Source organism: Bradyrhizobium sp. USDA 4486 (assembly GCF_054057995.1).
The window spans coordinates 2,920,100-3,373,279 of the sequence record NZ_JBSRZV010000001.1 but is presented as its reverse complement, the minus strand read 5'-3'; the positions used below and the strand labels follow the sequence as shown (position 1 = coordinate 3,373,279).

The window sequence follows — 453,180 nt, the reverse complement described above, 5'->3', positions numbered from 1 at the left end:
ATGGCGTCGAATTCGAGGCCGAGGCCCGCGGTCGGGTGGCCGGAATTCATTCGCGCGGTCATCAGCAGACCCGCGATGCCGGCCATGGCGCCGCCGATCGCGTAGACCGCGATCAGCAGCTTGTTGGGCGAAAGGCCGGCATAGCGCAGCGCCTCGCGATTGCCGCCGAGCGCAAAGATGTAGGTGCCGAAGCGGGTGTGATAGAGCAGGCCGTGGAACGCCGCGTAGGTCACCAGCGCCATCACGATCGGCACGGGAACGCCGAGCAGCGTCGCCGAATAGATGTCGCGCACGCTGTGGGGAATCCCGACCACGCTCTGGCCGTCGCTGACGATCAGCGACAGGCCTTGCGCCATGCCGAGCGTGCCGAGCGTCGCGACGAAGGGCGGGATACCGAGGATCGCGACCAGCCAGCCATTGGCGACGCCGAACGCCGCGCCGACAAGGAGGCCGGCGCCGAGGCCGAGCAGCATTGACTTGGTCGCGAGCGACACGATCGCGACGCAGAGCGAGGTCAGCGTCAGCACCGCGCCCATCGACAGGTCCAGCCCCTCGGTCATGATGATCAAGGTCATCGGCAGCGCGAGCATGGTCAGGATGGTCGACTGCACCAGCACGTTGGAGAGGTTGGCGGCCGACAGGAAGCCGGGCGCAATGGCGCTGAACAGCGCGATCAGCAGCACCAGCACGATGGCGACGCCGGGGATGCGCTGCAGTGGATTGGGTTGTGATACGACCGCGGCTTCACGCATGATGCATCCCCAGTCGCACGATGTTCTCCTCGGTCAATTCATTGCGGGTCAGATGCCCTGCGATCCGTCCCTCGCGCATCACATAGGCGCGGTCGCAGACATGGCAGATCTCGACCTGTTCGGACGAAATCATGAGCGCGGCCGCGCCCTCCGCGACGAGCCGGTCGATCAGCGCAAAAATCTCGGACTTGGCGCCGATGTCGATGCCGCGCGTCGGCTCGTCGAAGATGAAGAGCTTCGAGCCGGCCGCCAGCCATTTGCCGATCACGACCTTCTGCTGGTTGCCGCCCGAAAGCAGGCCCACGGTCTGCCGCGCGCTCGGCGTCGCGATCCGCAACTGCCGGATCAGGCCGTCCGAGGTGCGCTGCGCGCTGCGCTGGTCGAACAGGCCGCTCGGGAACAGCTTTTTCAGCGCCGACACGACCAAATTATCGCCAACCGAGCGGAGCAGCGCGAGACCTTCGCTCTTGCGGCTCTCCGGGATCAGCGCAATGCCGCGGCGGGCGGCGAGATCAGGCTCGCCGGAGATGCTCTTGCCCTCGAAGATGATCTCGCCCGATGTCACGGGATCGGCGCCGAAGATGGCGCGCGCCACCTCGCTGCGGCCGGAGCCGACCAGGCCGCACAGGCCGACGATCTCGCCGCGGCGGACCTCGATGTTGATGTCGGAGATGCCCGTCGCGGCCGAGAGGCCCTGGACCTCGAGCAGTACTTCGCCGGGCTTATCGGCAAAATTGCGCGGATAGGTCATGTCGACGTTGCGGCCGACCATCATGCGCACCAGTTGGTCCGGTGTGACATCGGCGGGCTTGACGCCGTCGATGCGGCGGCCGTCACGCAGCACCGTGATGCGGTCGCCGAGCGCGAACACCTCGGCCATGCGGTGCGAGATGTAGACGATCGACACGCCATCGGCCTTGAGCCGCGCGATCAGCGCGAACAGCAGCTCGCTCTCGCGATCGGACAGCGCCGCGGTCGGCTCGTCCATCACGAGGATGCGTGCGTTCTGGCTGATTGCTTTCGCGATCTCGACCATCTGCTGCTGCGCCACGCCGAGCTTGTCGACCGTGGTGGAGGGATCGATGTCGAAGCCGATCGTGTCAAGCACGCGCTTGGCCTCGGCCAGGATCCTGCGGCGGTCGATGGTGCCGGGGATGCGGCCTTTCGGCTCGCGGCCGAGGAAGATGTTCTGGGCGATGTCGAGATAGGGAACCAGCGAGAATTCCTGGAAGATCACGGCAATGCCGAGCTTCTGCGCATCCGCGGTCGAGGAGATCGCGACCTTCTCGCCCTCGTAATAGAACTCGCCGGCATCGGCACGATAGGCGCCGCACAGCACTTTCATCAGGCTCGATTTTCCGGCGCCGTTCTCGCCGAGCAGCATGTGGACTTCGCCGGGGTAGACGGCAAAGGACACGTCATCCAGCGCCTTGACGCCCGGAAACGCCTTGCTGATGCCGCGCAGCTCCAGCAGCGGCGTGGGCGAGGTGACCTCGATCGGGAGCGCGTCGCTCATGCCATCTCACTCATGTCTTGGCTCCGCCTGCAAAGATCTTTCCGGGGTTCATCAAGCCGTTCGGATCGAGCGCGGTCTTGATCGATCGCATCACGTCGACGGCGTCACCGAGCTCGTCGGTGAGGTAGTCGATCTTGCCGAGCCCGATGCCGTGCTCGCCGGTGCAGGTGCCGTCCATGGCGATGGCGCGGGCGACCATGCGGGCCTGCAACGCCTTGGCGCCCTCGGTCTCCTCCTGTTTCAAGGGGTCGATCAGGATCAGCATATGAAAATTGCCATCGCCGACATGGCCGACGATCGGCGCGGTGAAGCCGTGCTCGTCCGCATCGCGCCGCGTCTGGGTCAGGCATTCCGCCAGCCGCGAGATCGGTACGCAGACGTCGGTAATCACCGCGCGTGCGCCGGGCCGCAGGCCGAGGCCGGCATAGAGCGTGTTGTCGCGGGCGTGCCAGAGCCGGCTGCGGTCTTCTGGGGCCTTGGCCCAGGCAAAGCCGTGGCCGCCATGATCGGCGGCGATCGCCTGCGCCGCCTCGGCCTGCTCGGCGACGGAGTTTTCGGAGCCGTGGAATTCGAAGAACAGGGTCGGGGCCTCACGATAGCCGAGCTTGGCGTAGGCGTTGATGCCGCGCATCATCACGTCGTCGAGCAGCTCGATGCGCGCCACGGGGATCGCGGACTGGATCACGGAGATCGCGGTGTCGACGGCATCGTGCAGGGTATCGAAACTGCAGACCGCAGCCGAGATCGCCTGCGGCACGGGATGCACCTTCAGCGTGATCTCGGTGATGACGCCGAGCGTGCCTTCCGCGCCGACGAACATGCGCGTCAAATCATAGCCCGCCGCCGACTTCCGCGCGCGTTTCGCGGTGCGGATCACGCGGCCGTCGGCCAGCACCACCTCCAGCGCCATGACATTGTCCTTCATGGTGCCGTAGCGAACCGCCATGGTGCCGGAGGCGCGCGTCGACGTCATGCCGCCGATCGAGGCGTCGGCGCCGGGATCGATCGGAAAGAACAGTCCGGTGTTGCGCAGCTCCGCATTGAGCTGCTTGCGGGTGATGCCGGGCTGCACGACGACATCCATGTCGCTGTCATGCACGCTGAGCACCTTGTTCATGCGCGCGAAATCGAAGCAGACGCCGCCGGCGACCGCGGCCGCATTGCCTTCGAGCGAGGTTCCGGCGCCGAACGGGACGATCGGCATGCCCGCGCCCGCACAGAGCTTGACGATCTCGGCGACCTCCTGTGTCGTCTCGGGGAACACGACGATGTCGGGCGGCAGATTGCGATAATGCGATTCGCTCTGCCCATGCTGGTCGAGCACGCCGCGTGCTACGCTCGCGCGCGGGCCGATCATGCCGGTGAGGCGGTCGGCCAATATGCTCGTGCTGACACGAGGTCCCATCCCAAAACTCCCGTCTGCTCCCTGTTGCCGGACTCTTGTCGGTCCGCGGCGTCGTCGATCGGCTTAGGCGGCTCTTGCGCTGCTCGCAACCTGCTTCAGGCCGAAATCATAGTTGAGGTGAAAATACTCGCTGTCCACCATGCGACCATCCGGCGCACGGCCGGCGGGATGCCTCGTGAATTCGCGGATCAGGCTGTCCTTGACGCCGAACACCACGTCGCTGTCGAGATACTGGTCGCCGGCAACGAACACGTGGGTCACCAGCTGCTCGAAGCCGGGCGCTGAGATCATGAAATGCACATGTGCAGGGCGCCAGGGATGGCGGCCCTGCGCCTCCAGCATCTCGCCGACCGGACCGTCATGCGGGATCGGATAGGCGGCCGGCTTGATCGACCAGAAATGGAAGCGGCCGTTGGCATCGGTGTGGAAGCGCGCGCGCATCGCGAGATCGCCGATCTCGTCGAGCTGCTGCACGTCGTAATAGCCGTGGTCGTCAGAGTGCCACACGTCGACGACGGCGCCCGCCAGCGGCTTGCCGTCGACGGTCGAGACCGAGCCGGTGACCAGCATCGGATCGCCTTCCATCGGGCCGGAGATATCGGCGCCGCTGTCCTTTTCAGGCGCGGCCTGGACGAAGAACGGGCCGAGGACCGTGGTTTCGGTCGCGCCTTCCGGCACCGGATGGTTGATGGCGTCGACCAGCATGGAGACACCGAGCGTGTCCGAGAGCAGGATGAACTCCTGGCGCTTGTCATCGCACATGTGGCCGGTGCGGGTCAGGAAATCGATGCCGTACTCCCATTCCTTCTGGGTCGGCCGCACCTCGCGGACGAAGGCGTGAAGGTGGCGCACCAAGGCTTCGCTGACCTCTTTGATGCGCGGATCGGTGGCGCCCGCGATCCGCTCCAGCACCGCGTCCGTGATCGTGTTCTCGTTGAAGTTACGCATATGTATCTCCACGATCAGAGTTTCGGTTCGCCGAGGCCGGACAGCCGCTCGAGATGCTTGACGGTCGCGATGAAGTCGGCCTCGCCATCGCCCTGCGCCACCAGCGACCCATAGGTCTCCCGCACTTGCGCGGCGAGTTGCAGCGGCACGCCGACCAAATGGCCGGCACCCAGGATGAGATCGAGGTCCTTGGCCATCTGCTTGCAGGAGAAGGTGGACTCGAAGTCTCGCGTCCGCAGCGGCGCGGTCTTGTACTTCACCATGGGCGAAGCCACCGCGCTGTCGTCGAGCACCTTCAGGATGTCCTGCCAGGCGATGCCGCCCTTGCGGGCCAGCGCCAGGCTCTCCGCCATCATCGCGGCCGACACCGCGATCATCAGGTTGACCGAGAGCTTTGCGTAGCGCGCTTCTTCGGCGGGGCCGAGATAGGTCTGGGCACGGGTGAAGGCGGCGAACAGCGGCTTTGCGGTCTCGAACGCGTCCTTCGGCCCCGAGACGAAGCAGGTCAGCGCGCCGGTGTGGACGATGCTGGCATTGCCGGAGACCGGCGAGCGCAGATAGGCGATGCCGCGTGCCTGCGCCGCGGCAGCAACCTCGCTGGAAGCCTCGACGCTGACGGTGCTGGTTTCGATCAACACGGCCCCAAGCGCCATCGCCGCGATCAGGCCGGCGGGACCGAGCAGCGCGCCGCGCAGGGCGGCGTCATCGGGCAGGGAGGTGATCACCGCTGCTTTGCCGCTCACGGCCTCGGCGGGCGAGGCGGCGATAGAAATGCCTTGCGTACGCGCCTCGCTGATCCGCACCGCGCTCTGGTCGAACGCGGTGACGGCGTAACCGGCCTTGGCGACGAGCACCGACATCGGGAGGCCCATCTTGCCGATCCCGATGAAAGCAACATTCTTCGTAGCGTCTGTCATTGTCGTTGTCCGTTGGCGCCTTCAGGCGGCGCGTCCTTGTCGTTCGATGTCCCGTACCAGCCGCCGGCCGGATTGCACCAGCAGCTCCTTCTTCGTCCGCAGCCCTTCGACGAGTAGCTTGCCGTTCCGCTTCTTCCAGGTACCGCCGATCATGACGGCCTCGATATTGGCAAGGCTCGTCTGCATCACCACCGTCGCGACGGGATCGTGCACCGGATGGAGATTGAGATCGGAGGCGTTGATGAGGACGAGGTCGGCGAGCTTGCCCGGCGAGAGTGAACCGATCTGGCGCTCGCGGCCGAGCATGCGGGCGCCTTCGGTGGTGACCCAGCGCAGCGCCTCGCGGACGGGAATCGTGGTCGTCGCCGGAATGGTACCGTTCGCTTTGCGCGATTCCGCGTTGTCGAGCGCTCGCTGCATCGACAATGCAACGCGGGCGACCGAGAGGAGGTCGCCGGCCAGCACCGATTCGAGATCGATGCCGATGGTCGGGCGCACGCCGCGCTTGAGCAGCCGTCCGGTGATCGGAAAGCCGTGGCCCTGGATCATCTCGTTCTCCGGCGTGACGGAGAACGAGACGCCGAGGTCGACGAGGTGATCGAGCAGGTCGTCGGGCAGATCGTTGCCATGAACGATGTTGATGCCGGCGCCGACGAGGCCGGCCTCGATCAGCTTCTCCCAGCCGCCGGGCGTCTTGGCCGGTCCGCCGCCCTGATGCATCGATGCGATCAGATTGAGCTCCCGCGCCAGGCGGAAATCGTGCATGGCGACGTCCAGTGTCGAATAATGGGGTCCGAGGATCGCAAGTCCCAGCGTGACCAGGCCGTCGCGATCGGCGAGGGGCCCCGCCAGCAGCCGCTCGACCTCGCGGCGCGGATGCGGCACTTCCGAGAAATGCGGCTCGCCTGGTTTCGGCTCCGGCTTCGGAGAGCCATGGAAGAAGGCGGCGCGGATGCCGCTCTCGATCAGGCCGCGCACGGCCGCGTCGGTGTGATCGGGCGTCGGATTGTTGTGACACCAATCGACCAGCGTGGTGACGCCATGGTTGATCTGGTTCAGCGCGCCGACGAGCGTCGCGATGTGGATGTCCTCGGGCCGGAACACGGTGGCAAGGCCCGCATGCATGCGGCGGAAATATTCCAGCAGCGTCCAGTTGGCGGCGAAGCCGCGCAAGCCGGTCTGCCAGGTGTGCATGTGCGCGTTGATCAAGCCGGGAATGACGATGCGGCCCGTGCCATCGACGATCTCCGTGTCGGCCGCAACGTCGATCGACGGCCGTACGTCGACGATGCGGCTGCCCTCGACCAGCACGTCGCCGGTCGGAAGATCGCCGATCGCGTCATCCATGCTGATGACGGTGGCCGATCTGATCAGCGTGCGTCGCATCATCTCACGCCGCCGCTTTGATGGTAACGGGCGGCTGGCCGGCCCAGGCGCGCGCGATCAGGTCGCGGATGGCATTGCGCTCCAGCGGGCGTGGGTTCCAGTAGGCATTGGTGACGGCGAGATCCGCCGCCTTGTCGATGCCGCTCTCGGGCATGCCGACGTCGCGCAGCGCCAGCTTCGCGCCCAGCCGCTTGGCGAGATCGTAGAGACCCTGCGACGCATCGGCAGCACCAATCGCGCGCGAGATGCGCGCCATCGCCTCGGGTACGGCCGGCGCATTGTAGGCCAGCGCATGCGGCAGCACGATCGTATGGGTCTCCGCATGCGGCAGGTCAAACGTGCCGCCCAGCGTATGGCAGAGCTTGTGATGCAGCGCCATGCCGACGGTGCCGAGGCAGACGCCGCATAGCCAGGCGCCGTAAAGGGCTTCGGTGCGGGCTTCGCGATCATCGCTCTTGACGCTGATCGCGGGAAGGGCGCGCGCCAGCGCACGGATGCCTTCCTCCGCCATCAGCGATGTCACGGGATTGGTGTCGCGGGCATAGAGGGCCTCGACAGCATGCGCGATCGCATTGATGCCTGAGGTCGCCGCGAGACCAACCGGCAGCGTCAAGGTCAGATCGACATCGTAGATCACGGTCTCCGGCAGCACGGCCGCATCGCGCACCGTGGTCTTGAGGCCGTTCTCCGTCTGGCCGACGATCGGCGTCATCTCCGAGCCGGCATAGGTGGTGGGAATGCAGAGCTGATTGACGCCGGTGCGCAAGGCCAGCGCCTTGCCGAGGCCTGTAGTCGAGCCGCCGCCGAGCGAGACGACGCAATCGGCCTCGCATGCCTTCATCGCCGCGAGCGCGCGCTCGGTGACATCGACCGGCGTATGCATCGTGGCGCCCGGAAAAATGCCGGCATAGAGCGGGCCGAGCGCGGCACCGAGGCTCTTACCTTGTGCCTCCTGCTGCGGCGTCGTCAACACCAGCGCGCGCTTGCCGCCGAGCCGCTCCACCTCGGCTTTGGCCGATGCCAGGGTTCCGCTGCCGAACACGACGCGGCAGGGCAGGTTTTCAAAGGTGAACGTACCGATCATGCGCCGGTCTCTTTGATGGGATAATCGACCTGGAAGCGTCCGATCCGCAAGTCGCCCAGCGCCTCGCGGACGCGCAGGTGCTCCGGATGATTGGCATAGGCGCTGAGCGCCGCCTGGTTGGTGAACTCCGAGAACAGCACCACATCGCAGGCATAGTCGACCGCACTGACGTCCATGCCGACCTCGATGTGGGTGAGGCCGTCGATCCGGCCCTTGAGGCCCTCGAACAGGGTCTTGACCTTCAGCCGGGCGGCGGAGCGCTCCTCGGGGGTCTCCCCGCGCAGCCGCCACATCACGATGTGCCTGATCGGGCCCGACATTTCCTGATTTCCTCGCCTGCCATTGTGCTTTGTTGGGGGCATTTTGCCTTGCGGAAAACGGAAATAAAGGCCAATCTTCGTAAGTCTCTTTTCCTCTTTGCGCAAAAATGGACCGGCTGCTCCAACTCGAAGTCTTCTCCAAAACCGCCGAGCTCGGCAGTCTTTCCAAGGCCGCCGAAATGCTGCGGATGTCGAACGCGGCCGCCAGCCGGCATCTCAGCGCGCTGGAGGAGCGGCTTGCGGTCCGGCTGATCGAACGCAACACGCGCCGGCAATGGCTCACCGAGGCAGGGCAGGAGCTGTTGCAGCGCTGCAGCACGCTGCTGAACGAGCTCGCCGAAGCCGAGGACGCCGTCTCCGACCGCGCGCTGTCGCCGAAGGGCATGCTGCGCGTAACGTCTTCGCTGTCCTTCGCGATGATCTATCTCGCGCCGATGCTGCCGGCCTTCCGCGCGCTCTATCCTGATCTCAGCGTGCAGATCATCAGCGCCAACCGCTATCTGGATTTCATCGAAGCCGGCATCGATGTGGCGATCCGCACGCGCGAGCACGAGCCGGATTCCAACATCGTCGTCCGCCGCATCGGCCAGATGCACCGCGTGCTCGCGGCGGCTCCCTCCTATCTGGAGAAGCACGGCCGGCCCGAGCATCCCGCCGATCTCGCCCGTCACAACATGCTGATCTACAATCTCGCCAACGATCCCTATTCGCTGCGGTTGAGCAAGGGCAGCACGACGCAGACGGTTCGGATCGCGCCGACGCTCGACAGCAATGACGGCCAGATCATCTGTGGCGCGGCGCGCGCAGGGCTCGGCATCCTGATTCAGCCGCTCTACATTGTGCAGAGCGACATCGCGGCCGGCCGGCTGGTGCCCGTCCTGAGGGACTGGGAGCTGCCGCTGCTCACGATGAACATCGCCTATCAGAACCGCGTCAGGCTGCCGGCCAAGATCAGGGTCTTTTCCGACTTCCTCGTCAGCCACATTCGGGAGCATTCGGAGCCCGGAATCTGGATCGACGCGACCAAGTGAGCGGAGAGCATCCATGTATCTCGGCATCGATCTCGGGACCTCCGCGGTCAAGACCGTTCTCGTCGACGATGCCCAGCGCGTGATCGCAAGCGAGAGCCGCCCGCTTGCGACGGCCTCGCCGCTATCAGGCTGTTATGAGCAGGAGCCCGCGCAGTGGATTGAAGCGACCTTTGCCACGCTGGACGCTCTGAAGGCGAGCCATGCCGCTGCGTTGGCGGCCGTCGAAGGCATCGGACTATCCGGCCAGATGCATGGCGCCACGCTGCTCGATGCGAGCGGGAAGCCGCTCCGGCCCTGCATCCTCTGGAACGACGGACGTGCTGCCGCGGAGTGTCGCATTCTGGAACGACGCTGGCCCGCCTTGCGTGCGACGACGGGCAACAAGGCGATGCCCGGTTTCACCGCGCCGAAGCTGCTGTGGATCGCGGCGCACGAGCCTGAAATATTCGCGGCGACCAAGCTCGTTCTGCTGCCAAAGGCCTATTTGCGCCTGGTGCTATCAGGCGAGGCCGTCGAGGACGTGTCGGATGCATCGGGATCGCTCTGGCTCGACGCCGCGCGCCGAGACTGGTCGGAGGCCGCGCTGGCGGCGACCGGCCTGTCGCGCGGTCACATGCCGCGCCTGGTCGAGGGATGTGCGCCCGCATCGACGCTGCGCGGCGAGCTCGCGCTGCGTTGGGGCATGCGCAGGCGGCCGGTGATCGCGGGCGGCGCCGGCGACAATCCGGCGGGCGCCGTCGGCATCGGCGCGATCCGGCCGGGAACCGCGTTCGTGTCGTTGGGAACTTCCGGTGCCTTGCTGGCGCCGACCAGCGCCATCGCCGCCAACCCGGATCGCGCGGTGCATACGTTCTGTCACGCCGTTCCCGGCATGTGGATTCAGGCCGGTGCAATTCTCTCGGCCGCCTCCTGCCTCGCCTGGATCGCGCGCCTTCTCGGCGCCAGCGAGGCCGAGCTGCTGGCGCCGCTTGGATCGCACCCGCGGGCACCGTCACCGGTGAGCTTCCTGCCTTATCTTGCCGGCGAGCGGACGCCGCATGACGATCCCCTCGTCCGCGGCATGCTCGATGGCTTGAGCCATGGCACCGATCGCGGGACGATCGTGCAGGCGGTGCTCGAAGGCGTTGCCTTCGCGCTCGCCGATTGCCGCGACGTGCTCGCTGATGCCGGCATCGCGATCGCGGAGGCCGACGCCATCGGCGGTGGTTCGCGGTCCCCGTTCTGGCTCTCGGTGCTGGCGAGCGTGCTGAATGTTCCGGTCCATCGTTTTGCCGGAGGTGAAACCGGCGCGGCGTTCGGTGCGGCGAGATTGGGGCGGCTTGCTGTCACCGGTGAGGCGGTCGCCGCCGTATGCACGCGGCCGCAGCGCATCGAGACCTTTGAACCCGACGCCGGGCTGGTCGATGCTTATGCCGACCGGCTTCCCGCCTGGCGCGAACTGTATCGGCCGCGCCACTAGTGCCGCTTCGATGTTGCCTTCCCGTGTGTTCGGTATTGCCCTGCGCCGCAGCCTTTTGTTTAATGCGTGAACCGCGCTGAGAAACCGATTGAGACGCGGGTAGGAAACGCATTGTGCGTCGGGAGGCACGATGGACGATCCGATCCTCGAGATGCGCGGGGTCTCGAAATCCTTCTTCGGCATCAAGGCGCTGCGTGCCGTCGATCTCACCGTCTATGCCGGCGAAATCCATGCTTTGATGGGAGAGAACGGCGCCGGAAAGTCGACGCTGATGAAGATCCTGTCCGGCGCCTACCGGCCTGATGCCGGCGGCGAGATCCGCATCGAGGGACATCCGGTCCGGATCGAAGGTCCGCTCGGCGGTCGTGCGGCGGGCATCTCCATCATCTATCAGGAACTGTCACTGGCTCCCAATCTCAGCGTTGCCGAAAATATCTATCTGGGACGGGAGCTATCGCATGCAGGCTTGCTGGCCCGCGGCGAGATGCGTGAGGGCGTCGGGCCGATCCTGAAGCGGCTGGGTGCAGACTTCCTGCCATCGACACTGGTGGCGCACCTGTCGATGGGCCAACGGCAACTGGTCGAGATCGCCCGCGCGCTGCACGCGAGATCAAAGATCCTGATCATGGACGAGCCAACCACCTCATTGTCGGCGGCCGAAAGCGAGCGGCTGTTCGCGCTGATCCGCCAGCTTCGCTCCGAGGGGCTCGCCATTATCTACATCTCGCATCGCATGGACGAGGTCTACGCGCTCGGCGACCGTGTCACCGTGCTGCGCGACGGCCGGCTGGTCGGCTCGCTCGACAAGCAGGGCATCCGCGCCGATACCATCGTCCGCATGATGGTCGGGCGCGATGTCTCCTCGTTCTACAAGAAGGAGCACGATGCCGAAGCGGGACGCGGACATCCGGTGCTCGCGGCGGTCGATATGGCTGACGGACGCCGCGTCAAGGGCTGCTCGCTCACCGTGCATGCAGGCGAGGTGGTGGGGCTCGCCGGCCTGATCGGTGCCGGCCGCACCGAGCTTGCGCATCTCATCATCGGCGCGGCGCCCAGGACTGCCGGCCGTCTCGAGCTTGAGGGACGCCCGGTCGACATCCGCACGCCGGGCGAGGCGCTCGAGGCGGGCATCGCTTACCTGACGGAAGACAGGAAGGCGCTCGGCCTGTTTCTCGACATGTCGTGCCTGGACAACATCAATCTCGCCGTGCTCGGGCGCGATGCGAAGCTCGGCTGGGTCCTGGATCGCGACAAGGCGCGCGAGCGGGCCGAACGAGCCTTCGCAGGGCTCAGCATCCGCGCCGCCAATGTCGGCGTCGCCGCAGGGGGCCTGTCCGGCGGCAACCAGCAGAAGGTGCTGCTGTCGCGGCTTCTCGCCATTGCGCCGAAGGTGTTGATCCTCGACGAGCCGACGCGCGGCGTCGACGTCGGCGCCAAGTCGGAGATCTATTCGATCATCGACAATCTGGCCAAGGCCGGCACCGCGATCCTCGTCATCTCGTCCGATCTGCCCGAGATCATCGGCATCTGCGACCGCGTCGTCGTGATGCGTGCCGGCCACATCGCCGGCGAGGTCACGCGTGGCCCGCATTCACCGCTGGCGCAGGAAGACATCATGGCGCTTGCCACGGGGATGGAGCATCTCGATGCCTGACAACGGTGCTTCGAAGGCCAGTGCCGTCCCGACGACGACCAACGGTGCCGCTGCGGAGACGAGGCGTCAGCGGGTGAGAATGCTGATCAGCGCGCTCGGCATGCTGCCGGTGCTGCTGGTTCTCTGCATCGGCTTCCACATGCTGTCCGAGGGGCGCTTCTTCACCGGACAAAATCTCGGCATCGTGCTGCAGCAGGCCGCGGTGAATACCGTGCTCGCCGCTGGCATGACCTTCGTCATCCTCACCGGGGGCATCGACCTCTCGGTCGGCTCGATCCTGGCGGCCTCGGCGATGGCCGGGTTGACGCTCTCCAAGCTGCCGGAGCTCGGCATGCTGTGGCTGCCGGCCGCGCTCGTCACCGGCCTTGGCTTCGGCCTCGTCAACGGTGCGCTGATTGCGCTCCTGCGGCTCCCGCCCTTCATCGTCACGCTCGGCTCGCTCACCGCCGTGCGCGGCCTGGCGCGGCTGCTCGGCGCCGACACCACCGTGTTCAATCCCTCGATTCCCTATGCGTTCATCGGCAACGGCTCGCTGACGCTGGTCCCCGGCGTTGCGTCGATCCCGTGGCTGTCGGTGATCGCCTTACTCGTCATCCTCGTCTCCTGGCTGGTGCTGCGCCGGACCGTGCTCGGCGTGCACATCTATGCGGTGGGCGGCAATGAAAGCGCGGCACGGCTTGCCGGCATCAAGGTCTGGGCCGTGCTGATCTTCGTCTACGGCGTCTCGGGACTGTTCGCGGGGCTCGGCGGCGCCATGCAGGCGGCGCGCCTCTATGCGGCCAACGGTCTGCAGCTCGGCCAGTCCTATGAGCTCGACGCGATCACCGCCGTGATCCTGGGCGGCACCTCGTTCGTCGGCGGCATCGGCTCGATCTGGGGCACGCTGGTCGGGGCGTTGATCATCGCCGTGCTGTCGAACGGGCTGATCCTGATCGGCGTCTCCGACATCTGGCAATATGTGATCAAGGGCCTCGTCATCATCGGCGCCGTGGCGCTCGACCGCTACCGCCTGCAAGGGTCGGCCAGAACGTGATGCGACGTTCCGTTGCGGCAACTGGTCTGCCGTGCCGGGGATGAAGACAGACCAGGGAGGAAACCAATGTTGAAGACCATCATGCTCGCCGGCGCTGCCATGGCGCTTGCCCTAGGCACCGCGCCGTCCTGCGCCAAGGAGCTCAAATCGATCGGCGTCTCGCTGGGATCGATGGGCAACCCGTTCTTCGTCGCGCTGTCGAAGGGCGCCGAGTTCGAGGCGAAGAAGACCAACCCCAATGTGAAGATCACGACGGTCGGCTTCGAATACGATCTCGGCAAGCAGGTCACCCAGATCGACAATTTCATTGCCGCCGGCGTCGATCTGATCCTGCTGAACCCGGGTGATCCCAAGGCGATCGGGCCGGCGATCAAGAAGGCGCAGGCGGCTGGCATCGTTGTCGTCGCGGTCGACACCGCGGCCGAAGGCGCCGATGCCACCGTGACGACCAACAACGTGCAGGCCGGCGAGATCTCCTGCCAGTACATCGTCGACAAGTTGGGGGGCAAGGGCGACGTCATCATCGAGAACGGGCCGCAGGTCTCCGCCGTGATCGACCGCGTCGTCGGCTGCAAGAACGTCTTCTCCAAGAATCCCGGCATCAAGGTGCTGTCCAGCGACCAGGACGGCAAGGGCTCGCGCGAAGGCGGGCTCAACGTGGCGCAGGGCTATCTGACGCGCTTCCCGAAGATCGATGCCATCTTCGCCATCAACGATCCGCAGGCGATCGGCACCGATCTTGCGGCGCGACAGCAGAACCGCACGGGCATCATCATCACTGCAGTCGATGGCGCGCCCGATATCGAGGCGGCGCTGAAAGATCCGCAGTCGCCGCAGATCCAGGCCTCGGCTTCGCAGGATCCGTTCTTCATGGCGCGGCGGGCCGTGCAGGTCGGCGTCGGCATCCTCAATGGCCAGAAGCCGGCCTCCACCGTCGAGCTCCTGCCGTCCAAGCTCGTGACCAGGGACAACGTCGCCGAGTACAAGGGCTGGACCTCGGATCGCTCGCAGTAGGACGTCCGCCGCTGCCGAGACTGCTCGAAACGAGCCATGGCGGACGGCGTTTGATCAACGCCGCCGCCGTGTCATAGGCGCCAAAACGCGCGCCGATCGGCCGTACGAGCGCGCGGGGCAGCTCTTGTGTTAGCCTCGCACGATCTCGATCGGCTGGCGGCGGCTCAGCAGGCCGTTAACGCGCTGGCTCGCGCGGGTAAAACGGCCGATGGAAATTTGCTGGCGAAGGCACGGCTCTTGGGTTGAACGCGCGATCCGTCGATCACCTCGAGCCGGCCGCAGCGGTTCAGCGTGTGCAGCTTCCTGCCGGGCCAGGCCGGGCCGGGCTTGAGAGAGTGGCGGACCACCTGCCTGTATGTCGTCGGCGACAGCTCGACGATCTCCGCAAGGGCGAGCGCTGCGCCGTATGCGTCAGTGCAGTCCTGCACCGGCCGCCACAATTTGCCATCGATGGTGACGAAATTCCCCGCAGGTCGCGTGCTTGCGCGATCGATCAGCACCGGGTTGCTGGCATGCGGCAGCCACGGGCCGAGCAGGTGTTCGGCGTAATAGATTGCCAGCGAATCCGAGTAGCCGCCGGCTCCGTCGCGCCAGGCGCCGAACAGATAGTTCAACCCGTTGTGCCGCGTGATCGTCGCGTCGGCGAACTCGAGGCCCGACAGCAGCGTCGCGTGCCGCTCCCATTTGTCCGGAAACCGGACGCATTTGTAGAGCGCAACATCGCCGTGGAGCGAGCTTTCCGGGATCATCCACAACTCGCCATCATCCTCGATCAGGAATGGATAGGAAAGGTGCCAAGGCTCCTCCAGCACCGGCACGACCTCGCCGATGGGCCCGCTGTCGCTGAACTCGATCGCCGAGATGATGCCTTTGCCGACGCGGTGATCGAGATCCTCGAAGAAGACGAAGGTCCGTCCGCGCCAGGTGATCGGGAAGGGATCGGCGTAGAAATGGTTTCCGGGATCGCCGAGCACGTTCCAGCGCGGCCCGGAAAGATCTCCGGTTTGCCAGATGCCCGCGCCGTCATTGAAGCGCCATCCGACATGCCAATGCGGCGCATAGCAGCACAGGCGATAAATCTTCTTGGCGACCGATAAGGCGAGGCCGCGCAGTACATAGGGTGCCGGCTGCCGGCCATTGCCACCAGCGGCGGGACGCGCCAGCTGCGGCACGATGCGCGGCCGTCCCGACAGGATGGCCGCCACCATGGTCAGCGTTCGCGCCATGACCGTTTCAAGCCCGCCGCTCAGGCCGGCCGCGGTCTCCGCGGACGGATGGCCGCGATCGAGCACGGCGCCGTCGACCTCATTGACGATCTCGACGACAGGCAGATCGCCGGCGAGGATGGCGGTGAGCGCAGCGTTCTCGCCGGCGGTGCCATTGAACAGGGGGCGGAGATAGAGCCGGGCCGTGCAATTCGGATCCCGTGCCGCGCCGGTGAAGTCGACGATCACGTCGGTCGTGCCGCTTGGCGCTTGCGTGCGTTCCGGAATGATCTTCAGCTTGCCGGCGCCGCTGGGCTTGCCCTTGTGCAACACCAGGCGCTCGAGCTCGAACAGCGCATCGAGACCAGCGGGCCGCGGCTGTGCCGTCGCGGTCCATGCGATCCGGACCGGAACGTCGCGGCCGTCGATCGACAGCGTCTGACGGCCCATCCACTGCCGCGCATGGTCACGTTCACAGCGAAACTCGATGATCATGTCGAGCTCATCTCTTCCAACGCCCTGGTCAGATGACCCGGCCGAGAATTCGAACGTATTCCTCCACCATCGCATCGACCGAATAGCGCGACTTTAGGCCCTTCGCATTCTGTCGCAGCTCGCTGCTCAATGCCTGGTCATTCAGGAGTCTCGAGACGGCGGCCGACAGCTGCGCATGATCGGTGGCATCGACGAACAGGGCTGTCGGCTTGCCCTCGAAGGACAGCACCTCGCGCAGCACGGGAAGGTCGGTGACGACGGAAGGAACGCCGGCGTTTGCGGCCTCGACTGCGGCAAGGCCGAAGGTCTCGGCCTGCGTCGGAAAGACGAACACATCGAGACAGGCGAGAAACTCCGCCATCCGGCGCGGTGGGATTTCGCCGAGCAGATGCAATCTGTCCGTTACTTTCAGCTCACCCGCGAGCTGCCTCAGCCGCGCCTCGTCGGCCCCCTGGCCGGCGAGGGCAAGGTGCCACGACGGTTGATCGGGCAGGAGGCGGATCGCCGCATCGAGCCGCTTGTGCGGGTGCAGCCGCGCGGCGCAGCCGAGCAATGTGCGATCCAGCGGCAGGTCGAATGTCTGCCGCGCAGCCTGCTTCGACAAGGTGAGCGCCTTGTCGTCGAAGCCGTGTGGGACATGCACCATGCGCGACGTGTAGGCCGCGGGGTAGCGTGAATATTCGCGCTCCATGTCTTTCGAGTTGAGCGTGATGCAATCGAAGAAGCCGAGGCTGCCCATGGCGATGTCGGCGGTGCGCACCGGCCAGCTCATCGAGAGCGCGGATGACACCTGGTTGGCAACGACTGGCGCGCGGCTGACGAGGCGCGTCACGCCCGCGCCGATGACGTTGCCGAAATGCTGGAAGGTCAGGACGGCATCGGGCCGGATGGTCCTGATATGGCGGCCGAGCGTCCACAGCATGCGCAGCAGCGCCAGCGCATTGCCGGGACGGCGCGAGGCGCAGTAGAGCGTATCGGGCGGCTCGTCGAACGAATCGGACTTGCGGAAGAAGAACAGATTGGTGACGCGGTAGCCGCGAGCGGTCAGCCCGGCGCCGAGGAGCCTCGAGATCTCCTGCGCCCCCGCGTTCTCGGCCTGCGTCTGCACGAGAAGCACGCGCGGCTTTGCTCCGCCACCGTCCGGTCTTGCCAGCGCCGCCGCGGTCGACGGCAGCCTCGGTGCCTCGCCCAGTTCTGTGCCTAGCTGGTAATGGAGCACGGATCCCGCCCGCTAGTGAAATCTTCACCTTCTTAACTCCGTACCTATCACGCGGGCATCGGCCAGACACCGACTAGCAACAAACGGAGTTAATGCGCCCCGCTGCCGGAAACACATCATTCACAAGGGAATTCCGCTTGCTCTCGGGCGCATGGCGCGAGCGCGTTAACCATTTGGTCATGGTCGTGCGGGGGCGGGTAACCGCGGATTAACCATAGATAACTACGTTGGGGGCAGGCCACTGAACCAGTGTTTGCCAGTTGAATCCGAGTAATTTCCATGACGTTCGGTCGCCGCGTAGACCCGACCAGTTCCGGATCGACCGCCGCGTCGTGGCAGCCCCGCAATTCGTCGAACGGTGAGGGAAGCGGGGTCGCCGCGCGCGGTGTCCTCACGACCGCCGGCGCGCTGTCCTTCATCCGGGACAACGGTCGCCGCATCCTGACGCTCGCGCTCGCGATGTTCGCGCTCGGCGTCGTCGTTCTGCTCGTGATCCCGGTGCGATATGCCGCGACCGCGCTCGTCGTCGTCGATCCCCGCGAGCAGCGCGTGACCACCGAACAGGACGTCCTGCCGGGCATCGGGCAGGACAGCGCCGCGCTGCAAAGCCTGGTCGAAGTCGCCAAATCCGACGGCTTTCTCAAGCCGCTGCTCGAGCAGCTCAGGATTCGCGACGATGACGACATTTCCGGGGGACACACCGACCCCGCGCGCCTGCTCGAGCGCTTCCGCAACCGGCTCGATATATCACGTCGCGGGCTGACTTACGTCATCGCCTTCCGCTTCACTTCGAACCGGCCGGACCGCGCAGCCTATTATGCCAATGCCATCGCCGAGGCGTTCGTCGCGAACCAGAAAAGCATCCGCACCGAGGCGACCGACGAGGCCGCCGACTGGCTGAGCAGCCGGCTCAAGACGTTGAGCGACAGATTGAAGGCGTCGGAGGACGCGGTTGCCGCCTTCAAGCTCGAGCACAGGATCGTCAACGCCGGCAAGGATTCCACGACGCAGCAATTGCGCGTGAGCGAGCTGTCGCAGCAGGTCGCCGCTGCGCGTGCGCGGACCGAAGAGGCCAAGGCCCGCTTTGAGCAGGCGCAGCGCGACCTCAAGGGCAATGTCGAGAGCCCCGTCAAGCAGGATCTGCTGAGCGCGCTGCGTGCCCAGCGCTCGGCGCTCAACGATCAGATCGCGCAGAAGCGGGCCGTGCTCGGTGATCGCCATCCCGACCTCGTGATGTCGTACAGCCAGCTGAACGATCTCAACAGGCAGATCGAGGTGGAGCGGGCCAAGGGCATCGACACCGCAAAGTCGGAATATGAAGCGCAGCGCGATCAGCAGAAGGCCCTGGAAAGCCAGATGAAGGCGGCGGAATCGCAGCTGCTGGTCGACGGTCAGGCGCTGGTGAAGCTCCAGGAGCTGCAGCGCGATGCCGAGGCCAACAGGAACATCTACGAGCAGTTCCTCTCGCGCTCCAAGACCACGAACGAGCAGCGCCTGTTGCAGAGCTCGCAGACCAAGATCGCCTCATCCGCCGTTCCGCCGCTGCGCTCGACGCTTCCGCCGCTACCCTTGCTGCTCGCAGCGCTCGCGATCGGCTCGCTGCTGACATCGACGGCGGTCGTTGTCGCAACGGGACGCGGATCGGAGAAACCCGTTCCGGACGTTCGCGAGCGCGACGCCGAAGTCGCTGAGCGCCAGCCCGGAGCTTGGTCGCGACCGCCGGTGTGGGCCCGCGTTCCCGAGCTGATGCCGGGCGAGGGGCCCAGAAACATCTGGCAAGGTCCGCTGTCCGCAACCGCCGAGCTCGATCTCGGTCCCTATCTCCGGCCGCTGCTCGAGCGGCTGGAGAAGTCATCGGGACCGCGGGGCAAGGTCGCGCTCGTGCTGTCGGTCGGCAAGCGCGCCGGCGGTAACACCGTCGCGCGGTCGCTGAACCGGTGGGCGGTGAACCGCGGCAAGCTGAGCGTCCTGATCCGGGTCGAGCCGGACCTCGGCGGTGCCCGTCCTGCCAACGCCAAAGCGCCGGCGGACGGCATGACCACCACGGCGGATGTCCGCAGCGTCGATGAGCTTCTCGGCGCCGGCAAGCGGCGCGACGCGACGCCCGCGGACGATATTCGCTCCGAGTTCGATCTGATCGTCGTTCACGCGACGTCGCTGGCGTTGCAGCCGGAAGCGGCGGCGCTGGCGGCGCACGCCGACCTCGTCATTCTGGTCGCGCGCGAAGACGCCGTCGATTCAGCGGCGATGCGCCGGGCAACGGCCGCGCTCTCCCCGGTTCGGCGGCGTGCCCACCGGGATCGTCGTGAATCACGTGCCCGCCGATCCGTCGGCGCAGCGACGGGGCGAAGTGCTGGGGCTGGCCGGCTGAACCCGCGCCTATTCGGCGGAGTCTATTCCGCGGACTGCGTAAGTACCGCGCTTCGATGCAGGGAAGCGCAGCAATCCGAGAATTGAAGGATCGACCCCGGTCCGCCGGCGGCACAGGATGTTGAGGGCGATGGTCGCAAGCGCCAGCGACACGGTCGCCGAGATCGCTGCGCCAAGCACGCCGAACCAGGGAATGAGCACGAGGAATCCGACCAGCCGCAGCGCCACGTTCGCGGCGACGACGGGCACATACTCACGCTCATAACCGGTCAGCTGCAAGATCGCCGCCGATGGACCGCCCGCCGCCTGGAACGCCGTTCCGATCGCAAGCACGATCAGGACCCAGTGCTGTGCGGCGAAATGAGGCCCGAACAGGTTGAGGAGATAAGGGCCGCCAAACCAGATCAGTAGAAGTCCGCTGATCACGCAAAGCGCGGTCACTTCCGACATAAGTTGCAAGGTTCGCTCGAACTCCTGGTGGTTCTTGCTGAAATACAGCGAGGGAAGCCGGCGCGCGCCGAAGCTATACAGGGCGGCCGAGAGCATGGCGAAGATGTTGGCGAGCCGCGAGGCGGCAAAGTAGATGCCGGCGGTCGCCGGATCCAGCATCCAGTAGACCAGGATCACGTCGAAATACTGGTTGGCGGCTTCGAGGATGGACGCGACCCAGAAATGAAGCGCGCTCGATCTCCAGCGCGACGTCTCGGAACGCGCCGCGGTGCCGCGGAAGTCCGGCAGCGAGCGCCTGATCGCGACGATCTGCGCGCCGAGGCCGATCGACATCGCGACCGTCATCACGGCGATCAATTCGGCGGGATCGAGCTGGCGATGCCCGGTGAGGACGGCGATCAGAAACAGCACGACGCTGGCCCTCCAGAAGAACTCCCTGTTTCCTTCGCCCATGAGGATGCTGACCAGCGAGCGTGCGATCTGGCTGCCGAGCATCAGCCCCGCATTCGCGGCGGTGTAGGCTGCCACCGCGAGGATCAGCAGCCACTCGTCGCCGCGCAGGCTCGCCACGACCGCGATTGTGCCGATCGCGAACAGCATCGCGGCGGAGGAGATCTTCAGGCTCGATAGCAGCACGCCCTTGGTGAGGTCGGGCTGATTTGCCACCCGATATTCGTTGAGGAATCGCACCAGCAGCGATTCCTGGCCGACCAGTCCCACCACCGACGCCATCTGGGCCACCGACAGCCAGGTCGCGAAGATGCCGAACCCGTCCGGCGACATCGTTCGCGCCGCCAGCGAGAACAATGCAAACGCCAGCGCGCCGCTACCAACCTTGAGCAGGATGGTCCCGGCAACACCACGCGTCACGTCGCGCCGCATGAACTGGACGATGGATTCGATCATGGAAGTTGAGGGGCAACTCTCCCCTGAAGAGACGTGGTCCGATACCGGAGATAGCCTAGCATGCCGAAAAACCGCGAGTGTTAATGAGAGACCTTCAGGATATTGCCGGCCGCGACGATGTCGCGACGCGGCCGGCTGCGTCACCGTGAAACACGGCCGTCCCGACTGTCCCGTTAAGCAAAGCCCTGACCCGGCCGAAACGGCGGGATAGCGCCGCATCGACGGCTATGACGACGAGATCGGCCGTTTGGACGCGCAAACGATTGCCAAAACGGGCCGCCGTTCAGGCCGAATCCGGGATTTGCCTGATATCCCGAGCAAACCGCGTGCCGCGATGTCATGGAGCTGACTCAGTCCGCCGGTTCATTAACCTCGATCGGCAGAAATGATCGCGTTTGGTCGCGCGATGCGACATCAGGCGAGAGAATTGCACGAGAGAATTGCAGACGGAACCACCGTTAACCGTGGGAGCCTGAACCATGACGGCGGATCAAAGCGTCACCGAGCCGGTCGCGGCAACCGGGGCTGCGGCGATGGTCGACGTCGCGATCGTGGGCGGCGGCCTCGCGGGATCCCTCGCTGCGGCGGTGCTCGCGCGGGCGGGGCATCGCGTCGCCCTCATCGACAAGCGCGCGCTCTACCCGGACGAATTCCGTGTCGAGAAGATCGGCGGCCACCAGCTGGAGATGTTCCGGAAGCTGGGCTTCCTCCGTGGGCTCGAGAGCGTCGCGTGTCCATACGACCGCGTGCTCAATATCAGGGAGGGCAAGCTGGTCGATGTCAGCGTCGGCCAGGCTTACGGGCTTCCTTATGCAGATCTCGTTGCGATGGCGCGCGGCCAGATCCCCGATCCGTCCAGCCTGATCATCGACGAGGTCACTGCACTCAGCTGCAGCGATGACGTCCAGCAGCTCGAGCTCGCCTCCGGACGGCGCCTGAATGCCCGTCTCGTCGTTCTGGCGACCGGCATGGCGGGTGCTCTCGGCTACAAGCTCGGCATCAAACGGCGCCTGCTCGCCGCGGGCCACTCGGTCTCGTTCGGCTTCACGATTGCCCGGCGGGATGCCATGCCGTTCGATTTCAACGCCCTGACCTGTTACGGCGAGCGCACCGCTGACGGCGTCGATTATCTCAGCCTGTTTCCGGTGCGCGCCGGCATGCGGGCCAATCTCTTCATGTTCCGCGACCCGGCCGATCCTGTCATGCGCGATCTGCGCCGCGACACCGAAGCGACGCTCTTGCGCTTGCTGCCGGGATTGCGGCCCTATCTCGGCGACTTCCACGTGACGGACCGCGTCCGGAATTGGGTGATGGATCTGTCCGTCGTCGAAGGGCACCTCCAGGACGGCGTCGTGCTCGTCGGCGATGCGTTCCAGACCAACTGTCCTGCAGCCGGCACCGGCGTTGCCCGCCTGCTGGTCGACGTCGAGCGTCTTTGCACCGAATATGCGCCGCGCTGGCTCATGACCGCAGGCATGGGCAAGGAGAAGATATCGGAGTTCTATTCCGATCGCGACAAGATCGCGGCGGACCAGCAATCGCTGAAGATGGCGCACTTCCGCCAGGCGCTGACGTCCCGCAACGATATCGGCTGGGACGTGCGGCGGCGGCTGCACTTCCTGCGGCGCAGTCTCACCCATCGGGTGGATCAGATGCGGCCGGGCTGGCTCGCGCAGGTCCGAAGCGCGCTGCGCGTCTGAGTGCTGCGGCCCTCGGCGTCTCGCCTCGTTCAGCGCGTGGGCGTCGGGGTCCGCGTCGGCAAGAGCCTCAACTCCGACATTCGCTTGGCGGCCAGTTTGAGCCAGGGGGCCTGCTTCAGCGCGAACAGCGATATGGCGCCCGCGGTGCTGCCGGCCTGCGTGACCTCCCACATCGGCGAGGGCTGCCCGCCGAACATTTTCTTGTAGGGCTCGTCGCCGATGGTGAAGTCGAGCATCTGATCGCCGCGCTCGATGCAATCCCTTGCCACCTGCTCGAACATCAGCGCGCCCAGGGACTGGCTCTTGTATCCGGCGATGTCGAACGCGCTCATGATGACCAGGAAATTGCCCTGGTGGTGCAGTCCGAGCACGGCCGCGATCACCTCGCCGTCCATCTTCATGACATAGAGCCGCACAAAGGAGCCGAGACCGCGAAGCGCCACGCCGGAGTAGAAGGCGTAATATTCGGGGCGCTGCAGCAGGTCCCCGTCGCCCTGTGATTGAAAGCGCGGGCCGCGAAATTTCCGCATCACGTCCAGTGCCTCGATCACGGAGGCGCTGTCGTTGCAGCATGCGAAGCTCAGGGCGCCCTTCTTCTGGAGCTGGCGATATTTCTTTGCGAGCTCCTTTTGATAGGAGCGATGCAGCGCGCTGGCTCGCCATCGTTCGAACGGCGCGACAAGAACGGTCGCGTAGGCATTGGTCTTCATCAACACGCGACGAGGCGCAGCCAGAAGATTTTCGATCGGAAGCCGTCCGTCGGGAATCTTCGTCATCCGAAGCAGATCGAACGGGCGGATGAGATACCTGATCTCGGCGCATGCGCTCTCGTCCGCGAGCAGCTGGGAAAATGCCTCGGGCCTGCAAACCGGTGCCAGATAGTCGGAGACGCGGAGGTCGGCGAACTCGACTGTGCGTATCGGTCCACGCCGGACCCGCAGCATGGGCAGCACCATGGCAAGTGCGCCAGTTGCGCGATGGCGGACCACGACGATCAGAGGGATTGCCCCTGCATGAGATGCAAGCTCGGTGTAGAGGCTATGCAGCCAGACCGGATGCTGGAACGCGGTGGCGGCCGAGCCGTCGAACAGCTCGGCGTATTCCGGCGACAGGAAGTCGAACGCCGGCTCGACGGCGATGTCGAAATTGGTGCTGGGCCTGTTCATGCGCAACCGGGAAAACCAGGTGAATCGAGACGTCGATCGAGCCGGACCCGCGCTTTATAGCAAGGTCGTTACGGGCGAGACACCTGAGGCGTGTAATTTGCATTAATGCGCCGGGCAGGATTCATATCGTTACCAAGCTCTTAAGTCGCCGGCCGGAGCGGGGGGCGGAGATCGCGGGCGCTAGCAGATTGTTAACCGCGCTTTAGGAAAGTCGTCTCATGGCCAGCCTGCACACCGAGGTGGATTCCGAGGCACTCGAGAGCGCGTTCTGGAAGACGCGCAGCGCCAGCGTCGAGACGCTTGCCAGGACCGCCATCCTCGTTTCGATCACCGTCAACGTGGTCGCATCGATGGGCAATTTCAACGCCGCGCTGCTGCCGGAACAGCTGAGCAATCTGCAACAGGCGATTGCGATCCTGATGTGGGCCGTCCTCATCTACGCAAGTGCATTCGTGCGCCCGCGTCTGCGATTGCAGCTCAATCCGGATTTGATCGCCTTGCTCGCATTCTATTCGTTCGCCACCATCTCCGTGCTCTGGTCAAACCTGAGTGCCGCGGCGTTCATGAAGAGTGCGGCGCTGGCGATGACGACATTCGGCGCGTTCTGCCTGATCACGCGTATCGACATCGACGAGATTGTGGGGGCCACAGTCCTCGGGCTCTTCCTATCGGTCGCCGCATCGGCCTTCTTCGCGATTGCGGTGCCCGATATCGGGATCGACCACACCTGGATGCACGAGGGCCAGTGGCAGGGCATCTATGAATCCAAGCAGACGCTCGGCTTCGTCGGCGCCTACCTGATGTTCTTCTCCTGCTATCGGAAGATGACCGGGCAGGGCTGGATCTCGTTCCTCCTCGTGTTCCTGCTGGCGTCAACCTCCGTGCTCGCGTCGGAATCGCGCGGCGCCGGTGCCGTTGCTCTCGCCGCCTGCGCGCTGCTCCTGACCTCGATGTGGTCGGTTCGCTGCATAAGGATCTATGCGGTCGTGCCGGTCGTCATGTGCATGACGGCCGCTCTCCTGATCCTTTATTTTTATGTGACGGGTCATGATGCCATCCATATCGGCGATGCGAGCATCGATTTCACTGAGCGGACCTTCATCTGGCAGTACGCCATCAGCCACCTCGACAATGCACCGCTGCTCGGCTTCGGCATCAACGGCTTCTGGACCGTCCCGTCGGTCTACGATTACTTCGAGCAGAACCACGGCTGGGTTCTGGACAATTATCACAGCGGCTACATCGCAATCCTGATCGAAACGGGATTTCTGGGATATGCGCTCTTTGCCGCGAGCGTCTTGCTGTTCTCGAACAAGATCCTCCATCTGATTTCCACGCAATCGATCAACCGGTCGCACTGCGCCCTGATCATCGGTTTCGTCGTGCTCAGCTTTCAGTCCAATTTCACCGAAACGATGTTCCTTCGTTCCACAATGTTCACCTCGGTGCTCCTCCTGGCGTTCTTCTTCGCCACGTGCCGGCCGGTGCCGCAGACGAGTCTTTAGGTTCTCACCAGGGGAAGCAAGATGACCGCCATCCGGGCTCGCTGGCCGAGAATCTCGTCTCTTGCCGCAACGGCATTTTGCCTTGTCTCGCTGCTCTGCCCCACTTGTGCGGTCGGGCCGACCGCTGCGGGCGACATGCCGCGACTGGGCGGTGGCATCAACATTCTCGGCTATGATGGAATCTGGGAAGGCGGCCAGAACGCGCCATTCCGCCTAGACAATTTGACGGCGATCAAGAAAGCCGGCTTCTCGCACGTCAGAATCAACTTCTTCGGTTTCAAGTTCATGGGCCCCGGGAACGTGCTGGACGAGATGGTCCTGCGGCGGCTCGATGCCGTCATCGAAGAGGTTTTCGCGAGGGGCCTCATCCCCGTCCTCGACGAGCATGATACTGATGTTTGCCAGAGCGACGTCTCCGGATGTGCCGAGAAGCTCAGGGCGTTCTGGCGGCAGATCGCCGAACGCTATGCCGGAAGATATCCCGGACTCGTGTTCGAGGTCCTGAACGAGCCCGGTGGGCAGATGACGTCGGGGAGCTGGAATACGCTCCTCAACGAATGCCTCGGCATCATCCGCCGCACCAATCCCGAGCGACAGGTGATTGCCGCCGTTCTCAACGTGGACGAGATTCCTGTCGACGAACTGGCGCTGCCGGTCGACGACAGGAACCTCATCGTCACGTTCCACTACTACGCGCCGATACGATTCACCCATCAGGGCGCGCCGTGGTCCCGAACGTTTTCGCGGATCGGGCCGCTCGATTGGGGCGGCCCGGACGACGAAGCCAAAGCTGCCGCCGATTTCAACAAGATGAAGCTCTGGGCGGAGAAGGAGAGGCGTCCGGTCTATCTCGGCGAGTTCGGCGTGTACGAGCGGGCACCGTCCGACAGCCGCGTGAGATACCTGTCGTTCATGGCGCGAAGCGCCGAGAAGCTCGGCTGGGCCTGGGCCTATTGGCAGTTCGACCACGACTTCGCGGCGTTCGACACTGCTCGTCAGGCCTGGAAGCCGGACATCCTGCGCGCCTTGTCGCCATCGCCGTCGCGTTGAGGGAGCGGGGCCGCGGCGGGCGGCGCCCGAATGAGCGCGGCAAACATCCACCTTGATCTGGATCAAGCTTGCCACGGCCGGCAGGGCGCTACTCCTTGCACGCGTGCGCCCGCCCCGAGAGACAGGCTTCGATCTTGAAGAAACCGCGCCAGCTTCTGTTTCCGGACGTGATCCAGCTTGTGATTCGGCTCGGATTGCTGGCCTTGCTGGTTCTGTGGACCTTCATCATCATCAAGCCATTCGTGCCGATCCTGACCTGGAGCGCGGTATTGGCGGTGGCGTTCTATCCGGCGTTCAGCTGGCTCGCCAGATGTCTCGGCGGCAGGCCGCGGACGGCGGCTGCCATTCTCACGCTTGTGGCGCTCGGCATCGTGATCGGCCCGGCTGCCTGGCTCGGTCTCGGTGCCGTCGAAGCGATCAAGGACATCGCGGGCCAGATCGGCAGCGGTGAGCTCAGGCTTCACGCCGCGCCCGAGCAGGTCAAGGACTGGCCGCTGGTCGGTCCGCAGCTCCACGAGTTCTGGAATCTGGCCTATACCAATATCCGCGCGGTGCTGGGTGAGGTGGCGCCATATCTGAAGCCGCTTGCGGGAATGATGCTGTCGTTTGCGGGCGATACCGGCGTTGGCATGCTCCAGTTCCTGCTCTCGGTCTTCGTCGCCGGCTTGCTGCTTCCGTTCGGGCCGCAACTCGTCGCCGCGATCAGGGGCTTCTTGGTCCGCGTCGTGCCGGAGCAGAGCGAGCATTTTCTGGAGCTCGCAGGCGCGACCATACGCGCGGTCGCTCAGGGCGTGATCGGCGTGGCGATCGTGCAGGCGTTCCTCGCCGGGATCGGCTTCAAGCTGGCAGGCCTCTCGATCGCGGGCCTGCTTGCGGTGATCGTCCTCCTGCTGTCGATCGTGCAGATCGGCGCCTTCCTCGTGCTCTTGCCCGTCGTCATCTGGATCTGGATGGACAAGGACGTGACCACGGCCTTGCTTCTGACGCTCTATCTTGCCGTCGTCGGCCTGCTCGACAACATCCTGAAGCCGTTGGTGATGGGACGGGGGCTGACCACGCCGACGCTCGTCATCCTGATCGGCGTGATCGGGGGAACGCTGAGCCACGGGATCCTCGGCCTCTTCATCGGCCCGATCATCCTGTCGGTCGCCTGGGAGCTCGCGGCGGCCTGGATCCGCGTCGATCGTGCCGCGCCGGTCGAGATCGACAGGGTTACGGTTGAGGCGGCGAAGACGGCTTCGCAGCCGGGCCGCGAATTGAGGACTGGTCGATCGCCATGATGCTGCAGTTCCTCGTCGGCACCCTGGTCAGCGTGATCAATATCGGACTTCATGCGCTGGTCACGGTGGTCGCCGTCGCGATCGCCCGCAGCGCGGGCCTGCGCCATAGCAAACGACCGAGATTGCACCTGATGGGCGTGATGATCGCGACCGCCGTGGTGCTGAAGCTCGCGCACACGCTGGAGATCCTGGTGTGGGCTGTGACCTACGGCATCGTCCGGGCCGCCACCGCCGGCAGCGATCTGCTCTATTTCGCTTTCGTCAACTACACCACGCTCGGCTATGGCGACATCACGCCGGTGCAGGAATGGCGGCTGATCGGACCGTTGACGGCCATGAACGGCGTGCTGCTGTTCGGCTGGTCCGTCGCGATCCTGTTCGAGGTTCTGCGCAAGACGCTCGAGCATCTCGGTCTGACCGAAGCGTCCGGCACGGTGATATCGCGGGACTGATGCGGCAAGGCGCCGCATCCGCGAAGTTCGCGCAGGGGCTGCCCGGCGGTTCAGGACTGCAGATCGAGGCGCGCGAGCAGGTGCCGGTTCCGCAGCACGATCTGGCGCTGGGTGTTGCCGATGAAGCCGAGAACGCCGATCTCGTGCAGCCGCGACAAGGCGCGCGACACGGTCTCCAGCGTCAGGCCGAGATAGTCGGCGATATCGCGCCGCGACATCGGCAGCGCCATGACGTCGGATGCGGTCAGGCGCTTGTCCATTTCCAGCAGGAACGCGGCCACCCGCTCCAGCGACGTCTTGCGGCCGAGCAGCAGCATGTGATCCTCCGCGTGCTGGAGGTTGTTCGTGGTCATGCTGAGCAGGTTCCTTGCGACCATGGCGTCGCTCTCGGCCACCATTTCGAGGCTTTGCCGCCGGACCAGCCGGACCGTGGTGTCGACGATCGCTTCGGTGGTGAAGCGGTGCTCGCCGCCGTTTTCCAGCCCGAAGATATCGCCGACGAGATGGAACGCGCCGATCTGCCTGCGGCCGTCCGACAACAGCTTGTAACTTCGCACCGCGCCGGACTTGACCTGGTAGACGTAGTCGGCGGGCTCTTTCTCGCCGTAGATTTCGGTGCCTTTTCTGTAGGAAAATTCGCTTAAATTGACCAGCGCATTTGAGTCGCTCGTCAGGCCGAGGTCGCGGAGGGAATTGGGGCGCGGTGCGGAGTCCGTGGTGATGCGAACAAACATAGGCCAACTCCTCAGCTCACCGCCGAATTGGTCTGTGAGGCTAACTATTCTTGCCGCTGGAATGCGCCGCGCTATCCCACTCCCGCTGAAGTTGATTTTCGGCCAGTGTGGTATTTCAATCCATTGTCCCTAGGTCCATTGTACCAAGGGACAACATGATTGTCCGGTGCGCAGAATGAGAAAGCATTGCGTCCTTCGAATTTGACTCATCACGAAGCGGACATTTCAATCCTCAAATGGATGAAGACGGATTTGTAGAGTGAGAAGACCATCGGTAGTCTTCATGCAAGGGGTGGAAGGTGCCAGGCCTCGTTCACGTGGTCGACGACGATGAATCCTTTCGGACGGCGATCGAGCGTCGGCTGAAGCTGGCGGGGTATGAGGTCGCGACCTATGCGTCGGCGAAGGAGTTGCTGGATGCCGGGCCGGACGACGAGCAGGCGAGCTGCATCCTGCTCGACGTGCGGATACCGGGACTGAGCGGCCCCGACTTGCAGACCCAATTGGTCGCATCGGGCTCGACACTGCCGATCATCTTCCTGACCGGGTTCGCCGACACGCCGACGACGGTGCGGGCGATCAAGGCGGGCGCGGAAGACTTCCTGACCAAGCCGATCTCCTCGGAGCAGTTGATCGACGCGATCGAGCGCGCGCTGGCGCGCCAGAGTGTCGCGCGTGCGCATCGCGGCAGGCTGGAGGCATTTCGTGTCCACCTGGCGACGCTGACGCAGCGCGAGCGGCAGGTGTTCGATCTCATCGTGCGCGGCCGGATCAACAAGCAGATCGCGCACGAGCTCGGGACCACCGAGCGCACGGTGAAGGCGCATCGCCATCAGGTGATGGAGAAGATGCAGGTCCATTCGCTTGCGGAGCTCGTTTCGACCGCGGAGCGGCTTGGAATGCTCGATACGAATGGCGACTAACGATTTGTCGCCACGCACTGCACAGTTCTCCCGGTGAGACTTCCCGAAGGGACAATTGCAAAGACGTCGGCGCAGTGTTGCGATGCCGGCGCGGTAGCCGCGGCTTTTTGCCCGATCCCCCGGGAAAGGGCCGGATCATATCGCGTTCAGCCGCAGGGCCACCACCGTCGATGCCACCTGAGAGGTCGCCGTGCCGACGCGCCAGTCCGTGTTCATCGTCGATGACGATCCGTCCGTCCGGACGAGCATGTCCAGGCTGCTCCGCGCGCACGGTTTCGTCGCCACGCTGTTCGAGTCCGCGGGCGCCTTGCTCGATGACAGCGGATTGGAACGGGCGATCTGCATCGTGCTCGATATCAACCTTGACGGGAAATCGGGCATCGATTTGCGGCGGCGGCTCACGGAAAGAGGCGTGACCGCACCCGTCATCTACATCACCGGCAATGATAGTCCGGCGAACCGCACCGCGGCGATCGCATCGGGCTGCGTCGCCTATCTGACCAAGCCGTTTTCGGCCGAATCCCTCATCGAGTCGGTGACGCGCGCGGCTGCGGCTTAAGGCTGCTCACTCGTCGACATACTGCTCCAGCGTCTTCGCCGGCGCGCCGCTGCGGACGGACGCAAACTGCGTCAGCGGCACCGAGGTCGTGAGGGCGAGGAGGTTCGAATCGACGAGCTCGAGCGTCAGCACCTTGCCTGATGCCATGTCCTTGACGGTCTTGGCCGCCGCCACGTCGGCGGCGATACAGAGATTGGTGGCACACCAGGTATAGGGCACGCGGAACGGCGTGCCCTGGTCGATCGTCAATTTTGGCGCCTGTTGCAGGTACATGCCGACCGGCACGAACAATTGCAGCCGGGCGGTGGGCGCATCCTGGCGTTCGATCAAATCGATGCGCACCGCGGTCTGGCCAGTCGGGAATTTGCCCGTGATCGAGGTCCGGCACAGCAGCGGCGCGCCGCCGGCCTTGAAGCAGAGCTTTTGCCAATCGCCATAGCTGATGTCCCTGGCTTCGCGCTGGCCGCGCGTTGCGACCTCGGCCGGCTTGTCGGCCTGCGCGGTCTTCGGTGCGGCGATGCTCGGGGCCGTGGGGGTCGCGATGACCGCCGCCAAGAGGCCGGAGAGACAAGCAAGAGGGCGAAGCATAGTCGCGTCTCCGAACTTGGCGTTCACTTCTGCGCATCGAGGAAGTTCGTCACCAGCGGCGACCAGAGCGGGATCGCATCCGGTGAGCCGATGAAGAAATGGCCTTCATTGCCGAACGGCGGCATCAGATGATATTCGGCGCGGCCGCCGGCGGCGGTGAAGGCGGCATGCATGCGCTTCGACAGCTCGGGCCCGAAGAACGTATCGTTCTCGATGTAGATCCACAGCATCGGCACGCGCGAGGTGCGGCCGAAATCCGCGGTCGCTTCCACGAGCTTGTCCGGCGCGCAATTGTTGTTGGGCTTGCCGCCGACCCGGCCGCCGCGGCCGGCGGCGAAGGTGATGATCGCCTTCACCTGCGGCGGGTTCACGCTCGACAGCGCGATCGAGGCCCAGCCGCCGGCGGACTGGCCGACCACGATCACGTCCTTCGGGATGATCCGCTTCTCGGCCGCAAGATAGTCGATGATCCAGAGGTCGACGTGCGCGACCGCAAGCCCCGCATCATGGAAGTTGGGATTGGTGCATTTGCCGACCTTGGAGAAGAACGGGCCGAACAGCGCGCGATCGGGGATGTCGATCGCCTGCGCGCCATAACCGCTGCCGACCGGCGCCACCACGAGATAGCCGCGCTTTGCGAACCATTTGGCGGCGTCGCGGAACTCCACCAGCGGGAAGAAGCTGCGGTCGGTCGGGTTGAGCGACACGCCGTGGTTCATGATCACCAGCGGGAACGGGCCGTCGCCGATCGGGCGCACCAGATAGGCGAACATCGGTAGCGGCAGCGGCAGTGCCCAGATCTCTTCCTGGATGCGGATCTCGTCCTCGGCGCGCGCGGGCAATGCGGCGACGAGAAGGACGAGGAGGGTGAACGCGAAAGCGTGGAGCAATGCAGGCAAGCGGTGCATCGCGAGTTCCTTCAACCTGCGCCTCCCATGCGGTGGTGATGATCCACCTGACGGTATCCATGGTCTCGCATTCCGCCGGCACTTTGCCGCGATTTGATTGGCGGCGTGGCGGCATTGCTTGATCCAGATCAAGCCTTGGCGGCGACGAGGCAAGGCCTATGCGATGATCGAGTATCTGCGACAGCCCCCATTGCCGACATGAGTACTCTGGACCTCGCTGCCGTTTGCAGCACGGTGATGATCACCGGCAACATGCGTGGGTTCATTGAGAACCTGTTTGCGGCCGCCGGGGCTTTCGCCACCAAGGTCTTTCCCGGCCTCGCGCTCGGCATTCCCGTGGTCGCGCTGCTGATTGTCCTCTTGCGCTGCGAAGCGATGCCACGTGTGGAGGAGGAGCGATGAACGCACCCTCCGATCCGACCTGGACGCGGTTCTTTCCACCGGCCGAATGGCTGGCAACCTATCGGCGCGAATGGCTGCCTTCCGACGCCATCGCCGGCATCACGCTCGCCGCCTACGCCATTCCGGTTTCGCTCGCTTATGCGGCGCTGGCCGGGCTGCCGCCGCAGGTCGGCGTCTATGGCTACATGCTCGGCGGTATCGGCTATGCCCTGCTCGGGGCGTCACGCCAGCTCGCGATCGGTCCGACCTCGGCGATCTCTCTGATGATCGCCGCGACCGTCGGCGCGCTCGCCGGAGGCGATGCGGTGCGCTATGCGCAGATCGCAAGCCTTGCGGCCTTTGCCGTGGCGGTGCTGTGCTTCATCGCCTGGCTGTTCAAGCTCAGCGTGCTGGTCCGCCTCGTCAGCGACAGCATCCTGGTCGGCTTCAAGGCGGGGGCCGGGCTCACCATCATCATGAGCCAGCTGCCGAGTCTGCTCGGCGTTGCCGGAGGCGGCCACAATTTCTTCGATCGCGCCGTCAAGCTGGCCGGGCAGCTCGGCGGCATCAACCCGCTCGTGCTCGGCATCGGCGCCGTCGCGCTCCTGCTGCTGCTCCTCGGTGAGCGGCGTTTGCCAGGCAAGCCGGTCGGCATCACCATCGTTGCGCTCGCGATCATTGTGGCAACGGTGCTCGGCTTCCCCGCCCTCGGTGTGCCCGTCACCGGGAAGATACCGGAAGGGCTGCCGGCGCTCGGCATCCCGACATTCGGCCTGCTGGAGTTCGACGATCTCTTTCCGCTCGCGGCGGGCTGCGTGTTGCTGGCCTATATCGAAGGCGTGTCGGCGGCCCGCAGCTTCGCGGCCAAGCACGGCTATCCGCTCGATGTCCGCCAGGAGTTTTTGGGATTGGGCGCGGCGAACCTCGCGGCGGCTTTTGGTCACGGCTATCCCGTCGCCGGCGGCCTGTCGCAATCGGCGGTCAACGACAATGCCGGCGCGCGTACGCCGCTGGCGCTGGTGATCTGCGCGGTGGCGCTCGGGCTCTGCCTGCTGTTCTTCACGGGATTGTTGACCAATCTGCCCAAGGCGGTGCTTGCGGCCATCGTCTTCGCTGCCGTCTACAGGCTGGTCGATATCCGTGCGCTGCTGCGCATGTGGCATGTCAGCCGGATCGATTTCTACGCGGCGGCGATTGCCCTGGTTTCCGTGCTCCTGCTCGGCATCCTCCAGGGCGTCCTGCTGGCCTCGATCGCCTCGATCTTCCTGCTGCTGGCGCGGGCCTCGCATCCGAACGTCGCGTTCCTCGGCCGCTTGCCCGGCAGCGGGCGTTATTCGGACAGCGCGCGGCATGAGGGCGTCGAACCGCTGGTCGGCATCATCGCCTTCCGGCCCGAGGCGTCGCTGCTCTACATCAATGCAGAGACGATCCTGGACACGGTTATGGCCGCGCTCCGGAGCTCGCCGGGCATCCACCTCGTCGCCTGCGACCTTTCGGCCTCGCCTTACATCGATCTGGCGGGCGCGCGGATGCTGCACGAGCTGCATGATGAACTTGTGTCACGCAACGTGACCTTCTGCATCGTGGGCGCGCATGCGCAGCTCCGTGATCTCCTGCGCGCCGAAGGGCTCGCGGAGAAGACCGACAGCGGCCAATGGCTGCGCTCACTCGACAGCTTGCTCGGCGATGATCAGGCGAGCGCTGCGCAACGCATGGCCTGATGCCGTGCTATTGCGATGCGAACGGCCTGGCATCGCCCGCCAGAATGCAGGCAAGCGTTGACTTGGATCAATGGGGCGAGCGGCGCCGCACTCACGATCCCGCGTCACCTTCGCCCACAGCAATCGGAAGAGACACATGTCCATAGAGCCCAAGGCCGGCGGGCAGACCATTGGCCTACGGACAGAACCCGTTCCTGACCGCGAGCAGTGCCACCACCGGTGGTCCCGACAACCTGCTGGAGCGATTACTTCGCGATGATCCTGGCTCAATAGGAGAAAGAAAACGTCATGAGAAATTTGACCTTCGGCGCCATCCTGGTTGCCTCGCTGGTGGGTGTTGCCGGTTTCAGTCCGCCGGCGCGTGCGGAGACCGGACAAGTCGCCGTCGTCTTCACCAAGGGCGGCTTTATCGTCGGCGTCGGCGGTGGGGAGGGCGTTCTGGTTCTGAGGGGGAGGAGATACCCCTTCACCGTCTCAGGCATGAGCGTCGGCTTTACGGTCGGGGCGTCGACCACGAAATTCGTCGGCCGCGCGCTCAACCTGCGGGGGCCGGCGTCGATTGAAGGCTCTTATGCGGTGGGCGGCGCCGGCGGCGCCGTCGCAGCGGGCGCCGGTGCCGTGCAGTTGCAGAACGCCAATGGCGTGATCCTGCAGCTCAGCGGTCCCCGGGTCGGCGCGGAGGTGTCGGCGGCGGTCGGCGGCGTCACGATCAAGCTGAAATAGCTCCTGGAGGAGGGGCCAAGGCAAACGGGCTGCGTCACCGCAGCCCGTTTCGCATCTCAAGCCGTACGTTTCAGTATCGCTCCTCGACGAACTTCAGCCCGCGCAGGCTCGCCTGGTCGTTGTAGCGTCCCTTGTTCGACCGCGGCGGCAGCTTGACCTTCTCGCGCTTGACCTTCTTGTAAGGGATCGTGCTCAGGATATGCGAGATGGCGTTGAGCCGCGCTCGCCGCTTGTCGTCGGAGCGGATCAGCCGCCAGGGCGCATGTTTGGTGTCGGTCGCCTCGAACATCATGTCGCGCGCGCGCGAATAATCGTACCAGCGGCCAAACGACTCGGTGTCCATCGGGCTCAGCTTCCACTGCCGCAACGGGTCCTCGATACGTGCCGTGAAGCGGCGTTCCTGCTCCTCCATCCCGACCTCCAGCCAAAGCTTGATCAGGATGATGCCGGCGTCCACGCCAAATTTTTCGACCAGCGGACACAGTTCCAGGAAGCGCTTGTGCTCGGTCGGCGAGCAGAAGCCCATCACATATTCAACGCCGGCGCGGTTGTACCAGCTGCGGTCGAAGATCACGATCTCGCCGCCGGCCGGGAATTGCTCGATGTAACGCTGCATGAACAGCTGCGATTTCTGCCGATCGGAGGGCGCGGGAAGGGCGCAGACACGGAACACGCGCGGGCTGACCTTTTCCGTCAGTGCCTTGATGGTGCCGCCCTTGCCGGCGGCATCGCGCCCCTCGAAGACGATGATCACCTTCAGTTTCTCGGCCTTGACCCATTCCTGGAGGTGACACAGCTCGACCTGGAGCTTTTCCAGCTCCTTCTCATAGTCCTTCCGCTTCATTCGCCCGGCAGAATCATCCTTGGCCATGCCCGTCCTTTTCCTCCTGCGCTCGCTAGTTGTCGCCCCATGAAATGGTCACGCCGATGTCGCCGGGCACGCCGCCCGGAAAATCGATGATCTGATAGGCGATGCGATAGCCGCGCGGCTTCAGATAGTCGGTCCAGAGCTGGAAGATCTCCTTGGGGATGCCGGTCAGCGTATTCTCCCAGCCCTTTTCCATCTGGTTGATGGCGCGCCCCTTGTCCGTGCAGAGCGTATTGGGAAAGCGGTAGACCAGGACCTCGGAGAGACCGTTTCGCACCGCACGCTGGATGATGGTCGAGGCGAGCTTGATCTTCTCCTCCTCGGTCTTGCCCGAAGGCTTGCTCAGCCGCTCGATCAGGGCACGCTTTTCGGCCTCGGCGGCCGCGGCGAGGCGGACATACTCTTCCGCCTTCTCGGCCTCCTTGAGAGCGGCTTCTTTTCGGATCTGCGTGGCGCTTGGAATGAGATCGTCGAGGCCGGGCATGGGGCGGCTCCCTTTCAGTGTGCAATCGGCGTTTTGCGGACGCTAGGTCCGGCGGCCGGCATTCCCTTGATTCAAATCAAGCAAATTGCGATGCTGCCTGAACACAGTGCTTGCCAAGTGCACGTGCGCTGACCGGGAGAGACGTTTGAGCGACCAGCTTCATCCGATGGCCCCGCACCATCTGCCGTTCTATCTCGCGCCCGGAAGCGGCACGGACACGCTGACGGTGGTGATGGGGATATTTCTGATCGGCGTCATCTTCTGGGTCGGCACGCTCTATTGGAAGCTGCACAGCCTGCCGGAGCGAATGGCGCACAAATCACAGAAGCTGCAGTTCGAATTCGTGGCGGTGCTCGGTCTGATCTCGCTGTTCACGCACATGCACATCTTCTGGGTTGCAGGCCTGTTGCTTGCGCTGATCGATATCCCCGACTTCGGAACGCCGCTGCGCAGCATCGCCGATTCCGTCGAGAAGACCGCCGACGCGGCGCCGGGCCAGGACGAAGAGGCCGATAGAAGCCGGTCCTGCGCCGGCTCCGGCGGACAAGCTGGACGTCGTTCGGAAGGAGCACAGCCATGCTTGAGCTCATGATCTGCTCCCTGGTGACGATCCTGCCCGATTACCTCTATCGCCGTTACGCCCAGGGCAAGCGTTTCGGCAAGGAGATCACCTTCTTCTCGGTCTGGTACGAGCTGCGCTGGGGCATCACGGGATGCCTGATGCTGACGGTGTCGCTGATCACGATGATCTTCTACTTCCATCCCTCGACATCGAGCGCGACGCTTTATTTCCGCACCGTGCCGATCCTCCCCGAGGGCTCCGGGCGGGTCGCCGACGTCAAGGTCGGCTTCACCCAGGCCGTGAGGAAAGGCGACGTGCTGTTCACGCTCGACAGCTCCAAGCAGCAGGCGGCGCTGGAAACGGCGAAGCGAAAGGTCGCAGAAGTCGATGCCGCCATGCAGACTGCGCAGGCCGATGTGGTCAAGGCCGAGGCGCAGCTCGGGGAAGCCAGGGCCAATTATCAGCAGGCCAAGGACGAGCTCGAGGTCAAGAGTGAGCTCCAGCGCCGCAATCCCGGCATCGTTCCGCAGCGTGACATCGACAAGCTCCAGGTGCTGGTCGATCAGCGCCAGTCCGGCATCGATGCCGCGACAGCCGCACGGCAGGCCGCGAGCCTGCAAGTGTCGACATCGCTCCCCGCGCAGAAGGCGAGCGCCGAGGCCGCGCTCGACCAGGCCCAGGTCGATCTCGACAAGACGATCGTCCGGGCCGGCGTCGACGGTCGCGTCGAGCAATTCTTGATTCGCCCCGGCGACGTCGTCAACCAGCTGATGCGTCCGGCCGGTGTCCTGATCCCCGAGGAGGCGGGCCGCAAGATTCTTCAGGCCGGCTTCGGCCAGATCGAGGCGCAGGTGATGAAGGCCGGCATGGTGGCGGAGGCAACCTGCATCTCGAAGCCGTGGGTGATCATCCCGATGGTGATCACGACGGTGCAGGACTATATCGCGGCCGGGCAGTTCCGCGCCGGCGAGCAGTTGCTCGAGGCCCAGAACGCAGTGAAGCCTGGCACGATCCTCGTATTCCTGGAGCCGCTCTACAAGGGCGGGCTCGAGGGCGTCACGCCCGGCTCGAGCTGCATCGTCAATGCCTACACCAGCAATCACGAAGAAATCTCCGCAAAGGACACTCCTGGTGGCCGGAAGTTCGCGCTCCACGTCGTCGACGCCGTCGGCCTCGTCCATGCGCTGCTGCTGCGCATCCAGGCCTTGCTGCTGCCGATCCAGACGCTGGTGCTGAGCGGGCATTGAGCGGCGGCGATGATGCCTTCCGACCTGTCGAGGCGGTGGAATTCCCGCTAGACTTGCCCGGCAAGCAGCCGTTCGGAAGCTGCGGGGATTGGAGCATGAGCTGGCGCATGTCCACTGACCAGGTCAGGCCGCGGCACGCAGCGGTTGCGCTGGTCTGCCTCGCGCTCCTTGTCGCCGCGTGCCTGTCGCCCGGACGCGCCGATGCCGCCGAGCGCAGCCTGGGCGGCGAGCTCAAGCGCGTGCTGCTGCTGCATTCCTTCGGCCGCGAATTCCGGCCGTGGAGCGAGTTCTCGCGCAGCATCAAGTCCGAGCTCGAGCAGCAATCGCCCTGGCCGCTCGACATCCAGGAGCACGCGCTGCTCACGGCGCGCTTCAACAATCCCGGTCCCGAGGCGCCCTTCGTCGAGTATCTGCACTCGCTCTATCAGGGCGCCATGCCTGACATCGTGCTCAGCATCGGCGCGCCCGCCGCTCGCTTCGCGCAGCGATATCGCGCGCGGCTGTTCCCCGATACACCGTTGATTTTCTCCGCGGTCGAGTACCGGCTGATCGATCGTGCCGATCTCACCGACAACGATATCGTCATCGCGATCCGCAACGACTTCGTGGCCGCGTTCGACAATATCCTGCAGCTGCTGCCGGACACCAGGACGGTCGCAATGGTGATCGGCGCCTCGCCGCTCGAGCAGTTCTGGGTCAAGGAGGTGAAGCAGGAGCTGAAGCCTCTGGGCGAGCGGGTCGAACTCGTCTGGTATACGGACCTGTCGTTCGAGGAGATCCTGAAACGCGCCTCCAAGCTGCCGCCGCACACCGTGCTGTTCTGGGGCCTGATGTCGGTCGATGCGGCCGGGATCGTCCACGAGAGCGACATCGCCCTGCGCAGCCTGCACGCGGTCGCGAATGCGCCGATCTTCTCCTACCAGGAGCCGTTCTTCGGCGGCAGCACCGTCGGCGGACCCATGCATCTGGTCGCGGAAACCAGCTCCCGGACCGTGAGCGCGGCGCTACGGGTTCTCGGCGGTGAGAAACCCGCAAACGTCAAATACGAGCCGGTCGGCTTTGCGCCGCCGCGCTACGATTGGCGGGAACTGCGGCGCTGGGGCATCAGCGAGAGTCGCCTGCCTCCCGGCAGCCAAGTCCTGTTTCGCGAGCCCAACATCTGGGAGCGCTATCGCTGGCAGATGTTGCTGATCACCGCCGTCTTCCTGGTCCAGGCGGGTCTCATCAGCGGTCTTCTGCACGAGCGGCGCGGCCGCCGGCTCGCCGAAGTGGAATCGCGTCAGCGCCTTGCCGAACTTGCGCACGCCAATCGCTATTCGGCGGTCGGTGAGCTGACGACGTCGATTGCCCACGAGTTGAACCAGCCGCTCGGCTCGATCCTGACCAATGCCGAGACGGCGGAGCTCCTGCTCAAGAGCGCATCGCCCGATGTGGATGAGATCCGGCAGATCCTCGCCGACATCAGGCGCGACGATCAGCGCGCGAGCGAGGTGATCCGCAGGCTGCGCAGGGTGTTGAAGAAGATGCCGTTTGAGGTCGGCGACATCGAGCTCAACGACACCGTGCGCGAGGCGATCGGCCTGGTCGCGGCCGTCGCCGATGGACGCCGGATCGTGCTGACCTATACGCCTGCTCTGGCCCATCTGCACGTCAAGGGCGACCCGGTCCAGCTGCAACAGGTCGTTCTCAACCTGATCATCAACGCGATGGATGCGGTATCCGATGCCGGCATGGAGAAGCGCGAGGTCAGCGTGACGACGATGCGCGCCGGCAATCATGCCGAGATCAGGGTTGCCGACACCGGTCCGGGGATCGCATCCGCCGATCTCGGCAGCGTCTTCAACCCGTTCTTCACGACCAAGCCGGAAGGCATGGGCATGGGGCTTGCGATCGTCAAGACCATCGTCGAGGCCCATCACGGCACGATCAGCGTCGAAAACCAGCCTTGGGGTGGCGCGCTGTTCACGATCCGCCTGCCGCTGCTCGGCTGAGAGCCATGAAGGCGGCCCATGGCCTCGGGCCGACCGTCCCGAACCGGCTGCTGCTGGATGCCGAGCTGATCGATTGACGCGCCGCCGCAACGGCGCACGCGCGCCGTTTCGTTGATCTCGATCAATAAACGTCTATCGCTCGGCCCGATCGTCGCGGTCGGAAGTCTTGGGAGGATTGCAATGGTTGGTTGCGGCAGGATCCTGATGGCGATTGCGCTCGTGGTGACGATGCCCGCCGCTGCGATGGCGCAGGCCAGCACGCCGGCGGCGCCGGCGACACCCACCACGCAGGTACAGCCTGCAACGCCGCCCGCTCCTTCGGCCGAGCTGTTGAAGCCCGAGCAGTTGGAGGCTTTGGTCGCGCCGATCGCGCTCTATCCCGACGAGCTGCTCGCCAACGTGCTGGCCGCCTCGACCTATCCGCTCGAAGTGGTGGAGGCCAACCGCTGGCTGAAGGCGCGCAAGAGCCTGAAGGGCGATGCGCTCAAGACCGAGGTGGAGAAGCAGGCCTGGGACGACAGCATCAAGGCGCTCGCCAGCACCGCCGATGTTCTGGCCATGATGAGCGACCAGCTCGACTGGACCAAGAAGCTCGGCGACGCCTTCCTCGCGCAGCAGCCCGACGTGATGGACGCGATCCAGCGTTTGCGCAACAAGGCCTATGACAACAAGAAGCTGGTCACCACCAAGCAGCAGAAGGTCAGCGTCCAGTCGCAGGAGGGCAAGCAGGTCGTCGTGATCCAGCAGGCCAATCCCGCGGAGATGTACGTGCCCTATTACGATCCGGCGACGGTCTACGGCAGCTGGCCCTATGCGGAATATCCGCCGTATTATTGGGGCTATCCGTCCTATATCGGCGCAGGCGTGGTCGCGGCAGGCATCGCTTTCGGCACTGCCTGGGCGATCGGGCGCTGGGGCAATTACTGGGGCGGCGGCTGCAACTGGGGCAACCGCAACGTCTATGTCAATCATCGCACCACCAGCATCAACACCGGCTGGCAGCACAATCCGGCGCATCGCGGCGGCGTGCGCTACAACAATACCAACGTGCAGCAGCGCTTCGGCAACACCAACATCAAGGCCGGCGCGTCCGACCGGATGGATTTCCGCGGCCGTGACGGCAACCAGGTGCTGCGTCCGAACCAGGGTGCAGGAGATCGTGCTGGAGACCGCGCCGGCGACCGTGCTGGTGATCGCGTTGGCGATCGTGGCGGTGCCGGTGATCGCGCCGGCAATCGCGGTGATCGTCCGGGCGGCGGCGATCGTGCCGGTGATCGGGCCAAGGGCGGCAACAAAGGCGGCGGTGCCAAGGCCGCGAACCGCGCCGGCGGCGGGGCTGCGGCCAATCGTGGCGGTGGCGGCAATCGCGGCGGCGCCATGAACGTCTCCTCCGGTCGGTCAGCGTCCGCGGCATCCGCACGAGGTCGCGCCAGCATGGCGAGCATGCCGCGCGGTGGCGGCGGACCGAGCTTCGCCGGCCGCGGCGGCGGTGGCGGCATGGCGATGCGCGGCGTTGGCGGAGGCGGCTTCCGCGGTGGAGGTGGAGGAGGTGGTTTCCGCGGCGGTGGCGGCGGCCGGCGTTCCGACATCGCGCTGAAGCACGACATCGTTCTGCTCGGCCATCTCTCGAATGGCCTCGGCTACTATCGCTTCAACTATATCGGTAGCGACCAGGCCTATGTTGGCGTGATGGCGCAGGAGGTCGCGCAGGTGATGCCCGGTGCCGTCACCCGCGGCCGCGACGGCTATCTGCGGGTTTATTACGAGAAGCTCGGACTGACATTCCGGACCTACCGCGACTGGCTCGCCGGCGGCGCGAAGATTCCGGCGGAGGTGACGCCATGACCGGTCTGAAATCGTTCCGTCGCGCGGTGCTGCCCGGCCTCGTCGCGCTCGCATTGTTCGGATCGGCATCTCTCGCGCAGGAATCCTACAAGACACCGGAAGACGCCGCGGCTGCGCTTGCCGCCGCAGTCAAGAGCGGACCGAAAGACATTTTGAAAGTGCTCGGCAGGGATGCCGAGGGCATCGTCTTCTCCGGTGACGATGTCGCCGACAACGACATCCGGGCGCGCTTCAGCTCGATGTATGAGGCCAAGCACGGCATCAAGGCGGAAGGCAACAAGACCGCGACGCTGCTGCTCGGGCCGGACGACTTCCCGTTCCCGATTCCGCTGGTCAACACTAAGGCCGGCTGGGAGTTCGATACCGCCGAGGGACGGATCGAGGTGCTCCGCCGCCGTATCGGCCGTAACGAGCTCGACGCGATCCAGACCATGCTCGCCTATGTCGATGCGCAGAACGAATATGCCGACAATGACCGCGGCGAGGGCGCCGGCGTCTACGCACAGCGCATCGTCTCCTCGCCCGGCAAGAAGGACGGCCTGTTCTGGCGCGACGACAGCGACCCGAGTCCGCTCGGCGCGCTGGCGGCGGAGGCGTCGAAGGAAGGCTATCGCGCCGGCGATGTCGGCCCCGCGCCGTATCACGGCTACTACTTCCACATCCTCAAGGGGCAGGGCCCGGATGCCCGCGGCGGCGCGCTCAACTATGTCGTCAAGGGCAAGATGATCGGCGGCTTCGGCCTGATCGCCTGGCCTGCGGAATACGGCAATTCCGGCGTCATGACCTTCCTCGTCAATCACGACGGCGTCGTCTACCAGAAGGATCTCGGCCCGCGCACGGCGTTGATCGCCGAGCGCATCACGCAGTTCAATCCCGACCAGACCTGGAGGAAGGTCGATGCTGCAAAACCCTGAACGCTGCGCGCGGATGTTCCTCCGGATCGCGCTCCTGCTGCTGGCGCTCGGCGTTGCGGTGCCGACGCCGTCCTTGGCGCAGGCGGCGGGTCACGTCAGGGCCAAGATCGTGAAGGCCGGCCTCCTGGTCGGCGGCGGCGCCGGCGGCGGCGTGCTGACCTATCGCGGCAAGACCTATCCGTTCAGGATCAGCGGTCTGAGCTTCGGCATCACGGCCGGCGCGACGGTCGGCCGTTTCGACGGCTGGGCCTCGGGGATCCGCGATGTCGGTGACTTCGCCGGCACCTACAGCTCCGTCGGCGGCGGCTTTGCGCTGGTCGGCGGGGTCAACGGCGTTCACCTCCGCAACGAGAAGGGCGTGACCATCGTGCTGCAAGGCCCGAAGGCGGGACTCGAGCTCGCCGCCAATATCAGTCAGATCACGATCGCCTTGCGATGAGGCTCGGGCGGGCCTGGAACATGATGACATCAGCTTCGGCGGGCCGTCCGTGGCTCACCTCTCCCCGCGGGAGAGGTGAACCGAGTCCTGAGCGCGCATCGATTCAGCCAAATTCATCCCGCTCTAAGAGCGAGAACCAGGCGCACCGTCCTCGGATCGTCGCTGCGCGCCGGCCTGAAATCGGACTTCGCGAACACCCGGCGCATCGAGGCATTGCCGGACAGAACCTCGGCCGTCAGCTCGCGCATCCCCTGTTCCCGCGCGATGTCGATGAGATGCTTCAGCAGCAGGGAACCGATCCCGCGTCCTTGCCAGGCATCCACCACGACGAAGGCCATCTCGGCCTCGCCGGGCTTTGTAACCACGTATCGGCCGCCGCCGACGATCGCGGGACGATCCTGTTCCTCAACCCAGGCGGCCAGCGCGACGTGAGTGCTGAAATCGACGTTTATGAAGAAGCTTCGTTCCTTCTCCGAGAAGTGCCGCTTCATGGCGAAGAACCGGCTCTGCAGCGAGCTCGGCCCGGTGCGCTCGACCGCGGCCAGCATATCCGCTTCGTCGCTCGGCCGAAGCGCGCGAATCTCGATCGGAGTGCCGTCCTTCAGCGCGGCTTGCGCGCTGTAATCAGCGATTTGTGACATGCCGATGTCGCCCCGGCAGCTATTGGCGCGTCAAGCAAGTCGCGCCTCATAAGCCCGTTGCAGGACAAGAGCCTTCCAAGCGTGCAGGTCATCTTGACCTAGATCAACGTTCGTCCTGGCTCGCCGCCGTCAATTGTCGAACGCCACGGAGAGGTCGAAACATGTCCATCGATAAGGTGCAAATTCCGGGCGGTCCGATGTCGGGCCTCGTCGCCTCGGCAGTCGAATACATGATCGATGCGGGACAGCGCAGTGTCCTCTTCCTGGACATCATGCGCCGGCGCGGCGACCAGTACAGGGAACATGTCGCGCAGACCGCGCCGCACGTTCTGCAATATTCCGCCGAATTGATCATGGACGGCCGCAAGCTCGATGACCCCGTCAACTATGCGCTGGTGCGCATCATTCCGCCCGACAATGTCGAGATCGACATGAACCGGCGGCCGTTCGTCGTGATCGATCCGCGCGCGGGCCACGGCCCCGGCATCGGCGGCTTCAAGGCCGACAGCGAGATCGGCGTCGCCATGAAGGCAGGCCATCCCTGCTATTTCATCGGGTTCCTGCCGGATCCGATGCCCGGACAGACCATCGAGCGCATCGCGCGTGCCGAAGCCATCTTCATCGAAGAGGTCATCGAGCGCCATCCCAACGCCGACGGCAAGCCTTGCGTGATCGGCAATTGCCAGGCCGGATGGGCCCTCATGATCCTGGCCTCGCTGCGCCCCGAGCTGTTCGGGCCGCTGATCATCGCCGGCGCACCGCTTGCCTATTGGGCTGGCGTGCACGGCAAAAATCCGATGCGCTATTCCGGCGGCCTCCTCGGCGGGAGCTGGCTCACCGCGCTCACCAGCGATCTTGGCGCCGGCAAATTCGACGGCGCCTGGCTGGTGCAGAATTTCGAGAACCAGAACCCGTCGAACACGTTGTGGACCAAGCAGTACAACGTCTATTCCAAGGTCGATACCGAGGCGGACCGCTATCTCGAATTCGAGCGCTGGTGGGGCGGTCACGTCAACCTCAACGCCGAGGAGATCCAGTTCATCGTCGACGAGCTGTTCGTCGGCAACAATCTCGCCACGGGCAACATCGAGATGTCCGACGGCCAGAAGGTCGACCTCCGCAGCATCAGGTCGCCGATCGTGGTGTTCTGCTCCAAGGGCGACAACATCACGCCGCCGCAGCAGGCGCTGCACTGGATTCTCGACTGCTACGCCGATGTCGACGAGATCAGGGCCTATGGCCAGACCATCGTCTACACCGTGCACGAGAGCATCGGTCATCTCGGCATCTTCGTCTCCGGCGGCGTCGCCAAAAAGGAGCATGCGGAATTCTCCGGCAATATCGACCTGATCGACGTGCTGCCGCCCGGACTTTATGAGGCCACTTTTGAAGCGAAGGGCAAGGAGACCGCGAGTCCGGAACTGGTCGTCGGCCTGTGGGTGATGCGCTGCGAGGCTCGGACGCTCGGCGACATCCGCGCGATGGGCGGCAATTCGCCCGAGGACGAGCGGCGCTTTGCCACCGCCAAGCGCGTCTCGGAGATCAATCTCAAGGCCTATCAGAAATTCCTCCAGCCCTGGATCAAGGGCATGGTGACGCCCACGATGGCAGAGTGGGCCCACAACATGCATCCGTTGCGGCTGCAATACGAGCTGTTCAGCAGCCGAAATCCCTACATGGCGGTGGTGAAATCATTGGCCGAGAAGGCCGAGGAGGAGCGCAAGCCGGTCGCGGAGGACAATCCGTTCCTGGCGTTCCAGGAGCAGATCTCGAAGCAGATCGTTCACGCCCTGGATAGCTGGCGCGACTCGCAGGAGGCGCTGAGCGAAGCGATCTTCCTCAGCGTCTATGGTTCGCCGGCGCTGCAGGCGGCGGTCGGGATCGATCCCACCTCCGCGCCATCCCAGCGGTGTGAGATGACAGCCGAGCACCGCGCCATGCTCGAGAGGCGCATCGCTGAATTGAAGGCGCGGATCGGCAAGGGCGGCCTTCGCGAAGCGGCGCTGCGCGCCTTGCTCTATGTCGGCTCGGCGCGCGGGATGGTCGATGAACGCAGCATCGAGGCGCTGCGCCAGGTCCGCCGTGATCAAGCCGGCGCGCGCATGACGTTGTCCGAGTTCAAGATGCTGGTGCGGGAGCAGTTCTTCATGCTGCTGCTCGATCGCGAGGCGGCACTGGCCGCCATCCCGAAAATGTTGCCGGACGACGTCAATCTTCGCCGCGGCGCTTTCGAGGCGATCAAGCAGGTGCTGTCCGCGAGCGAGGACGTCACCGGCGAACGGGCCAAACGACTGCGGCAAGTTGCCGGCCTGTTTGGCCTCGACGTCAGCGAGCCTTCCGAGACGGCGTCGAATGTTGCCTCTTTCGATCCAAGGGCGAAGGCGTCGTAACACGAATTGCAGGGACCCGGAGCAACATCATGTCACCAGATGCGACGGCCACGCAGTCTCCCAGCAAGTACGATCGTCTGATCGCCGCTGCCAGGGCGATCCCGCCGGCGCCGACCGTCGTCGTGCATCCCTGCGACGAAACCTCGTTGCGGGGCGCCGTCGACAGCGCCGCGGCCGGCATCATCCGGCCCCTGCTGGTCGGGCCGGAGCGGAAGATCAGGGATACGGCCGCGAAATTCGGGTTGGACATTTCCGGCTATGATGTGGTCGATGCCGCGCACAGCGACGATGCCGCGGCCAAGGGCGTCGAACTGATCCATGCCGCGCGGGGCGAGCTTCTGATGAAGGGCAGCCTGCACACCGACGAGCTGATGCGGGCGGTGACGGCGAAGGTCGGGGGGCTCAGGACCGACCGGCGCATCAGCCATGTCTTCGTCATGGACGTGCCGGCCTATGCCGAAACCATCTTCGTCACCGACGCCGCGATCAACATCTTCCCCGATCTCGACGCCAAGCGCGACATCATCCAGAACGCGATCGATCTGTACAACCAGGCGAATTTCGGCAAATTGCCGCGCGTCGCCATCCTGTCCGCGGTCGAGACGGTGACGTCGAAAATCCCGTCCACGATCGAGGCGGCTGCGCTCTGCAAGATGGCGGACCGCGGGCAGATCACCGGCGGCCTGCTCGATGGCCCGCTGGCCTTCGACAACGCCATCGACGTCGAATCCGCGCGCATCAAGGGCATCAAGTCCGAGGTTGCCGGCCGCGCGCAGATCCTGGTCGTGCCAGATCTCGAAGCGGGCAACATGCTCGCCAAGAATCTCGCTTATTTCGCCAAGGCCGACGGCGCCGGCATCGTGCTCGGCGCACGTGTGCCTGTCGTCCTGACCTCGCGCGCCGACACTCCGCGGGCACGGATGGCGTCCTGCGCGGTCGCTGCGCTCTATGCTCATGCAAGGCGCCAGAAGGCGCCGACAGTTCCGGCGTGACCGCCATGGACAGCATCCTCGTCGTCAACGCCGGCTCGTCGAGCGTCAAGTTCCAGGTCTTCGCGGCCGAGGGTGAAGGCACGCTGCGCCGGCTGATCAAGGGCCAGGTGGACGGCATCGGCAGCCGCCCGCGTCTGCGGGCGAGTGACGCAGGCGGCGATCCCATGGCCGACCGTGCCTATCCGATCGAGGCCGTTGCGGACGTTCCGGCGGCGATGGAGATCGCGGGCGAATGGTTGCGGAACGAGGTTCGCATCCAACCTCTGGCGGTCGGACACCGCGTCGTCCATGGCGGGCCGGACTATGAGCGGCCGGTCCTGGTCGATCATGGCGTGGTGGCGCGCCTTGAACGCTTCGTGGCGCTGGCGCCACTGCATCAGCCGCACAATCTGGCGCCGATCCGTTCGATCCTCGCCAATTTCCCCGCTGTGCTGCAGGTCGCCTGCTTCGACACGGCGTTTCACCGCACGCATGGGCTGCTCGCCGATCATTACGCCATCCCGCACCAGCTCCACACCGAGGGTGTTCGGCGCTACGGCTTTCACGGGCTGTCCTACGAGTACATCTCGCGGACCCTGCCGCAGATCGCGCCCGACATCGCAAAGCGCCGGGTGATCGTCGCCCATCTCGGCAGCGGCGCATCCATGTGCGCGATGAAGGGCGGATCGAGCGTCGAGAGTACCATGGGATTCACCGCGCTTGACGGGTTGCCAATGGGCACGCGTCCCGGCCAGCTCGATCCCGGCGTCGTGCTGTATTTGATCTCCGAGAAGGGGATGACGGTATCGAAGGTGCAGGATTTCCTCTATCGCGACTGCGGACTGAAAGGTCTCTCCGGTCTCAGCAATGACATGCGCGAGCTGGAGGCCAGTCCCGATCCGCAGGCGAAGCTCGCGGTAGACTATTTCGTCTATCGCATCGGCCTCAACGCCGGCATGCTCGCCGCCGCGCTCCAGGGCCTTGACGCCTTCGTCTTCACCGCCGGCATCGGCGAGAACTCGAGCGGCATCCGCGCCCGCGTGGCGGAGCAGCTCGGCTGGCTCGGCGTCGCGCTCGATGCGGCCGAGAACGCGCGCCATGCGCGGCTGATCTCGACGGCGACCAGCCGCATCCCCGTTTACGTGGTGCCGACCGATGAGGAGCTGATGATTGCGCAGCACACGCTGGCGCTTCTGATGAACGGCCACTCGCATAATCCCAGACATGAGAGGGTGTCATGATCCCAGTATTTCCGGATAGCAAGGTCGCCCTGAAGGGAAAGAAGGGCCTCGTCGTCGGCATCGCTAATGACCAGTCGATCGCATGGGGCTGCGCCAGGGCGTTCCGGGCACTCGGCGCCGATCTCGCCGTCACCTATCTGAACGACCGCGCCAAGAAGCATGTCGAGCCGCTGGCGCAGGCGCTGGATGCGCCGATCTTCATGCCGCTCGACGTCATGGTCGAAGGCCAGACCGAAGCGGTGTTCGAGCGCATCAAGTCAGAGTGGGGCCAGCTCGATTTCCTGCTTCATTCCATCGCCTTCTCGCCCAAGGAGGCCTTGCACGGCCGCGTCGTCGATGTCGGCCGCGATGGTTTCCTGAAGACCATGGACGTCTCCTGCTGGTCGTTCCTGCGCATGGCGCATCTCGCCGAGCCGCTGATGAAGAACGGCGGCACGATGTTCACAATGACCTATTACGGCAGCCAGATGGTGGTCGAGAACTACAACATCATGGGTGTTGCCAAGGCGGCGCTCGAAGCCTCGGTTCGCTATGCTGCTGCTGAACTCGGTCCGAAGGGCATCCGCGTACACGCGATCTCGCCGGGACCGCTTGCGACCCGCGCGGCTTCAGGCATTCCGGAGTTCGACGAGCTGATGGACAAGGCACAATCCAAGGCGCCCTCGCGCAGCCTCGTCAGCATCGACGATGTCGGCAACGCCACCGCCTTCCTTGCGCTCGACGGCGCCAAGCTGATCACCGGCGCTGTGCTCTATATCGACGGTGGCTATCACATCATCGATTGATCGTGCATCCGGGCGTGGTCACGCCGGGTTGGACCGTCTGGGCGCTCGGGCTGATGATGGCACTTTGCCACTGTTTTGCCCGACGGGTCAAGGAAATTTCGACAAAACAGAAGATAAAGCAGAAAATGGCTGTGCCATCAACCCCATGCTACTGTGCATGGGGTTGTTTTCGAATTTTGTTTCAGCGGTAGTGCAGGGCGATCAGCTCGGCGATACAGGCAGGCTTCTTGCCGCCCTCGATCTCGATCACGAGGTGATAATTGACGCGCAATCCGTCGGGCGGCACGTCCTCGGCTTCGGCGACCGTGACGCGGCCGCGCAGTTTCGAGCCCGCCGGCACCGGCGCGAGATACCTGATCCGGTCCGCGCCATAGTTCAGCGTGTTGCGCAGGCCCTTCAGTCCGATCACCGTTCGGATGAACAGCGGCGCCAGGGCGAGCGAGAGCAGGCCGTGGGCGATGGTCTTGCCGCCGGGCATCTCCTTGCTCGCACGCTCCTGGTCGACATGGATCCATTGCTCGTCGCAGGTCGCCTCGGCGAACTGGTTGATGCGCTCTTGCGTGATCTCGATCCAGTCGCTGGCACCGATCTCGGTGCCGACGGCGGATTTGATCTCGTCGAAGTCGCTGAAGATCCGCATGGTCAGCCTGCTCAGAGCTTCATTTCCGGAACATTGTCGGGAATGGCCAATTCCGCCTCCGTCAGCGCCAGGACCTCGCCGACGCTGACGCCGGGCGCGGTTTCCAGCAGCGTCGCCTTGCCCTCGGGGAAGCCGATCACGGCCATGTCGGTCACGACCAGGTTGACGGGCCGGGCCGAGGTCAGCGGCAGCGAGCATTTCGCGACGATCTTCGACTTGCGCTTGGCGGCGTGCTGCATGGCGACGATGACGCGCTTGGCGCCGCTGACGAGGTCCATGGCGCCGCCCATGCCCGGCACCATCTTGCCGGGGATCATCCAGTTGGCGAGAAGGCCGTGCGCGTCGACCTGGAGGCCGCCGAGCACGGTGACATCGACGTGGCCGCCGCGGATCAGTCCGAACGACATCGCGCTGTCGAAGGTGGCAGCGCCCGGCAGCGCACTGATCGGCCGCCCGCCGGCGTCTGTGAGCAGGGGATGCGCCATCCCTTGCTCGGGGATCGGGCCGGTGCCGATCAGGCCGTTCTCCGACTGGAAAAACACCTTGAGCTCGGAGGGCACGTAATTGGCCACCAGCGTCGGAATGCCGATGCCGAGATTGACGAGGTTGCCGCTCTTCAGCTCCTTGGCGACGCGCCGGGCGATGATGATCTGCGGATCCATGGCTCACCCGTTGGTAATGAGATAGTCGACGAGCGGCGCCGGTGTCATGACATGATCGGGCGCGATGACGCCGACCGGCACGATGTTCTCGGTCGTGACGATGACGGTGTCGGCGGCCATCGCCATGATCGGGTTGAAGTTGCGCGACGTCAGCGCATAGGCGAGGTTGCCGAGATAGTCGGCGAGGAAGGCGTGCACCAGCGCGAACTGCGCCCGCAGCGCGGTCTCGAGCAGGAAGGGTTTGCCGTCGACCTCGATCTGGCGCTTGCCTTCCGCGACCAGCGTGCCGACGCCGGTCGGCGTGAGCACGCCGCCGAGGCCGCATCCGCCCGCGCGGATGCGCTCGACCAAGGTGCCCTGCGGAACGAGATCGACCGCGACCTGGTTCGCCAGCATCTGCTGCTGGGCTTTCGGATTGAGACCGATATGCGTCGCGGTCAAGCGGGAGACCAGCGCCGCGTCGAACAGCTTGCCGACGCCCTTGCCGGGCATCGCAGCGTCGTTGCAGATCAGTGTCAACCCGGTCTTCTTCTGCCGCACGAGCTCGTCGAGCAGCCGCTCCGGCGTTCCCACGCCCATGAAGCCGCCAACCATGACGCTGGCGCCTGCCGGGATCATCGCAACGGCTTCTTCGACGGAGACGGCCTTCATGATTGAAACTCCCGGTCGGCCGGCGATGAGCAGAAGGGCGGCAGCAGGTGGATGTTGGCGCGGGCCGGTTGGTCTCCTTTGATCTGCATCAAGGCTTCAGTTCATTCCGTTCCGACTGCGTCCACGCCGATGCTTGCGAGCGTCTCGCGCCAGAGCCTGCGAACGCCGGCGTGGCGCTGCTCGAGCGCCGCGCTGACGGCATCCCGATGCGCCGCGAGGACTTCACTCTTGAGGAATAGGATCTGCGCCTGCAACAGACGGCTGCTCTCGAACTCGATCCGGCGCAATGCCATGACGAACGGGTCCTGCGCATTGGCCTCGACGGGGAGCAGCGCAGCCGGCCGGATGCCAGCATGCACCGCATGCGCAAGTGTTGCGAGGTGGACCGCCTGGGCGAGGCGAGGCTCTGCGATCCCCTCGATCGGCGCAGGCAACCAGGCGGTCTCCCAGGATGCGGCCATGTATCCCAGGGCAAGATCCGGCACCCAAGACGTGGCGCGCATCAGCAGCGAGACGATCTCGCTCTCGCGATAGAACTGCGCGTTCAACTCGGTCTGCCAGGCGGCGTCGAGCTTCATCGGCAGAGTGAAGGCGAATTGCCGGGCGAGGGCGCCGTGCGCCGAGATCAGGAATGCCGCGACCCGCGTCTGCTGCCGCCGTGGAATGCGGCTGTCGAAATCGAGTGGACCGAGGAAGCCGCTCATGGCAGCGCTCGCTTGACCGGGATGGCGCGCAGATGATCGTAGCCGGGGGGAAACGGCGTGAGCTCGCCACCGGCCTCGTCCGGCGCAATCCAGACCGCTTGATTGCCTTGCCAGCGCCCGGCCAGCACGTCGTCGGCAAAGCGGGCGAGCAGATCGGCCGTCAGCGCGCCCTTCTCCAGCGTGAAGGCGTGATAGGCCTTTGGTACGATGACCAGTGAGCTATTGGGAATCTCGACGCGCAAGGTCTCGTGCAGGCTGCGCGGTGTCAGGAAATCGAACTCGCCGTTGAGGATCATGGTCGGAGCCGTGATCGCGGACAGGCGCGGCGTGAGCGGCTGGAAGTCGAGGAAAGATTCCATCAGGTTCTGGAGCGCGTAGACGTCGTTGACCAGCCAGCCCTGACGCTTGACGCCGTCGAGCTTGTCCAGCAGCGGCTTCAGCCATTGGTCCGACAGGTTCATTGGCAGCAAGAGGTCCTGGAGGTAGCTCGTGCCGCCGAGGATCAGTCCGGTGCGCAGGGCATTGCCGAGCAGCAGAAGCTGCGGCGTGAGCTCGGCGAAGCAGCTCATCGGCACGAGCCCGGACAGCCGCTCGCCGTGCGCGATGGCGTAGCGCAGCGCGATCAGGCCGCCGAAACCGATACCGCTCAGGAAGACCGGGCCGTCGCCGAGCTCGTCGATCAGGAGGCGCAGCGCGGTGACCTGATCGTCCTGGCTGATGAAGAGCGTCGGCTTGTCGGAGGCGCCCTGGCCGAGCAGGTCGAAGGTCGCGACGCGAAAGCCGCGCGCCAGCAGCGCCTCGCGATAGGCCGACCAGAGCTCGGCATATTGCGTCAACCCGTTCACGAGCACATAGGCCGGGGCATCCGCCGGCCCGTCCAGCTCATAGCGGATCCGGTATGAGCCATGACGGAGGAAGGGCATTGCGCTGGCCGGCGGCGGTTTCGAATGCGCGATCCTCAAGCGTCGGCAGTCAAATTCCATTGAGTTAGATCAAAGCTGGCCCGGCCGTCCTGCCTAGCGTCTCGCCAAAATGCGCGTGGGAGGATTGCGTCATGATCGCGAGAGACATCGTCAAGCGCTGCTTGATCAGCCTGGTCGTGCTGCTGGTCGGCACGGCGCTCGCAGTCGCACAACCCTTCACGCGGCGTTCGTCGCAGGTGCAGCATGACGGTTTGAAGAAAACTTACGAGATCGCCAACTTCCGCCTTGGCGGCAAGTATGATCTGTCGGATCCCTCGAAATGGGAGAACGGCGGCGAGGGCGGCGTCACGTTGGAGTCGCTCGGCGCCAGCAAGCTGCGCACCGCCTACATCGCTATCGGCAACGCCCGGCGTAACGCGGCCGGCGAGATCACCAATGCCGTCGTGATCAACTCCTACTATTCCGGCGATTCCACCGACATGTACGAGCAATGGGTGAAGGGCGCCGCACTATCGGGCGGCGTGCCGATCATCGGTCCGGGCCGGCCGATCGACACCGACCGCTATTACGTCATCATGGTCGATCCGCTCGGCACCTGGGGCGCCAGCAAGCCGTCGGACGGACTCGGCGTCAAGTTTCCGCAGTACAGCTACTACGACATGGTGCAGGCGAATTACCGCCTGCTGCGTGACGAGCTGAAGGTCGCGCGCATCGCGCTGGTGACCGGCGTCTCCATGGGCGGCACGCAGACTTATGTCTGGGGCGTGATGCATCCGGAATACATCAACGCCCTGATGCCGATCGGCGGCACCACGCAATCGGATGGTGACGACCCCGTCGGCAACTGGACGTTTCAGATGATGACGGCGGCGATCCAGTCCGATCCCGTCTGGCAGTCCACCAACGGCGACTACTACAAGCTGCCCAAGGAGAAGCATCCGGTCCCGGGCGTTGCGTTCGGCTGGTCGATCCTCGGCATGACCGGTTACGACTTTGCCTTCCGCACGACCCAGAGCTGGGCGGCCGTGCAGCCGGAGATCTTCTATTGGGACCCACCGAACGAGAAGGCGGGATTGAACGTCACCAACCGCGCCAAGCTCTATGATGCCGTCGACCTCGTCTGGCGCAACCGGGTCGGCGAGACGCACAATATCAACCCGTATCTCGGCCGCATCCAGGCCCGCACGCTGGTGATGCACATCACCAACGACCTCTGGCTCAACTTCAAGCTGGCGCAGAAGGCTGTCGATCGCGTGCCCGGGGCCGACCTGATCGCGCAGGAGAGCCCGGTCGCGCATTACGGCGTGTTCCCCATCATCAACCAGCGCAAGAACGATCCGAAGTTCGTCGCCTTCATGGACGACGTGGCCGCGCTCGATCGCGCGCAGAAATTCGTCGACAAGAATTACCGCGTGCCTGGCGTCGCCGAGAACATCGATCCCAAGAAGTCGTTCTGGAAGGCGTATGTGACCTATCCCTATCCGGTCAAATTCGCCAGCGCCAAGGACAAGAGCGGCAACTCCTGGGAAATCGGCTACATGGACGAGTATGCCGGCGCCGACAAGGATCCGAAGGTGCTCGTCATCATCCACGGTAAGGGCGCGTTCGGCGGCCACTACGGCAACATCATGCAATACGCGCTGCACAGCGGCCTGCGCGTGATCGTGCCCGACCTGCCGCATTACGGCATGTCGGGGCCCGGCAATCTCGACAAGAGCCTGGCCCGCACGATGCAGGACATGCGCGAGGTGATCTACGACCTCGTCGTCAACCAGCTCGGCGTCAAGAAAGCCTACTATCTCGGCCATTCGCTCGGCGGCCAGTTCGTCGTGGGCTATGCCCTGACCTGGCCGGATGCGGTGCAGGGCCTCGCCCTCGAAGCGCCATCGGGCCTCGAGGAATATCCGCGCGAGATCACCATTGCGAAAGACAAGAAGGCGCCGCTGTTCGATCCGACCCTCGGCCGCGACTTCGACAAGTGGAAGCAGGTCTGGGACCAGACCGGCATCCTCGCCGCGGAAAAAGCGCGCGACGAGCTGAACATCCGCGACTTCTTCTATTTCAAGAAGCGTGACCCCGGCACCGGCGCGGTGTCGGCGGCGAAGAGCGGCTACTTCTTCAGCGACAGCGAATATGCCCGCCTTCACACCGAGCAGCGCGTCGGGCTCACCAAGGGCAACCCGAAGGAGCTCGAGCAGTGGTGCAACGTCTTCATCTTCGACATCTACACCATCGGCGCGGAGCTGCAGCAGGATGATCCCAAGAATCTCTATGAGCGGGTTATCCAGATCAAGGCGCCGATCTTCCTCGCGTTCGGCGACAAGGAGCCGTTTATCCCGACCCCCGCATTCAACGGGCTGACCGACCTTGGCCGCGATGTCATCACGCCGTTCATGACGCGAATGACGAAGGCGGGCAATCGGCCGATGCTCAAGATCTATCCGGAGACGGGGCACTTCATCCACACCGACAACCCCGTGGAATATTCCGCCGATGTCGTCGACTTCGTGATCAACGGAACTGTCGACACCTCATCGCCGCTCGGCACCGACCGCATGATCAAGGGCGCGGTGGCATCGGCCTTGCCGCTGGCGCCCACGCCGCCCGGCGCGGCGCCGACGGCCGGTCTCAACAAGTAGGACCTGCCCATGCCGAGAGTGCAGGCGGGAGATGTGCAACTCGGCTGGCGGGAGTGGGGGCAAGGCGACGTCACGGTCGTCTTCATCCACGGCAATCTCGCCAGCAAGGACTGGATCGAGCTCGCTGCGCCCTTGTTTCCGACCGGCCTGCGCGTCATCGCAATCGACTGGCGCGGTTGCGGTGACAGCGATCGCCCCAAGCCCGCGCCGGACTACGCCAACTACTCCATGCAACAGCACGCCGAGGACATGCTGGCGGCGCTCGATGCGCTCGATATCGGCTACTGCCACCTTGCGACCCATTCGACCGGCGGCATCATCGCCGCGCGCATGCTGTTGATGCAGCCGCAGCGCTTTGGCCGCGTCTTCGCGCTCGATCCGGTGACGCCGCTCGGCGTGGCCTTCAATGCCGAGCAGATTGGGTCGTTCAGGGCGATGATGGCGAGCAAGGAGCGGACACGGTCTGTGATGGCGACCGCCGCCTCGTCGCTGTTCGAGCCGGAGAGCATGGCGCCGAACATGGTCCCGCGATTTCGCGAGGGGCTCGGCGAGATCCAGGTGCTGTTCGACCGGATCATCGAGCAGACCTTCGGCGTGTCGGAGGGGATCTGGATCGGAACGCCGGTCAACTTGACGCGCGAGAAGGGGAGCCGCGAGCTGGAGCGGCGCATGCCGGAGATCCGGCATCCGCATCTCGTATTGTGGGGCGAGTGGGACGGCTGGATTGCACCGGCCGATCTCCGCACCATGGCCGAGGCGATGCCAGATTGCCGTCTGGTGGTGATCCCCGGCATCGGCCATTCGATGAACCTCGAACGGCCGGCGCTCTATGCCGGTTATTTCGGCGCCTGGTTCGGAGGCCTCCGTGCCGGCTCGTCGTAGCCCACTGAAAGCGGGCCTGGATTCGCGCTCGCCGTGTTGCCCTGGTCGTCGTGATCGGCACGAACTTCCCGATGTCGCTGGTCGTATTCCCCCGACTCGATTTTTCGTTCCTGTCGGCCGAGCAGCGGGGCGGAACGACCATCGGCGCCGTGTCCGGTGTCTGGTCGACGATTTCATGCGCCTGGTGACGGAGCATCACCTCGCTCCAGAATTGATGCATCGTGTCACGACAATGAGCGCCGGCACCCTGGACGCGCTTCGCCACAAGGGCACCGTGCTTCTGCTGTTGCCGATCAGCGGTCTCACCCACCGGGAAAGCTATCTCGACATGGTGATGACCGTGATCGTCAGTTGCATGATCGCGCTGGTCGCCGTGCTGATACCGGGGGCGATGTTCGGGTCGTTCTGAGGGCTGAGATCGCCAGCTAATGTCGTTCCGGCAGCGCATAGGCGCGGACGTAATCGCCGAGCTTGGTGCCGAACGAGCCGTGGCCGCCGTCGACCGTGACGACGTATTGCTTGCCGCCGGCCTCATAGGTCATCGGCGTCGACTGGCCGCCGGCGGGAAGGCGGTCCTGCCAGAGCTGCTTGCCATCGCGGACGTCGAAAGCGCGGATGTAGTCATCCATCGTTCCCGTGATGAAGACGACGCCACCCGCGGTCACGATCGGGCCGCCCAGCATGGGGACACCGAGCTTGAATGGCAGCGGCAGCGGCGCCTGATCGCGGATCGTGCCGATGCGATGTTGCCAGATCACCTTGTGCGTTCTCAGGTCGATGGCCGCGATATTGCCCCAGGGCGGCGCGAGGCAGGGGATGCCGAGCGGCGAAAGGAAGATGCCGAGATCGACGCCATAGGGGGCACCGTACATCGGCTGCACGCCGAGTTCGGTGCCCGGCGGATGCGCCGCGTTCGGCGCGGCCGGGTTGTCCTTTCCACGCGGAACGAGGCGGGAGACGAACGGGATCGATTGCGGGTTCGCGATCGCGATCTGACGTTCGGGATCGACGGCAATGCCGCCCCATTCGAACATGCCGAAGTCGCCCGGGAAGACCAGGGTGCCCTGTTCTGACGGCGGCGTGAACGGGCCCTCATAGCGCAGGCGCTTGAACTTGATGCGGCAGGCCAGCTGGTCGAACGTCGTGCTCCCCCACATCTGCGCGTCGGTCAGCATGCCGGGCGGGCGGAAGCTCAATTGCGAGAAGGGCTGCGTCGGCGACAGCCGGTCGCCCGGTGCGGGTCCTTGCGGCACTGGCTTCTCCGGTGCGGGCACCAACTGATGCCCGTCGCGGCGGTCGAGCACGAAGATGTCGCCGGTCTTGGCCGGAATGTAGATCGCCGGCGTCACGCTGCCATTCGAACGCTGATCGACCAGGCTCGGCTGCGATGGCATGTCCATGTCCCAGAGATCGTGGTGCACGTTCTGGAACGACCAGCGCAGCTTCCCCGTCATGATATCGAGCGCGATTAGAGCCGAATCGTAACGCTCGTTTTCGGGCGAACGTCCGCCGCCCCAGATGTCCGGCGAGCTCGAGCCGAGCGGCACGTAAACGAGCCCGAGGCTCTCGTCGACCGCGGAAATGCTCCAGGAGTTGGGAGAGCCCGCGGTGAATTGATGCGACGCCGAGGGCATCTCGTTGGGGTCGGTATTGCCGGCGTCGAACGCCCAGATCAGCCGCCCGGAATAGACGTCGAAGCCGCGGATCACGCCCGATGGCACGCGATCGGAATAATTGTCGATGACGGCGCCACCGACGATCAGGACCTTGTCGGTGACGACGGGCGGTGAGGTTCCCTCGTAGAAGCCGAGGGTCTGGATCTCGCTTCCTTCCTTGAGGTCGATCTGCCCGTGATTGCCGAAACTCTCGCAAGGCTTTCCGCTCTGTGCGTCCAGCGCAAACATGCGTCCGTCATTGGTCGGAATGAAAATGCGCTGGGCACAATCGGCCGGCGCAGGCGCACCGTCGGCCGTCACGGCGCCCGGTTTTGTTGCGTGATAAGACACGCCGCGGCAGGTCATGTGCTGGAAGGTCTTATTGTGCTGGACCTGCGGGTCGAACTTCCAATGCAGTTTTCCGGTCGCAGCCTCCAGGGCAAATACGATCTGATGCGGAGAGCAGGTGTAGAGAAGATCGCCGACCTTGAGCGGCGTCGCCTGGTTGGTGATCTCGTCGGGATCATCCGGCCCTTTGTGGTCACCGGTGCGAAATTCCCAGGCCAGGGTCAGATCCTTTACATTGTGCCTGGTGATCTCGCTCAGCGAGGAATATCGCGTCCCGAAGCCGCTGCCGCCATAGGCGGTCCAGTTCTCGGCTGCGCTGGCCGGTGAGGAAGAGGCAATGGCGCCGGTCGTGTCGTTCCCGGGGATCGTGCCGGCAAGATCGCGGCGGTCGCTCGTCAGCGAAATACCGAGTACGACGGCTGCAACGACAAGGACGAGACCGAGCGCCCATCGCGCCGCTCGCAAGCGGGGACCGAGGCGGGAGGCAACGAAGGGAAGCAACAGCCATAGGCCGAACGGCGCAAGCACGTCGCCGCGCGGGGCCAGCGACCAGAAATCGAATCCGGCTTCCCAGATCGCCCACGCCATGGTGGCGGCAAGCAGCGCGGCATAGACCCAGAGAGCCTCGGCACGACGGCGCGCGAGCAGCCAGCCGGTGAGCAGAAGCATGGCCCCCGCGAGGAGATAGTAGACGGAACCGCCAAGGGCTGCGAGCCAGGCACCGCCAGCGAGGAGCGCCAGTCCCATGATGAAGACGACCGCGATGGTCACGGCCAGCAATGGGATCTCACGGAAAGAGATCGGTGAACGATGTGTCGGAGTCATGATGCCTGCTTCAGCGTAGCGACAAGCGCGGGATTCCGCGCGCGAGCGCGCGCAGCGCTTCCGGCATAGTCAGCTCCCGACATGCGATGTTCCGTTGCGGCAATGTCTCTGCGGCCGAGAGGTTCCTGCAAGGCTAGGAACTCTTGCGCAAGCCTTCCGTTAGCGGGAGCAGATTCCCGGAGCGTTCGATGACTGAATACCCAAAGCCTCCTTTCCCTTCGCAGCAGCAACCGATGCCTGGTTCAACGCGTGCGATGGATCCCCGGCCGGATCACGGCGAGGAGAGTTACAAGGGCGCCGGGCGCCTCGCCGGAAAGAGGGCGATCATCACAGGCGGCGACAGCGGGATCGGCCGCGCGGTCGCGATCGCCTATGCCCGTGAAGGCGCGGACATCGCCATCGCCTATCTGAACGAGGACGAGGATGCGGCCGAGGTCAAGGCGCTGGTGGAGCGGGAGGGCCGCAAGATCGTCCTGATCCCGGGCGATATCCGCAGTCCCGATCACTGCCGGTCCATCGTGCGTCGTACGGTCGAGGACCTTGGCGGGATAGACATCCTCGTCAACAATGCCGCGCATCAGGCCACGTTCAAGGACCTCGAGGAGATCAGCGACGAAGAGTGGCAGCGGACGTTCGAGACCAACATTCATGCCATGTTCTATCTGACCAAGGCCGCCGTACCCCACATGCGCCCGGGAGCTGCGATCATCAACACGGCCTCGGTGAATTCCGACATGCCTAACCCGAGCCTGCTCGCCTATGCCACGACGAAAGGGGCCATTCAGAACTTTACGGGCGGCCTCGCCCAGATGCTGGCCGGGAAGGGCATTCGGGTCAACGCAGTCGCGCCGGGCCCGATCTGGACGCCGCTGATCCCCTCGACCATGCCGGAAGAGACAGTGAAGAATTTCGGCAAGCAGGTGCCGATGCAGCGCGCCGGCCAGCCGGCCGAGCTCGCAACGGCCTATGTCATGTTAGCCGATCCGCTCTCGAGCTACACCTCAGGCGCGACCCTGGCCGTCACCGGCGGAAAGCCGTTCATCTGAACAGGAGATAAGGCGGCGCAATTGGTGCGAAGCGGGCCGGGTCGCGTCTCGGTCATCCCGCAAGAAATCCGCCGTCAACCGCGACCACCGTACCCGTCGCATACTGCGACGCTGGCATGCAGAGGAATGCGACCGCGCCGGCGATGTCCTCGGGTTGTCCCCAGCGCTTGAAGGCGGTGCGGTCGGCGATGCGCTGATAATGTGCGCGATCGGTGCGGCCGGCGGCGTTGATTGCGGTTTCGATGTAGCCAGGTGCCACCGCGTTGACGCGGATACCTTCCTCCGCCCATTTGAGGGCGAGTGCCTTGGTCAGCATCACGACGCCACCTTTGCTGGCGCAATAGGCGGGGATTCGCGGCAGCGCCAGCATCGCATTCATCGAGGCGATGTTGACGATCGAACCCTTGCTCTCCGCGAGCAGCGCATGGAACGCCATGCAGGTCCGGAACGTACCGGTGAGATTGACATCGAGCACCTTCATGAATGTCTCGATCTCGAATTCCTTGTCGCGTGCAAGAATGCCGGCGCAATTGACCAGCGCGTCGACGCGCTTGTGCTGTCCGGCGAATGACGCGATGGCCGCATCGTCGGTGACATCGAGAGTCGCAAGCGTGAGGCCAGCGCGTGGCTTGAGCAGGATGCGGGCAAGATCGGCATCGTTGGCACCGGTTGCTGTGACCGTCGCGCCGAGGTCGCAAAACTGGTTGCTGATCGCCGCGCCGATGTCGCCGGCTCCGCCGATCACGACGGCATGAAAGCCGGGTGCGAGGGAGAAATTCGAAGTCATTGGGGTTGTCTCACTTCAGGGATTTCGGAGGCGGGGCGGTCGATTCACGGACCACCAGCGAGAAGTCGATCTCGCGATGCATGATGGTCTGCTCGCCGGCGAGGCTCCGGACCAGATATTCGCCGGCGCGCTGCCAGGTTTCCCCCGTCGGGACGTGAATCGTGGTCAGGCTCGGCCGCAAATGGCGGCTCCAGTCAAGGTCGTCGAAACCGACCACCGACAGATCGCGGGGCACGGAAAAGCCGTCGCGCTCCGCCTCCAGCAGCACGCCATAGGCGATGACGTCGTTGCCGCACACCAGGGCCGTCGGGCGATCCTTGAGATTGAGGAGATAGCGGGCCGCCTCGCGGGCGTCGTCGAGCGTATAGGGCACCTCGACGTGCCATTGCGGGGGAAGCTCGATGCCATTCTCGGCGAGCGCGCGGCGAAAGCCGGCGACGCGGGCGCTGGCGCGGTCATTGTTGCGCTGAAGCGCCGAGACGATCCCGATGCGGCGATGACCGAGTTCGATGACATGTGCGGCGGCGCGATGGGCGGCCGCTTCGTTGTCGGTGCCGACGCAAGGGTAAGGACGGTCAGGCTGGTAGATGCCGACATTGATGAAGGGCACCGCGTTGTCCGCGAGCAGCTTGCGCAATCCGTCGTGATGGCAATCGCCGCGTAGCACGAGGCCGTCAACGCCGCGGCTGATCAGATTGCGCGCCTGCTGCAATTCGACGTCGAGATCGTAGCCGCTGGTGGTGAGGAATAGCATGTATCCGACCGAGGAGAGATACTGCTGAAGCGAGGCAATACCGCGCGCGAACATCGTGTTGTCGATCGTCGGCACGATCGCGCCAAGGGTACGTGAACGGCGCGACGAGAGGATGCGAGCCGGCGCATGCGGGATGTAGCCGAGCGCATCGATGGCCTGCTCGATGCGCGCGCGCAGGGGCGGGCTCACCGCATCGGGATTATTGAGCGCGCGCGAGACCGATGCCGTCGAGACGCCGGCGCGGGCCGCCACGGCGCGGATGCCCTGCTTCACAGACTTGGCGCTGGTTAGTCCCATGTATGTAACGTTACATCTCGGCTCGGATCGCCGGTTGATAGCGGATAATGTCGCATATTCGTCGCAGATTGCAGAGCTTGTCCATTGCTTGACACGGCGTTGGCGGAGCGTAAATTGTAACCGTTTTCATGCCATAGTCAAAATGGTCCGCCAGCTTAAGGCGGCTCGCCGGGAGGAGAGTTCGATGAAGGCCAGGATGCTTGCGACGCATGTCGCGTTGCCCGTTCTCGCGATTGCCGCCAGCGCGCAGGCGCACGCCGCCGATTTCGACTGGATGAAGTTCAAGGGCAAGACCGTCACCTTTCTCGCCAATAACAATCCGGTCGCGCAGGCGCTGCTGACCTACAAGGCCGATTTCGAGAAGCTGACCGGCATGACGCTCAAGGTCGACGGCTATCAGGAACAGCAGATGCGCCAGCGTCTGGTCACTGTCATGAATGCGAACAGCGACGAGGTCGACGTGTTCATGACGCTACCCTCACGCGAGGGCGAGCAGTTCGCCGCCGCCGGCTGGTACGCCGATCTCACCGCGATGGCCAGGAATGAGGTTGCCAAGGATTACGACCCTGCCGGGCTGAGCCAGGCGCTGCTCAAGGCGGCTACGTTCAATGGCAAGCTCACCAGCATGCCCATGAATCTCGAAGGGCCGATCTTCTATTACCGCACGGACATCTTCAAGAAGTGTGGCCTCGATGCGCCGAAAACGATCAAGGACGTCGAGGCTGCCGCCGAGAAGATCAAGACCTGCGACAGCGCGGTGACGCCCTTCGTCTCGCGCGGCCTCAAGCCGGCGGTCGCCTACACCTTCAGCAATATGCTGCACAATATCGGCGGCACGTACATCGCTGGCGGCAAGTCGAACCTCTGCTCGGCCAAAGGCAAGGAAGCCCTCGACACCTATAGCCGGCTGCTGCGCGATTTCGGTCCGCCCGGCGTCGTCAACTACAGCTTCCAGCAGATCTCCGCGCTCTATCGCAGCGGTCGCGCCGCGATGGCGTTCGAATCGTCCAACGAGCTGCGTACCGTGATGGAAGGCGGCGCGCGCCTGAAGGACACCGGTCTGCTGCCGTTCCCGGCGGGCGAGGCTGGGCAGGTGCCGACCACGATCGGCTGGGGCATGGCAGTGTCCTCGCACAGCAAGCAGCCGGATGCGGCCTGGTACTTCGTGCAGTGGGCGACTAGCCCCGAGGTGCAGAAGAAGATGGCGCTCCAGGGCATTGCGCCGCCGCGTCCGTCCGTCGCCAACGATCCTGAATATCGCAAGTGGATCGAGGAGGAGCCGGTGCGGAAGGAATGGCAGGCCGCGCTCGACGTGCTGGCCACCAAGGGCTCGTCCGAAGTCGGCTATCCCATCGTCGCCAATCCGCAATCGCGCGAGTTCATCGGGCAGGCCGTGCAGGATCTGATCCTGAAGCAGAAGCCGATCGACCAGGCCTGCGCGGATGCCGACAAGGCGCTCGATGCACTGATCGCACTGAACTAACGGCTTCTCGCCGGCAGGCCAGCGGCCTGCCGGCACCCAATTCGATCGAGGACACCAACGCATGTCGGACACGGCTGCGGCACTCAGGCAGGACCGGCAGAAGCTGGAGATGGCGGCGCTCTCGGCGCCGGCCGTGATCTTCACGCTCGCGATGATTGCGTTTCCGGTCGTCTATACGATCTGGCTCGGCTTCCAGAATTTCTCCTCGACCGGCAAGCAGTCGTTCGCGGGGCTCGCCAATTACTCGAAGCTGATCTCAGACTACGAGTTCTGGCACGGGCTGTGGGTCACCATCGCGCTTTACTTGCTGTCGCTGGTGCTCCAACTCGTCTTCGGCGTCTGGCTGGCGCTGGTGCTGTTCCACGCCAAGCGCCTGCCGGGCATCGTGCGCTCGCTGTTCATCTCGCCCTTCATGATGCCGCCGGTCGTGGCTGGCATGATGTGGCTGGTGATTCTCGATCCGTCGCTGGGCGCCGCCAATTATATCCTTCAGCTGTTTGGCTTGCCGCCGTCGGACTGGCTGGCCTCGCCGATATGGGTGATTCCGACCGTGGCACTGATCGATAGCTGGCAGTGGACGCCTTACGTCGCCCTGATCGTGCTGGGTGGATTGCAGTCGCTGCCGCCGAGTGTCTACGAGGCCGCGCAGATCGACGGCGCATCCCCGTTCAAGACGTTCCAGCGCATCACGCTGCCGCTGCTGCTGCCGACCATCGTCACCGCGGCGATTCTGCGCAGCGTCGATCTGCTGCGCTTCTTCGACATCATTTACATCACCACCCAGGGCGGCCCCGGCAACGCCTCGAATACACTCAATATCTACGGCTTCCGCGTCGGATTCGAATTCTTCAACATCGGCTATGCCAGCGCCCTGATGCTGACGCTGACGGCGATCGTGTTCGGCGCCGTGCTAGCCTTCAACCGCCTGCGCGGCGCGGTGGCGTGGTGACCCCATGACCGGTGCAGCCACCACCGATCGCTGGATCCGCTGGCTCAACACGATCCAGCTCGTGCTCGCCGGCGTGCTCATCATGGCGCCGACGGTCTGGATGGTGCTGTCCTCGTTCAAGCCTTCCTTCGAGGTCACCGCATATCCGCCGACGCTGATCTTCAGGCCGACGCTGGAGAACTACGTCGAGTTGACCAAGACCACGCCGTTCCTGAGCTATGCGCTCAACAGCCTCATCGTCACAGTCGGCTCGACCGCGCTGGGACTATTGTTCGGAATTCCGGCCGCTTTCGCCGTCTCGTGGACGCGCATCTCGTGGCCGGCAATCCTGACGCTCGCCGCGCGCATGGCGCCGGGCACGCTGTTCCTGCTGCCGTGGTACGTCATGTTCCGGCAAGTCGGCATGATCGGCTCCTACACCGCGCTGATCCTCAGCCATGCCGTGATCACGCTGCCGATCGTGATCTGGGTGTTGCTGCCGTCGTTCGACGGCATTCCACGCAGTGTGTTCGAGGCGGCGCAGGTCGACGGATGCAGCGTCACGCGCCTCCTCTGGCGCATCGCGCTGCCGCTGGTGGCATCCGGCGTCGCCGTCTCGGCGATCCTCGCCTTCGTGTTCTCGTGGAACTACTTCCTGTTTGCGCTGGTGCTCTCGAACGGCGACACCAAGACGCTGATCGCGGCGGCCTTCAACTTCATCGGCGAAGGCTCGACGCAATGGGGCGCCCTCATGGCCGCGGCGACGCTGATCGCGTTGCCACCACTGGTGTTGGCGGCCCTGGTTCAGCGCTGGCTGGTGTCCGGACTGACGCTCGGCGCGGTGAAAGGCTAGGTATCTGATGAACGTATCACCCCGTCCGAATGCGATCATGCAGGCTGCGGTCTTCCACGGCAACGACCGCATCACCATCGAGCGCGTCGCGATGCCCGAAGTCGGAACCGGCGAGGTGCTGGTGCGCGTCTCGCGCACCGCGCTGTGCGGCTCGGACTTCAAGCTCTGGCACAAGGGCGCCGAGTTCACCGCAGGTCACGAGATTTTCGGCGTGGTCGAGCAGCCTGGTCACCGGCTGCATGGCCGCCGCTGTGCCGTTTATATCCCGCTTCATTGCGGTCATTGCGCCGCGTGCGAGCGCGGCGACACCCAGATGTGCCTGGAAGTCTCCAGCCTGATCGGCTGGAACAGGCCGGGCGGCTATGCCGAATACGTGCCGGTGCCGGAGAACTGCCTGCTGCCGGTACCCGATGATATCGAGGATAGTCTCGCGCCGCTGCTGCTCGACACCATCGGCACGTCAGGCCACGCCGTGCGCTTCGTCAGTCGCGTGGTGCCAGCGCGTGAGGCAGGTCCGGTCCTCGTCATGGGGGCGGGGCCGGTGGGCCTCGGCGTGGTGCTGGCGCTCCGCGCGCTCGGCTATAGCGACATCTACGTCGCCGATCCCAACGCGGCGCGGCTGAAGATCGCGCAGTCCTTCGGCGCGACGGCGCACCCGGTCGGCGCGACCTCCAAGCGCTTTGCCCTCATCATGGAATGCTCGGGGGCCCATGCGGCGCGCAACCTCGGCATCGATCTGGTCTTGCCGCGCGGCGCGCTGGTGCTGGTGGGCGAGAACGCTGCGCCCTGGACCATCGAGGAGGGCAAGGTCTTCCGCCGCAAGGACTTCTACATGATCCGGACCTTCTATTTTCCGGTCTCGGAGTTCGAGCCGAATGTCGAGCTGCTGCGCAAGTACAAGGACGAATATCGCGTCCTGGTCGACGGCGAGTTCGGCCTTAAGGCCTTGCCCGAAAATTTCGCCCGCTTCGCCAAGGGCGAACTGATCAAGCCCGTGCTGGCGCTGGACTGAGCGATCATGGCCTCGATCTCGATCCGCAATCTCGTCAAGCGCTACGGCAATTTCACCGTCATTCCCGATCTCAATCTGGAGATCGCGGATCATGAGTTCGTCGTCTTTGTCGGCCCGTCCGGCTGCGGCAAGTCGACCTTGCTGCGCATCATCGCGGGTCTTGAACCGATCTCGTCCGGCGACCTCTATATCGGCGACAAGCGCGTCAACGGCGTCCAGGCCGCGCAGCGCGATATCGCCATGGTGTTCCAGGACTACGCGCTCTATCCGCACATGAAGGTCTACGACAACATGTCGTTTGCGCTGGAGCTGCGCGGTACGCCGAAGGCGGAGATCGATGCCCGCGTGAAGCGCGCTGCCGCGCTGCTCCACATCGAGCCTTATCTCGATCGTAAGCCGAGAGAGCTCTCCGGCGGTCAGCGCCAGCGCGTCGCCATGGGCCGCGCCATCGTGCGTAACCCCAAGGCGTTCCTGTTCGACGAGCCGCTGTCCAATCTCGACGCCAAGCTGCGCGGGCAGGTGCGCACCGAGATCAAGGCGCTGTCGCAGGAGCTGAAGACCACCATGGTCTTCGTCACCCACGACCAGATCGAGGCCATGACCATGGCCGACCGGATCGTGGTGCTCCAGAGCGGCACGATCCAGCAATATGACACGCCCGAGATGGTCTACGAGCGGCCGGCCAACCAGTTCGTCGCCGGTTTCATCGGCTCGCCCGCGATGAACTTCTTCCCGGTGGCGTGGCGCCAGGAGCGCGCAATCCTTTCGCAAGGTGGAATGGTGGTGCCGCTGGACGGCGAGACCGCAAGCCGCCTGAGCAAGGCCGGCAACGCCGTGTTGGGCATTCGCCCTGAACATTTTGCCGTTGCTACCGATGGCATTGCGATCAACGTCAAGCTGGTCGAGCCGCTCGGCTCGGACACGCTGATTCATTTCGATCTCGCCGGCGGCCCCGCGATCGCGCGGGTCGATCCGTCGCTGCGGCCGAAGGTCGGCGATCGCATCAGTCTGCGTCCGCGGCCGGGCAAGACGCATCTGTTCGATGCGGCCAATGGACAGGTCCTGCGGTGAACGCATCGGCCAACATGGATGATCTCTCCGCGCTGGCGGACGTCGCGTCCAGGGCGAGACCCGTGCACGTGATCTGCCTCGGGCTGTCTGCGCTCGACCAGGTCTGGCGCGTCGATCGGCCGTTCGCGGGCGGAAGCGAGAAAATCAAGGCCGTCGCCTACGGCACGCTCGGCGGCGGTATGGCGGCCAATGCGAGTGTGGCAGTGGCAAAGCTCGGCGCCTCTGTCGCGTTCTGGGGGCGGGCAGGGAACGATGCCGCCGGCAAAGAAATGAAGTCGGCCTTCATCGCTGAAGGCGTCGACGTCGAGAATTTCCGGCTGTTTCCTGATGGACGCTCGTCGGTTTCCGGGATCATCGTCGACAGCGCAGGCGAGCGACAGATCGTCAATTTCCGTGGCCTCTATCCGGAGGCCGCGGACTGGCTTCCGCTCGAAACCGTGGCGCGCGCATCGTCCGTGCTGGCCGATCCGCGCTGGGCCGAGGGCGCCGCCACGTTGTTCGGGGAGGCGCGGGCGCGTGGCATCCCGACGGTGCTTGACGGCGATATGGCCGATGCAGAGGTGTTCGAGCGGCTGTTGCCGTTGACCGATCATGCGATCTTCTCCGAGCCTGCGCTCGCCTCCTTTGCTGGCTCCGCCGAAGATGAATCTCTCGCAGCTTTGGCGCGCTTCGGCTGTACCGTTATCGCCGTGACACGTGGCGAGGATGGCGTGAGCTGGTACGAGAACGGCCAGCTGCAACGGCAGGCGGCCTTCGCCGTCGACGTCGTCGACACAACAGGCGCGGGTGACGTCTTCCATGGCGCCTATGCACTGGCGGTCGGCGCCGGCCTCGATGTGGGCGCCGCCATGGCGTTCTCGGCAGCCACGGCTGCCCTCAAATGCCGCCACGCCGGCGGCCGCAACGGAATCCCCGATATCAACGAGTGTCTTGTATTCATGAGGACGAAGGCATGAGAACGATTGGAAAGAACCGCGGCCTGGCACGACTTGCTGACGCGGATGGCCACTTTCGCATGGTCGCGCTAGATCAGCGGCCGCCACTGTTCGATGCCATCGCGAAAGCCAAAGGCATCACACGGGAACAAGTCGAATATTCCGACGTCACGGCGGCCAAGCGCCTCCTCGTCGAGAACCTCGCGCCGTATTGCAGCTCGATGTTGTTCGACCCGAATTTTGCGGTGCCCGCCGCGATCGACCTGTTACCGCCGCGATGCGGCTTGATCATGACTCTGGAAGAGCATCGCGTCGAGGAGACCGCTGGCGGCCGGAAGTCGCGCGCGATCACCAATTGGAGCGTGGAGAAGATCCGCGCCATGGGGCGGTGACGCCGTCAAGGTGCTGGCCTGGTACCGGCCGGACGCCGATGCCGCGGTGAACGAGCACCAGAAGCGCTTCGTGCGGGAGATCGGGCAGGACTGCGCCCGCCATGACATTCCCTATGTCCTCGAACTGCTGGTCTATCCGTTCCTTGGCAGTGCCAACCACACCGCCGACTACGTGGAATCGCCGGGCAAGCTGCCGGGTCTCGTCATCGACAGCGTTCGCGAGTTTGCCAAGCCGGAATATGGTGTCGATCTGCTTAAGCTGGAGAGCCCGCTTGCGGCTGACGGTCTGCCGGCCCGCGACGGCAGCGCCGAGGCGAAGTCCGCGCAGAAGAAGTTCGATGCGATCGGCGATATCTGCCGCGAACGGAGCATTCCCTGGGTACTGCTGTCGGGCGGTGCGGCGCCTGAAAAGTTCGAGCGTGTGCTCGACTACTCCTATGCCGCAGGCGCAAGCGGCTTCCTGGCGGGCCGGACCATCTGGCTCGATGCCGTCCTGAAGTATTTCCCGGATCGCGCGGCAGTCTCCGCAAGCCTGCGCAGGGATGGCCTCGGCGTGCTGGAGCGGCTCAACCGGCTGACCACGGCCAAGGGCACGGCATGGAAGGCGCGTTTTCCGGTATTCACCGACATCAAGCAGGAAGGTGACTTCGCGCGCGCCTACTAAGATGGTACCGGTTCCGCATGGTCTCGCAGGATCTGCAACATGACCGATAGCTTCACCATCCGTTCGATCGAGGCGTTCTGCTACCGCTACCCACTGGCTACGCCGGTGGTGACCTCGTTCGGCAGCATGCTTGACCGTCCCGCCGTCTTTGTCCGCGTTGTCGACGAGGACGGCGTCGAAGGTCGGGGGGAGGCGTGGTCCAACTTTCCTGCTCCAGGCGCGGAGCATCGCGCCCGGCTTATCAACGAGGCGCTTGCGCCGAGCCTCGTCGGGCGCAAATTCGAGGCTCCCGCTCAGGCTTTCGAAGCCCTGACCAAGGGCACCGAGGTGCTGGCGCTCCAATGCGGCGAGCCTGGACCGTTCGCGCAGGCGATTTCGGGCATCGATCTCGCGCTATGGGATCTTTTCGCGCGACGCCAGAATTTGCCGCTGTGGCGGCTGCTCGGCGGACAGTCGCGCACGGTCAAGGTCTACGCGAGCGGCATCAATCCCGGCGGCGCCGCGCAGACGGCCGAAGCTGCGCTTAAACGCGGCCATCGTGCGCTGAAGCTGAAAGTCGGCTTCGGTACCGAGACCGACCTCGCCAATCTCGCGGCGCTGCGCGACCTCATCGGCACGGGTATGCTTGCCGCGGATGCCAATCAGGGGTGGTCCGTTGCGCAGGCGTTGGCAATACTGCCGCGCTTGGCCACATTCGATCTGCGCTGGCTGGAGGAGCCCATCCGCGCCGACCGGCCGCGCGAGGAGTGGCGCAGGCTGCGGGTCGTTGCGAAGATGCCGATTGCCGCAGGCGAGAATATCTCCAGCGTGGAGGGATTCAAGCTCGTTCTGGCCGAAGACGTGCTCGGCGTGGTTCAGCCCGACGTCGCGAAATGGGGCGGGCTCAGCGCCTGCGCCGGCCTCGCGCGTGACGTCCTGAAATCGGGCAAGACGTTCTGCCCACATTATCTCGGTGGCGGCATCGGGCTGCTTGCCTCGGCGCATCTCTTGGCGGGCGTTGGAGGCGACGGCTGGCTCGAGGTCGACATCAACGACAATCCGTTGCGCGATCTGTTCTGCGGTCCCGTCGCCGATGTGACGGACGGTACGATCATCCTGGGCGAAGAGCCGGGGCTTGGCTTTACACCGGATCTTGCTTCGATTGCACGTCACCGCAGTTTGTGAAAGCCTCCGCACCAGTAGCCATGGCCGCACACGATGCGTCTTTCCGGCAAGGACATGCTCAATCGACAACCCAAAGCGCGATCACGATTCATCCCAATATCATCGCGTCGTCCGCTGCCGCTCCCCTAGTCTAGCGCTTCGGGCCATCAGCGCCGCCTGTTCCTCTCGAATCCAGCATACGTTGGATGCGTTCTGCGTGCTCTTTCGTCAGATTCTCGGCCAGATCGGCTCCAATCACCGCCGGGCCTTTCCTTTCTCGATCGTATACCATCCAACCCTTGCCACCCATTCGAACAAAAAATCTGCTCTGCAATGGCGTTCGGTCATTCACCAAAATGGCTCCAAAATCCTGGGCTATTTCTACTAGTCAAGCTCCGAGCATAGCATCTGCCTATGCAAGCTGAATCGGGACATTTTGGCAATTCCTCGTAGAGGTGTATCAAACACAAAATTGAGTAACTGTTTCGGCATTTGGACCCGAGCCCGCGCTCCTCTGCAGATAGAGACGCAGCCCATGATGAGGCGAGCACAAGGAAAGGTGTGATTGGGCGATCCGGAGAGGGCTCGGCAGACCGAAGTGGCTGATCGGGATTTTTCAGCTAGCGCAATTTCCGTCAATGCGTTGGCAAGGACAACGAAAGAGATCTATTCGGAATATTTCGATGGCGGCGACGCAGTCCAGCCGTGTGCCCGCTGGCGACAAACCTATCGGCGCCGCCAGCGGCTTTTTGCCAATCTCTCCGCGAACAGATGTGAATGCACCAAGTAACAGAAGTATTGGTCAGGATCAGTCGGAGCGAATTGGCGACAGAAACATGCTTTTGTTCATGCCCAGCGGAAGCATACAGTTGTTCCACTGAGTTGCCGGCGAGGGGCTCTATTCACATCACCGCGTTGCGTGGATTCACGACTGTGTACCCTCTCAATGAACGCGCGTGTATTCGCGTTGTGTGTCCACCTGAGTTGGCGTCGTATGCCATCCAAACGTCGCCGGCGACATGCTGCTCCAGGACGAAAACGTGTCCGCGCCTTGCCGCAACCATTCCTGGTGCCGGCGACGTGCGCGGGAACCGCAGCCAATTTGCCGCGAGGTTCAGTTCCGGCACGATGCGGCCAAATACGCGCAGGGCGGCGCCACAACCGCAGAACGCAGAGGGGCAACCGGCGGGGCGGCCGCCAACAATTCGACTGCTGGTGGGAGTATTGAGCGCGGCAAGTTGATCTAACCGATGTGTCCGCGGCGAGTGCCGCAACACCGTTCGCTGATTCAAGTTTTGCGAGTAGGATGAGAAGTCACAGGGCATGGTGATGTTGCATTCGGACGCGCGATCTACTCGATATGGTCGCGCGTCCGAAGTGAGGGAGGTGATCGCAACGAAGCAGCACGCAAAAATTACTTGCTTGAACATCACAGGCTCCAAATTGAAGGACCCCGCCCCCGAGCAAGGAACAACCATCAACAGATTGGCTGAAATCCGCCGAAAAAGCGGCCTCACTCTGCATGAGAGGCCAACTATACTTCTGGAGTAACTCCAAGCGTGCCGCTCGTCGCAGAGCGCCGCAGCCGCAGATGCGCCCCCGCTTCACGTGTCAATCATTGTCACGTAGTTCACATGAAGGGTGATTGGGCCCTTCGATCCGTCCAAGATCACGCGGAGGCTCTTGGGGTAGTACCCGGCCCCAATCACAGTCCCGATCCTTCCAGCGAGGCGAGGACCGGCGGCCTGCTTTACCTGAATTCGTGAGCCCGCTGGAAACTTGAGCTCGATTTCGGCCAACATAGAATCCTCGGCAGCGAGTGCCCAATTCTGCCCGAACGTCGCAACAGCGTTGCGCCAGATGGACGGGCGCGTGCGATTTCACAAAAAACGGCTCTTCGATTGACGGCGCTGAACGAGCAACACAGCCCGACGCCTAAGACAAAATTCCTTTCTTCCGCAACTTCGCGGCTCGCTCGGCAACGAAATCGATTTCGGTGCCTCAATACCGATGCCTAAGCGAATCCGGCTTGCAATAAATCAATCGCCGAACGGGACCACTGAACAATGGAAAGGCGCCGATGAGAACCTCCCTCATCGGGAGTAATCCGCGAGCATAGATTGTCCCGTTTGCTGTCCGCCGTGGCATTGAAACAATTGTGTCAGCGTTGTGCCGGATTTTCAGAGCTCTCCGTAGTGCCGATCGTTGGCAGAGCGTTGAATCCCCTTTTGAAACAGGCCGCCTCCCAATTTGGCAAACCATTGCTGTCGTGTTGCTGTGCAAACTTTAGGCACAACAATCCCTTGGTTACGCCCAAAGGAACGGGAATTCCCGCCTCAAACGTAAACATACGTTAGCCGCCGTGGGACGCACGATCGGTTGTCGGCGGTCAGGCCCAAAAGGGTCACTGGGGGTTTCAACACACATAGGGGAATATCATTGACTACCTTACACTACGCAGCTGGCGGGGGTCTGGACTCGAACGGTAACTACACACCAGCCGAAGCGGGATTCAATCTCGCGGACATCCAGTACGTCGACCAGGCGAACGCATTGCCCAACGGCGTGCAGGGTCTGGTCTGGCTCGATCAGTATCAAGGTGTGACTCAGGACTTCATCGACAAGGTCACACCTTTCCTCAACAATCCAAAAGTGTTCGGCTTCTACCTCGTGGATGAGCCGGATCCCACCGGGCAGTGGGGCCCGCAAGCCAACGCGGCGGACCTGAAGGCGGAATCCGACTGGATCCACCAGCACGATCCCGGCGCCAAGACGTTCACGGTCCTGAACAACATGGGATCATCGGACGACCCGAGCTACATGAACAGCTACAACCAGGCGAATACCCACATCGACTACTTCGGTCTCGATTGGTATCCGGTCTGGTCGGATCGTCCGAACGTCGATCTCAGCACCATCGACAAGTACGTCGCTGCTGCGGAACAGGCAGGTATCCCGCTCGACTCGATTGTCCCGGTGTACCAGGCGTTCGGCGGGGGCGGCTGGACCACCGAAACCGGCAGCCAGGTCGTCATGCCCAGCGCCGAACAAGCGCAGGCGATGATCAATCACTGGGCGGACCTCGTTCCCAACCCGGCGTTTGACTACGCCTATGCATGGGGCTCGCAGAATGGCGATACGGCGCTGGAGAACTCGCCGGAATTGCAGCAGGTCTTCCACGCGCACAATACGAGCGCGGGTGCGTCGACCCCGGTCCCGCCAGTCGTTAGCGCGCCCCCGGCTGAAACGCCGACCGACACGCCGGCGCCCGATCAAAGCGGAAGTTCGGCCTCCGACGGCAGCACGCCTCCAACTTCCGACGCGAGCGGAAGCACTGGGACGGACGGCAGCACGACGACGCCTGTTGCCGATGCCGGCGGAAGCACCGGCGGCTCGACGGGAAGCTCCGCGCCGACGACCAGCCCGACGACACCGGTTTCCGGTTCGGACGGAGCCACCGACCCTTCGGCCGGTGGTACGACGGACACTGGCTACTGGCATGGCGGCCATGGTCACTGGTCGGCCGACGCGTCCGGGTCCACCAGCGGCGATACCGGCGGCTGGCACAACAACCACGGCGGGAGCTTCGATTTCTCGCAGTGGATCAATGGTGCCACGGCGTCCTCGTTCGGAGGTCACGGGGGATGGCGAGGCCTGAACACGCTGTCATCTGCGGTGTCGGATACAATCACTGATCAGACCGATACCTCGGACACGGGGTCCTTCGTCGGGCATCTGGCTGACTTCGTGGCTCACCACCACGACCATCACGCGTGGCACTCGTGAGCTCCTAGCGTAGTTTTGCAACAAGAGCATACGCGCGGTCCGCCCGCGCGTATGCTCAATGTGGGGATGCCTCGCGACCGCAGTGGTCGGGAGTAGGGGTGCCATTCCGCGCACGGCGGAATGTTGAAATGCGGGCGTCCTGACGCTCGATTGCATGCAATTTTCAACCAGCTTACCGCCGCCCGGCCAAGGGCGGCCCGGATATGCACATGCACGCTTCGGCAAAACAATCAGCGCTCGCGAGCGCTCTCCGTCAGATACGTCCCGGCCTGATCGCGGCCGGCGGACTATCCATCTTCATCAATCTGCTGGTATTCGTCTCGCCGCTCTACACCATGCAGATCTACGATCGGGTGCTAACGAGCCGCAACGGGATGACGTTGTTGCTGCTGTCGGTGATCGCGCTCGCGCTCTTCGTCAGCTACGCGGCGCTCGAGCATTTTCGCAGCCGCGTTCTTGTGCAAACCGGGCTTCACTTCGATCAGCTCATCTCGGGGGAGACATTCGAGACCGCGCTCGGACAGGCGCTGAGCACAAGCAGCTCGCACCATGTCCAGCTGCTGCGCGACGTCGATACCTTGCGAGAGGTGCTGTCGGGCGGCGTGATCACGTCGCTGATGGACGTGCCGTGGACGCCGATTTTCCTCGCGATCTGTTTTCTGCTCCATCCCCTGATCGGCTTGGTCGCCCTGGTCGGCGCAGTGATCATTCTGACGCTGGCCTTCCTCAACGAGCGTCTTACGAAGAAGCCGCTGAATGCGGCTGCGTCGAAGAATCTCCATGCACTTGACCGTTTGACCTCTTCGCTCCGCAACGCAGAAGCGATCCGCGCGCTTGGAATGGGACCTGCGATCCGCTCATCCTGGGCGCAAACTCATGAACAGGCGCTGTCGGAAAGCGCGACGGCCGGAGAGCGCGGTGGGACGTTGCTCGCAATCTCCAAATTCCTGCGCATGGCGATTCAGGTCATCATCATGGGAGTGGGCGCCTATCTTGCGATCCAGCAGGAAATCTCGGGAGGTGTGCTGTTTGCCGCTTCGCTGATCATGGGACGCGCTCTTGCGCCCGTGGAGGCTGCCGTCTCGCAATGGAAGGCGCTCGTTGCCGCGCGGACCTCCTATGCCCGACTCAATCGCGCGCTTGAGGCGCGCGCCACGGAGCGGCGGCCGACGAGACTGCCGGCGTTGGTGGGCCAGGTCTCGCTTGAGGCCGCGACGGTTCTCGTTCCCGGTTCGCAATTGCCGGCTATCGCCGACGTCTCGTTCCGCCTGGAGCCGGGCGAGGTCGTCGCCGTCGTCGGCCAGTCCGGCTCCGGAAAATCGTCGCTAGCACGGGCTCTAGTCGGAGCCTGGCCGCTGGCGCACGGCTGCGTGCGTATCGACGGTAATGATATTACGCATTTCGACCCCAATTTCCTCGGACGGAACCTGGGCTACCTGCCGCAGGACGTGGAGCTGTTCGCCGGCACCGTGCGCGACAATATTGCTCGTTTCCGCGACGACGCGTCCGACGAGGCGGTCGTGGAGGCGGCGCAGTTGGCATCGGCGCATGCAATGATCCAGCGTCTTCCGAAGGGCTATGACACGGTGATCGGGGATAACGGCGCAGGTCTCTCCGGCGGCCAACGGCAGCGCATCGGGCTCGCACGCGCACTGTTCGGCAAGCCTGTGCTGGTCGTGCTCGACGAGCCGAACGCGAATCTCGACGGCGACGGCGATCGCGCGCTGGCCGATGCGATCCAGAGACTGCGGCAGAGTAAGGTGACGATCGTGATCATCAATCACCGACCGAACCTGCTCGCCGCCGTAGACAAGATCGTGTTCATGCACGACGGGCGGCTCGGACGAATCGGGACGCGCGAGGAAATGCTGCCTGCGCTGCTTGGCAAGACAGTTGCACCGATGCGACGCGAGGTGCGCGGGCCTGCCGAACACCATCGTGCTGACCGCCATCATCATGCTGAGGGCCACCACCGCGCTGAAGGTATTCACGGGTCCGCACAGTTTTCAAATCAGCTGCGCCCGGCGCACGCGACGAGGCAATAATGGACAAGATGTTGCAACGGGGAGCGGACGCTCTCGACAACGAACTGGCGGAACTTCTGAGGCAGTTCAACAAAACCGGCGAAGCGGCGCGAGCGCCGCTGGCTCCCGGCAAGCTGGCACCGCAAGCTTCGGATCAACTCCTTGCCAAGGCGAAAGCGATGACAAGCTCGCTGCTTCACCTTGCAAAGACAAAACTGCCCGCCCTGTGGTCCCAATGGTCCTCACTGGGCGACAATGAGGGGCCGCCGGGCGATTGGAAGACGCCCGCGCGGCGGGGCTTCCTGATCGTCTTCCTCACCTTTGGCGTGTTCGGCGGCTGGACAGCCCTCGCATCGATCGATGGTGCCGTGGTGGCGACCGGCTCCGTTGTCGTCGAGAGCGACCGCAAGGTCGTGCAGCATCTCGAGGGTGGAATCGTCCGGGATCTGATGGTGACAGGCGATGCGCATGTCGCGGAAGGTCAGGTCCTGTTGCGGCTCGACCCGACCCAGGAGCGGGCCAAGGAGGAGATCGCCCGCTCGGCGGTGTACTCGGCGGTCGCTGAGGAGGCACGTCTGCAGGCGGAAGCCGAAGGAAAGGATAGCATCACGTTTCCGGCCGAGCTGCTCCAGAAGAGCTCAGATCCGAGCGCGCTGCGCGCAATGGGGGACCAGAAGCGGCGCTTCGATGAACGTCGCGCGGCGCGAAAGATCGAGATCTCGATTCTCGAGGAGCGAATCGCGCAGGCGCAGCGGCAGATCCAGGGAAACACCGCGCAAAACAAGGGCGCCCACGCGCAATTCGACAGTGTGAGCCAGGAATACACCAAGCTCAAGCCGCTCGCTGACCAGGGCATCGTGCCGTTCGCGCGCGTCGCCACGTTGGAGCGCTCCAGAGCGGACCTCGAGGGCAAGATCGGCGCCTATGAGGCGGACATCGCTCGCTATGGCCGCATCATTGACGAGTCGCGGCTGCAGATCGATCAAGTCGGGCAGAAGGTGCTGGAGGAAGCAACCGGCAAGCTCGCCGACACCCGTGCCCAGCTTGCTGATGCGCGCGAGAAGCTGCGCGTCGCCGTCGATGTGCTGGCCCGGATGGAGGTGCGCGCACCGCGATCTGGGCGGATCGTGAACCTCAAGGTTCACACGATCGGTGCCGTGATCAAGGCGGGCGAGGTGTTGATGGAGATCGTGCCGGATAACGACGTGCTCGTGGTGGCTGCAAAGGTGTCGGCGCTCGACATCAACCACGTCCAGCTCGGCCTGCCGACCGAGGTGCGGCTACCCTCATTCAAGGCGCGCACGACGCCGATCGCTCTCGGGGAGGTGCTTTCGATCGCGGCCGATGCCACTCGCGACGATGCGACGCATCAACCCTATTACGAGGTGAAAGTGTCGGTCCAGGTCACTCAGTTCCCCGAGGCAGTCCGTGAGAAGCTCAAGCCTGGCATGATGGCTGACGTTCTGATCGCAACCGGCGAACGCACAATTCTTGCGTATCTGACCCAACCGATCACGGACGCGATCCGGCGCGGCATGAGGGAAAGCTGACGACACGTCGGCTTTCCCTCGCCGGCGCGCGGGTCGCTGGATACAGTGATGCCGGCCCATCGTTCGGGTACGACGCGGGCGAAACCGGCATCAATTTGCGTGCGCCATTACGACGCGACCGGTGCCGGTCTCGTCCCTAACCACGCGGACATTCCCGTAAGCCTCGTTGCGTTCGAGCAGGGTTGCCACTTGGCGATCCTGCCCGCGGCCGACTTCGAACAGCAGCAGTCCTCCCGGCCGCAAGTATCGAGGTGCGTCTTTGGCAACGCGCATATGGATGCTCAGTCCGTACGGCCCGGCAGCGAATGCCTCACGCGGCTCGTCTATGAGCAGGGAAGCGCGATCGCTCTTGAGGCGCGATTCCGAGATGTAGGGTGGATTGCAGACGATCGCGTCGATTGCTCGTTCCAGCTGCAGAGCCGACAGGGCCCCGAACAGATCGCCTTGAAGCACGGCCATGCGTGAATCGAGGCCGTGATGGGCAGCATTGCGTCGCGCGAGCTCGACACACCCGTCGGTCAGATCGCTAGCCCAGACGCGAGCACCGGGCATGTTGAGCGCAATCGCGCATGCCAGATTACCGGCGCCGCAGCACATGTCGACGACCAGCGGCGCGGAGAGGTGTCTTTGGCGTAGAGCGTCAATCGCGGTTCTGGCAAGCAACTCCGTCTCCGGCCGAGGCACGAGAGCGCCGGGAGTGACCAGCAGCTCGATTCCCATGAACAGCGTGGATCCACGCCCGTAAGCTTCGCCGACATTGATTGTTTCAGCCATTGCCTTCAGACCCCCGTTCCTGCCCATCGTTCAGCCCGGCTCAGCTCGCCGGCCGGCCGCAGACTTCTGCAAATCGCCGGCGAACTGCCTCCAGACCCACCAGCTCAAACTCGTTCTCGGAGACGGGAGCCGCTCCAGTGTACACTTTGACCAGAAGTCGACCAGCCGCCGGCATGGCGCCTATGAGACGGGCGGCATCGCCCGGAAAGACCAGGCTTCGTCCGCCATCGGCGACCTTCCAGCGTTGGTCTACAGCCGCCTGATCATTGATCTGGAATACGACTCGGATCTCGGACGAGGGGGTTTGGGTCCAGGGACTCGCTGCGGAGAGCAACAGCGCGGTTCGATTGGCGTGACAATGGATAGCGAGCGAGGAGGGCGCATCCTTCGAGCCGGACCGTGCGGTCGTTCGCGCGCCGATCTGTGGCTTGTAGTCGACCGGCGATGTCGTTTCGCTCACAATCCAGTTCGGAGTTTGAGGAGCGAGCTGGACCAATCGCTCGGGTGCGACCGCCCCGATCCGCTGGTCGACGCATGTCATGTGCTCCATGCCCTGAAATTGCGCGCATGCCTTCAAGCGATCCGTCGCGTCGTCGGCCCACGCGCAGTCGAGATGCGCCATACCCACGAGCACGCAGGCTACGAGGGTATCGAGGCGCGTCATCGCGACAAGCCGACGGTCGCGCTGGATGAATGATCGAGCCATTCCTGCGCTGGGCCAAATCGGGCCAAGCTCGGGACACCCGCGCGGAGATTCACGTCCTTCCATTTCGGATCGAAGCCGGCGGATTGCAGCCGGTCGAGTCTTCCGAAAAGGTGATCCACGAAGCGCGCCATCCGCCGGTAGCGATCGCTCTGTGGTTGCCAATTGTACGCGGCAAGAATTGTAGGAACGGCAATGGTTGGAATCCGCGTGCCGTTCGGAACCAGGTTGGGATAATCCTTTGCATCAAGGAATGACGGAAGATAGTAATCCTCAAATCGGGGATCATATTCGATCGGCAGGAACTTGAAGCCATCGTCCCAACGACCTTTCAAGAATGCATCGACTGGCTTGGACGTGATGAAGACGACCGCTGCAATTTCTCCATTCTTCATCTGTTGCAATGCGACCTGATGGGGAATGAACAGTTTTTCGACATTCAATCCCAGCCGGCTGAAGATCAGCGGACCAGAGTAGGCGGCCGCCGTACCCTGGGTATTGAAGTTGACTTTCTTTCCCTTGAGGTCATCGAGCGACTTGATCTCGGGACGCACGAAGACGTGCAGCTCGGCCGGGAAGAGGTTGAGCACATAGACGATTCGCCGTTCGATCCCCGGAACCTGTGCCTTGTACTCGTCAAGCGCGTCGGTGTTGATGATTGCCGCATCGACGCCCCTGAGGTAGAGCAGCGAATTGACGTTCTCGGTCGCGCCTGTCGTCACGATCGGAATGACGTGCAGCTTGTCCTCTTCATTGACGACCCGGGCGATCTCTGCGGCGAGCCGAAGCGGCGCGCCCTCAATGAGCCCTCCGGCGAGCCCGACCGTCCACGCGTTGATGCGCTCCTTTGCGATCGTGTCGGCGGTTCGTGCCGCGCTTGATGCCGGCGGCGGCTCGCGGGGCGGGCGAGATTGGGCACTGGCGGTCAGCTGCAGGCCGAGCATCGCCAGCACTACCGTGAATGCGAGCTTGTTCAAGAACATGAATCGCTCCCCCTTTTTGGGCTGCCTTCCCAAGGCTCACTCGCCAGCTATCTGAGTCCCTTGATCCGTCCGTCCGCATCGCGAATGCCGCCAGCCCGAGCTCGTTCATACAGCTCGCGCGCTTTCGCCGAATCGCCGGTGACGCCGCGGACGTCCCAGGATTGCAGCATGTGAGGATCGTAAGTTTGGGCCAGCATGAAGGCAGCCTGTGCGCTGCCATGCGTTAATACATATTCGAGGAGCCCACGGGCGCCGTTGATGTCCGCTTGGCGGAGCAATGCGCTGGCACGGGCGAGCAGTCTCTCCTCGTTGGCCAGTGGCCGCGGTGCCGCGCTGACAGCGGCCGTTTGCTCCGTCTGGTCAGACGGCGCAGAGCCCATTGTGAGCTGCGCATTCGGCGGCGTTGCGGCAGAAGCTGGAGGCTTGGGCGCGGGTAGAGCGGGCGTCTGGACGACACTTTGGATGGGCGCGCGGCCCTGGTCGCCACGCGAGAGGGCGAGCACATCGGCGAAAGCGTTCCACGCTGCAAGTTGATCCCGGGCGGATGCAAACGTCGCGGACGGTGCCTTGCCGCCTCCTGCTTGCTCCTTTTCGCGCTTGGCTTGGGTCTTTGCGGCAGCCTCGGCGGCGCGCGCCGCATCCGACGCTTCAGCACGCGCCGCATCGCGCTCATTCCTCAGCGATGTCGTCTCTCGCGCGAGCGCGTCCGCACGGTTTCGTTGCTGCTCGAGATCGCGCTCCAGCACCCGCTGGTGTTCGCCATCGGCGGCGAGGTGGGCCGTCAGTTCTGATGCCGCAGTTTGTGCTGCACGGAGTTCGGCCTGAGACGAGTCCAGCTGGCGGGCCGCGCTATCTGCCCTGTCTCGCTGCTTCTCAAGCTCGCGTCTCAGCGCCTGCTTTTCAGCGGAATCTGCAGCATTGATCTTGACGGTCTCGGAGGCCGTAGTCCGGAGAGCGCTGAGTTCATTGATGAGAGCCTCAGTCTTATCCTGCTCCTGCTTCAGTTCTCGCTCCAGAGCTTGCCTCCGTTCAGTCTCCCTCGCAATGGAATTCGTGGCCTCGGATATTGTGTTGCGAGCGCCGTCCAGCTCTGAGCGAAGCGAAGCAAGCTGGAGTGCAAAACGCTTCGCTCCGTTCCGTCGGTCGAGTGGACATTCCTGCTTGACTTCCATTTCGGACGCTTGCATCGCCTTCGAAGCCGCGACTCGTGCGACATCGAGTTCTGCTCTCAGGAACGAGAGCTCACGCGATAGAGTGCTCGTCTTTTCCCGTTCCTGCTCGAGTGCCTGCGTTTGCTGGATTCCGATCTCGATGGCGCGGGCGGTGTGCGTCTGGATTTGCCGCGCCGCGTCCAGCTCCGCTCGGACCGAAGCCAATTCGCGGGCAAGCTGTTCCCTGCGCTGGCGTTCCTGATCCAGCAGTAGTTGCTGATTGATCCGCTCTGCTTCTGACGCACGCTGAACTGCGCCACGGTCGGCCGGTAGAGACATCGTGTCCGGCGGAACGGCACCGGCCTCAGCAGGTGCGCGTTGCTGCTCCTTCGTCGTTGCTCCTTGCGCGGCTGCCGCGGGCCTTGGAGCGGGTTGCGGCGGGGCAGGTTGCGTCTTGTCCACGCGTTGAGCGAAGATCTGCGTTCGTTCGACCTCTTTGATTGGCTTTCGTTCGCCCGTGCCCGTCGATTGATTGAATGCCGCTGCTGCGACGAACTGGGCGCTGCCCTCTTGTTCGTTCCAGGACGCAGCAGCTGCCGTACCAACCAGAAGCGGCACAAGGCAGATGACCGGGATCACCATGAAAGCACCCACGCTTGCGTGCCTATGCAAGCGGTAAGCGAGGTCGAACAATCCGCGTCCGCGGAATGGAAGCTGCTCGCGCCGGGGCCAACGCACAGCAATCATCGCGGTCGCTCTTCTTTTCAACAACTCGGATCTCTGCGCCCCCATCACTACAGCCCAAATGAAAATGCTTGGTAGGGATCATGGCTTGGTAGTCATGACACCGCGTTCACCGACGTACTGTCGAGATCGCAGTCGTAGTAGCCAGAACGGATTAGAAGGAGCGGCAATGGGTATTAAGTAGATGAGAACGGACCGTTGCTCGAAGCGTCTTGACCCCGCCGACCGCTTAAATAGCTTGCGATGTGCACGGCTCATCACACGCGCTGGGAGCAAAATATGAGCAGATCATTTGCCATTCTTGCCGGCGTCGCGGCCTTCGGACTGATCCTCGCAAGCGGCATGGAAACTCACGGTTCTGCGCAATCGCCGTTCTCCAGCAAGAATCCCAGCCTTTCGGTCAGGAATGCAAATGCCAAGATATCGAATGCGACGCCACGGACCGAGCGTCCGCATCGGCTTGTCATCCATGTCGACGTCAACGATCCCGCGGTGATGAACCTAGCCCTCAACAACGTCAGCAACGTGGCTCAGCACTACAGCGACCTCAATCAGAAAGTCGAAATAGAAGTGGTCGCGTACGGACCGGGACTGCACATGCTGCGCGACGACACGTCCCCCGTCAAAGGGCGTGTTGCAGCGATGAGCGAGACCACTCCCGGACTGACGTTCTCGGCATGCGGAAATACGCGCGAGAACATGACGAAGACCGAAGGCAAAGACATTCCTCTGATTTCGCAAGCCAAGGTCACCAAGTCCGGGGTGGTCCGCCTGATCGAGCTTCAAGAGCAAGGCTGGAGCTACTTGCGACCCTGACGGAACGATCGGTCTGTACGGTGCTGTCCTGACAGGACGGTTGGTTTGAAAGCACCTCGCATCAAGAGTTGGAAGCCGCAATCGCGCGCTCGATGACAGGCCGGTTGACCGAGAGATGTGGCTCGATCACCAGATCAAGATGTCCGCCGGCGATCGGAATCACATCCAGCTCTTCGAACAGGGCGTCCCATCCAAGGCGCGGCGTTACTCCTGGCCGATGACAGGCGAAGACCGTTCCCTTGATGGGCAGACGGGGTTTGGTGTCGGAAACCCAGCGCCCGAATGCCCGCATCCGCAGGAGTTCCTCGAGTTCGAGCTTGAGCATGAAACGTGTGCTTGCCAGGCGAGACCACGTGATGGCGTCGACGAGGCTGCAGAATCGAACCTCTTGGCCCATTCGGGTGGCCAACTTCGCCACTGAGCGGCAAAGCATGCGGTAGATGGTCATCCGGTGGGATCGGATCCGCTGCATCGTGCGCGAAAAGGCTTCGCGGTGATTTGCCCTGCGCGGACCCACATTGGTGTCGAGTATGCCCAGAAACTTGACTGCACGGCCCTGTTCGATCAGTCGCGCGGCAACTTCGAAGGCGACGCCGCCGCCCAGGGAATAACCGATCATTCGAACGTCGCCACGCGGTTGGGCCGCATTGATCTGTTCGACGGCCAGCGCAGCCATCTCCTGGACGGAATCGCCGCCTGCGAGGCTCCAGCTCAGGTCTGGATAACGAATCGGGATGACGCGTGCCACCTTGCTCAGCTGAGCGCCGAACGCGGCCATGCTCGGGCCGTATCCCATGGAGCCAGGCAGTATGACAAGAGCCGGCACAGTCGGATGGTCAAGAGGCTGCCGCGCTGGTTGGTCGACCGTGGCGACGGCCTGGACCATGTCGTCAGCCGTCATCTCCACCGTGAATGCTTCCATGCTGAGTTCACGGCCGATCAGCTCTTCGAGATCCATGACACAGCGCAGGAGCTTCAGGGAATCTCCGCCGGCCTCGTCCCAACGTCCGACGGCTTCCTGTGCGCCCAGGATACTGCTCCACACCTGTTGCACGACCCTGTGCGCCTCGGCCATTTTCTGCGCGGTCGGCACAGGCATGGGCGGGGTCTTTTTGGTCTCCGCATCGAGCAGCTTCAGCCGGGCGTGATCGATCTTTCCTCCGGGAAGGCGGGGAATCTCTGGTACCTCGTGCAGCCTGGTGGGATGCAGGGCCGCGGGAAGAACCTGTCGGATCGCATCGCGAATGTCGGTCTGGAAGTGCGGCCTGGGTGGTTTGGCCGGCGATACGAAAAGGATCAGCTCGTTCGCGTCTGACACGATGGCGACGGCGTCCTTCACATAGGTGAGCTTGCGCAGCGCACTCTCGAGCTCGGCGGGCTCAACACGCTGACCATTGATCTTGAGCTGGCGTCCCTTCCGTCCGACGATGCGCACCAGTCCTTGGGGATCCACGACCACCAGGTCGCCGGTCCGGTAGATGCGAGCCTTTGGGTCATCCGGGGCGGGCAATGCCGGCGAAAGCAGTCCGCCTTCCCAGTATCCGAGCATGACGTACCTGCTCTTTATGACCAGTTCTCCGACCTCGCCGCACTGGACCGATTTTCCACGTTCGTCGACCACGGCATAGGATATGCCGGGAAGAAGGTAACCAACTGGGACGCTGACGCCATCCTCTCGCCATTCCTTGGGAAGAAACCACTGCGTGCCGGTGGTCTCGGTCGACAAATAGCTGACCTGAATGAAGCAACTGGGCTTCACCGCCTTTCGGACGAGCCCAATGTCGGTCCACAACACCTTCTCGCCGCCAATGCGAACGATGCGAAGCGAATCGAAGTCGCCTTGCCGGCTGGCGGTGATCAGCGCACGAGCCAAGGCTGGTACGACGTAGGTGATCGTGACCTGTTGAGCGGCGATCTGACGAAGAACGCCGCGCAACCCGAGCGCCTCGACGTCGACGATGTGAAGTCTTGCTCCCGTCAATAGTGCGGACAGCATTTCTCGGCAGCCGGCGATCGTGGTGGGGCCGCTCAGAGGCATGAAGACGTCATCGGCACTGATGTGACATGCATCCACGTATTGCTGAACGCGCTGGAGCAGATTGCGTTGGCTATTCACGACACCTTTCGGCGTTCCAGTGCTACCGGAGGTATAGAGCACTACTGAAGGAGCATCGACCGAAACGCGCGCGTCCGTCGTGATTGCTGCTGAAGCTTCGCAGGCACTTGCGACGTCAAGCCAGAACAGGCCGCATTGCTCGATCCAGTCGGCAGAAGCGCCGGCGCCCTGTCCGATCAATACAGAAATCCGTGCAGTCGTGGCGATGCCCGTCAGCCGCTGAACCGGATCGCGCGGATTGAGCGGGATGAGGGTCCGTCCGACCGCCATGCAGGCCAGCATGGCAATTGGCTGCCAGGCCGAGCTGCGCAATAGCCATCCGACGGCCTCTCCCTCAGGGGTCAAAGCCTCGATCGCCCGGGCCAAGGTCAAGACGCGGGACAGTAGTTGTGAGTACGTGAAGGAATGATTGCCGTCGCTGATCGCGACCTTGTTTGCAAACTTCAGGCTCACCGCGACGAGGTGATCGATGGCAGAGACGCCGGCAAAGTCGGCTCCCAAGGGCGCGAACGATCGATCCACCGGGCCATGCAGGTCGAGCGGTACCTCCGTGGGGCTGAGCCAGCGCAATGTTGCAAAAGATTGCTGTGGGAACGAGGACGGGGACGTCTCGAGGGTGTCGCATGACCCACCAGACGGACATGTCGTGCTAGTTGTCTCAAGCTGCATCACAGGACCCGTTCCATTTCCTGCTTCAACGTATGTTAGTCCAGCCCGGGCTCGCATACTTCGAATGAAGGATGCTGATTTTCGACTGCCGGAGCCCGACGGCACCTGTCCAAGAAGTCCGTACGCACGCCGGGCGGCCTGCCAGGCCGATAGGCTTGTTGCCGTCCAGCGGGCCGGGTGGTCAGCACACGGCCAGCCGTCTCATTTCCGTTGCCTCCAACCGGGTTCGGCGTCACCTGGAGTACGGATGAACGCCGCTATATTCATCCACCGTGCTGCTACTGTTTTGAGGCTGCGAAAGGACAGCCCGAAGCTCGACGCCCATGGCCGCTCTACATCCGGTGACGCAAACTCAGTCGTCCGTCCGCGTGTCAGGACGCACCAGAGCTTGACGCTGGACTCAATGTCCGATGTTCGTGCGAACCGACTCAATGTGCTCTGCACGACGTCTCGGCTCGTGCTTCCGGCCCGGACGGCGAGCAAGACATGATCCGCCCAATAAGCGAGCAGCCGCACTTCAGGCGCCTCGTCCAAAGACGGAGCGTTGATGACGATCAGATCATAGGTCTTTCGGAAGTGCTCGAACAATGTCGCGAGCTTGGGTCCTGCCAGCGGCCCAAGGTGGTTACCCTCGGACAATCGTGACGACACGTAATCGATGCCGAGCTCAGGAATGTGCTGAACGGCCTCGGCTGCCGCTCCTTCATGCGCCCGCAGCTTCAACAGATCCGGAGTATCGCCGGTGGCACGCCGGGGCACTTGAGCGAAATCCATGAACAGCACGCGCTGACCTAGTTGCGCGGAGCAAAAACCGAAACTCCACGCGATGGCGCTCTTGCCTTCACCATGCAAGCTGGATGTCACAAGGACTACGTGCCGGCGCGGTGGCGCGACCGGATCCGCGGCCATGAGAGACACCACGGTGGAACGGACTGCCTTGTTGTATGAGATCGCCGATTCGTCCACGAACCGCCGTGGCGGGGTGCTCAACTCCGGCGGAATCGATGGTACCAACCCGAGGCACGGGATACCCAATGCCTCTGCGGCTTCGGCCTCCGTGTGCAGGCTTCGATCGAGGCGCTTCAAGACCACCGCTGTAAAGCAGGCCAGAAGAGCGAAAACGATCGTGATCGGAGGAACGAGGAGGAAAGGATTCAACGAACTGGGCAAGTCCGGCGGAGACGCTTCCGCGATGACGGTCACGTCCGGTTCGGCAACGACGCCCCTCGTGGTTAGATCCTGCCGCTTCCGTAGCAATGTTTCATACTGCTGCGCCAGGGTGGTGATCTTCCACTCCAACGCCGCACTCTGCGCTGACGAGGTCTGGCTTGAGCGATCCCATTCTGCGTTTGCCATCGACAGTTCATGCTGAACGGCCGCAGACTGTGCGGCGATGGCGTTCAGGGCCTGCTGCTCTACCGTTTGCTTTTGTCTGACGAGCTCGTCAGCGTAGGACCGGGCGACGAGGTTCGCGATGTCGGCGGCTCGTTGCGGATTGGCATCGTTGGCGATGACGCTAATAACTCTGGATCGGCGCTCCTGACTTACTTTCAAACGCCCTTTCAATGCCGCCACCGCCGCGCCGTCGCTCGGTTGGTCTTTCCGGAACGAGAGGAGCTCTCTTATCTTTGACCATGCGGTGCGGAGTAACGAATCCGTTCCTTTTCCCTGCGCCGGCTGATCGAGCATCTTCAGCGCCGGCAGCAGGCGCCGCAGATAGGCATCGGACGACATAACGGTCACGTGGGTGTCGATGGTCGGGTCGTCCGACCCGCCAGTCGGCGCGGCGGCAGGTGCGCCGGCAGTATCTGCTGGTCCGGCGCCCCGGGCGCTCACGACGAGCTGTGCCGTCGCGACATAGGAGGGGGACATCAACAGACTCCAGACCACTGCGAGCAGCGCCCCTGCGCCGATCATCCTCATAATGAAGCGCTTGTACTGCCTGACGCTGTCGAAGACATGCTTGAATGCGGCGATGGTGTCATCGGAACGGGGCTCGTCGGCCCTCGATCGGTCCTGCGGCAGAACTGTGACCGGCAGAATTCGTTTACCTGCGAACGCTTCCATCGCGTGCTCCTTTACTGCGCTGGTTCCATCGCGCCCGCCAGGCGCGACGTCCCGCAGGCAACCGGCGTGTCGAGCCAGGATTGCAGCATGAGGACAGCCCACAGCGCTCGCGAAAAATCTCGGCGGCCGCTAAGATGTTGAAGCCAACAGTCCTGCACGCGCGCTGCGTCCAGGAGATCCTGGTTGCGAAGGCGCGACTCGGACATGAGGTCCGATGCCCACGAACGAAGCGGTCCCTTCAGCCAGGCGCCGACGGGTACGTCAAAGCCCTGTTTCGGTCGCTCGAACAGATGCCGGGGCAGATGGCGGCCTAGTACTTGGCGCAGGAGCCATTTCCCCTGGCCATGACGCACCTTCGCGGAGTTCGGCAGCGACCAGCTGAACTCGACAACGCGATGGTCGAGCAGTGGGCAGCGCGCCTCCAGGCTCGTCGCCATACTGGCACGATCGAGCTTCACGAGAATATCGCTCGGAAGATATCCAAGCATGTCCCGAACGATGAACTCGGACAAAAGATCGTCGAGCGGCGGAATCAAATCCGAATCTCTACCCGGTTGAGCCTGTGTCAACTGCAACTCGGTGAGCTGTGTCGACCTCCGGTACATGCCAGCGATGTCGTCGCTGCCAATGAGGTTTGCCAGGCGATTGATCCGGTCACTGTGCGTCATCCGCTGTAACCAGCCTGGAAGATGAAGCGCCTCGACGACGCTTTCGCGCATACCGCGTCCGAGCAGCGCCACGCCTGATGCGGCCATCGTCCTTATTGGCTTGCTGGAGTTCAGTAGAGGAGCAAGGCGGGCGCACAGAACGTGCCTGGAATAACCGGCGAAGCACTCGTCGCCTCCGTCGCCCGAAAGTGCGACCGTGACTTCCCGCCGTGCGAGCCGTGACAGAAGCAGCGTCGGAATCTGCGATTCATCGGCGAACGGCTCGTCCCAGACGGTTGGAAGCTCGGGAATGACCGCTCTGGCTTCCGCGGGAGTGACGCGTAGCTCGGTGTGGCTGGTGCCCAGATGTCGCGCCACGGCCGCAGCATTGGCCGTCTCATCGAAGGCGCGCTCACCGAAGCCGATCGTGTACGTCCGCACCGGCCGACTCGATTGGGCTTGCATTAGAGCCACGACGGTGGAGCTGTCTATTCCGCCCGACAGGAACAACCCGACCGGCACGTCCGCAACCATGCGGTCGGCGACTGCGGCTTCGAGCAGATGGCTAGCCTGCGAGACGAGGTGTTGGTCCTCCGCCGGCGCCGGCGTCCGACGACCCGCGCGAGCGACATCGGCCAAGGACCACCAGGAGCGCGCGTTCTCCCGCAGCGCTGCCACGTCGCGACAGCCCGATAGATCCGCTGCGCGGATGGACAGGATGGTGCCGGGAGGGAGTTTGAAGACGCCCCGCCAAATACACTGGTCTTCCGGCAACCATCCGCGTGTGAGAAACTCGGCGACGGCCCCCGAGTCGATCTCCCGATGAAAGTCGGGAAATGCAGCAATGGCCTTGAGCTCCGACGCGAACACAAGCGCATGCGGAGTCCGCGCGACATAGAGTGGCTTCTTTCCCATCCGATCGCGCGCCAGATGGAGCATGCGGGTGCGGCGGTCCCACAAGGCGAGCGCAAACATGCCATTGCTGCGCTGAAGCGCCTTCTCGAGGCCCCATCTCTCGATCAGGCCGAGCAAGACCTCCGTATCGCTATGGCCGACGAACTGTTTGCCTTCGCGCTCAAGCTCTCCGCGCAATGCCTTGTGGTTGTAGATCTCGCCATTGAATGTAATGATGAAGCGGCCGCTGCCCGAAAGCATCGGCTGCCGGCCGGCATCGGAAAGATCGATGATGGCCAGCCTCCGGTGTCCGAACGCAACTCCGGCATCCCGATCGCTCCAGAATCCGTCGGCATCGGGACCGCGGTGACGCAGACAAGCCGTCATCGCTCCGATGGCGGTCAGGTCCGCGGATCGAGCAGCCTGTTGCGTCTGAAGTATCCCGGTTATCCCACACATGGCTTAACCTTCAGTGCGTGCATGCGCCCATGATCGCCGATCGAAGCCCAGGACGAGGCCAAGAGTGACGGCAAACCACACCGTCGGATGGCGCAGGATGAAATGGCTGATGCTGAAGACGGCGAGCGCAAAGATGAGGACGGACAAGGCGTCGAGGCGCGCGCGGAGCAGGAGGACAAGCGTGCCCGCGAGCAAGCCGAAAATGGCGAACACGCCTGGCAGCCCGGCTTGAGTGAAGACGTCCAGGATTGTGCTGTGAGCTTCCACCGGGAGTGCGACACCCTTGTCGGTAATGCCGGTTGGTTTCTCCAGGTGCGGTCCGGGCCCAAGGCCGAGTGATCCGGACTCCAGTCCGGCATGCACAGCGTCCTGCCAAAGGCTCAGCCGCAGACTGGCCGTCGCCTTCGTTCCTTCACCGCCACGATCCTTCATCATGCCGGCCGCGAATCCCTCGACGTCATTCGCAGTCGCCACTCCGTAGGGCAGCAGCGACAGTGAAAGGGGAACCATGGCCACCATTGCGAGCGTTGCAGCCGCAAAACGCAGGCTGAAGCGATGTTCGGGTGACGTGAGCCAGCTTCGCAGGCGCAGCGCAAGCAAGAGGGGGATCGAGAGCGACATCGAGATGAGAAATGTATCGCTCTTCGTCAGCCGGCCCACGACGAACGTCGCGATGCAGCTCACTACTGCGACAAGGCGGCCAAATCCTTTGGCTGTCAGGGCCAAGTGGAGCGACAGCGGCGTGAAAACCGCACAATAGATCGCAAGCTGGTTCGGATTTTCGGACCATCCGCGGAATCGATCCCAGTACCATGGATTGACTGAAGAGATGCTGATGTAGTTCCAGCCCAATGCAAATTGCGCGGCCATCGCGATGATCCAGAACCCGATCAGAAACCATAGCGATTGGCGTAGAGCACCTTCGGGTTTCATCGTCGCCGCAACCAGACAGGTGACGGCCGCCACCAGGAGATATGCGAAGATGTCGTGCAGGACGAGCTCGGGATCGACGATTTCCGGACGCAGCAACGCAAGGAATGCCCCGAAGCTCTGAATACAGACAAAGCAGGCCCAGAATGCGAGAAGCCAGAGCAGAGCTGTAGCGTTGCAGACTTTCGGAATGCTCAGGAGATGCAGGCATGCGAAACCGAGCCAGAGGACAAGGCAGATCTCACCGATCCCCAGGGGTACGCCAGGCAGGCGCAGCTGCGATGCTGTCCCAAGCACGAGGCCAAGCGCAAGAAGGGCACTGCCAATCATTGTATTCCACTGCTGCTGTAGGCCGCCACCCCTTCGTCATATGAGTGGCTGAGAGAAAGAAGGTGGCTGTAGAGCTCCGCGTAGCGATCGGCCACGACGTTCAGATCAAACTCCCGCCGCACCACGTTGATCGAGCGTTGACCCATGATCTTGGCGCGAGATGAATCCTGGAGCAGATCGAGGATTGCTGCCGCGAGCGCGGGTGGGTCGCGCGGCGGGACAAGGTGGCCGTTCCAATCCTCGACGACGACATCGTCGCAGCCAGGCATGCGGGAGGCGACGATCGGTACGCCGGCCAGCCCAGCTTCCAGTAGAACGCGAGGAATGCCTTCGCGATATTCGGTTGGAAAGGCAAAGAGGTCGGCGAGGCCCAGAAGCGCGGGAATATCGGATCGGGCACCGGTCGCAATCACATATGGTGCATGCCGTTCAATCAGGTCTTGGTCTATCGCGAACGGGCCCTCACTTTCGCGCGGACCGACCAGCAGGAAGCGAGCTTTTGGCCGGACCTGATGAACGATTTTCGCCGCTTCGAGAAGCGTCGCGATGCCCTTCTGTACGGTAAGTCGACTTACGGTAAGGACGATCTCGGCATCGTGAAGCCCGAGTGCGGCCCGCAGCACTGCAGGCGAAGTCATCCGCGCTCGTGCCGTCTCGAAGGCGGCGCTATCGATTCCCGAACTGCCGATGACCGTTGACAGGCTTTTTCCAAGCAAATGGTATCGCTGGAAGAAGCTCTTGTCGGCCTTGTTCTGGAATACCGTTGCGGCGGTCCAGCAAGCGGCCAGGCGTTGCATGGCAAGATAGAACGGGCGAAAGGCCAGAGCTCTCGGTTGGGTCGAGGAAAAGACCCATCCCATTCCGTTGATCGTGCGCACAACGGGCACGGAGCCACGAAGCGCCAAGGGCGCGAACAGGTTTGGCTTGGTGTCAAACGTCTGGATCACGTCGGGACAAGCGCGCCTTACAACCTGCGCCAGTTGCCCCATCGAAGCGCTGTCGGAAAGACCCACGCCAAATCTGTCGAACTGATATTGATGATAGGAGATGCCATGCTCTGCGAATGCACCTGCTGCACCGGTTCCCGCCGCGCTCACCCGCAGGCCGCGTTTCTGAAGAGCCAGCAGGAAAGGGATTCTCAGGGCGTGATCCTCGCCTCCCACGCAGAGCAAGTGCGGCGCCATATTGGTTCCCTTCGGCTTCACAAGCTCGACAATGTTTTAGTTTGCACGAACAACATCTGCGTCCCGGAAAGGAGGCCGAGAATAGCTTAGGAGGCGTTTGAGGGTTGTCTTCATTCGTTCGAATGAGTGACAGGGATAGCGCTGCGCTCGTGCTCGAGCAGAACGTTCAGAGGGGGAGTGACGCGGGCGCAATAGCTAGCGACCGCGGCACAACATTCGAGGCGATGAGTGCCCGTGCGTGTTCCTGCCTAAGGCAAAACGGCGAGACGCCCCAACAGCGCGATGAGGTCGGCCTGCCGGCGTGTCTGCGTTTTCGCAAACAGAGAGGCAAGCTGCGAGCGCACTGTCGTTCGACTTAGTCGTCGCGTACGAGCAATATCGATCAGGTTGTTGCCTCTCGCCAATTCGATCGCGAGCTGAGTTTCCGCGGCAGTGAATCCGAACAGCCGCTGCAGAGTTCGTGGCGAGGGCTCCGGATGCGCGTCGAGATCCAGCAGGATCAGCGCAATGGTCTCGTCGGACCATGCGTTCGCGACCTGGTTGATCAGGGCGGTGAACCCTTCCTTGGTCGATGTCGCCAGCCAGGATGTCGAGCCTGCTGGAAATTGTGCCCCTGCGCGGTTGACCAGCTCCTTGACAGCGCCATAGAGCGTGTCCTGGGTCGCATTGACACGGGATTCACGCTCCAATATCGCGCGGCCGGCTGGACTGAGTTCGACGACTCGTCCGCGCCTGAGCAAGACCTGTCCGCAACCGATCCGCGCGAGCACCCCGCGCAGGCCGTCTTGTCTTTGGTTGTTGGCTCCAGAATGAACGGACGCAATGGGATTCGTAGAATTGAATATCGCTTCCGATGAATGACTTTGCAACGCAATGGTCCTTGGCAATGCTTGGCTCAAGTTGAACATTTTTATCCCCCCAGCCATGGAGTGAATGTGGCGCAGAGATTCCAAACTCTGCGGAGCGTGTAAACGCTGAATGGGGAGTACCCCACTGCGGCCTGAGAGGCCGACAGCCACCGACGGGCAGGGCATCCACCCTAACCCTGATCAAGTAAGGGGTAACGAGGCAGACATACGCTTCCCGCGTGCAGCCGGGGCGTAATCGCTAGCTACTCCCGAAGGAGGGCGTGGAGCTGACCTATTGAGGTACCCCTTTCGCGGTCAGTTGGAGAGTCTCGCGGCTGGGCGTAATGTGACTTCGATCACGTCACCGGGCTCTACGTCAAAATCCACCGACGCGGGAATCCTGGTCCATTTCTGAGCTTGCCGCCGCACGACGACCACGTCGGGATTGAGTTCACCTGAATTGACCGGGATGGCGCCCGAGCCGCCGATCGGTTGCAGTTTTTGACTGAGGGCCTGCATTCTTACGCGCAGGTCCGCCAATCGAACATTCGAATCTTTCTGCTCCCTGAGCAGGTTGATCGTGCGCTGACTGGTCACGCGTTCGGTCTGGCGCAGGAAGTCCTCGCGTTGGCGCTGGAGCCGCATGAGTTCGACGCTCGTCTGCAGACGCCGGGTCGAGGACAGCAACAACGCGCGCCGGCTTTCGCTGACGCGAGGGCTGGCCAGCAGTCCCGAGCCGAATGCCTTCATGACCCGTTCGAGCTCTTCTTCGTCTGCCTGCACTCCCTTCTCTTCACCTTCCTGCTGCTTCTTGAGGGTCGCGAATTGCGCGTCGGTTTGTTTTACGGCGTCATCGAGGAAGCGTCGTTCCGTGCGGTAGTCGCTTTGGGAGGTCTTCAGAGAATCGCTTTCGGCTTGAACGACCGAACTGATCACGCTCGCAGGCAGCGAAATGTCGTTGGGAGGCGCCGCATCGAATGTATCGCGGCCGTCAAGCTCCGCAACAGTTCGGACGATGTGAAAGTATTCCTTGGTGTATTCGGTGGCGAGAGACTGGTAGTCTCGCACGAGATCCGCGGGGTCGGCGGCGCCGGGTTGCACGCCGCGCGATCGCAGCAGGCTGAAGCCCCCGGCGACTGCCACTGCCTGGCGCACGGTCATCGAAGCCCGATAGGCCTGCTGTCCAGGCGTGAGGACATCGCCGGAAACGTAGACCGGCCGGTATTCCGCTACGGTTACCATGACGTCGCCCGGCTTGACCACGAATGCCTGGTCGCGTCCGTCGGTCAGTCGCTGACGCAGTATTCTTGCTTGCAGCAGCGTCTCGATGCGGCTCTGCATCTGGGCGGGCGTCAAGCCCGCAACTTCAACCGATCCGCCTCCCGGAAGGGGGATGGTTCCGTCCATCTGGATTTGTGTGCGGCTGCGTTGGTCCGCGAGGCCGCCGATCGAAATCTCGATAGTATCGCCGGGTTCGAGCTTATAGGGCGCGGCAACGGACTGCCCGCTTGTCGCGATGAGCAGAATTGCCGCGCACGGACCTAGCAGGAGGCCGGCAGAGCACTTGCTCCGCTTTTTGCACTTCATGGATGAACTCCCAATGCAACCAGCCTTTATTGCTTCGCAACCTGGAGACAGACCCGCGGTCCTTCTCAGACTGCCCTCTTCAGGTCTGCGAGGGCGGTTGGAAGAAAAATCTTGTAGTTTCCGAAGAAGTGTCGCTGCTCTTCGACGTTGTCGAACAGGCCCTGGCTCAAGGCCGCGAGAATTTCGCTGATGCCTTGCTGCACACTGATTTCAGGACTGAAGTTCAACACCCGCCGGATTTTGTCGAAATTCACCCGGTAGTTCCGGGGGTCTGCGCCGCGTTCCTGATAGGTCACTTTCGCTCGCGGGATGTGCCTCATGATCTCTTCGACCACCATCAGCTTGGTAAAGTTGTTCTCCTCGCAGCCGACGTTGAAGACCTCGAAAGCAACTTTGCCGGCGGGCGCGCGCAGGACTTGTTCGATCGCGCGGGCGAAATCACGAACGTGGCAGTATGGGCGCCAGGTCTTTGGGTCGAACACCAGGAGTTCGTTTCCCAAATGGAGTTCGCGTACAAATTCGTTCACCGTGAGATCAAATCGCATTCGCGAGGAAAGACCGAAAGCGGTCGCAAAGCGCAGGACCGTTGGATGAAAGCCGGCCTTTCCCTTGAGGCCCAGAATCTTCTGCTCCATCTCGACCTTGTGCTTGGCGTAGAGGGAAAGCGGCGCGAGCGGGTAATTCTCGTCGACCGCGGTGTCCTCCTCGACAAGGCCATAATTCGAGCAGGTGGACACAAAGACGAGTCGGTCGACAGGGTGATGTTGAACGGCGTCGACGAAGGACCCGACCCCGTTTCGATTGATGGAGTGACTCTCGTCAGGATACTTGCTCGTGATGGGATCGCCGACGAGCCCTGCGAGCAGAACCACATCGTCGACGTTCTTCAAGGCCTGAGCGGCGATGCGCGAATCGCGAATATCCCCGTGTAGGAATTCGTATTGCGGATCGCTCAAATAAGGCCAGACACAGCTCTCGTTCCTGTAGATGAGCTGATCGAGGCAGCGAACGTGCCAACCGCTCCTAAGCAGATGACCGGTGATCACTGAGCCCACGTAACCCGCCCCACCCACGAGCAGCGCAGTTCGCCTTTCATTCGTCATTTGAACACCCATCGGCTTTTGAAACGAGCGTGGCACCGAGAAATCGAGATGTTGGCTCTATGCCACGAGGGTCTGGCCGGTCTCTTCGTACGCAGCGGAGAAGCGGCTCTCCCGTAATGACCCAGGCCGCTTGAAAGACCCACCAGAGATCGGAGATGACGGTTCGATTGGAATAGTATGCCAAGTCGATCTTCGCCTTGGCCGGAAACAAGACCTTCCGATAGAAATCCGCAACGTCGCCATCCTGAGGGAACAGCGTGTTTTCGTGTCGGAACAGAATTTGGCACGGTCCGATAAGGCCTGGCCTGTGCTCGAGGATTCTTTCAAACCCGTTTCTGAAACAATCCGCAAAGACCAGCGTTTCCGGCCTTGGACCGACAATTGACATGTCGCCGCGTAGGATATTCCAGAGCTGCGGTAACTCGTCCAGCTTGAATGCAGCCAGCACTCTGCCGATCGTTGTCATGCGACCGTCGTTCACCACCGTCAGTGGACTTCCGCGGTCATCGCAATCGGCTCGAAACTTCCGGAACTTGTACATGCGGAACGGCGATCCGTTCAGCCCGAGACGCATCTGGGAATACAGGATCGGTCGCCCGCCTTCGGTCCAGATTGCGAGCGCAGTCAGCAAGAAGACCGGCAGCAACAGCACCATCGCCGTTCCGGCACAGAGGACGTCGACAAGGCGCTGCAAGCGCAGTGCCGGAGCCGCCGTCCCCGTATTCGCCAGTTCGCTCATGCCTGTACGACCTCCGCGGGACAGCTGGCACGAAGTCCATCCGCGAGGCTGTCGGCCACCAGATCGACGTCGGCTGGGGTCATTGCAGGATGGAGCGGCAAAGTGAGCTCACGCCCGCAAAAATCCTCGGTGTTGGGCAGGCTGATGCCGGGGCACAGATCCTGATAAAACGTCAGTCGGTGCACCGGCGGATAGTGAATGGTCGTCTGAACGCCGCGTTTGTTCAACTGCTCGATCAGCGGCTGTCGAGCGCTTGCCGCCGGAAGCACGACCGGCAGCAAATGGTGAGACGACACCCACGATGGCTTGAATGGTACGAGGACCGATGGACAGCGCTCGGCAAGACGCCGCCGATAGTGCAACGACAGGCGGCGCCTGGTGTCGTTCCAGCCCGGCAACTTCCGCAGTTGCACCAGACCGACTGCGGCACGCAATTCGTCCATGCGGTAGTTGAACCCAAGAAGTGTCACATCGTATTCGGGGCTGCGGCTGACGAGACGTTGGCGCGTGTTGCTGGTCATCCCGTGCGACCTGGCACGTTTGATCATGTCGTTCAGGATCCGGTGACGTGTTATGATTGCGCCGCCTTCGGCGGTCGTCATGTTCTTGTTGCCGTAGAACGAGAATGCGGCTGCATCGCCAAACGTGCCGACGCCCTTCGCGCCGGGCGCATGTGCGGCGTCCTCGATCAAGAGCAGGCCCTTGTCGCGAACGAAGGCTTGCCACTCCTCACGGTCGGCGAGGTAGCCGGCAAAGTGCATCAGGATCACGGCTTTCGTTCGCGACGTGCATTTTCGCTGCGCATCGGCCACGGACATCAGGGGGACTGCCCCGGACTCGATGTCGACGAACACAGGCCGTGCTCCGACGTAGAGCACGGCATTGGCAGTGGCAACGAACGTGAGAGACGGAACGAGCACCTCGTCGCCCGGCCCGATCCCAAGTGCATGCAAGATCAGGTGAAGCGCGGCCGTGCACGAGCCGACGGCAATTGCTTCATCCGCACCATGCATGGATGCAAACGCTTGCTCGAATTCGCGCACCCGATCACCCATGGTGATCCAGCCGCTATCGATTGCCGCCGCAAGAGCTTCCTTTTCGTCACGTCCAAGGGTCGGTTCTGATACCAACAGCATGTGTTCCTCTTCCCGTTATTTCCTCGTGCGGGCGACGCCCGCATCACGCAGCCGCGGTTGCGAATGCCGCGGACTGCTCGTCCCACGCAATGTCCTGGGCTTTCAGGAAGTCGTCGACCCGGCCGATGTCGAGCCAAAGGCCAGTGTGCTTGAAGACGTTGACGCGGGCCTCGTCCTCGAGCATCTGGAACATCAAGTCATCGAATCCGAACGGGACGCCCGAGGGTATGCGTTCGAGAACGTCGGGATTCATGCAGTAGATCCCCATGCTGACGAGGTTCGTCAGCTCTGGCTTCTCACGAAACCCGGTCACATGCCCGTCCGTTTCATCAATCACGCCGAAGTCCATCTTCGTGCTTCGAACGGAGGTGGCGATGGTGATGTTGGCGTCGGACCTTCGGTGATTGTGGATGAGCTGGTTCAGGTTCAGGTCAGTCAGTACGTCGCCGTTGAGGACCAGGAACGGCTCGTCGAGCTGTTCTCGGAGCAACGACAATGGACCGATCGTGCCGAGCGGTTCGAGCTCCTGCGTGTAGGTGATCCGCATATTCCACTGGTTGCCGTCGCCACAGACGCTGCGGATCAGATGGCCCAGATAGCCGGTCGTGACGTAAACGTCGGCGATCCCGTTTCGCCTCAGCCATTTGAGAACGAGTTCGAGGACCGGACGCGCGCCGATCGGCATGAGAGGTTTTGGTAGAATGGACGTATGCGGGCGAAGTCGGGTTCCTTTGCCGCCGCACTGAACTACCGCTTTCATCTTCACCTCCCTGTACTCGATACTGTCCAGAATGACTGAGGCATCGTCGCCAGGAAAAGCTAGAAGCAAACCCGTGCCTGCGTCTTCGTGCGTTTGAATGAGAACCTCGCGCTCGTGCTACAAGACGCGGGAAGGTTGTTGGTGCCGCGGCGCGGCCTAGGCGTACCTCTTTTCGACAAAAACGTTTTGTCCTCGCCACGGGCGGACTGCGAGGGATCGTCTCCGAACAACAAAATGGTGCTACGCTCGACGCCTCGGTGGAGGCCGCGTGTCGAGCTGGTATCGAGCCACCGGGTCGCTCGCCTCTTGGATTCGCGGGCTGGTCACGTATCGACGGTGGATTTGATCTTGCCGTCGATGTAGTGGGCCATGCCCTGTATCGTATCGAGGTTCTCAGGCAGGATTTCGCTATCGTCAACGGCGATGCCGAAGGTCGTCTCGATGAACCCGACCACCTCGAGCACGCCCGTCGAGTCGATGATACCCTGGTCCAGCAGGGAAGCATCGTCCTTCAATGCGGCGACGTCGCTGATGTAGAAATTGGCGGTCAGGAAGGCGCGAATTTGCTTCTTTAGGGGTTCCAGTGGCAAGGCAAGTGTCATTACTTCATGCTCCATCTGAAGATCGTGGTTCAGTCGTTTTGCAGACTATCCCGTGATGAGTTCTCTCTTGTTGATCTTGCCTGCGTTCGTCCGCGCCAATTCCGGAACGATAGCGATGTATTTGGGGACCATGAAGCTCTCGAGGCGCTTCTGGCACTCTTGCTTGATCTGCTTCTCGCTCATAGGTAGCCCCCGGTCGACGACCACAAACGCCTTGACGGCGTGGCCGAGCAGTTCGTCGGGAACGCCCACGACCGCTGCCTCCCGTATTCCGGGAATGTCCAGCAGCGCGCTCTCCACCTCCTTGGGCGCGACCTTCTCACCTCGCGATTTGATGATCTCGTCGCTGCGGCTGATGAAGTAAAGATATCCCTCCGCGTCCATTTCGCAGTAATCGCCGGTGTACAGCACCTGCTCGCCGGGGAGCGGTCCAGGTTTGAGCCGCCTCGCGGTCGCCTCGGGCTTCCGCCAGTAGCCTTTCATGACCGTCGCGCCGCGAATGACGAGCTGCCCGGCGACGCCCGGTCCCACTCGCTGGCCGTGCTCGTCGACGATCCACATTTCCGTGTTTGGGATCGCAATTCCGACGCTCGACGGTTTTCGGTCGAGATCTTCGGGCGGAAGATAGGTGCAGCGCTTGCATTCGGTAAGGCCGTACATGGAGTAGATGCGTGCGCCGGAAAACATGTTTCTCAACTGGCGAAGGTGCTGGACCGGTAATGCTGCGCCGGTACTGGTCACGTAACGGATGCTGGAAAGATCGCAGCTCTTCAGCAGGTCGAGCCGGAGCAGAGTCGAGAACATGGTCGGCACGCCGGGAAAACCCGTAACTTTCTCCTCCGCGATACGCCGGAGTACCTCGGCAGGGAAGGCGAACGAACGCTCCAGAACGAGGCGCGCTCCGGAACGCACGGCCATGATCATCTGGTACAGGCCGTAGTCAAAGGCGAGCGGTAGAGCGTTGAGGATGATATCGTCCTCGCGCACATCCAGATATGATGACACGGAGGTACACGCCGTCATCATGTTCCGGTGCGTCAGCATCACACCTTTTGGCTCACCGGTCGATCCCGAGGTGTACACAATAGCGGCCAGATCGATGTCGATGCAGCGGCGCGCCGGAGCTGTGTCGTGCTTGTTGGCTGTGGCGACGCTCCACCGAATGGCATGCGGCAGTGCGTTCAAATCGCTGTCGTCGATCGTGCCGGTCACGATGACGCGGCGCAGGGAGGGACAGCGTCTTGCAGGTTGGTGGAACGTCTCGTAAAGACGCGCTTGCGCAATGAGTGCAGTCGGCTGGCAGTCGTCCAGGAGATAGCAAAGTTTGTCGAGTTTCGTGAGAGGATTGATGAGGCAGACGATTGCATTGGCCTTGAGCACGGCCCAGAAGCTGACCACCGCCTCGACGGTGTTGTCGGCGAAGATGATCACGCGATCGCCGCGCTCTACGCCGGCGCCGACCAGATGGTGTGCGAGCGAATTCGACCAGGCCTCGAGCTGCTCGTAGGTCACCCGCTGAGCGTCGCATACAAGGGCGACCTTGGCGCCGTTGCGGCAGGCCGAGTGGATCAGGTAATCGTGCAGGAGCGGCACAGGATCGTTCATCATGCGTAGGCTCCCGATGCGTGTTGGTGGTCGACGTCAATACGAAGCGCGATATGATCCGTGCGCTCTGGGCGAGCTGTGACGAACTGCTGGAACAGGAGCTGAGTGGACAGCACCCCGACGAGCGCCATGTTGTCGAAGTTGGATAGGTCGGCGTCTCCTGCGTCTGCGTGCGTTCGGCACTTGGTGTGTAGCCGCTCGACCGCAACCGGATCGAAGATGTTGGCCGCGTGGATGCTCCTGCGCGAGAGCGCTTCGTCAACATAGGACGGCGCACCCTTGTCGACGAAGCAGAGCGCATTGGGAGCGCGGTACGGCTGCTTCTTGCGCGTTACGATCTCTGATGGCATCTGCGACTGCGAGACACGTTTCAGGACATGTTTCTCGTCGAGAATGCGAAGCTTACATGCGTCGGGAAGAGCGTTCGCAAGCTCGACGACGTCGTTGTCAAGGAATGGAAATCGTCCCTCGACCGAGTGTGCCATGAGCATCCTGTCTCCCTGAGAAGAGAGCAGGTAGCCAGCCAGAAGGGTCTTGGTCTCGAGATATTGATCTTGCGCGAGCGAGGTCCAGCGGACGAAATCCGGTGGCAGACCGTCAAGCAATTCGGTCACCGGATCCGTTCGCGAAGAAACATCGCGCATGTCGTCGGAGAAAAGGCGCTTGATCGCACTTGTGCCGCGCCAACGCGGCTGGTGAGCGAAGCCAGGTGCATCGATCGCGGAGATGCCGTGCCCGAAGAACTTGAGCGCGACGGGCTGCATATGGACCGGCGAGCGCGAGATATACGGATAGAGCCGCTTCAAGAGCGCTGGGCGTCGCGTTGACGACGGCTGGCGGCCCCAGAAGCGGCGGATCTTGCCCTCGCGAAACAGATCGTAGCCGGCGAACATTTCGTCCGCCCCTTCACCGGTCAGCACGACCTTGATGCCGCGCTCGTGTACAAGCTTTGAAAGCAGGAACAGCGGTACTGGAGCGGTCCTCAGGATGGGACGCTCGGTGTGGTAGATCACTTTTGGAAAGGCCTCTGCAATGTCCTGGCGCGAGACCATGAGCTCGTGGTGCTTGCTCGCGATCGCGCGGGCCATCAGGCGCTGGTAGGGCGTCTCGTCATATTCTGCGTCGGTGAAGCGCAGGGAGAACGTCTGAAACTGGCCTTCTGCGAAGCGGCTCCCGAGTGCGGCTACAAGCGAGCTGTCGAGCCCGCCGGAGAGATAGCTTCCCACGGGAACGTCGGCCCGCACCATTCGGAATGCCGTGGCCGTTTCCAGAGCATTGCGCACAGCATCGATCACGTCGTCGTTGACGCCTGAGCTGAAATGTTCGTCGGTACGCGTGGGATAGCGCGGGGTCCAGAATGCGTGATCCTGGACCTTGCCGCGCGCGTAACTGCGCACGTGTCCCGGTTCAATCTCACTGATCCCCTGAAACACGGTTTGGGGCGGCACGGTACTCCAGAAGGTGAAGGTTTGGTCGATACCTACCGGGTCCAGCGCCCGAGGGATGGCTGGATTTGCCGCAAAGATGGCCTTGATCTCACTGGCGAAGTATAGCTGGCCTTGATGCTCGCAGATGTAGAGCGGGCAAATTCCGGTCCGGTCGCGTGACAAGACGAGGCGGCGAGCGGATGGGTCCCAGATGGCAACGGCCCATTGCCCGTTCATCCGCTCGAACGCCGCTTCGCCCCAAGCGCAATAGGCCTTCAGGAGCACTTCCGTGTCGCTGCGGGTATGAAAGTGATGGCCAAGCGAGATCAGCTGGGCGCGCAACTCGACATAGTTGAAGATCTCGCCATTGAATACGATCCAAGCGGACCCGCTGGCATCGCTGAGTGGTTGTTGCCCGCCCTTGATATCGATGATCGACAGCCGCGCATGCGCCAGACCCGCGCATTGATCCCGGTACAGGCCCCGCTCGTCGGGACCGCGATGGGGAAGCGTCCCCAGCATGCGCAAGAGCGCTTTCCTCGAAGGACCAGGAGCGTTCGCGTTCAGCGCCACGATTCCCGCGATGCCGCACATGCCGTTTAGTCCTCGATAACTGCATCCATAAGCAGCGGCCGGGCGTGTAGATAGCGCGTTGCCCGGCGCTTCGAAGCGATGTCCTTGAAGACTTTCTGCACTTGCGTTGCGGCGATGCCGACGACATCGGCCACTTCGTCGGCAGAAATGCCGTGGTTGACCGCGTACATGCAAACGTCGGTTAATCTGTACGGCGCCGCAAAGTAGAATTCCTCCTGGCTCTGCGGCATCGAGAAGGTGTCGGATGTTGGCGGGCGCTGCCTGATCTCCTCGTCGATGCCGAGGTATTCGGCCAATTGGTAGACTTGGCTCTTGTAGAGATGCGCAATCGGCATCACGTCGGCATCGCCGTCGCCCTGCTTCACGAAGAAGCCCTGATCATGCTCGAGCCGGTTTGGCGTGCCTATGACCGCGTATTTCAGGCGGTCGGCATGATAGTACTCGGTCATCTTGCGGACGCGTTGCTTGTAGTTGGTCGCGGCGACGATCTGGAGGTAGACCTCGGGCGGAAGACGCACGGTGGAAGTGTTGCCGTTCGGGTCCTGCACGGTCAGACGCGTGAGGTTGATACCATCACGCTCGAGAACGGATCCCAATACCAGCTTGCATTTCCAGTTGGTGCCGTATTCGGGTACGATGGCTTGGATCGCCTCTCGCTGTCGTGCGTAGGCACCCAATGCCTCGAGGGCTGGAGCGATGTCTTCGACGACGGTGGCCAAGCGCAACTGCGTGGCAACGACCCGACCCAGCCTCAGTGAATCGTCGGACGAATCGCGTTCGGGCATGAGCAGCCCCAGGACCTTCGTATTTCCGAATGCGCGGGCGCAGAGCGCGGCCACCACGGAGCTGTCGATGCCGCCGGAAAGCCCGACGATGGCTCCGCGCCGGCCAAGCACGCCAAGAACCCGGTCGCGCAAGAACGCGACGATGCGCGCGACTTCCAATGGTGCGTCAACGACCAGGGCGTCGCTACTGAACGCTGGTTCGGTTCGGCTGTGACTTGCTTGCAGGGACATGAGAACAATCCGCCTCTATGTCAGGCAGCTCGGTTGGTGAGTAGGCTTGCGACAACGCCTTCTGAACGAGGTGCAAGTTCATTGTAAGGTACGGAGGCATCACGAGATCGGTATGGGTCCCTGCGGTTGGGACGACGTCGACGTGCGTAAACGCCCGGTCCCATCCCAGCGCTTGCGGCATTTTCTTCCGCTCGCATCGGAACAGGACGGCGGATATCGGCAGCGTCGATTTCGGCTCCGCCAACCAGCGGAAGTAGGCCTTCGCGCGCAAGACCTCCTGCAGCTCCTGCTTGAGCCTGAAGGAGGTAAGGCTGAACTGCCCTTTCGCGCGGCGATCGGTTATCCGGGCGAGGTCGGCTTCACGGCCGATCGCGACGGCTGCCTTGGCAAAGGCGCGACAGACCATGCGCGACGCGGTGACCCGGTTGCTGCGGATACGGTGGACCGTGCGCCTCAACGTCTCCCATGCGGAGCTGCGCTCGCCCATGAGGCTGGTGTCGAGAATTCCAAAGAACGTCACGGACCGGCCAGAGGCAACTAGTCGCGTTGCGACCTCGAAGGCGACCGCTCCCCCCAGCGAGTGGCCGAGAAGTCTAACGGGCCCTCGAGGCTGGACGCGATTGATCTGTTCCAGCGCGGCAGCGGCCATATCGCAAACGCTGTCCTGCCCCTGCAATATCTTTGCGAGTTCTGGGTATCGGATTGGAACGACATGGGCCATCTCGCGGATCGAAGCGGCGAGGGATGCGAGACTAGCACCATAACCAAGCGAGCCGGGCAGCAAGAAAAGCACTGGTTGTGCCGCTGCTGCCGCCTGGAAAGGCGGAAATTCCGGATCCTGGTCCGTATCAATCAATGGCCGTAACGTCATTGGGATGCAACCGACCGAGTATCAAGGGCACAGTATGAAGAGGGGCAAAATCTTCTCATCATTCATTCGCATGAAGCACTTGGTCGCGCCGGGCGATTTGATTGCTTGCGCCGGGCATCTTTCGTCCATGTCGTGCCTCCACAAGCGGACGCGAAGGCCGGGCAGCACTGCCTCGGCCCTCTGGTTCATACAGGTCCATTGACGGGCGCACCCGATGGCCGGGCTCCGCCTGGGCGACTCAGGAGGATCAGCGCCACGGCAATTCCCAGGGCGTAACCGGTAGCTCCTCCTGCAGCCATCGCGAAGATCACCTGCAACGGATCGTGGCCGAGGCGAGCGCCGATCAGGAGCGGCGCAAATACAAACATGGCCCGTACCACGTCGACCGCCAGGCGCAGTTCTTGGCGACGAAAAAGGGTAGGGACTTCCTGAATGGGCGTCGATAGGGCCTGTGCGGCGCACATGAGCGCGAGGGCGGCCATTATTTGGCCTGTGGGCATCCAGGACGGCCCGAGCAGCGGAACGACAAGATGGGGTGAAACGAACCCCAGGCCGAGTACCGGCAGAGCGATGAGGACGGCGGAAACGGCCAGCAGACCGAATGCGGTGCTGAGCAGATGCTGACGATCGAAACCTTTGCTGGCCTCGGCGACGAATACATTGCTGAGCGGCAAGGCAATCAGAGTGACTGGACCAGTCACAAGACGGGCGGCGACGCCAAAATGTCCGGCGAATGCGGTACCGAACAGCGATCCTATGAAGATCGCGGGGAGATTGATGATGGCAAATCCCACGAAGGCGGAGGGCAGCTCGAACAGAGGAAACTTGTACTCTCGCCACGCCGTCGCCGCGACCGATTGCCACGAGGCTTGCTTGATTTGGCGGATGTCTCCCCATTTCAGGAGCCGGATGCAGAGAAATGCGATCAGCACGACCTGGCTCAGGATGTGAGCTCGGACCATTGCATCGTCGCCGATGCCGGCGAGGCCAAAGCCCACCTGGAGCAGCGCCATCGTCGCCGGCAGGATCAGGCGGCCCATGCCGAAGTCGCGTATGTGATTGAAGCGCAAGCACCAGCAGTTCATTGCGTCGGCAACGCCGACCGCCGCCATCCCGATCGGCACGAGGCAGGCAAGATGTTGCAGTGAAGGCGGCAAGATGGGCGCGAGAAGGTATCCGGCGGTAAGTACGACCAAGCTGGTACCGCAGACCGCGAGGAGCACGAGCTTGAGCGCGACCAGAGCCCCGGCCCTGTCCTCGACGACGTACAGGGAGGTGCTGAAGCGAAGCCCGGCTGTTGCACCGAGGATGTTCACGATCGACAGATAGATCGTGAAGATTCCAAAATCCTCCGGCGAGTACAGCCGCGTGAGGATGGGAATGGCCGCGACGAGCGTAAGCTGGCCGGTGAGCGCGAGGGCAGATACGCCGGCCGCCATACGAACAAGGGCTCCTGTCCGCGTCGGAGCCGGAGCCGTTTTGGCGGCCATGAGACGCTTCCTCGGTTCAGAATCCATTTCTAAAACGCAAGATGATAACTGCAGCGATCTAATCTGGATGGATGGTAGAGCCGAGCGCGGCGGGCGCCATCATTCGTTCGCATGACGGTCACGAGCGGTCGCGAGAAAGCTTGCACACCAGCTTGTGCTTTGCCGAACAATCGATGGTCGATCCTGATTGGCGTCTGGTCAAGAAAGGCCGGAGCGAGCGCACGCGACGAGGCGAATGAGCTGGCAGAGTCTCACGCAAGCCGCGCGGACGGCAGACGGCCCTCCGAAGGCCGCGGGGATGACTGTGCCAGCCGAAGGCCGGTTCGCGCGAGCAGATCCGGCAGGGCAGGTGGTCTGACGGCGATCAGGTTATCATCGTCCGGACCCGGGATCTCGGGAAATGCCCGCTCGAGTCGTCCCGCCCTGAGATGAAAGAGCTCAAATCCGTGATCAATGAGGCGGTCATACAGCTCCGCTCGTGAGGTGCCGGCTCTTCGAAGGTTGAGCTCAGAGTCCTCAATGTAGAGACAACGACAATTGGAGACGGTCTTCGCGGCACCCTTGAGAAGATCAACTTCGAACCCTTCGACGTCGACCTTCAGAAGATCCACTGGTCGGTCTCCAACAATCGAGTCCAGAGGGCGAACTGGAACCCGGAGCGTTGCGCCGCTGGTTGGGGGTGTCACGGATGCGAAGTTCATGTCATCGCTCCGAAAGTCCGTGAAGACGAGCTCGCCGTTCCTGCTGCCGATTGCCGTGTTGTGGACCTCGACCGTGAATCCGTTCAGGCGCACGTTGCCCTGCAGGTACTTGCAGATGCGCGGATGCGCTTCGATTGCGATCACTCGTCCGGATCCCGTGACTCGCATGGCGGCGGCGAGGCTCAACTGTCCTACGTTCGCACCGACATCGACGAAGGTTTCTCCCGGTTGCAGGTAGGTTCCCACAAAGTCGGCGTCATCGGCCCGAAAATCGCGCCTCCGCCAGAGCCCGGCAGACATGGAGCTCGGATAGAACCGCATTCTATATCCGGCGGGAAAGCTGAACGTGATGAACCGGCACAACCCGCTCACCCACAGTGCGCGCGATAGCAGGAAGCGGAACTTATCAGGCTCCTCCCGGATTCGCGCGAGCAGTTGGTGCAATCTGTGCAAAGGACTGTACACCCATGTCTTGTGATTAGCTCGTCGCAGAGCGTAGGCTGATTGAAGCGGCGAGCCATCCTTCGTTTGCACGATAGAAATCATGCACGATGAGAATCGATCGGTTCCACTGCTTCCAAACGTCGCGCCTCGGGATGATCAGCGTCATGCGAACGCAGGATGACCGGGCCTACCGAGCTGCCTAGCGTAGGCGCGTCGCGCCACCCGGCACGTTCGGACCGCTTCGCAAGGTCAAAGGGGCATCGCTCCTGGCTCGTCCGGGCCGGACACCTTGATCAAGTGAGCCTGAAGGAAAAGGCGATGAATCCGTTGCGAATCGGCGGGACCGACAGCATTCGAGGTGCGGACGTTCGTCCGTTCATTTCAGTCGCGATTCCGACCTTTCGCCGGCCGGATTTGATTCGCCGCGCGATCGAGAGCGTACTGCAGCAGGCGTACTCCGATTGGGAAATGGTGGTCAGTGACGACGAAGGGCCGGAGGGCTCGACTTGGAGTATTGTATCCGAGTACGCGCGGAACGATCCGCGTATTCGGATTGTCGAGAACCACGGAGAGCCGGGCCAGGTCGAGAATACCAACAATGCGATGGTCGCCTGCCGTGGCAACTGGATCAAATTGTTGCACGACGATGACTGGCTCACGCCAGGTTCACTTGAGACCTTCGCGCAGATGGCAGGTATGTACCCTACCGCGGCCTTCATGACCTCCACGTCTCATCTCATCCAGGACACCGGAATAAGGTATCGGCGAGGAGGGCGTGTCACGGTGTATTCGAGCCAGCAGTGCCTGACTGACCTCTATTTGGTCGGCAAGACCCGGGCGCTGGGGATCGTTCCGTCGACCTTGCTGATCAATAGCGAGGTCATCCGGGCCGGCTGTCGGATGCGAAATTACAAGTCGATCAGGTGGGGGGTCGACCAGCTGTTCTTCGTCGATCTCGCCTGCTTCGGCGACATGGTGGCGATCGACGATGGCTTGATCTTCTATGACATGTCATCTCACGATAGCATTACGGCCTCCAAGTCGTTCTCCCAGATTGATCAGGAGACACTTGATCTGAAGCATCTGACCTGGAGCCTTATCCAGGACAAGCAAGGACTCCCAGGTCCCGAAACGGTCGCACGTGCATTGCGGGTTGCAAGATTGCGTGGACGATTTCGCTATCAGTCCTGGTGGGCAACGACCAAGGACGCGCTCCAGATCTTGCGGCCCTCGGTTATCAATGCGGCCAACAAAGCTCTCCGGGCCCGAACGCATACGCCGGCGGACAGCCCGTTGGTTCGTGTGGGGCACGCCTGAGAGGAGCCGCCGAGGCCATCATCGAGACAGGGCACTGGTCTGATCGGGTTGATCGAGACGTGTTACAAAGTCGAATACAGGGCCACCCGGGACCCCCCAATTGCTCGACCAGATGATTTGCGATCCATCCGGCGAGGGCGAGGCGTGGGTCTCGCTCCAGTAGTCGTACGGGACGTTGCGCGTGTGTGCAATACGCCGAAATTCGCCGCTGCCGTCAATTCGCAGAGCGATGACTTCCCGAGCAAACGGGGCAAAGGATGGAAGCTGGGCAATCTCGGATGGATCGCCGCCATAGCTCAAGATCACCCAGCCGGGCCGGTCGATCGCGCGCGTGGACGCATGTGAGGCTTCGCCGCGCGGAGCGAGGGCGGTAACCTTACCGTCATCCAGCCGGCGCTTGATCACCTGATATATATCGGGATCCGATTTGCTGATTCCGACGTAGACCTCGCGTCCGTCCGCATCAACGGCCATGTCGCCGTGGCTCGGCCGATGATGTTCGGTCCAACTCTGGACCAGGTCTCCGGCGACGGTGAAGATGAATGCCTCATCCTTTCCGTCGACCCATCGGCTGCATCTGATATAGTTGCCCAGGGTCGATATCTCGCAGACGCCGTCTCGACCGGGCAGTTTTCCCACTTCGATGTCCGGAAACTTCTGTCGGGTCGCGAGATCAAAGGCGAACGCTACCACCATACCGTCTGCACGCGTGCCTCGCACGGCGATGCGCCTTCCATCCCGGGAGGGATTGCCCTTGCCTGGTCCGAACTGAAGGCCGCGATAGCCCTCGGCCGTCAACATGATTTCCTCGGCATTGGTTCGCGGCTGCCAGAGCGAGATCTTGCGCCCAATCACGCATATCATGCGCTCGGGGTCCCGCGGGTGCCATTCGCACTCGTCCTCTCGCTGCCGACGAAACAAGGGAACGAATGTCTTCCCGTCAAGAAAGCAGAGTCCGTTGCAGCCGTTGGCGATCAAAACCAGGGTCTGGTCGGCGTTCCACGCCTGCGCACTCGAATAGCGGTGGGTGCAATAGGCTCGTTGACAGGCCAAACCTGCGCCCAGAGGGCCCGGAGTTGTTATCCGGATGATCGTGGCGCCGGTGTCAGGGTCGGTGACCGGAACGAGATAGTCGGGCAGGTTCAGGCTGCTGGCCACAGCAAGCTTTGCTCGTGTCAGCGTCTGTGCGGCGGCGAAGCTTGCCAACGCGAGCACGATCAACGCGCCGCCGGCCACTCCAATGCGTGCGCAGAGAGAGGGAGACATCGTATCATGCTCCACGATAACCAGGGGGCTCGGGCGCTTCGAGTTGGCAGACGCCGACGTTCGAGTGCCTTCAGATCATGACGATCTTGCAGCGACCACGGATGTCGGTGACGATTTGACCCATTACGCGTAGCCGCGCATCATCTAAACGCAGGACATGCTCGCGGAGCGCTGCTGATCTTCGCGCAATCTCGAAGTCATTTCGCTGCGCAGTCATCTGGCGCGCGTCTCAAGCGCTCGATGCGCTGGAACTGCCGGCCCGGTTTAGTGGATGTCGGAGATGTCGACCTCCTGATGGCCGCCCCCGTTTGGGACCTGGCTGGGGGCTCCGGCCCGATCAATTGACAGCGCCAGGGCGTGCCCATTGGAAGGCCGGACCAGTGGTCCATTGTTCATTCCCCAAATCGCGGCCTGAGTTCTATTCTGGACCCGTATCTTGCGCAGGATCGCCTTGACGTGAACCTTCACCGTCGCTTCGGCAATATCGATCTTTCGCGCAATGCATTTGTTTGAATTGCCCTCAACCAAGAAGGAGAGGATTGCCTGCTCGCGCGGTGACAAATGGGGGGCAATCGGTGCTTCCGAAGGAACGAGGACGCTCGATCGCTCTTCGCTCGCCGGCAGCTGAGCCTTGCGGTTAGGCTCGAGATCAAGCACGAACGACAGAAACGCGGGCGGAAATACCGTTTCGCCCATTGTCACGAGTTCGATCGACTTGGTGAAGGTGTCGCATGAATTGACGTCAGCAAAGTAGCCGCTGGCGCCCGCCTTATAGGCCGAAATCAACTCTTCCGGCCGGTAGTGGTCCGAAACGATCGCCACGCGAGCGTCTGGATAATGCTCCCTTACAAATCCGATGTGCTTCAGGGCGAGATCGAACTCGTCGGTGTCGTGGACAATCACAAACAGAAGCTGGTGTGCTTGGAGTGTGCTTGGCAATTCGTCGGTACTCAAGACCGACATTAGGATGTGGAAATCTGCGGCATGCAGGATTCGGGAAATACCCTCTCGCAGTAGAATGTGTCGTCCAATCAAAACGACTTTGCAGGATTGTCGCCTCCTCATATCACCCTCCACGTCAACGCAACGATACAACTTGAACGAACAAGGATTGGGAAAAGACAGAGTTGAAAAAGCTTCGACTGCGTGTAAGCCTCCCGATTTCGTTTCGATAACATTTGCTGAAGGTTAGATTTGAATCTTCGTTTTTGCCTATATACCTTTGGTTATAGGGCTGGCGGCGTCGATGTGGTCGGATGACGTGGCCCTTGCCGCTGCCGGAGATGGCGTGGGACCCCGCGTTCAACCTCGAATGTGCGTTTACGATGCAGTGCAACACACCGTCATTTTAGCTTCGCAAACGGATAGACGACCTGCGTCCATTTTGAGTATTAACCACCGGAGTCCTACGGGACTCGATGCAGCAAACTTGCTGTATACTGCAGCTTCTGACTCGTGCGATATCTGCTTTATGGTTTACGCGCTTAGCTCTAACGACTGACACTTCGGAATATTGATGAGGTTTTTGCTGTTCAAGCACTATTGGAGCGTCAGGGGCGGGGGCCCGTAGCTTCAATCACAAAGAGGGGGCGGCTGGCCAGGGAGCGCCCGATGCGTCGTGCGACTGTGGTGATTGCAGACCGACATCCGGTGGTCTTGCACGGTCTTGCAAATCTACTCGGCTCAGAACCCGATTTCGAGGTCATTGCGTCCTGCGGCGACGCCGGGAATTGCATTGGGGCAGTTCTGGACCTTGCTCCCGACATTGCGATCATCGATGCGGCAATGCCGGAGTTGATCGCGCTGCTGAACGAGTCGCTCGACCGTTCGGAAAACCGATCGACCCGTCTGGTGTTCTTCGCAGCCAGCGAGGATTGCGATCTCGTCTCGCCGGGGCTGCCTACGGGGCACAGTGTCCTTCCAAAGGAGATGGCGGGCCAGGCGCTCGTGCAGTGCTTGCGTGAGATTGTCCATGGCGCGACTGTCGTTTCGGGAGCGCCTACAGATCAGGTCCCCCTTCAGGAGCAGGGCGCAAATCCGGAAAATGCACTCGCTGTGCTCACTGAACGGGAACGGCAAATCATCCGCCTTGTCTCTCGCGGTCTCTCCAACAAGGAGATTGGGCGCCGGCTCAACATTGCTGATGGCACCATCAAGGTGCACCTGCACAAGATTTTCCAAAAGCTCGAGGTCGGCAATCGCACGGCGCTGGCTGCGCTCGCCATCTCGCAGGACGACGGCACCAACTCGATGCAGGACCGGCAGCGTAGATAGGATCGATCCCGCTGACCGGAGAGCGCGCTACTGTATCACCCCGCGATGATTGTAGCGCGTCAGGTGGGAGCGTTCTCCAAGCGTAGCCGAAGAATCCTCTCCCGCGCCTGCAACGAAAGAGGGCCGCTCACTCTGCCACAGAGAACTGAAGGACGAATAGCGACCGGCCGCCGAGAGCGGGGCTGTCGCTGACCTCCACCTGCCAGAAGACATGAGGCAAGAGCCGTTCCGTCAAGTCGTGCTTGAGGATCTCGCCGCTCAGTTCGATCGCTGCGGTACGCGCGGCGACAATGTCAGGGAGATCCAGCCCGACGTCGTCGAGAACTGAATTCCCATCGTGGATATGGAAGAAATATCGCGGCATTGATGTCTCCGGATCACCCGAACCATTCCGATGACTGCAGCGAGCCCCACGCGTCACTATTGGGTCATCGTACCACAATGAACAGATGGCAAGTCGTTATTGTAGGAGAATGCATCATCATTGATGGGTACCCCGCCGTTGACCCGATTGATCACGAATCCAAGGTGAATGGTCGCTTGTTTGTCGTTACGATCGTAGTGCGTCGACGGAGCCCACTTCGGCGCAGCGTTGCGGCCCCGGCTCCTGCGAATCCTAGCCCCCCGCCGGGGCCGCGATCTTTTGGCGAGCTATGGCTGATCGTTCCGTCGCCGACCATCACGCAAATCGTGCGACCTCAAACCGTGCGGTCTGATGCTCTTTCGGTCAGGCGACATATAGGGCAGTGATGGTGGCGATCGACGCATGTAGATCGGGATCCGTTATATTCCATAATGCTCGCGGTACCAGCGGACGAAGTGACGAACGCCCGTTTCGATCGCCGTGCATGGAAAAAAGCCGGCGTCCTGCATCAGGTCGCTCACGTCGGCAAAAGTCTCCGGAACATCTCCCGGCTGCATCGCCAGCATCTCCTTGCGGGCCGTTCGTCCGAGCTCCGTTTCGAGCAGGCGGACCACGTGCATCAAGGGTTCCGGGCGGTGATTGCCGACATTGTAGAGTTTGGCCGGTGCAGTCGTCGCACCGGCGCTGTCTTCTGGGGCGCGGTCGATCAGCCGCGAGACAACGCGAGTGACGTCATCGATATAGGTGAAGTCGCGCTGCATCCTGCCGTGGTTGAAGAGCTTGATTGGCGTGCCTTTCATGATCGCATCAGCGAACAGGAATATTGCCATGTCGGGCCGGCCCCACGGACCGTAGATCGTAAAGAACCGCAAGCCGGTCACGGGAAGGCGATAGAGATGGCTGTAAGAGTGAGCCATCAACTCATTTGCCTTCTTTGTCGCGGCATAGAGACTAATGGGGGAATCGGTTCTATGCACAGTCGAGAACGGCAACTCCGTATTGGCGCCATAGACGGACGACGATGATGCGTAGATCAAATGTTCGCAGCCGTGGCGCCTGCATCCCTCGAGGACGTTCAAGAAGCCCACCATGTTGGCGTCGACATAGGCGTGCGGCTGATCGATTGAATGCCGAACACCGGCCTGAGCGGCAAGATGTATGACTTTCGGAAAGCGATGTCTTGCAAACAGGTCCGCCATAGTCGATCGATCCCCAAGGTCGATCTGCATGAAGGAAAACCTTGGATCGCGGCGCAAAATGTCGAGACGAGCGCGCTTCAGGGAGGGATCGTAATAGGGATTAATATTGTCCAATCCGACGACCCGGCGCCCCTCTTCGAGCAGCCGGCGGGCAACATGAAAGCCTATGAATCCCGCCGCTCCCGTTACCAGAACATCATCTGCATCTGATTCTGAGCGTGCTGACATTTTCTAGTCTCGATTTCGACGGCCGAGCGGCCATGATTTGGCACTGCAAGTGAGCTCTGTGGTCGCCGCCTCTCCATCGCTCAAATGAGCGCTACCGATCACTGCGACCGATCCGAGTTGCCGATGGCCCACTCGAACGGTCGATTGCCGCACGTCCTCACCGCTTCATCCGGTGCCGAGGAGCCAAAAAGGGGGTAGAGCGTCCTACCAAACCCGTCATCATCCATTTGCATGACGATGAAGTCCTGCAAACCTGCAGAGTTGCTCGATGTGGCAGCCGGCCGGGGGCGTGTGCGCGAGTGGACCTGGCATCGGTAAGATGAGCGCGAGCGTCGTGGTTAACGAAGATGTCAATGAAGACAGTCGATGTCGAAGCACTTGGGGCCAGGGTTTCAAGTATTGGCTTTGGCTGTGCGTCGCTCGGGGGCCGCGTCGGTACACGCGTGGGGGTTGAAGCGCTGGAGCGCGCCTACGACGCGGGAATAACCTGGTACGACGTCGCGCCGTCCTACGGGGACGGGATGGCAGAATCGATTTGCGGCCAGTTCGCATCCAACAAGCGCGGCAGCATCCATATCTGCACGAAGGTTGGTATGCGCCCGGGCGCGACTTCCGCCACCGTGCGCTTCCTGAAGCCGATAGCGCGCGCCTCCCTTGCGCTATTTCCCGGAATTCAGCCGCGCCTCTCGGCGATCAAGCCGAAGCCGTTCAAAGTACCGCTGTCAGCCGAGTTGATCAGGACGAGCATGGAGGACAGCCTGAGGCGTCTTCGGACGGATTATGTAGACGTGCTTGCTCTCCACCGTCCTACTCGGGAAGAGGCCGTCCGTGAAGACATCGTCCGAGCGGTTGAGCGCGTGGTCCAGGATGGTAAGGCCCGCGCAATCGCGATTGCAGGCAACAATGAAATTGGAGTGGAGGGCATCGATGAATCATCGCCGTATCGGCTGTTGCAGATCGCAAACAACCCGCTCGAGCCGAACCTGCAGAGGTCACAGAACTCTGGGCGGAGAATGACCTTTGTGACGTATGGATCATTTGCGAGCGTTGCTCCGCTGGTCGCGAAGGTAATTGCAGCGCAGCACGTGTTGAATGACCTTCATGACGCGGGATATCGAGGCGACCCTACCGCAGTTGTCACGGCATTCGTGGTGGACTATGCGCTTGCGACAAATTCGGCCGGAGTCACACTGTTCTCAATGCTCCGGAAGGACCACCTTACGTTCAATCTGCTGCGTCTGGCGCAGTCCCCGAAGCTTCATGTGTTGAACCGTATCGCCACCGAGCTCTCGAGTGGACCGAGGCAAGCCGATCGACTCGTCGGTGCCTCGAATTGAAGGAATGGGAGTGGTCTCCGGAACGTGAGCATGAGGTCTACTCCGTCATGATCATACAATCGACGGCTGCGTCTGCTAAAATTGGCACCTACGATGCTTCGAACGGTTTTACAACGATTGTCGAGAAGCTCGTGGGGGCTCGCGGCGTGAGGCGGTAACCTTGGTCTGCGGTACGTGGATCTGGTAATCGCTTGGAGACAGATGATGTGCGGAATTGTTGGCGTTGTCGGACAGGGCCCGGCGTCTGCTGTTCTATTGGATGCGCTGAAACGGCTTGAATATCGTGGATATGACTCCGCGGGTATTGCGACACTGGAAAACGGCTCGTTGACCCGGCGTCGTGCAGTCGGAAAGCTCGCGAATCTCAACAGTCTGCTCGCCTCGCAGCCGCTCTCGGGCCGAATTGGAATCGGTCACACGCGTTGGGCAACGCATGGCCGTCCAGATGAGAACAATGCGCATCCTCACATGGTCGATGGGGTTGCGATTGTGCACAATGGAATCATCGAGAATCATCGAGAGCTGCGCGAGCACCTCCAGGCAACCGGCGCCTACCTCACGACCGAGACTGATTCCGAGGTGGTTGCGCATCTCGTCAGTCGCGAACGAAAGAACGGGTGCGAGCCGGCCGCGGCGGTACGCAGGGTGCTCCCGCGCCTGAAAGGAACGTTCGCGCTCGTGTTCCTGTTCGAGGGGCACGAGAACCTCCTGATAGGGGCCCGAAAGGGCTCCCCCCTTGCGGTCGGTTACGGACGGGGCGAAATGTACCTCGGCTCGGATGCGATCGCCCTCGCACCTCTGACGGATATCGTGGCCTATCTCGAGGACGGCGATGTTGCCATCGTTACGCGAGAACAAATCGAGTTCTTGGACGTAAATGGCGCGCCTCTACGTCGTGAATCGACCAAGATCGCCAGCTCGGCTGTCGTTGTTCGAAAGGGCGGTCATCGCCACTTCATGGCCAAGGAGATCCACGAGCAACCGAAGGTAGTCGCGCATACACTCGCGCAGTATATCCAGCGCAACGGTTCAATCAGGCTGCCGGCAGGCTTGGACGCAGAGTTCAGGAAGATCGATCGCGTCTCGATTGTTGCGTGCGGGACCGCGTTCTACGCCGGTTTGATTGCTAAGTACTGGTTTGAGCGCTACGCCCAGCTCCCGGTCGAGATCGATGTTGCATCGGAGTTCCGCTATCGGGATGTTCCCCTTGGCGCGGGCAATCTGGCGATCTTTGTGTCGCAGTCAGGCGAGACGGCGGATACACTCGCTTCGTTGGAGTTCGCCAAGAACCGTGGTCAGCGTGTTGTCTCCGTCGTCAACGTGCAAAGCTCCACCATGGCCCGTGCGAGCCATGTGGTGCTGCCGACGCTGGCGGGTCCCGAGATCGGCGTCGCCTCCACAAAGGCTTTCACCTGCCAGCTGGCGACGTTGATCTGCATTGCAATAGCGGCCGGGCGCAGTCGCGGCGTGCTTTCAGCCGAAGACGAGAGCTCACTGGTTCGAGGCCTTGCCAAGGCCCCAAGCTATATGGCCTGTGCGCTCGAACTTGAGCCGAAAGTCCGCGAGATCGCGAGCAAAGTCTGTACGGCGAGCGACGCCCTGTTCATTGGCCGTGGCACCAATTATCCGCTGGCCCTGGAAGGGGCCCTCAAGCTCAAAGAGGTAACCTACATACACGCTGAGGGATATGCGGCGGGCGAGCTCAAACATGGACCAATCGCGCTAATAGATCAGGACCTGCCTGTTATCGTCATAGCACCGAGTGACGCGACGTTTGAGAAGACCATCTCGAACATGCAGGAGGTCATCGCCCGTGGAGGTCGCGTCGTCCTGTTGACCGATCAGAGAGGCGCTTCACTCGGCGCATCCGGTGCGTGCGCGACGTTGAGCTTGCCCGGAATGCCCGAGGTCGTGGCGCCGCTCGCTTTTGCGATACCGTTACAGCTCCTGGCCTATCACAGCGCCGCAGCTCTGGGGACCGACGTAGACCAGCCGCGCAATCTCGCAAAGTCCGTGACTGTCGAATAAGCCGTCAGGCGCGCAGTCTCTGCGTACATGTCAGGACCATATCCGATGACGCTGGTGTGACAGGCGGGCGCTCCGGACTGGGTGCCTCTTTAGAGCAATCCCTGTCCTCGGCCGTTCTGGGTAAGATCCTCCGGCCTTCGGACTGAAGCTCAGCGCCGAAGTCCGCAGAGCAGGCGGCCTCGCCATCTTGTAAGAGCGTTGGCGGGGCCGCTGCTGCTCAGAGACGCAGCTGGGACCGGCAGCGGTTCGCGTTGGCGCAGCAGAACGATCTGCTGAACTGCAGAAAGAGTTCTTGTGTGTGCGATCCATTCGGATCGATCAATCCGGCATTGCGCGGGAGCGTTGGTGATCCGCCAGGGGAGTAGCCCTTTCGCGTGTTGGAACACAGAGCGGCTTGGAGATAGGCTCAGATCAAGCCTGTCCAGTCCACGGGCTTACTCAGCGCGTGTGTCCGCTTTCGCGAGGAATCATGTCTGTTTCGACAAGAATGGTCGGCGCCGACATTCGACGGGGCGATATGGTCAAAATCGTCAACGGCGAGCTGTTTCCGGCGCTCCTGTACGAGCCATACGACGGAAGCGCCGGCGAAGACATTCCCGAGGGCTCTCGTGCCTATTGTCGCAACGATGACAGAATCTGGCGAGCGATGCCGCCGGGCTTTCGCCCCTCCTAGAGCCCATCTAGGCGCGCTACTGGACGTTAACTGACGCGCTTCGACGCTTGCTGTGACGGCGAGGAAAGCGAACGCGTCGGCCGATATGGGCTGTGAGGGTTTACATCCAGCTCGACGGTTTCGACGCAGCCCTGGGGCTGGGTATGCCTGGAGCCGGTTCGCCAAGGCCCATCGCGAAGTTGAGCCGCGCTGACCTTTGCAAGCCATAGACAGCGCCACTCGCCTTGCGGCGGGAGGCCCGATTTGCTTTGACCGCCGAACTGATAGGTGAGCGCCTTCTCCTGCCGTTGCGAATGGCCGAGGATGATGGGACAGAGCTCACGGGGATAGCCGTCATAGACGCAGAAGAGCGGCTTACGCTTGCGCATGGCTTGCTCGAACAACCGGTAATTGGAACTCGGCATCGGTCTCTCCTTTACACAATCCCGCTTTAGAAGCTCGCGGCCATGGCCGCGAGGCGCCGATGGGCCCTCTCACGGGCAGCATCGATCGGCTGCTGCGGTCCGGTGGTTGGACCGATCAGCAAGAAGCGGACATCGCGGATTCCAACAAAGCGCAGGATTTCCCGCAGGTAGGGCGTTGCCATGTCGATGCGGCCGCGGTTCATACCCGTGGCAAAATCGCTGCCGCTGGCAATAATCACCAGCGTCGGCCGGTCCTGCAGCAGCGGGAGATATCCCTGGGACGGATCGAACCGAAAGGTGAGTCCGGGCTGGACGATGATGTCGAACCACTGCTTCAGCTTGTAGGGAAGGCCGAAGTTCCACATCGGGGTCGAGATCAGCACGCGATCGGCGAGGGAAAAGCGCAGCGCCATGCGCTCGGCTTCGGCGAAGCTGTCGCGTTGGGCGTCGGTCAAGCCCTGAGCTTTCATGCGCGCGTACTTGGCCTCGACGATCGGACCGGAGAATTCCGGCATGCGCTCGCGCCAGATGTCCACGACATCAATGTCCCAATCCGGCCGGGCCTGGCGGAAGCCGTCGAGAAAAACGCGCGCGCCGGCCGTCGAGACGGATTCGGCGCGGGGCGAGCAGGACAGGTGCAGGAGCTTTGCCACAGCTCATCCCAGCGCTCTGATGACGGTGTCGGCCCTGGTCACGACCGCGACGTTCTGCATGGCAAAATTGATCGAGGCATTGTGCCAGTCGGCATTCATGGTCGAGCAGCAATCCTCGGGCACGATCATGAAATAGCCCTTGTCCGCGCCGGTCCGCGCCGTGTGCTCGACCGACATGTTGGTCCAAGCGCCGGTGTTGATGATCATGTCGCGGCCGGTGGCCTTCAGGATGGTCTCCAGCCGCGTGCCTTCCCAGGCGCTCATCCGCATCTTCTCGACCACGAAATCGCCGGGCCGCGGCTCAAGGCCTGAGACGGGCGCGGCGCCCCAGCTTCCGCGCACCATCGCCTTGCTGTCGACCAACCCCTCGAACAAGGGTGCGTTCAGCGTGACGCCGGGCGCGCCGGGCTCGACCACGAACCAGACATGGATGATGGCGACGCCGCGGGAGCGCGCGGCCTCGGCGAGGCGGCGTACATTTTCCACCACATGCTGTTGTTTTGCGTGCCCCGGCGCGCCCGATTCGGCGAAAGCGCCGCCGTCCATGATAACGTCGTTCTGGAGGTCCTGGATGATCATGGCGCAGCGCTGCGGATCGAGTCGCATCTCGCCCTCTGTGAGCACAGGCGAAGCCGGTGACGAGCTCGGGCCCGCGCCGCCGCCGACGCGACGGCCGCTCATATAGGGCTCGTGACGCGGGCCGACCCGGGTCGGGATCGCATATACCGAATGGGTCGAGGTGAGGTAGAGCGTGCGGAAATCCAGCCCGCCCCAGGCGAGGTTTGCGACCAGCTCCGGCACGCGGACCTTGCCCATCAGCTCGCCGCGCGGCGAATAGACCCAGACCCCGCCGGGGGCGGTGACCCAGACATTGCCGTGCTGGTCGCACTTCATGCCGTCGGGCAGGCCCGGCTCGAGCTCGGACTTGATGCCGCTCGCGAACACCCGTGCGTTCGACAGCGTGCCGTCGGCATTGACGTCGAACACGCGGATCAAGGCCTGCACGGTGTCGTTGACATAGAGCAGCTTCTCGTCGGGCGAGAAGCACAGCCCGTTCGGCTGGTCGAACAGGTTGCGTTCCACCATGAGCTTCGGCTCGCCGCCCGGCACGACGCGATAGACGCCCTGGAAGCCGAGCTGCCGCGGCCGCTCGACGCCATAGACCGGCATGCGGCCGTACCAGGGATCGGAAAAATAGATCGCGCCCGAGGAGTGCACGCAGACGTCGTTCGGGCTGTTGAGCTCCTGGCCGCCGAAATGCGAAGCCAGCACCTCGCGCCGCCCGTCAGGACGTTCGCGGACCAGCGACGAGGTCGTGTGCTCGCAGACGATCAAATTGAGCTCGGCGTCATAGGTCATGCCGTTGCACTTGTTCGAAGGGCGCTTGACCTCGATGACGCCGCGCCGCGGATCCCAGCGCCGGCGCACGTCGGCGGGCATGTCCGAGAACAGCAGGTAATGATCGACCGGATGCCAGATCGGCCCTTCCGTGAAGTCGAAGCCGGTGCCGATCTGTGCGACCGGCGCATAGGGATCGATCAGGTTCTCGAACTCGCTTCGCAGGGTGACATGCGTCATCGGTCGATCCTCGGGCGCATGATCCGGAAAAGTGTGGAGCGGTTTTCCGAAAAGATCATGCGCAAAAAAGCTCACGCAGGGAACCAGTTGCGCTGGGGGAGGGACTGTACAATTGGACCAGGAACCTGGTCGTGCAGGCGCCCCACGACATTGCCGCCTTCGATCTTGGCTGGCCGGTCGTGGACCGGCAGCAAGTAGCGCGAATTGCTCAGCAGCTTCTTGATCGCCGCCTTCTCCGCGCGCTTGCTGGTGCCGTGGTTGCCCGTGGTGCGCGGCTCCCAGTCGTGGATTTCGTGGAAGGGCGTCACGATCTGGTCGTTGAAGTCGTAAATCACGTCACCGCAGATAGTCGCAATGCCGTCGGCGGTGTGGACGATGATGTTCATCGATCCCTCGGTGTGGGCATTGGCGGCATCGCAATAGACGCCGGGCATCAACTCGATCGGACCGGTGATCTCCAAGTCGAGGAAGCGCAGCGCGCTCTTGGTGTGCAGGCGGTCGATCAGGTGCTTGATGTCGGGCGCGGGATATTGCGGATGCATGAGGCCAGAGACGGAATATTCGAGCTCCTTGCGATTGACGACCACGGTCGTGTTCATCGGGAACAGATCGTCCTTGCCGGCATGGTCGATGTGCAGATGGGTGTGGCAGACGAAGCGGACGTCGCCCATGCGCACGCCGTGGCGTGCGAGCTGGTTCTCGATCATGTGCTCATGGTACTGGAGACCCCGCATGCCGAGCGTTTCCATGATCTGGTTGGAGCGATAACCGGTGTCGACCACGACCGGGTAGGGGCCGCCGAGGATCAGGAAGCCGAGCGTGAGGACGCGGCGGGTGCGGCCGCAGTCGCGGCCGAGCACAAGGAAGCTCGATTCCAACTCGATATCGCCATAGTCCAGGATCTTGATCTCCAGCGCCATACGTTGCCCTCCTGTCTCGTTTATCGTGCGTCAAAGCCGGTAGACGCGCGCAGCCGTCGTCCGGAAGATCGCGTCCTGCTGCTCGGCGCTGAATGGCGCGGCGGCCGTGCGAAAGGCGCCGACGAGCTCGCGATAGCTGGTCCACAATTTCTCGATCGGGAAATTTGATCCAAACAAGCAGCGCTCGGCGCCGAAGATCGCGACAGTATCGGTGAGCACGGCCTCAATATGCGCGGGATCGTTGCGATGGATGAAGGTGCCAAGCCCGGACAGCTTCGAGACCACGTTCGGGCATGTGGCGAGTCGGGCCATTCCGGCGCGCCAGGCCGCGCGTCCCGCCGGCGAGAGATCCTCCAGCATGCCGGCATGCTGCAGTATGAACGTCACGTTGCGACAGGACTCCGCGAGCTGCGCGGCATCTGGCATCTGCGGCGTGAAGACCTGCAAGTCGAAGCTCCAGCCGTAGTCCGCGAGATGCGCGACGTTGCGGCGGATCGCGGGATTGGCGCAGAGATCCGGACGAGCCGCGAAGCGGTACAGCGGGTTCTCATGCCAGTGCAACTGCATGCGCACGCCGCGCAGCAGCGGATAGCGTTTGAGACGATCAAGCTGCGGGCGCACGTCGTCGACCGCGAAATTGGCATAGGCGACGATGGCATGCGGCCAGCCGTGCTCTTGGGCGGTCCGCTGCACCCAGGCAGCTTCCTTCTCGAAATGCTCGGGCGCCCAATTGGTCTGCACATAGACCGAGCGCGTGACGCCGGAGCCCTTGAGATCGTCGAGATATTCCTCGATCGGGTAATCGCGCCGGATCGGCTCGTACGGTCCGAAAATGCGCGGCTGCATGGGGCCGCTCAGCCAGGGCAGGTCGGCCTGCCGCCAGATGTGATGATGCCCGTCGACAATGTCGTTCACGCAGCACTCCTTCGCCCTAATGCCAGTACATGGGCGACGATCGAGGCGCTCGACCCGCCATCCACGAGATCGTCGACAAAGCGTTCGATCGCGACGAGCGCTTCGGTCTGCGGGCGAAAGCCTGGTCCTGTTGCGAGCGGGGTCAGCCAGCTCAGGCGCCAGGCCCGGCGTGATAGTTTCGCCACGGCGTCACGAAGCGCATCGGGTTTGCCGCGCTCGAGCCCGTCCGAGACGATGACCGCGGCCGCGCCGCGGGCATAGCTGCCGAATCGCGGCACCGCCAGGAATGCTTGCAGCGCATCGCCGATGCGGGTGCCGCCCTCCCAGTCACTGACGAGATGCGCCGCGGCGTTCAGCGCCTGTTCGCGGCGCTTCAGCCACAGCGCGCGGGTGACACGGGTCAGGCGAGTGCCGAAGGTGAAGACCTCGACATTCGGCGCTGCCTGCACCAGTGCATGGGCGAGCTTCATGTTCTCCTCGGTGCGGCTCTTCATCGAGCCGGAGACGTCGATCAGCAGCAGGATCTTGCGGGGACGCTGGCGCCGCTTCAGGTGGCCGAGCCGCAAAATCTCACCATCGCTGCGGACGCTATCGCGCAGGGTGCGGCGGAGATCGGCGAAGGGGCCGCGGCGGGCCCGCATGCGGCGGTGGCCGCGCCGCTGCGGCAGGCGCCGCGGCGCCTCGCGTGCAAGGCGGCGGAGCGGATCGGAGGTGGAGAGCTGGGCAAAGCGGCGCTCGACCAGCGCCTCGGTGCGGGTCGCGGTCAGGCCTGATTCATTGGCCTCATCTGAGAGCAGGGGCTCCTCGTCGCCGCGGCCTTCCTCCTGGAGACGAACGGTCTCGTCGTCCTCGCCCTTGTCGCCGCGCTCAATGGCCTTGCTGCCGCGAAAATGCAGGTCGAACAGCCGGTCGAAGGTGGCGCGGCGCTCGGGCCGCGGGGCGAGGGTGGCGAGCGCCGCCTGCCTGATATCCCGGAGGCCGCGCGGACCCAGCAGTTCGATCGCGGCCAGGAATGCGGTGGTCTGTTCCGGCGCAACAGCAAAGCCGTTGGCGCGCAGCAGCGCGACGAAGGAAATGAAGATGCGGGCAGCGCGCGGGAGCTGCAGCTCGGTGCTCATGCGGTCGCCTCCGCGAGCATGGCATCGAGCCTGGGCGCGATGAAGTGCAGGTCCTCCTCGTCCTTTAGCGCCACGCCGATCGAGCGCTTGAAGGCGTCGGGCCAGCGCGCGCCGCCTTTGTTAAGCAGCGTCGCGGCCTCGGCCCAATCGACAGCCTCGGCAATTCCGGGCGCCTTGCTCAGCGGTTCTCGCCGCAGTCTCTCGACAGCGGCGACGACGGCTCGGGCTGTGGTTTCGGCAACGCTGGACGCGCGCATCATGATGATCCGTGCCTCCCGCTCGGCCGTGGGATAGTCGATCCAGTGATAGACGCAGCGGCGCCGCAGGGCTTCGTGCAAATCGCGCGTCCGGTTCGAGGTGAGCACGACGACCGGCCGCTCTGCCGCGCGGACCGTGCCGCGTTCGGGAATGGAGATCTGAAAGTCGGAAAGGAATTCCAGCAGGAATGCCTCGAACTCCTGGTCGGCACGGTCGATCTCGTCGATCAGCAGCACCGTGGCATCAGGGGCGCGCAGCGCCGCGAGCATGGGCCGCTCGATCAGGAAGGTCGCGCCGTAGATGTCGATGCTATCATCGCCGGCCTGGCGGATCGCGAGCATCTGGCGCGGGTAGTTCCACTCGTAGAGCGCGGCCGATGCGTCGATGCCCTCGTAGCATTGCAGACGGATCAATTGCCGGCCGAGCACGGCGGCGATGGCCTTCGCCGCTTCGGTCTTGCCGACGCCGGGCGCGCCTTCCAGGAGCAACGGCTTGCCGAGGGCAAGGCCGAGATAGGCTGCGGTCGCGAGCCCTTCATCGGCGAGGTAATAGGCCGCCCGCAGCGCCTTCTCCAGCGCCTCGGGGCTGTCGATGCCGACGATGTTGCTGCGGACGGCCACGGACCCAGCCTCAACGCCGCGCCTGCGGCCGTGCGCCGCCCTGGGCTTTGATCGCCCGCAGCACCTTTTCCGGTGTGATCGGCAGATCGTCGATCCGCACGCCGACGGCGTTGAAGATCGCGTTCGCCACCGCCGGCAGCACCGGGTTGGCGCACATCTCCCCCGGACCCTTAGCGCCGAACGGACCATCAGGGGCGGGACGCTCCAGCACGGCAATATCATGCGGGCAGATATCACCGGGACCGGGCATCAGATATTCGACGAAGTCGCGGGGCCCGTGAACGGGGTCGGGATAATAGGGCTCGGGCGTCTCGTACAGCGCGTGACTGACACCCATCCAGGCGCCACCAACCAGCTGCTGCTCCACCAGGCGCGGGTTCAGGGCGCGGCCGAGCTCATAGGCCGAGTCCATGCGGACCATCGCAACCTCGCCGGTCTCGTCGTCGACCTCGACTTCGGCGACGAGGCAGGCGTGGGCGTAGCAGGTCGCCGGCGACATCTCGCCGGTTTCGGGATCGACGTCGGACAGTGGCACGAGAAAGATGCCGCGACCGGAGATCGTCTTGCCCTGCTTGAACTGCGCCGCGATCGCGACGTCCTTGGTCGAGATCGATCGGTGCGGCGCACCCTTGACTTGGATGTTGCCGCGGCCGTCAGTTTCGAGATCGGCGGCATTGACCTCAAGCTCCTCGGCGGCCGCCTCCATCATCACGCCGCGCGCCTCGCGGGCGGCAGCCATCACCGCGTTGCCGACACGGTGGGTGCCGCGCGAGGCGAACGAGCCCCATGCAGTGCGGGCCGGTGTCGGAATCGGCCGTGTCGACATAGACGTCCTCGACCGGTACGCCCAGCGTCTCCGCGCAGATCTGCCGCGTCACCGATTTCATGCCCTGGCCGAGATCGATCGACGACAGTGCCACCGTGAACTTGCCGCTCGGGTTGGAATGCACGAGCGCCTGGCTCGGATCGCCGCCGAGATTCATGCCGATGGGATAGTTGATCGACGCCATGCCGCGTCCGCGATGCCGGGTCATCTCAGCGCCTCCTGGTGCCGAAGACGGAGGAGAACCGCGTTGCGCCGTGCGATGGCGCCGCTGGCCGTGGCGAAGGCGGCGGCGGAGCCGGTGATGGGGGCTCGCGCGGCGGTTCGCGGCTGACGGTAGGCGGAAGCCGGTCGTAGCTGGTGCGCTGCTGGACCGGAGCGGCCGGGCGTGCACGCGAAGAATCCGTCGGCGTTGGTGGGATCACGGCGCGGCTTCCGCCGCCATCTTTGCGCGAGGAGGCCCGCTTGAATTCTTCGCGGATCGGCCATTTGGCCTTTTCGGCGGCCACCTGCACGCATTCGATCAGCGCGGTGTTCTTGGCCTCGCGCCGGTGTGCCTTCATGTCGCCGTCGCGGTAGGCGTTGAGGATGCGGAACTCCATCGGGTCCATGCCGACAAGGTTTGCCAGCTTGTCCATCTGGCACTCGATGGCGAAATCCATCGCGGTCACGCCGAAGCCGCGCATGGCGGTCGCCGGCGTCCGGTTTGTGAAGACGCAATAGACGTCGCCATAGACGTTCGGGATGGTATAGGGGCCCGGCAGATGCGCGGCGCATTTGACGGCTGCGTAGCTGGACAGCCGCGTATAGGCCCCACTGTCGAAATAGGCGCGGATCTTGCGCGCGACAATGCGGCCATCGCTCATCACGCCGTCCTTGATGTAGATGCGCTCGGCGCCGCGCGGCGGGCCGTACTGCATCTCCTCCTCGCGGCCGAACACATAGCGGACGGGGCGTCCCATCAGCATGGCGCCGAGGATCGCGAGCGGCTCGGTCAAGGTGTCCACCTTGCCGCCAAAGCCGCCGCCGACGGTTCCTCCGATGAAGTGGAATGTGTTGGAGGGAACGTCCAAAATCTTGGCGCAGGTGTCGACCGAGAAGAACAGCGCCTGGGTCGAGGTGTAGACGACATAGCGGCCGTTGGTATCGGGCGCTGCGATCGCGCCATTGGTCTCGGTCGGCGCATGCTCGATCGGTGACATCTGGTAGCGCTGTTCCAGCACGTGGTCGGCGGTTGCAAGCGCCGCATCGGCGTCGCCAAAGCGCAGGCGCTGGTGGTCGTAGACATCGTGATAGGTAAATGTGTTCTTGGGATAGGTCTCGTTGACCACGGGCGCACCGGGTTTCAGCGCATCCTCGACGTCGAACACGGTCGGCAGCGGCTCGTAGTCGATCCTGACCTTGGCGACCGCCTCGAAGGCCTCGCGCTCACTGTCGGCGACAATGGCGAGTATCGGCTCGCCCTTGTAGCGGACCTTGTCGGTGGCAAGCGACGGCTCGTCGTCCTTGCCGAAGTTGATCAGGCTCAGCAGCGTGTTGAGGTTGCGCGGAACGTCGGCGCCGCGAATGATCCGACGCACGCCCGCCGAGCGCTCCGCCTCCGTGGTGTCGATACGGCGCAGCCTTGCATGCGCATGTGTCGAGCGCACGACCTTCAGGTGCAGCATGCCTTGCAGCTTGTGGTCATTGAAATAGCTGGACGTACCCGTGACATGGCCGAGCATGTCCTGGCGCTGGGTGCCCTTGCCGATCTCTTTCAAATTATCGTCGCGTTCGTCCGCAAAAATGTCCTTGCGCAGTTCCAGCATGGTCGCGTTCCCTTACGCGCTGACCCGGCCGCTCGCGGCGGCGAGGATGGCATTGATAATAGGCTCATAGCCGGTGCAGCGGCAGATATTGCCCGAGATCGCCTCGACGACCTCGTCGCGGCTCGGCGACGGGTTGCGGTCGAGCAGCGCCTTGGCAGCCATCAGCATGCCCGGCGTGCAATAACCGCACTGGGCGGCAAAATGGTCGGCAAAGGCGCGCTGCAGCGGATGCAGGTTCGGGCCCTGCTTCATGCCGTCGAGCGTCTCGACCGAGCGGCCTGCGACCGTCTCCGCGAGTGTCAGGCAGGAGAGGTGCAGTTCGCCGTCGACCAGCACACTGCAGGTGCCGCAGCCGCCCTGACCGCAGCCGAATTTCGGCGTCATGTCGCCGATCAATTCGCGCAGTGCCACCAGCAGATTGGTGCCGCCGTCGACGAAGATCGCGACGTCGCGGCCGTTGTGACGAAATTGCAGGGGGATTTTCGTCATGACGATCTATTCCTGTCCGGACAGCAGACGCCGCAGATGCACGCCGACGATCTCGCGGCGGTACCAGGCGCTGCCGAGCGCGTTGTCGGATGGGGATGTTCCTTCGCTCGCGGCGGATGCCGCAGCCGCGATGGTCGCGGCATCCAGCGTTCGGCCCTCCAGCGCGCGCTCGGCGGCGCGGGCGCGGATCTGCGTCGGCGCCATCGAGCCCAGGGCGATACGCGCGCCCGCAATCCGGCCGCCGGAGATCGGCAGATGCGCCGCGAGCGTGATCACCGCGCCGCCCTTCGGCTTGATGCGCGCGATCTTGCGATAGCGGAAGGCCTCACTGCTGGCCGGCCTGGTGCAGGAGACCGAGAGAACCAGCGTGCCGGTTTGCCGGTCCCGCGCCTGCAGAAACTCCTCGATCGGGATGTCGCGTGAGCCGAAGCCGCCTTGCACCGCGACGATGGCGTCGAGCGCGAGCAGCGCCACGGTGAAATCGCCGTAGGGGCTCGGCGCAAACAGATTTCCGCCGATGGTTCCCATATTGCGCACGGCGGGGCCGCCGATCGAGCGGGCGGGGGCGTGCAGAAAGGCGAGGTCGCGTTCGGCGAGCACACGCGCGAAGGTGACACCGGCGCCCAGCGTCACGCGCGGGCCGGAAGCATCGATCCGGCTCAGCGCCTGGTCGCTGGCGCGGACGATCGTCGAGATCGAGACGTCACCCTCGTTCAGCGCGCGCATCACCAGCGTGCCGCCGCCGAGATAACGCGCGCTGCGGTCCGAGGACAGGACGCCGGCCGCTTCGCTCGCATTCGCAAAGGTCTTTACCGTCACGGCCATGGCTCAAGCAGTCTCCTTCATGTGCCGGCGGACCGCCTCGAATCCGACCTGATAAATGTCTTCGGCAATCATGTGGGTGATGCGGTCGCGATCCCCCGGCTTGGTGGTGAACCGAGACTCCCAATGCCAGAAGGTGCGGTCGCCGTCGGTCACCGGCAGCAATCGCACATGGGCGACGTAGTTGAACATCGGGATGGGCGTATCGAGCAGGCAGTAGCTGAAGGTCTGTTCGAGGTCGGACAGCGCCAGCAATTGCTCGCGCAGCTCGGAGCCGTCCTTGAGCTTGAACCGCCTGACGCAGCCGATCTTGTCGGCGGACTGCGCGCGTTCGATCGAGGAGGTCGCGACCGCCGGATGCCAGCGGTCGTGTCCGTTGAAGTCGCGCAGTACGTCCCACACCGCGTCGGTCGGTGCGTTCAGGATCGTGCTCTTGACAACATGCGGCACGGCTAGCCTCCAAACACGCGCTTCAGCGCGTCGAAGCCGCCCTGGAACACGCCGCCGCCGATATTATTGACGAGCTCGGTCTCCCGATCCGGCGCGCAGTCGAACTCGGCGGTCCATTCCATGAAGGTCTGGTCGCCGTCGGTGACCGGCGTGAGCCGTAGGGTCGCGACGTAGTTCTCGACGCCCATCGGCGATTCCAGGATCGAATAGGTGCAGAACATGTCGTAGTCGGAGAGGCCGAGCAGCTTCTCGCGGATGCGGTCGCCGTTGCGCAGGCGGAAATCCCTGACGCAGCCGATCTTGTCGGAGGGCTCGCCGCCCTCGATGCGGCTTTCGGCGATGGCCGGGTGCCAGTTCGGCAGGCCGTTGAAGTCGCGCACGCGCGCCCAGACACGATCGTTGCGCGCATTGACGACAGTGGAGACGTAGACGCGGGCCATGACGCGACCTCAGCTCTTCTTCCGCGGACCACGCTCGCCCGGCGGCTCACCGCTGCCTTCCGCGGCGGGCGGGGAGGCTGCCGGCTTGTCACCGCCACCGCCGCCCTTGCGTGCGGAATCCTTGATGCCCTGCATGTCGCGAGCCTCGCGGATCAGGCCGGGCATCTTTGCGAGGCTGCCGCCTTCGACGCCGATGTCGGACAGGATGGAGTCGATCAGCGGCGCCTGGACCCGGTAGCGCAGGGCAGAGTCGATCACCTCGTCGGTGGCGCTCCGGCCGCCGTTACCGCTGCCATGTCCGTTGCCGTTGAGGCCGTCGACCTGGAGGATGCGGATACCCTCGATCTTCTCCATCGGTTTGACGCTCTCACGCACGATGCCCTCGATGCGGTCGAGCAGCTTGCGGCGGAACAGCGAGTAGCGGGCCTGATCCGTCAGCACGTTCTCGGCCTCGTTAAGCATCCGCTGCGCCTCGGCCTCGACTGCGGCACGCACACGCTCGGCTTCAGCTGCGATCCGGGTCTCCTCGGCCTGCTTCTCGGCGAGCAGAACTTCGACGGTTTTGCGGCGCTTGGCGATCTCGCTCTCGCGCGCTGTGACGACACGCTCGGCCGCCTCGGTCGCCCGCATCCGGGCCTCCTCGGCCGCGGCGCGCGCCGCCGACTCTTCCAGCGACTTCTGATGGATGGCGATCGCCTTCTCCATCAGGACCGTCTCGACGTCCTTCTCGCGATTGACCTCGAGCTTGCGCAATTCGCGTTCGCGGCCGATCCGGGCCTCGTCGAGCCCGCGGTCGGACGCGATGCGGGCACGCTCGACTTCCTCGCGGGCGGCGATTTCGGCCTCCTGGAGCGACTGGACGCGGGCGACCTCGAGCTGCTCGATCGCACGCCGGCGCTCGATGCGTGCAGCTTCCAGCGCCTGCTCGCGCGAGACGTCCGTCGTCTCGACCTCCTTGCGTGCGACGATCTCGGCCTGCCGGACCTGGCGGTCGGCATCGATCCGCTCGGACTTCTTGGTCGATAGCGCGATGACGCGGTCCTCGTCCGCAATCTCGACAGCCTTCTTCTGCTCGATGTTGAGCACCTCGCGCTTCTTGGAGGAGTTGATGCGCTCGGCCTCGAGCGCCAGATCTACCGTGATGCGCTGGCGCTCGATGGCATCGCGCCGCTTCAGCTCGGCCGCCTCCAAGATGCCGCTCCGCTCGATCTCGAGCGCCTTGGTCTCCCGGTCGGCCTGGATGCGCTCGGCCGCGACCGCCTTCTCCTGGGCGATCCTGGCCGCTTCGATCGCCTCGCGCGAGGCGATGTCGGCTTCCTCGACGGCACGGTTGCGGGCGATCTCGAGCGAACGCACACGCTCCTCCTGCGCAATACGGGAAGCTTCCGTCGCTTCGCGGGCCGCAATGCCGGCGACATCCAGCGTCTGGTTGCGTTCAATCTCCAGCTGCCGGGTACTCTGTTCGGCGGCGATGCGCTCGGCGGCCAGCGTCCGCTCGCGGGCGATGCGGGCGGCCTCCACAGCGCGCTGTGCCTCGATCTCGGCTTCCTGGATGGTGCGCACCTGCCGGATCTCCAGCGCGCGGGTGCGCTCGTCCGAGGAGATGCGCTCGACATTGACGGTCAAGGTCTGGGCGATGCGGGCCTTCTCGGTCGCCTCGCGGGCGGTGATCTCGGCCTCGTCCACGGCGCGGGTGCGCTCGATCTCGCGGCGGCGGGTCTCTTCTTCGTTGGCGATGCGGGCATCGGTAACGACGCGATCCTGCTGGATACGGGCCTTCTCGATGGCTTCGCGGGCGGCGATCTCGGCTTCTTCGACCGTGCGCATCCGCTCGATCTCGCGCTGGCGGACCTCACGCTCGGAGGCGATGCGGGTCGTATCGATCGAGCGCTGGTTGGCAATCCGGGTCTTCTCGATCTCCTCACGCGCCAGCAGCTCCTTCTCCTCGATCGTCCGCGTCCGCTCGATCTCTTTCTGGCGAGTCTCGCGCTCGGATGCTATGCGCGCCTCCGCGATCGCCTGGTCGTTGGCGATGCGGGCGCGCTCGATGGCCTCACGGGCGGAAATCTGCGCCTGTTCGGCCTCGGTCTCGCGCAGCGCGCGCTCGCGGGCAACCTCCGTACGCTGAAGCGCGCGGCGCATTTCGATGTCGCGCTCCTGTTCCAGACGCGCGGTCTCGCTCTCGCGCTCGATCTCCAGCGCCTGCCGTTCGGCCTCCAGGTTGCGGGAGCGGATCTTGATCATCGAGTCCTGCTCGATGTCGTTGCGCAGCTTGCGCTTGGCCTCGATGTCCTCCATGAGGCGCGTCAGGCCTTCGGCGTCGAACCGGTTTGACGGGTTGAAGAACTCGAGGTCGGTCTGGTCGAGATCTGTGATCGCGACTGATTCCAGCTCGAGGCCGTTCTGCGCGAGCGCCTCGGCCGCATTGGTCTTGACCCGCGCGACATAGTCGCCGCGCCGCTCGTGCATCTCCTCCATCGTCATTTCGGAGGCGACTGAACGGATCGCTGAAATGAACTTGCCGGCGAGAAGGGCGCGTAGCTGCTCCGGTTCCATGGTACGGCGGCCGAGCGTGGCTGCGGCAATCGAGACGGCCTCCCGCGTCGGCTGCACGCGGACATAGAAGTCCGCCTCGATGTCGACGCGCATGCGGTCGCGGGTGATCACGGCATCCTGGCGCGAACGCACGATGCCCATCGGCAGCACGTTCATGTTGACCGGCGTGTAGTCGTGGATGAACGGCAGCACGAAGGCGCCGCCATTGATCACCACGCGCTCGCCAAGGAAGCCGGTCCGGACGAACGAGGTCTCCTTGGAGGAGCGGTGGTAGAGCCAGTTCACGATGTAGACGCCGACCACGATCACGATGATCGCGACGATCAGCCAGAGGATCAATTCACCGACCAGCATCCCTGACATCTTTCCCTCCCTCGAACCTTCCGGCGTTACCGCGCGCCGATCGCCTTGAATTGACGTACCTGCTCCGTCAGCGCCCGCTCCACGGGCAGCCGCTCCATAGAGGAGGCGCCGTAGAAGCCGTGGCAATGGCGGGTGTTCTTCATGATGAAATCGGCGTCGGTGGGATCGGCAATCGGGCCGCCATGGGCCAGCACCAGGATGTCCGGATTGATACTGAGCGCGGCGGCCGCCCAGGTGTCGATCCGCGCGGGGCAGTCCTTCAGCTTTGTCGCAGTCTGCGCGCCGATCGTGCCGCCGGTCGTCAAGCCCATGTGGCAGACAATGATGTCGGCGCCGGCGATCGCCATCGCGGCGGCCTCCTTCTCGCTGAACACGTAAGGAGTCGTCAGCATGTCCTTGTCGTGCGCCTTGGCGATCATGTCGATTTCGAGCGCATAGGACAAGCCGGTCTCTTCGAGATTGGCACGAAAGGTGCCGTCGATCAGCCCGACGGTCGGGAAGTTCTGGACACCGGCGAAACCAAGCGCCTTCAGCTGATCGAGGAACACGTCCATGTCGCGGAACGGATCGGTGCCGTTGACGCCTGCAAGCACCGGCGTGTGGCTGACCACCGGGAGCACCTCGCTCGCCATCTCCAGCACGATGGCGTTGGCATCGCCGTACGCCATCAAGCCCGCGAGCGAGCCGCGGCCCGCCATGCGGTAGCGGCCGGAATTGTAGATGACGATGAGATCGACGCCACCTGCTTCCTCGCATTTGGCCGACAGCCCGGTGCCGGCGCCGCCGCCGACGATCGGCTCGCCGCGCCTCGCCATGTCACGCAACTTCTTCAGGAGGGCAGCGCGTTCAAACCTGGCCATCGGTCACCTCGCTAGTCTCCGCCGTGCGCCGGTGCGGCCGAACAGCGTTCGGAACGCGCTGACGATGGCGGCGGCGAAGTCGGGATCGTTGATGTTCTTAGGCATGCGAATGAGCTGGCGGTTGCCGGTCCGGCGCACATCGCGCTCCAGCGCGCGGAACAGCGCGGCGTCGGCGTCGGGATCCCAGAACGGTTGCCCTCGCGCATCGAGCGCGGAGACGCCGCCCTCCGGCAGGAAGAAGCGCACGGGGCCGTCCATCTGATTGAGCCGCTCGGCGATCCAGCGGCCCATGCGCTCGTTCTCCTCCGCCGTCGTCCGCATCAAGGTGACCTGCGGATTGTGGACGTGAAACTTGCGGCCGTGATAGCGCTCAGGAATGGTGTCGGGCGCTCCGAAATTGACCATATCGAGCGCGCCGACGGAACCGACATAGGGTAACCGGCTGCGGATGATCGCCCCAAGGCGATCCTCGGTCGCCGGAAAGACGCCGCCCATCAACAGGTCGCAGATCTCGGTCGTGGTGAGGTCGATCACGCCGGCGAGCTGGCCGGACTCGACGAGCTTTTCCATGGAACGGCCGCCAACGCCGGTGGCGTGGAAGACCAGGCATTCGAAATCGTCGCGCAGCTCGGCCGCGATCTTCTGCACCGCCGGCGTGGTGACGCCGAACATGGTGATGCCGACCGAGGGCAGGCCGCCATCGCCGCGCGTCGTCGCGGCGCGCGCATCATCGAGGCGTGCCTTGACCATCCCGGCGAGCGCATTGGCGCCATTGGCGAGCACAGCGCGCGAGATCGCGTTCAGCCCCTGCACGTCGGTGACCGAGTACATCATCGTGATGTCGGCGGGGCCGACATAGGGCCCGACGTCGCCGGATGCGATGGAGGAGATGATCAGTTTTGGCACGCCGACGGGCAGGGCGCGCATGCCCGGCGCAACCAGCGACGCCGCGCCTGAGCCGCCGGCCGAGATCACGCCAGCAACATTGCCCTGGCGCCGCAGCCAGTTGGCGAACGCATCGGCCATCGCGGCCACGGCCGCGCCGCGGTCGGCGCCGAACACGGCCGTACCACCGCGGCCGTGGTTCAGCGCGATCTCCTGCGCGGAGACATCGCAGCTGGAATGCTTGCCGCTGGTCGAGACGTCGACCAGCCGGGTGCGAAGCCCCGTCGCTGCGACGATGTCACGGATGAAGCGCAGCTCCTGGCCCTTGGTATCGAGCGTCCCGACGACCAGGACGACGGGCGGGCCCGCGGTCTGCGCCGCCACCGGCTCGCGCCCGCGCCGCATCGTGTTCTCCAGTCGCGTGACCTCTGTCGACCGTGAGCGGGCCGCCGCCTCGATGCGAGCGATCGGCACCGGCTGCGACCATCGCGTCGGTGGCACCGGGTTGGAGATGTAGATGCGGATCGGCCCGCCCGGGCGCGGCGCAGGCACCGGCTTTGGTTCGGAGCCTGAGGCGGAGGGGCCATCGATATCAGGCTCGAGCTCGGCATGAAGCCCGACGCCGAGCAGGCGCTGCTGCAGCTCGCGATCGGCGGCGAGGCGCGCGGAGTCGATGATGCGATTGATCCGGCCGTTGACCATGATCGCGACGTTGCGCGAGATCGCCGTGGCAACGCCGATATTCTGCTCGATCACGAGCACGGACATGTCGCCGTCCTCACCGAGCCGCAGCAGCATCTCCTCGACCTGTGCGACGATGACGGGCGCCAGTCCCTCGGTCGGCTCGTCCATGATCAACAGATGCGGATTGGTGAGCAGCGCGCGCGAGATCGCCAGCATCTGCTGCTCGCCGCCGGAGAGCTGACCGCCGCCATGGTCCTTCCGTTCGGCGAGCCGCGGAAAGGTGTCGTAGATGCGCTCGACGGTCCAGGCGCCGGAGCGCAGCCCGCCGGCGAGCCGCAAATGCTCGTCGACGCTGAGTGAGCGCCAGAGACGGCGTCCTTGCGGCACATAACCGACGCCGAGCCGGGCGATCTGGGCCGGCGGCGTTCGCGTGACGTCCTCGCCGCGGACCCGGATCGAGCCGGCGCTCACGCCGACGAGGCCCATGATCGCCTTGCACAGCGTGGTCTTGCCCATGCCGTTGCGGCCGACGACCGAGAACACGCCGCTCTCCAGCGTGAGATCGACGCCTTGCAGCGCATGCGAGTGGCCGTAGTAGACGTCGAGGCCGCGGACCTCGAGCGCAGGGGAAGAGCGGCGAGCCTCATTCATGGCCGCCTCCGAGATAGAGTTCCTGCACCTCGGGATCGGACTGGATCTCCTGCGGCAGGCCTTCCTTGAAGACGCGGCCGTTGTGCATCATCGTGACGCTCTCGACGACGCGTAGCGCCACGTCCATGTCGTGCTCGATGATGATGTAGCCGATATGAGTCGGCAGCGAGGTCAGGATCTCGATCAGCTCGGCCCGTTCGGTCGGCGACAGGCCTGCGGCCGGCTCGTCGAACAGGACGAAACGCGGCGCGCCGGCGAGCGCGAGCGCGATCTCGAGCTGGCGCTGCTGGCCATGTGCGAGCTCTGCGACGCGCTGGTCCTTCACGGCGGACAGATGCACGGCCTGGACGAGGTTGTCGGCGGCATGCATCAGGGTGTCGTTCTGCCCGGGGCGCAGAAACGAGAAGCGTCCGCGCGAGACGCCGCGGCAGGCGAGATAGACGTTGTCCTGCACGGTGAGGCCGGGGAACAGCGCCGAGATCTGGTAGGTCCGGCGCAGCCCGCGGCGGATGCGTTCATAGGGTGGGAAATGCGTGACGTCCTCGCCGAAGAAGCGGATGGTGCCGGAGGAGGGCGGGAAGTCGCCGGTGATGCAGTTGAACAGCGTGGTCTTGCCGGCGCCGTTGGAGCCGAGCACGGCACGCCGCTCGCCCGGCCGGACTGTGATGGTGACGTCGGTCAGCGCGGCGAGCGCGCCGAACAGCCGCGTCACGCCGCGCAGCTCCAGCGCGGCGCCGGCGCCGACGGCGGAAAGGCGATGAGCGACGCTATCCATGGCCGCGCCCTCCGCCTGGCCGGTCCGCGCGAGGACGTAGACTCTGACGCCAGCGCTGCCACAGGCCGATGACGCCGTCCGAGGACCAGAACACGATGGCGAGGAAGCCGAGCCCGATCAGCAGGCGGAAGCGGTTGCCGTCGAGCCCGAGCCGGACCAGAAAGTCGAGCGCGAAGGTGCGCAGCAGCACGAAAATCAGCGCACCGATGAAGGGGCCGATCGGGCGGGTGATGCCGCCGACGACCGCAATGATCAGCACATCGATGCAGGCGCCGACGCTGACGGAGCCCGGCGAGACCTGGCGGTAGTTCCAGACCTGGAGGACGCCGGCGAGCGCGGCGACGAAGGACGCAAAGGCATAGGCGGCGACGCGATGTGCATTGACGTTGAAGCCGAGCGCGGCCATGCGCCGCGGATTGTCGCGCACGCCCTGAAGCGCGAGGCCGAAGGGGGCGCGCGAGAGATATTCGACCGCGAAGTAGCAGAGCGCAGCGACCGCGAGCACGACATAGTAGAAGGGAATGTCGGCGCGCCAGTTCACGCCCCAGAAGTGCGGCGTGGCCACGTTGTTGATGCCGGTATGGCCGTTGAAGATCGCCCAGTTCTGGTTGGTGAAATAGTAGAAGGCGGCGCCAATGGCGAGCGTGATCATGATGGTGTAGATGCCTTCGGTGCGCACCGCGAGCGCACCGCCGAGCGTGCCGAAGGCGGTCGCCAGTGCCAGCGCCATCGGCACTGCGAGCCACCACGGCCAGCCCAGGCTGATATTGGCGTTGCCGCTGAGGCCGAACACGGCGACCATGTAGGCCGAGAAGCCGGCGATGGTGAGCTGCATCAGGCTGACCATTCCGCCATAACCGGCGAGGAACATCAGGCTCAGCGCCATGGTGCCGAGGATCAGCGTGGTCGCGAAGATCTCGATCAGGAAGAAGCCATTGGCAATCAGCGGCATGATGAGAAGAATGCCCGCAACGATCCAGGCGGCGGGATTGTCGATCTCCGGCCATGTCCGCGCGGGGTGCTCCGCTCCAGCAGCGGGACGAACGGCAACGCGGGCGTCGTGCGCGAGCGACATGTCAGCGCCTCGCCAACAAGCCTTGCGGCCGGATCGCCAGCACCAGCACCATGATCAGGAAGGTCACGACGATGGCGTAGGTCGGGATGTAGACCGAGCCGAGCTGCTCGGCGAGGCCGATGATCAGCGCGCCGAGCGCCGCACCGGGGATCGAGCCCATGCCGCCGACGATCACCACCACGAGCGAGGCGAGCAGGAAACGAATGTCCTCGCCCGGTGACAACGACTGGAAAGTGCCGCCGACCACGCCGGCCATACCGGCCAGCCCCGCGCCGAACGCGAACACCAGCACGAAGATAAGCTGGATGCGCACGCCCGTCGCAGCCAGGATGTCGCGATCGTCGACGCCGGCGCGGATGATCATGCCGATCCGGGTGCGGTTGAGCGCGAGCCACATGGCAATGCCCATGACCACGGACGCGGCGAAGATCACGAGCCGGACCATCGGATATCTGAGATAGACCGGCTCGCCCGAAGACTTCACTGCTGTGATCAGCGGCAGGTCCACGGGTCCGATCAGCCAAGTCGGGGTCTGAATCTGGTAAAAATCGCCGCCGCAGGCCCAGAGCATGAGATCGGCAAACACGATCGATAGCCCGATCGTCACCATGGTCTGCCTGAGATCTTGACCCTCCATGCGGCGGAACACGATCACCTGCAGCAGCACGCCGACCAGGGCAGTCAGGACGAAGGCGACGATGAAGCTGAGCAGCCAGGAGCCGGTCGATATGCTGATGGCGTAGCCGACATAGCCGCCGAACAGATAGAGCGAGCCGTGCGCGAGATTGACGTTGCGCATCAGGCCGAAGATCAGCGTGAAGCCGCTGGCGACGAGGAAATAGAGGCCTCCAAGCGTGATGCCGTTGAACACGGCGTTGAGGAAGACGCGCTTGCGGCCGATCGCCTCTTCGAGACCCGGCGGCCAGACCGCGAAGATGAGCCAGAGCACGACGGCAATGGCGATGATCGTGGTCAGCGCCCAGGCGGGATGGCGTTCGATGAAACGGCTCATGTGCGCCGTCCGCTTGTCCGGGCGACACGCCGAAAGTTCATAGAATGCAGGTCGGACAGCCCTACAGCGGCTGCAGGCCTTGCCATGGACGTGCGCTCCCGTCGGTCGCGATCATCTCGGGATCGCGTTGCCCGCATCCTAATCGGGCGGCGAGGGCGACATTTGATCGTGAGTATCTTTTCGTGCAGCGGTCAGGCGCGCAAAACCTTGGCTGCGCGGCGATAATCGGTCGGGGCCATCCCGACATTGGCGGCGAAGAAGCGGGTGAAACCGCTCTGCGAGGAGAAGCCGAGATCGAAGCCGATGTCGGCGATCGGCGTCTCGCTGGCCACCAGCGCTTCGAGCGCCTGTTCCATGATCAGCGTGTTGAGGTAGAGGTTCGGCGTGACGCCGGTCTGGACACGGAACAATCGGTAGAAGTGCGGCCGCGACAGGCCGGACTCGCGGGCAATCGTATCGAGCTCGATCTCGGCGCCGGGGCTTTCCGACATTATCTTGATGCATTTGCGCACGCGGAAATCGGTGACGGAGCCGCTTGCGCGCGGATCGCGTGCGATCTCGGCCTGCTGCCAGCTTTCGTCGTAGCAGATGTCGATCAGCCGCCTCAGCTCGGAATCGAGGCTGGAGAGGGATGGTGCGCCGCACACCAGCGCGGCGGTCCGCCTGATGTGCTTGTCAAGTGCGGGCGTGCGCCGGAACTGGGTGCGGCCGAACCGCAGACGGTCGGTGCCCGAGGCATCGGGCGCAAACCACTCGGCGTTGACGTAGAGCACGAAGAAGATGGCGCCGCCATCGAGATCGGCTGGCAGGAAGTTGTGCGGCTCCCAGGGATTGACGGCGACCACGGAGGTCTCGGTGAGATCATAATGTCCGTCGGACACGTCGATGCATGCCGGCATGCCGCCGACATGGAAGATCAGATGACCTTCACGATGGGCGTGGATATTGAAAGGGCGGTTCAACTGATAAACCGTCGCCCGGCCAAACCGGCCGTGGAAGACGGCGAGCGCACGGCTCATGCCTTCCCCTCCCGAATATTCTTCTTTTCGGTCAGCGTTCAACAACGCCGCCGAGATTGCAAGAGCGGAGAGCGGCCGCGTCAGCTAGTCGCTCCCCGGTTGCGTCTTGACGCTATGATGCGTCAGTATTTCTTACATTCCGGTACGGTGCGGCTCGGCAGGCCGATCTTCGAGAACACGGCCGGATCATAGCCGAGCGTCTGGTTCACGTTCGGGATCACCTTGACGACTTTGCTGAACAGCGCGCCCTTGCCGTCGTCGACGACTTCGGTGACGAAGTTGGTGCCGATCGCCTGGCGGTTGGAGTCGAGCTTGATCTTGCCGTTCGGCGCGTCAAGCTCGATCTTCGCCAGCGCGGCTTTGAATTTCGATTGATTGTCACTGAGATCGCCGTTGACCTCACGCAGCGCGAGGATCAAGGCCATCGTCGAGCCATAGTAATTGGTGGCCAGCAACGAGGGGCTCGGGAAGCGCTTGTTAGGCGGGAACGCGTCCTGATAGGCCTTCACGAACTTCTGCCAGCCCGGATCCTCCCAGGTGTCGGCCTGGCCGCTCGCCGCGATGGTGCCGATCAGGGCGTTCTTGGCATTCCCCTTTGACGACAGAATCGTCTGGTCAATCATGATGGAACCGCCCATCAGGTGCGCCTTGCCGCCGGCCTGCTGATACTGGTTGAGGAAGTTGACGGCATCAGCGCCGCCGAGGCCAAGATAGATGGCATCGACGTCGTCGGGCAGGGCAGCGATGACCGAGCCAAAGTCCTTGGTGCCGAGTGGAACCCATTGCCGGTTGGTCACCTGTCCGCCCATGCCGCAGAATTCGAGCACCAGCCCGAACACCTGGGTGTAGATGAAGGAATAGTCCTCGCCGACGGTCGCGATCTTGCGATACTTCTTCTCGTCATAGGCGTATTTGCCGAGGCCCACCTGCCACTGCGCGCCGTCCATGTTGTAACGGAAGAAGTTGGGGGCAGGATCGACATAGGTGGTTTCCTGCGCGCCCGAAGCCGCATTGATGAAGGTCAGCTCGGGATGGGTCTTGGCGAAGTTCTTCACCGCGATGCCCTCGTCACCGGAGAGCGGCGAGAGCAGGATTTGCACCTTGTCCTGCTCGATCAGCTTGCGGACTGCGCGCACCGCGGAGTCCGGCGTTGCGTCGGTCGAGGCGACGATGAATTCGAGCTCCTTGTCGCCGATCTTCTTGCCCAGCACGTTGAGTGCCGTCTGATGCCCGCGCATGCCGTCCTCGCCGAGCACCGTGTAGGTGCCTTCGAGAGTCGCGGTGACGCCCACCTTGATCTTTTCCTGGGCGATCGCCGCGCCCGAAAGAAACAGGCTGCTCAGCGCGAGCAGTCCAACACTGCATTTCGACATTGTGCTCCTCCCTGTGTCGTCGACTTGCTGCCGCGCCGAACCGGCGCGGCGCCCGTGGCTCTCGAGCGGCCTGCGGCTTTGGAAGGAAGCTAGCCGAAGTCGAATGCGGGTGCCTGCGTGGAGGTCTCGTCCGGCTTGACGGGCAGTCTCATTTTTGAATGTTGCGGCGCAGATGGTTTCGCGGTGCAACAGGCGCCCGTGCGTGCCGGAACAAAACAAATCGGGGCTGACCCGAACACGTCGTGCGAGCAGGTTAGTCCGGTGGTTCTCGTCTCCTGGTCACGCCGTTCTATTTCAAATCTTTGGCTTTGACCGCAATCGCGGCCGCCGCGGTACGATTCTCGACGCCGAGCTTGGAGTAGATTTGCTCGAGATGCTTGTCGACAGTTCGCGGGCTCAAACCCAGGATTTGCGCTATGTCCCGGTTGGTCTTTCCCTTGGACAACCAGGACAGCACTTCCCCTTCGCGCGTAGTAAGGCCTAGCTCTCTTGAAAACTCCACCGGCGTATCGGCGCCGGCATCCTTGGCAAGGCGAAGCAGGAATTCGTTGGGACCGAGCTTGCCCATATATTGCAGCCGCAATTGCTCGCTGCCGCGGAGGGCAGGCATGGTCGTGGTCTTCGCGGCAGACTTGCCCTTCTCAACCTGCTCGAGCCATTGCGGCATCGGGTCGGGCAGCACGAACTCGTCCAGGGTGTCGTCGGCGAGCGTATCCGCAAGAAGCCTTTGGGCCTGCGGTGTCGCCCATAACAACTTGCCCTTGCTGTTGACCGCGAGCAGATAGCGGCCGGAGACATCGAGGGCGGCACGCGCGCTCTGAGTCATCCGGGCATTGGCGAGGTGGACGCGGATCCGCGCCAGCATCTCCTCGATCACGATCGGCTTCGTCACATAGTCGACCCCGCCCGCTTCCAGCCCGCGCACGATGTGCTCGGTCTCGGCAAGGCCCGTCATGAAGATGATCGGCACGCCGTCGAGGCCGGCATCGCGCTTCAGCCGCCTGCAGGTCTCAAACCCGTCCATGCCGGGCATCACCGCATCGAGCAGCACGATGTCGGGCGTGATCTGATCGACGATCCGCATCGCGGATACGCCATCGAGCGCGACCATCACGGTCATGCCGGCGCCGTCGAGCGCGTCGGTCAGGAGCCGCAGCGTCTCGGGAGAGTCGTCGACGACGAGGGCGACGTCGCGTTTTCTGGGGTCAGTGATCATAGCTGTGCAAAGTGTTCAGCGTCGCCATGTATTGGTCGAGGTCGAAGCGGTCGAGCAGTGCTCGGATGTGGGTGACGAAGTCGGCGTGCTCCGGCAGCTCGGCGCAGATTTCGTCGAGCTTGAGCTGGATCGCCCGGACGTAGCCGAGCCGGCCGAGGTCAATCAGCTCCTCGACATATTTTAGGGGAGGCCGGGAGCCGCTCTCCGGCTTCCACAGCGGCACCGGCACCTGGTCGGCCTCGTACTGCCATTCGAGCTTGAGCAATTGGCGGATGGTTTCCAGCAGCCTCGGGATGTCGATCGGCTTCATCAGATAGCCGTCATGGAACGGCTGTGCCAGCGGCGCGCCATGCGCTTCGAGCGCGCTGGCCGAAACCATCAGGATGCGCGCGGTGTGATGGCCGTCGGCACGCAAGGTTTCTGCCACCGTCCAACCGTCCATGCCGGCCATGGAGATGTCGAGCAGGAACAGATCGGGCCGGCAGTGCTGCGCCAGAGCCAGGCAGCCGGGACCATCGGGAGCGCTGAGCAGGATGAAGCCGAGCGGCGCCAGCACCTCGCGCAGCAGATCGCGATGGGTCGGATCGTCGTCGGTGATCAAAATGGTCTTGCGCGGGCCGAGATAGCCGTAGATCGGTGCCTCCACCGGTGCATCGCGCCGGGGATTGGTGACCTCGGAGAGCAGGAGTTTCACGCGGAAGGTCGCGCCGGCGCCGACGGTGCTCGTCACCTTGATGTCGCCGCCCATCACGCCCGCGAGCAGCCGGCTGATGGTGAGGCCAAGGCCTGTACCGGTCTGCGGTTGAGCGACGCCGAGCGCGCCGCGTTCGAAGGGTGCGAAGATGCGCTCGAGATCGTCGGGCTGGATGCCGGGGCCGGTATCGACGACCTCGAACTCGGCAACCGGGCTGCGATAATGCACCACGAACTTGACGCTGCCAGTCTGCGTGAACTTGATCGCGTTCGACAGCAGGTTGATCAGGATCTGCCGCAGCCGCTTCTCATCCGCATAGACCACGACCGGCAGCACCGCCGGCCGCTTGAACACGAAGTCGATGCCTTTGGCGGCAGCCTGCAGGCGGAACATGCCGACGAGCTGATCGAGGAAATCGTTGAGGCGAACCTCGTCGCGGGAGAGATAGAGCCGTCCGGCCTCGATCTTGGAAATGTCGAGAATGCCATCGATCAGTCCCGACAGATGATCCGCGCTGCGACGGACCACGCGCACCTGATCGCGCGGTCGCGCCTGCAAACTGTTGTCCTGCTCGAGCAGCTGCGCATAGCCGGAGATCGCGTTCAGCGGCGAGCGGAGCTCGTGGCTCAGTCCAACGACATAGCGGCTCTTGGCGAGGTTGGCGGACTCCGCGACCTCCTTGGCGCGCTGCAACTCGGCGTCGGTGCGCTTGTGCGCATCGATCTCCTGGATCAGGAGCGTGGTCTGCCGCCGCGTCTCTTGCTCCGCCGCGCGACGGCTCTGCTGTGCCAGCACGAACAGCCAGGCGACAACACCAATGATGATGATCAGTGCGAAGAACACCTTCCATAGCACGTCGGCCAGCAGCGCATCGGCATGCACTGTCGCCGAAGTCTGCAGGTAAATCAGTCCGAGAACGAGACCGACGAGACCGGCTGAGACCGCGAACACGCCGATATACTGGCCGAACTGCGAGTTGATCCGGCTAAAGATGGCCTCGGGCAACATCCTGCCGAGCGCCTCTGACACCTGCGCGCCGGCCCGTGCATGCGGCTTGCAGAGATCATGGCAACGAGCGTCGAGCGAACAGCACAACGAGCAGATTGGTCCGGCATAGGCAGGGCAGGAAGCCATATCCTCGGGCTCGAACGAATGCTCGCAGATGCAGCACTGGATCGCCTCGACGTTCTGCCAGCTTCGCTTCGGCTTCCGGGCTATGTAGTACTTGCCGTCAGTGACACACGCGATCAGCGGCGCGGCGATGAAGGCCGCGGCGAGCGCGACGAAGGCCGACAGCGCCTTCGCGGTCGGGCCGAACAGGCCATAGAACGCGCTAATCGAGACGATGGTCGCGATCGTCATCGCGCCGACACCGACCGGGTTGATGTCGTAGAGATGGGCTCGCTTGAACTCGATCTGCGGCGGGCGGAGGCCGAGCGGCTTGTTGATGACGAGATCGGCGACCAGAGCGCCGACCCATGCGATCGCGACGTTGGAGTAGAGCGCCAGCGTCTGCTCCAACGCCTTGTAGACACCGATTTCCATCAGGAGCAGCGCCACCACAACGTTGAACACCAGCCAGACCACGCGGCCGGGATGGCTGTGCGTCAACCGCGAGAAGAAGTTCGACCAGGCGATCGAGCCGGCATAGGCGTTGGTGACGTTGATCTTGACCTGCGACAGGATCACGAACGTCCCGGTGAGCGCCAGCGCCAGGTCCGGCTGCGAGAACACATAGCGAAAAGCTTCGAGATACATGCTGGCTGGCTCGGCGGCCTGCTCGAGTGCGACGCCATGGCTCAGCGCGAAATAGGCGAGGAATGATCCGACCGACAGTTTCAGTGCACCGAAAATGATCCAGCCCGGACCGGCGCTGAGCAGGGCGATCCACCACGAGGTCTTGGAGGTGCGGCGGTCACGCGGCAGAAAGCGCAGGAAGTCGACCTGCTCGCCGATCTGCGCCACCAGCGAAAACACCACCGAGGCCGCGGCGCCGAACAGCAGCAGATCGAGATGTCCGTTCGGATCGCCATGCTCGCCGGCGAATTTCTGCCACTCCGTGAACGAATGCGGATTGGCCCAGGCGATCGCCAGGAAGGGAAGAAGATGAAGGATGACCCATAGCGGCTGCGTCCATAGCTGGAAGCGGCTGATCAGGGTGATGCCGTAGGTCACCAGCGGGATGATGACGATGGCGCTGATGAGATAGCCGAGCGGTCGCGGAATGCCGAAGCACATCTCCAGCGCCGCAGCCAGGATGACCGCCTCGAACGCGAAGAAGATAAAGGTGAAGGAGGCGTAAATCAGCGAGGTGATCGTCGAGCCGATATAGCCGAAACCGGCGCCGCGGGTCAGCAGGTCGATATCGATGCCGCATTTGGCAGCATAATAGGCAATCGGCAGTCCGCACAGAAAGATGATGACGCTGACGACCAGGATCGCTGCGGTCGCATTGCTGGCGCCGTAATTCAGCGTGATGGTGCCGCCGATGGCCTCAAGCGCGAGAAAGGAGATTGCGCCGAGCGCGGTGTTGGCGACGCGGGCGGCGGACCACCGCCGCGCGCTCTTGGCGGTGAAGCGCAGCGCGTAGTCTTCCAGCGTCTGGTTGGCAACCCATTGGTTGTACTGGCGCCTGACGCGGTCTATTCGCTGCCGCCCTACCACTTAACCCCACTCCCGATACGGAACCCGGAGCCCACGCAAATCCCGTACCAAAAGCCTACGCCGGCATTTTGCGGTGCAGTATACGCGATCTTGCGTATGCTTGCGCTGCACAAATTCGAGCCATCCTCACGCCACCAATCGCATGTCCTCGAACAATCAGTGGGGTGCTCATGTCAGACGACGCGAATAATAAAGGCTTGTTGTCGCCAATTCGGCGCAAACTATTGATGGGAATGGCTGCTGTCCCGGCCATCACGATGCTGCCGAAGGCGACCTTCGCGCAGGCGCCGGCAACCTCGGCAGTCAACACCACAGGTCTTGCGGTAACCGATACCGAAGTCACCGTCGGCATCCTGCACTCGGCCACTGGTACGATGGCGATCTCGGAAACCGGCTCGATTGAAGCCGAGAAGCTCGCGATCGAGCAGATCAACGCTGCCGGCGGCGTGCTCGGCCGCAAGATCAAGATCATCCAGGAAGACGGCGCCAGCGACTGGCCGACCTTCGCGGAGAAGGCCAAGAAGCTCCTCGTCAACGACAAGGTCGCGGCCATCATGGGCTGCTGGACCTCGGCCTCACGCAAGGCGGTGCTGCCGGTCGTCGAGCAGTATAACGGCATGCTGTACTACCCGACGTTCTACGAAGGCCTCGAGCAGTCCAAGAACGTGATCTACACCGGCCAGGAAGCCACCCAGCAGATCCTCGCCGGCCTGAATTGGATTGCCAAGGAGAAGGGCGCCAAGTCGTTCTTCTTCATCGGCTCGGATTATATCTGGCCGCGCACCTCGAACAAGATCGCGCGCAAGCATGTCGAGAACGTGCTCAAGGGCAAGGTCGTGGGCGAGGAGTACTACGCGCTCGGCAGCACCCAGTTCAATTCGGTGATTAACAAGATCAAGCTGACCAAGCCGGACGTGATCTTCACCGACGTGGTCGGCGGCTCGAACGTCGCCTTCTACAAGCAGCTCAAGGCTGCCGGCATCGATCTCTCCAAGCAGGCGCTGCTGACGATCTCGGTGACCGAGGACGAGATCGACGGCATCGGCGGCGAGAACATCGCGGGTGCCTACGCCTGCATGAAGTACTTCCAGTCGCTCGACAATGCCAACAACAAGGCCTTCGTCGCCGCCTTCAAGAAAATCTGGGGCGAGAAGACCGTGATTGGTGACGTGACGCAGGCAGCCTATCTCGGCCCGTGGCTCTGGAAATTGACGGTCGAAAAAGCCGGCAGCTTCGACGTGGACAAGATCGCGGCCGCCTCGCCGGGCGTGGAATTCAAGGGCGCGCCCGAGGGCTATGTGCGCATCCACGAGAACCATCATCTCTGGTCGAAAACCCGGGTCGGCCGCGCCAAGCTCGATGGTCAGTTCGAGCTGATCTACGAGACCGCCGATCTGGTCGAGCCGGATCCGTTCCCGAAGGGCTACCAGTAAGCGCGCAACCCTTCCGCGATCTTTCCCCCAGCAAGAACTCCCTGGCGCGGACCGTCAATCCGCGTCTCACGACCCCGCGTCGCGATTTCAATCGCGACGCGGGACCCTGTGCCCTCGGACGCGAGACGCTGTCCTCGACGGAGAAACCAGATGTTCGGCGACTATTCGATTGGCGACCTCGGCTCAATCTTCGTCATGCAGGGCTTTGCCGGGCTGATCCTGTTTTCCGTCTATGTGCTGATGGCGCTGGGGCTCGCGATCATCTTCGGCCAGATGGGCGTCATCAACATGGCCCATGGCGAGTTCATGATCCTGGGCGCCTACGTCACCTGGATGACGTCGAATTTCTTCCAGTCCTATCTTCCAAGCCTGTTCAGCGGCTACTTCTTCCTTGCGATGATATTGGCCTTCCTGGCCTCCGGCGCGCTCGGGATGCTGGTCGAATGGGTGCTGATTCGGCACCTCTACAAGCGTCCCCTCGACACGCTACTTGCGACCTGGGGCCTCAGTCTCATGTTGCAGCAGGCCTATCGCTCGATCTTCGGCGCGCGCGAAGTCGGCGTCGAGCTGCCGCAGTGGATGCTCGGTTCGCTCCATGTCACGGACTCCATCGAAGTTCCGATCAACGGCGTCTTCGTGATGGGCCTGACGGTGCTGATCACCATCGGCGTCGCCTACATCATGTTCCGCTCGCGCTGGGGCCGCCAGGTCCGGGCCGTCGTGCAGAACCGCATCATGGCCGGGGCGGTCGGCATCAATACCGCCAAGGTCGACCGCTACACCTTCGCACTGGGCTGCGGCATCGCCGGCGTCGCAGGCTCGGCCTTCACCATGATTGGCTCGACCGGGCCGACATCCGGCCAGCTCTACATCGTCGACACCTTCCTGGTCGTCGTGTTCGGCGGCGCCGCCAGCCTGCTCGGCACTATCGCCTCGGCCTTCTCGATCTCACAGACCCAGTCGACGCTCGAATTCTTCATGTCGGGCTCGATGGCGAAGGTGCTGACGCTGCTCGCGGTGGTCGGAATTCTGATGCTGCGGCCGCAGGGGCTGTTCGCCCTCAAGGTCCGAAAATAACGAAACTGCAGGGGCTCAATCCATGAACGACAGTCGTTTCGCCACGCGTTCGGAGTTGATCGGCATCCTGGTGCTCGCCGCCCTGCTGGTGGTGGTCCTGCCGCTCTGCCTTGACGTCTTCCGCCTCAACCTGGTCGCGAAATATCTCACCTACGCCTTCGTCGCGCTGGGGCTGGTGATCTGCTGGGGCTATGGTGGCATCCTGAGCCTGGGGCAGGGCGTGTTCTTCGGTCTCGGCGGCTACTGCATGGCGATGTTCCTCAAGCTCGAGGCGTCGAGCGTCGAGAACACCAAGATCCAGTCGACGCCGGGCATTCCTGATTTCATGGACTGGAATCAGATCACCGCGCTGCCGTTCTTCTGGAAGCCGTTCCACAGCCTGACCTTCACCATCGCCGCCGTCATCCTGGTGCCGGGCATCTTCGCTCTGATCATCGGTGCTGCGATGTTCAAGCGCCGCGTCGGCGGCACCTACTTCGCGATCATTACGCAGGCGGTCGCTGCGATCCTGACCATCCTGATCGTGGGACAGCAGGGCTACACGGGCGGCATCAACGGCATGACGGACCTCCGCACGCTGAAGGGGTGGGACATCCGTCCCGACCACGCCAAGATCGTGCTCTACTTCTTCGAGGTCGGCCTGCTGTTCGCCTGCATATTCATCGCCCAGTTCGTCCGGCACTCCAAGCTCGGCCGCATTCTGGTGGCAATGCGCGATCAGGAGGACCGTGTCAGGTTCTCCGGCTACAGCGTCGCCAATTTCAAGATCTTCGCCTTCTGCATCGCCGCCATCTTTGCCGCGATCGGCGGCGCGATGTTCGCGCTCAATGTCGGCTTCATGTCGCCGTCCTTTGTCGGCATCGTGCCCTCGATCGAGATGGTGATCTACACCGCCGTCGGCGGCCGGCTCTCGATCCTCGGTGCGGTCTATGGAACGATCCTCGTCAACTTCGCCAAGACCAGCCTCTCCGAGTCGTTTCCCGAGCTCTGGCTGTTCGGCCTCGGCGGCCTGTTCATCGCCGTGGTGCTCGCATTCCCGAACGGCCTCGCCGGCATCTGGGGAGACTACGTCCAGCCGCTGATCAGCAAGCTGATCGGCGCGCGCAAGCCGAAGGGACGGCTGGACCGACAGCTCGGTCGCCGACGGCGCACCGGCAGAGTGAGGAGGATCTTATGCTCATCGGTCATCAGCCAAAGCCCTTCCTGCTCTCGGTCGAAGGCCTCACCGTCTCTTTCGACGGCTTCAAGGCGGTCAACGATCTCTCGTTTTATGTCGAGGAGAACGAGATCCGCGTCATCATAGGTCCTAACGGGGCCGGCAAGACGACCGTGCTCGACTTGATCTGCGGCAAGACCAAGGCGACCTCAGGCTCGATCGAATTCCGCGGCAAGGACCTGACCAAGCTGAAGGAGAACCAGATCGTCAAGGCCGGCGTCGGTCGCAAATTCCAGACCCCGTCGATCTACGACGACCTCACGGTGTTCGAGAATCTGGAGATCTCCTATCCGCGGGGCCGCACCGTGTTCGGCGCGCTCACCTTCACGCGTGACGCTGCAGTGCGTGACCGCGTCCACGAAGTGGCGGAGATGATCTTCCTGAGAGATCGGCTCAATATGAGCGCGGCGCTGCTCAGCCATGGCCAGAAGCAGTGGCTCGAGATGGGTATGCTGCTGATCCAGGATCCGGACTTGCTGATGCTCGACGAGCCGGTGGCCGGCATGAGTGTGTCCGAGCGGGCCAAGACCGCCGAGCTGCTCAACCGCATCATCAAGGACCGCTCGGTGCTGGTCATCGAGCACGACATGAAATTCGTCGAGGACATCGCCCACAAGGTCACGGTGCTGCACCAGGGCCAGATCCTCTCCGAGGGCACAATGGAGAAGGTGAAGAGCGATCCGAAAGTGATCGAAGTTTACCTCGGACACTAGGGAACCCGTCGATGCTGGCAATCAATGATCTTCACGTCGCTTACGGCCAGAGCGAGGTGCTGCATGGTCTCAACGTGTCAGTCGCGCCCAACGAGATCGTCGCGATCATGGGTCGCAACGGAATGGGCAAGACGACGCTGATGAAGTCCCTGATGGGCATCGTGCCGACCAAGAGCGGTTCGGTGACCATGGACGGCACCGAGCTCGGATCGTTGCCGAGCTACGATCGCGTCGCCAAGGGGCTCGCTTATGTACCGCAGGGGCGGATGATCTTTTCGACCATGACGGTGAAGGAGAACATCGAGACGGGCCTGGTCGTGTCAGGCGGCTCCGAGGTTCCCGCGGATATCTACGAGCTGTTTCCGGTGCTGCTGGAGATGAAGGGACGTCGCGGTGGCAATCTCTCCGGTGGGCAACAGCAACAGCTGGCGATCGCGCGGGCGCTCGCGACCAAGCCGAAGGTCTTGCTGCTGGATGAGCCGACCGAAGGCATCCAGCCGTCGATCATCAAGGATATGGCGAAAACGTTGAAGCGCATCCGCGACGAGCGGGGCCTGTCGATTGTCGTCTCGGAGCAGGTCCTCAGCTTTGCGCTCGACATCGCTGACCGCGTGCTCGTGATCGAGAACGGCGAGATCGTGGGGGACGAGCCACGCGACAGCGTCGATGCCGCGCAGATCTCGAAATTCCTGTCCGTCTAATCAGTAAACCAAGGGGAGCATCTCGATGCCAGATACACTGATCAAGGTCGATCTCACCAAGTCGGCCTATGAAAACGACAAGATCCACAACCGTTGGCATCCGGAGGTTCCGATCGTCGAGTGGGTCAGCCCCGGCGACGACTTCATCATCGAGACCGTCGACTGGACCGGCGGCTTCATCAAGAACAACGACTCGGCCGATGACGTGCGCGACATCGACCTGTCGATCGTGCATTTCCTGTCCGGTCCGATCGGCGTCATGGGGGCCGAGCCCGGCGATCTTCTCGTCGTTGATCTGCTCGACGTCGGTCCCCTCAAGGAAAGCCTTTGGGGCTTCAACGGCTTCTTTTCCAAGCAAAATGGCGGCGGCTTTCTGACCGATCACTTCCCGCTGGCGCAGAAGTCGATCTGGGACATCAAGGGTCTCTACACCTCCTCGCGCCACGTGCCCGGCGTGAACTTTGCCGGCCTGATCCATCCCGGTCTGATCGGCTGTCTGCCCGATGCCAAGATGCTCGCGGCGTGGAACGCGCGGGAAGCCGAACTGATCGCGACCAACCCGACCCGTGTGCCGGGTCTTGCCAATCCGCCGTTCGCGCCGACCGCCCATGCCGGCCAAGCCAAAGGTGACGTCAAGGCCAAGATCGGTCTCGAGGGCGCGCGCACGGTGCCGCCCCGCGAGCATGGCGGCAATTGCGATATCAAGGACTTGTCGCGCGGCTCGAAGATCTACTTCCCGGTCTATGTACCCGGCGGCGGTCTATCGATGGGCGATCTCCACTTCAGCCAGGGCGACGGCGAGATCACCTTCTGCGGCGCCATCGAAATGGCTGGCTGGCTGCACATCAAGGTCGACGTCATCAAGGACGGCGTGGCGAAATACGGCATCAAGAACCCCGTATTCAAGCCGTCGCCGATCACGCCGAACTACAAGGACTATCTGATCTTCGAGGGCATCTCGGTGGACGAAGCCGGCAAGCAGCATTACCTCGACGTTCACATCGCCTATCGCCAGGCCTGTCTGAACGCGATCGAATACCTGAAGAAGTTCGGCTACTCCGGGGCCCAAGCCTATTCGATCCTCGGCACCGCGCCATGCCAGGGTCACATCTCCGGCGTGGTCGACGTGCCCAACGCCTGCGCCACGCTGTGGCTGCCGACCGAGATTTTTGACTTCGACGTGACGCCGTCGGCGGCAGGGCCTGTGAAGCATATCACGGGCGACATCCAAATGCCGATCTCGCCTGACAAGTAGTCCCTATGCGAGATGGATGCGGGGCGCGGAGTCCCCGCGTCCGGCGTGCAACAACGAAGGGAGCGACGATGCCCGTCTATGACTATCTCTGCAATGATTGCGGCCCGTTCACCGACATGCGGCCGATGGCGGAATGCGACGAGCCGCAGGATTGTCCACGCTGCGAGATGGAATCGCCGCGTGTGATCCTGACTGCACCGGCGTTCTTCTGCATGCCGGCGGACAAGCGCAAGGCACACGCCACAAACGAGCGCAGCAAGCACGCGCCGAAGACGCTCGATCAGTACAAAGCCGCGCACGGCCCCGGCTGCGGCTGCTGCGGAACCGGCGCGAAGAAGAAGCCGGGACGGATCGTGACCAGGAGCAAGAGCGGCGCCGTCGGCTTCCCGACCGCGCGGCCCTGGATGATCAGCCACTGAATGCCGCGCGGCCATCGCGCCGTCAACAAGCTCAAACCGGAACAGAAGGGCGCTTCAAATGCTTCACGGTGACATTTCTTCCAGCAATGACGTGGTCGGCGTCGCAGTCGTCAACTACAAGATGCCGCGGCTGCACACCAAGGCAGAGGTGCTCGACAACGCTCGCAAGATCGCCGACATGGTCGTAGGTATGAAGCTCGGCCTGCCGGGCATGGACCTCGTCATCTTCCCGGAGTATTCGACCCACGGCATCATGTACGATGCCAAGGAGATGTATGAGACAGCCTCGCAGGTGCCGGGAGAGGAGACCGCGATCTTTGCGGAAGCCTGCCGCAAGGCGAAGGTGTGGGGCGTGTTCTCGCTGACCGGCGAGCGCCACGAGGAGCACCCGCACAAGGCGCCCTACAACACGCTGATCCTCATGAACGACAAGGGCGAGATCGTGCAGAAGTATCGCAAGATCATGCCCTGGGTGCCGATCGAGGGCTGGTATCCCGGCAACTGCACCTATGTCTCCGACGGCCCGAAAGGCCTGAAGATCAGCCTGATCATCTGCGATGACGGCAACTATCCGGAGATCTGGCGCGACTGCGCGATGAAGGGCGCGGAGCTGATCGTGCGCTGCCAAGGCTACATGTATCCGGCCAAGGAGCAACAGGTAATGATTTCCAAGGCAATGGCGTGGGCGAACAATGTCTATGTCGCGGTGGCCAACGCGGCGGGCTTCGACGGCGTCTACTCCTATTTCGGCCACTCCGCGATCGTCGGCTTCGATGGCCGAACCTTGGGCGAGACAGGGGAAGAGGAATACGGCATCCAGTATGCCGGCCTGTCGAAGAGCCTGATCCGCGATGCCCGTCGCAACAACCAGTCGCAGAACCATCTGTTCAAGCTCTTGCATCGCGGCTACACCGGCATGATCAATTCCGGCGAAAGCGCCAAAGGCCTCGCCGCCTGTCCCTACGATTTCTATTCGAAGTGGATCGCCGACCCCGAAGGGACACGCGACATGGTCGAGGCGATGACCCGCCCGATGGTCGGCACCGAGGAATGCCCGATCGAGGGCATTCCAAACGAGAAGTCCGCGACGAATTACTAGGCATTCTGCTGCATCGGGTACTGACCGGCGCGAGGAACAGCCGGCGCAGCGATGATCAAGAGAAAGAGAGATGTGAGGGGTCTCACACGCGGATTTCGAGTGTTGCACTAGTCAGAGGTTGGACCCTCGCAGAACCGCAGGCGGCTCGTATGAAGCTCCTGATGATCTCTGGCCTGGCCGCGCTGACCGTTTTCGTCGCCGCGGCGAACATGTCATCGCATCCACTATCGGCGAGTCGCACGTCGGTGGCAGGGAAGCCGCCTTTGCTAGAGATGCAGGTGCAACGAAACAAATTGCCGGTTGAAGACTTCGCAGATCGCTCTCTTGTGTTTCCAAGGGGAACACAGCAGTGAGAAGTCGGCGCGTCTCAAACCAATAGTGATCGAACGGGACGACCTGGTCGGCTCAAATGCCTTCGAGCAGGTTCGACGCGCCAAGCGGTGCGTCGCGGCGCGGTCGCCGCAAGCACTGATTCAAGGGCTCATGAAAATCGGATCAATCCGGATGGGGTCGCCAAGCAGCCCCAAAGATTGAAGCTGCGCGCGGTGGACGTCGACTTCAAGGGTAGCCAAGAGTAGGGTCAACACTGCGACGACGTAGATGAGGAGGGGCGATGCGCGCTGGGCGCCGGGATCGCGATTTCGCGGCAGCAACGCGCAAAGGTGCCGCAACCGCGAGATGAGCTGCAGATAGGCCTTCGGGCGTATTTGCATGTCCGGCCTCGGTCCGTGAGGCGCCTTTGGGTAGACTGCGACTGCGTGGATCGCCATTCAAGACGCCGCTTGTCGCACCTGGAACCCAATACGAGGTACCCTCGTTGAGCTGGATCAATTGGGTGCGCTTTTGCCCAGAAGCCGAATCCCCCGGCGGCCAATGGATTTGACATTGCGTCTCATCACCGCCGTTCTAAGGGCATCGCTGCTCCTCCCGCTGCTGCCGGCGCACGCGCAATTGGCGGGGCACGGCGGGCCTGTCCGCGCGATCGCCGTGTCAGCCGACGGCAAGACAGTCTTGTCGGGCAGCTTCGACACTGCCGCGATCCGATGGTCCCTGGCAACCGAGTCCGCCGAGCAGGTTCTTCGCTTCCATTCGGGTGCGGTGAATGCGGCTGCCTTCCTCGGAGACGGGCGAATGGCAACGGCCGGTACGGACGGCCAGATTGCCATCTGGGCGCGGGACCGGCTGCAACCAGATGTGGTTGTCGTCGGTCATACGGGACCCATTGTCGGGCTCGCCGTTTCACCCGATGGATCGAAGCTGGCATCGGCCTCGTGGGATCACACCGTCCGGATTTCATCGCTGTCCGACGGTCGGATGAGCGTGCTGCAAGGTCACGCGCAAGGGGTCAACGGCGTGGCCTTTGCGCCCGACGGAAAAACGCTGGTGAGCGTTGGCTACGATCTGACAGTGCGCATTTGGCCTCTGCCGGGCGGCAGCCCCGAGATCGTTGTGATGCCGGCGCCGCTGAATGCACTCGCCATCGCGCCCGATGGCGAAATCGTCACCGGTGCGGCAGACGGCAAGCTGCGCATGATGACCGCCGATGGCAAGGAGAACGGCGAGGTCATGGTTGCCGTCAGGCCGATCGTGGCGCTGGCGATCTCACCGGACGGTGTTTTGATCGCCGCAGGAGCAGTCGACGGCAGCGTCGCGATCATCGATCGCAAGGCGCGCAACGTGATGCGCACGCTCGCTGGGTTGAGGGCGCCGGTCTGGTCGGTTGCATTCTTGCCCGATGGGACGACGCTCCTGACTGGCGGCGCCGACGGCAAGATCAGGCGCTGGAATGCGCTGGCCGGAGCGGCGATGGGCTCGAGCGTGCTGGGCACGCCGGCGGATCCGCTCGCTGCCTATGCCGGCGATTACGGCGCCGAGATCTTCAGGGCCTGTGTCGCCTGCCATACATTGTCGGACGCTGAGGTGCAGCGTGCCGGACCGACGCTTGCGGGGCTCTTCGGCCGGAGGATCGCCTCGCTTCCCGGCTATCACTACTCGGACGCGCTCAAGGCGATGGATATCGTCTGGACGCCGGAGACCGTCTCAAGATTGTTCGAGATCGGGCCGAACGCCTACACGCCCGGCACCAAGATGCCGGAGCAGCGCATCGGCTCGGCCGAGGATCGCCGTGCGCTCACGGACTTTCTGGCCCGTGCGACGTCGAAATAGCTGGCAACAACGCTCTAAGCTAAGGCGCGATGAGATTGGGATGAAACGTCATCACGCTTTAGGTTGTTGTTTGCGCATGATCTTTTTGGAGAGCGGCTTCGCACTTTTCCGGATCGTGCTTTAATACCCTGGCCATTGCTCCACGGGAATGTTTGTCAGCGCCGGGTTCTCCTTGAGCATGCGAGCCACGTCGATGCTGGGATGTTCCTTGAGCGCCGTCACGACACACTGGTTGACGTATTTCCGGCGCGACAGCCACTTGACCTTTTTGCCCTTTGCCTCGGCCTTGCAGGCGACGATCGCCTGTTTGAGCGCGACCTTTTCCGCCCTGGTGAGGGCGACGGCCTCGACGGCTGTGCCGGCGAGGGCCGTGATGGCAAGGCACGTCGCAACACCCATCTTGGAGCGAGGCATGCGGCTACTCCTTATTCTCGCGTTGACGCAAATAGTCATCCGTCGTCCGTGGTGGCGCGCGTTCCGGAACGTCCTGGATCGGATCGAACTGTTCTTCGCTCATGACAATGACGCGGCAATCGGCGCACATCCGCAAGGCTTGGGTTCGACGGTCCCCGCTTGGATACATCCAATGGCGTCCCTCGAGCTTTGTCGCGATCCGATCGATGGTGCTCTTCACGCCGAAGGGGGTGCCGCAGCGAACGCAAAGGGCCGGTTCTTCTTCCTTGATCACGCGCGCAGGCGCGCGCCTGGCCCGGAAGTCGATCTGCGGGGTGAGCGTGATGACCTTCTCAGGACAGGTGCTCTGGCACAGACCGCACTGTACGCAGGCGTCCTCCACGAATTTGAGCACGGGACGCTCAGGATCGGCGCGCAGCGCGCCGGTCGGGCAGACAGAAACACAGGACAGGCACAGCGTGCAGCCACCGGAGTCGACGGTGATTGCACCGATGGGTGCGCCATCGGGCAAGGCGATCACGTCGACCGGCTTGGGCGCGAGGCGATGCAATTCGCTCAGGCCTAAGCGAAGCAGATCGCCACGCTTGCCGACTGTCCGGAAAGTCGCTGGACTCTCGATGCCGGCGAGGGAACCGATCCCCATCAGTTGGTCAGCCAGGGTGTCGGGATCGCCGGTTTCGATCGTGGTCACGCGGCGGCCGTCAAATCCGAGCCCGGCGAGGATAGTCTCGGCCATGACGATCGTCTGCAAAAGTCCTGACACGCCGTGTCGCGGCTTGGCGCGGAGGAGGAACCGCACCGCCGCCGCGCCATATGCAAATGCGCCGATAACGGCCTCCAAGCCGACCTGCGTCAACTCGTTGACGGCGAGGGGAAGCACGTTGGCCGGCAATCCGTCGCCATGACGGGCGAGCGCATCGATCAGCGGCGTGCCGTGCTGGCTGTCGTGCAACAGCAGCACCGGATGCGTGCCGCCGGCCTCGCGATAGGCGAGCAACATGGCGCGAAGGATCTGCAATTGAGTGTCGGCGGGCGGCAGCGCGTAGGATGCGGCTCCCGTGGGGCAGGCGGCTGCGCATTGCCCACAACCTGCGCAGACTTCTGCTTTGACAGCGACATGGTCGCCGTCCGGCGCAATCGCGCCGGTCGGGCATAAGTCAAGGCAGCGATGGCATCCGGTCAGCTTCGAGCGCGAATGCGCGCAGAGGCTGGCTGTGAAGTCGACATATCTCGGCTTGTCGAAACGTCCGACGAGATCGCGAGCGGCAAGCACCGCGCGTAGCATCGCTGCGGGATCTCCCGGATCGGCGCGGAGATAGCCGTCCCGCAGGTCGTGGGCGGGAAACAGCGGTGGCTCGCCGGAGAGGTCGAGCACCAGATCGCAGCGCGAGGTCGCACCGTTGCGCTCGGTCTCGAACACGAGGTAGTCGCGCGAAGAGGGACGCGGTTGCGCGTAGTTGTCGATTGTGAGCTCGAAGGCACCAAAATAGCCCCGCGCGTTGCGGATCGTGCCCTTCACGATCGGAAACACTGCCGCGGCAGGTGGCGTAACGTCCGTCGGCTGCCTGAGCATGACCGTGACATCGAGATGGTCTGCGAGCAGCTGCCCGGCTTCGATCGCGGCCTCGTCGCGCCCATAGATCAGGACGATGCCGTCACTCGACAATGTGACCAGCGGATAGTCGGGTGCGGGAATCGCAGCGGCGGCCAGCAGAGCGGCCATCTTCGCACCCGCATTCGCGCCATCGCGCGACCAGCCCGCCGTCTCTCGGATGTTGACGAAAGTAATGCCGTCAGGGCGGTCGCCGGCTTCATCGGTGAACTGCGCAGCCTGCTGCGTGCAGGCGACCGTCAGCGGGCCATCCGCCTTTGCCGCGTTGCGGAAATGATCGAGCTCTGCGCCGCAGAGATGGCGAAAGCTCCTGATCTCGCAGTTGGAGCATCCACGCTGGATAGCGGCCGTGTCAAGGCGCATCGTGCCTTCACACGAGCAGATCAGGACGGTCTTCGCTGGCTGGTCCAGGTGAATCCCTCCGTCAGTGCGGCGCCGACTTACGGACTCGCGCCGTTCCTGCACCTCGTATAGATTTTCACTATCGGGAAGAAAAGGAAAGTGGAGGACGGCCTTGCGGTCGACCCCAACCAGTGCCGTTTCCCTGGCGGAACCGATCCGTCTGCCGCCGCCCTTCACGCTCGTCCGGTTGCGTGAGAGCGGAGACGCCTTTTCCCATGCTTGCGGCATTGCACCCAAGAGCGGCGCGGGTACGCTGGTGTACGTCGGGCGGTTCGATCTTGCCGAATTCGCTGTGGTGCTCGAGCCGAGCGAACCCTTCAGCACCGCGCGACGCGCCCTTTATGCGGGCATGGTCGCGCTCACCGACGCACTTCGCGCCTACGCGCCGCCGAACAAGACCGTCGCGATCAGCTGGCCCGACGCGGTCGAGATCGACGGCGCGCTGGTCGGCGGTGCGCGGATGGGGTGGCCATCGTCCGCGCGCGAGAATGAGCGGCCCGCATGGCTGGTGTTTGGCGCCATGATCCGGACGGTCGCCATGGCCGATCAGGGACCCGGCGTTCGTCCGCTCGCGTCCACGCTGGATGAGGAGGGGTTCGGCGAGGCGGGCGCCGTGCAGGTGACCGAGAGTTTTGCACGGCACCTGATGCGGGTGATCGATCGTTGGCAGGTCGATGGCTTTGACAGTGTCGCACGCGACTATCTCAGCCGGGTTCCCCATGAGCAGCGAACCGTCCTGGGAATCGGCGAGAACGGCGACCTCCTCACGCGTCACGTTGGTACCGGCAGAGTTGAGCGGAGCGAGCTCGTCAAAGCGCTCGCTACGCCAGCCTGGCTCGATCCGAGACTCGGAGGGCCAAGGCGGTGACAAGGGCTGTGAAACTGCTGCGCGCCATAGCGCTCGATCCTTCCGACACATTCGTGTTCGACGCGGCGGCAGAGCCCGGCGAATGGGTCGTCTCCGGCGCGTTCCGCTTCTGCGATCAGGATCCGGTGACTTTGAGCGGCAAGGCGCGCGCGGCGTTCCGCAGCGGCCTTCTCGGGGTGCAATCCTGGGGGTGGTCGACGCTGGCGCAGATCGTGCCGGCAACGGAGAGCGATTGCCGGGCGCTGATCGAGCTCCTCGCCGGGCGACTCATCGATCGTTTCAGCGCGCCGGATCTGGCAACCGCGCGGGCGGCCGCCGAAGAAGAGGTCGTCTTCGTGCAGTCGCTCTGCACGCATCCGATCAGTTCGCTCATTGCCGTCCACCGCTCGGTGAGCGACGGCGAAATCCGTGAGTCGTTCCGCAGGCTGCAGCTGCGGCAGGGGCAGCGGCACGGCAAGGCGTTCTCGTTCATGGAAGCCGAGGATGATGTTGAGCCCGATAGCAATGTCAGGCTTGCCGATATGGGCCAGGAGCAGAATCGATGAATGATTTCTGGATCTCATGCGGCCATCATCTGCTCGATCGCGAGGCGGGCGGTGGGCTTTGCGTCACCGACGAGTTCCTGAAGGCCTATTTCGTCCGGCCCGAGCTGAGTCCGCCGGACGAAGCATGCCCGGTCGAGCGACGGCTGCACCGCGAGCTGCTTGTTGCTCCCCGCCGGGAGGTCAGTGCGGATGAAATTGCAGCGATCGTTGATGCGGATGCCCGGGAGAACTGGCGGCTCGTGCTTGCGGTTCGCGATCTCCTGGTGAGACATCCGACGCTGGAAGCTGCCTATCTTGCAACGGTCCGGCCGGGGACGAGCCGTTTGCCGCCCCTGTTCGTCAATCAACTCGTGCATGTCATTTTGCGCAATGCGCTGGATGGCTGCGATGACCTTTTCGTGTTGCGCGCCGCCGAGTTGTTCTTCCGCCAACAGCGCATCCTGCCGCAAGAACGGGTCCTGCTGCTCGGCGACGAGGAGGTCGTCGGCGGGCGGAGTCCGACCCCGATGCTCTCGCTGATGTCGATGCTCGGGGCCGTGACCGATGCCGAGCTGGACGTCCTGAGCGAGGGCAATGCCGACGACTACTGGCACCGCAGCGACCGTTTCGACATGGCTTTCGATCTCACCGCGGGCGGGCGCGGGCCGAGGGCATTGGCGCGGGCGATGGCGCGCTGGATCTCCCATCTGCTCGGGATTGAGGTGGATATTGAGCCGCTGCGCGAACTGCGTGATGCGAGGCTCACCTGGTATGTCGGGTTAGATGCCGATGCGACCAGGCTCGGCGACCGTCTCTGGCATGGCGAACAACTCGACGACCGCAGCGCCGGCCGTGTGCTTTCATTGTTCCGCCTGACGTTTGCAGACACGAGTGCAGTCGCGGACGAGATGCAGGGCGAGCCGGTCTATCTCATTCTGTCGATGGATCCCAATCAGCAGCTCCGGATGAAGCCGCAGAATTTGCTGACGGGGCTGCCGATCAAACACCTGGAGATGGTGACGTGAGCCCGGCCGCGCTGCCAATTGTGTGCATCCCCGTCGGCATCGTGGTCGAGCGGTACAGGGCGGACTCGCCGTGGACTGACTTTATCTGGCGCGCCGTCGCCGTGCTGCCGGATGAGCCGGACACGAAGTCCTGGACGGTTCTGCGCGAAGAGAGCGGCAGGACGCTGTTCTATGCCGGCAGTGCTACGGTCGATCTCTACAGTTCCGAGACGGCGCGCTATCGTGACAATCTCGCTTCGGGTAACCCGAGCATCTGGACCGTGTTGTCGCCCGCGGAAGGCGCTTGGCCCTATTCGGTGGCTGCCGCCACCGCCGATCCCGCGGAAGGCGAGGCATTCACGGAGTCCGGCGCGAACCTGGTCGAGGCCGTCCCCATGCCGGCGGCCCTGCGTGAGCAGATTGAAAGCGTCATTGCCGAGTACCACGTCGAACGGGAATTCTTCAAACGCAAGCGGCGGCAGGCCGATCCGGAAGCGCTGGCGAGTCGGCAACAAAAAGGCGGACACGAATGACCGAGGACAAGTTCCTGGCGCGCTGGTCCCGTCGCAAGCAGGAAGCAAAGACGAACGGTCGCCAACCGGATCCGGCAATCCCCGACGACATGCAGTCGGCACCGCCTCCTGTCGTGAAAAACGACGAAGCAGAGTTCGATCTTTCGAGCCTGCCTTCGATCGATTCGATCACGTCCGTAACGGACATTAGGGAATTCCTGCGCAAGGGGATTCCGCAGGAGCTGACGCGTGCGGCGCTTCGTCGCGCGTGGAGGGCCGATCCCGCCATTCGCGACTTCGTCGGGCTTGCGGAAAACGCCTGGGACTTCAACGATCCGGCCGCGATGCCGGGCTTTGGCCCGCTGGATTGCTCGGAGGCAGAGCTGGCTGCGGTCGTGGACAGGATCTTCGGCGGCCTCAGCAAGTCAGCCGAGATGGTGTCTGAGACTTCGGTTGAAGTCACGGATTCTTCGCCGGAATTGCGGCAGGTCGAGAGATCGAGTGGTGAGATCGTCGTCGAACAAGCCGCGGCCGCACCTGTTGGTGCTGCATCGCAACTAACGGCCGCTGAAAGTACTGAAAGCGGACAACCGTCGAGTCCTCGCCGCAGGCATGGCGGAGCGCTGCCCCGCTAGACCCCGACGAAAGGCCATAGCCCCAGACTATGGGGAGGACATTGACCCTCCGCTGGGCCAGGACTACGCTTGCTCTAGCGCTTTGTAGCAAAAGCAAAATCAGCACCCGGGACTTGGATGGAGGTCCACGTGCGTGATGATGGCCTTGAGCGAGCCATTTGCGCCGCAGGCGGCGTTGCAGGTCTTGCGCGCAAAATCGGCATCAGCCAACCATCCGTTTCGAACTGGAACAAGGTGCCCGCACAACGGGTGATTGCGGTCGAAGCGGCGACCGGCGTATCGCGCACTGACTTGCGGCCTGATCTGTATAGGGAGCCGCTTCCGTCCGAAGCGTTGCCTGAACCCGTTGATGCGGCGCGCGCCCAGGAATATCTGCTGCTCGCGACGCTCTTGTCCGCGGCACCGTCAAGAATCCTGCTCGATCAACTGGCCGCATTGAGCGGCGATGCAACGCCGCTCGGTCGCGCGCATGCCGGCCTGGCCGCAGCCGCTGCCAATGCAGTCGCAGCCAAGGTTGAGCGCGAATATTTCGATCTGTTCGTCGGTCTCGGCCGCGGCGAGCTCTTGCCCTATGCCTCCTATTACCTGACTGGATTCCTCAACGAGCGGCCGCTGTCGCGCCTGCGCGCCGATCTCGCCGCGTCCGGAATCGAGCGCGCCGCGAACAATTCGGAGCCGGAAGATCACGCCGCCATCGTGTGCGAGATCATGGCGGGCTTCGCGGGAGGCCGCTTCCCGGCGTCGTTCGAGGCGCAGCGCGCATTCTTTGACAAACATATCGGGCCCTGGATGGGGCAGCTGTTCGCCCACATCGAGCGCGCGGAGAGCGCCATCTTCTATCGTGCGGTCGGCGCGCTCGGTCGCGCCTTTATCGAGATCGAGACGGAAGCATTCACGTTCGCCAGCTGACCTGCACCGGCAGGTCCAGGAGAGATGCGATGGGTGAAGACAGGAAAACCACAGTCGGGCGTCGCGATTTCCTGCGCAAGGTCAGCGTCGGCACGGTGGGCGCCGGCGCGACGCTTGCGACACCGCTGGTCGGGTCCGCGCAGGCTGATGGTGAAACCAGCGATGAGAAGCGCAAGGCGCGCTACAAGGAAACCGATCACATCAAGGCCTTCTATCGCGTCAATCGCTATCCGGCCAAGGGAGGTTGACCGTGCTGATCAAGCGAACAAACGAGCGTTCCTTGCGCCAAGGTTCCGTTGCCGTGTCCCTTGCGGGGCAGGCCGGCGGTCTCGACCGCCGCAGCTTCTTGCGCAAATCCGGCCTTGCCGGTGGCGCGCTCGCCGCGCTCGGCACGCTGCCGGTCGGCGGCGTCCGCAAAGCGGAGGCGGCGAGCGCCGGTCCGCTCGCCGCAGGCGCGACCGTCCGCAAGAGCATCTGTACGCATTGCTCGGTTGGGTGCACGGTCACGGCCGAGGTCTTGAACGGGGTGTGGATCGGTCAGGAGCCGAGTTGGGATTCGCCGATCAATCGCGGTTCGCATTGCGCCAAGGGCGCCTCCGTGCGCGAGCTCGTGCACAGCGAGCGGCGGCTGCGCTATCCGATGAAGCTGGTGGGTGGCCAGTGGACTCGCGTGTCCTGGGATACCGCAATCGACGAGATCGGCGACAAACTTCAAGCTGTACGTGAGAAGTCGGGCCCCGATTCCGTCTATTGGCTCGGCTCGGCCAAGATGACGAATGAAGGCGCCTACCTCTTCCGCAAGCTCGGCGCATTCTGGGGAACCAACAATACCGATCACCAGGCCCGCATCTGCCACTCGACCACGGTTACCGGCGTCGCCAATACCTGGGGCTACGGTGCGATGACCAACAGCTACAATGACATACGTAATGCGAAGACGCAGGTTATTTTGGGCGGCAATCCGGCCGAGGCGCATCCGGTCTCGCTTCAGCACCTGCTTGAGGGAAAGGAGCTGCAAAAGGCCAACTTCGTCGTCATCGACCCGCGCCTGACGCGCACGGCCGCGCACGCGACGGAATATGTGCGGATGCGGCCGGGCACCGACATCCCGGTGCTCTACGGCATGATGTGGCACATCCTCCAGAACGGCTGGGAAGACAAGGAGTTCATCCGGCAGCGCGTCTACGGGTTCGACGATCTGCGCAAGGAAGTGGAGAAGTGGCCTCCGGACGAAGTCGAGCGTGTCACAGGCATTCCCGGCGAGCAGCTCAAGCGCGTCGCCAAGATGTTTGCCACCGAGAAGCCGGCCACGCTGATCTGGGCCATGGGCCAGACCCAGAAGACCGTCGGCACCGCCAATGTGCGCGCCAGTTGCATCCTGCTGCTGATGACCGGCAATGTCGGCGGAGCTGGCATGGGAGCCAACATTTTCCGTGGCCACGACAACGTGCAGGGCGCCACCGACGTCGGGCTCGATATCGTCACGCTGCCGTTCTACTACGGCCTCGCCGAGGGCGCCTGGAAGCACTGGTCGCGGGTTTGGGAGGTCGATTATGACTTCCTGAAGTCTCGCTTCGACTCCAAGCAGATCATGGAGGCCCCCGGCATTCCGCTGACCCGCTGGTTCGAGGCGGTGACGCTGCCGAAGGATCAAGTCGCGCAGAAGGATAGCGTGAAGGCGGTATTCGTGCAGGGACACGCCTCCAACAGCATCACCCGTATCCCTGAATCCCTTAATGGCCTGAAGGCGCTGGAGTTGCTCGTCATCGCCGATCCGCATCCGACGACCTGGGCCTCGCTCGCAGTCGAGGCGGGACGCAAGGATGGAGTCTATATTCTTCCGGTCGCCACGCAATTCGAGTGCAAGGGCTCGCGCGTTGCCTCCAACCGCTCGCTGCAATGGGGCGAGCAGATCGTGAAGCCGATCTTCGAATCGAAGGATGATCTCGAAATCATCTACCTCTTGGCGAAGAAATTCGGCTTCGCCGACCAGATGTTCAAGAAGATCAAGGTCGAGAACAATCTTCCTGAAGCAGAGGACGTACTTCGCGAGATGAACCGCGGCAGCTGGTCGACCGGCTATTGCGGGCAATCGCCCGAGCGCCTCAAGGCGCACATGAAGAACCAGGCGAAGTTCGACATGCTGACCATGCGGGCGCCGAAGGACGATCCCGAGGTCGGGGGCGACTATTACGGCCTGCCCTGGCCGTGCTGGGGATCGCCGGAGGTCAAGCATCCCGGCACGCCGCTGCTCTACAATACCAATCTGCATGTGATGGATGGCGGCGGCACGTTCCGGCCGCGGTTCGGCATCGAGCGGGAGGAGAAGCTGCCGGACGGCACGACGCGTAAGGTCAGTCTGCTCGCGGACGGCTCGTACTCGCTAGGGTCGGGCATCCAGGACGGCTACCCGGAATTTACGCTCGCCAGCCTGAAGAAGCTCGGCTGGGACACCGAGCTCACCGAAGCGGAAATGGCCGTGATCAACAGGGTCAACCCCGCAACTCCGGACGCGGTGTCGTGGTCGCTCGACCTGTCGGGCGGCATCCAGCGCGTCGCGCTGGCGCACGGCTGCGTCCCCTATGGCAACGGCAAGGCGCGCATGAACGCATTCGGCTTGCCCGACCCGATCCCGGTCCACCGCGAGCCGATTTACACGCCGCGCGTCGACCTCGTTGCCAAATATCCGACGCTGCCCGACGCCAAGCAGTTCCGCGTGCCGAATATTGGCTTCTCCGTGCAGAAGGCTGCGGTGGAGAAGGGAATCGCGAAACAGTTCCCACTCATCCTGTCGTCCGGCCGCCTGGTCGAATATGAGGGCGGCGGCGAGGAAACCAGGACCAATCCGTGGCTCGCCGAATTGCAGCAGGACATGTTCATTGAGATCAATCCTGCCGACGCGGCCGATCGCGGCGTCAAGGATGGCGCCTGGGTCTGGGTCACCGGTGCCGAGAACAATTCACGGGCAAGGATGAAGGCACTCGTCACCGAGCGCGTGGGCAAGGGGGTTGCCTGGATGCCCTTCCACTTCGGTGGCTGGCTTGCGGGCAAGGATCTCCGCGGCAACTACCCGAAGGGCACCGACCCGATCGTGCTCGGCGAAAGCGCCAACACGATCACCACCTACGGATACGATCCCGCGACGAACATGCAGGAGGCCAAGGTCACTCTCTGCCAGATCGCGGCGGCATAAGGAGCAACGACGATGGCACGTATGAAGTTTCTCTGCGACGCCGACCGTTGCATCGAGTGCAACGCCTGCGTCACGGCCTGCAAGAACGAGCACGAGGTCCCCTGGGGTATCAACCGCCGCAGGGTCGTCACCATCGCCGATGGCAAGCCGGGCGAACGATCGGTCTCGATGGCTTGCATGCACTGCACGGATGCGCCGTGCGCGGCGGTGTGCCCGGTGAACTGTTTCTATACCACCGCCGACGGCGTAGTCCTGCACTCCAAGGATCTCTGCATCGGCTGCGGCTACTGCTTCTACGCCTGTCCGTTTGGCGCGCCGCAATATCCTAAGGTCGGTAATTTCGGCTCGCGCGGCAAGATGGACAAATGCACCTATTGCGCCGGCGGTCCGGAGGCCGATGGCAGCAAGGAGGAATACGAAAAATACGGTGCGAACCGCCTCGCCGAGGGCAAGCTGCCGCTGTGTGCCGAGATGTGCTCGACCAAGTCGCTGCTCGCCGGCGACGGCGAGATCATCGCCCAGATCTACAAGGAGCGCGTGCTGAAGCGCGGCTACGGCTCAGGCGCGTGGGGCTGGAAGACCGCCTATCGCGAAACGATCGAGTCCTGAAGGCGCCGCGCGCCGTGGCAAGAATGCCGGGAGAAGCAGATGTCCTCATTTGCAAGGTTCGTTCGACCAGCCATCGGCGCGTGGGCGTTGGTTCTGTTGGTCATGGCAGCTCCGGTACCGTCGCCGGCCCAGCAGGTCAATCCGACGGCGAGCTCGGTCAACGAGCGCCAATTGCTGCAAGAGATGGATCGGATCCAGGGACGCGTCAGCATTCCCGACCAGCGCTCCAGCGTGCTGATGCAACCTGCCGGCCGCGAGTGGCGTGAATTCCGCAACGTTGCGCTGCGGTGGATCGGCGGCGTTGCCATGCTCGGCATGCTGGCGGTGCTGGTGATCTTCTATTTGACACGCGGCATGGTCCGTCTCGAAAGCGGACGATCCGGCCGCACCATCGTGCGGTTCAACACCTTCGAGCGCTTCGTGCACTGGATGACTGCGACCTGCTTCATCATCCTGGCGATCTCGGGATTGAACATCACGTACGGTCGGCCGCTGCTACTTCCGCTGATTGGGTTTGACGCCTTCTCGGAATGGTCGCAATGGGCGAAATTCGCGCACAACTACCTGAGTTTTCCCTTCACGATTGGCGTCGTGCTGATCTTTCTGATGTGGATCGGCGGCAATATCCCGAGCAAGTTGGATGTGGAGTGGATCAAGCGCGGAGGCGGTCTGATCGGTCATGATCATCCGCCGGCTCGCCGCTTCAATGCCGGTCAAAAGGGGATCTATTGGATCGTCGTGATCGGCGGTGGTCTCGTCGCCGCGACCGGGTATCAGCTCATGTTCCCGTTCTACCTGACGGGAATCGAAGGCATGCAGATTGCCCAGATCGTTCACTCCGTTGTGGCCGTGCTGTTCATCGCCGCGATGCTCGCTCACATCTACATCGGCACGATCGGGATGGAAGGTGCCTTCGAGGCGATGGGATCAGGCGAGGTGGATGTCAACTGGGCACGCGAGCACCATAGCCTGTGGCTCGACCAGGAGTTGGCACGGATTGGCCCGAACGACTCTCAGCCGCAGCCTCGCCATGCTGCGTCCGCCGCCGAATAGAGCTGACGGCGCGGCGCCTAAAGACGTACCCCGGTCGTCGCAAAGGCTTCTGCGACGGGTTGCTGTACGCTGTTGAGCACGGCAACGCCAAGCGCTGCGATGACGATCGTCGCAATACAGGCAAGGATGAAAGCCTTCATCGCGATCCCTCCTCGCAGGCGTGTTATACACGATGTCTGGCCGCGAATAAACGCCGCGCTTGGGTTTAGGTTCGCAAGATCGCTTCGATCTCTTGCGCTGCTTGGAGCAGCATACGATCTTGTCCGCGCGCGGCAATGATCTGAAGGCCGAATGCAAGTCCGCACCGATCGGCTCCGCACGGAATGGAGATCGCCGGAAGGCGGGCATGATTGACAAACGGCGTGAACACCGCGTGGGCACGTGGGCTGGCGGGTTTTCCTCCGATCATATCAGGGCCCAGCTGCGCCAGTGGCCACGCGACGCATGGGACGGTCGGCGTCAGCAGCAGGTCGATCCCGCCAAAGAACTCCGCAAAGGCGTTGGCGATAGCAGTGCTTGAGAGCAGCGCTCCGGCCACCTCTGCGCCTGACCACGACAGCCCCCGCTCGATCTGCTTGGCGATATCAGGATCGAAGACGGTCGGGTCCTTGCGCAAGGCCTCTCCATAGAGAGCGGCGAGGCCGGCATGCTGAAGCGGCATGATGGACTCTTCCGTGGCGCCTGACGGCCAGACGGGATCGCGCTGCGCGATGCGCAATCCTGCGGCCGAGAGCCGCTCGACGGCAGAAACGAGTCCATTGGCGACGGCATCGTCAACGGCGACATCGAGGCCGAGGTGAGGCGAGAATGCGATGCGCAGACTGGCGATGTCGGCGATCTCTTGCGCAATGCTCGCCGAGTCTGGATCGCGCCGATCAGCGCCCCCCATGACTTCAAACGCCAGCGCGATGTCGGCAACGTCGGTGGCGATCGGCGCGATGACGGAGAGACCGAAGAACGGCTCGGCGAAGCCAGGTCCATAAGGGATTGCGCCGTAGGACGGCTTGAAGCCGGCGACACCGACATGGGCTGGCGGCCTGCGACTGGAGCCGCCCGCATCGGTGCCGATCGCGAGTGGCACGAGGCCGGCTGCGACGGCGACGGCCGGACCACCCGATGAGCCACCGGGAGTCAACGCGAGGTCGAGCGGGTGCCGCGTCGGCCCGAACAGCGGGGAGGTCGTCACGCCCTTGCTCGCGAACTCGGAGGTTGCCCCGATGCCGACGACGACGGCTCCGGCCTTGCGCAGCCGCTCGATCGCGATCGCATCCTGCGGCGCGATGAAATCGGCAAACAGGCGTGAGCCCTGTGTCACGCGCCAGCCGCCGGTCCAGATGTTGTCCTTGACCACAATGGGGACGCCGGCAAGCGGCATCGCTTCGCCTGCGCGCAGGCGATCGTCGACGGCGGCGGCATCGGCAAGCGTGCGCGAGGGATCTATCGTGACCACAGCGTTCAAGCTCTTCGCGGCCTCGATGCGGGCGAGGGCGCCCCTGGCGGTCGCGACCGCACTGGTTCGCCCCGCCGTAACGTCGGCCGCAATCTCGCGCGCGCTATTGACCGGCTTTGTCATCGCCTCCCCAGATCAGAGCCAATGTGCCGCACAGCGCGAGGCACGCCAAGGCGAAGAAGGCCGCGCCGAGGCCGACCACACCATCCAGAATCGATACCACGGCCGGCGCCGCCAGCAGGCCGGCATAGGACGCGGTCAGCACCGCTCCGGTGGTCTCGCCGATCCGGTCCTGGGGGGCGAGGCGGGCAATCTCGGCAACGAAGACGCCGTTCCAGCCCGATGCCGTCAGGCCGAACAGGGCAGCAATCGCGAACTGGCCGGTTCGGCCGAGCACAGCGCCGTCGAGGCCGAGCAGCGCGGCACAGATGGCCATGCCAAGGCCGATGACGACGAGGACCACGCGCGAGGCGTTGAGGCGCATGGCGACATAGCCCCAGCCGAGACGACCGACCAGGCCGCCCGTTTGTGCGCAGGCGAGCGCTATGCCTGCTTCGATATGGCTAAGGCCAAGCTCGCTTGTGCCAAGCGTGACGAAGACCGTGTTGAGCGACACTTGCATCGCGCTGAACGGCATCGAGGCCAGTGCCAGCATCGCGATCCGTCGGTCCGCCGTGACCAGCGCCAGGCGCGCGCGGAGATCGAGCTTTGGGGGCGGGACGGCCTTGCCGGCGTAGGCCGGTCGCAGATGCTCGAACAGCAGGATCGCCAGCAGCGCCGCGGCCGCGACGGCCGCATAGCACCAGGCTGGCCCGAATGCGATGGCGATCGCGGGCAGGGCGAGCGAGCCGCAGACCGCGCCGATCTGATTGCCCGTCTGGCGCACCGAGAAGACGAGGGCGCGCCGCTCGGCGGTCACCAGCCGCGCCAGCAGCGCCGCGCTTGCCGGCGTCTCAGGCCCCATCGCAAGGCCGAGGCAAAGGCCCGCCGCCAGCAAGGCGGCGTTCGACCCGAGCGCGGCCAGCGCCATGCTGACGACGATCGCTGCCGCGCAGAGACTCGCGATCCGCAGCGAGCCCACCCGGGCGATGAAGCCGCCACCCCAGAAGGAGGCGGGGATGCCGACGGCGAACACCGCGCAGGAGAACATCGAGAGCTGCCAGACCTCGATACGGGCGCGCGGTGCGACCACGCCCGGTGCGAACAAGGCGAGCGCCACCAGCGCCTGGAGCCAGGTCATCGCGCCGAGCGCCGGCAGCAGCGCATGCGCTGGCCGAACGGCCGCGTTTGTGTCTACCATGGCGCTCCGCTCACGGGAGGAACATGGTGGCAGGCGGTATTTCCATTCACGCGGTCGACGTGGCGAGCGGGCGTCCCGCGCAAGGGCTGCGCGTCGAGATCTGGCGCATTGGGCCCGATTCTTCGCGCCTTGCCGAAGGGCGGCTCGGCGCCAATGGCGTACTCGATCACCCCATCGCGCAGGGCGCCAGCGTGACGGCAGGCGAGTATGAGGTCTTGTTTCATCTCGGGGAGTTCTTTCGCGAGCGCGACGGCTTCCTGACCGTGACCCCGTTCCGCTTCCGCATCAAGAACGTTGACGAGCATTTTCACCTGCCGCTGAAATTCACCCGCTGGGGCTATTCGCTGTTCCGCGGCGCCTGATCAATTCGTCAACCGCCGCGACAGGCCCGTGACGCGCTCCATCAGCGCGACCAGCGCGACGGTCACGATGATCAGCACGCCCGACAGCGCGGCGATGGTCACATCGAGCTTGCCCTCGAGGTCCTGCCACATCCGGATCGGTAGCATGTCGGTTGCGGCATCGCGCAGGAACAGCGAGACCGGGACGTTGTCGAACGAAGACATGAAAGCGATGAAGGCGCCGGCGATGATGCCGGGTCGGATCAGCGGCAGCACGATGCGACGGAACGTGTAGAGGCGGCTCGCGCCCAGCACCGTCGAGCTTTCAAGCAGGGCCGGCTCGAGCTGGGCGAGGGCGGCAACCGTGTTGCGCACGACATAGGGCACGCAGACCACGGTGTGGCCGATCACCAGCGTCAGCGGCGAGACCGGCAGGCCGACCAGCGAGAACAGCATCAAGGCGGCAAGACCAAAGGCCAGCGCCGGCAACACCAGCGGCGACATGAAGAGGGAATCGAGCAGTCGGGCCGACAGCGTTCGCGACCGCGAGATCGCCAGCGCGGCCGCAACGCCGAGTACGACGGACAGCCCTGTCGCCCATAGCGCGACGACGAGGCTGTTCTTGGCCGCGAAGTGAAGCTGCCAGGCATTCCACAGCTCGACATACCAGCGCAGCGAATAGCCCGGCGGTGGGAAGCGCAGTGAGAAGCCGCTGGTGAAGGAGACGATCAGGACCACCAGCGACGGCGCGATGATGATGACCAGCGCGATCACGGCGATCGCGGTCATGACGAACTCGAAGCTGATCGCCTCAAGAGTGCGCTTGCGGCCGCTCATCATGCGCCTCCATAGCCGCGCGACATGCGTCCGAGGGTGGTGAAGACCGAGACGACCGCGAGCACGGCGAGCAGGAAGATGATCGAGATCGCGGCTGCGAAAGGCCAGTTCTGCAGCGTCGAGGCCTGCTGGTAGAGATACATCGGCATGAACAGCATCTGGCCGCCGCCGACCAGTGACTGGGTGATGAAGGCGGTGATGGCGGCGGCATAGGTCAGCGTGCAGCCGGCGATGACACCGGGCAGCGACAGCGGCAGCACGATGCGGAAGAAGGTGCGCCAGCTTCCGGCCCCGAGCGAGCAGGAAGCATCGTCGAGGTTCGGGTCGATGCGGCCGAGCGCGGTGATCAGCGGCAAGGTCATCAGCGGCATCTGCACCTGCGCCAGTGCGATCACCACGCCGAACTGGGTGTAAAGCAGCTTTAGCGGGGTATCGATGACGCCGAGCGATTGCAGTGTCGCGTTGATGATGCCTTGGCGTCCGAGCATGACGATCCAGGCGAAGGTGCGGACCACGACGCTGGTCAGGAGCGGAAGCAGCACGATCAGGATGATGATGGTCTGAAGCTTGGGCCCGACGCGCTGATAGAGCCAGGCGATGGGAAAGCCGAGCACGAGGCAGACGGTCGTCACCTCGGCGCCGAGCAGCAGCGTCGAGCCGAGCACGCTGAGGCTGAAGGGATCGGTGAGGAAGTGCAGGTACTGGCCGAGCCCCCAATGCAGCCCGGCCGTGTCGTTGTGGAGCGAAAGCCAGAACAATTGCAGCAGCGGTGCGACGAAGAACAGCAGGAAAAACAGCGCCAGCGGCGCTGCCAATCCCAGTCCGTAGGACGTGACGTCCCGCGATGCCGGTGCTGCTCCCATCGCTCTCCGCCCTTCACCGTTCTAAATCTTGATCTCGCGGTTGAAACGCTCGATCCAGGCCGAACGCTGCTCGTTGATCTTCTTCCAGTCCTGGAACACGAATTTCTGCTTCAGCTCCGCGGTGTCTTTGGCGAGCACGCGCGCGATCTCGCCGCCCATCGTCACCTTGGCATTGGTCGGTACGATCAGATAGGGCGGGTTCATCAGCGCGGTCTGTACCTCGGGCGTCAGCGCCGCCTCGATCAGCTTGAAGGCGAGCTCGCGGTTCGGCGAGTTCTTGACGATGTGGATCGTGGTCTTGAAAGCGATGGCGCCTTCCTTCGGCGCCACGAACTCGACCGGCACGCCGCGCGCTTTCAGGATCTGGATGGCGTTGAAGTTGCCGGGCGAGATATCGATCTGGCCCTGCTGGAACAGGGTCGCGAGCGCGCCGGGATTGGCGGCGACCGCAGCGAGATTGGGTTTCAGCTCTTCCAATGCCTTGAAGCCAGGATCGACATTGGCTTCCGAGCCGCCGCGCATCTTGGCGATCTCGACCAACCAGCCGGTGCCGAGCGTCGAATTGAGGTTGGTGATACCGACGCGGCCCTTGAACTCCGGCTTCCAGAGATCGGCCCAGGAGGTCGGCGGCGTCTTGACGGCTTCCGGATTGTAGGTGAGGCCGACGACCTGGAAGAACGGGGCGGGGCCCATCGGCTCCTGCGCCTCGGTAATCAGATCCTTGTAATAGGCGCTCTTCTCGGCCGGATAAGGCTCGACCAGGTCCTGGCCGATCGCGACGAGGGCCGGACCTGGATCGTGCAGCATGACGTCGATCGGCGGATTGGTCTTGGCGGCGTTGACCTTCGCGATCTGGTCGACCGACAGCATGGGGTCGAGCACCATCGTCGCATCGGGGTTGGCCTTGCGGAAGGCTGGCACCAGCACGGCCTTGTGTGCCTCTTCCCAGCTTCCGGTGAACGTTGCGAACACCAGCGGGCGAGCCTGGGCGAAACTCAGTCTTGGAAATGCCTTCATGGCGCCAAGTGTGAGCGCAGTTGTCATCAGGCGTCGGCGGTTGATGATCATGGTCGAACTCCCTCTGGACAAGACTGGATCTAAAGCGTTGCGGGAAAAGCATTGGCGAGCGATGGGGCGAGCGGCGCGAGGCGCACCGCAGCGCCATTCTCCAGTGCGCGCGTCTCGCCGATGCGCGCCTGGGACACCTTGACGCCGGAGCCGTCGGCGATCGTGACCTCGTGCACGACGGTGGCGCCGAGCGGTAGGGACATGCCGACCACGCCGGCAAAGCCGGCCTCGTCGCCGACGAATTGCAGATGCTCGGGCCGGATACAGACGGTGACGCGCCCGCCTTCGGTGAGGGCGCCTGCTGCCGGCCGTGCGATGATCTCCGCCCCGGCATCGAGGCGCACCTTTGCAGCTGTGCGGTCGGCCGAGACCACGACGCCGGGCATGCGGTTGGTCGAGCCGACAAAGGTGTTCACGAACAGGGTCTGCGGCCGGTCGTAGACGTCGGACGGCGTGCCGAACTGCTCGAGCTTGCCGTGGCTCAGCACCGCGACGCGGTCGGCCATCGACAGCGCCTCCTCCTGGTCGTGGGTCACGATCAGCGTGGTGATGCCGGACACGCGCTGCAGCCGCTTCACCTCGATCTGCATGTCCAGACGTAGATTCTTGTCCAGCGCGGCAAAGGGCTCGTCCAGCAGCAGGATCGACGGCTTGATCGCGAGCGCGCGGGCAAGGGCAACGCGCTGCTGCTGGCCGCCGGAGAGTTGTCTTGGCAGACGCTCCGCCATGGTCGGCAATTGCACCAGCTCGAGCAGGCGCTGCGCCTCGCGCAGGCGCGATGTCTTGTCGACGCCGCGCGCGGCGAGACCGTAGGCGACATTCTCGCTGATCGAGAGGTGCGGGAAGAGCGCGTAGTTCTGGAACACGATACCGACGGCGCGTTTGTTCGGCGGCAGCGCGTCGACGATGTCGTCGCCAATGATGATCCGCCCCTGCGTCTGCGCGATAAAGCCCGGCAATGATGCGGAGCAGCGTGGTCTTGCCGCAGCCGGACGGGCCGAGCAGCGCGATGATCTCGCCCCCCTTGATGTCGAGATTGATGTCCTCGACCGCAAGCGCGCCGCTCGGATAGCGGTGGGTGACCGCGTCGACGACGAGTGACCGTCCGCCTTGCGCTTCAGCCATGGTGTTGCCTCCCGTTGCCGCAAAGGAGAAAGCAAGTCTCGTGCCCGTCATGCTCGCGTTTCGATGCGAGGTTTGGCATTGTGGGGTGATGACATCGATTTGCGAACTCTCGGCCACAACTCTTGCGCGCGCGATTGCGAAGGGCGAGCTGTCTTCGCGCGACGCCATCGAGGCGCATCTGGCGAGGATCGCTGACCGGGATCCGCAATTGGCGGCATTCGTGACCGTTGATGCCGAAAGCGCCCGCCGCGCCGCGAACAGTTGTGACGGTGCGTGCGCACCGGTCGGGCCGCTGCATGGCGTGCCCATCGCGATCAAGGACCTCACCGACACTGCGGGGCTTGTGACCACCTACGGATCGGTTCTGTTTCGCGATCACGTTCCTGCCGAGGACGATCTCGTCGTTGCGCGGCTGCGACGCGCCGGTGCAGTTATACTGGGCAAGACCAACACGCCAGAATTCGGCTTCGGCGCGGTCTGCACCAACAAATTGTGCGGGCCGACGCGCAATCCGGTCGATCCCGCGCTGACCTCCGGCGGATCGTCCGGCGGCTCCGCCGTCGCAGTTGCTGCCGGTATGGTGCCGCTCGCGCACGGCACCGATTTCGGCGGCTCGGTGCGCACCCCCGCCAGCTTCTGCGACGTCGCCTCGATCCGGCCTACGCCCGGTCGCATCCCGTCGCCGCGCCGTCCGCTCGGCTGGGACATGCTGGCCATCCACGGTTTCCTCGCCCGCGGCGTTGACGATCTCGAACTGGCGCTGTCGGTCTGTGGGGGAGGCGACGCCAACGATCCGCTCTCGATCTGCGTCGCCTGTGAAGATCGGCCGCTCACAGGGCGTCCGCGGATCGCAGTCACGCCCGATTTCGGCGTCGCGCCGGTGTCGCGCGAGGTGCGTGCGCGCCTCGCCGCGGCCTGCGACATGCTCGCGGGCGTTGCCGATGTCGTGCCGTCTTCGCCAGACTGCGGTGGTGCGATCGAAACCTTCCGCACGCTGCGCGCCGCGCATATTGCCAACAGCTATGGCGAGCTGCTGAGAACCCGCCGCGCCGAGCTCACGCCCACCGTGATCTGGAATATCGAGGCGGGTACAAGCCTGACGGCCGAGGATTATCTCAACGCCGAACGCCGTCGCACTGCAATCTACCGCAGCTTTCGCGAGCTGTTCACCGGCTTCGATTTCCTGGTCGCGCCGGCGGCGTCGGTCTTGCCCTGGCCGAACGAGATCGGCGACGTCACCGCGATCGACGGCACGGCACTGGAGACGCCCATCGATTATCTCGCCGTCACCTTCATCGTGTCGCTGGTCGGCTTTCCGGTCCTTACCTTGCCGGCGCGGCGAGGGGAGAGCGAGCTGCCTTTCGGAATCCAGATCATCGCGCCGCCGGGGAGCGAATCCCGCTTGTTTGCATTCGGCCGTGCCATCGAGAACGAATTGGGCTTTTCGCACGGTCGGCCGCCTCTCTGATCAGCTGTCGCGATGCTCGAGCCGGGCGGCAAGCGCCTCGGCAAGGCCAATCGTCGGTTTGGCGGCGGGCCGGCGGTACGTGCCTGCGGTGGCCTTGCGCAGCCGCAGTGCATGGAGCGCCTCGGCCTGCTTCACGGCGGCAACGACTTGGTCGACGACGGGGACGGGGATCCGGTCGGCGACGCGTTCGGCAAGGCCCGAGAGTGGCGCGCCTGCGAAGATCAGGACATCAGCCTCGTCTTCGACGATGGCGCGTTGCGCGAGGTCGACCAGCAGATCCTCCTTTTCGGTCCCGACCTCCGAAATCGCCTTGAACGGCGTATCGAGCATGCGGATGCCGGCGCAGCGCTCGCGCAGCCCGTGGTCGCGGACGCACTCTTCGTACCATGGCCCGAGTGCCTGGGCGAAGGTGACAATGCCAAAGCGCCGTCCGGCCATGCAGGCAGTCAGCATTGCGGCTTCAGCCATGCCGACCACGGGAATGTCGAAAGTCTCGCGTGCGGCGAACAGGCCAGGATCGCCGAACGCGGCAATGATCGCGGCATCGACCTTGGTGTGCTGCTCGGCCAGCATCTCCAGTGCAATGGCCCCACCGATCTGCGCTTCGGTGCGGGTTGCGATATAGGGCACACCGCGGGTCGCCGTAAAGGGAATGATCTCGGTGCCGGGCGCGGCCGCGCGCTGCCCGACCTCGGTCATCAATTGCGTCACCGCGGTGCTGGTGTTGGGGTTGAGCAGCAGCAGCTTCATGGTCAGGCCGCCGTCAGCTTGGGCTTGGGCGCGAGTGTCTCGAGCAGGGCGGTGCCGGTCTGGCGGACATGGGCGCCGAGCAGGCGGCCCGCGGTCTCGCTGTCCCGCGCTTCAAGCGCGGCGAGAATATTGGCGTGCTCGTCGACCGAATTGCTCCAGCGCTTGTCGGCGCCCAATGCGAGATAGCGCGCGCGCTCGGCGCGGGAGATCAGCGTCTCGTGTGCCTCGCGCAACGGCGTGTTGCGGGCCATGCGGACGATGGTGTTGTGGATCTCGCCATTGATGGCGAAATACTCGTCAAGCTTGCCGTTGCGATGATGTCCTTCCATCCGGGTCTGCAAGGTGCGCAGGCGGGCGAGATCGCGTTCGGTGCCGCGCTCCGCGGCAAGCTCTGCCGCGAGCCGCTCGATGCCAGCGAGGGCCTCAAATAGTTCGGAGATATCCTCGACCGCGATGTCGGCGATCCGTGGGCTGCGGTTGGGGCGCAGCTCGATCAGTCCTTCGGCCGCGAGCACCTTCATCGCTTCGCGCAGCGGGGTGCGCGACACGCCGAGCTCCTTCGACAGTTTTGTTTCCTGGGTCTGCGATCCCGGGGGGAGCTCGCCGCGAATGATCATCGTCCGCATCCGCGCGGCGGCGCGCTCATGCAGGCCCATCCGCTTGAGTTTGGGCGACTTTCGTCCCTTCGGGGTGTCCGACTTCTGCTGCACGCGCGCCTCGTTGCTTCAGTTCATCCTAGCCGTTTCCGGCCCCTTGGCTTGCCCAAAATACCGACGCATGTAGCTGAAAACAATGGCATAGCGCGCAAATTGTATGCAGCATGCAAAAATCGGATTGCACTGCCGCGAAAGCCGACGGATGATCACCGCACGATGCGCGAGCCCTCGCGCTTTTCCGAAACGGAGTTGGCGATGCGGACGAGTTTGCGACTGGGCCTCGTGGTGATGGCGGCGATGTTCGGCGGTGACGATCTCGCCATGGCGCAGACCGCGAAGATCAAACTCGGCTACGCCAAATGCGCGCACTGCCTGCCGATGTCGCTGATTCCAGACATGGCCAAAGGGGTCGAGGTCGAGGCGACCGGCTTCAACTCCGGCAATGACGTGCTCACTGCGCTGGTGTCAAAGAGCATCGACGTCGCGCAGGTCACTTACCTCCATTACATCACAGCGCTCGACAAGGGCTTTGACGTCGTCGCCGTCTCCGGCCAGATCAACGGCGGCTCGGAATGCCTCTCCTCCGCCAAGCTGAACCTGCCGCCCGAGGACTGGGCCACGTTCAAGGCGACCGTTACGAAGGCGAAGAGCGACGGGCAGCCGCTGAAGGTCGCGGCCTCCCGCGGCAATGCGCAGGACATTCACATGCGCGGCGCGTTTCTCAAACAGGGCGTCGATCTAAACAAGGACATCCAGTTCATCAACATCCCCAATCCGTCCGATCATCTCGCAGCGCTCCAGCGCGGCGAGGTCGATATGATCTGTTCGGTCGAGCCGTTCGCCTCGCAAATCCGCTTTGCTGGCGCCGGAAAGCATTTCGTGTTGCCGTATGACCAGGCCGCCGGCAATCTGACCAATCTGATCGTCACCCGTTCCGATGTGATCGCCAGCCAGCGCGCGGGGGTGCAGGGCGTCGTCGGCGCTGTGGTCGAGCTCGACAACAAGCTGATCGCCGACAAAGGACCATGGATCGAGGTCATCAACAAGCTCACCGGTCTCGACAAGGAGGTGGCAACCGAGGCGCTCAACAACGCCACGCCAGATCCTGCGATCCATCGTTCGCAGACGCTCGCGATCGCCGCGATGATGCGCGATCTCAAATACATCTCGAAGGACGTCTCCGCGGAAGCAGAGAAGAACATGGATTATTCGTTCCTGGAGAAGGCCACGGGAAAGGCCAAGAATGACCTCGGTTACTGACGTTTCGCCCGCAAGGCCGGCGTTTCGGTTGACGCGGGCGTTGCAGGGGCTCGAACGCCTCATCGTCCCCGTGCTGCTGATTGCGGGCTGGGAAGCCTTCGCCCGCAGCGGCATGCTGCCGCCGGCACTCTTGCCGGCGCCTAGCGCGGTGCTGCACGCGCTCGGCGACTGGGTGTTCGGCTTCGACGAGACCACGCAAACCTATTCCGGCCACTGGCTGCGCGATGCGCTCGCAAGCGCCTTGCGCGTGTTCGGCGGCTTTGCGCTGGCAAGCCTGCTCGGCATTCTCGCCGGCGTCGCGATTGGCTGGTCGCGTCTGTTCGAGAAGACGCTGGAGCCGACGCTGCAGATGCTGCGTCCGATCCCGCCGGTGTCCTGGATTCCGCTGGCCATCATCTGGTTCGGCATTGCCGACAAGCCTGCGATCTTCCTCGTCTTCCTCGGCGCCTTCTTTCCGGTGCTGATGAACAGCATCCATGGCGTGAAGACCGTGGACCATAATCTCGTCCGCGCCGGCGCGATGATGGGCGCGAACGGACGGCAGATGCTGACCGACATCGTGCTGCCGGCGGCGCTGCCCTCGATCTTTGCCGGCCTGCGCATCGCCGTCGGTTCGGCCTGGATGCTGACGGTCACGGCCGAGATGGTCGCGGTCAAGAGCGGCCTCGGCTATGTGCTGTGGGATTCCTACTACTCTTCTTGCGCTACGACATCGTGCTTGCCGCGATGATTTCGATCGGGCTGCTCGGCTATCTCTCCGACCTCGGTCTCAAGGCGATCATGGCGCGCACGCTGCGCTGGCAACAGACAACCACAGTGCAGGGTAGGGCGAGCTGATGGCGGCGATCGAGCTTCGCAGCATCGTAAAAGTGTTTTCCGACAAGCGGCGCGGCCGTGACCTCTTGACGCTGGACAACATCAACCTCGACATCGAGGCCAATGATTTCGTCTGTCTGCTCGGCCCGTCCGGCTGCGGCAAGTCGACACTCCTGAACATCATCGCGGGCTTCGAGCAGGCGACCTCCGGCCGTACGCTGGTCGACGGCAAGCAGGTGGAGCGGCCCGGCTCGGACCGCGGCGTGGTGTTCCAGCAGCCGACCCTGATGCCGTGGCTGACCGCGATCGACAACATCGCCTTCCATCTCAAGCTCAAGGGCCTCGCCAAGGCCGAACGGCACGACCGCGCCATGGAGTTCATCGATCTCGTGGGCCTTCGCGGCTTCGAGCATCATCACCCTTCCGAAATGTCCGGTGGGATGAACCAGCGCGTCGGCATCGCGCGGGCGTTGCTTATGAACCCGAGCGTGATCCTGATGGACGAGCCGTTTGCGGCGCTGGACGCTCAGACCAAGCTCGAAATGCAGGAGGAGCTGGTCGCGATCTGGCAGAAGCGCCGCTGCACCATCGTGTTCGTCACCCACAGCGTTGACGAAGCGCTTGTGCTCGGCAACAAGATCGTGGTGATGACCAGGCGGCCGGGCCGGATCCGCGAGGCCGTCAATTTTGACCTGCCGCGCCCGCGCGACATCACGAGCCCCGAATTCAACGACGCAAAGCGCCACATCCTGGCTTTGATCCGGGAGGAGTCGACGCGCCTTGCGCAGGCGTCGTAAGGTAACGCCATGCGCAAGCGTCTCGGCATGATCACGCCGTCCTCCAATTCGGTGCTGGAGCCCGTCACCAGTGCCATGCTCGCCGGCGTCCCTGGCGTCACGGCGCATTTCTCGCGTTTCCGCGTCACCGAGATCGCGCTCGATGCCGAGGCACTGAGCCAGTTCGATGCCTCGGTGATGTTGCCCGCGGCGGATCTGCTGGCCGACGCCAGGGTTCACGCGATCGCCTGGAACGGCACCGCCGCGAGTTGGCTCGGCATTGGCCGGGACAGGAGCCTGTGCGAAGCCATCACGGGGCGCACCGGCAAGCCCGCGACGACGTCGACGCTCGCCTGCATCGATGCCGCCCGCGCGCTCGGCGCCGAACGTGTCGGCCTTGTCACGCCCTATACCGATGACGTGCAGCGCCGAATCGGCGACGTCTGGAGCGAGGACGGGGTCGTCCCGTTTGCCGAGCGGCACCTCGGATTGCGCGACAATTTTTCCTTCGGCGAGGTCGCGGAGGCGACGATCGCGGACATGATCCGCGCCGTTGCGTCGGAAGGCGCCGATGCCGTCGTGATCCTCTGCACCAATCTCGACGGCGCCGCGCTTGCAGCCTCGCTCGAACGGGAATTGAACATCGCGGTGCTCGACTCGGTCGCAGTCACGCTGTGGCGAACCCTTGGCCTTGCCGGCGGCGACAACACGGTCCTTGAGCAATGGGGCCGGATTTTTCAGACGGTGCCAGTCATAAAGTGACGGAGATCCATGTGACGCAACTCGATCTCGCCATTCGCGGCGGCACCATCGTGACGGCCAGCGACGAGTTTCGCGCCGATATCGGCATTCGCGACGGCCGCATCGTCAGCATCTGCGACCGCATCGAGGGCGCGGCCCGCGAGATCGATGCGACGGGGCTGCTGGCGCTGCCAGGCGGCATCGACAGCCACGTCCACATCTTGCAAGCTTCAGGCCCCGACGTGGTGATGGCCGACGACTTCGCCTCGGCGACGCGCGCGGCAGCGGCGGGGGGCAACACCATGGTGCTGCCCTTCGCGCTGCAGGAGAAAGGCACCTCGCTACGCACCTGCGTCGAGAATTATCGCAAGCTCGCCGAGGGCGAGTGCTACATCGACACCGCCTTCCACCTCATCATTTCCGATCCGACCGCAGTCGTGCTCGGCCAGGAGCTGCCGGCCCTCGTCAAGGACGGCTACACCTCGTTCAAGGTGTTCATGACCTATGACGACCTCGTGCTCAGCGACGAGCAGCTGCTCGAGGTGTTCGAGGTTGCGCGCCGCGAGGAGGCGCTGGTCATGGTTCATTGCGAAGGCTACGACGCCATTCGCTTCCTCACCAGCAAGCTCGAGCGCGAGGGCCACATCGCGCCCTACTATCACGGCACTTCGCGGCCCCAGGCCGTCGAGCGCGAGGCGACACATCGCGCCATCAGCCATGCCGAGGTGATCGGCGTTCCCATCATGATCGTGCACGTCTCCGGGCGCGAGGCGATGGAGCAGGTGCGCTGGGCCCAGCAGCGCGGCTTGCCTGTTCATGCCGAGACCTGCCCCCAATACATCACGCTCACGGCCGACGACATGAAGGGCCTGAACATGGACATCACGGGCGCGAAATATGTCTGCTCGCCGCCGCCGCGCGATGTCGAGAGCCAGCAGGCGATATGGGAGGGCATCACGTCAGGCGTGTTCCAGACCTTCTCGTCCGATCACTGCCCGTTCCGTTACGATGACCCCAAGGGCAAGCTGACGCCGAACGCCCGCACCTCGTTCCGCTGGGTGCCGAACGGCATTCCCGGCGTCGAGACGCGGCTGCCGATCCTGTTTTCCGAAGGCGTCTCGAAGGGACGCATCACCCTGCAAAAATTCGTCGAGCTGACGGCGACCAACCACGCAAGGATCTACGGCCTCTATCCCCGCAAGGGCTCGATCGGCGTCGGCTTCGATGCCGATATCGTGCTGTGGGACCCCAAGCTGAAGAAGAAGATTCAGCAGGCCGATCTGCACCACGGCGCGGACTATACGCCCTGGGAAGGCTTTGATGTCATCGGTTGGCCCGTCACCACCATTGCCCGCGGCCGGCTCGTGTACGACCGGGGCGAGATCGTCGGCGACAAAGGCGCAGGCGAGGTGCTGAGCCGCGGCAAGTCGAGCCTGATCTGACCAGGCGCAGCTCGTCGATCCGGAGAGACCCCCATTGGACGTTGCCCGGTGTGGAGCGCAGCACGTACTCCATGATTTTGCGCTACCTGCCTGCGCTGCTCGCGACGATCGAGGAGGGCGATGTCGCGACTTGCCCAGCGCGAAATAGACCGGTCCTGAAACCCCGATGCCGAACAGCCGGCTCAGGTCGGCACCGCCGAGCAGGTTGATCGAGACCGCCCCTGCAGCGCGGAGGCCCAAGTCACCCAGGAGAGAGGATTGTTCGCGTCGCCGGGCGCGATCTGCTCGTGATCTGGAACGACGGCGACGTCGTCGCCTGCGACCGCGCCTGTCCGCACGACCAGGCCGATCTCGGTCTTGGGCAACTGACGGCGGGGCGGCTGCGCTGCCCGCACCAGCGGCGTCATTCGACCTGTGCGACGGCGCCATCACTGCGGGCTGCCCGACCCCACGCTGCGGCTCTATCGGGCTAAGGTCAAGGGCGTTCAAATCTGGATTGAAGCGCCTCAACGACCGGTCACGATGCCCGTCATCTGGCCAACGTCTGCCCGGCTGCGATGATCTTCATCCCGTGCCGCGACGGCGCGAGCCATGCCGAGCATGAATGGGTGAACCCGATCATGTCGCGGCCGGCACCGCCGTGCTGGCACAGCTGCTGCGCGAACTCGCCTTCGCGCCTGCCATCGAGGCGTGAGGACGCCGATGCAGGATGTGGCTCCTCGGGACGACCCGCGAGGCGATGGCCTGTCTCGGCGCGGCCGTCACCATCGTCGCGACCGACGGGGCTGCGGGCGGCGCCACATCGGCGTCCTGCGCCGCCGACCTTACCGACGGCGACGCAACGGTTGGACGTAGCGCAGACACACCCAAGTCAAGCGTTTACTCCAGCAAGTTGCTCGCTGATCGACGCCGTTCATCTAAAGCAATCATGCTCACTATCATCACCTGGATCTGGTGATCGCCCTTGCTCCCTCAATCCGGCTTGTCTGCAACGGCGATCAGCTCGTGACGCGAAAATTGCAATCGGCCGAGCGGACGACCAGCCAAACTGCACTTGCAATGTTTAGTAAATCGTGCATTACTAAACAAATCGAGCCTGCCGGGCCTATAGAATCCGGGTGGCGCGAGGAAACGCCAGTTTAGTTGTTCAGCTCGTCTTGGACTGTGTCGCTCTGCTCGAAGCATTCGAGCGGGTAGGAAAGCCGCGCCATGTCGATGGCCGGCGCACTCGGAGGGAACGTGCAATGAAACGAACGATGAAGACGCTTGTAGTGACATGCGGGGCTGTTGTCGCCGCGTTCGGCGTCGGAGCGGGTACCACGCCCGCGCAGGCGCAAGGCAAGACCATCACGCTGTGCTGGGCCGCATGGGATCCTGCCAACGCGCTGGTCGAATTGTCGAAGGACTTCACCGCCCAATCGGGTATCGGTATGAAGTTCGAATTCGTGCCGTGGACCAATTACGCCGATCGATTCCTGAACGAACTCAATTCGCATGGCTCGCTGTGCGACCTCATCATCGGCGATTCACAATGGATCGGCGGCGCCGCGGAGAACGGCCAGTACGTCAAGCTCAACGATTTCTTCAAGAAGGAAGGAATCAGCATGGACGACTACATGCCGGCCACGGTGGTCGGCTATTCCGAGTGGCCGAAGAACACGCCGAATTACTGGGCGCTGCCGGCGATGGGCGATGCGGTGGGCTGGACCTATCGCAAGGACTGGTTCGCGCGGCCGGAAGTGCAGAAGGACTTCAAGGCCAAGTACGGCCGCGAGATCGGCGTACCGAAGACGCTCGATGAACTCAAGGACATCGCGCAATTCTTCCAGGGGCGCGAGATCGACGGCAAAAAGGTCTACGGCGCCTCGATCTATACCGAGCGCGGCTCGGAAGGCATTACCATGGGCGTCTCGAACTATCTCTACGATTACGGCTTCAAATACGACGATCCGAAGAAGCCCTATGCGATGGATGGGTTCGTGAACTCGGCCAGCGCGGTGAAGGGGCTCGAGGCCTACAAGGAGCTTTACAAGTGCTGCACGCCGCCCGGCGCCTCAAACTCCTACATGTCGGAAGGACTTGATGCCTTCAAGTCCGGCCAGGTCGCGCTGCAGATGAATTTCTTCGCGTTTTTCCCGGGCCTCTACAAAGATCCGAATGTTGGCGGCGACAAGATCGGTTTCTTCGTCAATCCGGCCGGTCCCGCCGCACAGGCGACGCAGCTCGGCGGACAAGGCATCTCGGTGGTCTCCTACTCCAAGAACCAGGCCGAGGCGCTGCAATACATCAAGTGGTTCTCCGGCGGCGACGTCCAGAAGAAGTGGTGGGCGCTCGGCGGCTATTCCTGCGCCAAGTCCGTGCTGAACGACCCAAGCTTCCCGAACAGTGCGCCTTTTGCCAAGGAGTTCCTGCAGTCGATGGGAATGGTCGTCGACTTCTGGGCCGAGCCCTCCTACGCCCAGCTGCTGCAAGCCGAGCAGAAGCGCGTGCATGACTACGTGGTTGCCGACAAGGGCACCGCTCAGGAAGCGCTCGACGGTCTGGTGAAGGACTGGAAGGCGATCTTCAAGGAAGAAGGCAAGAAGTTCTGATGCAAGCTGCCCGGAGCGCGTGTGCTCGCGCTCCGGGCTTCCTTCGAGATGACCGGAATTCGTCGCAGTGTCGACGCCGAGTGCCAGGATCGGTTCACGCAATGAACGAATTGAGTGCCTCTTCGCGGATCACCTATCGGGCCGTCATGGTCCGGCCGGGCGTGGCGCGCCGCATCCAGGGCCTGTCGGACAGGACGCTCGCCTGGCTCTTCATCACGCCGACGATCGTGCTGCTGCTGGCGATCAATATCTTCCCGCTGCTCTGGACGATCTATCTGTCGTTCACGAACTACCGAGCGAACAGGGCCAATGTGCCGACGATCTGGCTGGGCGCTGACTGGTACCAGTCGATCCTGACCGATCCTGACATCTGGGCGGCAATGCAGGTGACCGCGCATTTCGTGATCTGGACGGTGGTGATCGAGACCGTCCTCGGATTCGGCCTGGCCTACCTCATCGACAAGAAATTCCGCGGCCACGGCATGTGGACCACGATCATCCTGCTGCCGATGATGCTCTCGCCGGCCGTCGTTGGCAATTTCTGGACGTTCCTATACCAGCCCCAGATCGGCCTGTTCAATTACGTCGTCGCCTTCTTCACCGGCCGCGCAGCCTCGTCCTTCCAGATGCTGGGCGACGTCACGCTGAGCCCCTGGGCCATCGTCATCGTCGATGCGTGGATGTGGACGCCGTATGTGATGCTGATTTGTCTCGCCGGCCTGCGCTCGATTCCCGACTACATCTACGAGGCGGCCGAGGTCGATCGCGCGTCCAAATGGCGGCAGTTCTGGTCGATCACGCTGCCGATGGCGCTGCCGTTCATCATGCTGGCCGTGCTTTTCCGCGGCATCGAGAATTTCAAGATGTTCGACATGGTCAACCTGCTTACCGGCGGCGGGCCGGGATCGACCACGGAAGTCGCCTCGATCACGCTCAAGCGGGCGGCGTTCGAGAGCTGGCGCACCGGCTATTCCTCGGCCTTCGCGATCATCCTGTTCGTGACGGTCTTCGGACTCGCCAACATCTATGTAAAGGCGCTGAACAAGGTGAAAAGCCGATGACATCAGCCACCACGGCCCATTCAGTCGTCGAGCCGTCGGCCACGACGCGGCGATTTGCCGGCTCGCTCGTCGTGCTCTACGCCATCATCACCATGATCCCGCTGGTCTGGATCATGCTCACCGCATTCAAGTCGCCTGACGATGCGATCTCCTATCCGCCGAAGGTGATTTTCAAGCCGTCGCTGGAAGGCTTCTGCAACCTGTTCACGACCCGCTCGCGCCAGACGCCGGAATTCATCCGTTCGCTGGGGCCGCCGCAAGGGCTGTGCGATGACATCGCCCGCAGCCGCAACATGGTCGTCGCCGGCCCCTCGAACTATGTGCCGCGGTTCGTCAATTCGTTGATCATTGCGTTTGGTTCGACCGTGCTCGCCGTGGCTTTGGGTACCCTCTCGGCCTACGGCTTCTCCCGGTTCCGCGTGCCGCTGAAAGATGACCTGCTGTTCTTCATCCTGTCGACCCGGATGATGCCGCCGATCGCGGTCGCGATCCCGATCTATCTGATGTACCGCACCATCGGCTTGTCCGACACCAGGCTCGGGATGATCCTGCTCTACACCTCGGTCAATGTCTCGCTGGCCGTCTGGCTGCTCAAGGGGTTCATCGACGAAATCCCGCGTGAGTACGAAGAGGCCGCGATGATCGACGGATACACCCGCTTCCAGGCGTTCGTGAAGGTGGTGCTGCCGCAGGCCACCACGGGAATCGCGGCAACCGCAATCTTCTGCCTGATCTTCGCCTGGAACGAATACGCTTTCGCGGTGCTTCTCACCTCGGGTAATGCACAGACGGCGCCGCCATTCATTCCGATCATCATCGGCGAGGGTGGGCAAGACTGGCCGGCAGTGGCCGCCGGCACGACTCTGTTTCTGGTGCCAATCGTGGTGTTCACGGTCTTGCTTCGCAAGCATCTGCTGCGCGGCATCACTTTTGGAGCTGTCCGCAAATGAGTATCGACGCCACCCCATCCATTGCGCGGCGCCGTCTTGCGGATCGCCTTCTGCGCCGCGGCCCGCTCGAAGCCATCGCGACGACGGTCATCGCCGCCGGCGTGGTGATGCTGATGCAGCCATTGTCTCTGACACTGTATTCCTGGTCGTTTGCGACGACCCTGTTCGGCACGGTGATGTTCACCATCGTGTCCAAGGTCCCGGAGTAGCGCGCGATGGCACAGATCAAGGTCGAGGCGCTCGACAAATCCTTTGGTACCTTCCATGCGGTCAAGTCCGCCAGTTTCACCGTGGAGCACGGCCAGTTCCTTTGCTTGCTCGGACCGTCCGGCTGCGGCAAGACCACGACGCTCCGCATGATCGCCGGCCTGGAGCTGCCGACGGCGGGCACGATCCGGCTCGATGGCGAGGACGTGACGATGAACCGCGCGTCGGCGCGCGACATTGCCTTCGTGTTCCAGCTCTTCGCGCTCTATCCGCACATGAATGTCCGGCGCAACATCGGCTTTCCCCTGAAATGCGAGGGCATCGGCGCGGCCGAGCGTGATCGGCGGGTCGTCGAGGCTGCGCGCATCCTGAGGATCTCGCATCTGCTCGACCGCTCCGTCTCCGGCCTTGCCGGCGGCGACCGGCAGCGTGTTGCGCTGGGGCGGGCGATCGTGCGCAAGCCAAAGTGTTTTCTAATGGACGAGCCGCTCGGCGCGCTCGATACCGAGATGCGGGACGCCATGATTCATGAATTGCGGGCCCTGCATGACCGGCTGGGCGCGACGACCGTTTATGTCACTCATGACCAGCTGGAGGCCATGGCGATGGCCGACAGGATCGCGGTGATGAACAACGGCGTCGTCGAGCAGGTGGCGAGCCCGCGCGACATCTATGACCGGCCCGCTTCGCTGTTCGTCGCCGACTTCATCGGCTCGCCGCCGATGAACTTCCTGCCGTTCCGCGGCGGCCTGCAGAGCGGTGCAGAGGCCATCCGGCTCGGCGAGCGTGACGTTGCAATTCCTGCCGCGCGCGAGGCGATGGCGGAAAGCGAGCTGGTGCTCGGGGTGCGGCCCGAGCATGTGCGCTTCACCGATCGCGGCATGGTGCGCGGAGAGGTCTATGGCACGGAATATCTGGGCACGACGCAGATCGTGACGGTAACGACGCATTACGGTGCGCTCAAGGCCCGCTCGCCCAGTAGCAGATCCTTCCGGACCGGTGAGACGGTCGGGCTCGACTTCCGGCCCGATACGCTGTCGATCTTCGACAAGGCATCCGGCCGGGCTATACGCACTGCGCTGCATGAAGGAGGCGCGCATGGCTGAGGTCGAGATCGTCTCCGTCTCCAAGGCCTTTGGCAAGACGCAAGCCTTGAGCGATCTATCGCTGACCGTCGGGGACGGCGAGTTCGTCGCATTGCTCGGCCCGACGGGCGCCGGGAAGACCACCGCATTGCGCTTGATCGCCGGATTGGAGCAACCGGATTCTGGCTCGATCCGCGTCGACGGGCGCAGCGTGACCGGCGATGCGCCGGCGGACCGCGATGTTGCGTTCGTCTTCCAGCAATATTCGCTGTATCCGCACCTGACCGTGTTCGAGAACATGGCCTTCGCTCTGCGCGCGCCGACTCGGCGGGTGCCGGAAGCGGACATCCGCACGAAGGTGCGGGAGGTTGCACGCCTTCTTCATATCGAAACCAAGCTGGACAACAAGGCAACGCAGCTGTCGGGCGGCCAGATGCAGCGGGTCGCGATCGGTCGGGCGCTGGTCCGCTCGCCCTCGATCTATCTGATGGACGAGCCGCTCTCTTCGCTGGATGCCAAGCTTCGCGGCGAGCTCCGCCTCGAGCTCAAGCGGATCCAGGTCGATCTTGGCGCGACGATCCTCTATGTCACCCACGATCAGACCGAGGCAATGACCATGGCGTCGCGCATCGGCGTGATCGAAGGCGGGCGGCTGATGCAGATCGGCACGCCGCGCGAGATCTACGAGAGCCCGATCAACGCGCATGTCGCAGCAAGGCTGGGCCAGCCGGTGATCAATTTGCTGCCGGCGGCCCTGTTCGGCGGCGTGCCCGCCGGCGTCGAGACGATTGGCGCGCGGACCGAGCACCTGACGATTGCCCGCGGCGGCGGCGACATATCGGCAACCGTCAAGCGGGTCGAGCACCTCGGCGATCAGAGTCACCTTCATCTCGATCTCGCCGGCCGGCCGGTTGTGACCCTGGCAGATCCCGAGACGGGTTTTGGGGCCGGAGACGTCGTCTCGCTCCGTTTGAATAAACCGCTGTTTTTCGATGCGAATGGCTGGAGGGTAGCGGCATGAGCCTTGATCGCGTGGCCAGGGAAAGATTGGTGCAAGCGATGGCAGCGTCCGTGATCGAGCATGCGGACGAGTTGACGAGCCTCGACCAGGCGATTGGCGATGGGGATCACGGCCTCAACATGAAGCGCGGTTTCGAAGCTGTGCTCGCCGCATTGCCGGGCCTTGCCGAGAAGTCGCTCCCCGAAATGCTGAAGGCGATCGGAATGACATTGGTCATGAAGGTCGGCGGTGCATCGGGGCCGTTGGTCGGAACTTTCTTCATGGAACTGGGCAAGACCCTTCCGGAGCAGCCGAGCCGAGCCGATCTGGTCGCTGCGACGGAGAAGGCAATCGAGGCCGTCAAGGCGCGTGGCCGTTCGGAGGCAGGACAGAAGACGCTGCTGGATGTCCTGGTGCCGGTGCACGCGGTTCTTGCGGGAGGCGGTGATGCCAAGGCAATCGTGGCCGAGGCTGTGCAAGCGGCCGATCGCACCACGCCTATGCAGGCCATTCGCGGCCGTGCGTCGTTTCTTGGCGAACGTTCCATCGGCCATATGGACCCGGGCTCGCGCTCCGTGTCCCTTCTGATCGGCGCAGCAGTTGAGACATTGGAGTTCGAGGCCAAAACATGAGCAACGTCGGAATTGTCATCGTGTCGCATTCGCCGAAGATCGCCGAAGGCGCGGCCGATATGGTGCGCCAGATGGTCGGTGACGCAGTGCCGCTGGCCTGGACCGGTGGCGATGTCGATGGCGGCCTAGGTACGAATGTTGCCGGAATCCTCGAGGCGATCGAGACGGCCTGGTCACCGGCGGGGGTTGCGATCCTCGTCGATCTCGGCGGTGCGGAGACCAATTCGGAGATGGCGGTCGAGATGCTCCCGGAAGACCGGCGCGCGCGCGTGTTGGTCTGTAATGCCCCGGTGGTCGAGGGGGCCGTCATCGCTGCGACCGAATCTTCGGGCGGCTCATCGCTTGCCGCCGTTAAGCGCAGTGCGGAGGAATTCTATGCATGATGCCAACGCCAACCGGGCGGCCCAGACGTTTGTGCCGCTGACCGCTTCGGCGGTCCTCGTCAATCCGGTCGGCCTGCACGCGCGGCCATCGGTGAAGCTCACGCAATGCGCGAAAGGCTTTGTCGCCAAGATCGAAATTGCGCTTGCAGCCGAGGGGCCCTGGACCGACGCCAAGAGTCCGGTGAAAGTGATGCGTGTGAAAGCGCCGCAGGGTGCAACGCTGCATTTCCGCATTGCCGGCCCTGATGGCGAGGCGGCGCTCGCGGCCATGCTGGCACTGGTGCATGACGGTTTTGGCGAGGCGTAGAATCGTGGGCGAGATTCACCTCACCGGCCATCCCGCCTCGCCAGGCCTCGCCATCGGCCCGGTCGCCGTGTTGACGAGTGCCGTGGCGAGCAGGGTGACGAAGGGCGATCCCGCGCAGGAGGCCGCAGCGCTGAAGGCAGCGATCGAGGGGGCCGCAGCCGAGCTTGCCGAACTGATCGCGACGGTCCATGGCGAGGCCGCGGAAATCCTGGAATTCCAGGTCGCAATGCTCGGTGACGATGCGCTCGCGGAGGGGGCTTACGAGGCTGTTGCGGGCGGTACGGCTGCCGACGAGGCCTGGCGCGCAGCACTCGACGCGGAGATCGCCGGCTACCGCGCGGCGGATGAGGAGTATTTCCGCGCCCGTGCCGCCGACCTCGTCGACATTCGCGATCGCGTGCTCGCAGGGCTGAACGGCGCAAACACAATCGCAAAAATCTCCGGAGATTCCGTCGTCACGGGTGACGATATTTCGCCGTCGACGTTCCTCGCCGTGGACTGGACCCGCGGCGGTGCCATTGCGCTCGCCGGCGGATCGTCGTCGTCGCACGTTGCGATGCTCGCCCGGTCGCGCGGCGCCCCCATGGTGGTTGGACTAGGTCCACTACCGTGGAGCGGACAGCCGCCGTCATTGGCACTGGTCGACGGCGATACCGGCAGCGTGATCTTTGATCCCAAGCCGGAAACGCGCCGCCAGTTCGAGCAGCGCATGGCGGCGGCGCGTGCCGCGCAGATCGCCGCCGACGCGGGCCGCCTCAAGCCGGCGCTGACGGCCGATGGAAGGCGCATCGCCGTCCTTCTCAATGTCGCCGCACCCGAAGACCTTGCGGGTCTCGACCCCGCAATCTGCGACGGCATCGGCCTCGTGCGCACCGAGTTTCTGTTTGAAGGATCGAGGGGCCTGCCCGGCGAGGACGCGCAATACGCCGTCTATCGCCGTATCCTCGAGTGGGCCGCAGGACGGCTCGTGACGATCCGCACCCTCGATGCCGGCGGCGATAAGCCTATCCCTGGCGTGACCGTCGATGGTGAGCGCAATCCATTCCTGGGCTTGCGCGGGATCCGGCTCTCGCTGGTGCGGCCGGAGGTGTTTCGCGTGCAGTTGCGGGCGCTGTGCCGGGCGGCCGTGCATGGGGCGCTGAAGGTGATGCTGCCGATGGTCGCTATCCCTTCGGAGCTCGACCGGGCCAATGCCATGCTGGACGTTGAATTTGCGGCCCTCAGCGCAGAGGGCATCGCTTGTGCCCGGCCGCCGCTCGGCATCATGGTCGAGGTCCCATCCGCAGCGTTATGCGCAGAGGAGTTCGGCGCGGCGTTCTACTCGATCGGGTCGAACGACTTGACCCAATACACAATGGCAGCGGCACGCGATATCGGCGCGGTCGCCGACCTCAACGATGCCGGCCATCCAGCGGTGCTCGCGCTGATCGCGCGAACGGTCGAGGCCGGGCGCAAGCGGGGCGTCGAAGTCTCGCTCTGCGGCGATGCCGCGGCGGACACGCGTTTGACGAAGGCGCTGCTGGCGACAGGCTTGACGACTCTGTCGGTCTCGCCGATTGCGGTGGCGCGGCTCAAGGCCGCCATTGCCGGGGTGACCGCATGAGTGAAGACGCAGGCGAAGACACAAGCCGGCCGGGCGACAGCAATGTTGCGGATTACAAGCTCATCCTGCGACGGGCGCTCGACAACCGGCCATCCGGGACGCGCTTGAAGCTTGCGGCGGCGCTCGGCAAGAACCGGTCATTCGTCAGTCAGATCACCAACCCTGCCTATCTGGTGCCGATTCCGGCCAAGCATGTCGCGATCATCTTCGAGGTCTGCCATCTCTCCGGTACCGAGCGGGCGGCGTTCCTCGAAGCCTATGGCCGTGCGCATCCGGGACGGCTGCGCGGCGCCCATCGTGAGGTGCGCACGCGCGTCGTGACAGTGACGGTGCCCGATCTGGGCGACGATAAGAAAAATCGTGCGCTGGAGCAGCTCATCGTCGACTTCGCTGCTCAGCTCGCGCGCTACGCCGAAAGCATCGGCTGACGAATTCGAAATGCAAGAAAGATAACCGGGAGGACGCAATGAAAAAACTGATCAACAGCGCCGACACGGTGCTCGAAGAGAGTCTCGACGGGTTAGCGGTCGCACATGCTGACATTCTGCTGCTCGGCGCCGAGCGGAAGTTTGTGCGCCGCCGTACGCTCACGCCGGGCAAGGTCGCGCTGATCTCGGGCGGGGGCTCCGGCCATGAACCGCTTCATGCGGGCTTCGTCGGCCATGGCATGCTCGATGCCGCCTGTCCGGGCCAGGTCTTCACCTCACCGACGCCGGATCAGATGATCGAGGCGGCGGAGGCCGTCGACAGCGGGGCTGGCGTGCTCTTCATCGTTAAGAATTACGAAGGCGATGTGATGAATTTCACCATGGCCGCTGAGATGGCCGGACGCGATGTCGGGAGCGTAGTGACCAATGACGACGTCGCGGTCGAGAAATCGACTTACACGACCGGTCGCCGCGGCGTCGCGGGCACGCTCATCGTGGAAAAGATGGTCGGCGCCGCGGCCGAGAAGGGAATGCCGCTCGCCGCTCTCAAGACGTTGGGCGATGATATCAACCGGCGTACCCGCTCGATGGGCGTGGCGCTGCTGCCGTGCACCGTTCCGGCGGCGGGTCGGCCGAACTTCACCCTGGCTGACAACGAAATGGAGATGGGTGTCGGCATTCATGGCGAACCGGGACGCCGCAGGGTGGCGCTGGGCTCTGCCGATGCGATTGCTGCCGAGATGCTCAACGCGATCTTGGGGGATCTCGCGCCGAGCAAGGGTAGTGAAGTGCTTCTTCTGATCAACGGGTTTGGCGCGACGCCGCTGATCGAGCTCTATCTGATGACCAACAGCGCCAAGCGCATTCTGGACGGAGCGGGAATCACGGCTACGCGTTTTCTGACCGGTTCCTACGTGACGTCCCTCGACATGGCTGGTGCTTCGATCACCGTCTCCGTGTTGGACAGCCGGTCAAAGGAATTGTGGGATGCGCCGGTGCATACCGCCGCGCTCCGCTGGGGTATCTGATTGACGGGAACGAAGAATCAAAATGAACGACAAAGCGATACGCCTGAGATGCAGATGTTCGGGACTCTCGCGCTCGGCATGATCGTGGTGCCGCAGCGACACTTTTGCTGGCACAGGTTGCGCTCGCCGGCGCATCCGCCAGCGCATCGTCGGAGTACAGCCGGAGTAGCCAGATGGCCGTCGTACATCAGATGTGCCAGTCGCAAAACGCCGATTTGCGGTCACGGAATTTTCGATCGTATGTGCGCGGCCACTCATGAGGCAGCGCAAGCTTGTCAATTCGTCGGGCCGTCGCGCTAATGGCCTCGCGGATTAGTTCTGCTGATCCTGGTGAGGATAAAATGGTATCGAAGGTTCGGGTCGCTCCCCCGCTACCAATCCTGCGAGTTTTACGCGCCAAGTTACGATTTGTCCGATTTCGCGCCTTTGATGGTATGGTCTATTGCAGGGGCCGGAATTGTCTTCCAGCGAGACCCCTGCTTCACCAAGGTGATCAACTCCGCGGTCAAAACGCTGTGCTGCAAGCGCTCGACCTCCGTTGAGAACTGAGCGAATCTTCCCCTGCACCTCTCGCCTGAGGCGGGGCTTAGCAGAAACCCTCAGCTCTTCGCGCCAGAACCTCTCAGCGCATTCCATGCCGCCTGATTGGCGTGGTCGAACGCCTTGCGGGATTCCGCGAGCGCCGCGCTTAGAACGGACCATGACTCGCTACCAGCCTGCTTCAGCTTCTGCAGACGCGCTTCCGCTTCTGACGCATCGGATTTCAGCTGCTTGAGTGCGGCATCGAAATCCCCGGTATGCGTTGCCGCCACCTTGCCCGCGGCCTCACGGAACTTGTCGGCGGCCTCGCGCCAGGCCTTTGCCTGGGCGGCTGCGATGTCCTTGAACGTCGCTTGCTGCTGCTCGACCTGCTTGCCGGCGCTTTCGAAATACGTCTTCATCTGCGCTTCGAAGCCGTTCCATTGCTTCTCGAGTTCGGTCCTGCCGCGCGCCCAGGCCGCTTCGCCGGCTTCGGCTTGTGCCTTGAGCTGAACCTGGAATTCGTCGCGGCGCTTCTTCAGATCGGCGATGATCTGCTCGGCCTTGACCTTCGATTCGGCCTTGGCCTCGCCCGCCCTGACCTCGAACGAGGCGAGCGCGGCGTCCATCTCGTCGATACGCTCCTTTGCCCAATTCAGATAGAAATGCATGCTGCTCTGCTCTGACATGACCGTCTCCATTGGCTGTTCGAATTGGATGATCTCCGATCTCGGCTTTGCTCGCGTTGACTTGGCTCAACTGTCTTTGTCGTCTGGGCCACGTCCTTCAGGCCGCGAGATAGGGAAACAACCTTGCCCCTTCAGCCCTGGTCGTTGGCCGAGGAGGCGATGGGTCGGAAGCAATCGCTGCATAGAAGTCGCTCGGAGCCATCAATTCGGCATCACGGGGTAGCACATCCTCATTGAAGGTCGCTTCGCGTATGTGCAGGGCGTTGGTCAGGCCGTTGTCTTCCGCAAGATCGAGCCTGAAAGGGCGGTTGGTCTTGAATCGCGTGGCTTCTTTGAGAGAAGACATGATCGTAGGCTCCGTGAGTTGAAACCGGTTACGCAGCGGTCCAGCCCCCATCCATCGAGAGGTTGGCGCCCGTGATCTGGGCGGCGTCGTCGCTGCACAGGAACAGCGCGAGGGAAGCAATCTGTTCGACGGTGACGAACTCTTTGGTGGGCTGCGCGGCGAGCAGGACGTCGCTGATCACCTCGTCTCTGCGCATGCGGCGGGCTGCCATCGTGTTCGGAATTTGCTTCTCGACGAGAGGCGTCCAGACGTAGCCGGGGCTGATGCAGTTGCAGGTGATCTTCGAGCGGGCGAGTTCCAGTGCCGCCGTCTTGGTGAGGCCCACAATGCCGTGCTTGGCCGCGACATAGGCCGACTTGAAGGGCGAGGCGACCAGCGAATGGGCCGAGGCCGTGTTGATGATGCGGCCCCAGCCGCGCTTCTTCATGCCTGGCACCGCCGCGCGGATGGCATGGAAGGCCGCAGACAGATTGATGGCGATGACCGCATCCCACCTCTCGGCAGGAAAGTCCTCGATCGGCGAAACGTGCTGTATGCCGGCATTGCTCACGAGAATGTCGACGCTGCCGAAGCTCGCCTCTGCGAGCGCGATGAGCGCGGCGATCTCGCTCGGCTTCGTCATATCCGCAGGCGAATAGATCGCCTTGACTGCGAAGTCGCGCTCGATCCCAGCGCGCGCCGTCTCGATATCGGCTGGCGCGCCCAGGCCGTTGATCACGACGTTGGCACCGGCGCCGGCGAATGCCCTCGCGCAAGCGAGGCCAATGCCGCTGGTTGAGCCGGTGACAACTGCCGTCTTACCGTTCAGAATTCCCATCTCGGACACTTCCCTTATAACATGCGAACATTGTCGCTGCGCCGCTGATCGCGATGCGGAGATGAAGTTAGAAGACCAGAGCTCGCTCAACGGCTCGAATCGAGCCGCGAGCCGGCTGCTGCAGATAGTCGTGCACCACCGCCCCGAGACCGAGCGTGAGATCGGCGCGGATGTGGACGGCTGAGACGATCTCCAGGACCGGCAACTCGGCGACCGGGGCCAAGGCGTGTGGCGTGAGGGCCAGGGCCGCCGGTCCGGTCCACGCACCTTTCAGCACGATGTCTTCGAGATGATATTGAACGAGCTCGCAGATTCGTGGGCTGCCGTCGACATGCGGGATGATCTTGAGCAGGAAGTTCGGCTCGTTGAGAGCAGCCTTGACCTTCGCCAGATCGGCCTCGCGGTGCTTGTAGCCCATCGTGCCCGTGGCGACTCGCAGCGGGCCGTAGTCGAGCGTGCCGATCAGCGTGTCGATCTCGGTTCGCAAGGTCGGCTGCGCGAGCTTCTTCGGGAAGCCCCAGAGCTCGCGTCCGCCCGCAATCGGTCCTTCATCGTTGAGGAACATGCAATGCGTGTACCCGCCCTTGCGGCCGCGGAACGAGACAGGAATGACCTGACCGCTCTCCGTGTAATCGCCAAAGCCGTTGGAATCCGGCATGCGGATGAACTCGTATTTGACAAGAGCGTCCCGCTCGTCGACCTCCAGCGGCTCCGGAACCACGGCCCGGAGCTTGGCTGGATCGGTACGATAGGTGATGATGAGGTATTCGCGATCGACGAACCGGTACGGCCCGGGCGGATAGGCTGGGTTGGTCAGCGGCATGGCGAAGGCGCGTCGTTTCACGTCAGTCTCGCGCATTTGCGTTCTCTCCTGATGATGAGGTTACGGCTACTCGCGGCCGTCATGTTCGAGATCGAAGGTGAAGACCCCATCGGGGCTCGTCGGCCGGGCGAGCACCTCGGGATGGCGCAGGGTGCGCAGTGCGTCGTGATAGCCAGCTTGCCAATGGTCCTGCATCGACAGACGCGAGAACTCGTAGTCCTTGGAGTGCCCCTCGTGATTGCGCGCGCGATAGATCAGATGGACGATGTTGTAGACATTCCGCGAGACCGCCGTGCTGAGCAGTTTCACAGTCTCATGCTGGCTGAGATCGTCGGGCAGCCTCCCCAGCAGATCCGTTAGTGCGCGCCGCAGGCGCTGCACATGCTTGAACTGGTCGGTGCTGGCGCGCGTGCGGCTCGAATACTGGATTTCCTTGTGCCGCGTGACGACCTCGGCCATGTTGCGCGGAAGTTGACCGCGGGCGCTCCAGAGGTCGACCTGGAATGCGAGTATGTCCTGCGGGGCATCCGATTCGATCACCCATTGCAGCGGCGTGTTGGAAACGAGACCGCCGTCCCAATAGTGCTCGCCCTCGATCTCCACCGACGGAAAGCCCGGCGGCAGCGCGCCGCTCGCCATGACATGCTCCGGCCGGATCGTATGGGTGGTATTGTCAAAATAGACGAAATTTCCGGTTCGGACGTTGACCGCGCCGGCGCTGAAGCGCGTCAGCCCGGCGTTAAGACGATCGAAGTCAACCAGGCGCTCCAGCGTGGTCTTGAGCGCGCGCGTGTCATAGATGCTGGTCGCATCGCTGGCTCCTCCGGGCTGCAGCCAGGGCAGGACGGGACGGGCGGAGAAGAATCCTGTGGCGCCACACGTGGCGGCAAGACCGGCGCTCATCTGGTTGATGAGGTTGCGCGTATTGTCGCTCCGCGTCCAATCCAGGAAGGGATTGCCGGACCAATTCCAGGGTGCCGTCGAGGTGACCTGGGTCCAGAAATCGCGCAGGCGGTCGACACGGGACTCGGGCGGATTGCCGGCAATGATGGCGGCATTGATGGCTCCGATCGAGATGCCAGCAACCCAGTCGGGATGAATGCTGGCTTCGGCCAGGGCTTCGTACACGCCCGCCTGGTACGCGCCAAGCGCACCGCCGCCCTGCAACAGCAGCGCGATACAGTCGAAGGGAAGCTGCCGTTGTGCGGATGAGAGCTGCGATCGAGGCTGGAAGTTCATTGTGAGTTCGCTCTTTCATTCTTGATGGGATTGCTAATGACGAGTCGGGTCTTGCTTTTCGACCTTGGGCGGCTCGAGCAGCACTTCCTTCAAATGGTCCCCGGCGGCGACGACGATCACGAAGTTGAGCTTGCCGTCCTGTCGGATCAGGCCGCCGGCCAGCGCGCTGCCGGCCGCAGCCCTCTCGGCGACCTGCACCGCATCCGACAATTCCTGCTTGATCCACTTCAGGGCAAGGATCTTGGCGAGATCTTCCCGATCGAGCTCCTTGAGCGACGACGTCAACTCCTTGCCGGTGACGCTTCCGGTGTTGGCATCGATCGCATTCTCCCACACGTGTTCGTTTCGGACGGTACGGACGCGGTAGAGCGGGGAGTTGTCGATCTCGAAGCTGATGTCGGCGGTCTTCGAGCCGTCATGCAGGTGCTCCGCGATGGCGATGGCACGGCTGAGCGGCACGGGTATGGTGCGGAACTCCGAGAGCACGCGGCGGATAGCGGCGTCCTCGGCATCGCTTTGCGCGCTCGCGCTGCGGCTGTCCGTCTGCGCGGAATTCTGGACGTCCGCCACGGCGCCGGTGGCGGCGAGCGTGGCGGACCATATGATCAGGGCGAACAAATGCTGTCTGGACATCGGATCAGTCTCTGTCGGGTTGGGCGCCTGCAACGGGTGAGTGGGCGAGGACGATCTCCTTGTCGGAGGGCGCGGGCAGCGACCGACTGGTATCGATCACCACGAGCTCCGGCGGCTTGATGTCGGAGTGGATGCGGATCGGAGGCCGCGCAGGATCCGGCTCGGAAAAGCGACCCGGCAATTGCGCCGGCAGCGCCCAGTTCGCCAACCAAAGCAAGCAGACCAGCACTCCACCCACCCAAAGGAAGTAGCCGCGCAATGGAAGGGCGCTGTCGGTCGGCTGCCTCGCGCGCATGAACATTGCGCATGGTCGACTCATGGCGCCTCGCTCCCGGCAACGATATGAATCCGTCTCATCATCAGATACTCCAGGGGCGCGGGTGCCGGCGGGCGAGCTCAGCGTCGAGATAGCCGCGCTCGTCGAGCCACTCCGCTGGACAATAGGCGCCGGCTTTCGGATGGATCATGAAGCCGTCGCGCTCGAGCGCCGTCCGTGTTCCGGTGACGCCGGTCCAGATGGTCTCTCCGCTGGATGGATTCACTTCCATCACGTCAAAGACTTCGACGAAGTTCAGCATGTCAGGTACCCGTCGTCGTCTCACGCCGCCTGCGACAGGCGGTCGAAATCCTCAGGCGCAACGCCTCTGCGCGCGAGCTCGGACTCGATCACGTCGAACACGCATTCCACCGGCGCGATCCAGACGTTGACCCAATAGATGATGCAGTCACGGGCGATCAGCAGGACCGGTGTCATGCGCCCGTCCTCCGCTCCAGCCGAACGGCGCTGGTCTGGCGTGTGGCGAGCGTATGAGCCCACGCGATCATCGCGATCGTGATGCCAAGCAGCACGCTGAGGGCCACGAGGCACAATGCGACAACGACGTTCAGCGAGGCGGCGGCGAGGCCGGGCAACGGATTTTCACGCATCAACGCGAACAGCAGTGTTGACATTCGGCGTCTCCTTAATAAAATACACCGTATAGTTCATATAAATCATGCGCCATGGCCGAAGTCAAGACGAGTGCGTCACAAGCGCGTGTGCAGATCGAGGCGGCGAAGTTCCGCCCCAGCCAATCACAAACCTCGAGCAGAGAAAGGATCAGACATGACGAGATTGAAGCAGGCGCTGTTCGCAACGGTCGTGGTTGCCATCGGGATGACGGCAGCTTTTTCCCAGGAGAACCGAGGCACACCTGAGCAGCGAGCGGCTTGCACGCCCGACGCCTTTCGCCTGTGCAGTGCCTACATTCCCGACCCTACGGGAGTCGAAGCCTGTCTGCGGCTCAGGAAATCCGATCTAAGCGAAGGCTGTAAAGCGGTGTTCGAGCAGGCGTCCGCCGGATCAATCAGGGGCAGATAAGTGACGTTGCGGCGTGATGTGATCTCTGCCTTGGACCACATACGCGCTGCAACAGCACACAGGAGCGATCTTATGAGCACAGTGTACATACCGGCCCTGGCTGCCTTCGGCGGCTCTGCGTTCGGTGCGGTCTCGACCATCGTCAGTGGATGGTTTAGCGGGCGCCGAAGGCGTCGAGAACTTCATCATGCCCGCGCGTTCTCGAAGCGCGAACAATTGTATCATAGCTTTATCGAGGAGGCATCACGACTCTATGCCGACGCCCTCGTCAATGATCAGGCCGAAATCCCGCAACTGGTCAGCCTCTATACGCTGGTCGGACGCATGCGGATCTTGTCGAGCAACGAGGTCGTTCAGGCCGCCGAGAGAGCCGGGCACTTGATCATCGAAACGTATCTCTCGCCAAATCGGACATTCGTCGATCTCCCCAAATTCATCGAGGAAATGGATCCCTTGCGCGATTTCGGAGAGGCTTGCCGCCGCGAGCTGATGAACCTTACGGCGCAGTGAGAGACGCTATGCGCAGCCACATTGAAGATCGAACGAGCAGCGCCCGCCGGAAGATCGTGCAGGCCGCCATCCATCTCTACGGCGAGATGGGACACAACAAGACCACCGTCACCGACATCGCGCAGAATCTGTCGATGTCTTCGGCAAACGTCTATCGATTCTTCCCCTCAAGGCGGGCGATCGACGAGGCTGTGGTGCAGGAGGTGCTCGAGGAAGCGGTCAGTGCGGCGGCTGAAGCGGCCCGCGCCAGTGGGCCAGCGTTACGGCGCTTGGCCGCAATCCTGAAGGCCATCGCCGACTGCAATGAAGGTCGACCGGCGAAGCATCGACGACTGCAAGATCTGATAACTCTGGCCGTCCGTCAGAACTGGACGGTTGTCCTCACCTACGACGACAGGATCCGAGGGCTGGTGCGACCGATCATCGGCACCGGGCAAGCACGTGGAGAGCTGCAGGGCGGCAGTCCTATGGCGCTGACCTGCTGCCTGCTGGAAGCCATGGATGTCTATCTCAATCCTTCGCGGGTCGGGGCCGCGGCGCTGCGGCCAAGCTTCGAGGAGATGTTGAGATTTTGTACGGGGGCTTTGCGTCGCACGCCATTCCTGCAGCCGGCCGAGATGACAGCTCACGTGCAGCTCATTGCAGCCGGCTGATGCGAATGCTTCCGAGTCAACCGTCCAAAGAAGACAGCTAGTGCGACCAGTCCGTCTCGCAGGCTGCCAGGAAAAAACCGACGCGCTCGCGCAGGAAGCCGGGAAGCTCCTTCTTCAGGTCTTTCGGCGTCTCGCCGACGAGCAACCGGAACAGCATCGGTAGCAGAATGGGGTCGAGAAAGATTTGCGCTGTAGCGCGGCTGCGCTTGGCGCTGAAAGGGCCCCTCGGGGTGCGAGCGAGCTTCTGCGTGGCGTCGTCCAGCAGTTGGGACACTGCGGCCGGGGAGCGATCACGCGCAGCGTCGTGAACGTTGCGGCTCAATTCGGGAAACCGCTGCGATTCCGCGATCGTCGCGCGCACCATGCCGAGCGATTCCTCGACCACTCTCTCGACGATGGCTGTCCCGAGGCTCATCAACTTGTCCTCGATGGTGCGGCCCTCGGGCGAGAAACCCTCGAAGTCGGTCAAGCCGTCGATGGTGCGGGCCCACCACCGCGGCGAACAGCGCTTCCTTGCCAGGGAAATGGGCATGGATCGTCGGCTTGCTCGGGAGCGAGCTCGGAAATGTCGTCGATGCTGGCGCTGCGAAAGCCCTTCTCCAGAAACAGCTGCTGGGCTGCATCGAGAATGCGCGCCTGCGCGTCGCCGGCGAGATCCTTGGGCGGTCTGCCTCGCTTCGTCTTCTTCATTCTTGGCCTCCGAAATCACGAGTTTGTGCGCGTTGCTTTCCCACTTGACATGGCCCGCGAAGAAAGGCAAGAAAAAGAAAATATACGGTATAGTTTATTATTACGTCAGTCCCAAGCTTCGGCGGGCCTGGCGCGTGGTCCCGGATCATCCGGCCGTGAACGGCGGGACCTTTGACCCGATCGCCGAAGCAGATGGAGAATGTGGTGACTGTTTTGAATCCAGACCCCGCCGGCTTGCAGGAAGGCGTGTTGCTGCGCGAGCTGAATCACCGGGTCTCCAACGGCGTTGCCTTTGCCATCAACCTGGTCTCCGCCGCCGCCATCCGCGCCGAAGGGGCGGAAGCCAAGTGCGCGCTCAGCGATGTCGTCGAGCTGCTGCATGGCTATGCCGATGTTCATCGTGCGTTGGCCATTCCTGCGGGTGAAACGCTGATCCACGCCGCGACCTACCTTCGCAAACTCGGCTGCGGCATGCGCCGCGCGATCCTCAACCGGATGAACATTGAACTGGCATTTGCGACCCAGTCCCTCGCGCTTGAGCCGGAGCGCTGCTGGCACGTGGGGCTGATCGTCCATGAACTCGTGATGCACGCGGCACGGCACGCCTGCTTCGACGCACGGGCGGGGCAGATCAGGATCAAGCTGACGCGCACCGGCGCGCTGGTGAACTGCGTGATCCGGGACAACGGCTCCCGGCCTGCGCGGGACGTTTCCGATCGCGAGCTGCGGATTGCCAGGGATATCGCCCGGGCGCTCGGCGGCCGGATCGAGCAGGGCTTCGGCGCCGAATTCACCTCGATCGTCCTCTCGTTCCCGCTGACCGAACGCGAACGGGCCGCAAACTGGTCGATCGCAAAGCGCCAGATGAGGGCTCCGCGCCGCACGCGAGCCACCGCTTCAAACGACGCGGTGCTCACGGCAAGCGCAGCGGCCGATCAACGCGGGCCCACCGTTGAGACCGATCCCTTTGCCGGACGACTGCGCCAGCAAGAGGGCGAAATGGTCGTCCCCCGCCAATCCGCCGATCCGCTTGGCGGGCTGTTGTCATCTTCCCATCATACGGACGCGCCATGACAGGCCAATTCTCAAAGCCCGTTCGAACACCACATGTGGGGACGGCCCTCGCCGCAGCGACCGTGCTTGCCAGCGTTGCGCTGACTGGTTGCAACGATAACACGGCGCGGACGACCACACGGGCAACGCTGGTCCGGACCACGATCGTGCAGCCGCGCGACAGGCAAGGCTCCATCACATTGACTGGAGAGGTTCAGGCGCGCTTCCGTGCCGATCTTTCGTTCCGGGTCAGCGGACGTGTTGTCGCCCGCGATGTCGAGGTTGGCGCTCACGTCAAAAAGGGTGACGTCCTCGCCGGGCTCGATCCGGCCGAGCAGGCGGCCGACGTCGATGCTTCGACCGCGGCAGTGGCCTCCGCCGAAGCTCAGCTGCGCGTGGCGAAGGCGACGTTCGAGCGCCAGAAAGCACTGATCGCGAGCGGCTTCACCACCCGCACCGTTTACGATCAGGCCCAGGAGGGCCTGCGAACGGCGGAGGGCGTGCTGCAAGCAGCCCGGGCGCAGCTCGGCACCGCGCAAGATGCGCTGGGCCATACCGTTCTTCGCGCCGAAGCCGACGGCGTCGTGACCGCGCGAAATCTCGAGGTCGGCCAGGTCGTGCCGGCCGCGCAACCCGTGTTCTCGATCGCGCAGGACGGGGAGCGGGATGCCGTTTTCGACGTCTATGAGTCCGTCTTTCTCGGCCAGACCGACGGCCGCCGCGTCACGCTGGCGCTGGTCTCGGATCCCGCCGTGACCGCGACGGGCGAAGTGAGAGAGATTTCACCTGTGATCGATGCGAAGAGCTCGACGATCCGCGTCAAGGTGTCCATCGAAGATCCGCCGGTTGCGATGACGCTGGGCAGCGCCGTCGCTGGAACGGTCAAGGCGAAAGCCCAGCAGGAGATCACCTTGCCCTGGAGCGCGCTGATGGCCGCGGGCAGGAAGCCCGCCGTCTGGACCGTCGACCCCCAAACGCAGACAGCGTCGCTGAAGCCGGTCACGGTCGGCGCTTATGAAGCCGGCCAGGTGCTGATCAAGGCAGGGCTTGAGCCCGGCGAGCACGTCGTCGTCGACGGCGGCAAGCTCTTAAGCGCCGGCCAGCCTGTCACTGAAGAGGGAGGCCGGTCATGAAGCGACAGGTCATGATGATTGCCGGCACGCTCGCGGCGGCCTCGTTGCTCACAGGGTGCCAGCAGGAGACGAACGCGCCGGAGCCGGTGCGCCCCGTGCTCTCGATGCTGGCCAAGCTCAACAGCGGTGATAGCGCGGTTGCCGTGGGCGTCGTCGAGCCGCGCTACAAGACCAACCTTGGCTTTCGCGTGCTCGGACGGCTGACCTCGCGTCCGGTCTACGTCGGCGACATCGTCAACGAAGGGCAAATCATCGGGACGATTGACCCCACCGCGCTCGATCTCGCCGTTCGCGCAGCCAAAGCCCAGCTTGCGAAGGCCGAGGCGCAGCTTGCGACGGCCAGGGCCACCGAGGATCGGCAACGCACGCTCATCACCAGCGACGCGACCACCAGGCAGAGGCTTGATAATGCCGAGCAAGCGCGCGCCGGTGCGGAAGCGACCGTCGCCCAGGAGCAGGCGAGCCTGACGAAAGCGATCGAGCAGCTCGGCTATGCCCAGATCAAGGCCGATTTCGGCGGCGTCGTCACCGCCGTCGGGGCGGAAGTGGGCCAGGTGGTCTCGCCCGGTCAAACAGTGGTGACGGTCGCGCGCCCGGACATCCGCGAGGCGGTCGTCGACATCGGGGAAGACTTTCCCGTGCCGCTCGAGGTCGGCCTCGCCTTCACCGTCAGCCTGCAGCTTCTTCCTGCCGTTCAGGTCGAGGGCAGGATCCGCGAAATCGCGCCGCAAGCCGATCCGGTGACACGGCTGCGACGTATCAGGATCGCGCTCGACAACCCGCCCGAAAGCTTCCGTCTTGGAGCGACCGTCACGGCAAAGCTCGGCAAGGATCAGGGCAAGGTCTTGCGCCTGCCCGCATCAGCGGTGCTCGCCAGGGACGGCGCCGATTTTGTCTGGGTGGTCGATCAGCCCACAAGCACCGTGTCCTTGCAGAAAATCGACTGCGTCGCCGAACCGGCGGGCATCCGCGTCACCGGCGGGCTTGCCGCAGGCACTCGCGTCGTTACCGCCGGAATTCACAGCCTCAAGCCGGGACAGCACGTCCGCATCGAACAGGATCAAGAGCCATGAAGTCGTTCAACCTCTCCGACTGGGCGCTCGGCCATCGCTCGCTCGTCTGGTATTTCATGATCGCCTTCATGGCGGCCGGCCTATTTGCCTATCTCCAGCTCGGGCGCCAGGAGGACCCTGACTTCACCATCAAGACCATGGTGATTCAGGCGCAGTGGCCGGGCGCCTCGCCCGAGGAGATGACGCGTCAGGTCACCGACCGGATCGAGAAGAAGCTGGAGGAGCTGGAGTCGCTCGACTACACCAAGAGCGTGACGGTCGCGGGCCAGACGACCGTTTTCGTTTACTTGCGAGATTCGACCAAGGCGGCTGACGTCAAGCCGACCTGGGTGCGCGTCCGCAACATGATCGCCGACATCAGGGGCGATTTTCCACAAGGCGTGATCGGCCCCGGCTTCAACGATCGCTTCGGCGACGTCTTCGGCAACGTCTATGCGTTCACCAGCGACGGCCTCAGCCAGCGGCAGCTCCGCGATCAGGTCGAGGACATCCGCGCTAAGGTGCTGACCGTGCCCAATGTTGGCAAGGTCGACATTCTCGGCGCGCAGGACGAGGTCATCTATCTCGAATTCTCCACCCGCAAGATCGCGGCCCTCGGCCTCGACGTCCACGCCATCATGAATTCGCTGCAGGGCCAGAACGCGGTTGCGCCCTCCGGCGTGTTCCAGGAGGGGCCGGAGCGGATCAGTGTCCGCGTCAACGGCCAGTTCACCTCCGAGGCGAGCCTGAAGGCGGTCAATCTGCGCATCAACGACCGCTTCTTCCCGTTGACCGATGTCGCAACCATCACGCGCGGCTACGCCGATCCGCCGTCAACCCTGTTCAGATACAACGGTCAGCCCGCCATTGCGCTCGCGATCGGCATGAAGTCCGGGGCCAATTTGCTCCAGTTCGGTGAAGCGCTGAAGGAGGAGATGACGAAGATCGTCGCCGACCTGCCGATCGGCGTCGGGGTCCACCTCGTGGCCGACCAGCCCGTCGTGGTCGAGCATGCCGTCTCGGGTTTCACCGAGGCGCTGTTCGAGGCCGTGATCATCGTGCTCGGCATCAGCTTCCTGAGCCTGGGCCTGCGCGCCGGCCTCGTGGTCGCCATCGCCATTCCGCTCGTGCTTGCGATCACCTTCGTCGTGATGGCCTATTGCGGCATCTCGCTGCAACGCATTTCGCTGGGGGCCCTGATCATCGCGCTCGGGCTGCTGGTCGATGACGCCATGATCGCAGTCGAGATGATGGTGGCGCGGCTCGAAATCGGCGATCCCCTCGAAAAGGCGGCAACGCACGTCTATACCTCGACCGCGTTCCCGATGCTGACGGGAACGCTGGTCACCGTAGCCGGCTTCATCCCGATCGGGCTCAACAGCAGCAATGCCGGCGAGTTCACCTTCACGCTGTTCGTGGTGATCGCGGTATCTCTGATCGTCTCCTGGATCGTCGCCGTCTTGTTCACGCCGCTGCTCGGCGTCACCATTTTGCCGGCCAGGATGAAGGGACATCACGGAGAGAAGGGCCGGGTGGCGCAGATGTTCGCGCGCCTCCTGCTGTTCTGCATGCGTCATCGTTGGAGCACCATCGCCGTGACGGCCGGCGCCTTCCTGCTCGCCCTGTTCGGCTTGCAGCTCGTGCAGCAGCAGTTCTTCCCCTCATCGGATCGCGCCGAGCTCGTGATCGACTGGAACCTGCCGCAGAACGCCTCCATCACCGAGACCAACGGGCAGATGGCGCGCTTCGAGCGCGAGCAGTTGCAGGGCAATGATTCGGTCGAGCACTGGTCGACCTATGTCGGCACCGGCGCGCCGCGCTTCGTGCTGTCCTTCGATGTGCAAACCGCCAACACCTGGTTCGGCCAGCAGGTGATCGTGACCAAGGGCGGCATCGCCGCGCGGGACAAGCTCAAGTCGCAGTTCGAGGATTACTTGCGGAAGACCTTTCCGGGCACCGACACCTACGTCAAGCTGCTCGAGGTCGGTCCTCCCGTCGGCCGTCCGGTACAATACCGCCTGAGCGGCCCAGACATCGCTGAGGTCCGCGACCTCTCGCAGAAACTTGCAGGCGTCATTCGCAGCAGTCCTGATGTCGGCAACGTGGTGTTCGACTGGATGGAGCCGGCGCGCGTCGTGAAAGTCGACGTGCTCCAGGACAAGGCGCGCCAGCTCGGCGTCACCTCGGAAGACATCGCCACCACGCTGAACTCAGTGCTCCAGGGCTCGCCAGTTACGCAGGTGCGTGACAGCATCTATCTGGTCAACGTCACGGGACGCGCGAACGCGCCGGAGCGCGCCTCGATCGATACGCTGCGCGATTTGCAACTGACAGGGCTCGGTGGCCAATCCGTGCCGCTCGGAGCCGTCGCCAATCTGCGCTACGAGCTGGAGCAGCCTACGATCTGGCGCCGCGCGCGGATTCCGACCATCACCCTGAAGGCCGCCGTGGTCAGCAACGTTCAGCCGAAGACGGTCGTCGACCAACTCGCGCCGAAGGTGACCGAGTTTGCGAAGCAGCTACCCGCGGGTTACTCGATCAAGATCGGCGGCTCGGTGGAGGAGAGTGCCAAGAGCCAGGGGCCGATCATCGCGGTCGTGCCGTTGATGCTGTTCGTCATGGCCACCGTGCTGATGGTGCAGCTGCAGAGCTTTTCGCGCCTGTTCCTGGTGTTCGCGGTCGCGCCGCTCGCGCTGATCGGCGTCGTCATGGCCATGCTGCCGAGCGGCGCGCCGCTGGGCTTCGTCGCCATCCTCGGCGTGCTGGCCCTCATCGGCATCCTGGTCCGAAACTCCGTGATCCTGATCGTGCAGATCGAGGATCTCAAGAAGGAGGGCAGGCCGGCTTGGGATGCCGTGGTGGAAGCAACCGAGCATCGCATGCGACCGATCCTGCTCACGGCCGCCGCCGCGAGCCTCGCGCTCATTCCAATCGCGCGCGAGATTTTCTGGGGCCCGATGGCCTACGCCATGATGGGCGGCATCATCGTCGGCACGCTGCTGACGCTGCTGTTCCTGCCGGCGCTGTATGTGGCCTGGTTCCGGATCCATCCGGGTCATGCGGATGAATCACCTTCACACGAGGCGGAAGCCGTTGCGAACGATGCGCCGGCCGGAGACAGGCCCGCTCTCCACGCGCCCCAGCCTATGCTCGAGCCCCAGATCTAGAATGGAGAAGACGATGCTCTCGAAGACGCTGTCAACCTTTGCTGTCGCTGTGACAGTCGCGGCAAGTTCGCTGGCCTCGTCTACTGCGTTTGCGCAATTTCCGCCGCCGCCACCGATGGCGCCCGCCGGCCCTCCGCCGATGGTGCCGGCAGGACCCCCAGCCCTCGCAGCTCCCGGTCCGGCCTCCGCGATCGCCACTCCCGGCCCTCGTCCCGCTCCAGCAGCCGGGCCGCGCGTTGATCTCGCCGCGCGAGGTGCGGGCGGTGGACCGGCTATCGTGGGCGCCGCGCGAACGACCGCGGTCAACATCGGTGGTGCCGGCTATCGCTACGGCGGCGAGCACGGCTATGGATATGGAGCGCGCGCCGCGGCCTATGCAGGCGCATACGCAGTCGGGGCCTATGCCGGATACGCCTATGGCGGTACGCGCTCGAGCTACTACGCGAGTAGCGAATGCCGTTACGTCTACAGCCGCCATCGCAGGTATCTCGTCTGCGATTAGCTTGTGAGCACGTTGCATGTGAATAGAGCAGCTTCGCTGACGGCCTGTGAGTCTCGGCATCATCAAGATTGCGGAAGCAAGTATGCATAGGATTTTCGCCTCCACCGTGGTTGTTGCAGCGTCAACCGCCACGGCGATTCTAATCCCGCCCGGAGCCGTCGCGGCAAAGGAATACGCGTTCTGCCGGCTCGACTACGACTCAGGCGTGCGGAGTTGCGCATTCGAGACGATCGACCAGTGTGTGTCGGCAATCGCCGGGCGTGGAGGAAGCTGCTTTCGCAGCCCGACGAGCCAGGCGAATGCATCATTGGCCCATGCTCCGAAGCTGCATGTTCGTCACGGCCACTGACCTGGCGGGCGCGGGTCGATAGAGAGGATCAGCTCAACCAGTTGCGGATTGCCGATGAGCGATACCGCGCGCTGATCAAGGCGGCTGGAGCCGTGGTATGGATCGCCAAATCGGATGGCCGAATCCATGAGCTCATCAACTGCGATCGTGGCGGGCAGGCCGTTGCGTCCGAGCTCGGCTGGCTGCAGCTCATTCATCCGGATGATCAGGACAGGATGATCAGAGTTCGCGATGAGGCAAGCCGGGAAAAGCGTGACTACGATGTCGTGCACCGCATCGTTCGGGCCCGACGGCACCTTCAAATGGAAGCCGTCGACCGGTCAGGCGGTGCTCGATGATGGGGGAACATCAAGGAGCGGCTCGGGATCAGCGTTGATCTCGACCGCAATACGACGCGCTCCGCCGACCGCCGCATGCTAGTCCAGCCCCAGGGCAATGCGTTCGAGATCGTCGCCAGACGACGCCGTTTCTTTGCCGCAAGCAAGCTCGCCGAGGAGCAGGGAATGCCGACCGCAGATGTCCTGCTGCCATGCGCGGTTAGGCAATTTTACTGTCTCCCAAGGCTTCCTTCAGTGCCTCACGGCGGCCTTGGAGCGGCGGGGAGGGCGGCCGACCTCGTGCATGTCTTCGATATGCAGATCGATGATATCGCCGAAGGTTTTTGCTTGGGCGCTGCGCGGGGTTTGCGCGATCCACTGCAGTCGATATTGCGCTCCATATCGAGCGCCCAATCTTCGCCGTTCTTGCGTCGGCGGAAGGTCTCTGACACGTAACGGTTTTTCCGGCGGAGCTGGACGCGCCAGTTCCCGTGCACTGAGAGGTCAAAACAGGTACAAACGTGTGCAATTTCGACGAGTTTGGAGTGCACATGTGCCGGATTCATCCCATTGAGAACATAGGATAAAGTGTTGAAATCGCAAGGCTATCGCTTTTCCGTGGCTCCGATGATGGATTGGAGCGAGAGGTCAATTTTTTCAATTGGTTAGAAGGCGGCGTGTGCACGACGTGTGCACCGAGAGATCAAGAAAAATCTTGTCACAGCCAACGTGAGCAAGGCGCATGCGCAGGGTCTGAATACGGTACGCATTTCCCGATGACTTCGACGGAACGGCGATCAGCACCGCGGGCCGCTTCCGGTTCTTGCAGGATTCTTCTGACCGAGCGGGAGCAGAGCCCGCAGTGCACCAGGTGACCGAGGCGATTGTAGACCTGCGCGGTCGAACACGACTCGTCATCAGCAGAGCCGACAGCGTCTCTCACATCATGATCGCTGATGGATATTGCAGGAGCAGATGATCATTGCAATTGCGCCTCCTGGCATCCGGGCTCGTGGGAGCGCAAGGTTGCGGGTTGATGCGACGACGTCGGGGCAGTTCGGCTCATAGAATAATTTGATGACGACGCGAAGCGTATTGCACGTTTCGTCGTCGTCATCATTTTCACCTCGCCAACGTTGACGAGAGGCGATCAGTGATACCCCGCTTCGGCCTTGACCTTTCCGCGGAACACCCAATACGACCAGCTCGAATAGGTCAGGATAACGGGCAGCAGGAATAGCGTTCCGACCAGCAGGAATGCCTGGGTGCGCGGCGAGGAGGCTGCCTCCCACAGCGTCAGTTGGTAGGGCACGATCATCGGATAGAGGCTGACAGCCATTCCGATATAGGTCAGGACGAACAGCCCGATCGCACTTAAGAATGGCGCCGCCTCAGCCTTGCTGTTGAGGGATCGCCAAGTCCAGAGTGCAACCACGCCTGACAGCACCGGCACCGGCATGAACAGCACGAAATTGGGCAAGCTGAACCAGCGCGCCGCCACCGCCGGGCTCATGATCGGTGTCCAGACACTCACGATGGCAATCGCGGCGACGACGCCGACGAGGCAGACTCGGCCGTAACGGCGGGCCGCGGCCTGAATGTCACCTTCAGTCTTCAGGATCAGCCAGCCGGCGCCGAGAAGACCGTAGCCGAACATCAGGGCGACGCCGGTCAGGACCGAGAACGGCGTGAGGAACCCAAAGGACGTTCCCGCGAACTGCCCGTCCTGCACCGGAAAACCATGCACGAACGCGCCGAGCACGACGCCTTGCGCGAAGGTGGCGATGGCGGATCCATAGCAGAATGCGCGGTCCCAGAACGTCTTGTGTTCGGCATCGCGAACGCGGAATTCGAAGGCCACGCCGCGAAACACCAGGCCGAGCAGCATAACCAGAATGGGGAAATACACTGCTGGAATGATAACCGCGAAGGCGGCGGGGAAGGCGGCGAGAAGGCCAAGGCCGCCAAGCACCAGCCAGGTCTCGTTGCCATCCCAGATGGGGGCAATCGAGTTCATCACGGTGTTGCGGGAGTGCTTGTCGCCTGCCAGGCCATAGAGCATCCCGACGCCAAGATCGAAGCCGTCCAGCAGCACGTAGAAGAACACGGCCGCGGCCAGGATCACCGTCCAGATTGGGACCAAATCGAGGACCTGGGTCATTACACCTCTCCTTTGACGACGTTGATGGCGGGGGTGAGGACCGGCGCGGAGGCAATGCCAGCCTCGATGGCCGAAGCCGTTTCACTGATCTCGGCCGGCCCCTTGCGAATGAGCCTGGCAATCAGCATGACCCCGCAGGGATAGATCAGCAGGTACACCGCCATGTAGGCCAGCAACGACAGCGTCACGTCGGAGCTCGTCAGGGACGGCGACACCGAGGCTGCCGTGCGCAAGAGCCCATAGACTGTCCATGGCTGCCGGCCGACCTCGGTCACGAACCATCCGGCCACGACGGCGATGAAGCCGAGCGGAAGCGCGCACTGACATGCCAACAGATAAAGCCGCGTGTCGTAGAGCTGCTCGCGCCACCGCAACCAGCCGCCCAAGAGCACGAGTCCCAGCATCAGGCCCGCGCATCCAACCATCGCGCGGAAGGCGAAGAACGGGATCGCCACCGGCGGCCGCTGATCGGCGGGGAAGTCCTTTAGGCCCTTCACCTCGCCATGGAGCTCGTGAGTCAGGATCAGGCTTCCGAGCAATGGAATTTCGATCGCGAACTTGTTCTGCTCGGCCTTGTCATCGGGGATCGCAAAGACCGTCAGCGGCACGCCCTTGCCGGTCTCCCAGCGGGATTCGATGGCCGCCAGCTTTGCAGGCTGATATTTGCGGGTGTTGAGCCCGTGCATATCGCCGATCAGCATCTGCATCGGCACCAGCACGGTCAGCGCCCACAGTGCCATCGAGAACATGGTGCGCGCTTCGCGAACCGAGCGGCTGCGCCTTAAGAGGTATGCGCCGGCACCGAGGACGACGAAGCCGGTGGTGGTGAAGAATGCGAATGCGGTATGCGCCAGCCGATAAGGAAAGGACGGATTGAAGATCACCTTGATCCAGTCTATCGGAATGAACTGACCGTTGACGATCTCGTAGCCGGCTGGCGTCTGCATCCAGCTGTTGGCGGACAGGATCCAGAACGTGGAAAACAACGTCCCGATTGCCACCATGATTGCCGCGAAGAAGTGCGCCCACGGCGGCACCAGCTTGCGGCCGAACAAGAGCACGCCGAGGAAGCCGGCTTCCAGGAAGAAAGCAGTCAAGCCCTCATATGCAAATAGCGGCGACAGGACGTCGCCGACGGCGGCCGCATAACGGCTCCAATTGGTGCCGAACTGGAATGGCATGACGAGCCCGCTCACGACGCCCATGCCGAATGCGATGGCGAAGATCTTGGTCCAGAATGTCGAGATGCGGGCATATTCTTCATACCGGTTTGCGCGATTTCGCTGGCAACATCCGGGTGTGCGAAGGGCCGATAGCATGGCCGAGCAACCTGCAAAGCGCATACCTCAGTGGCTCGCGATTGACGTGCTGGTGATCTTCGTATCACTGACCATCATCGGCATTGGGATCTGGGGCATAGGACTCTGATCGACGTTTAGGCTCGTGTGCGGAAAAAATTCGGCGACGCGGGCGTGCGTGCCCTGCTGCGTTTCAGTCCTCCTGGTCGCCATGCTTGACGATCCGAAGGCTGCCGTCGACGTGCGCCTCGATCCGCCACTCGCCGCCGTAGACGTCGCGAAACGACGCCGCGCGTTCTGCTCGGCGGACATTCCTTCCAATTTGCGGCCACTATCACAGCGATCTTGGCAATGCTATCCGGAGGATCCATACGGCTACCGTCTCTCTATATGACTCTCTATATGAGAGAGAAAGCGGCCTAGCCGGCAAGCCCTGGACCCGGCAAAAACAGAACCCCGCCACGAGTGACGGGGCCAGAAGGAGAGTTGGAGAACGCTGTCTTCGGTGTGAGAAGACGCCGTCCCGATACGCAAACCCGCTCGTTCCAGCTTGTCATGCTGTGCCAATCTCTTGCTCATTTTCGCCATTGATGCAGCAACGGACCGGCAGCGCTTGGCGGTCAGCGTGCGGATCTTAGGCTGAATTGGTTCAAGACGATTTCGGAAGGTGATCCGCGGCCGTTGGCGTGTGATGCGCATCACGGTGAAACTGAAACGGTGGCCTATTCTCGCGACAGGCTAGCAAAAATGCCTGCCTGAGTACCAACTATGGAGGATAGTGATGCCCAAAGTCATTCCAGCAGTATTCTTTCAGAAGCAACTAGACGGCGTTAAGTTTGATGCCCAGAAGCCCGAACGGCTCGAACTCTTCGAGAGCCAGCTCCTCGAGGTAGCCGGAGGACTGAGCCAGGTCCGCCACGCAACCGGATCACGACTGACAATCGATGGGCCTGACGGTTCCGGTGGTCACACGACCTTTTCGGGTTCGGCTGGATGGGCGGATGTCATGCAGGCTGACGACTGCGCAGCCTAACGATCCGGCTTTCTGGACCAGTCCGGAAAGCCGGGACTTCCATAGGAGAAGAGCCACCATGGAACCGCGGATTGGGATCATAACGTACGGTGACGATCCACATGGCCATCTGATCAAGAAGAAGATCGGCGAGCAGCATGGAGTCTGGTGCTGCCTGATCCCAAGCGACGAGCTTGTACTCCGCGGGCGCCTGGAGTGGTCGTCGGACAGTGACGCACCAGCCTTTCTCCCGACCATGGATGGGCAGACCGTCGACGTCAGGACGCTCAATACGCTGTGGTACCGCCGCACCACCGTAAAACAGTTGCTGCCCGAACACACTGACGCTGCCTATGAGCTGCCTATCTTTCGTGGCACTGAGAGAGTCCTCGAGGGCATACTCCTGAACGCCTTTCAAGGGCACTGGGTCAGCCATCCTCTTGCCACCCGCTTGGCGGAGAACAAGCTGGTGCAGCTACATGCCGCGAAGCGCGCCGGTCTCCGGATTCCAGCCACGCTCGTCAGTCAAGATCCAGTGCACATCCGCCGCTTTTGCGCGGCGCATCCGGGCGCGATCATCAAGCCCGTCGCGACGCCGCGTGGCGTCGAACTGGCGTCGACAGCAGTAGTCAGCCAGGAGTTGCTCGACAACGAGGAAACCCTGGCCCTGACGGCGTCGATCTACCAGGAGTGCATCCCAGGCACGCGCCACCTGCGCATCTCCGTCCTTGGCGAGCGCTGCGATGGTGCACTCATTGAGGCCGAGGCACTCGACTGGCGGTTTGATCTCAATGTGCCCTTCAGACCTTACCCGCTCGACAGGCACCTCGAACAAAGGTTGCGCGACACCCTCCACGAGCTTGGTTTGGTCATGGGGATCTTCGACGTGAAGTTGACCGACGACGATGAGCCCGTGTTCCTCGAGGTCAACCCGCAGGGACAGTTTCTCTTCGTGGAGGCCCTGTGCGACCTGCCTCTCGCCGATATCTTCGCCGCCTTCCTTGTCGACCAGGCGACGGAAGATATGAGGTCGCGGCAGCGTTAGGCTCGTACGACAACGTGGGCTCGCTAAGGTCTCTATCCCAGATCGTCCACTTGCCCTCCTTCAGATTGGCAGTGGCTGGTCTTGCGCTTTGGCTCGGCCCCTTACATGGAGCAGATCGCTCCTGGTCATCATGGATATGGGACGGGGCGTAGTCCGCATCTTTCTTGGTCGCGCGCGGCAATCTCGACGCGCCAGTCCTTTGCCCAGCGTCGGCAGGCAAAACTCGAAGAGCATGGGCCAAACATACGCATCCCACTTCGGATTTGCGAATCATGCCGGCTTTTCTCTTCCCTTTTTCGGCATCCGCCTTCGCTCAAACTGCGGCGTCCAAGCCGACCGCGCCGCCCAAAGCCCGCGCGGCCAAGCCGCAAAAACAGCCTCCGGCCCAATGGGTTGTAAGCTCGTGGGAACGGTGAAGGGGACCAAGCTATGGGCGGGCGATTGCATGGCGCCTCTAGCGAGATGCTCATCGTATTTCTCCTTCGTGGACTTGCTGAGATAGTCAAATAGACACGCGTTTCGCGCGGCATGTCGCCCGGCATTGCGCCACATCGCGTCATCCGATTGAGAGTACGTGAGCGGCATGAGCACATGCCTCTTAGGGAGAACTCACCTACCCATTTCGGGGTAAGCGACTTACCCGCGAGCTTCAAGAGACATGTTCCGCGTGTCGCGCGGCGAAGTTGGACTTGAATTCCACATCCCGCTTTCACGGAAGTTGGAGTGAAGAGCCCCTGTCGCAGCCGCCGTGCGAGCTGCTCCGCAGAAAAGGAGTTGAGGAAAAATCTTCAGTGGGAAGACTTCCCGAAATGGTCGTTGGTCTGACAGAGGACTTTTATGTATCGTCATTCATGACTTCCGAAGGGAATCCCCACTGGAGCTTGTTCGATCGGCGGTCCGCCCTGTGACTTGGCTGTGCTTCCGGGATGGCATCTTGCAACTTGAAGTCTCTAAGAACGATCGCGGCGGTTCCGGCGGGTAATTCAGTTTTTCGCTGTCGGACGCGGAACAAAGTTGAGGCGCGTTGCCGTGTGGGCTGTCGGCGGCAGACCGGCCGCGGGGCCGTGCTACCACGATCGCTGCCTGTGACCCAGAGCGGTCATCGCCCGACCCGAAATCTCGCACCGGGCCGTCTCCCGCCGTCTCGCCGTGTGATATCCTTTCACTCGCAAGAAGAGGAGGGACTGCACAGTGAATCGCCGCGAGTTCATTACGCTGCTAGGCGGCGCAGCGGCGGCGCACAGCGTGGTCGGTAACCGCTGATGGGTACGGCAAGCAAGACGGTCAACCTTGCCTTACAGGGTGGCGGTGCGCATGGCGCCTTCACCTGGGGCGTTTTGGATCGCCTGCTCGAAGATGAGCGGATGTCGTTTGAGGGGATCTGCGCTACCAGCGCTGGCGCCATGAACGGCACGGTCATGGCTTACGGCCTGACGATAGGCGGGCGCGAAGGCGCAAAACTCACTCTCGCCGAGTATTGGCGCCGCATCAGCGAAGCTGCGGCCTGGGGACCGCTGCAGCCGTCCATTTTCGATCGTCTGTCGCAAAATCGTTTTGTCGAGAGATCGCCGGCCTTTATGTTCTTCGACATGATGACACGACTGTTGTCACCCTATCAGTTTAACCCATTGAACTACAACCCGTTGCGTGACGTGCTCGAGAAGACCATCGATTTCGACCGACTGCGCAGGGAGAATGTCGTCAAGCTGTTCCTTTGTGCGACAAACGTCCGCACTGGAAAGGTGAAGATCTTTGACAACCATGAGCTCACTGTCTCGGCCGTTCTCGCTTCCGGGTGCCTTCCCCAACTCTTTCAGGCTATTGAAATCGATGGCGAAGCCTATTGGGATGGCGGCTACATGGGCAACCCAGCAATCTTCCCGCTGATCTATGGCTGCCAATCCACAGACGTGATTGTTATTCACATCAATCCAATTGTGCGTGGGGAAATTCCTCGCACGGCGAGCGATATATTAAACCGATTGAACGAAATTAGCTTCAATTCGTCGCTGATGCGCGAGATGCGAGCAATTGCCTTCGCCAACAAGCTCGTCAGCAGAGGCGCGCTGCGCGACGAGATAAAGACGATGCTGATTCATGCCATAGAGGCGGATTCGTTCATGAAAGATCTCGGCGTCGCCTCCAAGTTTAATGCAGACTGGGAGTTTCTCACCTATCTGCGCGACATGGGCCGTACCTGCGCTGAGGAGTGGTTAGCCGCAAATTATTGCCATATCGGTGTGCGTTCGACCATCGACATTCACGGCAGATATTTGTAGCGCGTTTAGATTGTTTCAGCAAGATAAGCAGCCAGAGACTGTCACGAAGAAGTGTGGTTCTCGAGCTAATTGGGTTGCGTTCGTCGAGAAAAAAAGCCGGCGGTATTCATTGTAATGGCTGGGGGGGATGATCGAGGTGGTCTCTATGCGGCCTTGCGATAGGCATGGCGATCAGCTTGGCCAATCTTTCCGAAGGTTCTGTGCGCTGGTGAGAGTGAACTCGTGGCGCGCGCCGTTTGGGCCTCGCAATCGTAAACCATCGAGCTTGAGAATGCGCTGAGGTGCGCAAATAGCATCTCGATCTTCTTGCGGGCGTGAAGTACGGCCCTCCCATGATCGTGCTATCGCGCTCGCCATGTGCGAGCGTCCTCGTAGATCGAGCGAGACACTTTGCGGACTTGGTCCTTGGGGCAGCAGCGAGCCTTCAAGGCGCACCCGGCGCAATCGTGCTTGGTCGCCCGGTAGAGCATCATTGGGCCATCGTTCACCAGTGTTCCGGTTGTGGTCAGCATCCTGCGGCCGGGGCAGGTACAGACGTCGCTGGTGTGATCATAGGTGAAGTCCTCGCGCGAAAGGCGAGCGCTCAATCATGCGCTTGGTAGCCAACACCTCCGCCTGCCGAATTGCCGTGGTTGCATCGACATCGACAATGATCGCGCTCTCGACGTCAACCGGGTAATTTGTCGAGTAGGCGAAGAAGGCTTGGCCGCCGTGCGCGCCCGTCCAGCGCCAGGCGATACGAACTTCGGCGTGACCTCCGTCGCTGCACCGAAAGCGGCATCATCGAGGACGCCAGGATAGTCATTAACCTCTCGGCCTGCCGCCTCCGGTGGGAGTTCCTTGTCGCCCTCAATCCCCTTTTTGCCGATTTGCGTCGGCCTTGATCAGGCTCGCATCGACTGCAAATCCCGCCGACCAGCCGCTCCGCAATACAACTGTGCAAGACGTGCTCGAACACGCGACGACAGAGATCGCTTTCTCGGAAGGGACCATGTCTGTTCTTGAGGGCGTCGAGTGATCCGGCGCCGCACCGTCCAGGCCGAGCCGGCAGAACCACCGGTAGGCCAAATTGAGGCAAACCTCATCGCGCAGGCGCCGCTCCGATCGGATGCCGAGCAATAGCCGATTAGGAGCATCCGGATCAGCAGCTCGGGATCGAAGGTCGACCGATCTTACTGTAGAACTGCGCCAGGTTCCGCCTAATCTGTTCAAGATCAACAAATCTATCGATCGAGCGAAGCAGTCGTTGGAAGACACGTGCGACAACTCATCGAACAAAGCAGCCTGCTCGAATTGCCGATGTCCCATCATGATCTTCAGTCCTGCCAATTAGACAGACTGAATCACCGGTATGTCTGAGTCGCAACTGCGGCCTTTTTCAACAAAATCGGCCTCGCTTCCGTTGGCGCGTCGCAACGAGATGTCCGGTGCGGAAGCGCCCGGGCGTTGGTCCAAACGGCGCTTTTGAAACCCGAGTCGGACATTGGCCGCGAATGATAACTCGCTTGGCTCGGAGGCGATGCTGTCTGGTGGCGCGCGACTCAATAAGGTGTTTGATTTGGCGGCCGGTCGCTACCGTGGCTTAAGCGGCTTGGCGCCCCCGACCAAGGTCGCCGTTCTGTATGTTCCGACTTCCATTCCACACTTTCAGCGCATTCGCTGGGCTTAGCAACGCCGTTGGCTGTTGCATAAGATTGGCCACTTCCAAGAACTTGGTCGCCAGCGCGGCATCACATTGCGCCGCTCGGTAAAATTTCGCTATGTACCAGTTGACAAAGCGCACCTGCGCCGTCCGCTTGCCCTCGACGCGCGGGTTTTGCAAATCACTGCCAACGACGATTTGCCAGGGAGCTTCAATGAACCGACTAGCCATCTGGAAGAAGCGACGAGCAATTCCTTGCATTCCGTTTGCCAAACACTCGCGCAAGGCCAGGGATTCCAGACAGGCCACCGTCATTCCTTGACCATAGGCTGGATCGAAGCTGCACAAGGCGTCGCCATACACCAGATAGCCTTCTGGAAAGCGGCGCAGCTTCTCGTAATGGCGTCTCAAGTTGGAAACAAACTTGTATGACGTAAGCGGAGTAAGTGGTTCTGCATTCTGGATCACGTTGAATATTTCCGGCTCTTGCAAGCTGCGCGCAAACTCAAGGAAACCAGCATCATCCTCTGGCACTTGATCGTCCCTGTAACCGCCTAATGTCACAGTCCAACGTTCGCCCTCCTGTGGCAAAAGAGCACCGAAACGAAAATCAGGCGAACACGCTCCCATGATAACGAACTTCCTGCCATGCAAACAATTCGTCATGTGTTCGGGTTTGAGACGATAGAAGCGGCTCACATAGCCAAGATTGATAGTGATCAGCTCCTCCGGCGGCTTTGGAAAACCACACGCACTCAGCCATGCGGGGCTCGATGATCCGCGACCGCTGGTATCAACCACGAGATCGGCGTCTATTGTTTCCCTGTCACCTGAAGCATTTTTTGATCGGACGCGAACACCAGTCACGCGGCTCGATAGTCGATCAAAAACCGGCTCCACAACGTCACGTCGCTCCCGCACCCGAATGTTGGACAGTTGAACGAGCCGCCGACGCACGAAGCCTTCCAGTGTCGGTCGGCTCACCCCGAGCCCAACCATCTTGCTGGGGCTGTTGTGAAGATAGACGCCGTAGTTGAACCAAAGTCCATCGTTGACGAGGTCCGCGGGCACTGCTCCCTGAGCAATCATTCCCTCAGTAAAGCCGGGAAACGACTGCTCAAGTATCTCGCGACCACGAGCAAGCAATCCGTGCGTATGCCGTCCTTGCGGCACGCCTTTGCGAGGATCAGGCAAATCCGGAAGAGCATCACGCTCAAGTACGGTCACTTCGTCGAAATGATCCGCCAAAGCCCGAGCGGCCAACAGACCACCCATTCCCGCGCCCACCACGATCGCGTGCTTGCCAACGTGCGCCATCGACTTTCTCCCAGCACTTGCTTAACCGCAGGACGAAACGTTGAACATTCGCCGGTACCGTCGATTGGGTCCGGTCCAGCACCGTCTTAGATGCTGGGTGCGTGATTGGGGCAGCTCCAACTGCGTTCGTGATTTTCGATCGCTAGTGATTCGGGCTTACTTCACGGCTCTCGGAAAACTGTTTCGCAAGGGAGGATTTCGGTTTCATGCCATTTGCGCGACGAAGCAGTTTCACGGGTGTGTGAACCCGCAGCTCCTCCTCCGCGCTATGTCATGCTAGAAAATGGAATGACCGCTTCTGTGCCCGCGGCTGACCCTGCCTCAGGGCGCCGCGAAGTCCGTTTCCTGAAGTTGACCCGAACAGGACCATGCAAGCTGGCCAAGACGCCGGAAAATTCGCGGTCTGGGGCAATTGAGCCGGAGGCTTCATCGCCGCGATGCTGGCTGTTACGGGAGACGAGCCGACTGTCTTCGACGAACTGGCCGCTAATAGTCTAGAAAACACCGCCGCGGTCCAGGCTGCCGGCATCTGGTACGGCGCTATTGAGGCCAGCAGTTTGAGTCTCGCCCACCACATTCGGTGACGAAAAATTGTCCGCGAGTGCACGATCCGGCTCAACGATGAATTTGCGCAAGCAGGAGGCAAAATCCACGCTCACGATACTGCCACGTGCCGGGCACGAAGATCCAGCCTTGATGGCCACATAAATGCTGCCCACGTTCAAGTCTCTCGATGCCGCTTTTAGCCGAGGATCGCGCACTGCGTTGCTCCGACAAAGAGCTCGGTCGAGAAAGTAGTTGTTGAGCCAAGCGGTTCCCTGAACTGCTCCACCAACCACGCCCGAACCGATGCTCCCATGTTCTTGATGATGGAGGCGCAACCACCGGCAACCCGCAGACAAGATTTAACGGGTCCAGGTAGGTGTTCCGAGCCGACCTGCGAGTCAACCAAGCGAGACCGCCTGTGCCACCATAAGGCCGGCACCCAGAATGCAGATTAAACCAGCAAAAAGCTCAAAGACCGACGGCCCGGGGCGGCCTACCGCTAACAGCGCAAGGATCGTTGCGATGCCGAGCCGGATGCCCTGTGGCGTGAGGCTATCCCATCCGATAATATCCCAGCCGACCGAAGGAAGACTCATTCCTGCCTCCTGTATTTGAACTTCTTGTTCTCCAGATTTCTGTACACGCAAAGCCTGTGACGGCGAGGAAGGCGTGTGGCGGAGGCGACGAGGCGGAGTGCCAAAGAGCAAGGACGCGCAGCCGCCCAGTCTATCTCTGGTCATGCCCGCTGACCCGGTGGAGAATACTTGCGAGGTCATTGGCGTCTATGGCAAGTTTACCTTCGTCGATCACGCGTGGTCTCCTGATCTGTTGAAACAGAATCGACGAAGCGCCCTCCGCTTTTCACGTTGTCACAGGCTGCGCGAGCGATCGGGCTCACACTTGTGTCCAACTTCGTCGTTAGCACTCATGGTCCTGCGGTCATGCTTGTGGCGAAGAACGGACGTCACGGCGAAAGCAAGACGAAAGTGGCTGGGCAGGGCAGCACTGAAGACAGATATGGCGCGCAATCGTCCTCGCGAACAAGATCCATCGAACGGGAAGGGGCGCCGATCTCATCGCAGCAAGCATAAAAGAGGCCGCCCTACCGAGGCGGCCTAACTGCCGTCGCCCATCGCTAGCAGGATGGTGTCACGATGCTGGCGATACCTTCATCCTTTTCGTGGGTCTTTCGGCGCCGAAAGTGGCCATTCCCTGACACGCAGATCGGAGAATGCTTGTAACCGACTCAACCGCAACCTTACGCCGGTGGACGATGCGGATATGCGCACCGCGAATGGTCCGCCAGCTATGGGAAATCTTAATCCGAGTCATTTAACCTCCGAGGTTCAATGAATAGTGGTTGGCTCAGCAGCGTGCTTTCCAACTCACGCCCGGGATAGCCGATCCCAAGGTCGATGACCGTGATGTGCGTCACTGGAACTTCGAGGAGTGAATTGGCTCATGACTTGTAGCACTGGACGGTAAAACGGCGGTGAGGTCGGTGCTCTCGGCCGGCACTCTCAGCGTTTATGCTGCACAAATCGACGCGTACATGTCTTAGCGATTCGGACGCTCGCTAGCGATCAATACGGCCGAGCGGCGCTCGCTGGTACTTCTCAACCACAAAAAGCTGGTCAGCTATCGAGCTATCGCCCCGGAGGGCAGCGAATAAGCACGCGGCTTTTTGCAACATGTGACTATGATCACGGCCCTGACGCACGACTTATAGGATTGTCACGTCTATCAGTTGTTTGCTGCTCTTCGAGGGAGCACACTATGAACGTCGTGATTCAAAGACTTAATGGCCTGTGGCACCTCGTCGTCGGGGCGTGCCAGCTCCGAACACCTTTCCTTGAGACTCAGGACCGGGAGCTGGTCGTTACGTACGCCCGGCGGATTTTCCCTGGAACCAAAGTCTTCGAACGCAGCTGATCTCAAAGCGACGCACTCAAGCGGATGCTGTCTTATACTTGAGGATTGGCAGGTGCCTTCGCGTGGAACCACTCGGCTCACTCGTTAGAGCGCGTCTGGCGAGCGTTCTGATCCGGTCACCGTCGGATGGCTATTCTTGTGTCGAGCTTCAATCGTGAAATGTCCCGACACACAGTGAAGTGTCCAGGCGAGATCAAGGAGCGACGCTCTCGCGCAATCGGCGGAGTTGCGACCGGAGCCGTTCGCAACTCAATTCCCTCTCGAAATTGGTGATAGCCTGAAGTGTAGGTTCAGCGCGCAGGCTCTGCAACCGCGCCATGTCGCGGGTGCAGGTATCTTCGGAGCGAACATCCTCATTCCGTACCTGCTGCTTCGCAGCCGCTTGGGGTGCCGCATTTCCATCAGAAGGCAGAGCGCCGGTGCTAACAATACTCTCAAATAGACGCTGTATCTGTGGACGCAGCCGCGTGCAAACGACCTCGCGTTGGAAGTTGATGATCTCGTTCGGCACAGGGGTGGCGCGCAGACGTGCCAGCCTCGCTTCGTCGCGGAGACAGGGGTCCGTTGTTTCAGGGGGCGGCTGCGCGGGAGCCGGCGGCCTGGGCAGTTCCGCCTTCGCCGCCGGTGGCGCGCTCGGCTGCATTGGATTGGCGACGACCGGCTTCGCGAGGGCCGGCACCGAAACCGGCGGAGCGGGCGGCGGTACTGGCGCTACATTTGGTGTACCAAACTGCGGCACCAAGGCGATGGTGGCGCCGCCGAGAGAACCATAGATGAACGGCTCCTGCCGTCCGCCGGTCATGGTGATGACCTCATCGCGCACGCGGCCAAGCGCGATCCGAATGTCGACACCGGGCTCCGCAAGGTGCCGGAGCAGCGCGGTTGCATAAGGACTGTTCACGCCGTCGCCGTCATAGGAAATCGAGCCTGCCTTCGCCGCGAAGGCCACCAGCGTGTCGGCGCTGATTTCATCAAGCTTCGCGAGGCCGCCTCTCGTCGGCGAGCGGCTTGCTGACCGCAACTTGGCCGCAAACGGGTTGTCGCGGCAGGCGTCGAGCAGTATCAAGCGCAGGCGGCGTACCGGTTGCAGCGCCCAGATGATGCGATCGAGCGCGATAGCCTCGTCGTCGACGTCGTAGTCGTGGCTCAGCTTGGCATCCATCGGTATCAGATAATTCATACCGCCGATCTCGATGCCGTGGCCGGCGTAATAGACCACTGCCACATCAGCATTCTCTGCAGTAATGAGGAACTCGCGCACAGCGCGCTTGAAGTCGACGACGCCGAGATCGTTGCGTGCAATGACGACGTCGAAAGCGATAGATCTGAACAGCGCTGCGATCGCTTTGGAGTCGTTGCTGGTATTGGGCAGCGGCGGTGCGTTCGAATAGGAGGAGATTCCGACTACCAGCGCGACCCGACGCTCCGCTGCGGCCGCATCGGCGAACATCGCGCTGATGATGAGGCAGAGGACGTAAATCAAGAGCCGGCGCGGTTTCATCGTTGCATCAATACCCGTAACTCCGCCAGGGGCGATGGCGCTGCTTGCGCTTTTTCGGCGGCTGGCCGTTCTCCGTCACGGTGACGTTGATGACATCGGAGAACACCGCTGGATCGTGCGCCACGTGGGCATAATCAGCGAACAGAAGGCGCAGCTTGTGCTGGCCGATCGGGAGCGTGATCTTCGCTTCGGTCTGGCCAGCGCCGAAGTGCAGGTGGTTGAAGTCGTTTGGGATTGGTTGGTTGAGCGGAGGCAACTCGGCATCCACGAGCAAATGATGATGGCCGGTGTTGGGTTTGTCGAAGCCGGCCGGCGCTACGCCCATGTTCAACAAACCGAAGCGGATAACCGGGTTCGGAGAAATATAGGAGCCGTTCTTTGGATAGATGAAATAGACCTTCGCGTCCTTCGGCGCGGAACGACGTCCACCCACCGCAGGGGTTGCTTGCGCCACCGCGGGGCCGGTTTGGTCAGCGACCTTGACCTTGATCCGCTCGGAGATCACCGGCGGCGAATGCGGTACGTGATTCTTATCGGCGAACACCAGCTGCAAAGTGTGCTCGCCGGGGGTCAGCGAAATCTCTGCTTCGGTCTGTCCAGCCCCGAAATGGAGGTGCTGGAAGTCGTTTGGAATTTCAGCATTTAGCGCGGGCGTTGGCGAGTCAACGACCAAATGGTGGTGACCGCTGTTGGCGCGATCCGAACCTGCCGGGGCAACGCCCATGCCGTGTAGGCCAAAATGTAAAGTGATCTTGGTTGGCAGCGTGTCGCCATCCTTCAAGCCGATGAAATAGACGGCCGCCCCGGGCGGCGAGGGCGTTGGTCCGCCCGTCTGGGCTTGAGCCTGTGCTGCGTGCCAGTGAATCAAGCCGCTGACAAATGGAACCAGAACCAATATTAGCAAGCGTTGCATCATCGCAATCTTCCCAATGGATAGACCACAATCTGGACCACAGGAGCCGCGGGAATCTGAAATATCTGCAACTATCGATTATCAGGCCCGTCCCCACCGCAAAACGGAGCGGGGCTGAAACGATATCCCTTTGCTCGCCAATGTAAACCACAATCGAGCGGGCGACTGTCGCCTTGCCGCTCGCTGCCGAATGAAGCATGCTGTGCGGCATTGAATGTGACGTGTGCATACTCCTGATCGTTCGAGCCGACCGGAGATCACAAGATGAAATCCGCCGTCTTGTCTGTGATTTTTCTCACAGCACTATTTGGAAGTACTGCGGCAACTGCCCAGCGAGGGCTAAGCAGCGGCCCATCTGGCGACCGATCATCCGCGCCCCCGGAGACCAGAGTAGCTCAACAACAGGGCGCCAGTCTGGATCCTGGAGAGTTGTTTCGCGATTGCGATAATTGCCCCGAGCTCGTGGTTGTGCCTCCGGGAGACTTCGTGATGGGATCCAATGACACGCCCTATGAGAAGCCCGAGCGCCAGATCAACATTCGCAAGCCCTTCGCGATCGGACGCCGCGAGGTGACGTTCGCGGAGTGGGACCCGTGTGCCGATGCTGGCGCCTGCAAAGTGCGTCCCGAGGATCACGGCTGGGGGCGCGGCGACCGTCCAGTAATCAATGTCAGCTGGGAAGATGCCAAACTGTACGTCGCCTGGCTGTCGCAGAAGACCGGACAGAAATACCGTCTGCCGAGCGAAGCAGAATGGGAATATGCCGCGCGCGCGGGAACCAGAACGCCGTTCTGGTGGGGCAGAGAGGCCGGTGCGGGTCATGCGCAGTGCGACGGCTGTGGCAGTCCCATCAAGCAGCAGGTCGTGCCAACGGGCTCGTTCCGGCCAAATGGATTCGGGCTCTACGACACTTCTGGCAATGCTGCGGAATGGGTCGAGGATTGCTGGAACGATTCCTATCGCAATGCGCCAAAGGACGCGTCGCCTTGGACCTCGGGCGACTGCCGTCTGCGGGTGCTGCGCGGGGGAAACTTCCTCAGCAAGGCCAGTGACGTCAGATCTTCGGCGAGGTTTCGCTACGACGTTGACGTGCGTTACTACGCCAACGGCTTTCGCGTCCTGCGGGAGTTGCCATAATCATGCTGCGGGCGGAAACAATGCGTGCGATCGTCGGGGCGATACTTGTGTTGTTTGCTGCAGCCCCTGTCGCTCGGGCGCAGTCCTACTCTGCCAGCGGCCAAATCGGCTATCTGCACGAATGGGAAATAGCGGGGAATCTCGCGAAAACGGCCAAGCGTCCAGGTGCGGAATATTCAGGAACGATCACGCTGCGCCACGTTGGTCTGTGCAGCGTCAATGGCGAAGAGCAAAAGCAGGCGCGTTTGCAGCTGAAAGTGTCGTACGGGCGACTGGAAGGCGTATTGATCATGGACGAGGATCGATGCCGCATCGTCGCATCCGGATCATCAGGTTCGGGGCAGCTGACCTGCGGCAGTGGACAATACGTTCCGATCAATCTCCTGATCGGCAAAGCGGTTGAGATCGAGACGGCTGATCGCGCGCGACTTTAGAGCGCTACGATTCCTAAGTGCTGCTTGCTCGCCGCGCGACTCTGCGACGACTATGATACCGGCGACCGCGCCAACACACGCTGCTGCGGCCGCGACTGGCTTGGCCGCTCCGCCTCATCCGCAAGCTCCATTGGAGAGACGTGCACGATTCTGGGCGGCAAGAGCTTTACCTGGTCTTTCCCAAGTGTGCCGTTCGAGCCGCAGGCTGTTCTAGAGATCGTGTCTGGGATGTGACGGAAGTGCCTTTGGGCGAATATCGCTCCGGCGAAGGCACACCGGATCATTGCTGTCGTGACCGCGTTCAACCCCTGACGAAGAAGTATGAATGATGGTAGCTTTGACAGCATAGCACTCTCTCAGTGCGGATTGCCGAGCACGAATGAGAACGGCAGAACGAAAATCTCGTCGCCGGCCTCATCGCTGACATGCAGAGCCCACTGACGCCAATCTTCCAGGGTGGCGGCTGCGACGAGAGAGCGCACCCTGCGGGTGGCCTCCTCACACGCTTCGATTAGGTCGGATACGAGCGTACCGCGACGATCCATCAGTACTCCGTTGGTGTTCGAGCAATGGAAATAGACCTGAGTCATGTACGCCTCCTTGCAATATCCGGGGTCGGCAGGCCCGAGCCTGCATGTCGGAGTCGTACTAGGCCGCAGAGCGGATTGTCCGTGATCACGCGCACATTGCGCGGTTTGGTGGCCCTGCGGGGCCGTGGTGGCACGCCACACATCCACCGGACAAGGTATGGATCCAACGTCTGCGTTAGGCCAATGGCTGGTGTCAGCCGTGCCTGCTCCGCGGCAGCTGTCGATCGTACCTGCGTCCCGTCGGGTTTGGCTCGGCCGGCGCCGCTGGAAGCGGGCGCATTGCCGGCAGAGATTGGAACAGAGCGCGGCATCATCTTGCAGTGGCTTGCAAACGCGATGCAGGGGGTAGTGTCCGGGAAATTCTACAATGTGGCGGGACCGAGTTGCCCCGCCTTGACCCACGAGGGCCGGACGAGCATTTTTATATTGATCGGCTAGTCTAGGTCGTTACCCCGCGGCCATAAATAGAACCCACCGCCAACTGTGAGTGATAAAGCGGTGGCTTCAGGGTGGTCATAAACGCCACAAAGCACAACGCTCCGATCGCGAAGATGATAAGACTAAAAAAGTGGTTCAGGTTCATCGGTGTTCCTCGCTGCCTCTCGTTTGGGGTCCAATCATACAGCCGTGAACCGGAGGATGAAGAGATCGACCCGCTTCTTCCGTGACGCCGCTCACATCGAGAGAATTGCCTCTTCTGCCTCGCCTGAGTCACGCAGCGACCATGTGCTTGGGTAGCTTCGGCGATGGCCTTGGGCGCGTTGCCGTGGCCGCCCTGTGATTTCCGTCACAGATCGAAAAAGTCACCCTCCAGTATGGTTCGAGCCACATGTTGTTCATTGCAACCCCCGAGGAGGGAACATGAGTGGAATGCGTGAACTGATCGATACAGAACTCGACACCGTGAGTGGTGGGCATCACGGGCATCATCATGGGCATCACGGGCTCTTCAGCTTCGGCAACATCGGCAACATCGGCAATATCGGTCATTTCGGCAATATCGTCATAGAGCAAAACATTGCCGTGCAGATTGGCGTGGCTATCGGCAATAACGCCAGTGTCACACAGCAGCTCGGTCAGCTGAACTTCAGCGCTATCCACTAAATCGCGGATGCCCGAACACTCCTTGCCCGCTCCCGAGGGTGTTCGGTTACGAATTCAATCGAGAATTCTCATGGATACGGTCGCCGTGACTCAATGCGCTGGAAGAGTATCGACACGGTGTCGATACCAAACGAGCGTACCTGTTTCTCATCCTGCGAGGCGCCAGTTCGTGTCCATTCCGATCGCGTCACCGCCCAAGCCTGCTACGGCTTCTGCAGCCGCTTCGTTCGCTGGCGGTCGGCCTGCGTGCGGAGCCAGTGTCACCGACGCGCTTGCGGCGGCCAGTAGTGCCGCAGTCCAGATGATCGAAACCTCGATTGTCGGTAAGCGCTTAGCCGTGACCCTATTGAGGCTGGCTTGACGTTTTGCGGAATCGCCACGGCATGAGGTCGTCGATTATGCTTTGGGGATGGCCGGCAATGATCGCCGTGAGCGTTTCGGCGATGTAGGCGACCGCGTTGACGTCGTTGAGCTTACAAGTCGCCACGATGGATGCGAGCAAGGCCCAGTTTTCGGCTCCGACCTCATGACCGGCGAAGAGCGCGTTTTTTCTGGTCAGGCAGATCGGCCGGATCGCGTTCTCAACCGGATTGGTGTCGAGCTCGAGACGCCCGTCATCGAGGAAGCGCGTCAGCCCCTGCCAATAATTGAGCGCGTAGCGGATGTCCTCGGCGAGCGTCGAGCCGCTGGAGATCATCGACAGCTGTTTCTCGAACCACGGCTTCAACGCCTGGACGAGCGGCAGCGAGTGTTCCTTGCGCGCGGCCAGCCTGATATCCGGCGATGAACGGCGTACCATGGCTTCGATGGCGTAGAGCTGTGCGATCTGCCGGACGGCGGCCTCGGCGATTGGCGATTTACTGTTGCGGGCCAATTTGACGAAAGCGCCGGCGCAAATGGCTCCAGCAATGTACGAGCGTCCACGGCCCTTGCGGTCGAGCGACTTCGATCAGTCGATCATAACCGTCATAGGCATCGCATTGTAGGAAGCGTCCGGTGAAGCCGTCCAGGAACTGCTCAGCGAAGGCGCCGCTGCGACCGGGAGCATATCGGAACAGCACGATCGGCGGACTTGGGCCGCTATGGCCGCGGTCGTCGGAGACGATCGCCCAGAAGTAGCCCTTCTTGGTTTGACCACGCCCGGGATCGAGCACCGGCGCCGTGGTTTCATCCATGAACAGGCGATCCGCCGCTGCCAGATGGCGCCGCATGTGGTCGGCAACAGGCTGCAGATGGAAGCAGGCGCGGCCTGACCAATTGCCCAGTGTCGCCCGATCAAGCCGGATCCCCTGGCGCGCATAGATCTCGGCCTGACGGTAAAACGGCGTATGGTCGCCAAACTTGGAGACGATCACCTGCGCAATCGCCGCTTCGGTCGGTAGTCCGCCAGGCACGACATGCTCCGGCGCGTGCGCCTGCACGACAGGGCCGGAGCAACGGCGGCAAATGTATTTCGGGCGGCGCGTGACCAGCACGCGCCATTGTGCCGGGATCACGTCAAGGCGCTTGCTGACGTCCTCGCCGATCTTCGTCATCGCGCCGCAGCCGCACGGACAGAGTGTGCTCGCAGGCTCGAGGATCCGCTCCACCCGCGGCAATGGGCAGGCAAGCAGCTTCGATTGCGATGACCGTCCTGATCCGATCCAGCACGCGATCGGCCCCTGATGACCGCCGCAGCCTTCTCCTGTGCCGCGTCCAAGACGCCTTGCGCGATCTCCACGTCTTCGAGCGGTAAATGGTATTGATCTGGCCGCAGCTTCTCGGACTTCGCTCCGAACTTCTCTCGGCGTAGTTCGCCGAGAATGACCTCCAACCGGCGCCGCGCTTCTTCCGACGTGGCCAGCGCCGCTTGATGTTCGCTCAATGCTGCCTGCGTTTGCGCTAAAAGCGCCTTCAGGCGTTCATTCTCGTCGCGAAGCGTCGCGCTGCTCATGCGCCATGTCGAGCACATCTGCGCTGCCGGCGCCATGCCAAACTCGGCACAGAGTCATTCTGCCGCACTTATCCAGCGACCTGTGGACGCCGCGCTTCCTCCGGCCGTACCAACCGCCAATCCAGGCCCTCGAACAGCGCGGCAAACATCGCCGGCGATATCCGCATCACGCCGTCCGCAATCTTTGGCCATACGAACTTGCAGCCCTCAAGGCGCTTGTGCACCAGCACCAAGCCCGTTCGATCCCACACCAAAATCTTGATCCGGTCCGCTCGTTTCGACCGGAACACAAAGGCTGCACCGCTGAACGGATCGAGACCAAGCATCTGCTGCACCTTCGCAGCAAGCCCATCGTGCCCACAGCGGAAGTCGACGGGCCGCGTCGCGATGTAAATCTTCAGCTCGGCGCCGGGGACAATCATCGTGACGCCCGCACCGCGCGGATCACTCGAGATAGCTGCTCCCCATCTATCGCCGCGTCCGTCCGCACGACGACGTCGCCAATCGCAATCTCGAGCTTGACTGTCGGAACGTGACGCTCCTCAAACGGCCCCTCCACAACCAGCGCCGCGAACCGCGGCTGCGGAGCCTCGCTCGACGGCAATTCGCCGCGCTGTCGGAAGCGTCGTCGCCAATCGTAAATCTGCCAGCGCGTCGCCCCGTGCTTGCGCGCCACCTCCGCCACCTGAGCGCCGGGCAGCAGACTTTTGGCGACGATCCGAGCCCGCTCGGCCTCCGAACGCACGCGACGCCCGGACGGTCCCTCAAGCACCTCAAGCCGGCTGACTGCTCCTGACCCAACTGATGAGCTGTCCAAATGGGCGTCCTTTTTGCCGTCCAATCCCATCCCAAACCTCCGCTCAACCCGGAGGCTTCTTCGCACATCTAATCTAACGTCGAACCGAGGGTGCCGGCTTAGCGCTTACGATTGTCGGCGTAGATCAGCATTGAGCGTGCATCACCCGGAACAGAGATCAATCGACGGGACGCTCCGAGGTTAAGGCACCGGTTTTCATGTGCTAGTTGCCGATCCGGTTCGCGGTAATGCTCAAGAGGATCGGCTTGTCCGGAAGCTCCTGTCTCGCTTCAGGGCTGGGTCAACATTCGTGTCGACCGCGGCTGAGACGCCGATTTAGATCAAAGACCTCGCAATCAGGAGTGGCGTCTAGGCCAACTTCCGGCCGAACAGCGATCGCGAGACCAGGTATTTTTGCCCATACCTCACACGTGGAACGCTTCGCCCTATGGCGAGCTAGCGGCCGTCTCACTCGCGCTCGATCAGCCTGTTGCGCAAAACGGGCGTTGGCTCCGCGCTAAATCCTTACACGTCGTGCCTGAGACAGCCAGATTCGTTTGAGACATGCGAGAGTCCTGGCCACATGAATCAGAAGCGCCGTGGCAGCAAACAGCGTGGATCCAGCGGGCCATGTCGTAATCAAAACTGACTGCCGCCGGTCGCCCGTGATTTCTGTCACAGATAGAAAGACCATCCTTCAGTATCAACACGCATAGTGAGGCACTGGCTTGCTTTGAGCTGGATGTTGTTCACCCGCAACCCTGAGGAGGGATTCATGAATGAAGTGCGTGAACTGGTCGACATGGAACTCGAAGCCGTGTCTGGTGGAGGGCTATTCGACGTGAGCAATTTGTCCGGCAATATCGTCGTACAGCCGCAGATTGCTACGCAGGTTGGTGTTGCCGTCGGCGGCTTCAGCGTCTTCGGCAATGGCGGCAACGCGAACCTCACACAGCTGCTCGCTCAGGCGAACGTCAGCTCGATCGGCTAAGTCTTGAATGCCCGCACACTCCTGGCTGCTCCCCGGAGTGTGCGGGCAACTTATCACTACACATTGCCCGCTACAAGGTGTTCCGCCATCGGCTGAACGCCTTTAGCCACCAGGGCCGGTCAATCCCTCAACGGAATTCGACACATCCCCTGCCAGGCCTTATGACCTGCTGATCCCGGAATGGCTTTAGCAGCATTCGAGCTCGTCTCTCCACTGCGCCGTAGTGAGCCCTCCAAGAGCCGACCATCCATGAACCATTGACGAGTCAGTTCGGAAACCCTTTGTGAACGCCAACCAACAATCTGCCAAGGTATCGTTGGGCCATGAACTCATAGAACCGGTGGCTTGGCGCACCGGAATTGATATCCGCCTTGATGTCCTAAAGCGACGCGGCCGCCGTGCGGCAGCGAAATGAAACAGTGCTCCGTGAGTCGACATCTGCACGGCGTTCGATCAGAGCGGCGCGCTGCCGTCGTACATTCTTCCTCAAAAAAGGTCTTCCCGTTAGTGAAGCACCCAAGGAATTGGTTGTTGCTACTTGATTGAACCCTCTATCGGGCCGCGGCGCCGGACGAGCACGACAGCTGTGACACCGCGGAGAGCTGGACGACTTTTCGCGACCCGGTAGATCTCAGTCAGTAAAGATCGGATCCGCCAAACGCGTTCGCAGAGTTGAGTGCTGGCACACCGTGCGGCGGGACGTACTATCAGTCGCTGGGGGCAGGTTCTTATCAGGTCAGATTGCCTGACCGCTGAAGCTGGCATCGATAGCCATGTACGATACGACATGAATCGTCCCGTCCGATAGGTTCGCAGAAATTGTCCACGTCAGTCCGAGAGGAACACGATCTCCATAGATCGATGTCCCGCGCCGGCGGTCATAACTGAGCAAGTACTGCGGAGTGGCCACGACGCCGATTGGATCGGAGAAGTCGACATCAGCAATGGCGTCTAGCCGTCATCGCTGCGAAAGTCGCCCAGGCGTCTACGGAGCCAGCAATGTCGTTGGACGCGTCTTCCACAAGATCTAGTGATGTCGTCGGGTCGCAATGCGCTGCGACAACCTAGCGTCAACGGCCTCGCATATGTCCGGATCGCGTCAGAGCTTTGGCTCTGCGCTGCGACTACACCCCCTGAGGCAATGCGAAGGATCATGCGGGATGAAATCAGAAGCGCCGTGGGAGCAAGATCCACGCACATGCAGCGCAGATCCGGCGGATGATATCGCAGCCACGGCAGACTGCCAACTGTGGGTCGTGCGTGATTCTTCTCACAGATAGAAAAACAACCCTCCGGTAAGAACACGGGCAGTGAGGCGCTGGTTTGCTTTGAGCCAGATGTCGATCACAGCAACAAGAGGGAAGTCATGATTGAAGCGTGTGAACTGATCGATATGGAACTCGACGCCGTGTCTGGCGGGTTCTTCGACCTGAGCAATCTGTCCAACAACATCGTCGCGCAGGCGAACTCTGCCACGCAGGTCGGCGTGGCTCAGGGCGGCTCCAGCGTCTTTGGTGCTGGTGGTGCTGCTGCCGTCACGCAGCTGCTCGCACAGTCGAACACCAGCTCGATCGGCTAAGTCACAGATACCAGAGGAGGGAAGTCATGATTGAAGCGTGTGAACTGATCGATATGGAACTCGACGCTGTGTCTGGCGGGTTCTTCGACCTGAGCAATCTGTCCAACAACATCGTCGCGCAGGCGAACTCTGCCACGCAGGTCGGTGTGGCTCAGGGCGGCTCCAGCGTCTTCGGTGCTGGTGGTGCTGCTGCCGTCACGCAGCTGCTCGCGCAGGCGAACACCAGCTCGATCGGCTAAGTCACCAATGCCCTAAGTCACCAGTACCCGCACACTCCTTGGTTGCTTCCGGGGGTGTGCGGGTACTCATTTCAATCGAGAACTCTCATGGACACAAGCAGCCCTGATAACGAGAGCGGTGGATCTGGCACAGCCCCACGATGCGCAGTTTGTGATCGCAAGTTTGGACTCGTCCGGCACTATTCGTGGCGCACCCCTTTATGCTCCAAGAAGTGCGTCAATCGCTTCAGAGTTCGCCGGGCGAGCGATGGCAACTGGCTATGCTGGCTTCTCACTTTAGACCAGGCGCCAGAGATCCGAGCGAGGGCTTGATGGCTTCCCAGATTTCACAACGAGGCAGGGAATACCTACAAATAGCACAGAGCTTGCTCCGCGCTGTCCAAACCATGACCGACCGAACGATTGCCGCCCAGCTCAAGGCTCTCGCCGACGACTACGAGCGACGAGCCGAGAGAGTTTCGCATGCTGGTGCGGCCAAAACAATCACGCGATCGGCCGCCAGCGCTGAACGCGAGTGGCGTACGTGACCAAACGGCCAGATTCACAGCCACCCTCCGGAAGAAATGTTGGGATCGACGCGTCAAGTCGTCAAGTCGCGACAGTTTTCACAATCCAAGGCCACTCGGGCGAGTCCTTGGCTGGTAGGATGCTTGGGAATCCAAGCCTGACTACGCTTGGCCTGGAGGCGCGGCATAGAAGCCGGCGGACTCGCGCAACGGCAGCGGGAAGAACATCAATACGCTCAACTTATCTAAGTTGACCGCTGCTTGTAGGACTCGATTCAGTAGGAAGATGCTTTCCTGATCGCTTCACGCTTCCGCGTCGCGAATAGCAGATGATGCCGGCGACCGCCCGGGTGAGAATTCTCTCCGTGCTCTGAAAGAAGACTCTTTCTGCCGCGTGCAGCGCTCGACGCCATCGCCCGATGCGCCGCCCTGAACGTTGAGCTGAGCAGCGTTAACGCAATCAGGATTGCCAACCTCGGAAGTGTTGTGCTGTCCGCCTTTTAGGCATCCCGATCTAGCTGACGGGTTGCTTCTCGAGTGCGTCAGGCTCACGATCGGCGTGCATCGCTCAGACCTATGAAGGCATGCGGCCAGTGTCGAGGCCGGTTCGGATGCTCGGGCCATGGCACGTGCGACGCTCGAAGGAAATTCGTCTCGCCAACTTCGGTGGTGTGTCGTCTAAAGAGCTGGTGCGGAGGTGCGGCCTATCAGTGGTGTTATTTCTCGCAGCGGTCCTGCGCTCGCTGCGAGCGACGTCGCACCAGGCGATACGTGGAGCAGCCCAACGTGCCATTCAAAGCTGCGTGATAGCCGGCTACCGCTCACAGATGTGTTGAAGGAGTGCAGCTTCAGCGATCAAAGGTCGCGCGACTCTTCAACCGTATAATGGCGTAACTCCGGGACGCGTGGTGTCGGGTTGCCAAGCCAATCGCGAACCGAAGCAGTTGCGGACTAACAGGCGGAGTCCAGCCGCTAATCAGAGCAGGATGACCGACTAGTCCATTTCCGCTGCTCCATGGTCGGATAGCAAGAAGCATCTCAAGCCACGGCAGACTGCCAACTGTGGGTCGTGCGTGATTCTTCTCACAGATAGAAAAACAACCCTCCGGTAAGAACACGGGCAGTGAGGCGCTGGTTTGCTTTGAGCCAGATGTCGATCACAGCAACAAGAGGGAAGTCATGATTGAAGCGTGTGAACTGATCGATATGGAACTCGACGCCGTGTCTGGCGGGTTCTTCGACCTGAGCAATCTGTCCAACAACATCGTCGCGCAGGCGAACTCTGCCACGCAGGTCGGTGTGGCTCAGGGCGGCTCCAGCGTCTTCGGTGCTGGTGGTGCTGCTGCCGTCACGCAGCTGCTCGCGCAGGCGAACACCAGCTCGATCGGCTAAGTCACCAATGCCCTAAGTCACCAGTGCCCGCACACTCCTTGGTTGCTTCCGGGGGTGTGCGGGTACTCATGCGGATTTCGATGATCTCGCCCGGGTGTACCGATTTGATCTCGCCCAGGATTCCGAGATGATCTCGCCCACCATTCCGATTTGATGTCGCCCGGGGCGCGAGGCGTTCTGGCTGTCTGGTTTCTGGCATCGACGAAGCCACGTGGTCAATCTTGAATCGCGGCTCGAAGGACTTGTTTTTTGCTGCTCCTGCTGTGGGCATGTGGGCAACGCGCTCTTGCGTTGTCCAAGCGTAGCGGCATGTCCACAGCGCCACGGGCTCAGGCCTTTCGGCCGGGTTTGCGGGTTCGCCGCATGCTTTCGCCGTTGAGATCGATCCGGTGGGCGTTATGGACCAGGCGGTCGAGGACGGCGTCAGCGTAGGTGGGATCGCCGATCAGCGCGTGCCATTGATCGACCGGGAGCTGGCTGGTGACGATGGTGGAGCGGCGGCCGTAGCGGTCCTCGAGGATCTCCAGGAGGTCGTGGCGGGCCGCGGCGTCGAGTGGCTCGAGGCCCCAGTCGTCGAGGATGAGGAGATCGACACGGCCGAGCGCGCGCAGCAAACGGGGATGGCGGCCGTCGCCGCGCGCCAAAGCGAGATCGCTAAACAGCCGCGGGACGCGCTGATAAAGCACGGAGCGATTGTCGCGGCAGGCCTTGTTGCCGAGCGCCGAGGCGAGCCAGCTCTTGCCAACGCCGGAGGGTCCGCAGATCAAAAGGTTGGCGTGGTCGTCGATCCATTGCCCTTCAACCAGCATCGTCAGTAGGCTGCGGTCGAGGCCACGCGGGGTGCGATAGTCGATGTCCTCGACGCAGGCCTGCTGACGCAGCTTGGCGTATTGCAGCCGCTTCGAGAGCCGCTTGTCGCGTCGCAGCGACGCTTCGCGTTCGAGCAGCAGCGCGAGCCATTCGGCGTGGCCGAGGCTTGCGGCATCGCCGCCGGCTTCGATGTCGGCAAAGGCCTTGGCCATGCCATGAAGGCCGAGCGCGTGGAGTTGATCGAGGGTCGGATGCGTGAGCAAGGCGTGATCTCCTAGTTGTAGTAGCGCGGCCCGCGGATGTTGGGATGAAGGATCGGCGCATCGTCCGCGGAGCGCTTGGGGGAAGGACGCCGATCGAGATTGTTGGCGAGGATCGATTTGACCGAGCCGTAGGTGCGGGCGCCGATGTCGATCGCCCGCAGGGCGGCGGCATCGAGCCGCTCTTGCCCGTAGGATCTGGCGAGCCAGATGATGCCGAGGCAGGCGCGGAAGCCCTGCTCGGGGTGCGTGCGTTCATCGAGGATCAGGTTGCACAGCGCCGCGGTGGCCGATCCGATCGAGGCGGCATCCTTGCGGATGCGCTCGATGGTCCAGCCGGCGTAGCGCCGATGACTGGACGCCATGTGTTCCGGCAGGGTGGTGTGCTTGTGGTTGCCGCTCATGCGCTGATGCGCGGCGATCCGCTCACCCTTGTGGAATATCTCGACGGTGCGGGCGGTGAAGCGCACCTCGACCTCGGCGCGGACGAAGCGATGCGGGACGCTGTACTAATGCGCCTCGACCTCGACGTGGTAATCGATGCTGACCCGGCAGATCCGCCACTCGGCGAACACGTAAGGGCTCTCCGGCAAGACCCTGAGTGCCGGCCGGTCGATCTCCTCCAGCAGCTTGCGGCGGGTCACGCCGAGCCGCCGGATCGGTCGCTCCTCGTTGAGCCGGGTCATTAACTCGGCGATCGCCGCGTTGACCTCGGCGAGGCTGTGGAAGGTCCGATGGCGCAGCCGTCCGAGCAGCCAGCGCTCGACCATGAGGACCGCCTGCTCGACCTTCGCCTTGTCCCGGGGCCGCCGTGGCCTGGCCGGCAGAATGGCGGTGCCGTAATGCGCCGCCATGTCGGCGTAGCTGCGGTTGATCTGCGGATCGTACAGGCAGGCCTTGATCACGGCGACCTTGGTGTTGTCCGGCACCAGCAGTGCCGGCACGCCGCCGATCGCCTCGAAGGCGCCGACATGGCCATCGATCCAGTCGGCGAGCCCCTGCGTCCAGGTCGCCTGCGCGTAGGTGAAGCTCGATGCGCCGAGCACCGCGACGAAGATCTGCGCAACTCGCCGCTCGCCGGTGAACCGGTCGATCACCACCGGCACGCCGTCGCCCGCATAATCGACGAACAGCTTGTCGCCGGCTGCATGCGACTGGCGCATCGTCACCGACAGCCGGCCTTCCCAGGCCCGGTAGAGCTCGCAGAACCGCGAATAGCGATACCCGCCGGGTTCGCCGGCGATGTACTCCTCCCACAGGATCGCCAGCGTCACGTGCTTGCGCCGGAGCTCGCGGTGCACCGCCGCCCAGTCCGGCTCGGGCTGCCGGCGATGGCCACGCCGGGTGCCGAGACCGGCTCCCGTGCTGGCGAACAACCGGGCTTCCAGCACAGCGTCGGTGATGTCGTCGGGCAATGGCCAGGTCAGCCCAGCCGCCTCGAACCGGCGGATCGTCAACCGCACCGTCGAAGGCGCTGTCCCCACCCGCCGCGCAATCTCGCGGGTCGGCATCCCGGCCGACTTCAATCTGATCACATCGCGCACATGGCGCATCGCAAACCTCTCCGTCGGCATCCAGGTCCCCCTTCGCAAAGCCGAAAGGCGGGACCGTAGCGGAGCCAGAAGAGGCCTCGTCACCCGGGCGACATCATCCCGGAATGGTGGGCGAGATCATCTCGGAATGGTGGGCGAGATCAAATCGGAACGGTGGGCGAGATCATTCCGGAATGGTGGGCGACATCGAGCGGAATCAGCAGGTACTCATTTCAATCGAGAACTCTCATGGACACAGGCAGCCCGCGCAATGAACTGCGGGAAGAGGTCCCGACACGGTGTCGATGCTCAACGAGCGTACTCCTGTCCACCTGCCGAGAGATCCTCATCCACAGGGAATGACCCGGCCTTGATGCGGCCGGATTTATCGTCTGCGCCGTCGCTAGACTAGCGTTGAGCCGATTCGAGTAACTGCCGCTTGGCAAAATCCGCAAACGGCCCCGGCTCGTTCATGAGCTCCGCGTAGCTTCCCGCTTGCACGACTTTGCCGCGCGACAGCATGACAATACGATCCGCATTGCGCACAGTGCTGAGGCGATGCGCAATCACAATCCTCGTAATGCTCAATCGTTCCAGCGAGGTGCCGACGATGCTTTGGGTTTGGTTGTCGAGTGCGCTGGTTGCCTCATCAAACAGAAGAATCCGTGGTGAGCGCGCAAGAGCGCGGGCGATCAATAGTCGCTGCCGCTGACCGCCTGATAGCGTAGTCACGCCTTCCGCAACCAGCGTATGCATGCCCATCGGCATCTGCGCGATGTCGGCATCCAGCGCCGCCAGTCGCGCGGCCTCCCAGGCCTTCTCCAGCGGCAGATCAACGCCGCCGCAAATGTTGTCGTAAAGGCTTCCGGTTGCAAGCTTGGTATCTTGCAGCACTACGCCAAGCTGCCGGCGCACGGCGCTGATGTCGAGCGTGTTGAGGGCCTTGCCGTCGTAAAACACCGTGCCGGCTTCCGCCCGCTCAAAACCGAGCAGCAAGCGAAAGAGCGACGATTTCCCGCTACCTGAGGGACCGACGATCGCGACGTAGTCACCCGTCGCAATGCTCAAGCTGATATCATCCAGGACTTTCGGCCCGCCTTTCGTATAGCGGAATACGATGCCGGAAAGTTCGAGTTCTCCGGATAGCTCTCCGGGTGATCGCCGTTCCTCGGAGATCTCGGCGGGAGTGGAAATCACGGGCTTCAGGCGGGTGAGGTGAGGAATCGCCACCAGTGATTCACTGACGCTTGAGGCCCAACTGCCGATCGCGGCGGTGGCCTGTCCGAACGCTGCCAGAAAGCCGAGAAACGCGCCGAGATCGAGCAGGACGTGACTGTTTGTGTAGGAGGCAAGCGCAAAGATGATCAATGTCGCCAGCATCGGGAAGGCGGTATCAAAGGTACTCAGCGCGTTGGCCGCTTGCTGCGAGGTGATGAAATAGCGCCTCTGTACGGCAAATTGTTGCGACCATCGCGCTAATGCGCGCTCCGTTGCGCCTGCCACGCGCAGCTTGCCGACTCCCGCAATCAATTGCAGCACAAAGCCACTGGCCTTGCCTTGCAGGTTGAATTGCTTGGTTTCGTAGTAGAGTCGCACGGCGCTCGTGGCAAGAATTGCAGCCGCTCTAATCATGGTGAGCAGCAGTGCAATGCCGCCCAGTCGGAGATCATAGTAGAGCATCAGCCCAATGCTGAAGAGACAAAAGAACGAGGCTGTAAAGCCGCCCAGCACACGCCCGGTGAAGATCCGGCGAGTGGCATCGATGCCCATGGCGCGATCGACCAAATCGCCGCTTGTATATTCGCGAAACAGAGAGGTGGGCAGGCGGAGCAAGCGGTCGATCAACGCAGCCTGCAGCTTATAGTCGAGCAGACCTTCGAGCCTTAACGTGACCCGTCCTTGCATCACCTGCAGACCGGCCATTGACACAGCGGTGACCGTCAGCGCAAGCGCACAAACAACGAGCTGATCAATCTCGGTGCGCGGGATAACCGAATTGACCAGGACATTGGTGATCAGTGGCGGCATTAGCGACAGTAGCCCGATTGCCACAACAGCCAACGCGATGCGCGCCATGCTGCCGGAAACGCCTCGCATCGCAAAGGCAAGCAGATCGCGATATTGGAGCGGGCGGGACGGCAACGCCGGATAGAAAGTGATGGCCTCTGGTTTGAGCTCACCGGCAACGGAGCGATCGACGAAGCGGCGACTTCCACCCTTTGGGTCGAACATCGTGTAAGTGTTCGCCCGCTTGCGCACTAGAGCCACTGGACTGCGTTCGGCTCCGTGCCAACCGAGGAGCGGTCCAGCGTCCGTCTTCCACCAGACATCGCGCAGAAGCACACGGCGGATCCGCAACTGGGCTGTGCGAGCGATCTCCAGAATGTCGCTGAAGGTCTGTCTTGTGGGTTGACCGCGCTGCGAAAGTGCAATCGGTATTCCAAGTTCTTCTCCGACAACCCGGCAACTGCAAAGCAACGGGTCTGCCGAGTCCCATTCGGATTGCGCGCGATCGGCTTTCTTCACCACGACATCAGCGAGCCGCTCAAACGAGTCGAGCGTTTGCGATACAGTGAGTTCGTCGCGGCGGACCAAGCGTTCCCGCTCTCGAATGAGGCTTTCTGCCAGGCTGCGCTCAAGATGTGCGATAACTGTTACCTGGAATCGATCAATCGCGGACCACAGAACCAGGGTGTCTGGCGGGTTCGGCTCGAGACGCAATTTGCACCCATGCGCGCCAGCTTCCACCCACATCCCAGCGGTCAAAGGGAAGGGAGGCTGCCCGGGAGCGAAGCTCGAGCCGAGGTCCATGACCTTTGCAGTCCCGGTTTCGAGGTGTACCCACAGGAGGTCCCGCGTCGGACCACGACGTCGCTCGCCTGGGTGCAGTTCAATCGCCTCACCGCTCACCAACTCGGAAATGGCTTCGTTTGCCGCCGAGCGGACCATGAACATCGCCAATTGGGCAATCCAGCTAGACACACGGCCAAATGACGCTGCACTGCGCGGCACCTCCAAAAGCACATTCCCAGGCGGGCCGACAGCGATAATTTGCAGTCGGCTGCCCGAGGTTTCGCAGGCATTGTGCAGGTCCAGAATGCATCCGCCGTTTTCGACACGAAACAAATGCTGGCGCGTGCCTGTCGGCTGAACTGCAAACAAATCGACGTGACCCGCTGCCACTTGAAGAACGTGTTCGTGGTCGCTGAGAAGCATTGGGCGACGCGCATCGAGCGAAGTCCGGTGCGGCAGACCGATCGGCGCCTCGCGTTGTTGCCCAACGAAATTCTCGCTGACAAATCGATCCGTCATTCGCGCGCCACCAGTTTGGCATAGGAGGCCTGAAGCGCAAGAAGCTCTTCATGCGTGCCGCGCTCAACGATGCGACCGCGTTCAAGCACGATGATTTCGTCGCAATCGCGTATCGTGCTCAAGCGGTGGGCGATGATGATGCAGCTGCAACCGCGGCGCCGCAGGTTGTCGTCGATGGATTTTTCCGTAATCGGATCAAGTGCAGCCGTCGCTTCATCCAAGACTAGGATCGAGGGATTGCAAACCAGAGCTCGGGCGATTTCGATACGCTGACGCTGCCCACCGCTGAAGTTCGTGCCGCCTTCATTTACGTGGCAGTCATAATTGCCTGGTCTCGTCGCAAGGTCTTGATGAATCAGCGCGTCCTTGGCCGCCGTCAGGAGGTGACGCTCATCGGTTGTTGAATCCCAGAGCGTCAAATTGTCTCGCGCCGTTCCCTCGAACAGAAAGACGTCCTGGTCGACATAGGCGACAGAGTTCGCAAAAATATCCGCAGGGATATCCGTCAGCCTACATCCATCAAAACGAATCTCGCCGGACCAGGGTTTGTACAGTCCGCAGATCAGTTTGCCGAGGGTTGATTTTCCGCTGCCCGACATGCCAACGAGTGCCACGCGTGAACCGGCAGGGATCACCAGCGAAAGATCGGCCAAAAGCGGCGGTTCGAGCACCGAATAGCCGAAGCTGATGTTGTGAAGTTCGAGTCGGCCGGTAAGCTTCGGCGGCAAGGCACTCGCACGTGTTGGAGGTCGCGGCGCTAGCGGGTATCGGTAGACATCCTCGAGCCGTTCGAGTGCTCCCTTGATGGTTTGCAGTCCACCGAAATAATTCACGAGGTTGACGAAAGGCTCGGAGAAACTCAATGCTAGGGATTGGAAGGCCACGAGGCTTCCCAGTGTCAACGAGCCCTGAATGACCCGCAAGCCTCCGACACCAAGAATCGCTGCGATCATGAGACCCGTGAGCAAGGTGGGGACCATGTCCAATATGATGGCGGAGGCGCCGATCCTCTGTTCGGCGTTGAGGTTTTTGGCTTGAAGACCGGCCCACCGGCCGAAGGCGTCGTCTTCCAACCCACTTGCTTTGATGGTTTCGATAGTCCGCACCATGCTCACGGTTGCCCCGAGCAGCTTTCCCTGATCGAGCGCCAGCCGATAACTCAGTTCCTGGCGGCGTGAAGCGACAAGCCGCAGGAGAAGAACATTTATCAAAGAGATTGCGACGCAAAGCGCGGTCAGGCTGACGTCGTAGACGGCCATGGCTGCGGCGAACAAGACCACCGACATTAGGCTGAGCGCGTTGGCCGCAATGCCGCTTGAAAGCAGCCGGGCGATCTGTTCGTTGGCTGCAATACGGCCCGCAATGTCGCCTGCGTGGCGTTGGGTGAAGAATTCCAGCGGCAGCATCATGAGGCGCCACAGAAAACGGCTAGTCATCACGACGGCGAGCTTGGTCTGCAGCCGCAATAGCAGCGATTGACGTATGATCGTCAGGACGGCCCGGACGGCCGCCGTCAGCGCCATGCCGATCAGGAGCGGCACAAGCCAGTTGCGCGTGTGCTGAATCAAAATTTCATCGACAAAGATTTTTGAGAATCCCGCGGCAACAATGTTGGGCAGGACGGCGGCGATGCTGACGACAACTAGCAGGGCCACCGCCTGCTTTGAGTGGCGCAGCTCCCTTATGAGCAGGGCTATGCCCTTCGGTTTGCTGCCGACCTTCTCGAACCTTTCGTCTCGTTCAAACACCAGGACAACGCCGGTGAAGGCGTGGTCGAGCTCGACCAGATCGATCTGACGACGCCCGCTCGCGGGGTCATTTATGTAGGCGCGCTTTCTATCTATTCCTTCCAGGACCACGAAATGGTTGAAGTTCCAATGAAGGATGCAAGGCATTGGAATTTCGGCAAGTGCCGGAGGCTCGACGCTGTAGCCCTTCGCCGTCAGTCCGTATCGGCGCGCCGCTCTAATGATGTTACTCGCCTTGCTACCGTCGCGCGACACGCCACATGAGACACGAAGCTCTTCCAACGGAATCCACGCCCCGTAGTAACCGAGAATGATGCCGAGCGCTGCCGCGCCGCATTCGACGGCTTCCATCTGCAGTAGGACGGGTGTCCGCTGGGTGCGTCGCCGCGGCAACCAGCTCGCCATGCGGCTGACGTAAGATTTGGGCCGGCCGCGCCCGCTGGTTGGCTGGTTTGGAGATGGCCTATCCATCAATTCCCGTGAGGTGCTTGAGCAGGGGTATCACCAGATCGAGCGGGCGCCGCCGGCGTGTTGTGATCTCGGCCCGCGCCAACGTTCCGCTGGTGAGATGAATGTTCGGCCCCTCGCCAACGGCCCATCGATATCCGGTTGCAGTGGAGGTATCCTCATCGAGTGCAACCATGGCGGCGTAAGGCGCACCGTCGCGCGAGAAGCGTGAAACCAGGCTTTCATTATGCAGCAGCGCACCCATGCCTTGCGGCGTCATCGGGAAATCAGAGATGCTGACCACCTTGCCCAGCATCATGCCAAATTCCTCGCGCTTCACCGTGCTCGGCTCCAGTTGCACCTGCATGCCAGGCTTGATCTGTTTTCCCCGTTCGGCAGAAACATAGACGACGGCTTGGAGCTTGGTGCCTTCGCTTTCGATCGCAATAACCGGTGTGCCGATGGCTAGCACCGAACCGGGCGAAATCTTCACTTCCAGAACCCGACCGTCCATGGGGCTGATCACTTGGGTGTTCTGGCTCAGCTGTTCGGCGGCGGCATTCATCTGCCGCCGGGCTTCGTTGAGGGCAAACTCGGATTGCTGAATTTCGCGACCGCGCTCCGTTTCCAGGTCCGTCTTCTGCGCCCGCAGCTTTAAGATCTCGTTTTGTGCGTCGGTACGGCGCTGTTGCGCATCGGTCAGCTCCTGACGCCGCTCTTCCAGATTGCGCCGCGTGGTGTATCCCTTGGCCAGCAAGTCCTCCAGGTTTTTGACGTCGACGGTGAGATATTCGATACGCTGGCTGGTTGCCTTGATCACCTGTTGCAGGGCCATTTCAAGTTTTGCAAAATTCTGGCTCTTGGCGGCGAGCTCGCTTGCAGCTTTCGACACCCGATCGGCGTGCTCCCGCTGCCGTTCTTGAAATACCTCGGTGGCTGCATTGTGCTTTTGCTGGATCTCGGTTTGAACGATCTGCGCGACGGGTTGATCCTTGTTGACGTGCTCGCCCACCGTGACTGCGACCGACTGCAGCCGTCCGGCAGCGGCGGATACGGCGTCGACGACCTTACCGCCACTGCCGATCAGGATTCCCTCACCAGAGACGCGAGTGGGCACGCGCCCGAAAATGCTCCACAGCACGGCCGCCGCAAGCGCAATGCACAGCACAAGGGTCAGAATCCAGTCAGCGGGCTTGGTGATAACAACGAGATGATCGAGCTGCTCGGGAGACGCAGCCCGGTCGAGGGCCGCGGCGCGAAACGCCCGTTGCGGCCGGTCGGTGATGCTCTTATGCTCCGGCTTTGGGAGCGGTTCAGACGCCGACATGTCTGCACTCGAAGCAAGTGTGAACTGCAGCCGACGATGCCCGATCTTTGCACAGAAGCAACCATCTAACAATAAGGGGTGGAGGGACCAATTGGGATGCACGGGCTGATCGGCACTACGAGAGTTTCGTTCCCAGGGCGAGCGCACCGAAAAATGCTGGCCGCGGGCGTGGGGCTAGCTTTGGCCTTACCCGGTGTGTGCAGTGCGGGCGTCCTGTCCGAGAGCGATTTCCGGCAGGCGGAGAGCCTTAGGCCGCTCTTTGCCAATCTCATGAACGACCTTGTCGCAACCGCAAAGCGCCCTGATGTTTCCAGCGGCGACGCTGAATGCGTCAACTCGACTGTCCGGGAACTTCTGCAAATCTCCGACGAACTCGCAAGCTACGAGTATCTGATCACTATGGAAAAAGATCTGACAGACTTCGGCGACGAGAGTCCGATGCGGGACATCGTCAAGTTTGCCGTCGACAAGAGCAGCACGATCCTGATCAGCGAAAGAAAACGATTAGTTCAGATCTCCGAGCGGTGTACCAAATATCCGCTGGGGCAAGGCAAGATTGACCAGGCCCTCACCATCATTGACACGACGACAGGCATATTGGCTACCATTAGAGGTCGCCTTTGATCCGGGCGAAAAAGCGCTCGCGCAGCAGGCGATCTCTACGCGGCGGCTGTGACAGCGAAGAGCGCGCTCAGGTCAGCCAGTTAGTAGCGAAGCACGATCGGAAAGCCGGTGCCGCTTTTTGTAAGCCGGCGGCTCCAGGGTTACCGGCAATGTAGGCTCGACTGTCTTCCGATTGAGCCCAAGTTGCTGGGCGACAGCGCTGACAAACAGACCCTGACGTGCAAGTTCAGGATCATGACCAGTTCCCAAGTGTACTCACCGCGCCTCCCTCATGCCTGCGGCAGCAGCGTCACGTCTTGGCGCTCCGGCCGACCAACCTGGGTCTGCCGGGACGACAGGTCGTCACGAAAACTGGAGTTTCAAACGCCACAAATGGAGTGATTACTTCACAATGATCAGGCCGGTCTGCCGGCGCCCGAGGTTCCCCAGATGGTTCTGGCAGAAACGTCCGCTGGGCTTCGCGGCTTGCCACGGTTGGGAGCGGGAGTATATTTTGTCGATGGCTGTCAGCTCGCCCGATCTGAAAGCGTTCTTGCTTGCCACACCGTTTTTCGGTGGTCTCTCAGACGCGAGTTGCGATCTCTTAATCTCGATGCTGGTCGAGCGCCGCTTCGAGGTTGGTGACACTGTCGTCGCGGAAGGAGAACCGGGCCGCTCCATGTTCGTTGTTCACTCCGGCGAGCTCGTGGTGAGCAAGTTCGCGGGTGCGGGCCGCATAATTCGAATGGCCAGTCTCGGGCCCGGAGACTTTTTTGGCGAAATGACGCTTATCGAAATGCAGAACCGGTCAGCGACCATCGTCGCGCAGAGCTCAACTCTGCTGTACGAGCTTACGGCTCGACAACTTTACGCGTACTTCAAGGCCGACATCTACGCGTATGTGATAGTGATGCAGAATGTCAACCGCGAGCTTTGTCGGCGGCTTCGTCGCGCCGACAATCGGATTGCGGAGTTGCAGATGCTTCACGCGAGTCGGTGAGGAAGTGACTGATCCGGTTTCGGTGCGCAGGACGTGATTGACCGGACCCCAGAGGTTAGTCCAACAAACCCGCCGCAAGCGAGGATCGAAGTCTTTTTTCGAACGCGGGCCGCCGACGGACGAGCGCGTGCTTGCATTGTGTTTGAAGAGTCTTGGTTCCGCAGGCAGCGCGTCCCGCACCTAACGACAATTCAACTTATTGCGGTACACCAAACCGTATACCATGAGTTGCAGTGGTGGAACCCGTGTCCACTCTTGGCAAACCGGAAGCGGTGCGGAATCCGAACCAGCAACTATGTCTTTGATCTGGAGCGGAAAAATTCAGCCGGTTTTCGTTGCATGGCGCGGTGGGACAGCTAAGCCTCTGAGGAATACAAATTTCTGTAATCCCGGTGATGGATTGAGCGAGAGTTCAATGCGTTAGAGAGCGGCGTGTGCACGACGTCTGCACCGGGAGATCAAGAAAAATCCCATCACAGCTAATGTGGACAGACGTTCTGAAGCGGGCTTGGGAGCCTTTAGTGCGCGCATGTGCACGACCGACTTCTAGGGCCGGGCGACTAGGAATTGCTGACGACTAACTTCACATTTTCCGGCGGGAACATGCCACGAGGCGCAGCGAGGACCGATGCTTTCCTCGAAGCCAGAAGCGGGACCGGCGCTCCTGACGTGAAGCGGACATCCGTTGGATGCGCATGTCTGAGAAGCGCCAGAGGACTTGTATGGGGTGATTGGTGTCAAGGCTTTTCGTTATGGCCATCTCCTTGTTTGGCCGGGCTACGACATCTCCTCGTCCCGACCTGCTGTTCGCTAGGCTGCTGCGCGCAGCGGCGGTCAAGGGTGGCCGAAGGCCATCGCGAAGCGACTTGCCCTTGACGGCCGCGAGCACAGCGGCAGACTTGAGCGATCGGGGGCGGCCTCCGGTTGGCAACTAAGACGATACCGAGGGGGAGCTCGCCATCGTGCGCGCAGATCGCGCGCCACGAACTTGTATTCGGCCGACCCGAGAGAGTCGCAACCATGATGCAGTCATGCGCATCGGCGGCGAAGCTCCGAGGAGGCGGGCCCAATCTAAACCGCGGTACGAGGACCATAGTCCAACATCGGGTTGCCGCCACCTCGCTTCATCAGCTGCAGCTCGGCATCGATAAGGTGCATTAGCTAAAACGTAATCTGACAGCGGTGTCCTGGCTCCCCATGGCGAATCGCAAGCCGAGGCGGGTCGCGGAGCTGGTCGGGGTTGCGCAGCGCCCCGCCTCGGCGATTGGAGGACACCATGACGACCGAACAGAAGATTATCCGCGCCAAGGTTGGATTGCTGGAGCTTGCCAGGCAGCTTGGGAATGTCAGTCAAGCCTGCAAGATGATGGGCTACAGCCGCGACAGCTTCTACCGTTTCAAGGAGCTCTACGACAAAGGCGGCGAGCTGGCATTGCGGGAGATCATGCTGCGGCGGTCGTATGATCATCATCGAGGTCTTTGCGCGCGGTTGTACGCCACGGCATCGGCCGACAGCCCCAACGAGCCGCATCAGGATCGACACCTCATGACCGTGACGCAATCCCGCAAATCTGCCCGTCGCGCTCGCCGGCTCTCGACCGGCCACGGCAGAGCGCACCCAGGTATCCACCAGCCGTCGCAAATCGTGGGAAAAGTTGTGGAGTTCGATGCCATCCGCCCCGCATTCGTCTGCGGCTTCACCGTCGCACAACTCGTTGGGCCGGCTCGATCCCAATCACCGAACTCACCCGCGGCGCTCAAATCCCCATAGCGCCTGCCGCACCGCCTTACGTCCCTCAAGCGCGGTTTCCTCCCTTGGAGGCTTTCGGACGCCGGCCACCGAACACGCGGCGCCGCCCCCTCATGCGGCCGGCATCCGAAACCCCTCACAGAAGTGATCCGCCACCCCGTTTCGAGACGATAGAGCTGCATTCCTATTTTTCGGCCGAAATTCGATCCAGACGCAGCCGATGTCGATGGTCAGTGAGCAGGCGTGCGCCGCCCAGGACGGCAGCCAACGTTCCGAGCCCAGTCCCGCCGGCGATCAGGAACATGATCAACAGTTGATATTTGACGGCATCGACCGGCTCGACACCCGCAAGGATCTGGCCGGTCATCATCCCCGGCAAGGAAACGAGACCGATCGCCGCCATGCTGTTCATGATCGGCATGAAGCCGCTTCTTAAGGCGTCCCGTATGACAGGCAGCAGGGCTTGGTGTCGGCTGCCGCCGAGCGCAAGACAAGCTTCCACGGCGGCTCGGTCGCGCACCAGGCTGTTCGTCAGCACGTCCAGGCCCAGGCTTATTCCGGTCATGGTGTTGCCCAGCATCATGCCCAGCAAAGGCAGCGCGTAGCGCGGGTGATACCAGGGATCGGGTCGTAGCTCGGTCAGGAGTGCGAACATCGTGACTGTACCCGCGGCGAGAAGCGTGCATCCCGCGCCCAGGCTGTACTTCCAAACGCCCTGAAGGCGCCGCTTCTGCCGCGCGACGATCTCCCGCGAGGCGAAGAGGACCATGATCAGGGCGGCGAGAGCGGTCCAGAGCGGCGACACCGCAGCAAACAGGAATGTCAGCACGTATCCGACGAGGACGAGTTGCACCACCATGCGCACAGTCGCGATGGCCAGTTGCTTCTCCAGCTTGAGGCGGAGAACAAGCGAGAAGATGCCATCCATGACGACAAGGAGCGCCGGGAGGACCAGATTGCCGTACGAAAGCTGGATATAGGTCACGGCTGGCTTTCCTCGATGCTGCCGTCGGGCCTCATTGCAAAGATCCTTGACCCGACGCGGCGGGCTTGGGCGTCGTCGTGAGTACTCCAGACGACACTCGTCCCATCCGAGATGCGTTCGGCAATAAGAGCTTCCACGGCCGCAGCGGATGCTGCGTCGAGGGCTGAGGTCGGCTCGTCAAGCAGAAGCACCCGAGATCGAAGCATGAGCGCCCGCACGAGCGCCAATCGCAGTCTCTCACCTGTTGAAAGTCTTTGGATCGGCCACGGTCCGCAGTCGTTTGGCAACCCCAGTCGCGCGACCAGCGGCAGAGCATCATCCCAGGCCGCGAAGTGCTCTTGCACCGTGTCGGACCACCAGCCGGGCTCGGCGGCGAGGTAGGTCACTTGCCTCCGCCAAGCTGGGGCGGGCATCGCTTCTCTGAGTGTTCCGTCCAGCTTGACTGATCCTTCGTTGGGATCGAGATCGGCGATGGAGCGGAGCAGCAAGGTCTTCCCGACTCCGGAAGGCCCCTGCAGGGCGACGCATTCGCCGTCCTGCAGGTCGAATGATACGGAGAGGTGCAGGCGCTTGAGCCCTCGGACCGTCAGCATGCGTCAGAGCTTAAGCTGCAGCCGGTCGGCAACCCGTCTGGCAATCTCGGCCGGCGCTTCGCTCGGATAGGGATGCACCGAGCTGACATTGATCTCGCCGAGCACGTAGCTGTCGCTCCCGTCGGCCTGGACTGGCCCGAGCATGAAGTCTGCGTCCCAGATCGCGGGCAGGTCACCGCGCGCGATGTCCAGCAGCGAAATTAGCTGCGGCGTCCACTCGTTTTCCATCAACCGCCGCAGCCGCTGGAAGCGCCGGTCTATATTCGACGAGTAGAGCCGCGGTCCGGCCTCTGAACGCGCGGCCGGCGAGTCGACCAGCGCTTTGACCTTGTGATGGCCGAATCCGGCGCAGCGGTCACCTGCCATGTAGCAGCGCACCACACCCTCGGTCAGGCGAGGCTGGAACGCCTGGTCGATCACGCTGCCGTTCTCGAAATACTCCGCGCAGCGACGGAGAAAATCATCCAGAGTTAATTCCTCGGGCGCGTCCTTGGTCGCATCCAGGACCCTAATCATGGAGGAGTTCGGCAGCCTTTTGACCTTCCAGACGCCTTGGCCGCCGTTGCCCCGGTTGCGCTTGATCACGCGCGGACCGGCGGCGAGCCGTGCAGGCAGCTCGGCTCGCATCGCCTCGGCGGTCTGATAGAGCGCCGTGTCCGATCCCCAGCCCATCGAGCGGGTGCGATAGAGGACCTCCTTGGTGCCCATCTTGAGGATGACGTCCGGATGAGCGCTTACCCATACGCCCCGCGCGGCAACGTCGCGCAGCAACGCATCGAGGCCGGCGCGGTTTCGACCGTCCTGAATCGGGTTGACCCAGACGAGCACGCCATCCACTGCGAGCAATTCTTCGCGCACGGCATCGGCGAAGCTCTCGTCGTAGATCGCGGGGCGCCCTTCGACGCCGACGGCGGCCAGCGCTTCGAAGACATCGAAGAAGCGGCCGCTTTTCGAGGTCGCATCTCGACGTGCGGCTGCATCTCCTCGCGAGAGGATGGCGACGGTACGTCGGGGACAGGGTTGTCGTTCGATCTCCATGCGCAAGCTCCACGATTGCGTGCTGCGCAGAGCTTGGACCGAAGTCTCACGGGGAGTCTGCTTGTCCCCTCGAAATCACCTTATGCGAAGTTCTCGGCCGTTTTCAAGACCACGAAATGACGTCCGGTTCCCGTCGATTCCGCGACGGTTCGCCGTGGCGGTGTTTCCAACTGTGACGGTGTCCTACTGCAGGCGCATCGAAGGCAGGACTTCAAAGACGAACATGGCGACGGCTAGGGCAGCTATGACGTAGCCGAGGAAGGTGTTGAGCGTAACGTGGGGATCTGGCGGGGCGGTCATGGACGAAGCTCTTGCGGTTATCCCGGCCTGCTCGGGGTGGCCGGCGCAACCAACGTCTCTTGTGGGCGAGTGGATGCCGCTCGCCTCCTGAAAAAGATGTACAGCAAGCAGCCGTCGACGAGCAAGGTGACAATCAGGACGCCGTAGGCCCACGGGCTTCCCACTAGACCAACCTCGATCAACACGCGAGAAAAGCCGAAGCCCACCACCCATGCATCGAAGCTCATGCAGATCCGGCGGAATGTCTCGGGATCCAGACGGCTGATGGCGTAGGATCCGAACGGAACTCCTATCGCGATGCAGGGGAAGAAGACCCACAGAAGCTGCCCGCTTTCGGCGGTGAAAAGGCCAAGCTGATAATAGACAACGGCGGTTACGCTGGATTCGGCCACGCGTACCAATGCGAGGCCAGCTCGAAATTCGGTTTTGACCAGACCTTGGTTGTTGAAGAGGATCGCGAGCGGTGGTCCCGAGATCGTTGTGACGGAGTATAGGATCCCCAGAGTGGCTCCGAAGGGCAGACCGACCAGCGAACTCGAGCGAATTGGCCTGCGCCACCCCGCTGCCTGCAGCAGGATGAGGGGCAGAATGATCGAGTAGGTCACCAGTTTGACCCAACCCGGCTGCACGGAAGTAAGAATCAGAGCGCCGATACCGATCCCCGGGAGGAGGCCGAGGACGATTGGAAGAACCCTTCTCCAGACGGCCGCGACGCCACTCAGATTGATAAACAGAACGTAGAAATTGGTGACGACCTCTATCAGCACGATCGCGGGATTTAGGATGCGGTTCGTGTAGAAAACGAGCGCCATCGGCACCGTCAGGGATGAAAAGCCGTAGCCAAGCGCTCCGTTGACGAAGGCCGCGAACAGCGCGATGCCGGCGACGATGATCACCGCAGTATCAACGGGAGGCATTGCGGCTTCTCCAACAAGCCGGTCGCTGAGAGCTCATCCTATCACGATGATCCGTTTGCAGATGCACAGAGCCGGGCCTCTTTAAGGCGGCCGACTACTCGGATTAGATGAGTTCCGGATGGTGAAGTCTTCGTGATGTTCTGGCGCTCTCGCCAACGCGTGTGCGGGTTGACAGGTTCGCCTGGGAGAGTTTTATTTCGGGCTTGGGGATTTGCGATCTCCCCGCGAGGCGTCATGCCCAAGAATCGCGTCCTGATCACCAAGGGCGCAGCATGCCGGCTTCATACACTTCTATTTCTCCCGATAAATTGGCTCGATTGGTCGGCACGGCGGCAGCGCCGACGCTTATCGACGCGCGCGTCGACGAGGACTTCTCGGCCGATCCGCGCCTGATCCTGGGCGCGGTGCGGCGCTCGCATCTTGACGTCCAGGATTGGGCGTCTCGCCCGACGAGCCAGTCCGTCATCGTGGTCTGTCACAAGGGCAAGAAGCTCAGCGAGGGGACCGCGGTCTGGCTCCGCTGCTGCAACGTCGCCGCCGAGAACCTCGAAGGTGGTCAAGTCGCCTGCAAGGAAGCGAACCATCCGACGGTGCCGGCCGCCAGGATCGACCCGGCCGCGTGCCCATGGCCGATCCGCCGCTTCGTCGATCCCACTGCGGTATTCCTGTTCGTCGCGCCGGCTGAAATCGAGGCGGTTGCCGAGCGTTTCGAGGCCACGCCTTTCGACATCGAGAACGTGTTCTGGAGCCGTCGCGGCGAGCTCTGCGCCTTCGACGTGATGCTCAAGGAGTTCGGCCTGTCGTCGCCCGCTCTGCGCCGCCGATACGGGGCGCCTCGATCTGTCTCCCGAGGCGCCGGGCCTGCTTGCGGCATCGCTCGGGCTGTCGCGCATGTTGGACGACGACCTCGAGCAGTTGAACGCCGGTCTCCGGCTCTACGACGCATTCTACCGATGGTGCCGCGACGCGACCAAGGAGTTGCACAACTGGCCAACCAACAAGGGCAAGCGAGACCAAAGGCCTGATGACTTCTGGGGCAGGGACAACCAGGAGATCAGACATGCGAACATCGACGATCTATCGGGCGGCGCTCTTGGTGGCGCTTGCGGCGGGACTCTCGCACGCTCACGCCCTGACTCAGGAAGAGCTGATCGCCAAGATCCAGGCGGCCGGCTACTCGCAGGTTCAAGACGTGAAGTCGACGGCCGAAGGCATTACCGCCATTGCGGTGAAGAACGGCAAGCCCGTGAAGCTGCTCGTCGACAGCAGCGGCCAGATCAAAGAGCGGAATTGAGCGAGAGGAGCAGCATCATGAAGAAAACCATCCTCGCGCTCGCCGGCATTGGCGTCTGCCTTTTCGCAATCCGCTTCGCGCCCTTCTTCCCGGCGTATGCTCAAGATGCCGAATGGCAGAAGGTAGACGAGGCGCTCGGACGAAAGCCGGCGGTTTCGGACGACGTGCGGCGCTACGGCTTTCCCCGCAGCGACCTCTCCGTGACCTTGGACGGCGTGGCGATCAAGCCGGCGCTGGCCCTGGGCGGCTGGGTCGCGTTCAAACCTGCGCACGGCGGGGCCATGGTCATGGGAGACCTCGTTCTGCTGGAGACTGAGATCAATCCCGTGATGGCGAAGATGATCGCGAACGGTCTCGAGATCACGGCCGTGCACAATCATCTGCTGCGGGCGAGCCCTGCAACCTTCTACATGCACGTCGCCGGCCATGGGGACCCGGCCAAGCTGGCGTCGGCGATCCACGATGCACTGGCCGAGAGCAAGACGCCGCTGACGGTCGCGGCGCCGGCGAGCCCGCCGCCAGCCGTCGACCTAGACACCGCAAAGCTCGACCAGATCATCGGCGTGAAGGGCCAGGCCAACGGCGGCGTCTACCAGTTCAACGTCAAGCGGCGGGACCCGATCACGCAGGACGGCATGCCCCTGACGCCTGTCGGCCCGATGGGAGTCGCGATCGCTATCAACTTCCAGCCGACGGGAGGCGGGAAGGCCGCCATCACGGGGGACTTCGTGCTGACCGGCGAAGAGGTCAACCCGGTAATCCTGGCGCTGCGGACACACGGCATCGAGGTAACGGCGCTGCACAGCCACATGCTCGACGAGCAGCCCAGGCTGTTCTTCATGCACTTCTGGGCGAACGACGACGCCCTGAAGCTCGCCGAGGGCCTGCGCGCGGCGCTCGACAAGACGGCCAGTACGAAGAGTTGAGCCAAAGCTTGAACGAAGGAGTCGCCTGATGCTCTACGAGACCAAGCCGCTGCCGTTCGACCCAAAATCGATCAGCGGCATCTCTGAAAAGGTGCTCGTCAGTCACTATGAGAACAACTACGGCGGGGCAGTGAAGCGGCTCAACGCGATCAGCGCGCAGCTCGCCGAGCTGGACTTCGCCAAGGCGCCGAACTTCGTCATCAACGGCCTCAAGCGCGAAGAGCTGATCGCGGCGAACTCGATGATCCTGCGAGATATACTTCGACGGTCTCGGCGGCGCGAGCAAGCCTGGCGGCGCGCTCGCCGAAGCGATCGTACGCGACTTCGGCAGCATCGATCGGTGGCGGACGGAGTTCGCAGCCGATGGGCAAGGCGGAGGGAGGAGGTTCGGGGTGGGTAATCCTCTCCTACTCCCCTCGCGACAAGCGGCTGGTCAACCAGTGGGCTGCCGATCATACGACGACGCTCGCCGGGGGCCGTCCGGTGCTGGTGCTCGACATGTATGAGCACGCCTATCACATGGACTTGGGCGCGGCGGCAGCCCGCTATGTCGACGTCTACATGGAGGCCATCCGCTGGGAAAACGCTTCCGCGCTCTACGATCAATACGTGAAGGAAATCTGAAAGGAGAGATGAGGTGCCATCGCTGTGTTCGCGCTGGCCGGTCTGCTTGCCGCCCTGCAGGCGGCTCACGCCCAGACCTGCAAGGTTTGCGCCGACCAGCGTGCCGCCTGCATGAAGAACTACGCGTCCCGCCTGCAAGACGGAGTATGAGATCTGTCGAAAGGCGTGCAAAAAGTGAGGCTGGTGCAATCGAAGAGCCAACTTGCGAGGTGCCTCATCGCGGCACTCGCTAACGGTATCGGGGGACTGGTCACCCTCTATGCCGGATGTGTCGCGGCCGAGAGCGTTCGGACGTTGACCGGCGTGCAGATTCGAGCGGCTTTCACGGGGAAGCAACTGACCGACGAGGTCCACTATCGGTTTGTTTATGACGGCGACGGGACGCTGCGAACTTACTCGATGGGTGTGAAGCAGGTCGGAAAATGGCGCATCCAGAAGGATGAAATTTGTCTCTATATCAAGGAGATGGACGACGACTGATACCGCGTGACACAAAGCGGTAAACGGTTCGAGCTGAAGCCGACCGGGCCCGGTGGTCCGATCGATGGCATATTGGAGGCCGCATATCACGGGGGATGGGGAGAAGTGATGACGACCACAAGCACGAATGCCGAGCGTGGAAACATGGGCGAGTTGGTGCGCTATTTTCTGCGGCCGGGCTTTCTCGGCTTTGGCGGTCCGGTCGCGCTGGTCGGCCAAATGGAGCGCGAGCTCGTCAACGACAAGAACTGGCTGACCAAGGAGCAGATGCGCGAGACCATCGCCATTTGCCAGTTGCTTCCCGGTCCGCTCGCGATCCAAGTCGGGATCTTCATCGCCTATCTGCGCTGCGGCTTCTGGGGAGCGTGGGCCGGTGGCTGGGCGTTCATCCTGCCGAATTTCGTCATCGTCGCAGCCCTTGGCGCGCTCTATGTCCATCTCGGGGATCTGAAGGCTGTCACCGGCATCTTCTATGGCGTCAGGCCGGCCGTGATCGCGCTGATCCTGCATTCCTGCTACCGGCTCGCCAAGCTCGGCATGGAGGACAATGGGCCATCGCCGCGGTCTGTCTAGCCGTGACTGTGATCCTGCAAGCGGAGGTCGCGCTGCTGTTCATAGGTGCCGGAATCGTCGGCATCATTTACTACGGTCACATCAAGCAGCCTGCGGTCGCTCTCCAACTCGCGGTGATTCCGGCGGCGGCACCCGCGGTCGCGCCCGTTGCGACCGGTTCGACATTGGGCAAGCTGCTGCTGTTCTTCCTCAAGGCGGGCTCCCTGACCTTCGGCAGCGGCCTTGTGATCGTTCCCTTTCTCGAGCAGGGGCTGGTGCAGCAGTACGGTTGGCTCAACGAGCGCGAATCCTGGTGGCGGTCGCCATCGGGATGATGAGTCCCGGGCCGGTCGTGATCACGGCGACCTTCGTCGGCTATCTGGTCGCGGGCTTCTGGGGATCGCTGATCTCGACGGTCGGCATCTTCCTTCCGTCCTTCCTGCTGGTCCTGATCGTGGCGCCGTTGCTGGCGCGACACCGCAAGAACCCGAACGTGCAGGGCTTTGTGAAGGGGGCCTACGCCGCCGCGATCGGAACCATCGTGGGTGCGAGCTTCCTGCCGGGCAAGATCGCGATCGGGGACTGGCTGACTGCGCTGATCGGCATCGTGTCGCTTGCCGTGCTGTTCCGCTGGAAGGTCAGCAATCCCTAGCTGATTGCCGCCACTGCAGTCATTGGGCTGATCGCCTATCCGATCCCGCAGCCGGATTGGGTGCTCACCGGGCTCAAGTGAGGAGTGACGATGGGCACGGCGCTCGGAAATGGTGCGGCTATGAAGCGACGTGCGGCAATCGTTCGTGCCGCCGCACGTCCGCCATACCGGGTCTGGCCGGGTAGTCTATTGGCGATCCTTGTCTCCCGGAAGAGCGCGCCAGTCGCGGCCGACGGTCTGATGGTCGTCGCTCGGCGCGGCCTGGCCGGCGTGTTCGGTCTCGCCGCCCTGGGCCTCGGCTCGGCTATCCTGCGGTGCAGACCTTCTGCGCGGGCGAGCGTTGCAATGATGTTCATGCTGGTTTCTTTGATGGGAGGGAGCGCTGTGGCGAAGACCTTGAACTTTGACAATAGTCCTGTCGGAATGTCGCCGGAAGGATAGACTTTGACTAAGACCGGCCAGGGACAACCGAGATGGACTGTTGAGGCGACGCCTCGGCGCCGAGCAAGCCGAATGTCTTCAAGCAATCCGGGCGGGCGACCTTCCCCGTGGCCATCAAGACGACACCAGCATCGGTGCCGGTTTTGTGGAGGTCAAATTCAAGGCCGTCGCGGGCTCTGAGGAGCGCGCCGCGGGTATCATCTGGCGCGCGAAAGCCGCAGACGACTACTACGTTGTCCGCGCAAACGCGCTGGACGACAACGTGGTGCTCTATAAGACCATCAAAGGCGTTCGAACCCCGCTGGACATTGTCGGACGCAAGGGCGGCTATGGCGTCAGCACGCCGGTCACGTCGGGCCAATGGCACGCGCTGCGTTGCGACTTCACGGGAAGTCGGTTCAAGGTGACCTGTGACGGAAAGCCGCTATTCGAGGTGGAGGACAGCACGATCGCTGACGCGGGCATGATTGGCTCGTGAACCAAGGTGGATAGCGTGACCCTGTTCGATGATCTGGCATATGGTGAGGTCAAATAGCTTTCCGCATTACCTGCAGTTCTGAGAGGCCGATCCCGGCCTCCTCTCGAGCCCGGCTAGTTCGCGCTCTGCGTGTGAACCGCCTCATATAGCCGACCGCAAGCTTCTTATATAATCTTGTTCTCGGCCGCGATTGCGGGGCCAGGTCTTTGCGGCCATCCAGGCCATACGCCTCACGGCTGCTTCAACAACGCCTCGAAAGGGGCTCTCCGATGCTGACCTTTCTGCGAAATGACCCCTCCGCTCCAGTCGATATCCAGGACACCGAATTCACGCGTGATCTGCTCGGCAGGTACGTGTGCAGCACATATGACGAAGCTGTGAACAATCGCGGCCGGCCATTCGATGTCGTCGTCATCGGCGCCGGGATGTTCGGCGCGTACGCTGCCAGCAAAATCTATCGCGCCGGCGCCGACCAGAACCTACGGGTGCTGCTCCTGGACGCGGGCGGCTATCTTGCGCCGACGCACGTGCAGAACATGCCGCATCTCGGCTTGAATGCGCCGGATAGCGCACTGGTCACGCACAATAACCAGGATCCAGGCGCGCGCAACGGCGTGTGGGGCATTCCTTGGCACAGCAACGAGCCGTTCACCGGACTGGCTTACTGCCCGGGTGGCCGCTCGCTTTTCTGGGGAGGTTGGTCGCCGCGGCTGATGCCGGCCGACCTCAATGTGTGGCCGAAAGGCGCGCGTGATTTTCTGAACGCGAACTACCCGGATGTCGAGCGCGAGATCGGCGTACAGGAAAAGGCAGATTACCTGTCCGGTCCCCTCAACACGGCGGTCAATGCACAGTTAGGAGCCGTTGCCGCTGGTACGAACGTGATTCTGCCTGACGTGAGCTTGGATCTCGTCGAAGAAGCTCCGATCGCGGTGCAGGCGAATTCGCCTGGCCCCGGGCTGTTTTCGTTCGACAAGTTCAGCAGCGGACCCATGCTGCTCGAAAGCATCCGGGACGACATCGCCAAGCGCTGGACCCTGAACGACAATTCGCGGCGCCGCTTCTTCCTCGTTCCCAGGTGTCACGTCATACGCCTGCAGACCAGCGGAGGCAGGGTCAGCGGAATCGATCTGACCTATAATGGTCAATTCCGGTCGCTTTCCACTCCGAACAATCTCAGTACCGACTGTCAGGTTGTCCTGGCGGCGGGCACCCTTGAGTCGTTTCCGGTTACCCGCGGCCCGTTCAGCATGGGCGCCAATTTCATGGCCCATCTGCGCACCAATCTCACGGTGCGCGTCAAGCGCAGCGCCCTCGGGCTCGGCGCGTCCACGACGCTCGAACAGGGCGGGGCGATCGTTCGTGGCGAGATCACAAACCCCGACGGAAGCAAGCGCCGCTATCATTTTGAGGTGCTCGCATCGGCGGAGAAGGGACAGAACCCGGAAGCGACCATGTGGACGATGGTGCCTGACATCGACCTCTTGCGGAATCTGCTTTCGAACGAAGACCCGGATTGGGTGGCAATCGTCTTCCGGGGACTCGGAGAAATGGACGGGGACAGGCGCAGCGGACCAGGCAGCACGACCAGCTTCGTGAACCTCACGAACGGAGCCGATCCGCTTCAGAACGATGGTCTGAGCGCGCGCGCTTGGGTCAATTTCACGCCCACGCCGAACGACTACGCCGCATGGAGAAAGCTCGCCACAGCGGCTGTCCAGTTGGCTGGTCGCCTCAGCAAGAGCGCCGGCGACGTCCAGTATTTATACAACGGCGGTTGGCAAAGCGCTCCGCCACCCGATCCGTTTGCCGTCACGAAGGATCAGTTGGGCAATACCCATCATGAAGCGGGCACGCTGTGGATGGGCGATGATCCGGCGATGTCGATTACCGACCCCACCGGACGCTTCCATCACATCTCGAACGCCTACGTTGCCGGTCCTGCCTTGTTTCCAACGGTCGGGTCGGCGAATCCTTCTTTAACGGGCCTAGCGCTCGCCCGTGAGAGCAGCGCTGCCGTGGTTGCCGCGTTGGCGCCAACCCCGTCGGTGCAGTTCAAATCGCTCTACACCGGGAGTTTGGTCAATTGGCAGATGTCGGGCGTCGGGGGCTTCCTCCAGGTGTTCGACATTCTCGAGTCCGTCGGCGGATCCGGGCTGCTGTGGTACACGCGCGAAAGCTTCTCCGACTTCGTGCTCGAGCTCGAATGGCAGAACGCGAGCCGCACCGACAACTCCGGTGTTTTCATCCGCGTGCCGAACTTGAACAGCTCGAATCCGAACGATTGGATGGCGGCGATCGACCAGAGCTACGAAATCCAGATCGATCCGCGCGGGTACAATTCCGAGGCGCAGAAGGAGAACGATCCCTTACGGAGCACCGGCGCAATCTACAACATCAGTGCGCCGACCCGCACTGATGTTGCGAAGGGCCCGTGGCAGTGGAACACGTTCGTGATCGAAGCCATCGGCAACCGCATCAAGGTGACGCTGAATGATATGCTTGTGAACGACTACACGGACCCCAAGCCGCGGTCACCTCGCGGCCATATCGCACTGCAGAACCATCATGATGGTTCGAAGGTGCAATTCCGCAATATTCGCATCAAGGAAGTGGTGCCGGGGGTCGCCGAACTGCCTCTCCCGAGGGTCGCGTAACATTCACCTCGCTCGGTGTTGGTCGAGCTAAGGATGGCGGGACCAGCGCCGCCGTACCCTTTCTAGCCGGTCTCAAAAGCCTCCGGTTGACAAACTGGCTTCTGTCGTTAGCGCCACGCACCGGCCGAAATGGTCAGTATTTCGGCCGGTGCGAAGTGGCCCATTCCCGTGCGTGTTCGATCGGCAAGCGTTGCACGGATGCGCGCACCTTTTGCGTCGCCGGCAAATTGTCCATGCGCTCCCGGCACCGGCAGAATCCCCGAAATTTCGGGTACATCGACTGCCCTTCGGCGGTGAGGCTGAAGGCAAATGTGCTCGGCAGTAGATAGAAATCCGCAATCGAGAGTTCGTCGCCGAGCAGGAAGTCCTTGCCGTGCGCTGTCCGGCCCGGAGACATGGGTAACGAAACGTACCTAAGAGATGGGTGGTGACAACCTCGTGCCGATCGGGTTGTCTCGGGGGTTCAAAGTCATCTGCTCCAGGTTCGCTTCAAATTGAGGCCGCTGGCCTGCAATCTGTTGCATTCAGGGTGACGCATTCGTGGCCTGGCTATTTTTGCTTGGCTCGCGCTATCGCCGTCAACCCCGCGCGTGCCGCGCCCCTTCGGGCTGCGGAGGTTGACCGCGACAGCGGAGCCAAGCAAGTGGCCTTCCATGCCAAGAATGCACAAGAGCGCGTCTTTGTCAGGGCGCTGTGGTCGTGGCTGAGACATCGGTGATGGGCTTCGGACCGAACGGGTTATCGAGAGGTTGCAAGGTCTTCTGTTCGAGATCGAAATAGCCGAGATCGTAATGCATGAAGCTGACGAGCCAGATGCCCTCGTCGACCTCCTTGATGCCGAGCTTCTGACCAGCCAGGACGATTGAGATGTTGATCCTCTTGCGATGGAGGCAGAGGCGGCCGCAGGCGGTGACGACGACGTCGCCTCGTGGAAGGGATAGCTCAACTCCGGCAGGCCGGCATAGGCCCGCGCTGAAGCCGTGTAGACCTCGGCAGGACACTTCATGCCGAGCGCCTCGTGGGGGCGCTCGGTATTGAACTCGTGCACGAAGGCATCGAAGCGCTCCTGCTGTTGCAGGCTGTTGAAGCCAGGCGGCCTGGTGGCCTCCTTCTTGAGGGTGAGATGCATGCGCTCGTGCCGGCCATTTTGTTGCGGATGACCTGGCTTGATGCGCTCGATGGCGATACCGAGGCGGAGCCACCATACCGAGAGCTTGGAAAGATTGAACAAGGCGTTGGGACTGGCAAACGGCACGCCATTGTCGGACCGAATGGCAAGCGGCAGGCCGCGCTCGCGGAACAGGCGCTCGAAGGCGGTCATGGCAGGCTCCTCGCGCGTGGGGTCGAGCGCCTCGCACAGCAGCAGGAAGCGCGCGGCATGATCGCTGACGGTTAGCGGGAAACAGTAATGGCTGTTGCCAAGCTTGAATTCGCCTTTGAAGTCGGCGCACCAGACATCGTTCGGGGCAGTCCCTTGCGATAGCGACGTGCCGCGCGCGCGATGGCGCGGCCCGCCGCCCCGCCTGACCAAGCCGTGGCGATCGAGCACCGCATGAATGGTGCTTTTGGCCGGCACCCGGACGTCGCCGTCGAGCCGTCGCACCAGGAGTTCGCGGATCTTGCGGGCCCCCAATGCGGCTTCTCAGCCTTGAGCTGGACAATCAGCGTCTCGATCTGGGCCGGCAGTTGATTGGCGTAGCGAACCGGCCGCCTGGAGCGGTCGCTCAGCGCCTCCAGGCCATGTTCCTTGTAGCGATCGAAAATCTTGTAGCCGGTCTTGCGCGAGATGCCGAACTCCCGGCAGACATCCGTTATGGCTTCCCCGTCCAACAGGCGGGCGACAAAGCGAAGGCGCTCCTCCATTACCGAACTCGCTTTCCACGGCATCCACACATCCCGCAGAACAAAAGCGGAAAGTGTAACCCATGTGTCCGGTACGTTCTGTCACCTATGTCTCGGGCCGCTCAGCGCAAGCTGGCGCTCGGCGACCGAAAGCCCCGTCTCGACCTTGGGCAGCGCGTGCGCGACGACTTTCTCGTCGGAGGCAATTCCGAGCTCCGGGAAAACCAGCCGCTCATGTGTCACGTGGTAGATCATGTAGGGGTAGTAATAGCTATTGACGGCGCTGATCCACTGGTTCATCCGCGCCCGCGCCTTGAGGTCTTTCGGCGTCAGCGACACGCCGCCGAACGCTTCGTCGACATAGGCGGCGATCGCGCTCGTTTCATAGACAGTAAGATCGTCATGGTCCAGAATTGGGACGCGGTTAAAGGGGTGTAGCGCCAGGTGATCGGCCTTGCCCATGACAGGCTCGAGGTCGCGGAATTGGTAAGCCACGCCCTTGTGCGTCAGGATCAGGCGAACGATGTTAACGAAGGTGCTACGTGGAAAACCGTAGACGATCGGATCGGACATCCGTCTTCTCTTCTGCGCTTGTCTTTTAGAGCAAGAACCAGAGCCAGAACGGCTTGGCGGCCTCACACAGCGCCTGTTCACGGGTGAGCCCAAGGTCCTTGAGCATATGCGGGTCATCTACAATCTCGCGCAGGCTCTGCGTTCGTGCTGCCGGTCGAGCCAGCTCCACCATCCCTGCCGCCGAACGGCTGATTTGATTCCTGAGCTGAATTGATGAAGCGGGATGGCCGGGTCCGGCGCTTGCACGGGCGGGATCGCCCCCAGGGGCGGTCAGCAGGATGGACATGGAAAGCTCCAAATGCCTTGAAATACTGGGGTGGAGCTGTTCAATAGTCCTGCGGGATGCTTCCCCGCAAAGCATCGTTTCTCGTGCCTGCCTTAGTTTTTCTCATGAAGTCGGTAGGATGCGCCCGCGCCTACCGCCGCTCAATGCCCTGAAGGCTTTCGAGGCCGCCGCGCGCCACGAGAGTTTTACGCACGCGGCTGAAGAGCTTTGTGTCACTCAAGGAGCGCTGAGCCATCAGGTGAAGGCGCTGGAGACTGAGCTCGCGCTCAAGCTATTCAATCGTGAACGTCAGCGCCTGATCATCACCGAGGCGGGGAGGGACTATCTTGCCGTTATCCGCGACGCGCTTGACCGCATTGCAGTTGGAACGGAGCGGCTGTTGCAGCGGCAAAGCGCTGGCGTTCTCACCGTCAGTACCTCACCGGATTTTGCCGCCAAATGGCTGGTGCATCGGCTCGGGCATTTCGCGGAGGCGCATTCCGGCATCGATCTCCGTGTCTCGGCCACGATGCACCACGTCGATTTTGCCCGCGAAGAAGTTGACCTAGCGGTGCGCCACGGCGATGGCAGTTGGCCGGGTCTCGACCCCATAAGGCTCTCGTCGGAGTGACTATTTGCTGTGTGTAGTCCGAAACTGCTGTCGGGGCGCCGACGGATCGGAGCGGTCTGTGATATCTTGAAATTTCCTCTGATTCATCTCGATAACCGATCCGACTGGGCGAATTGGCTGCGTGGCGTCGGTATCGATGAGGCCGATGTCACACACGGGCCTGTGCTCAATCGTGCGAGCATGGTTATCGATGCCGCGATCAATGGGCAGGGCATCGCGCTTGCTCGAACGACGCTGGCGGCGTGGGATTTGATCAACGGTCGGCTGGCACTCGCATTTCCGGAGTCAACGCGCTCCAAGACCTAGTGGATCGTATGCCCGAAGGCCTCTGCAGCGCAGCCAAAGATCGCGACCTTTCGTGACTGGCTGCTCGCGGAGGCGTCAAACGACCTTCGTCAGCTCAAATCACTCGTCGGGACCTCGAAGGCGAAGCCGCGGTGATTACTAAACTGTCGTACCCCTGTGTGTTAACGCTCGTTGCCATCTTAAAGGTCGGCGAACTCAGATTCTTTGGCGAACGGTTGCGGCCGCTCTCACAGGACCGGAACAGAACCCTCCAATCCTTTGTTTAGACGTTAACGGTCCAACAAAGGAGAAGGGCCATGATCACGAGCAAAATTACTATCTTGGGAGTGGTGCTCGCCTTCAGCGCCACCTCAGTCTACGCGGGTCCCTGCGATACTGCGAGCCGCGATGCAGGATCAGGAAACGTCCCGGGCTACACCGGGCAAACCACGGGCTCCACAGCAACTGATTCCAAGGAGCATCCTCCGACATCTTCCATGAGCAAGGCCTCGGAGCATACCGCGGCGTCATCAGAAGACGCGCAGCGCCAGATGCAGAACGAGCCTACTGCTGCAGAGCAATCAACGACGACCAAGCCTGCACCTTCCGCGCAGCAACCGGATAGGACAGCAGGCACCGTTGAGCAGACCCGCCCCGCGCCCACTGAGCAATCGAAGAAGGCAACGGCCGGTACGGCCGAGCCCGCACCGTCGCAGAAAAAGGCGACTGACTGCTAAGCGCGCGGGGGTCAAAGAGGCAGCCTAGCTGACCGACCGTTTTGACGCCTCGATCAGCTTGTCCGTCCCGTGTCTGCTTCAGATTGAACGCGACTGGAACGCCCCAAGGCAACCGAAGTGCTGCCGATCGCGAAGGATGCGCGGGCAAGGCCGTACGTTGCCGCTCATAGCGCTATGTACCGGATGCTTGATCAAACTGAAGTGAACGGTCGGCGCCGTTCGGAGACCTCGCGTCTCGGTGGTTCCTAATTGACAAGCAGTCCCGCTTTGGCAAAGTCGGGGCCTGGGGATGGCGATCTCCCCATGAGGCGACAAGCCCAAGCATCGCGTCCGGACGCCTGAGAAGGACGCAGCATGTCAACCGTCAACGACGGGTTTTCGCCAGATCGTTTGGCGCCTTTGCTGAGCGTGAGAAACCTGACCAAGCACTATGGAAGCGACGGCGCCGCCATAGACCGCGTGACGTTCTCTGCTGTAGCGGGCGAAATTCTCGGCATTATCGGTCCAAATGGAGCCGGCAAGACAACACTGCTGGAAGCCGTTGCCGGACTTCTGCCGGTGAACTCGGGTGACGTTTTTTGGCGCGGAGAGCCGCTACACGTGGGTCTTCGACGAGACGTCCTGTTCTACTTGCCGGATGGCGTCCGTCCATACAATAACCAGTCCGCGCTACAGGTCGTGTCGTTTATCGGCAACGTCTTTCGACGCTCAGACGCAGACATCAGGTCGACCATCGAAGCGATTGGGTTGCAGCCGGTGCTTCGAAAGCGCGTCCACGCTCTGTCAAAGGGATATGCCCGACGGCTGATGCTGACCATCGGACTGCTCGCGCCGCACGACCTGCTGCTGATGGACGAACCATTTGACGGATTCGACTTGCGGCAGACGCGCGACGTTATGGGGGTCTTGCGTCGCCAGACGGCACGTGGGCGCACGCTGATACTCTCTATCCATCAATTGGCGGACGCCGAGCGGGTTTGTGACCGCTTCATCTTGCTCTCGGCAGGGCAGGTGCGCGGGTCCGGAGGACTTGGGGAACTGCGTGCGCAGACGGGACTGCCGAGCGGCTCAGTGGAGGATATCTTTCTTGCACTCACGTGAAGCATACGTGCGGCCTACCGCACCGATCGCTCCGCTGCTCGCAAAAGAGCTCCGCGAGGTCACGGCCGGTCGAGCGCTCTGGACCATGTTGCTGCTGGTTTGTCCGCTCGTCGGATACAGCTTCGTCCAGGCAGTCTCGCTGTACAGCGAGTCAAGTGCAGCGGCCCTGCAGTCGCCAGTTCTGGCAAGGAGCCTGTCACCGCTCGATGGAATCTTGGTCCCGACATTCGGCTCGTTCTATGTGGCGGTGACGTTGTTGTTTCCTTTCGTAGCGATCCGATTGCTGGGCCAAGAGAAGGAAAGTGGCGCATTGCGCCTGCTGGTGCAGTTGCCGTACCGGACCTCGACGCTCGTCGCCGCAAAATTCTGCGCCGCGATGGCAGCCTGGCTCATCGTGAGCATTCCTGCGCTTTCCGCTCTGGCTGTGTGGGCCATGTTGGGCGGCCATTTGGCTGCGCCAGAGACGCTGAACCTGCTGTTCGGCCATCTACTGTATGGTCTGCTTGCCGGCGCCATTGGCTTGTTTGCCGCGATCGTCTCCGACAGTTCGGCAACCGCCGCCATCATCGCTCTCGCTGTCACCATCGGATCATGGGTACTGGATTTCACGCTCGCTGGCCGCTCTGGTCTGTCGGCCTGGCTTGCGCAATTGTCGCTAACCCAGACGCTGCGTCCGTTCGAGCAGGGGCTTCTGTCGGCTGGCCTGGTGCTCGGCATAACCGCCGCAATTGGGGGGCTTGCCGCGCTCACGATCGTTTGGCTTCCGCTTGGCGCGCCGGTGCGAACAAAAGTAATCCGTTCTGGCTTGTGCGTGATGGCGATCGTAATTGGACTGGCTGGCGCGGCCCAAATCAGAGAGTCTGTGGACGTCAGCCAGGATCGCCGCAACTCCTTTTCGTCCGCAGATGAGCGCTTGCTCGCGACGCTTCGGCGTCCGCTAGTCATCAGAGTCGATCTCGCCGCTGAGGACCCCCGCTATATCGATCTCCGGCGGAATGTTATCGCGAAGCTCGAGCGCGTCATGCCCGACGTCACCGTCATTCTAGCGAGCGGGCGGTCAAACATTCCTAATCCCGACGCCTATGGTCAGATTGATTATGCGTACGGTGATCGAACCGACGTAAGCCGCTCTACCAGCCCGCGGGAGATACTTCCGCTGCTATATGCACTCGCAGGCGTGCAGCCGCCGGCACCCAGCGTCGGCGAAGAGTACCCCGGATATCCCTTGGTCGTAAGCGCGGACGCTACGCTGCTGTGGTTCGTCGGCGGATTGCCACTCCTGATCGTGCTCGCCTGGCGGTACATTCGCCGGCTGCCTCCAGACAAAGGGGCTCTCGTTGATCAAGGAGTTAAGCCATGACTATCAGTAAGAAAGTTGGAGCCACCATCCTCTTGGCGATCGGTTGTGCGATGCTGCCGGGCTTGGCGGCAGAACCGATCAAAATTGACCTCTCGAATGAAACCGTCGGCGGGGAGCCAAAATCACTGGTGCCGGTGGTCGGCTTCTGGAGGATCGAGGAGGAGGGGGGCAAGAAGGTGATCACGGTCGATGGTCGCCAGTGGAAGGAGGGTCAATCGTCGGCGGGTATCGCCGATAAGGCACGGGCTCTCTACGGGGAACGCTACGCTGAGTTTCTCGATCGCGTGCAGGCGTACGCCTACTATCCCTACGCGGTTGCGCCAAAAATCGACAATTTCACCGATGGCGAGATTTCGGTTCGCTTCGAAGGCTTGTCCGGTCGCATCGACCAGGGCGCCGGCATCCTATTCAACCTCAAGCCAAACGGAGACTACCTGACAGTCCGCGCGAACTGCCTGGAGAACAATATCGTGCTGTGGAAATTCGAGAACGGCAAGCGGTCTGCGGTCAAATGGGTACGCAATACACCGACCGCGACGCGGCAGTGGCACGACCTCAAGGTTCGCGTGAGCGGCACGAAGGTAGAAGGCTATCTTGACGGAAAGCTTTATCTGGAACACACGCTAGCGCAACCGGTGTCCGGCCGGATCGGGCTTTGGTCGAAGGCCGACAGCCACATGTATTTCGCCGATTACATCGTGGCAACTAGCAATTGAACAGGTACTGGAACGTTATGGACGCGACCGAGAGTATGCCCGTCGTACCCTTTCGCAGTCTGCTGTAGAGCGGTGTCAGGTGAACTAGATCGTTTGAGGTTGAAGGAGGTCGTGCCTCACTGAGGGAAGGCGAGTTCGAGGATTGCACCAGGAGGCGGGCGATGCCGATCACTACGGAGGCGACCTCGTTCGCAAAAACGTTCAGGGCTGCTACCTCTGCAATAACCTCGCAGAGGTTGATGTGTGGAAATCCAGAGGCGGGCGTCCGTTCGATTTCATCCTTGGCGGCTTGACGAAGATCAGATCAGGACACTGGCGCTTGGCAGTCACCGATGGCATGGCGGAGCGCACACCAAATTTTGCGTGCCCCATAGCTGGCTGCGGCGACCACGCCGCGCTCGAGCCGCCGACTCCGACCGGCTTTCCCGGCAGGTCCGGATTGTCCCGCTGCTCCTCGGACGCATAGAACACATTCATGTCGATATGGATGATTTTGCGCTGCGATGCCGTCGAGGGACCAGGGCCTTTTTCTTGGGCACCGGGCCATCGCGAAGCTGGCCCCCGAAGGGCTATGCCACGCGGCAGACATTTGGGCGCCATGCAGTCAACGACCAGAATTTTATGCTCGCCGCCCGCGAACTGATGATCCGCCCCGCGGCCGTTTTGAAGGAAGGCAGCAGGGTGCAAGCCTCACTCACGGGCGGGAAAACCACGGTTGAGATATTGCTGGGACGACCGTTGCAAACACCGTAGCTATTCGTCCGAGGCGCAAGAGAAATCGAGTCGAATCGACATGGTTGACAAGACACCCGTTCCGCCATCGGCATACATATGTGCGAACGTTAGGTACCGCAGGCCGCCTGTCCGGGGGGATTCCTCTCGTGGCGCAAAACGGACCACTCTTCATTGGCTTCGACCTAAGTGGTGCTACTTAGCTCAAACTTGCCCATGATGGATTGGAGGGAGAGGTAAAGTTTTTCAGGTGGTTAGGAGCCGTCGTGTGCACGACGTGTGCACCGGGAGATCAAAGAAAATCCAGGAACAGCCAACGAGAGCGGTTCAACCAAGATCGCTCTGGGGGCTCGGGCGGGACTGGTACGCAGAACGCGTGTTGATCTAAAAGACCGAACTCAGCAGGATGCTGCTCTCGCTGTTGAGGACGCCGTCGATGGTGCGCGCCTCGCGCGGCACACGATCGAAGTCGGCGAGACTATCGGCGCGGATCTCGGCGATCAGATCCCAGGTGCCGTTGGTCGTATGCAGGGAGTGCAACTCAGGCAAGCCGTGCAATTGCCGGATCACCGCGGTCGTGGACTTGTCGGTGACCTGAGTCATCGGCCGTCGTGGCCCTGCCGGCGTTTTGATCGAGGTCTTCGCATCGGCCTTCAATGCGCAAGAGCGAACGGTCTCCCTGAAATCGCGGTGAGCTCCTGCATGCTCTGGTGCGTTCAATGAGCGCTGAACTCAGTTGATCCCTCCGGCTACTTTCCGGCTCCCGTGGTCAAGCCGCTGACAATGTAGCGCTCAAGGAAGATGCCGACCAGGACCAGCGGTGCGATCGCCGCCGTCGACAGCGCCGCCATCGACCACCAATTGATGCCTTGCGAGCCGGTCTGGCTCGCCACCATCACCGGCAGCGTCTTCGCGTCGGTGCTCGTGAGGAGGGCGGCAAAGAAGTATTCGTTCCAGCACAGCACCAGCGAGAGGATGAACGCGGCGACCATGCCGGGCACGGCGAGTGGCAGGATGATGCGCAGGAACGCGCCCCAGGTGGAGAGGCCGTCCACGAAGGCGGCTTCATCGAGCTCAATCGGAATCGCGTTGAACTGGTCCCGCATGATCCAGATGACAATCGGTAGCACCGTCAGCGTGTAGAGCAGGATCAGGCCAAACGTCGTGTCGAGCAGCGCCAGGGCCTTGTAGAGCACGAGGAACGGCAGCGCGAGCACGACCGGCGGCAGGATCAGCTGCGACATGAAGAAGAACAGGATGTCGTCGTTGCGCATCCAGGCGAATTTGTAGCGGAAGCGGCTCAAGCCGTAGGCGGCGAGCGATCCGAGCACCAGCGCGAGCAGCGATGCGCCGACCGAAGTGATGATGCTGTTGACGAACCGGTTCATGAATTCGGAACGCGCGGTCGAAGTTCCGAACAGCGTATCGGGCGACAGGCCGAGCGAGCGCCAGCCTTTCCAGTCCGGCTGGAAATCGACCCAGGGGATCAGGTGCGCCTGCGTCACATCAACTGCCGATTTGAACGAGGTCGTGACGGTCCAGTAGATCGGGAACAGGCAGATGAAGGTCCAGAGCAGCAATGCGGCGTAGATCAGCGCGCGGCCCAGCATCCGCCGGGCGCGCGGCGCTGCGGGACGCTTTCGGATCGGGTTCGATGCAACAGTGGAGACAGCCAAAAGCTCAAACTCCATTTACGAGCTAGACGACCTTCTGCGTCCAGCGCTTCGAGGCGCGCAACATCAGCGTCAGCAGCACGATGATCAGCAGCAGGTAAATCATGGCGAGCCCCGTACCGTATCCGACATTCGAGCGATCGCGATAGACGCGGTAGATGAAGCTCGACACCGTGTCGGTGGCGCCGCCGGGGCCGCCGGCCGTCACGTTGATCACGATATCGGCGAGCTTCAGCTTGAAGATGATACGGATGATCAGGACCGTGATGCTGACCGGCAGCATGATCGGGAAGGTGACGTGCCAGAATGATTGCCAGCCATTCGCGCCGTCGACCTTGGCCGCCTCCTGCACCTCCTTCGGCATCGCTTGCAGGCCTGCGAGCAGGATGATCATGATGAAGGGGATCGAGACCCAGGCGTCCATCGCCTGGATGCTGAAGCGCGCCATCCATGGCGAGGCGAAGAATGCCGGATTGTCCCAGCCGAGATAGCGCGCCAGCGTCGCCGCCGGGCCGAAGCGATACTCCAGCAGCGACTTGCCGATCATCCAGCTCACGGCGACGGGGCTGAGCATCATCGGCAGCAGGAAGACCACGCGAAAGAATTTTCGCGCGCGGATCTCGGCGCTGAGCAGCAGCGCCAACCCGAACGCGATCGCGTATTCACCGAGCACCGCGATCGTATAGAAGACCATGTTACCGAGCGCGTTCCAGTAATAGGTGTCGTTCAGCATGCCCCTGACATTGTCGAAGCCGCTGAAGCGAGGACCCTCGATCGAGCTGAGATTCCAGTCGAGCGATGCGATGTAGATCCCGAAGATCGTCGGAAAGATCACGACGGCGACGGTGAAGAACACCGCCGGCAGGAGGAACAGCGCGCGCTGGCCACATTCGCCACGGGCCAGAACTTGTGCGACGCCAACGGCGACGGCCCAGACGAGATAGGCGATGAGGATCGGTCGCCAATCGGAGAATCCGGCGGTCATGGTACCGCTCGCGTGCAAGACCTGAATGAGAACGACGAGCAAGAAGCCGAGCGACGCTAGCAGGACAAGAGCGCGGCCGGCGGCCTTCCTGCTGCCGGCGGCGCGCTTCGTCGCTGGCTGGTGCAGGTCGTCGCTCATGGGTACGGAATTCTGCATCGAGATGAGCCGCATTTAGTGCCGGATCTGTCGCCGGGCAGGCAAGTTTTCGGCTGGCGCCGGAGGCGCCAGCCGAGGGTGGATGGCTTCGCGCAGGCGCGCTACACGCCGAGCGAGGCCTTGTAGAGCCCGATCTGCCGCTCGCGGCCGATCTGGTCGGTCAGTTTCTCCCACGCGGCGGCGATGTTGTTCGCGCCTGTCTGCGCGTCAACCTTGCCGGCGAAGATCTTGGTGAGCTCGTCTTCCGCGATGCTGTAGTACTGGAAGATGCCGGGGATGCGCGGCTCCACAGCCCGGTTGGGGTGGTTGTAGGAGCCGATCTGCGAGTTCAGGTAGGATGTAATATACTTCCTGTCATAGCCCGCTGCGACCCACTCATCGTACCGGAAGTGGCTGGTCCGGTGGGCCTGGAAGCCCGACGGGTACAGCACCGTCCAGAACGAGAGGTCCTTGCCGCCGAGATGCGCGGCCGCGCTCCACGCCGCCTTGTGCTTCTTCTCGTCGCCATCGACGCGGGCCATCACGTAGATGCCCCAGCCGAGATAGGCACAATTCGGCGCGTGGTTCGGACCGCTTGGGAGCTTCTCCCATTTGCCAGTCTTGGAATTATAGACATCGTCCGAGCCCGGCAGGATGTCGAAGCCGACGGTGTCGCCGATGACCGAGGTGTCGCTTGCTTTCGCCACTTGGCCAATGTCGCCCCACCAGGGGATCATCGAGCCGATGCCGGCCAGAAATTGCTGGAAGCCGGTGGTGTTCGGATCGGCATTGAGCTGATCGGCCGGCTCGGACGGCAGCGCGTCGATCACGTCCTGGATGGCGCGCACCCAGGCGGGATTGTTGATGCGCGGCTTCATCGTGTCGATGTCGAATAGCCAGGCCTTGTCGTCCGGATGCTTGGCATAGGCGGTGGCGCGGCTGCCAAGGAAATAGAAGCCGAACCCGCCCCACGGTTTTGGCGCATCGAGATAGCCGAACACGTTTTGGTTCTTGAACTTCTTGCCCTTGAGGAACTTCGTCACCGCCTGCACCTGCTGCCAAGTCTTCGGCACACCCCATTCGGTCGCATTGCCGGCGTCCTTCCAGGCCTTGGCGAGCGTGGCGTCGGAGAAGACGTCAGTGCGGTAGTTGAAGTTATGGCAGTCGCCGTCGATGGTGACGCGGTAGGTCTTGCCGTTCCAGGTGCCGACCGGTGGCTTCAGATAGTCGACATAGTCGTCGATATCGATCTGCTTCTTGACCCAGTCCGGCATCTCCGACGCCAGTCCCTTGCCGCAGACATCGCCTTCGAACGGTGCACCCATCTCCAGGATGTCGAAATCGACCGTGCCGGTCGCGATCGCCTGCTGTAGCCGCGGGTTGTAGTCGGCCTGGGCGAGATCGATCCAGGAAATCTTCGCACCAGTATAGGCCTCCCATGGCTTGAGGAAGCCGCGGAACAATAGGTTATGCAGGTTCTGATTATTCAGTCCCATGAAGGAGAGCTCGACGCCTTTGAACTCGCCCTCCTTGATGCTCGCCTTGGTCGGCCCGAGGCAGAGCTCGCCGACCTTTTGCCAGTCGGCGTCCGTCGGAGCGCCTTTGCCCACACCCGGAATTTGCCCAATCTGCGCGCGAAGATTCTCTTGTGCCAGCGCAATCTCCGAGAACGTGCCGAGCGCTCCGCTCGCGCCCAATGCCGCGGCGCTTGCCGCACCCTTCAGCACCGTACGCCGGTTCGGACGGAATGCGGAAAGCCAATCATAATCTTGCTGTTTCATCGCGATACCCTCCCTTTTGACTTTCTTGATGTGAAGTCTGAAACGCCGGAGCACATCGAGGCCATTCCGCTCGCGGACTTCGGTGTCGTCGTGATGGGTCATAGAGGCCGCGTCGAGTATGCAACGGCGCATTCCAAAGTCAACGAAGGCAAGCAAGCTTGAAGCCGTCCACGATATCGACGTCAGTGAAGATGGACAGCCGTCGATGATGCCGCGCTGCAAGATGAATGATCAGCCGTGACGATATGCAGCCTCGACGGCGTTCGCAGCGGCGCGAACGGGTTGGTTCCCGACGGGGCACCGTTCCGGCGTCATGTTTGTGCCGGAGGTATCGTACGCCGCCAGAGCTTGATCAGGCGTCGGGCGGAATGACGCCCTTCTTGAAGATGAAGCAGCCGTAGAAGCGCCGTTCGCCGGTCTGAATCACGCAATAGGATTTCTTGGCGAGTTCATAGAAGGCAAATCGCTCGACCGATCCCATAGGAAACGAGCGTCCTTCCGCTGCATCGATGGCGTCCTGCACTTCGCGCTGCACCTCGGGGATTTCGCAGGGCTGGCCGACGATCTCCATGCGCGATGCCGGCTTATCGATAAAACTATCGAGCGGCAGTACCGACAGGATCGCGCGTGCGGCGCGTCCGGCGCTGACATTGTCGATGCGCAACAGCCGACCCAGGACGGTCTGGCGGGCGACCGAGTCGGCGGGGAAATTGGTGTCGCAGAGGACGAGATCGTCGCCGTGCCCCATGGACCGAAGGGCATAGAGCACATCTGCATTGAGAAGAGGGTCGATCGATTTCAGCATGTGATCTCCCTGCCATGATCAGAACTTGGATTGATTGGACTATCCGACGTCGCGGCATCGACGTCCATACCTATGTGAGTAACTTCCAAGCTCGGAGATTCGTCAGCGATTGGCGGTCAATTGCCGCCGATAGCGTTCGGCGTCCCAATTCAAGAGGGCTTGCTCGTTCTCGATCGAGAGGTAGCTGATCTCGGCACTGAGCGGCAGGCGGCACGTCATCAGCGCGAGACAGGTCAACATGGCCTCGGCCCCTGGACTAGCGTCCTCCCGAATGACGGCGCCAATGCCTGGAATCAGCGTGGAAACGGGCGGGCTCAGTCCAACGGCGCTGGCATGCATTGTCATGGTAGCCAGGTCCTGGCCTTCTGCCAATATTGGTAGACCAGGTCCTAGAAAAACGACGTGGTCGGGGTACAGCGAGCCGCTTGTCGCAATCGCACGGCTGAAGCGGTCGGTGGCGATGTTGTGGCAGAGAGGATCGGCTGGCAGGCGATAGTTCGTCCCTGAGCATATGCTGCGAAGTGCTTGATCATCCGCTGCCGAGGGGCGGCGAGGGGGTAGCGAGAGGCGCCTTTCGACCTCGTGGACCAGAGCTTCCGCCGCGTCGCAGTTGGCTGCGCCAACCACGAGACCGTGATTGCAGAGGATCAGGACATCGATCGGGTTCAGCGCGGTGACGTTGCTCACGGCGTGCGCCAGCGGAAGTCCGTGATGAAAATAATCGAGGCGACGCCAAGCCAGCCCATCCAGCCGTTTGCCAAGCTCATCGCGCGCGTCGGTTCGCACCGCCCATGCGATCGTGTTGACTGAGTGGACATGCAGGACAACCGGATGCGGCATCAGTGCGTGGAGTGCCGTCTCGATCGAGGCGCGCAATGTCTTCGCGGCGTGTGGCGCAAGCGGCACCCGCTCATCACCTTGCGCCAGTGCTGCGCGTGCGGCCGAAAGGCAGACCGGCACGAAGATGTCCTTGGCCTCCGCGTCGGCAAGCCAGGTGCCGGACGCCTTCACAGAGCACGTCGCCGTGCTTGATGGATGAATTGCCGCTCCCTGCACAAGCAGCATGTTGCTGCCGACGCGGGCCGACATGCGACGGAGATCTTGGAGCTGGGCGGGCGTTTGCATCGCGATTATCTCACCAGCTTAAGTGGCTCATCACCCAGTTCGGCATGCGATTCTCAGATATGGCGAGTGCACGGACCGGTGTTGGCAGATCGGGCGCCCAGGCCAGCGCCTCCCTGTGCACCCCTGAGGTGAGGAGCAGCGTCAGCATTCCAGCGCCTCTCGCGCCCGCGATGTCGTGATCGAGGGAATCGCCGACCATCAGAACACGCCTCGGATCGGGGTAGCCCAATCGTTCCAGCACCGCATCAAAGAGCGGCGCGTGCGGCTTGCCGACATAAATCACGCGGCTACCAAGCGTCTCATAGAATTTCGCCAGCGCCCCCGGTGCCGGAATCAATCGTTCTGCGCTGAACATGGTTAGGTCAGGATTGGCGCAGAGCATCGGCAGCCGACGCGCGGCGGCCGAGATCAAGCCGTCGCGCCAGTGTTCTGGCTCGGCGACAGCATCGTCGAGGCCTCCCAGCAGGATGAAATCAGACTTCTGAACGTCGGCTACCACCATGAGTTCGAGTCCGGCAACGATGGAATGATCGCCGCCGCGCGTGATGAGCAGGCAGGTTCGGCCGAGATTGACGAACGGCTCACGTGCGCGCGCATGCAGACCGCTCCAGGTCACTTCGCCTGAGGTCAGAATGCCGTCATAGGCGGTCGGCGGCAGGCCGAGTGCTTCCAGCCGATCTTCATTGTTGCGTCACGCGTGCCGGAATTGGAGAGCACCAGCACATGCTTGCCGGCGTCCCTGAGCCTCTGCACGCAGTCGCGTGCCGCCGGGAAGACGGCGCCGCCCTCGTGCAGCGTGCCCCATTGGTCGAGCAGCACATGACCGAACCGATCGGCAATCGCGCTCAACGCTTTGATTGGGATGGCGCCGCTCCTCATGACGGACTGCCCTGTAAGGCAAGCAGCGCTGCGCCATAGCTGGCTTCGGTTTGCTCGGCGGTGACTATGGGAACGCCGAGACGGCGATGCCGGATCTTGGTCCATGCATCATTTTTCGCGCCACCGCCGATGCTGATGATGCGGCGGAGTGGCGGCGCTCCGAGCCGGGCCAGTTGCTGGTACGCGAGCGCCTCGACCGACGCGATGCCCTCGAGCAGGGCCTGGAAGAAAAGGCGGTCTTCGCTCGGGCGCGGCGTGGTCCGTGAGGCCAGCGCCGGATCGGCAATCGGAAAACGCTCTCCGGGTTTGGTAGCGGATAATAGTCGAGACCTGTCGGTTCCCCCGGCCTCAGGAGCGGCGTGAGCCGCTCCATGTCTTCCGCGGTAAAATGTGTCAGCAACGCTCCGCCGCCAGAATTGGAAGCCCCACCGGCGAGCCAGCGTTCGCCGAGGCGGTGTGAATAGACGACCTGCCCCGGGGCGAAGATTGGTTGCGTCGCGAGCAGCTTGACGACAAGCGTCGTACCAAGCGAGGTCACGGCATCGCCAGGTGTGTCAGCGCGTGTGGTAATGAAGGCGGCAACGCCATCGGTGGTGCCAGCTCCGATGCGGGCCGATGACGAAATGCCAAGCGTGGACGCGATTTCCGCATCGATCGTGGCGAAGGGCGTCCCCGGCACCAGCGCCCTCGGCAGGATTTCGCCGCTTACGCCGAGCTGGCCGAGCCATGCCGGCCAAGCACGCGCGATCGGATCGGAGCCGAGCTTCAGGACATTGTTTTCGTCGCTGACACCATGGCTCCGCCAAGCCGACCGGCAATCCAGTCAGCCTGGTGAACCGCGAAGCGCGTTCCGCTTGCTTCGGCGCCACTCAGCAGATGAAGGAGTTTCGCCAGCGCGCTGCTGGCGCCGTGCCCGCCACTCTCCGCCGGCGCAATCGCTGCAATGCGAGCTGCTTCCTTCGCCGCGCGCGTGTTCGTTGTACATCAGGCCCGGCGTGAAGGGGCGGCCACTTGCATCCACCGGCAGGAGGGTGCCTGACGTGCCATCCCTGACCGGCCGGTGGTCTCGCGGGCGTGGTGGTCGTTGCGCGGCAACGGCAGCAGTAGCGAGGAGTACACGTGAACCGACGCCAGCTTGTTTAAGGTTATCGGCGACGTTCTTCTGGTCGACGCCTGCATGGGTGCGGAAGTTAAAATTAGCCGCAATGGTGCAATGCTCCCACAGCACGTCGGTGCTACGCTACCCCGACCGGGGTATGACAGTTGGCGATCTATCGAATACTTCAAAACTCACCTCTGGGGCCGGAAGAGATTGCACGGCTTTCGAGGGCCTACGAAGAGGCGCTCCGCAGGATCGGCGTGCAGGATCGCAATGACCCTCTGACCGAACTGATTGCCAAGAAGATCATTGAGGTCGGTCAGACCGGCCTCAAGGATCCCGCCGAAATCTGCGGCCGGGCGGTCGAGGAATTAGGCCTGCCGAAAGGATAAGTTCGTGACAAGCGCGAGCCGTCCGACCTGGAGTGCCCCGCATCGGGAGGGGGCGGCCGGGACCACTGCTTTGAAGGATCGTGAGCGCGGCGGGCAAGGCCGCTCTCGTCGACAGAAACGGGCCTTCAGGAGGTGAGGACAACCAACTGGGTCCCGCACGATTGCCAAAATGGATCAACGTTCGTAGCCCATGCCAATGCCGATCTCGGGTCATGGCCTAGCCGTTGTCAGCCTTCGTGCCTATGTCCTGCTGTTCGGTGGGCAGGCTTGCCTCAAGCTCGGCGATGATGTCCTGGAGCAGCCGCACGGCAAGCGCGTCGGTCGCCTCCGCGTGCAGCCTTCGGTATCGCTGCAGTTCTTCGAGTATCTTCGGCGATTGGGCGGCCATGGTCTGTTGCGATCTCCAAACCGTCTACGCCAGAACGGGTCCCCGGTTGCAGCCACGTTCGGCGAAATTCAGCGCATTCGCGCCTCAGGCGTCGAGCGCGAGCGAGATTGGCGTCCCCACCACGGTCTATAGCCCCTAAACCTGGACTCTTGTCCTGGTGTAGTCTTCGCTGCCGCCGCCCGTCTCGCCTCGGTCAGGTCCCATCGCAGCGCGCTTCATGACCCTGCTGACCGCCCAATCCGTGTCACGAGGAACCCGCCGCCCGCCCCGCATCAGTGATGCGGTATTCGATATCTCCGGATGGAAGCGGTACGGTTTGCACGAGACCCAGCTCCACCAGCCGCGCCACGGTCTCATGGTCGAACAGCGGTGCGCTGATCCAGGATTGGCCGAGGAGCCTCCTCAGAAAAGCGCGCTCCAGATCGGTCAGCTCCATCTCGTCCTCCGCTCTTCCAGAACAAGGCCCCCCAAGGGTTCAGCCAGGAACGGAGCCATCGTCGTCCCGTTGATTCCGGAAGACAATATCAGGGAGGTCAACATGACCATGGAAGATCGCGAGACGTTCAGCCTGATCGGCAGCGACAAGGTGGAGGGCACGAACGTGTACGGGGCCGGCGGGGAGAAGGTCGGCTACATCGAGCGCGTCATGATCGACAAGATCAGCGGCAAGGTGGCCTACGCGGTGCTCAGCTTCGGCGGCCTGCTCAGTATCGGCGACGATCACTATCCGCTGCCTTGGCAGGCGTTGAAATACGACACCAACCTGGGCGGCTACGTCACCGGTATCACCCAGGACCAACTCCGCGGCGCCCCCAAATACGCCGACGAGAGCAGTTGGAATTGGAGCGACCCGGCGACGACGCGCTCGGTGAACGCCTATTACGGTGTGCCAGTGGCTTGACACGGCGCACTCCGGTGCCTGGCTGGCTGACGGCGGAGGTCGCTCTTCCACTACGTCGTCGCTATCGAGGACTGGAGTTGTGGCTACTCGCTCAGCCTCAACGCCGAGCGGGATCACGTCGAACCTTTCCACGAATTCCGCCATCTGCAAAGGATTGAGGACGGACCGGATCGCCCCGAGGGACTGCGATATCGCCTTCAGATGCCCCAATGCGGCAGCGAGGAAACCGGGAGGCTTCGGCGTGTCGTCCTCTCGCCCGTCTCAGCGCCGACGGTCTCGATGCCGCCTGAGCCGGCTCGCGGCTCGGTCACCGGGAACACGGCTCGTCCGCGCGACTTGATCGGATGGACATCCGGAGAATGGAGGACACCATGAAGCCAGTTCTGGTCGCGACGTGCCTGCTGGCGGTGGCGTCGGTTTCGCCGGCGGAAGCGAAGGGCTGTATCAAGGGTGCCATCGTCGGCAGCGTCGCCGGCCACGTGGGGGGTCACGGCAAACTCGCGCGGCGGCGGGATGCGTGGTCGGTCACCATGAAGCCAACAAGCAGAAGAACCCGAGCGACTCGAATGCCCAGGCACCGTCGGGCCAGAAGTCACGCCCGCCGCCCTGGGCGTGAGGGACATCTCGGATGAAGATCCGCTCGCACTCGGAGAGCCACATTTTCGAGCTCGATGACGGCTCGAGCTGGCAGATCTTTCCCGGCGATCTCGACCTGACGCTCGGCTGGAAACCAGAGACCGAACTCACCGTTGTCGAAGCCGAGGACGAAGTCGCCACGCACGAGCTGGTCGGAGGCGGCGGGAAGGTGCGTGTCAGGCGCGCCGGCGAGAGCTGGCCTGCGAAGGACGTCAAGAATGCATTGAAGGAGGGCTGAAGATTGTCCGAGGCCGCAACCCTGCTGGGAGCAAGCGGGTTGGAAGCGGCATGGAAGACGAGAAGAATCGATTGTTCGCGGAAGCCCAAAGGTGCCGGCAGCTTGGCTGCCTCCATCACCGATCCGGAGGTGATCCAGCGGCTCACCGCGCTCGCGGAAGAATACGAACCCCGGGCTTCTCCGGCCCCGAAGGACAGGAAGGGTTGAGTCAGGTCTCGCCGGAGCCCGAGAAGAGCGCTGTGGGCGGCGTTGCGCGCGGCGGCGGTATCCGTGCGTAGCTCGACCCATTGATCTTGAGGTCGTACCGTTTGGCCAGGTCGAGCAGCCGCCGTCGGGTGAACGGATCCGCCTTCTCCGCCAGGTCCCGGGCTCGCTGTGCAAAGCCTCTGTAGAACTCTTCCACGACGCCACCCCCGCAACATCACTGAAAGTCGGATTTCAGTCCGGAGCGCGCTTTGCGTCAAGTGGTCTGACGCATCCGGAGCGACGAGGGGCAACATGGGCGGCGATACAGGACGAAGCGTCCACCGGCAAACGTGCCTTTGCCTTCCGGTCGCTTGGCTCAGAGCGGCCGGACTGACGACATTCCGAAATCGCAGGAACAAACCGCCTGCCGCCGGAGTCGTTCGGGTGTGCTGAACATCGTGCTATGTGCACCGCCATGCGTTATGTGGCCTATGCAGTCGATCTATGTGACGTCGTCCATGCGGTCTATGAGCTCGAGTGCGGCGCCGATGACGACGCACGGTGTCGAGCCGCGAAACTTCTCGAGGCATATCCAGTCATAGAGGTCTGGAGCGGCGCTCGGTGCGTCGGGCGATTGACCGCCGATGCGCCGCGGGAAGAGGATCATGCGTCCGCGCCCGATCAGCGGCGTGGCACCTGACAACACCGAGGACGACATTGCGCGCGAGCAGCTCGGCCCGCGCGGCGTTCCTGGCGCTCCCGATCCTGCCCGCATCGTGCCCCAAGTCGAGAAGAACACGCCCAAGCACATCGACCCCGGTCATGCCGCTTGATGCGGCCGGGGCCGATCCCGCCGGATGACTGCTCGACCCCGCGCTATCTGATCCGGCCGTACTACCTGCGTCCCGACGGCAAGGTCGGCCACGACGTCTTCGCGGTGATCCGCGAGACCATTCGCGAGATGGACAAGGTCGCCATCGGCCGCGTCGTGCTGACCAACCGCGAGCACATCATCGCGCTCGAGCCGCTGGACAACGGGCTCGTCGGCACGCTGCTCCGCTACCGGGACGAGGTGCTATCCGAGCAGGAGTATTTCGACGAGATCCAAGATGTGAAGGTCACCAAAGACATGCTGGATCTCGCCAAGCACATCGTGAATCAGAAGGCCGGACGGTTCGAACCAGAGAAGTTCGAGAACCGCTACGAAACCGCGCTGATCGACCTCATCAACCAGAAGCGCGCCGGCAAGCCGATCACGCCGAAGGAGAAGCGCGCCGCGAGGCGCGTAGTCGACCTAATAGAGGCGCTGCGGCGATCCGTCGGCAAGGAGGCCGCGCCAGCGAAGGCGGCCAAGCGTGCTAAGAAGCCGCGCAAGGCCTCGAGTGGCCAGAAGGAGATGCTGATGCCGATCGAGGGCAAGAAGCCGGCGAAGGAGGCCGCCGAGAAGAAGCCGGCCACTGGGGCGCGACCAAAATCAGCGTAGTTCAGGACCTTTCGGAGCGGAGGAACCTCGGGGGAAGGGACCAATTTCGCGCTTGGGGCGTGTCAGGATATGGACAGTCTTCTTAGATTGAAAATGGGCTTGAGCTGCAGACTGTTAGCCACTTCATAATTCTGATTGGGTCTGCCAGCGTAAGCTTTCGAGACAACCGCTCGGGAGGCAACGATGACACCCGGCTGGCTCATTTTCCCCGCGACAATCGTCCTGATCATTGTGAGTGTGGTCATGCTTGGCGCTTGATAGGCACCTGACGAAGAGAATCTTCAAAGATCGCGCTCTGAAGATTCGCCCCTAGACCGACGTGAACGCATGTGGGTCACCAATTCGATGGGGTGCGGCATGAATTGCCCGAGTTGCGGCAAAGTCAACCCAGAGGGAAAGAAGGTCTGCGACGATTGCGGCGCGCGGCTATTCCTTCGCTGCCCTGCGTGCCGGGCTGACAATCCGCTAGACAAGAACTTCTGTGGCGACTGTGGTGTCGCACTCACGCCGACAGTACCGCTGCGAGTAACAGCAGGGGCGGGCGCATCGACGTCCATCGGGGCACGAGTCACGGAGCACTCGAGCTTGCCACCCGCACCAACCTCTTCCGCCGAGCGTCGCCAGCTCACAGTGATGTTCTGCGACCTCGTCGGCTCGACAGCGCTCGCGACAAGGCTCGATCCGGAAGATCTACGGGACATTATCGCCGAGTACCGCGATAGCGTAGCGGCGGTCGTCCGCAAGTACGGTGGCACTGTCAGCCGCTACATCGGCGATGGTATGCTCATCCTGTTCGGCCATCCTTCAGCCCATGAGGACGATGCCGAACGCGCGGTGCGCGCTGCGCTTGAGATCGCCGCGACCGAGCACGCGCGGGGAGCCCCACCCGAGTTCGAGCTCCGGGTTCGCCTTGGGCTCGCGACGGGTCTCGTCATCGTAGGTGACCTTATCGGCAGCGAAGCTGCAGAGGCACAGGCGGTTCTTGGCGAGACGCCGAACCTTGCCGCTCGACTGCAAGCGCTCGCCGAACCGGATGGGGTAGTCATTGCGGAGGACACGCGGCGGCTCATCGGCGGGCTCTTTGACTACGAGAATCTCGGCGCAGTGACGCTGAAGGGCTTCGCCGCGCCGGTGCGCGCCTGGCGGGTGCTGCATGAGGGAACTGCCGAAAGCCGCTTCGAGGCATTGCACCCTTCGGTTCTCGCCCCGCTGGTTGGGCGTGAGGAAGAACTCGCGCGGCTAGAGCGGAGCTGGCGCAGTGCTCGGGCGGGTACTGGCAAAGTAATACTGCTCGTGGGAGAGGCGGGGATCGGCAAGTCGCGCCTCGTTGCGGCTCTTCAGGAGCGTGTCGAGCAAGAGCCGCACACCTGCTTGCGCTATTTCTGCTCGCCTCATCATCAGGAAAGCGCGCTTTACCCCTTCACCGCACAACTCCAGCGAGCGGCTGGCTTCGATCGTGAGGACACACCGAGGGCGAAGCTCGACAAACTTCGAGCGCTCCTATCGCCTGCATTGCCGCCTGACGAGGACGTGGCGATCCTGGCCGAAATGCTGTCGATTCCGAACGATAATCTGTACCTGCCGGTCACGAGTACGCCGGAACAAAAGAAGGAGAGAAGTTTCGCTGCTTTGGTTCGCCAGCTTGAAGTTGTCGCGCAAAGACGTCCAATCATGATCGTATTCGAGGATATGCAATGGATCGATCCAAGCTCGCGCGAGCTGCTGGACCGAACCGTCGATCGTGTAGAAAGCCTGCCGGTTTTGGTCTTGATCACCTACCGCCCCGAGTTCCAGTTGGTATGGACCGGAAAGCCGCATGTCAGCTTGCTCGTGCTGAACCGGCTTGACCAGAAAGCGGGTGCTGCGCTGATCCGGAGCGTGGCGGGCGGTCGGACGCTGCCGACCGAAATCGTCAATGAAATTGCTGAACGAACGGATGGTGTGCCGCTGTTCGTTGAGGAGTTGACGAAAGCGGTGCTCGAAACAAGCCCCGAGCGTATCGCGCGAGCGATTTCCTTCGCGCCGCTGCCCGGACTTGCCGTACCGGCCACGCTACATGCTTCGTTGATGGCGCGGCTCGACCGGATTGGTCCGATAGCCAAGGAGGTGGCGCAAATCGGCGCAGCTATTGGCCGCGAGTTCTCCTACGATCTGCTGGCCTCGGTCGCACAGCGGTGCGACAACGAGTTGCGGGCGGCGCTCGACCGGCTGATCACCACCGGCCTCGTGTTTGGGAGTGGCGAGCCGCCCGACGCCAATTTCTTGTTCAAACACGCACTGGTCCAGGATGCGGCATACGGCACACTGTTGCGCAGCCAACGCCGCGAGCTGCACGCGCGGATCGCTGGCGCGCTCGAGGAGAGGCTCGCTAGGGGCATCCAAGAGCAGCCGGAAATCCTCGCCCATCACTGCGGACATGCGGGCCTAACCGAAAAGGCGGTGTCCTATTGGCGGGAGGCTGGTGAGCGTTCAAAGGCTCGATCGGCAATGACAGAAGCAATCGCGCAGATGCGAAAGGCGCTCGATCTGCTATCCCATCTGCCGGATACCGCCAAGAGTGAGGGCATCGAAACTGAACTTCAACTCGCGCTCGGCGGTGCACTGATCGCCGCGAAGGGCCATGCGGCCGAAGAGACCGGCAGGGCCTACGGCCGGGCGCGTTGCCTCTGCGAGGCACTGAACGACTCTCCGAACCTGCTCAAGGCGCTCTGGGGCGAGTTCGTGCATTATCACGTCCGTGGTGAAACGGACCGATCGCATCGCATCGCCGAGAATCTGCTCGATTTGGCCGAACGACAGAACGATGCGGCCATTCTTGTCGCCGGTCATCGGGCAGTGGGCGATAGCTGGCTTCATCGCGGACAATTGGCCTTGGCGCGCGCCCATCTCGAGCGGGGGCTCGCCCTGTACGATCCGGCGCAGCAGCGGTCACTGACGGCGCTGTTCGCAGAAAACGCCCGCGTGGCGATGCTTTCGTTCCTCTCGCTGACGTGTGGCCTTCTTGGATTCGCCGATCAGGCGCGGGTGCAGAGCAGTGACGCCCTGGCAGAAGCGCGCGATTCGTCGCAGCCGATCAGCCTCGCATTCGCGCTGAGCGTTGCGTGCCGGTTGCATTTCGTGCTCAATGATGCGGGCATGGTTGGGCAACGGGCGGACGAGCTGGTTGCGCTCACCACCGAGCAGCGCTTTGCTTTCTTTCTCGCGATGGGGACGTCATATCGCGGCTGGTCGCTGGCTGAAGCCGGAGACCCCGAAGCCGGGGTGGACTTACTGCGGCGCGGTATCGAGGGATTCCAGGCGTCCGGCGCGGCATGGACCCTTCCGTTCTACCTGGCGCAGCTCGCAGCAGCCGAGGCAAAGAGAGCACGATTTGAAACCGGGCTCGGCCAACTCTCCGACGCCTTGGCACTAACCCAGAAATTGGGGGTGCGGTGGTTCGAGGCCGAGCTGTATCGGCGCCGAGGCGAGTTGATGCTTACGGCTCGGCCCGACGCCGAGACCGAGGCTGAGACCGAATTTCGCCACGCCATCGCGATTGCTCGCCAGCAGAAGGCGAAACTCTGGGAACTTCGCTCCGCCGTTAGTCTCGTCCGGCTCTGGCGTAATCAGGACAGGGGTGATGAAGCACGCGGTCTTCTCGCGGCCGTCTACGGTTGGTTCAACGAGGGCTTCGACGTTCGTGACTTGAAGGAAGGCAAGGCGCTGCTGGAAGAACTAGGCGTGTAGGTCCGTGGCAATCTCTGCAAAGTCATCCCAACCGCGCAGAACCAGTAGTCTGGTTCGCGCGGCAAGCGAAATGACCCAATGATGCGGCCTCATTCTTACTTCGGCAATTGCAGGCTCGGCGAGGCCAGCCACGCTCTCAGGTGAGAAACAACCTTAGCTCGTTGAGCTTGGCGAACAATTCGCTCTCTGCCGGGCGGAATGCTTTGGGACTCTTCCCGCGGATCCTGTGCCGCCTCCACAAGCAGTTCTTCCAAAGTGGTATTCTTGAAACGAAGTCTTCTCGGCATTGTGTTGCTCCCTCGAATACAGGCGGGAGCGCGATCGCTCTCTCGGCCACCGGGCACCTACAGAGGTCAGTCTTGGCCGGTCCGGTGATGTTGGGCAACCGTCCACACGGACGAAGGTTGCTAAACTAGGATCGCCAAGCAGAAAGCCCCGCTTGCTTGGGCGCGTGGTCCCACTGGGTTACCGCATTTCGGGTTCTTTGATCGCGAGAGCCGATATCTCTGCCCGGTCGTGCACACCGCCTTACGCAACCTTGATGATCTTCTTCGCGACCATTTCCGTAAGGGGATCGTCGCGATCCTTGACGCAAAGGGCATGGAGCGTTTGCGCGTAAGCTTTAGTGATGCGGCTGACCATCTCCCGCTCAATCGCGGGGTCTTGGATCAATTGATGAATAATACCCATCTCTCAACCGGGGGCAGGCTCAACTGCCTCCAACTCTTTCAGGATACGGGCGTTCAGCGAGTGCAAAGTGCTGCTCGGCTTCAGCTAAGTGCTGGCGCACCATGCGAAGGTCCATGTTCCATCTTCGCACGATACGGGAACCGGTCCCAGTTAATTCGCGTATCCCATCGACGAATTTCGACCGCGGCCGGTGCTCTACTCGTCTCTGCGTGATGTTGGTGTCCAACTCGTTGAAGACTGCGGATGCGGACGCCCACGTCACAAAGAACGGCCACGTCGGGAGCAACGAGCGGCGTCGCGCGTTGTGACAAGGGAAGCTGTGCGCATCGAGCGACGGTGGCAGCGATGGTGGACCTCCATCCGAACCGCGCCCATGGTCCGTCTCCCGATCTGGAGCCGGAGCACCGCCGGGCGATCTGCAAAGGGATTGGGGAGCAACTTCGCAGCACCCTCGCGGACGATGCGGTACCGCTACCGCCACAACTGGAGGGTTTGGTAGAGCGGCTTACCGCCTCGGACGGCGGAGCGTCGCCAACCGCCTCTGCGCGCCAAGACGACGCCGCATCCCTGCCGCTCTGGAAACGTATCATGAAGCTTTGGCGGGGTCTTCTGAGAGGGCCGCTGAGGATCGGGCCGCACGACCTTGGTGCAGCCTAATAGCGGGAGTAACGCATCACGACTGACGATCAGGTCAATCTCGTCGTTCAGCGGCTTTGCGAGCAATTGCACCTGGCGCTCCGATTGAAGGCGAGCGAGGCACATCCTCCGAACGCCAAGGATATCGGATTCGATCCTGCTTCTGTAAGAACTGTATTGCTGACCGGATTGGGTTCGGCGGGTGTCACGATCCACCACGAGGCGGTCGGAGCGACCGAAGAGCCGCCGTGGTCCTAAACGCGAAACGCGAAACCGCAGGGCGGGCTCCTCGTCTGGTCGGCCGACGAGATCTTCCCCAGGCGTGAACCCATGGCGGCGTTGGCCGTGGCTGTCTATGTGATCGTCTCCCTTATGAAGTGAAGGCGGGAAATCATCGGGGGGCGACGGGCCAACGTCGAAACAGGGGTGCCTCGTTCATCCTGAATCTCTGCAACAACGGTCCGGAGCTCTGCGTTCATGGCTTCCTTCGGCTGTCACTGGTCACCTGCTGAGTCGGGCGGGCACTCGGGGCAGGTATCGCCGATGGAATCCAGTACCTCGCGGACTTCGTCGACGGCATCGCCCGGAGAGATCCCAGCGGGCGGATCGTGCCTGGCGATATCGAATGCGCGCTCGCGGGCATGCGGGTCGGCCCGGTCCTGCGCCCAGCCGTGCTCCTCGCATTCCTGGATAGCGCCAGCCTGGACGAATCCTTCCGCCCGCCTGCTCGTTCCGAGCGGTTAGCACGGGGCAGGGATTCGCAACCGGCAGGGCTAGGGCTTGTCCACCTCTTCCGCAGCGCCTGTGCAGAACGTTATGCGAGAGCCAGGACGCTTGGCTTCGACATCGACTACAGGCGCGTCTGCTCGCGGAGTTTCAGGCTCGGGGCATACTGCTGCGCGCGCTCTACTACACCGCCGTCATGGAGAACCAGGACTTCTCCTCGATCCGTCCTTTTATGGATTGAGCGAGAATTCAAATTTCTCAATGCGTTAGAAGGCCGCGTGTGCACGGCGTGTGCACCGGGAGATCAAGTAAAATCCCGCAACGTCCAACGTGGTTCGCAAAACCAACGGCACTTCTGATCGTGGTGTTGCTTGACGTCGCGCCCCGTCCGTAGCCGGTCGACGGCATGATGCTGTCGATCGCAGTTGATACCAGCGCGCCTTTACGTTCAGATATGAATCGCATGTCCCAGCGATTTCAGCGCCGCCTCGTGAAAGCCCTCGCTTTGGGTCGGGTGTGCGTGGATCGTCATCGCGACGTCGTCGATCCGCGCGCCCATCTCCAGCGCAAGACTGAAAGCTGCAGATAGCTCGGCAATGCCGGCCCCGACACCCTGGATACCAAGCAGGAGATGGTTGTCCGCCCGTGCCACGGTCCGGATGAAGCCGTCCTCGTGCTCCAGCGTCAGTGCGCGGCCGTTGGCCCTGAACGGAAAAACATCCGTCTTGACTTCGAAGCCCCTGCCGCTTGCTTCGCTTGGTGCCAGCCCGACCGTGACGATCTCCGGATCGGTGAAGCAGATCGCAGGGATCGAAATCCGGTCCCAGGCACGGCGGCGGCCGGCGACAATCTCTGCGACCATCTCGCCTTGTGCCATGGCGCGATGCGCAAGCATCGGTTCTCCTGTGACGTCGCCGATCGCGAAGACGCCGCGCATCGAGGTGCGGCATCGATCGTCGATCCTGAGGAAGGGGCCTATCGTGTCGAGATCGAGCGTCTCTAGACCAAAGCCGGACGTTGCTGGCCTTCGACCGACCGTAACGAGGATCTTGTCGGCTTTGAGTGATGTCTGCTCGCCGCTGGCGGTTTCGACTGCGAGTGCCTTGCCGTCCGCGGCGAGCGCCTTCGCCTTCGCGCCTGTCAACACCGTGACGCCGAGTGCGCTCAGGCGCCGTCCGACCGGCGCGCTCAGCTCGCCGTCATATTGCGGCAGAATACGTGGCGCGGCCTCGACGATCGTAACGGCCGCGCCCAATTTCTTGAAGGCCGTGCCTAGCTCGAGCCCGATGTAGCCGCCGCCAACCACCACAAGCCTGTTCGGGATCTCGGTGAGCGCCAATGCCTCGGTTGACGAGATCACCCGGTCCCCGAATGGCAAGGACGGGATTGGGATCGGCTCAGAGCCTGTCGCGATGACCACCGTTTCGGCACGGATCATCTGTGGGCGGGATCGTGTTTCGACTTCGATGGACTTGCCATCTACAAAGCGAGCGTGCCCGGTGATGAGCCTGACGCCCGCTTTCTTCAGAAGGCCGGCTACGCCCCCGTTCAGGCGCCGAACGATGCCGTCTTTCCAGGCTATGGTCTTGGCGAAATCGAGCGATGGCTTTGCACAGGAAATTCCGAGTGTGCTCTTGCCCTCCGCGGCACCTGTAATGGTTTCATACTCGCCGGCCGCGTGGATCAAGGCCTTCGAAGGAATGCAGCCGACATTGAGACAGGTGCCGCCCGGTTTTTCCGCTTCAACAATGATCGTATCGATGCCGAGCTGCCCGGCACGAATTGCGCAGGTGTAGCCGCCGGGGCCGCCGCCGATGACAAGGAGCTTGCAGGTGATTTCGGTCATCGTTCTATGAATCAATGAAGATCATGGCCGGCGTTTCCAACAGCAGCTTGATGCGTTGGATGAATTGCGCGGCATCAAAGCCGTCGATCACGCGATGATCGAAGCTAGAGGACATATTCATCATCTGGCGCGGCACGAAGGCGGTGCCGTCCCAGTGCGGGCGGATGGCGATCCGGTTGATGCCGACGATCGCGACCTCCGGGTGATTGATGATGGGCGTCGTGGCTAGCCCGCCCAAGGCGCCGAGCGATGTGATGGTGATGGTCGAGCCGGTGAGTTCGTCGCGGGTGGCGCCGCCGTTTCGGGCCGCATCGGCGAGTCGAACGACTTCACTGGCGCAATCCCAGAGGTCGCGCGCTTCGGCGTGCCTGACGACTGGGACCATCAGACCGCCCGGGGTCTGGGTGGCGATCCCGATATGAACCCCGGCGTGCTGGTGTACGATCCCAGCCTCATCGTCGAAATGGGCGTTGAGCTGCGGCATCTCGGCGATCGCGCGCACCGTGGCCCGCATCAGGAACGGTAACAATGTCAGTTTGGGCTTGCCCGGCTGCTTGCGGCCGTTGACCTTCGCGCGCAAATCTTCGAGCGCAGTGACGTCGATCTCCTCGACATAGGTGATGTGCGGAATGCGTGAGCTCGCAATCGACATCTTCTCGGCGATCTTGCGCCGCAAGCCGACAATCTTGATGTCAGTGACCGCGGTTTGGGCCAGATGCGGCGTCGCTGTCGCTCCACTGCGGGCGCGCGCCAGCACCGCGTCGAGATCGTCGTGAGTGATCCGCCCAGCCGGACCAGTGCCGCGGATATGCCGCAAGTCGACGCCGGCTTCGCGCGCTCGGAGCCGGACGGCAGGAGCGGCCAAGGGCCGTTCGGCCGCGTGCTGGAGTGGCGAAGCCGAGGGCTGCGATCTCGGTACATCGGGCGGTGCACTCGCCGGGGCGCGCGGGGCGCTTGCGCCGTAATCCGCCCTCTTGGCCGCGGCGCTTGCCGCGGGCAATGCCTGTTTCGCTGCCTCCGGCGTCCGCTCGCCCGTGCCGTCCACCTCCAGGCGAACGAAGTCCGAGCCGATGGCGAGAAGGTCGCCCACATTGCCGGCAAGCCAGGTGACGCGTCCGTCAGCCGGCGAGGGGATTTCGACGGTCGCCTTGTCGGTCATGACGGCGCCGAGCACGGCGTCCTCACGAACGACATCGCCGACCTTCACATGCCATTCCACCAGTTCGGCTTCCGCAATGCCTTCGCCGACATCGGGCAGCCTGACCACGCGCTCGGCCATCTCAGGCCTCCAGTGTTTCGACCAGCGCGCGGCCAAGCCGCGCCGGGCCCGGGAAGTAATCCCATTCCTGCGCGTGCGGGTAGGGCGTATCCCAGCCGGCGACGCGCAAGATGGGAGCTTCAAGATGATAGAAGCATCGGGTCTGAACCAACGCGCAGAGCTCGGCACCGAAGCCAGATGTGAGCGTTGCCTCGTGCACGATCACACAGCGTCCAGTCTTCTTGACCGACACTTCGATGGTATCCAGATCGAGCGGCAGCAGCGAGCGAAGATCGATGATCTCGGCATCGATGCCGGTCTCGGTCGCGGCGGTCTCGGCGACATGAACCATCGTACCGTAGGCAAGAATGGTGACCGCCTTGCCTTGTCTGCGGATCGCGGCGCTGCCGAACGGAATCGCAAAATGTCCGTCATCGACCTCGCCGAGATCGTGCTTTGACCACGGCGTCACCGGCCGGTCATGATGGCCATCGAACGGGCCGTTATAGAGACGCTTGGGCTCGAGGAAAATCACGGGATCGGGATCCTCGATGGCCGAGATCAGCAGACCCTTGGCGTCGCGCGGGTTCGACGGCACGACGGTCTTGATACCGCAGACATGGGTGAACAGCGCTTCCGGACTCTGGCTGTGCGTTTGCCCGCCAAAGATGCCGCCGCCGGTCGGCATGCGAACCACAAGCGGGCAGGTGAACTGGCCGTTGGAGCGGTAGCGCAGCCGCGCAGCCTCCGAGACAATCTGGTCGTAGGCCGGATACATGTAGTCAGCGAACTGGATCTCGACGCAAGGCTTCAATCCGTAAGCCGCCATTCCCACCGCGATGCCGACGATGCCGAGTTCGCTGATCGGGGTATCGAAGCAGCGGCTCGTTCCGTATTTTGCCTGCAGGCCCTGGGTTGCCCGGAATACGCCGCCGAAATAGCCGACGTCCTCGCCGAACACGACGACATTGTCATCGCGCGACATCATCACGTCCATGGCCTCGCGGATCGCCTCGATCATGGTTTTGCGCGGCATCGCTCAGACTCCAGCTTCCTGGCGTTGCCGGCGAAGATGCGGCGGCATCTCGGCGAACACGCCCTCGAACATCTCGCGCGCCGACGCATGCTGTGGGGAATGCAGCGTGCCGTAGCTTTCGGCCTCCTTCTGCGCCGAGATTACGGTGTCGAGTATCTCGGCCTCCGTCTGCTTGTGCCGCTCCTCCGACCAGGCGCCGCGAACGATCAGGTGGTTCTTCAGCCGGATCACGGGATCTCCCAGCGGCCATGCGTCGGATTCCGTCTTCGGCCGATAACCTGTCGGGTCGTCGGAGGTGGAGTGGGCGCCGACGCGGTAGGTAACATGTTCGATCAGGGTCGGGCCCAGGTTGCGGCGTGCGCGCTCGCAAGCCCATTTTGCGGCCGCATGAACCGCAAGGTAATCGTTGCCGTCGACGCGCAGCGCCGGAATGCCGAAGCCGAGACCGCGCGCTGCGAACGTGCCGGAGCCGCCACGCGCGATGCCCTGGAACGTTGAGATCGCCCATTGATTGTTGACGATGTTGAGCACGACCGGCGCGCGGTAGGTCGAGGCGAACACGAGGGCGGCATGGAAGTCGGATTCGGCAGTTGCCCCATCGCCGATCCAGGCAACCGCGATCTTGGTATCGTTCTTGATCGCGGATGCCATCGCCCAGCCGACCGCCTGGATGTACTGGGTGGCGAGATTGCCGGAGATCGAGAAGAAACCATGCTCCCGGGAGGAATACATCACCGGGAGTTGGCGTCCCTTCAGCGGATCGTGCGTGTTGGAGTAGATCTGACAGGCCATCTCCACCAGCGAATAACCGCCGGCGATCAATAGCCCCGCCTGCCGGTACGTCGGAAAATTCATGTCGCCCGGAAGGAGCGCCTTGCGGAAGGCGCAGCTCACGGCTTCTTCGCCCATATGCTGCATATAGAACGACGTCTTGCCCTGACGCTGCGCCAGCTGCATGCGCGCGTCGAATGCGCGGAGCGTCATCATGTGGCGTAAGCCCTCGAGCAACTCGCTGTCCGAGAGCGCGCCCGCCCACGGACCGACCGCCTCGCCATCGCGGTTGAGCACGCGGATGACGGAAAACGCGAGGTCACGTATGGCCTCGGCGTCCACGTCGACGGGGGGACGATCGACCTGACCTGCGCGTGGGATGCGGATGTTCGAGAAATCGGGGGTGCCGCCGGGGCGTACCGCTGGTTCCGGTACGTGCAGCTTCAACGGCGTAGACTCCCGGGATCGAGCGGCTTCGCGTTGCGGGATCACGGCGTCATGTGTGAGGCTGGGGTCGGGCATTGGCATTCACCTCTCACTTCGATCGCATCGATGCAGAACAACGCGCCAACACGGCGAGCGAGCCGGTCGACGATATCGCGGTCATCGATGTCTATGGAAGCCGAGATGCGGCATTCGCTCGCGCCTGCGCGCGCACTGACCGCAGCCAGCCGAAGCCCCGCGACGCGAGTCTGGTCGAGCAGGCGGCCGAGTGCGGCGTGCATATCGCTGGTCTGAAGTTCGAGAAAAAACACCGCATCTGTCTCGCTTTGGTCAGCATATCGTACTGGTAAAAGTCAGGATTGTTGTTCCTTTAATCTGGGTGCAGCTTGGAATGGCAGTATAGTTGTTCTATAAATGTGACGTGAGACCAGAATGGAGTTCTCGGTATGGCGCTAGTCGGACGTGCCACAGGGCTGGCCAAGGCTCCGCGCAAGGATGCGCTTCGGCTTGACGAGATCGATCGCAAGATCCTGCGCGCCCTGCAGCAAGATGCGCGCCTGACCACGGCGCAACTCGCCGACCGCGTTGGACTCTCCACCACACCATGCTGGAACAGGCTGAAGCGCTTGGAGACCCAGGGCTATATCGATGGCTACGTCGCGCTGCTCAATCAGGACAAGCTCGGCCTGCCTGAAACAGTCATCATCGAACTGACGCTCGATCGGCACGACGAGGAGATGCTCGAGCGTTTCGGCCAACTGCTCACGAACTTGCCGGAGGTGATCGAAGCCTATCTCACCACCGGCGATTACGATTACGTCGTGAAAGTCGCGGTCGAAAGCACCGCCGGCTATGAACGCTTCTTGCGTGAGAAGCTCTATCGCATCCCGGGCATCCGCCACAGCCGGTCATCTTTTGCGCTGCGCTGCCTGAAGAAGTTGACTTCAGTGCAGGTATAGCGGGCGCGGGCTGCGGCTCCTATGGCGATCGGGTTGCGGTCCGTCCCTTTAGCAGGAATCCGCCGAACGGAAAGCTTATCGCCCCATTTCGGCGAACTCGTGCTTGCTCTCGTGGCCGCCGACGAAGGCCAGGATGCCGGCGATCAGCGGGAGCACGGCAAGCACCAGGAGACCCGTCGAGGTCTGCCCCGTCGCTTCCTTGACCCAGCCGATCAGATACGGGCCGCCGAAGCCGGCGAGATTGCCGATCGAATTGATCAGGGCGATGGCCCCGGCCGCGGCCGTACCGGAAAGCCAGGCGGTCGGCAGGGTCCAGAACACGCCGAAGACGCAGAACAGACCGATGGCGGCGAAGGTCAATGCCACCATCGTCATGGCCGGATCGGTGAGATAGGAGGAGATGCCGAGCGCGATGGCGATCAGGATCATGGGCGCGCCGACATGCATCACGCGCTCGCGCGTGGCGTCCGAATGCCGCGCCCACAGGATCATCGCGATCGTGCCGAACACATAGGGAATCGCCGTCACGAAGCCGGTCTGCGCGTTGGTGAGGCCGAACGGCCTTGACGATCTGCGGCAGCCAGAACTGCATGCCGTAGAGCGCGCCGACGAAGCCGAAATAGATCAGGCTCAGCGTGATCACCTTGGGCGAGGACAGCGCTTCGCCGAGCGTCAGATGCTTCACGGCCTGCTTCGCCGCGATCTCCGCATCGAGTTTCGCCTTGAGCCAGGCCTTCTGCTCGGCCGAGAGCCAGTCCGCCTTCTCCGGCCTGTCGGTGAGATAGAACCAGGTGACGATGCCCAGCAGCACGGAGGGAATGCCTTCAAGAATGAACAGCCACTGCCAGCCCTTCAGGCCCATCATGCCGTCGAGGCCGAGCAGCAGGCCGGAGATGGGCGCGCCGATCACGGTCGAGACCGGGACGGCGATGGCGAAGGCGGCGAGGAAGCGCGCGCGGTATTCGGCGGGATACCAATAGGTGAGATAGAGGATGATGCCGGGGAAGAAGCCGGCCTCCGCGACGCCAAGCAGGAAGCGCAGGACGTAGAAACTGGTGACGCCGCCGACCATCGCCATCAACGCCGAGATGATGCCCCAAGTCACCATGATTCGCGCAATCCACCGGCTGGCGCCGAACTTCTCCAGCGCCAGATTGCTCGGCACCTCGAAGATGAAATAGCCGATGAAGAAGATGCCGGCGCCCCAGGAGAAGATCAGCGGCGTGAACTTCAGGTCCGCGTTCATCGTCAGCGCCGCGAAGCCGAGATTGACGCGGTCGAGGTAGGAGAAGAAGTAGGCCAGCACCAGGAACGGAATCAGGCGCCAGGAGATGGCGCGGATCGTCGAGGTCTCGATCGCCGACTTGGCAGCGCCGGCCGCACGGGCATATGTGGTGGTCTGACTCATCGCGCTTCCCCCGTCTGTCCGCCAAGTCGACTTGGCTTCGTTATGATTGATACTTGTGGATCTAATTCTCGGCGGAGTGCTGAAGCAATGCTGGCGTAGCGCAGTAATTCTGAAGGGGGTGTCAGTTTTTCTCACGGGCCGATGTCCGAGTAACACTGCGGCCCCTCGTTGGACCGTCGACGTGCCTCGGCACGACGGAAGTAACCCGTGGGTTCTTCCGGTCCCAGGGGAAAGGCCGGCAGATCAGAAAAACCAAACGGGAGGTCAGAAAAAGCGCCTTGCATGGAACCGGACGACGCCGCTCATCTTGCGCCATCAAAAAGGAAGCCTGTCGCAGGCGAGGAAACGATGGTTGCAAGCGGCCTATCCAGCGCAAGAGCACGGCTTCGCGTCGACCTTCAAATCCGGTCGCGCCGCCACGGTCGGTGCCGCAACGTTGCGCCGACCAAATGAGCCGGGCGGAGCATCTGCGGATGCGGGCTCGGCTAGCGTCGTGATCCGCCCTTACCTGCGAGAATTGCTGACGCGGTCGGATCGGATCGTGGTCGCCAAGCGCGCGAAGATCGTCGACGCGATCAGGCGATAGAGCAACAGATCATCTACGCCGCCATTCACGAGAGGCTTGCATGAACGATGAACGAGATGACTATGCTAAGAGTCGGAATTGTCGGTGTAGGTCTGATGGGCCATGGAATCGCAAAGAATGTCCTGGCGCGGGGCAGCTTTCCTCTGGTCTTTCTCGACCATCCGGGCAATCAGCCCGTTGACGATCTCCTCAGCCTCGGGGCCACGTCCTGCAGGACGCCCAGTGAGGTCGCGAGCGCGTCGGATATTATCATCCTCTGCGTAACGGGTTCGCCTCAGGTCGAAGCAATCCTAACGGGCGAAGCGGGCGTTCTGGCTGGTCTCCGTAAGGGCACCATCATTGTCGATTGCTCGACGGCGCTGCCGGACTCGACGTTGCGGATGGCCGCCGCGGTCGAGGCGGCGGGTGGACGCTTTCTCGATGCGCCCATGACACGCACCGCAAAGCACGCGGAAGAAGGAAAGCTCAACCTCCTAGTTGGTGGCAATGAAGCTGACCTTCGGAGTGTCCGCGCGGTCCTCGACTCTTTTGCCGAAGGGGTCGAGCATGTGGGCCCGGCGAGCTTTGGCCATCGGCTCAAGCTGCTCCACAACTATGTGTCGATCGGCTTCATGGCACTGCTCGGTGAGGCTGCGGCGCAGGCCGCCGATGCGGGTGTCGATCCGGCCACCTTCGTCGACGTTCTCGCCAAGGGAGGCGGGGCCGGCGCTGCGCTCGAACGTATGGCACCGGCGCTTGTGACGGGTGACGTCAGTACCGTTCCATTCTTTATCGACAATGCGCTAAAGGATATCTCCTATTACCAGGCGATGGCCAGCAATTCCGGCGCATCCAAAACGATCGCCGACGGAGTCGGCGCCGCCATCGCGGCTGTAGTCGAGAACGGTCACGGCCAGGCTTATATATCGGACCTGACGCGGCTTCTTCGGAAGGCAAAGCCGGCCGCCTAGGCAGAAAACAACATCGAGACAGGGAATACCAACCAATGACAAGAGCCGATATCCTATTTCCCTTGGACGGCCGAACTCGCAAGATGTTCATCGATGGCGCGTGGGTCGAGGCCCGCTCGGGGAAAGTCTTCGAGACACGAAATCCTGCGACCGGCGAGGTAATCGGTCGTGTCCCGCGGGGAGATGCCGGCGACATCGATGCGGCTGTCACCGCCGCCCGCCGCGCCTTCGGGGGACCGTGGAGCCGCTTCAAGCCGTTCGAGCGGCAGGCGCTGCTCCTGCGCATCGCCGACCTCTTCGAGAAGCATTGGGAGGAGATCAGCCAGTCCGATACGGCCGACATGGGCATGCCGATCGTCAGGACACGGGCCAACAAGCTTCGTGTGCTCGGCATGCTCAGATACTACGCCGGCATGGCGACCGCGATTCATGGTCAGACGATCGACAATTCTCTTCCGGGCGACATCGTCTCCTTCACGCGGAAGGAGCCCGTCGGTGTCGTCGGCGCCATCATCCCCTGGAACGGGCCTACGGCCGCTTCTGTGTGGAAGATCGGACCTGCGCTCGCGACTGGCTGCACGATCGTCCTCAAGCCTTCCGAAGAGGCACCGCTGACGCCGCTGCTGATCGCACACCTGATGAACGAGGCAGGCGTGCCGCCCGGTGTTGTTAACGTGGTGACCGGCACCGGACAGGAGGCGGGTGCGCCTCTCGCCGAACACTCGGCCGTCGACAAGATCGTCTTCACTGGGTCCACCGCCACCGGCCAGGCGATCATTCGCGCCTCGGCCGGCAACCTCAAGCGGGTGTCGCTCGAGCTTGGCGGAAAGTCGCCCGTCATCGTCTGCGCCGATGCTGACCTCGACAAGGCCGTCCCCATCGCTGCGATGGCAGCATTCGCCAATTCGGGCCAGATCTGCATCGCCGGTTCCCGCTTGTTCGTCGAGAGGGCGATCCACGATGAGCTGGTCGAGCGACTCGGGAAGTTTGCTTCGGCGCTGAGGATCGGCGACGGAGCCGATCCGTCGACGGAGATCGGCCCTCTCGTGTCCGAGCGACAGCTCGATAAGGTCGAAGGCTTCCTGCGAAGCGGGCGCGACGAGGGTGCCAAGGTCGTGACCGGAGGTCGGCGCTTGAGGGAGGGGAGTCTCGCCAAAGGTAACTTCGTCGAGCCGACCGTGTTCGCAGGCGTCTCCGACGATATGCAGATTGCCCGCGATGAGATATTTGGTCCGGTGATCTCCGCCCTGCCGTTCGACACGCTCGACGAGGGTGTGGAACGAGCCAACGCGACGCCATATGGGCTCGCGGCAGGTGTCTTCACGCGCGACGTGAGCAAGGCCCACATCGTCTCACGCAGCCTGCGCGCAGGGTCCGTCTGGGTAAACACCTATCACGCCATCGATCCTGCGTTACCCTTCGGCGGCTACAAAATGAGCGGATATGGCCGTGAGGGCGGTACCGAGCAGCTCGATGAATATCTAAACACGAAGGGGGTCTGGATCAAGCTGGATTGAGCCAGCAGAGCTCGCGGTCAGGTGCGACCACACACTCCCCATCCATCCAACGTGGCGAGCCGACGCGGGATCTGACGCATTTGCCGCCACGTTTGAAATGACGTGATGATCCGGAATATTCAACTCACTGAGCGAGTATCATGAAGGACAACTACAAGATTGCCATCGTGCACGGAGACGGCATCGGACCCGAAGTCGCGGGTGCGGCGCTCGCGGTGCTGCAAGCCAGCGTCCAGGCCGGCACGCTTCAGTTCGAGGAGTATCCAGCAGGCGCCACGCATTTTCTTGAAACGGGAGAATCGTTCCCGGCAAAGTCGTTCGAGGGCTGCCGTGCGGCAGATGCCATCCTTCATGGGGCGGCGGGAATCCCCGGTGTGGTTCATCGTGATGGGACCGAAGCCGGTCTGGATTTCACGCTATCGCTTCGCTTCAAGCTCGATCTTTATGCCAACGTGCGCCCCATCAAGCTCTACAAAGGCGTTCCGTCTCCGCTCGGGCACCCGGGGGCCATCGACTACGTTATCGTCAGGGAGAACAGCGAGGGGCTCTATGCTGCGCGCGGCGCCGGCGCGCTGCTGAGGGAAGAGGTTGCCGTCGACACGCTGGTGCAGACCAGGAAAGGTGTCGAACGCATCGTCCGCTTCGCCTTCGAGCTTGCCAGAACGAGGAACGGTTCGCCCAAGGACGGGCGGCGTCGCGTGACCTGCTGCGACAAGGCCAATGTGTTGCGGACCTATGCGTTCTTCCGTGCCGTCTTCGACGAGGTAGCCAAGGACTATCCCGACATCGAGGCCGAGCACGTCCTTGTCGATGCGATGACGGTTCACCTCGTCAACAAGCCATCACACTTCGACGTTATCGTCACTGAGAACATGTTCGGTGACATCATTTCCGATCTCGGTGCCGCGACGGTTGGCGGCATGGGCATGTCTCCGTCGGAAGAAGTCGGTGATGGAATCGGCTTCTTCCAGGCTTCGCATGGCTCGGCACCCGACATCGCCGGGAAGGGGCTCGCCAACCCCTATGGAACGATCCTGGCTGCGATCCTGATGCTGAGACGCCTCGATCAGCGCTATCGGGACAACCGGCTGCGCCTCGGTGCGGACAGGATCGAGGCTGCCGTCCGCGCCGGGTTGGAGGATGCTGCCCTGAGAACACGGGACATCGGCGGCGATGCGACGACCAGTCAGGTCGTCGATGCGCTTCTGAAGCTGCTCTGAGCGCGAGGGCGTCTAGCGCAGCTGGGAAAAACTCGATCGGATCAAAGCCATCAACTGCTCAGTGTTGGGACGCCTGACGGAGCTGCGTGTGGTGATCAAGCCGATTTGGCGAAGCTTGATTTGGTCGGAGATCGGGACCACACGAAACCGTTGCACGCCGGCTTGCACGAGTGCAACTCGTGGCACGATCGCGATGCCGAGGCCGGACGCGGCCAGGGCCACGGCCGTCGTGGCCGCCTGGACTTCGAATTGAACATCGAGCCGGACAGCGAGCTTCTCAAGCGTCTCGTCGATCAATCCTCGTACCGCCGTCGTTTTCGACAGCAGGATGACAGGCTTTTCCACCAGATCGGCGAAGCCTGTGCTTGCTTGCCCCTCGTCGAACACCGGCGGTACGCAGGCAAAAAGGGGATCCTCAAGCATCGGTTCGAACTCATAGTCCCCCATGTCGGGGACTTGTGGGCCAATACCGAACTCGACATCCTGCCGCTTGAGTAGTTCAAGCATTGGCGCGGTGGAGAGCTCCATGAGCTGGACCTGGCTCCTTGGATAGCGCACCTTGAATGTTGCCAGAATGTTCGGAAGCCATCCGGACGCGAGCGTCGGAACGCAGGCCATACGGATGTGACGGCTGCGGGACTGCGCTGACTCGCTCAGCAGATCCAGCCCAGATTGAACTTCCTGGAGGGCTCGCTTGGCCTGTTCAAACAGGATCCGCCCCTCGGGCGTGAGCAACACCTTCTGCGGCGTTCTGCGAAAAAGGAGGACGCCGATCTGCTCCTCCAGGTCGCGAATCTGCATGCTGACCGCAGAGGGAGATCGGTTAGATTCTTCCGCAGCCTTTCGAAAACTTTCGTGCTCGGCGGCGAGGAGGAAGGTGTGGAGGAGCTTGAGATTGATGTTCGGCAAGTCCTTACCTCGATGGGCTTATTCGACGGTCGAATGCGGGGCGAACCCAGCCCCGACCGGGATGTATATCCGTCGGAACAGGCTGCCGTCTTGACGAAGTTGTTTCTGGTGCGAAACTGGTGCGGCCGCGCTCCAGCTTTAGTCTCCAGCCAGCGATCGGTCAGCTGTCAGAACGTCTCGGTAATCTTGCTCAGGCGAGGGGGACGATCCGGGTCGAATCCGCGGGCGCGTGCCGCCTGCTCGATCATCCGATAGGCCGGAACGAGCATCGTGATCGCGTCGGTGGCAGGGTCATCCTCGGCCAGCCAGGGCAGCGAGCCATGCGATCCGCCGCAGAGATGCAGCGCGACCTTCTGCTCACGCAACTCCTCTGCAAGTGCGTCCACACTGGCCGCAGTTTCATCCATGAGGCGCATCATGACAACGGGCGTGCGCGACGAAAGCGCGGCCCGTGGCCCATGCTGCAGCTCGGCGGCGCTCAAACCGATGGAGGGCAGGCGCAGGATTTCCGAAAGCTTGAGCGCGATCTCCCTCGCCGAGCCCAGGGCCAGGCCCCGAGCTGCCACAAACACGGCTGACGCCTTGACGAGATCATCGGCAATCTCGGACCAGTCGAGCGCCAGCGCACGGTGCAGGCGCTCGGGCAGCCGGTCGAGGGCTGACTGCAGCGCACGATCTTGCGCCAGCTCGGCAACCAATCCGGCACTGGCGGCCATCGAGCCGATGACGGTCTTTGTCGCCGCAACTGAGTGCTCCTGGCCGGCTTCGATTGGAACGACGAACTCAGCTTCCTCAGCCACCGGCGACGACATCGTATTGACGATGGCAATGGTGCGGGCGCCGGAAGCGCGCGCCGACCTTGTCGCCGCGACGAGATCCGGGCTGCGCCCGGATTGCGAGATCACGATGAACAGCGCATCGCGCAGCATCAAGGGCGTGCGAAATGCCGTGATCACCGAGGGAGCACTCGCCGAAACTGGAAGGCGAAGCCGAGTCTCGACGAGGTATCGCAGGAAAACGCCGGCATGCCCGGAGCTTCCCCGGCCACACACGACGCATAGCGGGGCGGAACCTGTCTCAATTCGCTGTGCGATGTCGCGCGTGGCGGGACGGCTGCGCACGATTTTCGCGACAGTATCAGCGCTTTCAAGGATTTCACTCGCCATCGCGGATGTCATCACGACTTAGCCGCTCCGCTTTGCTTGCGTGCCGCCGGTGTCTTGGGATGCGGGTCCAGATCCTTGGCGAGCTCGGCAAACACGCGTCGGAGATTGCCGTCGCAGTCCTTCAGAATGGACTCGGCATCAGCCCTGTCGACGCCAAGCGCCAGAAGGACCGCCGTCTTGACGTCGCCTTCGGCCTGCTCGAGCGAGCTCGCCGCGTGCGACGGATTGCAGTCGGCGATTTGCGCCACCATGGCCTCGGCGCGCCGCTTCAGCTTGGCATTGCTCGGCTGCATGTTCACCATCATGCCGCGATATACCCGGCCAAGACGCAGCATGATCCCCGAGGAGATCAGGTTGAGCACGACCTTCTGCGCAGTGCCCGCCTTCATTCGCGTGGAGCCGGCGATCAGCTCGCGGCCAGTCTCGATCAGGATAGGAAACTTGGCCGATGCCAGCAGTGCGGTGCCGCGATTGTTGGCTACACCGATCGTCACTGCACCGCAGGAGCCTGCCTGCTGCAGCGCCGCGACCGTGAACGGCGTTGTCCCGCTGGCGGCGACCGCAATCACCACATCATGCGCTGTGACCCGCACGGCATTGATCTGCGCGACCGCATCTTCAATGTCGTCTTCGGCGCCCTCGATGCTGGTCACGAAGGCACTGTCTCCGCCGGCGACGACGAAGCGGACGCGCTCTTTGGGCCAGGCGAAGGTCGGCGTCAGCTCGGCGCCGTCCTGCACGGCCACACGCCCCGAGGTGCCGGCGCCGACATAGACAAGGCGACCGTGATCGCCTAACGCCGCTTTGGCCGCTTCGGTTGCCGCGGCGATCGCGGGGAGAGCAGGGCCAAGCGCAGCGACGGCCGCAAGCTGGCCCTCCCACATCGCCTCTATCGCCGAGGCCAGCGACCATGCATCAAGATCGGCAAAGCGGGGATCGACTTCTTCGGTGGCCATATCGTTGATCCATGCGCCATCAAACGCGGAACTTTGAAGCGGGCTCATGCTCGGATTCCATTCTCGGTAGCTCAAGCCGCCCCCGCGCCACCAGTAACGCGCCGGCCGCCGCGTCGCCGTCAGGACGCCTCAGGCGGGCGCGCAGGTCGGGCGTCAGCCACGGCGTCATGGCATCCGCGAGCCCGCCGACCAGCGAGAGCCGCTCGGTTCCTCTCGCCAGGAATAGATCGAGCAGGTCGCCAATGGCATCGGCCGCGCGCTCGACAATGCGACGGCCGACCGGATCGCCCTGATTGGCGTGCCGCATCACGATCGGTGCGAATGCGGCGTAGTCTGTGGCTCTGGCCTGTTCGGACCAGGCCACCGCCTGATAGGGATTATGATCGAATGCGCGCAGCACCTCCGAAAGCAATGGTGTCAACTCGCCGCGGCGATCTGCCGCCCGCAGCGCCAGCCGGACAACCTGCAGGCCGATGTCGGCGCCGCTGCCTTCGTCCGACACGGGAAAACCGTAACCGGCGAGACGGACCTCGCGGCCGCCGACCAGGCCGACACCCACCGAGCCTGTGCCGGCCACGACGATGGCCCCGTCCGCGCCGCTATGGGCGCCAAGACAGGCCGCGAGGCCGTCGCTGATGAAGTTGACGGACGCAAAGGGATGCGCGATCTCGCCGAGGGCCGCTTTGGCGCCCCGGCGGCCAATTCCGGCGAGGCCAATTCCGGCGTGCATCCGGGCGAAATCCTCGCGGCTCAGCCCGGCCCGTGTGGCCGCCGTCTCGGTGGCCTCCATGATGGACCGCCAGGCCTTGTCGACGCCAATCCGTGTCGTGGCAGGCCCGGAGCTCGCTTCACCGAGTACCCCGCCGTTTCCGTCCTCGATCCGGGCGCGGCAGCGGGTTCCGCCGCCATCAATGCCGAGATACGTGGTACCTTTTGTTCCCATGGAAAGTTAACGCGAAGGTTCCGCTTGGGGTCCGCACAAGGTCTCCGGCGTACATACGAACTCTTGTGCAAGACTCCCCTCACGTGTCTGTGACAGCCATTCCCGGATCGATCCTGATGGGCCACGCTGGTTCTGCCTCACTCACGATTGCTGCGCAGCACATCTTTGATGGGACCGACATGCGCGGACCCGGCTCGGTCAGAATCGCGCAAGGGCGGATTGAAAGCATCAGCTTCGACGACGCCGCGGGGGCGTCAATCCGCCTTCCCCGAGATGCGATCCTTGCCCCCGGATTCATCGACATCCAGGTGAACGGAGGCGGGGGCGTGCTTCTCAACGACCAGCCAACCGAGGCCGGCGTTCGCCGCATCGTCGAGGCGCACCGCAAGGCCGGGACCACGGGCTGCTTGCCGACCCTCATCTCCGATCGAAGCGAGATCATCGAACGATTGGCTGCAACAGCCGAGGTGTGCCTCGGAATTCCCGGCGTGCTCGGCTTTCATTTGGAAGGTCCGGCCCTCAACAGGTCGCGCAAGGGTATTCATCCGGAAGCCGAGATACGCGTGCCCGATCGGCGCGACCTCGCCGCTATCAAGAGTTTCGGGGATCGCGGTCGCTCCATTGTGACCTTGGCCCCGGAATGCGTGCCCGCGTCCATGATCGATGAATTGATCGGCGCCGGATTGCGTATCGCGGCCGGCCACAGCGACGCCACCGCAGCCGAAATCGGGCAGGCGGTGGATCGCGGTGTCTCGGGCGTGACCCATCTGTTCAATGCCATGTCGCAGCTGAACGCCCGAGAGCCGGGCTTGGTGGGAGCCGCATTGGTGGACGACCGGTTGTTTGCAGGGATCATCTGCGACGGCATCCACGTTGACCCCACCGGTTTGCGTATTGCCTTCCGCTGCAAGGGACGCCATCGATTGATGCTGGTCACCGATGCCATGCCATTGGCGGGCACGAACGACCGGCAATTCATGTTGCAGGGAAGGGAGATCACGTTACACGAGGGGCGCCTGACTGGCCGGCATGGCACACTCGCGGGCGCTCACCTCACCATGATCGAGGCGGTCCGCAATGCTGTTGCGCTAATCGGAGTCCCCCTCGTTGATGCCCTCATCATGGCGTCCCGGACGCCTGCGACATTTCTGGGCCTTGGGCCCGAACTTGGACAGATCGCGCCCGGATACCGCGCGGATCTTGTCGCCTTCAATCCGAATTTTGAGGTCGTCGGCACATGGATTGGCGGTGTCGGTTCGATGGGCGAGGGGAGCAAGGCTTCCGAGCGAGGTTAGATGCGCAATCAACCGATCATCGTGCAAAAATATGGCGGCGTCTGCCTTGAAACACCGGCGAAGATCCGCGCGGTTGCGCGCAGTCTCGCCGATTTGCACGGCCGCGGTCACCGTGTCGTAGCGATCGTCTCAGCCATGGGCACGACCACCGACCAGTTGATTCAGATGGCTCATCAGGTGAGCCCGGCTCCCAACCGCCGCGAGCTCGATATGCTGTTGACCACAGGCGAGCGCATCAGCATGTCCCTGATGAGCATGGCGCTTTCCGATCTGGGCGTGCCCGCGATCAGCTTCACCGGCAGCCAGGCCGGCGTGATGACCGACGACTCCCATTCCTCCGCACGCATTCTGGAAGTGCGGCCCATTCGCGTGCTCGAGGAGCTTGATCGCGGACGCGTCGTGGTGCTGGCAGGATTCCAGGGCGTGAACCCGGCAACCCGGGAAATCACCACGCTCGGCCGGGGCGGCAGCGACACCACGGCCGTCGCGATGGCCGCCGCGCTGAAAGCCGAACGCTGTGAGATCATCAAGGAGGTCGACGGAATCTGTTCGGCCGATCCGCGGATCGTGCCGGATGCAAGGCCCCTGCCACAGGTGGACTTCGCATCCCTGTCGGAGATGTGCTTCTGGGGTGCGAAGATCCTGCATTTCCGCAGCGTAGAGTTGGCGCAAAGTCAGGATGTGCCTCTGGTCCTCAAGCAGTCGGGCGGCGCCGGGCACAGCACGCAAGTGATGAAAGAGATTTTGGGCATGGAAAACGGGAAAGTTCTCGCCGTCAACTCGATCGCCCGCATCGAGCATGTGGAAATCGATTCCAGGGATCTCAATCACGGTTTCGAGAAACTCGCGCAGCATCTCAAGCGAAACAGTCTGTCCTGGCCGCAGCTCCTTGCATCGCACTTCGCTGGTGGAAAGACTAGCATGACTGTGACGTGCGATACGGAGTGGCTGGATGCCCTGTTGCGCACGCTGGAGCACGCCGGGGATCTGCGCAAGCAGCGCGAAGCTTCGAGCGCGGTGAGTCTCACCTGCTTCGGCGGCGTCTCATCAGAATTGCCGTTCAGGGCGTTGCAGGTTCTTGAGGGTCACGGAATTGTCCCCGACAGATGCGTAATGTCATCGCATTCGGTCAGCCTGTTTGTCCCTGTGGACAATCGAGAGGCTGCCGTCAACGCATTGCATTCGCTGGTTCCGCAAGCTTAGGATTGTCGCTTCGCCAGGCATTTGTGATACTGGCTCGCCCATTGTTCGTCGGCCTGCCTGCCACTCATAAGCTAAACTAGCTACGCAGATCACACCTGTGAGGTGTTCTGCAAGATGTGCACGATACCGGCGCTGCCCAAACCGGCGTTTTGTTGGAGCCCGGTGCCAGCACCTTCAACCTGCCGTCGACCGGCGCTGCCGCGGGGTTGCCACGTTAATTCCGCGATCCGAGGCTGTAGCGCCGAGCGGATGTCCCTTTGACAGGAGCCCGCCGGAAGGATTGACGACTATGTCTCCTGGGTAGCTGCCTGCACCTTCGAGGATAAATCGTTCGGTCTCGCTTTCACGGCAAAAGCCAAGTGCTGAATACATCAGCGCTTCGTTGCTTGTGAAACAGTCGTGCAGCTCGACGACATCAATGTCGTTTGGCCCAACCCTGGCATTCTCGTAGGCTTTGTCAGCGGCGTCTCCACCCAGCGCACGGAACATGAGATCAAGTGGGTCGCCCGCAAAATATTCGCCGCGATCGCTTACCGACCTCGGCATAGTGCGTCCCGTCCACCCCATCGATCACGACATAGCGGCGCTCCGTCAGTTCGTCCGCAAACCCTCGCCAACGACCCGCCCGACCAGGCGATGAGCGCTTGGTTCCGGACCAAAGATCGTGTAGTCGCTGGCGGCCCGCGAAACTCCCACCGCGGCCATCTCACGGTGCATGGTCTTGATGATGTCGCCGCGTTCCCCCATGCGTCTGAGCTTGGGCTCGAGCTCAGGGTCGATCCGCCAGCGCCCCGGCTCTGTCTCGTCCGCCAACCCCATCCGCTCCAGCGCTCGCAGCCTTCCGATCCGCGCCATTTGCCAGGCGGGCTCCCGTCCAGACAGCACACCCCCCGCATCTCGCAGGATGCTCCGGTCAAGCCGCGCGAGCCGGTCGGCCGTGATCTCCTGGTGAAGCTTACGGGTGATGTCGTGCACCACCGACGAGGTCCACGAGAGCAACGTAGGCAAGCCCAGTCCGACGCCCTTAGGTCCACGAGATGGACGCCATGAGAGTTCAAGTCTTTCAATCGGTTAGTAGGCGCCGTGTGCACCGGGAGATCAAAATCTCACGACAGCCAACGTGAGGGCGCTTTGTGGTTCGGCCTACACGCCAGATTCTGACGGAAGGGAAGAGCAAGTGCTGACCAACAGTCTCAGTCCTGTGGCTGAAGTCGTTTCCGCCTCAATGCGGTTGGGCGGCTAACGGATCCAATCAAGGGCGAAAACTCTCGCTGGGTTGGTCGCGCTGCCCTCGTTATGACGACGCGGTCGCTAGGCCAGAGCCGTCAGAAGCACCCAACGCCTTGATCTAAATCGTCACTACCGCAGGCTTTGACGGCTTGCTCGTCGGTTCTTACGAACTCTCTCCGGTGCGGTACGCTACGTTATTCTGGGACGTGAGCGTTGCCCGGACGTGCTCGGCAAGCTTCAATGCGCTATCGGCGTTGGAAGCAAGACGAGAAAGGATTTGGGAGAGCACTCTGAACTCCTCGCGCGTCGACATGCCAAACAGCGCGTCATTCACTGGGCGTTGCAAGGCGGCGAGACGGACCAGCAGGTTTATCCCGTGTTCGGTCATCGTGAGCTGCACGCGGCGTCCGTTGCCGGGGTGTGGGCTTTTCTCTATCAGACCGTCAGAGACCAGCGGGGCGGCTTCCATATCGGCATTCAACGCGAGCAGATTTGTCTCGCAGGCAACAACGTCCTCACGATAACTACAAATGCTCTGTTCGCTTGCCGAGTTGCAACACAGCTACACCGGAGAGAACGAGCAGCACGGCGACGCATTCGAAAGCGTTGATGCTCTCACCCGCCAGGAGGATGCCGATGATAAGTGAGACGATCGGCGGAATGTAGGTGACGCTTGACGCGGCGAGGGCGCCTAGGTTGGCTACTATGAAATAGTAGATGATATAAGCCAGACCCGTCCCGCAAATTCCAAGACCAAAAACAAGCCCGGTCCAAGCGCGGGTATCGCTGAAGACTGCGTCGATTCCGTCCAGGTGGATTGCCATGACCAAGAACACCACCGCCACCCCGATCTGGTAAGTCGTCAGAGCCGAGGCCGGTAGCTGCAACGGGCTGATGAAGTTGCGAGCATAAACGAAGGAACATCCGAGGCTAAGAGAACCTGCCATCATATACGCGATCCCTTCCATACTAACGTAATCCACAGCCGACCACGGCCGCGCGATGAGAACTACGCCGAGGAGACCGAGAGCGACGCCTGCTGCCTTGGTGACCGTGATGATCTCGTCGCGCAAAAACAAGTATGTGCAGATGAACGCAAACAGGGGAATCGCTCCGCTCAGCAAACCGGCGATGCTGGACGGAAGAAGTGCCGCCCCTTTGGCAAAAGCAAAGTAGTAAATTGCAGTGCCCAATAGGGACATGACGATGAAGTGATGCGCGTACCGAACATGCTGCCAACGCAAAGCCCTTTGCCACAGCGCATAGAGAAATACGGTTGGAAACGCGAAGACAACACGGAGCAGCACGATCTGTGCAGGCGCGATTTCCGCGGCGGCCCACTTCATGAAGATGAAGTTGCTGCCCCAGATCACGCCCAAGAAGACGAAGGCGAACAGAGCGATCCCCTTCGCCGATCTCGGGTCGGCGACATCAATTCGCCGACGCAGAGCAGGTGCTTCTTGCGCCAAGGACACGTTCTTCGTTGTCATTGGAGTTCTAGCCTCGCTACGCGCTGGCGTCATCCAGCCAATGCGCGCAACGTAGGCCAGACCGACAACGCCGGTCTTGTCGATTCCTTACCTGGCAGATGACGTTTCCGCGGCGAACCGACCGGGAGTCACCCCCGTAAGTCGCTTGAAATGGCGGGTAAACTGGCTTTGGTCGGAAAAGCCCACATCGAGCGCCGCCGCGGCCAGACTCCTTCCTGATCTCAGCAGCGCCTTTGCCCGTTCGACCCGTAGGCTGACGAGGTAGGAATGTGGCGGCATGCCAGTTCCTGCCGAAAAGGCTCGAATGACCTGCGTGCCCGAGACACCTGCAGCCTGCGCCAGGTCGGCTATACTGACCTGACTTTCCGCATTGGCATGAAGGTAGTCGCGAACGAGGGACGCCGTGCGCGGAGCGGCTCTCGCCCGGCTCGCTTCAGGCAGAAAATTGCCGTGACGTGCGAACAGCCGCCGAAGAAAGACAGCGATACGCGATTGCCGCTCCAACAGAGTTTCTTTGCGTTGCGAGGAAACGTGCAGACCGACGAATTCGCGATAGAGCTCCTGATCGTGGATGACATGTTGTCCAATGCCCCACTCTCCACTTGAGGCAAGGCGGCGTGGCTCTTCTAGTGCGCCCGCAACGAGTGCAGGAGAGGGATAGAACATCCGGTAGCGCCAACCTCGTTCGGTTGCCGGCCTTCCTTCATGCACGACGCGGGGATCGATCGTGCACAGCGTCCCCTCAGGCATGATCAAGGATGGGGATCGCCCCGGCTGGAAGTGCTGTCCACCGGCTTCGATGACGCCAATCGCGAATGTCTCATGCACATGGAGCGGAAAAACGAAGTCGCGATAATCGGCAAAAAGAAACTCTGTGGCCACGAACGAATCGTCGGACCATGCCATCGATTGGTTACCGTTCGGCAGCCTGTCGGCCATCCGTGCAATCCAATTCCTCAATCAACATGGGCAATTACGCGAACATATGATCGTGTCAGCTCCTTGTCGAGGTGAGGAGGATAGCGATCCGTCTTCACACTTCCGTGCGGCAGGTAAGGAATCGACAAGATCCCGGCGAGCGACGCCGCTATCTCCAGCCCATGGCTCATCAAAAGGAGATCCGATGTGACCCTCGAAACGCGTGCCCCAATTGCGGCTTGCTTGACGCTCGCCGCGAGCGCTGTTGCGGAAAACGCGAGGACGGTTCGTGGCTCGACAGGACGGTCCCTGCCGGCAGCGGCTGCCAATCTCCTCCTGCCGGAGGATCTCGACGACGTCGGCAGGACGAGCGGGCTGATCGAAGGGGATCGAAACGCGCTTCGCGCGGTCGCAGACTGGATAAATGGCTTCGTGGCCAAACCCGACAAGCAACTCGGCCGCTCTGGGCCCGTGTGCCCCTTCGTTCCTCGGGCCATCGAACGTACGATACTCTGGCTCGCTCCCGAGCGGATCTCCGACCGGGGCGTGCAAGATGTTGTCGAGCTCATCGGCGACTACAAGAAGGTGTTCCTTGACTCTCAGCCCCTTGATAGCGACGCCGTCTACAAATCAGTCGTCATTGTCTTCACCGACCTGGCGGCAGAACGTGCGAAGTCCCTGTTCGAGCAAGTGCTGCAGGATTTCGCCGTTCGATCCTATGCGGAAGATGGATTGGTGCTTGGAGCGTTTTACGAACGCAACGAAGGGACTGCGATTTACAATACCAGTTTTCGACCGTTCAACTCGCCGGTGCCGTTCCTGCCGATAAGGCAGGCAGTCGTTAGCGACTGGAAATTCTTTCTGGACAGCGAACAGTGGCTGGATCTCTGGGCCCGCCGCTTTCAGGGTTCTGCAATCCATGCGCTTGCCGATGAACTGCGCCGCCAGCCGTGGCGCGCGAAGCGCGATTAGTCACCAGATTTCGTACATCGATCCGAGAACCTCGAATCCCACCTTTAGAACAAGGTAGTGCCATGACTCACGTCAAGATCTTTGCCGCTGCCATAGCGGCCTGCGCAGTGCTCGCAACCGACGCGTCAGCCCAAACCGCGAGGGAAATCCGCGGACCTTCGCCATACGTCCCCGTCGAGAACGAGCGCGATCCCAAGCTGATCGTCGATCCCCCGCTTCCCGAAGGTTTGGCGATCGGCGTCTTCTGGGCGCAGTATCGAGTGGAAAACGTCCGCATCGTCCAGGTGTTCGGAGCGGGCGCGCGCCAAGTGTCGCCCCGTATTGGTCATCTTCACATCACCGTCGACGACCTGCCGTGGTGGTGGGCGGACGCGAGCGACAACAACACCGTCGACATAGCCGGCCTGCCTGCTGGTCCGCACCAGGTGACGATCGCGCTGGTGGACGCCGATCACAACGTCTTCCCTGGCCAGATGACGACACTGAAATTCGTCGTGCCCGAACACCAAAAGACAAGCCACGCCGGCCGCCACAAGTAGGCCACCGTGTCGACGACAGGAATGTCGCTTCCGGAAGTCGAACAGCCCAAATGATCGGAGAACTCAATGCTAAACGGAAAGACCGCGCTAATTACTGGTGGCACATCGGGCATCGGCCTCGCTACCGCAAAGCTCTTGCGCGCCAAAGGTGCGCGAATTGCCGTTACGGGCCGCGAAGCGGACGCTCTCGAGCGGGCGCGTGAAATCATTGCTGGGGACCCGCTGATGCTGCAGACCGACGTGCTATCCCGCGACGCCCTTCGAAAGATGGCGTCCGATGTGCAGCATAAATTCGGCGCGCTCGACATTTTCTTTGCGAATGCCGGTGTGGCCTATGTGACGCCGCTGGCGACCACCAGCGAGGCGCAATATGATGCGCTCATGGACACTAATGTCAGATCTGTGTTCTTTTCGGTCCAGGCGGTCGAGCCCATCATGCGCGAGGGGGGCTCCATCATCTTGAATACGGCCTGGTTGAACCAGGTCGGGGTGCCCGGTCGGGCTATCCTGTCGGCGTCGAAGGCGGCGGTACGGTCCTTCGCCCGTACGCTATCGGCCGAGCTGCTCGCCCGCCGCATCCGCGTAAACGCGGTCAGTCCAGGGCTGATCGAGACACCCATTCTTCGGGGCGTGGGTCAGTCCGAACATCCCGGTCAGACCGATGCCCAGTTTCGCGAGTATCTCGCAGGTGCCAGCAAGCTGATTCCGCTCGGGCGACTTGGAAAGGCCGACGAAATCGCGGCTGCGGTCCTGTTCCTCGCGAGCGATGCGTCGAGCTACATGCTTGGATCGGAAATGGTCGTCGATGGCGGGTTCGCCGAGCTTTGAGGGCGTCAACACAGCACGAACGTACGAAGGAAATCGAACCTATGAGCAATCCCAAGTCACTGGAAACTCGCGACCCCCAACGCCTCGCCATGAAGCTGGAGGTCGCCGTCATCCCGGTCGCCGACGTCGATCGCGCGAAGAAGTTCTACAGCGATCTCGGCTGGCGGTTGGATGCCGACTTCACCCGGGCCGATGGCTCGCGCGCGGTCCAGTTGACGCCGCCCGGGTCGCCAGCATCGATTCAGCTTGCGGCGGCCCCGCTCCACTTTCTCGTCGTTTCCGACATCGGGGCAGCGCGCGATGAGCTCATCAAGCGAGGGGTCGAAGTCAGCGAGGTGTTTCACCGTGGGCCCGATGGCCGCGTCCCGGGTCCTGATCCGGAGCGGCCGAGTTATGGAGCCCTCGCGACCTTCCTCGATCCGGACGGCAATGGTTGGCTAATCCAGCAAGTGACGCATCGGTTGCCGGGCCGCGTCGAGGCTGACACCAGCTTTGCATCGTCGCGAGAGCTCGCCGGCGCGCTGAGGCGTGCGGCGGCCGCGCATGGAGAGCATGAGAAGAGAACCGGGCAGCCCGACGCCAACTGGCCCGACTGGTACGCGGACTACATCGTTCGCGAGCAGACCGGCATGGGCTCAGCCTAAGGCAACGCATTTACGAAAGGCCAGAGCAACTGAAACACAACCTTCTAAGTATGCCCCATCTGCGGCGTGTCGCAGCCGAGGTTTGCTGCTGCTTTGCCTATTCACTTTCCGAGTTGGACCTGCTCAAAGGCGGTTTGGATAAAGCTCTCCACTTTCGGCAGCGCGTACTGGCGACCGGCATAGACAAAGTATAGGGTCGCCGGCCGCTGCTGCTTCGTACGCCATTCCGACAGGACCCTCACTAGCTTGCCGGCTTTCACCGCGTCTGCGGTCAGATAATCCGGCAACCATGCCATACCTTCTCGCGACACCGTGAGGGACTTGCACAGTTCTGCGTCATCGACCTGAAAACGTCCCTTCATTTCAACCTCAAAGTCCGACTTCCCGTTCGTGAGAGTCACCGACGTCTTTTGGAAGAGGTACTTTATGAATGCAGCGTCAACCAGGTCGCGCGGATGACTGAGCTTGCCTAGCCGCTTCATATATTGCGGCGAGGCCCACAGGTCCGATCTTATTTCGATGAATCGTCGAGCGATGAGTGACGAGTCCTTCAGCGCCCCAGCAAAGCGAATAGCAAGGTCGACACCTTCCTCAACTATATCGACGATCCGGTTCGTGAGAATGAACTGAAGGGAAACGTCCGGACACTTCGCCGCATAGGCACGTGCGATACGAGGCAAAATAGCGTGCCCTACGTCCACTGGCGCTGTAACCTTGAGGATACCGGACGGTTTGGTTTTCGAGACCTGAAGCGCCGCTTCACCTTGTTCGACCTCGCGGATGCGATTGCACAGTGTTGGAAATAAGCGTCGCCCGCTTCGGTCATCCGCAGCTTGCGGGTGTTGCGCTGGGCCCAGACGCTTTTCCAATCCCGCCACTTTGGCGCTGACCGTCGTCTTGGGCATGCCCAAGCGTCTCGCCGCAGCGGAGAAATTGCCTGCTTCCACGACCTTCACGAATACCGTGATTGCATCCATGGTCGTTGTCCAAATACTTGCACAGTAAATCCCGACTTTACCAGCTAGTGGATGGTCTGGCGAGGCTCCTAGTTTCCAAGGACGAGCGGAGGTTTGACGATGCTCCGCACATTGATCCTTCAAGCAGGAGAGCAATCGTGACCAAGTTTGATAAGCCCGAAACAATCGACATCGGTCGTCGTAGTATTCTAACCGGGATCGCGGCGGGAGTTGCCGCGGCCGGCGCCGCCAGCTTGTTTCCAGAACATTCGGCATTTGCTGCGGACGGGGATGGCATTCGTCCCTTCAAGGTTCAGGTCCCGCAAGATCAACTCGACGATCTTCGGCGCCGCCTGGCAGCGACCCGCTGGCCCGACAAGGAGACGGTCCTCGATCAGACGCAAGGCGCGCAACTCGCAAAGCTCCAGCAACTGGTCCGCCATTGGGCGACCGATTATGACTGGCGCAAGGGCGAGGCAAAGTTGAACGCCTTGCCTCAGTTCAAGACGATGATCGACGGCGTCGATATCCACTTCATACACGTGCGCTCTCGCCATCCTAACGCACTGCCGCTGATCATCACACATGGATGGCCCGGGTCGGTCTTCGAGCAGATCAAACCCATCGGTGAGCTCACAGATCCGACTTCGTACGGCGGTCAGGCGAAGGACGCGTTCGACGTCGTGATCCCGTCGCTGCCAGGGTTCGGCTTTTCGTCGCGACCGACCGAGATAGGCTGGGACGTGGAGCGCATCGGCCGCGCATGGGACATGCTCATGAAGCGGCTCGGTTACACAAAGTACGTCGCCCAAGGCGGAGACTGGGGCGCTGGCGTTGTCGAGGCCATGGGGCGTCAGGCCCCGACCGGTTTGCTCGGCATTCACACCAATCTGCCGGCGGTCTTCCCGCCCGATGCGGCCCAAGCGATCGCCACCGGCGGGCCCGCGCCTGCGGGACTGTCTGCAAAGGAGCGCGCCGAGTTCGAGGCCATGCAGTCGTTCATCAAGAGCGGTGGCTGGGGATACCTGACAATGATGAGCGCACGACCACAGGCCGTCGGTTACGGGCTGACCGACTCTCCGGCTGGACTTGCGGGGTGGATGCTCGTCCATGGGGGCTTTGGAAAGTGGACGTACGGCAAAGATCCCAAGCAGGCGCCTACGCCGGATGAGGTGCTCGACAACTTCTCACTTCACTGGCTGACTAACACGGTGGCTTCGGGAGCGAGGCTCTATTGGGAGAACCGCCATCAGAACCTGATCAGCGCGGCCGCGCAGAAGACCGACTCGATAACCCTGCCGGTAGCCATCACGACATTTCCGAACGACGATCTTTTTCGAGCCCCGGAGACTTGGGCCCGCCGCGCCTTTCCCAATCTGATCTACTTCCGCGACGCAGAGCGGGGCGGCCACTTCCCGGCCTGGGAGGAGCCCGCGCTTTTCGCCTCCGAACTTCGTGCCGCGTTCAGGCCGCTTCGCCAATCAATCTGAAAACCGCAATCCTACATTCAACAATTGGTGAATGTCATGACTCACGTTGACACATTTGAAGCAGCCGCGGCTGGCTCCGCGACAGTAGATTCTTTGCCACCACAGTACACCAATCTCTTCCCCCTTGACGATCTCGACTACGTTTCCAGGACGAGGACGCTCGCGGAAAGCGATCTAACTGCGCTTCAAGCCGTTGCAGACTGGATCCGGACTTTCGTGGCCAGGCCACACAAAGATCTCGGCCGCGATGGCGCGGTGTGTCCCTTCGTCCCTGTGGCCCGCGAGTGCAAGACGATCTGGCTCGCTCCCGAGCGCATCACCAATCTGAGCGTGCCGAAAATCGTCCGGCTCGTGAAGGACAAGACGCTGTTCATGGACGCTCAGTCTTCGAACGGCCATGACGCACACCACAGATCGATCGTCCTGGTCTTCACCGATTTGCCGTCGGATCGTGCAAAGGATCTCTTCGACGACGTCCTGCAGCAGCTCGCCGTTCCGTCGTACGTGGAGGATGGACTTGTGCTGGGAGCCTTCTACGAACGCAACGAAGCGACAGCGATACACAGCTCCAGCTTCCGGCCGTTCACACCACCCGTACCATTTCTACTCATGAGGCCCGCGGTCATCAGCGACTGGAAGTTCTTCCTGGAAAGCGAGGACTGGCTCGATCGTTGGGCGCGTCGCTTTGGAGCGTCCGCTGTCCGGGCTCTTGCTGACGAACTACGGCAGTTGCCGTGGCGCAAGAGCCGCAGCTCGTTCTGACCGCCGAGAACAACAGGGAGAGTTTCCATGCTTAACGGAAAGACTGCGCTCGTCACTGGTGGGACCTCGGGCATCGGCTTGGCCACCGCCAAGCTGCTGCAAGCCAATGGTGCACGGATCGCCATTACCGGCCGCGAGTCCGACGCACTCGAGCGGGCGCGCACGCTCATCGGCGGCGATGTGCTGACACTGAAGACCGACGTGCTCTCTCGAGATGCCCTTCAAAAGATGGCGTCAGACGTGCGGCAAGCCTTCGGCGCGCTCGACGTGTTTTTCGCCAACGCAGGTGTAGCCTATGTCACGCCCTTGGCGGCCACCAGCGAGGCGCAATATGACAGCCTCATGGATACGAATGTCAGGTCCGTGTTCTTCTCGATTCAGGCGGTCGAACCGGTCATGCGCGAGGGCGGTTCGATCATCCTGAACACAGCCTGGTTGAATCAGGTCGGCGTTCCCGGTCGTGCCATCCTTTCGGCTTCGAAGGCAGCCGTCCGCTCGTTGGCACGCACATTGTCGGCCGAGCTGCTCGCCCGGCGCATCCGCGTAAACGCGGTCAGTCCAGGGCTGATCGAGACGCCCATTCTTCGCGGCGTGGGCCAATCCGAACATCCCGGTCAGACCGATGCCCAGTTCCGCGAGTATCTCGCAGGCGCCAGCAAGCTGATTCCGCTCGGGCGACTTGGAAAGCCCGACGAAATCGCCGCTGCGGTCCTGTTCCTCGCGAGCGATGCATCGAGCTATATGCTTGGATCGGAAATGGTCGTCGATGGCGGATTCGCCGAGCTTTGAGGGCGTCAAACACAGCACGAACGTACGAAAGGAATCGAACCCATGAGCCTCGCCACGGGAGCTCGCCGAAGAGACGTACCGCGGCCGCGCATTGAGAGCATGAGAAGCGAACCGGGCAGCCCGACACCAACTGGCCCGACCGGTACGCGGACCACATCGTTCCCGAGCAGACCGGCAAGAGCTCAGCCTGAGGAGACGCATGAAAGGCCAGACCTGCGGAGCTACTTAACCACTACCTAAAGCCGGTCCGGCGGGGATGCCAAATCGTGGACGTCTGGTGCTAGCTGCCATCTGACGGCAGGTCTCTCTTCAAATGCCTCTATTAAGCGGAGCGGTCGCGGATCGTCGGGGAGTTCCGCACAGGCGAGTCGTCAACGTGTACGCCGCCGCCAGTTGCTTGGGGTCTCCCCGGTCAGCTTCCTGAACGCCGCGGCGAACGCGCTCTGGGAGGTATAGCCGAGCGCGACCGCGATCGAGACAACCGATTCGTCGGTGTTGCGAAGCATGTTTTTGGCCTCCTCGAGCCGTTGCTCGCGCCGCCAGGCATGCGGGGAAAGCCCGGTGCTTTCCTTGAAGGCTCGGCAGAAGTGGAAGCGCGACAAGCCGGCGTCGGCAGCCAGCGCCGCGAGCGACACGTCCGCATCGTTGTCCGAACGCAGGCGCTCGATGGCGCGGCGCAACACTATCGGTGAGAGGCCGCCCAGCGTACGCTGGAACGTGGTCGGCACACCGACATGCGCTGCCAGCAGGCGCGTGGCCACGAGGTCCATCAGCTGATGCCTGAACAGTGTGTCCAGGGTGCCATTGGCGTCCATGGCGCCGGCCGCGGTCAGGAGCAATCGGGATGTAATAGGATCAGGATGCGCCGTTCGCTCCAGGAGATCGGTTGAGGTGGCGCTGCCGTGATCGCCTGCCACCCGCTCGAGCGTGGTGTGCGGAAGGTAGAGTTGTACGACGTCGACAGGCTTCGGAATATCCCACCGGGAGCTCGATCCTTCGGCAATTATGATCACGACTCCGGGGCGAAACGTGCCGATTGCAACCGCGCTTCCCGTCCGCCGCACTATGCGCTGCACCGTGCCGTTGTAGGCCATGATGACGTGATGGCTCATGGGCGCGACGACGTCGTGCAGCGGATCATGTTTCCAGTGGGCAATTCCGGCGCCGGAGGAATCCAAAGCCATGTGAATTGGCGTGGTCCGGAGCACCCGCGCCATTTCCGCACTAGGGTGAGGCCGCTCTGCATTGGCCGGAGTGGCTTGGCAGGCCTCAGGCGCAACTGACGCGTCCTCCAAGGAATCGCGCGAGAAGGGCTTGCTCATGAAATAAATGCTCGCCTCGCGGACTGCACGTTATGGGCCGTGACTCGGCCTGACTGGGTTGGGGGGATTGCGCACATCAGTGCGCGTCGGGTGCAGGGCGTGCAGAACCCTTGTTCCCGAAGGATGGGAAAATGTGTACAGTTTCCAGCGGAAAAGACCTTGCAGCCGGCCCGAATTGCGATTGAGTTTTCCTTGGCTTCTTGTCCAAGTAGGATCACAAGTGCCGTTTCTGTTCGAAGACTATCGCCTGGACGCCGACCGGCGCGAGCTCAAGCGAGGCTCCGAGCTCATCCCCGTTGGACCGAAGGTGTTCGACCTGCTGCTCTTCCTCGTCCGAAACCGCGAACAGGTCGTGACAAGGGACGATCTTCTGAAGGCGGTGTGGGAAGGACGCATCGTGTCCGAATCCACGCTGACTAGCCACGTCAATGCCGTGCGCAAGGCAATCGGGGACACCGGAAAAGAGCAACGCCTGATCCGGACGGTTTCTCGCAAAGGCCTCCGGTTTGTTGGCCAGATCACCGAGGAAGAATCGCCGACGCGAACCTTGGTCGCGGACCCGGGTCCGGAGGTTGGCGTTCCACGAGTAGAGAGCATCCAGGAGACAATCAGGGCCTTTACGGTCGATGCGGCTACTGGAGCGCGAGAGGCCGCGCCATTTCTCGCCGCCGCGGCAGAGAGTCCGCCTCCGCTGCCGGACAAGCCTTCAATTGCGGTGCTTCCGTTTCAGAACATGTCCGGCGATGTCGAACAGGAATACTTTGCCGATGGAATGGCCGAGGACATCATCACGGCGCTGTCCCGTTTCAAGGAGCCATTCGTCATCGCCCGAAACTCCAGCTTCACCTACAAGGCGCGGGCCGTCGACGTGAAGCAGGTGGGGCGTGAGCTCGGGGTGCGCTACGTATTGGAAGGGAGCGTTCGCAAGGTGGCAAACCGGGTGCGCATTACGGGACAGCTCGTCGATGCCGCCACCGGAGCGCATATTTGGGCAGATCGTTTCGATGGCGAGCTCGGCGACATTTTCGAGTTGCAGGACCAGGTGACCGAGAGCGTTGTCGGGGCGATCGCGCCCGCGGTGGAAAAAGCCGAGATCGAGCGCGCCAAGCGCAAGCCGACCGCCAGTCTCGACGCCTATGCCCTCTATTTGCGCGGTCTGGCCCAACTTCATCAGTTTGGCAACCAGCGAGCGAACGAGGAGGCATTGCGCCTATTCAAGCGTGCGATCGAGCTCGACCCGGAGTTCGCCTCCGCGTACGGTCGCGCAGCCTTTTGCTACCTCGTTGCCAAGATCAATGGCTGGATTCCAGACACGGCGAATGCGATCACCGAAGTGAAGAAGCTCGCCCAACGGGCAGTCGAGTTAGGCAAGGACGACCCGATCGCGCTCTCCGCTGGCGGGAATGCGTTGGCGTTTGTCGTTCGGGATCTCGGGGTAGGTGCCGGCTTGGTCGATCGCGCGCTTACGCTGAATTCCAATTTGGCCGAGGCATGGAATTTCGGCGGCTGGGTGAAACTCTGGCTCGGCGAGCCGGAATCGGCGATCGAGCGCTTCTCGCGTGCCATTCGCCTGAGCCCACTTGATCCTTGGCTGATGGCAATGCGAGCCGGAACCGCCTATGCACATTTCTTCTTGGATCGCTATGACGAAGCGGCACTATGGGCGACCATGGCGTTGCAGTGCAGTCCGGACTACGGACCGGGACTACGTATCACCGCCGCAAGCAACGCAATGGCCGGTCGGCCGGAGCAGGCACAGAAGGCAGTGGCTCGGCTGCGCGAACTCAGCCCCACGCTGCGCGTTTCCAATCTCAAGGACGCGATTGGCCCCTATCGACGTGCCGAGGACGTCGCGCGATATGAAGAAGGATTGCGGAAAGCAGGGCTGCCCGAATAATCATCCCAGCCAAGATGCTCGCCGCCAATCCTCCCGCGCGGATGTGCTCGAGTTGCGTTTCTCCCAAACTCGGCCGTGAGGTGGGGCGCGCCTCATGTCGTGGCTAACGTCAAGCGTGTGAGCCAACTGGCGTTTGTTACCGCCGCGGCAAGTCCGCTTTCGAGAAGTCGGATTCCTCCGCGGGATGGGTCGTCTGCAAGGCGTCGATGGCATGCGCCGCGAAAATACTTGTGCTGACCATTGCGAGGATGGTTATCAACATCTTGATGGATCCACGTTCATTATGAGTTCCCAAGAAAGCGGCTATTGTCGGGGGAGAAGCGCGAAGCGCATCTTCACGCTGGAATGCTGCCGGGCCCCGCTATGTTTGAAGCCCGTGCCTGTTCACTCGCGCCTATCGCGCGGTCCAACCGCCATCGACGGAAATCGCCGTGCCGGTGATCTGGTCTGCCGCCGCCGAACACAGGAAAGCGACCGTGCCGCCGAGTTGCTCGGGAGATGCGAACTCAAGGGACGGTTGCTTCTCCGCGAGAAGCTCCTCGGTCGCTTGCTTCTGACTGATGCCCCGCTGCGTGGCGATGTCGCTGATCTGCTTCTCGACAAGGGGCGTTCGCACCCAGCCGGGGCAGACCGCGTTGCAGGTCACGCCGCTTCCGGCGGTCTCGAGGCCGACCACCTTGGTGAGGCCAACGAGGCCGTGCTTGGCGGCCACGTAGGCAGCTTTGTGGGTCGAGGCGACGAGGCCGTGCGCAGAGGCGATGTTGACGACACGCCCCCAACGCTGCTGCTTCATCTGCGGTACGGCCGCCGCGATTCCATGGAATGCCGCCGACAGATTGATATCGAGGATGGCCTGCCACTTGGCGGCCGGGAATTCATCAACCGGTGCGGTAAACTGGATGCCGGCATTGTTGACGAGGATGTCAAGACGCCCGAATTTTTCGATCGTCGCGTCGATCAATCCGCGAACGGCCTCGCCCTTCGACATGTCGGCGCCATCGTAGATGCAGCGCACGCCGTGATCGCGCTCCATGCCGCTGCGGATGTTTTCGATCTCATTCGCGTCGCCGAAACCGTTGAGCACGATGTCGGCACCGAGCCTGGCGAGCTCTCTGGCGATTCCAAGTCCGATGCCGCTGGTCGATCCGGTGACGATGGCTACTTTGCCCTTCAACATGGCAGATTCCTTTCAATGTCGATCTTGCAGTGGAAGCTTGCGGTCCGTCCGAATGGCCTGCAATTCAATCGTCGGTCGATTCGTTCGCTTCTGACTCGCGTTCGAGACGATCAGCACGGGAGGTTCGTCGTACCCGTTCCGACTGCTGTAGAAGATGAGCGCCATGAGCCCGCATCCGACGACGAGCGAGAACAGCACGCCGGCAGCCATGGCGACGTAGCCGGCTGCCGAAACCTCGATCCCGTCAGCAAGCGTCCAGCCGACGTAGGCGACGAAATCGGTCGCCACCAGGAGCAGGACGAGCACCAGGATGATCGTCCATGAGGCGGCGCCGGAACGTGCCGGCGCAGATCGCCCGGGCGGTGGACGAAGCTCCGTCGTGACGTTCTGCTCGGGAGCGTCGGAAAGGGTCGGCATGGTGTTCTCCTGATCAAAGGGCGACGCGAAAGATCAATCGCGGCGATGGATGTCGTGGGTGACGATGCCGAGCTCGGGCGGCGGCGGATCGAGGCGCCGTTCGTTCGCGAGCGTGCGGCGGATGTCTTCCAACCCGCTCTGCCAGTGGGCGCGCATCGCGCTCAGTCCGAATTCGTAGTCCCTCGAATGACCTTCGTGGAGCTTGGTCTGGTAGATCAGGTGGATGATGTTGTGGGAGCGATGGCGAGCCATATCCGCGATCGCGCGGATTTCCGGATCCTTTTTGGCGGCCTCCGGCAGTCGCTCGATCACCCGCTGCAGCGCCTGACGCATTTTCTGCATGCGCAGCGCCTGGTCGGTGACGGCGCGCGTGCGGCTCGAATATTGAATGTCTTTCTGGCGGCTCGATACCCCCATCATGTCGTAGGGAACGCGGCCTCTGGCCGACCAAAGGTCGATCTGGAACGTCAGAGTGTCGCGGGGGTCGCCGGACAGCACGCGCGACAGAGGCGTGTTGGAGACCACGCCACCGTCCCAATAGTGCTCGCCTTCGATCTCGACGGCGGGGAATCCCGGCGGCAGCGCGCCCGAGGCCATGAAGTGCCTCGGGCAGAGCCGGCGTTCGGCGGTGTCGAAATACGTCAGGTTGCCGGTGCGAACGTTGACCGCGCCGACGCTGACGCGCACCTCGCCGGAATTCAGCCGGTCAAAATCGACGAGCTTCTCCAGCGTCCGGTGCAAGGGCGCGGTGTCGTAGAAGCTGGTCGCCGCATCGCCCGAGAACGGCGAGAAAAGCGGCGAGGGAAAGCGCGGCCGAAAGAAGCCGGGCTGACCCTGAACCAGGGCCCGCATCGCCGCCAGTGCATTGCGGATCGAGTGTATGTCGAAGGCAAAAGGCAGGGCATCGGCCAGTCCTTCTCCCGCCGGCCATTCGATCGACTGGGCGCAGATGATCTCCCAGAACTCGCGCAGCCGTTCCACGCGCTCTTCTTCCGGGGAGCCTGCGATGATGGCAGCGTTGAGTGCGCCGATCGAAATGCCGGCCAGCCAGTTCGGCCGGATCCCGGCCTCGTGCAGGCCCTCATAGACGCCGGCCTGATAGGCGCCGAGCGCGCCGCCGCCCTGCAGGACCAACGCCACGACGTCGTAGGGCAGCGACCGGGTCTGCTGCGCTACCGGATGGGTCTGTTCGCGCATCACGTTCAACATTGCGGGGCTCCTTGCACGGTGCGGACTGTTCAACCGGCGTCGGCTTCGATCAGGATTTCGGAAATGGTCTCCCGCGAGCGCGCCACCGCCGCCGGACTGAGATAGTCGTGGACCACGGTGCCGAGCCCGAGGGTAAGATCGGCAACGACGTGCTTGGCCGACAGCACCTGCAGCACCGGCAGCTCAGCGACGGGTGCAAGCGCATGCGAGTGGAGGTCGAGAGCAGCCGGCCCGGTCCACGCGCCCTTCACGGCGATATCCTCGCAGTGGTAGCGGACCAGCTCGCAGATGCGCGCCGTGCCGTCGACATGGGGGATGATCTTGAGCAGGAAATTCGGCGCGGCGAGTTTCTTTGCCTCGGTCGCGGCGTCGAGGGCGCGATGCTTGTAGCCCATCGTGCCCGTTGCGATCCGCACCGAGCCGTAGTTCAGCGTGCCGACCAGCGTGTCGATCTCGACGGCGAGCTTGGGCTGCGCCAGTTTCTTGGGAAACCCCCATAGCTCGCGTCCGCCGGCGATCGGCGGATGATCGTTGAGGAACATCTGGTGGACGAAGCTACCGGCTTGGCCGCGAAACGAGACAGGGATGACCTGGCCGCTTTCGGTGTAATCGCCGAAGCCGGTGGAGTCGGGCATCCGGATGAATTCGTAGTTCACCACCGGCTCGGTCACTTCCAGCGGCTCGGGCACGATCCGGCGCAGGGCCTCCGGATCGGTGCGGTACTGGATGATGAAGTATTCGCGGTTGACGAAGCGATAGGGGCCGGGCGGAAAGGCCGGGTTCGTCAGCGGCATGGCGAACGCCCCCGCATGCACGGTGTCGTGTTTCATCGTCCTCGAGCTCCAGTTTGATGTAATTGAGGGTGCCGCGCTCCGCGTCTCGAAGCGCCGCACGATAGGTGTCAGTAGTCCCAGTTGACCGGCAGACAGCGAAACACCTCGCCGTCGACCTTCACATGGCAGATGCACGGGAACGACAGGTGGGTGGCCAGCAGCAGTTCGCCGCTCTCCGCCATCTCCCGCAACAGACGGACCCGGACGCGGGCCGCCTCCATCGGGTCGTGCTCGAAGCCGTTGTGCACGTCGGGGTGGTCGAACCCGACCTGGAATACGGCATCGCCGGCGAACGTCAGCCGATCGCCGCCGGAGTTGAGGCGGACCACACAGTGGCCGGGGGTGTGGCCACCGGTGCGCTGGGCGACGACGCCCGGCGCGATTTCAGCGCGGTCGTCGAACGTCCGCAGATAAGTGCGGTATTCGCGCAGGAACTTCTGCGCGGTCGATTCAAGCACCTGCGGAAAACCCTCCGGCATGGAGACGAGCGAGAAATCGGGCTTCGCCCAGAACTTGACCTCGGCTGCGGCCACGTGGATACGCAGGTCCGGTCGAAGCTGCTCCTTCACCCCGTCGACGAGCAGCCCGCCGACATGGTCCATGTGCAAGTGGGTCAGCACCACGTCGGTCAGGTCCGCAAGATCGATGCCGGCGGCCTCCAGTCGATGGGTCAACTGTCCGGCCTTCGGCAGGTTCGAGTTCACTCCCGCCCCGGTGTCGACCAGGATGGTTCGGCCGCCGCTCCGCACCACAAGCACGTTCAGCGGCCAATCGAGCATTTCCGGCGGCAGCATTAGCTGGTCGATCACGGCCTGCCGGGGAGCCGGGTCGGCCGTAGCGACCAACACATTGGTTGGCAGATGCAGAACTCCATCGCTGATCACCAGGACGTCGATGTCACCGATTTTCAGCGCGTAGCGCGACGGAACCAGCTCGTCGTGCATCGGTTTGCCAAGGCGTGAGGCGGGGGATGTGTGGTCTCGGTTCATGTGTTTCTCTCCTCTTTGATGGAAAAGCTGCTGGCTGGTGCTGGTTGAGCGGGCTGCGCAGCAAGCGCGGAGCGCGGCCCGCTTCGCGTGAAGGCTCTAGAGGAAGCCAGTCACATCAGTCACACGTTCGGGATCGGCCACAGCGAGCGCAGCGGCACGCTCTGCTTTCGGCGGATAGATCCAGACGGTGTTGATCTCCTGCTTGGTCTTCTTGGCGACATCGCCGACCATGGCCACCTTGCGTTCCCAGCCGGTCGTGAAGAGCGCACCGGCCTCGCCAAGGTCCAGGCAGGTCACGTATCCCTTCTGGTGATAGCATTTGGTCGGAACGCCCAGCAGCTCCGCGGCAGCGTTATTGCCCGCGAACGCGCCCATCCGCGTAGCGTGCTGGCAAGACATCAGCGCGTAGTTGCCTTCATTGTCGCAGGCGGCGCGCGCGGCGTCACCCGTGGCGAAGACGCCGTCCACTCCCGGTACGCGCAGATCGCGGTCCACCAGCAGCCGGCCGAAATTGTCGCGCTGGGCAGGAATTTGCTGGCTCAAGGGCGCAGCGCGAATGCCCGCTGCCCAGATCACGGTCTCGCTTTCGATGTGCTCGCCGCTGGAGAGCGTGACGCCGGACTCGTCGAGCGAGGCGACGCCGGCGCCGAGCCGGGTCTCCACGCCGAGCTTGCGCAGGGCGTCCTCGATGACGGGGCGGGCCCCTTCACCCATGTCGGGGGCGATCGCAGCATTGCGGTCGACGATGATGACCCGCGGCTTGGCCTCTTTGCCGAAGATCTCGCGCAGCCGCGCCGGCATTTCGGTTGCGGCCTCGATGCCTGTGAAACCGCCGCCCGCCACGACGACGGTGTCGCGGCCGTTCACGGCCGGCCGCTTGGCGAGGCCCTTCAGGTGCTTGTCGAGCGCCACCGCATCATCGAGCGAGTCGACGGCAAAGCCGTGCTCGGCGAGCCCCGGGACCTTCGGACGAAATAGTTTGCTGCCGGTGGCAACGACCAGGCGCTCGTAGGACAGCGTCTTTAGCGGTCCCTTGCTAGTTGCGATCTGCACCGTGCGGGACTTGGTGTCGACCGTCTCGGCGCTGCCCTGCACGTACTTGACGTCTACCGCGTTGAGGACGTCGAGCAGCGGCGCCGTCAAGGTCTCGGGCTTCGGCTCGTACAGCCGCGGACGGACGACGAGGGTCGGCTCCGGCGAAACCAGCGCGATCTCGAGCTCTTCCGGCGAAACGCCCTGGATGTCGCGCAGGCGAGCGGCGGAGAGGGCGGCGTACATGCCGGCGAAGCCGGCGCCCATGATGACTAATCTCATGTCTTTGCTCCTTGGTTTGGACTTCCGAAAGTCCGCGCGCTACCGCCGCCACTCTTCACCAAGGGCGGCGATCGACGACGACGCGAAGGCGTGAAACGAGGGCGTCAGCCCGTTATGGGGGGAGGCACTCCGGCGAGCGCGCTGACATCGGAGACTTGAGCGACCAGCCTTGTCGAAGAACGACGGGCTGAGCCGAGCCCAGAACCCAATCCTGGTAGGGCAGCGAAGGGCGGTCCCGAGTCGTGATGGAGATCGCGGGATAGGTTCTCTGCAGGGATTGTACCGGGATCTCCACCTCTTCGCCGGTTGCCGAGGTGAACCGCACGGCCAGCGAAAGTCCGTACACGACCGCTGTGGCAAGGCCGCGCCGGCGTGAGGTGATTGCAAGCTGGTTGACCAAGGTGTTCCGGATCATGGTCGATCTCCATCGGCGTTCGTTGGACGGTGATGGTGTAGTCCACGGCGCGCTGCGCTGCCCCAGAGGGATTGCCGTAGCTGTCGAGCGATTGCTGCTAATGAACGCGTTTGCGCCGGTCGCTGGGGACAGCGTCGGATGCCAGCCAGGGCTGATGCTTGGCGCGCCACTTCGGGCCGGGGCCGCGCATGTAGTGCAGCTCGGGCCGGTAGCTGTCTCGAATGTCCATGACCAGGTTACGCACGACGCGGGCGAAGTCGGAAACCGTCTCGGCCGTCTTGCTGGCAAAGCCGGAGATTGCGGACCAGTGTGAGAAACTCAGAGCGATCGCACGGGAATCGACGGTGCTCTTGCGGATCATCGTTCTTCTCCATCCGGTTGGATGTGGGCATTGCGATGATCTAGCGGATCTGAGCTGCGGCCGCCCCAGAGCGATTGCCGTGCCTGTAGAGCGATTGCTGCCAAGTAATGTGCCTGCGGCAATTGCTCGGGTTGCGGTCACCTGCTGAACTTGACGTCGAACGCGGCCGCCGAGGAACGGCCGAGTGCGGCTGCGATTGGGACGATCTTCTCGTCGGTATCACGCAGCATGTTCATGTGCCGCGGGGGCGTAGCTGGTTTCGAAGGTCCAGGCGTCCTTGGGCTGGCTGTAGAGATGCCAGAACTGCTCGGCCACCGCCGAGGCCTCCTTCGATTCCGGAGACACAAGGGTGCAGACGGTCACCGTCGCGACGTGAATTCCCTTGTCCCGGAACGGTTCGAAAAGCGCCTGGGCCAAGGCGCGAATGCCGGCCTTGCCGATGCTGATCGAAAGAAAGTCCGCGCTGGGAGCGAGCGCGAAACCGCCGCCCGTCAACAGGATCGCACCCGAACCTTGCTCTTCCATCTTCGGAGCGACAGCTTGCGCCGCGACGAGCGCACCTCCGATGTTCAGGGCGAGATCATAGTTGAAGCTGTCGCGAGGCTGTTCGGACAGAGTCGCCTTGCGCGCGGAGGCGGCGTTGTAGTGCAGGACATCGATCGAGCCGTGCTGCTTCTCGACTTCAGCGACCAGCTCGGCGATGCCCTTCGGATCGCTCGAATCCACCTGTCGCGCGTCCGCCTTGTACCCTTTCCTTGTCAATCTCTTGGCCAGCTCCTGCGTCTTGGCCACGCTGCGGGCGGCCAAAACCACCTGGAAACCTTCTTTGGCGAACCGTTCGGCGGTCGCGAAACCCATTCCCGGGCCCGCGCCGATGCTCAGAAATGTCTTCATCGCCTGTCTCCCTTCGACGCTGCACTTGAAACGGGTGAGACCACGCTTGCCCAAACCATCAAGATATGCGTCTCCGCCAATCGCTGGGGGTTTCGCCGGTCAGCTTCCTGAACGCCGCGGCGAAGGCGGTCTGAGTGGAATAACCGAGCGCGGCAGCGACGGAGACGATCGACACCTCCCTATCGCGCAGCATGTTCATGGCTTGCTCGAGCCGGTGCTGGCGCAGCCAGGCGTGCGGCGAGAGCCCGGTGCTTTCTTTGAAGGCGCGGCAGAAGTGGAAGCGCGACAGGCCGGCGTCGGCAGCAAGCGCCGCAAGCGAGACGTCCGCATCGCTATCCGAACGCAGACGTTCGATAGCGCGCGCCAGTACCTTGGGCGACAGCCCGCCCATGACCGGCTGGAACGTTGCCGGCGAGCCGGCGTGCGCGGCGAGCAATCGCGTGGCCAGAAGATCGCTCAGTTGGTGCCTGAACAACGAATCCAGCGCGGCGCAGCCTTCCAGGGCGTCCGCCGCGCTCAGCAGCAATCGGGCTGTAATGGGGTCCGGATGCGCCGTTCGTTCCACAAGGTCGCCGGGAGCCGCCGTTCCGGCTTCCTGCGCAACGCGTTCCAGCGTTGTCTGCGGAAGGTAGAGGTGGACGACGCTCAAGGGCTGGTAGATATCCCAGCGGGAGGATGAACCCGCCGGAATGACCGTTACGGTCCCGGGACGCGTCATTCCGTTCAGGAACGCTTTTCCGTCGCGGCGTTCGAACCGAACCGGCTCGGCGAGAAAAGCCATGATCACATGATCGACCATCGGCTTGACGACGTCGTGCAGGGGATCATGCCTCCAGAAGGTGATCACGCCGCTGGACGGATCCGAAGCCATCTGCAGCGGCGCCATCTTGAGCACGCGCGCCATTTCTTCATCGGCGTGAGGGCGCTGCTCGCCTAGCGGCAAATCGTGCAGCTGCGCCGGAGTCGCGCCTTGCTTCTGCCCAATATCTCGCAAGCGCGGACCGCTCATGGACCGTCCTCGTCGTTGAGGCGCAACCTGATCGAGCTTTCGATCTCCGTTCTAGCCGTTGTCCGGCCCGGCGTCCTGCCTAAATTCGCCGCGGATTTCAATTCTGAACGGTCGTTGTGCTCTGCAGACGCCCAAAGTCGCATTCTGCCGTTGCCGCGGCGGCGCAGGGGCGCCGTCGCACAAGGCACCGCGCAGGAGATGGTCAGCACCGCAGACGTTCTTGGTTGTCATTGAGCACTGTGAAGCTCTGACGAAGGCTGACGACGCATTCTAGCAACGATAGTCCCACCGTCATCATGCAGGGAAATGAGAATCCAGCGCACATCTTAACAGCAATATCTCTACGACCGCCTCAATCGCTCTGGGGCAGGCGCACGCTCGATCCCTTAAGCAGTGGCCCTACCAAACAGATGGAGATGACAATGGCTTGGGTCGAAATCGGAGGCGGATCATGATGCTGGGTATGAGCTTGGCGACGTTCACGATCGTCCACGTGATCATCAGCCTGGTTGCAATCGCGGCGGGCCTCGTCGTGATGTTCGGGATGTTCGGCTCGAAGCGGATGCCGAACCTCACCGCTGTTTTCCTTACAGCCACCATCCTGACCAGCGTCTCGGGGCTTCTGATTCCGCCGCTGCTGTTCGAGAAGCCGTTGCCGTCCCATTTGATCGCGATCCTCTCCCTGGTTCTGCTGGGGGTCGCGTGTTTGGGGCTTTACGGCATGAAGCTCGCCGGTTCTTGGCGCTGGATCTACGTGCTCACCGCGCTCCTCTCGCTTTATCTTAACGTCTTCGTGCTGGTCATCCAGTCCTTCCTGAAAGTACCGGCATTGCATGCGCTGGCGCCAAGCGTGCCGCCGGCCGAGCCACCGTTTGCCATCGTGCAGGGCATTGTGCTGGCATCCTTCGTGGTCGTGATCATCGGCGCGATCCGGCGCTACCGCCCGGCGCCGGCTGCCGCCGACATCCGCCCCCGAAGCGATCTGACGCCGGCATCTTGGGGCACGCGCTCCCTCTCAACGCGCAAATGAGTCGTTCGGCCGGCTGCCGATTGATCAGCCTTGTTGACTGATTGCGGACCGCCGGCAAAGCCTCGCGTATGGTATCGTCGATGCGACCAGGTGAGCCCCATCGCGCTTCTCGCCCGGCGCAGCAGCGCTCGCGACAACTGCGATGCGCCCATGATTGCCTGAAGCTGAAAGCTGACCACGTCTAACGATAACGGAGGATCACCATGAAGATCGTCGTGATCGGCGGTACCGGCCTGATCGGTTCGAAGACCGTCGCCATTCTGCGTCAGGGCGGCCATGAGGTCGTGGCCGCCTCGCCCAAGAGCGGCGTTAACACGATAACTGGGGAGGGGCTCACGGAGGCCATGACGGGCACGAAGGTAGTGATCGACCTCGCCAACTCGCCCTCATTCGAAGACAAGGCGGTGCTGGAATTCTTCGAGACCTCCGGCCGCAACCTTCTCGCGGCGGAGGCCGCAGCGAACGTCCGGCACCATGTCGCGCTGTCGATCGTCGCGACCGACCGGACCGACAACGGCTATTTCCGCGCTAAGGTCGCCCAGGAGAAACTGATCGAGACCTCTAGCATACCGTACACCATCGTCCGCGCGACGCAGTTCATGGAATTCCTCGGCGGCATCGCCGATTCCAGCGTGGATGGCAACAAAGTCAGGCTCCCGCCCATCCTGTTCCAGCCGATCGCGTCGGACGACGTTGCCGCTATGGTTGCCGATGTGGCGCTCGCGCCACCGCGTGGCGGCATCGTGGAAATAGCCGGGCCGGAACGAGCTCCGTTCAACGAGATCATCGCCCGCTATCTCAAAGCGGTGGGCGATGCGCGCGAGGTCGTGAGCGATCCCGAGGCCGGATACTGGGGCGGCCGGGTCAGCGAGCACTCGCTTGTGCCGCTCGGCGAGGCGCGCCTCGGCCGTATCGGTCTGGACGAGTGGCTCCGCCGCTCGAAGGCAGCGGCCTGATCTCAACGGGAGGAACACCAGTTCTCTCAGGAGCGGATCCGGACCGACGAACTAAGGGGCGACGACCATGACGATCAAACTCGCTGCGTTGGCTCTTCTGTGCCTCACGGCCAGCACCGCGCTGGCTCGGAGCCCAAGGTCACGGCACTGATGTCTAAGGATCTTGCGGAGAGCCCCGGCAGGGAAGCTCTGATGATCACGGTCGAGCACGCGCCCGGCGGCTCGAGCGCGATGCATCGGCACAATGCCCATGCGTTTGTTTACGTGCTCGAGGGCTCGGTCGTGATGCAGCTGAAGGGCGGACAAGAGGTGACGCTGACGCCGGGACAGTCCTTCTATGAAGGCCCTTCTGACGTTCATGTAGTCGACCGGAACGCAAGTGCCACCCAGCCCGCGAAATTCCTGGTGCTCTTGATCAAGGACAAGGGCGCCCCGGCGCTGGTACCAGCACAATGATCGTACGTGCCCCAAGTGCACCAAACTGACTGCGGGAAAGGCCTGCCTGATTGACGCGGCCTTCGCGAAGCGGAAGCGGAAGCGGCATCCGGCTATCGGCTACGATCGGCCATCTTACGTTCGCGAGTGTGTATCGACAACAGTCTCGTGTGCAGCCCTTCGAGAATATGGGCCGCGAAGATGCCCGTGCTCAGCAGTGCCAGAAAGGCTATCAACATCTTGATAAAGCCTTTACCTGATCAGCTTTCAGCCGCACGAGGGGACGACCGCGATCGCAGTTCGCGCCGTGTGGCAGCTGGAGGCTTGTGCCGTCCTGCGCTCGTTTTTGGCTTCGGTCGGATAGCTGTGTGATCCGGGGCCGAGCACCTCGACGGTCGCTGTGGCCCCCGCAACGAGTTCGTTTCGCTCAGGGCCGTCCAGCACGATCCGGACCGGGATGCGTTGCGCCAATCGGACCCAGTTGAAGGTCGGGTTGACGTTGGCAAGCAGCGTCGAGCCGTTGCTGCGATCGCGGTCTTCAATACCGGCTGCAACGCTCTCTACCTTGCCGGGCAACGCGCGGCTGCTTCCCATCAGTTGCACGTTGACGGGATCGCCGACGTGGATGCGCCGCAGCTTGGTTTCCTCGAAGTAGCCCTCGACGTGCAGCGTGTCGCTGTCGAGCAGCGCCATTACGCCCTTTCCGGGGGTGAGGTAGACGCCCGGCCGCAGTTCATTGTTGCTGACAATGCCGCTGACCGAGGCCCGCACCTCGCTGCGATCGATGTTGAGCTTCGCGAGAGCAACGTCCGCGACGGCCTGGTCATAGGCCGCCTGGGCCGAGCCCTGGATGGCGACGACCTGGTCCATGCGCTGCGTGGAAACCACGACGCCGGGCGTCAGCGCACTGTAGCGCTTCAGATCGGCATTGGCGTTGTCGAGCGTGGCGCGCTTGCCTTCCTGTACCGCCTCTGCCTGCTTGAGCGCGATCTCATAGCGCGCCCGGTCGATCCGGAAGAGCACGTCGCCCTTTTGTACTTGCTGATTGTCCCGGACCAGAACCTCGCTCACGAAGCCGGAAACATCGGGAGCCACCGGCACCACGTCGGCTCGCACGTGACCGTCACGGGTCCAGGGCGCATCAAAATAATAGTCCCACAGCTTGTAGCCCGCCCAAAGCGCGACCAGCACGATGAGACCGGTCAGTGCGAAAGGACGCAGCGAATCCACGACGGTTTTCATGACACCAACTCCTTGGAGGCGAGGCGAGGAACGGGCGTGACGCCGTCGGAGGTTTCACGATTCCGGTGGCGTCTGGCGGCTTCGAAGTCGTGCATGCCGATCTGCCATTGCAGGCCGACAATTGTCCCCTTTACGGGCTCCAGGAGAAAGAGAGCCGAAAGCCCGGTGACGGGGAGCCAGATCAGCAGTTGAAGCCAGGCCGGAGGTGAATAGGCTATCTCGACGGCAAGAAGTCCTGGCACGACAAGGTGGCCAATGATGGCGATCACGAGATAGGCCGGAAGGTCGTCGGCGCGTTGCGGCGTGTAATCTTCACCGCAAACCGCGCAATTATCGACCACCTTGAGAAAGGAGCCGAACAGGCGGCCTTGTCCGCAGTTCGGGCACTTCATCCTGAACCCGCGCCATAGAGCCTTTTTGAGGGACACGGGTGCTGTCATGTGAGTAACTCCGCTGAGCCTAAGACGAGGCCGGTGAGCAGGCAGATGAAAAGCGCGAAATCGAACAATGCGGGATGCCAGATCCATCGATAGAGGCCGATACGCGCGATCTGCTTGCTGACGAGGCGCTCAAGCGCGTATGCAACCACGCTCCAGAGCAGGAGCGTCGGAACGAGCACGCCAAAAAGGTCAAGTTGATATTTCATGCGGCGATCGTCCCAGGTTCGATTTGCTGCGGCTGATAGGTCGGTGACTCCGGAAAGAGCCCGGAACGAACGCCGGTGAGACCGACCAGCACATGATCGCGGGCTTCGCTCGTGGGTTCCTGCAACGTCAATGCGATGGTGCCGTCGAGCTGTCCCACCAGATCGTCGGCGAGTGGCCCCGCAGTGTGGATCCGGCAAATCGGGGCAAGACGAGCAAAGAACGCTTCGGTGGCCGCTCTTGCGCAGCGTGACAGCGCCAGGCTCGAGCGCCTCACGCCGAGAATGTTGAGCGCCGTCCGAAGCTGACGAAGATTGGCGGCGCCGCTCCTTGCGTCGGCGGGGACGACGGCGATACGCGCAGCAAGCAGGGCGAGGCGATGCTGCATCAGGCTGGCAAGCGCGAAGGGGTCCTGATCCGAGGTGCGCTCGGCGACTGATGCAAGCGTGGTCCAATTGCTTTGTAGCAATCGCTTCGCGATCCAGTCGGCTCCGGCCATGCGAACGATGCCGCAGGTCACGCCGGTCAGCGCCACACCCAGCATCAGCGCAACGCTGGAGTTGGCATAGGCGATAAAATCGGCCGAATAGGTCTCGGTCAACGCTAGTTGCACCGAGAGGTAGATGGCAAGTATGGAGCCGATACGCGCGGTCGCGGGCCGGGCAGCCATCCAGCCGAACAGCACGAAGGGCGGCATCAATGCGGCGATTAGCACCTCGAGAGTCGTAATCCGCGGCAACACGCCAAACAGGTAGATGCCATGGACGGCGATCACGACGAGGAATAATCCATAGAAATTGCGGAACGCCGGCAGCGGATCGTCCGCGCCCGCCAGAAAGCTGCCGACGACAGCTGCGAAAAGCGGTGCGGCAACCCCGTCCGACCAGCCGGTCGCAATCGAGAAGCAACTGCAGCACAGCACCGCAATAGCTACGGACCCGGCCGCCAGGAGCGCAGACCAGTAGTCGCGATGCGGCACGGCAACAGCCGCTGCGCCATGAGAGAAGACGAGAGAAAGCGACTCGGAATCGCGCCCCCCGGAGATGGCCTCGCGCAGAAGCTGGCAATCCTGCATGACATCGACGAGGTTGCGCAGCCGTACAATGAGGCCAGAAATCGCGATCTCGATCCAGCCGGCGTCCACGCTCAGCACCGGTCGTGCTTCATCAAGCGCTGCGCGCAACGCATCGGCTTCCTGTCTATCGCGGCCTCCCGCTTCAAGCCATGCCGCTATTCTTGCGCACATAGAGGAAACGCGCGCAGCCGCATCGTCATGCGGACCGAGAGGCAGCTTGCGATCTTCGATCGATCCGAGCAGCGGCAGCAGCGACAGCATGCGCTGCAGGAGCAATTGCAGCCCTCGCCCGATATTTGTGGACGTGGTCGCCTCAAAGCCGAGATGACGCCCAAGCTGGTCGATTTCGGAGGCTGCGGCGGCGAGACGTAGGCGTTCGCTATCGCGCTGCTGATCGCTGCGGCGGCCCGTTAGGACGTCTGCGGCGAGCCGGCGCGCGCCGGTCAGCCATGCATCGGTTTGCACGGTGACGGCGGACGCCACGCTGCGTGGCAGCACGAGCATCGCGACAACGCTCGCGCAGACGATCCCGAGCATAATCTCTTGCACGCGGGAAACCACGATGTCGAAGGCCGACTGCGGCGCCGAGACGATGGGAAATCCGAGCAGCGCGACGGTGTAGCCGGCCAGCATGAAGACGTAGCTGCGCGGCGTGCCGTCGATCAGCGAAAGATACAAGCAGATGCCGACCCACAGGGCGATGCAGAGGCTGAGCAGCTCCGGCGCATTGACGAGGTTCGGAACCAGCACGATGGTGCCTGCCGCACCGATCAGCGTGCCCAAAATGCGGTAGACGGCCTTGGAGGTGGTCGCTCCCGTGAACAGGTTCGAGGTGATGTAGACTGACGCCATGGCCCAATAGGGACGCGGCATGTCCAGCAGCAGCGCGATCGAAAACGCCAGCATCGCCGCTGCGAAAGTCCGCAGCGCGAAGATGATGGCGGCATGTCGGTCCCGAAATGAGGCAGCTTGGGTCATGGCGTCGGCGAACCGTTGCGTCAGCAGTGAGCGGAATTTCTATGTGCGTCGCATGGCTTCGCGTCAGCCAGCGAAGCTGCTGCAAATACGTTCGAAACGCATTCCTGCAGTGCTGGGCGTTCCGCTCCCCAGTCAGCAGGAGTCGCCGACGTCCGGATGACGCCGATGACGTCCGGTTTCAGAAACGCGACGAACATCACGAGGCACAGGATTTTGCCAGCGAACACGGCGAGGCACAGAGCGTCTTTCATGTCGGTTCTCGATCATTAGATCTTGGCTGCACTCGTCATACGTGTTCTGGGCGGCTGCGGCTTTGCACGGATTGCCGATGCATTCTCATTTCTTGCTGTCGGAGCAGCGGTCGTAACGTCTGCCACTGCCGCGAACGCAACGCGTGGGCTGCGCCGCGAGGTCTGGGAAAAGACTTCAGGGACGAGGTCCGGCGCGAGGCCAGACTCAGCAAGGTGGGTCACTGGCGCGTGAGCGGTGTCGAACACCACCCGCTCCGGCCATTTTTGGTCCGAAGTGATGCGCAGGTTGGCCCGTTCGCTCGGAGCGACCGCGGAATGCGAATTTGCAGGAGGCGTGGGGAGCAGCCAATCGGCCGCGAACAGCAACACGAGGAGGGCGCCTCCCATCCACACGAAGTATTGACGTATCGGCATGGCAAGCGGTCTCTCAGTGACTGACGACGGCGAAGATAGTCGTGCGACGGCCCGCGGGCTCTGCATCGCGTGCTGCCGTCTTGTCAATTGTTGCTGCGGGCTGGCCCGCAAACGATATGCAGGCTCAGGCAAAAACCGAAAGCGACTTCCTGACGTCCGTCAGAGAGGATTTGGATGCTTGTGATCCCGCCGTTTGACGATAGTGACCTGGCGCCTGCCCGGTCGCCTGCTTGAAGGCTCGCGTGAAATTGGCTTGGCTGGAAAAGTTGAGCGTCAACGCGATGTCCAACAAGGGCCGATCGCCACGTATTAACAGGGCTTTCGCCCGCTCCAGGCGCTTGGCACTGACGTAGCGATGGGGAGATTCTCCGACGGCTTGTCGAAAGGCTCGCGCAAAATGGTATCTGCTTAGACACGCGATCCCAGCCATGCATTCAAGGCTGAGGTCACCCTCCAGGTTCGCATCAATGTAGTCCAGCACACGAAGGAGTCTGCGCTGATCGAGCCCATGCTGAGCAGGACGAGGAAAAAGTTGAGTGCGCGATGCGCTGGCTCGCTTTTGAAGCAACCTCGCCGCCAGACTGGATGCGAGGGATTCGACGAACAGACTGCCAGCTGAAGTTTCAATCTTTAGCTCGGAGGCGACTGCAAATCCGATCTCGGCCAGCAGCGGATCTTCGAAAGACGTTTCGTAGTTTAGCGCGTGGATTGCCGAATCATCGGTCGGGTTGTCGAAATTGCTCGACGAGAAGTGGCTTAGCGGAAGATAGATGTGCATGAATTCCGGCAGATCTTCAGTGAAGTCAACGGCACCCTCCTGCAAGCCGGGAGGAGAGAGCCAAACCGTACCTCGCTCGGCGACTATCTGACTTTCGATGCCCGGCGCGCGCCGCGTGAGAGTCGTTTGATTGCTACGGATGGCGACGCAAATCCGGATATCGGATGGTGGGGTCCTCCAGGGGCCAACGCCTCTTCTAGCAGTGCACAATTCGGCCGACAGGCCGGACCAGCCCCGATCCGCCGAAGACAGCAGCAGCTTGCCCGGACAGTCCCGATCCCAAACGCCACGGTGCGGCCACTGCTCATAGCAGCCTGCGGCGGCCGGCTGATCTGATTGCATCTCCATGTGGCGCTCCAGGATCGCATTCATCATTATTGCGAAGCTAACTTGGCACAGCCGGCGCAATTTGCTCGTTATCGGTTGTTAGAGGCTGTTAGTGTTTGCGAGTCCCACACCAACCCGCGGCAACAGCCGGTTCACATGAGGTAGCCGGAAACTCCATCCCATAACAATTTCAGTGCCGTCACGACCAATAATCCGTAGCAGACCCGATAGATCTGGCGCTGGTCCAAGCTTCCGTGAAGCCGCCAACCCGCCCACACGCCAGCGGGAATGGCGAGCAGGCAAATCGCCATCAACGTCCAGACGTTTCCCGTCGGCTTCACTAGCAAGAGCCACGGGACGGCCTTGGTCGCGTTGCCGACAGTGAAGAACAGACTGGTCGTTCCTGCGTAGACCTCCTTGCTGAGGCCGAGGGGCAACAGATACATTGCGAGCGGCGGTCCGCCCGAATGCGCGACCATGGTCGTCACGCCGGAGGCGAGGCCGGCCGTGATGGCCTTCGGCGTCGAACGCGGACGCGTTATCACCTCCGCGCCTGCAGCAAGCCACAGTGCCACGAAGATCAAGGTGGTCGCGGCCATCGCGATCGCGATGGCGCGGTGGTCAAGAAAGCGGAACAACAGATAGCCCAGTCCGATCCCGGTCACGAGACCCGGCACCAGCAGCAGAAGATCTTGCTTCGACCAGGTCGAAGGCTTCCAGTAGCGAAGGGCGAACAAGTCCATCGCGATGAACAACGGCGCGAGCAGGCCGCCGGCAGTGACCGGATCCATCACGAGCGACAATAGCGGAATGCCCACAATCGAAAAACCGCCGCCGAACGCGCCCTTCATGAAGCAGATCGGGAACACGCCGGCAAAGGTGACCAGGATCGTGGCGACGGTCAGCTCCATGGCGGCGACTTCAGGGTTGGAGCGCGCCGGTGCTCGCGCGAAATCGCTACCGCCGCGGCGGTCACCATCTCTTCGTCCGCTTGAGCAGAGATGGCAGCAGGCAGGATGATCGTCGAGACGCAGGCATTTTGGTCTCCAATGGTCCGAGCTATGATCACAATGCTCCGAGCAGCGAACATTCATGGCTGGCGCGGTCGTACGCCCGTGAAACGGCTTTGAATGCTGGCCTCTCGATATGAGCTTCCCGGGTTGCCAGAATGATCCGAGACATTACTCGGTGCAATCAAAACATTGCACCGAGTACAATGTGGAGAGTTTCGCCGATCCGTCGCTGGATGTCCGAACAGGAACGACTGGTCGGCTGCGCAATGCGGGCCACACTCAGTCATCCGCCGAATTTGGAATCATCCACGCTGCAACCGTCTCCCAGCTGCCGTCGCTCGACCTGCGCTGATATGTGACGAAGTCGGCGTCGTCGCTGTACTGGATTTCGTACCGATAGGATTCGAGATGCCTTGTCATTGAACTCTCCTGTGTTGAAGGCCGCGCTTCTCGCGTCATCGCCCAAACACATCGATTGGAGAGCCCAGCTCAGAAAGGGCCATAGGTGGAAAGGGTCCTTCCAGGCAGCGGAAGGCTCGCTCGAATGGCCATCCGGATCACCCTAGGGCGATGCCGTCTTCCGCAGTAGGGGGTGATATGGCAAAATCGGAAAGTATCCTCCCGAATTATGGAAGGGATTCGATGGATCGCCTGGAAGCGATGTCGACCTTTCTGACCGTGGTCGAGCAGGGCAGCTTGTCCGCGGCGGCGCGGCGGTTGAAAACGCCACTCACAACAGTCAGTCGCAACGTATCCGAGCTCGAGGCTCACCTGCGGACCAAGCTCTTCAATCGATCGAGCCGGCAGCTGGTGCTGACGGATGCAGGCACGTCCTACGTTGCGGCTTGCAAACGCATCCTCACAGATGTGCTCGAAGCGGAGCGTACGGCGTCCGGCGAGTATACCACGCCGACAGGCGAGCTGGCGGTAACCACCCCATTGGGCCTTGGGCGCATCATTCTGATGCCGATCATTGCGGACTTCCTCAAGACCTACCCGGACATCAAGGTGAGGATGATCCCCACCGATCAGAAGCTGAGCCTTGCCCAGGAGCAAATCGATGTCGCGGTGCGCATCGGCGAATTGCCGGACTCGAGCCTGGTCGCGCTACGGCTCGGCAGGACGCGCCGGGTGGTGTGCGCCAGTCCCGCCTATCTGGCGGCGCGCGGAACGCCGCGTACGCCTGAAGATTTGGCCGGACATGATTGCATCAGCTATCCGGGCTTTTCGCCACCCGATGTCTGGACATTCGTCAGAGGCAAGGCGACCATAGCCGCGCCGGTGCGTACGCGGCTCACCGTCGGCAGCGCCGAAGCGGCTTGTACGGCAGCTCGCGCTGGCGTGGGAATTTCCATCGCTTTTGCTTACCAACTCGAAGCTGGTCCGGAAGCGGGAGCCTTGACAACCGTGCTGGATGAATTCCAGCCACCGTCAATGCCGGTCAATCTGGTCTATACCGCCGACCGGTTTCTGCCGATCAAGGTCAGAGCGTTCTTGGACTTTGCGGCACCGCGGCTGAAGCGAGTTTTCGCCGAGTAGACCCAGCCGGTGCTCACTTCGCTGTCGAGCTTCCAAAATCCGGAAGGATGACTCCCGGTTTCCCCGCCTGTTGTCCAGCGCCTTTCGCCCCACCTCCCAGTCATGACCCGCCGGAACCGGCGTTACCAACTGGAGGCGAATATGGGTGAAGTCATCCAATTTATCCCGAAGGCCGAGCGCGAGCGGCTCCGCCTGATACGAGAAGCGCGCGCGATCTACGACAGCGTCTTCCCGCCGACCGATCCGGCCAACGGGCAGCCCGACAGCACACCGATTGTCATCAACGGAACCTGGATTCATCGGGGCGGCGAGCCGTTGTCGTGATCAACGATTCGCGGTGCTCGATCGTCAACCATTAGGAGAAATCGTCATGTCCATCCGCAACACGCTTTTCGCCGCTGCATTCGGTATCGCCTCCCTGACGGCCGCCCAGGCAGAGGGGCTGCGTCCAATCGAGGCCAAGAGCATCGACCTCGGCGCGATATCAGGGGTCGCCTACTACACTGTCGAGCGCGACGGATTCCACGTGGTGGCCACCATGGCGCAGGGCGAGACAGGAACACCGATCCGCGTCGTATCTGTTCTTACACCTGGTCAGCGTGTGCTTCTCTCGACACCGCAACCGGCGGGCGTGATCGAGATCAGCCGGCAAGGGGACAGCGTGCTCGTTCGCAAACCGAACACTGCCTCGAACTGAACTTCGACTCTTGCGGCTGCCAATCCATGAATGACCTTACAGCAGTAGCAGTCTCAAAAAAGAAAAGTGAGACAGGAGAATACCATCGACACCATTTCACGTCGTCATGTTCTGGCCGCCAGTGCCGGAGGTCTCTTGACGGCATCCTCACTTGGGAATGCGAAAGCAGGGCCTTCACAGTTCAAGCCGGGAGACGGGGGTTTTGCACGACACGCGATCGAATTGCCTCCGGGCGATAAAGTCGCTTACCACGATCCCAAGGACGTAGCGGCTCTCCCCGATTTCCGCTTCTCGCTCGACGGCAGCGTCCCGAAGGTGACCTCGGGCGGCTGGGCGAAAGAGGCCACCGTCCACCAGTTCTCTATCAGCAAGGGAATTGCCGGCGTGCACATGTTTCTCGAGCCGGGTGCATCGCGCGAGCTGCACTGGCGCGCCATTGCAGCCGAATGGGCGTTCGTCATCGACGGCCGCTGCCAAACCGTGGTTCTCGATCCGTCAGGAGCGAGCGAGATAAACAACTATGGCCCAGGCGACCTCTGGTATTTCCCGAAAGGCCACGGTCACTCGATCCAGACCATCGGCGACAAGCCGTGTCATTTCATCCTGTCGTTCGATAACGGCGCCTTTTCCGAGCACGGCACATTCTCGATCACGGACTGGATCGACGTGACGCCCAAGGATCTGCTGGCTCTTAATTTCGGCGTGTCGAAGGACGTATTCGACGCCTTCCCCAAGGGCGAGACTTACATTCAGGCGGGGCCGGTGCTGCCCGCCTCGGAAGCTCTCGATGCGCCCTGGCCTAGAGACTCCACACACAAGTTCAGCCTGCTGCACGATAATCGGGCGGTGCGGGACTTCGATGGCGGCACGTTCCGACTCGCCACCGTCGATGAGTGGCCCGTGTCGAAAACCATGTCGGGGGGCGTGATGGTCATCAAGCCAGGCGCCGTGAAGAAGCTGCATTGGAATGTGAACGCTAACGAATGGCATTATTATCTGCGAGGCAAAGCGCAAGTGGCGCTTTTCGGTTCCGGCGGACGTGGCAGGGTCGCCGAGTTCACGCCGGGAGATGTTGCTTACATTCCGCAGGGTTTCGGACACGCGATCAAGAACGTCGGCGATGACGACCTTGAGATCGTGCAAACCTGGGACAATGGCAAGTTCGAAGAGATCGACCTCAGCAGATGGGTGCAATCCAGTCCGCGTTACCTGTTGGGTAACAACTTTGCCGGGTGCCCGAGACAACGATTACCAAGCTAAAGCAGGCATAGTGCAAGCGGTCAGATTGGTGAATGCGGGCAGGGCCGTGCTTGTCGCTAGGGAATGAAAAGAGGAAGTTTCACATGTCCACCATCCATCTTCATCGGAGGACCACGGCGACGTCCGAACAGTACGTCGCCGGCCTGACCGATTTCGGGCCCGGCCGCTCGAGATTGTTTGGCAACAGCGCCGATGCCTATCTCAAGGTGCATCACCGAGGCGACTCCTTTGCGGATATCACGGAGGGCTCGGGCGGGATCTGGGAGCGCCTGCACTATGACTGGTCTGATCCTGAGCGCGTCGTCCTCACGACAACCGACTCCAACGTGTGGGGTGGTGCCTCAGGTCACACCTACACCTTTAGGCGTAAATCCGACGGTACGACCGACATTGATGTGGTCGTGATACGCGACGGCAAAAACCTGATGGGGCGGCTGCTCGGCTTTGTGCTCGGGACCATCGGCAGGGGTGTTCTGGAGAAGGCGTTTGAAAACTCCGTCAAGGCCATCGAAGCCCGGAACGGCAGGGCTGGAGGGCCAGGTCCAGACATTTCCGACCTCGTCGCCTAATCAGTTGGATAGCACTCCCGATGCCTCTAGCACTCCCGATGCCTCGTTGCCGGCGCATGGTAGGATGTTGCCCAGAGTTCTGGCTGAGAGATCAGCCCAACGGCCTGCTCCGGAAGAGGCAATGGCGAAACGGCCGAAGAAAACTGCGCCACCGTGACGAAATCAGCGGCGCGCGCCCCGCTCGAAGCCGTGCTCGCTTGGCCGAGAAGTCGAACTTGCTCTCATCGATCAGCTTCTCGGCCGGATCCATGACGGCGGAGCTATTTTCTTTATCAGCGGGGCACCGGGGATTGGAAAATCAGCGCTGCTGGAGGAGGCCAAAGACAGGCCGTGAACTGGACATGGGTCGGGTTGCTGCTGCGACACCGCGCGGTTGCAGCAGAGTGATTGGCAAGTCGCGTTGAAACAACGTTTTCAAAGATGCGAATGACCAAACATAATGGGCGCACAATGACGAACCTTTTCACATCCGCCGTGGCCGCAAGTTGCCTGGCCGCCGTCGTCTCGGTCGCACAGGCCCGCTCGGCGTACGACGCGTCTTGGGAGCCTTCTCTTCGTGACGCAAAGCGGCTCGAGCGAGCTGACCTACAATTTCTCCGTCAACCGGCGTCGTCACGCACTCCAACTTGCTTACGTTCAAGGGCCATTTGGCGCGCTCCGGCACCGTCCGCGCCTCGGTGAGCGTTCCGGACAAATATGCGTCCGGCTCAGGTCAGCTCTCGAGCAATTCCGGTCGCGGGACATGGAGCGGCTACTCGGGAGGCGCGCGTTGTTCGGGGTATTGGTCTGCCCAGCGAAACTGACAAGTCTCTTCCCGATTGCTGGTTCGCCCGAGGCAATGCTGATGTTTCGGCCGGCCGCTGCTGAGCCGCGTCAGTGGTGAACGGTACTCCCGATTATCGTGCGGCTGCGCCGGTGCGTGTGAGTTTCCGCGCGCCGGGGCCCGGATGGACGTGAACCGCCTTCGCCGTCAGCGGCTCGCCGCACTCGGAACAGACCATGACGGGATCAAACAACTTGTGGCAGTTCTTGTGTTCGTGCAGCAGCGGCCGTCCGCGGGAGTCGACCATGTGGACGTTGCCCCAATGCACGATTGACATGATGATCGGATAGAGGTCGAGACCTTTCTGCGTCAGGATATATTCGTAGCGCTTGGGCGCCTCCTGATAGGGAATCTTGCGCAGCACGCCGAAGCGCACCAGCTTCTTCAGCCGGTCGGCCAGCAGGTGCCGGGTCACGCCAAGCGAGGACTGGAATTCGTCGAACCTGCGGATGCGGAGAAAACATTCGCGCAGAATGAGCAGACTCCAGCGATCACCGATGACGGCTACGGTGCGAGCCAGCGAGCAAGGCTCCTCCTCAAGGGCATCCCATTTCATCAACGTCTCCGACGAATCTCTAGCGTTCAGAAAAATAAATTCTAAATTAGAACTCGCAGAATTTCAATGGGATGAGGCGATTTCTAGCCCTTTTACGTCGATTGGATGATGACGATCATATTGACAGTTCTAAAATAGAACTTTTACACTCGCTTGAGGATCAATTGGGCGGCGAACAATCGCTGCCGTCGAAGGGAAGGGCGTTCCATGGCAGCTCCGCTCAAGGTCGAGTTTCACTTCGATTTCGGCAGTCCCAACGCCTACCTCGCCGAGCTGGCGCTGCCCGGCATCGAGCAGCGAACCGGCGTCAAATTCAACTACGTGCCGGTGCTGCTCGGCGGCGTTTACAAGGCGACCGGCAATTTATCGCCTGCCGAGTCTCTACGCGGGATCAAGAACAAGCCGGAATACAATGCGCTCGAGACCGAGCGTTTCCTGCGCCGTCACAACATCACCAAGTTCAGGATGAATCCGTTCTTTCCGGTCAACACGCTCGCGCTGATGCGCGGCGCCGTCGCGGCCGAGTTCGAGGGAATGTTCGAGCCCTACTTCCGCGCGGCGTATCATCACATGTGGGTCGAGCCCAAGAAGATGGACGACACACAGGTCTTTCGCGAAGCGTTCCTGTCATGGGGGCTGGATATCGATCGCATCACGGCCCGCGCCCAGCAGGACGACGTCAAGAAAAGGTTGATCGAGAACACCAGCAGCGCCGTGGCGCGCGGTACGTTCGGCTCGCCGACGTTCTTCGTCGGCGACGAGATCTACTTTGGCAAGGACAGTCTGCGCGAAGTCGAGGACGAAATCCTCGCGCAATCAACCGCGCAGAAGAAGAGCGCCTGACGGCGCGGAGGCATCAGAAAGAACTGAGCCCGCAAAGGGCCTTTCAACGGGAGGTGTCATTGGCGGACTGGCAGCAGACTGCAACCGAGATTTTGAACACGTTGCCGCAGCGTATCCATGAGGTGATGGACCCATACGTTGTCGCCACCCCGGACCGGGTTGCGTTGATCGAAGACAACGTCAAACTGAGCTATCGGGAGTTAGGCCGGCAAGTTGGAGCCACGGCGGACGCGCTCCGCGCGCTGGGCATCCGGCCCGGTGATCGCATGATGATCATCAGCGAGAATTCGATCGCGCTCGCTTGCCTGCTGTTCGCCGCAAGCCGCCTCGACGCCTGGGCGATCGTCGCCAACCCTCGGCTGTCACCGCGTGAGCTCGAGCAGATCAGGGATCATAGCGGCGCCCGGCGCATGTTCTTTACGGCAAAGGTCTCCGAGGAAGCAGCCGCGCACGCGACGCGTTACGACGCTCCGGTGCAGGATGTCGGGCCGCTGCACGGCATCGGAGTGTCTGCCCTGAACCAGGACACGCAGGCCGAGCCGGTCGAGGCCGACGGCACACGCCAGGTGGCGGTGCTCATCTATACGTCCGGTACGACCGGTACGCCGAAGGGCGTCATGCTCACGCATCGGAACCTGCTGTTCTCGGCCAGGACCACAGCCAACCTGCGTAGTATGACGGCGGACGACGTGCAGTACTGCGTACTGCCGATCTCGCATATCGTCGGCATCTCGCTGCTGACGATGACACTAATGGTCGGTGGCGTCACCCGGCTGGTCACCAAGTACAACCCCGCTGCGCTTGCCAAGGCGCTGGCCGAGGAAGGCATCACGCTCCTGAACGGCGTGCCCGCCACCTACCAGCGGCTGCTGGAATACAAGCAGATGGCAGGCCTGCCGAAGCTGGAGCGCGGGGCGCTGCGTCTGATGAGCGTCGCGGGCGCACCGCTCGACCTCGAGCTCAAGGCAAGGGTCGAGAAGGAGCTCGGTCTACCTCTTGGCAACGCTTTTGGCATCACCGAATGTTCGCCCGGCATTTCGGGCGTGCGGCCCGAGGCGCCGCGCAGCGACAATTCGGTTGGCACTCTGGTGCCGGGTATCGAGGCTCGAATCGTGGCCCGCGATGGCACAATCGTGACCAACGGCGATATCGGCGAACTGCACGTCCGCGGGCCGAACGTTATGCGCGGTTATTACCGCGCGCCCGACCTCACGGCGAAAGCGATCGATCCGGAGGGCTGGTTCAACACCGGTGACCTCGCGCGCTTCGAGGGTGATGCGCTGTTCATCGTTGGCCGCACCAAGGAGATGATCATTCGCTCCGGCTTCAACGTCTATCCGGCTGAGATCGAAGCGGTGCTGAGCACCCATCCCGACGTGGTGCAATGCGCGGTGGTCGGTCGGCCGGTCCCTGGCAATGAAGAGATCGTGGCCTTCGTGCAGCTGCTCAAGGGCTCCTCTACCACCGCACAGGATGTGATGGCGCATGTCACGCCGGAGCTCACCTCCTACAAGCGGCCGTCCGAGATCATCCTCATGGACGCGCTGCCGGCTACGTCGACCGGCAAGCTGCTGAAACACAAGCTGGCGGAATCGCTGCGCAACTAAAGCAGGCGAGATCGCCTCAACGTCTCACAAGTCTGGAGAAGTCACATGCAGAAGAGAAACAGGACGGTTGCGGTGATCGGCGCCGGTGACTTCATTGGCGGCGAGATCGCCAAGAAATTCGCCTCTGAAGGCTTCACGGTGTTTGCAGGCCGCCGCAATGGCGACAAGCTCGCGCCGCTCGTCAAGGACATCGAGGCAGCGGGCGGCGAAATCCAGGCCCGCTCGCTCGATGCGCGCAAGGAGGATGAGATCATCTCCTTCCTGAACGACGCCGACAAGCACGCGCCGCTAGAGGTCTGCATCTTCAACATCGGTGCCAACGTCAACTTCCCGATTCTCGAGACCACCGAGCGGGTGTTCAGGAAGGTCTGGGAAATGGCCTGCTATTCCGGGTTCCTTGCGGGGCGCGAGGCTGCGAGACTGATGCTGGCGCGCGGGGCTGGCAATATCTTCTTCACTGGCGCGACCGCGAGCCTGCGCGGCGGTTCCGGCTATGCCGCCTTCGCCAGCGCAAAGTTCGGCCTGCGAGCGGTCGCGCAGGCGATGGCCCGTGAACTCGGCCCGAAGAACATCCATGTCGCGCATCTCATCATCGACTCCGGCGTCGATACCGAATGGGTGCGGCAGCGCCGGCTCGAAGCGCTCGGCCCCAATGCGCTCGATAATCCGGACCTGTTGATGCCGCCCGCATCGGTGGCGGCATCCTATTGGCAGCTCTACCAGCAGCCCAAGAGTGCCTGGACGTTCGAGCTCGAGATCCGTCCCTTCGGCGAGAAGTGGTAGGAAGGGCGTTCCATGGAGCTCGCGCTATCTCCGGACGACGCGGCGTTTCGCGACGAAGTCCGCGCCTTCATCAAGGACAATTATCCGGCTGACATGCGCGTTCCTAATCCGGAGACCGACCTTACCAAGGAGCAGATGCTGTTGTGGCATCGCATTCTGCACAAGAAGGGCTGGATCGCGCCGCTCTGGCCCAAGGAGTATGGCGGGCCCGGCTGGTCCATCACCCGCCGCTTCATCTTCGAACAGGAGACCACGCGCGCTGGCACCATGCCGCCTTTGGCGTTCAGCGTCACCATGGTTGGTCCCGTGATCTACACTTTTGGCAACGAGGCCCAGAAGAAGAAATTTCTGCCGCGCATCCTCTCAGGCGAGGATTGGTGGTGCCAGGGTTATTCCGAGCCGGGCTCGGGCTCGGATCTTGCCACAGTTCGCACCAAGGCGGTGCGCGACGGCGCCCATTACATCGTCAACGGGCACAAGACCTGGACCACGCTGGCGCAGCACGCCGACTGGATCTTCTGCTTGGTGCGGACCGATCCCGCCGCAAAGCCGCAATCGGGCATCTCCTTCCTGCTGATCGACATGAAGTCGCCGGGCGTCACCGTGCGTCCGATCATCACCATCGACGGCTCGCACGAGGTCAATGACGTCTTCCTCGAGAACGTCCGCGTGCCCGTCGGCAACCTGATCGGCGAGGAGAACGAGGGCTGGACCTATGCCAAATTCCTGCTCGGCAATGAGCGCACCAGCATGGCCGGCATCGGCCGCTCGACACGCTATATCGCGAAGCTGAAGAAGATCGTGAAGGCCGAGATCCCCGCAGACGATCCAGCACATATGGAATTTGTCCGGGACATCGCCCGCATCGAGCTCGATGTGCTGGCCCTGGAGGCAACCGAGCTGCGCGTCGTCGCGCAAATGGCCCGCGGGATCGATCCGGGGCCGGCGGCCTCGCTGTTCAAGATCCGCGGTACCGAGATCTTCCAGAACATTACCGAGCTGACGCATCGCGCGATCAGCAATTACGGGCTGGCGATCCGCGAGCATCCGGTGAGCTCCAATCAGTTCATGCCGGGGCCGGACTACGGTCACACTGCTTCTGAGAAATATTTGAACTCGCGCAAGCTCTCGATCTACGGCGGATCCAACGAGATCCAGCGCAACATCATCGCCAAGGCTGTGCTCGGTCTCTAGCGAACGGCGGCACGGGAGGTAACGGATGGACATCCAGTTCACGGAGGAGCAGGAGCTGCTCCGATCCAGCGTCCAGCGACTGCTGCGCGACCAGTATGGTTTCGATGCGCGCCGCAAGATCCTCGCGAGCGACGAGGGCTATAGCCGCGAGCAGTGGCAGGCCTTCGCGGAGCAGGGGTTGCTCGGCGCGCCATTCTCTGAGGAGGTCGGCGGCCTCGGCGGCGGTCCGCTGTCGACCATGATCATCATGCAGGAGTTCGGCCGTCACCTAGTGGTCGAGCCCTTCGTCGAGACGGTGGTGCTTGCTGGCGGCCTGCTCGAACGTATCGGCTCCGCCGAACAGAAAGAGGGATTCGTTCCGGAGATCGTCGCCGGCACCAAAATCTGGGCGCTGGCCTGGACCGAGAAAGGCTCGCGCTTCGATCTCGCCAACGTCACCACGACGGCGCAGCGAGAGGGGAAGGGCTACGTGCTGACCGGCGCGAAGACCGCGGTCATTGCGGCCCCATGGGCCGACTATCTGATCGTCTCCGCCCGTACTTCCGGTCAGCGGCGAGACCGCCTCGGCGTCAGCCTGTTCGTGGTCGATCGTCGCGCTGCCAACCTCGATCTGCAAAGCTTCAAGACCATCGACGGCCGTCGCGCTGCGGAGATCAGCCTGCGAGGCGTTGCCGGTCAGTTGCTGGGCGAGGAGGGCGAGGGCATGGCCGCGCTGGAAGCCTCTCGCGACCGCGCCATCGGCGCACTCTGTGCCGAGGCCGTCGGTACGATGACTGAGCTGAATTCCGCGACGCTGGACTATTCCAAGACGCGCAAGCAGTTCGGCACGACGATCGGCTCGTTCCAGGTGCTGCAGCATCGGATGGTCGACATGTTCATCGCGCATCAGGAGGCGCTCTCGTTGATGCAGCATCTCACGCTCAGCCTCGACGCAGGCGAGGCTGGCATCTCGCGGCTCGCGTCTGGTGCCAAGTCCAAGATCGGCTACGCCGGCAAGTTCATCGCTGACCAGGCCGTGCAGCTGCACGGCGGCATGGGCATGACCGACGAGTTGAACGTCGGGCATTATTTCAAACGGATATCCTCCATCAACATCCAGTTTGGCGATCCCGCCTACCACGTGCTGCGTTATGCGCAGCTCGATGCGGCGGCCTGAGACAGAGAGGCAAGCATGTCATCACCTGAAGCAGTGATCGTTTCCACCGCGCGCACCGGCGTCGGCAAGGCTTATCGCGGCGCGCTCAACAACACTGATGGTCCGACCCTGGCCGGCCACGTGATGGCCGAGGCCGTGAAGCGCGCCGGCGTAGCGCCTGGCGAGGTCGAGGACGTCGTAATGGGCTGCGCCATGCAGCAGGGCACCATGGTGATGAACGTCGCCCGCAAGGGTGCGATCCGCGCCGGCCTGCCGGTGACGGTTGCCGGCACCACGATCGACCGGCAATGCGCCTCCGGCTTGCAGGCGATCGCGGTCGCCGCGCGTTCGGTGATGCTCGACGGTGTCGAGATTGCAATCGGCGGCGGCATCGAGTCGATCAGCCTGGTGCAGAACGATCACATGAACAAGTTCCATGCCGTCGACCAGGATCTCATGGCGATGAAGCCGGAGATGTACATGTCGATGCTGGAGACCGCCGAAGTGATTGCCGAGCGCTACAAGATCAGCCGTGACCGGCAGGACGAATACTCGCTCGAATGCCAGCGGCGCGTCGGCGCGGCCCTGCAGGGCGGCCGCTTCAACGACGAGATCGTGCCGATCACGACCAACATGGCGGTCTTGGACAAGGACACCAAGCAGGTCAGTTATCAGCAGGTCACGCTGAGCCGGGATGAAGGCCCGCGGCCGGATACCACGGCTGAAGGCCTCGCCAAGATCAAGCCCGTGTTCGAGGGCAAGACCATCAGCGCGGGCAATGCCAGCCAGCTATCGGATGGCGCCTCGGCCTGCGTCATCATGAGCGATAAAGTCGCCGCGCAGAAGGGGCTGAAGCCGCTCGGCATCTTCCGCGGCTTCGTCGCCGCCGGCGTCGAGCCGGACGAGATGGGCGTCGGCCCGGTCGCCGCGATCCCGCGGCTGCTCAAGCGTCACAATTTGAAGATCGATGACATCGATCTCTGGGAGCTCAACGAGGCATATGCGGTGCAGGTGATCTATTGCCGTGACAAGTTGGGCATCGATCCCAACAAGCTCAACGTCAATGGCGGTTCGATCGCGATCGGTCACCCCTACGGCATGACCGGCTCGCGCCTCACCGGTCACCTGCTCATCGAGGGCCGCCGGCGCAAGGCCAAATACGGCGTGGTGACCATGTGCATCGGCGGCGGCATGGGCGCCGCGGGCCTCTTTGAAATCGTGCACTGATCGGAAACGGAGTTTTCACGTGAAGACAGCAATAACCGAACTGTTTGGCATCCAGCATCCGATCATCCAGGGTGGCATGCATTATGTCGGCTTCGCCGAGATGGCCGCGGCCGTATCGAATGCCGGCGGTCTCGGCATCATCACGGGCCTGACGCAGAAAACGCCGGAACTCCTCGCCAAGGAGATCGCGCGCTGCCACGACATGACCGACAAGCCTTTCGGCGTGAACCTGACTTTCCTGCCGACGCTGTCGGCCCCGCCCTATCCGGAATATATCGCCGCGATCCGCGAGGGCGGCATCAAGGCGGTCGAGACGGCGGGCCGCAGCCCCGAAGCCTATATGCCGGCGCTGAAGGCGGCCGGCATCAAGGTGATCCACAAATGCACCTCGGTGCGACATTCGCTGAAAGCGGAGAAGATCGGTTGCGATGCCGTCAGCGTGGATGGATTCGAGTGCGGCGGTCATCCCGGCGAAGACGACATCCCGAACATGATCCTGCTGCCGCGGGCTGCGGACGAACTGAAGATCCCGTTCGTGGCCTCCGGCGGCATGGCGGATGGACGCAGCCTCGTCGGCGCACTTGCGATGGGCGCCTCCGGCATGAACATGGGCACGCGCTTCGTCGCCACCAAGGAAGCTCCGGTCCATGACAATGTAAAACAGGCGCTGGTCAAGGCGACCGAGCTGGACACCGTGCTGGTGATGCGCGCGTTGCGCAATACCGAGCGCGTGCTCAGGAACAAGGGCGTGGACGAGCTGCTCGAGATCGAGCGCGGGAAGGGCGCAAGCCTGAAGATCGACGACATTCTCGACCAGGTGGCTGGCGTTTATCCGAAGGTCATGGTCGATGGCCAGATGGATGCGGGCGCGTGGAGCTGCGGCATGGTGGTCGGGCTGATCCACGACATCCCGACGGTCAAGGAGCTGATCGACCGCATCATGGCGGACGCCGAAGCGATCATTCGCCAGCGCTTGACCGGCTTCCTCGACGGAACGGTCGAGACGCAGCGGGCACGCGCGGTCGCCTGAGATGCGGCGAACACGAGAGCGTCAAGACTGCGATGGCTGACGGCGTCACGATGCTGACGCCGCAGCGCTACGGAAAGAAAACATAGGGGAGGGAGGAAGATCATGCCCGTCGTCGGTAGCCATCAATATCCCACCATGGAATCCGTGATCTACGGCAAGCCGGCAGCAGAGGCGCTGCGGGAGGAGGCCGAACGGCTGGGCGCCAGGCGCGTCTATCTGATCGTGAGCCGCACGCTCAACACCACGACCGACGAGATCGAGAAGATCCGGACCGCGCTCGGTGAACGCCATGCCGCGGCCTTCGACGGCGTGCCCCAGCACACGACCCGGGACGTAGTGACGCAGATTGCCCGACAGGCCAGGGATGCCCAGGCGGACCTGGTCGTTGCGATCGGCGGCGGTTCGGTGGTCGATGCAGCAAAGATCGTGCTGATGTGCATGGAGCACGAGATCTTTGAGCCAATGGGGCTCGATGGCTTCGAGACCACACCGGAACGCCGCTTCGGACCATTCCGAACCCCGAAGGTGCGGATGATCGCCATCCCGAGCACGCTCTCGGGCGGCGAATACAATTCGGGTGCGCTAGTCACCGATACCAGCCGCAAGCTGAAGCAGATCTTCAACCATCCGATGATGATGCCGCGCAGCATCATCCTTGATCCGGCGATCTCGAAATACACGCCTGAGAAGCTCTGGCTGGGATCCGGCACGCGCGCGATGGATCATGGCATTGAGGCGATCTGCTCCAGTCGTCCCAATGTGCTCGTCGACGCCGTTTGCCAGCAGGGCTTGCGCTACCTGTCCGACGGGCTACGGCGCACCAGGGACAATCCGAACGACGAGGCAGCGCGGTTGAGCTGCCAGTTGGGGTCCTGGATGTCCGCCTTCGGCCTGCAGTCGCGCGTTCCGATGGGCGCCAGCCATGCCATCGGCCATGTCCTCGGAGGAACCTGTGACGTGCCGCATTATTTATGCACGGCGGTGATGATGCCGAGCGTGCTCCGATACAATCTGCCGGCCACGCAAGCGGCTCAGGGATCAGTCGCCGCCGCGCTCGGCGCGCCGGGTCGTGATGCCGGCGAAGCTTTTGCAGCGTTCATCACGGAGCTCGGCTTGCCACGGCGGCTGGCGGACGTTGGCGTAGCCGAGGACCGGTTTGAGCTGATCGGCAAGAACGCCATGCTGTCGATCTTCACGCGGGCGAATCCGCAGCCGATCCGTGAGCCCGGTGACATCGTCAAGATACTCAAGTTGGCCGCCTGACGCGGCATCCGAATGTCTGTCACGCTTGCCGCGCGCAGGCGTGCATAAATAACAATTGGAGGGAATCAGCGATGTCCTGGGGCACGCGATTGGCTTGCGCACTGGTGATTGCAACGTCCACGCCCTGCTGGGCGGGTGACACTCCGGGCGTCACGTCGACGAAGGTGAAGATCGGCGGTATCTTTCCCCTGAGTGGACCCGCGTCCTCGATCGGTCAGGTCGGGCAGGGCGTGCAGGCCTATGTGAAATCGATCAACGATCGCGGCGGCATCAACGGGCGCAAGATCGACTATGTCATGATGGACGATGCGTATAGCCCGCCTAAGGCCGTCGAACATGCGCGAAGGCTGGTTGAAAGCGACGAAGTCGCTTTTATGTTCAGCCAACTCGGCACGGCAGGTAACTCCGCAGTGGCAAAATACCTTGCCGTGAAGCGAGTGCCGACCATTGCGATCGTCACCGGCGCCAGCAAGTTCACCAACGTTAAGGACTATCCACTGACGACCACGGGTCTCGTCAGCTACGACACCGAAGGCAAGATCTACGCAAAATATCTGACGCGGGCGCTGCCCGCGGCGAAATACGCAATCCTCTACCAGAATGATGATCTCGGTCGCGACTACGTCAACGCGTTCAGGGCGGTGCTTGGCGCGGATTTCGACAAGCGTGTCGTCACTGCGAGCTACGAGGTCACGGAACCGACGGTCGACTCGCAGGTCGTTGCGCTCAAGAGCTCCGGCGCGCAGGCGCTGTTCGTAGCCGGAACACCGAAATTTGCGGCGCAGGCAATCCGCCGCGCGGCCGAGACTGGGTGGAAAGCAACGATCCTGATCAACTTCCCGTCGTCGTCTGTCGCGGGCACGCTGAGGCCCGCGGGGCTCGAGAATTCGGTCGGCGTCATTGTCGGCACCCCGAACAAGGATCCGAACGACCAGAAATGGGCGGACGATGAGGCAATTAAGGCTTATCGCGCCTTCTTCGACCGATATCTGGCCGGCTCCGACATCACCAACACCAGCTATCTGACCGGCTACCAGCAGGGCATGGTCCTCGAGCAGATCCTCAAGCAATGCGGTGACGATCTTTCGCGCGAGAACATCATCAAGCAGGCAAAGTCGCTGAAGAACTTTGATCTGCCGACCGCGCTGCCCGGCGTCAGGATCAATACCAGCGAGAGCAACAACATGATCTGGACGCAGCTTCAGCTTCAGCGCTGGAACGGCTCACGCTGGGAGCAATTCGGCGACATTCTCGACGCAAGCTCTGAGTAGTGGATCTGCGCCGACGTTTATTCCGCGGGGACGAAGTTCATCAGGAGAAATCCACGATGGCCGATTTGCGCATCTTCTCATATCTGCCGAACCCGCGTGTCTGGAAGGCAACTATTGCGGCACGCTTCTGCGGCTTGGATGTTGAGGTCAGAGGGGCGCCCGCCAAGGAGCTGAAAGGCTGGCTCTGGGACTACGACGCCCGCCCTCTGGCCGAGGAGGAGCGCCGATCGCTATCATCCCTCGCACGCACGGGCCGGGTCGGCCTGACCGGCGCGCAGCTCTTCAAGACCGATGCTTTTCTGGCGGCGCAGCCATTCGGCAATGTGCCGGCTGCCTTCGGGCCTAGCGGAGAGGTTGGAATCTTTGAGTCCAATAGCATCATGCGCGCGGTGGCGCGCCTGGGCGCAGCCACCTACCAGCTCTACGGGCGAGACGCCTATGAAGCCTCCAGGATCGACGGCTTTCTCGATGTCAGCCTGGTCTTTGCGAGGGATGCGCAGATCTATCTCCTCGCACTGTCAGGTGGCGCGGTCGACGCGACCATCCACGCCCGCGCGAAGGAGGCGTTCGCGATCTATATGTCGGGGATCGAGCTGGCCTTGTCGCGACGGCAATATACGCTGGTCGGGAATGGGATCACCCTGGCCGACATCTGCTTTGCCGCTGAACTTGCGCTGTTCATGAACGAGTATGCGCGGGCTGAACAACTGACCAGGCTGGGTCTCGACAAGATCCTGCACACTGACGCCCGCAGCGAGTATCCTTTGGCCTTTGCTCATTTCGAGCGGCTCCTCGGGCACGAGCACTTTCGTCCTGATCTCGCACCCTACGTCGAGAAGCTGCTGTCCAGAGCCGCGGCGTGAGGCCGCCGGCCGCAACAGGGAGTCTGACCGCATGACCGCGCCAGTTTGCCTGATCTCGGGTGTCGGCCCCGGTACGGGCTCGGCTCTTGCCAAGAAGTTCGCAGAAGGTGGCTATCGCGTCGCGCTGCTCGCGCGCAATGAGGAGCGCCTCGCGGCGCTCGAAGCGCAATTGCCGGGCGCGAAGGGATTTCGTTGCGACGTGTCGGACCCCGCGCAGGTAGATGCGGTGGCATCGGCTGTGGAGCGCGATCTGGGCCATCCGGCGGTCGTCATCCACAACGCCGTCGGCGGTGCGTTCGGCACCTTTCGGGAGATCGATCCGGCGATTCTCAACCGCAATTTTCAGGTCAACACGATGGGGCTGTTGTATCTGGCTCGACGATTGACCCCAGCGATGATCGCGGCCGGTGCGGGCGCCGTCATTGCCACCGGCAATACCTCGGCGTTGCGCGGCAAGGCTGGCTTTGCCGGTTTCGCGCCAACCAAGGCGGCGCAGCGGATCCTGGCGGAGTCCATGGCCCGCGATCTGGGATCGCAGGGAATCCACGTAGCCTACGTCGTCATCGACGCCGTGATCGATCTCGAATGGACGCGAAAGCGGTGGCCGGAGCGGCCTGACGATTTCTTCATCAAGCCGCAGGCGATCGCGAGCGAGATCTGGCACGTTGTCCATCAGGACCGCAGCGCTTGGTCGTTCAATGTTGAACTCCGACCGTTCGGAGAAAACTGGTAGTCGAGAGTGTTGCGGGTTGCTGCAGGCTGTAAAGTGCCTCGTGAGCTCGAATGTCCGACGCAACATATCTGACAGGATTGGCGTGGCAGTCTATCTGGTCCGCTTGTGGCGGCGCTGAGCAGCTGCCACAATGCTGGGCTATAGCAGTGGGTTCCCACCGATCCATCAGCCCTGCAGTTTCAATCTAGGCTGCGCTCGCTTGGCGGTAACGAGCCGCGGGCGCACGATGAGACAGATTCGGTAGTAGCTTCTGCCGTGCTGCTTCATAAGCCTGCCAGTCGGCGACATCGCTTAGGGATGGAACGGTGAAGAGCTCGCCCTGATCATATCCCGCGAGGGCCGCGTCAACCATATCGGCAGCGTCCATTATGATCTGTTCCGGGAGATGCGTCTTAGGCGTGCCAGCCAATTGCCAGAAATCGGTATCCGTTGCCCCAGGGAGCACCGCTTGAATGCGTATGTTCTTATTGGAGAGTTCATGGCTGAGAGAACGGGTGAAAGCCAGCACAAACGCCTTGGTCCCGCCGTAGACTCCGTTCAGCAACTCAGGCGCGACGCCCACAATTGATGCAATGTTGATGATTGAGCCATTCGCGCGCTTCACAAAGCCCGGGACGGCTGCATAGGTAAGGCGCGTGAGCGCGCTAATGTTGAGTGCGATCATATGATCCATCTTCTCGATGTCGGAAGCGAGCAGAGGAGCGGTTGCACCGACGCTAGCGTTGTTCACGAGCATCGTAACGCTCGAATCCGAGCGTAAGATGTCCTCGATAAGCGCGAGCTCCACTCTTGTGTTGAGATCGGCTGCGACCACTTTGATGCGACGTCCGCTCTCGTTTGCCAGCCGGTTTGCAAGTTCATCGAGACGATCGCGGCTGCGAGCCACCAGAATGAGGTCATAGCCACGGCGGGCTAGCCGGTCTGCGTAAATCGCACCGATTCCTGAAGAAGCGCCCGTTACAAGGGCCGTTCCGGTTGCAGCGAAGTTGTTGCTCATTTCGAAAGTCTCCCAATGTTCGGCGCGGTTCGGCTCGAGCTACGCCTTCGGTTGGAGATGTTATGGAGTCTAGCGATTGGCTAAAACGTCGTAGTTGCAACCTTTTCGGACATTCGAAGTATACGCTCGCTCCGAGATGGGATCGGCGTCCGTGGCTTGATGCAGGCCGCTTGTGCCGGCAAAAGCCAGCACTTGGCGCATCTCTCAATGTTGGAATTGCTTTGTCACGGCCCAACGGTATTAGCCGGGTCGAGCCAGGTGCGCTCGATGACGAGCTCTTGCCGATAGGAGGATTGTTGAGCGATAAAAATCCACAATTAAAAACATGCGTTCACGAAGAAGACGCGGCACCGTCTACAGTCTGGTGGATCAGATCTTGCGGGCGAACCGGTGTGCCGCGCTCGGCAAGATAGCTCGGCGCAGCGCAGACCAGACCCTGATAGGGCGATAGCGAGCGCGACATCATCATTGAGTCACTGAGCTTACCGACGCGAATTGCGGCATCAATGCCGTCCTCGAGCAGATCCGCGATCCGGTCGCTCAAGATGATATCTACGCTGATCTCAGGGTATTTCTTCATAAATCGGACGACCGCCGGGGCCAGGCTGTAGGAGCCGAACGCCACCGACGTTGCAATCCTGAGCCTGCCGCGGGGAGCCTTCAGCGCTTGCTCGGCCAGCACGTCGCCCTCCTCGGCCTCCTCCAGCAGGTGGCGACAATGTTCAAGATAGTGCTGACCAAGCTCGGTGAGCCCCTGCCGACGGGTTGACCGATTGATCAATTGAGAACCTAGCCGATCCTCCAGAAAGCGGATGTGCTTGCCGATCATGGTGGGCGATAGCCGCAGCTCCTCGGCTGCAGCAACGAAGGAGCCAAGGTCGGCCACCTTGATGAACACCGCCATACTCGTCAGTCGGTCCACGTGCAAAAAACCCAGCGGTGGCCGCCCTGAGCTTCATGACAGCAGTCGATGATCCTTCGCGCTTCAAAAGGTCGCGCGATGTGGCGGCGTATTTTGGCCTGACCTCGCGGCGCTGGCAGTCCGGCACGTCGATCGACGTGCAGGGGCGGATCAGCAAGGCGGGCGATGCCGACGTGCGGCGGGCGCTTTATGAGGCGGCCAGTGCGTTGCTGACCCGCTTCAAGCGCAAGGACAAGATCAAGACATGGGGGCTTGCGATCGCCAAGCGCACCAGCCACCGCAAGGCGGTCGTTGCGGTGGCACGCAAGCTTGCGGTGTTCATGCATGCGATGTGGGTCGATGGCACGTTTTATTGTGGCGATCCGGGCGCATCGAGGGCGGACGTGAGCGCACGTGCCGCCGCCAAGGACCGCAAGCTGCTCGGAGCCCATGCATGACCAGCCCGAGCCAATGGCAGATCAATGACCCGATGACCGCAAGGCTTTGAACCCGGAGCTCCGCCACAAGCGGAAGAGACCTGGTGCAGATCAACGACGACGGAACGCACGCTATCTTGCCTGTGGCCACGCACGTGACGTGCAACGTGGACCACGCCGGACTGCCTGTGATGTGGCTCCGTCATGCCGATGGAAAGATGCGCCGCGACGGCGTCCGCGCTGCCCTGCTGCAGCGAGATTATGCCGTCGATGAGCGCGGAAGAGTGCAGGGCGCACCGGGACTCGCTTTTGTGGTGGCGCAGCGTGTTCAAGCGTGGCGCAGAGGGCCTTGTCGCAAGCGAGAAAGGAAACGAGAATGGGTGAGATCAGAGAGACGACACGACCGATTAAGAGGGCTCTTCAAATCGGGCTTCGAGATACCGGTGCACGGGGATAAGACGGCCGTGGCCGAATCCGGAGCCTGGTGCAACGACTTGGAAGGTCGTTGCCACAAAGGAGAGCTCCGATGAAACTGTACCCGCGAGATTAAGGTCAGCACGGAGCCAGAGGCGATCCGCTGCGCTGTAGAGGGCTACGCGGATCGCCTCGATAGAGTAGGGGTCGAGGCGTCATCGCTAGGCATCTGGCTGTATCGCGAATTACAGCCAGTCGGGCTTCCAATCATTGTCGTGAGGCGCGCCACATGCGCGTTTCGCTGTCGACAATGCGCAACAAAACCGACCGAAACGATGCGCGCGGCATCGCGCAGATGATGCGGTTGGGCTGGTACCGCGCCGTGCATGTCAAGAATATCGACATGCAAAAAATGCGCACATTGCTGACCAACCGGAAGCTGCTTAAGCGCAAATTGGTCGACCTCGAGAACCATGTTCGGGGCGCGCTGCGGGCCTATGGATTGCTCGTCGGAGCAGTCGCTCGAGGCGCCTTTGAGGCCCGCATCCGCGAGCTGATCGAGCACGGCGACCCGATTTTTGTGATGTCGATCCAGGTCATGCTGGACGTGCGCCGCGCGCTCCTCGAGGGCTACGATCGGCTGCATCGCGTGCTCCTTCAGGTGGTCCAGCATGATCCCGTTTGCCGGCGTCTCATGACGGTTCCGGGTGTCGGCCCGGTTGTCGCCTTGTCATTCAAGGTTGGCGTTGATGACCCTCATCGCTTTGCCCGATCACGCACAGTGGGCGCCCATTTTGGCTTGACGCCGAAGCGCCATCAGTCTGGCACATCGATCGATTTTGAAGGTCGCATCAGTAAACAGGGCGATATCTCCGTGCGGGAGGCGCTGTGTGAAGGGGCTGCAAGTCTGCTGCTACGGGTCAGAAAATGGTCGGCGTTGCGGGCTTGGGGCCTGCGAATTGCCAAGCGGTCGAGCATGCTGTGTGCGATTGCCGCGGTCGCGCGAAAGCTCGCGGGCATTCTCCACCGGATGTGGGTCAGTGAGACCGATTTCCACGTCGGATTCGGTGCCAAGGTCACGCAACGGCTGCGCCTAAAGCCGGCGCAGCAATAGCTACGTAGACGAGCGTAGGAAGGCGCTGGGATTACTCCCAGCATGCTGAGGAGGGAACGAAATTAGAGATCCGCGCGCGCGGTGAGCGTCCCCTGGCGGGGCCGCGAAACGGGGAATGTCCGCTATCTCTTGCCTGCTGCCGTCCTTCGGGAACGAGAGCGCCAGACTGCTTGGACAGCCCTGTTTACGAACCTGATGAAGAGCATGCGACGGCCGAAGTGCTGAACGCGAAGGAACGCATGGACCCCGCCTGGTGAATGCTGATCGCAAGCGTTGCGGTGACGCGTGCGCGCCGTCGATGCAGGGAGTCTGTCATGGCTGAAGTGCGAAGAGTCGAAGAAAAGCGTAGGAATGAGTTGACTTTGCCCGCCCGATTACGAAGGCAAGATGAAAGCAATGGCGCTACGGAGCGCCTAAGCCGTTGTCTGCACATCCAAGAGTTGGCGCCGCTTGGGTCCCCGTTGTTACCATGTTCGACCCAACGCAATGGCGAACCTGCGCATTTCCATCTGCGTCTTGGCAGACGCTCGTCGGCTTCACATATCGTCGGCTCATTCCAACGCCGGATGCGGGCCATGCGAGAGATCGACGACAAATTCGAAGTGAAGCTTGGACCGATCGGCAACCGCAGGGCCCGGAGGGCGACCAGCTATCTTCGACGCGTCCGCCAGGAGGCGACCAAAGCCGGCAGCAGTGTGCGGTCGGGTTCGTCGTTTACCGGCGGCCGCATCGGACGCGGCCGTGCCCAAGGTGCGGTGTTGGCCCCACGCGGTCGAAGCCACGGACAACGCCGGGTCGTGGTTAAGGCCCGGATCGTGCGGATCAAGTCAGGTGAGACTGGTGCCGTGCGAGCTCACCTCCGATACGTCCAGCGCGACGGCGTTACGCGGGAGGGTCAGCCAGGGGAGCTTTACGATGCCAGCAGTGACTGCGCCGATGGCAAGAACTTTACGGAACGCAGCGCCGGCGACCGCCACCAATTCCGGTTTATCGTGGCGCCAGAGGACAGCGCTGAGCTGGCGGACCTGAAACCCTTCGTCCGCGACCTCATGCGGCAGATGGAGCGGGATCTCGGCACCAGGCTCGACTGGGTTGCTGCCGATCATTTCAACACCGGCCATCCCCATACGCACATCGTTTTGCGCGGCAAGGATGACGAAGGAAAGGACCTCGTCATCGCGCGCGACTATATCGCTCATGGCTTTCGGTCGCGGGCAGCAGAGCTCATCACGCGAGAGCTCGGCCCTGAAACGGACATCGAGGTTGCTCGAAAGCTTCAGCAGGAGATCACAGCCGAGCGGCTTACGCGGCTTGACCGGAGCATCCTGCGAGATGCCCGGGACGGAGTACTCGAGTTGGGTGCGCTGTCTGGACGGGAGCCCGCCTGGCAAATGGCGCGGATCGGAAGGCTGCGAGCGCTGGAGCGGATGGGGTTGGCGGACGAGACAGAGCCGGGGCGCTGGCGGATCGACCCTGAGCTCGAGCCCAAGCTCAGACGCATGGGGGAACGCGGCGACATCATCAAGACCATGCACCGTGAGATGGCCGCGGCAGGAGTTACGCGGGCGGTGGGCGACTACACGATCTTCGATCCGGAACGAAGTGCTCATCGCTTGATCGGACGGGTGGTGGGCGAGGGGTTTGCGGACGAACTGACGGAGGCGCTATGTCGTGATCGATGGGGTGGACGGTCGGACGCACTATGCCGAGCTCGGTACCCTTCGCGCCAACGAAGAGGCGCCTGTCCGGAACACGATTCTGGAGCTCAGGTCGCGCGTCGCTGAACCGCGCGCAATCGATCGCACGATCGCTAGCGTCGCCGCCCGCCATGGCGGCATCTACAGCGACCGGCTGCATCGGGAATTCGATCCGCAAGCGTCCGGCGAGTATGTCGGATCTCATGTCCGGCGCCTGGAGGCGATGCGGCGCGAAGGGATGGTCAGCCGCGTTGCCGATGGCAGCTGGAGCGTGGGGCGGGATTATCTGGACCGGGCGCTTCAGTACGAGAAGCTCCAGCAAATGCGCAATCCGGTGCGGGTCGCGGTGCTCTCATGGCAACGGCTCGAAGATCTACCGCAGGCGCTGGGTGCAACCTGGCTCGATCGCAGGCTTGTTGGGAAGGAGTCCGATGCGCTCGCATCGACCGGTTTTGGGGCGGAGGTGGAGACAGCGCTCCGAACAAGACGGCAATGGCTGATCGAGCAGGGGCTTGCGCGAGAGCAAGGCGGCCATGTGCGTTTTGCCCGGAACATGCTCGAGACGCTCGAGGCGCGCGAGCTGGCGAGGACTGCGGCCGACATATCTGCGCGCACCGGCCTTGAACACGTCGACGTCAAGGCCGGCGACAAGATCGAGGGTGTCTACCGGCGCATGCTGACGCTGAACAGCGGGCGGTTCGCCCTGATCGAGCGGTCCCATGACTTCGCGCTGGTGCCGTGGCGGCCGGTGCTGGAGCGAGCGCGCGGGCAATTGGTCACCGGTCAGGTCGGCGGGGAGGGCATATCCTGGTCGATCGGCATTAAGCGCGGGATGGGACGAGAGAGGCTGGATTTTATCAGCGGACTCAGTTTTCCCGCGAGCGGTTCGCAAGTAGCTCAATTTTTACCATATAAGACTTTGAAAAATATGTCAGTTATACTATTTTAGCGATTCTAGTATATCTCAGTTTCCTCTAAGTTCCAGAAGTTATACTGTTTTCGCGAAAATAGTATAACGAGGTCTGCCATGGCACCAAACCAACGCCTCGATATCTCCTACCAGACGCTCTATTCGGAGCTCGTCCAGCGCAGCCTGGATGAAAGCTTCACCTCCGAATTCTCCGCCAGCGGCCGGTTCGTGGCCGTCGAGGTCAAAGGCAAAAAATACTGGTACTTCGACACGCCCAAGCCTGAAGGAGGCGCCCAGGACCGCCGCTATGTCGGTCCGGTGGATGACCCCGAAATCAGCAAGAGGGTGGAAGCATTCAAGGACCTGAAGGCTGACCTCAAAGGCCGTCGCCGTCTCGTTTCCACACTGACGCGCGAAGCACACCTGCCGCGTCCTTTGCCCGTGGCAGGCCGAGTAGTGGAAGAACTGGCGAAGGCGGGCTTCTTCCGTATGAGGGGCGTGCTCGTCGGCACTGTCGCCTACCAGTGCTACTCCGCTGTGCTCGGCCGACGTCTTGATGCGGTCGCCATGCAGACCGGCGATGCCGACTTTGCGCAATTCCATGAAATCTCGGTCGCGATCAAGGATTCCATGCCTCCGATCCTGGAGGTGCTTCGACAAGTCGATCCAACCTTCCGCGAGGTTCCGAGCCAGGCCGACGGCAGGGTCTCCACCCAATTCGTTTCGCGGGACAACTTCAAGGTCGAATTCCTGACGCCGAACCAGTGGTCCGACGACCAAGCCGGCAAACCGGTTCCGATGCCGGCCTTGGGCGGGGCGGCGGCACTTCCGCTCCGCTTCCTCGACTACCTGATCTACCAGTCCATCCGTGCCGTGCTGCTGCACGGTGCAGGCGTGTCAGTCCTCATTCCATCGCCCGAACGCTACGCCATCCACAAGCTCATCATCGGATCCCGCCGCAAGGAGGATCGCGACGCAACCGCAAAGAGTTCGAAGGATCGGCTTCAAGCCCGATCGATCACAGAGGCGATGATTGCAAATCGGCAGCACGCTGATGTTGCCTCTGCCTTCATGGAGGCATGGGATCGCGGCGACCAGTGGAGAGCCGCGATCCGCACCAGCATCGCGACCTACGACGATGACTTCCAGAAGTTGCTCCGAACCGAGCTCGCGAAGGGTGTATCCGAGCTCGGCTCCGATCCAGCCGATTACAATCTGCTAGAGAAGCCCACCGACAAGCCGCCCCATCCGCCGAAATAACCTGCGGTCGGCAGCCCCAGGGGGCCTGTCTCGAGCCTCCCGCTCCAACGTCGCCTCGACCAGCACCACCAGCAGCAGACAGCATAAGCTCCTCGCCAACATGATCGCCTCTTGCACGCGGGGGCTGCCGATGCCGATGCCGATATCGGTATACCGATCATGTCGACGTTCCCGACCGTATTGGATGCTGCCTCTGGCATAGCATGACCGTGGCAGAGATTGGGCTGTCCACGCCTTGCTGGCTCTTGCTCGCCAAATGGCTTGTTGATCGCTGACCCGTCCGACCCTTCGCTCCTCAGTACAATTAGACGCAGCTCAGTCTTACAGAATCGCATCGTGGTGCTTCATGGTCGTGCGCGACTCGCGCATGGTCGCTACGGTGCTGAGCGCCAATCGCCAAGGATCAGTGGGTGACATGGCAACGAGATGCAATTTGGGCCAATTGTTCACGGGCTGTTGAGGCACTCGATGACTCTGCGCTGACCTTGATCTTCAAGTCCACCGCCTGATCAGACTTGATCAAGCTCGCACTCACTGACGGCGCGACTTTTTATTTCGATTGAAGGCCTGCCGTATTCGCCGTTTTCATCGCGCCGCTCACGTGGGGTGAGTGAGTGGGGCGAGCCGGATGTTTCCAGCAAAAATCTATGTCGGCCAGATCGCCATCGTGCTCGGCATCGTCGTCGCCTCGACCTGGGGCGCGACGCAATGGACCGCCGCAGCTCTCGGATATCAGCAGCGCTTGGGTGAGCCCTGGTTCCTGATCATCGGCTATCGCGTCTATCTGCCTTGGCGTTTGTTCGAATGGTGGTTTGCCTACGAGGCATACGCGCCCGAGATTTTTGAGCAGGGTGGTGCAATCGCCGCAGGCGGCGGTATCGCAGGCGCGCTCTTTGCGATCGTCAACTCGGTGTGGCGCGCGCGCCAAAGCCAACTGGTTACGACCTACGGTTCAGCGCGGTGGGCTACGGCAAAGGAAATCAAGGCGGCCGGCCTGTTCGCATCCAAGGGCGTTTTCTTGGGCCGACTCGAGAACAACTATCTGCGCCATGACGGACCGGAGCACGTCATGTGCTTTGCGCCGACGCGATCGGGCAAGGGCGTCCGGCTGGTATTGCCGACATTGCTCTCGTGGACGTCGTCGGCGGTGGTGTATGACATCAAGGGCGAAAATTGGGAATTGACCTCCGGCTGGCGTTCGACGTTCTCACATTGCCTTCTGTTCAATCCCACGGATGAGCGGAGTGCCCGCTACAATCCGCTGCTCGAGTTGCGCAAAGGAGCGGCCGAAGTCCGCGACGTCCAGAACATCGCGGACATCCTGGTCGATCCCGAAGGGGCGCTCGAACGTCGCACCCATTGGGAGAAGACCAGTCACTCCCTACTGGTCGGCGTCAGCCGCCGGCCGCAACGTAGTCCTTTACCGTGTTGCGGCTAATCCCCAGCTCCCGGGCAATCCGTTTGCTACCCCACCCCAGCTCGTTGAGCCGGAGTATCGCCGAAACCTCGTCCGGCTCCAGCATGGCCTCCCTCCGCGGATCCTTGAACCGCCGAGGAGCTGAACTGAGTCGCTGCATAAAACCCCCGTTCTGACCGTGTCGCGAGGGGGTCAATTCCTCGTGTCGTCAGGGGGTCAGTTTTCCATGTCGCCCGACATCAGCGTGGCCGCAGTCAGATATTTTATTTCGACGATTTCATGGGCGCGACTTTCTTGGGTGACCGCGGTGTTGCCATTGGACGGAATGAAGATCCTGCCATCTCGGACTTCATTGAAATGGTCGCAGCCGCACCGAACGCGCGCTTGGTCCTGACGACCCGGGAGCATATTTTCGGTCAGGCTTTGTCGGTTTCAGAGCGCTTGAGACAGGCTGATCTCGACAACCACAAGATCGTTCTGCGAATTGTCGACTATAGCTTCGGCCAACGTGCACAAATCCTTTGTAACCACGTCTATTTTAGCGACCTGCCTGACGCATATAGGGATGAGTTGCTGGAGTCGGACTTCTATTTGGAGATCGTTCGACACCCAAAATTCAACCCGCGTCTCGTCGAATGGCTATCGAGTTACAGCCGCCTCCGTTCTGTGCCGCCTAACCAATATCGCACGTTCATCCGGAGCCTCCTCAGAGATCCGTCCGAAGTCTGGCTCCACGCTTACGAGCGAGAGCTGAGCGACGCGGGGAGGTCTCTGCTCTTAGCCTTGTATGGTCTCGGCGGGAAGGCCGAGGGGACGGCACTTCAAGCTGCCTTCACCAAGCTTCACGCGGTCCGGACGAAGCGCCACGGCTTCAACCGGAGACCGGAGGATTGGGCCACCGCCATGGCGGAGCTGGTCAACGCATTCATCCGGCCTCAGGGAAAAACGGCATTCGAGGTGCTCGATCCATCGGTCATCGACCTGGTCAAGCCGTCATCCGAAAGACTCCGGACAACGCTGTCGATATGGTGATTGGTGCGATCGACTTCAGTCAGATCGATCGCGTATGGGGCCTGTCCAAGGGCGGCGACGCCGGCGTCGCGACCGCGCTAATCCAGGGCGGTGCCGAGGTTGCCGCCGCAATAAAGGATCGGGTCAGCGCCAACTGTCGGTTGATGACGTTCGAAAACGGCACCTTCGCAATGGAAACGTCGTCTGAGGCTCGTTTGGCGCTCCGTGCTTCCAATCGCTGACCGGCTTCGGAATGCCGAGATGTTAGGTCTCGCGCGTGCGCTGGTCGATGCGATGGAGACCTCTTGGTTAAGCTCAAGGGTCAATATCAATGATGGAGTCGAGGCCTTACGCGCGCTCGAGGCCGTGACATGGAGACCGTTGACCGAGCTGGTTGGGCTAACCGAGAGGTTGTCGTTGGCGCTAATCGGTGAGGCTCTCCGTCGATCCGTTGGCAAGGAGGCCGCGCCGGCGAAGGGGCCCAAGCCGGCCAAGAAGCCGAAGAAGGCCTCCGCCGGGCAGAAGGAAATGCTAATGCCAATTGAAGGCAAGAAGCCAAAGGACGTCGCGGCGAAGAAGCCGGCGCGAAAATCGGCCTAGGTGGCTAGCGTCGCGCGCGTTTCTCTCGCTGCAAGATTCTCTCAAAGAGCGGAAGCGCCGGGTCATTATTTATGCTCCCGTCCGCCTGCCCTTGCTCGACGAAGGATTGAGCATCGTCGCCGGAAGTAATATCAACTGCCAGTCGGTCTATCGCGTCCATCAACATCTCTTTGTTGCGCGCCAACCCGCGGTAGTAGTTCAAGACCGCTTGGAAATTGAGCTGGTATCGGCCCATTGGGGGTTCTAATCCGCATCGTTGCTCCCCCGACTTCCAAACTTCCTCACCGGAGCTTACGGCTGCGGCGTGCTCTCTACACCTTCGGCTGGGTTGAGCCTCTCCGCGCCTCTTGGAAGGGCTGCTTCGCGCCAGCTCGATCAGGAAGGAACGCGCCGTTCCTAGCTGCGTTCAGTTCTCCAAAACAGGGAGGACAAACGTGATTGATAATCTCATCAAGCGAGGTCAGCCCGACCGCAGCAAAATCAACATGCATGAGGCTCACGAGGTGAAGTACTGGACCCATGCACTTGGCGTAACCCGTGAAGAGCTTCAGAAGGCAGTCGATAAGGTGGGCAACTCCGCAGCCACAGTTCGTAAGGAGTTGGGCAAAGAAGCAGATGCGCAATGAGGACCGCGGGTGGCTGGTGTTCTACATCGACATCGCGATAGCCCTTTGCACGTCCGGTGTTATGTAGGCTTCGTTCACATGGTCTCTAGGCTCTTTGAGTGACCCAGCCTCGGGCCCGGTGGGTTGGTGCGTCGGAAACGTCCGGCTCAGCTTCTCCTCGTCCTTGAACAGGGCGTATGCCATGGCAACCTCCGTGCTGTACGTTCCCGTTACTCCATTTCCCTAAGACTGCTCAGGATGGCGAGATGTCGCTGGATGATCGGAAGGGACATCTGCGCGACCTGCAGCTCTTGCGGATTGCCGCCAGTCCTCAGGTAGGAATTGTTGAGCGCGAGCAATTCGCGATGGCCCCGAATCTGTCCTTGTACATACATCCGGTCGAACGGGCCCGAGGGCGTGGCCTGAAGCCGTTGCAGCAACATGGCATGGTCCCGCCGCAGGGACGCGGAGCCTGGGGCGGCGCCGAGCGCGCTTGCCACCTGCACCTGTTCTGCAATCTCGGCGTTCGCAAAGTTGATAACGTCGGGATTGCCGGTGCGGGTCAGCGCGAGCTGACTCGTCTGCATGGCGAACGCGCCGCCCATGAGGTCGGCGGTCCTGAAATCCCTCTGCGGATTTGTCCCGGCCTGAACGGCGCAGGTCGAAAGCCCGAGCCCTCCGAGGGCAAGCAAGAATGATCTTCTCAGCATGTTCATCTCCAGCGTGTGAGCGACAGACGCTTGGCTGCGTTGAACGTTCCTATCGATCGATCAAGATGGCTGCGCGGCGCTGGCTCTAACCGTGGAGCACTCCTCTATTTAACGCATGTTAGTGGCGACCCCGCAGGGCCACAAATTTCAATCGTCCGCGCGACGCATGCGGCTCGCCGTAGGAACGGCGGCCTGCAAAACGCCTTGTCTCGCTTTCACATCCCGCCACAGACGAGTTCATCTGATGCTACAAAGCAGAGTAGCCAACTTTCCCGCATCCACTGGCGCCCTTCTCGGGCTTGCGCTCGGGGCTTTCTTGGATGGCATTGTCTTCCATCAGCTGCTGCAATGGCATCATACGTTAAGCGGCTGCTATCCGCTCGATTCCATCGACAACGTCAGACTGAACACGACGTGGGACGGCATCTTTCACGGCGCGGCGTACGTTTTCGTGCTTGCAGGGCTCTACTTGCTTTGGCAGCGGGCGCGAGGCACCGAGCCGGGGTCGACAAGCCGGCAGTGTATCGGCACCGTGTTGCTGGGATGGGGCATTTTCAATCTTGTGGAAGGCGTGGTCGATCACGAGATCCTAGGCCGGCATCGGGTGAAGTGCCCGAAGGACAGCGCATCTTCTGGGATATCGGCTTGCTGTTGTGGGGGGCGGCGATCATGGTGTTGGGTGCCGGCATGGCGCGAGCTGGCGCACAGGAGGACGTGCATGCGGAAGGTCGCCTCCACGCTCGTTAGAAGCACGCCACCTGCGGTGGTCTACTTGATTTTCCTGTTGCTGCTCGCGACTGCAATGGCGCCACCGTTTCGCATCGTGATGTTCGGTCTATCGTTGGACGATCTCCTGCAGTTGCGTTGCTTGGCGTCCGTCTGACCGGCGAGGGGAACTACGGGTTCGGCGATCGCTTATCACCTCACTGGAGGCACGCGATGGGCAAGAAACAATTCGTCGCTTTACCGTTTCGTCTGGATAATTCCGAGTTGCACGTGATGCTGATCACGACACGGCGCAAGCGACGGTGGAGTGTCCCCAAAGGATCGCCGATGCGCAATAAGGAGCCGCATGCACGCAGCGGCAGTAGAGGCGTATGAAGAGGCGGGCCTGATCGGTGCCGTGGCAAAGCGCGCGCTTGGCAGCTTCAAGCATCGCAAGCGGAAGGGTGAGCGCACGCGGACCATGAACGTCGCAGACTTTCCCATGAAGGTGCATGGTCGGGAGCGCTGGTGGCCGGAAAAGGGCAAGCGGCAGGCGATCTGGGTCCCGGCGGAAACGGCCGCCCGTTTGGTGCACAAGGCGCAGCTCCGGCGATTGATCAACCGCTTCGCGGCGCAGACGGGGAAGAGTGCGTCCATTTAGCCGAAGGGATGAGGGGCAGCCTCTCATTGGAACGCGGCGCCCGTCTATTCATTCAATTTGGATGAACAAACCGTTGACAGGACTGGTCGGCGAGGAGCGGCCGCCGCATGAGGTGCTGGCCGCCGCCATCAGGCGACGCTGCGCTGTCCTATTTGTCGGCGCCGGCGTCTCGATGGCTGTGGGACTGCCGTCGTGCCAGTCACTGATCGAGCATCCGCTGGATGATCTCGATCTTGATGGCGATGTCATCGAGGGATGCACGGCGGATATCAGATGCTGGCGGAGTATTACCGGTTGAAGCGAGGCGGCATTGGTCCGCTCCGCAGCTGGCTCGACCGCAACTGGCGGGTCGATCCAGACAGGATCGCGAAGTCAGAGCTCCACCGCACCATTGTAGAGCTCGACTTTCCCGTCATCTACACGACCAACTACGACCGCAATCTCGAGACTGCCTTCGATGTGCTGCAAAAGCCTTATGCGAAGATCAGCAATGCCAAGGAGATCGCGAGCGCGGCGACCGGCGTTACCAACATCATCAAGTTTCACGGCGACTTCGACGACGATGCTTCGCTGGTCCTGACCGAGACCGACTTCCTCAACCGCCTTGCGTTCGACTCTCCGCTCGATATCCGTTTTCGCGCCGACGCGCTGGGAAGCACCTTGCTGTTCATCGGATACAGCATGTCGGATCCAAACATTCGGCTGCTACTGCACCGGATCTGGCAGACATGGGACGAGTCCGGGCACCGCCAAGACCGGGCGAAATCCTTTGTTTTCGTTGGACAGCGCAATCCGGTGCAGGAAGCCGTGCTGGCGAACTGGGGCATCACAACGATCGCGCCGCCCGAAGGGATGGCTGCCGACGAAGGTCTCAACCGCTTTCTGCGGGACATCCGCGAACGTCTGGATGGGCAGGGATGACATTGTCGGCCACGTTTATGGCCGGCGACGCTGCCAATTCCGTTTCCGACCGGCGCCCTCGTCGCAGCATATTGCAAGTCCAGAAGCCCCGCCTGCCATCGCTGCGCCATGGCCGCTGCCGAGAGGTCAAAGGATTTTTCTGGTCCGGCTTCCTCGGCGCCGGGGCGGTAGCTCAGGAGAAAGAGAACATCCTGGCGGTCGAGATTCTGCAACTTGGCGTGAAGCTTGCGGGCTTCCACGGCAAGGCGAAGACGCAGAAAAGTCTGGTTTCCGAACGTCAGATCGCTCTTTCGCTCGGCCGCGTCTTCGAGGCCGTCAGGAACATTCCCGTCACGCGCAAAGAGATCGATGATGTAGAGACGCAGCGAGCCGGCCGTTTCCAGGACCGGATCGAATGGCGCGTTCAGCGAGAAGCCGCCGTCGCCGAGCCATCTCCCGGCGATCTGCACCGGGGCGAATTCCGGAAGGAAGCCGCAACTTGCCAGCGTGATCCATCTCGACTCGCGCTGAAACGGAATCGAACAGGACGCGATCGCCGCTTTTGAGATCAGTGGTGCAGATCGAGATGCGGGGATCGCCGCTGTTGAGGCGGCCGAAATCGATCAGGCGTGCAACACTGGCTGAGGATGCCGTCCGAGCCAGATGAAGCGCGCCGGCTACCGCCAGGCTGAGAACGAGAGATTTTGCTTGGCCGGGCCAGACAGGATGATGTTGCTTCTCACCTTCACTGAATGGCTTAGGTCGACGGGGCCTGCGCGAGAGCATCCTCGCTTAAGCATGCGCGCCCGCGGTGCTTCCATTGCAGGAACTGACCGTCTTGTTTTTCGATGAAAACCGCTCTCAGTAAGGATCCGCCGACAGCGAATGCTCGAGGAAAAAACGCAGCATTTCTCTCGTTGCATCCGGTCCGTCCGGATCGGTGAACGAGCCGGCCGGGCTGCCGCCCGACCATGCGTGCCCGGCTCCATGAATCTCCCAGTGCTCGAGGATTGCGCGCCCGCCGGTGTCGATATGCACGGTGCGGGTGTAGGCATGCCCTCCGGGTACTCGCCCGCGATGCACCTTCACCTTCGTCCTCGTCTCGCCGATGGATTGCCGGACGATTCGACCGCTGTTGTTCGAATGCACGGTCGTGTCGCGATCGCCGTGGAAGACGATCGTCGGAATAGGCGGGCTCTCGCTCGGCTTTGCGTCTGGTCCGCCGCCTTGCTTCATGGCGATCAGCGCGGAGGGAAGGTCGGTGGCGGCCCCGCAGGCCAGTCCGGAATGTATGCCGATCGCCGCGTACAGATCGCCGTAAGTCGATCCCATGATGGCGGCGGCCGCGGCCCCGGCTGATAGCCCCGCGACGTAGACGTGTTGTGCGTCGACGGATTGGTCGCGCATGATCTGGCGCGTGATGCCAGCGATGAGCGATGGTTCGCCTCCAGCGCGTTGCTGGTCGCCCGGACGAAACCAATTCCAGCATTTCGCCTGGTTCGCTTCGGTCCGCTGCTCGGGGTAGGCCACGAAGCAGGTCTGTTCCTCGGCAATGAAGTTCATCCGCGTCCCGGCGGCAAAATCCTCCGCCGATTGCGTGCAGCCATGGAGCATGATCACCAGCGGAATGGCCTGGCCATGATAGCCACTAGGAATGAAGAGCCGGTACGCGCGGCTCCCGGCGGCGTTGCGATAGCTGCCTTCGACGAACCGCGCGCCACCCGGCACGATGTCCGCCTTGGACGGGGCCCGCCTCAGCGATCGTCCGATTCCCAGCCCGGCGAGATTCTTGGCGAGACGCACCGGTGGATTAACGCTGCGCACGGGTGTCCTCGTCTCTGCGGCAGCTGCTTTGGCCTCGATGGTCGGCGGCTCCCGATCTGTGCGCGCGAAGCCGTGTGTGGTGGGTGCCGTGACGTCCGGCGCGTTCTCACCCCGAAGCATGCGTTGGAGCAGCACGGTGGCCTCAACGAGCCGCCCCGACCGCGTCAGGCGTGTGGCTTCGCGAACCGTGTCCAGTTTCAGCATGGCCTTACCTCGTTCTGTCGGCGAGAGCGGATTTAACGGCTGGACTCGCGTGCAGAGCTCCCAGCACGGAAACCGAGGCAATGGTCGCGCGCGCAAGCTCGGGCGTGACGTCTTGGGCGATGCTAGCAAGTCCCAGAACGTTGATGTGCAGCATCTCGCCCGCCCGCCGCGCCGCCTCAAGGTCCTCGCGGCTGTAGTTGCGCAGACCCAGGTCCAAGCTCTTTCGGGCCGTGGACTGCTTGACCACATCGGCGTGCCGTTCGAGCTGGTTGCGGATTGCGGTCCGGATGAAATCGGTCCGGTTCGAGTAGAATCCTTCCTGCACCATCAAGTCGACCTGACCGAGATCGACGAAGCCAAGATTGATCGTAATTTTTTCCGAGTCGGAGGGCTTAGCTCGGATTTCGCGGACGTTGCTGGCCATCATTTCCCCATCTGTGCTCCATCCATTTGGATGGTATATGGAGTGGAAAGGCCCGACGTTCAAGGGCCCCGAGCAGCCCAGGCGCAGGAGCCAGGCGTGTTGATCCTATCGAGCTGAGTTCCAGGGGACCCCAAATCCCTCTCGGCGCAGAGGCAAATCTCGTAAGAGGCACGCTAGATAACGAGGCGAGGGCCCGCGGAGGGAACGGGGCGACTGCCGGGGCTTGAGGGTCCTGCTTAGACCTCCGTCGCAATGCAGGCAGCGCTTTTCGCCCGGATTGCCATCGAGGAAAGTTGCAGCCTTGGCCAGCCACAACAGCACCTTGCGGACGGGCTCCACGGGAAGGTGGTTCTGAACCGAGTCGTCCTTCAAACAAGATTGAAGCGCAACGCGGCCTTTCAAGCTGAGCACCGCTTGAGCTTTGCGGCACCGCAACGTTCAATCACCGTATTGCCTTCCCGCGCATGAGCCTTTCCGGTCTTTGCACGTGCGCTCCGCTATGAAGCGCATGACGAATTCGACCGCCGAGCACGGCTGGAAATCGTATTACCGGTCTAACTGTTGTCGGGCGACATCGAAAAATGACCCCCATTTTTCGATGTCGCCCGACATCAGCATAGGTACAGCAGGTTTCAGCAATCCACTGCTGACCCCCGCTGTTGGGGGTTCAGCGGTACAGCATGTCGAAAATTAGGTTGCCGCAAATAGGGGTGCTGCGCTAGGGCGGTGGTCTTGGCCCTAGGACGCGCTGGCAGCGGGGCCGTACAGCGGCTTCGGTGCTTGGCTGTCCTGCAGGGCCACGCCCTCTCTACAACACCTCGGCACGAACCTGCGCCACCCCACGATCAGTAATCCCCAAGCTGTGCGCGGCGGCCAAGGATAGGTCTAGAATGCGGCCTCGGATCCATGGCCCGCGGTCATTAACGGTGACAATGACGCTTCGGTTGCCGTGAGTGACGCGTAACTTGGTGCCGAACGGCAGGTTGCGATGGGCGGCCGTTAGCAGATTCCGATTGAATGACGAACCACTCGCTGTCCTGCCTTTGGCATACGAATAGTAGGAAGCCTTTCCGGAAAAGACCCGATTGAAAGATTGGGCCGGATGATCGTTCGAGGGCTCTTGCGCTGGTTGCGCTTGCTGTGTGGTCGGAGGTTGCGATTGCGGGTCATCCTTCTTTGTCTGATCAAGTCCGTCAGGAGCTGGCTCCGCGTGAGCCTTTGGGATGATGGACCATCTGTCATCAAAAGACTGCGCCACAGCAGGGCTCGCATGACTCGCTATCCAAGCCGGCATTGTTGCAATCGCGATCATTCTGCAAAGAAGTCGCATGATCGGCCTCGCACAAATGACACTGATGGACAATGCAAACTCATTGGCTCGCGTTCCTGCGCACGCACTCACGTGCAGAACAAAGGTGAATACATACCGACGCTTTGGACGCGATGTTCCGATGATGCTTAGGAGCGACGCAGCAACGGCTATTTCGCTGCGGCGCATCACACCAAAATGAGGGAGGGGGCTTAGATCTTTACGAGACGAAGGGCTCAACCGGCCCACGGGAAAATGCGCACGTGGGGGTCCCGCGTTGAATCAAGATTTCTGAGAAGAAAGGAATTTAGTGACGAAATCGAATACTACGGCACCGAAACATCTATGCAAAGGGTCCGGCGAACTTTAAGCGTGTGATGCGCGACTACGACTTAGACGAACATCATGTCATCTTGCTTACGAAGGCTTGCGAAGCTCTCGACCGTGTTGAAGAGGCGAGAGCGGCTATCAAGACCCACGGCCTGACTTATACCGATCGTTTTGGAACGCCGCGTGCGAGGCCGGAAGTCGCGATTGAGCGGGATAACTGGCTAGCTGTGGCCCGCCTCTTCCGTGAATTGGGTCTCGACCTTGCTGGTGATGGAAAGACCGCGCCGCCCTCATTGCCGGCCAGTCGATAATGCCAGTACGTAAACGTAATCTATCGCGCCGCACTGCTCTCAGCGCAAACGCGCAAGCGTGGCTTCGCGGCGATGCGTCATGTGGGTTCCTCCGCTTCAAACCTCAAGATGAATTGGCGGCTGTATGGGCGGAGTATGGAGACCACGAAAACGTGTTTTGGCAGAGCCGGTATTGTTTGCCGGCCCCGCGCGTACCGGGATAGCGCTGCTCTATTGAGCCAGCTCCATCATTGGTTTCCCTTTATCGACGATATGCACCGTCACCATCTGTAGGCTCTTGTCTCCAGCGATTTTGAACCCAGCATGCGGTACGTCACGAATGTTGATCGTGGCGGCTCCCGTAGGGAAGTGTATCTCCTTGCCATCGGGAAGTAAGAGCGTAGCACCGTCGAGCACGTAGACTGCTTCTTCGCCATGGTGAGTGTGCTTTGGTAGGTTGTTTCCGGTGGCACGTCAACGAGCTGATTATGATTTCCATGTTGGTGCCCGTCAGGTCAGCGCGCTTCAACTCCTGACGATTGGGCGGAAAAAGTAAGAGCGAAGCAAAGAACGGCTACCAGTCGAAGCATGGTCCATCCTCTAAATGTGGGCGCGTCTTCCAGCGCCCTGTGAAAGCGGCTGTCGAATAGCAACCTTCGCGGGAGTCAAGCCTGGCTTGCTGGCCGGACGTCTGAATAGGCAGTGAGACTGCTCGCACTGCATCGAGCGCGCTGCGTTCGCGGTCAGTTCGGCCCAGTCTTTTCCATAAACGGGCAAATCCTTCCGCGAACGTTAGAGCGGACTAAGACTCTAAACGGGGATTCTTGGAATCAATCGATCGAGAGCTTTCGCTTACTTTTCTTTCCGCCCGCTAACTTCTCGACGAGCAGGATAAGCGCGCGGCGCGTACTGCGGCTGTGAAGCCTTTTGAACGCAATAACCAAACGGATCGTCTCCCGCTCTTCAACACTACTAGGCAACGCACACCAACCGACACAGATGAAACAGTGTGAAGAATGTAAGCTCATCCGCAAACAGGCAACAAAACGTCCTAATTAACGTAAAGACGCGGCGCGGCTATCGGAATATCGGCGCGCCGGCTCAAAACCGCGTCCATAGGCGTATCAGGTGCCCCACCAAATTTAGAACCAACAACGCAATTTCCACCATCTTACGAACTACTTCGAGCCAGTGCATTCGAGGCCTCTGATCACTCTGCTGGATGCCTCGCTACACCGGCTCGGTAACCCGAGTGTCTCAAGCCGAAATATTTTGCTTTCGTTCGCGGTCGGTTCTGCCCGGAAACTTCTTTCGAAAAATAGAAAACCTTCCGCGAACGTTAGAACGCCTAGCGGACATGCCCAAGCGGCATGCCAAGCGTCATCGCCTTTTGACGAAGTGATGCTTCCGAACGCTTCATAGACTTGGCGATCTTAGCAACCGGCGTCTTCGCTTTGGAATGGGCGCGCAACTCTTTCACGTCCGATGCTGTGTATTCGCGCCGGACTCTCTTCTTCGCTTTTTTGGCCATAACGACTCCATTTCTATTCCCCGCTTCTAAGCAGAGGATGTGGGCCGCGCAATGGCGACATATCAATTTGCAGAAAGATAATATGCACGGCGATCTTGTAAGCGGAGGCCGAAGCCGCCTTACGCGCTGACAGAAAATCGAAATTGAACGAGCTTCGTTCCTTCGGAGGACGCGAGTTCGGAAGAGTAGCGGCGTGCAAGCTGCCGGTCTTTGCGATGATGATAGGTCAATTCTCGCGCGGCAGCTTCGCTATTGCCCTGCGCAAATTGATTTCAATGCACCTAGCGCAAATCCATTCGCCTTCCCCGGCTGGCGGATCAAGAATCACCAACTCGTTCGGCGGGTACTCTTCTTCGCAATGAGCGCAGCGGATGTCTTCTGGCATGAGAGTGTAGCCAAGTTCGGTACAACCGAAAACAAGAGTCGCCTAAACGGCGGGCATGTCGAGCGGTCCTCATTGGCATACTACACCCCATTGGCCCCGCGGTCTCTCCCGGCTGCCGGCCGCTGCCTACATCGGCGCGACGCCTCAGGAATTCGACCGGATGGTGAAGGCCGGGACCATGCCCCGGGCGGCTGAGATCGGTGGGGTGAATCGTTTTGTCCGGCTGGCGATAGACGTTTATCTAGACGCCATCTTCGATCCAAGGAGGTCAATTGATCGTGCCGGAAGGGGCGGTCGGCCCATCAAAGGGCGGAACTTGCGAAGGCGCTCGTTAGCGCCTGCGTCGAACAGTTGGGACGTATCCCCCCGGCGGCGGCCGCCTTGCGTAGTTTGAGCTGTGGCCCAAGGTGACGTGGCGAATGCAGGTCAATGTGTCGGGCGCCGAGCGTCCTCGCCACCGCCAAGCTCAATGACATCGACCCGCCGGCTTGGCTTGCCGACGTGCTGGCGCGCCTACCGGATCACTCTGCCAAACGCATTGACGAACTGCTGCCGGGAATTGGCAGCCTCAACGCCTCGCTCACGCCGCTCAAGTGCGATCAGCCTTCTGCCAACGGCCTAGCCAGGGCGCCTTCGCCGGATGCGTACGCCGGATGCGTACGGAGTAAGCCCCCGGTGGAGGCCGCCTTCCCGGATTGCGCTTGAGGGTGAGATGGTTTGCTCATTAATTCGCAAGCAAATGAGCAAACGTGACGACGGTTACGGTTCTGTCCGGTCCTGAGCGGCGACGGCGATGGACGAGTGCCGAGAAGCTTCGGATCGTGGAGGAGAGTCTGGCGCCTGGGGCCAGTGTTGTCGAGGTTGCTCGGCGACATGACGTTCACCGCAATCTGGTTACGGCTTGGCGGCGGCAGGCGCGGACCGGCGTCCTCGCTTGCGGGCCCGAGCCGATGCAGCGGCAGGATGGCGAAGTCCGTTTTGCGGCAGTCTCCATTGCGCCAGACCGGCAATCGTTGACGGCGCCCTCCGGAAGCTGCGGTGCGATCGAGATTGAGTTCGCGGCCGGGGCTCGGATGCGGATCACGGGCGCGGTTGACGCGGCGACGCTGAGCGCAGTCGTGGCGGCGCTGACTGATGGACGGCCACGATGATTCCATTGCCTGCCGGCGTGCGGGTATGGCTCGCGACCGGCCATACCGACATGCGGAAGGGCTTTCCATCGCTGGCGTTGCAGGTTCAGGAGATCCTTCATCGCGACCCGCTGGGCGGCCACCTGTTTTGCTTCCGCGGTCGCCGCGGCAACCTTTTGAAGGTGATCTGGCATGACGGCCAGGGCGCCTGTCTGTTCACAAAGCGCCTGGAGCGGGGGCGCTTCATCTGGCCGAGCCCGGCGGAGGGTGTGGTGACGATCTCGTCGGCGCAGCTTGGTTATCTCTTGTCCGGGATCGACTGGCGGCACCCACAAGAGACGTGGCGGCCGACATCGGTCGGATGAGGCTTTGAACTTGCGGATCGTGGTGGATGTGATTCCATCATCCTCGTGACCACATCTGAATCGCTCCCCACCGATCTTGCCGCCGCGCATGCGATGATCCTGGCGGAGCGCGCCGCGCGGCTGGAAGCGGAGGCGGTTGCGGCGAACGCAAAAGCGGAAGCGGCCAATGCGAAGGCGGCCGAGGCACTGATCAGTTACCTCAAGCTCGAGATCGAGAAGCTGCGTCGCCAGATTTACGGCAGCCGCTCGGAGCGCAAGGCACGGCTTCTGGAGCAGATGGAGCTTGAGCTCGAAGAGCTGGAAGCAACCGCAACCGAAGACGAGCTGGCAGCCGAGAGGGCGGCAGCCAAGGCGCAGACGGTACAATCCTTCCAGCGCAAGCGGCCGTCGCGCAAACCGTTCCCCGACCATTTGCCGCGCGAGCGTGTCGTAGTCGCCACACCGCAGAGCTGCCCTTGCTGCGGCTCATCGAAGCTATCAAAGCTGGGCGAAGATATCACCGAGACGCTGGAGGTCATTCCCCGGCAGTGGAAGGTGATCCAGACGGTGCGCGAAAAGTTCTCATGCCGGGACTGCGAGACGATCACCCAGCCGCCAGCCCCCTTCCACGTGACGCCGCGCGGCTTTGCCGGGCCGAACCTGCTGGCCATGATCCTGTTCGAGAAGTTCGGCCAGCATCAGCCCTTGAACCGGCAGAGCGAGCGCTACGCCCGGGAGGGCATCGATCTGAGCCTGTCGACATTGGCCGATCAGGTCGGCGCCTGTGCGGCGGCCCTGCAGCCGCTTTATCGGCTGATCGAGCGTCACGTCCTCTCCGCCGAGCGGCTGCATGGCGATGACACCACGGTGCCGATCCTGGCCAAGGGCCAGACGGTCAAGGGACATATCTGGACCTACGTTCGCGATGATCGACCGTTTGGCGGGCGGGCGCCGCCGGGTGCGCTCTACTACGCCTCGCGCGACCGACGGCAGGAGCATCCCACACGGCATCTCCAAAGCTTCTCCGGTATCCTGCAGGCCGACGCCTATAGCGGCTACAACGAGCTGTATGACGCCTCCCGCGCGCAGGGACCGATCACGTCCGCACTCTGTTGGGCCCACGCCCGGCGGCAGTTCTTCGAGCTGGCGGACATCGCGGCCAACGCGAGGCGCGACAGGAATGCCGCAGCGATCTCGCCGATTGCCCTGGAGGCGGTCAAGCGCATCGATGCGCTGTTCGATATTGAGCGCGGCATCAACGGCCAAAGCGCCGAACAGCGTCTGCGCATGCGCAAGGAGCAAAGCGCTCCGCCTTTGACGGCATTGGAAGCATGGCTGCGCGAGCAGCGCGCCCGGCTGTCGAACTCGTCTGCAGTTGCCAAGCCAATCGACTACATGCTGCGCCGCTGGGACCGGTTTGCTCGCTTCATCGATGACGGGCGGATCTGCCTGACAAACAATGCGGCGGAGCGCGCGCTGCGCGGCTTTGCCCTGGGCCGCAAGTCCTGGCTGTTTGCCGGCTCGGAACGCGGCGCTGACCGCGCCGCCATCATGGCGACGCTGATCATGACGGCAAAGCTCAACGACATCGATCCGCAAGCCTGGCTCGCCGATGTGCTCGCTCGCATCAACGATCACAACGTTCAACGTCTCGATCAACTGCTGCCCTGGAACTGGAAAGCTGCGCTCACCGCATCGCCGCAGCTGATCTGATCATCGCCGATCAGTTAACCCGCGTGTACCGATAGTACGGCTTGATCGACCAATTGACGAACCGTCCCTTGGACTCCGCTGCAAGGAGGTTCTTGAACACCTTCGCCGGGACAGCCTGGTAATCGTAGGTCGAACCGCGGATATAACGTATGCGCAACATCCGCCGCTTCAGGTCATACCCTGCAGCCTCAATGCTCGACGATTGCACCCGACGCAGCCGCATGGCCTTCACACCTCGCCGCATCCAGCCAATATGGCGATCCGGCCAAGCCTCGTCCATCCGTCAGCTGGTTCCCGCTCGCCTCAGCCGCGGTCTTCACCGGACGGGCACCGTACGGACGATCCCTTGCAGTTACATATTCAGCGAGCAGGTTCAAGGTCGCGCTCTAGCTGGCGACCAGGGTGGCTAGGAATTGCTCCATTGATGGCTGTGCAGCTTTCTGCATCTTGTGCAAATCTTCGGGTCTGAGATTTGTATATCGCCGCAACATTCGCCAGTCTTTGTGGCCTGTCACCATGGCAACCTGCTGTATCGAAAAGCCCGCTTCGAAGAGTCTACTTGTTCCTTCATGGCGCAAATCGTGAAAGCATAGGTCATCTATATCGATGGCGTTGCATGACCTACGGAAGGCAGCTCCTACGGACTTCGAGTGGTAAGGAAAAACGCGTCCGAGGCCGCGTGTGAGAATCCGCTGCTCGAGCATAATCTGCCAGGCATCGTACCCAGTCGAATTGAGTAGAGGAACCACTTGGTGGCTCCCGTCTTTGCGTCGAGGATCTTTGCGGTCGCGAATAGTGACCGTTCGCTTCGACATGTCGACATCAGACCACTCGATGCGGCAGATCTCAGCTTGGCGCATCGCTGTCGCCACAGCAAAGCGAACAATTCTACCAAGAGGTAGATACTGTTGGGCGTTAGATTCGGTGTATCCGATCAGTCGATCGAGTTCGTCTTGACTGGGGCGCCGATCTCGTTCGTTTGACTTTCCGACCAGATCCAGGTGCTTTAGGGCAGCTCTGGCCAGCTGTACGTTCTCGACTGAAACGTTGATGCCGTGGACTGCGGCAGCGTGGAGTAGGATCGTTCGGATGAATGAGAAATCGATCGCAAGGGTGGCCGGTCCAGCGCCTTGAGCAGCTCGCTTTCGTCCGAACTCAATCAATCTCTCCCTGCTCAGCTCTTTGAGGTTTGTTCGTCCAAGCGAGATCTTGAGGGCCTTGAGCACCATCGACTTGGATCGTCGTACAGGCTTGCCGACCTGGGCAAGATCGTCGAGATGCAGGGTGATCAAATCGGAAAAAATGCGAGGCTGCTCAAAAGGCCGGGAACGCCGAATTGGGGTGCCGCGATCGATAGAGCGCTCGACATCAAGCGCCCATTCTTCAGCATCGCGCCGTCGCACGAACGTGTTTGCGACGTACTCGTTTTTCCTCCTGACCTGAACGCGCCAGCTTCCCGATTTGAGCTTCGTAAACGTCGGCATTGCGTGTGCACTCCACCCCGATTTCGTGTGCGCTTCGTGTGCACCGGGAGATCAAATGCGGTACAAACGTGTGCAATTTTGGCTAGTTTGGAGTGCACACGTGTGCACTTGTTCCTGTTCTAGTCCGTTGAAATGATAGGGTAAGTAATTGGAATATCAAGGCTATCGCTTTTCCGTGGCACCCATGATGGATTGGACCGACCGGCACTGCCGGGTGTTCCACCGTCAGCTGACCCGGCGCGCGCTGCTCTATACGGAGATGCTGACCACCGGCGCCGTCCTTCATGGTGATCGAGAGCGGCTGCTCCGGTTCGACGCGTGCGAGCATCCCGTGGCGCTGCAGCTTGGCGGGTCGGATCCGCGCGAGCTCGCGCTCGCTGCGCGGATCGGCGAAGATTTAGGCTATGACGAGATCAATCTTAACGTTGGCTGTCCGTCCGACCGCGTGAAGGACGGCCGCTTCGGCGCCTGCCTGATGGCGGAGCCGGAGCTGGTGGCGCAATGCGTCGAGGCCATGAAGCACGCGGTTGGCGTGCCCGTCACCGTGAAGTGCCGCATCGGCATCGACGAGCAGGATCCGGAAGTCGCGCTCGACACGCTTGCGCGCGCGGTAGTCGCCGCCGGCTGCAACGCGCTGATCGTGCACGCCCGTAAGGCCTGGCTCAACGGCCTGTCGCCGAAGGAGAACCGTGACATCCCGCCGCTCGACTATGATCGCGTCTATCGCCTCAAGCGCGCGATGCCCGATGTGCCCATCATCATCAATGGCGGCGTCCCTGGCCTCGATGAGGCGAAGGCACATCTCGATCACGTTGATGGCGTGATGCTCGGCCGTGCCGCCTATCAGGAGCCGTGGCGGCTGCTCAGCGTCGATCAGGAGATCTTCGGCGAGGCGGCGCCGCATGCGACCATGCAGGAGGCGTTCGAGGCGATGATGCCCTATATCGAGGCGCAGCTCGCGCGCGGCACGCGGCTGCACGCCATCACGCGGCATTTCGTCGGCGCATTCCACGCCGTGCCAGGTGCGCGCGCTTTTCGTCGCCATCTTGCCGAGCAGGGTGTCAAGCCGGGCGCCGGCGTCGAGGTGTTGCGTGATGCGATCGCGCGTGTCGGGGCGCGTGCGCCGACAGAGGCGGCGGCGTAAGTCTGCCTAATCCACCGCCGTCCGCGAGCGCCGATGGCTGCTCTGCAGCTCCGGATAGCCGGTCAGCATCAGCGTGTCGGCGCGGACGCCCCAACTCTCCAGGCGGTCAAGGAAACTCATGCCGAGCAGGTTGGTCTTCATCTGTCCGCGCTGCACGACGAGGGCCGGCACCGATTTTTCGACGAGATGGCCGACGGCGAGGCGGTCGAGGGTGAGCCGGGCCGCCTTGGTGTGGCCGCCGGCGGTTTCGAGATCGACGTCATATTCGAGCATCTCGAGCGGCAGTCCGATCGCTTTTGCGGTTTCCCAGGTCAGCACAACGGAGGTCGCGCCGGTGTCGATCACCATTGGAGCGGCGACGCCGTTGATCTTCGCGCGCAGCGCGAATTCGCCGCCCTGGCCGCGCTGGATGTGCACGGCGGGCGGTGGGGCGGCAGTCTGCGCCCGGAAAATATGCGAGACCTTGTTGCTGGCGCGCGCGATCTGACCGGGATCGCCATAGGCGACGACGGCACCGGCCGTGCCTGCGAGCATGATGAGAACCAGCAGGAAGCGGATCATCGGGTGCCTCCGACGGCGCGCGCGGCGGTCAGGCGCGTTTCGGCGATCCAGCGATCGGCGTCAGTCCTGCGTCCGTCATGCGCGCCGGCAGCAGCGCCATGACCGCGAGGCGTTCCGCGCTCTCCATGGCGTGCCAGCGTGCGATCTCCGGCAGGGTGCGGCCGCAGCCGAAGCACAGCTTGGTCCTGGGGTCGATCATGCAGACGGCGACGCACGGCGTTTCTTTGCTCATTCGGACATAGTGGGGGATGGTCGGGCATTTCTGCAAGCATCTCGTTAAGAGCCCGTGCCTGCGCTCATGATCGGCTTGTGGCGCGGCCGGCGCTTCTCGTCGCCAAGCGCGGAACTCTCCGGCTGGAGCGGCGGGGCGTCATCCGACATCGGTGCCAGCGCGCTCATCACCCGCTCCGGCGGGAAGGTGACGATCACCTCGGTGCCGATGCGCAGCTTCGATTTCAGCGTGAACGTGCCGCCGTGCAGGTCGATCAGGTTCTTGGCGATCGGCAGGCCGAGCCCGGCGCCCTGTTCGGCCGACTTGATCGAGTTGGAGCCCTGGCCGAACGAGGCGAGCACGACCGGAATCTCGTTCTCGGGAATGCCGGAGCCGGAATCCTTCACCGAGAGATATTGTCCGCCAGAGGCCGTCCAGCCGGCCTTGAGCCAGATCTCGCCGCCTTGCGGGGTGAACTTGATCGAGTTGGAGAGCAGATTGAGCACGACCTGGCGGACCGCGCGTTCGTCGGCCCACAGCCGCGGCATCGCCTGCTCGAACACTTCATGGATCGTGATGCCGCGGCTGGACGCGCGCAACTTCATCAGATGATGGCAGTCGGCGACGATGCCGACCAGCGACACCGCTTCCTCGTTCAGTTCGTAGCGGCCCGCCTCGATCCGCGACAGATCGAGGATCTCGTTGATCAGGTTGAGCAGGTGCACGCCGGAATTATGAATGTCGGCGGAATATTCCTTGTACACGCCGACTGCATGGGCGCCGAAAATCTCGCTCTTCATCACCTCGGAGAAGCCGAGGATCGCGTTCAGTGGCGTGCGCAGCTCGTGGCTCATCTGCGCAAGAAAGCGCGATTTGGCGACATTGGCGGATTCGGCGCGGTGACGCGCCTCGTCCGAGATTGCTTTCGCCTGTTCCAGCTCGCCGATCAGCGCATCCTTCTCGGCGCGCGCCTCGAGGGTTGCGAAGGTGGAGGAGTGCAGACGGTGCGCCAGCAGCACGAAATAGCCTTCGGCCGCGAGCGCGAGCGCCGCCAGGATGTAATTGTCCAGCGAGCCGGTGATCACGAAGCTCAGCGCCATCGCGACCGCGACCGGCGCGGTGGCGGCAAGGGCTGCGATCGGCAAATTGGCGGCAAGCATGCTCGATACTGCGATCACCAGCAGCATCAGGAACATCATCAGCGTTTCCGTGACCATGTCGAGCACGGGATGGATCAGGATAGCCATCCAGCACAGGCCATAGAGCAGGTCGAGCAGGACGAAGCGCGTCCGCCAGGCGCGCGTTGAGGTCGGTGAGGCGGGCTCCGCCAGGAAGCGCCGGCAGCTGCGGATCATCGCCGCGTGAATGCAGATCATGCCGCAGGTCCAGGCCGCGGCCGGGATCGGCTGCATCCAAAACCCGAACAGAACGCCAGTGGCAACCACCAGCAGCATCACGACGTAAGAGGCGGACAGCCGGGTCTGCGCATACTGGCGCAACATCTCGGCGTCGAAGGCCGGCCGGGTTCCGCTGGTCGACGTTAACTTGTCGCGCGCCTCGCGCACCCGCTGCGCCGCGGCCCTTCGGCTGCTCGCCGACGGAGCGCTGACCGGCTCGGCCGGAAGCTGAACTACCTCTGGCTTTTCAGCGGGGTTACTCATCGAAACAACAACGATTCCTGGCCCGCGCGAGGCGGGCCTTCTGCATTGTCTATCTCTGGCAAGAAATCCTTAAGAGCTGACTTAAGGAGCTAAAGAATTACGTTAACCGCGCGTTAATTTTCAGCTCGCGCGCTGCCGTTCAATGCAGCGCAGCATGCTGTGCGACATAGACGACGGCGCCCGCCAGATAGCCCGCGAGCGCGGGGCCCGCGATGCGGCGGGCGTACCAGAGGAACTCGATCCGCTCGAGCCCCATGGCGGCGACGCCTGCGGCCGAGCCGATGATCAGGATCGAGCCGCCGGTGCCGGCGCAATAGGCGATGAACTCCCAGATGAAGCTGTCCGGCGGGTAGTGACCGAGGTCGTACATGCCCATGGTCGCGGCGACCAGCGGGACGTTGTCGATCACCGCGCTGAGCAGGCCGAGCACGACGACGATGATGTCCTGGCGGCCGATCGTCGCCTCCAGCCATCGCGCCAGGATCGTGAGCAGGCCCGCATGTTCGAGGCAGGCGACCGCGAGCAGGATACCAACGAAGAACACGATCGACCCCATGTCGATCCGCGTCAAGGCGTGCGCCAGCGTGAGCGGATGGCGGACATGCTCGTCCTTGCTGCGGTGGACGATTTCGCCGACCAACCAGACGATGCCGAGCCCGAGCAGCACGCCCATGAAGGGCGGCAGATGCGTGACCGCCTTGAAGGCGGGCACGGCGATCAGCGTGCCGAGCCCGAGATAGAACATCAGGTTGCGCTCGAATACCTCGATGACCTGCAAGCCGTCCTCCTTCGGCGGCGCTGCGATGGTCTTCCCCCTCACCAGGAAGCTGAGGAAGACGAGCGGGACGAGCAGATTGACCAGCGAGGGCAGGAACACTGCGCCCATGATGTTCAGCGGCGTGATCTGTCCGCCGATCCACAGCATGGTCGTGGTGACGTCGCCGATCACGGTCCATGCGCCGCCGGCGTTCGCGGCGATGACGATGAGGGAGGCGAACAGCAGCCGGTCGTCGCGCTTGGCGATCAGCCGCTGGATCAGCGAGACCATCACGATGGTGGTGGTCAGATTGTCCAGGATCGCGCTGAGCACGAAGGCCACGAAACCGACCAGCCACATCAGCCGGACCTGGCTCGTCGTGCTGATGCGGGAGGTGATGACCTCGAAGCCGTCATGGGCGTCGATGACCTCGACGATGGTCATCGCGCCGATGAGGAAGAACACGATCTGCGCGGTCGAGGCGACGGACTCGTTGAGCGCATGGTTGACCAGGGCATGGTCGCCCGTGGTGGTCGCGTAGACGGTCCAGAGCAATGCCGCGCCGATCAGCGCGCTGGCACTCTTGTTGATTCCGAGCGGATGCTCGAGCGCGATCGCCGCATAGGCGACAATGAAGATGACGGCGATCGCGGTCAGCAAGGTGGGGATGGTCCCTCAGACGTCAGCGTTGCAGGCGCGCAAGCAGGCTCGACGTATCCCAGCGCTTGCCGCCCATCTTCTCGACCTCGGAGTAGAACTGGTCGACCAGCGCGGTCACCGGCAGGTTGGCGCCGTTGCGACGGGCTTCGGCCAGCGAGATCGAGAGGTCCTTGCGCATCCATTCGACCGCGAAGCCGAAATCGTATTTGCCGTCATTCATGGTCTTGTAGCGGTTTTCCATCTGCCAGGACTGCGCCGCGCCCTTGGAGATGGTCTCGATCACCGCGGCGACGTCGAGGCCGCTCTTCTTGGCGAAGTGGATGCCCTCGGAAAGGCCCTGCACGAGGCCGGCGATGCAGATCTGGTTGACCATCTTGGTCAGCTGGCCGCTTCCGGCGGGCCCGAGCAGCTTGCACATCCGCGCATAGGCGCCCGTGATGATCGGCTCGGCGCCGGCATAGGCATCCTGCGCACCGCCGCACATCACCGTCAGCACGCCGTTCTCGGCGCCGGCCTGGCCGCCGGAGACGGGCGCGTCGACGAACTTGAAGCCGGCCTTGGTCGCCGCCGCGTCCAGTTCGCGGGCGACCTCGGCGGAGGCGGTGGTGTGGTCGACGAAGGTCGCGCCTTTCTTCATGCCGGCGAAGGCGCCATCGGGCCCGATGGCGACCGCGCGCAGGTCATTGTCGTTGCCGACGCAGCACATCACGAAATCCTGTCCCTCGGCCGCAGCCTTGGGAGTCGGTGCGGCCTTGCCGCCGAACTTGTCCGCCCACTCCTTCGCCTTGGCCGCGGTGCGGTTGTAGACGGTGACCTCATGGCCCCCTTTTTTCACGAGGTGTCCGGCCATGGGGAAGCCCATCACGCCGAGACCGAGGAAAGCGACTTTAGCCATGTGTGTGTCCGTAGCTTGAGTTTTACGGTTGCAGCCGGGCGAGGGGCGCCGGCCGAGGATCCTAAGGTTCCACATGAAGGGGAACGGGCGCACCATAAACCCTTGAGGCGGGAGGGCAACGGCTTCGTTTGACGCCCCCCTGTGCTAGGATGGCTGATCTGGGATCTTCAACAAGGACTTCAAAAAAAGGGAGCAGAGGGATGGGCGGCGTGAGCGTTGGCGTGCTCGATCATTTCAACATCCGGACCCGGCATCTGGCCGAGACCGTCCGCTTCTACGAGGACGTGCTGGGCCTGGAAAAAGGCCCACGGCCCGATTTCTCCTTTCCCGGCGCTTGGATGTACAGCGAGGGCAAGGCGGTGGTGCACCTCGTCGATATTTCTCCGACCGCCGAGCCACAAAAGCCGGATTCCGGCGTTGTCCACCACGTCGCCTTCGTCAGCCGCGGGTTCGACGGCATGAAGCAGCGGCTGGCCTCCAAAGGCATGAAATTCGACTCCCGCCAGGTGCCCGGCGGCGAGCTCTGGCAGATCTTCGTCCACGACCCCAACGGGGTCATGATCGAGCTCAATTACGAGGCCGCCAGCGAGCAGGGGGCCGCGCCCGCCGAGATGGCTGACGATATCGGCAGGCAGTAGCCTTTTGGGCGTTTCCGCTCTAATGGGGCATCCTGAACTTTAGGAGATGCGCTTTGAGCGTGACGCAGCAACAGGTTCTCGACAGCCTCGCCAAGATCAAGTCGCCGCGCGGGGTCGCGCTCACCAATGCCAATGTGTTGAGCGCGATCAGCGCCTCGGACGGCAAGGTGTTCTTCTCGATCAATGTCGATGCCGCCGAGGCGCGGGCCTGGGAGTCCATCCGGGCTGAGGCCGAGGCCGCCGTGCGCGCTATCCCCGGCGTCACCACCGTCATGGTGGCGCTGACTGCCGAGCGCAAGCCGGGCTCCGCGCCGCCACCCCCGCAGCCGAGCCGCGGCACGCCGGGCGTGCAGCCGGCCCATGCCCACAAGCCGCCGTCGCAGGGCGGCGCTCAATCGCCGATGGCGCGGCAGTCCGAAATTCCGGGCGTTGCCGCGGTGATCGCGGTCGCCTCCGGCAAGGGCGGCGTCGGCAAGTCGACCACCGCGCTCAACCTTGCGCTCGGCCTGCGCGATCTCGGCCTCAAGGTCGGGCTGCTCGACGCCGACATTTACGGCCCCTCGGTGCCGCGCCTCACCGGCCTGCGCGACAAGCCGGAGCTGAACAGCGAGCGCAAGATGATTCCGCTCCGCCGCTTCGGCCTCGCCATCATGTCGATCGGCTTCCTCGTGGAGGAAGAGACCGCCATGATTTGGCGCGGGCCGATGGTGATGTCGGCGGTGACGCAGATGCTGCGCGACGTCGCATGGGGCCAGCTCGACGTGCTGGTCGTCGACATGCCGCCGGGCACCGGCGATGCCCAGCTCACGCTGGCGCAGAACGTGCCGCTGAAGGGCGCCGTGATCGTCTCGACCCCGCAGGACCTGTCCCTGATCGACGCAAGGCGGGGACTTGCGATGTTCAAGAAGGTCAACGTCCCCGTGCTCGGCATCGTCGAGAACATGAGCTATTTCCAGTGCCCGCATTGCGGCACGAAATCCGACATCTTCGGCCATGGCGGCGCCCGTCACGAGGCCGAGAAGCTCGGGGTACCGTTCCTGGGCGAGATCCCGCTGCACATGGCGATTCGCACCACCTCGGACGCCGGCAACCCCGTAGTCGACAGCGAACCGGACGGGCCCCATGCGGCGATCTACCGCGCCATTGCGGGGCAGGTCCGGGACCAGCTCAAGGGCGTGATCGCCGCAGCCTGAGGCTGCGAGGCCGATCCGCTGGGGACATGCGACTTTCGTAGAGTCCCGTCATGCCATTGTCGCGTTCCGAAAGCGCCCCGTCCGTGTTAAACGCCCACGGCAGTCAAGCCCCTTCGGTTCGACGCGGCCTGAACGCGTCGCCGGAATGAGCGGCGGCACAAAGAGACGTTAAGGGGAAACGCCCCAGCAAGGAGAGACCTGAAGATGAAGCGTCGTGATTTCCTGAAAGTGTCGGCAGCAGGCGCGGCGGCGACCGCCGCGGTGGCCTCGCCGGCGATCGCGCAATCCTCGCCCGAGATCAAGTGGCGCATGACTTCGAGCTTCCCGAAGTCGCTCGATACCATCTATGGCGGCGGTGAGCAGGTGGCGAAGTACGTCGCCGAAATGACCGACAACAAATTCCAGATCCAGGTGTTCGCTGCCGGTGAAATCGTGCCCGGCCTGCAGGCGCTCGACGCGACCTCGAACGGCACGGTCGAGATGTGCCACACCGTCTCCTACTACTATGTCGGCAAGGACCCGACCTGGGCGATCTACGCCTCCGTGCCGTTCGGCCTCAATGCGCGCCAGCAGAACTCCTGGTGGTACCAAGGCGGCGGCGAGCAGCTTGGCAACGAGTTCTTCAAGAAGTCGAACGTGATCGGCCAACCCTGCGGCAACACCGGCACCCAGATGGGTGGCTGGTTCCGCAAGGAGATCAAGACCGTTGCGGACCTCTCCGGCCTCAAGATGCGCATCGGCGGCATCGCCGGCCAGGTGCTCCAGAAGGTCGGCGTGGTGCCGCAGCAGCTCGCTGGCGGCGACATCTATCCGGCGCTGGAGAAGGGCACCATCGACGCAGCCGAATGGGTCGGTCCCTACGATGACGAGAAGCTCGGCTTCGCCAAGGTCGCCAAGTACTACTACTATCCGGGCTTCTGGGAAGGCGGTCCGACCGTCCACGCCTTCACCAACCTCGACAAGTGGAATTCGCTGCCGAAGAGCTACCAGGCGATCCTCACCAACGCGATGGCCAATGCCAACAGCTGGATGGCCGCGCGCTACGACATGCAGAACCCGGCGGCGCTGAAGCGTCTGGTCGCCGGCGGCACCCAGCTTCGCCCGTTCACCAACGAGGTCCTGGAAGCCTGCCTCAAGGCGACCAACGAGCTGTGGGCGGAGATTTCGGCCAAGAACCCCGATTTCAAGAAATCGATCGACGCCATGCAGGCCTACCGGTCCGACGAATATCTGTGGTGGCAGGTCGCCGAATACACCTATGACAGCTTCATGATCCGCTCGCGCACCCGCGGCTGATCGTTCGAGCACGTCGCAATCGGAAAGCCCGGCCTCCAACGAGGCCGGGCTTTTTCTTGCTCGGGCGGGTGCCAAAAAAATATCGAAAACAACCCCATGCACAGTAGAACGAGGTGAGGGCGGGCTTGCGCGTCGCTGCTGCCAGCGGCTTGAGGGGACGAGGCAATTCAGCGGCATATCGCGATCACTGAGCCGCCGGTACCGACGCGCCGATTTTTGCGACCGTGACCGCCATGACGGCGAATGGCGTTGGGGCTCACCCGACCAGCGAGGCGGTTTGACACGTCGGGCAAAACAGTGGCATAAAGCGATAATCGTATAATCCGAAATCGATCCGCCGCCGATCCCGGGGAGGGACGATGGACTTCGATCCCGATGAGGTTCAGCGCGCGCTGCGCAAGGCATGGTCGCTTTCGACGGCCAGCCAATGGACGGCGGACAATCCGGCGGCAGGCCAATGCAACGTCACCTCGCTGCTGATCCACGAGCTCTTCGGCGGTGACCTGCTGAAGACGCCGCTGCCGGCCGGCGACCATTTCTACAATCGGATCGAAGGCAAGAGGTACGACTTCACGGCGAGCCAGTTCGATGCGCCGATCGCTTACATGGACGTTCCGGCGGATCGTGCCGACGCGGAGTTGGGAGCAACCGGCGAGCAACTCGCCGAACTCAGGGCCGCTTTTCAGGAGCACCGTCCGAGCCCGACGCGGCAAGGCTGAGAACCTTTTTCTTTGCCGCATTGCGATCGCGATGGCATTTCGTCAGCCGTTACGCCATGCTGGCCCTCAAGCCTCGCCAAGAAGGCCCACAATCACAATCCATCAGGGCAGGAAATCATGAAGAGAAGAGACTTCATCAAGGTCACAGGACTTGGTGCGGCCGGTGCCGCCACGCTCGCTGCGCCCGCGATCGCGCAGTCGATGCCGGAAATCAAATGGCGCATGCCGACGAGCTGGCCGAAATCACTCGACACGCTGTTCGGTGGCGCCGAGATGATGTGCAAGATGGTCGCGGAGGCCACCGACAACAAATTCCAGATCCAGATCTTCGCGGCCGGTGAGATCGTGCCGGGCCTCCAGGTGCTCGACGCCGTGCAGAACGCCACCTGCGAGATCGGCCACACCGCGTCCTACTATTATTTCGGCAAGGACCCGACCTTCACCTTCGGCTCGGCAGTGCCGTTCGGTCCCAACATGCGTATCAACCAGGCCTGGTATATGCAGGGCGGCGGGCGCGAGGTGCTCAACGAGTTCTACAAGAGCTACAACGTCATCTCGCTGCTCGCGGGCAACACCGGCTGCCAGATGGGCGGCTGGTTCAGGAAAGAGGTCAACACGCCCGAAGACCTCAGGGGCATGAAATTCCGCATCGGCGGCTTCACCGGCCGCGTGCTCCAGAAGCTCGGCGTGGTGCCGCAGCAGCTCGCCGGCGGCGACATCTATCCGGCGCTGGAGAAGGGCACGATCGACGCGGCCGAATGGGTCGGCCCCTATGACGACGAGAAGCTCGGCTTCTACAAGATCGCGCCGCATTACTACTATCCCGGCTGGTGGGAGGGCGGGCCGATGCTGATGGCCTTCGTCAACCTCGACAAGTGGAACGCGCTGCCGAAATATTACCAGAGCGTACTGGAGCAGGCCGGCCATTACGCCAACAACTACATGATGGCGCGCTACGACACCGCCAATCCGCTGGCGCTGAGGAAGCTGCTCGCCAGCGGCACCAAGCTGCACGCCTTCTCGCCGCCGATCATGGACGCCTGCTACAAGGCGGCCAAGGAGCTGCATGCCGAGGTCGGCGCGACCAACCCCAACTTCAAGAAGGTGCACGACTCCCTCGCAAAATTCTCCAGCGACGGCTACGCCTGGTTCCAGGTCGCTGAGGTCGGCTACGATATCTTCATGGCGCGTCGCTCGCAGAGCTGAGCGTCACCGCCTGTCGCATGCAGCGCCCCGGAGCGAAGGCTTCGGGGCGTTGTTGTCGCAGCGTTTGGAAGGTGTCCCACTAAATGAAAACGTGAAAAACAACCCATACGCCGTAGACGAGGGGTGAGGGCGGGATGCCCGGTGGATTCCGCCAACGGTCTGACACGTCTGGGCAAATCAGCAGAATGACGCGATCCTCGGCGCAGCCGAGGGCCCGGCGCCGCATTTTGAAGCCAGGGTGCATCAGAAGGCGAAAGCGGCCCATCTTGCGAGCTACCTTCTGCAGCTAAGGGCCGCAAGCTGGGTGCAGCAAACTCCTAACGACATTGTTTTGCCCGCGGATGCAAATAGATGTGGCGGCCGTGATCGCGACGCGTGGGATCAGCCCAGGGCAGCTTGAACGTCGCGCGCCCGTCTGAGGTCAGCCGTTTCGGCGCCTTCCTCGAACCAATGGAGTATTGGTTCTAGCAGAGCACGCGCCTCTTCGGCCCTCCCTTGCGTCCGCCATAGTTCTGCAAGGCTTGTTACGGCGCGCAGCTCCAGGGACTTGGCGCTTTGACCACGCGCCACCTCGATAGATTTCTTGAGATGAAGTTCAGCCTCTCCTGTCTTCGACGGCTCGCATACCAGAAGAAGTTGCGCGTTTTGGCGATGCAGCTCCGATTCCCATGACCTGCCCGTCAGGTCACTCATATCGGCCAGGGTTCCTTCGACAATCGATAGCGCGCTTTGGATTTCGCCGGCCTTGGCGTGCAGGTCCGCCTGCCAGCTGAGCATCATCGGAAGCATGAAGCCGACGCCATTCCGTCGCGCTTCGCCGAGTCCCAACGCCATGTCTTCCTGGGCCTCTCCGAGTCGGCCTAGTTCGCCGGCGGCTCGGCCTCGCGAAATTCTCGACAAGATTGCGTATAGCGAAAACCGCTGCTCCTGCGACATTTGAAAGCTTTTTCCGGCGCTTTCGAAGGCTTGGCCGGCCTCGCCGCGCAGGAGGTGCACAACAGACGTCATATAATGCGCGAACGCCACGGTGTAGGGGTGGCCAAGGTCTTGCCCCAAAGCCAGCGCTTCCGAAACGCGGGAAAGAGATTGGTCCGGATAACCCAGAAACCACAAGTCCCAGGACAGGAGCAGAAGTGAAGCCGCTTGGGGTTCCACCATGTAAAGATTGGAGAGAGGTTGTTTTCCTTTGCCAACCGAGAGCTTGATCGACTCCATGAAATGGTCCGCAGACGATCGGAAGTCCCCCATCGTCAATTGCGTACTGCCCATCACTCTATGAGCCACCATCAGCGGCACGGGCTGGGATAATGCTCGAGACCGTGAAAGGAACTCACCAGCCAAGCGGAGCGCATCGTCATTCTTTCCGCCCATCCAGCAGTGCCCCCACAACCCAAATAAGGCCTGGAAATACTCAGGGATATCGCCCAGTTGCAGGCATAAGGCATGGGCTCGCGAAAACGCTTCGCGGGTTTCCGCGGAGGCATACCCCTGAACGGCGATCAGCGGGATTCCCAATGCCAATTGAACGTCGATCTCTTGCTTGTTCCGCTGAGGTGTTTCGGGCAAAGCGTCCAGAAGCTGGAGGGCCTTTCGAAAGCTGGCAATCGCTTCGACGTTGGCGGAATGCGCGAGCGCGCGCTGCCCGGACTCAAACCAGCAACGAATGGCCGATTGGTGATCGCCCGCTTCCTGATAGTGATAGGCCAGAACCTGGGGCTGATTTTCGGCGAGCTCCGAAGAACCATGCTGCAAAACTGCCGCGATGTCGGCGTGTATCTGCTGCCGCTTGCTGCGAAGCAAGGAGTCATAGATTGCGTCACACAACAGCGCGTGCTTGAAGGCAAAACGAAGCCGAGGCGAAATTCCGACTCGATAGATGATGTCGGCCTGTTCGAGCAACGAGAGCGCCGACAACATGTCGTCATCGCCCATTCGCGATGCAGCCGACAAGAGATCATAGGAGAACTCGCGCCCGATCACGGCCGCAATCTGTACAAGCCTGCGACTCGGTGCAACACGGTCCAGCCGCTCCATCAATGCATCGCTCAGCGTGTCCGGGACCCTGAGCGATGCCAGCTGCGGTGCGCGCTCGATGCCTCGGGTTTGCAAAGGCGCGCTCATCATGCTGCTCGTCAGTTCTTCCACGAAAAGCGGCACGCCATCGGCCTTTTCGATGATCCGGTCGAGCACCGGTTCTGGCATGCTCCTTCCCTTCAAGATATCCCGGATCATCGCCTTGACTTCGGTGAGCGACAATCGAGTGAGCGAGTGCATGGTGGCGTTCGCACGCGTCATCCACGTGGGACGGAACTCGGGTCGGCATGACACGATCAGCAGCACGCGGGCGCGATCGATGCCGCTAATGATCGATTCAACCAGCTCAAGGCTCGATGGATCCAGCCAGTGCGCATCCTCGAAGATGCAGAGCGTGGGGCGCTGGACAGAATACGCCAGGATCATGTCGACAAGCGTGCTTATCGTCCTGTTCTTTATTTGCTGCGGCGTAAGACCGGATAGCTCCTGATTATTCTCCAAAGGGATTGATAGCAGCTTGGCAACGAGCAAGACTGCTTCTTTGGAATTGCTGATCGATCGCGGAAGGTAGGTTGTCAGCTTGGCAAGCTTATCTGTCTCGGCATCGCGAGCCCCTAATTGGGCTGCTTGCTCGATCTGACCGATCACCGGATAGAATGCGCTTTGACTATGATAAGGTGAGGACTGGTGGTGCAGCAAAACATGTGGCTCATGCTGAACATGCGAGATCAATTCGTGGAGGAGCCTTGATTTACCGACCCCGGGAATACCCGAGAGCAATATGACCTGCCCCTCGCCTTCGTTGACCTTCCGCCATCTATCGAGCAGCAAGCTCAGTTCGGTCGAACGTCCAATAAGCGGGGTAAGAGAGCCGGTATGCGCAGCCTCGAACCGGCTGGCGGAATGTTTCGCCGAGAGCACGCGATACACGTGAAGCGGTTCACTCAGGCCTTTGAGTTCATGGAGCCCGACGTCCTGGAAATCAAACGCTCCCCATACAAGACGCCTCGTCGATTCCGAGATGAGTACCGTATTGGCAGCGGCAAGGGTCTGTAGACGTGCGGCGATATTGGGTGTCTCCCCCACTGCGTCCATCGACCACGTACCACTATCTCCAATCTCACCGACTATGACCGGGCCCGAGCAGACACCGACGCGGCAATTCAGGGTGACTGGCCCTGATATCTTCGTAATTCCGAACACAATTTCCAGACTGGCGTGAACCGCGCGAACGGCGTCATCCTCGTGTGCGTAAGGCCAGCCGAAAAATGCCATCACTCCATCGCCGAAATAGCGGGCGACCTCGCCTCCATAGCGGGCAATTGCGGCGCTGCACTCTACCCGATACGCGTCAATGAGCTTTTGGAGATCTTCAGGATCCAGCTTTTCCGATAGCTGCGTGGAGCCGACCAGGTCACAGAACATCACTGTGATCTGGCGAAATTCAGCTTCGCGATGTTTGTCAGGAGGATGTTTTTCAGGAGAGGGTGATACCGCGGCAGCGCTTGCAACCGCCGTCGGCGTGCCGATAGGCTGGCGCGCGGCCGTCAATGCCTTGACGGCCGTTAGCAGCTTCTTGCGGTGACCCAGAGACGATACTCCGAGCTTTTCGAGATCATTCTCCGTCAGATCCGGCAGGACCGAGAAATCGATATGGTTTTCGGCGAAGATTTTGGCGTACTGGCCTAGACCATGTCCAGCCAGCCACTCGGCCAATTCAGTGGTTGTTGTCCTCGTCATCGCAGAGGTCCTTGCCTACTGCCGTGCCCCATCAAGGAGCTTCAGATCTCCATGCGTGGCCTTTGTCACCTGAACACAGGAAACCTTCTTCGGCGGACGATATCATTTTCCGCACACGGCGTTATATGAGCGTTATTTGAAATGTTCCTCATTCGGTGTGAGGCGCAACCGCAGCGCGGCGCGAGAACGCCACCCGCCGGTACCCTACCCAGCTACCTGCGCCCCAGTCGCGCGCCCTGATCGCCTTGGATCGCAATCGTCCTGTCGCCCGATCGGGGCCTGGGCTCCATTATCGTGCTTCTCGCCATGCCAAGCCGGCGGTGGACTATCGCGCTGCTCCGCTCACGCGTCGGGCCGACGAGCGCCGCGCCTTTCACCCGTCAAAGGATGTGAGCTGCGACAATGGGGCAGGGCTTCTCCAAGCGCCTGCTCAAGCTCTGCGAGCATCTCCGCTTCGGATTTGAGAAGCTCGTGGTTGTATCCCTCCGCCAGGATGAGTGCCGATTCATACGTCTCCTGAACGACACAGATACGGTCATTCGCGGGAAGGGCGGCTACGAACTTGATGGTTTCTTCGACGTGATTGGCCTCGCTTCCGAGGGAGCTGTGACTCCTGAGGAAGCGGGTCGCATCAAGATCACCCGGACAGATCGCCTGCACCTTCGCTATATCGCTCGCCTGCTTCAGCGCCGCGATACGCTCAAGGCAGTACGAATAGCCGATGCAGCCGATTGGATAGTCCTGGGCGCAGAGATCATCGAAGCGCTTGCAGAGCGGCTTGATGCCATCTGGAATAAAGTTAGCGACGAGCCGCTCGCCGGGCACACCCAGCGCGCGCAGATCCTTCAGCGCGAGCCGGTCGTGACCGCTCTCCTCGCGTGCACGCTCTTCCAAGTAGTCTGCAACCTCGGGCCTCCCCAGCTCGTTGAAGCGCCGGGCGGCGCGCCGGAGATTTCGAGGCGTATCGACAGAGGTGTGATACGCGCCGGCCAAAGCGACGATATAGCCGACGAGCGTCGGGTCAGGGCGTGCGAGGTTCTTTTCGATTCCGGCAAATCCAAGATTGATCGCACCGTCGAGCAGCCCGACCGTACTGCCTGCTGACCCGGCACCTGTCATCAGTGCAGAGAAGGGGTCTATGTTTTCTTCCGGACCGCCGGGAGAATGAAACCAGACCTCTCCCGTCTCGCGAGCGATGATCGAAATATCCCCCGCGACGTTGACCCACTCCGTGACCGGCTGTGCCATTCAAACCTCCAGTTGCGAGTGAATGCCCGTGCGTTTTCGCTGGGATGCGACAAAATTCGCACCCAGCCAGAGACCCCTGTGCATCCGAGACGGATTGCAATACCGCTAGATTCCGTTCGGCGTGATGGCCATCAGCAACTTGGCCGTTTCAAGCAGAGGCTGCCCAAGAGTCGGACGTGTGGGTCTCGGCAGCACCAGAACGACTCCGACAGTCCTTTCGAGCCCTGCCTCTGCCAAACTGAACCCAGCATCGTATTCGTCTTCCGTGATGACAATGGGTTTCTCCAAATAGATGCCCCGAGCCGCAAGGGCTGCTTTTGCTGCAGTTGAGCGCGCCTGGTACTGCGCCATGGATATCGCACCCGTACTGGGTGTGATCAGGGGATTGTTGGCGGGACCCGTCCAGATATCGACGATCCATTGCGCGAGGACATCATTTTGGTACGAGAAATCAGCTACCTTATCTTCCAACTCGTCCTTCGCAGTGCCCAGCTCATCCGCAAAAATACCGCGCTTCTGCTTTTTGTTTGTCACGGCCGCGTGCGCTGCTACGGGAACCATTGCGCCGCCCGCGGCTCCTGCAAGGAACCAACGCCGATTGAAATTCGGTTGTGGCTTGATGTGCGAGGCCATAATCAATCCCTCCCTGCTGAAATCAGTTCGGTGTCTTACTGCCGCATTCGTATTCTAGTTGTAAGTTTTCTTTCTGACAAGGCTGCTGCCGCACTGCCCAATTGGACGCGCAGGGACCGCGGTTTATTTGAGCGAACAATGATGAGGACGTCCTAACTCGGCTTTGCCCATCGAAGCCTCTGTGCCGACGCTGCTTCGAGGCATGGTGAAGATCACGCGCATCGCCGCATTCTGCCGGTGGTAATCTCTTACGAGTACACGTGAGGCGAAGGATTGTCCTCCTCGTATGGCGATGGTCGGCTCTTTCAAACGGCACAGCATCAACAGCCTGGGTCTGATGATGTGGCGAGTATCTCGGCACATGATCCGCAGGGTTGTGCCGACCAGTTCAGACACCAATGGTGGTGGGACCATGATCCTGAAGCTGCAAATGTCAGCACCGCTGACCCGCCTCATTTCTCACCACATGCTTCCGAAAAAAGCCAGTGCGGCGGCGTTGAACCCCATGCGAAAGGCGAGGGAACGCCGATCTATAGCTGCGGACCAGATAGTCCGACCTCGCGCTCGGCGCGCAGGACATTGCCATACAGACTGCTGATCCACTGTCGCCCGCTCGCGGTTACGTTCAAATAGCGGATGGCAGTCTGGATCTGCGGTGAGACCTTGGTCCAGTAGAATTGAGGATATTTGTATACCACATCCGCCGGCGTGGCGTATCCGAGCGATTTGTTGAGTCCGATCTCCTCGAATTCGTAGAAGAGCGCATTTGATTTCTTCATGTAGTTCGGATCGCCGAGCTGACCGATCAGATCGGCGGCGCGAAGCAACAAACCTTCCTCCTCGTCCAGATCATCCCTCGGTTCGCTCGTTGGTGCGTCGGCATAAGGGAAACGAGTGTATTCGATGGCCTGGGCAACGCGAGCGGCGTCAATCTGGTCGACTGCGTCAAGACGCTCCACGGCGAACAATTTTGAGCGGTCGACATGATAGGGCGCAAGCGCTGCATCGGAGGAGCCGATCGGTAACTCGACCGTTCGGCCGGTCCCATCAACAACATAGGCTCCGTCCTGATCTCCGTGGACTATTCCCCTGACGTAGCCGATGTCGTGGATCAGGCACGCCAGAATGAAGTGAGCATAGTCCCTAGCCGTCGTCGGCCTCAGAAGCGAGCGCCCGATCAGAATGTCGTGCCCCACCAGCGTGACCAACAAGGTGTGCTCGACATTATGGTAGAGTGCATCGCTATTGCCAATGCATTCCATGGCCAGCTTTGCTGCGTAGGGGAGCAATTCCGGCAGGCTGGCGTGAGACGAGCCGAAGCGACCGCTTGTCTCCGAGATCAGGAACGCACCCAGCGCCTGGGACGTCAGTTCTGGAATCGTTATCATGAGTGAGCTCTCACTTTGGTCGACGATCCTTCGGTAAGCCTTCTGCAGGATCGGGAGGGAGAGGAGGACCTCGCAAGCGTGAGGCCAGCGGATGGGTGATGTTTGACCTAGATCAACAGTGGCCATGACGCCCGGCTGTGCCTACCCGGCAGCTTGTCGCCTGACCGCGTGACTGGTCCGCCGTGCAGGCGCGAAGGGCCCAACCGCACGCTCGGTTCAAATGAACTCCGCTTGATGGCAAAGCGACTTATTATTCTGGGCCCATAGTATCTGTGCGATTGTACGGGTGACCGGATCATGATTCCTCAAGATCGGTTTCGCGGCCTCTTTCACAAATATTTGCTGGCGCTCTTCGTGGCGGTCGCGGTCCCACTCGCATTCAACGGCGTTATTGAAGCGTGGTTCGGCTATCGCGATCAGCGTGCGAGGCTGGACCAGTGGCTCGGCCTCCAGTCCGCGTCCGCGGCCGCCGAGATACACGATTTCATCCACGGCATCACAACGCAGCTTGGCTGGCTGGTGCAGCTTCCGTGGACCGAGGAGCCCGACGAACGCCGGCGGACCGACGCGTTGCGCCTCCTTCGACAAGCGCCTGCCATCGCCAGTCTCACACTCCTCGACGGCAGCGGTCTGGAGCGTCTCCACATCTCACGGATCGGCCTCAATCGAATTGACAGCCGCACGGACCGATCGGTTGATCCTGCCCTGGTCGGAGCCCGGGCAACTCAGATCTGGTTCAGCGAGGTCAGCTACAATCGAGGCTCCGAACCATACCTGACGGTTGCGATTGTCGGCAGTCGACCGGCCCTCGGCGCAGTCATAGCCGAAGTCAACCTCAAGCTGATCTGGGACGTGATCTCGGCGATCAAGGTCGGAAGGACCGGCTTTGCTTTCGTCCTGGACCGATCGGGTCGCCTTATCGCCCATCCCGACATCAGCCTCGTCCTTCGCGGGGCGGAAGAAGCAACCTCCAGGCCATTTCGAGCTGTGCGGGACGCCATAGGGTCGCAAGCGGGCTTCGCAACGAGCCGGGATGCACAAGGACAATTTGTCGCCGCCAGCGCGGCTTCCGTACAGGGCACCGATTGGACAGTCGTTGTCGCGCAGCCACTATCCGAAGCTTACGCGCCGATCTACGCCGCCCTGTGGCGGACGGCAATGCTCCTCGCGGTCAGCACGATGCTGGCGGGTATTTTTGCCTATGCATTGGCCGACCGGATGACAGAGCCGATCAAGCTGCTCGAGGAGGGCACAGAGAGGATCGGTGCCGGGTCCTTTGACCACCGAATCCTGATCCACACCGGGGACGAGTTCCAGCGCCTTGCAAACAGTTTCAACAAGATGGCTTCCGAGCTGGCGCTGGCGCAGCAGCACCAGGAGCGCATCGCCAGGCTCAGGCGATTCCTCGCTCCCCAGGTCGCCGATCTCGTCGATCGAGCCGGCGATGACAGCGTGCTGGATGGTCGCCGCACGGAAGTCGTCGTTGTCTTCTGCGATTTGAGGGGGTTCACCGCCTTCTCAGCAGGAGCTGCGCCTGAGGACGTCATGAGCGTATTGTCGGAGTACTATGAAGCCCTTGGCAGGGTCATCGCGAAATTCGAGGCAACGCTGATCAATTTCTCCGGAGACGGGCTGATGGTGCTGGTGAACGCGCCTGTCCCGGTCGAAGAGCCTGCATTGAGAGCCATCGATCTCGCCGTCGACATGCAGAAGACCGTGCAGGCCCTCATCGCGGGCTGGCGATCGCGCGGCTACCAGGTCGGTTTCGGAATCGGCCTTGCCAGCGGGCCGGCGACTGTCGGCCGGATCGGCTACAAGGACCGGCTCGACTATACTGCCATTGGCAGCGTCGTGAACCTCGCGGCACGATTGTGCGCATCTGCCGCAGACAAGGAAATTCTGGTCGACGCTAAAGTCGCCGCTGACGTCGGGGGTCGGCGGCCCGTCGAGGACCTTGGGGAGCGCAATATCAAGGGATTTGACGAAGCTATTCCGGTCTTCGGAATCTCCTTCAATGCTCTCTAGCCGTGGCCGGCCGCGGGACGCCCGGTGCAATCCAGTTGAAGACTGTTCGAGCATCCGGGGCTATGCTTCGACGACCGGCTGACGGCAACGGGTACGTAGCCATGAGGAGCGCCAACTCTGGGGCAGTAACACCACGAAGATGCGCCAGGCGGCGGGAGTTTCTGCTTTTGATGGCGGGCGCGGCGATGTGGACGGCCGACGCGTATGGGCAGAAGTCCGCCATGCCCGTCATTGGCTATCTTTGCCCGGAGTCGCCCGAGCTCTTTGCCAGTCGACTTGAGGCTTTCCGCCAGGGACTGGCAGAAGCCGGCTTTGTCGAGGGCCGCAATGTGAAAATCGACTATCAGTGGGCCAACGGACAATATTCCCGATTGCCTGCGTTGGCCGCCGAACTGGTCGCCCGAAACGTGGATGTCCTGGTGGCGCCCGGGGGTGCCCCCGTGGCACTTGCCGCGAAAGCTGCGAGCCCGACCAAGACAATCGTCTTTGAGATGGGCGGCGATCCCGTTCAGCTCCACGTGGTCGATAGCTTGTCGCGGCCGGGCGGAAACATCACGGGAGTTTCGAGCCTGAGTGTCGACGTGTCGCCAAAGCGGCTCGAGTTGATGCGCGACCTGTTGCCTACGGCGACCAAATTGATGGTCGTCGCCAATCCGACGAGTCCGACCGCAGAAGCGCAATTGCAGAAGCTTCGCACGGCTGCAGATACTATGCATGTTCAACTGGAGATATTGAACGCGAGCAAGGAGGATGAATTTGAATCTGTGTTCGCTGCGGCGGCCAAGGACGGGGCAAGTGGACTCGTGTTTACCTCCGACCCCTATTTTGCATTTCGCAGTACGCGGCTCGCTGCTCTGGCAATGAAATATCGCGTGCCCGCAATCACACAGACCCGAGACTTTCCCATCGCCGGAGGTCTGATGAGCTATGGAGGAGATTTCATGCAGTCGCACCGGCGCGCGGGTGTCTATGCCGGACGGGTCCTGTCGGGCGAGAAGCCTTCCGATCTTCCTGTCCAACTCGTCACAAAGTTAGAGCTCGTCATCAACTTGAAGGCGGCTAAAACGCTCGGTTATGCGTTCTCATCCGCAATCGTTGCCGGTGCAGACGAAGTGATCGAGTAAACAAGCGCGTCACGGACGGCGGCGCATGGGCGGACAGAGCCATTCCTCCAGAGCTGCCATCCGCGGGGACGCGGCCAGACCGGCTTACACCAACCTGACAGGGGCCGCCGACCCGCCTGCGGGGCACTTTTCGCTGGCCGAGGCGCCCGGAATGATGGAAGAGAGCAAAGACGCGGCGCGAGCCGTGCGGTGATGCCGGGACTACGATGCGCCTTCTGATCGTCGAGGACAATGCCGAGCTGTCGCGGCTCGTGGCCAGCGGGCTGGCAGCGGCCGGCTATGAGAGCGATGTCGTGGGCAGCGCCGCCGAGGCGCGCGCGGCGGTCAGCAGCGTCAGCTATGCCGCGATGATTCTCGACCTTGGCCTGCCCGACGGCGACGGCCTGTCGGTGCTGCGCGAGCTGCGCCGCCAGATGGAGCCGCTGCCGGTGCTGGTGCTGACCGCGCGGGGCGGCTTGCAGGACCGTGTCAGCGGCCTGCGCAGCGGCGCCGACGATTATCTCGCCAAGCCGTTCGCGATGGAGGAGCTGGTGGCGCGGCTGGAGGCGATCCTGCGCCGGCCAGGCCAGCTGCTCGGCCGCTCGCTCAGTCTCGCCAACCTCGTCTACGACACCGAGAGCCGGCAGATCTTCGTCGACGACCAGCCCCGGATCATCTCCGCGCGCGAGACCTCGGTGCTGGAGATCCTGCTGCGCCGGCAGGGGCGGGTGGTCCCGAAGAAGAACGTCGAGGACCACATCTTCGGACTCGAAGGCGAGGTCGCCTCCAACGCCGTCGAGGTCTACGTCTCGCGGCTGCGCAAGCAGCTTGCCGAGCACGGCGCCAAGGTCGTGATCCACACCATCCGCGGCGTCGGCTATCTCCTGGCCGAGGAGAAATAGCGTGACCGCCGCGCCGGCCTATGGCCGATCGCCGACATTCAAATCGCTGATCTGGCGCATCGTGTTCATGCACATCGTGGCGGTCGCGGTGGTCGCGATCTTCCTGCCGCTGGTGCTGTTCTGGCTGCTCAATTCCGAGGTCGACCAGCTGCATCGCGATGCCATGCGCGCCCAGGCCGAGGTGCTGGCCGAGCGCATCGTCGCGCAGCCGGACGGGCTTTTGACGTTCAACCTGCCGGACAGCCTGCGGGGCCTCTATTCGGAAGCTTACGGCCGCTATCTCTATGACATCCGCGATGCCGACGGCCATCTGCTGTTCTCATCCCGCCGCAAGACCGGCGCGGCCGTGTCGGCGCCGCCGCCGTCGGAGACGATTTCCGGCGCAAGCGTCACGCGCATGGTCGATGGCAAGCTCGTGCGCATCCGCGTCGCCGAGGACCTAGCGCACCGCGACGTGATCATCGACGATATCATCTCGAACTTCTTCCGGCGGGTGGGCTGGATCACCATTCCGGTGCTGCTGATCCTGCTCGGCATCGACATTGTCATCTTCCGCCGCGCCATCGCGCCGCTGTGGAAGGCGTCCGAGGAGGCCAGCAATATCGGCCCGGCGCGCACCGACATCCGCCTGCCGACGGAGCAGATCCCGCGCGAGATCCTGCCACTCGTCACCGCCGTCAACCAGGCGCTCGACCGCCTCGAGGACGGCTTTCGGGTGCAGCGGCAGTTCACGGCCGATGCCGCCCACCAATTGCGCACGCCGCTGACGATCCTGCGGACGCGGATTGAGACGCTTGGCGACAACACCGCACGGCAGGCGCTGCATGACGACATCGAGGGAATGAGCCGGATCGTCGCCCAGCTGCTGGAGATCGCCGAGCTCGACACCCTGGTGCTCGATCCCGGTGAGACCGCGGATCTGCGCGCCGTCTGCGCCGAGGTGGTGGCTGCGATCGCGCCGTTCGCGATCGCCCAGCACAAGGACATCGCGCTCAAGGGCAGCGACGCGCCGGTGCTGATTCATGGCAATGCCGAGATGCTGCAGCGCGCGATCTTCAATCTCGCCGAAAACGCCATCAAGTTCACGGCGAAGGGCACCTGCGTGGACGTCGAGGTGCGCGAGGACGGCGAGGTGCGCGTGCGCGATTGCGGCCCCGGCATCGCGGAGGCCGAGCGCGACTTGATCTTCCAGCGTTTCTGGCGCGCCGACCGCCAGCGCAGCGACGGCGCCGGTTTGGGGCTGTCGATCGTGCGCGGCGTGGCCGACGATCACGCCGCGACGATCGCGCTCGAGAATCTTCCCGGCGGCGGCGCGGAGTTCACGCTCCGGTTTCGGCTGGCGGGGGAGGGGGGCCCCGCCCTCAGCCGGAGCTGACCGCTATTTCAGCTTACCGGTCGACAGGTCCATGATCATGCGCGTGGTCAGGTAAAGACGCGGCACGATGCTGTCGATCTTGACATATTCGGCGTCATTGGAGTGCGCGCCGAAGCCGGACAGGCCCATGCCTTCGATCACGGCGCCCTTGGTCTTGAGCGCGGCAAAGGCGGCATCCGTGCCGCCGCCGGTTGCCTTATCGTCGACCTTCAGCGGCAATCCGATCTCCTCATAGATGGTCTTGCCGTAGGCCGCCACGCGGCGCGAGGCCTCGTTGGCCTCGAGCGGCGGACGGCGCACTTCGAACTTCAGCTCGACCTTGGAATCCGGCAGCAGGTGATTTTTGACCTTCTCCTGGAGCGCCTTCTCCAGCTCGTCGAAATCCGACACCTTCAGCGCGCGCGCATCGGCTTGCGCGGTGGCTTCGGCAGGAATCACGTTGCGGTTGGTGCCGGCCTTGGAAACGGTCCAGTTCAGCTTCAGGCCCTGCTCGGGTTTGGACAGATCCTTCATCTGCAGCACCTGGTGCGAGAGCTCGTAGAGCGCGTTGATGCCGCCCTCGGGCCTTGCGCCCGCATGCGAGGAGCGGCCGGTGACCGTGAGATAGGCCGAGCCGATGCCGCTGGTGGCGAGCCGCAGCGTGCCGTCGGTGCCGCCGCCTTCGAACGAGAACACCACATCCTGATCGGAAGCGAGCTTGGTGATGGTGCTGCGCCAGCCGGGCGAGGAGATTTCCTCATCGCCATTGGTGAGCACCGTGAGCGTGCCGTAGTCTTTGAAATTCAGCTTCTGCAGCAGCGCCACGGTGTGGAGAATGAGCGCGACGCCCTGCTTGTCGTCGGCGATGCCGAGGCCGAAGGCCTTGTCGCCGTCGATGCGGAACGGCTGGTCCTTCAGCATGCCTCTCAGGTACACCGTGTCCATGTGGGCGATCAGCATGATCTTCTTGGTGCCGGTCCCCTTGAAGACGGCGTGCACGGCCGGGCCGATCTTCTCGGGCGTGTCGTCGAGGCGATAGATGTCGGTCGATTGCAGGATCTCCACCGTGCCGCCGAGCTGCTTGAGCTGGTCGGCGACGCGGCCCGCGATCACGTTCAGGCCCTCGATGTCCCTGCTGCCGGTTTCGATGTTGACGAGATCGCGCAGCGTGTCGAGCAGCGGCTGCTGCTCCTTCTGCGCCAGCGCATGGACATCGGCCACTGGCTCGGCACACGCGACAGTCGCGGCAGAGGCCAGCCAGAGCGAAGCAAGCAAGGAAAGGATGAACGATGGAGCAGGGTGCGATCGGAGCATGAGCGGCTGTCCATGAGTTGGAGGATAGCCCGGTATGCCCGTGTTTCCCGCACGTGTCACGCGCGTCATGCTCCGCCGAGGCGGAGCATGACAAGGGTCGCGACCGCTACTTCTGCGGCGGGCCGAGATCCAGTGGGGGCAGGTCGATCTGCGGAACCTCGATCTTGACCTTGTCGAGATCGACGCTGAGCGGCTTGTCCAGGAGGCCTGTCACGGTGATCGGGAACGCGATCACGATCAGCACCATGATCATCTGCAGGCCGATCCAGGGCATCGCGCCCCAATAGATGTCGGAGCTCTTCACTTCCTTCGGCGCGACGCCGCGCAGGTAGAACAGCGCAAAGCCGAACGGCGGATGCAGGAACGAGGTCTGCATGTTCACGCACAGCATGACGCCGAACCAGATCAGCGCCGGTCCGTCGCCGACGACGGGACCGAGAATCTTCTGCGCGATCGGCGCGATCATCGGCAGGATGATGAAGGCGATCTCGAAGAAGTCGAGGAAGAACGCCAGGAAGAAGATGAAGAGATTGATGAAGATCAAAAAGCCCCAGACGCCGCCGGGCAGCGAGGTCAGGAGGTGCTCGAGCCAGACGCCGCCGGAGACGCCGAGGAACACCACCGAGAAGCAGGTCGAGCCGATCAGGATGAAGGTGACCATGCAGGTGAGGCGCATGGTGGATTCGTAGCCCTGCTTGATCAGATCGCGCAGGTCCGGGATGCGCGCGGCCGAGATGCAGATCCAGGCCACCGCCAGATAGGTGACCGCGAAGGCGAGCTTGAAGATCAAGTTCTCGGTGAACAGAATCGCGACGATGGTGCCGATGCCGGCGGCGACGATGCCTGCGACCAGCACCTTGCGGTCGGTCGAGGAGAAGTCCTTGTGGTGGATCGCGGCGAGCACGATGGCGCCGACCGCGCCCATCGCGCCGGCCTCTGTCGGGGTCGCAAGGCCCATCATCATGGTGCCGAGCACGACGAAGATCAGCACGGCGGAGGGGATGATGCCCATCAGGCACTTCTTCCACAGCGCCCAGCCGGTCAGCGTGCGCGCTTCGAGCGGCACCGGCGGCACGTGGCTCGGCTTGATCAGGCCGAGAATGAAAGTGTAGCCGGCAAACAGCATGATCTGGAACACGGAGGGGCCCCAGGCGCCGAGATACATGTCGCCGACCGACTTGCCGAGCTGGTCGGCGAGCACGATCAGCACCAGCGAGGGCGGCACCAGCTGCGTGATGGTGCCGGAGGCAGCAAGGACGCCGGTGATGTAGCGCATGTTGTAGCCGTAGCGGATCATCACCGGCATCGAGATCAGCGCCATGGCGATAACCTGCGCCGCCACGGTTCCGGTGATGGCGCCGAGGATGAAGCCGACGATGATGACGGAATAGCCGAGGCCGCCGCGGACCGGGCCGAACAGCTGGCCCATCGAATCCAGCATGTCCTCGGCGAGGCCGCATCTTTCCAATATGGAGCCCATGAAGGTGAAGAACGGGATGGCGAGCAGCAGCTCGTTGGAGAGCACGCTGCCGAACACGCGGCCGGGAATCGCCTGGAGGAAGTTGAGGTCGAAAAACCCGAGATGGATAGCGAGGAAGCCGAAGGAGAGACCGACCGCGGCAAGCGTGAACGCCACGGGGAAGCCGATCAGCATCGCCAGAACCAGGCCGCCGAACATCAGCGGCGGCATCATCTCCAGCGTAATCATTGGGTCGGCCTCTCGTACTTGGCGTCGATCGTGACATAGCCCTGGAGAGCCGCGATACGCTTGATGACTTCGGAAACACCTTGCAGCGCCAGCATCACGAAGCCGGCGGGAATCACGAACTTGATCGGCCAGCGGATCAGGCCGCCGGCATTGCCCGACATCTCGCCGACGTCATAGGCCTGCATGAAGAACGGCCAGGACAGATAGGCGAGCAGGAGGCAGGCGGGGATCAGGAAGAACAGCGTGCCGATCATGTCGAGCCAGAGCTGGCCGCGCTCGGACAGGATCAGATAGAAGATCTCGACCCGGACATGCTCGTTGCGCTTGAAGGTATAGGACGCGCCGAACATCACCAGGATCGCGAACATGTACCATTGCAGCTCGAGCCAGCCGTTCGACGAATAGCTGAAGGCGTAGCGGATCATGGCGTTGGCCGCGCTCACCAGACAGGACAGGAGCACGAGCAGGTTACAGACGTACCCAATCTTTTCATTGAGGGCGTCGATGGCGTTGCTCACCGCCAGCAATGGACGCATCTTACTTTTTCTCCGTCGCGGCCTAACTTCACGGGAGCATCAGCACGCATCGTTCGGCCGGCGTGCAAAACGCACGCGACCGCACGGCTCTTTTTCCGAAAGCGTTGCGGCGTCAGTCCTCCCCTCGTGCCTTGCCGTCTTGACCGCGACCGCCAACGGGCGGGCCGGCTTATTGCTGCCGGGCAAGCAAAGGCGGTCGCACCAAATCAGCGGCTTCAGGCGCCGTCAATCGGAAAATGGACAAATTGACGCGCGCTCAAAAGCTTAACGCGGCGGGGCTTGAGTCCTAGCCGCCGGTGACGCTCATGTGCCGGGAGACGCTGGGGCGGTCGTGGCGGCGGTCGATGATGAAATCGTGGCCTTTGGGCTTGAGCCCGATGGCGCGGTCGATCGCATCCGCAAGCAGCATGTCGTCGTCCGATGCACGCAGAGGTTTGCGCAGGTCGGAGGCGTCCTCGTGGCCAAGGCAGGTGTGCAGCGTGCCGGTGCAGGTGATGCGCACCCGGTTGCAGGATTCGCAGAAATTATGGGTCATCGGCGTGATGAAGCCGAGCTTGCCGCCGGTCTCGGCGACGCTGACATAGCGTGCGGGCCCGCCGGTGCTCTCGGCTAAATCCGTCAGCGTGAATTGCTGGGCGAGACGGGCGCGCAACAGGGACAGCGGCAGATACTGGTCGATCCGGCCTGAGCCGATCTCGCCCATCGGCATCACCTCGATCAGCGTCAGCCCCATACCTTTGCCGTGGGCCCAGCGCATCAGCGAAGGCAGCTCGTCCTCGTTGAGGTTCTTCAGGGCGACCGCGTTGATCTTCACGGCGAGGCCTGCGGCGCGCGCGGCCTCGATGCCCTCCATCACCTTGTCGATCTCGCCCCAGCGGGTGATCTCGCGAAACTTCTTGGGATCGAGCGTGTCGAGCGAGACGTTGATGCGGCGGACGCCGCAATCCGCCAGCTCCTGCGCATGTTTTGCGAGCTGGGTGCCGTTGGTGGTCAGCGTCAGCTCATTGAGGGCGCCGGTCTTGAGATGCCGCGACAGCGAGCGGACCAGCGTCATCACGTTGCGGCGGACCAGCGGCTCGCCGCCGGTGAGCCGCAGCTTTTTCACGCCCTTCGCGATGAAGGCCGAGCACAGCCGGTCCAGTTCCTCCAGCGTCAGCAGATCCGCCTTGGGCAGGAACGTCATGTCTTCCGACATGCAATAGAAACAGCGCAGGTCGCAGCGGTCAGTGACGGAGACGCGCAAATAACTGATGGTTCGCCCGAACGGATCGGTCATCGCGCTCGACAGCGCGGCGCGGGGATTGGCGGAGGGTCCGTTCATACCAAATGCCTTGTCACTTAGGGCGACGGGCGGCACCTTGCTTCAGCGGTGCCTTGGAAACAATCTAAGCATCGGACGCGGCTAGGACAATCGGTTGGTATACATAGCTCACCGCCTGGATCAGCGTTTGCCCGTGCCCGGATCTGGGAACGGCGAGGCTGCGGCCGGCGTGGCCTCCGCCGGTGTGGCAGCAGGCGCCGCTGCGGCCGGTTTGGCCCTCGGCCGGTGCGGCTTCTTCTTCACCGGCTTGGGCGGCACCGCGGGCTGAAGCTCTGCGAACACTGGATTCGGGTCCGTCGTGACCGAGGCGGGCGTGGTGAAATCGCCGGGATTCTTGATCACGTTCACCGGGACGCTGGCCGGCTGGTATTTTGGCAGCGCGAAGGCGACCGTGAAGGGGGCGTCTGGCGCGGGAACTGAGACCGAGCAGGGGGTCTTGCAGCCCGGACCGAGCGAGGTGCTCGCGTCGGCGCCTGGCGGGTTGGATTCAAGCCGGACCTGGACGGTCGGCGGGGCCGATTTGAACATGTCCCAGGACATCGAGGAGCAGCCGCCAAGGCTCGCTCCCGCTAATGCAATCGCGATGACACGACGCATGACCATCCATTTCTGTGTGACGAGCCGCCACGTCCCCGGCCGGACCTTAGGAGCGTCGCTGGGGGCAGGCAACCGGCGGGCCGCGCCTAGCTAATAGGGTTCTGCGGAATAGCCGAGCGATATCAGGCAATTGCGGGCGCCAAGCCCGTCATCAGGCTGTGCGCGGCGGCCGGCAGGTCCCGCATATGATGGATCAGCCGATCAGGCTTCAGCTCGGCCATCGGTACGTCGGTATAGCCGAAGCTGACCCCAATCACCGGCACCCCGGCCCGCCGGGCGACGCCGACATCGGTTCCGGCGTCGCCGACCATGATGCTGGACTTCACCTCTCCGCCGGCGCGGGCGACGGTCTCGCGGAAAATGGTCGGATCGGGCTTCTGGACGCCAAACGTGTCGGCGCCGCAAATCGCGGCGAAACGGCGGGTCAGGTCGAGCTGGTCCAGCAGCCGCTTGGACAGCCATTCCAGCTTGTTGGTGCAAACCGCGAGGCGATGGCCCTGGGCGGCAAACTGGTCGAGCGCGGCCTCGAGCCCCTCGAAGGGGCGGGATTCGACGGCGATGTGGTCGGCGTAATAGCCGATGAAATCCGCCGTCATCCGGTCCATGTCCGCGGGGGTGACGCTGCGGCCCTCGGCCTCCAGCCCCCGTTCGATCAGCTTGCGGGCGCCGGCGCCGATCATGTTGCGCGCCGAGGCCATCGGCACGGCCGGCAGCCCTTCACGGTCGAGCACGTAGTTGAGCGCGGTGATCAGGTCGGGCGCCGTATCCACAAGCGTGCCGTCGAGATCGAAGACGAGGGTGTAGGGGGAGGTCATGAGCCAAGCGCTATCGGGCCGGCCGGATCGGCGCAAGGGCCGAAGCCATAAGTTCACCTTATAAGATCGGTCCAGAGGCCTGTTCCGGCGGAAAAAACGAGGCTACATAGGCCGCCGCAAACACCCTAATCGAGAGGCGGGCGCATTTTGGATATGGACCAGTTGAAGCGGCAGGCTGCGGCGCGCGCGCTCGAGGAGGTGCGTGACGGCATGCAGCTCGGGCTCGGCACCGGCTCGACCGCAAAGCATTTCGTCGAGCTGCTCGGCGAGCGTGTTACCGCCGGGCTGAAGGTGATCGGGGTGCCGACCTCCGAAGCAACCCGCCTCGATGCGATCCGCTGCGGCGTGCCGCTGACCACGCTCGACGAGATCGACCATCTCGACATGACCGTCGACGGCGCCGACGAGATCGATCCCGACTTCAACCTGATCAAGGGCGGCGGCGGCGCGCTGCTGCGCGAGAAGATCGTGGCGGCCGCCTCGGATCGCATGATCGTGATTGCCGACGACAGCAAATGGGTGCCGACGCTCGGCAAGTTTCCGCTGCCGATCGAGGTCATCCCGTTCGGCCTTGGCGCGACGCACCGGGCGATCGAGAAGGCATTTGCGGCGTGCGGCGTTTCCGGGCAAATGGCGGTTCGCAAGGCCAAAGATGGCCACGTTTTCGTCACCGATGGCGGCCACTGGATCGTCGATGCCCAGCTCGGACGTATTGTGGATCCGCCCGATCTCGCCAAGGCGTTGAGCGCGATTCCCGGCGTGGTCGAGCACGGGTTGTTCATCGGCTTGGCCAGTTCGGTCGTTTTGGCGGGCGGCGAGGGAATTCGCGTGATTGAACGGCGCAAGCCGAAAGGAGACTAGGAATGAAGAGCGTTTTGAAGTTGTTGCCGGCTGCGACCCTCGCTGTGGGATTGGCGCTTTCGGCCGCCCCGGCTCTCGCGCAGCAGCAGGGCGCACAGCCGAAGGCCTCGCCGGCGGCGATCGCTGCGGCCAAGGAAATCTTGCAGATCAAGAACGCCACGGCGATGTATCAGGGCGCCGTGCCCGGCCTCGTCGAGAAGACCAAGATCGCGCTGATCCAGCAGAACCTGAACTACCAGAAGGACCTCAACGAGGTCGCCCCGGTCGTGGCCCAGCAGCTCCAGGGCCGCCAGAACGAGATCGGCGAGGGCATGGCGCAGATCTATGCCAGCGAGTTCACCGAACAGGAGCTGAAGGACCTCGTCACCTTCTATAAGTCGCCGCTGGGCAAGAAGCTGATCGATGCCGAGCCGCGCGCCATCGGTCTCAGCATGGCCTTCATGAACTCCTGGGCGCAGAACTTCTCCGAGACCGTGATGGGGGCCTTCCGCGCCGAGATGCGCAAGCGTGGCAAGGAAATCTGACAGTACCTATCTGTCTAGGTATTCCTTTGAAAGGGGTCGGAGTGGACAATGGCTGAATTCGACGTCGACCTCTTCGTCATCGGTGGTGGTTCGGGCGGCGTGCGTGCCGCCCGCATTGCGGCGGGCTACGGCGCCCGTGTGATGATCGCGGAAGAGTACCGCATGGGCGGCACCTGCGTGATCCGCGGCTGCGTGCCCAAGAAGCTGTTCGTGATCGGCTCGCATGTCCGTCACGAGCTCGAAGATGCCGCCGGCTTCGGCTGGACCGTTCCGCCCGCGACTTTCGACTGGCCGACGCTGATCGCCAACAAGGACAAGGAGATCGCGCGGCTGGAGGCGGCCTACACGACCAATGTCGAGAAGTCGGGCGCGCACGTCGTCAAGAGCCGTGCCGTGATCGAGGACAAGCACACTGTCCGTCTGCTCACCGACGACAAGAAGATCACCGCGAAGTACATCCTGATCGCCACCGGCGGCGCGCCGAACCACGGCGCGGCGATCCCCGGTATCGAGCACGTGATCTCCTCCAACGAGGCGTTTCATTTGAAGAAGCTGCCGCGGCGGATCGTGATCCAGGGCGGCGGCTATATCGCGCTGGAATTTGCCGGCATCTTCGCCGGATTCGGCTCCGACGTCACCGTGATCTATCGCGGCGATAACATTTTGCGCCGGTTCGACGAGGACGTCCGTACCCATGTCCGCAGTGAGATGGAGAAGCAGGGCATCACCATCCTCACCGGCTGCACTGTGACGAAGGTCGACCGCCACGGCGAGGAGTTCACCACGCATCTGTCGAACGGGTCGAGCCTTGCCTCCGACCAGGTGATGTTCGCGATCGGCCGCCATCCCAACGTTGCCAATCTCGGCCTCGAGAACGCCGGCGTCGCCATCGATCCGAGGAATGGCGGGATCGCTGTGGACCATTTCTCGAAGAGCTCGGTCGACAGCATCTATGCGATCGGCGACGTCACTCATCGCTTCAACCTGACGCCGGTCGCGATCCGCGAGGGCCATGCCTTCGCCGACACCGTGTTCGGCAAGCGCGAGGTGCAGGTCGATCATTCCTATATCCCGACGGCGGTGTTCTCGCAGCCTGAGGTCGGCACGGTTGGCCTCACCGAAACCGAGGCGCGCGCGCAGTTCAGCCACGTCGACATCTACAAGACGACGTTCCGCCCGATCAAGGCGACGATGTCCGGCCGCGACACCCGCGTGCTGATGAAGCTGGTCGTCGACGGTTCGACCGACCGCGTGCTCGGCTGCCACATCGTCGGCGATTGCGCCGCCGAGGTCACGCAAGTTGTCGCGATCGCGGTGAAGATGAAGGCGACCAAGGCCGATTTCGACGCGACCATCGCGCTGCATCCGACGGCGGCCGAAGAGCTGGTCACGATGCGCACGCCGACGGCGCGGCATGTAAGGCAGGCGGCGGAGTAGGGGTTGCTTATTCTGCCACCGAGAACTGAAGGACGAATAGCGATCGGCCGCCAGGTGCGGGGCTGTCGCTGACCTCCACCTGCCAGACGACATGACGCAAGAGCCGCTCCGTCAAGTCATGCTTGAGGATTTCGCCACTCAGTTCGATCGCTGCGGTGCGCGCCGCGATAATGTCAGGGAGATCCAACCCGACGTCGTCGAGAACTGAATTCCCGTCATGGATATGGAAGAAATATCGCGGCATTGATGTCTCCGGATAACGCGAACATTCGGATGACTGCAGCGAGCGCGAGCGGCCCTGAAGCGAATAAGTTTTGATGCGCGCTCACCCTCTCCCCTTGTGCGAGAGGGCGGCTCGCGGCGGAGCGGCGAGACGGGTGAGGGGTCTCTCTCCTCACAAACAGTCTTGCCAGTCGAGAGAACCCTTCATCCGGCGCTCCGCGCCACCTTCTCCCTCAAGCGGAGAAGAAAACTCAGGGCGCCTAGCTGTGCTCCATTTATCCGTACAGATACCCGACCGGCTTGCCTTCCGTGCGCAGCGGGCGGATGTCCTTCTGCGTGATGATCTCACCGGCGAGGCCGTCGATCTCGTCGCGCTGGGTCGGCGTCCAGCTGCGCAGCTCGTTCATGCCCTTGAGCAGGCCGAGGCGGAGGACCTGGGTGTTTTCACTGAGGCCGATGAGGCTGACCGACTCCTTGCCGGCCGTCACCACATCGCCCGCAGAGAGCTCGAAGCTCTCGCCGGATTTCCTCCTGAATTCCGCCGTGCCGCGAATGACACGGTAGATCACGACCTCGCCCTTGGCGAGACAGGCAGGGTCCGCCGGCATCGACGCGCTCTTCGGCAGCAGCGACTGGCCGCGCGGATCGGTGGCGATGATGTGGCCGGTGACGAGATGGCCGCTGGGAATCTCGATGCCGATATCGCGCACGTAAACCGGCATCGCCGATTTGATGGAGCCGTCGGCGAGCGGCCTGAACAGCGCATCCAGCGCCAGGGGATCCTGAAGCCAGAAGCCGGCATCGGCCGGACGGTTGTGCAGCGGATGGCTCCAGGCCACGCGCGGCGTCTCGGCCTCGTTGATCTGGTCGGGGCCGACGATGGTCGGGTTCGGAAAGGTGGTCGGGTCGGTCACGAAGGCTTCGAGGAATTTGCCGGAATAGCCCATCGAGATCGGATCGGGCACCACCGTCTGCGGCGTCTTCAGGTTTTCTTCGGTCGACAGTCCCGACCAGGTGTAGAACAGCTGACGGTGCACGATCGCGCTTTGCAGCATCACCGCGCCCGGACCGACGTTGTAGAAGCGGCCGTCGTAATCGAAGGTGAATGCGCCCGAGGTGACTAGCACGAGCTGGAAACCGCCCGGCGGCAGATGCAGATGAAAATCGGTGGGGCCGGTGTCGGGGCGGTAGATCGGCAGATTGGTCGCGACCTCGTGCAGCAGGAAGGTCTCGTTGTTGGCGTGGAAGCCCTCGTTGGCGCGGTTGTAAAGCGCTTGCGGCCGGTACGTCGCCTCGAACTTCGCGTCTCTGTCGCGATCGATCGCGACAAAATCCTGGTCGTTGAGGCGAAGCGGCGCGCCGTTGGGATGGGTGAGGCCGGTAAATTTGAGATCGCCCGCAGCATGCACGTTCATGGCATTCTCCGATCCTGGGCCGTTCGTGCCACAGCCGGGCGCACGCATCCTGCTGCGCCACGTGGTGGAGGGCAGGGAATCTGGCCTGATGCTGTCGTTGCGAATTTCGGGCCAGTTGAGATGCGATCCGCGCGCGGGGAGCGCCGGCTTCACGCGGCGCGAAGAAAAGTCGAGATTGCACCTGAGGTTAGACGGCCCGCATCACTGGGTCTTGCGGTTCGCTTCACCACGCGCCCGATTTCGCTGAGGTGGCCTGCGCTGGCTAATTTGTCGGCATGCCCTGCTGGCAGCGTGCAGCCGCACGGATCAGCCAACGCCGACGGTTCATTCGAAGGAGCGAGGGGTCCGTTCGGGCTTGCCGATGGGGCTGTCCGCCCACTTGGCCATTTCCATCGTTCGCGCGTCGATGCCTTGGCACCAGAGGCAGCTCAGCTGGGTGTGCCCCTTGGCTGACAGCGTCGGAACGAGGCCATGGCCGCAGCCGGTGCAGGACGTCAGGCGATTCATGCGTTTCTCCAGGATCAGCAAATTCGGGACGGGGACTTTCGTTCGCCAAGCTTGCGCGGGCGCTATGAGGCCGCGCGGATGCCGGCAGTCGGAGCGCTGGTGCCCGCGATCGTCGCCTCCGCGATCCAGCGCGACACGGCTGCGACGTCCTCCCCATTCTCGCGATAGGCCAGCAGCTGGAATTCGGCCGAGCTGCCGCGTTCGACGATGGTCCGGCAGTGCTCGACCTCGGCGGCGCAATTCAGCGCGGCTGCGTCCTCGGCCGTGTCATCGATCACGCGCGAGAGCAGCTCCGAAATCGTGACCGGCCCGTCCCTGGAGGCGAAGATGCAATCGGTGCCGTAGCGCTGCGCGCGCCATTTGTTCTCGACCGCAATGGCGCGTTCGACCACGTTGACCTGCTTCGACAAATCGGGCCGCAAATAGAGATGCCGCGTCAAGCAGCGGTAGAACGAGGCAATCGCGACGGCGTCGTCGACGAAGGTGCAGGTATCGGGCGCGCGAAGCTCGAGGGTCGGATGCCGCATCGAGGGGCGCATCGCCCACCAGATGTGGCTCTCGTCGGGAATCACGCCGGAGCGCTGCAGCGCCCCGACATATTCGTCGTAGTCCTGCCGGCTCTCGAATAATTCGGGCAGGCCGGTGCGCGGCAACTCGGAATAGGCGGCGAGCCGGTAACCCTTCAGGCCGGTCTTGTGGGAGTTCCAGAACGGAGAGGAGGCGGAGAGCGCGATGAACAGCGGCAGATGCGGCAGCATTGCCCGCATCACCGCCATGCGCTTCTCCGGATCGGGCAATTGGACGTGCACGTGCATGCCGCACATCATGTTGCGGTGGCCGATGCTGCGCAGATCCTCGATCATCTCCTCGTAGCGCGGCTTGGGGGTCGGCTGCGACATCCGCCAGACGGCGGTCGGATGCGTGCCGCAGGCCATGATCACGAAACCATATTGCGCGGCGACGGATGCGACCTCGCGGCGGAGGAAGCGGAGCTCTTCCCGCGCGTCGTTGACGTCGACGTGAACGTTGGTGGCGACCTCGAGCTGGGATTGCAGCATCTCGCGCATGGCCTGGCCGCCGGTCGACCAGTTCGCGGACTCGAACAGCTCGTTGGGAGTCTGGATTGCGACCTCCAGGGTACGGCGATCGGCGAGGAAAAATTCCTCCTCGATGCCGAACGAATAGTCCGCCGCCTTGCCGCGCGCACCGGCCGAGCGAATGACGAGGTGCTGCCCGCCGTCGGAGGGATCCAGCCGCAGCAGTTTCAAGACGTCCGAAGCAATTGTCATATGCCGCCCGGCAGCAGTGCTATCTGCGGGCTATAATCCGCCTGACCGAAGCCGGTTCCGCGGACCCGTTGGAAATTGCAAGGTCGAACGGAACAATTCTCGCGCTTTCGGATGCGCGCGCGATCAAAGCATGGTTGGGCGGCACCTCCGTCCAGTCCGTCTCCTTGTCGAACGGCTCGGACACGACGATGACCTGGCCGCCATCCTCGCGGAAGTAGAGTGTGTTGGCGGCGTCATTGACCGCGATCCGGAAGGCATAGAGATCCCGGCCGTTGGCGATCGCGCTGGTGAAGCGCAATCGTTCGCGCAGTGTCCCTTCATTGACGAGGCCGACGAGCGCTTGCAGCACGGCCTGCGTCGCTCGAAGCGGATCGTTCTCGAGACCCGCGCCCATCATGGCGAGGAAGACGGCTTCCGAATCGGTCGTGCCGAGGCGCGACGGATAATAGGCGTCGGGAATCAGCGCCTCGACCTTGCGCCGCAGCCTGTTCCAGCTGCCGACGAATCCGTTGTGCATGAACATCCAGTGGCCGCAGGCGAAGGGATGGCAATTCTGCCGCGTCACTGCCGTGCCGGTGGCGGCGCGCACATGCGCGAAGAACAGATGCGAGCGCAGGTGGCGGCAGAGATAGCGCAAATTCTCGTCCGACCAGGCCGGACGCGTTTCGCGGTAGAGGCCGGGCTCCGGATGCTCGCCATACCAGCCAAGACCGAAGCCGTCGCCGTTCGATCCCGCCGTCGACTGGAGCGAGCGGATGCTTTGCGCCACCAGTGAATGCTCGGGCTCGGTGACATAAGGTTCGAACGATGTGGTCTCGCCCCGATATGCGATCCAGCGGCACATGAATGTTCCTGTCGCGGACGTTTCATGAGGTGCACCAACGGCACTCGCGGCAGGATGGTTCCGCCTACATGCGGATCAGGACGACGCCGGCGACCAGCAGCGCGGCACCGGCGATGCGGACAGCGCTCACGGGATGAACGGGAACGCCGAGCACGCCGAAATGGTCGAACCCGACGGATCCGAGCATCTGGCCGGCGATCAACAGCGCGAAGAACGTCGCCGCGCCGAGCCGCGGCACGAGGAAGATTGCAAGACCGATGAAGATGGCGCCGAACACTCCGCCGCTCCATGCGAACCAGGGAATGCGGGCCGCGGTCGCCGCCGACGGGAGGGGATCGCGCATCAAGAGCGCCAGCGCCGCCATGCAGAGCACGCCGAGGAAGTAGCTCATGAAGCCGGACCACGCCGGCGAATTGAGCGCGGTGCGCAGGTTCGCATTGAGGGCCTGTTGCACGACGAGGCTGATCCCCGCCGCCACGGCGAGGAGCATCGGAAGTGCCAGTTTCACCATGGCTTGTTCGTCTCCTGTGCAGCTTTCGATACGAGGTGAGGGAGCGTTGTATATCCCACCCACCGTATTTGCGGATGCCGTTGTACGCGAAAGATCTCTCGTGCCCCGGACGCAGCGCAGCGCTCCCGGCGATGCGAAGCATCGTCCGATGCGGTGCGCTGCAGAGCCGGGGCCCATATCGCGGCGGTGGGGTCCGCTCTGCGCAGCAGCGTTGCACGCTGCAGCGCGTCCGGGACACGAGAGCTGTGCACGATCACTTAACCAAGTCCCGCAACCTGAAAACCGATGCGGCGGCTGGTCGCACTGCTTCTGGCTTGATTCCGGCTCTCCCATCTTTATCTGTGAACGAACAAGAATCCGGGCCCCTCTGGCGAGGACGCCGACGAATGTCGGCAAACCTCGTGATGTCGGATGACCTGTCCCGCGCGAATGCGATGGATCGGCCGATCGTCGGGCCTTCTCAAGTTCCTTCCGACCCATCGTCCCCATCGCAGCTCCGCGCGGCCATTTCGCAAGATTGAGGAGCAACGATGTCTGACGCCACTTCAAATCCCATCGAAATCGAGATCACCGAGCCGTCCAACCTGAACGAGCAGGCCGCGGTCGCGCTGGTCATTGCCGGCGCGCTCGTCGCGGTGGCCGATCGGCGGGTCTCGCCGGTCGAGCGCGACGAGGTGATCCGCTTCATCCGGGACCGCGGCTTGGCGCCGCATATCGATGACGAACGGCTGTTTTCGACGTTCGACGAACTGGCGGAACGATTGGAGGAGCCGGATTTTGCCAATGTCGTGATCGACACGTTGCGGCCGGTTTCGAACATGCCGCTGTCGTCGCATCTGATGGAGCTGTCGGAGCGCGTTGCGGCCGCCGACGAGGACGTGCATCCGCATGAGGTGCAGGCGATCAAGCTATTGCGCCTGCTGACCCTGGTGCTGCCGCGCGCAAAACCGGTTGCCCAGGCGCGGCGAGCGCCGCCAAACAGGAGTGAACATGAGGGCATCGGACGAGTCGACGACAGGAAACGAGGGCACCACCGGCCAACTGGCCGGCGGTGACCCGCGCCTCGACAAGCTCGTCGATCGCCTGCCGCCGCGCATGGGCGACACGGTCACCTATCTGCTCAAGCCGTCGAGCCGCTGGGTCAGGATTCCCTCGGGGGCGCTGCTCGTCGTCGGTGGCGTGCTGTCATTCCTGCCGGTGCTCGGCGTCTGGATGCTGCCGCTCGGCCTCGCATTGCTCGCCGAAGACGTGCCCGCGCTGCGCTCCTCGCGCGCAAAGGTCCTGGATTGGGTCGAGCGGAAGAAGCCGCAATGGCTCGATCCGTCCGCATCGAAAAATGATCAATCATGACTGTATCCATCACTGCAGATGCGCTGACCGCGCTGCTTCAGGTCGTCCTGATCGATCTCGTGCTCGCCGGCGACAATGCCGTCGTCATTGGTCTTGCCGCCGCCGGCCTGCCGGCCGGGCAGCGCCGGCGTGCCATCGTCGTCGGCATCGTCGCTGCCACCGCCTTGCGCATCGTCTTTGCCGGCATCGCAACCCAGCTCCTCCAGGTGATCGGGCTCTTGCTCGCCGGCGGCGTGCTACTGCTCTGGGTGTGTTGGAAGATGTGGCGGGAGCTACGCGAGCAGTCCGCGCATGCGAGCCAGCTCGCGTTCAGCCATGGCGGCGGCGCGGGCGCTGCACCGGTGCAGCGGAAGACCTTCGGACAGGCGGCGTTGCAGATCGTGGTGGCCGACGTCTCCATGTCGCTCGACAACGTGCTCGCCGTTGCCGGCGCCGCGCGCGAGCATCCCTACATCCTGGCCTTCGGTCTGCTGCTGTCGGTCGCGATGATGGGCGTTGCCGCCGATCTGCTCGGTCGCGTGCTTCAGAAGCAGCGCTGGATCGCCTATGTCGGCCTCGCCATGATCGTTTACGTCGCCTTCGAGATGATCTATCGCGGCTCGCTCGAGCTCGCGCCTGTGATCGCGAGTCTCTAAGCCGACGCGTCCTGTTTGCAATCCCGGAGTGATCAATGACGTCCGAATCCAAAGCACCTTCCGCGGCGCCGCGGCCGCAGATCGGCCCGTTCGCCCAACTGATCTTCGGCTCGCGCTGGCTGCAGGTGCCGCTCTATGTCGGCCTCATCATCGCGCAGGGCGTCTACGTGCTGCTGTTCCTGAAAGAGCTCTGGCACCTCGTCGTGCATTCGTTCGACGCCAGCGAGCAGCAGATCATGCTGGTCGTGCTCGGGCTGATCGACGTCGTCATGATCTCGAACCTCCTGGTGATGGTGATCGTGGGCGGCTATGAGACCTTCGTCTCGCGTCTGAACCTGAACGGCCATCCCGACGAGCCGGAATGGCTGAGCCACGTCAATGCCAGCGTGCTCAAGATCAAGCTCGCGATGGCGATCATCGGCATCTCCTCGATCTCGCTGCTGCGGACCTTCATCGAGGCCGGCAATCTCGGCACCACGCGCAGCAATTTCACCGAGGGCGGGGTGATGTGGCAGGTCTTGATCCACCTGACCTTCATCATCTCTGCGATCGGCATCGCCTGGGTCGACCGCCTCAGCGAGACCGGGCACCGCAGGGAGGCCCGTCACGGCTGAGCGCCCGGGCGCTAAAACGTCTGCGGATAGGCCATATTCTCTCGCCGCTCGCGCTCGCCCAATTCGCGCACCATGTCCTGAAGAAACGACTCGGTGTAGGCGGGGAGCGTCCGCTCGGCGCGGACATAGATGCCGAGGTCCGACCACACCGGGCTCCCGGCATTGTCGAGCGGCAGGAAGACGAGCTGGCTGTCGCGCGACAGCCGGCCAATGCCGAGCTGGGTCTGGAAGGCGACGCCGACGCCGCGCGCGGCGAGCTCGCGCATCAGGTCGATCGAGTTGGCCTGGATCGCAGGCTCCGGCGTCTCTGGGAGCTGTGCGATCAGCGGCTGGAGCAGATGATAGATCGACAGCTCCGGCAGCGCGTGGATGACGGGGAAGGCGAGGCATTGCGCCAGCGTGACCGTCTTGCGGCGCGCCAGCGGATGCTCGCGGCCGACCAGTGCGCCGAGGCGAAAGCGCTTCAAGGCGACCTGGCGCAGGTCCGGCGGATGCTTGAATGCGATGGCGATGCCGATGTCGGCCTCGCCGCGGCTGAGCGCCTCAAGCACGTCCGACGATCCCTTCACCTCGAGGCTGAAGCTGACGCGGCGGGCGCGGCCGCGATGCGAGGCGATCAGGTCCGGCAGCACGGATTCCGTCAGAGACTCGATGCAGGCGATGCTGATGGTGCCATGCCAGGTGCCGGACAGGGAGGCGACGTCCGAGCGGAAGCGGTCAAGGTCCTGGAGCACGTTCATGACATGCCGGGCCAGCATCTCGCCGACCGTCGTCAGCGTCAGGCCGCGCGCATTGCGCTCGAACAAGGGCGATCCAACCTCCTGCTCCAGCTTGAGAATTTGGCGGCTCACGGCCGAGGAGGCAACGTTCAAGACGCGCGCCGCGGCGCGAATCGAGCCGGTGCGGCGGACGGCGTGGAAATACTGGATGGACGGTGAGTGAAAGCGCATGGGACCCCCGGCCGAACTATAGCCGCTGCCGAAACGGCATCAACATGTACGAAATTCTCTGCTTTTCGAGAACGCTGCTCGTCCCTAGGTTCGCCGCCGGCTTGGACGGAGCCGGGTGGGGACCGCCAGGCCTTTGCGCAACCACGCGCCAGGGGATTTGGAGTGAACGAGAACATCGCTTGCGAGCTGGAGCACGGGCAGCACACGCGTCTGGTCGACCGCCGGCGGGCGGCCGCTTATGTCGGCGTGACTGCCGGGCGGTTCGAGCAATTGGTGCGCGACAACGTCGTGCCGCCGCCGGTCATGGTGGACAACAAGCGGCGCTGGCCGATCGCCTTGCTCGATGTCGCGAGAGAAGCCGTCGTCAGCAGCATGCCGCGCCTGCCGCCCGTCATGGCCGAAGCCACGCCGGCGGTGTGCCCCTGCGAACGCGATCCGGCGCCGCCTTCGCACGAATTGCCCGATCAGGCCTGGTTCGAGCAGCGCGCACGCTTCGTGCAGCGCGTGCGCCGCTCACTGCTCTCGGGCAACGAGATCCGGCTGCTGCGCGAGTTCAAGCTGCTCAAGCAGAGCCAGATCAGCATGTTCGGCTATTACGGCAGCTTCGAAGCGCTGATGGTGCGCGGCTACATCGTCGAGATCGAGCGCAAGCCGCCGTCGAGCCGGCCGCTGGTGACCTATCGCCTGACCGAGCGCGGCGAGCAGGTGGTATCGGCGCTGAAGGACGAGCCGTTGATCTGAGCGGCTTCGTAACCGAACCCGGCCGATGCCGGAAGGTCGGTGCGGCCGACCTAGCTCACGATTTCCGCGAACGCGCGATGTCGCTCCTGAGCGCTTCCAGCTCCTTGTGCACGGCGCGCGCGGCGTTGCGCTCGGTCTTGCGGTAGCGCGCGACGAGCTTTTCGGCCAATCCTGAGCCCGCCTGATCCGGTCAGGCGGGCTCTTTTTTGAGATCGATAAAATTGTCTGCAATTCCGTCAGCGGCGGCAAACCCTGCGGACGAGAACGCCGCTGCCTTAAACCAGAGCTTTGGAACCGGCCTGCATCCTGCCCGCAAAAGGGCAGGGCATCATCATGACACTTCTCAAGGAGATCGTCGCGGCGGTCGCGGGAGTCTACGCGCTCCTGTTCGTCTGCGACGCATTGTTCGGGGTCGGCGAGACGCGCTTCGATGACAATTATTACAGCGCCAGCTTCTACGCGCCGAGGCCGAAGGAGTTTCGGTTCGCGAGCGACACGCCGCCGGCGGTGCGCGTGAGCGAAGCGTTCGCACAGTTTGCGCCGAGCGAGGCAAAGCCGGCCAAGCTTTACTCGTCGCTGACGACGATCATCCGCTGACGCCTCACTGGCCCTGGATCCACTCGGCAACCCCGCGCCACAGCGTGTCGCGGTGATCGGGACGGAAAGAAGCCGAAATGGCCGATGCCCTTGGCGCCGTCGTGCGCGGCAGGAACAGGGTGCCGGCCAGCGCATACCCGTCGGCCGCCGGGAAGCTGATCGCGTCGATGAAGACGTCGTCCAGTGCCGCGTCCATGGGCGGAGGGTGTCTTGCCGGTTGTCTTGCCGGTTATCTTGCCGGTGTCGTCGCGTCCCCTAGCAAATGCGAATTCGGCTTTACCCGCAAGGGTTTGCAATGCGAAACGGATTTACAACTGGCGATGTCGTGCCAGCCTGTGTATAAGGCGGCCCTCGCAACCCATAGATCAGGTTGCACTTTTTGCTTCACGGAGAGATTGCGATGTCCGAGCGGTGGACGCCCGAGTCCTGGCGCAGCAAGCCGGTGCTACAGGTGCCCGAATATCCCGACGCCAAGGCCCTGGCCGACGTCGAGGCGCAGCTTGCGACCTTTCCGCCGCTGGTGTTCGCCGGCGAGGCGCGCAATCTCAAGAAAGCGCTGGCCCGGGTCGCTGCCGGCGAGGCCTTCCTGCTCCAGGGCGGCGACTGCGCCGAGAGCTTTGCCGAGCACGGCGCCAACAATATCCGCGACTTCTTCCGCGTGCTGCTGCAGATGGCGGTGGTGCTGACCTATGCCGGCGCCGTCCCCGTGGTGAAGGTCGGCCGCATCGCCGGCCAGTTCGCCAAGCCGCGCTCGTCGCCGACCGAGAAGCTGAACGGCGTCGAGCTGCCGAGCTATCGCGGCGACATCGTCAACGACATCGCCTTCACCAAGGAAGCCCGCGTGCCGGACCCGCAGCGGCAGCTGATGGCCTACCGCCAGTCGGCCGCGACGCTGAACCTGCTCCGCGCCTTCGCCACCGGCGGCTTCGCCAATCTTGGCAGCGTGCATCAATGGATGCTCGGCTTTCTGAAGGATTCACCGCAGTCCCGCCGCTACAAGGAATTGGCCGACCGCATCTCGGATGCGCTCAATTTCATGCGCGCCTGCGGCCTCGACCTCGAGAGCCATCCCGAGCTGCGCGCCACCGATTTCTACACCAGCCATGAGGCGCTGCTGCTCGGCTACGAGCAGGCCATGACCCGGGTCGATTCCACCACCGGGGACTGGTATGCGACCTCCGGCCACATGATCTGGATCGGCGACCGCACCCGCCAGCTCGATCACGGTCATGTCGAATATTTCCGCGGCATCAAGAACCCGATCGGCCTGAAGTGCGGTCCTTCGCTCAAGCCCGACGAGCTGCTCAAGCTGATCGACGTGCTCAACCCCGACAACGAGCCGGGCCGGCTGACGCTGATCGGCCGCTTCGGCTCCGACAAGATCGGCGAGCACCTGCCGAACATGATCCGCGCCGTGCAGCGCGAGGGCAAAGTGGTGGTCTGGTCATGCGATCCCATGCACGGCAACACCATCACCTCCACCACCGGCTACAAGACGCGCCCGTTCGACCGGATCCTGTCGGAGGTGAAATCGTTCTTCGCGATCCATGCCGCCGAAGGCAGCTATGCCGGCGGTGTGCATCTGGAGATGACCGGCAAGGACGTCACCGAATGCCTCGGCGGCGCCCGCGCGATCACGGACGAGGATCTCAACGACCGCTACCACACGGTCTGCGATCCCCGCCTCAATGCCGAGCAATCCATCGATATGGCTTTCCTGGTCGCCGAGCTGCTCAAGCAGGAGCGCGCCGGCAAGGTCAAGCCGATGCCGGCCGCAGCGGGGCTCTAACACCTTGCTGCGGATCTGGAAGGCCACGATCAATTCACGCAACGGTCTGGCCTTTGCTTTCCACTCGGAGCAGGCCGTCCGCGAGGAGATCTTTGCACTCCTGCTGTCGCTGCCGCTGGCCTGGCTCGTCGCCGCGACCGCGATGCGTGCGGTCGAGCTGGTCTGCTCGGTCGCGTTCGTGCTGGTGGTCGAGCTGCTCAACACCGCGATCGAGAAGCTCGCCGACCGCCTCACCATGGATCACGACAAGCAGATCGGGCGGGTCAAGGACATGGGCTCAGCCGCAGTCGGCGTCGCGCTGCTGATGGCCGGCGCGTTCTGGATCATCGCCATCGTCGAGCGTCTGGGGTTCCTCTAAAGCGCGGAGAATATCCATTGCGCATCGGCGTCCGAGGTTCCTTCACCTCTCCCGAACGGGGAGCGGTCGATTTGCGTCTCGCGACAGCGAGCGTCCCATGACCGAACGTCTCAACGCATTCGCGATCACGCTCGCCCAGCTCAATCCGGCCATGGGCGATATCGAGGGCAACGCCGCCAAGGCACGGGCGGCGCGCGCGCAGGCCAAAGCCGACGGTGCCGATCTCGTGCTGTTTCCGGAATTGTTTATCGCCGGCTATCCGCCGGAAGATCTGGTGCAGAAGCTGGCGTTCCAGGCCGCCTGCCGCACCGCGATCGAAGCGCTGGCGCGCGAGACCGCCGATGGCGGCCCCGCGATGCTGGTCGGCACGCCCTGGATCGAGGACGGCAGGCTTCATAATGCCTGCGCGCTGCTCGACGGCGGCCCGCATCGCCGCGCTTCGCTTCAAATGCAACCTGCCCAATTACGGCGTGTTCGACGAGAAGCGGCTGTTTTCGCGAGGGCCCGCGGCTGGCCCTGTGACCGTGCGCGGCGTCCGCATTGGTGTGCCGATCTGCGAGGACATCTGGCTGGAGGAGTCCGAGGATTACGAGAACGTGGTCGAGACGCTGGCCGAGACTGGCGCCGAGATCATCCTGGTGCCGAACGGCTCGCCTTACGCCCGCGGCAAGAACGACGTGCGCCTGTCGGTGGCGGTGGCGCGCGTCACCGAGAGCGGCCTGCCGCTGGTCTATCTCAACCAGGTTGGCGGCCAGGACGAGCTGGTGTTTGACGGCGCGTCCTTCGTGCTCAACGGCGATCTCTCGCTCGCCGCGCAACTGCCGGCGTTCGAGGAGAGCATGACCACGCTGCGCTTCGCGCGTAACGGGGACGACTGGCTTTGCACCGGTCCGATTGCGGCGCAGCTCGAAGGCGACCGCGCCGACTACGCTGCCTGCGTGCTCGGTCTGCGCGACTATGTCAGCAAGAATGGCTTTCCCGGCGTGCTGCTCGGGATTTCCGGCGGCATCGATTCCGCCCTCTGCGCCGCGATCGCGGTCGACGCGCTCGGCGCCGATCAGGTGCATGGCGTGATGCTGCCGTATCGCTACACGGCAGCGCACTCGATTGCCGACGCCGGCGAGCTCGCGGGCCATCTCGGCATCCGTTACGAAGTGCTTCCGATCGCCGAAGCCGTGACCGGCTTCGAGACGATCCTGTCCGGCCTCTTCAAGAACCTGCCGCCAGATATCACCGAGGAAAATCTCCAGGCTCGCACCCGCGGCACGCTCCTGATGGCGATTTCCAACAAGACCGGGCTGATGGTGGTGACGACCGGCAACAAGTCGGAGATGTCGGTCGGCTATGCCACGCTTTATGGCGACATGAACGGCGGGTTCAATCCCATCAAGGACATCTACAAGACGCAGGTGTTTCGGCTTGCGAGCCTGCGCAACGGCTGGAGACCGGATGGCGCGCTCGGGCCGGCGGGCGAGGTCATCCCGCCCGACATCATCACGCGTCCTCCGACGGCGGAGCTGCGCGAGAACCAGACGGACCAGGACTCGCTGCCGCCTTACGACCTGCTCGATGCCGTGCTGGAACGGCTGGTCGAGCGCGAGGAGCCGCTCGACCAGATCATCGCTGCCGGCTTCGACCGCGAGATCGTCACCCGCATCGACCATCTGCTCAACGTCGCCGAATACAAGCGCCGCCAGGCCGCACCCGGCGTGAAGGTGACGGCGAGGAATTTCGGCCGCGACCGCCGCTATCCCATCACCAACCGCTTTCGCGACAAAGGCGAGAAGCTGCCCGCGCCCGACGAGACGCTGGTCTCGCGCGGCAGCAAGGCGTCGATCGACGCGTTCGAGGGGTAGGAGACACCGCGGCACGTGGGCCAACGCTGTCGCCTACAATACGCCGTCATCATCCGCGAAGGCGGATGATCCAGGACTCCGCGGCGGACATTGCGAAAACCAATTCCCGCCGCAGAGTACTGGATGCCCCTGCCTTCGCGGGGCATGACAGCCGAGCGGGGTGCAGCTCGCGTACTGCTACGACGGGGTTGCGAAGAATAGCACCCGAAGCAAGTGGGTGTATTCGGATTCGAGAACCATGATGGTCACAAACACCAGCACCGCGATCGGTGGCAGCAGAATGGCATAGGTGAGGGCCAGCCGCTCCCAGGCCATGTGCATGAAGACGGCGACGATCAGGCCCGCCTTCAACATCATGAACAGCAGGATCAGCGTCCACCTCAGATAGCCATGCAGGCCAAAGTAGTCGACGAGGTAGGAGCCCGTGCTGAGGACGAACAACCAGCCCCAGACGACCAGGTAGAGCTTGATCGGGTGCTGCTGCCCCTTGGCGTGCACGGCTGCTGTTGCGGCTGCGCCGTGGGCCGGAGCGTGGAGTTGACCTTCCATGTGTACCGCCGCGTTTGTCATGCGCCGACCTCACCAAAGATAGAACAATGCAAAGATGAACACCCACACGAGATCGACGAAATGCCAGTACAGGCCCATAATCTCGACGATTTCGTAATAGCCCTTGCGGCTCGTGAAGAAGCCGCGCCTCTCGAGATCGAAGTCGCCGCGCAAGACCTTCCGCGCAATGGCGATCAGGAAGATCACGCCGATCGTCACGTGGGTGCCGTGGAAGCCGGTGATCATGAAGAAGCTTGCACCAAACTGCGGTGCACCCCATGGATTGCCCCAAGGCCGGACGCCCTCCATGATCAGCTTGGTCCATTCGAAGGCCTGCATTCCGACGAAGGTTGCGCCGAACGCCGCCGTGACCAGCATCAAGGCCGCGGTTCTGACCCGATCGCGGCGGTAGCCGAAATTGACGGCCATCGCCATCGTGCCGCTGCTGCTGATCAGGATGAAGGTCATGATGGCGATCAGGATCAGGGGGATGTGGTTGCCGCCGATATTGAGGGCGAAGACTTCGCTAGGATTCGGCCACGGCACGGTCGTCGACATGCGTGCCGTCATGTAGGAGAGCAGGAAGCAACTGAAGATGAAGGTGTCGCTGAGGAGGAAGATCCACATCATGGCCTTGCCCCAGGACACGTTTTTGAAAGCGCGCTGATCGGATGCCCAATCGGCGGCGATACCGCGCCAGCCTTCAAGCCGCGCAGGCGATTGGCTCGAATGTGTCAGTACGGTCTCAGCCATCTGCTTTCGCCTCCCTAGCTCAGCAATTGGCGACAGATGTTGACGAAATCGTCGGTCCAGCCCGTGAGAAGCCCGAGCAGGACAAGCCAGACCAGCAGCAGGAAATGCCAGTAGATGGCGCACAGCTCCACGCTCAATCGCATCTCGGCGATCTCGGCACCACGCCACACCTTGGCCGAGGTTCGCCCGAGCGCCACCAGGCCACCGGCCAGATGCAACCCGTGCACCGCGGTCAACAGATAGAAGAAGGAATTCGCCGGATTGGACACCACGAAATATCCGGCAGCCCCGAGCCGTTGCCAGGCCAGGAGCTGTCCGGCGAGGAAGATCACGGCAGATGCTCCGCCGGCGAGCAGGCCGATCTTGACGTTCTCGGTGTCGTCTCGCCCGGCAGCCACGTACGACCATTGCAGCGCGATGCTGCTCAGAACCAGGACGCCCGTGTTGACCCACAGCAGCCGCGGGACCGGCAGCGGCCGCCAGTCCACCACGGTCATGCGCATCGAGTAGGCGCTGATGAAGAGGACGAATAGTGCGCTCGCGACGGCGAGGAACACGCCAAGTCCGACCTTCGCTGCCGGCCAGGACATGCTATCGCCGCCGGGGAAGTCACCGACCGGGCCTTCCTCCAGCCAAGGCTTGGCCGTCAGCCGCTGCTGCGAGAGCCACCATCCGGCGATCATCGCAAGCACAGCCAGGAACAGGATGATGGCGCTCACGAAGCAGCTCCCTGAACGAGCTGCGTCGCGCGTGGCGGCTGGTTCTGTGGAATGAAGTCCTCCGCGGCGCCGGGCACACTGTAGTCATAGGCCCAGCGGTACACGATCGGGAGCTCCTTGCCCCAGTTGCCGTGCCCGGGGGGCGTCTCCGGCGTCTGCCACTCCAGCGTCGTCGCCCGCCACGGATTGCCGCCTGCGGCCTCACCTTTGAACAGGCTCCAGGCAAGATTGAACAGGAACACCATCTGGCTGAAGCCGACGGTCAACGCCACCACGGAGATGAAAGCATTCAGTGAATGGGCCGAAGGCGGAATGAACGCGGCGTCGCCGAGTTCGAAATATCGGCGCGGAACCCCGAGCAGTCCAAGATAGTGCATGGGGAAGAAGATCAGGTAGGCGCCGAGGAAGGTGACCCAGAAGTGAAACTTGCCCAGAACCTCATTCAGCATCCGCCCCGTGACCTTGGGGTACCAATGATAGATCGCGCCCAGCACGACCATGATCGGCGCCACGCCCATGACCATGTGGAAGTGGGCGACCACGAACATGGTATCCGAGAGCGGCACGTCCACGACGACGTTGCCGAGGAAGAGGCCGGTGAGGCCGCCGTTCACGAAGGTGATGATGAAGCCGAGGGCGAACAGCATCGGCACGGTCAGATGAATGTCGCCGCGCCACAGGGTCAGCACCCAGTTGTAGACCTTGATCGCGGTAGGGATGGCGATGATGAGCGTCGTGGTCGCGAAGAAGTACCCGAATTGCGGGAACATGCCGCTCACATACATGTGGTGCGCCCATACGATGAAGCTGAGCGCGCCGATGGCCACGATCGCCCAGACCATCATGCGGTAACCAAAGATGTTCTTGCGCGCATGCGTGCTGATCAGATCGGAGACGATGCCGAAGGCGGGCAGGGCGACGATGTAAACCTCGGGATGGCCGAAGAACCAGAACAGGTGTTGGAAGAGCAGCGGGCTGCCGCCGCCATATTTCGACAGTTGTCCCATCTCGACGAGGGAGGGCATGAAGAAGCTGGTGCCCAGGAGACGGTCGAGCAGCAGCATGACCGAGGCAACGAAGAGCGCAGGGAATGCCAGCAATGCCATGACCGTCGCCGTGAAAATGCCCCACACCGTCAGGGGCAGGCGCATCAACGTCATGCCGCGGGTGCGCGCCTGGAGCACCGTGACCACGTAATTCAACCCGCCCATGGTGAAGCCGATGATGAACAGGATCAGGGACGACATCATGAGAATGATGCCCCAATCCTGCCCCGGCGTGCCGGAGAGGATTGCTTGCGGCGGGTACAGCGTCCAGCCGGCGCCGGTGGGGCCGCCAGGCACGAAGAATGTCGAGGCCAGCACCAGGACCGCGAGCAGGTAGACCCAGTAGCTCAGCATGTTGACATAAGGGAAAACCATGTCGCGGGCGCCGACCATCAGCGGGATCAGGTAGTTGCCGAAGCCGCCCAGGAACAATGCGGTGAGCAGATAGATCACCATGATCATGCCGTGCATGGTGATGAACTGGAGGTACTGGTTGGCATCGATGAAAGAGAAGGTGCCGGGGAATCCCAGTTGCAGCCGCATCAGCCACGACAGCACCAGGGCCACCAGCCCGATGGCCGTGGCCGTCAGCGAATACTGAATGGCGATCACCTTGGCGTCCTGCGAGAAGACATACCGTGTCCACCAGCTCCGCGGATGATAGAGCTCGACATCAGGTACTTCGGCAGGCGGGATGCCTGCGATCCCTTCATATGGAATATCGACCATAGAAACCTCCTCGGTCGTTTCCATCGGGGGTGAGGCGTCGGCCTCGTGCACCCGATCTATCTTCGCGGCGGCAGCTTGCTACTTGCCGCCGGATTGGTACGTCGCCTTCACGACGGCTTTTGCCGGCGACAATTCGGCGAACGTCTTTTGTTGCTCCAGCCAAGCGTGATATTCGCGCTCTTCGTCGACGATGACCTTGGCGCGCATCTGATAATGAGCAGCGCCACAAAGCTCCGCACACAGAACGTCGAACGTTCCAGTTCGGATCGGCGTTATCCAGAAATAGGTCACCATGCCAGGAACCATGTCCATCTTGGCGCGGAATTCGGGCACGTAGAAATCGTGCAGGACGTCAACCGAGCGGAGGAGAACCTTGACCGGCTTTCCCATTTGAAGGTGCAGGTCGCCGTTCTCGATCACGACGTCATCCTGCGCGTGTGGATCGTCACGATTGAGCCCCATCGGATTGTCGGAAGCGATGTTGCGGACATCGGATGTGCCCAGCCGTCCATCCTTGCCCGGAAGGCGGAAGCTCCATTGCCATTGCTGGCCCATGACCTCGACCTCGGTGGCATCCGCAGGCACCGTCACGAACTGGTGCCAGACCACGAGCCCGGGCGCCAGCATGGCCGCGACTCCGACGCCGGTCCCGACGCTCAGCCACCATTCGAGCTTTTTGTTTTCCGGATTGTAGTCAGCCCGTCTTCCGTCCTTGTGGTGAAAGCGAAAGATGCAATAGGCCATGAAGGCGATGACCGCGACGAAAACGAAGCCGGTGATCCAGAACGTGATGTTGATGGTGTGGTCGATATAGGCCCAGTTCGTGGCGATCGGCGTCCACCACCACGGGCTGTAGAGGTGAAACAGCACCGAGCCGATCGCGACCAGAAGCAGTATCAGTGCGACAGCCATCCTGATCCATCCTCGCCATCGAAGGCTACGGATACGAATCCAGGGCGGAGCTCATGTCTGTCGCGATGGCTGGCCTTTTTAAGTCGGCATCTATGCCATCGCCGGCCTCTTGCCTCGCCCATTCCTCCGGTCGCGAAATCAAGAGAACGCTCGCGACCATCAACACTAAGGGCGTCCATGTCTAAAATGATACCAGCCTAATCCGGCGTCAATAGAGCAATGTAGGTGACCCGACGTGGTGCTGGAGGCGCATGCTGGGTCTGGGTAACGCAACGCACAAATCCGTGCCGGTGCACAATTCACCCAACCGTGAGTGCAGCCGCGCTCCGCGCGCGCTAAGCTTGCGAGGCAGGTCGCGACGGGTTCCGTCCGGCCAGGCTCTTTTCGCGGAACCTGGGTTGCCGTACCCGACCCCTCGCGTTTCCTGCTCGTCAGGCGGACACGCGTGGCTGAAAAGCGCGTGTGATCGAAAACCGCGATTTTCAGCACGGGAGGGTCCGTTCATGGCCATTCTGTACTCCCACGACATCAGGCGGCACGTCTTCGGCGAAGCGGCCTCCTATCCCATTCGCAAGATCAGCTGGTCGGACCTGACCGAGGCCCTGCGCCTGGGTTGGGAGGATTTCCAGGCGATGCCGAGCCACGCGATCGTGGTGTGCGTGATTTATCCCGTTCTGGGTCTCGTCCTGTTCAGGATGGTCCTCGGCTATTCGGTGCTGCCGCTGCTGTTTCCGCTGGCCGCCGGCTTTGCCTTGATCGGCCCATTTGCCGCCATCGGTCTCTACGAACTCAGTCGCCGTCGCGAGCGTGGCGAGGAGGTCGATGCATGGGATGCGATCAAGGTGCTGCGCGCACCGTCGTTCGGTGCGATGGTCGAACTCGGCGTGCTCCTGCTGGTCCTGTTCGGAGCCTGGATCGGTGTCGCGAACGCAATTTATGTCACGATCTTCGGTCACGCGGCGGCCGCAAGCATTCCCGACTTCGCAACGCGCGTGCTGACGACGCCGGAAGGCTGGTGGCTCATCATCGTCGGTTGCGGTGTCGGCTTCCTGTTTGCGGTAGTCGCCTTGTGCGTCAGCGTCGTGTCGTTTCCGTTGATGCTCGACCGGCATGCGACTGCGATCGACGCGATCCGCACGTCGCTGCGGGCGGTGGGGGCGAATCCGGTTGCGATGGCCGGATGGGGCCTCATCGTCGCGGCACTGCTCGTGATCGGCTCGCTGCCGTTCTTCGTCGGTCTCGCTGTCGTCCTGCCGGTGCTCGGTCACGCCACCTGGCACCTCTATCGGCGGGTGGTCGAGCCGAATCCAAATCCACCGGACGCGCTGCCGCCGCGCCCGAGGGGAAAGCGCTACGCAGCGGACTTCCCGGCCAATCTCTTCCCGTGGAGCCGCGAGGGTGAGTAGTAACCGCGAAGGCGGCCGCCTTCGCAGGGCATGACGGATGAGGGCCTATTTCTGCTGTTGCGGCAGGAAGGCCGGGCCGACCGAGCGGATCGGCTTGTTCTCTGAACTCGGAGTAGCCGCGGCGGTGTCCGCCGGCGGCGTTGCCGCAGGCGCAGTGGCCGTCGCCGGCGCGGGCGCCGCGCCCTTCTTGGCGTTGGCAGGCTGCGGCGCGCCCTTGTTCAGCCGCTGCTGCTGCATCTTCTTGGCGCTCTCCTCGGTGACGATGATGTCACCCTGCTGCTCCGCGGCGGCCTTGTCGTCGGCCGATTTCAGCGCGTCGGCCCAGGTCTGGCCCGCGGCTTTGCAGGAGCAGGACGGGTTGAACTCGCTGCGGAATTTGAACGCGGTCGGCAGCGCCGTGTAGGGCTGGCCGGCGGTGGACACGGCCGAGTTCATGTCCTCGCCGGGATTGCGATGGGTGTAGAGCACAGCTTCCGCGGCCGGGCACAGCGCCTTGCAGGTCTTCTCGTCGTCGGCGAAGCGTGCCGGCACGGTGGCGAATGAGATCGGGAAATAGGCGCCGTCGCAGGTGCGCACGCATACGGTGCGATAGGTGCCCGACTGCGGGCCGAGATCGGCCGGCGGCACGCCTTGCGGATTGTTGGGATTGTTGTTGCCGCCGAACAGATTGCTCAGGAAGTTGCCGCCGCCCTGCGACTGCGCGGCATTGGCGTATTGCGGGCCGCAATTGTTCTGCGCCAACGCTGCCAGCACCGAGCGGCGCTGATTGTCGCGCTCCGGGTTGAAGCCGCCGGGGCCGCCGGCGCGCAGGCGTTCGAGATTTCCGGTGATCTGGTCCAGATTGGCGCGCATCTGCTGGATCTGGGTGTTGACCGGACCGCATTGCGCCGACTGGCCGTTGAACAGCGAGAAGAAACCCGAGGAATCGCAGCCCATGCGCTTGGCCTGCATCGTGACGCGGTCGAGCTCGGCCTGCTGCTTGGCCTGTGAATCCTGGTAGCGGCGGATCTGCTCTTCGCGCGCGGGGTCGCCACCACCGCCGCCGCGATCGAGCGCGGCGAGCTGGCCTTCCAGGCGCGAGCACATCGGATTCGGCCCGAGTCCGTTTTGGCCGGGCTGCGGTGGCGGACCGGGCGGGCCAGCCTGCGCGAAAGCGCCGTTGGCGAGCACGACAGTGCCGAGGAGCACGGTGCAGGCAAGGAGGGAGCGGGCACGGGAGAGAGACAGAAATTCAGGCATATCCGCCATTCTAGCGAGGTCACGGCCCGATGTGACATTCCACGTGAGTTTGGAGGGCCAAAGCGCGCCCTCCCATAGCCGCTTCCGGCGGCATCGTCACGTCGTTTCAAGGGCCAAGGATCGGACCTAAGGTACGCCAGCTCCGAGCGAATTCAGCGCTGACAGGTGATTGCGACATATTCGTCGCAATGGCCATGGGAGCAGTTTGCGCCGGTTTTGGGGACAGAGCCGGTAATTTCGTCGGGATCGACCCGGCGATAGCTCGAGGCCTGGGCAAAATCCCGTGACTGGCAATAGGTCCGCGCGACCTGTGCGCCGCATTTGTCGCCCTTGGCCAGGCACTGGTCGATGCCGTAGCCGTCCGCCTGGTTGGCGATGATGAAGACGCGGGTCTCAGCCAAAGCGCTGGATGGCGCAAGGATGGAGGCGCAGGAAATGAGCGCAAATATCGATCGCATGAAAATACCGGGGCTTTAGGGAACCGCCAGCTTCTGAATAGTCTCAAAAGGTTAAGGATGACGAACCGTCAAGGCGGGAGGCCGCGCTTTGCGGAAATAAAGCGGCATCTTCGCGGCTCCCTTGACGCAGGGCGGCCTCATGGCCCATATGTTCCCGCATGAACGGTCTCCTCGCCATTTGCGCCATTTGCCGCGAGATTACGAGCTAGCGATTCGCTGGCTGGAGCCGTCTTTTCTCAAAAGCATTGAGAGCCTTGGACGCCCGGCCGCGCAACGGTCCGGTTCTCGCATTCGTATGGTCTCGCGGCAAATGGGTTTGCGAATGCGAGAACCGGACCGTTGCCAAGAAATAAAGGTTTTGTGCCGCCTGCGATTTGAAGTTCCTGGTCGAGCTTGCTGCTATCGCTGCAGGAACTTCAAATCGCATTCGGCACCACGACGGGTATCCCTATGGAATTGCGCCTTTACGATACGCTGACGAAGGAAAAGCGCACCTTCGTGCCGCTCGATGCGAAGAACGTCCGCATGTATGTCTGCGGACCGACCGTCTACGACTTCGCCCATATCGGCAATGCGCGGCCGGTGATCGTGTTCGACGTGCTGTTTCGGCTGCTGCGCCATCTCTACGGCGAGGCGCACGTCAAATATGTCCGCAACATCACCGACGTCGACGACAAGATCAACGATCGCGCCGCGCGCGACTTCCCCGGCCTGCCGCTGAACGAGGCGATCCGCAAGGTCACCGAGCAGACGGGCAAGCAGTTTCACGCCGACGTCGATGCGCTCGGTGCGCTCAGGCCGAGCGTCGAGCCGCGCGCGACCGAGCATATCGGCGAGATGCGCGAGATCATCGAGAGATTGATCAAGGGCGGCTTTGCCTATGCCGCCGAGGACCACGTGCTGTTCTCGCCGCAGGCGATGAACGCGGCGAATGCCTCGTTGCCGCGCTATGGCGCGCTGTCGAAGCGCTCGCTCGACGAGATGATTGCCGGCGCCCGCGTCGACGTCGCGCCCTACAAGCGCGATGCCACCGATTTCGTGCTGTGGAAGCCGTCAAAGCCGGGTGAGCCGTCATGGCCGTCGCCGGCCGGCATCAAGGCCGAGGGGCGCCCGGGCTGGCACATCGAGTGCTCGGCCATGGCCTGGAAGCATCTCGGCGAGCATTTCGACATCCACGGCGGCGGTATCGATCTCGTGTTTCCGCATCACGAGAACGAGGTCGCGCAGACCTGCTGCGCCTTCCACCAGGAGCGCATGGCGAACTACTGGATGCACAACGGCTTCCTGCAGGTCGAGAGCGAGAAGATGTCGAAGAGCCTCGGCAACTTCATCACGATCCACGAGCTGCTCCAGGACTGGCCGGGTGAGGTGCTGCGCCTCAACATGCTGAAGACGCATTATCGCTCGCCGATCGACTGGACCATGAAGTCGCTGGAGGAGAGCGCCAGGACGCTCGACGATTGGTATCGCGTCGCGGCCGACGTTACACCCGGCAAGCCGGCGGCATCCGCGGTCGAGCCGCTGCTCGACGATCTCAACACGCCGCTCGCGATTGCAGCCCTGCACGGCTTGCGCGGTGATGCCGCTGCATTGGCGGGATCGCTGCGGCTGCTCGGCTTCCTCTCCGAAAGCGCCGCGCAATGGGAAGGCCGCAAGCAGCGGGCGAGCGGCGTCGATGCCGTGGAGGTCGAACGCCTGATCGCGGAGCGGACGGCGGCGCGCGGTCGGAAGGACTTCAAAGAGTCCGACCGCATCCGCGATCTGCTGGCCGCGATGGGCGTTGCGATCAAGGACTCCAAGGACGGCACGACCTGGGAGATTGCGCGATGAAGCGGCCCGACACGCCTTTCCCGCGGCACTGGCTGTATTACATCGCCCTGAAGATCCTGCTGCTCGGCGCCGCGGTGGCGATTGCGCTGAAACTCTATGGGATGTGGTGAACACGATGGCACAAGCACACCCAAAGCCCGGCTTGCGGCCGTTCCTGCCGGAGGACGTGCCGGTGCTCGCCGCGATCTTCACGGCCAGCATCGAGGAGCTGACCGGCGACGACTATAGCGAGGCGCAGCAGCAGGCCTGGATGGAAGCGGCGGAGGACGAGCAGTTCGGCAAGCACCTCGCCACCGATCTGACCCTGATCGCGACGCTGGAAGGCTCGCCGGTCGGCTTCGCCTCGCTGCGCGGCACCGATCACATCCGCATGCTCTACGTGCATCCGGCCGTCAGTGGGCAAGGCATCGCGACCATGCTGGTCGATGCGCTGGAGAAGCTCGCCGGCAGCCGCGGCGCGACGGCTCTGACCGTCGACGCCAGCGACACCGCGCAAAACTTCTTCGCCAAGCGCGGCTACACCGCTCAGCGGCGCAACAGCGTCACCGTCAACGACGAGTGGCTCGCCAACACAACCATGAAAAAGACGCTCGGAGCGCCGCAATGAGCAAAGAGCGCCTCTATCTGTTCGACACCACGCTGCGCGACGGCGCGCAGACCAACGGCGTCGACTTCACGCTGACCGACAAGCAGATCATCGCGGCGATGCTCGATGATCTCGGCATCGACTATGTCGAGGGCGGCTATCCCGGCGCCAATCCGCTCGACAGCGAGTTCTTCGCGACGCGGCCCAAGCTCGATCATGCGCGCTTCACCGCCTTCGGCATGACGCGGCGGGCAGGGCGCTCGGTCTCCAATGATCCCGGCGTCGCCGGGCTGCTCGAGGCGAAAGCCGATGCGATCTGCTTCGTGGCAAAATCCTCCGCCTACCAGGTGCGCGTCGCGCTGGAAACGACGAAAGAGGAAAACCTCGCCTCGATCCGCGACAGTGTCGCGGCGGCGAAGGCGGCGGGCCGCGAAGTCATGCTCGACTGCGAGCATTTCTTCGACGGCTACAAGGAAGATGCCAGTTTTGCCCTTGCCTGCGCCAAGGCCGCTTATGAGGCCGGCGCGCGCTGGGTGGTCTTGTGCGACACCAATGGCGGCACCATGCCGAACGAGGTCGAGGCCATCGTCACCGAGGTGACCAAGCACATCCCCGGCGGCCATGTCGGCATCCACGCCCATAACGACACCGAGCAGGCGGTGGCGAATTCGCTCGCGGCGGTGCGCGCCGGCGCGCGGCAGATCCAGGGCACCTTGAATGGTCTCGGCGAGCGCTGCGGCAACGCCAATCTCTGCTCGCTGATCCCGACGCTGAAATTGAAGAAGGAGTTTGCGGACGCCTTCGAGATCGGCGTCACCGCAGAGAAGCTCGCGACCCTCGTGAAGGTATCGCGCACGCTCGACGACATGCTCAACCGCGTGCCGAACCGGCATGCCGCTTATGTCGGCGAGAGCGCCTTCGTCACCAAGACCGGCATCCACGCCTCCGCCGTGCTGAAGGACCCGCAGACCTATGAGCATGTGTTGCCCGAGACGGTCGGCAATCACCGCAAGGTGCTGGTATCCGATCAGGCCGGCCGCTCCAACGTCATCGCCGAGCTCGACCGCGCCGGCATCGCTTACGAGAAGAGCGATCCGAAGCTGACGCGTCTCGTCGAGGAATTGAAGGAGCGCGAAGCGACGGGCTATGCCTACGAATCCGCCAATGCCTCGTTCGAGCTGCTGGCGCGCCGGACGCTCGGCAAGGTGCCGCATTATTTCGAGGTCGAGCAGTTCGACGTCAATGTCGAGCAGCGCTACAATTCGCATGGCGAGCGCGTCACCGTGGCGCTCGCGGTGGTCAAGGTCGACGTCGCCGGCGAGCATCTGATCTCGGCGGCCGAAGGCAACGGTCCCGTCAACGCGCTCGACGTGGCACTGCGCAAGGATCTCGGCAAGTACCAGAGATACATCGAGGGCCTGAAGCTGATCGATTACCGCGTGCGTATCCTCAATGGCGGCACCGGCGCGGTCACACGCGTGCTGATCGAGAGCGAGGACGAGAACGGCGACCGCTGGACTACGGTCGGAGTGTCCCCGAACATCATCGACGCCTCGTTCCAGGCGCTGATGGATTCGGTGATCTACAAGCTCGTGAAATCGGGCGCGCCGGCGTGAGACCCACAACGACTGTCATACCCCGCGAAAGCGGGGTATCCAGTACGCCGCGGCCTGTCGGTTCAATCGCTACCGTCTCGGAGTACTGGATCGCCCGGTCAAGCCGGGCGATGACAGCGGAGAGCGAGGAGAGGGCAGGGGCATGATCGACCACATCTCCGTCGGCGTCAGCGATCTCGATCGCTCAGCGGCATTCTACGAGGCGACACTCGCAATCCTTGGCCTCACGCGTCTCGTGACGCGGCCGCGGACGGTCGGCTTCGGCAAGGCCTATCCGGAGTTCTGGATCAATCTTCGCGAGGGCATGGCGCGCGTGCCGGCCGAGAGCGGCGTGCACATCTGCCTGCGGGCGAAGACGACGGCCGAGATCGACGCGTTTCACGCCGCCGCGCTGTCCGCAGGCGGCGCATCCGACGGCGCGCCGGGGCTGCGCCCGCATGACCGCGTCCGCTACTATGCAGCCTTCGTCTTTGATCCCGACGGCAACCGGATCGAAGCGGTGACGTTTCCGAGCGAGTAGCTCTTACAGCCTGCGGGCGACTTCCGGGGCGAGCTCCTTTTCCGCCTCGGCGATCTGGGCTGCTGCCGTCTTCAGCTTCGGCAAGATCTCCTCGACGCGATCGGCCTTGAGGATGTCGACCGAAAGCCCGGCGCGGATGAACTCGGTCTGGCGCATATGCGACAGGAGCGAGAACAGCGGCTCCCAGAAATTGTCGATGTTGGCGAGCAGCACCGGCTTGGCGTGACGGCCGAGCTGCTTCCAGGTCAATTGCTCGACCAGCTCTTCCAGCGTGCCTACGCCGCCCGGTAGCGCCACGAAGGCGTCCGAGCGTTCGAACATCAGCCGCTTCCGCTCGTGCATGTCGGGGGTGACGATCATCTCCTGCACGCGCGTCAGCGCATTCTCGCGCTTGCGGAGGAATTCGGGAATGATGCCGGTGACCGTGCCGCCGTGATCGAGCACGGAGGTCGCGACCGAACCCATCAGGCCGAGCGAGCCGCCGCCATAGACGAGGCGGATGCTGTTCTCGGCAAGGGCCTTGCCGAACGCCTTGGCGCCTTCGGTGAAGCGGGGATTGGTTCCTGGGCCGGAGCCGCAATAGACACAGACGGTTTTAATGGTGCTCATTGCTCTCATGATGCATTGCAGCGAAGAGGCGTCAAGCCCAATCGGTGATTCGACCTGACCGGGAATCTACCGGTAAATGACGACGAACAATCGAAGATTCGCCATCTGGCGGGGTGCGCTGGCAGCGGGAAGGCTCTATATGACGGGCGAAAACCGTTAATCGCAGCGACGTCCGCATCCGGCGGGCTTTCAGGCTTCTTGATGGACCAACCTCAACCGTTCGACGGCGCCGACGTTCCTGAACCCGCCGGCGGCGCGCCGGCCGGGGCCACCTTGATGGGCACGCTGGCGCATCTGTGGCCCTATATCTGGCCAGGCGACCGCTTCGACCTGAAGATGCGCGTGGTCTGGTCGATGGTGCTGCTGCTCGCCGCCAAGCTGATCACGCTGGCGGTGCCGTTCAGCTTCAAATGGGCGACCGATGCGCTGACGGGCGCCAACACCGCGCCGGTCGCGGCCGACAATTGGCACCTTTGGGTGATCGCCTCGCCGCTACTGCTTACCGCGAGCTACGGCGTCATGCGCATCCTGATGGCGGTGCTGACGCAGTGGCGCGACGGCATTTTCGCCCGCGTCGCCATGCATGCGGTGCGCAAGCTCGCCACCATCACCTTCGTCCACATGCACGAGTTGTCGCTGCGCTTCCACCTCGAGCGCAAGACCGGCGGCCTGACGCGCGTGCTCGAGCGCGGCCGCGAGGGCATCGAGGTGATCGTGCGCATGGTGATCCTGCAGCTGATCCCGACCATCGTCGAGGTCTCGCTGCTGATGGCGGTGCTGCTCTGGCAGTTCGACTGGCGCTACGTGGTCGCAACCCTGATCACGGTCGCGGTCTACATGTACTACACCTACATCGCGACCGAGTGGCGGATCGGCATCCGCCGCAGGATGAACGATTCCGATACCGAGGCGAACACGAAGGCGATCGACTCGCTGCTCAACTACGAGACGGTGAAGTATTTCAGCGCAGAGACGCGCGAGGCGCAGCGCTATGACAGATCGGTCGCGCGCTACGAGGAGGCGAGCATCCACACCTATACCTCGCTCGCCGTGCTCAACACCGGTCAGGCCGTGATCTTCACGCTCGGACTGACCGCGACCATGCTGATGTGCGCGATCGGCGTGCGCAACGGCACCAATACGGTCGGCGATTTCGTGCTGGTCAACGCCATGATGATCCAGCTCTACCAGCCGCTGAATTTCATGGGCATGGTCTATCGCGAGATCAAGCAGGCGATCATCGACATCGAGAAGATGTTTAGCGTGCTCGGCCGCGAGGCCGAGATCAAGGATATCCCCGGTGCGCAGCCGCTGGCCGTGTCCGCCGGCACGGTCCGCTTCGAAGACGTGCGCTTTGCCTATGAGCCGACGCGGCCCATCCTCAAAGGCATCAGCTTCGAGGTGCCGGCCGGCAAGACCGTTGCGATCGTCGGTCCGTCCGGTGCGGGCAAGTCGACGATCTCGCGCCTGTTGTTCCGCCTCTATGACGTCTCCGGCGGCAAGATCCTGATCGACGGCCAGGACATCCGCGAGGTCACGCAGGCCAGCCTGCGCGCCTCGATCGGCATGGTGCCGCAGGACACCGTGCTGTTCAACGACACCATCCGCTACAACATCCGCTATGGCCGCTGGGACGCCAGCGACGCCGACGTCGAGGAGGCGGCGCGCCTCGCGCAGATCGACAATTTCATCCGCACGGCGCCGCTCGGCTACGAGACCCAGGTCGGCGAGCGTGGTCTGAAATTGTCCGGCGGCGAGAAGCAGCGCGTCGCGATCGCGCGCACCGTCTTGAAGGCGCCGCCGATCCTGGTGCTGGACGAGGCGACCTCGGCACTCGACACTCATACCGAGCACGAGATCCAGGGCGCGCTCGAGCGTGTCGCCAAGAACCGCACCTCGCTGGTGATCGCACACCGGCTCTCGACCATCGTCGGCGCCGACGAGATCATCGTGCTGGACCAGGGCCGCATCGCCGAGCGCGGCACCCATGCCAAGCTGCTGGCGCAGGGCGGCCTCTATGCCAGCATGTGGAACAGGCAGCGCGAGGCGGAGGCCGCGCGCGAGAAGCTGGCCCAGATGGCCGATTCGAGCGAGGCGCCCAACCGGGAGCCGCCGCCGGTCGAGGACGCCCTCGTGGCGCCGGCTGCCGCGGAGTGACCTTGTCTCCGGTCCCAACTCTGGCCTAAACAAACCCGCGCAACGATCCGTGCCATTAACCTCGAGCGGCAGATAGCGATGTCCATTCTCGATTCGATCCAGCGTCAGATCCCGCCGATCCACAAGGAGGGCTATCCCTTCATCGGCGGCTTTGCGCTGGCAAGCCTGATCCTGTTCTGGCTGTGGTCGCCGCTGGGCTGGATCGGCACGATCCTGACCGTGTGGTGCGCGCTGTTCTTCCGCGATCCCGTCCGTGTGACGCCGGTGCGCGAAGGGCTCGTGGTGTCGCCGGCCGACGGCCGTGTCTCGATGATCACCATGGCGCTGCCGCCGGCCGAGCTCGGGCTCGGCGACCGGCCACTGCCGCGCATCTCGGTGTTCATGAGCGTGTTCAACTGCCACGTGAACCGCAGTCCCATCGCGGGCAGGGTGGACCGCATCGCCTACCGGCCGGGCCTCTTCATCAATGCCGAGCTCGACAAGGCGAGCGAGGACAATGAGCGCAACTCGCTGGTGATCTCGACGCCGACGGCGCGGATCGGCGTGATCCAGATCGCAGGCCTCGTCGCCAAGCGCATCGTCTGTTTCGTCAAGGAAGGCCAGGCGATCGGCGCCGGCGAGCGCTTTGGCCTGATCCGCTTCGGCTCCCGGCTCGACGTCTATCTGCCTGTTGGCACCAAGGCACTGGTGTCGGAAGGCCAGACCGCGATCGCGGGCGAGACCATCCTGGCCGACCTTGCCGGCGACGACCCGAGCCGCGCTTTCCGCGCCAATTGACCAAGAGCCTGTCCATGGGGGCCTTCCGCCGCGATGGCGGAGGGGGATGCGGCTTGCTATATCTCGCCTTGAGGTGAGGACAGCCATGACGCCCTACGACCTGAGAGATCCCGATGTACGCCGCCGGCGGTTCCGCCCGATCCCGGTGCGGATGCTGGTGCCCAACGTCATCACGCTGCTGGCGATCTGCGCCGGTCTCACCGCGATCCGCCTGTCGATCGAGGGGCGGATGTCGCTCGCGGTCTACGCCATCGTGTTCGCCGCTGCACTCGACGGCATCGACGGGCGCGTTGCGCGCCTGATCAAGGGCCAATCGAAATTCGGCGCCGAGCTCGACAGCCTCGCCGACTTCGTCAATTTCGGCGTCGCGCCCGGCCTGATGCTGTATTTCTGGCAGCTGCACGAGCTCGGTAATGCCGGCTGGATCGCCGCGATGGTGTTCGCGATCTCCGGTGGCCTGCGGCTTGCGCGCTTCAACGCCACCATGGACGATCCGAACAAGCCCGCCTTCGCCGCCAATTTCTTCACCGGCGTGCCGGCGCCGGCCGGCGCCATCACGGTGCTGCTGCCGATCTATGTCGCGTTCCTCGATCTCGGCCGCACCCCAGCGGCGGTAACGGCGGCCTACACGCTGCTGATCGCCTTCCTGATGGTCTCGCGCCTGCCGGTGTTCTCCGGCAAGACCAAGCGGATGCGCGTGCCGCCGGAGCTGGTGCTGCCGGCCTTCGTCGCGGTGATCGTCTTCATCGCGATCCTGATCGCCTATCCCTGGCACGTGCTCTCGATCGGCACGGTGCTGTATCTGCTCTGCCTGCCGCTCGGCTACAAATCCTACCGCGACCAGGCGCGAGCGGTGGAAGCCGCTGCACCGGCGGCCGGCGAGGTCCCGTCTCCGCCGTCGGCGCCGACGCTGGCAAATCTGTCGGAGCCGCCGCACGACGACGACCGGCCCGGCCGGCTGCACTGAGCGGGTTCACGCGGATATCTGCCATGAGGCGCTCTGAGTTGGGCTGAGACCCGATCTCGGCTATATGGCCCTGTGCCGGCGGCACCGCGCCAACAGCGGCCGCCAACCTGGGAGAGAACGCCGTGACTGATACCGCGACCGGGCCGCTGCCCGCTTCCGTCCTTGAAGCGCTGGGCCGCTATGACACGCCGACGATCTGCAACGCCATGGAGATCGTGGCGCCCGAGCGCCGCCTGATCGGCTACACCACCAAGCAACTGATCTGCCCGTTCCCCGACCTGCCGCCGATCGTCGGCTACGCCCGCACGGTCGCGATCCGCTCGGTGCTGAAGTCGTCGTTGCCTCCGGAAGAGCAGTCGAAGCGCCGCATCGAATATTACGAATATGTCGGCACCGGCTTTGGGCCGCGCATCTCGGTGATCCAGGACATCGACGGTCCCGACGTCGGCTACGGCGCGTTCTGGGGCGAGGTGCAGAGCAACGTGCACAAGGCGCTCGGCTGCCTCGGCGTTATCACGGACGGCTCGATCCGCGACATCCCGCAATGGGCTCCTGGCTTCCAGGCGCTGGCCGGCTCGATCGGCCCGTCACATGCCTGGGTGCATGCGGAAAGCTTTGGCGGCGAGGTGCGTGTTGCCGGCATGACGGTGAAGTCTGACGACCTCATCCACGCCGACCGGCATGGCGCGATCGTGATCCCGCTCGATGTCGCTGCAAAGCTGCCGGAGGCTGCCGAGCTCTGCGGCCGTCGCGAGACGCCGATCCTGGAGATCGCGCGCAGCCCCGACTTCTCGCTGGAGAAGCTCAAGGCGGCGCTGAAGCGCTCGTCGGAGATCCACTGAGCGACAAAGCGCCTACGGCCGCGACACCGGACGCGGGCCGCCTTGCTCAGTCAGGAACAGGGCGGCCTGATCCGGCTCGCCGAACATTGCGGCGGCGCATCCGATCAGGGTGAAGCCGCCCGCGAGATCCCAAAGCGTGATCTCATCGGTGTCGTCGGGACTGTGAAGCAAGCACGCCGCGATCACGGCGAAGGCGGCCTCGACGAAGAGCAGCGCACTGAAGGCTGGAAGAACGAGTTCCGGCGCGAGCAGATGAAACGCCAGCACCGCGGGCAGCGCGGTGAGAAAACTGAACAGCGTCAGCATTGCGATGCTCCGGCCATGGGCATGCCGCAACGTTACAAGACACCAAACGATCCCATGGCTCGATGTGGCGCAGGGCCGCAGCAGAAATGTCATTCCGGTGCAGCCTTATATGGTTAGCAATTCGTTGAAATTCCTGTCGGCAGCCGGCAAAGCTGGCGGCCATCAGCGCGCTGCGCCGGTCCGCAGGGCCGGCTCAACTTAACCTTTACGCGGCTTTAAGGGCGGCGCTCTAGGGTTTCGGATGCGGTTCGGGGTTGGGCCGCGCCATCGGCCAGGACGGCCGTTGTTGCGGACGCGTTGGAGTCTCCCATGGATATCATGACGGGCGTTGGGCTCACGGCCGGCATCATCGTCATCACCGCGATGATCCTCATGGGCGGCGACCTGCACATGTTCGTCTCCGAACATGCGATGATCATCATCTTCGGCGGCTCGATCTCCGCCACCATGATCCGCTTTCCGCTCTCGGCGCTCCTGCACGGCCTTCCGCTCGGCGCCAAGTTCGCCTTCACCATGAGCCGCCTGTCGGCCCACGACCTCGTCGACGAGCTCGCCCGCATCGCCGAGATCGCCCGCAAGCAGGGCCCGGTCGGCCTCGAAAAGGTCGAGACTGACGAGCCCTTCCTGGCCAAGGGCATCCGCTACGTCGCCGACGGGTACGACCTCGACTTCATCCGTGACAATCTCGAGCGCGACCGCGACAACTTCCTGATGCACCTCGACGAGGGCAGCAAGATCTACCGCGCCATCGGCGACTGCGCCCCGGCCTTCGGCATGATCGGCACCCTGATCGGCATGGTGCAGATGTTCGCCAACATGACCGACCCTTCCAAGCTCGGTCCCTTCATGGCGACAGCGCTGCTCGCGACGCTCTACGGCGCGCTCGTCGCCAACCTGTTCTGTCTGCCGATCGCCGACAAGCTGCACGGCAAGCTGCTGGATGAAGAGACCAATCGCACGCTGATCATCGACGGCATCCTGATGATTCGCGACTCCAAGAGCCCGACGCTCGTGCGCGAAATGCTGCTGGCCTACCTGCCGGAGAAGCATCGCCACGCCGAAGGCGAGCCGGTGCCGGCGTAACGCCGCCGGCCGGGATTTTGCGAGATGGCCAAGAAGAAGCGCGGCGATGCTCACGGCGGCGGTCACGGCTGGTTCGTGACCTTCGCCGACCTGATGGGGCTGATGATGAGCTTCTTCGTGATGCTTGTCGCGTTCTCGACGCAGGACGCCAACAAGCTGAAGATCGTCGCAGGCTCGATGCGCGACGCCTTCGGCGTGCAGAGCGAAGCGCGCTACGCCGGCATCGTCGAATCCGACGGCCTGCCGACGCGTCCGCGGCTGAAGAACGTCGACCACATCCAGCCCGAGGACGCCTCCAACACGCCGACGCCTGACCAGGAGGACCGCGACAAGACGTCCGGTGCGAAGATCAAGGTCGACCGCAATTTCGCACTCGCCGCGGCCTCGCTGCGCCAGGCCTTGCAGGACATGCCGGAACTGACCGAGATGTCCAAGCACATCATGTTCGAGGAGACCAAGCAGGGCCTCAACCTCGAGATCGTCGACCAGGACGGCCGCTCGATGTTCGCCGATGGCTCCAAGATGCCGTACGACCGCACCCGCCGCCTGATCGAGAAGCTCGCGATCCCGCTCAAGGCGACGCCGCTGCGCGTCTCCATCGCCGGCCACACCGCGGCCGGATTCGTGCCGACCCGCAGCGACTACGGCGCCTTCGACCTGTCGGCCGACCGCGCCAATGCCGTGCGCCAGATCCTCGAGCGCGAGGGCCTGCCGCCGTCCCACATCTTCGCCGTCTCCGGCAAGGCGGACACCCAGCCGCTGTTTCCGGACGATCCCTCGCTTGCGGCCAACCGACGTGTGACCATCACATTGATGCGCGAAGATCCGCCGCTGCCGCCCAATCTGAAGCCTTAGGGCAAGGTGGGCAGCGGTTTCCCGCGAAGATCACGCCCAAACAATAAGACCCTTGCGCTACCATCTTACCTGAGGCATCTCGTCGCGCAGGCGACCGCGCGCTGCGCCGTCACGGCATCTGCCGCTGCGCCTGCTATGTTGTGCCAATTGACAGGGGCGCAGGAAGCGTCAAAAGGCGCCGGATCAATTCCAGGGAAGAAGCGTTTTCCACCCTCATGGCGGCGAGCATTACATCGACCGAGGCTCAGGAAGGGCAGGTCACAACAGGCTTTTGGGCCCTCACGCTCGGGAGCATCGGCGTCGTCTTCGGCGATATCGGCACTTCGCCGCTTTACGCATTTCACGAGGCTGTCAGGGGCGCGGCCGGTGGCGAGCCGGTCTCGCGGGTCATCGTGCTCGGCGTGCTCTCGCTGATCCTGTGGGCGCTGCTGATCGTCGTCACGGCCAAATACGTCCTGCTGCTGCTGCGCGCCGACAATAACGGGGAGGGCGGCACGCTCTCGCTGATGGCACTGGGCCAGCGCGCGCTGGGGCGGCGAAGCTGGTTCCTGCTCGCGCTGGGCGTGGTCGGCGCGTCCATGTTCATCGGCGATTCCATGATCACGCCGGCGATCTCGGTGCTGTCGGCGGTTGACGGACTGAAGCTCGCAACGCCGGCGTTCGAGCATTACGTCGTGCCGCTTACCGTCCTGATCCTGGCGCTGCTGTTCGCGGTGCAGAGCAAGGGCACCGCGCTGGTGGCTTCGGCGTTCGGACCGGTGATGGTGGTCTGGTTCGCCTGCCTTGCGGTGATGGGCGCCGTCCACATCGCCGACGATCCGTCGGTGCTGGCGGCGATCAATCCCTATTACGCGTTGCAATTCCTGTTGTCGCACGGCACGATTGGCCTCGTCACGCTGGGCGCGGTGTTCCTCGCGGTCACCGGCGGCGAGGCGCTCTATGCCGACCTCGGCCATTTCGGCCGCAAGCCGATCCAGTCGGCCTGGATGTTCTTCGTGCTGCCCTCGCTGTTGATCAACTATTTCGGACAAGGCGCCTTGGTGCTGTCCGATCCCAGCGCGATCGAGCACTCCTTCTATCGCATGGTGCCCGAGAACCTCGTGCTGCCGCTGGTTGGCCTTGCGACCGCGGCCACGGTGATCGCGAGTCAGGCGGTGATCACCGGTGCCTATTCGCTGGTCTATCAGGCGGTGCAGCTCGGCCTGCTGCCGCGCTTCGAGGTGCGCTACACCTCCGAGACACACGCCGGCCAGATCTATCTGCCGCGGGTGAACCGGCTGCTGCTGATCGGCGTGATGCTGCTGGTCCTGCTGTTCCACACGCCCAGCAATCTCGCTTCGGCCTACGGCATCGCGGTCTCCACCACCATGGTGGCCGACGGCATCATGGGCTTCGTCGTGATCTGGAAGCTGTGGAACTGGCGCGCCGCGACCGCCGCAGTCGTGATCCTGCCCTTCGTCATGGTCGACATGACCTTCTTCAGCGCCAACCTGCTCAAGCTGCTCGAAGGCGCGTGGGTGCCGCTGCTGTTCGGCGCGGCCATGGCAGGCACGATCTGGACCTGGCGGAAGGGCTCGGGCATCCTGATCCAGAAGACGCGCCGGATCGAGGTGCCGCTCGACGACCTGATCCGCAGCCTGGAGAAGCGGCCGCCGCACATCGTCAAGGGCACCGCGGTGTTCCTGACCAGCGATCCCGCCTTCGTGCCGACCGCGCTGCTGCACAATCTCAAGCACAACAAGGTGCTGCACGAGCACAACGTTATCTTGACCATCGAGACCGCGCATACGCCGCGAGTCGATCTCTCCGAGCGCTTCCGCATGGAGAAGATCAGCGACAAGTTCTCCAAGGTTCGCCTGCGCTTCGGCTTTATGGAGCAGCCGAACGTGCCGAAGGCGCTGGCGATTGCGCGCAAGCAGGGCTGGCAGTTCGACATCATGTCGACATCGTTCTTCGTGTCACGAAGGTCGCTCAAGGCGTCCGCACAGTCCGGCATGCCGCTGTGGCAGGACCATCTGTTCATTGCCCTCAGCCGGTCCGCAAACGACGCCACCGACTATTTCCAGATTCCCACAGGGCGGGTGGTTGAAGTCGGAACCCAAGTGACTATTTGAAAACGCAACTGCTGAACTCATGCGAATTTCGCATGGCAAGGGCCCAAAATCGGGCTAGGCTATGCCGGCAGCGCAGGACTAATAAGCCGCGCGCTCTTCCGCCATTGTGCAGTGAAGCATTTTTTAGAGGCCACCGGGCTCTCCCATGACAAGCGACGTAGCAGTTCCCGCCCCGGCAACGGCGGCGGCCAACGGGCATGGCGACGCCCACACCACCGCGGGTTTCGGCGCGCTGACGCTCGGCAGCATCGGCGTCGTCTATGGCGACATCGGCACCAGCCCGCTCTACGCGTTCCGCGAGGCGGTGACGGTGGCCGCGGGCGCGGAAGGAGCGCCGGCGACCGCCGCCGTGCTCGGCGTGGTCTCCCTTATCCTGTGGGCGCTGATCGTCGTGGTGACGCTCAAATACGTCGTGATCCTGCTGCGCGCCGACAACAACGGCGAGGGCGGCACGCTGGCGCTGATGGCGCTGGCCCAGCGCGCGGTGGGCACCGGTGGGGCCACCATCGTCCTGCTCGGCATCATCTCGGGCGCGCTGTTCTACGGCGATGCCGTGATCACCCCGGCGGTGTCGGTGCTGTCGGCGATCGAAGGCATGAAGGACGTCACGCTGACCTTCGAGCCCTATATCGTTCCGCTCACGGTGGTGATCCTGGTCTGCCTGTTCGCCGTGCAATCGCGCGGGACTGCGCGCGTTGCGGCGTTCTTTGGTCCTGTGATGTGCGTCTGGTTTGCCGTGATTGCGATCGCGGCGATCGGCCCGATCATCCGGCAGCCGCAGATCCTGTTCGCGCTGAACCCGCTCTATGCGGTCTCCTTCATGCTCCACCATGGCATCATCGGTTTCGTCACGCTGGGCGCGGTGTTCCTGGCGGTGACCGGCGCCGAGGCGCTCTACGCCGACCTCGGCCATTTCGGCAAGCGGCCGATCCAAACCGCCTGGCTGTTCATCGTGCTGCCGTCGCTGGCGCTGAACTATCTGGGGCAGGGCGCGCTCGTCCTCGATGACCCCGGCGCGATCGTGAGCCCCTTCTTCCAGCTGTTTCCGCAAGGCTGGCTGCGCGGCAGCATGGTCGTACTGGCGACCATGGCGACCGTGATCGCGAGCCAGGCCGTCATCACTGGTGCCTATTCGCTGACGCGCCAGGCGATCCAGCTCGGGCTGCTGCCGCGCTTCGAAATTCGCCATACGTCCGAGGCCCATTCCGGCCAGATCTTCATCCCGCGCATCAACCAGCTGCTGCTGGTCGCGGTGATCCTGATGGTGCTCCTGTTCCGCTCCTCCAGCGCGCTGGCCTCCGCCTACGGCATCGCCGTGACCGGCACCATGGTCGTCACAGCAATGATGGGCTTTGTCGTGGTCTGGAAGGCCTGGCGCTGGTCGCCGGTCGCCGCCGCGGCGCTGATCCTCCCGTTCCTGTTCCTCGACTTCACCTTCCTTGCCGCCAATTTGCTGAAGGTATTCGAGGGCGGATGGGTGCCGCTGGCGCTCGGCTCGCTCATGATCCTGCTGATGTACACATGGCGGCGCGGCAGCCGCCTGCTGTTCGAGAAGTCGCGCAAGCTCGAGTTCCCGCTCGCCGACCTCGTCGCGATGCTGGAGAAGCGGCCGCCGCAGCGCGTGCCCGGCACCGCCGTGTTCCTGACCTCGGACCCGCTCAGTGCGCCGACCGCGCTGATGCATAGTCTGAAGCACTACAAGGTGCTGCACGAGAAGAACGTCATTCTCACCATCGAGACCGCGCAGACGCCGCGCATTGATCCGACCGAGCGGGTGAGGCTGGAGCAGATCTCACCGACCTTCTCCAAGGTGACGCTGAAGTTCGGCTTCATGGAATCGCCGAACGTGCCGAAGGCTCTCGCCATCGCCCGCAAGCTCGGCTGGCAGTTCGACATCATGTCGACCTCGTTCTTCCTGTCGCGCCGGGCACTGAAGCCCGCCGCTCATTCCGGCATGCCGCGCTGGCAGGACCGGCTGTTCATCTCACTCAGCCGTTCGGCGAACGATGCCACCGACTATTTCCAGATCCCCTCGGGGCGCGTCGTCGAGGTTGGCACGCAGGTGACCATCTAGGCAGGCGAACCAAAGCCGCACTTCAAGTCGCTGCGATTTAGCCTTAACTTGCGCAAGGCAGCTCAAGCCTTTGTAGCGCTTGATTTTCGTCTTCCGAGAGGCGAGGTTGCCGCGCGCCGGGATCGCCCCGGCAAGGACCCCGCGACGTTGGAGGATGATGTGGCAAATCAAGTACAGGACCTGACCCCTGACGAGGTCTCCAAGGGTGTCGCGGAAGGCCGCTATCTCCTCGTCGACGTGCGCGAGCCGAACGAGGTGCAGGCCGAGGCCTATCCCTACGGCGTCGTCGTGCCGCTCTCGACCTTCGATCCCAAGGCGATCCCCGATCCGCAAGGCAAAGAGGTCGTGTTCGCCTGCCGCTCGGGCAAGCGTTCGGTCACGGCCTCGCTGGCGGCGCAGGCGGCGGGCCTGCCTTACGACAAACATCTGGCCGGCGGCATGCTCGGTTGGAAGGCGGCGGGGCTTCCCAGCAAGGTCGGTGGCTGATCGGCCCCAATGTCTAGCAAGATGACCAAAAGCTCGTCCCTGAACAAGGTCTTCGCCGACCTTCCCGTCACCATCTTCGAGGCGATGTCGCAGGCCGCGCGCGACAATGCCGCCATCAATCTCGGCCAGGGCTTTCCTGACGATCCCGGCCCCGAGGACATCCGCCGCGCCGCGGCCGAGGCCTCGCTCAACGGCTACAACCAGTATCCGTCGATGATGGGCTTGCCGGAGCTGCGCCAGGCGATCGCGACCCATTACGGCCACTGGCACGGCCTCAAGCTCGACCCGATGAGCGAGGTGATGGTGACTTCCGGCGGCACGGAGGCTTTGACCTCGGCGATCCTCGCGGTGGTCCAGCCCGGCGACGAGGTGGTCTGCTTCCAGCCGGTCTACGATTCCTATTTGCCGATCATCCGCCAGGCCGGCGGCATTCCGCGCCTGGTTCGCCTGGAGCCGCCGCATTGGCGGCTGAATGAGGACATGCTGAAGAGCGTCTTCAATTCAAAGACCAAGGCGGTGCTGTTCAACAATCCCCTGAACCCGTCCGCGGTGGTCTATCCGCGCGAGGACCTCGAGCTGCTCGCGCGCTATTGCCAGAAGTTCGATGTCATCGCGATCTGCGACGAGGTCTGGGAGCACGTCACCTTCGACGAGCACAAGCACATCCCGCTGATCACCATTCCCGGCATGCGCGAGCGCACCATCAAGGTCGGCTCGGCCGGCAAGATCTTCTCGCTGACTGGCTGGAAGATCGGCTTCGTCTGCGCCGCGCCACCGCTCTTGCGCGTCGCCGCCAAGGTGCACCAGTTCCTGACCTTCACCACCGCGCCGAACCTGCAGGCCGCAGTCGCCTACGGCCTCGGCAAGCCCGACGACTACTTCCTGTCGATGCGCAAGGATTTGACGCGGAGCAGGGACCGTCTGACCAAGGGCCTCGAGAGTCTTGGCTTCCCCGTGCTGAAGTCGCAAGGCACCTACTTCCTCACGGTCGACCTGTCGCCGCTCGGGCTCAACGAGAGCGACACCGAGTTCTGCTGGCGGATCGTGAAGGACTACAAGGTCGCGGCGATCCCGGTCTCGGCGTTCTACGAGCAGGACCCGGTGACTTCGGTGGTGCGCTTCTGCTTTGCCAAGAAGGACCAGACGCTCGATACCGCGCTGGAACGGTTGTCGGACGCGGTGCGTGGACGCAAGAGGTAAACAGAGATGACGAATGTCGGCCGCTCGCGCTTTGGCCTGGGTCTTGCGATCGCCGCGGCGCTGACGTTGCTCTGCGCCGCCGCCGGGGCCGACGAGCGGGTCGTCAACTTCTACAACTGGTCCAACTACATGGCGCCGGATGTTTTGGAGGCCTTCACCAAGGAGACCGGCATCAAGGTGGTCTACGACACCTTCGACGCCAACGAGACGCTGGAGACGCGCCTGATGGCCGGCAAGTCCGGCTATGACGTCGTGGTGCCCACGGCCTATTTCCTGCAGCGCCAGATCAAGGCCAACATCTTTCAGAAGCTCGACAAGGCGAAGCTGCCGAACCTGTCCAACGCCTGGCCCGTGGTGACGCAGCGCCTCGCCACTTACGACCCCGGCAACCTCTATGCCGCGAATTACATGTGGGGCACGACGGGCATCGGCTACAACGTCGCCAAGGTGAAGCAGATCCTCGGACCCGACGCGAAGGTCGACAGCTGGGACATCGTCTTCAAGCCGGAGAACCTCGCCAAGTTCAAGGACTGCGGCGTGCACATGCTCGACTCCGCCGACGACATCTTTCCGGCGGCGCTGAACTATCTCGGGCTCGATCCGAACTCCACCAAGCAGGCGGACCTCGAGAAGGCCGCCGACGCCGTCGCCAAGGTTCGCCCGTCGGTACGAAAATTCCACTCGTCCGAATATCTGAGCGCGCTCGCGACCGGCGAGATCTGCTTCGTGGTCGGCTGGTCCGGCGACATCATGCAGGCCCGCGCCCGCGCCACTGAGGCCAAGAGCGGCGTCGAGATCGGCTACACCATTCCGAAGGAGGGCGCGCAGATGTTCTTCGACAATCTCGCGATCCCCGCCGACGCCAAGAACGTCAACGAAGCCTACGAGCTGATCAACTATCTCTACCGCCCGGACGTGGCCGCCAAGAACTCGGACTTCCTGTCCTACGCCAACGGCAACCTCGCCAGCCAGAAGCTGATCGATCCGAAGATCCTCAACGACAAGAACATCTATCCTGACGAGGCGACGCTCTCAAAACTGTTCGTCATCACGGCGCGCGAGCCGGCGACCCAGCGCATCATCAACCGGCTCTGGACCAAGGTGAAGACGGGACGGTAGAGGGGCCGTACCTGTCATTGCGAGCCAAGCGAAGCAATTCAGAACCTCTCGGCGGAGACGCTCTGGATTGCTTGATCGCTTCGCTCCTCGCAATGACGCCGCATCTACCGCCACCTTCGATGCAGCCACAGCCACTGCTCGGGATGCTCGCGCACCCAGCTCTCCACCACGCTGGTGACTGCCTGCATCGTGCCCTGGATGTCGATTTTGCCGTCGGCATCGCGCACCGGCTGGACTTCTTCCGTCAGCTCGCCGCGAAAACGGCCTCCGGGCAGGCGGATGATGCGGACGCCGTGGATGGGGCATTCGACCTGGCGGAGCAGGCGGGCCAGCGTCGGGTTGGCGCGGGTCTTGCGGCCGAAGAAGGTGACCTCGACGCCGCCGGTCAGATACTGGTCGATCAGCATCGCGACGTGCTTGCCCTCTTTCAGCGCCTGACCCAGCCGCAAAGGGGCGTCGCGGCCCGCCGGGATCAGCGTGCCCATGTTGACCTGGCGCATCTCCTGGATGATGCGATCGGCAGAGGCGATGTTCGGGCGGCGGTAGAGGATCGCAGCGTCAAGGCCGTGCGCGACCGCGGCGAG

Annotated in this window: 418 protein-coding genes and 34 pseudogenes (2 of these 452 only partly in view); 229 read left to right on the top strand and 223 right to left on the bottom strand. The window is 62.7% G+C overall.

Annotation, left to right across the window (positions count from 1 at the left end; all coding sequences use genetic code 11):
- From ACVWY3_RS16665 to ACVWY3_RS16630, 8 genes are all read right to left on the bottom strand, one after another.
- On the bottom strand, positions 1–752 hold the 5' portion of the coding sequence (locus ACVWY3_RS16665; RefSeq protein ID WP_456839420.1) for an ABC transporter permease. The gene continues 199 nt to the left of window position 1, outside the view; the window shows 752 of its 951 coding nt (coding positions 1–752); its start codon is at positions 750–752; the stop codon falls past the left edge of the window.
- Positions 745–2,268, bottom strand: a complete 1,524-nt coding sequence (locus ACVWY3_RS16660; protein WP_456839419.1) for a sugar ABC transporter ATP-binding protein — start codon at positions 2,266–2,268, stop codon at positions 745–747. Before ACVWY3_RS16660 ends, ACVWY3_RS16665 begins: the two co-directional genes overlap by 8 nt.
- A gap of 10 nt (positions 2,269–2,278) precedes the next feature.
- On the bottom strand, positions 2,279–3,673 hold the full coding sequence (locus ACVWY3_RS16655) for an FAD-linked oxidase C-terminal domain-containing protein (protein ID WP_456839418.1): 1,395 nt from the start codon (positions 3,671–3,673) through the stop codon (positions 2,279–2,281).
- 63 nt (positions 3,674–3,736) lie between these two features.
- On the bottom strand, positions 3,737–4,621 hold the full coding sequence (locus ACVWY3_RS16650; RefSeq protein WP_456839417.1) for an intradiol ring-cleavage dioxygenase: 885 nt from the start codon (positions 4,619–4,621) through the stop codon (positions 3,737–3,739).
- 14 nt (positions 4,622–4,635) lie between these two features.
- A complete protein-coding gene (locus ACVWY3_RS16645; protein ID WP_456839416.1) occupies positions 4,636–5,538 on the bottom strand; it encodes an NAD(P)-dependent oxidoreductase in 903 nt (300 codons plus the stop codon).
- 21 nt (positions 5,539–5,559) lie between these two features.
- Entirely contained in the window at positions 5,560–6,924 is a 1,365-nt protein-coding gene (locus tag ACVWY3_RS16640) for an amidohydrolase family protein (RefSeq protein ID WP_456843385.1), read from the bottom strand.
- Positions 6,925–6,928: 4 nt separating this feature from the next.
- Complete coding sequence (locus tag ACVWY3_RS16635; protein WP_456839415.1) at positions 6,929–8,008, bottom strand: maleylacetate reductase; 1,080 nt, start codon at positions 8,006–8,008, stop codon at positions 6,929–6,931.
- Complete coding sequence (locus ACVWY3_RS16630) at positions 8,005–8,328, bottom strand: Dabb family protein (RefSeq protein ID WP_027559005.1); 324 nt, start codon at positions 8,326–8,328, stop codon at positions 8,005–8,007. Before ACVWY3_RS16630 ends, ACVWY3_RS16635 begins: the two co-directional genes overlap by 4 nt.
- 107 nt (positions 8,329–8,435) lie before the next feature.
- Between ACVWY3_RS16630 and ACVWY3_RS16625 the strand changes: the two genes are divergently transcribed.
- From ACVWY3_RS16625 to ACVWY3_RS16605, 5 genes are all read left to right on the top strand, one after another.
- Entirely contained in the window at positions 8,436–9,359 is a 924-nt protein-coding gene (locus ACVWY3_RS16625) for a LysR family transcriptional regulator (RefSeq protein ID WP_456839414.1), read from the top strand.
- Between the two features lie 13 nt (positions 9,360–9,372).
- On the top strand, positions 9,373–10,818 hold the full coding sequence (xylB, locus tag ACVWY3_RS16620) for a xylulokinase (protein WP_456839413.1): 1,446 nt from the start codon (positions 9,373–9,375) through the stop codon (positions 10,816–10,818).
- Positions 10,819–10,948: 130 nt separating this feature from the next.
- Positions 10,949–12,472 carry a sugar ABC transporter ATP-binding protein gene (locus tag ACVWY3_RS16615; RefSeq protein ID WP_456839412.1) on the top strand — a complete coding sequence of 508 codons (1,524 nt, stop codon included), beginning with the start codon at positions 10,949–10,951 and terminating at the stop codon, positions 12,470–12,472.
- Complete coding sequence (locus ACVWY3_RS16610; RefSeq protein ID WP_456839411.1) at positions 12,465–13,505, top strand: ABC transporter permease subunit; 1,041 nt, start codon at positions 12,465–12,467, stop codon at positions 13,503–13,505. Before ACVWY3_RS16615 ends, ACVWY3_RS16610 begins: the two co-directional genes overlap by 8 nt.
- A gap of 66 nt (positions 13,506–13,571) precedes the next feature.
- Positions 13,572–14,519, top strand: coding sequence for an ABC transporter substrate-binding protein (locus ACVWY3_RS16605; RefSeq protein ID WP_456839410.1), 948 nt, complete (start codon positions 13,572–13,574; stop codon positions 14,517–14,519).
- 164 nt (positions 14,520–14,683) lie between these two features.
- On the opposite strand, the gene ACVWY3_RS16600 is transcribed toward ACVWY3_RS16605, so the two are convergent.
- Together ACVWY3_RS16600 and ACVWY3_RS16595 are read right to left on the bottom strand one after the other, a co-directional pair.
- A complete protein-coding gene (locus ACVWY3_RS16600; protein ID WP_456839409.1) occupies positions 14,684–16,219 on the bottom strand; it encodes a glucosamine inositolphosphorylceramide transferase family protein in 1,536 nt (511 codons plus the stop codon).
- 28 nt (positions 16,220–16,247) lie between these two features.
- A complete protein-coding gene (locus ACVWY3_RS16595; protein WP_456839408.1) occupies positions 16,248–17,438 on the bottom strand; it encodes a glycosyltransferase family 4 protein in 1,191 nt (396 codons plus the stop codon).
- A gap of 279 nt (positions 17,439–17,717) precedes the next feature.
- Here ACVWY3_RS16595 and ACVWY3_RS16590 point away from each other — a divergent pair.
- A pseudogene (locus ACVWY3_RS16590) lies at positions 17,718–19,809 on the top strand (lipopolysaccharide biosynthesis protein).
- Positions 19,810–19,817: 8 nt separating this feature from the next.
- Here ACVWY3_RS16590 and ACVWY3_RS16585 read toward each other — a convergent pair.
- Complete coding sequence (locus tag ACVWY3_RS16585; RefSeq protein ID WP_456839407.1) at positions 19,818–21,164, bottom strand: lipopolysaccharide biosynthesis protein; 1,347 nt, start codon at positions 21,162–21,164, stop codon at positions 19,818–19,820.
- Between the two features lie 479 nt (positions 21,165–21,643).
- Here ACVWY3_RS16585 and ACVWY3_RS16580 point away from each other — a divergent pair, with 479 nt between their 5' ends.
- Entirely contained in the window at positions 21,644–22,864 is a 1,221-nt protein-coding gene (locus ACVWY3_RS16580) for an FAD-dependent oxidoreductase (RefSeq protein WP_456839406.1), read from the top strand.
- 29 nt (positions 22,865–22,893) lie between these two features.
- On the opposite strand, the gene ACVWY3_RS16575 is transcribed toward ACVWY3_RS16580, so the two are convergent.
- A complete protein-coding gene (locus tag ACVWY3_RS16575; RefSeq protein ID WP_456839405.1) occupies positions 22,894–24,030 on the bottom strand; it encodes a GNAT family N-acetyltransferase in 1,137 nt (378 codons plus the stop codon).
- Positions 24,031–24,248: 218 nt separating this feature from the next.
- Between ACVWY3_RS16575 and ACVWY3_RS16570 the strand changes: the two genes are divergently transcribed.
- The 4 genes from ACVWY3_RS16570 (at position 24,249) to ACVWY3_RS16555 (ending at position 28,317) form a co-directional block, all read left to right on the top strand.
- On the top strand, positions 24,249–25,535 hold the full coding sequence (locus tag ACVWY3_RS16570; protein WP_456839404.1) for an O-antigen ligase family protein: 1,287 nt from the start codon (positions 24,249–24,251) through the stop codon (positions 25,533–25,535).
- 135 nt (positions 25,536–25,670) lie between these two features.
- Positions 25,671–26,585 carry a glycoside hydrolase family 5 protein gene (locus ACVWY3_RS16565; RefSeq protein ID WP_456839403.1) on the top strand — a complete coding sequence of 305 codons (915 nt, stop codon included), beginning with the start codon at positions 25,671–25,673 and terminating at the stop codon, positions 26,583–26,585.
- Between the two features lie 134 nt (positions 26,586–26,719).
- A complete protein-coding gene (locus ACVWY3_RS16560) occupies positions 26,720–27,865 on the top strand; it encodes an AI-2E family transporter (protein WP_456839402.1) in 1,146 nt (381 codons plus the stop codon).
- On the top strand, positions 27,862–28,317 hold the full coding sequence (locus tag ACVWY3_RS16555) for a potassium channel family protein (protein WP_456839401.1): 456 nt from the start codon (positions 27,862–27,864) through the stop codon (positions 28,315–28,317). Before ACVWY3_RS16560 ends, ACVWY3_RS16555 begins: the two co-directional genes overlap by 4 nt.
- Positions 28,318–28,367: 50 nt before the next feature.
- Here ACVWY3_RS16555 and ACVWY3_RS16550 read toward each other — a convergent pair whose 3' ends face one another.
- The gene (locus ACVWY3_RS16550) at positions 28,368–29,051 is read right to left on the bottom strand and encodes a helix-turn-helix domain-containing protein (RefSeq protein WP_456839400.1); all 684 of its coding nucleotides are present in this window, start codon (positions 29,049–29,051) and stop codon (positions 28,368–28,370) included.
- A gap of 299 nt (positions 29,052–29,350) precedes the next feature.
- Here ACVWY3_RS16550 and ACVWY3_RS16545 point away from each other — a divergent pair, with 299 nt between their 5' ends.
- Positions 29,351–29,974: a response regulator transcription factor gene (locus ACVWY3_RS16545; protein WP_456839399.1), complete on the top strand. Its 624-nt coding sequence runs from the start codon at positions 29,351–29,353 to the stop codon at positions 29,972–29,974.
- A gap of 190 nt (positions 29,975–30,164) precedes the next feature.
- A complete protein-coding gene (locus ACVWY3_RS16540) occupies positions 30,165–30,533 on the top strand; it encodes a response regulator transcription factor (protein ID WP_456839398.1) in 369 nt (122 codons plus the stop codon).
- A 6-nt stretch (positions 30,534–30,539) separates the two neighbouring features.
- Here ACVWY3_RS16540 and ACVWY3_RS16535 read toward each other — a convergent pair whose 3' ends face one another.
- Positions 30,540–31,121 (bottom strand): invasion associated locus B family protein, encoded by a 582-nt coding sequence (locus tag ACVWY3_RS16535; RefSeq protein ID WP_456839397.1) that lies wholly within the window; start codon positions 31,119–31,121, stop codon positions 30,540–30,542.
- Positions 31,122–31,144: 23 nt separating this feature from the next.
- Positions 31,145–32,029, bottom strand: coding sequence for an alpha/beta hydrolase family protein (locus ACVWY3_RS16530; protein WP_456843384.1), 885 nt, complete (start codon positions 32,027–32,029; stop codon positions 31,145–31,147).
- 237 nt (positions 32,030–32,266) lie between these two features.
- Here ACVWY3_RS16530 and ACVWY3_RS16525 point away from each other — a divergent pair, with 237 nt between their 5' ends.
- The 3 genes from ACVWY3_RS16525 (at position 32,267) to ACVWY3_RS16515 (ending at position 34,854) form a co-directional block, all read left to right on the top strand.
- Positions 32,267–32,431 carry a hypothetical protein gene (locus ACVWY3_RS16525; protein ID WP_456839396.1) on the top strand — a complete coding sequence of 55 codons (165 nt, stop codon included), beginning with the start codon at positions 32,267–32,269 and terminating at the stop codon, positions 32,429–32,431.
- Positions 32,428–34,131 carry a SulP family inorganic anion transporter gene (locus ACVWY3_RS16520; protein ID WP_456839395.1) on the top strand — a complete coding sequence of 568 codons (1,704 nt, stop codon included), beginning with the start codon at positions 32,428–32,430 and terminating at the stop codon, positions 34,129–34,131. Before ACVWY3_RS16525 ends, ACVWY3_RS16520 begins: the two co-directional genes overlap by 4 nt.
- Positions 34,132–34,419: 288 nt before the next feature.
- Positions 34,420–34,854 (top strand): hypothetical protein, encoded by a 435-nt coding sequence (locus ACVWY3_RS16515; RefSeq protein WP_456839394.1) that lies wholly within the window; start codon positions 34,420–34,422, stop codon positions 34,852–34,854.
- A 70-nt stretch (positions 34,855–34,924) separates the two neighbouring features.
- Here ACVWY3_RS16515 and ppk2 read toward each other — a convergent pair whose 3' ends face one another.
- Positions 34,925–35,725 (bottom strand): polyphosphate kinase 2, encoded by an 801-nt coding sequence (ppk2, locus tag ACVWY3_RS16510; RefSeq protein WP_456839393.1) that lies wholly within the window; start codon positions 35,723–35,725, stop codon positions 34,925–34,927.
- Positions 35,726–35,750: 25 nt separating this feature from the next.
- Positions 35,751–36,206, bottom strand: coding sequence for a hypothetical protein (locus ACVWY3_RS16505; RefSeq protein WP_456839392.1), 456 nt, complete (start codon positions 36,204–36,206; stop codon positions 35,751–35,753).
- A 166-nt stretch (positions 36,207–36,372) separates the two neighbouring features.
- On the opposite strand from ACVWY3_RS16505, the pseudogene ACVWY3_RS16500 reads away from it, so the two are divergent.
- From ACVWY3_RS16500 to ACVWY3_RS16475, 6 genes and pseudogenes are all read left to right on the top strand, one after another.
- A pseudogene (locus tag ACVWY3_RS16500) lies at positions 36,373–36,790 on the top strand (hypothetical protein).
- The gene (locus tag ACVWY3_RS16495) at positions 36,783–38,015 is read left to right on the top strand and encodes an HlyD family secretion protein (protein ID WP_456839391.1); all 1,233 of its coding nucleotides are present in this window, start codon (positions 36,783–36,785) and stop codon (positions 38,013–38,015) included. The pseudogene ACVWY3_RS16500 and the gene ACVWY3_RS16495 overlap by 8 nt, the downstream one beginning before the upstream one ends.
- Positions 38,016–38,122: 107 nt before the next feature.
- Positions 38,123–40,006 carry a sensor histidine kinase gene (locus ACVWY3_RS16490; protein WP_456839390.1) on the top strand — a complete coding sequence of 628 codons (1,884 nt, stop codon included), beginning with the start codon at positions 38,123–38,125 and terminating at the stop codon, positions 40,004–40,006.
- 180 nt (positions 40,007–40,186) lie between these two features.
- Complete coding sequence (locus ACVWY3_RS16485) at positions 40,187–41,851, top strand: DUF3300 domain-containing protein (RefSeq protein WP_456839389.1); 1,665 nt, start codon at positions 40,187–40,189, stop codon at positions 41,849–41,851.
- The gene (locus ACVWY3_RS16480; RefSeq protein ID WP_456839388.1) at positions 41,848–42,765 is read left to right on the top strand and encodes a DUF2950 domain-containing protein; all 918 of its coding nucleotides are present in this window, start codon (positions 41,848–41,850) and stop codon (positions 42,763–42,765) included. The genes ACVWY3_RS16485 and ACVWY3_RS16480 overlap by 4 nt, the downstream gene beginning before the upstream one ends.
- On the top strand, positions 42,749–43,204 hold the full coding sequence (locus ACVWY3_RS16475) for a hypothetical protein (protein WP_456839387.1): 456 nt from the start codon (positions 42,749–42,751) through the stop codon (positions 43,202–43,204). The genes ACVWY3_RS16480 and ACVWY3_RS16475 overlap by 17 nt, the downstream gene beginning before the upstream one ends.
- A gap of 113 nt (positions 43,205–43,317) precedes the next feature.
- Here ACVWY3_RS16475 and ACVWY3_RS16470 read toward each other — a convergent pair whose 3' ends face one another.
- Positions 43,318–43,845 (bottom strand): N-acetyltransferase family protein, encoded by a 528-nt coding sequence (locus tag ACVWY3_RS16470; protein WP_456839386.1) that lies wholly within the window; start codon positions 43,843–43,845, stop codon positions 43,318–43,320.
- Positions 43,846–44,006: 161 nt separating this feature from the next.
- Between ACVWY3_RS16470 and ACVWY3_RS16465 the strand changes: the two genes are divergently transcribed.
- The 4 genes from ACVWY3_RS16465 to fabI are packed head-to-tail and all read left to right on the top strand — an operon-like array spanning position 44,007 to position 49,232.
- Positions 44,007–46,235, top strand: a complete 2,229-nt coding sequence (locus tag ACVWY3_RS16465; protein WP_456839385.1) for a DUF3141 domain-containing protein — start codon at positions 44,007–44,009, stop codon at positions 46,233–46,235.
- A 29-nt stretch (positions 46,236–46,264) separates the two neighbouring features.
- Complete coding sequence (locus tag ACVWY3_RS16460; RefSeq protein WP_456839384.1) at positions 46,265–47,227, top strand: phosphate acetyltransferase; 963 nt, start codon at positions 46,265–46,267, stop codon at positions 47,225–47,227.
- A gap of 5 nt (positions 47,228–47,232) precedes the next feature.
- Positions 47,233–48,447: an acetate/propionate family kinase gene (locus ACVWY3_RS16455; protein ID WP_456839383.1), complete on the top strand. Its 1,215-nt coding sequence runs from the start codon at positions 47,233–47,235 to the stop codon at positions 48,445–48,447.
- Entirely contained in the window at positions 48,444–49,232 is a 789-nt protein-coding gene (fabI, locus tag ACVWY3_RS16450; RefSeq protein WP_456839382.1) for an enoyl-ACP reductase FabI, read from the top strand. Before ACVWY3_RS16455 ends, fabI begins: the two co-directional genes overlap by 4 nt.
- Positions 49,233–49,413: 181 nt before the next feature.
- Here fabI and ACVWY3_RS16445 read toward each other — a convergent pair whose 3' ends face one another.
- The 5 genes from ACVWY3_RS16445 to ACVWY3_RS16425 all read right to left on the bottom strand — a co-directional run bounded on the left by ACVWY3_RS16445 (position 49,414) and on the right by ACVWY3_RS16425 (position 52,812).
- Entirely contained in the window at positions 49,414–49,872 is a 459-nt protein-coding gene (locus tag ACVWY3_RS16445; protein ID WP_456839381.1) for a MaoC family dehydratase, read from the bottom strand.
- 11 nt (positions 49,873–49,883) lie between these two features.
- A complete protein-coding gene (locus ACVWY3_RS16440) occupies positions 49,884–50,534 on the bottom strand; it encodes a 3-oxoacid CoA-transferase subunit B (RefSeq protein ID WP_456839380.1) in 651 nt (216 codons plus the stop codon).
- 3 nt (positions 50,535–50,537) lie between these two features.
- On the bottom strand, positions 50,538–51,185 hold the full coding sequence (locus tag ACVWY3_RS16435; protein ID WP_456839379.1) for a CoA transferase subunit A: 648 nt from the start codon (positions 51,183–51,185) through the stop codon (positions 50,538–50,540).
- Between the two features lie 101 nt (positions 51,186–51,286).
- The gene (locus ACVWY3_RS16430) at positions 51,287–51,889 is read right to left on the bottom strand and encodes a hypothetical protein (protein ID WP_456839378.1); all 603 of its coding nucleotides are present in this window, start codon (positions 51,887–51,889) and stop codon (positions 51,287–51,289) included.
- The gene (locus tag ACVWY3_RS16425) at positions 51,886–52,812 is read right to left on the bottom strand and encodes an alpha/beta fold hydrolase (protein ID WP_456839377.1); all 927 of its coding nucleotides are present in this window, start codon (positions 52,810–52,812) and stop codon (positions 51,886–51,888) included. The genes ACVWY3_RS16430 and ACVWY3_RS16425 overlap by 4 nt, the downstream gene beginning before the upstream one ends.
- A 131-nt stretch (positions 52,813–52,943) precedes the next feature.
- Between ACVWY3_RS16425 and ACVWY3_RS16420 the strand changes: the two genes are divergently transcribed.
- The 3 genes from ACVWY3_RS16420 (at position 52,944) to ACVWY3_RS16410 (ending at position 56,742) form a co-directional block, all read left to right on the top strand.
- Complete coding sequence (locus tag ACVWY3_RS16420) at positions 52,944–55,451, top strand: alpha/beta hydrolase (RefSeq protein WP_456839376.1); 2,508 nt, start codon at positions 52,944–52,946, stop codon at positions 55,449–55,451.
- A 9-nt stretch (positions 55,452–55,460) separates the two neighbouring features.
- The gene (locus ACVWY3_RS16415; RefSeq protein ID WP_456839375.1) at positions 55,461–56,333 is read left to right on the top strand and encodes an alpha/beta fold hydrolase; all 873 of its coding nucleotides are present in this window, start codon (positions 55,461–55,463) and stop codon (positions 56,331–56,333) included.
- A gap of 175 nt (positions 56,334–56,508) precedes the next feature.
- On the top strand, positions 56,509–56,742 hold the full coding sequence (locus tag ACVWY3_RS16410) for a hypothetical protein (protein WP_456839374.1): 234 nt from the start codon (positions 56,509–56,511) through the stop codon (positions 56,740–56,742).
- Positions 56,743–56,758: 16 nt separating this feature from the next.
- Here ACVWY3_RS16410 and ACVWY3_RS16405 read toward each other — a convergent pair whose 3' ends face one another.
- The gene (locus ACVWY3_RS16405; RefSeq protein ID WP_456839373.1) at positions 56,759–59,161 is read right to left on the bottom strand and encodes a membrane-bound PQQ-dependent dehydrogenase, glucose/quinate/shikimate family; all 2,403 of its coding nucleotides are present in this window, start codon (positions 59,159–59,161) and stop codon (positions 56,759–56,761) included.
- Positions 59,162–59,349: 188 nt separating this feature from the next.
- On the opposite strand from ACVWY3_RS16405, the gene ACVWY3_RS16400 reads away from it, so the two are divergent.
- Positions 59,350–60,207: an SDR family oxidoreductase gene (locus ACVWY3_RS16400; protein ID WP_456839372.1), complete on the top strand. Its 858-nt coding sequence runs from the start codon at positions 59,350–59,352 to the stop codon at positions 60,205–60,207.
- 52 nt (positions 60,208–60,259) lie between these two features.
- Here the strand turns inward: ACVWY3_RS16400 and ACVWY3_RS16395 are convergent, their stop codons facing one another.
- Together ACVWY3_RS16395 and ACVWY3_RS16390 are read right to left on the bottom strand one after the other, a co-directional pair.
- Positions 60,260–60,994, bottom strand: a complete 735-nt coding sequence (locus ACVWY3_RS16395; RefSeq protein ID WP_456839371.1) for an SDR family NAD(P)-dependent oxidoreductase — start codon at positions 60,992–60,994, stop codon at positions 60,260–60,262.
- Positions 60,995–61,004: 10 nt separating this feature from the next.
- Positions 61,005–62,045, bottom strand: coding sequence for a LacI family DNA-binding transcriptional regulator (locus tag ACVWY3_RS16390; protein ID WP_456839370.1), 1,041 nt, complete (start codon positions 62,043–62,045; stop codon positions 61,005–61,007).
- A 184-nt stretch (positions 62,046–62,229) separates the two neighbouring features.
- Between ACVWY3_RS16390 and ACVWY3_RS16385 the strand changes: the two genes are divergently transcribed.
- From ACVWY3_RS16385 to ACVWY3_RS16345, 9 genes are all read left to right on the top strand, one after another.
- Entirely contained in the window at positions 62,230–63,528 is a 1,299-nt protein-coding gene (locus ACVWY3_RS16385; protein WP_456839369.1) for an ABC transporter substrate-binding protein, read from the top strand.
- Positions 63,529–63,589: 61 nt separating this feature from the next.
- Positions 63,590–64,477, top strand: a complete 888-nt coding sequence (locus ACVWY3_RS16380; RefSeq protein WP_456839368.1) for a carbohydrate ABC transporter permease — start codon at positions 63,590–63,592, stop codon at positions 64,475–64,477.
- Between the two features lie 4 nt (positions 64,478–64,481).
- On the top strand, positions 64,482–65,309 hold the full coding sequence (locus ACVWY3_RS16375; RefSeq protein WP_456839367.1) for a carbohydrate ABC transporter permease: 828 nt from the start codon (positions 64,482–64,484) through the stop codon (positions 65,307–65,309).
- A 7-nt stretch (positions 65,310–65,316) separates the two neighbouring features.
- Entirely contained in the window at positions 65,317–66,321 is a 1,005-nt protein-coding gene (locus ACVWY3_RS16370) for a zinc-dependent alcohol dehydrogenase family protein (protein WP_456839366.1), read from the top strand.
- Between the two features lie 6 nt (positions 66,322–66,327).
- A complete protein-coding gene (locus ACVWY3_RS16365; RefSeq protein ID WP_456839365.1) occupies positions 66,328–67,392 on the top strand; it encodes an ABC transporter ATP-binding protein in 1,065 nt (354 codons plus the stop codon).
- A gap of 14 nt (positions 67,393–67,406) precedes the next feature.
- The gene (locus tag ACVWY3_RS16360) at positions 67,407–68,348 is read left to right on the top strand and encodes a sugar kinase (RefSeq protein ID WP_456843383.1); all 942 of its coding nucleotides are present in this window, start codon (positions 67,407–67,409) and stop codon (positions 68,346–68,348) included.
- Positions 68,345–68,719 carry a hypothetical protein gene (locus ACVWY3_RS16355; RefSeq protein ID WP_456839364.1) on the top strand — a complete coding sequence of 125 codons (375 nt, stop codon included), beginning with the start codon at positions 68,345–68,347 and terminating at the stop codon, positions 68,717–68,719. The genes ACVWY3_RS16360 and ACVWY3_RS16355 overlap by 4 nt, the downstream gene beginning before the upstream one ends.
- Positions 68,720–68,729: 10 nt before the next feature.
- Positions 68,730–69,383, top strand: a complete 654-nt coding sequence (locus ACVWY3_RS16350; protein WP_456839363.1) for a tagatose 1,6-diphosphate aldolase — start codon at positions 68,730–68,732, stop codon at positions 69,381–69,383.
- Positions 69,384–69,422: 39 nt separating this feature from the next.
- The gene (locus ACVWY3_RS16345) at positions 69,423–70,547 is read left to right on the top strand and encodes a mandelate racemase/muconate lactonizing enzyme family protein (RefSeq protein ID WP_456839362.1); all 1,125 of its coding nucleotides are present in this window, start codon (positions 69,423–69,425) and stop codon (positions 70,545–70,547) included.
- Between the two features lie 881 nt (positions 70,548–71,428).
- Here ACVWY3_RS16345 and ACVWY3_RS16340 read toward each other — a convergent pair.
- Positions 71,429–71,956 carry a hypothetical protein gene (locus ACVWY3_RS16340; RefSeq protein ID WP_456839361.1) on the bottom strand — a complete coding sequence of 176 codons (528 nt, stop codon included), beginning with the start codon at positions 71,954–71,956 and terminating at the stop codon, positions 71,429–71,431.
- A 1,009-nt stretch (positions 71,957–72,965) separates the two neighbouring features.
- On the opposite strand from ACVWY3_RS16340, the gene ACVWY3_RS16335 reads away from it, so the two are divergent.
- The 3 genes from ACVWY3_RS16335 to ACVWY3_RS16325 all read left to right on the top strand — a co-directional run bounded on the left by ACVWY3_RS16335 (position 72,966) and on the right by ACVWY3_RS16325 (position 77,886).
- Positions 72,966–74,312, top strand: coding sequence for a calcium-binding protein (locus tag ACVWY3_RS16335; RefSeq protein WP_456839360.1), 1,347 nt, complete (start codon positions 72,966–72,968; stop codon positions 74,310–74,312).
- 203 nt (positions 74,313–74,515) lie between these two features.
- Positions 74,516–76,357 (top strand): type I secretion system permease/ATPase, encoded by a 1,842-nt coding sequence (locus ACVWY3_RS16330; protein ID WP_456839359.1) that lies wholly within the window; start codon positions 74,516–74,518, stop codon positions 76,355–76,357.
- Positions 76,357–77,886 (top strand): HlyD family type I secretion periplasmic adaptor subunit, encoded by a 1,530-nt coding sequence (locus ACVWY3_RS16325; RefSeq protein ID WP_456839358.1) that lies wholly within the window; start codon positions 76,357–76,359, stop codon positions 77,884–77,886. The genes ACVWY3_RS16330 and ACVWY3_RS16325 overlap by 1 nt, the downstream gene beginning before the upstream one ends.
- Positions 77,887–77,976: 90 nt before the next feature.
- Here the strand turns inward: ACVWY3_RS16325 and ACVWY3_RS16320 are convergent, their stop codons facing one another.
- From ACVWY3_RS16320 to ACVWY3_RS16305, 4 genes are read right to left on the bottom strand one after another with little or no spacing between them, the layout of a single operon-like run.
- Positions 77,977–78,660 (bottom strand): N5-glutamine methyltransferase family protein, encoded by a 684-nt coding sequence (locus tag ACVWY3_RS16320; RefSeq protein WP_456839357.1) that lies wholly within the window; start codon positions 78,658–78,660, stop codon positions 77,977–77,979.
- A 40-nt stretch (positions 78,661–78,700) separates the two neighbouring features.
- Positions 78,701–79,324, bottom strand: a complete 624-nt coding sequence (locus ACVWY3_RS16315) for a hypothetical protein (RefSeq protein ID WP_456839356.1) — start codon at positions 79,322–79,324, stop codon at positions 78,701–78,703.
- Complete coding sequence (locus ACVWY3_RS16310) at positions 79,321–80,346, bottom strand: TAXI family TRAP transporter solute-binding subunit (protein ID WP_456839355.1); 1,026 nt, start codon at positions 80,344–80,346, stop codon at positions 79,321–79,323. The genes ACVWY3_RS16315 and ACVWY3_RS16310 overlap by 4 nt, the downstream gene beginning before the upstream one ends.
- 47 nt (positions 80,347–80,393) lie before the next feature.
- Entirely contained in the window at positions 80,394–82,139 is a 1,746-nt protein-coding gene (locus ACVWY3_RS16305; RefSeq protein WP_456839354.1) for a hypothetical protein, read from the bottom strand.
- Between the two features lie 345 nt (positions 82,140–82,484).
- Between ACVWY3_RS16305 and ACVWY3_RS16300 the strand changes: the two genes are divergently transcribed.
- Positions 82,485–83,057 (top strand): DsrE family protein, encoded by a 573-nt coding sequence (locus ACVWY3_RS16300; protein WP_456839353.1) that lies wholly within the window; start codon positions 82,485–82,487, stop codon positions 83,055–83,057.
- A gap of 61 nt (positions 83,058–83,118) precedes the next feature.
- Here ACVWY3_RS16300 and ACVWY3_RS16295 read toward each other — a convergent pair whose 3' ends face one another.
- The 18 genes from ACVWY3_RS16295 to ACVWY3_RS16210 all read right to left on the bottom strand — a co-directional run bounded on the left by ACVWY3_RS16295 (position 83,119) and on the right by ACVWY3_RS16210 (position 107,153).
- Positions 83,119–85,743, bottom strand: a complete 2,625-nt coding sequence (locus tag ACVWY3_RS16295) for an AMP-binding protein (protein WP_456839352.1) — start codon at positions 85,741–85,743, stop codon at positions 83,119–83,121.
- Positions 85,744–86,043: 300 nt separating this feature from the next.
- Positions 86,044–87,909, bottom strand: coding sequence for a hypothetical protein (locus tag ACVWY3_RS16290; RefSeq protein ID WP_456839351.1), 1,866 nt, complete (start codon positions 87,907–87,909; stop codon positions 86,044–86,046).
- A gap of 11 nt (positions 87,910–87,920) precedes the next feature.
- A complete protein-coding gene (asnB, locus tag ACVWY3_RS16285) occupies positions 87,921–89,909 on the bottom strand; it encodes an asparagine synthase (glutamine-hydrolyzing) (RefSeq protein WP_456839350.1) in 1,989 nt (662 codons plus the stop codon).
- A gap of 3 nt (positions 89,910–89,912) precedes the next feature.
- Positions 89,913–91,169, bottom strand: a complete 1,257-nt coding sequence (locus ACVWY3_RS16280; RefSeq protein WP_456839349.1) for an O-antigen ligase family protein — start codon at positions 91,167–91,169, stop codon at positions 89,913–89,915.
- A complete protein-coding gene (locus ACVWY3_RS16275) occupies positions 91,166–92,353 on the bottom strand; it encodes a glycosyltransferase (protein ID WP_456839348.1) in 1,188 nt (395 codons plus the stop codon). Before ACVWY3_RS16275 ends, ACVWY3_RS16280 begins: the two co-directional genes overlap by 4 nt.
- 248 nt (positions 92,354–92,601) lie before the next feature.
- Positions 92,602–93,261 carry a helix-turn-helix transcriptional regulator gene (locus ACVWY3_RS16270; RefSeq protein ID WP_456839347.1) on the bottom strand — a complete coding sequence of 220 codons (660 nt, stop codon included), beginning with the start codon at positions 93,259–93,261 and terminating at the stop codon, positions 92,602–92,604.
- 255 nt (positions 93,262–93,516) lie between these two features.
- Positions 93,517–94,788, bottom strand: coding sequence for a polysaccharide biosynthesis/export family protein (locus ACVWY3_RS16265; RefSeq protein ID WP_456839346.1), 1,272 nt, complete (start codon positions 94,786–94,788; stop codon positions 93,517–93,519).
- Positions 94,789–94,853: 65 nt separating this feature from the next.
- Positions 94,854–95,891, bottom strand: coding sequence for an NAD-dependent epimerase/dehydratase family protein (locus tag ACVWY3_RS16260; protein WP_456839345.1), 1,038 nt, complete (start codon positions 95,889–95,891; stop codon positions 94,854–94,856).
- Entirely contained in the window at positions 95,881–96,630 is a 750-nt protein-coding gene (locus ACVWY3_RS16255; RefSeq protein ID WP_456839344.1) for a sugar transferase, read from the bottom strand. The genes ACVWY3_RS16260 and ACVWY3_RS16255 overlap by 11 nt, the downstream gene beginning before the upstream one ends.
- Complete coding sequence (locus ACVWY3_RS16250) at positions 96,627–97,766, bottom strand: DegT/DnrJ/EryC1/StrS family aminotransferase (protein ID WP_456839343.1); 1,140 nt, start codon at positions 97,764–97,766, stop codon at positions 96,627–96,629. The genes ACVWY3_RS16255 and ACVWY3_RS16250 overlap by 4 nt, the downstream gene beginning before the upstream one ends.
- Before the next feature lie 43 nt (positions 97,767–97,809).
- Positions 97,810–98,526, bottom strand: a complete 717-nt coding sequence (locus ACVWY3_RS16245; RefSeq protein ID WP_456843382.1) for a nucleotidyltransferase family protein — start codon at positions 98,524–98,526, stop codon at positions 97,810–97,812.
- A gap of 323 nt (positions 98,527–98,849) precedes the next feature.
- Entirely contained in the window at positions 98,850–99,128 is a 279-nt protein-coding gene (locus ACVWY3_RS16240; RefSeq protein WP_456839342.1) for an acyl carrier protein, read from the bottom strand.
- A 45-nt stretch (positions 99,129–99,173) separates the two neighbouring features.
- Positions 99,174–100,736, bottom strand: coding sequence for a class I adenylate-forming enzyme family protein (locus ACVWY3_RS16235; RefSeq protein WP_456839341.1), 1,563 nt, complete (start codon positions 100,734–100,736; stop codon positions 99,174–99,176).
- Positions 100,733–102,754: an asparagine synthase (glutamine-hydrolyzing) gene (gene asnB / locus ACVWY3_RS16230; RefSeq protein ID WP_456839340.1), complete on the bottom strand. Its 2,022-nt coding sequence runs from the start codon at positions 102,752–102,754 to the stop codon at positions 100,733–100,735. The genes ACVWY3_RS16235 and asnB (ACVWY3_RS16230) overlap by 4 nt, the downstream gene beginning before the upstream one ends.
- A gap of 5 nt (positions 102,755–102,759) precedes the next feature.
- The gene (nadE, locus tag ACVWY3_RS16225) at positions 102,760–103,770 is read right to left on the bottom strand and encodes an NAD(+) synthase (RefSeq protein WP_456839339.1); all 1,011 of its coding nucleotides are present in this window, start codon (positions 103,768–103,770) and stop codon (positions 102,760–102,762) included.
- Positions 103,724–104,626 carry a thioesterase domain-containing protein gene (locus tag ACVWY3_RS16220; RefSeq protein ID WP_456839338.1) on the bottom strand — a complete coding sequence of 301 codons (903 nt, stop codon included), beginning with the start codon at positions 104,624–104,626 and terminating at the stop codon, positions 103,724–103,726. Before ACVWY3_RS16220 ends, nadE begins: the two co-directional genes overlap by 47 nt.
- A gap of 200 nt (positions 104,627–104,826) precedes the next feature.
- A complete protein-coding gene (locus ACVWY3_RS16215; RefSeq protein ID WP_456839337.1) occupies positions 104,827–106,131 on the bottom strand; it encodes a lipopolysaccharide biosynthesis protein in 1,305 nt (434 codons plus the stop codon).
- Between the two features lie 251 nt (positions 106,132–106,382).
- Positions 106,383–107,153: an FkbM family methyltransferase gene (locus tag ACVWY3_RS16210; RefSeq protein ID WP_456839336.1), complete on the bottom strand. Its 771-nt coding sequence runs from the start codon at positions 107,151–107,153 to the stop codon at positions 106,383–106,385.
- A gap of 300 nt (positions 107,154–107,453) precedes the next feature.
- On the opposite strand from ACVWY3_RS16210, the gene ACVWY3_RS16205 reads away from it, so the two are divergent.
- Positions 107,454–108,593 (top strand): glycosyltransferase family 2 protein, encoded by a 1,140-nt coding sequence (locus ACVWY3_RS16205; RefSeq protein ID WP_456839335.1) that lies wholly within the window; start codon positions 107,454–107,456, stop codon positions 108,591–108,593.
- A gap of 18 nt (positions 108,594–108,611) precedes the next feature.
- On the opposite strand, the gene ACVWY3_RS16200 is transcribed toward ACVWY3_RS16205, so the two are convergent.
- Complete coding sequence (locus tag ACVWY3_RS16200; RefSeq protein WP_456839334.1) at positions 108,612–109,859, bottom strand: YncE family protein; 1,248 nt, start codon at positions 109,857–109,859, stop codon at positions 108,612–108,614.
- A gap of 264 nt (positions 109,860–110,123) precedes the next feature.
- On the bottom strand, positions 110,124–110,813 hold the full coding sequence (locus ACVWY3_RS16195; RefSeq protein ID WP_456839333.1) for a LuxR C-terminal-related transcriptional regulator: 690 nt from the start codon (positions 110,811–110,813) through the stop codon (positions 110,124–110,126).
- Positions 110,814–111,470: 657 nt separating this feature from the next.
- On the opposite strand from ACVWY3_RS16195, the gene ACVWY3_RS16190 reads away from it, so the two are divergent.
- Positions 111,471–112,133: a LuxR C-terminal-related transcriptional regulator gene (locus ACVWY3_RS16190; protein ID WP_456839332.1), complete on the top strand. Its 663-nt coding sequence runs from the start codon at positions 111,471–111,473 to the stop codon at positions 112,131–112,133.
- Positions 112,134–112,260: 127 nt separating this feature from the next.
- Here ACVWY3_RS16190 and ACVWY3_RS16185 read toward each other — a convergent pair whose 3' ends face one another.
- A complete protein-coding gene (locus tag ACVWY3_RS16185) occupies positions 112,261–112,497 on the bottom strand; it encodes a DUF6894 family protein (protein ID WP_456839331.1) in 237 nt (78 codons plus the stop codon).
- Positions 112,498–112,916: 419 nt separating this feature from the next.
- The gene (locus ACVWY3_RS16180; protein ID WP_456839330.1) at positions 112,917–113,924 is read right to left on the bottom strand and encodes an NAD-dependent epimerase; all 1,008 of its coding nucleotides are present in this window, start codon (positions 113,922–113,924) and stop codon (positions 112,917–112,919) included.
- Positions 113,925–114,277: 353 nt separating this feature from the next.
- On the opposite strand from ACVWY3_RS16180, the gene ACVWY3_RS16175 reads away from it, so the two are divergent.
- The 3 genes from ACVWY3_RS16175 to ACVWY3_RS16165 all read left to right on the top strand — a co-directional run bounded on the left by ACVWY3_RS16175 (position 114,278) and on the right by ACVWY3_RS16165 (position 117,962).
- Positions 114,278–115,261 (top strand): aldo/keto reductase, encoded by a 984-nt coding sequence (locus ACVWY3_RS16175; RefSeq protein WP_456839329.1) that lies wholly within the window; start codon positions 114,278–114,280, stop codon positions 115,259–115,261.
- Between the two features lie 204 nt (positions 115,262–115,465).
- Complete coding sequence (glmS, locus tag ACVWY3_RS16170) at positions 115,466–117,289, top strand: glutamine--fructose-6-phosphate transaminase (isomerizing) (RefSeq protein WP_456839328.1); 1,824 nt, start codon at positions 115,466–115,468, stop codon at positions 117,287–117,289.
- 469 nt (positions 117,290–117,758) lie between these two features.
- Positions 117,759–117,962: a hypothetical protein gene (locus ACVWY3_RS16165; protein ID WP_456839327.1), complete on the top strand. Its 204-nt coding sequence runs from the start codon at positions 117,759–117,761 to the stop codon at positions 117,960–117,962.
- A gap of 26 nt (positions 117,963–117,988) precedes the next feature.
- On the opposite strand, the gene ACVWY3_RS16160 is transcribed toward ACVWY3_RS16165, so the two are convergent.
- The 23 genes and pseudogenes from ACVWY3_RS16160 to ACVWY3_RS16050 all read right to left on the bottom strand — a co-directional run bounded on the left by ACVWY3_RS16160 (position 117,989) and on the right by ACVWY3_RS16050 (position 145,087).
- A complete protein-coding gene (locus tag ACVWY3_RS16160) occupies positions 117,989–118,366 on the bottom strand; it encodes a hypothetical protein (RefSeq protein ID WP_456839326.1) in 378 nt (125 codons plus the stop codon).
- Positions 118,367–118,392: 26 nt separating this feature from the next.
- A complete protein-coding gene (locus ACVWY3_RS16155; RefSeq protein ID WP_456839325.1) occupies positions 118,393–119,019 on the bottom strand; it encodes an FMN-dependent NADH-azoreductase in 627 nt (208 codons plus the stop codon).
- 3 nt (positions 119,020–119,022) lie between these two features.
- Positions 119,023–120,597 (bottom strand): isochorismatase family protein, encoded by a 1,575-nt coding sequence (locus ACVWY3_RS16150; protein ID WP_456839324.1) that lies wholly within the window; start codon positions 120,595–120,597, stop codon positions 119,023–119,025.
- Between the two features lie 71 nt (positions 120,598–120,668).
- A complete protein-coding gene (locus ACVWY3_RS16145) occupies positions 120,669–121,517 on the bottom strand; it encodes an MBL fold metallo-hydrolase (protein WP_063694536.1) in 849 nt (282 codons plus the stop codon).
- A gap of 30 nt (positions 121,518–121,547) precedes the next feature.
- A complete protein-coding gene (locus tag ACVWY3_RS16140) occupies positions 121,548–122,432 on the bottom strand; it encodes an amidohydrolase family protein (protein ID WP_456839323.1) in 885 nt (294 codons plus the stop codon).
- On the bottom strand, positions 122,429–123,550 hold the full coding sequence (locus ACVWY3_RS16135) for a vWA domain-containing protein (protein WP_456839322.1): 1,122 nt from the start codon (positions 123,548–123,550) through the stop codon (positions 122,429–122,431). Before ACVWY3_RS16135 ends, ACVWY3_RS16140 begins: the two co-directional genes overlap by 4 nt.
- Positions 123,547–124,428: an AAA family ATPase gene (locus ACVWY3_RS16130; protein WP_456839321.1), complete on the bottom strand. Its 882-nt coding sequence runs from the start codon at positions 124,426–124,428 to the stop codon at positions 123,547–123,549. Before ACVWY3_RS16130 ends, ACVWY3_RS16135 begins: the two co-directional genes overlap by 4 nt.
- A 10-nt stretch (positions 124,429–124,438) precedes the next feature.
- Positions 124,439–125,462, bottom strand: a pseudogene (locus ACVWY3_RS16125) (xanthine dehydrogenase family protein molybdopterin-binding subunit).
- Position 125,463: 1 nt separating this feature from the next.
- Positions 125,464–127,059, bottom strand: coding sequence for a xanthine dehydrogenase family protein molybdopterin-binding subunit (locus ACVWY3_RS16120; RefSeq protein ID WP_456839320.1), 1,596 nt, complete (start codon positions 127,057–127,059; stop codon positions 125,464–125,466).
- 12 nt (positions 127,060–127,071) lie between these two features.
- The gene (locus tag ACVWY3_RS16115; protein WP_456839319.1) at positions 127,072–127,548 is read right to left on the bottom strand and encodes a (2Fe-2S)-binding protein; all 477 of its coding nucleotides are present in this window, start codon (positions 127,546–127,548) and stop codon (positions 127,072–127,074) included.
- Between the two features lie 6 nt (positions 127,549–127,554).
- Positions 127,555–128,373 (bottom strand): FAD binding domain-containing protein, encoded by an 819-nt coding sequence (locus ACVWY3_RS16110; protein ID WP_456839318.1) that lies wholly within the window; start codon positions 128,371–128,373, stop codon positions 127,555–127,557.
- A gap of 3 nt (positions 128,374–128,376) precedes the next feature.
- On the bottom strand, positions 128,377–128,820 hold the full coding sequence (locus ACVWY3_RS16105) for an SRPBCC family protein (protein WP_456839317.1): 444 nt from the start codon (positions 128,818–128,820) through the stop codon (positions 128,377–128,379).
- 2 nt (positions 128,821–128,822) lie between these two features.
- Entirely contained in the window at positions 128,823–129,260 is a 438-nt protein-coding gene (locus ACVWY3_RS16100) for an SRPBCC family protein (RefSeq protein ID WP_456839316.1), read from the bottom strand.
- Between the two features lie 9 nt (positions 129,261–129,269).
- Positions 129,270–132,179, bottom strand: coding sequence for a flotillin domain-containing protein (locus ACVWY3_RS16095; protein ID WP_456839315.1), 2,910 nt, complete (start codon positions 132,177–132,179; stop codon positions 129,270–129,272).
- 26 nt (positions 132,180–132,205) lie between these two features.
- A complete protein-coding gene (locus tag ACVWY3_RS16090) occupies positions 132,206–133,039 on the bottom strand; it encodes a phosphoenolpyruvate hydrolase family protein (RefSeq protein WP_456839314.1) in 834 nt (277 codons plus the stop codon).
- A gap of 3 nt (positions 133,040–133,042) precedes the next feature.
- On the bottom strand, positions 133,043–135,259 hold the full coding sequence (locus tag ACVWY3_RS16085; protein WP_456839313.1) for a Tm-1-like ATP-binding domain-containing protein: 2,217 nt from the start codon (positions 135,257–135,259) through the stop codon (positions 133,043–133,045).
- Positions 135,252–136,034 (bottom strand): ABC transporter ATP-binding protein, encoded by a 783-nt coding sequence (locus ACVWY3_RS16080; protein ID WP_456839312.1) that lies wholly within the window; start codon positions 136,032–136,034, stop codon positions 135,252–135,254. The genes ACVWY3_RS16085 and ACVWY3_RS16080 overlap by 8 nt, the downstream gene beginning before the upstream one ends.
- A complete protein-coding gene (locus ACVWY3_RS16075) occupies positions 136,027–137,109 on the bottom strand; it encodes a branched-chain amino acid ABC transporter permease (RefSeq protein ID WP_456839311.1) in 1,083 nt (360 codons plus the stop codon). The genes ACVWY3_RS16080 and ACVWY3_RS16075 overlap by 8 nt, the downstream gene beginning before the upstream one ends.
- A gap of 1 nt (position 137,110) precedes the next feature.
- Complete coding sequence (locus tag ACVWY3_RS16070; protein ID WP_456839310.1) at positions 137,111–138,121, bottom strand: branched-chain amino acid ABC transporter permease; 1,011 nt, start codon at positions 138,119–138,121, stop codon at positions 137,111–137,113.
- A gap of 191 nt (positions 138,122–138,312) precedes the next feature.
- The gene (locus ACVWY3_RS16065; protein WP_456839309.1) at positions 138,313–139,140 is read right to left on the bottom strand and encodes a helix-turn-helix transcriptional regulator; all 828 of its coding nucleotides are present in this window, start codon (positions 139,138–139,140) and stop codon (positions 138,313–138,315) included.
- A 122-nt stretch (positions 139,141–139,262) separates the two neighbouring features.
- The gene (locus tag ACVWY3_RS16060) at positions 139,263–140,513 is read right to left on the bottom strand and encodes an ABC transporter substrate-binding protein (protein ID WP_456839308.1); all 1,251 of its coding nucleotides are present in this window, start codon (positions 140,511–140,513) and stop codon (positions 139,263–139,265) included.
- A 289-nt stretch (positions 140,514–140,802) separates the two neighbouring features.
- Entirely contained in the window at positions 140,803–141,729 is a 927-nt protein-coding gene (locus tag ACVWY3_RS16055; protein WP_456839307.1) for a response regulator, read from the bottom strand.
- The gene (locus ACVWY3_RS16050; protein WP_456839306.1) at positions 141,719–145,087 is read right to left on the bottom strand and encodes a hybrid sensor histidine kinase/response regulator; all 3,369 of its coding nucleotides are present in this window, start codon (positions 145,085–145,087) and stop codon (positions 141,719–141,721) included. Before ACVWY3_RS16050 ends, ACVWY3_RS16055 begins: the two co-directional genes overlap by 11 nt.
- 170 nt (positions 145,088–145,257) lie before the next feature.
- On the opposite strand from ACVWY3_RS16050, the gene urtA reads away from it, so the two are divergent.
- The 9 genes and pseudogenes from urtA to ACVWY3_RS16005 all read left to right on the top strand — a co-directional run bounded on the left by urtA (position 145,258) and on the right by ACVWY3_RS16005 (position 153,353).
- Positions 145,258–146,520, top strand: coding sequence for an urea ABC transporter substrate-binding protein (urtA, locus tag ACVWY3_RS16045; protein WP_456839305.1), 1,263 nt, complete (start codon positions 145,258–145,260; stop codon positions 146,518–146,520).
- A gap of 150 nt (positions 146,521–146,670) precedes the next feature.
- The gene (gene urtB / locus ACVWY3_RS16040) at positions 146,671–147,597 is read left to right on the top strand and encodes an urea ABC transporter permease subunit UrtB (protein ID WP_027557089.1); all 927 of its coding nucleotides are present in this window, start codon (positions 146,671–146,673) and stop codon (positions 147,595–147,597) included.
- Between the two features lie 22 nt (positions 147,598–147,619).
- Positions 147,620–148,760 (top strand): annotated as a pseudogene (gene urtC / locus ACVWY3_RS16035) (urea ABC transporter permease subunit UrtC).
- Between the two features lie 10 nt (positions 148,761–148,770).
- Positions 148,771–149,526, top strand: a complete 756-nt coding sequence (gene urtD / locus ACVWY3_RS16030) for an urea ABC transporter ATP-binding protein UrtD (protein ID WP_456839304.1) — start codon at positions 148,771–148,773, stop codon at positions 149,524–149,526.
- An 11-nt stretch (positions 149,527–149,537) separates the two neighbouring features.
- Positions 149,538–150,227, top strand: a complete 690-nt coding sequence (gene urtE / locus ACVWY3_RS16025) for an urea ABC transporter ATP-binding subunit UrtE (protein WP_456839303.1) — start codon at positions 149,538–149,540, stop codon at positions 150,225–150,227.
- A gap of 25 nt (positions 150,228–150,252) precedes the next feature.
- On the top strand, positions 150,253–151,482 hold the full coding sequence (fmdA, locus tag ACVWY3_RS16020; protein WP_456839302.1) for a formamidase: 1,230 nt from the start codon (positions 150,253–150,255) through the stop codon (positions 151,480–151,482).
- Between the two features lie 68 nt (positions 151,483–151,550).
- A complete protein-coding gene (locus ACVWY3_RS16015; RefSeq protein ID WP_456839301.1) occupies positions 151,551–151,901 on the top strand; it encodes an FmdB family zinc ribbon protein in 351 nt (116 codons plus the stop codon).
- A 58-nt stretch (positions 151,902–151,959) separates the two neighbouring features.
- Positions 151,960–153,000: an aliphatic amidase gene (locus tag ACVWY3_RS16010; protein ID WP_456839300.1), complete on the top strand. Its 1,041-nt coding sequence runs from the start codon at positions 151,960–151,962 to the stop codon at positions 152,998–153,000.
- A 149-nt stretch (positions 153,001–153,149) separates the two neighbouring features.
- Entirely contained in the window at positions 153,150–153,353 is a 204-nt protein-coding gene (locus ACVWY3_RS16005; protein ID WP_456839299.1) for a hypothetical protein, read from the top strand.
- A gap of 120 nt (positions 153,354–153,473) precedes the next feature.
- Here ACVWY3_RS16005 and ACVWY3_RS16000 read toward each other — a convergent pair whose 3' ends face one another.
- On the bottom strand, positions 153,474–153,713 hold the full coding sequence (locus tag ACVWY3_RS16000; RefSeq protein ID WP_456839298.1) for a hypothetical protein: 240 nt from the start codon (positions 153,711–153,713) through the stop codon (positions 153,474–153,476).
- Positions 153,714–153,873: 160 nt separating this feature from the next.
- Between ACVWY3_RS16000 and ACVWY3_RS15995 the strand changes: the two genes are divergently transcribed.
- The gene (locus tag ACVWY3_RS15995; RefSeq protein ID WP_456839297.1) at positions 153,874–155,166 is read left to right on the top strand and encodes a c-type cytochrome; all 1,293 of its coding nucleotides are present in this window, start codon (positions 153,874–153,876) and stop codon (positions 155,164–155,166) included.
- A gap of 120 nt (positions 155,167–155,286) precedes the next feature.
- Here ACVWY3_RS15995 and ACVWY3_RS15990 read toward each other — a convergent pair whose 3' ends face one another.
- Both ACVWY3_RS15990 and ACVWY3_RS15985 read right to left on the bottom strand, forming a co-directional pair.
- Positions 155,287–155,580, bottom strand: coding sequence for a hypothetical protein (locus tag ACVWY3_RS15990; RefSeq protein ID WP_456839296.1), 294 nt, complete (start codon positions 155,578–155,580; stop codon positions 155,287–155,289).
- Positions 155,581–155,584: 4 nt separating this feature from the next.
- Positions 155,585–157,555 carry a 4Fe-4S dicluster domain-containing protein gene (locus tag ACVWY3_RS15985; protein WP_456839295.1) on the bottom strand — a complete coding sequence of 657 codons (1,971 nt, stop codon included), beginning with the start codon at positions 157,553–157,555 and terminating at the stop codon, positions 155,585–155,587.
- A 151-nt stretch (positions 157,556–157,706) separates the two neighbouring features.
- Between ACVWY3_RS15985 and ACVWY3_RS15980 the strand changes: the two genes are divergently transcribed.
- The 10 genes from ACVWY3_RS15980 to ACVWY3_RS15935 all read left to right on the top strand — a co-directional run bounded on the left by ACVWY3_RS15980 (position 157,707) and on the right by ACVWY3_RS15935 (position 166,901).
- A complete protein-coding gene (locus tag ACVWY3_RS15980) occupies positions 157,707–158,462 on the top strand; it encodes a biotin/lipoate--protein ligase family protein (RefSeq protein WP_456839294.1) in 756 nt (251 codons plus the stop codon).
- Between the two features lie 8 nt (positions 158,463–158,470).
- A complete protein-coding gene (locus tag ACVWY3_RS15975) occupies positions 158,471–159,007 on the top strand; it encodes a DUF6505 family protein (RefSeq protein ID WP_456839293.1) in 537 nt (178 codons plus the stop codon).
- The gene (locus tag ACVWY3_RS15970) at positions 159,004–160,011 is read left to right on the top strand and encodes a DUF6352 family protein (protein WP_456839292.1); all 1,008 of its coding nucleotides are present in this window, start codon (positions 159,004–159,006) and stop codon (positions 160,009–160,011) included. Before ACVWY3_RS15975 ends, ACVWY3_RS15970 begins: the two co-directional genes overlap by 4 nt.
- Positions 160,008–160,523: a DUF3305 domain-containing protein gene (locus tag ACVWY3_RS15965; RefSeq protein ID WP_456839291.1), complete on the top strand. Its 516-nt coding sequence runs from the start codon at positions 160,008–160,010 to the stop codon at positions 160,521–160,523. The genes ACVWY3_RS15970 and ACVWY3_RS15965 overlap by 4 nt, the downstream gene beginning before the upstream one ends.
- A complete protein-coding gene (locus ACVWY3_RS15960) occupies positions 160,520–161,137 on the top strand; it encodes a DUF3306 domain-containing protein (protein ID WP_456839290.1) in 618 nt (205 codons plus the stop codon). The genes ACVWY3_RS15965 and ACVWY3_RS15960 overlap by 4 nt, the downstream gene beginning before the upstream one ends.
- 117 nt (positions 161,138–161,254) lie before the next feature.
- Entirely contained in the window at positions 161,255–162,046 is a 792-nt protein-coding gene (locus ACVWY3_RS15955) for a molecular chaperone TorD family protein (protein WP_456839289.1), read from the top strand.
- A gap of 29 nt (positions 162,047–162,075) precedes the next feature.
- On the top strand, positions 162,076–162,294 hold the full coding sequence (locus ACVWY3_RS15950; protein ID WP_456839288.1) for a twin-arginine translocation signal domain-containing protein: 219 nt from the start codon (positions 162,076–162,078) through the stop codon (positions 162,292–162,294).
- 2 nt (positions 162,295–162,296) lie between these two features.
- On the top strand, positions 162,297–165,239 hold the full coding sequence (locus ACVWY3_RS15945) for a formate dehydrogenase subunit alpha (protein ID WP_456839287.1): 2,943 nt from the start codon (positions 162,297–162,299) through the stop codon (positions 165,237–165,239).
- A 12-nt stretch (positions 165,240–165,251) separates the two neighbouring features.
- A complete protein-coding gene (gene fdh3B, locus ACVWY3_RS15940; RefSeq protein ID WP_011088224.1) occupies positions 165,252–165,848 on the top strand; it encodes a formate dehydrogenase FDH3 subunit beta in 597 nt (198 codons plus the stop codon).
- A 39-nt stretch (positions 165,849–165,887) separates the two neighbouring features.
- On the top strand, positions 165,888–166,901 hold the full coding sequence (locus ACVWY3_RS15935; RefSeq protein WP_456839286.1) for a formate dehydrogenase subunit gamma: 1,014 nt from the start codon (positions 165,888–165,890) through the stop codon (positions 166,899–166,901).
- Between the two features lie 17 nt (positions 166,902–166,918).
- Here the strand turns inward: ACVWY3_RS15935 and ACVWY3_RS15930 are convergent, their stop codons facing one another.
- The 3 genes from ACVWY3_RS15930 to ACVWY3_RS15920 form a co-directional block, all read right to left on the bottom strand.
- Complete coding sequence (locus tag ACVWY3_RS15930) at positions 166,919–167,041, bottom strand: hypothetical protein (protein WP_456839285.1); 123 nt, start codon at positions 167,039–167,041, stop codon at positions 166,919–166,921.
- Positions 167,042–167,106: 65 nt separating this feature from the next.
- The gene (locus ACVWY3_RS15925; RefSeq protein ID WP_456839284.1) at positions 167,107–168,474 is read right to left on the bottom strand and encodes an amidase; all 1,368 of its coding nucleotides are present in this window, start codon (positions 168,472–168,474) and stop codon (positions 167,107–167,109) included.
- Positions 168,455–169,651 carry an MFS transporter gene (locus ACVWY3_RS15920; protein WP_456839283.1) on the bottom strand — a complete coding sequence of 399 codons (1,197 nt, stop codon included), beginning with the start codon at positions 169,649–169,651 and terminating at the stop codon, positions 168,455–168,457. The genes ACVWY3_RS15925 and ACVWY3_RS15920 overlap by 20 nt, the downstream gene beginning before the upstream one ends.
- A gap of 26 nt (positions 169,652–169,677) precedes the next feature.
- Here ACVWY3_RS15920 and ACVWY3_RS15915 point away from each other — a divergent pair, with 26 nt between their 5' ends.
- Complete coding sequence (locus ACVWY3_RS15915) at positions 169,678–170,013, top strand: hydroxyisourate hydrolase (RefSeq protein WP_456839282.1); 336 nt, start codon at positions 169,678–169,680, stop codon at positions 170,011–170,013.
- Here ACVWY3_RS15915 and ACVWY3_RS15910 read toward each other — a convergent pair whose 3' ends face one another.
- The 4 genes and pseudogenes from ACVWY3_RS15910 to ACVWY3_RS15895 form a co-directional block, all read right to left on the bottom strand.
- Complete coding sequence (locus tag ACVWY3_RS15910) at positions 170,014–170,829, bottom strand: ABC transporter permease (protein ID WP_456839281.1); 816 nt, start codon at positions 170,827–170,829, stop codon at positions 170,014–170,016.
- Positions 170,829–171,692, bottom strand: coding sequence for an ABC transporter permease (locus ACVWY3_RS15905; protein WP_456839280.1), 864 nt, complete (start codon positions 171,690–171,692; stop codon positions 170,829–170,831). Before ACVWY3_RS15905 ends, ACVWY3_RS15910 begins: the two co-directional genes overlap by 1 nt.
- Positions 171,693–171,713: 21 nt before the next feature.
- Positions 171,714–172,760, bottom strand: a complete 1,047-nt coding sequence (locus ACVWY3_RS15900; protein WP_456839279.1) for an ABC transporter substrate-binding protein — start codon at positions 172,758–172,760, stop codon at positions 171,714–171,716.
- 29 nt (positions 172,761–172,789) lie between these two features.
- Positions 172,790–173,885 (bottom strand): annotated as a pseudogene (locus tag ACVWY3_RS15895) (ABC transporter ATP-binding protein).
- Between the two features lie 88 nt (positions 173,886–173,973).
- Here ACVWY3_RS15895 and ACVWY3_RS15890 point away from each other — a divergent pair.
- The gene (locus ACVWY3_RS15890) at positions 173,974–175,353 is read left to right on the top strand and encodes an amidase (protein ID WP_456839278.1); all 1,380 of its coding nucleotides are present in this window, start codon (positions 173,974–173,976) and stop codon (positions 175,351–175,353) included.
- On the opposite strand, the gene ACVWY3_RS15885 is transcribed toward ACVWY3_RS15890, so the two are convergent.
- Positions 175,354–176,103 (bottom strand): aspartate/glutamate racemase family protein, encoded by a 750-nt coding sequence (locus tag ACVWY3_RS15885; protein WP_456839277.1) that lies wholly within the window; start codon positions 176,101–176,103, stop codon positions 175,354–175,356.
- 2 nt (positions 176,104–176,105) lie between these two features.
- Positions 176,106–176,813 carry a GntR family transcriptional regulator gene (locus ACVWY3_RS15880; RefSeq protein ID WP_456839276.1) on the bottom strand — a complete coding sequence of 236 codons (708 nt, stop codon included), beginning with the start codon at positions 176,811–176,813 and terminating at the stop codon, positions 176,106–176,108.
- Between the two features lie 201 nt (positions 176,814–177,014).
- Between ACVWY3_RS15880 and ACVWY3_RS15875 the strand changes: the two genes are divergently transcribed.
- The 19 genes and pseudogenes from ACVWY3_RS15875 to dhaK all read left to right on the top strand — a co-directional run bounded on the left by ACVWY3_RS15875 (position 177,015) and on the right by dhaK (position 193,069).
- Positions 177,015–178,019: an ABC transporter substrate-binding protein gene (locus ACVWY3_RS15875; RefSeq protein ID WP_456839275.1), complete on the top strand. Its 1,005-nt coding sequence runs from the start codon at positions 177,015–177,017 to the stop codon at positions 178,017–178,019.
- Positions 178,003–178,856, top strand: a pseudogene (locus ACVWY3_RS15870) (ABC transporter permease). Before ACVWY3_RS15875 ends, ACVWY3_RS15870 begins: the two are co-directional and overlap by 17 nt.
- Positions 178,856–179,632 (top strand): ABC transporter ATP-binding protein, encoded by a 777-nt coding sequence (locus ACVWY3_RS15865; RefSeq protein WP_456839274.1) that lies wholly within the window; start codon positions 178,856–178,858, stop codon positions 179,630–179,632. The pseudogene ACVWY3_RS15870 and the gene ACVWY3_RS15865 overlap by 1 nt, the downstream one beginning before the upstream one ends.
- A gap of 9 nt (positions 179,633–179,641) precedes the next feature.
- The gene (locus ACVWY3_RS15860) at positions 179,642–180,373 is read left to right on the top strand and encodes a maleate cis-trans isomerase family protein (RefSeq protein ID WP_456839273.1); all 732 of its coding nucleotides are present in this window, start codon (positions 179,642–179,644) and stop codon (positions 180,371–180,373) included.
- Positions 180,334–181,794 carry a dihydropyrimidinase gene (gene hydA, locus ACVWY3_RS15855; protein ID WP_456839272.1) on the top strand — a complete coding sequence of 487 codons (1,461 nt, stop codon included), beginning with the start codon at positions 180,334–180,336 and terminating at the stop codon, positions 181,792–181,794. Before ACVWY3_RS15860 ends, hydA begins: the two co-directional genes overlap by 40 nt.
- A 287-nt stretch (positions 181,795–182,081) precedes the next feature.
- Positions 182,082–182,267, top strand: a complete 186-nt coding sequence (locus tag ACVWY3_RS15850) for a Rieske 2Fe-2S domain-containing protein (RefSeq protein ID WP_456839271.1) — start codon at positions 182,082–182,084, stop codon at positions 182,265–182,267.
- 45 nt (positions 182,268–182,312) lie between these two features.
- A pseudogene (locus ACVWY3_RS15845) lies at positions 182,313–182,488 on the top strand (M20/M25/M40 family metallo-hydrolase); the annotation flags it as partial.
- Between the two features lie 562 nt (positions 182,489–183,050).
- Entirely contained in the window at positions 183,051–184,385 is a 1,335-nt protein-coding gene (locus ACVWY3_RS15840) for an ABC transporter substrate-binding protein (protein WP_456839270.1), read from the top strand.
- A gap of 101 nt (positions 184,386–184,486) precedes the next feature.
- A complete protein-coding gene (locus ACVWY3_RS15835; RefSeq protein ID WP_456839269.1) occupies positions 184,487–185,446 on the top strand; it encodes a carbohydrate ABC transporter permease in 960 nt (319 codons plus the stop codon).
- A complete protein-coding gene (locus ACVWY3_RS15830; protein WP_456839268.1) occupies positions 185,443–186,396 on the top strand; it encodes a carbohydrate ABC transporter permease in 954 nt (317 codons plus the stop codon). The genes ACVWY3_RS15835 and ACVWY3_RS15830 overlap by 4 nt, the downstream gene beginning before the upstream one ends.
- Entirely contained in the window at positions 186,393–186,605 is a 213-nt protein-coding gene (locus tag ACVWY3_RS15825; protein ID WP_456839267.1) for a hypothetical protein, read from the top strand. Before ACVWY3_RS15830 ends, ACVWY3_RS15825 begins: the two co-directional genes overlap by 4 nt.
- Positions 186,606–186,611: 6 nt before the next feature.
- Positions 186,612–187,709, top strand: coding sequence for an ABC transporter ATP-binding protein (locus tag ACVWY3_RS15820; protein ID WP_456839266.1), 1,098 nt, complete (start codon positions 186,612–186,614; stop codon positions 187,707–187,709).
- Positions 187,702–188,709 (top strand): ABC transporter ATP-binding protein, encoded by a 1,008-nt coding sequence (locus ACVWY3_RS15815; protein WP_456839265.1) that lies wholly within the window; start codon positions 187,702–187,704, stop codon positions 188,707–188,709. The genes ACVWY3_RS15820 and ACVWY3_RS15815 overlap by 8 nt, the downstream gene beginning before the upstream one ends.
- A complete protein-coding gene (gene dhaL / locus ACVWY3_RS15810; RefSeq protein ID WP_456839264.1) occupies positions 188,706–189,320 on the top strand; it encodes a dihydroxyacetone kinase subunit DhaL in 615 nt (204 codons plus the stop codon). Before ACVWY3_RS15815 ends, dhaL begins: the two co-directional genes overlap by 4 nt.
- Entirely contained in the window at positions 189,317–189,703 is a 387-nt protein-coding gene (dhaM, locus tag ACVWY3_RS15805; RefSeq protein WP_027557143.1) for a dihydroxyacetone kinase phosphoryl donor subunit DhaM, read from the top strand. Before dhaL ends, dhaM begins: the two co-directional genes overlap by 4 nt.
- On the top strand, positions 189,696–190,010 hold the full coding sequence (locus tag ACVWY3_RS15800; RefSeq protein ID WP_051377959.1) for an HPr family phosphocarrier protein: 315 nt from the start codon (positions 189,696–189,698) through the stop codon (positions 190,008–190,010). The genes dhaM and ACVWY3_RS15800 overlap by 8 nt, the downstream gene beginning before the upstream one ends.
- Positions 189,988–191,613 (top strand): phosphoenolpyruvate--protein phosphotransferase, encoded by a 1,626-nt coding sequence (gene ptsP, locus ACVWY3_RS15795; protein WP_456839263.1) that lies wholly within the window; start codon positions 189,988–189,990, stop codon positions 191,611–191,613. Before ACVWY3_RS15800 ends, ptsP begins: the two co-directional genes overlap by 23 nt.
- The gene (locus ACVWY3_RS15790; protein ID WP_456839262.1) at positions 191,610–192,041 is read left to right on the top strand and encodes a hypothetical protein; all 432 of its coding nucleotides are present in this window, start codon (positions 191,610–191,612) and stop codon (positions 192,039–192,041) included. Before ptsP ends, ACVWY3_RS15790 begins: the two co-directional genes overlap by 4 nt.
- Before the next feature lie 38 nt (positions 192,042–192,079).
- Positions 192,080–193,069 carry a dihydroxyacetone kinase subunit DhaK gene (gene dhaK / locus ACVWY3_RS15785; protein ID WP_456839261.1) on the top strand — a complete coding sequence of 330 codons (990 nt, stop codon included), beginning with the start codon at positions 192,080–192,082 and terminating at the stop codon, positions 193,067–193,069.
- A gap of 599 nt (positions 193,070–193,668) precedes the next feature.
- Here dhaK and ACVWY3_RS15780 read toward each other — a convergent pair.
- The 10 genes from ACVWY3_RS15780 to ACVWY3_RS15735 form a co-directional block, all read right to left on the bottom strand.
- Complete coding sequence (locus ACVWY3_RS15780) at positions 193,669–194,277, bottom strand: sll1863 family stress response protein (RefSeq protein WP_456839260.1); 609 nt, start codon at positions 194,275–194,277, stop codon at positions 193,669–193,671.
- A 97-nt stretch (positions 194,278–194,374) separates the two neighbouring features.
- Complete coding sequence (locus ACVWY3_RS15775; RefSeq protein ID WP_456839259.1) at positions 194,375–194,623, bottom strand: hypothetical protein; 249 nt, start codon at positions 194,621–194,623, stop codon at positions 194,375–194,377.
- 28 nt (positions 194,624–194,651) lie between these two features.
- Positions 194,652–195,440 (bottom strand): 3-hydroxybutyrate dehydrogenase, encoded by a 789-nt coding sequence (locus ACVWY3_RS15770; protein ID WP_456843381.1) that lies wholly within the window; start codon positions 195,438–195,440, stop codon positions 194,652–194,654.
- Positions 195,441–195,507: 67 nt separating this feature from the next.
- Complete coding sequence (locus ACVWY3_RS15765) at positions 195,508–196,299, bottom strand: acetoacetate decarboxylase (RefSeq protein ID WP_456839258.1); 792 nt, start codon at positions 196,297–196,299, stop codon at positions 195,508–195,510.
- Positions 196,300–196,329: 30 nt separating this feature from the next.
- A complete protein-coding gene (locus tag ACVWY3_RS15760; protein WP_456839257.1) occupies positions 196,330–197,502 on the bottom strand; it encodes a DUF3734 domain-containing protein in 1,173 nt (390 codons plus the stop codon).
- Between the two features lie 33 nt (positions 197,503–197,535).
- Complete coding sequence (locus ACVWY3_RS15755) at positions 197,536–198,135, bottom strand: PepSY domain-containing protein (protein ID WP_456839256.1); 600 nt, start codon at positions 198,133–198,135, stop codon at positions 197,536–197,538.
- A gap of 4 nt (positions 198,136–198,139) precedes the next feature.
- Positions 198,140–198,436: a hypothetical protein gene (locus ACVWY3_RS15750; protein ID WP_456839255.1), complete on the bottom strand. Its 297-nt coding sequence runs from the start codon at positions 198,434–198,436 to the stop codon at positions 198,140–198,142.
- Positions 198,437–198,494: 58 nt separating this feature from the next.
- Positions 198,495–198,713 (bottom strand): hypothetical protein, encoded by a 219-nt coding sequence (locus tag ACVWY3_RS15745; RefSeq protein WP_456839254.1) that lies wholly within the window; start codon positions 198,711–198,713, stop codon positions 198,495–198,497.
- A 20-nt stretch (positions 198,714–198,733) separates the two neighbouring features.
- Positions 198,734–198,889 (bottom strand): hypothetical protein, encoded by a 156-nt coding sequence (locus ACVWY3_RS15740; RefSeq protein ID WP_456839253.1) that lies wholly within the window; start codon positions 198,887–198,889, stop codon positions 198,734–198,736.
- Entirely contained in the window at positions 198,886–199,086 is a 201-nt protein-coding gene (locus ACVWY3_RS15735) for a hypothetical protein (RefSeq protein ID WP_456839252.1), read from the bottom strand. The genes ACVWY3_RS15740 and ACVWY3_RS15735 overlap by 4 nt, the downstream gene beginning before the upstream one ends.
- Positions 199,087–199,240: 154 nt before the next feature.
- Between ACVWY3_RS15735 and ACVWY3_RS15730 the strand changes: the two genes are divergently transcribed.
- The 3 genes from ACVWY3_RS15730 to ACVWY3_RS15720 are packed head-to-tail and all read left to right on the top strand — an operon-like array spanning position 199,241 to position 200,658.
- Positions 199,241–199,495: a hypothetical protein gene (locus ACVWY3_RS15730; protein WP_456839251.1), complete on the top strand. Its 255-nt coding sequence runs from the start codon at positions 199,241–199,243 to the stop codon at positions 199,493–199,495.
- 30 nt (positions 199,496–199,525) lie between these two features.
- Complete coding sequence (locus ACVWY3_RS15725) at positions 199,526–200,005, top strand: hypothetical protein (RefSeq protein WP_456839250.1); 480 nt, start codon at positions 199,526–199,528, stop codon at positions 200,003–200,005.
- A gap of 8 nt (positions 200,006–200,013) precedes the next feature.
- Positions 200,014–200,658, top strand: a complete 645-nt coding sequence (locus ACVWY3_RS15720; protein ID WP_456839249.1) for a TetR/AcrR family transcriptional regulator — start codon at positions 200,014–200,016, stop codon at positions 200,656–200,658.
- Between the two features lie 37 nt (positions 200,659–200,695).
- Here the strand turns inward: ACVWY3_RS15720 and ACVWY3_RS15715 are convergent, their stop codons facing one another.
- Both ACVWY3_RS15715 and ACVWY3_RS15710 read right to left on the bottom strand, forming a co-directional pair.
- Positions 200,696–201,127 (bottom strand): TetR/AcrR family transcriptional regulator C-terminal domain-containing protein, encoded by a 432-nt coding sequence (locus ACVWY3_RS15715; protein ID WP_456839248.1) that lies wholly within the window; start codon positions 201,125–201,127, stop codon positions 200,696–200,698.
- The gene (locus ACVWY3_RS15710) at positions 201,124–201,348 is read right to left on the bottom strand and encodes a TetR/AcrR family transcriptional regulator (RefSeq protein WP_456839247.1); all 225 of its coding nucleotides are present in this window, start codon (positions 201,346–201,348) and stop codon (positions 201,124–201,126) included. The genes ACVWY3_RS15715 and ACVWY3_RS15710 overlap by 4 nt, the downstream gene beginning before the upstream one ends.
- Before the next feature lie 204 nt (positions 201,349–201,552).
- Between ACVWY3_RS15710 and ACVWY3_RS15705 the strand changes: the two genes are divergently transcribed.
- The 6 genes from ACVWY3_RS15705 (at position 201,553) to ACVWY3_RS15680 (ending at position 208,604) form a co-directional block, all read left to right on the top strand.
- Positions 201,553–202,422, top strand: a complete 870-nt coding sequence (locus ACVWY3_RS15705; RefSeq protein WP_456839246.1) for an ATP-binding protein — start codon at positions 201,553–201,555, stop codon at positions 202,420–202,422.
- Complete coding sequence (locus ACVWY3_RS15700; RefSeq protein ID WP_456839245.1) at positions 202,419–203,534, top strand: efflux RND transporter periplasmic adaptor subunit; 1,116 nt, start codon at positions 202,419–202,421, stop codon at positions 203,532–203,534. Before ACVWY3_RS15705 ends, ACVWY3_RS15700 begins: the two co-directional genes overlap by 4 nt.
- The gene (locus ACVWY3_RS15695) at positions 203,531–204,607 is read left to right on the top strand and encodes an efflux RND transporter periplasmic adaptor subunit (protein WP_456839244.1); all 1,077 of its coding nucleotides are present in this window, start codon (positions 203,531–203,533) and stop codon (positions 204,605–204,607) included. Before ACVWY3_RS15700 ends, ACVWY3_RS15695 begins: the two co-directional genes overlap by 4 nt.
- Positions 204,604–207,753, top strand: coding sequence for an efflux RND transporter permease subunit (locus tag ACVWY3_RS15690; RefSeq protein ID WP_456839243.1), 3,150 nt, complete (start codon positions 204,604–204,606; stop codon positions 207,751–207,753). The genes ACVWY3_RS15695 and ACVWY3_RS15690 overlap by 4 nt, the downstream gene beginning before the upstream one ends.
- A 277-nt stretch (positions 207,754–208,030) precedes the next feature.
- Positions 208,031–208,255, top strand: a complete 225-nt coding sequence (locus ACVWY3_RS15685) for a hypothetical protein (protein ID WP_456839242.1) — start codon at positions 208,031–208,033, stop codon at positions 208,253–208,255.
- A gap of 82 nt (positions 208,256–208,337) precedes the next feature.
- Positions 208,338–208,604 carry a DUF3551 domain-containing protein gene (locus ACVWY3_RS15680; protein WP_456843380.1) on the top strand — a complete coding sequence of 89 codons (267 nt, stop codon included), beginning with the start codon at positions 208,338–208,340 and terminating at the stop codon, positions 208,602–208,604.
- On the opposite strand, the gene ACVWY3_RS15675 is transcribed toward ACVWY3_RS15680, so the two are convergent.
- The 3 genes from ACVWY3_RS15675 to ACVWY3_RS15665 form a co-directional block, all read right to left on the bottom strand.
- The gene (locus ACVWY3_RS15675) at positions 208,592–208,906 is read right to left on the bottom strand and encodes a hypothetical protein (protein WP_456839241.1); all 315 of its coding nucleotides are present in this window, start codon (positions 208,904–208,906) and stop codon (positions 208,592–208,594) included. The genes ACVWY3_RS15680 and ACVWY3_RS15675 overlap by 13 nt on opposite strands.
- A 1,165-nt stretch (positions 208,907–210,071) precedes the next feature.
- Positions 210,072–211,082: a cytochrome d ubiquinol oxidase subunit II gene (cydB, locus tag ACVWY3_RS15670; protein ID WP_456839240.1), complete on the bottom strand. Its 1,011-nt coding sequence runs from the start codon at positions 211,080–211,082 to the stop codon at positions 210,072–210,074.
- Positions 211,082–212,401, bottom strand: a complete 1,320-nt coding sequence (locus ACVWY3_RS15665; protein ID WP_456839239.1) for a cytochrome ubiquinol oxidase subunit I — start codon at positions 212,399–212,401, stop codon at positions 211,082–211,084. The genes cydB and ACVWY3_RS15665 overlap by 1 nt, the downstream gene beginning before the upstream one ends.
- Before the next feature lie 760 nt (positions 212,402–213,161).
- On the opposite strand from ACVWY3_RS15665, the gene ACVWY3_RS15660 reads away from it, so the two are divergent.
- From ACVWY3_RS15660 to ACVWY3_RS15650, 3 genes are all read left to right on the top strand, one after another.
- Entirely contained in the window at positions 213,162–213,413 is a 252-nt protein-coding gene (locus ACVWY3_RS15660) for a hypothetical protein (protein WP_456839238.1), read from the top strand.
- Between the two features lie 58 nt (positions 213,414–213,471).
- Complete coding sequence (locus ACVWY3_RS15655) at positions 213,472–214,437, top strand: ATP-grasp domain-containing protein (protein WP_456839237.1); 966 nt, start codon at positions 213,472–213,474, stop codon at positions 214,435–214,437.
- 1,262 nt (positions 214,438–215,699) lie between these two features.
- Positions 215,700–216,716 carry a patatin-like phospholipase family protein gene (locus ACVWY3_RS15650; protein WP_456839236.1) on the top strand — a complete coding sequence of 339 codons (1,017 nt, stop codon included), beginning with the start codon at positions 215,700–215,702 and terminating at the stop codon, positions 216,714–216,716.
- Positions 216,717–216,822: 106 nt separating this feature from the next.
- Here ACVWY3_RS15650 and ACVWY3_RS15645 read toward each other — a convergent pair.
- The 6 genes and pseudogenes from ACVWY3_RS15645 to ACVWY3_RS15620 form a co-directional block, all read right to left on the bottom strand.
- Positions 216,823–218,027, bottom strand: a pseudogene (locus ACVWY3_RS15645) (transposase).
- A 271-nt stretch (positions 218,028–218,298) separates the two neighbouring features.
- Positions 218,299–219,675 (bottom strand): FAD-dependent oxidoreductase, encoded by a 1,377-nt coding sequence (locus ACVWY3_RS15640; RefSeq protein ID WP_456839235.1) that lies wholly within the window; start codon positions 219,673–219,675, stop codon positions 218,299–218,301.
- A 494-nt stretch (positions 219,676–220,169) separates the two neighbouring features.
- Complete coding sequence (locus ACVWY3_RS15635; protein ID WP_456839234.1) at positions 220,170–220,394, bottom strand: hypothetical protein; 225 nt, start codon at positions 220,392–220,394, stop codon at positions 220,170–220,172.
- A 225-nt stretch (positions 220,395–220,619) separates the two neighbouring features.
- Positions 220,620–220,817, bottom strand: coding sequence for a hypothetical protein (locus tag ACVWY3_RS15630; protein WP_456839233.1), 198 nt, complete (start codon positions 220,815–220,817; stop codon positions 220,620–220,622).
- Between the two features lie 1,529 nt (positions 220,818–222,346).
- Complete coding sequence (locus ACVWY3_RS15625; protein WP_456839232.1) at positions 222,347–223,654, bottom strand: caspase family protein; 1,308 nt, start codon at positions 223,652–223,654, stop codon at positions 222,347–222,349.
- A 7-nt stretch (positions 223,655–223,661) separates the two neighbouring features.
- Positions 223,662–224,570, bottom strand: coding sequence for a DUF4399 domain-containing protein (locus ACVWY3_RS15620; RefSeq protein ID WP_456839231.1), 909 nt, complete (start codon positions 224,568–224,570; stop codon positions 223,662–223,664).
- Positions 224,571–224,831: 261 nt separating this feature from the next.
- Here ACVWY3_RS15620 and ACVWY3_RS15615 point away from each other — a divergent pair, with 261 nt between their 5' ends.
- Positions 224,832–225,704 carry a formylglycine-generating enzyme family protein gene (locus tag ACVWY3_RS15615; protein WP_456839230.1) on the top strand — a complete coding sequence of 291 codons (873 nt, stop codon included), beginning with the start codon at positions 224,832–224,834 and terminating at the stop codon, positions 225,702–225,704.
- Positions 225,705–225,706: 2 nt separating this feature from the next.
- Positions 225,707–226,138, top strand: a complete 432-nt coding sequence (locus ACVWY3_RS15610) for a hypothetical protein (RefSeq protein WP_456839229.1) — start codon at positions 225,707–225,709, stop codon at positions 226,136–226,138.
- Between the two features lie 356 nt (positions 226,139–226,494).
- Here the strand turns inward: ACVWY3_RS15610 and ACVWY3_RS15605 are convergent, their stop codons facing one another.
- Together ACVWY3_RS15605 and ACVWY3_RS15600 are read right to left on the bottom strand one after the other, a co-directional pair.
- A complete protein-coding gene (locus ACVWY3_RS15605) occupies positions 226,495–226,728 on the bottom strand; it encodes a DUF6894 family protein (RefSeq protein WP_456839228.1) in 234 nt (77 codons plus the stop codon).
- A gap of 439 nt (positions 226,729–227,167) precedes the next feature.
- Complete coding sequence (locus ACVWY3_RS15600; protein WP_456839227.1) at positions 227,168–227,311, bottom strand: hypothetical protein; 144 nt, start codon at positions 227,309–227,311, stop codon at positions 227,168–227,170.
- A 287-nt stretch (positions 227,312–227,598) separates the two neighbouring features.
- On the opposite strand from ACVWY3_RS15600, the gene ACVWY3_RS15595 reads away from it, so the two are divergent.
- Complete coding sequence (locus tag ACVWY3_RS15595) at positions 227,599–227,832, top strand: hypothetical protein (protein ID WP_456839226.1); 234 nt, start codon at positions 227,599–227,601, stop codon at positions 227,830–227,832.
- A gap of 343 nt (positions 227,833–228,175) precedes the next feature.
- Here the strand turns inward: ACVWY3_RS15595 and tnpC (ACVWY3_RS15590) are convergent.
- From tnpC (ACVWY3_RS15590) to tnpA (ACVWY3_RS15580), 3 genes and pseudogenes are all read right to left on the bottom strand, one after another.
- A pseudogene (tnpC, locus tag ACVWY3_RS15590) lies at positions 228,176–229,765 on the bottom strand (IS66 family transposase).
- Between the two features lie 68 nt (positions 229,766–229,833).
- Positions 229,834–230,187 (bottom strand): IS66 family insertion sequence element accessory protein TnpB, encoded by a 354-nt coding sequence (tnpB, locus tag ACVWY3_RS15585; RefSeq protein WP_456839225.1) that lies wholly within the window; start codon positions 230,185–230,187, stop codon positions 229,834–229,836.
- A complete protein-coding gene (gene tnpA, locus ACVWY3_RS15580; RefSeq protein ID WP_456839224.1) occupies positions 230,184–230,612 on the bottom strand; it encodes an IS66-like element accessory protein TnpA in 429 nt (142 codons plus the stop codon). The genes tnpB (ACVWY3_RS15585) and tnpA (ACVWY3_RS15580) overlap by 4 nt, the downstream gene beginning before the upstream one ends.
- A gap of 724 nt (positions 230,613–231,336) precedes the next feature.
- Between tnpA (ACVWY3_RS15580) and ACVWY3_RS15575 the strand changes: the two genes are divergently transcribed.
- A complete protein-coding gene (locus tag ACVWY3_RS15575) occupies positions 231,337–231,552 on the top strand; it encodes a hypothetical protein (protein ID WP_456839223.1) in 216 nt (71 codons plus the stop codon).
- Positions 231,553–231,614: 62 nt separating this feature from the next.
- On the opposite strand, the pseudogene ACVWY3_RS15570 reads toward ACVWY3_RS15575, so the two are convergent.
- Positions 231,615–231,810: pseudogene (locus ACVWY3_RS15570) on the bottom strand (IS701 family transposase); the annotation flags it as partial.
- A gap of 1,108 nt (positions 231,811–232,918) precedes the next feature.
- Here ACVWY3_RS15570 and ACVWY3_RS15565 point away from each other — a divergent pair.
- From ACVWY3_RS15565 to ACVWY3_RS15555, 3 genes are all read left to right on the top strand, one after another.
- Positions 232,919–233,131, top strand: coding sequence for a hypothetical protein (locus ACVWY3_RS15565; protein WP_028146191.1), 213 nt, complete (start codon positions 232,919–232,921; stop codon positions 233,129–233,131).
- Positions 233,132–233,157: 26 nt separating this feature from the next.
- On the top strand, positions 233,158–233,370 hold the full coding sequence (locus ACVWY3_RS15560; RefSeq protein WP_456839222.1) for a hypothetical protein: 213 nt from the start codon (positions 233,158–233,160) through the stop codon (positions 233,368–233,370).
- 1,685 nt (positions 233,371–235,055) lie between these two features.
- On the top strand, positions 235,056–235,268 hold the full coding sequence (locus ACVWY3_RS15555; protein ID WP_456839222.1) for a hypothetical protein: 213 nt from the start codon (positions 235,056–235,058) through the stop codon (positions 235,266–235,268).
- Positions 235,269–235,597: 329 nt separating this feature from the next.
- On the opposite strand, the gene istB is transcribed toward ACVWY3_RS15555, so the two are convergent.
- From istB to ACVWY3_RS15530, 5 genes and pseudogenes are all read right to left on the bottom strand, one after another.
- The gene (gene istB, locus ACVWY3_RS15550) at positions 235,598–236,341 is read right to left on the bottom strand and encodes an IS21-like element helper ATPase IstB (RefSeq protein WP_456839221.1); all 744 of its coding nucleotides are present in this window, start codon (positions 236,339–236,341) and stop codon (positions 235,598–235,600) included.
- An 11-nt stretch (positions 236,342–236,352) separates the two neighbouring features.
- A pseudogene (istA, locus tag ACVWY3_RS15545) lies at positions 236,353–237,891 on the bottom strand (IS21 family transposase).
- Positions 237,892–238,278: 387 nt separating this feature from the next.
- Positions 238,279–241,182 carry an NHLP bacteriocin export ABC transporter permease/ATPase subunit gene (locus ACVWY3_RS15540; RefSeq protein ID WP_456839220.1) on the bottom strand — a complete coding sequence of 968 codons (2,904 nt, stop codon included), beginning with the start codon at positions 241,180–241,182 and terminating at the stop codon, positions 238,279–238,281.
- Positions 241,179–243,335, bottom strand: coding sequence for an NHLP family bacteriocin export ABC transporter peptidase/permease/ATPase subunit (locus ACVWY3_RS15535; RefSeq protein WP_456839219.1), 2,157 nt, complete (start codon positions 243,333–243,335; stop codon positions 241,179–241,181). The genes ACVWY3_RS15540 and ACVWY3_RS15535 overlap by 4 nt, the downstream gene beginning before the upstream one ends.
- Before the next feature lie 58 nt (positions 243,336–243,393).
- Positions 243,394–244,704: an NHLP bacteriocin system secretion protein gene (locus ACVWY3_RS15530; RefSeq protein ID WP_456839218.1), complete on the bottom strand. Its 1,311-nt coding sequence runs from the start codon at positions 244,702–244,704 to the stop codon at positions 243,394–243,396.
- 153 nt (positions 244,705–244,857) lie between these two features.
- On the opposite strand from ACVWY3_RS15530, the gene ACVWY3_RS15525 reads away from it, so the two are divergent.
- The 3 genes and pseudogenes from ACVWY3_RS15525 to ACVWY3_RS15515 form a co-directional block, all read left to right on the top strand.
- Positions 244,858–245,328 (top strand): hypothetical protein, encoded by a 471-nt coding sequence (locus tag ACVWY3_RS15525; protein ID WP_456839217.1) that lies wholly within the window; start codon positions 244,858–244,860, stop codon positions 245,326–245,328.
- A gap of 499 nt (positions 245,329–245,827) precedes the next feature.
- A complete protein-coding gene (locus ACVWY3_RS15520) occupies positions 245,828–246,307 on the top strand; it encodes a Crp/Fnr family transcriptional regulator (RefSeq protein WP_456839216.1) in 480 nt (159 codons plus the stop codon).
- Between the two features lie 1,276 nt (positions 246,308–247,583).
- Positions 247,584–247,763: pseudogene (locus ACVWY3_RS15515) on the top strand (helix-turn-helix domain-containing protein); the annotation flags it as partial.
- 478 nt (positions 247,764–248,241) lie between these two features.
- Here ACVWY3_RS15515 and ACVWY3_RS15510 read toward each other — a convergent pair.
- From ACVWY3_RS15510 to ACVWY3_RS15495, 4 genes are all read right to left on the bottom strand, one after another.
- Positions 248,242–249,042, bottom strand: coding sequence for an ABC transporter permease (locus ACVWY3_RS15510; RefSeq protein ID WP_456839215.1), 801 nt, complete (start codon positions 249,040–249,042; stop codon positions 248,242–248,244).
- On the bottom strand, positions 249,039–249,635 hold the full coding sequence (locus ACVWY3_RS15505; RefSeq protein WP_456839214.1) for an ABC transporter ATP-binding protein: 597 nt from the start codon (positions 249,633–249,635) through the stop codon (positions 249,039–249,041). The genes ACVWY3_RS15510 and ACVWY3_RS15505 overlap by 4 nt, the downstream gene beginning before the upstream one ends.
- 3 nt (positions 249,636–249,638) lie before the next feature.
- Entirely contained in the window at positions 249,639–250,673 is a 1,035-nt protein-coding gene (locus ACVWY3_RS15500) for a Cj0069 family protein (RefSeq protein ID WP_456839213.1), read from the bottom strand.
- A 317-nt stretch (positions 250,674–250,990) separates the two neighbouring features.
- Entirely contained in the window at positions 250,991–251,890 is a 900-nt protein-coding gene (locus ACVWY3_RS15495) for a sulfite exporter TauE/SafE family protein (RefSeq protein ID WP_456839212.1), read from the bottom strand.
- A 272-nt stretch (positions 251,891–252,162) separates the two neighbouring features.
- On the opposite strand from ACVWY3_RS15495, the pseudogene ACVWY3_RS15490 reads away from it, so the two are divergent.
- From ACVWY3_RS15490 to ACVWY3_RS15445, 10 genes and pseudogenes are all read left to right on the top strand, one after another.
- Positions 252,163–252,901 (top strand): annotated as a pseudogene (locus tag ACVWY3_RS15490) (chromate resistance protein ChrB domain-containing protein); the annotation flags it as partial.
- A gap of 49 nt (positions 252,902–252,950) precedes the next feature.
- Positions 252,951–253,184 carry a hypothetical protein gene (locus ACVWY3_RS15485; protein WP_456843379.1) on the top strand — a complete coding sequence of 78 codons (234 nt, stop codon included), beginning with the start codon at positions 252,951–252,953 and terminating at the stop codon, positions 253,182–253,184.
- 17 nt (positions 253,185–253,201) lie between these two features.
- Positions 253,202–254,110 carry a DUF1259 domain-containing protein gene (locus ACVWY3_RS15480; protein WP_456843378.1) on the top strand — a complete coding sequence of 303 codons (909 nt, stop codon included), beginning with the start codon at positions 253,202–253,204 and terminating at the stop codon, positions 254,108–254,110.
- 28 nt (positions 254,111–254,138) lie between these two features.
- Positions 254,139–254,734: pseudogene (locus ACVWY3_RS15475) on the top strand (superoxide dismutase).
- 183 nt (positions 254,735–254,917) lie between these two features.
- Positions 254,918–255,214: a hypothetical protein gene (locus ACVWY3_RS15470; protein ID WP_456839211.1), complete on the top strand. Its 297-nt coding sequence runs from the start codon at positions 254,918–254,920 to the stop codon at positions 255,212–255,214.
- A gap of 108 nt (positions 255,215–255,322) precedes the next feature.
- On the top strand, positions 255,323–255,787 hold the full coding sequence (locus ACVWY3_RS15465; protein WP_456839210.1) for a chromate transporter: 465 nt from the start codon (positions 255,323–255,325) through the stop codon (positions 255,785–255,787).
- A gap of 2 nt (positions 255,788–255,789) precedes the next feature.
- Complete coding sequence (locus tag ACVWY3_RS15460; RefSeq protein WP_456839209.1) at positions 255,790–256,101, top strand: chromate transporter; 312 nt, start codon at positions 255,790–255,792, stop codon at positions 256,099–256,101.
- Positions 256,080–256,418, top strand: coding sequence for a chromate transporter (locus ACVWY3_RS15455; protein ID WP_456839208.1), 339 nt, complete (start codon positions 256,080–256,082; stop codon positions 256,416–256,418). The genes ACVWY3_RS15460 and ACVWY3_RS15455 overlap by 22 nt, the downstream gene beginning before the upstream one ends.
- 481 nt (positions 256,419–256,899) lie before the next feature.
- Positions 256,900–257,337: a hypothetical protein gene (locus tag ACVWY3_RS15450; protein WP_456839207.1), complete on the top strand. Its 438-nt coding sequence runs from the start codon at positions 256,900–256,902 to the stop codon at positions 257,335–257,337.
- A 269-nt stretch (positions 257,338–257,606) separates the two neighbouring features.
- Positions 257,607–259,994, top strand: coding sequence for a family 16 glycoside hydrolase (locus ACVWY3_RS15445; protein WP_456839206.1), 2,388 nt, complete (start codon positions 257,607–257,609; stop codon positions 259,992–259,994).
- A 133-nt stretch (positions 259,995–260,127) separates the two neighbouring features.
- On the opposite strand, the gene ACVWY3_RS15440 is transcribed toward ACVWY3_RS15445, so the two are convergent.
- From ACVWY3_RS15440 to ACVWY3_RS15425, 4 genes and pseudogenes are all read right to left on the bottom strand, one after another.
- Entirely contained in the window at positions 260,128–260,391 is a 264-nt protein-coding gene (locus tag ACVWY3_RS15440; protein ID WP_456839205.1) for a hypothetical protein, read from the bottom strand.
- 286 nt (positions 260,392–260,677) lie between these two features.
- Positions 260,678–261,881, bottom strand: a pseudogene (locus ACVWY3_RS15435) (integrase core domain-containing protein).
- A 57-nt stretch (positions 261,882–261,938) separates the two neighbouring features.
- Positions 261,939–262,409, bottom strand: coding sequence for a glutathione S-transferase family protein (locus ACVWY3_RS15430; RefSeq protein ID WP_456839204.1), 471 nt, complete (start codon positions 262,407–262,409; stop codon positions 261,939–261,941).
- Positions 262,410–262,434: 25 nt separating this feature from the next.
- Positions 262,435–262,695: a DUF1127 domain-containing protein gene (locus ACVWY3_RS15425; RefSeq protein ID WP_456839203.1), complete on the bottom strand. Its 261-nt coding sequence runs from the start codon at positions 262,693–262,695 to the stop codon at positions 262,435–262,437.
- Between ACVWY3_RS15425 and gcvA the strand changes: the two are divergent.
- From gcvA to ACVWY3_RS15400, 5 genes and pseudogenes are all read left to right on the top strand, one after another.
- A pseudogene (gcvA, locus tag ACVWY3_RS15420) lies at positions 262,688–263,611 on the top strand (transcriptional regulator GcvA). The gene ACVWY3_RS15425 and the pseudogene gcvA sit on opposite strands and share 8 nt — an antisense overlap.
- A gap of 296 nt (positions 263,612–263,907) precedes the next feature.
- On the top strand, positions 263,908–264,327 hold the full coding sequence (locus ACVWY3_RS15415) for a hypothetical protein (protein WP_456839202.1): 420 nt from the start codon (positions 263,908–263,910) through the stop codon (positions 264,325–264,327).
- Positions 264,328–264,681: 354 nt separating this feature from the next.
- Complete coding sequence (locus ACVWY3_RS15410) at positions 264,682–265,428, top strand: ABC transporter ATP-binding protein (protein ID WP_456839201.1); 747 nt, start codon at positions 264,682–264,684, stop codon at positions 265,426–265,428.
- Entirely contained in the window at positions 265,370–266,788 is a 1,419-nt protein-coding gene (locus tag ACVWY3_RS15405) for an ABC transporter permease subunit (protein ID WP_456839200.1), read from the top strand. Before ACVWY3_RS15410 ends, ACVWY3_RS15405 begins: the two co-directional genes overlap by 59 nt.
- The gene (locus ACVWY3_RS15400) at positions 266,785–267,504 is read left to right on the top strand and encodes a hypothetical protein (protein ID WP_456839199.1); all 720 of its coding nucleotides are present in this window, start codon (positions 266,785–266,787) and stop codon (positions 267,502–267,504) included. The genes ACVWY3_RS15405 and ACVWY3_RS15400 overlap by 4 nt, the downstream gene beginning before the upstream one ends.
- A gap of 210 nt (positions 267,505–267,714) precedes the next feature.
- Here ACVWY3_RS15400 and ACVWY3_RS15395 read toward each other — a convergent pair whose 3' ends face one another.
- From ACVWY3_RS15395 to ACVWY3_RS15375, 5 genes and pseudogenes are all read right to left on the bottom strand, one after another.
- Positions 267,715–268,191 carry a Y-family DNA polymerase gene (locus tag ACVWY3_RS15395; RefSeq protein ID WP_456839198.1) on the bottom strand — a complete coding sequence of 159 codons (477 nt, stop codon included), beginning with the start codon at positions 268,189–268,191 and terminating at the stop codon, positions 267,715–267,717.
- A gap of 429 nt (positions 268,192–268,620) precedes the next feature.
- Positions 268,621–268,839, bottom strand: a pseudogene (locus ACVWY3_RS15390) (Lrp/AsnC ligand binding domain-containing protein); the annotation flags it as partial.
- Positions 268,840–268,985: 146 nt separating this feature from the next.
- Positions 268,986–269,846, bottom strand: coding sequence for a carbohydrate ABC transporter permease (locus tag ACVWY3_RS15385; RefSeq protein ID WP_456843377.1), 861 nt, complete (start codon positions 269,844–269,846; stop codon positions 268,986–268,988).
- An 88-nt stretch (positions 269,847–269,934) separates the two neighbouring features.
- Positions 269,935–271,032: a carbohydrate ABC transporter permease gene (locus tag ACVWY3_RS15380; protein ID WP_456839197.1), complete on the bottom strand. Its 1,098-nt coding sequence runs from the start codon at positions 271,030–271,032 to the stop codon at positions 269,935–269,937.
- Positions 271,033–271,151: 119 nt separating this feature from the next.
- Positions 271,152–272,810, bottom strand: a complete 1,659-nt coding sequence (locus ACVWY3_RS15375; RefSeq protein WP_456839196.1) for an ABC transporter substrate-binding protein — start codon at positions 272,808–272,810, stop codon at positions 271,152–271,154.
- On the opposite strand from ACVWY3_RS15375, the gene ACVWY3_RS15370 reads away from it, so the two are divergent.
- Positions 272,799–272,972 carry a hypothetical protein gene (locus ACVWY3_RS15370; protein ID WP_456839195.1) on the top strand — a complete coding sequence of 58 codons (174 nt, stop codon included), beginning with the start codon at positions 272,799–272,801 and terminating at the stop codon, positions 272,970–272,972. The two genes, ACVWY3_RS15375 and ACVWY3_RS15370, sit on opposite strands and share 12 nt — an antisense overlap.
- Positions 272,973–273,162: 190 nt before the next feature.
- Here the strand turns inward: ACVWY3_RS15370 and ACVWY3_RS15365 are convergent, their stop codons facing one another.
- The 5 genes and pseudogenes from ACVWY3_RS15365 to ACVWY3_RS15345 form a co-directional block, all read right to left on the bottom strand.
- Positions 273,163–273,615, bottom strand: a complete 453-nt coding sequence (locus ACVWY3_RS15365) for an RbsD/FucU family protein (RefSeq protein ID WP_456839194.1) — start codon at positions 273,613–273,615, stop codon at positions 273,163–273,165.
- A gap of 102 nt (positions 273,616–273,717) precedes the next feature.
- Entirely contained in the window at positions 273,718–274,704 is a 987-nt protein-coding gene (locus tag ACVWY3_RS15360) for a class II aldolase/adducin family protein (protein ID WP_456839193.1), read from the bottom strand.
- 46 nt (positions 274,705–274,750) lie between these two features.
- Positions 274,751–275,371 (bottom strand): TIGR01459 family HAD-type hydrolase, encoded by a 621-nt coding sequence (locus tag ACVWY3_RS15355; RefSeq protein WP_456843376.1) that lies wholly within the window; start codon positions 275,369–275,371, stop codon positions 274,751–274,753.
- Entirely contained in the window at positions 275,368–275,619 is a 252-nt protein-coding gene (locus tag ACVWY3_RS15350) for a hypothetical protein (protein ID WP_456839192.1), read from the bottom strand. The genes ACVWY3_RS15355 and ACVWY3_RS15350 overlap by 4 nt, the downstream gene beginning before the upstream one ends.
- Positions 275,616–276,667 (bottom strand): annotated as a pseudogene (locus ACVWY3_RS15345) (FGGY-family carbohydrate kinase); the annotation flags it as partial. The gene ACVWY3_RS15350 and the pseudogene ACVWY3_RS15345, both read right to left, overlap by 4 nt.
- Positions 276,668–276,882: 215 nt before the next feature.
- Here ACVWY3_RS15345 and ACVWY3_RS15340 point away from each other — a divergent pair.
- Positions 276,883–277,110, top strand: a complete 228-nt coding sequence (locus ACVWY3_RS15340) for a hypothetical protein (protein ID WP_283085695.1) — start codon at positions 276,883–276,885, stop codon at positions 277,108–277,110.
- A 217-nt stretch (positions 277,111–277,327) separates the two neighbouring features.
- Here ACVWY3_RS15340 and ACVWY3_RS15335 read toward each other — a convergent pair whose 3' ends face one another.
- On the bottom strand, positions 277,328–277,498 hold the full coding sequence (locus ACVWY3_RS15335) for a hypothetical protein (RefSeq protein ID WP_456839191.1): 171 nt from the start codon (positions 277,496–277,498) through the stop codon (positions 277,328–277,330).
- Between the two features lie 244 nt (positions 277,499–277,742).
- Positions 277,743–277,934, bottom strand: coding sequence for a hypothetical protein (locus ACVWY3_RS15330; RefSeq protein WP_456839190.1), 192 nt, complete (start codon positions 277,932–277,934; stop codon positions 277,743–277,745).
- Between the two features lie 102 nt (positions 277,935–278,036).
- Between ACVWY3_RS15330 and ACVWY3_RS15325 the strand changes: the two genes are divergently transcribed.
- The 4 genes and pseudogenes from ACVWY3_RS15325 to ACVWY3_RS15310 all read left to right on the top strand — a co-directional run bounded on the left by ACVWY3_RS15325 (position 278,037) and on the right by ACVWY3_RS15310 (position 279,480).
- Entirely contained in the window at positions 278,037–278,399 is a 363-nt protein-coding gene (locus tag ACVWY3_RS15325; RefSeq protein WP_456839189.1) for a PRC-barrel domain-containing protein, read from the top strand.
- Between the two features lie 371 nt (positions 278,400–278,770).
- Positions 278,771–279,015 (top strand): annotated as a pseudogene (locus ACVWY3_RS15320) (hypothetical protein).
- A 12-nt stretch (positions 279,016–279,027) separates the two neighbouring features.
- Positions 279,028–279,273 carry a hypothetical protein gene (locus ACVWY3_RS15315; RefSeq protein WP_456839188.1) on the top strand — a complete coding sequence of 82 codons (246 nt, stop codon included), beginning with the start codon at positions 279,028–279,030 and terminating at the stop codon, positions 279,271–279,273.
- Positions 279,274–279,276: 3 nt separating this feature from the next.
- Positions 279,277–279,480 carry a hypothetical protein gene (locus ACVWY3_RS15310; RefSeq protein ID WP_456839187.1) on the top strand — a complete coding sequence of 68 codons (204 nt, stop codon included), beginning with the start codon at positions 279,277–279,279 and terminating at the stop codon, positions 279,478–279,480.
- A gap of 1 nt (position 279,481) precedes the next feature.
- Here ACVWY3_RS15310 and ACVWY3_RS15305 read toward each other — a convergent pair whose 3' ends face one another.
- Complete coding sequence (locus ACVWY3_RS15305) at positions 279,482–279,676, bottom strand: hypothetical protein (RefSeq protein WP_456839186.1); 195 nt, start codon at positions 279,674–279,676, stop codon at positions 279,482–279,484.
- Between the two features lie 285 nt (positions 279,677–279,961).
- Positions 279,962–280,126, bottom strand: a complete 165-nt coding sequence (locus ACVWY3_RS15300; protein ID WP_456839185.1) for a hypothetical protein — start codon at positions 280,124–280,126, stop codon at positions 279,962–279,964.
- On the opposite strand from ACVWY3_RS15300, the gene ACVWY3_RS15295 reads away from it, so the two are divergent.
- From ACVWY3_RS15295 to ACVWY3_RS15280, 4 genes and pseudogenes are all read left to right on the top strand, one after another.
- Complete coding sequence (locus ACVWY3_RS15295) at positions 280,125–280,292, top strand: hypothetical protein (protein ID WP_456839184.1); 168 nt, start codon at positions 280,125–280,127, stop codon at positions 280,290–280,292. The genes ACVWY3_RS15300 and ACVWY3_RS15295 overlap by 2 nt on opposite strands.
- A gap of 38 nt (positions 280,293–280,330) precedes the next feature.
- Positions 280,331–280,942: pseudogene (locus ACVWY3_RS15290) on the top strand (Ku protein); the annotation flags it as partial.
- A gap of 327 nt (positions 280,943–281,269) precedes the next feature.
- Positions 281,270–281,425, top strand: a pseudogene (locus ACVWY3_RS15285) (double zinc ribbon domain-containing protein); the annotation flags it as partial.
- Positions 281,426–281,527: 102 nt separating this feature from the next.
- Entirely contained in the window at positions 281,528–284,668 is a 3,141-nt protein-coding gene (locus tag ACVWY3_RS15280) for an ATP-binding protein (RefSeq protein ID WP_456843375.1), read from the top strand.
- 528 nt (positions 284,669–285,196) lie between these two features.
- Here ACVWY3_RS15280 and ACVWY3_RS15275 read toward each other — a convergent pair.
- Positions 285,197–285,358, bottom strand: coding sequence for a hypothetical protein (locus tag ACVWY3_RS15275; protein ID WP_456839183.1), 162 nt, complete (start codon positions 285,356–285,358; stop codon positions 285,197–285,199).
- A gap of 1,130 nt (positions 285,359–286,488) precedes the next feature.
- Positions 286,489–286,698, bottom strand: a pseudogene (locus tag ACVWY3_RS15270) (hypothetical protein); the annotation flags it as partial.
- Positions 286,699–286,800: 102 nt separating this feature from the next.
- Between ACVWY3_RS15270 and ACVWY3_RS15265 the strand changes: the two are divergent.
- Positions 286,801–286,958, top strand: a pseudogene (locus tag ACVWY3_RS15265) (NYN domain-containing protein); the annotation flags it as partial.
- Between the two features lie 210 nt (positions 286,959–287,168).
- Here ACVWY3_RS15265 and lpdA read toward each other — a convergent pair.
- From lpdA to ACVWY3_RS15245, 4 genes are read right to left on the bottom strand one after another with little or no spacing between them, the layout of a single operon-like run.
- A complete protein-coding gene (lpdA, locus tag ACVWY3_RS15260) occupies positions 287,169–288,566 on the bottom strand; it encodes a dihydrolipoyl dehydrogenase (protein ID WP_456839182.1) in 1,398 nt (465 codons plus the stop codon).
- Positions 288,567–288,570: 4 nt separating this feature from the next.
- The gene (locus tag ACVWY3_RS15255) at positions 288,571–289,845 is read right to left on the bottom strand and encodes a dihydrolipoamide acetyltransferase family protein (RefSeq protein ID WP_456839181.1); all 1,275 of its coding nucleotides are present in this window, start codon (positions 289,843–289,845) and stop codon (positions 288,571–288,573) included.
- 1 nt (position 289,846) lies between these two features.
- Positions 289,847–290,860 (bottom strand): alpha-ketoacid dehydrogenase subunit beta, encoded by a 1,014-nt coding sequence (locus ACVWY3_RS15250; protein ID WP_456839180.1) that lies wholly within the window; start codon positions 290,858–290,860, stop codon positions 289,847–289,849.
- Between the two features lie 3 nt (positions 290,861–290,863).
- Positions 290,864–292,153, bottom strand: a complete 1,290-nt coding sequence (locus tag ACVWY3_RS15245; protein WP_456839179.1) for a thiamine pyrophosphate-dependent enzyme — start codon at positions 292,151–292,153, stop codon at positions 290,864–290,866.
- Here ACVWY3_RS15245 and ACVWY3_RS15240 point away from each other — a divergent pair.
- Positions 292,153–292,425, top strand: a complete 273-nt coding sequence (locus tag ACVWY3_RS15240) for a hypothetical protein (RefSeq protein ID WP_456839178.1) — start codon at positions 292,153–292,155, stop codon at positions 292,423–292,425. The genes ACVWY3_RS15245 and ACVWY3_RS15240 overlap by 1 nt on opposite strands.
- 96 nt (positions 292,426–292,521) lie before the next feature.
- Positions 292,522–293,034, top strand: a complete 513-nt coding sequence (locus ACVWY3_RS15235; protein ID WP_194469722.1) for an Lrp/AsnC family transcriptional regulator — start codon at positions 292,522–292,524, stop codon at positions 293,032–293,034.
- A gap of 75 nt (positions 293,035–293,109) precedes the next feature.
- Here ACVWY3_RS15235 and ACVWY3_RS15230 read toward each other — a convergent pair.
- Positions 293,110–294,442, bottom strand: a pseudogene (locus ACVWY3_RS15230) (MFS transporter).
- Positions 294,443–295,075: 633 nt separating this feature from the next.
- Here ACVWY3_RS15230 and ACVWY3_RS15225 point away from each other — a divergent pair.
- From ACVWY3_RS15225 to ACVWY3_RS15215, 3 genes are all read left to right on the top strand, one after another.
- Complete coding sequence (locus ACVWY3_RS15225; protein WP_456839177.1) at positions 295,076–295,978, top strand: NAD(P)-dependent oxidoreductase; 903 nt, start codon at positions 295,076–295,078, stop codon at positions 295,976–295,978.
- A gap of 35 nt (positions 295,979–296,013) precedes the next feature.
- Entirely contained in the window at positions 296,014–297,495 is a 1,482-nt protein-coding gene (locus ACVWY3_RS15220; protein ID WP_456839176.1) for an aldehyde dehydrogenase family protein, read from the top strand.
- 140 nt (positions 297,496–297,635) lie between these two features.
- Positions 297,636–298,715, top strand: coding sequence for an isocitrate/isopropylmalate dehydrogenase family protein (locus ACVWY3_RS15215; protein WP_456839175.1), 1,080 nt, complete (start codon positions 297,636–297,638; stop codon positions 298,713–298,715).
- Positions 298,716–298,727: 12 nt separating this feature from the next.
- On the opposite strand, the gene ACVWY3_RS15210 is transcribed toward ACVWY3_RS15215, so the two are convergent.
- The 4 genes from ACVWY3_RS15210 to ACVWY3_RS15195 all read right to left on the bottom strand — a co-directional run bounded on the left by ACVWY3_RS15210 (position 298,728) and on the right by ACVWY3_RS15195 (position 302,689).
- Positions 298,728–299,624: a LysR family transcriptional regulator gene (locus ACVWY3_RS15210; RefSeq protein ID WP_456839174.1), complete on the bottom strand. Its 897-nt coding sequence runs from the start codon at positions 299,622–299,624 to the stop codon at positions 298,728–298,730.
- A 167-nt stretch (positions 299,625–299,791) separates the two neighbouring features.
- Entirely contained in the window at positions 299,792–300,790 is a 999-nt protein-coding gene (locus ACVWY3_RS15205) for an SIS domain-containing protein (protein WP_456839173.1), read from the bottom strand.
- A gap of 11 nt (positions 300,791–300,801) precedes the next feature.
- On the bottom strand, positions 300,802–301,746 hold the full coding sequence (locus ACVWY3_RS15200; RefSeq protein ID WP_456839172.1) for an N-acetylmuramic acid 6-phosphate etherase: 945 nt from the start codon (positions 301,744–301,746) through the stop codon (positions 300,802–300,804).
- A 19-nt stretch (positions 301,747–301,765) separates the two neighbouring features.
- Positions 301,766–302,689, bottom strand: coding sequence for a BadF/BadG/BcrA/BcrD ATPase family protein (locus ACVWY3_RS15195; RefSeq protein WP_456839171.1), 924 nt, complete (start codon positions 302,687–302,689; stop codon positions 301,766–301,768).
- Between the two features lie 116 nt (positions 302,690–302,805).
- Between ACVWY3_RS15195 and nagA the strand changes: the two genes are divergently transcribed.
- Complete coding sequence (gene nagA / locus ACVWY3_RS15190; protein ID WP_456843374.1) at positions 302,806–303,984, top strand: N-acetylglucosamine-6-phosphate deacetylase; 1,179 nt, start codon at positions 302,806–302,808, stop codon at positions 303,982–303,984.
- Positions 303,985–305,187 (top strand): aspartate kinase, encoded by a 1,203-nt coding sequence (locus ACVWY3_RS15185; protein ID WP_456839170.1) that lies wholly within the window; start codon positions 303,985–303,987, stop codon positions 305,185–305,187. It begins immediately after the preceding gene.
- 174 nt (positions 305,188–305,361) lie between these two features.
- Here ACVWY3_RS15185 and ACVWY3_RS15180 read toward each other — a convergent pair whose 3' ends face one another.
- The 5 genes from ACVWY3_RS15180 to ACVWY3_RS15160 form a co-directional block, all read right to left on the bottom strand.
- On the bottom strand, positions 305,362–305,733 hold the full coding sequence (locus ACVWY3_RS15180; RefSeq protein WP_456839169.1) for a thiolase C-terminal domain-containing protein: 372 nt from the start codon (positions 305,731–305,733) through the stop codon (positions 305,362–305,364).
- Positions 305,734–305,778: 45 nt separating this feature from the next.
- Positions 305,779–306,165: a DUF3363 domain-containing protein gene (locus ACVWY3_RS15175; protein ID WP_456839168.1), complete on the bottom strand. Its 387-nt coding sequence runs from the start codon at positions 306,163–306,165 to the stop codon at positions 305,779–305,781.
- Between the two features lie 415 nt (positions 306,166–306,580).
- A complete protein-coding gene (locus ACVWY3_RS15170; RefSeq protein WP_456839167.1) occupies positions 306,581–306,886 on the bottom strand; it encodes a MarR family winged helix-turn-helix transcriptional regulator in 306 nt (101 codons plus the stop codon).
- A gap of 55 nt (positions 306,887–306,941) precedes the next feature.
- Complete coding sequence (locus tag ACVWY3_RS15165) at positions 306,942–307,907, bottom strand: DMT family transporter (protein WP_456839166.1); 966 nt, start codon at positions 307,905–307,907, stop codon at positions 306,942–306,944.
- Positions 307,908–307,994: 87 nt separating this feature from the next.
- A complete protein-coding gene (locus ACVWY3_RS15160; protein WP_456839165.1) occupies positions 307,995–308,846 on the bottom strand; it encodes a helix-turn-helix domain-containing protein in 852 nt (283 codons plus the stop codon).
- A gap of 186 nt (positions 308,847–309,032) precedes the next feature.
- On the opposite strand from ACVWY3_RS15160, the gene ACVWY3_RS15155 reads away from it, so the two are divergent.
- The 4 genes from ACVWY3_RS15155 to ACVWY3_RS15140 all read left to right on the top strand — a co-directional run bounded on the left by ACVWY3_RS15155 (position 309,033) and on the right by ACVWY3_RS15140 (position 311,808).
- A complete protein-coding gene (locus tag ACVWY3_RS15155) occupies positions 309,033–309,797 on the top strand; it encodes a DUF6875 domain-containing protein (protein WP_456839164.1) in 765 nt (254 codons plus the stop codon).
- A gap of 62 nt (positions 309,798–309,859) precedes the next feature.
- Complete coding sequence (locus tag ACVWY3_RS15150) at positions 309,860–310,336, top strand: DUF6130 family protein (RefSeq protein ID WP_456839163.1); 477 nt, start codon at positions 309,860–309,862, stop codon at positions 310,334–310,336.
- Positions 310,337–310,402: 66 nt separating this feature from the next.
- The gene (locus ACVWY3_RS15145) at positions 310,403–311,164 is read left to right on the top strand and encodes an SDR family oxidoreductase (protein ID WP_456839162.1); all 762 of its coding nucleotides are present in this window, start codon (positions 310,403–310,405) and stop codon (positions 311,162–311,164) included.
- A gap of 41 nt (positions 311,165–311,205) precedes the next feature.
- Positions 311,206–311,808: a VOC family protein gene (locus ACVWY3_RS15140; protein ID WP_456839161.1), complete on the top strand. Its 603-nt coding sequence runs from the start codon at positions 311,206–311,208 to the stop codon at positions 311,806–311,808.
- A 101-nt stretch (positions 311,809–311,909) separates the two neighbouring features.
- Here the strand turns inward: ACVWY3_RS15140 and ACVWY3_RS15135 are convergent, their stop codons facing one another.
- Entirely contained in the window at positions 311,910–312,785 is an 876-nt protein-coding gene (locus tag ACVWY3_RS15135; protein ID WP_456839160.1) for a LysR substrate-binding domain-containing protein, read from the bottom strand.
- Between the two features lie 137 nt (positions 312,786–312,922).
- Between ACVWY3_RS15135 and ACVWY3_RS15130 the strand changes: the two genes are divergently transcribed.
- The 3 genes from ACVWY3_RS15130 to ACVWY3_RS15120 are packed head-to-tail and all read left to right on the top strand — an operon-like array spanning position 312,923 to position 315,805.
- Positions 312,923–314,254: an epoxide hydrolase family protein gene (locus ACVWY3_RS15130; RefSeq protein WP_456839159.1), complete on the top strand. Its 1,332-nt coding sequence runs from the start codon at positions 312,923–312,925 to the stop codon at positions 314,252–314,254.
- Positions 314,255–314,290: 36 nt separating this feature from the next.
- Positions 314,291–315,016, top strand: a complete 726-nt coding sequence (locus tag ACVWY3_RS15125) for a DUF6875 domain-containing protein (RefSeq protein WP_456839158.1) — start codon at positions 314,291–314,293, stop codon at positions 315,014–315,016.
- Between the two features lie 27 nt (positions 315,017–315,043).
- Positions 315,044–315,805, top strand: a complete 762-nt coding sequence (locus tag ACVWY3_RS15120) for an SDR family oxidoreductase (protein ID WP_456839157.1) — start codon at positions 315,044–315,046, stop codon at positions 315,803–315,805.
- 371 nt (positions 315,806–316,176) lie between these two features.
- Here the strand turns inward: ACVWY3_RS15120 and ACVWY3_RS15115 are convergent, their stop codons facing one another.
- Positions 316,177–317,127: a helix-turn-helix transcriptional regulator gene (locus ACVWY3_RS15115; protein WP_456839156.1), complete on the bottom strand. Its 951-nt coding sequence runs from the start codon at positions 317,125–317,127 to the stop codon at positions 316,177–316,179.
- 220 nt (positions 317,128–317,347) lie between these two features.
- On the opposite strand from ACVWY3_RS15115, the gene ACVWY3_RS15110 reads away from it, so the two are divergent.
- Positions 317,348–319,024, top strand: coding sequence for a winged helix-turn-helix domain-containing protein (locus ACVWY3_RS15110; RefSeq protein WP_456839155.1), 1,677 nt, complete (start codon positions 317,348–317,350; stop codon positions 319,022–319,024).
- Between the two features lie 394 nt (positions 319,025–319,418).
- Here ACVWY3_RS15110 and ACVWY3_RS15105 read toward each other — a convergent pair whose 3' ends face one another.
- The 10 genes from ACVWY3_RS15105 to ACVWY3_RS15060 all read right to left on the bottom strand — a co-directional run bounded on the left by ACVWY3_RS15105 (position 319,419) and on the right by ACVWY3_RS15060 (position 327,642).
- A complete protein-coding gene (locus ACVWY3_RS15105) occupies positions 319,419–320,201 on the bottom strand; it encodes a 3-hydroxybutyrate dehydrogenase (protein WP_456839154.1) in 783 nt (260 codons plus the stop codon).
- A 12-nt stretch (positions 320,202–320,213) separates the two neighbouring features.
- A complete protein-coding gene (locus ACVWY3_RS15100; RefSeq protein WP_456839153.1) occupies positions 320,214–320,618 on the bottom strand; it encodes a hypothetical protein in 405 nt (134 codons plus the stop codon).
- A gap of 33 nt (positions 320,619–320,651) precedes the next feature.
- Complete coding sequence (locus ACVWY3_RS15095; protein ID WP_456839152.1) at positions 320,652–321,827, bottom strand: DUF3734 domain-containing protein; 1,176 nt, start codon at positions 321,825–321,827, stop codon at positions 320,652–320,654.
- 29 nt (positions 321,828–321,856) lie between these two features.
- Positions 321,857–322,657, bottom strand: coding sequence for an acetoacetate decarboxylase (locus ACVWY3_RS15090; protein WP_456839151.1), 801 nt, complete (start codon positions 322,655–322,657; stop codon positions 321,857–321,859).
- Positions 322,658–322,728: 71 nt separating this feature from the next.
- A complete protein-coding gene (locus tag ACVWY3_RS15085; protein WP_456839150.1) occupies positions 322,729–323,649 on the bottom strand; it encodes an MBL fold metallo-hydrolase in 921 nt (306 codons plus the stop codon).
- A 96-nt stretch (positions 323,650–323,745) separates the two neighbouring features.
- Complete coding sequence (locus ACVWY3_RS15080) at positions 323,746–324,963, bottom strand: NAD(P)/FAD-dependent oxidoreductase (protein ID WP_456839149.1); 1,218 nt, start codon at positions 324,961–324,963, stop codon at positions 323,746–323,748.
- Between the two features lie 112 nt (positions 324,964–325,075).
- Positions 325,076–325,378: a hypothetical protein gene (locus ACVWY3_RS15075; RefSeq protein ID WP_456839148.1), complete on the bottom strand. Its 303-nt coding sequence runs from the start codon at positions 325,376–325,378 to the stop codon at positions 325,076–325,078.
- A 97-nt stretch (positions 325,379–325,475) separates the two neighbouring features.
- On the bottom strand, positions 325,476–325,739 hold the full coding sequence (locus ACVWY3_RS15070) for a hypothetical protein (protein WP_456839147.1): 264 nt from the start codon (positions 325,737–325,739) through the stop codon (positions 325,476–325,478).
- Between the two features lie 219 nt (positions 325,740–325,958).
- Positions 325,959–326,633: an SDR family NAD(P)-dependent oxidoreductase gene (locus tag ACVWY3_RS15065; protein WP_456839146.1), complete on the bottom strand. Its 675-nt coding sequence runs from the start codon at positions 326,631–326,633 to the stop codon at positions 325,959–325,961.
- Positions 326,634–326,691: 58 nt separating this feature from the next.
- Positions 326,692–327,642 carry a helix-turn-helix transcriptional regulator gene (locus ACVWY3_RS15060; RefSeq protein ID WP_456839145.1) on the bottom strand — a complete coding sequence of 317 codons (951 nt, stop codon included), beginning with the start codon at positions 327,640–327,642 and terminating at the stop codon, positions 326,692–326,694.
- A 451-nt stretch (positions 327,643–328,093) separates the two neighbouring features.
- Between ACVWY3_RS15060 and ACVWY3_RS15055 the strand changes: the two genes are divergently transcribed.
- The 3 genes from ACVWY3_RS15055 to ACVWY3_RS15045 all read left to right on the top strand — a co-directional run bounded on the left by ACVWY3_RS15055 (position 328,094) and on the right by ACVWY3_RS15045 (position 330,084).
- Entirely contained in the window at positions 328,094–328,672 is a 579-nt protein-coding gene (locus tag ACVWY3_RS15055; protein WP_456839144.1) for a hypothetical protein, read from the top strand.
- A 203-nt stretch (positions 328,673–328,875) separates the two neighbouring features.
- Positions 328,876–329,628 carry an SDR family oxidoreductase gene (locus ACVWY3_RS15050; protein WP_456839143.1) on the top strand — a complete coding sequence of 251 codons (753 nt, stop codon included), beginning with the start codon at positions 328,876–328,878 and terminating at the stop codon, positions 329,626–329,628.
- Positions 329,629–329,778: 150 nt separating this feature from the next.
- The gene (locus ACVWY3_RS15045) at positions 329,779–330,084 is read left to right on the top strand and encodes a cupin domain-containing protein (protein ID WP_456839142.1); all 306 of its coding nucleotides are present in this window, start codon (positions 329,779–329,781) and stop codon (positions 330,082–330,084) included.
- 246 nt (positions 330,085–330,330) lie between these two features.
- On the opposite strand, the gene ACVWY3_RS15040 is transcribed toward ACVWY3_RS15045, so the two are convergent.
- Genes ACVWY3_RS15040 through ACVWY3_RS15025 form a run of 4 tightly spaced genes read right to left on the bottom strand, consistent with a single transcriptional unit; the run spans position 330,331 to position 334,002 of the window.
- Complete coding sequence (locus tag ACVWY3_RS15040; RefSeq protein WP_456839141.1) at positions 330,331–331,305, bottom strand: efflux RND transporter periplasmic adaptor subunit; 975 nt, start codon at positions 331,303–331,305, stop codon at positions 330,331–330,333.
- Positions 331,302–331,745, bottom strand: a complete 444-nt coding sequence (locus tag ACVWY3_RS15035) for a DUF983 domain-containing protein (protein ID WP_456839140.1) — start codon at positions 331,743–331,745, stop codon at positions 331,302–331,304. Before ACVWY3_RS15035 ends, ACVWY3_RS15040 begins: the two co-directional genes overlap by 4 nt.
- A complete protein-coding gene (locus ACVWY3_RS15030; protein WP_456839139.1) occupies positions 331,742–331,951 on the bottom strand; it encodes a DUF1656 domain-containing protein in 210 nt (69 codons plus the stop codon). Before ACVWY3_RS15030 ends, ACVWY3_RS15035 begins: the two co-directional genes overlap by 4 nt.
- Complete coding sequence (locus tag ACVWY3_RS15025) at positions 331,948–334,002, bottom strand: FUSC family protein (RefSeq protein WP_456839138.1); 2,055 nt, start codon at positions 334,000–334,002, stop codon at positions 331,948–331,950. Before ACVWY3_RS15025 ends, ACVWY3_RS15030 begins: the two co-directional genes overlap by 4 nt.
- Between ACVWY3_RS15025 and ACVWY3_RS15020 the strand changes: the two genes are divergently transcribed.
- The gene (locus tag ACVWY3_RS15020) at positions 333,896–334,162 is read left to right on the top strand and encodes a hypothetical protein (protein ID WP_456843579.1); all 267 of its coding nucleotides are present in this window, start codon (positions 333,896–333,898) and stop codon (positions 334,160–334,162) included. The genes ACVWY3_RS15025 and ACVWY3_RS15020 overlap by 107 nt on opposite strands.
- 629 nt (positions 334,163–334,791) lie before the next feature.
- On the opposite strand, the gene ACVWY3_RS15015 is transcribed toward ACVWY3_RS15020, so the two are convergent.
- The 3 genes from ACVWY3_RS15015 to ACVWY3_RS15005 form a co-directional block, all read right to left on the bottom strand.
- Positions 334,792–335,793 (bottom strand): helix-turn-helix domain-containing protein, encoded by a 1,002-nt coding sequence (locus ACVWY3_RS15015; protein ID WP_456839137.1) that lies wholly within the window; start codon positions 335,791–335,793, stop codon positions 334,792–334,794.
- Positions 335,794–335,924: 131 nt separating this feature from the next.
- Entirely contained in the window at positions 335,925–336,683 is a 759-nt protein-coding gene (locus ACVWY3_RS15010) for a sulfite exporter TauE/SafE family protein (RefSeq protein WP_456839136.1), read from the bottom strand.
- Positions 336,684–337,064: 381 nt separating this feature from the next.
- Complete coding sequence (locus ACVWY3_RS15005; RefSeq protein WP_456839135.1) at positions 337,065–337,205, bottom strand: hypothetical protein; 141 nt, start codon at positions 337,203–337,205, stop codon at positions 337,065–337,067.
- 222 nt (positions 337,206–337,427) lie between these two features.
- On the opposite strand from ACVWY3_RS15005, the gene ACVWY3_RS15000 reads away from it, so the two are divergent.
- From ACVWY3_RS15000 to ACVWY3_RS14975, 6 genes and pseudogenes are all read left to right on the top strand, one after another.
- Positions 337,428–338,324, top strand: coding sequence for a LysR family transcriptional regulator (locus ACVWY3_RS15000; RefSeq protein WP_456839134.1), 897 nt, complete (start codon positions 337,428–337,430; stop codon positions 338,322–338,324).
- Positions 338,325–338,465: 141 nt separating this feature from the next.
- Positions 338,466–338,648, top strand: a complete 183-nt coding sequence (locus ACVWY3_RS14995) for a hypothetical protein (protein WP_456839133.1) — start codon at positions 338,466–338,468, stop codon at positions 338,646–338,648.
- A 46-nt stretch (positions 338,649–338,694) separates the two neighbouring features.
- A complete protein-coding gene (locus ACVWY3_RS14990; RefSeq protein ID WP_456839132.1) occupies positions 338,695–339,021 on the top strand; it encodes a hypothetical protein in 327 nt (108 codons plus the stop codon).
- A gap of 66 nt (positions 339,022–339,087) precedes the next feature.
- Positions 339,088–340,281, top strand: coding sequence for a cupin domain-containing protein (locus tag ACVWY3_RS14985; protein ID WP_456839131.1), 1,194 nt, complete (start codon positions 339,088–339,090; stop codon positions 340,279–340,281).
- A gap of 83 nt (positions 340,282–340,364) precedes the next feature.
- On the top strand, positions 340,365–340,850 hold the full coding sequence (locus ACVWY3_RS14980; RefSeq protein ID WP_456839130.1) for a hypothetical protein: 486 nt from the start codon (positions 340,365–340,367) through the stop codon (positions 340,848–340,850).
- A 208-nt stretch (positions 340,851–341,058) separates the two neighbouring features.
- A pseudogene (locus ACVWY3_RS14975) lies at positions 341,059–341,184 on the top strand (hypothetical protein); the annotation flags it as partial.
- Positions 341,185–341,746: 562 nt separating this feature from the next.
- Here the strand turns inward: ACVWY3_RS14975 and ACVWY3_RS14970 are convergent.
- Positions 341,747–342,229: a winged helix-turn-helix transcriptional regulator gene (locus ACVWY3_RS14970; protein WP_456839129.1), complete on the bottom strand. Its 483-nt coding sequence runs from the start codon at positions 342,227–342,229 to the stop codon at positions 341,747–341,749.
- Between the two features lie 207 nt (positions 342,230–342,436).
- Between ACVWY3_RS14970 and ACVWY3_RS14965 the strand changes: the two genes are divergently transcribed.
- From ACVWY3_RS14965 to ACVWY3_RS14915, 11 genes are all read left to right on the top strand, one after another.
- Entirely contained in the window at positions 342,437–343,072 is a 636-nt protein-coding gene (locus ACVWY3_RS14965; protein WP_456839128.1) for a DsbA family protein, read from the top strand.
- Between the two features lie 59 nt (positions 343,073–343,131).
- The gene (locus ACVWY3_RS14960; RefSeq protein WP_456839127.1) at positions 343,132–344,679 is read left to right on the top strand and encodes a class I adenylate-forming enzyme family protein; all 1,548 of its coding nucleotides are present in this window, start codon (positions 343,132–343,134) and stop codon (positions 344,677–344,679) included.
- 45 nt (positions 344,680–344,724) lie between these two features.
- A complete protein-coding gene (locus tag ACVWY3_RS14955) occupies positions 344,725–345,462 on the top strand; it encodes an SDR family oxidoreductase (protein ID WP_456839126.1) in 738 nt (245 codons plus the stop codon).
- Between the two features lie 12 nt (positions 345,463–345,474).
- On the top strand, positions 345,475–346,656 hold the full coding sequence (locus ACVWY3_RS14950; RefSeq protein WP_456839125.1) for an acyl-CoA dehydrogenase family protein: 1,182 nt from the start codon (positions 345,475–345,477) through the stop codon (positions 346,654–346,656).
- A 25-nt stretch (positions 346,657–346,681) separates the two neighbouring features.
- A complete protein-coding gene (locus ACVWY3_RS14945) occupies positions 346,682–347,812 on the top strand; it encodes an acyl-CoA dehydrogenase family protein (protein ID WP_456839124.1) in 1,131 nt (376 codons plus the stop codon).
- 15 nt (positions 347,813–347,827) lie between these two features.
- A complete protein-coding gene (locus ACVWY3_RS14940; RefSeq protein WP_456839123.1) occupies positions 347,828–349,018 on the top strand; it encodes an acetyl-CoA C-acyltransferase in 1,191 nt (396 codons plus the stop codon).
- 19 nt (positions 349,019–349,037) lie between these two features.
- On the top strand, positions 349,038–350,048 hold the full coding sequence (locus ACVWY3_RS14935; RefSeq protein ID WP_456839122.1) for an NAD(P)H-dependent flavin oxidoreductase: 1,011 nt from the start codon (positions 349,038–349,040) through the stop codon (positions 350,046–350,048).
- Positions 350,049–350,150: 102 nt separating this feature from the next.
- Entirely contained in the window at positions 350,151–351,311 is a 1,161-nt protein-coding gene (locus ACVWY3_RS14930; protein ID WP_456839121.1) for an iron-containing alcohol dehydrogenase, read from the top strand.
- A 71-nt stretch (positions 351,312–351,382) separates the two neighbouring features.
- The gene (locus ACVWY3_RS14925) at positions 351,383–352,582 is read left to right on the top strand and encodes an ABC transporter substrate-binding protein (protein ID WP_456839120.1); all 1,200 of its coding nucleotides are present in this window, start codon (positions 351,383–351,385) and stop codon (positions 352,580–352,582) included.
- A 56-nt stretch (positions 352,583–352,638) separates the two neighbouring features.
- Complete coding sequence (locus ACVWY3_RS14920; protein WP_456839119.1) at positions 352,639–353,445, top strand: glutathione S-transferase; 807 nt, start codon at positions 352,639–352,641, stop codon at positions 353,443–353,445.
- A 31-nt stretch (positions 353,446–353,476) separates the two neighbouring features.
- On the top strand, positions 353,477–354,178 hold the full coding sequence (locus ACVWY3_RS14915; protein WP_456839118.1) for an SDR family NAD(P)-dependent oxidoreductase: 702 nt from the start codon (positions 353,477–353,479) through the stop codon (positions 354,176–354,178).
- A 184-nt stretch (positions 354,179–354,362) separates the two neighbouring features.
- On the opposite strand, the gene ACVWY3_RS14910 is transcribed toward ACVWY3_RS14915, so the two are convergent.
- Complete coding sequence (locus tag ACVWY3_RS14910) at positions 354,363–355,175, bottom strand: SDR family NAD(P)-dependent oxidoreductase (protein ID WP_456839117.1); 813 nt, start codon at positions 355,173–355,175, stop codon at positions 354,363–354,365.
- A gap of 331 nt (positions 355,176–355,506) precedes the next feature.
- Complete coding sequence (locus ACVWY3_RS14905; protein ID WP_456839116.1) at positions 355,507–356,079, bottom strand: LysR family transcriptional regulator; 573 nt, start codon at positions 356,077–356,079, stop codon at positions 355,507–355,509.
- Positions 356,080–356,114: 35 nt separating this feature from the next.
- Here ACVWY3_RS14905 and ACVWY3_RS14900 point away from each other — a divergent pair.
- From ACVWY3_RS14900 to ACVWY3_RS14865, 8 genes and pseudogenes are all read left to right on the top strand, one after another.
- Positions 356,115–356,534: pseudogene (locus ACVWY3_RS14900) on the top strand (transposase); the annotation flags it as partial.
- A 610-nt stretch (positions 356,535–357,144) separates the two neighbouring features.
- Positions 357,145–358,041, top strand: a complete 897-nt coding sequence (locus tag ACVWY3_RS14895; protein WP_456843373.1) for an IS110 family RNA-guided transposase — start codon at positions 357,145–357,147, stop codon at positions 358,039–358,041.
- Between the two features lie 257 nt (positions 358,042–358,298).
- Positions 358,299–360,687 (top strand): annotated as a pseudogene (gene rlxS, locus ACVWY3_RS14890) (relaxase/mobilization nuclease RlxS).
- A 78-nt stretch (positions 360,688–360,765) separates the two neighbouring features.
- Positions 360,766–361,908, top strand: coding sequence for a nucleotidyltransferase family protein (locus tag ACVWY3_RS14885; protein ID WP_456839115.1), 1,143 nt, complete (start codon positions 360,766–360,768; stop codon positions 361,906–361,908).
- A 628-nt stretch (positions 361,909–362,536) separates the two neighbouring features.
- Positions 362,537–363,304 (top strand): annotated as a pseudogene (locus ACVWY3_RS14880) (type IV secretory system conjugative DNA transfer family protein); the annotation flags it as partial.
- Between the two features lie 216 nt (positions 363,305–363,520).
- Positions 363,521–364,357, top strand: a complete 837-nt coding sequence (locus tag ACVWY3_RS14875; RefSeq protein ID WP_456843372.1) for an nSTAND3 domain-containing NTPase — start codon at positions 363,521–363,523, stop codon at positions 364,355–364,357.
- Positions 364,351–364,578, top strand: coding sequence for a hypothetical protein (locus tag ACVWY3_RS14870; protein ID WP_456839114.1), 228 nt, complete (start codon positions 364,351–364,353; stop codon positions 364,576–364,578). The genes ACVWY3_RS14875 and ACVWY3_RS14870 overlap by 7 nt, the downstream gene beginning before the upstream one ends.
- Positions 364,579–364,768: 190 nt before the next feature.
- A pseudogene (locus tag ACVWY3_RS14865) lies at positions 364,769–364,936 on the top strand (Ku protein); the annotation flags it as partial.
- A gap of 4 nt (positions 364,937–364,940) precedes the next feature.
- Here ACVWY3_RS14865 and ACVWY3_RS14860 read toward each other — a convergent pair.
- Positions 364,941–365,171, bottom strand: coding sequence for a hypothetical protein (locus ACVWY3_RS14860; protein ID WP_456839113.1), 231 nt, complete (start codon positions 365,169–365,171; stop codon positions 364,941–364,943).
- A 202-nt stretch (positions 365,172–365,373) separates the two neighbouring features.
- Between ACVWY3_RS14860 and ACVWY3_RS14855 the strand changes: the two genes are divergently transcribed.
- On the top strand, positions 365,374–365,562 hold the full coding sequence (locus ACVWY3_RS14855; RefSeq protein WP_456843371.1) for a DUF3606 domain-containing protein: 189 nt from the start codon (positions 365,374–365,376) through the stop codon (positions 365,560–365,562).
- A 209-nt stretch (positions 365,563–365,771) separates the two neighbouring features.
- Here ACVWY3_RS14855 and ACVWY3_RS14850 read toward each other — a convergent pair whose 3' ends face one another.
- The gene (locus ACVWY3_RS14850) at positions 365,772–366,146 is read right to left on the bottom strand and encodes a DUF4142 domain-containing protein (RefSeq protein ID WP_456839112.1); all 375 of its coding nucleotides are present in this window, start codon (positions 366,144–366,146) and stop codon (positions 365,772–365,774) included.
- Positions 366,147–366,495: 349 nt separating this feature from the next.
- Here ACVWY3_RS14850 and ACVWY3_RS14845 point away from each other — a divergent pair, with 349 nt between their 5' ends.
- From ACVWY3_RS14845 to ACVWY3_RS14830, 4 genes and pseudogenes are all read left to right on the top strand, one after another.
- Entirely contained in the window at positions 366,496–367,134 is a 639-nt protein-coding gene (locus ACVWY3_RS14845; RefSeq protein ID WP_456839111.1) for a DUF2243 domain-containing protein, read from the top strand.
- Positions 367,135–367,323: 189 nt separating this feature from the next.
- Positions 367,324–367,617, top strand: a complete 294-nt coding sequence (locus ACVWY3_RS14840; protein ID WP_456839110.1) for a hypothetical protein — start codon at positions 367,324–367,326, stop codon at positions 367,615–367,617.
- 61 nt (positions 367,618–367,678) lie between these two features.
- Positions 367,679–368,538, top strand: a pseudogene (locus tag ACVWY3_RS14835) (SIR2 family protein).
- Positions 368,535–369,083: a hypothetical protein gene (locus tag ACVWY3_RS14830; protein ID WP_456839109.1), complete on the top strand. Its 549-nt coding sequence runs from the start codon at positions 368,535–368,537 to the stop codon at positions 369,081–369,083. Before ACVWY3_RS14835 ends, ACVWY3_RS14830 begins: the two are co-directional and overlap by 4 nt.
- A gap of 295 nt (positions 369,084–369,378) precedes the next feature.
- Here ACVWY3_RS14830 and ACVWY3_RS14825 read toward each other — a convergent pair whose 3' ends face one another.
- The 3 genes and pseudogenes from ACVWY3_RS14825 to ACVWY3_RS14815 all read right to left on the bottom strand — a co-directional run.
- Positions 369,379–370,545: an extracellular catalytic domain type 1 short-chain-length polyhydroxyalkanoate depolymerase gene (locus tag ACVWY3_RS14825; RefSeq protein ID WP_456839108.1), complete on the bottom strand. Its 1,167-nt coding sequence runs from the start codon at positions 370,543–370,545 to the stop codon at positions 369,379–369,381.
- Positions 370,546–370,549: 4 nt separating this feature from the next.
- Positions 370,550–370,969, bottom strand: coding sequence for a CopG family transcriptional regulator (locus ACVWY3_RS14820; protein WP_456843370.1), 420 nt, complete (start codon positions 370,967–370,969; stop codon positions 370,550–370,552).
- Between the two features lie 808 nt (positions 370,970–371,777).
- A pseudogene (locus ACVWY3_RS14815) lies at positions 371,778–372,071 on the bottom strand (septal ring lytic transglycosylase RlpA family protein); the annotation flags it as partial.
- Between the two features lie 584 nt (positions 372,072–372,655).
- Here ACVWY3_RS14815 and ACVWY3_RS14810 point away from each other — a divergent pair.
- The gene (locus ACVWY3_RS14810; protein ID WP_456839107.1) at positions 372,656–372,919 is read left to right on the top strand and encodes a P27 family phage terminase small subunit; all 264 of its coding nucleotides are present in this window, start codon (positions 372,656–372,658) and stop codon (positions 372,917–372,919) included.
- Positions 372,920–373,129: 210 nt separating this feature from the next.
- Here ACVWY3_RS14810 and ACVWY3_RS14805 read toward each other — a convergent pair whose 3' ends face one another.
- The gene (locus tag ACVWY3_RS14805; protein ID WP_456839106.1) at positions 373,130–373,315 is read right to left on the bottom strand and encodes a hypothetical protein; all 186 of its coding nucleotides are present in this window, start codon (positions 373,313–373,315) and stop codon (positions 373,130–373,132) included.
- Positions 373,316–374,246: 931 nt separating this feature from the next.
- Positions 374,247–374,429: a hypothetical protein gene (locus tag ACVWY3_RS14800; protein WP_456839105.1), complete on the bottom strand. Its 183-nt coding sequence runs from the start codon at positions 374,427–374,429 to the stop codon at positions 374,247–374,249.
- An 829-nt stretch (positions 374,430–375,258) separates the two neighbouring features.
- Between ACVWY3_RS14800 and ACVWY3_RS14795 the strand changes: the two are divergent.
- The 4 genes and pseudogenes from ACVWY3_RS14795 to tnpC (ACVWY3_RS14780) all read left to right on the top strand — a co-directional run.
- Positions 375,259–375,369: pseudogene (locus ACVWY3_RS14795) on the top strand (transposase domain-containing protein); the annotation flags it as partial.
- 194 nt (positions 375,370–375,563) lie between these two features.
- The gene (tnpA, locus tag ACVWY3_RS14790) at positions 375,564–375,965 is read left to right on the top strand and encodes an IS66-like element accessory protein TnpA (protein WP_129146458.1); all 402 of its coding nucleotides are present in this window, start codon (positions 375,564–375,566) and stop codon (positions 375,963–375,965) included.
- On the top strand, positions 375,962–376,309 hold the full coding sequence (gene tnpB / locus ACVWY3_RS14785) for an IS66 family insertion sequence element accessory protein TnpB (RefSeq protein ID WP_027520144.1): 348 nt from the start codon (positions 375,962–375,964) through the stop codon (positions 376,307–376,309). Before tnpA (ACVWY3_RS14790) ends, tnpB (ACVWY3_RS14785) begins: the two co-directional genes overlap by 4 nt.
- A 93-nt stretch (positions 376,310–376,402) precedes the next feature.
- A complete protein-coding gene (gene tnpC / locus ACVWY3_RS14780; RefSeq protein WP_456843261.1) occupies positions 376,403–378,001 on the top strand; it encodes an IS66 family transposase in 1,599 nt (532 codons plus the stop codon).
- A 10-nt stretch (positions 378,002–378,011) separates the two neighbouring features.
- On the opposite strand, the gene ACVWY3_RS14775 is transcribed toward tnpC (ACVWY3_RS14780), so the two are convergent.
- Positions 378,012–378,281 (bottom strand): KTSC domain-containing protein, encoded by a 270-nt coding sequence (locus ACVWY3_RS14775; RefSeq protein ID WP_456836900.1) that lies wholly within the window; start codon positions 378,279–378,281, stop codon positions 378,012–378,014.
- A 106-nt stretch (positions 378,282–378,387) separates the two neighbouring features.
- Positions 378,388–379,485 carry a tyrosine-type recombinase/integrase gene (locus tag ACVWY3_RS14770; RefSeq protein WP_456839104.1) on the bottom strand — a complete coding sequence of 366 codons (1,098 nt, stop codon included), beginning with the start codon at positions 379,483–379,485 and terminating at the stop codon, positions 378,388–378,390.
- Between the two features lie 148 nt (positions 379,486–379,633).
- Here ACVWY3_RS14770 and dusA point away from each other — a divergent pair, with 148 nt between their 5' ends.
- Complete coding sequence (dusA, locus tag ACVWY3_RS14765) at positions 379,634–380,629, top strand: tRNA dihydrouridine(20/20a) synthase DusA (protein ID WP_456839103.1); 996 nt, start codon at positions 379,634–379,636, stop codon at positions 380,627–380,629.
- A gap of 6 nt (positions 380,630–380,635) precedes the next feature.
- Here the strand turns inward: dusA and ACVWY3_RS14760 are convergent, their stop codons facing one another.
- The 5 genes from ACVWY3_RS14760 to ACVWY3_RS14740 all read right to left on the bottom strand — a co-directional run bounded on the left by ACVWY3_RS14760 (position 380,636) and on the right by ACVWY3_RS14740 (position 385,434).
- Positions 380,636–381,190 carry a TIGR02281 family clan AA aspartic protease gene (locus ACVWY3_RS14760; protein WP_456839102.1) on the bottom strand — a complete coding sequence of 185 codons (555 nt, stop codon included), beginning with the start codon at positions 381,188–381,190 and terminating at the stop codon, positions 380,636–380,638.
- A 28-nt stretch (positions 381,191–381,218) separates the two neighbouring features.
- Positions 381,219–381,422 (bottom strand): DUF1289 domain-containing protein, encoded by a 204-nt coding sequence (locus tag ACVWY3_RS14755; protein WP_456839101.1) that lies wholly within the window; start codon positions 381,420–381,422, stop codon positions 381,219–381,221.
- Between the two features lie 44 nt (positions 381,423–381,466).
- Positions 381,467–383,062, bottom strand: coding sequence for a sensor histidine kinase (locus ACVWY3_RS14750; protein WP_456839100.1), 1,596 nt, complete (start codon positions 383,060–383,062; stop codon positions 381,467–381,469).
- A gap of 139 nt (positions 383,063–383,201) precedes the next feature.
- Positions 383,202–384,479 carry a sodium:proton antiporter NhaD gene (gene nhaD / locus ACVWY3_RS14745; RefSeq protein ID WP_456839099.1) on the bottom strand — a complete coding sequence of 426 codons (1,278 nt, stop codon included), beginning with the start codon at positions 384,477–384,479 and terminating at the stop codon, positions 383,202–383,204.
- A 22-nt stretch (positions 384,480–384,501) separates the two neighbouring features.
- Positions 384,502–385,434: an NAD(P)-dependent oxidoreductase gene (locus ACVWY3_RS14740; protein ID WP_456843369.1), complete on the bottom strand. Its 933-nt coding sequence runs from the start codon at positions 385,432–385,434 to the stop codon at positions 384,502–384,504.
- Between the two features lie 140 nt (positions 385,435–385,574).
- Here ACVWY3_RS14740 and ACVWY3_RS14735 point away from each other — a divergent pair, with 140 nt between their 5' ends.
- The 5 genes from ACVWY3_RS14735 (at position 385,575) to ACVWY3_RS14715 (ending at position 390,426) form a co-directional block, all read left to right on the top strand.
- Complete coding sequence (locus tag ACVWY3_RS14735; RefSeq protein WP_456839098.1) at positions 385,575–386,012, top strand: VOC family protein; 438 nt, start codon at positions 385,575–385,577, stop codon at positions 386,010–386,012.
- A gap of 53 nt (positions 386,013–386,065) precedes the next feature.
- A complete protein-coding gene (locus ACVWY3_RS14730) occupies positions 386,066–387,205 on the top strand; it encodes an Mrp/NBP35 family ATP-binding protein (protein WP_456839097.1) in 1,140 nt (379 codons plus the stop codon).
- 204 nt (positions 387,206–387,409) lie between these two features.
- Positions 387,410–388,501 (top strand): TRAP transporter substrate-binding protein, encoded by a 1,092-nt coding sequence (locus tag ACVWY3_RS14725; protein ID WP_456839096.1) that lies wholly within the window; start codon positions 387,410–387,412, stop codon positions 388,499–388,501.
- A 359-nt stretch (positions 388,502–388,860) separates the two neighbouring features.
- On the top strand, positions 388,861–389,220 hold the full coding sequence (locus ACVWY3_RS14720) for a YunG family protein (RefSeq protein WP_456839095.1): 360 nt from the start codon (positions 388,861–388,863) through the stop codon (positions 389,218–389,220).
- 117 nt (positions 389,221–389,337) lie between these two features.
- The gene (locus ACVWY3_RS14715) at positions 389,338–390,426 is read left to right on the top strand and encodes a TRAP transporter substrate-binding protein (protein WP_456839094.1); all 1,089 of its coding nucleotides are present in this window, start codon (positions 389,338–389,340) and stop codon (positions 390,424–390,426) included.
- Positions 390,427–390,807: 381 nt separating this feature from the next.
- Here ACVWY3_RS14715 and ACVWY3_RS14710 read toward each other — a convergent pair whose 3' ends face one another.
- The 4 genes from ACVWY3_RS14710 to ACVWY3_RS14695 form a co-directional block, all read right to left on the bottom strand.
- Positions 390,808–394,200, bottom strand: a complete 3,393-nt coding sequence (locus tag ACVWY3_RS14710; protein ID WP_456839093.1) for an adenylate/guanylate cyclase domain-containing protein — start codon at positions 394,198–394,200, stop codon at positions 390,808–390,810.
- A 342-nt stretch (positions 394,201–394,542) separates the two neighbouring features.
- Positions 394,543–395,448, bottom strand: coding sequence for a hypothetical protein (locus tag ACVWY3_RS14705; protein ID WP_456839092.1), 906 nt, complete (start codon positions 395,446–395,448; stop codon positions 394,543–394,545).
- A gap of 105 nt (positions 395,449–395,553) precedes the next feature.
- Positions 395,554–396,081 (bottom strand): hypothetical protein, encoded by a 528-nt coding sequence (locus ACVWY3_RS14700; protein ID WP_456839091.1) that lies wholly within the window; start codon positions 396,079–396,081, stop codon positions 395,554–395,556.
- 530 nt (positions 396,082–396,611) lie between these two features.
- A complete protein-coding gene (locus ACVWY3_RS14695; RefSeq protein WP_456839090.1) occupies positions 396,612–397,469 on the bottom strand; it encodes a metal-dependent phosphohydrolase in 858 nt (285 codons plus the stop codon).
- Between the two features lie 297 nt (positions 397,470–397,766).
- On the opposite strand from ACVWY3_RS14695, the gene ACVWY3_RS14690 reads away from it, so the two are divergent.
- The 4 genes from ACVWY3_RS14690 to ACVWY3_RS14675 all read left to right on the top strand — a co-directional run bounded on the left by ACVWY3_RS14690 (position 397,767) and on the right by ACVWY3_RS14675 (position 402,874).
- A complete protein-coding gene (locus tag ACVWY3_RS14690; protein WP_456839089.1) occupies positions 397,767–399,494 on the top strand; it encodes an adenylate/guanylate cyclase domain-containing protein in 1,728 nt (575 codons plus the stop codon).
- Between the two features lie 170 nt (positions 399,495–399,664).
- The gene (locus ACVWY3_RS14685; protein ID WP_456839088.1) at positions 399,665–400,618 is read left to right on the top strand and encodes an ABC transporter substrate-binding protein; all 954 of its coding nucleotides are present in this window, start codon (positions 399,665–399,667) and stop codon (positions 400,616–400,618) included.
- Between the two features lie 206 nt (positions 400,619–400,824).
- Positions 400,825–401,499 (top strand): response regulator, encoded by a 675-nt coding sequence (locus ACVWY3_RS14680; protein WP_456839087.1) that lies wholly within the window; start codon positions 400,825–400,827, stop codon positions 401,497–401,499.
- Positions 401,500–401,566: 67 nt separating this feature from the next.
- Positions 401,567–402,874: an ATP-binding protein gene (locus tag ACVWY3_RS14675; protein WP_456843368.1), complete on the top strand. Its 1,308-nt coding sequence runs from the start codon at positions 401,567–401,569 to the stop codon at positions 402,872–402,874.
- 3 nt (positions 402,875–402,877) lie between these two features.
- On the opposite strand, the gene ACVWY3_RS14670 is transcribed toward ACVWY3_RS14675, so the two are convergent.
- The 6 genes from ACVWY3_RS14670 to ACVWY3_RS14645 all read right to left on the bottom strand — a co-directional run bounded on the left by ACVWY3_RS14670 (position 402,878) and on the right by ACVWY3_RS14645 (position 409,144).
- Positions 402,878–404,167 (bottom strand): M20/M25/M40 family metallo-hydrolase, encoded by a 1,290-nt coding sequence (locus tag ACVWY3_RS14670; RefSeq protein ID WP_456839086.1) that lies wholly within the window; start codon positions 404,165–404,167, stop codon positions 402,878–402,880.
- 106 nt (positions 404,168–404,273) lie between these two features.
- Positions 404,274–405,875 carry a TRAP transporter large permease gene (locus tag ACVWY3_RS14665; RefSeq protein ID WP_456839085.1) on the bottom strand — a complete coding sequence of 534 codons (1,602 nt, stop codon included), beginning with the start codon at positions 405,873–405,875 and terminating at the stop codon, positions 404,274–404,276.
- Positions 405,872–406,411 carry a TRAP transporter small permease subunit gene (locus ACVWY3_RS14660; protein ID WP_456839084.1) on the bottom strand — a complete coding sequence of 180 codons (540 nt, stop codon included), beginning with the start codon at positions 406,409–406,411 and terminating at the stop codon, positions 405,872–405,874. Before ACVWY3_RS14660 ends, ACVWY3_RS14665 begins: the two co-directional genes overlap by 4 nt.
- 286 nt (positions 406,412–406,697) lie before the next feature.
- The gene (gene moaA / locus ACVWY3_RS14655) at positions 406,698–407,732 is read right to left on the bottom strand and encodes a GTP 3',8-cyclase MoaA (protein ID WP_456839083.1); all 1,035 of its coding nucleotides are present in this window, start codon (positions 407,730–407,732) and stop codon (positions 406,698–406,700) included.
- A gap of 120 nt (positions 407,733–407,852) precedes the next feature.
- Positions 407,853–408,329: a hypothetical protein gene (locus ACVWY3_RS14650; RefSeq protein ID WP_456839082.1), complete on the bottom strand. Its 477-nt coding sequence runs from the start codon at positions 408,327–408,329 to the stop codon at positions 407,853–407,855.
- Between the two features lie 122 nt (positions 408,330–408,451).
- Positions 408,452–409,144 carry an HAD-IA family hydrolase gene (locus ACVWY3_RS14645; RefSeq protein ID WP_456843367.1) on the bottom strand — a complete coding sequence of 231 codons (693 nt, stop codon included), beginning with the start codon at positions 409,142–409,144 and terminating at the stop codon, positions 408,452–408,454.
- A gap of 147 nt (positions 409,145–409,291) precedes the next feature.
- On the opposite strand from ACVWY3_RS14645, the gene rpiA reads away from it, so the two are divergent.
- From rpiA to gor, 3 genes are read left to right on the top strand one after another with little or no spacing between them, the layout of a single operon-like run.
- On the top strand, positions 409,292–410,005 hold the full coding sequence (rpiA, locus tag ACVWY3_RS14640) for a ribose-5-phosphate isomerase RpiA (protein WP_456839081.1): 714 nt from the start codon (positions 409,292–409,294) through the stop codon (positions 410,003–410,005).
- A gap of 2 nt (positions 410,006–410,007) precedes the next feature.
- Positions 410,008–410,529: a DUF2059 domain-containing protein gene (locus ACVWY3_RS14635; protein ID WP_456839080.1), complete on the top strand. Its 522-nt coding sequence runs from the start codon at positions 410,008–410,010 to the stop codon at positions 410,527–410,529.
- 48 nt (positions 410,530–410,577) lie between these two features.
- On the top strand, positions 410,578–411,966 hold the full coding sequence (gor, locus tag ACVWY3_RS14630) for a glutathione-disulfide reductase (protein WP_456839079.1): 1,389 nt from the start codon (positions 410,578–410,580) through the stop codon (positions 411,964–411,966).
- Positions 411,967–411,973: 7 nt separating this feature from the next.
- Here the strand turns inward: gor and ACVWY3_RS14625 are convergent, their stop codons facing one another.
- The 6 genes from ACVWY3_RS14625 to ACVWY3_RS14600 all read right to left on the bottom strand — a co-directional run bounded on the left by ACVWY3_RS14625 (position 411,974) and on the right by ACVWY3_RS14600 (position 416,754).
- A complete protein-coding gene (locus tag ACVWY3_RS14625; protein WP_456839078.1) occupies positions 411,974–412,210 on the bottom strand; it encodes a DUF6894 family protein in 237 nt (78 codons plus the stop codon).
- A gap of 253 nt (positions 412,211–412,463) precedes the next feature.
- A complete protein-coding gene (locus ACVWY3_RS14620; protein WP_456839077.1) occupies positions 412,464–413,603 on the bottom strand; it encodes a hypothetical protein in 1,140 nt (379 codons plus the stop codon).
- 324 nt (positions 413,604–413,927) lie between these two features.
- Positions 413,928–414,110, bottom strand: a complete 183-nt coding sequence (locus ACVWY3_RS14615) for a hypothetical protein (protein ID WP_456839076.1) — start codon at positions 414,108–414,110, stop codon at positions 413,928–413,930.
- A 62-nt stretch (positions 414,111–414,172) separates the two neighbouring features.
- Positions 414,173–415,399 carry a carboxylate-amine ligase gene (locus ACVWY3_RS14610; RefSeq protein WP_456839075.1) on the bottom strand — a complete coding sequence of 409 codons (1,227 nt, stop codon included), beginning with the start codon at positions 415,397–415,399 and terminating at the stop codon, positions 414,173–414,175.
- Between the two features lie 19 nt (positions 415,400–415,418).
- Positions 415,419–416,243 (bottom strand): class II glutamine amidotransferase, encoded by an 825-nt coding sequence (locus tag ACVWY3_RS14605; RefSeq protein WP_456839074.1) that lies wholly within the window; start codon positions 416,241–416,243, stop codon positions 415,419–415,421.
- Between the two features lie 64 nt (positions 416,244–416,307).
- Positions 416,308–416,754 carry a DMT family transporter gene (locus tag ACVWY3_RS14600; protein ID WP_456839073.1) on the bottom strand — a complete coding sequence of 149 codons (447 nt, stop codon included), beginning with the start codon at positions 416,752–416,754 and terminating at the stop codon, positions 416,308–416,310.
- A gap of 530 nt (positions 416,755–417,284) precedes the next feature.
- On the opposite strand from ACVWY3_RS14600, the gene ACVWY3_RS14595 reads away from it, so the two are divergent.
- From ACVWY3_RS14595 to ACVWY3_RS14580, 4 genes are read left to right on the top strand one after another with little or no spacing between them, the layout of a single operon-like run.
- Positions 417,285–417,809, top strand: coding sequence for a TerB family tellurite resistance protein (locus ACVWY3_RS14595; RefSeq protein ID WP_456839072.1), 525 nt, complete (start codon positions 417,285–417,287; stop codon positions 417,807–417,809).
- Positions 417,745–418,104, top strand: coding sequence for a hypothetical protein (locus ACVWY3_RS14590; protein ID WP_456839071.1), 360 nt, complete (start codon positions 417,745–417,747; stop codon positions 418,102–418,104). Before ACVWY3_RS14595 ends, ACVWY3_RS14590 begins: the two co-directional genes overlap by 65 nt.
- Entirely contained in the window at positions 418,101–418,739 is a 639-nt protein-coding gene (locus ACVWY3_RS14585; protein ID WP_456839070.1) for a TerC family protein, read from the top strand. Before ACVWY3_RS14590 ends, ACVWY3_RS14585 begins: the two co-directional genes overlap by 4 nt.
- A 35-nt stretch (positions 418,740–418,774) precedes the next feature.
- Positions 418,775–419,353: a TIGR00645 family protein gene (locus ACVWY3_RS14580; protein ID WP_456839069.1), complete on the top strand. Its 579-nt coding sequence runs from the start codon at positions 418,775–418,777 to the stop codon at positions 419,351–419,353.
- An 11-nt stretch (positions 419,354–419,364) separates the two neighbouring features.
- On the opposite strand, the gene ACVWY3_RS14575 is transcribed toward ACVWY3_RS14580, so the two are convergent.
- Complete coding sequence (locus tag ACVWY3_RS14575) at positions 419,365–420,303, bottom strand: LysR family transcriptional regulator (RefSeq protein WP_456839068.1); 939 nt, start codon at positions 420,301–420,303, stop codon at positions 419,365–419,367.
- Between the two features lie 162 nt (positions 420,304–420,465).
- Here ACVWY3_RS14575 and ACVWY3_RS14570 point away from each other — a divergent pair, with 162 nt between their 5' ends.
- Positions 420,466–421,044: a hypothetical protein gene (locus tag ACVWY3_RS14570; RefSeq protein WP_456839067.1), complete on the top strand. Its 579-nt coding sequence runs from the start codon at positions 420,466–420,468 to the stop codon at positions 421,042–421,044.
- Between the two features lie 55 nt (positions 421,045–421,099).
- Here the strand turns inward: ACVWY3_RS14570 and ACVWY3_RS14565 are convergent.
- A pseudogene (locus tag ACVWY3_RS14565) lies at positions 421,100–421,207 on the bottom strand (LysR family transcriptional regulator); the annotation flags it as partial.
- Positions 421,208–421,377: 170 nt separating this feature from the next.
- On the opposite strand from ACVWY3_RS14565, the gene ACVWY3_RS14560 reads away from it, so the two are divergent.
- Positions 421,378–421,641, top strand: a complete 264-nt coding sequence (locus ACVWY3_RS14560; RefSeq protein WP_456839066.1) for a hypothetical protein — start codon at positions 421,378–421,380, stop codon at positions 421,639–421,641.
- A 4-nt stretch (positions 421,642–421,645) separates the two neighbouring features.
- Here the strand turns inward: ACVWY3_RS14560 and ACVWY3_RS14555 are convergent, their stop codons facing one another.
- Entirely contained in the window at positions 421,646–421,837 is a 192-nt protein-coding gene (locus tag ACVWY3_RS14555; protein WP_456839065.1) for a hypothetical protein, read from the bottom strand.
- 204 nt (positions 421,838–422,041) lie between these two features.
- On the opposite strand from ACVWY3_RS14555, the gene ACVWY3_RS14550 reads away from it, so the two are divergent.
- The 3 genes and pseudogenes from ACVWY3_RS14550 to ACVWY3_RS14540 all read left to right on the top strand — a co-directional run bounded on the left by ACVWY3_RS14550 (position 422,042) and on the right by ACVWY3_RS14540 (position 425,644).
- A complete protein-coding gene (locus tag ACVWY3_RS14550) occupies positions 422,042–423,430 on the top strand; it encodes a class II 3-deoxy-7-phosphoheptulonate synthase (protein ID WP_456839064.1) in 1,389 nt (462 codons plus the stop codon).
- A 4-nt stretch (positions 423,431–423,434) separates the two neighbouring features.
- Entirely contained in the window at positions 423,435–423,788 is a 354-nt protein-coding gene (locus tag ACVWY3_RS14545; protein WP_456839063.1) for a diacylglycerol kinase, read from the top strand.
- A 97-nt stretch (positions 423,789–423,885) separates the two neighbouring features.
- Positions 423,886–425,644 (top strand): annotated as a pseudogene (locus ACVWY3_RS14540) (NAD+ synthase).
- Positions 425,645–425,821: 177 nt separating this feature from the next.
- Here the strand turns inward: ACVWY3_RS14540 and ACVWY3_RS14535 are convergent.
- The 5 genes from ACVWY3_RS14535 to ACVWY3_RS14515 all read right to left on the bottom strand — a co-directional run bounded on the left by ACVWY3_RS14535 (position 425,822) and on the right by ACVWY3_RS14515 (position 430,352).
- Positions 425,822–426,214, bottom strand: a complete 393-nt coding sequence (locus ACVWY3_RS14535) for a cytochrome C oxidase subunit IV family protein (RefSeq protein WP_456839062.1) — start codon at positions 426,212–426,214, stop codon at positions 425,822–425,824.
- Positions 426,215–426,223: 9 nt separating this feature from the next.
- Positions 426,224–426,946, bottom strand: coding sequence for a heme-copper oxidase subunit III family protein (locus ACVWY3_RS14530; protein WP_456839061.1), 723 nt, complete (start codon positions 426,944–426,946; stop codon positions 426,224–426,226).
- 14 nt (positions 426,947–426,960) lie between these two features.
- On the bottom strand, positions 426,961–427,665 hold the full coding sequence (locus tag ACVWY3_RS14525; protein ID WP_456839060.1) for a cytochrome c oxidase subunit 3: 705 nt from the start codon (positions 427,663–427,665) through the stop codon (positions 426,961–426,963).
- Positions 427,662–429,440, bottom strand: coding sequence for a cbb3-type cytochrome c oxidase subunit I (locus ACVWY3_RS14520; RefSeq protein ID WP_456839059.1), 1,779 nt, complete (start codon positions 429,438–429,440; stop codon positions 427,662–427,664). Before ACVWY3_RS14520 ends, ACVWY3_RS14525 begins: the two co-directional genes overlap by 4 nt.
- 78 nt (positions 429,441–429,518) lie before the next feature.
- Positions 429,519–430,352 (bottom strand): cytochrome c oxidase subunit II, encoded by an 834-nt coding sequence (locus ACVWY3_RS14515; protein ID WP_456839058.1) that lies wholly within the window; start codon positions 430,350–430,352, stop codon positions 429,519–429,521.
- A gap of 503 nt (positions 430,353–430,855) precedes the next feature.
- On the opposite strand from ACVWY3_RS14515, the gene ACVWY3_RS14510 reads away from it, so the two are divergent.
- Positions 430,856–431,758, top strand: coding sequence for a DUF2189 domain-containing protein (locus tag ACVWY3_RS14510; RefSeq protein WP_456839057.1), 903 nt, complete (start codon positions 430,856–430,858; stop codon positions 431,756–431,758).
- A 45-nt stretch (positions 431,759–431,803) separates the two neighbouring features.
- Here the strand turns inward: ACVWY3_RS14510 and ACVWY3_RS14505 are convergent, their stop codons facing one another.
- Both ACVWY3_RS14505 and ACVWY3_RS14500 read right to left on the bottom strand, forming a co-directional pair.
- Entirely contained in the window at positions 431,804–433,006 is a 1,203-nt protein-coding gene (locus tag ACVWY3_RS14505; RefSeq protein ID WP_456839056.1) for a DUF2865 domain-containing protein, read from the bottom strand.
- Between the two features lie 143 nt (positions 433,007–433,149).
- Positions 433,150–433,455 (bottom strand): hypothetical protein, encoded by a 306-nt coding sequence (locus tag ACVWY3_RS14500; protein ID WP_456839055.1) that lies wholly within the window; start codon positions 433,453–433,455, stop codon positions 433,150–433,152.
- 450 nt (positions 433,456–433,905) lie between these two features.
- On the opposite strand from ACVWY3_RS14500, the gene cysS reads away from it, so the two are divergent.
- The 4 genes from cysS (at position 433,906) to ACVWY3_RS14480 (ending at position 438,007) form a co-directional block, all read left to right on the top strand.
- A complete protein-coding gene (gene cysS / locus ACVWY3_RS14495) occupies positions 433,906–435,285 on the top strand; it encodes a cysteine--tRNA ligase (protein ID WP_456839054.1) in 1,380 nt (459 codons plus the stop codon).
- A 115-nt stretch (positions 435,286–435,400) separates the two neighbouring features.
- Entirely contained in the window at positions 435,401–435,892 is a 492-nt protein-coding gene (locus ACVWY3_RS14490) for a GNAT family N-acetyltransferase (protein ID WP_456839053.1), read from the top strand.
- A complete protein-coding gene (gene cimA / locus ACVWY3_RS14485; protein ID WP_456839052.1) occupies positions 435,889–437,487 on the top strand; it encodes a citramalate synthase in 1,599 nt (532 codons plus the stop codon). The genes ACVWY3_RS14490 and cimA overlap by 4 nt, the downstream gene beginning before the upstream one ends.
- 142 nt (positions 437,488–437,629) lie before the next feature.
- Positions 437,630–438,007, top strand: coding sequence for a VOC family protein (locus tag ACVWY3_RS14480; RefSeq protein ID WP_456839051.1), 378 nt, complete (start codon positions 437,630–437,632; stop codon positions 438,005–438,007).
- Positions 438,008–438,010: 3 nt separating this feature from the next.
- Here ACVWY3_RS14480 and ACVWY3_RS14475 read toward each other — a convergent pair whose 3' ends face one another.
- The gene (locus tag ACVWY3_RS14475; protein WP_456839050.1) at positions 438,011–438,616 is read right to left on the bottom strand and encodes an LOG family protein; all 606 of its coding nucleotides are present in this window, start codon (positions 438,614–438,616) and stop codon (positions 438,011–438,013) included.
- Between the two features lie 201 nt (positions 438,617–438,817).
- On the opposite strand from ACVWY3_RS14475, the gene ACVWY3_RS14470 reads away from it, so the two are divergent.
- From ACVWY3_RS14470 to ACVWY3_RS14455, 4 genes are all read left to right on the top strand, one after another.
- On the top strand, positions 438,818–440,773 hold the full coding sequence (locus ACVWY3_RS14470) for an ABCB family ABC transporter ATP-binding protein/permease (RefSeq protein ID WP_456839049.1): 1,956 nt from the start codon (positions 438,818–438,820) through the stop codon (positions 440,771–440,773).
- A gap of 72 nt (positions 440,774–440,845) precedes the next feature.
- The gene (locus ACVWY3_RS14465) at positions 440,846–441,550 is read left to right on the top strand and encodes a phosphatidylserine decarboxylase (RefSeq protein WP_456843366.1); all 705 of its coding nucleotides are present in this window, start codon (positions 440,846–440,848) and stop codon (positions 441,548–441,550) included.
- An 85-nt stretch (positions 441,551–441,635) separates the two neighbouring features.
- On the top strand, positions 441,636–442,517 hold the full coding sequence (locus ACVWY3_RS14460) for a CDP-alcohol phosphatidyltransferase family protein (RefSeq protein ID WP_456839048.1): 882 nt from the start codon (positions 441,636–441,638) through the stop codon (positions 442,515–442,517).
- 122 nt (positions 442,518–442,639) lie between these two features.
- A complete protein-coding gene (locus ACVWY3_RS14455) occupies positions 442,640–443,359 on the top strand; it encodes an RraA family protein (RefSeq protein WP_456839047.1) in 720 nt (239 codons plus the stop codon).
- A 12-nt stretch (positions 443,360–443,371) separates the two neighbouring features.
- Here the strand turns inward: ACVWY3_RS14455 and ACVWY3_RS14450 are convergent, their stop codons facing one another.
- Positions 443,372–443,665 carry a hypothetical protein gene (locus tag ACVWY3_RS14450; protein WP_456839046.1) on the bottom strand — a complete coding sequence of 98 codons (294 nt, stop codon included), beginning with the start codon at positions 443,663–443,665 and terminating at the stop codon, positions 443,372–443,374.
- A 309-nt stretch (positions 443,666–443,974) separates the two neighbouring features.
- Between ACVWY3_RS14450 and ACVWY3_RS14445 the strand changes: the two genes are divergently transcribed.
- The 7 genes from ACVWY3_RS14445 (at position 443,975) to ACVWY3_RS14415 (ending at position 452,596) form a co-directional block, all read left to right on the top strand.
- A complete protein-coding gene (locus ACVWY3_RS14445; RefSeq protein ID WP_456839045.1) occupies positions 443,975–444,748 on the top strand; it encodes a motility protein A in 774 nt (257 codons plus the stop codon).
- A gap of 24 nt (positions 444,749–444,772) precedes the next feature.
- Entirely contained in the window at positions 444,773–445,603 is an 831-nt protein-coding gene (locus ACVWY3_RS14440) for a flagellar motor protein MotB (RefSeq protein ID WP_456839044.1), read from the top strand.
- A 215-nt stretch (positions 445,604–445,818) separates the two neighbouring features.
- Positions 445,819–447,717 carry a potassium transporter Kup gene (locus ACVWY3_RS14435; RefSeq protein ID WP_456839043.1) on the top strand — a complete coding sequence of 633 codons (1,899 nt, stop codon included), beginning with the start codon at positions 445,819–445,821 and terminating at the stop codon, positions 447,715–447,717.
- Positions 447,718–447,862: 145 nt separating this feature from the next.
- Entirely contained in the window at positions 447,863–449,791 is a 1,929-nt protein-coding gene (locus ACVWY3_RS14430; protein ID WP_456839042.1) for a potassium transporter Kup, read from the top strand.
- Positions 449,792–449,950: 159 nt separating this feature from the next.
- Positions 449,951–450,277, top strand: coding sequence for a rhodanese-like domain-containing protein (locus ACVWY3_RS14425; RefSeq protein WP_027571677.1), 327 nt, complete (start codon positions 449,951–449,953; stop codon positions 450,275–450,277).
- Positions 450,278–450,298: 21 nt separating this feature from the next.
- Complete coding sequence (locus ACVWY3_RS14420) at positions 450,299–451,477, top strand: aminotransferase (RefSeq protein ID WP_456843365.1); 1,179 nt, start codon at positions 450,299–450,301, stop codon at positions 451,475–451,477.
- Positions 451,478–451,483: 6 nt separating this feature from the next.
- Positions 451,484–452,596: a polyamine ABC transporter substrate-binding protein gene (locus tag ACVWY3_RS14415; protein WP_456839041.1), complete on the top strand. Its 1,113-nt coding sequence runs from the start codon at positions 451,484–451,486 to the stop codon at positions 452,594–452,596.
- A 104-nt stretch (positions 452,597–452,700) separates the two neighbouring features.
- Here the strand turns inward: ACVWY3_RS14415 and ACVWY3_RS14410 are convergent, their stop codons facing one another.
- Positions 452,701–453,180 carry the 3' portion of a lipid A biosynthesis lauroyl acyltransferase gene (locus ACVWY3_RS14410; protein ID WP_456839040.1) on the bottom strand. 453 nt of this gene lie beyond the right edge of the window, so 480 of the gene's 933 nt are visible here — the last part of the coding sequence; its start codon lies off the right edge, out of view — the gene reads right to left on this strand; the stop codon is at positions 452,701–452,703.

Excerpts from the sequence above, each read along its gene's own strand:
- ACVWY3_RS16660 (WP_456839419.1), bottom strand. The coding sequence starts at position 2,268 with ATGAGCGACGCGCTCCCGATCGAGGTCACCTCGCCCACGCCGCTGCTG.
- ACVWY3_RS16655 (WP_456839418.1), bottom strand. The coding sequence starts at position 3,673 with ATGGGACCTCGTGTCAGCACGAGCATATTGGCCGACCGCCTCACCGGC.
- ACVWY3_RS16650 (WP_456839417.1), bottom strand. The coding sequence starts at position 4,621 with ATGCGTAACTTCAACGAGAACACGATCACGGACGCGGTGCTGGAGCGG.
- ACVWY3_RS16645 (WP_456839416.1), bottom strand. The coding sequence starts at position 5,538 with ATGACAGACGCTACGAAGAATGTTGCTTTCATCGGGATCGGCAAGATG.
- ACVWY3_RS16640 (WP_456843385.1), bottom strand. The coding sequence starts at position 6,924 with ATGCGACGCACGCTGATCAGATCGGCCACCGTCATCAGCATGGATGAC.
- ACVWY3_RS16635 (WP_456839415.1), bottom strand. The coding sequence starts at position 8,008 with ATGATCGGTACGTTCACCTTTGAAAACCTGCCCTGCCGCGTCGTGTTC.
- ACVWY3_RS16630 (WP_027559005.1), bottom strand. The coding sequence starts at position 8,328 with ATGTCGGGCCCGATCAGGCACATCGTGATGTGGCGGCTGCGCGGGGAG.
- ACVWY3_RS16625 (WP_456839414.1), top strand. The coding sequence starts at position 8,436 with ATGGACCGGCTGCTCCAACTCGAAGTCTTCTCCAAAACCGCCGAGCTC.
- xylB (WP_456839413.1), top strand. The coding sequence starts at position 9,373 with ATGTATCTCGGCATCGATCTCGGGACCTCCGCGGTCAAGACCGTTCTC.
- ACVWY3_RS16615 (WP_456839412.1), top strand. The coding sequence starts at position 10,949 with ATGGACGATCCGATCCTCGAGATGCGCGGGGTCTCGAAATCCTTCTTC.
- ACVWY3_RS16610 (WP_456839411.1), top strand. The coding sequence starts at position 12,465 with ATGCCTGACAACGGTGCTTCGAAGGCCAGTGCCGTCCCGACGACGACC.
- ACVWY3_RS16605 (WP_456839410.1), top strand. The coding sequence starts at position 13,572 with ATGTTGAAGACCATCATGCTCGCCGGCGCTGCCATGGCGCTTGCCCTA.
- ACVWY3_RS16600 (WP_456839409.1), bottom strand. The coding sequence starts at position 16,219 with ATGATCATCGAGTTTCGCTGTGAACGTGACCATGCGCGGCAGTGGATG.
- ACVWY3_RS16585 (WP_456839407.1), bottom strand. The coding sequence starts at position 21,164 with ATGATCGAATCCATCGTCCAGTTCATGCGGCGCGACGTGACGCGTGGT.
- ACVWY3_RS16580 (WP_456839406.1), top strand. The coding sequence starts at position 21,644 with ATGACGGCGGATCAAAGCGTCACCGAGCCGGTCGCGGCAACCGGGGCT.
- ACVWY3_RS16575 (WP_456839405.1), bottom strand. The coding sequence starts at position 24,030 with ATGAACAGGCCCAGCACCAATTTCGACATCGCCGTCGAGCCGGCGTTC.
- ACVWY3_RS16570 (WP_456839404.1), top strand. The coding sequence starts at position 24,249 with ATGGCCAGCCTGCACACCGAGGTGGATTCCGAGGCACTCGAGAGCGCG.
- ACVWY3_RS16565 (WP_456839403.1), top strand. The coding sequence starts at position 25,671 with ATGCCGCGACTGGGCGGTGGCATCAACATTCTCGGCTATGATGGAATC.
- ACVWY3_RS16555 (WP_456839401.1), top strand. The coding sequence starts at position 27,862 with ATGATGCTGCAGTTCCTCGTCGGCACCCTGGTCAGCGTGATCAATATC.
- ACVWY3_RS16550 (WP_456839400.1), bottom strand. The coding sequence starts at position 29,051 with ATGTTTGTTCGCATCACCACGGACTCCGCACCGCGCCCCAATTCCCTC.
- ACVWY3_RS16535 (WP_456839397.1), bottom strand. The coding sequence starts at position 31,121 with ATGCTTCGCCCTCTTGCTTGTCTCTCCGGCCTCTTGGCGGCGGTCATC.
- ACVWY3_RS16530 (WP_456843384.1), bottom strand. The coding sequence starts at position 32,029 with ATGCACCGCTTGCCTGCATTGCTCCACGCTTTCGCGTTCACCCTCCTC.
- ACVWY3_RS16525 (WP_456839396.1), top strand. The coding sequence starts at position 32,267 with ATGATCACCGGCAACATGCGTGGGTTCATTGAGAACCTGTTTGCGGCC.
- ACVWY3_RS16520 (WP_456839395.1), top strand. The coding sequence starts at position 32,428 with ATGAACGCACCCTCCGATCCGACCTGGACGCGGTTCTTTCCACCGGCC.
- ACVWY3_RS16515 (WP_456839394.1), top strand. The coding sequence starts at position 34,420 with ATGAGAAATTTGACCTTCGGCGCCATCCTGGTTGCCTCGCTGGTGGGT.
- ppk2 (WP_456839393.1), bottom strand. The coding sequence starts at position 35,725 with ATGGCCAAGGATGATTCTGCCGGGCGAATGAAGCGGAAGGACTATGAG.
- ACVWY3_RS16505 (WP_456839392.1), bottom strand. The coding sequence starts at position 36,206 with ATGCCCGGCCTCGACGATCTCATTCCAAGCGCCACGCAGATCCGAAAA.
- ACVWY3_RS16495 (WP_456839391.1), top strand. The coding sequence starts at position 36,783 with ATGCTTGAGCTCATGATCTGCTCCCTGGTGACGATCCTGCCCGATTAC.
- ACVWY3_RS16490 (WP_456839390.1), top strand. The coding sequence starts at position 38,123 with ATGTCCACTGACCAGGTCAGGCCGCGGCACGCAGCGGTTGCGCTGGTC.
- ACVWY3_RS16485 (WP_456839389.1), top strand. The coding sequence starts at position 40,187 with ATGGTTGGTTGCGGCAGGATCCTGATGGCGATTGCGCTCGTGGTGACG.
- ACVWY3_RS16480 (WP_456839388.1), top strand. The coding sequence starts at position 41,848 with ATGACCGGTCTGAAATCGTTCCGTCGCGCGGTGCTGCCCGGCCTCGTC.
- ACVWY3_RS16475 (WP_456839387.1), top strand. The coding sequence starts at position 42,749 with ATGCTGCAAAACCCTGAACGCTGCGCGCGGATGTTCCTCCGGATCGCG.
- ACVWY3_RS16470 (WP_456839386.1), bottom strand. The coding sequence starts at position 43,845 with ATGTCACAAATCGCTGATTACAGCGCGCAAGCCGCGCTGAAGGACGGC.
- ACVWY3_RS16465 (WP_456839385.1), top strand. The coding sequence starts at position 44,007 with ATGTCCATCGATAAGGTGCAAATTCCGGGCGGTCCGATGTCGGGCCTC.
- ACVWY3_RS16460 (WP_456839384.1), top strand. The coding sequence starts at position 46,265 with ATGTCACCAGATGCGACGGCCACGCAGTCTCCCAGCAAGTACGATCGT.
- ACVWY3_RS16455 (WP_456839383.1), top strand. The coding sequence starts at position 47,233 with ATGGACAGCATCCTCGTCGTCAACGCCGGCTCGTCGAGCGTCAAGTTC.
- fabI (WP_456839382.1), top strand. The coding sequence starts at position 48,444 with ATGATCCCAGTATTTCCGGATAGCAAGGTCGCCCTGAAGGGAAAGAAG.
- ACVWY3_RS16445 (WP_456839381.1), bottom strand. The coding sequence starts at position 49,872 with ATGCGGATCTTCAGCGACTTCGACGAGATCAAATCCGCCGTCGGCACC.
- ACVWY3_RS16440 (WP_456839380.1), bottom strand. The coding sequence starts at position 50,534 with ATGGATCCGCAGATCATCATCGCCCGGCGCGTCGCCAAGGAGCTGAAG.
- ACVWY3_RS16435 (WP_456839379.1), bottom strand. The coding sequence starts at position 51,185 with ATGAAGGCCGTCTCCGTCGAAGAAGCCGTTGCGATGATCCCGGCAGGC.
- ACVWY3_RS16430 (WP_456839378.1), bottom strand. The coding sequence starts at position 51,889 with ATGAGCGGCTTCCTCGGTCCACTCGATTTCGACAGCCGCATTCCACGG.
- ACVWY3_RS16425 (WP_456839377.1), bottom strand. The coding sequence starts at position 52,812 with ATGCCCTTCCTCCGTCATGGCTCATACCGGATCCGCTATGAGCTGGAC.
- ACVWY3_RS16420 (WP_456839376.1), top strand. The coding sequence starts at position 52,944 with ATGATCGCGAGAGACATCGTCAAGCGCTGCTTGATCAGCCTGGTCGTG.
- ACVWY3_RS16415 (WP_456839375.1), top strand. The coding sequence starts at position 55,461 with ATGCCGAGAGTGCAGGCGGGAGATGTGCAACTCGGCTGGCGGGAGTGG.
- ACVWY3_RS16410 (WP_456839374.1), top strand. The coding sequence starts at position 56,509 with ATGCGCCTGGTGACGGAGCATCACCTCGCTCCAGAATTGATGCATCGT.
- ACVWY3_RS16405 (WP_456839373.1), bottom strand. The coding sequence starts at position 59,161 with ATGACTCCGACACATCGTTCACCGATCTCTTTCCGTGAGATCCCATTG.
- ACVWY3_RS16400 (WP_456839372.1), top strand. The coding sequence starts at position 59,350 with ATGACTGAATACCCAAAGCCTCCTTTCCCTTCGCAGCAGCAACCGATG.
- ACVWY3_RS16395 (WP_456839371.1), bottom strand. The coding sequence starts at position 60,994 with ATGACTTCGAATTTCTCCCTCGCACCCGGCTTTCATGCCGTCGTGATC.
- ACVWY3_RS16390 (WP_456839370.1), bottom strand. The coding sequence starts at position 62,045 with ATGGGACTAACCAGCGCCAAGTCTGTGAAGCAGGGCATCCGCGCCGTG.
- ACVWY3_RS16385 (WP_456839369.1), top strand. The coding sequence starts at position 62,230 with ATGAAGGCCAGGATGCTTGCGACGCATGTCGCGTTGCCCGTTCTCGCG.
- ACVWY3_RS16380 (WP_456839368.1), top strand. The coding sequence starts at position 63,590 with ATGTCGGACACGGCTGCGGCACTCAGGCAGGACCGGCAGAAGCTGGAG.
- ACVWY3_RS16375 (WP_456839367.1), top strand. The coding sequence starts at position 64,482 with ATGACCGGTGCAGCCACCACCGATCGCTGGATCCGCTGGCTCAACACG.
- ACVWY3_RS16370 (WP_456839366.1), top strand. The coding sequence starts at position 65,317 with ATGAACGTATCACCCCGTCCGAATGCGATCATGCAGGCTGCGGTCTTC.
- ACVWY3_RS16365 (WP_456839365.1), top strand. The coding sequence starts at position 66,328 with ATGGCCTCGATCTCGATCCGCAATCTCGTCAAGCGCTACGGCAATTTC.
- ACVWY3_RS16360 (WP_456843383.1), top strand. The coding sequence starts at position 67,407 with ATGGATGATCTCTCCGCGCTGGCGGACGTCGCGTCCAGGGCGAGACCC.
- ACVWY3_RS16355 (WP_456839364.1), top strand. The coding sequence starts at position 68,345 with ATGAGAACGATTGGAAAGAACCGCGGCCTGGCACGACTTGCTGACGCG.
- ACVWY3_RS16345 (WP_456839362.1), top strand. The coding sequence starts at position 69,423 with ATGACCGATAGCTTCACCATCCGTTCGATCGAGGCGTTCTGCTACCGC.
- ACVWY3_RS16340 (WP_456839361.1), bottom strand. The coding sequence starts at position 71,956 with ATGTTCAAGCAAGTAATTTTTGCGTGCTGCTTCGTTGCGATCACCTCC.
- ACVWY3_RS16330 (WP_456839359.1), top strand. The coding sequence starts at position 74,516 with ATGCACATGCACGCTTCGGCAAAACAATCAGCGCTCGCGAGCGCTCTC.
- ACVWY3_RS16325 (WP_456839358.1), top strand. The coding sequence starts at position 76,357 with ATGGACAAGATGTTGCAACGGGGAGCGGACGCTCTCGACAACGAACTG.
- ACVWY3_RS16320 (WP_456839357.1), bottom strand. The coding sequence starts at position 78,660 with ATGGCTGAAACAATCAATGTCGGCGAAGCTTACGGGCGTGGATCCACG.
- ACVWY3_RS16315 (WP_456839356.1), bottom strand. The coding sequence starts at position 79,324 with ATGACGCGCCTCGATACCCTCGTAGCCTGCGTGCTCGTGGGTATGGCG.
- ACVWY3_RS16310 (WP_456839355.1), bottom strand. The coding sequence starts at position 80,346 with ATGTTCTTGAACAAGCTCGCATTCACGGTAGTGCTGGCGATGCTCGGC.
- ACVWY3_RS16305 (WP_456839354.1), bottom strand. The coding sequence starts at position 82,139 with ATGGTGATCCCGGTCATCTGCCTTGTGCCGCTTCTGGTTGGTACGGCA.
- ACVWY3_RS16300 (WP_456839353.1), top strand. The coding sequence starts at position 82,485 with ATGTGCACGGCTCATCACACGCGCTGGGAGCAAAATATGAGCAGATCA.
- ACVWY3_RS16290 (WP_456839351.1), bottom strand. The coding sequence starts at position 87,909 with ATGGAAGCGTTCGCAGGTAAACGAATTCTGCCGGTCACAGTTCTGCCG.
- asnB (WP_456839350.1), bottom strand. The coding sequence starts at position 89,909 with ATGTGTGGGATAACCGGGATACTTCAGACGCAACAGGCTGCTCGATCC.
- ACVWY3_RS16280 (WP_456839349.1), bottom strand. The coding sequence starts at position 91,169 with ATGATTGGCAGTGCCCTTCTTGCGCTTGGCCTCGTGCTTGGGACAGCA.
- ACVWY3_RS16275 (WP_456839348.1), bottom strand. The coding sequence starts at position 92,353 with ATGGCGCCGCACTTGCTCTGCGTGGGAGGCGAGGATCACGCCCTGAGA.
- ACVWY3_RS16270 (WP_456839347.1), bottom strand. The coding sequence starts at position 93,261 with ATGTTCAACTTGAGCCAAGCATTGCCAAGGACCATTGCGTTGCAAAGT.
- ACVWY3_RS16265 (WP_456839346.1), bottom strand. The coding sequence starts at position 94,788 with ATGAAGTGCAAAAAGCGGAGCAAGTGCTCTGCCGGCCTCCTGCTAGGT.
- ACVWY3_RS16260 (WP_456839345.1), bottom strand. The coding sequence starts at position 95,891 with ATGACGAATGAAAGGCGAACTGCGCTGCTCGTGGGTGGGGCGGGTTAC.
- ACVWY3_RS16255 (WP_456839344.1), bottom strand. The coding sequence starts at position 96,630 with ATGAGCGAACTGGCGAATACGGGGACGGCGGCTCCGGCACTGCGCTTG.
- ACVWY3_RS16250 (WP_456839343.1), bottom strand. The coding sequence starts at position 97,766 with ATGCTGTTGGTATCAGAACCGACCCTTGGACGTGACGAAAAGGAAGCT.
- ACVWY3_RS16245 (WP_456843382.1), bottom strand. The coding sequence starts at position 98,526 with ATGAAAGCGGTAGTTCAGTGCGGCGGCAAAGGAACCCGACTTCGCCCG.
- ACVWY3_RS16240 (WP_456839342.1), bottom strand. The coding sequence starts at position 99,128 with ATGACACTTGCCTTGCCACTGGAACCCCTAAAGAAGCAAATTCGCGCC.
- ACVWY3_RS16235 (WP_456839341.1), bottom strand. The coding sequence starts at position 100,736 with ATGATGAACGATCCTGTGCCGCTCCTGCACGATTACCTGATCCACTCG.
- asnB (WP_456839340.1), bottom strand. The coding sequence starts at position 102,754 with ATGTGCGGCATCGCGGGAATCGTGGCGCTGAACGCGAACGCTCCTGGT.
- nadE (WP_456839339.1), bottom strand. The coding sequence starts at position 103,770 with ATGTCCCTGCAAGCAAGTCACAGCCGAACCGAACCAGCGTTCAGTAGC.
- ACVWY3_RS16215 (WP_456839337.1), bottom strand. The coding sequence starts at position 106,131 with ATGGCCGCCAAAACGGCTCCGGCTCCGACGCGGACAGGAGCCCTTGTT.
- ACVWY3_RS16210 (WP_456839336.1), bottom strand. The coding sequence starts at position 107,153 with ATGCGGTTCTATCCGAGCTCCATGTCTGCCGGGCTCTGGCGGAGGCGC.
- ACVWY3_RS16205 (WP_456839335.1), top strand. The coding sequence starts at position 107,454 with ATGACCGGGCCTACCGAGCTGCCTAGCGTAGGCGCGTCGCGCCACCCG.
- ACVWY3_RS16200 (WP_456839334.1), bottom strand. The coding sequence starts at position 109,859 with ATGTCTCCCTCTCTCTGCGCACGCATTGGAGTGGCCGGCGGCGCGTTG.
- ACVWY3_RS16190 (WP_456839332.1), top strand. The coding sequence starts at position 111,471 with ATGCGTCGTGCGACTGTGGTGATTGCAGACCGACATCCGGTGGTCTTG.
- ACVWY3_RS16185 (WP_456839331.1), bottom strand. The coding sequence starts at position 112,497 with ATGCCGCGATATTTCTTCCATATCCACGATGGGAATTCAGTTCTCGAC.
- ACVWY3_RS16180 (WP_456839330.1), bottom strand. The coding sequence starts at position 113,924 with ATGTCAGCACGCTCAGAATCAGATGCAGATGATGTTCTGGTAACGGGA.
- ACVWY3_RS16175 (WP_456839329.1), top strand. The coding sequence starts at position 114,278 with ATGAAGACAGTCGATGTCGAAGCACTTGGGGCCAGGGTTTCAAGTATT.
- glmS (WP_456839328.1), top strand. The coding sequence starts at position 115,466 with ATGTGCGGAATTGTTGGCGTTGTCGGACAGGGCCCGGCGTCTGCTGTT.
- ACVWY3_RS16165 (WP_456839327.1), top strand. The coding sequence starts at position 117,759 with ATGTCTGTTTCGACAAGAATGGTCGGCGCCGACATTCGACGGGGCGAT.
- ACVWY3_RS16160 (WP_456839326.1), bottom strand. The coding sequence starts at position 118,366 with ATGCCGAGTTCCAATTACCGGTTGTTCGAGCAAGCCATGCGCAAGCGT.
- ACVWY3_RS16150 (WP_456839324.1), bottom strand. The coding sequence starts at position 120,597 with ATGACGCATGTCACCCTGCGAAGCGAGTTCGAGAACCTGATCGATCCC.
- ACVWY3_RS16145 (WP_063694536.1), bottom strand. The coding sequence starts at position 121,517 with ATGGCGCTGGAGATCAAGATCCTGGACTATGGCGATATCGAGTTGGAA.
- ACVWY3_RS16135 (WP_456839322.1), bottom strand. The coding sequence starts at position 123,550 with ATGAGCACCGAGCTGCAGCTCCCGCGCGCTGCCCGCATCTTCATTTCC.
- ACVWY3_RS16120 (WP_456839320.1), bottom strand. The coding sequence starts at position 127,059 with ATGCTGGAACTGCGCAAGGACATTTTTGCGGACGAACGCGACGATAAT.
- ACVWY3_RS16115 (WP_456839319.1), bottom strand. The coding sequence starts at position 127,548 with ATGACGAAAATCCCCCTGCAATTTCGTCACAACGGCCGCGACGTCGCG.
- ACVWY3_RS16110 (WP_456839318.1), bottom strand. The coding sequence starts at position 128,373 with ATGGCCGTGACGGTAAAGACCTTTGCGAATGCGAGCGAAGCGGCCGGC.
- ACVWY3_RS16100 (WP_456839316.1), bottom strand. The coding sequence starts at position 129,260 with ATGGCCCGCGTCTACGTCTCCACTGTCGTCAATGCGCGCAACGATCGT.
- ACVWY3_RS16095 (WP_456839315.1), bottom strand. The coding sequence starts at position 132,179 with ATGTCAGGGATGCTGGTCGGTGAATTGATCCTCTGGCTGATCGTCGCG.
- ACVWY3_RS16090 (WP_456839314.1), bottom strand. The coding sequence starts at position 133,039 with ATGGCCAGGTTTGAACGCGCTGCCCTCCTGAAGAAGTTGCGTGACATG.
- ACVWY3_RS16085 (WP_456839313.1), bottom strand. The coding sequence starts at position 135,259 with ATGAATGAGGCTCGCCGCTCTTCCCCTGCGCTCGAGGTCCGCGGCCTC.
- ACVWY3_RS16080 (WP_456839312.1), bottom strand. The coding sequence starts at position 136,034 with ATGGATAGCGTCGCTCATCGCCTTTCCGCCGTCGGCGCCGGCGCCGCG.
- ACVWY3_RS16075 (WP_456839311.1), bottom strand. The coding sequence starts at position 137,109 with ATGTCGCTCGCGCACGACGCCCGCGTTGCCGTTCGTCCCGCTGCTGGA.
- ACVWY3_RS16070 (WP_456839310.1), bottom strand. The coding sequence starts at position 138,121 with ATGAGCCGTTTCATCGAACGCCATCCCGCCTGGGCGCTGACCACGATC.
- ACVWY3_RS16065 (WP_456839309.1), bottom strand. The coding sequence starts at position 139,140 with ATGAGCCGTGCGCTCGCCGTCTTCCACGGCCGGTTTGGCCGGGCGACG.
- ACVWY3_RS16060 (WP_456839308.1), bottom strand. The coding sequence starts at position 140,513 with ATGTCGAAATGCAGTGTTGGACTGCTCGCGCTGAGCAGCCTGTTTCTT.
- ACVWY3_RS16055 (WP_456839307.1), bottom strand. The coding sequence starts at position 141,729 with ATGATCACTGACCCCAGAAAACGCGACGTCGCCCTCGTCGTCGACGAC.
- urtA (WP_456839305.1), top strand. The coding sequence starts at position 145,258 with ATGTCAGACGACGCGAATAATAAAGGCTTGTTGTCGCCAATTCGGCGC.
- urtB (WP_027557089.1), top strand. The coding sequence starts at position 146,671 with ATGTTCGGCGACTATTCGATTGGCGACCTCGGCTCAATCTTCGTCATG.
- urtD (WP_456839304.1), top strand. The coding sequence starts at position 148,771 with ATGCTCATCGGTCATCAGCCAAAGCCCTTCCTGCTCTCGGTCGAAGGC.
- urtE (WP_456839303.1), top strand. The coding sequence starts at position 149,538 with ATGCTGGCAATCAATGATCTTCACGTCGCTTACGGCCAGAGCGAGGTG.
- fmdA (WP_456839302.1), top strand. The coding sequence starts at position 150,253 with ATGCCAGATACACTGATCAAGGTCGATCTCACCAAGTCGGCCTATGAA.
- ACVWY3_RS16015 (WP_456839301.1), top strand. The coding sequence starts at position 151,551 with ATGCCCGTCTATGACTATCTCTGCAATGATTGCGGCCCGTTCACCGAC.
- ACVWY3_RS16010 (WP_456839300.1), top strand. The coding sequence starts at position 151,960 with ATGCTTCACGGTGACATTTCTTCCAGCAATGACGTGGTCGGCGTCGCA.
- ACVWY3_RS16005 (WP_456839299.1), top strand. The coding sequence starts at position 153,150 with ATGAAGCTCCTGATGATCTCTGGCCTGGCCGCGCTGACCGTTTTCGTC.
- ACVWY3_RS16000 (WP_456839298.1), bottom strand. The coding sequence starts at position 153,713 with ATGCAAATACGCCCGAAGGCCTATCTGCAGCTCATCTCGCGGTTGCGG.
- ACVWY3_RS15995 (WP_456839297.1), top strand. The coding sequence starts at position 153,874 with ATGGATTTGACATTGCGTCTCATCACCGCCGTTCTAAGGGCATCGCTG.
- ACVWY3_RS15990 (WP_456839296.1), bottom strand. The coding sequence starts at position 155,580 with ATGCCTCGCTCCAAGATGGGTGTTGCGACGTGCCTTGCCATCACGGCC.
- ACVWY3_RS15985 (WP_456839295.1), bottom strand. The coding sequence starts at position 157,555 with ATGCGCCTTGACACGGCCGCTATCCAGCGTGGATGCTCCAACTGCGAG.
- ACVWY3_RS15970 (WP_456839292.1), top strand. The coding sequence starts at position 159,004 with ATGAATGATTTCTGGATCTCATGCGGCCATCATCTGCTCGATCGCGAG.
- ACVWY3_RS15960 (WP_456839290.1), top strand. The coding sequence starts at position 160,520 with ATGACCGAGGACAAGTTCCTGGCGCGCTGGTCCCGTCGCAAGCAGGAA.
- ACVWY3_RS15955 (WP_456839289.1), top strand. The coding sequence starts at position 161,255 with ATGGAGGTCCACGTGCGTGATGATGGCCTTGAGCGAGCCATTTGCGCC.
- ACVWY3_RS15950 (WP_456839288.1), top strand. The coding sequence starts at position 162,076 with ATGGGTGAAGACAGGAAAACCACAGTCGGGCGTCGCGATTTCCTGCGC.
- fdh3B (WP_011088224.1), top strand. The coding sequence starts at position 165,252 with ATGGCACGTATGAAGTTTCTCTGCGACGCCGACCGTTGCATCGAGTGC.
- ACVWY3_RS15935 (WP_456839286.1), top strand. The coding sequence starts at position 165,888 with ATGTCCTCATTTGCAAGGTTCGTTCGACCAGCCATCGGCGCGTGGGCG.
- ACVWY3_RS15930 (WP_456839285.1), bottom strand. The coding sequence starts at position 167,041 with ATGAAGGCTTTCATCCTTGCCTGTATTGCGACGATCGTCATCGCAGCG.
- ACVWY3_RS15925 (WP_456839284.1), bottom strand. The coding sequence starts at position 168,474 with ATGACAAAGCCGGTCAATAGCGCGCGCGAGATTGCGGCCGACGTTACG.
- ACVWY3_RS15920 (WP_456839283.1), bottom strand. The coding sequence starts at position 169,651 with ATGGTAGACACAAACGCGGCCGTTCGGCCAGCGCATGCGCTGCTGCCG.
- ACVWY3_RS15910 (WP_456839281.1), bottom strand. The coding sequence starts at position 170,829 with ATGAGCGGCCGCAAGCGCACTCTTGAGGCGATCAGCTTCGAGTTCGTC.
- ACVWY3_RS15905 (WP_456839280.1), bottom strand. The coding sequence starts at position 171,692 with ATGGGAGCAGCACCGGCATCGCGGGACGTCACGTCCTACGGACTGGGA.
- ACVWY3_RS15900 (WP_456839279.1), bottom strand. The coding sequence starts at position 172,760 with ATGATCATCAACCGCCGACGCCTGATGACAACTGCGCTCACACTTGGC.
- ACVWY3_RS15890 (WP_456839278.1), top strand. The coding sequence starts at position 173,974 with ATGACATCGATTTGCGAACTCTCGGCCACAACTCTTGCGCGCGCGATT.
- ACVWY3_RS15885 (WP_456839277.1), bottom strand. The coding sequence starts at position 176,103 with ATGAAGCTGCTGCTGCTCAACCCCAACACCAGCACCGCGGTGACGCAA.
- ACVWY3_RS15875 (WP_456839275.1), top strand. The coding sequence starts at position 177,015 with ATGCGGACGAGTTTGCGACTGGGCCTCGTGGTGATGGCGGCGATGTTC.
- ACVWY3_RS15865 (WP_456839274.1), top strand. The coding sequence starts at position 178,856 with ATGGCGGCGATCGAGCTTCGCAGCATCGTAAAAGTGTTTTCCGACAAG.
- ACVWY3_RS15860 (WP_456839273.1), top strand. The coding sequence starts at position 179,642 with ATGCGCAAGCGTCTCGGCATGATCACGCCGTCCTCCAATTCGGTGCTG.
- hydA (WP_456839272.1), top strand. The coding sequence starts at position 180,334 with ATGGGGCCGGATTTTTCAGACGGTGCCAGTCATAAAGTGACGGAGATC.
- ACVWY3_RS15840 (WP_456839270.1), top strand. The coding sequence starts at position 183,051 with ATGAAGACGCTTGTAGTGACATGCGGGGCTGTTGTCGCCGCGTTCGGC.
- ACVWY3_RS15835 (WP_456839269.1), top strand. The coding sequence starts at position 184,487 with ATGAACGAATTGAGTGCCTCTTCGCGGATCACCTATCGGGCCGTCATG.
- ACVWY3_RS15830 (WP_456839268.1), top strand. The coding sequence starts at position 185,443 with ATGACATCAGCCACCACGGCCCATTCAGTCGTCGAGCCGTCGGCCACG.
- ACVWY3_RS15825 (WP_456839267.1), top strand. The coding sequence starts at position 186,393 with ATGAGTATCGACGCCACCCCATCCATTGCGCGGCGCCGTCTTGCGGAT.
- ACVWY3_RS15820 (WP_456839266.1), top strand. The coding sequence starts at position 186,612 with ATGGCACAGATCAAGGTCGAGGCGCTCGACAAATCCTTTGGTACCTTC.
- ACVWY3_RS15815 (WP_456839265.1), top strand. The coding sequence starts at position 187,702 with ATGGCTGAGGTCGAGATCGTCTCCGTCTCCAAGGCCTTTGGCAAGACG.
- dhaL (WP_456839264.1), top strand. The coding sequence starts at position 188,706 with ATGAGCCTTGATCGCGTGGCCAGGGAAAGATTGGTGCAAGCGATGGCA.
- dhaM (WP_027557143.1), top strand. The coding sequence starts at position 189,317 with ATGAGCAACGTCGGAATTGTCATCGTGTCGCATTCGCCGAAGATCGCC.
- ACVWY3_RS15800 (WP_051377959.1), top strand. The coding sequence starts at position 189,696 with ATGCATGATGCCAACGCCAACCGGGCGGCCCAGACGTTTGTGCCGCTG.
- ptsP (WP_456839263.1), top strand. The coding sequence starts at position 189,988 with ATGACGGTTTTGGCGAGGCGTAGAATCGTGGGCGAGATTCACCTCACC.
- ACVWY3_RS15790 (WP_456839262.1), top strand. The coding sequence starts at position 191,610 with ATGAGTGAAGACGCAGGCGAAGACACAAGCCGGCCGGGCGACAGCAAT.
- dhaK (WP_456839261.1), top strand. The coding sequence starts at position 192,080 with ATGAAAAAACTGATCAACAGCGCCGACACGGTGCTCGAAGAGAGTCTC.
- ACVWY3_RS15780 (WP_456839260.1), bottom strand. The coding sequence starts at position 194,277 with ATGTCAGAGCAGAGCAGCATGCATTTCTATCTGAATTGGGCAAAGGAG.
- ACVWY3_RS15775 (WP_456839259.1), bottom strand. The coding sequence starts at position 194,623 with ATGTCTTCTCTCAAAGAAGCCACGCGATTCAAGACCAACCGCCCTTTC.
- ACVWY3_RS15770 (WP_456843381.1), bottom strand. The coding sequence starts at position 195,440 with ATGGGAATTCTGAACGGTAAGACGGCAGTTGTCACCGGCTCAACCAGC.
- ACVWY3_RS15765 (WP_456839258.1), bottom strand. The coding sequence starts at position 196,299 with ATGCGCGAGACTGACGTGAAACGACGCGCCTTCGCCATGCCGCTGACC.
- ACVWY3_RS15760 (WP_456839257.1), bottom strand. The coding sequence starts at position 197,502 with ATGAACTTCCAGCCTCGATCGCAGCTCTCATCCGCACAACGGCAGCTT.
- ACVWY3_RS15755 (WP_456839256.1), bottom strand. The coding sequence starts at position 198,135 with ATGTCCAGACAGCATTTGTTCGCCCTGATCATATGGTCCGCCACGCTC.
- ACVWY3_RS15750 (WP_456839255.1), bottom strand. The coding sequence starts at position 198,436 with ATGTTCATGCGCGCGAGGCAGCCGACCGACAGCGCCCTTCCATTGCGC.
- ACVWY3_RS15745 (WP_456839254.1), bottom strand. The coding sequence starts at position 198,713 with ATGCTGAACTTCGTCGAAGTCTTTGACGTGATGGAAGTGAATCCATCC.
- ACVWY3_RS15740 (WP_456839253.1), bottom strand. The coding sequence starts at position 198,889 with ATGACACCGGTCCTGCTGATCGCCCGTGACTGCATCATCTATTGGGTC.
- ACVWY3_RS15735 (WP_456839252.1), bottom strand. The coding sequence starts at position 199,086 with ATGTCAACACTGCTGTTCGCGTTGATGCGTGAAAATCCGTTGCCCGGC.
- ACVWY3_RS15730 (WP_456839251.1), top strand. The coding sequence starts at position 199,241 with ATGACGAGATTGAAGCAGGCGCTGTTCGCAACGGTCGTGGTTGCCATC.
- ACVWY3_RS15720 (WP_456839249.1), top strand. The coding sequence starts at position 200,014 with ATGCGCAGCCACATTGAAGATCGAACGAGCAGCGCCCGCCGGAAGATC.
- ACVWY3_RS15710 (WP_456839247.1), bottom strand. The coding sequence starts at position 201,348 with ATGAAGAAGACGAAGCGAGGCAGACCGCCCAAGGATCTCGCCGGCGAC.
- ACVWY3_RS15700 (WP_456839245.1), top strand. The coding sequence starts at position 202,419 with ATGACAGGCCAATTCTCAAAGCCCGTTCGAACACCACATGTGGGGACG.
- ACVWY3_RS15695 (WP_456839244.1), top strand. The coding sequence starts at position 203,531 with ATGAAGCGACAGGTCATGATGATTGCCGGCACGCTCGCGGCGGCCTCG.
- ACVWY3_RS15690 (WP_456839243.1), top strand. The coding sequence starts at position 204,604 with ATGAAGTCGTTCAACCTCTCCGACTGGGCGCTCGGCCATCGCTCGCTC.
- ACVWY3_RS15680 (WP_456843380.1), top strand. The coding sequence starts at position 208,338 with ATGCATAGGATTTTCGCCTCCACCGTGGTTGTTGCAGCGTCAACCGCC.
- cydB (WP_456839240.1), bottom strand. The coding sequence starts at position 211,082 with ATGACCCAGGTCCTCGATTTGGTCCCAATCTGGACGGTGATCCTGGCC.
- ACVWY3_RS15665 (WP_456839239.1), bottom strand. The coding sequence starts at position 212,401 with ATGCTATCGGCCCTTCGCACACCCGGATGTTGCCAGCGAAATCGCGCA.
- ACVWY3_RS15660 (WP_456839238.1), top strand. The coding sequence starts at position 213,162 with ATGCCCAAAGTCATTCCAGCAGTATTCTTTCAGAAGCAACTAGACGGC.
- ACVWY3_RS15655 (WP_456839237.1), top strand. The coding sequence starts at position 213,472 with ATGGAACCGCGGATTGGGATCATAACGTACGGTGACGATCCACATGGC.
- ACVWY3_RS15650 (WP_456839236.1), top strand. The coding sequence starts at position 215,700 with ATGGGTACGGCAAGCAAGACGGTCAACCTTGCCTTACAGGGTGGCGGT.
- ACVWY3_RS15640 (WP_456839235.1), bottom strand. The coding sequence starts at position 219,675 with ATGGCGCACGTTGGCAAGCACGCGATCGTGGTGGGCGCGGGAATGGGT.
- ACVWY3_RS15630 (WP_456839233.1), bottom strand. The coding sequence starts at position 220,817 with ATGAGTCTTCCTTCGGTCGGCTGGGATATTATCGGATGGGATAGCCTC.
- ACVWY3_RS15625 (WP_456839232.1), bottom strand. The coding sequence starts at position 223,654 with ATGAAACCGCGCCGGCTCTTGATTTACGTCCTCTGCCTCATCATCAGC.
- ACVWY3_RS15620 (WP_456839231.1), bottom strand. The coding sequence starts at position 224,570 with ATGATGCAACGCTTGCTAATATTGGTTCTGGTTCCATTTGTCAGCGGC.
- ACVWY3_RS15615 (WP_456839230.1), top strand. The coding sequence starts at position 224,832 with ATGAAATCCGCCGTCTTGTCTGTGATTTTTCTCACAGCACTATTTGGA.
- ACVWY3_RS15610 (WP_456839229.1), top strand. The coding sequence starts at position 225,707 with ATGCTGCGGGCGGAAACAATGCGTGCGATCGTCGGGGCGATACTTGTG.
- ACVWY3_RS15605 (WP_456839228.1), bottom strand. The coding sequence starts at position 226,728 with ATGACTCAGGTCTATTTCCATTGCTCGAACACCAACGGAGTACTGATG.
- ACVWY3_RS15600 (WP_456839227.1), bottom strand. The coding sequence starts at position 227,311 with ATGAACCTGAACCACTTTTTTAGTCTTATCATCTTCGCGATCGGAGCG.
- ACVWY3_RS15595 (WP_456839226.1), top strand. The coding sequence starts at position 227,599 with ATGCGTGAACTGATCGATACAGAACTCGACACCGTGAGTGGTGGGCAT.
- tnpB (WP_456839225.1), bottom strand. The coding sequence starts at position 230,187 with ATGATTGTCCCCGGCGCCGAGCTGAAGATTTACATCGCGACGCGGCCC.
- tnpA (WP_456839224.1), bottom strand. The coding sequence starts at position 230,612 with ATGGGATTGGACGGCAAAAAGGACGCCCATTTGGACAGCTCATCAGTT.
- ACVWY3_RS15575 (WP_456839223.1), top strand. The coding sequence starts at position 231,337 with ATGAATGAAGTGCGTGAACTGGTCGACATGGAACTCGAAGCCGTGTCT.
- ACVWY3_RS15565 (WP_028146191.1), top strand. The coding sequence starts at position 232,919 with ATGATTGAAGCGTGTGAACTGATCGATATGGAACTCGACGCCGTGTCT.
- ACVWY3_RS15560 (WP_456839222.1), top strand. The coding sequence starts at position 233,158 with ATGATTGAAGCGTGTGAACTGATCGATATGGAACTCGACGCTGTGTCT.
- ACVWY3_RS15555 (WP_456839222.1), top strand. The coding sequence starts at position 235,056 with ATGATTGAAGCGTGTGAACTGATCGATATGGAACTCGACGCCGTGTCT.
- ACVWY3_RS15540 (WP_456839220.1), bottom strand. The coding sequence starts at position 241,182 with ATGACGGATCGATTTGTCAGCGAGAATTTCGTTGGGCAACAACGCGAG.
- ACVWY3_RS15535 (WP_456839219.1), bottom strand. The coding sequence starts at position 243,335 with ATGGCGAGCTGGTTGCCGCGGCGACGCACCCAGCGGACACCCGTCCTA.
- ACVWY3_RS15530 (WP_456839218.1), bottom strand. The coding sequence starts at position 244,704 with ATGTCGGCGTCTGAACCGCTCCCAAAGCCGGAGCATAAGAGCATCACC.
- ACVWY3_RS15525 (WP_456839217.1), top strand. The coding sequence starts at position 244,858 with ATGCTGGCCGCGGGCGTGGGGCTAGCTTTGGCCTTACCCGGTGTGTGC.
- ACVWY3_RS15520 (WP_456839216.1), top strand. The coding sequence starts at position 245,828 with ATGGCTGTCAGCTCGCCCGATCTGAAAGCGTTCTTGCTTGCCACACCG.
- ACVWY3_RS15505 (WP_456839214.1), bottom strand. The coding sequence starts at position 249,635 with ATGCTGACGGTCCGAGGGCTCAAGCGCCTGCACCTCTCCGTATCATTC.
- ACVWY3_RS15500 (WP_456839213.1), bottom strand. The coding sequence starts at position 250,673 with ATGGAGATCGAACGACAACCCTGTCCCCGACGTACCGTCGCCATCCTC.
- ACVWY3_RS15495 (WP_456839212.1), bottom strand. The coding sequence starts at position 251,890 with ATGCCTCCCGTTGATACTGCGGTGATCATCGTCGCCGGCATCGCGCTG.
- ACVWY3_RS15485 (WP_456843379.1), top strand. The coding sequence starts at position 252,951 with ATGCGAACATCGACGATCTATCGGGCGGCGCTCTTGGTGGCGCTTGCG.
- ACVWY3_RS15480 (WP_456843378.1), top strand. The coding sequence starts at position 253,202 with ATGAAGAAAACCATCCTCGCGCTCGCCGGCATTGGCGTCTGCCTTTTC.
- ACVWY3_RS15465 (WP_456839210.1), top strand. The coding sequence starts at position 255,323 with ATGACGACCACAAGCACGAATGCCGAGCGTGGAAACATGGGCGAGTTG.
- ACVWY3_RS15445 (WP_456839206.1), top strand. The coding sequence starts at position 257,607 with ATGCTGACCTTTCTGCGAAATGACCCCTCCGCTCCAGTCGATATCCAG.
- ACVWY3_RS15440 (WP_456839205.1), bottom strand. The coding sequence starts at position 260,391 with ATGTCTCCGGGCCGGACAGCGCACGGCAAGGACTTCCTGCTCGGCGAC.
- ACVWY3_RS15430 (WP_456839204.1), bottom strand. The coding sequence starts at position 262,409 with ATGTCCGATCCGATCGTCTACGGTTTTCCACGTAGCACCTTCGTTAAC.
- ACVWY3_RS15425 (WP_456839203.1), bottom strand. The coding sequence starts at position 262,695 with ATGTCCATCCTGCTGACCGCCCCTGGGGGCGATCCCGCCCGTGCAAGC.
- ACVWY3_RS15415 (WP_456839202.1), top strand. The coding sequence starts at position 263,908 with ATGATCACGAGCAAAATTACTATCTTGGGAGTGGTGCTCGCCTTCAGC.
- ACVWY3_RS15410 (WP_456839201.1), top strand. The coding sequence starts at position 264,682 with ATGTCAACCGTCAACGACGGGTTTTCGCCAGATCGTTTGGCGCCTTTG.
- ACVWY3_RS15400 (WP_456839199.1), top strand. The coding sequence starts at position 266,785 with ATGACTATCAGTAAGAAAGTTGGAGCCACCATCCTCTTGGCGATCGGT.
- ACVWY3_RS15385 (WP_456843377.1), bottom strand. The coding sequence starts at position 269,846 with ATGCTGGGCCGCGCGCTGATCTACGCCGCATTGCTGCTCTGGACCTTC.
- ACVWY3_RS15380 (WP_456839197.1), bottom strand. The coding sequence starts at position 271,032 with ATGAGCGACGACCTGCACCAGCCAGCGACGAAGCGCGCCGCCGGCAGC.
- ACVWY3_RS15375 (WP_456839196.1), bottom strand. The coding sequence starts at position 272,810 with ATGAAACAGCAAGATTATGATTGGCTTTCCGCATTCCGTCCGAACCGG.
- ACVWY3_RS15365 (WP_456839194.1), bottom strand. The coding sequence starts at position 273,615 with ATGCTGAAATCGATCGACCCTCTTCTCAATGCAGATGTGCTCTATGCC.
- ACVWY3_RS15360 (WP_456839193.1), bottom strand. The coding sequence starts at position 274,704 with ATGTCGGCCCGCGTCGGCAGCAACATGCTGCTTGTGCAGGGAGCGGCA.
- ACVWY3_RS15350 (WP_456839192.1), bottom strand. The coding sequence starts at position 275,619 with ATGAGGAGCGGCGCCATCCCAATCAAAGCGTTGAGCGCGATTGCCGAT.
- ACVWY3_RS15335 (WP_456839191.1), bottom strand. The coding sequence starts at position 277,498 with ATGGCCGCCCAATCGCCGAAGATACTCGAAGAACTGCAGCGATACCGA.
- ACVWY3_RS15330 (WP_456839190.1), bottom strand. The coding sequence starts at position 277,934 with ATGGAGCTGACCGATCTGGAGCGCGCTTTTCTGAGGAGGCTCCTCGGC.
- ACVWY3_RS15325 (WP_456839189.1), top strand. The coding sequence starts at position 278,037 with ATGACCATGGAAGATCGCGAGACGTTCAGCCTGATCGGCAGCGACAAG.
- ACVWY3_RS15315 (WP_456839188.1), top strand. The coding sequence starts at position 279,028 with ATGAAGATCCGCTCGCACTCGGAGAGCCACATTTTCGAGCTCGATGAC.
- ACVWY3_RS15295 (WP_456839184.1), top strand. The coding sequence starts at position 280,125 with ATGCGTCCGCGCCCGATCAGCGGCGTGGCACCTGACAACACCGAGGAC.
- ACVWY3_RS15300 (WP_456839185.1), bottom strand. The coding sequence starts at position 280,126 with ATGATCCTCTTCCCGCGGCGCATCGGCGGTCAATCGCCCGACGCACCG.
- ACVWY3_RS15275 (WP_456839183.1), bottom strand. The coding sequence starts at position 285,358 with ATGGGTATTATTCATCAATTGATCCAAGACCCCGCGATTGAGCGGGAG.
- lpdA (WP_456839182.1), bottom strand. The coding sequence starts at position 288,566 with ATGACCGAAATCACCTGCAAGCTCCTTGTCATCGGCGGCGGCCCCGGC.
- ACVWY3_RS15255 (WP_456839181.1), bottom strand. The coding sequence starts at position 289,845 with ATGGCCGAGCGCGTGGTCAGGCTGCCCGATGTCGGCGAAGGCATTGCG.
- ACVWY3_RS15250 (WP_456839180.1), bottom strand. The coding sequence starts at position 290,860 with ATGCCGCGCAAAACCATGATCGAGGCGATCCGCGAGGCCATGGACGTG.
- ACVWY3_RS15245 (WP_456839179.1), bottom strand. The coding sequence starts at position 292,153 with ATGCCCGACCCCAGCCTCACACATGACGCCGTGATCCCGCAACGCGAA.
- ACVWY3_RS15235 (WP_194469722.1), top strand. The coding sequence starts at position 292,522 with ATGGCGCTAGTCGGACGTGCCACAGGGCTGGCCAAGGCTCCGCGCAAG.
- ACVWY3_RS15225 (WP_456839177.1), top strand. The coding sequence starts at position 295,076 with ATGAACGAGATGACTATGCTAAGAGTCGGAATTGTCGGTGTAGGTCTG.
- ACVWY3_RS15220 (WP_456839176.1), top strand. The coding sequence starts at position 296,014 with ATGACAAGAGCCGATATCCTATTTCCCTTGGACGGCCGAACTCGCAAG.
- ACVWY3_RS15215 (WP_456839175.1), top strand. The coding sequence starts at position 297,636 with ATGAAGGACAACTACAAGATTGCCATCGTGCACGGAGACGGCATCGGA.
- ACVWY3_RS15205 (WP_456839173.1), bottom strand. The coding sequence starts at position 300,790 with ATGGCGAGTGAAATCCTTGAAAGCGCTGATACTGTCGCGAAAATCGTG.
- ACVWY3_RS15200 (WP_456839172.1), bottom strand. The coding sequence starts at position 301,746 with ATGGCCACCGAAGAAGTCGATCCCCGCTTTGCCGATCTTGATGCATGG.
- ACVWY3_RS15195 (WP_456839171.1), bottom strand. The coding sequence starts at position 302,689 with ATGGGAACAAAAGGTACCACGTATCTCGGCATTGATGGCGGCGGAACC.
- nagA (WP_456843374.1), top strand. The coding sequence starts at position 302,806 with ATGGGCCACGCTGGTTCTGCCTCACTCACGATTGCTGCGCAGCACATC.
- ACVWY3_RS15185 (WP_456839170.1), top strand. The coding sequence starts at position 303,985 with ATGCGCAATCAACCGATCATCGTGCAAAAATATGGCGGCGTCTGCCTT.
- ACVWY3_RS15180 (WP_456839169.1), bottom strand. The coding sequence starts at position 305,733 with ATGCCGAGGTCGGTAAGCGATCGCGGCGAATATTTTGCGGGCGACCCA.
- ACVWY3_RS15170 (WP_456839167.1), bottom strand. The coding sequence starts at position 306,886 with ATGGAAGCCGCCCCGCTGGTCTCTGACGGTCTGATAGAGAAAAGCCCA.
- ACVWY3_RS15165 (WP_456839166.1), bottom strand. The coding sequence starts at position 307,907 with ATGACAACGAAGAACGTGTCCTTGGCGCAAGAAGCACCTGCTCTGCGT.
- ACVWY3_RS15160 (WP_456839165.1), bottom strand. The coding sequence starts at position 308,846 with ATGGCCGACAGGCTGCCGAACGGTAACCAATCGATGGCATGGTCCGAC.
- ACVWY3_RS15150 (WP_456839163.1), top strand. The coding sequence starts at position 309,860 with ATGACTCACGTCAAGATCTTTGCCGCTGCCATAGCGGCCTGCGCAGTG.
- ACVWY3_RS15145 (WP_456839162.1), top strand. The coding sequence starts at position 310,403 with ATGCTAAACGGAAAGACCGCGCTAATTACTGGTGGCACATCGGGCATC.
- ACVWY3_RS15140 (WP_456839161.1), top strand. The coding sequence starts at position 311,206 with ATGAGCAATCCCAAGTCACTGGAAACTCGCGACCCCCAACGCCTCGCC.
- ACVWY3_RS15135 (WP_456839160.1), bottom strand. The coding sequence starts at position 312,785 with ATGGATGCAATCACGGTATTCGTGAAGGTCGTGGAAGCAGGCAATTTC.
- ACVWY3_RS15125 (WP_456839158.1), top strand. The coding sequence starts at position 314,291 with ATGACTCACGTTGACACATTTGAAGCAGCCGCGGCTGGCTCCGCGACA.
- ACVWY3_RS15120 (WP_456839157.1), top strand. The coding sequence starts at position 315,044 with ATGCTTAACGGAAAGACTGCGCTCGTCACTGGTGGGACCTCGGGCATC.
- ACVWY3_RS15115 (WP_456839156.1), bottom strand. The coding sequence starts at position 317,127 with ATGAGCAAGCCCTTCTCGCGCGATTCCTTGGAGGACGCGTCAGTTGCG.
- ACVWY3_RS15105 (WP_456839154.1), bottom strand. The coding sequence starts at position 320,201 with ATGTTGAAGGGCAAAGTAGCCATCGTCACCGGATCGACCAGCGGCATC.
- ACVWY3_RS15100 (WP_456839153.1), bottom strand. The coding sequence starts at position 320,618 with ATGCCGACCCTTTCCGACGCTCCCGAGCAGAACGTCACGACGGAGCTT.
- ACVWY3_RS15095 (WP_456839152.1), bottom strand. The coding sequence starts at position 321,827 with ATGTTGAACGTGATGCGCGAACAGACCCATCCGGTAGCGCAGCAGACC.
- ACVWY3_RS15090 (WP_456839151.1), bottom strand. The coding sequence starts at position 322,657 with ATGAAACACGACACCGTGCATGCGGGGGCGTTCGCCATGCCGCTGACG.
- ACVWY3_RS15085 (WP_456839150.1), bottom strand. The coding sequence starts at position 323,649 with ATGAACCGAGACCACACATCCCCCGCCTCACGCCTTGGCAAACCGATG.
- ACVWY3_RS15080 (WP_456839149.1), bottom strand. The coding sequence starts at position 324,963 with ATGAGATTAGTCATCATGGGCGCCGGCTTCGCCGGCATGTACGCCGCC.
- ACVWY3_RS15075 (WP_456839148.1), bottom strand. The coding sequence starts at position 325,378 with ATGATCCGGAACACCTTGGTCAACCAGCTTGCAATCACCTCACGCCGG.
- ACVWY3_RS15070 (WP_456839147.1), bottom strand. The coding sequence starts at position 325,739 with ATGATCCGCAAGAGCACCGTCGATTCCCGTGCGATCGCTCTGAGTTTC.
- ACVWY3_RS15065 (WP_456839146.1), bottom strand. The coding sequence starts at position 326,633 with ATGAAGACATTTCTGAGCATCGGCGCGGGCCCGGGAATGGGTTTCGCG.
- ACVWY3_RS15060 (WP_456839145.1), bottom strand. The coding sequence starts at position 327,642 with ATGAGCGGTCCGCGCTTGCGAGATATTGGGCAGAAGCAAGGCGCGACT.
- ACVWY3_RS15055 (WP_456839144.1), top strand. The coding sequence starts at position 328,094 with ATGATGCTGGGTATGAGCTTGGCGACGTTCACGATCGTCCACGTGATC.
- ACVWY3_RS15050 (WP_456839143.1), top strand. The coding sequence starts at position 328,876 with ATGAAGATCGTCGTGATCGGCGGTACCGGCCTGATCGGTTCGAAGACC.
- ACVWY3_RS15045 (WP_456839142.1), top strand. The coding sequence starts at position 329,779 with ATGTCTAAGGATCTTGCGGAGAGCCCCGGCAGGGAAGCTCTGATGATC.
- ACVWY3_RS15040 (WP_456839141.1), bottom strand. The coding sequence starts at position 331,305 with ATGAAAACCGTCGTGGATTCGCTGCGTCCTTTCGCACTGACCGGTCTC.
- ACVWY3_RS15035 (WP_456839140.1), bottom strand. The coding sequence starts at position 331,745 with ATGACAGCACCCGTGTCCCTCAAAAAGGCTCTATGGCGCGGGTTCAGG.
- ACVWY3_RS15030 (WP_456839139.1), bottom strand. The coding sequence starts at position 331,951 with ATGAAATATCAACTTGACCTTTTTGGCGTGCTCGTTCCGACGCTCCTG.
- ACVWY3_RS15020 (WP_456843579.1), top strand. The coding sequence starts at position 333,896 with ATGTCCAGCAGCAGCGCGATCGAAAACGCCAGCATCGCCGCTGCGAAA.
- ACVWY3_RS15025 (WP_456839138.1), bottom strand. The coding sequence starts at position 334,002 with ATGACCCAAGCTGCCTCATTTCGGGACCGACATGCCGCCATCATCTTC.
- ACVWY3_RS15015 (WP_456839137.1), bottom strand. The coding sequence starts at position 335,793 with ATGGAGATGCAATCAGATCAGCCGGCCGCCGCAGGCTGCTATGAGCAG.
- ACVWY3_RS15010 (WP_456839136.1), bottom strand. The coding sequence starts at position 336,683 with ATGGAGCTGACCGTCGCCACGATCCTGGTCACCTTTGCCGGCGTGTTC.
- ACVWY3_RS15005 (WP_456839135.1), bottom strand. The coding sequence starts at position 337,205 with ATGACAAGGCATCTCGAATCCTATCGGTACGAAATCCAGTACAGCGAC.
- ACVWY3_RS15000 (WP_456839134.1), top strand. The coding sequence starts at position 337,428 with ATGGATCGCCTGGAAGCGATGTCGACCTTTCTGACCGTGGTCGAGCAG.
- ACVWY3_RS14995 (WP_456839133.1), top strand. The coding sequence starts at position 338,466 with ATGGGTGAAGTCATCCAATTTATCCCGAAGGCCGAGCGCGAGCGGCTC.
- ACVWY3_RS14990 (WP_456839132.1), top strand. The coding sequence starts at position 338,695 with ATGTCCATCCGCAACACGCTTTTCGCCGCTGCATTCGGTATCGCCTCC.
- ACVWY3_RS14980 (WP_456839130.1), top strand. The coding sequence starts at position 340,365 with ATGTCCACCATCCATCTTCATCGGAGGACCACGGCGACGTCCGAACAG.
- ACVWY3_RS14970 (WP_456839129.1), bottom strand. The coding sequence starts at position 342,229 with ATGAAATGGGATGCCCTTGAGGAGGAGCCTTGCTCGCTGGCTCGCACC.
- ACVWY3_RS14965 (WP_456839128.1), top strand. The coding sequence starts at position 342,437 with ATGGCAGCTCCGCTCAAGGTCGAGTTTCACTTCGATTTCGGCAGTCCC.
- ACVWY3_RS14955 (WP_456839126.1), top strand. The coding sequence starts at position 344,725 with ATGCAGAAGAGAAACAGGACGGTTGCGGTGATCGGCGCCGGTGACTTC.
- ACVWY3_RS14950 (WP_456839125.1), top strand. The coding sequence starts at position 345,475 with ATGGAGCTCGCGCTATCTCCGGACGACGCGGCGTTTCGCGACGAAGTC.
- ACVWY3_RS14945 (WP_456839124.1), top strand. The coding sequence starts at position 346,682 with ATGGACATCCAGTTCACGGAGGAGCAGGAGCTGCTCCGATCCAGCGTC.
- ACVWY3_RS14940 (WP_456839123.1), top strand. The coding sequence starts at position 347,828 with ATGTCATCACCTGAAGCAGTGATCGTTTCCACCGCGCGCACCGGCGTC.
- ACVWY3_RS14930 (WP_456839121.1), top strand. The coding sequence starts at position 350,151 with ATGCCCGTCGTCGGTAGCCATCAATATCCCACCATGGAATCCGTGATC.
- ACVWY3_RS14925 (WP_456839120.1), top strand. The coding sequence starts at position 351,383 with ATGTCCTGGGGCACGCGATTGGCTTGCGCACTGGTGATTGCAACGTCC.
- ACVWY3_RS14920 (WP_456839119.1), top strand. The coding sequence starts at position 352,639 with ATGGCCGATTTGCGCATCTTCTCATATCTGCCGAACCCGCGTGTCTGG.
- ACVWY3_RS14915 (WP_456839118.1), top strand. The coding sequence starts at position 353,477 with ATGACCGCGCCAGTTTGCCTGATCTCGGGTGTCGGCCCCGGTACGGGC.
- ACVWY3_RS14910 (WP_456839117.1), bottom strand. The coding sequence starts at position 355,175 with ATGAGCAACAACTTCGCTGCAACCGGAACGGCCCTTGTAACGGGCGCT.
- ACVWY3_RS14905 (WP_456839116.1), bottom strand. The coding sequence starts at position 356,079 with ATGGCGGTGTTCATCAAGGTGGCCGACCTTGGCTCCTTCGTTGCTGCA.
- ACVWY3_RS14885 (WP_456839115.1), top strand. The coding sequence starts at position 360,766 with ATGGCACCAAACCAACGCCTCGATATCTCCTACCAGACGCTCTATTCG.
- ACVWY3_RS14870 (WP_456839114.1), top strand. The coding sequence starts at position 364,351 with ATGGTGATTGGTGCGATCGACTTCAGTCAGATCGATCGCGTATGGGGC.
- ACVWY3_RS14860 (WP_456839113.1), bottom strand. The coding sequence starts at position 365,171 with ATGGGCCGATACCAGCTCAATTTCCAAGCGGTCTTGAACTACTACCGC.
- ACVWY3_RS14850 (WP_456839112.1), bottom strand. The coding sequence starts at position 366,146 with ATGGGCGGCGCGTTCGCCATGCAGACGAGTCAGCTCGCGCTGACCCGC.
- ACVWY3_RS14845 (WP_456839111.1), top strand. The coding sequence starts at position 366,496 with ATGCTACAAAGCAGAGTAGCCAACTTTCCCGCATCCACTGGCGCCCTT.
- ACVWY3_RS14840 (WP_456839110.1), top strand. The coding sequence starts at position 367,324 with ATGCACGCAGCGGCAGTAGAGGCGTATGAAGAGGCGGGCCTGATCGGT.
- ACVWY3_RS14830 (WP_456839109.1), top strand. The coding sequence starts at position 368,535 with ATGACATTGTCGGCCACGTTTATGGCCGGCGACGCTGCCAATTCCGTT.
- ACVWY3_RS14825 (WP_456839108.1), bottom strand. The coding sequence starts at position 370,545 with ATGCTGAAACTGGACACGGTTCGCGAAGCCACACGCCTGACGCGGTCG.
- ACVWY3_RS14820 (WP_456843370.1), bottom strand. The coding sequence starts at position 370,969 with ATGGCCAGCAACGTCCGCGAAATCCGAGCTAAGCCCTCCGACTCGGAA.
- ACVWY3_RS14810 (WP_456839107.1), top strand. The coding sequence starts at position 372,656 with ATGCGCGACTACGACTTAGACGAACATCATGTCATCTTGCTTACGAAG.
- ACVWY3_RS14800 (WP_456839105.1), bottom strand. The coding sequence starts at position 374,429 with ATGGCCAAAAAAGCGAAGAAGAGAGTCCGGCGCGAATACACAGCATCG.
- tnpB (WP_027520144.1), top strand. The coding sequence starts at position 375,962 with ATGATTCCATTGCCTGCCGGCGTGCGGGTATGGCTCGCGACCGGCCAT.
- tnpC (WP_456843261.1), top strand. The coding sequence starts at position 376,403 with ATGATCCTGGCGGAGCGCGCCGCGCGGCTGGAAGCGGAGGCGGTTGCG.
- ACVWY3_RS14775 (WP_456836900.1), bottom strand. The coding sequence starts at position 378,281 with ATGGACGAGGCTTGGCCGGATCGCCATATTGGCTGGATGCGGCGAGGT.
- ACVWY3_RS14770 (WP_456839104.1), bottom strand. The coding sequence starts at position 379,485 with ATGCCGACGTTTACGAAGCTCAAATCGGGAAGCTGGCGCGTTCAGGTC.
- ACVWY3_RS14760 (WP_456839102.1), bottom strand. The coding sequence starts at position 381,190 with ATGATCCGCTTCCTGCTGGTTCTCATCATGCTCGCAGGCACGGCCGGT.
- ACVWY3_RS14755 (WP_456839101.1), bottom strand. The coding sequence starts at position 381,422 with ATGAGCAAAGAAACGCCGTGCGTCGCCGTCTGCATGATCGACCCCAGG.
- ACVWY3_RS14750 (WP_456839100.1), bottom strand. The coding sequence starts at position 383,062 with ATGAGTAACCCCGCTGAAAAGCCAGAGGTAGTTCAGCTTCCGGCCGAG.
- ACVWY3_RS14735 (WP_456839098.1), top strand. The coding sequence starts at position 385,575 with ATGGGCGGCGTGAGCGTTGGCGTGCTCGATCATTTCAACATCCGGACC.
- ACVWY3_RS14725 (WP_456839096.1), top strand. The coding sequence starts at position 387,410 with ATGAAGCGTCGTGATTTCCTGAAAGTGTCGGCAGCAGGCGCGGCGGCG.
- ACVWY3_RS14720 (WP_456839095.1), top strand. The coding sequence starts at position 388,861 with ATGGACTTCGATCCCGATGAGGTTCAGCGCGCGCTGCGCAAGGCATGG.
- ACVWY3_RS14715 (WP_456839094.1), top strand. The coding sequence starts at position 389,338 with ATGAAGAGAAGAGACTTCATCAAGGTCACAGGACTTGGTGCGGCCGGT.
- ACVWY3_RS14710 (WP_456839093.1), bottom strand. The coding sequence starts at position 394,200 with ATGACGAGGACAACAACCACTGAATTGGCCGAGTGGCTGGCTGGACAT.
- ACVWY3_RS14705 (WP_456839092.1), bottom strand. The coding sequence starts at position 395,448 with ATGGCACAGCCGGTCACGGAGTGGGTCAACGTCGCGGGGGATATTTCG.
- ACVWY3_RS14700 (WP_456839091.1), bottom strand. The coding sequence starts at position 396,081 with ATGGCCTCGCACATCAAGCCACAACCGAATTTCAATCGGCGTTGGTTC.
- ACVWY3_RS14695 (WP_456839090.1), bottom strand. The coding sequence starts at position 397,469 with ATGATAACGATTCCAGAACTGACGTCCCAGGCGCTGGGTGCGTTCCTG.
- ACVWY3_RS14690 (WP_456839089.1), top strand. The coding sequence starts at position 397,767 with ATGATTCCTCAAGATCGGTTTCGCGGCCTCTTTCACAAATATTTGCTG.
- ACVWY3_RS14685 (WP_456839088.1), top strand. The coding sequence starts at position 399,665 with ATGGCGGGCGCGGCGATGTGGACGGCCGACGCGTATGGGCAGAAGTCC.
- ACVWY3_RS14680 (WP_456839087.1), top strand. The coding sequence starts at position 400,825 with ATGCGCCTTCTGATCGTCGAGGACAATGCCGAGCTGTCGCGGCTCGTG.
- ACVWY3_RS14675 (WP_456843368.1), top strand. The coding sequence starts at position 401,567 with ATGCACATCGTGGCGGTCGCGGTGGTCGCGATCTTCCTGCCGCTGGTG.
- ACVWY3_RS14670 (WP_456839086.1), bottom strand. The coding sequence starts at position 404,167 with ATGCTCCGATCGCACCCTGCTCCATCGTTCATCCTTTCCTTGCTTGCT.
- ACVWY3_RS14665 (WP_456839085.1), bottom strand. The coding sequence starts at position 405,875 with ATGATTACGCTGGAGATGATGCCGCCGCTGATGTTCGGCGGCCTGGTT.
- ACVWY3_RS14660 (WP_456839084.1), bottom strand. The coding sequence starts at position 406,411 with ATGCGTCCATTGCTGGCGGTGAGCAACGCCATCGACGCCCTCAATGAA.
- moaA (WP_456839083.1), bottom strand. The coding sequence starts at position 407,732 with ATGAACGGACCCTCCGCCAATCCCCGCGCCGCGCTGTCGAGCGCGATG.
- ACVWY3_RS14650 (WP_456839082.1), bottom strand. The coding sequence starts at position 408,329 with ATGCGTCGTGTCATCGCGATTGCATTAGCGGGAGCGAGCCTTGGCGGC.
- ACVWY3_RS14645 (WP_456843367.1), bottom strand. The coding sequence starts at position 409,144 with ATGACCTCCCCCTACACCCTCGTCTTCGATCTCGACGGCACGCTTGTG.
- ACVWY3_RS14635 (WP_456839080.1), top strand. The coding sequence starts at position 410,008 with ATGAAGAGCGTTTTGAAGTTGTTGCCGGCTGCGACCCTCGCTGTGGGA.
- gor (WP_456839079.1), top strand. The coding sequence starts at position 410,578 with ATGGCTGAATTCGACGTCGACCTCTTCGTCATCGGTGGTGGTTCGGGC.
- ACVWY3_RS14625 (WP_456839078.1), bottom strand. The coding sequence starts at position 412,210 with ATGCCGCGATATTTCTTCCATATCCATGACGGGAATTCAGTTCTCGAC.
- ACVWY3_RS14620 (WP_456839077.1), bottom strand. The coding sequence starts at position 413,603 with ATGAACGTGCATGCTGCGGGCGATCTCAAATTTACCGGCCTCACCCAT.
- ACVWY3_RS14615 (WP_456839076.1), bottom strand. The coding sequence starts at position 414,110 with ATGAATCGCCTGACGTCCTGCACCGGCTGCGGCCATGGCCTCGTTCCG.
- ACVWY3_RS14610 (WP_456839075.1), bottom strand. The coding sequence starts at position 415,399 with ATGACAATTGCTTCGGACGTCTTGAAACTGCTGCGGCTGGATCCCTCC.
- ACVWY3_RS14605 (WP_456839074.1), bottom strand. The coding sequence starts at position 416,243 with ATGTGCCGCTGGATCGCATATCGGGGCGAGACCACATCGTTCGAACCT.
- ACVWY3_RS14600 (WP_456839073.1), bottom strand. The coding sequence starts at position 416,754 with ATGGTGAAACTGGCACTTCCGATGCTCCTCGCCGTGGCGGCGGGGATC.
- ACVWY3_RS14595 (WP_456839072.1), top strand. The coding sequence starts at position 417,285 with ATGTCTGACGCCACTTCAAATCCCATCGAAATCGAGATCACCGAGCCG.
- ACVWY3_RS14590 (WP_456839071.1), top strand. The coding sequence starts at position 417,745 with ATGAGGGCATCGGACGAGTCGACGACAGGAAACGAGGGCACCACCGGC.
- ACVWY3_RS14585 (WP_456839070.1), top strand. The coding sequence starts at position 418,101 with ATGACTGTATCCATCACTGCAGATGCGCTGACCGCGCTGCTTCAGGTC.
- ACVWY3_RS14580 (WP_456839069.1), top strand. The coding sequence starts at position 418,775 with ATGACGTCCGAATCCAAAGCACCTTCCGCGGCGCCGCGGCCGCAGATC.
- ACVWY3_RS14575 (WP_456839068.1), bottom strand. The coding sequence starts at position 420,303 with ATGCGCTTTCACTCACCGTCCATCCAGTATTTCCACGCCGTCCGCCGC.
- ACVWY3_RS14560 (WP_456839066.1), top strand. The coding sequence starts at position 421,378 with ATGACACTTCTCAAGGAGATCGTCGCGGCGGTCGCGGGAGTCTACGCG.
- ACVWY3_RS14555 (WP_456839065.1), bottom strand. The coding sequence starts at position 421,837 with ATGGACGCGGCACTGGACGACGTCTTCATCGACGCGATCAGCTTCCCG.
- ACVWY3_RS14550 (WP_456839064.1), top strand. The coding sequence starts at position 422,042 with ATGTCCGAGCGGTGGACGCCCGAGTCCTGGCGCAGCAAGCCGGTGCTA.
- ACVWY3_RS14535 (WP_456839062.1), bottom strand. The coding sequence starts at position 426,214 with ATGACAAACGCGGCGGTACACATGGAAGGTCAACTCCACGCTCCGGCC.
- ACVWY3_RS14530 (WP_456839061.1), bottom strand. The coding sequence starts at position 426,946 with ATGGCTGAGACCGTACTGACACATTCGAGCCAATCGCCTGCGCGGCTT.
- ACVWY3_RS14520 (WP_456839059.1), bottom strand. The coding sequence starts at position 429,440 with ATGGTCGATATTCCATATGAAGGGATCGCAGGCATCCCGCCTGCCGAA.
- ACVWY3_RS14515 (WP_456839058.1), bottom strand. The coding sequence starts at position 430,352 with ATGGCTGTCGCACTGATACTGCTTCTGGTCGCGATCGGCTCGGTGCTG.
- ACVWY3_RS14510 (WP_456839057.1), top strand. The coding sequence starts at position 430,856 with ATGGCCATTCTGTACTCCCACGACATCAGGCGGCACGTCTTCGGCGAA.
- ACVWY3_RS14505 (WP_456839056.1), bottom strand. The coding sequence starts at position 433,006 with ATGGCGGATATGCCTGAATTTCTGTCTCTCTCCCGTGCCCGCTCCCTC.
- ACVWY3_RS14500 (WP_456839055.1), bottom strand. The coding sequence starts at position 433,455 with ATGCGATCGATATTTGCGCTCATTTCCTGCGCCTCCATCCTTGCGCCA.
- cysS (WP_456839054.1), top strand. The coding sequence starts at position 433,906 with ATGGAATTGCGCCTTTACGATACGCTGACGAAGGAAAAGCGCACCTTC.
- ACVWY3_RS14490 (WP_456839053.1), top strand. The coding sequence starts at position 435,401 with ATGGCACAAGCACACCCAAAGCCCGGCTTGCGGCCGTTCCTGCCGGAG.
- cimA (WP_456839052.1), top strand. The coding sequence starts at position 435,889 with ATGAGCAAAGAGCGCCTCTATCTGTTCGACACCACGCTGCGCGACGGC.
- ACVWY3_RS14480 (WP_456839051.1), top strand. The coding sequence starts at position 437,630 with ATGATCGACCACATCTCCGTCGGCGTCAGCGATCTCGATCGCTCAGCG.
- ACVWY3_RS14475 (WP_456839050.1), bottom strand. The coding sequence starts at position 438,616 with ATGAGCACCATTAAAACCGTCTGTGTCTATTGCGGCTCCGGCCCAGGA.
- ACVWY3_RS14470 (WP_456839049.1), top strand. The coding sequence starts at position 438,818 with ATGGACCAACCTCAACCGTTCGACGGCGCCGACGTTCCTGAACCCGCC.
- ACVWY3_RS14460 (WP_456839048.1), top strand. The coding sequence starts at position 441,636 with ATGACGCCCTACGACCTGAGAGATCCCGATGTACGCCGCCGGCGGTTC.
- ACVWY3_RS14450 (WP_456839046.1), bottom strand. The coding sequence starts at position 443,665 with ATGCTGACGCTGTTCAGTTTTCTCACCGCGCTGCCCGCGGTGCTGGCG.
- ACVWY3_RS14445 (WP_456839045.1), top strand. The coding sequence starts at position 443,975 with ATGGATATCATGACGGGCGTTGGGCTCACGGCCGGCATCATCGTCATC.
- ACVWY3_RS14440 (WP_456839044.1), top strand. The coding sequence starts at position 444,773 with ATGGCCAAGAAGAAGCGCGGCGATGCTCACGGCGGCGGTCACGGCTGG.
- ACVWY3_RS14435 (WP_456839043.1), top strand. The coding sequence starts at position 445,819 with ATGGCGGCGAGCATTACATCGACCGAGGCTCAGGAAGGGCAGGTCACA.
- ACVWY3_RS14430 (WP_456839042.1), top strand. The coding sequence starts at position 447,863 with ATGACAAGCGACGTAGCAGTTCCCGCCCCGGCAACGGCGGCGGCCAAC.
- ACVWY3_RS14420 (WP_456843365.1), top strand. The coding sequence starts at position 450,299 with ATGACCAAAAGCTCGTCCCTGAACAAGGTCTTCGCCGACCTTCCCGTC.
- ACVWY3_RS14415 (WP_456839041.1), top strand. The coding sequence starts at position 451,484 with ATGACGAATGTCGGCCGCTCGCGCTTTGGCCTGGGTCTTGCGATCGCC.